The sequence below is a fragment of the Cellulomonas sp. ATA003 genome (assembly GCF_031582905.1).
Taxonomy (GTDB): Bacteria; Actinomycetota; Actinomycetes; order Actinomycetales; family Cellulomonadaceae; genus Pengzhenrongella.
Genome location: NZ_CP133990.1, coordinates 2,289,670 through 2,751,042 on the forward strand (window position 1 = coordinate 2,289,670; position 461,373 = coordinate 2,751,042).

The following is a 461,373-nucleotide window of genomic DNA, read 5'->3' on the forward strand; positions in this document are numbered from 1 at the left end:
GCATGAGCCCGCGGGAGTCGGTCGAGCCGATGTACATCCCGGGACGCTTGCGCACCGCCTCCAGGCCCTCGAGGACGGAGAGGTGCCGGGCGGTGTAGCTGGACTCAGCGGAGGCGGTCGACACGAGGCCCCAGCCTAATCGCTGGCGTCACCGCACCGTGGCGGGGCGGGCGCGGCGCGCCGGTCCGGGCGGTGGCGCCGGTCCGGCACAGGACCGGTCGGGTGGACCGGGCTTCGCGGTGAGCGAATACGGGGGTCCTGACGGCATGCTCACGGGCAGCGGGTGGTTACATGTTCTTGTGACTGCAACGACGACGACCGAACCCCTGACCGCGGCAGACCGTTGCGACCGCTGCAACGCCCAGGCCTATGTCCGCGTGGTGATGCCGAGCGGCGAGCTGCTGTTCTGCGCCCACCACGCCCGAGAGCACGCCCCGAAGTTCACGGCCCTGGCCACCCACGTCCAGGACGAGACCGACCGGCTCCTCGCGGAGCACGGCGCCGGCGCCGGGGCGGTCCGCTGACGCGGACCGGTAGCGGACGGGTCGACGACCCGCACCAGCCAGCACGACATGAGGGCCCGACCGGATGGTCGGGCCCTCATGTCGTTGTCGGGCCGACGTGTCGTGCGGCCCTCGTGTCGTGCAGGTCGGTCAGCGCAGGGGGACGGTGAGCGCCGGACCGGTCTCAGCGCACCTGTGCCGGCACGAAGCCGAGCAGGCCGCCCGACGCCGACGCGAACGTCTGCCGGCTGAGGAGCCGCTCGAGCGCGGAACCGGCCTCCGGTCGCTGCGGACCGGTCGGCGACATCGTCAGGTGCGCACCGCGCTCGCCTGCGGGGACGTCGCCCCGGGCCGCGTCGGTCCGCGGGAGGATGGGGTCGGACATGGGGTCTGCTCCTGTCGTTCGGTGGCCCGGCTGACCGTAGGGGTCCCGTGGCTTTGCGTCCCCGCCTCTCGACGGGTTTGCCCTTCTCGCTGACACCGCAGAACGTATCGCACGAATCGGGCATGTCCACCCCGTGCGGGGCCATTTCACCCGCTCGCCGAGGCGGGTCCGCGCCTCGGCGGGACCGTGCCGCCGGTCGCGCCCGTCGCGCCCGGTCACGGGCGCGACGGGCACGGGCGCACGGGCGCGCGGGCGCACGGGGGCCGCACGGCCGCACGGGGTATCCTCACGGCGGATTTCACCCGCGCGAACGGGTGCTGACATCCCCCGTTCACACCGGCGCGTGATAATGGCCATCGTGCCCGTCAGCCGACGCCGGCCGGAGAGGACTTCATCGTGGCGACGTACCTGTGCCTGGACGGACCGCTCGAGGGGCGCGCCCTGCGCTGGCGCCGACTCCCCCGGCGGGGCCGTCCGGTGACGGTGGCTCTGGTCGACGTCGGGCACGGCGTGCTCGAGGTCGAGTACCGCGTGCAGCGCCCGGCCGGCCGCTCGCGCCCCGGCGACCTCCGGTTCGTCCGCGCGCGCGACGCCTGGCACACCCCGCGGTGGCGCGCACGCACGCGGCGCCGTCTCGCGCTCTGACCGACGACCCCGGCCGGCCGCCCGTCCCGTGCGCGGGTGTCCCCGCCACGCCCGCACCGGCCCTCCCCGGCCCGGTACGCCACGAGACGACCGTGGGCCGCGCACCGGCCTCGGCTGAGGCGGTACGCGGCCCACGGCGACGTCGGCGTCCGGCGTCAGTCCAGGTAGTCCCGCAGGACCTGCGAGCGGCTCGGGTGCCGCAGCTTCGACATGGTCTTGGACTCGATCTGACGGATCCGCTCGCGCGTGACCCCGTAGACCTTCCCGATCTCGTCCAGGGTCTTCGGCTGGCCGTCCGTGAGGCCGAAGCGCATCGAGACGACGCCGGCCTCGCGCTCGGACAGCGTGTCGAGCACCTGGTGCAGCTGCTCCTGCAGGAGCGTGAAGCTCACGGCGTCGGCCGGGACGACGGCCTCGGAGTCCTCGATGAGGTCACCGAACTCGCTGTCCCCGTCCTCACCGAGCGGCGTGTGCAGCGAGATGGGCTCGCGGCCGTACTTCTGGACCTCGACGACCTTCTCGGGCGTCATGTCGAGCTCCTTGGCGAGCTCCTCGGGCGTGGGCTCCCGGCCCAGGTCCTGGAGCATCTGCCGCTGCACGCGCGCGAGCTTGTTGATGACCTCGACCATGTGCACCGGGATGCGGATGGTGCGCGCCTGGTCGGCCATGGCCCGGGTGATGGCCTGCCGGATCCACCAGGTGGCGTAGGTCGAGAACTTGTAGCCCTTGGTGTAGTCGAACTTCTCGACCGCACGGATCAGACCGAGGTTGCCTTCCTGGATCAGGTCCAGGAACAGCATCCCGCGGCCGGTGTAGCGCTTGGCGAGCGAGACGACGAGGCGGAGGTTCGCCTCGAGCAGGTGGTTCTTGGCCCGGCGTCCGTCACCGGCGATCCACTCGAGCTCGCGCCGCATCTTGGGCTCGAGCTTGGTGCCCGAGCTCAGCCGCTCCTCGGCGAACAGGCCGGCCTCGATCCGCTTGGCGAGATCGACCTCCTGCTCGGCGTTGAGGAGCGCGACCTTGCCGATCTGCTTGAGGTAGTCCTTGACCGGGTCCGCGGTGGCGCCGGCGGTGACCACCTGCTGGGCGGGGGCGTCGTCGTCGTCGGCGTCGGAGTAGACGAAGGCACCACCCTCCTCGGGCTCGTCGCCGGTCTTGCCGGCCGGGGCGCCCTCGGCGACGACGGCGTCGTCGGCCACCACGGCGGTGTCCTCGACGACGACGTCCTCGAGGTCACCAGAGGCGGCCTCGGGCTCGTCCTCGCTCGCCTTCTTCGCGGCGGCGGCCTTCGCTGCGGTCGCCTTGGCCGTCGTCCCCTTGGCGGCCGTGGTCTTCGCCGCGGCGGCCTTCGGGGCGGCTGCCCGCTTCGTCGCCGGCTTCGCCTCGGACGTGTCGTCGTCCGTGGCGGGGGCCGCCTTCTTGGCGGGTGCACGGCGCTTGGCCGGGGCGGGTGCGGGGGCGTCCGGGTCGACCGTCGCGCTGGTCCCCTTGCGGGCGGTGGTGGTCGCGGCGGCCACCTTGACGGTTGCGGTCACGGGCTCCGCGACGGTGACACCCGTGGCGGCCAGGCCCCGCAGCACGACCTTCAGCCGCTTGGCGTCATTGACCTGCGCGGACTCGCAGGCGACACGGAACGCCTCGGCGTCCACGGTGCCGTGCGTGCGTCCACGCGCCACGAGCTCCTGGAGTGCGGGGTGCTCGAACTCGCGCGGCAGTGCAGGATTCGGGGAGAGGGATGACACGAACAACCTTTCGGCAGCGCAGGCTCGGACGTCGAGCCCCGGGGTACGTCTTCATTGTACCGGCCAGGACCCTCGCGGCGGGTCGGCGTGCGCCTCGATCGGGGGCTTGAGCGCCGCGCGTGCGCTCCTTACTCCGACCTAACGACGGCGTCCGGGTCACCATTCCCGCTCGGCTTGACAGCGAGCACGGGGCACGGCGCGTCGAGGAGGATGCGCTGCGCGTTCACCCCGAGGATGAGCTTGCCGACCGGGCTGCGGCGGCGCAGGCCGATGACGATGAGGACGCCGGCGTTCTCCTCGGCCGCACTGATGAGGTCCTCGGCGACGTCCCGACCCTCGGAGACCTCCCGGATGTCGTACGGGACCCCGGTGCCGTCCAGGAGCGCCCGCAGGTCCTCCGTCTGCCGCGCCTGCTCGGCCGCCGCCCCGTCGGAGGCGGGCGCGACCCGCCCGCTCAGCACGACGAGGAGCCGCGTGGAGCGTCGCTCCGCCTCGGCGATCGCCGCATCGAGCGCGGCACGGCCCTCGCGTGTGGCCAGGTACCCGACGACGATGGTCATACGTCCTCCGCTGCGCTCGCACGGACGGCCCGCCGATGGGCCGCCGTCGCCCCGACCGTACCGGAGGCGGTGGACGACGTCAGCGCGGTGTCCGTCCCCGCGGGTGCGGACCCACCCCGGCGCGAGCCCCGCGGCGAGCGCGTCGCCGAGCAGGTGGGCGAGCCGGTACGACGGGTCGACGGCCAGCGCACGGTCGAGCAGGACCCCGGCCCGTGCCCCGTCACCGCTCCACCAGGCGAGCAGGCCGAGCAGCGTGAGCGCCGGCGCCCGGGACGGTCCGGCCGCATGGCTGACGACCAGCTCGAGGACCCGCGCGGCCGGCACGTGCAGATCGGGGTCGGGCGGCACGCCGTCGCGCGGGCTCACCACGGCACCGAGCACCTGGGCCACCTCGACGCCCACACCGCCCGGTCCTGCTGCCGACGGGTGCAGGGACCGTTCCGGCAGGTCGCCTGCCCCCGCGACCAGCGTGAGGAGCACGGCGTCGCGCACGGGCACGTCCGCCAGGACCGCCGCGAGGCGACCGAGCGCGGCGGCGTCCGGTCCGCGCCCACCCCGGCGCACCTCGTCGACCTCCTGGCGCCAGGCCAGCAGGCCGTCGCCGCGCCACCGTGCCACGGCCGCCGGGCCCTGCTCCTCGGCGACGACGCGCCGCGCGAGGCGGCGCGCCGCGGCGCGGGTGGCGTTGCGGCGCGCCGCCGCGGACGCGGGGACGTCCGGGACCAGCGCTTCACGGGAGTCGGCGACCATGGCGCCGGCGAGCACCATGTGGGCGCCCACCTCGGTCGACTCCAGGTCACGCAGCGGCCGGCCACCGGGCGGGCAGCAGTCCGCGTCCACGCAGTCCAGCGAGAGGTAGCCCGACGGTGCGACCACCCACACCGCGACGTCGCCGAGGAAGGCGGCAGCGGCAGCGCGGAACACCTGGACCGCGGTCGGCGTCTCCCCCGGCGCCTCGGCGGTCGCACCGTCGGACGACCGGACGTGCGAGCACGCCTCGGCGCCCACGGCCCGCGGGTCGTCGTCGGCGTACACCACGAGCACCGCGTTCGCCGCGCCGTCGCCGACGAGGTGCGTGACCAGCCGCCGCGCCAGCTGCGGGCCGAGGTCCGGGTCGGCGAGGTCGGCGAGGTCGACCCGGGCGATCAGGCCGACGCGTCCGCGCGGTGGCCTGAGGGCGACGGCGACCGCACTGCGCTCGGGTCGGAACCCGAGCTGGTAGGGAAGCAGTGCGAGCAGCTCGCGAGGCTCGCGGACCCGGATCGTGGTGGCGTCCATGGGCTACAGGCAACCGCGGCGTCGCACCACGACCGGCCGCCACCTGTCGCTGGTGTGGACACCCGCGCAGGCGCCCTGCCTGGGGGCGGGACACCGGCCCGAGCACCGGGCGGGTCACCGGGCACCACCGGGGTGCACCACCGGGCACACCACCGGCACACCACCGGCACACCACCGGCACGGGACCTCGGCGCCGCCCGTCCGTCGAGGAGGACCTCCCCGGCGCACGGGCGCGCGGACCGTCACGACGTGCGGACCGCGACCGTCGGCGGGCGGGTGCGGGCAACGGGAGGACCCGTGCTGCGTAGGCTGCCCGCGTGATCCGAACCGCCGCCGCCCTGGTCGACGTCGAGGAGGTCCGACCACGGGTCGACGCCCTCCTGGCCCAGTACGTGTCCGCCGAGCGGGTCGTCCTGACCACCCTGGGTCCGGACAGCGCCGTGCTCACCGACGCGGTGACCCAGATGCTCTCCGGCGGGAAGCGGCTGCGCGCGGCGTTCTGCTACTGGTCGTTCCGGGCGCACGGCGGCCGCAGCGGCACGCCGGAGGCGGACGCCGTCCTGCGCGTGGGTGCGGCCCTGGAGCTCTTCCAGGCGGCGGCCCTCTTCCACGACGACGTCATGGACGACTCCGACACCCGTCGCGGGCTGCCCGCGGCCCATCGCACCTTCGCGGCGCTGCACGAGCGCTCGGGGTGGTCGGGTAGCCACGACCGCTTCGGTGAGGCTGCCGCGATCCTGCTGGGGGACCTGACGCTGGTGGCGAGCGAGTCGCAGTTCAGCCGCGCGACCGCCGCGCTCGATCCGTCGGTCGCGTCCGCGGCCCGTGACGTCTTCGACCTCATGCGGACCGAGGTCACCGCCGGGCAGTACCTCGACGTCCTCGCGCAGGCGCTCCCCTGGGGCGAGGACCCCGCCTCGGACGAGGCCCGAGCCCGCGAGGTCATCCGGGCGAAGTCGGCCCGCTACAGCGTCGAGCACCCCATCGTGCTCGGGGCTGCTCTCGCCGGGGCCGACGCGGCACAACGTCGCGCCTGCAGCGCGTTCGGGCTCCCGCTCGGCGAGGCCTTCCAGCTGCGGGACGACCTCCTCGGCGTCTTCGGCGACCCCGCCGCGACCGGCAAGCCGGCCGGCGACGACGTCCGGGAGGGCAAGCGCACCGTCCTCGTCGCCCGCGCCATGGCCGCCGGGGACCAGGCGCAGCGTGCGCTCCTGCGGTCCCGGCTCGGGGTCCGCGACCTGCCCGACGACGACGTCGCCGCGGTCGCCCGGGTGATCCGCGACACCCGTGCGGACGCCCAGGTCGAGGCCCTCATCGCCGACCTCTCCGGTACGGCGTTCGGGGCGCTGGCGGCTGCGACCCTCACCGAGCCGGGCCGGTCGATGATCGCCGAGCTCGCGCACGCCGCGGTGGACCGGGCCGCCTGACCTCGCGCGCGGCGACGCCACGCGACGTCGTCGGCCGCGGACCGCCCGACGCCCTAGACCAGGGTCTGCGCGCGGCGGCGGACCTCGCTCTTGGAGCCGGCCCGCAGAGCGTCCATCGGGGTCCGCCCCAGGATCTCGTCGGGCGAGAACAGCCACTCGATCGACTCCGCGGCGTCGAAGCCTGCGTCGCCCAGCACCGTCAGCGTTCCGCGCAGGGACGTCAGGACCGCCCACTGCGACTCACCGGCGCCGACCGGCGACGTCGGCGCGGCCGGGTTCGCGAGGTGCACCGGGACGAGGAAGTCGGCCGGTACCGACAGCACGGTCGGGTCGCCGCGGCGGACCGCGACGATGCGGCCGTCCTGGAGCAGGCGTCGGACCTTGCCCACGTCGATGCCGAGGCGGTCGGAGACGTCCGGCAGGGTCAGCCAGTCGCGGACGAGAGCGTCGAGGTCTGCGGTGTCGGTCACGAGCGCCAGCGTACGCACGCGGCGCGCGGGCCTGCGTGCGGGTGAACTACACCGTCGCAATTACCCGGCCCGGCTTTTCACCGGTGCACGGCTCGACTACGTTCAGCGAGTCACAGCAGTCACATCGGTCCCTGCTGCCCCAAGAGCACCATCTCTCCCACTCCCCTGAGGTCCACATGACGCAGCCCGCCCCCGTCCGCCCGGACGCGACCCCGCCCTCGGCCGACCGGCCGACCGCCACGGAGCCGTCGGTCCGCGGACGGTCGGTCCGTCGGCGCGTCACCACGGGCACGGGCGCCACCCTCGCCCTCGCGGTCGCCTCGGTGACCGGCGCGGCGACCGCGCACGCCGACGAGCAGTACACCGTGCGCGCCGGTGACACCGTCTCCCACATCGCGCTGCGGTCGGGGACGTCGGTCGGGGCGATCGCCCGGGCGAACAGCCTGCCCAGCGCCGGCGCCATCCGGATCGGCCAGACGCTGACCATCCCGTCCGCCACGGCCCCCGCGGCGGCTCCCGCCCCGGCCGCACCTGCCGCCACCGGCACCTACACCGTCAGGTCGGGTGACACGGTCTCGGGCATCGCCGCCCAGCACCGCACCACCGTCGCCGCGGTCGTCGCCGCCAACGGGCTCGACGCCCGCGCCCTCATCCGCATCGGCCAGCGCCTGACGATCCCCGGCGCAGCCGGCGCCACCGCGCCGGCCCCGGCTCCCGCCCCGGCCGCACCTGCCGCCACCGGCACCTACACCGTCAGGTCCGGTGACACGGTCTCGGGCATCGCCGCCCAGCACCGCACCACCGTCGCCGCGGTCGTCGCCGCCAACGGGCTCGACGCCCGCGCCCTCATCCGCATCGGCCAGCGCCTGACGATCCCCGGCGCAGCCGGCGCCACCGCGCCGGCCCCGGCTCCCGCCCCGGCCGCACCTGCCGCCACCGGCACCTACACCGTCAGGTCCGGTGACACGGTCTCGGGCATCGCCGCCCAGCACCGCACCACCGTCGCCGCGGTCGTCGCCGCCAACGGGCTCGACGCCCGCGCCTCGATCCGGATCGGCCAGAAGCTCAGGCTCCCGGGCGCCACCGCGCCCGCCGCCACCCCGACGACCCAGCTCGTCGGGAACACCTTCGCCGGCCGGACCTACTCGAGCTCCGTGGTCGCCTCGGCGAACCTCAACAAGGCGACGCTGCTCGCGATGGGCGTGCCGTCCAAGTCCGCCATGCAGGCGAAGGTCGTCTCGACCGCCCGGGCCCTGGGCGTCGACCCGGCGCTCGCGCAGGCCATCGCCTTCCAGGAGTCCGGGTTCAACCAGACCGCGGTCTCCCCCGCCAACGCCATCGGCACCATGCAGTGCATCCCGTCGACCGGTGTGTGGGTCGGTCAGATGGTCGGGCGCCCGCTGAACCTGCTGGACCCGGACGACAACGTCACCTGCGGCGTCGGTCTCCTGCGGCACCTCGTGCGGACGAGCCCGGACCTGCCCACCGCCATCGCCGGGTACTACCAGGGGGCGGCGTCGGTGAAGCGCAACGGCATGTTCGCCGACACCCGACGCTACGTCGCGGCCATCCAGACCCACATGACCCGCTTCCGGTGACCCGTCGCGCCTGACCGGCCCGTCGGGCCCGCGACCGTAGGATGACCGCCGTGGGAACCACCATCAGCGACCCCCTGCTCGGCCACCTGGTCGACGGGCGCTACGAGGTCGTCTCCCGCATCGCGCGTGGCGGCATGGCCACGGTGTACCTCGCCGTGGACCGCCGCCTCGACCGTGAGGTTGCGCTCAAGGTCATGCACCCGCACCTCGCCGAGGGGGCGAGCGGCACCGCGTTCGTGGCCCGGTTCCGCCGCGAGGCCCGGGCCGCGGCGCGGCTCACCCACCCGGGCCTGGTCGGGGTCTACGACCAGGGCATCGACGGCGAGACCAGCTACCTGACGATGGAGTACGTCGACGGCACGAACCTGCGCCGTCACCTCGGTGAGCGCGGCGCGCTGACCCTGGACGAGGCGCTCGGCGTCCTCGAGTCGGTCCTCGACGCGCTCGCCGCCGCGCACCGCACCGGGCTGGTGCACCGCGACGTCAAGCCCGAGAACGTGCTGCTGGCGTCCGACGGCCGGGTCAAGGTCACCGACTTCGGGCTCGCGCGGGCGGTCACCGAGGTCACCTCGACGACCACCGGCACGGTGCTGGGCACGGTGGCCTACCTGGGACCCGAGCTCGTCTCCAAGGGGCTCTCCGACGCCCGGACCGACGTGTACGCGACCGGGATCCTGCTGTACGAGATGCTCACGGGCCGGCAGCCGTTCACCGGTGAGACCCCGATCCAGGTCGCCTTCCAGCACGTCAACACCGACATCCCTGCGCCCTCGCGGGCGGTCGAGTGGCTACCGCAGGAGGTCGACGAGCTGGTCGGCGCCCTCGCGGCACGCGAACCCGACGACCGTCCCGCCGACGCGGGCGCGGCCCTGACGCTCGTGCGCCGCACCCGGTCGTCCCTCGACGAGTCGGTCCTCGCCCGCCGGGCCGACGTCGAGCCGACCATCACGCTCCACCCGGCGACCGTCGACCCCGACGCCGACGCGGGCCGTGACGACCGCGGGCCCTCGACCGGCGCGACCGCGCGCCTCGACGTCGCCGCTCGCGGGACCACCGTCGCCCTCCCCATCGGCGCCGGCATCCGGACCGAGGAGGAGCTCGCGGCGGAGGCCCGCGCCGGCTCCGCACCGGCGCGCCGACGCCGCCGGCTGCGGTGGGCCCTCGTGGTGGCGCTGCTGCTCGCGCTGCTCGGCGCCGGGACGTGGTGGTACCTGACGTCCGGACCCGGCGCCTTCACCACCGTCCCGGACGTCGTCGGGGAGCAGCAGGACGTGGCGGTCGACCGGATCACGACCGCCGAGCTCGACAGCACCGTGGCCGAGGTGTTCGACCCGCAGGCCGCCGGGACCGTCATCGGGACCGACCCGGGGCCGGGCGCGGCGATCCGCCGCGACGGCTCCGTGGAGCTCACGGTGTCCCGCGGCCCCGAGATGACCACCGTCCCCCGGACCTCGTGGGCGCCACCTTCGAGGCGGCCCGGGAGTCGCTGACCGCAGCGGGTCTCGTGCTCGGCGACACCGAGACCCCCTACGACGACGAGGTCCCGGACGGTGTCGTCATGAGCGTGTCGCACGGTGCCGGTGCGGAGCTGCCCAAGGGCAGCGAGGTGGTGCTCACGGTGTCCCGTGGGCCCGCGCCGGTCACGATCCCGCAGGTCATCGGCGCGACGCAGCAGCAGGCGACCGAGGACCTCGAGAGCGAGGGGCTCGTCGTCCAGGTCACCGAGGCGTACAGCGACACCGTGCCCGCCGGCGCGGTCATCGACCAGGACCCGGCGCAGGGCACGCCGGGGCTGCGGCGCGACGTCGTGACGATCGTCGTGTCGCAGGGTCCCGAGCTCGTCGAGGTGCCGGACGTCGTCGGCGAGCAGTACGGGCCGGCGGCCGAGCGGCTCACCGCGCTGGGGTTCGTGCCGCGCCGCGAGAACGTGCTGGGGGGCTTCTTCGGCACCGTGCGGGACCAGAGCGTGGGCCCCGGCGACCGGGTGGCGCGCGGGACGACGATCACGCTCACCGTCGTCTGACCCGACGGGCGCGCACCCGGCCCGGCACCCGGACGTCCGGACGTCCCGCTGACCCGTGCCTCGGCCACCACGACGACGGCCGGCCACCCCGAGACGACGACGGCGGGCCGCCCCGGGACCGGGGGCGACCCGCCGTGCGCGCCGACCGGTGCCGGTCAGTGGCCGCGCATGAGCTGGACGACCTGGAACGCCATCTCCAGCGACTGCTGGTGGTTGAGCCGCGGGTCCACGAGCGTCTCGTAGCGCCGCGCCAGACCGGCGTCGTCGATCTCCTCGCTGCCGCCGAGGACCTCGGTCACGTCGTCGCCGGTGAGCTCGATGTGCAACCCCCGGGGACGGTCCCGAGCGCGCGGTGCACCTCGAAGAACCCGCGCACCTCGTCGAGCACGTCGGTCAAGCGGCGCGTCTTGTAGCCGCTCGCCGACGTGATCGTGTTGCCGTGCATCGGGTCGGACACCCAGGTGACCGGCGAGCCGTGCGCCGTGACCTTCTCCACGAGCGCGGGCAGCGCGTCCCGGATCGTGCCGGCGCCCATGCGGGTGATGAACGTGAGCCGACCGGGCTCTCCCGCCGGGTTGAGCCGGTCCATGAGCGCGAGGGCGTCGTCGGGCGTCGTCGTCGGGCCCAGCTTGACCCCGACCGGGTTGCGCACGCGGGACAGGAAGTCGACGTGCGCGCCGTCCACCTGGCGGGTGCGCTCCCCGATCCACAGGAAGTGGGCCGAGCAGTCGTACGGCAGACCGGTGCGCGAGTCGATCCGGGTCAGCGGCCGCTCGTAGTCCAGCAGCAGCGCCTCGTGGCTCGAGAAGAACTCCACGGTCCGCAGCGCGTCGAAGTCGGCGCCGCACGCGGCCATGAAGCGGATCGCGCGGTCGATCTCCGCCGCGGTCTCCTCGTACCGGGCGTAGGCCGGGTTGGCCATGAACCCGCGGTTCCACTCGTGCACCCGGCGCAGGTCCGCGAAGCCCCCGGTCGTGAACGCGCGCAGCAGGTTCAGCGTCGCGGCGCTCGTGTTGTAGGCCTGCAGCAGACGCTCGGGGTCCGGGACGCGGGACTCGGGCGTGAACGCGTGGGCGTTGATGATGTCGCCCCGGTAGGCCGGCAGTGTGACGCCGTCGCGGGTCTCGGAGTCGGCGCTGCGGGGCTTGGCGTACTGCCCGGCCATCCGGCCCATCTTGATCACCGGCAGGCTCGCGCCGTACGTCAGCACGACCGCCATCTGCAGGATGGTCTTGATCTTGTTGCGGATGTTGTCCGCCGTGGCCTCGGCGAACGTCTCGGCGCAGTCCCCGCCCTGGAGGAGGAACGCCTCCCCGCGGGCGGCGGCGGCGAGCCGGCTCTTGAGGACGTCGGCCTCCCCCGCGAAGACCAGCGGGGGCAGCGCGGCGAGCCGGTCCCCCACCCGCCGGACGTGCTCGGGGTCGGGCCACGTCGGCTGCTGGGTGACCGCGAGCGTGCGCCAGTGGTCGAGCCCGGCGAGGACGGCAGGGTCGCCCGCGACGCGGCCGTGCTCGGCCGTGTCCGCCTGCGGGAAGATCACGACGACGCCGCCGGGACGAGCGGCTGGCCGATGCCGTCCAGCAGCTGTCCGAACCAGGGCTGCGAGACGTCGAAGGCCTTGCCGCCCGCGATCCGCGGGAACGCGATGGCCTTGAGCCGGTCGCCGTCCTCCTCGTCGTGACCGATGACGCCGGACTCCGCGCGCAGGGCGCACTCGACGGCGAGGTCGGTCATCGACTTGATGAGGCGCAGGTCCTCGGCGTTGGGCGCCGCGGCGCGCGAGTAGTACCCGCTCTTCTGCACCATGACCTTCTCCGCGCCGAGGAGCTCGGCGAACTGCTTCGCGAACCACTGACCCGGGTTGATCGTGTCCAGGCGCACGTGGCCGAACGGGTCGCGCGGGACGTCCTCGCCGGCGGCCTCGAGCTGCTCGACGATCTCGTGCATGCCGGCGCCTTCGGACAGGAAGATGTTGACGTTCCCGATCTCGTCCATGATCCCGCGCAGGCGCTGCGCCTCGTGCTCGATGTCGAGGGCCAGCTCCGGCAGGAAGACGGCGTGCACGTCCCACCGCTCACGGGTCAGGCCGATGCCCGGGACCCACTCCTGGGTGTCCAGCCACCGGCGGTACTCGGCCGCCGCGGCGGCGGTGAGCCACCCGCAGTGCCGGCCCATGACCTCGTGGACGATCAGCATGCGCGGGCCGGAGCGGTGCTCGCCGATGATGTTCGCCGCGAACCCGGCGGCCTCCTCGGCCGCGGTCCAGGCGCCGAGGGACTGCTTGATCGGGACGACGTCGTTGTCGATCGTCTTGGGCAGCCCGACGACCGTGAGCTCGTACCCGTTCTCGTGCAGGTAGGCCGCGAGGTCGGCCGCGGTGGTGTTGGTGTCGTCCCCACCGATGGTGTGCAGGACGTCGACGCCGTCGGACTTGAGCCGCTCGGCCGCCACCTGCAGCGGGTCCTGGCCCTCCTCGACCAGGCCCCGCTTCACGAGGTCCTTCGCGTTGGTGAGCTTGACCCGCGAGTTGCCGATGGGCGAGCCGCCGAAGCGGTGCAGCAGACCGGCCTTGGCGCGCGTCTCGGAGTCGACGACGATGTGGTTGCCGGTCAGCAGGCCGTGGTAGCCGTGCTGGTAGGCGATGATCTCGACCTCCGGCGCGATCTCGGTGTAGCGCTCGATGAGCCCTCCGACGGCGGAGGACAGGCACGGAGCGAAGCCACCCGCGGTCAGGAGAGCGACGCGACGGACCGACATGAGACATACCCTTCGTAGATCTGCACCGGGCGGCCCGTCGGGCACCGGAGCGGCCGTGCGGCCGCACCGGGCGAGGGCCGGGGGTCACCGCACGGGCGACGCGCTCATCCTACTGACGGCGGGGCGTCGTCCTCGGGCGGGACCGGAACGTGGACCTCGGGTGCCGGACGACCGCCCGGGGCGGCGACGGGCGGCGCTGCCGCGTCGGCCGGCCCCGCCTGTCCGGACGCGATCCGGGCCTTCTGCGTCGCGGCGTACACGTCGACGTACTCCTGGCCCGACAGGCTCATGAGCGCGTACATGATCTCGTCGGTCACCGACCGCAGGATGAAGCGGTCGCTCTCCATCCCCCGGTAGCGGCTGAAGTCGAGCGGCTCGCCGATGACGATGCCGATGCGCATGACCTTGGGGATCCGCTTGCCGATCGGCTGGGCCACGTTGGTGTCCACCATCGCGACCGGGATGACCGGCGCACCGGACTCGATCGCCAGGCGCGCGACCCCCGTCTTGCCGCGGTACAGGCGGCCGTCGGGGCTGCGGGTCCCCTCGGGGTAGATGCCGAACAGACCGCCGTCCCTGAGCCGGCGCAGCCCCGTGCGCAGCGCGGCCTCGCTCGCCTTGCCGCCACCACGGTCGACGGGGATCGTGCCCACGCCGCGCATGAAGCCCGCGGTCACCCGCCCCTTGAGGCCGGCGCCCTGGAAGTACTCGGACTTGCCGATGAACACGATCTCGCGCGGGAGCACGAGGGGCAGGAAGAAGGAGTCGATCACCGCGAGGTGGTTGCTGGCCAGGATCGCCGGGCCCTCGGCCGGGACGTTCTCGACCCCGCGCACCCACGGGCGGTACACGAGGCGCAGCAGGGGACCGACCATCACCCGCTTCATGAACCAGTAGAACAACGAGCCACCTCCGCCACTGCGCCGACGCGACCCGCGCGCAGCATCCGTACGACTCTAGAGTGCTGCACATGGCCGCACGTCACGACGACACCGGGGACGCGCCGGACCGCCACGACCCCCGGGACGACGAGATCGCCGAGCGCTGGGCGGAGATCGTCGCCGACCTCGGCCGACTCGACGCCGACGATCCCGACGAGAGGCCCGACCCCGCCCGTGGGGACGTGGCGGACGACCCGCAGGACGACCTCCCCGCGACCGACGAGGGCGCCGGCCGCGCCGTAACCTACCCGGTCGCCCCGTGGGTGTCGGCGCGACCGGCGGCCCGCGAGCTCACCGGCCGGGACTGGGCCGGGACGGACGACATCGACGCGGCCGAGGCCGAGATCGACGACCGCGACCACTTCGTCCCGCCCGACCCCGGGCCGGTGCTCGGCGGGGACCCGCTGCTGACGATGGCCTGGCTCGGCGCCGCCGGGGTGCCGATCCTCCTGCTGATCACGCTGGTCGCGTGGCAGGACGCCCCGACGGCCCTCCTGCAGGCGGCCGGCGTCGTCTTCCTGGCCAGCTGCGCGCTGCTCGTGTGGCGGATGCCACACCGACGCGACGACGACGACGGTCCGGGCGCCGTCGTCTGATCCTCGTGGTGCCGGGACGCGCGCGTGGTCCGGGGCCGCGCGCATGGTCCACGGACGCGCGCCGCCCGGCGTGCGCCGTCGTCAGACTCGGGCGAGGTCGGCGGCGCCGACGATCCCGGCCTCGTTGCCCATGGACGCGAGCGCGAGAGTCGCCTCGGGCCGGTGACCGCGCGCGGACAGCTGGGCGGCGAAGGACTGCCGGGCGGGCTCGAGCAGGAGGTCACCGGCAGCCGCGACACCACCGCCGATGACGACGAGCGCGGGATCGAGCAGGGCCGCGACGGAGGCCGACCCGGCACCGATCCAGTGGCCCAGCCGCGCCAGGAGGCTCACGGCGAGCGGGTCCCCCTTCTCGGCGGCCTCGGTGATCTGCGGACCGGTGAGCGCATCCGCGTCCCCGCCAGCCAGCTCGAGCAGCGCGGCCCCGTGGCCCGGGTCGACGACGATCGCGGCCTGGGCGTCGCGCACGAGCGCGCTGCCCGACGCGTACTGCTCCCAGCAGCCGTCGTGCCCGCAGCCGCAGTACCGCCCGTCCGGCACGACCCGCATGTGCCCGACCTCGGCCGCCACGCCCCACGCCCCGCGCACGAGCGTGCCGCCGACGACGAGCGCTCCGCCGAGCCCGGTCCCCACCGTGAGCAGCAGCATGTCGTCGACGTCACGCGCCGCACCGAAGCGGAACTCCGCCCAGCCGGCCGCGTTGGCGTCGTTCTCGACGACGACGCGCACGTCGTCGTCGTCGAGCAGCTCGCTCACGCGGTCGCGCAGCGGGTAGTCGCGCCACGCGATGTTGGGGGCGAACAGCACGGTGGAGCGCCCCGAGTCGACGAACCCGGCCGCCGCCACGCCGATCGCGCCGACCTCGTGGTCGCGGGAGAGCTCGGCGTACACGTCCGCGACCGCTCGGTCGATGCTGGTCGGGTCCTCGGGCTCGGTCGCGCGACGGGTCTGGGCGAGGATCCGGCCCTCGGCGTCCACCACCCCGGCCGCGATCTTCGTGCCGCCGATGTCCACACCGATCGCGTGCATGTCCGTCCTCTACCTCGAAGCTCGCGGGCACCGGGTCGGCACCGGCCGACACGCTACGCGGGTCGGCGCGGGCAGGCGCACGAATGCCGCCCGCGCACGGCCCGACGCCGTGGCCGCCCCTCCGGGTGAACCTGTCACCGGTCACCGTGGGGGTGCGCAGGACGCGGTGGGCGTGGCGCTATCGTCGGGCCAAGCGTCGCCTCGACCCGCCGTCTGACAATGGAGCCAGCATGGACGAGATCCACACCCCACTCCTCGTGGACGTCGACCCGTCCCGGAACCTCAACGACATGCTCGCCGAGCGCGTGCGGAGCGCGCCGGACGGCAGCCTCGTCGAGCGCCGGTCGCCGGACGGCAGCGGGTGGACGCCGATGTCGGCCCGCGAGTTCGACGCCGCCGTCGTGGCGACCGCCAAGGGTCTGGTCGCCCGCGGGGTCGCCCCGGGCGACCGGGTCGGCATCATGTCCCGCACCCGCTACGAGTGGACGCTGCTCGACTGGGCGATCTGGGCGGCCGGTGCGATCCCGATCCCCCTGTACGAGACGTCGTCCGCGGAGCAGGTGCACTGGATCCTCACCGACTCCGGGGTGTCGGTCCTCGTCGTCGAGACCGCCGAGCACGCCGCGGTCGTCGCCTCCGTGCGCGCCGAGGCCCCCGAGGTCCGGGACGTGCTCGTGCTGGACGACGGCGCGGTCGACGCGCTCGTCGCCGAGGGGACCGAGGTCCCCGACGAGGAGATCCGCCGGCGCCGCGGCCTGGCCGACCTGGCCGACGTCGCGACCATCATCTACACGTCCGGCACGACCGGGCGGCCCAAGGGCGCCGAGCTGACCCACGAGAACTTCTACGTGCTGACGGTCAACGCCGTGAAGGGCCTGCACGAGGTCGTCTCGACCCCGGGCGCGCGCACCCTGCTGTTCATGCCGCTCGCGCACGTGTTCGCGCGCTTCGTCGAGGTGCTCGTCATCGCCGCGGGCGCCACCATCGGCCACACGCCGGACACCAAGGACCTCCTGCCGGACCTCGCGACCTTCAGGCCGACGTTCATCCTGTCCGTCCCCCGCGTGTTCGAGAAGGTCTACAACTCCAGCGAGCAGAAGGCCGTCGCGGGCGGCAAGGGGAAGATCTTCCACAAGGCCGCGAGCACCGCGATCGCCTACTCGCGTGCGCTGGACGCGCCCGGGGGCCGTCGCTCGCGCTGCGTCTGCAGCACAAGGTCGCCGACCGCCTCGTCCTGTCCAAGCTGCGCACCGCGCTCGGCGGCCAGGTGGAGTGGGCCATCTCCGGCGGCGCGCCCCTGGGTGAGCGCCTGGGCCACTTCTACCGCGGTGTCGGCCTGCGCGTGCTCGAGGGCTACGGGCTCACCGAGACCACGGCCCCCAGCACCGTGAACCTGCCCGACCGCACCAAGATCGGCACCGTCGGTCCGCCGCTGCCCGGCACCGCGGTCCGGCTCGCGGCCGACGGCGAGGTGGAGGTCAAGGGACCTCACGTCTTCCGCGGCTACCACGGCAACCCGACCGCGGCCGCCGAGGCCTTCGACGACGGCTGGTTCCGGACCGGGGACCTCGGCACGCTCGACGAGGACGGCTTCCTGCGGATCACCGGCCGCAAGAAGGAGATCATCGTCACGGCCGGCGGGAAGAACGTCGCCCCCGCCGTGCTCGAGGACCGCCTGCGCGCGCACCCGCTGGTGAGCCAGTGCGTCGTCGTCGGCGACCAGCGGCCGTTCATCGGGGCGCTCATCACCCTCGACGCGGAGGCGCTGCCCGGGTGGCTCGCCGCCCACGGCCACCCCGTGGTCGACGCGGACGCGGCCCGGACCGAGCCGGCCGTCCTCGCGGCGATCGACGAGGCGGTGGAGCGCGCGAACAAGGCGGTCAGCCGGGCCGAGTCGATCCGCAAGTACCGGCTGCTCGAGTCCGACCTCACGATCGCCAACGGGTACCTGACCCCCAAGATGAGCGTGAAGCGCAACGTGGTGCTCAAGGACTTCGCCGGCGAGGTGGAGGCGCTGTACGAGGGGCCGCAGCCGGCGGGCGTGCACCTGTAGCACCACGCCCACCGGCGGCGGACCGCCGGTCCCCCGCGTCCACCACGACCCCCGCCACCCCCCACGGACCAGCCGTCCTCGGGGGTGGTGCGTGCCCGGACCGCCGCCGCGCCCCGGGCGGTCACATCGCCCGCACCATGCGCAACGGCGGGACGAGCCCGGACGACGCGAGGACGTCGATCGCGGCGCGCTCGTCGTCGTCCAGGTCGACGGCAGCCCCGGGGTCGTCGTCCGGCCGCCGGGCGCGACGCCCGTCCGTCCGGGGGCGGGCCGTCACCGGAGGGACGGACCGGGATGGTCAGGAAGGTCACCACGCAGTCGGTGCAGGCTGCCCCACGGACCGTGCAGCTGTCGCAGTCGATCATCATGTCCGCGACGCTAGGGCGGGCCACCCACACGCCGGCCGACGGGCCGCTCCGGCGAGCCCCCACCGGCCGTGTCGGTGCCCCGGGTTAGCGTCCGCACCATGCTCGTGGCCCCGTCCCCCACCCTCGTCCGACCGCCGTCCGCCGCCGGCGGCGTCCCCGTGCAGCCGACCCTCGACGAGCTGGGCACGCCGCTGCGCGACGTCACCTTCGTCGTGGTCGACCTCGAGACCACGGGAGGCACGCCGGGGGTCAACGGCATCACGGAGATCGGTGCGGTCAAGGTGCGCGGGGGCGAGGTGCTGGGCGAGTTCCAGACGCTCGTGAACCCGGGCATCCCGGTCCCGGCCTTCATCTCCACACTGACCGGGATCACGACCGGCATGGTGCGCTCCGCACCCCGCATCGAGGAGGTGCTGCCGTCCTTCCTGGAGTTCGCCACCGGTGCCGTCCTCGTCGCCCACAACGCACCGTTCGACATGGGGTTCCTCAAGGCCGCCGCCCGCGCGTGCGGCTACCCGTGGCCGGGGAACCAGGTCCTGGACACGGTGCGGCTGGCGCGGCGCGTGGTGCTGCGCGACGAGGCCCCCAACCACAAGCTCGGCACGCTCGCCGCCCTCTTCGGCGCCTCGGTGACGCCCGACCACCGGGCCCTGTCGGACGCGCGGGCGACGGTCGACGTCCTGCACGCGCTGCTGAGCCGCCTCGCGCCGCTGGGGATCACCCACCTCGAGGACCTCGCGACCGCCACGGACCCCGTCCCGGCCGACGTGCGCCGCAAGCGGCACCTCGCGAGCGACCTGCCCGACGCGCCGGGCGTCTACCTCTTCCGCGGCCCGGGCGAGGAGGTCCTCTACGTCGGGACGTCGACGTCCATCCGCACCCGGGTCCGCAGCTACTTCACCGCGGCCGAGAAGCGCGGGCGCATGACCGAGATGGTCCGCATCGCCCACGCCGTCACCCCGGTCGTGTGCGCGACGGCGCTCGAGGCCCGCGTGCGTGAGCTGCGGCTCATCGCCGAGCACTCCCTCGCTACAACCGCCGGTCACGGTTCCCCGAGCGGATGCCGTGGGTCCGGCTGTCCGGCGGCGCCGCGCCGCGGTTGCAGGTCGTGCGCGACGTCGTCGCCGGGCGCCCGCACATCGGCCCGTTCAGCTCGCGGTCCGCGGCGGTGCTCGCGCTCGAGGCGATCGACGCGACGTTCGGGTCCCGGACGCCCGGGACCCGGGCGACCGCGGTCCTCGACGCGCAGACCGCCGACCGCGTCGCCGCCGCCATGACGGGTGACCCGCGCCCGGTCGTCGACGCGCACGCCGCCCGGATCGCCAGGCTCATCACGGCCGAGCGGTTCGAGGAGGCGGCCGACGCCCGGGACCGGCTCGACACCTTCCTGCGCGGCGCAGCACGGGCCCAGCGGCTGGCCCCGCTGGCGGCGTGCGAGGAGCTCGTCGCCGCACGCCGCACCGACCGCGGCGGCTGGGAGGTCGTGCTCGTCCGGCATGGCCGGCTCGCCGGGACCGCGTCGGTCGAGCCCCGCACCGACCCGCGGGGCGCGATCGAGTCCCTGCGGCTCACCGCCGAGCACGTGCCGGCCCCGGTGGCGCCCGCACCCGCCGCACACCCCGAGGAGGCCGACCTCGTCCTCGACTGGCTCGACGCACCGGGCGTGCGCCTCGTGGACGCGCGGACGGGCGACGACGCCCCACCGGCCCGGTGCAGCCCGGTCGTCGGTGCCCAGGCGTTCACCGACCCGGCCCGGGTCGCCGCCGCCGTCGCCGCCGCGCTCGCCTCGATCCGGGCCGACGTCGACAGCGCGGAGGCCGTGGGGGCGCGGCATGATGGGCGGGTCGCCGCCGGGCGGCACCGAAGGAAGGACGAGCATGCTCACAGCCATGGTCCTGATCGACGTCGACGCCGGACGCATCCCGGAGGTCGCCTCCGAGATCGCGGACGTGCCCGGCGTCAGCGAGGTCTACTCGGTCACCGGCGAGGTCGACCTCATCGCGATGATCCGTGTCCGCCAGCACGACGAGCTCGCCGACGTCATCGCGGACCGGCTGAGCAAGGTCACCGGGGTGCTGCGGACCCAGACGTACATCGCCTTCCGGACCTACTCCAAGCATGACCTCGAGCAGGCGTTCGACATCGGCCTCGAGGACTGACGCCGACCACCTGGGCGCTCAGGCGCTCGCGACCCGCCAACGCTCCAGGACCCCGGCGGCCGCACCGTCGTCGATCGCCGCGGCGGCCACGGACATCGCCGCCGTGAGCCGCTCCGCGAGCGAGCCGTCGGTCGCGACGAGCGACCCGTCGGCGACGAGCGCCGCGGCGGCGTTGAGCACCACGGCGTCGCGCACGTGCCCCGGCTCGCCGTCGAGCAGGCGGCGTGCGACGTCGGCGTTGTACGCGGCGTCGGCGCCCCGCAGGTCCGCGACCTCGGCCGGCGCCAGCCCGAGGTCGGCGACCGAGTCGAGCACCTCCTCCGTCACGACGCCGTCGCGCACCTCCCACACACGCGAGCGCGCCGTCGGGGCGAGCTCGTCGAGCCCGTCCTCGCCGCGGAACACCAGGGCGTCGGTCCCCCGCGACGCGAACACGCCGGCGATCAGCGGCGCCATCCGCGGGTCCGCGACCCCCACGGCGGTGGCCGCGGGCGCCGCGGGGTTCGTCATCGGCCCGAGGAAGTTGAAAGCCGTGGCGATGCCCAACTCGCGCCGCACCACGGCGGCGTGCCGCATCGACGGGTGGAACATGCCGGCGAAGCAGAAGGTGATGCCCACCTCGTGCGCGATCTGCGCGACCCGCTCGACCGGTTGGTCGAGGCGGATCCCGAGGGCCTCGAGAACGTCCGCCGAGCCCGAGGACGACGACGCCGCCCGGTTGCCGTGCTTCACCACGGTCGTCCCAGTCCCCGCGACGACCAGCGCGGCCATCGTCGAGATGTTGACGGTGTGCGCCCGGTCGCCGCCCGTGCCGACCAGGTCGACCGTGCGGCCGGGCACCTCGATGCGCAGCGCGTGCTCGAGCATCGTGTCGGCAAGGGCGGTGAGCTCTCCGACCGTCTCGCCTTTCCCGCGCAGCGCGACGAGGAAGGCCGCGAGGCGCGCCGGGGAGGCGCTGCCTGCCATCACCTCACCCATCGCCCAGGAGGTCTCCTCCGACGTCAGGTCCCGACCGGAGACGAGCCCGGTGAGCAGGCCCGACCAGGTGGGCGCCGTCATCCGCGCGCCATGCGGGCCCGCAGCAGGTCCGCGACGACGCGCTGCAGCTCGACCGGGTCGAGGGGTGGGACAGCACCGCGTCGGCGAGCGACCACGACGCGAGCCAGGCGTCCTGGGTGCGCCCCGTCAGCACGAGCACGGGGGCAGTCGAAGACCTCGTGCTTGAGCTGGCGGCACAGCCCCATCCCGCCCGACTTGGCGGCCTCGCCGTCGAGGATCATCAGGTCGAGGTCACCGGCGTCGGCGGTCTGGACGACGACCGGGTGGGTGGCCACCTCGACCCACTGGATGTCCGGTGCGCCCTTCGCCAGCCGGCGCCCCACGCCCAGGCGGACCTGGCTGCGCGTGTCGACGTCGTCGCTGTACAGCAGCACGCGCGGAGCGCGCTCCCCGATCGCTGCGCCGCCCACTCCGCTGAGCTCGATGGTCATGCCCGCCCCGTTCCGCCGTCCGTGTCCCGTGCGTCTCGCGTGGCATCTTGGCACGCACATGGCCTGCGGCGTGCGTCCCGGTGCGCGTGCCGGTCTGCCTGCCGGAGTCGGCACCGGCCGGGACCAACACGACGACGGTCGGTCGCAGGTGCGACGGGGTCGGAGCCGGGGAGCGTCGTCGGATGCAGGTCACGGCGAAGTGACGATGTGACATTTACCGCGCCCCACACGTCGGCTCGTGCGCCCACCTTCACAGCTTCTCCCCCATAATGGGCTGCGTGTCGACCGCAACGGCTGCCTCCAGCACCTCAGTCCACGTGAGCGTCAACCGACCGAACCCCGTGTCGGTCGGGACGATCGTGTGGCTCGCCAGCGAGCTGATGTTCTTCGCGGGGTTCTTCGCGATGTACTTCACGCTCCGTTCCCAGGTACCCGAGGTGTGGGCCGAGCAGACGCAGCTGCTCAACCTGCCGTTCGCGTTCGCGAACACCACCGTCCTCGTGCTGTCGTCGGTCACCTGCCAGCTGGGTGTGTGGGCGGCCGAGCGGTTCCAGCCCAGCCGCACCGGCTCGCTCCTGGCGGTGAACAAGTGGGGCATGAACGAGTGGATGACGCTCACCTACCTCATGGGCGCCGTCTTCATCGGCGGCCAGATCTACGAGTACGCCGAGCTCGTCCGCGAGGGCCTCACGATCTCCTCGAGCCCGTACGGGTCGGTCTTCTACCTCACGACCGGCTTCCACGGCCTGCACGTCATCGGCGGTCTCATCGCCTTCCTCTTCCTGCTGGGCCGCTCGTTCAGCGCAAAGCGCTTCGGTCACCACGAGGCGACGACGGCGATCGTGGTCTCCTACTACTGGCACTTCGTCGACGTCGTCTGGATCGCCCTCTTCGCGGTGATCTACCTCCTGCGGTGACCACCGCGTGACCGGTCCGGTACCGGCCATGCGGGCACACCGTCCGTACCTGCTCCCCACCCGCGAGACGAGGACTACTCCGTGAAGGCACTTGCAGCCCGCAGGCACCACCGGTCCGCCCCGGTCGTGCTGCTCCTGCTGGCGCTGCTGGTCACCGGCGGCCTGTACGCCGCGTTCATGCCGACCCCGGCCGGTGCGGCCGAGGCCAGCGCGAGCGACATCGAGACCGGCTCCGAGCTGTTCCAGGCGAACTGCGCCACGTGCCACGGCATGAACGCCGAGGGCACGCAGGACGCACCGTCCCTCATCGGGGTGGGCGCCGCCTCGGTCGACTTCCAGGTCGGCACCGGCCGCATGCCGATGCAGGCCAACGGCCCGCAGGCGCTCGCCAAGCCGCCGCAGTTCAACGACGAGCAGGTCGCCGCGCTCGCCGCCTACGTCGCGTCGCTCGGGTACGGCCCGGCAATCCCCACCGCCGAGCAGGTCGACCCGGCAGACGGCGACGTCGCCAACGGCATGGCCCTGTTCCGCACGAACTGCTCCATGTGCCACAACGCGGTCGGCGCCGGCGGCGCCCTCTCCGAGGGCAAGTTCGCCCCCGCCCTCTACGACAGCACGCCCACGGTCATCTACGAGGCCATGCAGACCGGCCCGCAGGCGATGCCTGTCTTCAACGACGCCAACCTCACCCCCGAGGAGAAGCGCGACGTCATCGCCTACATCGTCGCCCAGCGCGACGGCAGCCCCGGCGGCATCGAGCTCGGCGCCCTCGGCCCCGTGAGCGAGGGCATCTGGGCCTGGATCGTCGGCATCGGCCTCCTCATCGCCTGCAGCGTCTGGATCGGAGCCAAGTCCTCGTGACCGACCACAACACGTCCACCGGTCTGACGCCGCGCGACGGCTCGGGAGCGAATCTGCCCGAGCGCTTCACCGACCCGGGCCACGCCCCGCACCGGCTGCGCCGCGCCGACGTCGACCCCGCCGCCAACAAGCGTGCCGAGCGTCAGGTCGTCTTCCTGTTCGCGCTCTCGGTCCTCGGGACGATCGGCTTCCTCGTCGCGTACGTGCTCGTGCCGCCGGGCGAGACCGTCGGCAGCATGCGGACGTCCAACCTCCTGCTGGGCCTCGGCCTGTTCCTCGGCATGTTCGGGATCGGCGCGGCCGCGGTCCACTGGGCCAAGACGCTGATGAACGACCACGAGCGCACGGACGAGCGGCACACGCTCATCAGCTCGCCCGAGACGCGCGCCGCAGCGGTCCAGGACCTCAAGGACGGGGTCGAGGACTCCTCCATCGGGCGTCGTGGCGTGCTGAAGGGCGCGATGGTGTCCGCACTGGCCCTCGCGCCGCTGTCGATCGCCGTCCCGCTCATCGGCGAGGTCGGTGACGACTGGGACGTCTCGAAGTTCAAGCACACGTGGTGGAAGGAGGGCACCCGGCTCGCGATCGACCCGTCGGGCCGCCCCATCCGCGCCGCCGAGGTGACCATCGGCTCCGCGTTCCACGTCATCCCGGCGGACCTGGAGGAGGCCGAGCACCCGCTCGACGAGAAGGCCAAGGCCGTCGTCCTCATGGTCCGCATGGACCCGCGCGACCTCAAGGAGACCGAGGAGAAGCGCAGCTGGTCGTACGAGGGGATCGTCGCCTACTCGAAGATCTGCACCCACGTCGGGTGCCCCGTCGCCCTCTACGAGCAGCAGACGCACCACCTGCTGTGCCCGTGCCACCAGTCGACCTTCGACCTCGCCGACGGCGCGAGGGTCGTCTTCGGCCCGGCCAACCGCCCCCTGCCGCAGCTGCCGATCACCGTCGACGACGAGGGCTATCTGGTCGCCCAGAGCGACTTCCACGAACCGATCGGCCCAAGCTACTGGGAGCGTCTGAAGTGAGCACACTCGAGCGCGGCGCATCCGCCGGCGCGGACTACCTGGACCAGCGCACCGGTGTCGGCGCGGCGGTCAAGCAGTTCGCGCGCAAGGTCTTCCCCGACCACTGGTCCTTCCTCCTGGGCGAGGTGGCGCTGTACTCCTTCGTCGTCCTGCTCATCTCCGGTGTGTTCCTCACGCTCTTCTTCGTGCCGAGCATGGGCCACACCACCTATGACGGCCCGTGGGCGGCGATGAACGGCGTCGAGATGTCCGAGGCGTTCGCCTCGACGCTGCGCCTGTCCTTCGAGGTCCGCGGTGGCCTGCTCATGCGGCAGATCCACCACTGGGCCGCGCTGATCTTCGTCGCGTCGATCGTCGTGCACATGATGCGCGTGTTCTTCACCGGCGCCTTCCGCAAGCCGCGCGAGATCAACTGGCTCGTCGGCTTCGTCCTGATGATCCTCGGCCTCGCGGCCGGCTTCACCGGCTACTCGCTGCCCGACGACGTGCTGTCCGGCAACGGCCTGCGCATCACCGACGGTGTCGTCCGGTCGATCCCGATCATCGGGTCCTACATGTCGTACTTCATCTTCGGTGGCGAGTTCCCGGGGATGGACATCATCCCGCGCCTGTTCACGGTCCACATCCTGCTGGTGCCGGGGCTGATCCTGGCGCTCATCGTCGTCCACCTGCTGCTCGTGGTCGTCCACAAGCACACCCAGTACCCCGGCTCGGGTCGCAACGACAAGAACGTCGTCGGCTTCCCGCTCTTCCCGGTGTACGTCGCGAAGGCCGGTGGCTTCTTCTTCATCGTCTTCGGCGTGATCGCCCTCATGGCGGCGACGATGACGATCAACCCGGTGTGGAACTACGGGCCCTACGACCCGTCCCCGGTCGGGGCCGGCGCGCAGCCGGACTGGTACATCCTCTTCCTCGAGGGTGCGCTGCGGCTCATGCCGGGTGCCGGCATGGAGTGGGTGATCGGCGGGTTCACGTTGTCGCTCAACGTGCTCATCCCCGCGGTGATCGTCCCCGGAATCCTGTTCAGCCTGCTGGCGCTGTACCCGTTCGTCGAGGCCTTCGTCACGAAGGACACGGGCGAGCATCACGTCCTGGACCGCCCGCGCAACCGGCCGTTCCGCACGGCCTTCGGCGTGGCGATCCTCACCGCGTTCTTCATCCTGCTGCTGGCCGGTGCGAACGACCTGGTGGCCGCCCACTTCTACATGTCGCTCAACGACCTCATCCGGGTCTTCCGCGTCCTGTTCTTCGTGGGTCCGGTCCTGGCCTTCATCATCACCAAGCGCATCTGCCTGAGCCTGCAGCGCAAGGACCGCGAGCTCGTGCTCCACGGTCACGAGACCGGTCGCATCGTCCGGTTCGCGAACGGCGAGTACATCGAGGTGCACCGTCCGCTCGACGAGCACGAGCGGTGGCTGCGGGTCGGCTACGAGCCCGAGCGCCCGCTCGAGATCGCTCCCCCGGTCGACTCCCGCGGTGTCCGACGCAAGGGCTACCGGATCGACACGGTGCGCCAGCGCCTGTCCCGTGTCTTCTTCGAGGACCGCATCGAGCCGGTCACCCCGGCCGAGCTCGCCGCGGCGCACTCGCACGGCGCGCACGACGAGCTCGAGGGCGGGTCGCACGCGGCGACGCCTCGCGAGCTCGAGGGCACGGCGCCTGGCGGCGGACGGACCATCGCCGAGCCCGCTGACGGCTCGGCACCGGACGCGCGCAACCGCTGAGCCTGGAAGAGTTGTCCGGGTCGTCACCGCCGCTGGATGCCCGGCGGCGGTGACGACCACATGCTCGACGCCGCACCTCCCGGGTGCGGCCCGACGAAAGGCACGCATTCATGGCTAAGTACACCCTCCCCGACCTGCCGTACGACTACGCCGCTCTCGAGCCGCACATCTCCGGCCGGATCATGGAGCTGCACCACGACAAGCACCACGCGACCTACGTCGCCGGGGCGAACACCGCTCTGGAGAAGCTCGCGGACGCCCGTGACAGCGGGAACCTGGAGACGGTCAACGGCCTCGAGAAGAACCTCGCCTTCAACCTCGGTGGCCATGTCAACCACTCGGTGTTCTGGCAGAACCTGACGCCGGCCGGTGCGGGCGGGCCGGAGGGTGACATCGCCTCCGCGATCGACGAGTCGTTCGGGTCCTTCGACGGCTTCCAGAAGCACTTCACAGCCGCCGCGCTCGGGCTGCAGGGCTCCGGCTGGGCCGTCCTGGCCTGGGACTCCATCGGTAGCAAGCTCGTCGTGGTCCAGATGTACGACCAGCAGAACAACATCGCGCTCGGGCTCGTGCCCGTCGTCATGCTGGACATGTGGGAGCACGCCTTCTACCTGGACTACTTCAACGTCAAGGCGGACTACGTCAAGGCGTGGTGGAACGTCGTGAACTGGGCCGACGCGACCGAGCGTCTCGCTCGCGCACGCACCCAGACGGCGGGGCTCATCGTCCCCGCCTGACGCCTCTGCGTCGTCCTCGCGGTCACGACTGCCGCGGCTTGAGCGCCGGTACCCTCACGGGGGTGCCGGCGCTCCTGCGTACGACCGGCGAGCAGGCGACCAGGGCTCCCGGGGCGGTCGCCCTCGGATCTCGACGGCGCACCCCCGGGGGCGCGCCGCACGTCGAGGGCCTCACCGGTCGGGACCGTCACCGGTCGGGTCGACGGCGGCCTCCTTCGCCGCTCCCCGGGCTCCGAACTTCGTCGGCCAGGCCGGTGCCCCGTCCGCGGGCGTGCAGGGCGAACGACGGCGCCGTGGGGCACGTCCGGCCGCCCACCGTCCCGAACCGCTACGCGGGCTGGCACGCGCTCCGCCGGGCGGTACCGCACACGCTCACCGTGCGTTCCGAGCTGCGACGCGCGTGCCGCCCGGCGCGGCGCGCGCGTGCCGACGCCGAGGGGATGGGCCCGGACGGGCTGACGTCGGAGCGCGGGCGGCACCTCAGGCCTTAGTGGATAGACGCCGCGCGGGGCCCGACCGCGACCGCGACCGCAAGGTCACGACCGCCGTCGCGCCCGGCAGACGGCCCGGGTCATACGATGCCCGGCGTGCCGTCCGTGGGCCATGCCCCGGGTCGGGAGCCGGCGTCGAACCCGCCCGAGCGGCGTTCCGCGGCCACGCCCGACTGCCCCTGCCCCTGCCCCTGCCCCTGCCCCAGACGGTGCTGTCGACGGACGCCGGCGGTGGGACCACGATGCCCGCCCGGGGACGACGACGGCGCCCCACCCCGAGGGGCGAGGCGCCGTCGTCGACGCGGTGTGGATCAGTGCGCGTGCTGCCCGCGGGAGAATTCGAAGACCCAGCCGACCAGGGCGAGCATGCCGAGCGCGGAACCGACGTAGACGAGCCACCAGCCGACCGCCAGGCCGAGGAAGACCACCGCGGCCGCAGCGGCGATGGCGAGCGGCCACCAGCTCCACGGGCTGAACACGCCCTGGTCGCCGGCACCCTGCTCGATGTCGCCGTTCGGGTCGTCCTCGGGACGGGCGTCGATGCGCCGCACGAGGGCGGCGAAGTACGCGCCGATCATGAGCGAGAGCCCAGCGGTGAGCAGTAGTGCCAGCGACCCGACCGGCTCGAACCCGCTCCACAGCGCGTACACGACCGCGACGAGCAGGAACCATGGGGTCATGTAGAGGAACGTCCTGGACTCGGTCTTCATCGCCGGCCTCCTCGGTGTCGTCCGGGCGCACGCCGTCACCGACGGTGCCCTGTGCGGCCTGCTCCGGCTCACCGGAGCCGTCGGCCATCCGCTGCTGGGCCTGCTCGCGCTGGCCCCCGTGGTCGGACTCCCAGTCGAAGAAGCCCCCGTCCGGCGTCGCGAAGTCCATCGCCGCGACCTCGGGGTGGTGCAGGTCGAAGGCGGGACGCTCGGACCGGATGCGCGGCAGCGACGTGAAGTTGTGCCGCGGCGGCGGGCAGCTCGTGGCCCACTCGAGGGAGTTGGAGAAGCCCCACGGGTCGTCCACGGTCACCTTGGGCGCCTTGCGCCACGTCACGTACACGTTCCACAGGAACGGCAACGTCGAGGCGGCCAGCAGGAAGGACCCGATCGTGGACACCTGGTTCATCCAGGTGAAGCCGTCCTCCGGCGCGTAGTCGGCGTACCGGCGGGGCATGCCCACCACGCCGAGCCAGTGCTGGATGAGGAACGTCATGTGGAACCCGACGAACAGCGTCCAGAAGTGGATCTTGCCCAGCTTCTCGTCGAGCATGCGCCCGGTGAACTTCGGCCACCAGAAGTAGAAGCCGGCGAACATCGCGAACACGACCGTGCCGAACACGACGTAGTGGAAGTGCGCGACCACGAAGTACGTGTCGGTGACGTGGAAGTCGAGGGGCGGGCTGGACAGGATGATGCCGGTCAGACCACCGAAGAGGAACGTCACGAGGAAGCCGATCGACCACAGCATCGGCGTCTCGAACGTCAGCTTCCCGCGCCACATCGTGCCGATCCAGTTGAAGAACTTCACCCCGGTCGGGACGGCGATGAGCATCGTCATGACGGCGAAGAACGGCAGCAGGACCGCGCCGGTCGGGTACATGTGGTGCGCCCACACCGTGACGGACAGCGCCGCGATGGCGATCGTCGCGAAGACGATGCCCTTGTAGCCGAACAGGGGCTTGCGGCTGAAGACGGGCAGGATCTCCGAGACGATGCCGAAGAACGGCAGCGCGATGATGTAGACCTCGGGGTGCCCGAAGAACCAGAACAGGTGCTGCCACAGGATGGCGCCCCCGTTCTCGGGGTTGAACACCTGGGCGCCGAGGCGCCGGTCGGCACCGAGGGCGAACAGCGCGGACGCGAGCGGCGGGAACGCCATGATGACGAGGATGCTGGTCACCAGGATGTTCCAGGTGAAGATCGGCATCCGGAACATCGTCATGCCGGGTGCACGCATGGTGACGATCGTGGTGATGAAGTTGACCGCACCGAGGATCGTGCCGAACCCGGCCAGGGCGAGGCCGAACACCCAGAGGTCTCCCCCGAGCCCTGGCGTGAACGTCGTGTCCGACAGCGGCGCGTAGGCGAACCACCCGAACGACGCGGCGCCCTGCGGGGTGAAGAAGCCGGCGCACGCGATGAGCCCGCCGAAGAGGTACAGCCAGTAGGCGAACATGTTGAGCCGCGGGAAGGCGACGTCGGGCGCACCGATCTGGAGCGGCGTGATGACGTTCGCGAAGCCGGCGAAGAGGGGTCGCGAACAGCAGCAGCATGATCGTGCCGTGCATGGTGAAGAGCTGGTTGTACTGCTCCTTGCTCTGCACGATGTCGATGCCCGGCGTGAAGAGCTCCGCGCGGATGAGCAGCGCCATGAGGCCGGCGATGCAGAAGAAGATGAACGACGAGATGAGGTACAGGTACCCGATCGTCTTGTGGTCGGTGGAGGTGATCCACTTGATCACCGTCCGGCCGAGCGTCTGACGCCGCGGCGGCAGCCCCGGGATCAGCGGCTCGACGTGCTCGGCAGACGGTGCCGACTGTGCGGTATCGGTGGCCATGTCAGTTCTCGTTCCTCTGCGTGCCGGGGGCCGAGCTGTTCCCGTCCTGGACGCGGTTCAGCTCGAGCCCGAGCTCGCCGGTCTGGCCCCGCTCGCGCAGGGCGTCCATCTGGGCGTCGAACTCCGCACGGGACACCACGGCGACGTTGAACAGCATCGACGAGTGCTCCTCGCCGCAGAACTCGGCGCACTTGCCGGCGTAGACGCCCTCGCGGGTCGGGATCACCTGGAACGTGTTCGTGCGCCCCGGGATCATGTCCTTCTTGTAGAGGAACGCGGGGACCCAGAACGAGTGGATGACGTCGCGGGCGTCGAGGACGAACTCGACGCGCTCGTCGACCGGCAGGTACAGCGTGGGCAGCTGGTCGAAGCTGCCGGGCTCACCGACGTCCTGCGCGTGGACACCGGACTCGTAGACGCCCTCGTCGAGGTAGTTGAAGTCCCAGCTCCACTGCTTCCCGACGACCTGGACGGTCATGTCGGGGTTCGCGGTCGAGACGTCCTCGATCTCGGAGATGTCCCGCGCGGTGTAGAAGAACAGCACCCCGACCAGGATGATCGGCAGGACGACGTAGGTGATCTCGAGCGGCACGTGGTAGCGCAGCTGGATCGGGAGCTTGTCGTCGGACTTCCGCTTCCGGTACACGGTGACGCACCACAGGATCAGGCCCCAGGTGATCAGACCGACGATCAGCGCGGCGATCCAGGAACCGACCCACAGGTCGGTGATGCGCTCGGTCTGGTTGGTGACCTGGGCGTCCTCGTAACCGGGGAGGAATCCACGTTGCACCTCGGCGGAGCAGCCGCTGGCGATGAGCGCCACGGCCGTGACCAGCACGGCGGCCCGACGGGCCGGTCGCCGGTTCGGGCGGTTGATTTGCGAGCGCAAGGGGGCCTTTCACGTCACGTCCGGCAGCGGCAACGGCCGGGGCCTGAGCACTGGTCCGGGACCTTCGTCCTCGACGCGAGTCAGCGTATCTCCTCGGACGCACGGTGTCGGTCCAGGCGCGCAGGCCCCGATGCCTGCCGCAGCCGCGACCGCGGCCGTCCGGCCGCCCCAACAGGCCTCCGACCACGTCCCGAACGGCAGCGGGGGCTCGCGGTGCCGTGGGAGGTCCTCCCGACTGTGAGCGACACCACCCGGCCCGCCGGGCGCGGCCGGCCGGGCGCGGCCCGCCACAGCGGGGCTCAGCGCGGGCCGGAGCGCAGCGGGGTCACCGCGCCGCCCTCCGCCGCCGGGATCGGTCGGACACGGGCGTCGGGCCGACCGACCACGCAGCAGGGGCCCGGTACCGCGAGCGGTACCGGGCCCCTGCCGAGGGTCGAGCGTGGTCGATCAGGCGAACGAGCCGCCGCACGCGCACGAGCTGCCCGCGTTCGGGTTGTCGATCGTGAAGCCCTGCTTCTCGATGGTGTCCGCGAAGTCGATCGTCGCGCCCTCGAGGTACGGCACGCTCATCTTGTCCACCACGACCTCGACGCCGTCGTAGTCGCGCAGCGCGTCGCCGTCGAGCACGCGCTCGTCGAAGTAGAGCTGGTAGATCAGGCCCGAGCAGCCGCCGGGCTGCACGGCGACGCGCAAGCGCAGGTCGTCGCGGCCCTCCTGCTCCAGCAGGGTCCGGACCTTGCCGGCAGCCACGTCGGTGAGGACGACGCCGTGCGTCGCGGTCTGGGTGGTCTCGCTCATGGTCTCTCCGCGGGGTCTCGGGCGGCGGTCCGGACGCCAGGGCGCCCGCATCGCGTGATCGCCGGTGTCAACGTCGCACGCTGTGCTGGTTGTTCCACCCACCCTACGACTCCCGCTCGCGGGCGTCAGCACGCACCGTGCGGGTGCGTGCCGACGGTCACCGGGACCAGGTGCGGGCGACCCGCGCCGCCCGCGAGGCGAGCGCCGCCGGCGCCTCCCCGGGGCCGTCGCCGGCGACGACCGGCCCGGCGCCGGGGTCGCTCACCGGGTACGCGGCGCTGATCCCGGCCGACGCGAGCTCGCGACGGCCCACGAGCACCTGGCCGGCGATCACCACGGTGGGGACCGCGCACGCCAGCGCACGCGCGGCGACGGTCGCGGTCACGGCGTCGTGGACGGACCGGACGCGGACGACGCCCTCGCCCGTCACCACGAGGTCGCTCGCGGCGAGCCGGTCGTCGAGGCGCACCTCGTCGGCGGCCCATGCCGCACCGGGGACCACCCGCGCCCCGAGCAGGGCCAGCGCGAACCCCAGGCCGCCACCGGCTCCCGCGCCGGGCAGCCCCGCCAGGCGCGCCACCGGCGTGGCCGGCCGCGCGGACGCGAGCAGGTCCGGGCGGACGGCGTCGGGCCCGAGCGCGGCGACCGCCGCGTGCGCGAAGTGGCCCAGGGCCCGCTCGAGCGCCTGGGACTCCTCGGGCGACGCACCGTGGTCGGTGGCGCCCGCGCTCGCACCGTGCAGGCCGAGGAGGGGGCGGTCCGCCGCGCACACCGCGACGAGCCGGATCCCGGCCCAGTCCGCACGTGCGGCCGCCAGCCCGGTGAGGTCGTCGTCGGACACGGTGGCCAGACCGAGCCCGCCGCCGGCGAGCACGCCGCCGTCGTCGCCCGGGCTGCCGACCACGTCCCGTCCCACGCCCAGCGCGGCCAGCATCCCGGCCCCCGCGTCGTTGCTCGCCGCGTCGCCGACGCCGACGACGACGCGCGTGGCACCGGTCCCGCGGGCCGACCGGAGCAGGTCCCCCACGCCCAGCGAGGTAGCCCGGCCGGGACCGGGGTGGCCCGCCGGCACGAGCCCGCGTCCGGTCGCGTGAGCGGCCTCGACGTAGGCGGTCCGCCCTCCGGCCGGGTCGTCGACCACCAGGAGGGCCGCGGGCACCGGCTGCCCGGACGGTGAGCGGACCGTCGCGGAGAGCAGCTCGCCGCCGAGCGAGTCGTGCAGCGTCCGGACGAACCCGGCGCCCCCGTCGGTGAGCGGCAGCGTGCGGACATCGTCGTGCGGCGCCGTGGTGAGCCATCCGTCGCGGATCGCGCGGGCGGCGGCGGTCGCGGGCAGCGCGTCGCCGAAGGAGTCGGGGGCCACCAGCACGCGCATCCGCGGATCCTGGCACACAGCACGCCCACCTCCGACGTGGGACGATCGCCGACGCGAGCGCCGCGGCCGCGCCCTGACCCGCAGGGCACCGGCGGCGCGGGACGGAGCACGCCGATGACCACGGGCAGCCCGCTGCGGGTCGGGGTCTTCGTGTTCGACGACGCCGAGGAGCTCGACGTCGTCGGGCCGTGGGAGGTCCTCGCCGCGTGGGCCCGGCTGTCCGAGCTCCGCCCCGAGGTGCTCACCTTCTCCGCCGACGGCGCCGGCGTCCGGCTTGCGAAGGGCCTGCGGATCGTCCCGGACGCGTCCGCCGACGACGTCGGCCCGCTGCACGTCCTGGTGTACCCCGGTGGTCAGGGCACCCGGCGCCTGGTCCGGGACCGCGAGCACCTGGCGTGGGTGCGCGCGGTGCGGGCGCAGGTGCCACTCGTCGCGAGCGTGTGCACCGGTGCGCTCGTACTGGCGGCGGCGGGCGTGCTGGCCGGTCGGCCGGCGACGACGCACTGGGGCGCCTTCGACGAGCTCGCGGAGATCGACCCCAGCGTGCTCGCGGACACCGAGGCCCGCTTCGTCGACGACGGCGACGTCATCACCGCGGCCGGGGTGTCCGCCGGGATCGACATGTCGTTGCACCTGGTCGCGCGGCTGGAGAGCGTCGACATGGCCCGCGGCGTGCGCCGCGCCATCCAGTACGACCCCGCTCCCCGGTCTGACCGCCCCCGGTCTGACGACCCCGCGGTCCGACCGCCCCGATCCGACGGCCCCGCGACGCCGCCCGGCCTCAGCGCCGCCCGAGCGCGTCGAGCAGCAGCGCTTCGGCGAGGACGACCCGCTCGAGCTCGGCGAGGTGCACCGACTCGTTGGCACCGTGCGCGCGCGAGTCCGGGTCCTCGACCCCGGTCACGAGGATCGACGCCTCCGGGAACTCCCCGAGGAGGTCGGCGATGAACGGGATGGACCCACCGATGCCGGTGTCGACCGGCGGCGTCCCCCACGCCTCGGCGAAGGCGGCACGCGCGGCGCGCATGGCGTCGGAGTCGGCCGGGGCCTGGAACGGCTTACCCAGCTCGCCGTCCCGCACCGTGACGCGCGCACCGAACGGCGCGTGCTCGACGAGATGGGTGCGCAGCGCCGCGAGCGCCTCGGCCGGGTCCTGGCCGGGGGCGATCCGCAGCGAGATCTTGGCGGTCGCGCGGGGCGTGATCGTGTTGGAGGCCCGGGCGACGCTGGGCGCGTCGATGCCGATCACCGCGATCGCCGGCCTGGTCCACAACCGCGCGGTGAGCGGACCGGTGCCGGCGAGCCGGACGCCGTCGAGCACGGCGGCGTCGGCGCGCAGGTCCGCCTCCTGGTAGTCGACGCCCGGGTCCGGGGCGCTGACCAGGCCCCGCACGGCGACGTCGCCGGCGTCGTCGTGCAGCGTCGCCACGAGCCGGGACAGCAGCGTGAGGGCGTCGAGCACCGGGCCGCCGAACATGCCCGAGTGGACGGCGTGGTCCAGCACCTCGACCTCGACCTCGAGGTCGACGAGGCCGCGCAGGGACGTGGTCAGCGCGGGGACGCCCACCCGCCAGTTCGCGGAGTCGGCGACGACGATGACGTCGGCCTGCAGCAGCTCGCGGTGCTCGGCGAGGAAGGCGGCGAACGTGGGCGAGCCGACCTCCTCCTCACCCTCGACGAAGACCGTGACGCCGAGCCCGGACCCGGCGAGGTGGTCGCCGAGCACGCGGAGCGCACCGACGTGCGCGACGACGCCGGCCTTGTCGTCCGCGGCGCCGCGCCCGTACAGGCGGCCGTCGCGCTCGGTCGGGACGAACGGCTCGGTGTCCCAGGCGGCGTCGTCCCCGGGCGGCTGCACGTCGTGGTGTGCGTAGAGGAGCACCGTGCGCGCCCCCGGCGCGGCCGGTCGGCGGGCGACGACCGCGGGAGCGCCCTCGCTGCCGTCCGCCGTCGTGACGCTCAGGACCTGCACCTCGGGCATGCCCGCGTCGGTCAGCAGGGCGGCGACGGCGTCGGCGCTCGCCCGGACGTGCCCCTGGTCGAACGCCGCGTTGGACACGCTCGGGATCCGCACGAGGGCCTCGAGGTCGGCGCGCAGACCCGGGAAGACCGCGGCGACGCGCTTGCGCCAGGGCCCCGGGTCGGGCGCGCCCGACGACACCGCAGGAGCGGCGCCGGGGACGGACGGGGACGGGACGAGGCCGGGGAGGGGTGCGCGTCGGTCACGGGCGGTCACGCTACCCGGCGGCTCGACTACCCTGGGCGGGTGTTCTCCCGCAAGCAGTCCGACGCCACCCCGCCCCCGCGCCCGCCGAGGAGGAGCCGGTCCCGGGCCTGGTGACCGTCGGCAAGGGTCGCCCAACCCCAAGCGCCGCACCGCCGAGGCCGCCAACAAGCGCCCTCTCGTGCCGACCGACCGCAAGGCCGCCGCGAAGGCGGCCCGGGCGTCGGCGCGCGCGGAGCGCGACCGCCAGTTCCAGGCGATGCAGACCGGCGACGAGCGGTACCTGCCCCTCAAGGACCGCGGGCCGGTGCGCCGCTACATCCGCGACCACGTCGACGCCCGGTGGAACCTCGGGGAGTTCTTCCTGCCGGTGGCCATGGTGTTCGTCGTGCTCACCCTGCTCTTCGGCAACAACATCACCGCCGCCGCCATCGTCATCTTCACGCTGTACGGGATCGTCTTCCTCACGCTGCTCGACGCCTTCATCATGTGGCGGCGGCTGAAGAAGAAGCTCGCCGCGAAGTTCGGCGAGGACGGTCAGCAGCGCGGCCTGGCCATGTACGCCGTGCTGCGGGTCTTCCAGCTGCGGCGTGCCCGCCTGCCCAAGCCGCAGGTCAAGCGCGGTGAGTACCCCGTCTGACGACCGCCTGACCACGGCCTGCCCGGTGGGCCCGGCATGCCGCGGTGGGGTCGCTCGCCTAGGGTCGCGCCATGGTCAACTACCGCTACCTGGGCAACTCGGGCCTGAAGATCTCCGAGATCACCTACGGCAACTGGCTCACGCACGGTTCGCAGGTCGAGAACGAGGCAGCGACGGCGTGCGTGCACGCCGCGCTCGACGCCGGCATCACGACCTTCGACACCGCCGACGTGTACGCCAACACGAAGGCCGAGAAGGTGCTCGGCAAGGCGCTCAGGGTCAGCGACGGGAGTCGCTGGAGCTGCTGACGAAGGTGTACTGGCCGACCGGCCCGCAGGGGCCGAACGACGTCGGCCTGTCCCGCAAGCACATCATGGAGTCGATCAACGGCTCGCTGACGCGGCTCAAGACCGACTACGTCGACCTCTACCAGGCGCACCGGTACGACACCGAGACGCCGCTCGAGGAGACGATGCAGGCGTTCGCCGACATCGTCCGGCAGGGCAAGGCCCTCTACATCGGCGTCAGCGAGTGGACCGCGGACCAGATCCGCGAGGGTCACGCGCGCGCGAAGGACCTCGGCTTCCAGCTCGTCTCGAACCAGCCGCAGTACTCGATGCTGTGGCGGGTCATCGAGGGGGAGATCGTCCCGGCGTCCGAAGAGCTCGGGGTGTCGCAGATCGTCTTCTCCCCCATCGCGCAGGGCGTGCTGACCGGCAAGTACACGCCGGGCGGGGACCTGCCGAAGGGCTCGCGCGCCACGGACGAGAAGGGCGGCGCGAAGATGATCCAGCGGTTCATGACCGACACCATCCTCGAGCGCGTCCAGGCCCTGAAGCCCGTCGCCGAGGAGCTGGACCTCACGATGGCGCAGCTCGCTGTCGCGTGGGTGCTGCAGAACCAGAACGTCGCCGCCGCGATCATCGGGGCGTCGCGCCCCGAGCAGGTCGTGGACAACGTGCAGGCGTCCGGCGTCGAGATCCCGAAGAGGCTCCTCACGAAGATCGACAAGGTGCTCGGGGACGCCGTCGAGCGCGACCCGGGCCGCACGGCCGCAGGGGCGCCGCAGAAGCGTCCGGTCTGACCGCGGCGTCGACCGCCCGGGCACGCGTCGCCGACGCGACGTCGGGCACGTCGCACGCGCCCGGACCCACGCGGGTCCGGGCGCGTCGCGGGTCCGGGCGCGTCGCGCCTCGCGCCCCGGGCCGCCTGCGCCCTAGACGCCCCGCGGGGCGGGTGACGCCGGGTCGGACGGCGCGTCACCACCGGGGACCGCGGCGACGGCGGCGTCCCGCGGGTCCACGTGCACCGTGCGGACCGGGACGGTGAGCCGCGGCAGCAGCACGTGCACGATCGGACCGATGCCGACGGCGTAGGCCAACGTGGCGAGCCCCAGCGTCCCGCCCAGCACCCAGCCGACGGCCACCACGGCGACCTCGATGGACGTGCGCACGAGCCCGACCGGTCGCCCGGTCCGCCGGACCAGCCCGGTCATGAGCCCGTCCCGTGGCCCGGGGCCCATCCGGGCTCCGATGTACAGCGCGGTGGCGAGCCCGTTGAGCCCGATGCCGCCGACGGCCAGCGCGACCGCGCCCCACAGCGGCAGCGGGTCCGGTAGGCGGGCCAGCACGGCCAGGAACGGGTCGACGAGCGCGCCGATGACCAGGACGTTCGCCACCGTCCCCAACCCGGGGCGCTGGCGCAGCGGGATCCAGCACGCCAGGACGAGCACGCTGATGAGGATGGTCAGCACGCCGAAGGACCAGCCGGTCTGCCGCGAGGCGCCCTGGCTCAGCACGTCCCAGGGCATGTTGCCCAGCCCCGACCGCACGAGAAGGGTGATCGACAGCGCGTAGAGCACGAGGCCGACGGCGAGCTGGACGAGTCGCCGCGTGACCCGCTCGGAGCGGGCGGGCGACGCGCCCCTCACCGGTCGCTCACGGGACGCGCAGCGGCACGGGCGCCGCCACCTGCGCGCCCTCGTGCAGCAGCCGGGCGACCGCGACGTCCTGGGCGGCGAGCTCGCGCCAGTGCTCACCGAGCCACTGCTCGGCGTCGAACTGGTTGCTGAACAGCGGGCTCACCGGCACGTCGAGGACCTGCCCCTCCGCGTCGTCGAGCTCCCACACCCACTGCGGACGGATCACGCCGTGGCCCCCGTCCGGGACGGGAGGTCGGTCGCGAGCGCACGGTTGATCCGCGACGCCCAGAACGGCCCGGCGTAGACGAACCCGGTGTAGCCCTGCACCAGGGTCGCTCCCGCCTCGAGGTACGCGCGGGCGTCGTCGGGCGTGGTGACCCCGCCGACGCCGACGACGACGGCGTCCGGACCGAGCCGGCGACGCAGCCGTCCGACGACCTCGAGCCCGCGGCCCAGCACGGGCGGACCGGACAGGCCGCCCTCGCCCAGCGTGTGCGCGATGGTCGTGTTGACCGCCACGACGCCCTCGAGGCCGAGCTCGCGTGCCAGGTCCGCCACGGCGTCGACGTCGTCGTCGGACAGGTCCGGCGCGATCTTGACGAGCAGGGGGACGGGCCCGCGGCCCGTGGTGACCTCGTCGGCGGCGGAGCGGACCGCGACGAGGATGGGCCGCAGCGCGGCGACGGACTGCAGGTCGCGCAGGCCGGGGTGTTCGGCGACGACACGTTGACCACGAGGTAGTCGGCGTACGGCGCGAGCAGCCGCGCACTGGTGGCGTAGTCACCGGCGGCCTCCTCGGCCGGGGTGGCCTTGGTCTTGCCGATGTTGACGCCGACGACGAGGCGGCGTCCGGCGGGCGTCGCGCGCAGTCGCCGCAGCCGCGCGGCGACCGCGGCGGCGCCGTCGTTGTTGAAGCCCATCCGGTTGCGCAGGGCGCCCTGATCGGGCTCACGCCACAGCCGCGGGGGCTCGTTGCCCGGCTGGCCGTGCGCGGTGATCGTGCCCACCTCGACGAACCCGAAGCCGAGCATCGTCAGGCCGCGCACCCCGTGGGCGTTCTTGTCGAACCCCGCGGCGAGTCCGAACGGCCCCGGCACGTCCCGCCCGAACACGTGGACGCCGGCGCCGGGCGGCGGCGCGAGCAGGCGGGCGAGCGCGGTGGACAGGCCCGGGGTGGCGGCCGCGGCGCGGACGGCGGCGAACCCGAGCCGGTGGGCGCGCTCCGGGTCGAGCCGGCGCAGCACGAGGTCGAAGAGGAGCCGGTACACGGGGCCAACCTAACCGGCGGTCGGACCGGCAGCCGGATCGGGACCGCCGCGCCCGGCTGCGCCCGGCGTGCCCGGCGTACCCGGCGCCCCCGGCGTGCCCGGCATCAGGCGGGACCGCCACAGCCACGCCAGCCCGACCAACGGCAGGACGAGCGGCACGAAGCCGTACCCGCTGCCGAAGCCGGACCACACCGTGGCGCGCGGGAACGACCCGGGGTCCATCAGCGACCACGTGCCGACCACGAGGACGCCGACCAGCTCGACGACGACCGCGGCCCCCGCGACGCGGCGGGCACCGCGGGCGAACGCGACGGTCGCGACCCAGTAGACCGCCGCGGCCAGCGCGGACAGCCCGTACGCGACCGGCGCCTCGTGCCAGTCCCGCAGCAGCTGCACCCCGGCACGCGCGGACGCCGCGAGGGCGAACACGCCGTACACCGCGACCAGGACGCGGCCCGGTCCGGACGCCGTCGGGGAGCCGTGCCCGGCTGCGGGCCCCGCGGCGGGCGCCGGCCCACGTGCGCTCACGCGCCGGTCCAGACCTGAACGAGGCGCCACTGCATGACGACGACCGTGAGCGCGGCGACGAGCAGCACGACCGAGCTCCAACGGGTTCTCTCGGCGAACGCCCAGGCGGCCGCGACCGGCAGCAGGACGAGCGCGGTGGCGAGGTAGCCCCAGAAGGTGACGGCGTCGTCCGGCCCGTTCCCCCGCGCCGTCTCGACCAGTCCGGCGACGACCTGCAGGACCATGACGCCCTCGACGACGGCGGCGCCCCACAGCTGGCGCAGCACCACCGCACGGTCGCGGACGGTGAAGACGACGGCCCAGCCGGCGAGGGCGACGGCCAGCAGCGCGGCGAGGACCGCCAGGGGTGGGAGCACGGTCCCCGAGGCTACCGTCGGCGCGCACTACCATTCATCCGTGCCCCAGCTGACTCTCACCTCGACCGATCCTGCCCTCGTCGTCGCGGACGCCCTCGTCGTCGCGACCGCCTCCACCCCGGACGGCGTCGTGCTCGTCGGGGCGGACGCCCTCCCGGCGGACCTGCGCGGCCAGCTCATGCGCTCCTCGACCACCCTGGGCCTGACCGGGGCGGTCGACGAGGTCCGCCGGCTCCCCACCGCGGGCCAGGTCACCGCCCCCGTCCTCGTCCTCACCGGGCTCGGCGACCAGACCGACCGGGTCGCCCCCGAGGCGCTGCGCCGGGCCGCGGGCGCGGCGACGCGCGAGCTCGCGGGCACCGGCACCGTCGCGCTGGCCCTGCCGGCGGACCGCCCGAACGAGCTCGCCGCCGTCGCCGAGGGAGCCCTGCTCGGCGCCTACGCCTTCCTGCGCTACCGCGGGGACGTCGCCGCGGCGAAGGGAGCGGCGGTCAGCGCGCTCGAGGTGCTCACGCCGCTCGACCGCGACGCCGCGGCGAAGGCCGCGGTCCACCGTGCCGAGGTCGTCGCCGCCGCGGTCCACGGGACGCGCGACCTGGTCAACGCGGCCCCCAACGACCTCTACCCGGCCGCGTTCGCGGACAGCGCCCGTGCCGCCGTCAAGGGCACCGGCGTCAAGGTGACCGTGCTGGACGAGAAGGCGCTCGCCGCCGGTGGCTACGGCGGCCTGCTCGGCGTCGGCCTCGGCTCCGCGCGCGGACCGCGTCTGGTCAAGGTCGCCTACACGCCGTCGCGCCCGGTCGCGAAGGTCGCCCTCGTCGGCAAGGGCATCACGTTCGACTCCGGCGGCATCTCGATCAAGCCCGCGGCCGGCATGGAGGCGATGAAGTCCGACATGGCCGGTGCCGCCGCCGTCCTGCAGACCGTGGTCGCCGCGGCGCGGCTCGAGCTGCCGGTCGCCGTGACCGGGTGGCTGTGCCTCGCCGAGAACATGCCGTCCGGCACCGCCCAGCGCCCGTCCGACGTCATCACCATCCGCGGCGGCAAGACCGTCGAGGTGCTCAACACCGACGCCGAGGGTCGCCTCGTCCTGGCCGACGGGCTCGTCGCGGCGATCGAGGAGGGCCCCGACGTCGTGCTCGACATCGCGACCCTCACCGGCGCGCAGGTCGTCGCGCTCGGCAACCGCGTCTCGGCGGTCATGGGGACCGATGACGTCCGCGCCGAGGTCGTCGCCGCCGCCGACACGGCCGGTGAGGCCTTCTGGCCGATGCCGCTGCCCGAGGAGCTCCTCGCCGGCCTCAAGTCCAAGGTCGCCGACCTGGCGAACATCGGCGAGCGCGCCGGCGGCATGCTCACCGCCGGTGTGTTCCTGCGCGAGTTCGTCGGGTCCACGCCGTGGGCGCACCTCGACGTCGCCGGTCCGGCGTTCAACGAGAAGTCCGCGCACGGGTACACGCCCGTCGGGGGCACGGGTGTGGGCGTGCGCACGATGCTCGCGCTCGTCGAGCAGCGCGCGGCCGCGGGGCGCCGCAAGAAGTAGCCGCCCGGTGGGCGGGACGGACCCGTCGCCGCGGGCCGCGCCTGGGACGATGCGGGCATGACGGCGACACGCAGGTCCTGCGCGCTGGTGCTCGCGGCGCTGCTCGCGGTCGCCGGGTGCGCCGCCGGGGGTGACGCGGGCGCGGCGGCGGCGCCTGCGCGCACCGCCTCGCCCACCACCTCGGCCGCCGTGCCCGACGACGACGCGGCGGACCAGCCGGGTCGCGACGGGACCGCGGCGCCTCCCGGCCCGGTGCCGGCCCCCGCGGACCCGGGCCCCTCGGACGACCCGCCGTCTGACGGGGCGCCGTCGGACGGGGCGCCGCCGGCCACGCGGCCACCCGCCGCACCGGCACCGCAGCCGTCCCCGGCGTCGCCGTCCCGCCCGACGCCGGCACCGGCGCCCCCCACCCCGGGCCGACCGGCCCCGGACCCCGAGCCGGCGGCACCCGCTCCCTCCGCACCCGCGCCGCCGTGCCCCCAGCCCCCGGCCGTGCCCGAGCCGCTCGTCCCCACCGCGCGCCCGCCGGCTCCACGGCCCACGACGCCGTCACCGGCCGACCCCGCGTGGCCCGCGGCCGTCCCCGAGCGGACCGCGATCCAGGGCGGCCCCGACCCGCTGACCGTGGTCTGGCTCGCGGTCGACGCGGGGCCGTCCGCGAGCGACCTCGACGAGGCCGTCGCCCGGGTCGAGGCCGTGGGGTACGAGGGCCTGCAGACCCCGCTCTCCTGCCAGGCCGACGCGTGGGAGCCGCTCGGCGTGCCGGGCGGGCAGGCGTTCGGGGTCCCGCTCTACTTCGCCGGCCGCGCCGACGCGGAGAGGTTCGTCGCACTGTGGGACGGCCCGGTCGCGGCGGTGGTCGAGGGTGACGTGTTCTGCCACTTCGACTGAACGGCCACGTCGACCGGTCGGCCCGCTCCGTGCGCAGATGCGAGTGCGGTGCGGGCGCGGTCAGCGTCGGCGCGGACGCTGCCGGCTGTTCCAGTCCCGCATGCGCTGCGGGTAACCCGTGCGCTGGACGTCGTACACCGGGATGCCGAGGTCCTTCGCGACGCCGTGCGCGGTGCGCTCGTCCGGCACCCGGCGCCGGGTCCACTCCCCGTGGTCGCGATGAGCATGAGCGTCACCGGCGTGACGTTGGTGGCCGGCTCGACGTACCCCTCGACCCCCACCCGGGTCCGCACGAAGTCGGCCAGGTGGTCCAGGGTGGCGCGCTGCGCCTCCTTGGATGCCGAGGCGCCGTCGACTCCGGCGACGCGGCGGCGGCGTGAGAACAGACCCATCCCTGCAGGCTAGCCGCGCGCCGGTGTCCGGACGGTCACACCTGCGACCGCGCGTCCCGGTTAGGGCTCGCGGTCGCGTGGTGACAAGATGACCGCGAGCATGGACAACACCACACGCCTGCGCCGGAGGAGTTCCCACGTGGCCGACACGAACGGCACCGTTTTCGACATCGTCGTCCTGGGCGGAGGGAGCGGCGGCTACGCGGCCGCCCTGCGCGGCGCCCAGCTCGGCCTCAAGGTCGCCCTGGTCGAGGGAGGCAAGCTCGGCGGCACCTGCCTGCACAACGGCTGCATCCCGACCAAGGCGCTGCTGCACGCCGCCGAGCTCGCCGACAACGCCCGCGAGGGCGCGAGCTTCGGGGTGCACACGACCCTGGACCACATCGACATGGCCGGTGTGAACAAGTACAAGGACACCGTGATCGGGCGCCTCTACAAGGGGCTCCAGGGGCTGATCAAGTCCCGCAAGATCGAGGTCTTCGAGGGCTGGGGCAAGCTCGTCGGCACCGACGCCGTCGAGGTGAACGGTCAGCGCATCACCGGCCGCCACATCGTCCTCGGCACCGGCTCCTACGCGCGGTCGCTGCCCGGTCTGGAGATCGGCGGCAACATCATCACCTCCGACCAGGCGCTGCAGCTCGACCGCGTGCCCAAGTCGGTCATCGTGCTCGGCGGCGGGGTCATCGGCTCCGAGTTCGCCAGCGTGTGGCGCTCCTTCGGTGCCGAGGTCACGATCATCGAGGCCCTGCCCCACCTCGTCGCGAACGAGGACGAGGCGCTGTCGAAGGCGTTCGAGCGCGCGTTCCGCAAGCGCGGCATCACCTTCAACCTCGGCGTCCGCTTCCAGGGCGCGACCCAGACCGAGGACGGCGTCCACGTCACGCTCGAGGACGGCAAGACGTTCGACGCGGAGCTGCTGCTGGTCGCCGTCGGGCGCGGGCCCAACACCGCGAACCTCGGCTACGAGGAGCAGGGCATCAAGGTCGACCGCGGGTTCGTGCTGACGAACGAGCGCCTGCACACCGGCGTGGGCAACATCTACGCCGTCGGCGACATCGTCCCGGGCCTGCAGCTCGCGCACCGCGGCTTCGCCCAGGGCATCTTCGTCGCCGAGGAGATCGCGGGGCTGGGCCCGCAGGTCATCGTCGAGTCCGGCATCCCGCGCGTGACCTACTCCGAGCCCGAGATCGGCTCGGTCGGCCTGACCGAGGCGAAGGCCAAGGAGATCCACGGCGCCGACAACGTCGAGGTGCTCGAGTACAACCTGGGCGGCAACGGCAAGAGCCAGATCCTCGCGACGGCCGGCTTCATCAAGCTCGTGCGCCAGAAGGACGGCCCGGTCGTCGGCGTGCACATGATCGGTGCGCGCGTCGGCGAGCTCATCGGGGAGGGCCAGCTCATCGTGAACTGGGAGGCCTACCCCGAGGACGTCGCCTCGCTCGTCCACGCCCACCCGACGCAGAACGAGGCACTCGGAGAGGCCCACCTGGCCCTCGCCGGCAAGCCTCTGCACGCCCACAACTGACCACCACGATCGAAGGAGACACGAGCGGTCATGGCTGACTCCGTGCAGATGCCGGCGCTCGGTGAGAGCGTCACCGAGGGAACCGTCACCCGTTGGCTCAAGCAGGTCGGCGACACCGTCGCCGTCGACGAGCCGCTGCTGGAGGTCTCGACCGACAAGGTCGACACCGAGATCCCGTCGCCCTTCGCGGGCGTCCTGGAGAAGATCCTGGTCGAGGAAGACGAGACGGTCGAGGTCGGCGCCGAGCTGGCCCTGATCGGCTCGGGCGAGGGTGGCGGCGAGGAGCCGTCCGCACCCGCCCAGCAGGACGCTTCCGCCCAGGAGGAGGCGCCGGCCCAGCAGCAGGCGCCGGCCACCGACGCCCCCGGCACCCCGGCCCCGCAGGGCGGCGCGTCGGCCGACACGGGCGCCCAGGCCGGCGTCACCGGTAGCGCCGAGGCGGCCGACATGGGTGAGGGCTACGGCGGTCCCCCGCCCGAGGCCGAGGGCACCTACGGCGGCGCGTCCGACGAGGGCCCCGGCGCCGGCCAGGGCGGCGCGACGCCGTCCGACGGCGGCGGCAGCGGTGGCAACGGTGGTGGCGGCGGCGGCGAGCAGGTCGTCATGCCCGCGCTGGGTGAGAGCGTCACCGAGGGCACCGTCACGCGCTGGCTCAAGGCCGTGGGCGACGACGTCGCCGTCGACGAGCCGCTGCTCGAGGTCTCGACCGACAAGGTCGACACCGAGATCCCGTCCCCGGTCGCCGGCACCCTGCAGCAGATCCTCGTGCAGGAGGACGAGACGGTCGAGGTCGGTGCGCCGCTCGCGCTGATCGGCTCCGGCTCGGCGCCGTCCGACGCGCCGTCCCAGCCGGAGACCGTGGAGGCGCCCGCCCCGGCCGCGTCCGAGGCGAGCCCGCAGGCCGCGGCGCCCGACGTCGCCCCGCCGCCCGCCGAGACCGCTCCGGAGCCGGCGAAGGCGGAGGAGCCCGCCAAGGCACCCGAGCCCGCCAAGAAGCCCGAGCCGGCCAAGGCGCCGGAGCCCGCGAAGGGCTCCCCGCGCCGGCGGCGTCGGGCACCTACCTCACCCCGCTCGTGCGCAAGCTCGCGGCGGAGAAGGGTGTCGACGTCTCGTCGCTGACCGGGACCGGTGTCGGAGGACGTATCCGCAAGGAGGACGTCCTCGAGGCGGCCGCCAAGGCGGAGGAGGCCGCGAAGGCCGCCGCCGCGCAGCCCGCCCCGGCTGCCGAGGCGCCCGCGGCCGCGAAGAAGGCGGCTCCGGCCCCCGTCTCGCCGCTGCGGGGCACGACCGAGAAGATGTCGCGTCTGCGCAAGCTCGTCGCCGAGCGCATGGTCCAGTCGCTCCAGACCGGTGCGCAGCTCACGACGGTCGTCGAGGTCGACATGACCCGCGTCGCGCGGCTGCGCGCCCAGGCGAAGAACGACTTCAAGGCACGCGAGGGCGCCAACCTCACGTTCCTGCCCTTCCTCGCGCTGGCCGCCGTCGAGGCGCTCAAGGCGTACCCGAAGATCAACGCGAGCATCGACGGCGACCAGGTCGTCTACCACGGCTCGGAGAACCTCGGCATCGCCGTGGACACCGAGCGCGGGCTCGTCGTCCCGGTCATCAAGGACGCCGGGGACCTCAACCTCGCCGGGATCGCCCGCCGGATCGGCGACCTCGCGTCGCGGACCCGTGCGAACAAGATCACGCCGGACGACCTGTCCGGCGGGACCTTCACCATCACCAACACGGGCTCGGGCGGGGCGCTCTTCGACACCCCGATCGTGGCGCTGCCGCAGGTCGCGATCCTCGGCACGGGCACGATCGTCAAGCGTCCCGTGGTGCTCACCGACGCCGACGGCGCCGAGAGCATCGCGATCCGCTCGATGATGTACCTGTCGCTGTCGTACGACCACCGCCTGGTCGACGGCGCCGACGCGGCGCGCTACCTGATGGCCGTCAAGAACCGCATCGAGGAGGGGGCGTTCGAGTCCGAGCTCGGGCTCTGATCTCCTCTCCGCACCGCCGACGTCCGCGGTCCGGCCGGTCCCTCCAGGGCCGGCGGGGCCGCGGACGTCGTCGTCGACGGCAGGCGCCCTCCGCGCAGGGACCCTAGGGTGACGCCATGAAGATCGTGGTGGCCGGTTCGCACGGTCTCATCGGCACGGCCCTGGTCGCCCGGCTCGCGCAGGACGGTCACGAGGTGAGCCGGCTCGTCCGCGGCGCGCCGTCCGGCCCTGCGGAGGTCCCGTGGGACCCGGCGCACGGCGTCCTCGACCCGCGGGCGCTCGAGGGCGCCGGTGCGGTCGTGAACCTCGCCGGCGCCGGCGTCGGCGACAAGCGGCTCACCGACGCCTACAAGGAGGTCGTCCGGACCTCACGGACGAGCACGACCTCGCTGCTGGCCCGCACCATCGCACGCCTCGACGGACCGCGGCCGGTGCTGCTGCAGGCGTCCGGGATCGGCGCCTACGGCGAGCGCGGCGACGAGGTGCTCGACGAGACGTCCGCCCTGGGCGACACGTTCTTCGCCGGGGTCGTCCGGGACTGGGAGGCGGCCGCGCAGCCCGCGGTCGACGCCGGGGCGCGGGTCGCGTTCCTGCGCACGGGCATCGTCCTCGCCCCCCAGGGCGGCGCGCTGGAGCGGATGCTCCCGCTGCTGCGCGCCGGCGTCGCCGGCCGGCTCGGGACCGGTCGGCAGTTCTGGAGCTGGATCACCCTGCCGGACGAGATCGGCGCCATCGTCCACCTGCTGCACGCCGACGTCAGCGGGCCGGTCAACCTCAGCGCACCGCACCCGGCGACCAACGAGGAGATCACCCGCGAGCTCGCTCGCGTGCTGCACCGGCCGGCGCTGATCCCGGTCCCGTCCCTCGCCCTCAAGCTCGTCCTGGGGGACTTCTCCAGCGAGGTGCTCGGTTCCATCCGCGCCCTCCCCGCCGTCCTCGTGCGCAGCGGCTTCCAGTGGGAGCACCCGGCGGTGGACGACGCCGTCGCGTGGGTCGCGGGCGAGGTCCGGCGCGGGCGGTCCTGAGCCGCGCTGCGCATCACCCTCGGCGACGACGTCCTCGACCCGCCACCCGTCGGCCGTCAGCGCGAGCCGCAGCACCACCTCGCGGACCGGCTGCGCCGGGACGTCCACGACCGCGCCGGGGGTCACCCGGCGGTGCGCGCTCAGACCGGACCGCACCGTCACGTCGACCTGCGCCGTCGCGGACCGCCCTCCGGGCCCCGCACCGTGCCCGTCCCCGCGGGCGGAGGTCGCCGTCGCGCCGTCGACGACGGCCGTCAGCCCCTCGAGCCGCACGTCCGCTGCCCGCAGGTCGGCCAGCAGGGCGAGGTCCGCGGTGTGCGCGCCGCTGCCGGGACGGCTGACGTCGGCCAACCCGGCCGGGTCTCCCGAGGCCAGGACCTCGGCGCGCCGACGGGTCAGCGTGACCGCCGCGGCGATCGGGTCGTCCTCGACCTCGGCGACCGTGGTCGTGGCGCCCGACCCGCGCCGGGTGGACGTGGTCTCCTCGGACACCCGCGCCGAGGGCTCGTCCGGCACAGCGCCGTCCCGGACGATCGACCCGAAGGTGACCACGCACACCGCCGCGGCCGCCGCACCGACCAGCAGGAGCCCCGCACCGCGCGGTGCACCGCGGCGGGACGTCCGACGCGCGCGGTGGCGGGATCGGCCCCGGCCGAGACGGTGCGTGGCTCCGCCGCGAGCTGCGCGAGCGCCGCCCGGGCCAGCACCCCGGCGTCCGGCAGGGCGATCGGCTCCGGCTGCGCGCACGGGTAGACGACGGCCGCGAGCTCGGCCGCGCTGGGTCGTCGCAGCGGGTCCGGGGCGCACGCGGCGGTCAGCTCCTGCCCGAGGCGGGCGCCGGTCGCGGACAGGTCGAGCGCGGCGAGACCGACGCTTGCGAGGGCGAACACGTCGGCCGGGGCGTCCGCCGGCAACCCCTCCGGCCCCGTGGCCTGCCGGACGTCAGCGTCGGCCCGCCCCCGCAGGAGCTCGGGCGCGACGAACCCCGGGGTACCACGCGCGCCGGCATCCGGACGGGCGCCGCCCAGCAGATCGATGAGGACCGGACGCCCGTCCGGCCGGACGACGACGTTCGCCGGCGACACGTCGCCGTGCACCAGTCCCGTGCGGTGCAGCGCGTCGAGGGCACCGGCGACCGGCACGACGAGGGTCACGACCTCCCCCACGCTCAGCCGGCCGCGCGCCGCGAGCAGCGCGGCGACCGTGGCACCGGGCACCTCGGCGAAGAGCACCGCTGACCGGCCGGGTCGTCCCGCCGCCGCCGGCGCGACCTCGAGCACGTCGACCACCCGCGCGAGGTGAGGGTGGTCGGACGACCGCAGCGCACTCACGCGCGCGGCGAGCAGGTCCCCGTCGGTCCCGGTCGGTGCGTCGACCACCTGCACGACGACGCGCTCGGTGCCTCCGACCGGCGTGCGGCGTCCCGGGCCCTCACCCCGGTCATCGAGCCGGGTGGCCGTCCACACCGGGCCGCCCCCGCCGACACCGGCCGGCCCACCCACCCGGTAGCCCGCCGCCAGCAGTGCCGCAGCGATCTCCGGGGGCACGGTGTGCGTCTCCATGCGGTCATCGAACCGCCGTGCGAGGTCGCTGCGGCCGCTGTCCACAGGGCGACCCCGCGCGCCCGGGATGCGCCCGGGATGCGTCCGGGATGCGCCCGGAGGACGCCGCGGCCGCACCGTGCCGACCCACTGTCGACGCCGCGCCGCTCGGGTGGACGTCCCGGACCGGGCTCAGCGCAGGTCGACGACCCGGCGCTCCGCCGCGCTGAGTGCCGCCGCGTCGAGGACCTCAGCGGTCCGGACGGCGTCGGCCGGGTCGACCGGGACCGGTCCACCGGTGCGCAGCCACGCCGCGACGCAGCGGTAGAAGTCGGCGTGACCGCCGGGCGGGCACGGCACGGGCACCCGCTCGGTGCCGTGCACGAGCCAGCCACCGTGCTCCGGCACGGCGTGCGACCCCGGCGCCGGTCCACGCCCGGGGTCGCCGGCGACGGCGTCGTCGAGCACGGCGAACGGGGTCGGCTCGCCCTCGAAGCTCGTCACGAGGAACGCGCCCGCGTCGCCGAGCACGCGCGTGCGCGGGCCGGGCGCCCCCACCAGCCCACCGCCCCACAGGTGGCTCACCACCCCACCGGCGTGGTGCAGCGCGAGGAACACGTCGTCCGGCGCGGCCGTGGTGATCGCGCGGACCTCCGCGTACACCGACGCCACCGGACCCCACAGCTCGACGGCGGAGTCGACGAGGTGCGGCCCGAGGTCGAGGAGGAGGCCGCCCGCGACCGGGTCGTTCTCCTTCCAGCGGTCCTTGGGCACGGGCCGCCAGCGCTCCCAGCGCCGCTCGAACCGGTGCACACGTCCCAGGTCACCCGACGCGAGCACCGAGCGCAGCGTGCGCTGCTCGTCGTCCCAGCGCCGGTTCTGGAACACGGTCAGCCCGACGTCGGCGCGCCGGGCTGCCTCGACGACCTCGCGCGCCTGGGCGGCGGACACCCCGAGCGGCTTGTCCACCACGACGGGCACACCCGCGTCGACCGCCGCGAGGGCGTGCTCGCGGTGCAGACCCGTCGGGCTGGCCACGACGACGGCGTCGAGGTCGTCCGGCCGGCCCAGCAGCCCGGCGACGTCGTCGACGACGGCGACCCCCGGCCAGTCCGCGCGGGCGGCGTCGGCCCGCCCGGCGTCGCGCGTGACGACCCCGACGACGGCGTGCCCCGCCTCGCGCAGCAGCCGGCCGTGGATGCCCCGGCCCGCGTCGCCGTACCCGATCAACCCGACCCGCAGCGCGTCACCCATGCCGTCACCCATGCCCGTCACCCATGCCCGTCACCCATGCCCGTCACCCTAGGTGCGCCGGCTCCCGCTTCTCCCGGAACGGTCGCCGCCCCGCGGCGGCGCCATTCCCCTCCCCGTCGGGTCCCAGCGGCTCGGCCACCACACCCGGCGGCCGACGTCGTGCACGAGGGCCGGCACGAGCAGGCTGCGCACCACGAGCGTGTCGACGAGGACGCCGAACGCGACGATGAACGCGAGCTGGGCCAGGAACAGCAGCGGGATCACCGCGAGCGCCGCGAACGTCGCGGCGAGCACCACACCGGCCGAGGTGATCACCCCACCGGTGACCGACAGCCCGCGCAGCACGCCGGTCCTGGTGCCCCACACGCCGGCCTCCTCACGCACGCGGGTCATGAGGAAGATCGAGTAGTCGACCCCGAGCGCGATGAGGAACACGAACGCGTACAGCGGCACGGTCGGGTCCGCGCCGGGGAAGCCCAGCACGTGGTTGAACACGACCGCCGAGATGCCCAGCGCCGCGGCGAAGGACAGCACGTTGGCGGTCATGAGGAGGACCGCGGCGAGCACCGACCGGAGCAGCAGCATGAGGATGAGGAAGATCACCACCAGCACGACCGGGACGATGACCCGCAGGTCGCGGTCCCCGGCGACCTGGGTGTCGAGCGTCTCCGCCGCCGCGCCGCCCACCAGGGCGTCGGGCGAGACGGCGTGCACGGCCTCGCGCAGGTCGGCGACGGTGTCGACGGCCGCGGTGGTGTCGGCGGCCTCCTGCGTCGCCACGTCGACCCGGACGCGGCCGTCGACGACCACCGGTGGCTCGTCCGACGGCGGCCCACCGGCCGGTGCGCCGGCGCCGCCGCCCGTGTACGGCGTCGCGGCCACGACGCCGTCGACGGCGGTCGCGGCCTCGATCACCGCGTCGGCGTCGTCCTGCGGCACGATGACGATCGCCGGCTGCACGGACCCCGCCGGGAAGTGCTCGCTGAGCACGTCCTGCCCCTCGACGGAGTCGACCTCGGTGAGGAAGACGTCGGCCTCGTCGGTGCCGCTGGCCTGGAAGGTCGGCAGGAAGGCCGCTCCGGCGGCGAGCACGAGGGCCGTGGTCACCCAGACCGCGCGGGGGCGCCGGCCGATCCCGCGCGACAGGCGCCCCCACAGGCCGCGGACGACGGCGTCGGTGGGCACCCGGGTGGCGTCGGCGTCGACCGAGGTGGGGTCGAACTTCGGGCGGTTGGGCCAGAACAGCGCCCGCGACCGCTTGCCGGCGACCAGCAGCAACGCCGGCAGGAACGTCAGTGCCGCGAGGTACGCCGAGGCGATCCCGATCGCAGCCACCGGGCCCAGCGACTTGTTCGACCCGAGGTCGGACAGCGTCAGGCACAGCACGCCGACGATGACGGTGCCCGCACTCGCGGAGATGGGCTCGATCGTCGCGCGGATCGAGCGTCGCATCGCGGTGGAGGTGCTCGGGGTGTGCCGCAGCTCCTCGCGGTACCGCGCCACCAGCAGCAGGGCGTAGTCGACCGCGGCGCCGACGACGAGGATCGACAGGATCCCCTGGGTCTGGCCGTTGAGGGTCAGGGTGCCGTTCGCCGCGAGCTCGTAGACCACGAGCGCTGCCGCGCACAGCGCGAACAGCGCGGTGAAGATGACCACGAGCGGCAGGAACGGCGAGCGGTAGACGATCACGAGGATCAGCAGGACCGCACCGAGGGCGACCAGCAGCAGCACGAGGTCGATCCCGCCGAAGGCGGACACCAGGTCCGCGACGAAGCCGGCCGGGCCGGTGACCCACGCCTGCAGCCCGACCTCACCGGCGGACGACGCCGTCGCGCCGAGGTCGTCCGCGAGCGCCTCGCGCAGCGTCGTCACCACGGACTCCACGACCCCGGAGTCGTCGGCGAGCACCTCCTCCGCGAGCACGCCGTCGATCGACAGCGCCAGGAGGAGCGCCTCGCCGTCCTCGGCGGGGATCGCGACCGGATCGGCGAGCAGGACGTCGCCCACCGTCGCCGGGTCCCCCTCGGCGGGGTCGGCGCCGACGAGCGGCAGCGCGCCGACCTCGGTCGCGAAGGCCTGCGTCGCCGCGATCTGCTCGGGCGTGACCGCGCCGTCGCCCTCCGGCTGGAGCACGACGAGCGCCGGCAGGGCCTCGGTCTCGGTGAACTCGCGGCTCGCCTCCCCGCCCGGGTCGACTCCGCGGACTCCGGCAGGAAGGCGGCGGCGTCGTTGGTCTGCACCTGGGACAGCCGCCCCTGCGCGGGCCCACCCAGCGCGGCTACGGTGAGCCAGACCGCCAGGGCGACGACGACGACGAGCGCCCGGACGAACGACGACCCGCGAATACTCAGCATGCTGAGTATCTTGCGGCCCGAACCGCCCCGCAGCAACACGGAAGGAGACCGCGCGTGTCGCAGGGACCCTCCGAGTGGCCCACCGGCCGGCTGCTGTCCAGCGTCGCGCGGCGCGTGGAGCGCGAGTTCAACGCCCACCTCGACGCGTGGGACCTCAACCACGCGAGCATGCCGGTGCTCGTCCTGCTGTCGATGCAGGACCACTCCCAGCGCGAGCTCGCGACCGCGACCAGCGTCACCGAGCAGACGATGAGCCGGATCCTGGCGCGCATGGAGCGGCTGGCGTACGTCTCACGCAAGCCCCACCCCGAGGACCGCCGCCGGCACGTCATCTCGCTCACGCCCACCGGTGCGGACGTGCTCCGCGAGGCCGTCGACCGCGAGCGCGCGGAGGAGATGGTCACCCGCGGCCTGGACGCCGAGCAGGTCCGACAGCTGCGCGAGCTGCTGGTCACGATGATGGCCGCCCACCCCGAACCGGGCGACGAGTGGGCCGCACCGCCCGAGCGGGCCGGGCTGTCCTGACCCGAGCCGTCACCGACCCGTCCGCCGGCCGCCCCGAGCCGCCCCCGGCCGGTCGGTCCGGGCGGCGGGACTATCGTGATCGGGTGCGCTTCGTCGAGCTGGACCTCGGTGCCCGTCACGTCCCCTACGCCGAGGCGTGGGACCTGCAGCGGACCGTGCACGCCGAGGTCGCCGACGGCGCCCGCCAGGACACCGTGCTCCTGTGCGAGCACGAGAGCGTCTACACCGCCGGACGCCGGACCGCGTCGTGGGACCGGCCCGTCGACGGCACGCCGGTGGTCGACGTCGACCGCGGCGGCAAGATCACCTGGCACGGCCCCGGTCAGCTCGTCGGCTACCCGGTCGTGCGGCTCGGCGAGCCGGTCGACGTCGTCGCGTACGTGCGCGCGCTCGAGGAGGCGCTCATCGCCGTGTGCGCCGACCTCGGCCTCGCAGCGACCCGCGTCGAGGGGCGCAGCGGCGTCTGGTTCGCCGGAGACGGCACCCGGCGGGACCGCAAGGTCGCCGCGATCGGCGTCCGCGTGGCCCGCGGCGTGACCATGCACGGCTTCGCGCTCAACTGCGAGCCGGACCTCACCGAGTTCACCCGCATCGTCCCGTGCGGCCTGCCCGACGCCGACGTCACCTCGCTGTCCCTGGAGACGGGCCGCCGGATCACGATCGCCGACGTGCTGCCCGCCGTGCGGAGCCACCTCGTCACCGCGCTCGGGCCGCGCCTCGCCGCGCACCGCCCCGCCGCCTGACGCATCGCCCGTCGCCTGACGGCACCGCGCCGTCGACGTCACCCGACCGGCACCGGCTCGCGCCCCCTCGACGTCCCCGGGCCGGTGCGGTGGGCGGCGACCGCGGGCAGCGGACCGTGCGGGCCCACGACGGCCCCCGGCCGGCCAGGTCACCGGCGATGCCGGACGCCCACCGGTCGACCGCCGCGAAGTCGCGGTGGTCCCCGTCCGCGACACCGAGCATCCGGACCACGGCGCGCTCGGCCAGGCCGAGGTCGGCGCGGTCGAGCCGCCCGGCGAACACGGTGTGGCCGCGCGCCGCCACGTCCCGCAGCAGCACCTCCACCTCACCTGGCGCTTCGTCGGGCAGCGACGGCTGCCCCACCGGGCCGGACCAGAACACCCACACGGGCACCGCCCGCAGCGGCGCGGCGCACCGGCGCACGAGCCCACGCACGGACGGCAGCAGCCGGCCGGCGTACACCGCCGAGCCCACGACCACCGCGCCGTACCCCGACACGTCGTCGACCGCATCGGGGTGCAGCACGTCGACCGTGTGACCGTCCCGCGCCAGCACCTGGGCGATCTCGTCGCCGATCTCGCGGGTCGCACCGTGCCGCGACCCCACCGTCACCAGGATCCGCATCCTGCTCGCCTCCTCGGAGCACCGGCGCCTCGTCGCGCCCGGGACCAGCCTCACCCCGGCCACCCGCCGCCGGCATGGGCCGGAGGTCCCGGCCGGCCGTGGCGGTGTGGCCCACCGCACGCCACGGACCGCTCCGCGCACCGGGCACCACGGTGGCGCTGACGTAGGGTTGACGACGTGACGATCGCACCCGAGGGACGACGCATGCTCAGGGTCGAGGCCCGCAACGCCGCGACCCCCATCGAGAAGAAGCCCGAGTGGATCAAGACGCGCGCCACCATGGGCCCGGAGTACTCCGAGCTCAAGGGCCTGGTGAAGCGCGAGGGCCTGCACACGGTCTGCGAGGAAGCCGGCTGCCCCAACATCTTCGAGTGCTGGGAGGACCGCGAGGCGACGTTCCTCATCGGCGGTGACCAGTGCACGCGCCGTTGCGACTTCTGCCAGATCGACACCGGCAAGCCCGCCGACTTCGACGCCGACGAGCCGCGCCGCGTCGCGGAGTCCGTCCAGGCGATGGGCCTGAAGTACGCCACCGTCACCGGCGTCGCGCGCGACGACCTGCCCGACGGCGGCGCGTGGCTCTACGCCGAGACCGTCCGGCAGATCCACGCGCTCAACCCCGGCACCGGCGTCGAGCTGCTGATCCCCGACTTCAACGCGACGCCGCACCTCATCGCCGAGGTGTTCGACTCGCGCCCCGAGGTCCTCGCGCACAACCTCGAGACGGTGCCGCGGATCTTCAAGCAGATCCGCCCGGGGTTCCGGTACGAGCGGTCGCTGTCGGTTCTCACCGCCGCACGCGAGGCCGGGCTCGTCACGAAGTCCAACCTCATCCTCGGCATGGGCGAGACCCTCGACGAGGCCAAGGAGGCCCTCGTCGACCTGCACGCCGCCGGCTGCGACCTCATCACGATCACGCAGTACCTGCGCCCGTCCGTCCGACACCACCCCGTGGACCGCTGGGTCAAGCCGGAGGAGTTCGTCGAGCTCTCCGACGAGGCCGAGCGCATCGGCTTCCTCGGCGTCATGTCGGGCCCGCTCGTCCGCTCGTCGTACCGTGCCGGGCGGCTGTGGGGCCAGGCCATGCGGCGTCGCGGCCAGGAGATCCCGGCCGCGCTCGCCCACCTCGGCGAGGCGCGCTCGTCCCGCCAGGAGGCGTCGAGCCTGCTCGCCCGCTGACCGTGGGGTCGGCCGCCCGCTGACCCCGCGGGCGCCCTGCCGCAACGGCGCCGTCGGCGCGCCGTGCCCCTCGACGGCGGTACGGGCGCCGTCGTGGGCCGCACTAGACTCCTGCCCCATGGCCCGTGCGAGCAGCTCCGGGGCGGGTTCGTCCGCCCTCAAGACCCCGAAGCCCAAGAAGACCCGCTGGTACCACCAGGTGTGGCAGGCGTACCAGATGACCCGCAAGCAGGATCCTGCGGTCACCTGGATCATGCTGGGCGTCTTCGTGACGATCGTCGTGGTCGCGGTCTTCATCGGCCTGGCGTGGGGTCACCCGATCTACACGCTCCTGCTCGGTCTGCCGTTCGCCCTGCTCGCCGCGATGTTCGTCCTCGCCCGGCGCGCCGAGTCCGCCGCCTACGGTCAGATCGAGGGCCAGCCGGGCGCGTCCCGCGCAGCGCTCGGCACCATCCGCCGCGGCTGGAACTTCCCCGAGGAGCCCGTCGCCGTCGACCCGCGCACGCAGGACCTCGTGTTCCGCGGCGTGGGTCGCGCGGGCGTCGTCCTCGTCGGCGAGGGCCCCGCGTCGCGCATCCCGCGCCTGCTCGAGGCCGAGCGCAAGCGGACCGCCCGCGTGCTGCCCAACGTGCCGATCACGCTCATCCAGTGCGGCATCGACGAGGGGCAGGTCCCGCTGAAGAAGCTGCCCCGCACCGTGCAGAAGCTCAAGCCGAAGCTGACCAAGCAGGAGGTGTCGGAGGTCATCAAGCGGCTCACCGCCCTCGGGGCCGTCCGCCTGCCGGTGCCCAAGGGCATCGACCCGATGCGCGCCCGGCCCGACCGCAAGGGCATGCGCGGGCGCTGACGCGACCCGTCCGGCGCGGACCTCAGCGCCGGACGATGACCGTCCCGGCGCCGCGGTCGTGCAGGCCGCGGCCGTCGGAGTCCCACACGACCGCCGGGATCACCAGGCACAGCAGCACGGTCCGCACCGCCGCACGCACGATGCCGGGCGGCGGCACCGCAGCAGCCACCCGGCTCGCCGCGCCGCGCGCGGCCGGGAGCGTGCGGACGCCGACGCCGAGCAGGCGATGGCCGATGGTCGTGCCGGTGGTGCCGACGAGCAGCACGTTCTCGACCGCGAAGACCGCGAGGGTCGCCATCGGCGCCGCGTCGAAGAACGCCGCGGAGATCGCCAGGCAGAGCAGCCAGTCGACCGCGAGGGCGACCACGCGCCGCCCGAGGCCGGCCCGCGACCCGGGGCCGCTCCGGGGCAGGCCCAGTCCGTCCGGTCGGTCGGGGTCACCGGGACGGCCGCCCTCCAACCAGGAGCCCATGTCCTCGCGCGTCGCCACGCTCGGTAGCCTAACCAGCGGCTGCGCCCCCGGACGCCGGGGGCGTAACACGACGGAAACACCCGGTACACGGCAGGGAAACCCCTCCCTCCTAGCCTCCAGGGGCGCGGCGTACCGGGCACACCCAATCGAGGAGCAGCGGATGTTCAGCAATGCCGAGGAAGTCCTGGCCTACATCAGGGACGAGGACGTCAAGTTCGTCGACGTCCGGTTCTGCGACCTGCCGGGGACGATGCAGCACTTCAACGTGCCGGCACAGTCCCTCGACGCCGACTTCTTCACGGACGGCCAGATGTTCGACGGGTCGTCGATCCGCGGGTTCCAGGCGATCCACGAGTCCGACATGAAGCTCGTCCCCGACCTGGGCACCGCGTACGTCGACCCGTTCCGGACGCACAAGACGCTCAACATCAACTTCCACATCGTCGACCCGTACACCGACGAGCCATACAGCCGCGACCCGCGCCAGGTCGCCGCCAAGGCCGAGGCGTACCTGCGCTCGACCGGCATCGCGGACACCGCGTTCTTCGCGCCCGAGGCCGAGTTCTACATCTTCGACGACGTCCGCTTCGAGACGAAGCCGAACAGCGCCTCTTACTTCCTCGACTCGATCGAGGGTGCCTGGAACACCAACCGCGTCGAGGAGGGCGGCAACCTCGGCCACAAGACGCCGTACAAGGGCGGGTACTTCCCCGTCCCGCCGGTCGACCACTTCGCCGACCTGCGCGACCTCATCTGCCTCGAGCTCGACGCTCTCGGCCTGCAGGTCGAGCGCTCGCACCACGAGGTCGGCACCGGTGGCCAGGCGGAGATCAACTACCGCTTCGACGAGCTCGGCAAGTCGGCCGACAAGGTCATGCTGTTCAAGTACGTCGTGAAGAACGTCGCCCACCAGGCCGGCCGCACGGCGACCTTCATGCCGAAGCCGCTGTTCGGGGACAACGGCTCCGGCATGCACGTGCACCAGTCGCTGTGGAAGGACGGCAAGCCGCTGTTCTTCGACGAGAAGGGCTACGGCGGGCTGTCGGACATGGCCCGCTGGTACATCGGCGGCCTGCTGAAGCACGCGCCGTCGCTGCTGGCCTTCACGAACCCGACGGTCAACTCCTACCACCGCCTGGTCCCGGGCTTCGAGGCGCCGGTCAACCTCGTGTACTCGGCGCGCAACCGCTCCGCGTGCATCCGTATCCCGGTCACCGGCTCGAACCCCAAGGCCAAGCGCATCGAGTTCCGCGTGCCGGACCCGTCGTCGAACCCGTACCTGGCGTTCGCGGCCATGCTCATGGCCGGCCTCGACGGCATCCAGAACCGCATCGAGCCGCCGGAGCCGGTCGACAAGGACCTGTACGAGCTGCCGCCCGAGGAGCACGCGCAGATCCAGCAGGTCCCCGGCACGCTCGCCGAGGTGCTCGACAACCTCGAGGCCGACCACGACTACCTGACGGCCGGGGGCGTCTTCACCCCCGACCTCATCCAGACGTGGATCGACTACAAGCGCTCGCACGAGGTCGACCCGATCCGCCTGCGCCCGCACCCGCACGAGTTCGAGCTGTACTACGACTGCTGATCCTCACCGAGGAAGCAGAACAAGCACGAGGCGGGTCCCCGGACGGGGACCCGCCTCGTCTGCGTGCGGAAGTCGATGCTCGACGGCCGCGGGGTGCCGGCGTCAGAGGCGGACGCGACGGGGGTTGCCCACCGAGGTGAAGGCCTGCTCCGCGCGCTCGTCGCCCATGACCTGCTGCTCGTCGACCGTGACGTCCATGGCTCCTCCTGCTGATCGGATGGATGCAGTTGATATGTCCCGATCGTCGCTCTCCACCCGGCCGGCGCGCTCGGCCAACGGGTGTGGAGACGGTCACATGCACCCGGACGGGTGGCGTCGCGCCGCGTCGCGCCGGTGTCGGTCAGTCCGGCGGCGCCGACCCCACCAGAGCACCGCCACGCGCGCCATGCGGCGATACGGGCGCACCTTCGCGGGCACCGCGCGCACGACGCCACGCCAGAGGCCCGCGCCACCGACCGCGGCGGGGCCGCCGCGATGCCGGGCCGCCGGGATGCCGAGCCGACCACCGCGACCTAACCTCGGTCCGACCCCACGGCACCGCAGTGAAGGACGCCCCGCATGGACGACACGAGCACCATCCGCCCGCTGGCCCTCGTCACCGGCGCCTCGAGCGGGATCGGACTCGAGCTGGCCCAGCTGTTCGCCGAGAACGGCTTCGACCTCGTGGTCTGCGCCGAGGACGCCGGCATCTCCGTCGCGGCCGAGGCGATCGCGGCCGAGGGGGCGCCGCGGTCCGCAGCGTGCGCGCCGACCTGTCCACCGCCGACGGCGTCGAGGAGCTCGTCCGCGAGGTGACCGCGACCGGCCGACCGCTGGACGCGCTCGCCCTCAACGCGGGCGTGGCGAACGGGGGGCCCTTCGTCGAGACGCCGCTCGAGGACGACCTGCGCGTCATCGGGCTCGACGTCGTCGCGGTCGTGCACCTCGCGAAGCGGCTGCTGCCCGCGATGGTGGCGCGCGGGGCGGGGCGGGTGCTCGTGACGTCGTCGGTCGCGAGCCTCATGCCCGGGCCGTACTACGCGACGTACGCCGCCTCCAAGGCGTTCGTGCAGTCCTTCGCCGACGCCGTCCGGCACGAGCTGGCGGACTCCGGGGTCACCGTGACCACGCTCCTGCCCGGGCCGACCGACACCGAGTTCTTCGAGGCCTCGCACATGGAGGACACGAAGGTCGCGCAGGGACCCAAGGACGACCCGGCGAAGGTCGCACGCGAGGGCTTCGACGCGCTGATGGCCGGCCAGGACAAGGCCACCGTCGCGTCGCTCAAGGCACGCGCGCAGGGCGTGCTGTCCGCCGTCCTGCCCGAGAAGGCCCAGCCCGGCGCGCACGGCGCCATGACCAAGCCGCAGGGCGACGGCTGATCACGACCACCCCACCGCCACAGCCCAGCCACAGAGAGGTACCACCATGAGCGAGCAGAACGCCGCACCCGACGACGCCACCGACGGCCCGGGCGTCGGCAGCGCCGAGAAGGACCCGTCCGACTGGGTCACCGGCGACGAGCCGGCCACCGGCCCGCAGGCGAGCTACCTCGGCACGCTCGCCCGCGAGGCGGGCGAGGAGGTCCCGGAGGAGCTCACGAAGGCGCAGGCGTCGGAGATGATCGACGACCTCCAGGGCCGTACGGGCCGCGGGCAGTAGCCGAAGGGCCGACCGCGGGCGCGCACCCGCGCGGACGACGACGGGGGCGGGAGGCTTCGGCCTCCCGCCCCCGTCGTCGTGGCGCTGGTGCGTCGTCCCGGCGAGCTCAGGTGCGCGGCTGCGCCGGGTTGGTCGGCACGCCCTGCGACGGGGGTTGATCTTGGGCCCCTGGGTGTCGGGGGCGACCGGCGAGGGGTCCGCCGCGGTGCCGGCCGGCTCCCGTTCGAGGCTCGGCGCCAGCCCGGCGGCGTCCCCGCCGGACAGCTCGGCACCGCCCCGCACCTCCTCCAGGCGGACCCCCAGCAGCTGGACCACGGGCAGCCGGTCGGCGTGGGCCTGCTCGTAGGCGAGCAGCGTCTCGAGGTCACCAGCCGGCAGCGACCGGATGCGGTGCCCCAGGTCCCCCACCGGCAGGTGGTCGAAGTCCGGGATGGGCAGGTCCTCGCGGTGCACGCCCGTGCTGTCGTCGGTCATCCGTCGTCCTCCTCGTCACGTCCGATCGGGTCGTCTCGACCCTACGCGCGGGCCCGCGGGGTCGCGCGGGGGGTCATCACTCGTAGAAGACGCGGTCGACGACGGCGCGCGCGCGGCGGGCCGTGCGCAGGTAGTCCTGCTCGAGCTCGCTGCCGCACGCCGCGGGGTAGCCGAGCACGCGCGCGAGCCCGTTGAGCGCCTGCCGGTCGTGCGGGAGCACGTCGGCCTGCGCGCCGCCGGTCCGGCCGGTCCAGAGGACGAGCGCGTCGCGCAGCCGGGACGCGAGCAGCCACGCGTCGGTGAGCGTCCGGGCGTCGTCGTGCCCGATCAGGCCCTCGGCCGCCAGCGCCCCGAGTGCCTCCGACGTCGAGGTGACCCGCAGCGCGGGGACCCGGCCCGCGTGCTGCAGCTGCAGGAGCTGAGCGGTCCACTCGACGTCGGACAGCCCGCCGCGACCGAGCTTGAGGTGCCGGGTCGGGTCCACCCCGCGCGGCAGCCGCTCGGACTCGACGCGCGCCTTGATCCGCCGGATCTCCCGCACGACCGACGGCTCGAGGCCGTGCTCGGGATAGCGCAGCGGTGCGATCAGGTCGACGAACCGCTCACCGAGCCGCGGGTCGCCGGCGACCGGGCGCGCACGCAGGAGCGCCTGGCTCTCCCACGGGGACGACCAGCGCGCGTAGTACTCCGCGTACGCGTCGAAGGTCCGCGCGAGCGGACCGTTGCGCCCCTCGGGGCGCAGGTCGGCGTCGACGGCGAGCGCCGGCTCGGGGCCGACGTCGCCGAGCAGCTGCCGCAGGCGGGTCGCGACCGTCAGCGCGTACGCCTGCGCGACGCCGGCGTCCGCCCCCGGGCGGGGCTCGTGCACGAACAGCACGTCGGCGTCCGAGGAGTAGCCCATCTCGCGCCCGCCCAGGCGCCCCATCGCGACCACGAGCACCGCGGTGGGGCTCTCGACCAGCCGGTGCTCGGCGCGCGCCTCGTTCTCCGCGATCCGCAGCCCCCCGGACAGCACGACGTCGGCCGCGACGGTGAGGTTCTGCGCGGCGGTCGAGCTCGTCACGACGCCGAGCAGGTCGGCCGCGGCGCTGCGGGCGAGCTCGCGGCGCCGCAGCGCACGCAGCGCGGTCGCCGCGAAGACGGGCTGCTCCGCCCGGGTCAGCACGGCGTCGGCCTCGGCGGAGAGCCGCTCCACGCCGCGGGGCACGAGGTCGGCGTCGTCGCCGAGCCAGGCCACGGACTCCGGGGAGCGGGCCAGGGCGTCGGCGACGTACCGCGAGGTGGACAGCACCCGGGCCAGTCGCTGGGCTGCGGCCTGCGAGTCACGCAGCAGCTTGAGGTACCAGTGCGTGGTGCCCAGCGCGTCCGACAGGCGCCGGAACGCGAGGAGCCCGGCGTCGGGGTCGGCGCCGTCAGCGAACCAGCCGAGCAGGACCGGCAGGAGCTGGCGCTGGATCGCCGCCCGCCGCGAGACCCCCTCGGTCAGGGCGGTGATGTGCCGCAGGGCGCCGGCCGGGTCGCGGTAGCCGATGGCACGCAGCCGGGCGCGGGCCGCGTCGGGTGCCAGGGCGACGTCCTCCGCGGAGAGCTGTGCGGTCGCCGGCAGCAGGGGCCGGTAGAACAGCTCCTCGTGCAGACCGCGGACCTCGCGGCGCACCTCCCGCCACCGCTCGAGCAGCCCGTCGGCCCCCTCGGCGCGCATCCCGACCGCACGGGCCAGACGCCGCAGGTCCACCTCCGCCGTCGGCATGAGGTGGGTGCGCTGCATCCGGTGCAGCTGGATCCGGTGCTCGAGCGCACGCAGGAGCCGGTAGCAGACGGCGAGCTCGGCGGCGTGCTCGCGCCCGACGTACCCGCCCGCGGCGAGCGCGGCGAGCGCGGTGAGCGTGCTGCGGCTGCGGATCGACTCGTCGGCGCGCCCGTGCACGAGCTGCAGGAGCTGGACGGTGAACTCGACGTCGCGCAGTCCCCCGATGCCCAGCTTGAGCTGTCGGTCGGCCTCCGCCGCGGGCACGTGCTCCTCGACCCGGCGCCGCATCGCCTGGGAGTCCTCGACGAAGTTGTCCCGGCTCACCGCGGACCACACCAGCGGGCTCACCGCCTCGACGTACGCGTCCCCCAGCACCCGGTCCCCGGCCACCGGGCGCGCCTTGAGCAGCGCCTGGAACTCCCACGTCTTGGCCCACCGCTCGTAGTAGGCGCGGTGGCTCGCCAGCGTCCGCACGAGCGGGCCGTTCTTGCCCTCGGGACGCAGGGCGGCGTCGACGGGCCACAGCGCCGGCTCGGCGGACGGGTGCGAGCAGGAGCGGGCGAGGCCCGCGGCGAGCTTCGCGCCGACCGACAGCGCGTAGGCCTCGTCGTACCCCTCGGCCGGCTCGGCGACGTAGATCACGTCGACGTCGCTGACGTAGTTCAGCTCGCGCCCGCCGCACTTGCCCATCGCCAGGACGGCGAGCCGGACCCCGGCGCCGTCGTCCGGCAGGTCGGCGCGCGCCAGTGCCAGGGACGCCTCGAGCGCGGCGCCGGCGAGGTCGGCGAGCGCCGCGGCCACACCCGGCATCCGGCTCAGCGGGTCGGGCGCGGTGAGGTCGGTCGCGGCGATGCTCAGCAGCCGCCGGCGGTAGGCGCGCCGCATCGCGTCGACCCCGGCCGCCCCGCCCACGGTCGCGGCCGGGACCGCCGCCTCGGGATCCGCACCGACCGCCACCAGCAGCTCGGCCCGCACGGCCTCGACCGGGACCCCCGTGCCGGACGCGGGGTCGGCGAGCACCGCGAGGTGCTCGGGGTGCGCCACGACGGTGTCCCCGAGGGCGACCGACGCACCGAGGACCGCGAGCAGCCGGTCGCGCGGGACACCGGGCACGAGCATCGCGCGCAACCGCTCGCGCGCGTCCGGGTCGGGGCCGACCGACACCGCGAGCCGCGCGAGGGCCAGCAGGGCGCCGTCGGGGTCGGCGACGCCGCCGAGCGCGACGAGCAGGTCGTCCGGGATCCTGCCGGGACCCCAGACGGCGTCCACACCCGGCCCCGGGTCGGGAGCGGGGCTCGTGGAGCGGCCGGCGACCGCGACGAGCGCGTCCTCACCGAGCATGCGTTCGGCGCGGGACGTGTCGGCGAAGCCGAGCCGCCGCAGCCGGGCACCGAGCGTGACGCTGCGGGCGGTGGGTGTGCTCACGTCCCCACGCTACCCACGCCGCCCCGCGTGCACGGCGGGGCGGCGGCGTGCGCCGTCACAGCACCGGCAGGTACCGCCGCAGCTCGTACGGGGTGACCTGCCCGCGGTACTCGTCCCACTCGCGCCGCTTGTTGCGCAGCACGAAGTCGAAGACGTGCTCCCCGAGCGTCTCGGCCACGAGCTCGGACCGCTCCATGACCTCGATCGCCTGGCTGAGGGACTGCGGCAGGGGCTCGATGCCCAGGGCGCGGCGCTCGGCGTCGGTGAGCTCCCACACGTCGTCCTCGGCGCCCTCGGGCAGCTCGAGCCCCGCCTCGACACCCTTGAGCCCGGCCGCGAGGACCACCGCGAACGCCAGGTACGGGTTCGCCGCGGCGTCCAGCGCGCGGTACTCGACCCGGCTGGAGTTGCCCTTGCCGGGCTTGTACATCGGCACCCGGACGAGCGCGGAGCGGTTGTTGTGGCCCCAGCACACGAAGCTCGGGGCCTCGGCGCCACCCCACAGCCGCTTGTAGGAGTTGACGAACTGGTTGGTCACCGCGGTGATCTCCGGCGCGTGCCGCAGCAGCCCGGCGATGAACGAGCGCGCGACCTTGGACAGCTCGTACTGCGCACCGGGCTCGTGGAAGGCGTTGCGGTCGCCCTCGAAGAGCGACAGGTGCGTGTGCATCCCCGAGCCGGGGTGGTCCGGCATCGGCTTGGGCATGAACGAGGCGAAGACACCCTGCTCGAGGGCGACCTCCTTGACCACGGTGCGGAACGTCATGATGTTGTCCGCGGTCGTCAGCGCGTCGGCGTACCGCAGGTCGATCTCGTTCTGCCCCGGTCCCGCCTCGTGGTGGGAGAACTCCACCGAGATGCCCATGGACTCGAGCATCGTGATCGCGGCGCGCCGGAAGTCGTGGGCGGTCCCGCGCGGCACGTGGTCGAAGTAGCCGGCGCGGTCCACCGGGACCAGCGGGTCCGCCGGGTCCTTGGGCGGCTCGAACAGGTAGAACTCGACCTCGGGGTGCGTGTAGAAGGTGAAGCCCTGGTCGCTCGCGCGGGACAGCGCGCGCTTGAGGACGTTGCGGGAGTCCGCCAGGGACGGCTGCCCGTCCGGGGTGAGGATGTCGCAGAACATCCGCGCCGTCCCGTGCCGCTCACCGCGCCACGGCAGCACCTGGAAGGTGGTCGGGTCGGGCTTGGCGATCATGTCCGCCTCGTAGACCCGGGTCAGCCCCTCGATCGAGCTGCCGTCGAACCCGATGCCCTCGGAGAAGGCGGCCTCGAGCTCGGCCGGTGCGATCGCCACCGACTTGAGGAACCCCAGCACGTCGGTGAACCAGAGGCGGATGAAGCGGATGTCCCGCTCCTCGACCGTGCGGAGAACGAACTCCTGCTGCCTGTCCATGGGCCCATCCTGCCGGACGCGCGCCGCGGCCGCGGACCTGTCCGCCGCGGGCGCGTCGGGCGGGGTGGCCCGGGGTCGCAATAGGGTCGGCGCATGGCAGACCTCCGCATCGCGCTGGCCCAGATCGACACGTGCGTCGGTGACCTCGAGGGCAACGCGCAGGCCGTCCTGACCTGGGCCCGCAGGGCCGCCGACGCCGGCGCGGACCTCGTCGCCTTCCCCGAGATGTGCCTGACCGGGTACCCGGTCGAGGACCTCGCGCTGCGCGCGTCCTTCCGTCGCGGCGCCGAGCGCGCCCTGACCGCGACAGCCACCCGGCTGGCCGCCGAGGGCCTGGGGCACCTCACGGTCGTCGTCGGCACCGTGGGCGAGCGCACCACGCGGGAGCACGACGGCGCCCCGCGCGCCCCACCAACCAGGCCGTCGTCCTGCGGGACGGCCTCGTGCAGACCCGGTACGACAAGCACCACCTGCCCAACTACGGCGTGTTCGACGAGTTCCGGATCTTCGCCCCGGGGACCGAGCCGTGCGTCGTCGAGGTCGGGGGCCGCCGGGTCGGGCTGGTGATCTGCGAGGACATCTGGCAGGACGGTGGGCCCGTCGCGCAGATGGACGAGGCCGAGGTCGAGCTGCTGCTCGTCGTCAACGGCTCACCGTTCGAGGAGGGCAAGGGCACGTCCGTGGGGACCTGGCCGCCCGCCGGGCCCGCGAGGTCCGCGCCCCCGTCGCGTACGTCAACATGGTCGGCGGCCAGGACGACCTCGTGTTCGACGGCGGCTCCTTCGTGCTGGACGCCGACGGCGAGCTGGTCGCCCGGTCGCCGCAGTTCGTCGAGGACCTGCTGCTGTGGGACCTGCCCGGCGTCCCCGGGGCCGCCGCAGCCGCCGAGGACGCGGCGCCGCCGTCGAGCACCGGGCGCCCACCGTTGCCCCGCCGCATCGCCCCGCCGCTCGACCCGGACGAGGAGATCTACCGCGCCCTGGAGACCGGCCTGGCCGGGTACGTGCGCAAGAACGGGTTCCGGTCGGTGGTGTTCGGCCTGTCCGGCGGCATCGACTCCGCGCTGGTCGCCGCGATCGCCGCGGACGCCCTCGGCGGCGACCGGGTGGTCGGCGTGTCGATGCCGTCCGCGTACTCCTCGGGTCACTCCCGCGACGACGCGGCGGACCTCGCCCAGCGGATCGGCGCCGACCTCCGCGTCCAGCCGATCGCGCCGATGGTCGACGCGTTCGAGTCCCAGCTGTCGCTCGACGGCCTCGCCGCGGAGAACCTGCAGGCCCGCGTCCGCGGGGTGATCGTCATGGCGCTGTCCAACGCCGAGGGCCACCTCGTGCTCGCCACCGGCAACAAGAGCGAGCTCGCGGTCGGGTACTCGACCATCTACGGCGACGCGGTCGGCGGCTACGCCCCGCTCAAGGACGTCGACAAGTCGCGGGTGTGGGCCCTGGCCCGGTGGCGCAACAACCACGCCGTCGACCACGGGCAGATCCCGCCCATCCCGGAGAGCTCGATCACCAAGCCGCCGTCGGCGGAGCTGCGTCCGGGGCAGACCGACCAGGACTCCCTGCCGCCGTACGAGCTGCTCGACGAGGTCCTGGACGCGTACGTCGAGCACGCCGAGGGCCGCGCGGAGCTCCTCGCCCGCGGCTTCGACCCCGAGGTCGTCGACACCGTGGTGACCCTCGTGGACCGCGCCGAGTGGAAGCGCCGCCAGTACCCGCTCGGCCCCAAGGTCACCGCGCTCGCCTTCGGCCGCGACCGCCGCCTGCCGATCACCACGCGCTGGCGTGAGCCCATCCCCGCCGACGAAGGGTCCCCGTCATGACCGATGCCACGCCCGTCACCCCGGGCACCCCGGCGGCGCCCCGCCCCAAGCGGGTGCGGGTCCACCACCTGCGCGAGGCCAAGGAGCGCGGCGAGCGGCTGACCATGCTCACCGCGTACGACTACCCGACCGCGCGCATCTTCGACGACGCCGGCATCGACATGCTGCTCGTCGGGGACTCGATGGGGAACACCATGCACGGCCGGGCCACGACGATCCCGGTGACCGTCGACGAGCTCATCCCCGCGGTCCGGGCGGTCAGCGCCGCGTCCCGGCGGGCGCTCGTCGTCGCGGACCTGCCGTTCGGCTCCTACGAGGCGACCGCCGAGCAGGCGTTCGCCACCGCGGTGCGCATGCTCAAGGAGGGCGACGCGCACGCGGTGAAGTTCGAAGGCGGCACCCGGGTGGTGCCCCAGGTGCGGCTGCTGACCGAGGCGGGCATCCCCGTCGTCGGGCACCTCGGGTTCACCCCGCAGTCGGAGAACCTCCTCGGCGGCAAGCGCGTGCAGGGCCGCGGCGACGACGCGGCCGAGCGGCTCTCCGCCGACGCCGTCGCGCTGCAGGAGGCGGGCGCGGTCGCGGTCGTGCTTGAGATGGTCCCGGCACCGCTGGCCGCGCGCATCACCGAGGTGCTGCGCATCCCCACCATCGGGATCGGCGCGGGCCCCGAGTGCGACGGTCAGGTCCTGGTGTGGCTCGACATGGCCGGCATGGGCGACTGGTCGCCGCGGTTCGCCAAGCAGTTCGCGGCCGTGGGGCAGGCCCTGGGCGACGCGGCCCGCGCCTACGCCGACGAGGTGCGCTCGGGCGCCTTCCCGGACGCGGGGCACTCGTTCCTGGAATAGGCAGGGTTGGCCCGGCCGCCGCCGGGGCGGTTCAACCCTCCCGGCGGCGCTCGTCCTCCTCGTCCCACGCCTCGGTGCGGGCGGCGGCACGGTCGAGCGCCTCCTGCGCCGCCTCCCGGGTGGCGTACGGGCCCATGACGTCCGTCCAGGAGCTGCGACGCCCCTCCTCGACCTTCCCGGTCGCGATGTTGTACCAGTACTCGGTGCCGCTGGTCATGGTGGTCCCCTCGCCGCGCTGCGGTCCGTCCGTCCCCTCGTAGACTGCCAGCCATGTCGATCGCGAGCACGACGAGGCGTCCTGTCACCCCGGGGACGGTGGGTCCCCGACGCCCCGTGCCGGCGTCGATCCCCCGCCCCGAGTACGTCGACCGCCCGGCACCCACGCCGTCGGGGGCGAGCGACGTCAAGACACCGGAGACCGTCGAGCGCATCCGGGTCGCGGCCCGCATCGCCGCGCAGGCGCTCGCCGAGGTCGGCCGTGCCGTCCGGCCCGGTGTCACGACCGACGAGCTGGACCGCGTCGGGCACGAGTTCCTGCTGGACCACGGCGCCTACCCGTCCACGCTGGGGTACCGGGGGTTCCCGAAGTCCCTGTGCACGTCGGTCAACGAGGTCATCTGCCACGGCATCCCGGACTCGACCGTCCTGCGGGACGGCGACATCGTCAACGTGGACATCACCGCCTACATCGGTGGCGTGCACGGCGACAACAACGCGACGTTCGGGGTCGGCGAGCTCGACGAGGAGACCTCCCTGCTCGTCTCCCGCACGCAGGAGGCGCTCGCCCGTGCCATCAAGGCGGTCGTGCCGGGGCGTGAGGTGAACGTCATCGGCCGGGTGATCGAGAAGTACGCGCAGCGCTTCGGCCTCGGCGTCGTCCGGGACTACACCGGGCACGGCGTCGGCGAGATGTTCCACAGCGGCCTCGTCATCCCGCACTACGACTCCGCGCCGATGTACGACACCGTCATCGAGCCCGGGATGGTCTTCACGATCGAACCCATGCTGACGCTCGGCACGCACGAGTGGACCCAGTGGGACGACGGCTGGACGGTGCTCACCGCCGACCGGAGCCTCACCGCGCAGTTCGAGCACACCCTGCTCGTCACCGACACCGGAGCGGAGATCCTGACCCTGCCATGAGCAAAGACACGGACGACACCACGGCGCGCGCCTTCGGCATCGACATCGGCGGGAGCGGGATCAAGGGCGCTCCCGTCGACCTGCGGACCGGCGAGTTCGCCGCCGACCGCGTCCGCATCCCCACCCCGGACGAGTCCACCCCCGACAACGTCGCCCGCGTCGTCGCGGAGGTGGTCCGTTCCTTCGACCTGCCCGACGACGTCCCGGTCGGGGTCACGTTCCCCGCGGTCGTCCAGCACGGCGTCGCCCGCAGCGCTGCCAACGTCGACTCGTCGTGGATCGGCACGAACATCGAGACCGTCGTCGGTGAGGCGCTCGGTCGCCCGGTGCTCGCCGTCAACGACGCCGACGCCGCCGGGTACGCCGAGGCCGTGCACGGCGCCGCTCGCGGGTCGAACGGGGTCACGCTGCTCACCACGCTCGGGACCGGCATCGGGACCGCGATGGTCGTGGAGGGCGTGCTCGTGCCCAACCTCGAGCTCGGCCACCTGGAGATCGACGGGTACGACGCCGAGAGCCGCGCCGCCGAGTCGGCCCGGGAACGCGACGACCTGTCCTGGGAGGAGTGGGCCGCGCGGCTGCAGCGCTACTACAGCGTGGTCGAGGACCTGCTGTGGCCCGACCTCATCGTGGTCGGCGGCGGCGTGAGCAAGCACCACGCCAAGTTCCTGCCGCTGCTGCACCTGCGGGCGCCGATCGTGCCCGCGCAGCTGCGCAACGCGGCCGGCATCGTCGGGGCCGCGGCCCTGGCCGCGCGGGCGGCCGGCGTGAGCGTCCCGACCGGCTCCTGACCGACGCCGCGCTACTCCCCCGTCTCGACCAGGTGACCGGTGGCGCCGGCGAGCTCGGACACCATGAGCCCCAGCGTCCGCTCGGCGTCGGTCTCGTCGTCCGCCTCGAAGGTGACCAGCACGGTCGCCGTCTGCCCCTGGATGTCGCCCACGGGGCCGTGGGTGAAGTCGCCGGGGAGGGCGTCGAGCTCCGCCTCGAAGGACTCGAGGGCGCGTCCGCCGATGGGTGCGTTGAGTCGGGCGTGGTAGGTCGTCATGGCACTCATCGTGTCCCGAGCCGGCGCCGCGCGCGACACGGGCCGGGCCGGGCCGGCAGAGCGCGGCCGGGGTTCCGCCGCTGGGCGCCGAGGGCGTGCGCGCGCTGCCCGCGGTCACTAGCCTCGCGTGCATGCCCCTGGTCATCAGCCAGCTCGCGGTCGACGCGCTCGATCCCCTCGCCCAGGCGCGCTGGTGGCAGCACGTGCTGGGCGGCACGATCGACGCGGAGGACCACGACGAGGTCGGCCTGCGCCTCGACGGCGGAGTGCCCGAGCTGCTGTTCCTGCGCGTCCCGGAGGCCAAGTCGGTCAAGAACCGCCTCCACCTCGACGTCCGGCCCCCGGACGGCTCCGACCAGGCGACCGAGCTCGAGCGACTCATCGCGCACGGCGCACGACGGGTCGACGTCGGGCAGGGACCGGACGTCACGTGGGTCGTGCTGGCCGACCCCGAGAGCAACGAGTTCTGCCTGCTGCGCAGCACGCCGTCCCAGCTCGCCGCCACGCAGGGCTGACCGCACGCGGACCGCGCCGCGGGCCGGAGGGGACGACGGGCTCGGCGCGACAGGGCGCCGCACCTCGCCAAGGATGGGCGACGGACGCGGCCACCCCGGTGCGCGACCGAGGGGAGAACCAGTGAGTGCGACGATCATCATCCTGGGGGCGACCGGCGACCTCACCGCCCGCTACCTCCTGCCGGCGATCGGCCAGCTGGTCGAGCGCGACCTGCTCGACCACGACCTGCGGCTGGTCGGCGTCGCGAACGACGACCACGACGACGCCTCGTTCCGCACGCACGTCGAGCACAGCCTCACCGACCACGCGCCCCGCGTCGCCCCGGACGCCCGGTCCGCCGTCGTCGCCCGGTCGAGCTACCACCGCGGCGACGTCACGGACCCCGCCACGCTCGGCGCCGCGCTGGCCGAGCACGGCGCGAGCGACGACCCCGTCGTGCTCTACCTGGCGCTGCCGCACGTCCTGTTCCGTCGGGTCATCGAGGCCCTGCGTGACGTCGACCTGCCCGCGACGCTGCGCGTCGTCGTGGAGAAGCCCTTCGGGCAGGACCTCGCTGGTGCGAAGGAGCTCAACGCGGCGCTGGACGCGGTGCTGCGCGAGGACCAGGTCTTCCGGGTGGACCACTTCCTGGCCAAGCAGACCGTGCTCAACCTCATCGGCCTGCGCTTCGCCAACCGGATCTTCGAGCCGCTGTGGAGCCGCGACCAGGTCGAGTCGATCGACATCGTCTTCGACGAGACGGTCGACGCGCAGGCACGGGCCCGGTACTTCGACCGGTCCGGCGCGCTGCGGGACATGGTGCAGAACCACCTGCTGCAGATGCTCACGCTGATCGCGATGGAGCCGCCGCGCAGCCTCGACCCGCAGGACCTCTCCGAGCGCAAGGTCGAGGTGCTGCGCGCCGTGCGCACCCTGACCCGCGACGACGTCGACCGGCACACGGTGCGGGCGCGCTACACCGCCGGCTCGGTGACGAAGGCGGGCGAGACTCGCGAGGTCGACTCGTACGTCGACGCGCCCGGGGTCGACGCCGCGCGCGAGATCGAGACCTACACCGAGGTCACCCTGCACCTGGACACCCCGCGCTGGGCCGGGGTGCCGTTCCGGCTGCGGACCGGCAAGGCGCTGGCCCTGGACCGCCGTGAGGTCGTCGTGCACTTCCGCCCGCTCGAGGACTCGGTGTTCCCCGACGCGGGCGCCAACGAGCTGCGCCTCGAGCTCGACCCCGACCAGATGTGGCTGAGCCTCAACATCAACGGCATGGGTGACCCGTTCGACCTCGAGACCGTCGAGATGGGCCTGGAGCTGCCGCGCCAGGCCCCGACCCCGTACGGCCAGCTGATCCTCGCCATCCTCGACGGTGACACCCGGCTGTCCGCGCGGGCGCAGGAGGCGGAGGAGGCGTGGCGGATCGTCGAGCCGATCCTGGCGGCGTGGGCCGACGGCGCCTCCCCGCTCCGTGACTACCCCGCCGGCAGCGAGGGGCCGGCGACCTCCGTGGCCCCGCCTGCGGCGGTGAGCCGGGCGACGCCCGCCGCCGAGCAGCAGTAGCCCCGGCCCACCGCCATCGCCTCGCACCCACGCGGGTCCCGACCGGCGACCCGTGGCGGTCCACCGGAGCCACCTCTCCCGCCGGGCGGCGCCCGGCGCACGGTCGCACACTGGTCGCGGGCGGGTCGACAGGGCCTCGCCGACGCCGACACCTCGAAGGAGCCACCATGGGCATGGACGACATGACCGAGAAGGCCAGCGACGCAGGGATCCAGAAGGCCGGCGACGCCGCCGACTCCAAGACCGGCGGCAAGGGCGGCAGCCAGATCGACAAGGCCGAGCAGGCTGCCGACGACAAGATCGGCAAGTAGCCGACCTCCGTCGCGATGACGCGCAGCGCCCCGTCCACCCCGGTGGGCGGGGCGCTCGTGCGCGCGTGCGCGCCTACAGGACGGCGTCGTCCTGGTCGGCCGCACCGCACTCGTCGGAGCAGAACACGAGCCAGCCGTGCCGCCAGCCCTCGCCGGGGCCGACGACAGCCGTGCACCCCGCGTACATGCACGGGTGCGACTCCGCGACCGTCACCCGGCCGAGCGCACGCAGGAGCCGGTGCCACGGACCGCCGGCCGGGCTCACCGCGACGGCCGGCGCCACGGTGCCCGGGACGACGCCGTGCTCGGTCGGCGCGGGGACCGGAGCCGCGACCGGCGCACCGGCAGTCACGACGCGGGCGGCTGCGCGCGCAACCGACGCGGCAGTGGCGGCGGTGGCGGCGGCGCCGGCTGTGGTGGTCCGTGCGCGACGGTGGGCGACGAGCGTCATGCCCGTCACCGTAGGTCGCCGCAGGCCCGGAGCCGCGGCCTGGCGCGGGTGAAACACGAACGCAGCAGTGCGGGTGCGGATGAGCTGGCCTGTACGCCGGGTTCTGTCCCCGCGCGCGGTTGCCCCCGCGCGGGTGGCGACCATCCATCTACGACGTACGTTGCCGCACGCCTCCAGCGGTCTACCCGGGAGCTCGGGCGGGCCGCCCTCGAACGCTCCCTGTCTGACCTTGCTCCGGGTGGGGTTTACCGAGCCGCACCGGTCACCCGGCACGCTGGTGGTCTCTTACACCACCGTTTCACCCTTACCGCGCGGGGTCCCGAAGGCCCCCACGAGGCGGTCTACTTTCTGTGGCACTGTCCCGCGAGTCACCCCGGGTGGGAGTTACCCACCACCCTGCCCTGTGGAGCCCGGACGTTCCTCGGCCCCCGTCGGCTCACGCCGCTGGGGAACGCGGTCGCCCGGCCAGCTCATCCGCGCGCCCAGCCTAGCGGTGCGGGCCCGGTGGTCGGACGGCGGAGATGTCAGACGTCGACCCGGTAGGTGAGCACGAGCTCGTCGCCGACGCGCCCGCGGATGGCCCAGCGGGCGGCCGGGCCGGACCGCGACCAGGCACGACGACGTCGTCGGCGTCGCTGAGCAGGAAGCGGTGGAACCGCTTCTCGGGCGGCAGACCCCAGGCGGCGACGAGCGCCGCCTGGAGCGCGTCCGAGACCTCCGCCTGCCGACCCGCCCACACGTCGCTGCGTCCGAAGACCTTGATCTGCGCCACATCTCCTCCGTCCGGGTGCGCGCGCACCCGGTGCGCCCCCTGCCGGAGCCTAGAGTCGTCGCGTGCTCGTGCTCCTGCCGCCCTCGGAGGGCAAGACCGCCCCGCCCGACGGTGCCCCGCTCGACCCCGCGGCGCTGAGCCACCCCGCCCTCACCGAGCAGCGGCTCACGGTGCTCGACGCGCTGGCCAAGGTCAGCGCCCACCCGGACGCCGCGCGCGTGCTCGGCACCGGCCCCGGGCTCGCCGCCGAGGTCGAGCGCAACACCCGCCTGCGTACCGAGCCCGCCTGCCCCGCCGCCCGGGTCTACACCGGCGTCCTGTACGCCGCGGCCGGCCTGGACGCCTTGCCCGACGACGGCGCCCGGGACCGCGCGTCCCGGTGCGTGCGGGTGGTGTCGGGCCTGTGGGGCGTCGTCGGGCCGGACGACCGCATCCCGGCCTACCGGCTGTCGATGGGCGTCGACCTGCCCGGCGTCGGCTCGCTCGCCCGCGCGTGGCGACCCGCGCTCGCCGCAGAGCTCGACCCCGTCGCCACCGGTGGGCTCGTGGTCGACTGCCGGTCGGCGGCGTACGCCGCGGCGTGGCGCCCGCCGGTTGGGTCGTCCTGGGTCACCGTGCGTGTGCTGCGCGAGGTGGACGGGCGCCGCACCGTCGTCTCGCACCACGCCAAGCACACCCGCGGGGTCCTGACCCGGCACCTGCTGGCGCGCGGGCCGGAGCCGACCACACCGGACGATCTGCTCGCCGCGGCGCGCGAGCTTGTCGGCGGTCCGCTCCTGGACGCCGAGCTCGGGACCTCGACGCGCTCGCACGTACTCACGCTCACCGTCGCCTGACGCCGGTTGCCGCCGGCCCCGGACGGGCTCGACGAGGCGGTCAGGCGCCCGACGGCGCCCCCACCACCGTGACCTCGGTCTTGCCGTCGGCCCACATCCGGATGATGCTCACCGACGCCGGGGCGACGCGGATGCGCGCCCACGCCGAGGAGTTGGCACCGATCGCGACGCCGACGGCCGAGCGGACGGACACCGAGTGCGTGACCACGACGACCGTGCGCCCGACGCCGCCCGCGCGCAGCGCCTCGAGCGCGGTGCGCATGCGCGCGCCGACGTCCTCGATCGACTCCCCGCCGGGCGCACGGACGCTCGCGTCCTCGTGCCACTGGTCGAGCTCGCCGGGCCACCGCTGCTCGATCTCGGTGGCGGTGAGCCCCTCCCACTCGCCGAAGTCGCACTCCGCGACCAGCGGCTCGGTGCGCACGGGCAGCCCGAGCCGCTCGGCGATGACGGCGGCGGTCTCCTGGGTGCGGGTCATCGGCGAGGCGAGGACCTCGCTCGTGGGCGGGACGTCGCCCCAGTCGTCCTCGGTCACCGACTCCACCAGCGCGGCCGCCCGCGCCGCCTGGGCGAGGCCGCGCTCGGTCAGCGAGGGGCCGACGACGGAGGACCCGGAGTAGGCCCGGGTCACGGTCATGGGCGTCTCGCCGTGCCGGACGAGCACGACCGTCAACGGCTCGGGCTCCCCGACGACGACGTCGTGCCGGTCGCCGCGGTCCCCGGCGCCGCGCGGTCCGCGACCGGCTCGTCGCTGCCGGCGGCCTCGCCGCCGGGCGCGTCCGGTGCGTCGCCGGCCGCTGCGTCGCCGCCGGCCCCGGGGACCCGGGACACCGCGACCCGGTGGTCCATGGCCTCGTTCGCGAGGGCGTCCGCGGCGCCGTTCTGCGCCCGCGGCACCCAGGTGTAGACGACCCGCGCACCGGCCGCGACCGCGCGCGCCTCGGCCGCGAGCCGGCGCATGTCCTCGTGCTTGATCTGCCAGCGACCGGACATCTGCTCGACGACGAGCTTGGAGTCCATGCGCACCTCGATCACCGCCTCCGGGTCGATCGCGCGCGCGGCCTCGAGGCCGGCCACCAGGCCGGTGTACTCGGCCACGTTGTTGGACGCCACCCCGAGGTAGTCCGCGCGCTCGGCGAGGACCGCGCCGGTGCTCGCGTCCCGGACGAGGGCGCCGTACCCGGCCGGTCCCGGGTTGCCGCGGGAGCCGCCGTCGGCCTCCACCAGCAGCCGCCGGGGTGCCACCCTCAGCCCTTCGCCGGCTCGGGCAGGCGCACGAGGATGCGGCCGCACTCCTCGCACCGGGCGACCTGCTCGGGCGGCGCCTTGCGGATGGCCTCGACGTCCATGGGGTTGAGCTCCAGCCGGCACCCTTCGCAGCGCCGCCCGCGCAGCGCGGCCGCGCCCAGTCCGCCGAGCTGACCGCGCAGGCGGTCGTAGAGCGTCACGAGCCCCGCGTCGAGCCCCTCGGCGAGCGCCGCCCGCTTCTCCGCGACGCTCTGCACCTCGGCGTCGATCACCGCGAACGCGGCGTCGCGCTCGGCCGTGGCCTCGGCGTGCTGCCCCCGGATGACGTCCGCGGCGGCGTCGAGCTCGGCGAGCGCACCCTCGTGCGCCTCCAGACGCTCCATCACCTCGAGCTCGATCTCCTCGAGCTCGCCCTGCCGGCGGCCGAGCGCGGTGAGCTCGCTGGCCAGCGCCTGCATGTCCTTCGCGCTCCCCTGCCCGGAGTCCATCCGGGCGCGGTCGCGGTCCGCACGGGCGCGCACCTGCTCGACGTCGGCCTCGGCCTTGGCGAGCTCGCGGCGCAGGTCCCGCACCGCGGTGCGGGACGCGACCAGCGACGTCTCGACGTCCGCGAGCCGGCCGTCGAGCTCGGTGAGCCGGGCGAGCGTCGGGTGGGTGCGGCGCTGGTGGGCCAGCTGGGACGTGCGGGTGTCGAGCGCCTGGACGTCGAGCAACCGGTGCTGGTCCTCGGGAGGGGCGGTGGTCACGGGTGGGATCCTTCCGACGACGAGGCGAGGCGCGCGGTCCACGGGTCCGTCCGCAGGGTGCTCACGCGCGTGACAACCGTAGTGCCGCCCGGGGACGCCGCCGCCAGGTCGGCGACGAGGTCGGCGGCGGCGCGCGGCAGCCACGGCCACTCGCTCGCGAAGTGGGCGACGTCCACGAGGAACGGTCGCGCGACGCCGTCGTCGGCGGTGACGAACTCCGCGCGCTCGCGCAGCTCCGAGGCAGGGTGGTGGCGCAGGTCGGCAGTGAGGTAGGCGTCGACGCCGCTCGCGCGCACCGCGTCGAAGAGCGAGTCGCCGGACCCGCCGACGACGGCGACCCGCCGCACCGGTGCGTCCAGGTCGCCGGCGAGCCGGACCCCCTGCTCGGTCGCCGGCAGCGCCGCCGCCACCCGCTCGCCGAACGCCCGGAGCGTCAGCGGCTCGGGCAGCCGGCCCACCCGCCCGGTGCCGGTCCCCGCGTCCGGCACCGCCGTCTCCACGACGTCGTAGGCCGGCTCCTCGTACGGGTGAACCTCGCGCATCGCGGCGACCACCGCGGCCCGCAGCCGTCGGGGGCGACCATCTCCACGCGCGTCTCGGCCACGTGCTCGACGACGCCCGGGGCGCCGATCGCGGGCTGCGCGCCCGGCCCGGGCAGGAACGTGCCGGTGCCGGAGGCCAGCCACGCCGCGCGGGAGTAGTTCCCGATCCGGCCGGCGCCGGCGTCGGCCATCGCGTCCAGCACGGCCTCGGCCTGCGGCTCGGGGACGAACACGACGTGCTTGTCGACCGGCTCGCCCGGCAGCGCGACGAGCGGCTCGAGATCCACGAGCCCGACCGCCTCGGCGAGCGCGTGCGCGACCCCGCCGTCGGCGGCGTCGGCGTTGGTGTGCGCGACGTGCAGGGCGACCCCGGCGCGCGTGAGCCGGTGGACCATCGCGCCCTTGAAGGTCGTGGCGGCCACCGAGTGCACCGGGCGCAGGAGCAGCGGGTGGTGGGTGACGAGCAGGTCCGCCCCCCAGGCGATCGCCTCGTCGACGACGGCGGCCGTCGGGTCCACCGCGAGCAGGACCCGGCGCACGGGCTGGGCCGGGTCCCCCGCGACGAGGCCGACGGCGTCCCAGGACTCCGCCGTCCGGGGCGGGTACCGGCGCTCGAGCACGGCGACGACGTCGGCGAGGGTCGGGGGTGGGCGGTGTCGCCGCGCGGGGATCGGTCACGGTCAGGACGCTACCCACACCGGGTCGAGTGCGACGACAGGCACCCCGTCCGGTGCCGGCACGGGTGCCTGTCCTCGCACTCGGCGATCGGTGGCGCCGTCGGGTGGGCCCGGCCGGTTTCGAACCGGCGACCTCCGCGGTGTAAACGCGGCGCTCTGACCAGCTGAGCTACAGGCCCGATCGTGCGGTGGCACAGCCTACCGAGTGGGCGCTCGTGGGCGGATCAGCGGCCGGTGCCGGCCGCCAGGGTGGCGAGCGCCTCGCGGTAGCCGTCGAGCGACCGGGCGCGCCCGGCCGGGCTGACGACGGCCCACCGCACGACGCCGTCGGCGTCGAGGAGGAAGCTGCCCCGCAGGGGACGCCCGCGCTCGGGGTCGAACACCCCGAAGGCGGTGGCGGCTGCGCCGTGCGGCCAGAAGTCGGAGAGCAGGTCGAAGGCGAACCCCTCCTGCTCGGCCCAGGCCCGCAGCGTGTGCACCGAGTCGCACGAGACGACGACCAGCCGCACACCGGCGCCGGTGAAGAGGTCGAGGTTGTCGCGCAGCTCGCACACCTCGCCGGTGCAGACGCCGGAGAACGCGAACGGGACGAACACGAGCAGCACCGGTGCGCCCCGCAGCTCGGAGAGCCGGACGGGCGAGCCGTGCGTGTCGGTCAGCGTGGCGTCGGGCGCCCGCTCACCGGGGCCCGGGAGGGGCGTCCCGGGGGTCAGGTCGGTCAACGACCCCGGCCGCGGTTGCCCAGCCGCGTCGCCGACCAGTCGTCGGCGATCGAGAAGGTGCTCGTGGCGTGGAGCCCCGCGGTGGTCGCGGCCTCCTCGATGTCGCTGTGCCCCACGTGCCCGGGGCGGCCGGCCTTGAGGGTGAAGACCCAGATGAGCCCCGACTCCTCCAGGACCGTCTGCACGTCGACCAGGGCGTCGGTCAGGTCGCCGTCGCCGTCGCGCCACCACAGCACGACGCCGTCGGTCACGTCGTCGTAGTCCTCGTCGACCAGCTCGGTCCCGGTGGTCGCCTCGATGGCGGCGCGCAGGGCGTCGTCGACGTCGTCGGACCAGCCGAACTCCTGGACGACCTGGCCGGTGGTGAAGCCGAGCCGGCTCGCTGCCTTGGACCCCGCGTCATCCGTCGGGCTCGCGGTGGAAGCCACGTGCAGTTCCGTTCCCTTCTCGTCGCCTGCGCCCGCACCGACCCGGTGGGGCGTTCGCACACGCTAGCCCACCGCACCACGGGCCGTGTGGCAAGCGCCACACGGCCCCCGGTGTCGCGAGCGTCACGCGTGCCCGTCGACGGCCCGGTGTGACTTTCCGTGCCGCCTGGTCCGACAATGGGGCGAACACCGATCGTCAAGGGCGCGACGCGCGCCGGCGACTGCGGGGATGCACCGGGGCCGACCGGCTTCGCGGTGCGGAACAAGGCAAGGAGCACTGGTGGCTTCGTTCGACGAGACAGGACCGCTGATCAACGGTCTGCTCAGCCAGGTCCCGGACATCGATCCGGCGGAGACCAGCGAATGGCTCGAGTCGCTCGACGGTCTGATCGACGACAAGGGCGGCCCGCGCGCGCGGTACCTGCTGCTGAGCCTGCTGAAGCGGGCGCGTGAGCGCAGCATCGCCGTCCCGGGGTCCCTCAACACCCCGTACGTCAACACGATCGGGGTCGACGAGGAGCCGTACTTCCCCGGGGACGAGGTCCTGGAGCGCCGGTACCGGTCCTGGATCCGGTGGAACGCGGCCGTCATGGTGACGCGCGCGCAGCGTCCGGAGATCGGCGTCGGCGGGCACATCTCCTCCTACGCGTCGGTCGCGACGCTGTACGAGGTGGGGCTCAACCACTTCTTCCGCGGCAAGGACCACCCCGGTGGTGGCGACCAGGTCTTCTTCCAGGGCCACGCCTCCCCGGCGTGTACGCCCGCGCGTACCTCGAGGGCCGCATGTCCGCCGAGGAGCTCGACGGGTTCCGCCAGGAGAAGTCCCGCGAGGGTCACGGACTGCCGTCCTACCCGCACCCGCGCCTGCTGCCGGACTTCTGGGAGTTCCCGACCGTCTCGATGGGCCTGGGCCCGTCCGGCGCGATCTACCAGGCGTGGACGAACCGCTACCTGCACGAGCGCGGCATCAAGGACACATCCCAGCAGCACGTGTGGGCCTATCTCGGCGACGGCGAGATGGACGAGCCGGAGAGCCGCGGCATGCTGCAGCTCGCGGCGAACCAGCAGCTGGACAACCTGACCTTCGTCGTGAACTGCAACCTCCAGCGCCTCGACGGCCCGGTGCGGGGCAACGGCAAGATCATCCAGGAGCTCGAGGCGCAGTTCCGCGGCGCCGGCTGGAACGTCATCAAGGTCGTCTGGGGCCGCGAGTGGGACGCGCTGCTGCAGGCCGACAAGGACCGCGCCCTCGTCAACCTCATGAACGTCACGCCCGACGGCGACTTCCAGACGTACCGGGCCGAGAGCGGCGGGTTCATCCGCGAGAACTTCTTCGGCCGCGACCCGCGCACGAAGCAGCTCGTGGACAAGATGTCCGACGACGACATCTGGGCGCTCAAGCGCGGTGGTCACGACTACCGCAAGATCTACGCCGCCTACGCCGCCGCGATGGCGCACACGGGTCAGCCGACCGTCATCCTGGCGCACACCATCAAGGGCTACGGGCTGGGGTCCGGCTTCGCCGGGCGCAACTCGACGCACCAGATGAAGAAGCTCAAGTCGGACGACCTGAAGACGCTGCGGGACTCGCTGCACATCCCGATCACGGACGAGCAGATCGACGAGAACCCCTACGTCCCGCCGTACTACCACCCCGGTCCGGACGCCCCCGAAATCCAGTACATGCTCGAGCGCCGGCGCAAGCTCGGCGGGTTCGTGCCCGAGCGACGGACGGCGCACACCGAGATCACCCTGCCGGGCGACAAGACCTACGAGCTGCTCGCCAAGGGGTCCGGGCACCAGGAGGTCGCCACGACGATGGCGCTCGTGCGCCTGTTCAAGGACCTCGTCAAGGACAAGGAGATCGGGCACCGGATCGTGCCGATCATCCCCGACGAGGCCCGCACGTTCGGCCTGGACTCGATCTTCCCGTCGGCGAAGATCTTCAACACCCAGGGTCAGAACTACATGGCCGTGGACCGCGAGCTCATGCTGAGCTACAAGGAGTCCGAGGCCGGGCAGATCATGCACACCGGCATCAACGAGGCCGGGTCGGCGTCGGCGTTCCAGGCCGTGGGGACCTCGTACGCCACGCACGGCGAGCCGCTGATCCCGTTCTACTTCTACTACTCGATGTTCGGGTTCCAGCGGACCGGTGACCAGTTCTGGGCCGCCGGCGACCAGATGACCCGCGGCTTCCTCATCGGCGCCACCGCCGGACGCACCACGCTGACCGGCGAGGGCCTGCAGCACGCCGACGGGCACTCCCCGCTGCTGGCCAAGACGATGCCGCACGTCGTGCACTACGACCCGGCCTACGGGTACGAGATCCGGCACATCGTCCGGGACGGCCTGCAGCGCATGTACGGCGACGACGGGCGCGACCCGGACGTCATCTACTACCTGACGGTCTACAACGAGCCCATGGTCCAGCCGGCCGAGCCCGAGGGCGTGGACGTCGAGGGCATCCTGCGGGGCATCCACCTCGTCTCCCCGGCCGAGGGCGAGGGCCCGAAGGCCCAGATCCTCGCCTCGGGTGTCGCGGTGCCGTGGGCGCTCGAGGCGCAGCAGATCCTGGCCGACGACTGGGGCGTGCGCGCCGCGGTCTGGTCGGTGACGAGCTGGAACGAGCTGCGGCGCGACGGCGTCGCCACCGAGGAGCACAACTACCTGCACCCGGGCTCCGAGCCGCGGCAGGCCTACCTGGCCCAGAAGCTGCAGGGCGCCGAGGGGCCGTTCGTCGCGACGACGGACTACGACCACCTCGTCGCCGACCAGGTGCGCCAGTGGGTGCCGGGCCGGTACGCGACGCTGGGTGCGGACGGGTTCGGGTTCTCCGACACCCGGGCCGCGGCACGTCGCTTCTTCCACATCGACGGGCCGTCCACCGCGGTGCGCGTGCTGCAGCAGCTCGCGGCGGAGGGCGCGGTGGCGTCCGACGCCCCGGCCCAGGCCGTCGAGCGGTACCGGCTGCACGACGTGAACGCCGGCACGTCCGGCGCGGTGGGTGGCGACTCCTAGGTCAGCCCCCGCCGGACGGACGAGGGCCCCGACACCGAGTGGTGTCGGGGCCCTCGTCCGTGGTGGGCGTGGCGCGAGGTCAGGCGCCGGCGGTCCGGGACTCCGCCCGGACGACCAGGGCCTCGAGCTCGGCCTTCAGGTCGGTGATGGAGCGCTGGTCGGGGTACATGTCCAGGGACTGCAGGTGCTGGCGGGCCTCGAACGCACGGTCCGCCTCGATCGCGGCACGGACGAGGTGCGCCCCGACCTCGGGGCTGTGCTCCCGCGGTCGCCAGTGGCCGACGCCGAGCCCCAGCGCCTCCACGGGCTGCCCGGCGTCACGCAGGACGGCGAGCCCCTCGGCGAGCGCCTCGCCGGAGCTGTCCCGCTCGGCCGCGGTGAGCAGCCGGCGCATCGCGCCGTCGTGGTCGTCGTGCACGGACAGGCGGGCGAGCTCGACGAGCGGGTACCACGCACGCGGATGGCCGGCGAGCTCCTCGCCCAGCGACCACACGGCGAGGTCCGCGGCGCGCTGCTTCTCCTGCTCGTCGTGCGGCGCGCTCAGCGGGTCACCGTCGACGGCGCTCTCCGCCGCGCGACGGCGCACGATCTCCGCGAGGGCCTGGAAGGCGCGGACGTTGTTGGGGTCGTCGCTCAGCATGGAGCGCAGGGCGTCCTCGTGGAGCGTGTCGCCGCGTCGCGCGGCCGACGTCGGACGGCGCGCGCCGACCTTCGACGCCGACGACGGACGTCGCATCAGCTGGCGTAGTCGTGGGAGCAGAGCCATGCGCCGACCATAGCCGCTAGGGCCCACGGCCACCCTGCGGACGGCTCTCCGCGGCGCGTGCGCAGCACGATGGTACGCCGCCGCTTTTGTCGACTCCCCACAATCGCCGGCTCTATGCTCGGCGGATGATCTCTCACCCCGCGCCCGGCGCCGACACGCTGCGGCGCGTCCGGGACGGCCACGGGCTGCTCACCGCGGCGGCGCTGCGCCGGCTGGACGAGGACCTTCCCTGGTACCGCGCGCTGCCCGCCGAGGACCGCTCCTGGGTGGGCCTGGTCGCACAGGCCGGCATCCGGGCGTTCATCTCCTGGTACGGCGAGGCGCCCGGGACGGCGCGCGGCGTCGGGGAGATCTTCGCCGCGGCCCCGCCGGAGCTGACCCGCTCCATCTCCCTGCAGCAGACGCTCCAGCTCGTGCGGGTCGCGGTGGACGTCGTCGAGGAGAACAGCGACCACCTCGCGGCGCCCGGCGACGAGCGGGACCTGCGCGAGGCCGTCCTGCGGTACTCCCGCGAGGTCGCCTTCTCGGCCGCAGAGGTCTACGCCCGCGCCGCCGAGGTGCGCGGGGCCTGGGACGCGCGGCTCGAGGCGCTCGTCGTCGACGCGCTCGTGCGCGGTGAGGCGGACGACTCGCTGCGGTCGCGGGTGTCCGCACTGGGCTGGTCGGGCCGCGGGTCGACCCTCGTCATGGTCGGCACGTCGAGCTCCCCTTCGACGACGTCCGCGCCGCCGACCTGCGCCGCGCCACCCGGCGTGCCGCGGACGACGCGCTGGTCGGGATCCAGGGCGACCGGCTCGTCGTCTTCCTCGGCGGCGAGAGCGACCTCCGCGCGGCCGCCGCCACGCTGCTGCCGCGGTTCGGGCCCGGGCCCGTCGTCATCGGGCCCCTCGTCCAGGGGCTGGAGGACTCGGGCCGGTCGGCCCGCGCCGCGCTCGCCGGCCTCCTCGCCGCACCGGCCTGGGAGCAGGCCCCCCGCCCCGTCTCGGCCGACGACCTCCTGCCCGAGCGGGTCCTGACCGGGGACACCACCGCCCGGAGGACGCTGGTCGACCAGGCGTACCGGCCCCTACTCGCCAGCACCGGCTCGCTGCTCGAGACGCTCTCCGCGTACCTGGGCAGCGGTCGCTCCCTCGAGGCCGCCGCCCGGACCCTGTACGTGCACCCCAACACGGTCCGGTACCGCCTGCGGAAGGTGTCCGAGGCGACCGGCTGGGACCCGCTCGACCCGCGCGAGTCCTACGTCCTGCAGACCGCGCTCGCCCTGGGGCGGCTCGACGGACCGTTGTAGCGTCCGGACAAACCCGCTCCGGATCCTTGGTACGGGTCGTGAGCCGGGCGTGCGGGCGCCGACCGGCACAGTGGACCCGTGCTCGTCGTCGCCTGCCCCGGCCAGGGTGCCCAGTCCCCCGGCATGCTCGTCCCCTGGCTCGAGCTGGAGGGCGCGCAGCCCCTCCTCGAGCGCTGGTCGCACGTCGTCGGGCAGGACCTCGTCGCCCACGGCACGACGTCCGACGCGGACACGATCCGCGACACCGCGGTCGCCCAGCCCCTGCTCGTGGCCGCCGCGCTGCTGAGCTTCCGGGCGCTGGTCGGCGAGCCCGGGACCTCCCTGCTCGACGCCGAGCCGGCGGCCCTCGGTCCCGCGGGCGTCGACGTCGTCGCGGGCCACTCCGTGGGCGAGCTCGCGGCGGCCGCCGTGGCCGGTGTGCTGAGCGAGGACGAGGCGCTGTCCCTCGTCGCCGTGCGCGGGGCGGCCATGGCCCGCGCCGCGGCGGTGACGCCGACCGGCATGAGCGCCCTGCTCGGAGGTGACCCCGAGGCGGTGCTGGCACGGCTCGCCGAGCTCGGGCTGACCGCGGCCAACGTCAACGGGTCCGGTCAGGTCGTCGCCGCGGGCGACCTCGGGTCCCTCGCGACGCTCGCCGCCGACCCCGGCCCGCACCCGCGTCGTCCCGCTGCAGGTGGCCGGCGCGTTCCACACCACGCACATGGCCCCGGCCGTCGACGAGCTCGCCGCGGCGTCCGCCGCGACGTCGCCCGCCGACCCCCGCACGACGCTGCTGTCCAACGCCGACGGCGCCGCCGTGACGTCCGGGGCCCAGGCGCTCGAGCGGCTCGTCGCGCAGGTGGCGAACCCCGTCCGGTGGGACCTGTGCCAGGTCACCATGCAGGGTCTCGGCGCGACGGCCCTCGTGGAGCTGGCGCCCGCCGGAGTGCTCACCGGCCTGGCGCGACGTAGCCTGCCGGGGGTCGAGACGCACCCCGTCAAGACCCCGGCGGACCTCGACGCGGCGCGCGACCTCGTGCGACGCCACGGTGGGACCGCCGCCGGCACACCCGACTCGCGGAGGACCCCTCGTGACCCGACCGACCCTGACCCAGGCCACCGGGCCTGCCCACACCCGGATCCTGGGGCTGGGGGCCGCACGCGGCGAGCTGACCGTGCCGAACGACGACCTCGTCGGCCCGATCGACTCCTCCGACGAGTGGATCCGGCAGCGGACGGGCATCGTGACCCGCCGGCGGGCCGCCGCGGGCACCGACGTGCTCGACCTCGCGGTGCAGGCCGCGAACGACGCCCTCGCGAACGCCGGGCTCACCGGCGCGGACATCGACGCCGTCATCCTGTCGACCGTCACCTACTTCCACCAGACGCCCGCCGGGGCCGCGATCGTCGCCGACCGGATCGGCGCGACCCCGGCGGCCGCGTGGGACATCTCCGCGGCGTGCGCCGGCTACTGCTACGGCGTCGGCCAGGCGGACGCGCTCGTGCGCGCCGGGACGGCGCGCCACGTGCTCGTCATCGGCGCCGAGAAGATGAGCGAGTTCGTCGACCCGACCGACCGGAGCATCTCGTTCCTGCTCGGCGACGGTGCCGGTGCCGTCGTCATCGGCCCGTCAGACACGCCCGGCATCGGGCCGACGATCTGGGGCTCGGACGGCTCGCAGTCCCAGGCCATCCGGCAGACGCACTCCTGGCTCGACGTCCGCGACTCCGACGCCGGCTGGCCGACCCTGCGCCAGGAGGGCCCCACGGTGTTCAAGTGGGCCGGCTTCCAGATGGCGCCGATCGCATCGAAGGCCATGGCCGCGGCCGGGGTCGAGCCCGAGCAGATCGAGGCGTTCATCCCCCACCAGGCCAACATGCGGATCATCGACCAGATGATCAAGCAGCTGAAGCTGCCCGAGTCGGTCGTCGTCGGGCGGGACATCGCGGACACCGGGAACACCTCGGCGGCGTCGATCCCCTGGCCACCGAGCGGCTGCTGAGCGAGGGCCAGGTGGGCTCCGGCGCGCTCGCCCTGCAGATCGGTTTCGGAGCCGGCCTGGTCTACGCGGCGCAGGTCGTCGTCCTCCCCTGACAGACTCGGGCCCGTCCCGGACCGAGCACGACCCGACAACAAGGAGAAGCACCCATGGCGTACAGCGAGCAGGAGATCCTCGCCGGACTGGCCGAGATCGTCAGCGAGGAGACCGGTCTGCCGACCGACTCCGTCCTGCCCGAGAAGTCCTTCACCGACGACCTGGACATCGACTCCCTGTCGATGATGACGATCGTCACGCTCGCGGAGGAGAAGTTCTCCGTGCGCATCCCGGACGACGAGGTCAAGAACCTCGCGACCGTCGGCGACGCCGTCACCTTCATCTCGGGCGCCCAGGCAGCCTGACGCCTCGCCCGACCCGCACGGCCCGTGGCCGGGCGCCCGCCCGCTGACGGCGGGCGCCCACCACGGAACCCTCCCCACCGCCCAGGAGCCCCCTCATGAGCACCGCACCCGACGTCGTGATCACCGGTCTCGGCGCGACCACCCCGCTCGGCGGCGACGTCCCGAGCACGTGGGAGGCCGCTCTCGCCGGGAGGTCGGGCATCCGCACGCTCGACAACGACTGGGCCGAGACCTACGGCATCCCCGTCAGCTTCGCCGGCTCGGTCGCCGTGCCCGCCGCCGAGGTGCTGTCCCGCCCCGAGACCAAGCGGATGGACCCGTCGGCGCAGTACGCGCTCGTCGCGGCCCGCCAGGCCTGGGCCGACGCCGGCTCCCCCGAGATCGACGGCGAGCGGCTCGGGGCCGTGGTCGCGTCCGGGATCGGGGGGATCTGGACGATGCTCGACGGCTGGGACACCGTCCGGGAGAAGGGTGCGCGCCGCGTCCTGCCCATGACCGTGCCCATGCTCATGCCCAACTCCCCCGCGGCCAACGTGTCGATCGAGTTCGGTGCCCGGGCCGGTGTGCACGCCCCGGTCTCGGCCTGCGCCTCGGGCGCGGAGGCCATCGCGTACGGCGTGCAGATGATCCGCACGGGCCGCGCCGACATCGTGATCGCCGGTGGCACCGAGGCCGCCGTGCACCCCATGCCCATCTCGGCGTTCGCCGCCATGAAGGCGCTGTCGACCCGCAACGACGACCCCGCCGGCGCCTCCCGCCCGTACGACGTGACCCGCGACGGCTTCGTGCTGAGCGAGGGCTCCGGCGTCGTCGTGCTGGAGAGCGCCGACCACGCCCGCGCCCGCGGCGCGAAGGTCTACGGCCGGGTGGCCGGCCTCGGGATGAGCGGTGACGCGCACCACATCGCCGCCCCGGAGCCGACCGGCGTCGGCCAGACCGCCGCCATGCAGCGGGCGATGGACGACGCCGACGTCAGCGCTCGCGACGTCGTCCACATCAACGCCCACGCGACGTCGACCTCGGTCGGCGACATGATCGAGGTCCGCGGCATCCGCGCGGTGCTCGGCGCGGACGCCGACCACGTCCGGCTCTCGGCGACGAAGTCGATGACCGGGCACCTGCTCGGGGCCGCCGGCGCACTGGAGACGATCTTCAGCGTCCTCGCCTTGCGCGACCGGGTCGCGCCGCCCACGATCAACGTCACCGAGCCGGACCCCGAGCTCGACCTCGACCTCGTCCGGGACGCCCCGCGCGAGCTCCCGGCCGGTCAGATCGCGGCCATCAACAACTCGTTCGGCTTCGGTGGGCACAACGTCGCGCTCGTGGTGACCAGCGTCTGACCCACCCCTGCCGCGCACGACGGCGAAGGCCCCGCACCGGTGATCCGGTGCGGGGCCGTCGGTCGTCCGGCGGCGCCGCGCTACCCGACGCGGTGCAGCCAGCGGACCGGGGCGCCGGCGCCCGCGTACCGGAACGACTCGAGCTCGTCGTCCCAGGCCTGCCCGAGGGCGAGGTCGAGCTCCACCCGGAGGCGGGCCGGGTCCGCGGCGTGCTGCAGCGCGGCCCGGATGCGGTCCTCCGGGACGACGACGTTGCCGTGCACGTCGGTCGCGGCGTGGAAGATCCCGAGCTCGGGCGTGTGACTCCAGCGCGAGCCGTCGGTGCCGCGGCTGGCCTCCTCGGTCACCTCGTACCGCAGGTGCGCCCAGCCGCGCAGGGCGGACGTCAGCCGCGCACCGGTGCCCTGGGGGCCCTGCCACGAGTGCTCGGCACGGAACATGCCGGGCGCCGCGGGCTGCTCAGTCCAGTCCAGGGACAGGCGCGAGTCGAGCACGCTGCCCGCCGCCCACTCGACGTGCGGGCACAGCGCGCGCGGCGACGAGTGCACGAAAAGTACGCCGCGGGTGATGGCACCGGCCATGTCGGTCCTCCTGTCGGGTCGAGGTTCGTCTTCCCCAACGACCTCAGCCCCGTGACGGGAGGTGTGCACTCATCTGCGGCGTGCTCCGCGCCATCATGCCCTACACCGCGCGCACGGCGCCAACGACCGCGGGTCTACAGCTGCTCGCGGATGGCGCGCATGGCCTTCTTGCGGACGGAGCGCTCGAGCCGGTCGAGGTAGAGCATGCCGTCGAGGTGGTCGACCTCGTGCTGCAGGCACCGCGCCATGAGCTCGGTGCCCTCGACGACGACCTCCCGACCGTCGAGGTCGGTGCCGACGACGCGCGCGTACCAGGCGCGCTTCGTCGGGTACCACAGGCCCGGAACGGACAGGCAGCCCTCGTCGCCGTCCTGGTAGTCGTCGGACAGCTCGACGATCGTCGGGTTGAGGACGTACCCGACCTCGTCGTCGATGTTCCACGAGAACGCCCGCAGGTTGACACCGATCTGGTTGGCGGCGAGCCCCGCCCGCCCCTCGTGGTCGACCGTCTCGACCAGGTCGTCCACCAGGGACCGCACCCGGTCGTCGATCACCGTGACCGGCTCGCACGGGGTGCGCAGCACCGGGTCACCGACGGTGCGGATCTCTCTCATCGCCATGGCTCGATCCTGCCATGCACGCAGCGCCGGGCCGGTGCCGAGCCGCCGCCGTGGTCGGCGTGGGACGAGTCGGTCGGGCGACCGGGGTGCGACGCCTCGCGCCCCGACCACCCGCCCGTGCCCCGTCGCCGGACCGGACCGCTCAGGCCTGCGGCTCGCGCTGCTCCGGAACGCCTCCGAGGAGCTGCCGGACCTCGTCCTCGTGGAACCGTCGGTGCCCCCCGAGGGTGCGGATCGCCGAGATCTTCCCGGCCTTCGCCCAGCGCGTGACCGTCTTGGGGTCCACGCGGAAGAGCGTGGCCACCTCCGACGGCGTCAGCAGCGCGCCGGAGCCCTGCGGCTCCGGCATCGACGGGTGGGATGTGAGTGGGGTGACCATGATCGTGACTCCTCTAAGTCGTTCGGTGGCTCGGCCGGCCCGGCGGGCCCCGTGGCTTTGCGTCCCCACCTCGCGGTGGGTTTGCCGTTGTCGCTGACGTGGTCATGATCGGCCGAAGCGGACAAGTAGTTCGACAACGCCACACCCGGACGTTCCACACACCTCGTTTGGTGGTACGCGTCACATCCACACGGGTGACTGCGGCCCGCGCACGCCCGCTGCGGGCGCGGTACGCGCCGCCCGGAGGTCGGTGGCTCGCTCCAGGCCCCTGAGGGACTCCCGCTACGGCAAAGACTGTCCTAAGATCCACCCAACGCCCAGGCGCGAGCAGGGCGGGCGGGCTCGATCCGCCGAGCGAGGGCGCCTCACCCTGTGCGGGTGAGGCGCCCTTCTCCATGCCGGCTCCACGCCGCCTGCATGCCGCATCGCGCGACGTCGTCCGGGTCGCGGTGCCGCGCCGGGTCCCGTCGCCTGCCGCTAGGCTGGCGACCACGGGCCAGTAGCTCAGCCGGTCAGAGCAGCGGACTCATAATCCGTGGGTCGTGGGTTCAAGCCCCACCTGGCCCACTCCTCTGTGAAGCCCTGGCCTGCGGAAACGCTCGCCGGGGCTTCGCGCATGTCCGGCGCCGACGGACCGGTGGTCACAGAGTGGTCACGCGACGCCCTCGGGACCAGCGCAGCGGCCCGCTCGGCAGCGTCCCGGCCCACCCCTCGAGGAGGTGGGAGTAGGTGTCCGCCGTGATCGAGATGTTCGAGTGCCCGAGCCGCTTGGACACGATGGCGATGTCGACGCCGGCGGCGAGCATGAGCGACGCCGCCCCGTGCCGCAGGTCGTGCAGGCGCACCCGCCGCAGGCCCGCCTCGGCGACGAGCTCGACGAACCGGTGCGACACGTAGTCCGGGTTGATCGGCGTCCCGTCCTCGCGGGCGAACACCAGGCCGTGGTCGGAGTAGGCGCCGGACCACGCTGCACGCTCGCTGTCCTGGCGCAGTCGGTGCTCCATGAGGGCGCCCGCGGTGCGGCCGTCGAAGTCGATGCCACGGCTCTCCCCGCTGGCCGTCTTGGGGCGTCCGAACGCGAGCCGGTTGTGCGTCTGCCCGCACACCCCGCACGGGGCCGCGGCGGCGAGCTGCACGACCTGCTGCCGGACGACGAGGACGCGCCGCTCGAGGTCGACGTCCTCCCAGCGCAGCCCGAGCGCCTCACCGCGGCGCAGGCCGGCGGCGGCCATGACCTCGAACAGGACACCGAGGCGGTCGTGGGCCGCGTGGTCGAGGAACGCCCCGAGCTCGCCGGGCTGCCACGGGTGCACCTTCGGACGTGACGCGGACGGCAGGTCGACGTCGACGGCGGGGTTGTGGCTGATGAGGCGCTTGCGCTTCGCGGTGGCGAGCGCGGACCGCAGCGTCGCGTGCACCCTGCGGACCGTGGCGGGCCCCATGGCGCGGCGCCCCTTGACGGGCTGGGCGATCTGCACGAGGGCGTGCTCGACGTGCCCGGGCCGCAGGTCCCGCAGGCGCATCTGCCCGAGGTACGGCACGAGATAGTCGCGGATGTGCTGCCGGTACGACTGCACGGTCGTCGGGCGCAGCCCGTTGGCCTCCTTGGCGGCAACCCACTGCTCGAGGAACGCCCCGACGGTCATCTGCTCGTCGTGGGCGTAGGACCCGTCGGCGACGGTCGACGTGATCTGCGCGAGCGCGTCCGCGGCGGCGTCCTTGGTCGGGAAGCCCGACCGCTTCACCTGCCGGCGCTCCTGCCACACGCCGTCCTTGCCGCGGCCGGCGCCGAGGTCGACGACGAACGTCCATGACCCGTGGCGCAGCTTGCACGCCTTGCGGTTCCCGCGGGCGTCGCGCTCGATCGGGCACGAGCACCGCTTGTAGATGCTGCCCCTCATGGCTCCTCATTCCGTTCGTTCTCGAACCAGGCATCTTCACCACGAGCCACACCCAACGCCTTGAGCGCTTCGACGTTGCCGAGCCGCAAGAGCGTGACGCGGATGGCGCGGCCGCGATCTTGCGCCGTCGTCGCGACGTCGAGGATCTCCTCTAGCTCGTGGTGCAACCGGTCCATCTGTCGCAAGACGTCGTCGTAGGTCCGCTTGGTCGGGGCGGCGCTCCACCCGATCGGGGCGAGGTCGGCTCGCTGATAGGTGGCCGGCCCGACTGCGACTGCCTGCGCCTCACTGGGGAGTACGACGAGACGCTCGAGCGCCACTTCGAAGATCAGGCAGATGAGCACCATGTCCGCCACGGTGAAGGCGCGTGCGCCGCTCTCGGCTGCCGACACCGTGGCGCGGCTCCATGCCTTGCCGTAGTGGCTGCCCACCTCTTCGCCGAACCGCGCCTGTGACCAGCCACGAGCCGTCCGCAGCTGTTCAAGGTTCCTGCCGACGACCTCCTCGATTCGCACTGCCCTCTCCCGTCTGGACTGTCTAGCGATATCTGAACAGTAGGGCAAGGGATGGATAGACACAAGGGGCACGCGGCGACACGCTCAAGGTGTCGAAAGGAGGAACCCCCAATGGTCCCCACAGAGCTCCTCGGGAAGAGCACGGTCAGCGTGCAGGTCGCAGCCAAGGTGCTCGGCATCGGGCGCAACCAGGCGTACCAAGCTGCGCACAACGGCGAGTTGCCGACCCTGCGCATCGGCCGGCGCATCCTCGTGCCAGTCCCTGCGCTGCTCGCGATGGTCGGCCTGGACTCCGCCGGTGATCCGCAGGTGGCCGCCTCGTGAACCGCGACGAGCTCCTCGCCCTACCGGTAACGGTCGACGTCGAGACCGCGGGCCGCGCCCTGTCGATCGGCCGGACAAAGGCGTTCCAGCTCGCCAAGGCCGGGCAGTTCCCGGCGCGGGTGCTTCGCCTGGGTGGCAAGTACCGCGTCGTCACGGCCGACCTGCTCGAGCTCCTCGGAGTCGCCCCCACACGCAGCGACGGCGCGTCCGCCACAGACGCGCCGATCGCCCCCACCGTCGAGGACTTCGGAGGTCCCCGCCTTGAGCAGCATCCCACGCAGCTCCACGCCCTGTCCGCGTCCTGAGCAACCGCGTCGGATTGCTGATCCGGTGCGGGTCACAGATCCGCAGGTCATGGCGGCCGCGGTCACGAGCGGGTCACGCGCTGGCGCCCCCGCGCAGCCGTTCGACGGGTGGCTCGACGACGCACTCGGCGCCCTGTTCGTCCTGGCCGACACCGGCCAGCCCTTCGGCTGCGACGAGCTCCACGCGGCAGGCATCGCCGAGCCGTCGTCGACCTCCCACTGGGGCAACGTCTTCCGGCTGGCGCACGAGGCCGGCTTCATCGAGCCCATCGGCTTCCGCCTCTCCCGTCGCCCCCCACGCCGCGGTGGAATCCAGCGCGAGTGGCGCGGCGTCGAGTCCCCACCGCGGGAGGCCGCATGAGCAGCCCACTCGAGACGCGCCCCAAAAAGGGTGACGTCACGAGGGAGACGACCGGCCGCGTGGTCGAGGCGTCGTGCCGCACCTGCGCCCGGACGTTCGAGATCACCGGCGCCGCCTGGTCGCACTCCGCCTCGGCACGTCACGTCGTCGACGTGCGCTACGCCGTCGCGTTCACCTTCCGCCCGAACGTCCCCGAGGACGCCGCCTGATGGGCGCCACGAACGTGAAGTTGGCCTACGGCCGTTGGGGCCACCTGCCCGACCGGCCGTTCAGGCTGCTTGCGTACATGGCGAACGTCGCCCACGACACCGACAGCCCCGGGATCACCGCACGCCGCTTCTGGGGCGGGCGCGACGACCTCGCCTACGCCCTGGGCCGCGGCATCCTCCCGCCGGCCCCGGAGAGCGACGACGACAGCCCGGAGGCGGTGCAGGCCAGGAAGGCCCGGCACGCCGCCTACGTCGCCGTGAGCACGGCCATGACGTGCCTGCGCAAGGCGGGCGCGATCCGGCCCGTCACGCGGGGTAGGTCCGGTCGCCGGGCGGAGTACGAGCTCGTCCTCGACCTCCTGTCGGCCCCCGCGCAGGTACAGGGCAAGCCTGTACCTGAGCCCTCGCGAGTCCCTTGGGAGGACCTCGTGCCCGAACCGACCAGTCAGGCTGACCCTGCACCTCAGGGCCAGGGTGAGCCTGTCCCAGTGGGCCAGGGTGAGCCTGACCAATGGGCCACGGCTGCCCTGGCCCCTAGGAACCATGAGGACCCACTACAAGATTCATCGGCAGGACCAAGTGCGCGCGCCGCAGGCGCGGACCGTCACCTACCTAACGCGCACGAGGCCGCGGACGCTGATGACGAGTACGGCGCAGCAACGAAGGCCCTCGAGCGACTGGGGCCCGACCGGTACGGCGAGCTCGTCCAAGCCGCCGCGACCGCGCAGCCCGACGCCACCGTCGCCCAGTGGGTCCTGGCCGCCGCTTCCACCCTTCGCACCGGTGCCGCATGACCCCGGCCGACCGTGACCCCACCGACCTCGGCCTCGCACCCGCCCCGGCCCCCGCCGAGCACGCCTGCCACCGCGGATGGATCGGCGGCGAGGACCACCCCAAGCCCTGCCCCACCTGCAAGCCCCACCTCACCAGGAGACGACCCATGCCCACGGTCACCGCCCCCACACCACAGCCCCCCGCAGCCCGCACCCCCTGTCCCCACACCACCTGGACCAGCCGCCCCTCCCGCAAGGTCGCCGGCTTCGTCATCCGCCGCTGCACCGACTGCGGCACCACCGAAGCCCGCCGAGGAGAGAACGCCTGATGCAGCTCACCGCCGCCGTCCTCGACGCCGAAGCCACCATCCGCACACTCCTCACCAGCACCCCCGGCTGGGACGTCTGGCGCGACGACCGCACCCGACGCAACCCCGACCGACCGACCTTCATCGCCAACCACCCCGGACACCACATCACCCTGGCGATCTACGTCCGCCCCCGGCGCCTCCGCCCCACCGAGACCCCCACCAGCACCCACAGCCCCGCCGGCACCCGCCCCGTCGTCTGGCACCCCCAGCTCGCCGACGACATCGAGGCTTGGCTCCACCACCCCACCCCCGACACCCCCGGGCTCCTCCCCCACCCCGACCAGGACCCCGGAACACGGCGTGAACGTTCCGCAGGGCCTTCGCGGGCCACCCGCGTTAGAGGCCGCACGGGTGACCGTGGCGTGACCACAGGCGACGTGACCAGCGAGGACACAGGCTCCGTCGCAGTAGCAATCCGACGGTGAACGCCGAGAGCAGCGCGTGGGTGGTCCCGGACCACGCCCGCCCCGCGTGGGACGCCCTGTCCCGTGTTCTCGCCGAGCAGCGCGAGCCGGCGCCGTGCGAGGCCGCCCCCGAAGCGTGGTTCACGCCGCTCCTCGTCGAGGACGCCCGCGCAGGGTGCGCCCGGTGCCCCGCTGTCGCTGAGTGCCTGGCCTACGCGCTGGTGGCGGACGAGCGGACAGGCGTGTGGGGCGGCCTCGACGAGCGGCAGCGGCGTGAGCGGGTGCGGCGCGCCTCGTGACCGGGCTCGAGGAGTTCACCGGGCCGCGGGCCGCTGAGGCGGTCGACGGGCTGATGGTGACCCTGCGGGCGGCGATCCGGGCAGGTGGCCGAGGGCAGGTCCCGACGGTCGTCACCGAGCTCGCGGAGGCGCTGCACGCCGCCGCCGTCGCGCACGAGCGGCGGGGTTCCGGCGCCGGAACCTCCGACGGTGCTCCCGGAACGATGGATCACGTGACCAGGGCATGGTCCACACCGGGTGAAGCGGCCCGGCGGGTCGGGTGCTCGGCGGAGTACGTGCGACGTCTCGCACGCACCGGCCGGGTGCCCGCCCGCCGAGTTGGGCCGGTCTGGGAAGTGGACCGCGACGCCCTGGACGAGCTCTACCGGAGGGAGGCGTCATGACGGCAGCACGTGCAGCGGCCGACCTCGCCGCGCTCCTCCCGATGAACGACCCGCTGGCTCGCCTGGGCCGGCTCCGACTCGATGCGGCGATGCGCCGCGAACAGGAGACCACCATGACGACGATTGGCCCCAACGGTCCCGAGCCCGTGATCGACTCCCGCACCATCCGGACGCCGCGGTCGGGAGAGAAGTCCGTCGACGGCGTCCTCTACACCGACACGGGCGTGAAGCGCCCCGACGGTGTGAGGGTCGCTGGCGGGCCGGGGAGCGCTGTCATCGAGCCGACCGACGACGGTGGTTCGTGGATCCCCACCGAGCAGGCCGAAGCGGAGCGGCGTGTCGGAACTCCCTCCGTGACGCTGCGGTCGATCCGCGGCCGGACGAGCTCCTGCCCCCGATCGGCGCAGGCGAGTTCGACCCGCACGGCCCGAATGTCGTCGCGATCGAGGTCGGCGACCCGCGCCGCACCGCGGCCGTCGCCGCATATCGCGCCGCGCAGGCCGCTGCAGCCCAGGGTGACGGCAAGTGACCGGCAACGTGTGGGAGACGGTCGCCGACAAGGTCGCCCGGGACGCCGCGCGCCAGCGGGTATCGACGGCACGCTCGCGCCTCACCGAGCTCCACAAGCAGCTCGACGACGCGCTCCACGCCGCCCGGACGCACCGGGACCCGAATCTCAGCGACGAGGGCCTCGGCAACAAGCAGCGCGAGCTCACCCAGCGCGCCCACGACACGATCGGGCCGCAGATCAAGCAGCTGCAGGCGCAGGTCCACGGCGACGCGGACACGCTGCGCCGCTGGGCCGAGGACGCCCGCCCCAAGGTCGGCGACGACGCGACGTCCCTCATGCGCCACCAGGTCGCGTGGGACCGGGTGCGGATGCGCCTTGAGGCGGGGATGCCGATGCAGCAGATCCTCACCACCGCCACCAGGGAGGAGGCCCTCGCCATCCGCGAGTGGGCGCCGGCGTGGATGGACGCCCAGACGTACAACGCGGCGCAGCACGGCGGCCTCTCCGCAGGGCTCTACAGCCCGCCGGACACGACGGGCCTCATGCGGTCGATCGACGACCGGCTCGCAGCGATCGAGGGCGGGCAGGTCGCAGCCGCGATCGCGGCCGCACGCGAGGCCGAGGTTGTCGTCGCGGGTGTGGAGCCGATCGTGCGCCACCTGGACACGCTCGCCGCAGGTGGACAGTCGGACGCGCTCGGGGCGGCGCTCGAGTCCCACTACAAGGCCCAGGAGGCCGCCGCCGGCTACCAGGACCCCACCGAGGACGAGGCGACGAGGGGGCTCACGCATGGCTGACCTCGACCTTGGCACCCTCAAGGGTTCCATCGACCTCGACATGGACAGGTTCGAGCGGAAGTACCGGGCCGTCATCGACCTCCTCCAGGATCTCGCGTCCGATCCCATCCCGGACCTGAAGCTCGACCTGGACATCGTCGGCGCGCAGACCGCGGTCGACCGGATCGACGCGGCGGTGCGGGCCATCCCTGACGGGAAGGTCGACGTCACCGCAGACATCTCCGGGGCCGAGTCAGCCCTCGACGACGTCGCGGACAAGGCCAGTGCCGCCGGCACCGAGGCAGGCGACGGCGCAGGGAAAAACCTCGCCGGTGGGATCGTCGCCGCCCTCGCCACGATCCCCATCGCGGGTGCCGTCGTCGGGATCGGCGCCGCGATCGGTTCGTCGATCCTCGACGGGTTGCAGGCCGAGGTCCGCACCGACCTGTTCTCGGCGCGCACGGGCCTGGACGAGGCGACGGCGGCACGGTTCGCTCGGGCTGCGGGTGAGGCCTACGCGGGGAACTTCGGTGAGTCGATCGCGGCCAACATGGACGCGGCGAGGATCGCGGTGCAGTCCGGCCTCCTCGACCCGGAAGCGACGGCGAGGGACGCGCAGGACGTGCTCGAGCAGCTCACGGGCATCTCCGACCTGCTGGGTGAGGAGTACCCCGCCGTGGCGCGCGCCGCGGCGCAGGCGATCAAGACGGGCATCGCGGGTGACGCGGCCGGGGCGTTCGACCTGTTGGCCCGCGGTACGCAGGTCGGCCTCAACGTGTCGGAGGACCTCCTCGACACGGTGACCGAGTACGGCACTCAGTTCCGGAACCTCGGCCTGGAAGGGCCGCAGGCGCTCGGTCTGCTGTCGCAGGCGGTCAACGCTGGCGCCCGCGACACAGACATCGCCGCGGACGCCCTCAAGGAGCTCGCGGTCCGCGCCGCCGACCCGGCCATGGCGGCCGGGTTCGAGGCGATCGGCGTGTCTCAGGCCGACATCGCCCAGGGCGGGCCCCGGGCATCCGCGGCGCTCGGGGACATCCTGGACCGCCTGCGGGACATCGAGGACCCCGCGAAGCGGAACGCCGCCGCCATCGAGCTGTTCGGCACCCAGGCCGAAGACCTCGGCGACGCCCTCTACGCCATGGACCTCACGACGGCGGCCGACCAGTTCGGCGCCGTCGCCGGCGCCGCCCGCAACGCCCTCGACGTCATGGGTGACAACGCCGCGGCGCAGATCGAGTCGGCCCGCCGGAACATCGAGGTCGCCGCGAACGGCATCAAGGGCGCCCTCGCTGCAGCGTTCGCCGACGAGGCGACCGACGCCGCGCAGTGGGTGCAGCGCAACCGCGGCCCGCTCATGGAGTTCCTCCTCAACGCCGTCAACGGCGGCATCGACCTGGGACGGTCCATCGCGCAGGGGATGGCTACGGGCGGGGCTGGGGTCGGGGAGTTCCTCGCGGGCCCCGCGGCGGACTTCCTCGATGCCCTCGCGGCGATGACCGAACAGGTCGGGTTCCTGTTCGGTGCCGACCAGGACACCATCGACGGGCTGCGGGAAGCCGGTGACGCCCTGCGCGCGTCCGGTGACGCGATGGTCGACACGTCGAAGGTCATGGAACAGGAGTGGGTCGGGACCCTCGACGCGATGCAGGAGAAGGCGAACGCGTGGGCGGCGCCGGAGATCCTGTCCGCGCACATCCACGACGCGGTCCTGGACGCGCAGTCCCGCCTCGACGAGCTGTCCGCGACGATCGACTCGACCGGCGGGACGGTCACCATCAACGGGAACCAGGTGCCTGCGCAGGAAGCGCTCGACGTGCTCGTGGGGAACATCGACGAGTCCGACGGCACCGTCACCATCAACGGCAACCGTGTCCCCGCCAGCGACGCCCTGGACACCCTCATGGGCCTGATCCGGTCGAGTCAGGGTGACGTCACGATCGGCGGGAACTCCACCACCGCACGCGGTGAAGTCGCCGGGTTCAAGGTGTGGTCGTCCACCCAGCAGGCGTGGGTCCCGGTGGACGCCGACACGTCCGCCGCGACGGCGGCGATCGACGCGTGGACGTCCGCGATGTCCCGCACCCGGTCCGTCCGCATCCAGACGATCACCGAGAACGGCGGCAACACCGGCGGCGGGTTCTGGACCGGTGGGTACACCGGTGCTGGTGGGAAGTTCGAGCCTGCCGGCACGGTGCACCGCGGGGAGTTCGTCATCAACGCCGAGGAGACCGCCGAGCATCGGCCTCTGCTCGAGGCCATCCACGCCGGCCGTGACCTGCCCGGCTTCACCAGTGGCGGGTACGTCGACGCCGCACTCGCGGCCGCCAGGTCCGGCCAGTACCTACCCGTGGCGGCAGACGGTGGCACGGCAGTCGCCACCGTCGGGGCCCCCGCGCCCGCAGCTGCACCGGCCAACGTCACGTACAACGTCAACGTCTACCCGACCGCGGGCCGCGCCCTGCGCCCGGTCGACGTCGTCAACGCCCTCAAGGACTTCGAAGCGAACAGAGGACCCAGGCCGTGACGTGACCACGGTGTGACCGCATTGCCGCTGACCTGCGGTGATGCGGTCAGCGTCGGATACAGAGTCCGCGACTGCCGCCTTCTCAGCACCACGCCACGGTGACCGATGAGGAGGTGTGTGGGGCGCCAGCGGCCCACACCTGAAGACCGCAAGACGAGTGAGCTACAGCACTGCATTGTGCGGTAAACCGCTGTAGTGTCGATCATGTCGGAGCCCGTTGGTGGGGCTGCCGAGACCAGCCGGAACCGGGCGACCGGATCCTTCCACCCCTAGAGGTGGTTGAGGCCCTCGGAGTCCCTCCTGCGGGCTTCGTCATGCCGCGAGCAGGTCCCACCATGCTCGCCGCGTGAGCGCGCCGGCATCGCCGTACATCTTGATGCCCCACCCCAGCAGCTGACCGTTGGGCCCGCGGCGGATCTGCGAGCGGTGGGCGAGAAGATGAGCAGCACAGGCGACGTCCGTCTCTGACCCGCTCAACGCGGTGCCCATCATCCCCATGTAGAGGTCCGCGATCTGCAGACCGTCGAACCTGTCCGGGCCGTGCCATGACGGCGGCCACTTGATGTACCGCATCGGGGCGTCCGTCTTGCGGTAGTCGCGCACGGCGTCGAGGTAGTTGCGACTGTCGGTGGCGGCGGTGCCGCGGATGCTGCTGAGCGCCACGATGGCCAACCGCGACCCTCCGGGCCAGTACCGGGCAGCGTAGGCAACACGCTCGAGCAGCAACTTGGTGACGTAGTTGTAGAACAGGTCCTGGTCAGCGCGCAGGTGTTCACTTGCGATCAACGTGCGCTTCTCGCAGACGACGTAGATGACCACGGCGCCGGGGATGGCCGCGACCATGTCAGCCGCGAGCTTCCGCCGGAAGGCGTGCTTTGGCTTCGGCGTGAAGTGATCCACCCAGTGCAAGGGCTTCTCGGTGTTGATCTCCGAGCGCAGCCCAGCCGCCACCACGCGCATGTGAGGTGCCGACTCCGCCGGCACCATCACCGCGGTCATGGCGAAGAAGGGTGAGGACTTCGTCGTGAAGCCTCGGTCCCCGAACTCGTCGACGTAGACCTCAACCTTCGGCAGTCGCCCCAACGCAGGTGGCGTCTTCCAACGGTCGTCTATGGAGCCGAACCTCACTCCGTGCGATGGCATGAGGAGGATCATGCCTCAGCCCACCCACACCGTTTCCGCGACGTGTGGCGGTGACGCTCCGGTGCGCGCCGGCGATGGGTGCCTCGACGATGGGCGACTTGATCGCGAGCCGCGCAACCCCCCGCGTCAGAGCACCGGTGGCCATCCCGGTTGCGGCATCGTCCCGGCTGCGCTGTGGGACGCGACGAGCCAGGCGCCGTCCGGCTGAAGCTGCATGGTGAGCGTTACCGCGACAACCGGCTCCCCGGCTCGGGAACAGCGCCGCACCGTGCGGCGCGATGACGACCCGCTCGAGGTCGACGCCGACCACCATGGCCAGCGCGAGCGCCTTGGTGTCGGTGTAGTCGGCGGCAGGACGGGGTAGCGAGTCGTGGAGCGAACCGAGTTCCCCGAGCGCGAACCCCGGCCAGCGCACGTGTCGAGGGTCAGGCGCAGCGAATGCGGCTGCCATCTCGTCCAGGTCGTGCCCGTCCAGCTCGGCGGCGTGGCGGTTCCTCCAAAGCCACACCTGCGCCCACGCCAGGCGCAGACATGGCGTCAACTGCTTCCACGCCTCGACGTAGTCACCGGCATCGAGCGTGCGTAGCCAGCGGGTCGCCGCCGCTGGTGCTCCCTCACTGGTGGTGTGCTCTTCGGTGCGGGTCATGGTCTCTCCACGGTAGGGGGCTAGCTGGCTCAGCCGTCGCGGTTCACGTGAGGGCGGGCCCTGGACCTAGGGCTGATGGACCTCAGCGGGTCAACCGGGTCGACGTGTGCGTCTGCCACGATTCGGGCAACGTCGCCCTCCGTGAACGCGATGGACTGGCCGATGCGGACGTGCGGGACTTCCCTGCGACGGGCCCGCCGCTTCCAGTAGTCCGCCGACTTCCCCAAGCGAGCAGCGACGTCCGTGGGCGAGAGCAAGCTGGGCCGGTCGTCGCGCATCGCCGGCGCCAGCGGATCGTCCGAGCGAGGTTCCATGGCGCATCAGCATGGCAGGACACTCGCTCGCTACCGCGGCAGGAAGGCGGGACGACGCCGCCCCCAGCCATCGGCCAGGGGCGGCGCCCTTGCGCGCTGACGGACCTATCGGGTGCCTCCCTCGCGCGCCTGGTCCATGCTCGCTCGGGTGGCCTGCGTGGGGATCATGGCCTTGAGCGCCCAGACAGTGGCCTTCTGCACGTCCGCGGCGAACCTCGACGCCGCCTCAGGATCCTCGAAGGTCCATGGCGTCTCGGGGGTGGTCACGGTGACGCACCAGGGGTCGTCGTCCCATGCGGTGACCGCGACGGACCAGTCGTCTCCGGTGCCGGCCGACACGACGTGCCGGACCTCGTTGTCCTCCGTCGGCCGGTGCGCCTGGCGCTTGTACGCGTGGTCGCACGGGAACCGTGTGCACACCGGGTGAATCGTCTTCTCACCCGCGAAGTTGCTGCCACTCGCCGGCGTCTGCTCGATGCTGTTCATGGGGATCGCTCCTGCTTCCATCAGGTCGGTTCCAAGGCCCTCGCCGGTGTTCCAGCACCGTGCGGGGGCCGCTTGCTTGTCAGGGTGCTCCGAGGGTGTGACATCTGCCCCGGAGCGGTCACGCGGTTGGTCACGGACGCGCCACACGTGACCATCTGGGGGCGGCACGGCACGGCACGCGGTGGCCCTCGGTTGAGCACGACGCGGGGTCCGGTGGCACGGTTCGTCATGGCGCGTCACCGCCGGACTCTGACTCATAATCCGTGGGTCGTGGGTTCAAGCCCCACCTGGCCCACGAGCGATCCGAGCCGGCCCCCGACGTGGACGTGACCCGTCTCGGGGCCTGGGGTAGAGGCTCGGTGACCTCGGTGACCTGGAGCCGCCCGGATGGGCGCCCTCGACCGACGGGGGACGACATGCCCAGGCAGCACTCGCTCAAGGGGCGTCGGATCGCCGTCCTGGCAGCCGACGGGTTCGAGAAGGTCGAGCTGGTCATGCCGTTGCGGGCACTGCGGCGCACCGGTGCGGACGTCCATGTCGTCTCGCTGCGGCACGGGCGCATCCGCGGGATGAACCTGCACCTGCCCGCCACGCGGGTCGGCGTGGACAGGACGATCAGCGAGACCGACCCCGGCGAGTACGACGGGCTGCTCGTCCCCGGCGGTTTCATCGGTCCTGACCTGCTCCGTCAGTCGGCCGAGGTACGGGCTTTCGTCCGCGCCTTCGTCGCGAGCGGACGACCCGTCGTCACGCTCTGCCACGGACCGTGGGTCCTCGCGTCGGCGGGCGCCCTCGCCGGACGCACGCTCACCTCGTGGCCCGGCATCCGGGACGACGTGGTGAACGCCGGCGCGACCTGGCTCGACCGGCCGGTGGTGCGGGACGGTAACCTCACCACCAGCCGCGGTCCGCAGGACATGGCTGCCTTCGTCCCGGCGATGCTCGACGCCTTCACCCCGTCCTCACCGCAGCCCCAGCGGATGATCGGCGACGACGGATCCGATCCGCAGCGCGACGCGCCGCCGGGTCTGGCGATCACGGCGCTGCGTGCGTCCCCGAAGCCGTCCGCCGTCGCCGTGGTCGCCGTGGTGGGCGTCGGCGTCGTGGCGGGCGTCCGACGCCGATCGCGCGGGCCGGCACCGGGGGCTGACCTGCACCGCGGATCGCACCCGGGCACTTCGAGCCGCGCGAGCGGGTCGCCCGACGCGGCTTGACGCCACGGGGCGTGTCCGCCCAGCATGGAAAGCGCCTTCCGGCCGAGTTGCGGACCACGCGACACCGCCGGCCCTTCGCTCGTCCCCGCCCTGAACGGAGCACCGCGTGCCCACCCCCGACCCGAGGCCGACCGTCCCAGCGCCCTGGGTGGGTATGACGACTGGCCGGCCTGGGTCCACGGCCGCCTCCCGGACGACGGTCACGCCCCTCCGGCGACGGCCGCGTCGCGTCCGGCGACGACGGCGTCCCGTCCGGGGACGACGGCGCTGCGGCGGCGCCGAGCCTCGGGCACGAGGTCGCACGCGCGCTCGGCCTTCCCGCGCCGACCGTCCCCGGCGCACCGCCGCTCCGGACGCTGGCCCGGTGGCAGGCCGACGGCGTCATCACCGAGGAGGTCGAGTGGTCGGTGGGCTTCGGTCCGGCCACCCGCGCCTGGCTGCTGCGCCCGGCCGCCGCTGCGAGCACGCAGGTGGCGACCGACCCCGCCGCGGCGCGTCCCGGCGTCCTGCTGCTGCACTGCCACGCCGGGATCAAGTCCATCGGCGCGGAGCGGCTCGTCCGCACCCCGGCACCCACGGTGCTGGCCGAGCGGCTGCGCCGGGAGCTGTACGACGGGCGTGCCCTCGCGGAGGACCTCGCCCGCCGCGGGTTCGTCGTCCTGGTGCACGACACCTTCGCGTGGGGCTCGCGGCGGTTCGACCTGGACCCGCTGCCGATCAGTCTGCGCGGGCCGATGAGCTGGGCCGAGGCCGCGTGGGCCGCCGACGGCGTCGCGCCGGACGACCACATGCGCTACGACACCGCCGCCGGCCTCCACGAGCACGTGGTCGCCAAGACGGCCGGGACGCTCGGGACGTCGTTCGCCGGGATGGTCGCGCACGACGACCTCGTGGCGCTCGAGGTGCTGCGGAGCGCACCGGGCGTCGACCCGAGCCGCACTGCGGCAGCCGGCTTCTCCGGCGGGGGCGGTCGGGCCGCGACGCTCGCCGGGCTCGACCGCGGGCTGCGCGCGGCCGCCGTCGTCGCGATGATGACGACCACCGACGCGCTCCTGCCGGCCTACGCGGACGCGCACTCGTGGCTGCTCACCACGCCCGGCCTGCTCGGCCGGGTCGGGTTGCCGCAGATCGCCGCGGGCCGGCGCGCGCACGACCTGCTCGCCGTCTCCTTCGCCGACGACCGCCTGTTCCCGCCCGACGGCGTGCGCGACGCGCACGCCGAGCTCGTGCAGCGGTACGCCGCGCCGGGGGCGACGGGCACCGTCCGCGGCGAGATCCTCCCCGGCGGCCACGTGTTCACCGCGGCCGCGCAGGACCTCGTGGCCGACTTCCTGCACACGGCGCTGACCGTGGCATGACGCGTCGCAGCCGGACCCATCCGCCGCCCGGACGGCTCCGAACCCATGGGGTGCACCAGTCCACTGAGCCCCGGAGGTCGACCGTGTCCGTGCCGCAACCCTCGCGCCCCCGTCCCACACCGGCGCTCGCGCCGGTACCGGCGCCGGTCCTCCTCACCGACCGCGAGCGCGTCGTCCTGTCGCGCCTCGAGCGGGAGCTCACGCTCGGCCAGATCGCGGTCGACCTCTTCGTCTCGCGCAACACCGTCAAGTCCCAGGTCCGCAGCGTGTACCGCAAGCTCGGCGTCGCGACGCGCGCCGATGCGCTCGCCCGCGCCCGGGAGTGCGGCCTGCGCTGACCACGCGTCCGCTGACCACACGTCTGTGGCCTTCGTCACGGTGGGCCGCGGAATGCTCGCGGGCTCTTCCCGGGCGCCGAGAGGCCGCTGCTAAGGTAAGGCGATGCTTACCTTCGCTGAAGCGGCTGTCGTCGCGCCGGTCTACCCCGCGTACCGGCCCTTCGACGCCGTCGTGCAGCGGGTCCTGCGCCTGAGCCCGCACTTCGTGCGCGTCACGTTCACCGGCGAGGACTTCGGCCTGCTCGGCCGCACCGGCCTGGACCAGCGGATCAAGCTCATGCTCCCCCACGCCGACGGGTCGCTCTGCGACGTCGGCGCCGCGGACCCGCAGACGATCCTCGACGGCAGCTGGTACGCCCGGTGGCGCGACCTGCCGGCCGACGAGCGCAACCCCTTCCGCACCTACACCGTGCGCAGCGTGCGCCCCGAGCGCCGCGAGCTCGACGTCGACATGGTGCTGCACGACCCCGCCCCCGGGCAGGTGGACGGCCCCGCCGCGGCCTGGCTGCGGCGGGCGAAGGCCGGCGACCGGGTCGTCGTCGTCGGGCCCGACAGCCGGACGACGGACCCCACGGTCGGGTGCGACTGGCGCCCGGGCGGCGCGCGGCACCTGCTGCTCGCCGGGGACGAGACCGCCGCGCCCGCGATCGCCGGGATCATCGAGTCGCTCGACCCGGGTGTGACCGCGCAGGCGTTCATCGAGGTCCCGACCGGCGCCGACATCCAGAACCTGGTCCCTCGCGGCCGGTCGCAGGTGGCCTGGCTCGCCCGCGACGCCGGGTGCGAGACGGCCGACGGTTTCCAGGCCGTCGCGCCGCACGGCGCGCTGCTCACCCAGGCCGTCGCCACCTGGCTCCCCCGGCACATGAGCCAGCTCAGCACGGTCGTGCGGCCCTCGCCCGACGCCCTGGAGGACGTCGACGTCGACGTCGACCTGCTGTGGGACTCCCCGGTCGACCCGACCACGGGCGACTTCTACTCCTGGATCGCCGGCGAGGCCGCCACCGTGAAGAGCCTGCGCCGGCACCTCGTGAGCGAGATCGGCGTGGCGCGGTCCAACGTCGCGTTCATGGGGTACTGGCGGCTCGGGCGCTCCGAGTCCCAGTGACCCCGGCGTCCGTCCGGGCCCGCCCCACGGCGGCGCCCGCGGCACCCGGTGCGGTCCGCCGGTGGGTCGCCCCCGTCGCCCTGGGGGTGGTCCTGCTCCTCGCCGTCGCGATCAGCCTCACGGTCGGTGCGCGCAGCACGTCGCCGGGGACCGTCCTGACCGCCCTGCTCGACCCGGCCGCCCTGGCCGACCCGGCCGACGCCGTCGTCGTGCGCGACCTGCGGGGCCCGCGGACCGTGATCGGTCTGCTGGCGGGCGCCGCGCTCGGGCTCGCCGGGGTCGTCATGCAGGGCGTGACCCGCAACCCGATCGCCGACCCCGGGCTGCTGGGGGTCAACGCGGGCGCGGCGTTCGCCGTCGTGCTCGGGATCAGCGTGGTGGGCATCGGGTCGAACGCCGGCCTCGCAGCGTTCGCGCTCGCGGGCGCGCTCGTGGCGGCCTCGCTCATCGCGGTCATCGCGACGTCGGCCCGGGCCGGCGCCGCGCCGGCGGTCCTCGTCGTGGCCGGCGCGGCCGTCACCGCGGGCCTGACGTCCCTGACGACGCTCGTGCTGCTCGGCGACCCCGGGGCACTCGACCGCTACCGCCTGTGGACCGTGGGGTCGCTCGCCGGGCGGGACCTCGAGCTCGCCGGCTCCCTCGCGCCGCTGCAGCTCGTCGGCGCCGTCGTCGCGCTCGCGCTCGCCCGTGCGCTCGACGCCCTCGCGCTCGGCGACGACGTCGCCCGCGGCCTCGGCTTCCGGCCGCTGCCCACCCGCGCGGCCGCCATCGGCGCGGTCGTCGTCCTGTGCGGGACGGCGACGGCGTTGGCCGGGCCGCTCGTCTTCGTCGGCCTGCTCGGCGCGCACGGCGCACGCGCCCTCGTCGGCGGTCGGCACGCACGCCTCCTGCCGGTCGCCGCGATGCTCGGTGCCGCGCTCGTCGTCCTGGCCGACAGCCTGGGGCGCGTCGTCGTGCCCCCGGGTGAGCTCGAGGTCGGCATCGTCGTCGCGGCCGCGGGGGCGCCGCTGCTCATCGCGCTCGTGCGCTCGGGGCGGGCGGCCGGGCTGTGACCGCACCTGCCGTACCCGCCCGCCCGGCACCGTCGGCGTCGTCAGGGTCCGCCGGCGCGCCGGTCCCTGCGCTGGCGCACCTGCGCCGCGCCGACCGCCGTCGCGCCGCCCTCGTTGTCGGGGTGCTGCTCGCCGTGGTCGTCGGGCTCGGGGTCACCGCGCTCGCAGTCGGACCAGTCGCGCTCACCCCCGGCGAGGTGCTCGGCGCGCTCGCCGGCGCGGAGGGGCGCGCCGGGGTCATCGTGCTCGGCCTGCGCGCGCCACGGCTCGCGCTCGCGCTCGTCGTCGGCGCCGCGCTGGGCCTCGCCGGGGCGCTGCTGCAGTCGGTCGTGCGCAACCCGCTCGCCAGCCCGGACGTCGTCGGGCTCACCGGCGGGGCGAGCGCCGCCGCCGTGCTCGCCATCGCCGCCGGCGCGAGCGGGACCGCGGTCGACGCCGCCGCGCTCGGTGGGGCGCTGCTCGCCGCGGTCGCGGTCTTCGGGTTCAGCGGGCGCGGGGTGACCGGCACCCGGTTCATCGTCGTCGGGGTCGCGGTGGCGTTCCTCGCCAACGGGTTCCTCGGGTACGGCCTCACCCGCGCGAGCCTCGCCGAGGCGCAGAGCGCGTTCTTCTGGCTCGTCGGCAGCGTCGGCACCGCCCCGTGGGGCGACGTCGCGCGGGTCGCCGCGGTGCTCGGGCTGGTCGGGGTCGTGCTGGTCACCCTCCGGCGGCCGCTGTCCGCGGTCGCCCTCGACGACGACAGCGCGCGGGCCATCGGCGCCCGCCCGGTCGCCACCCGCGTCGCGGCGATCGTGCTGTCCAGCGTGCTCGCGGCCGTGGCGGTCGCCGTCGCCGGGCCGGTCGCGTTCGTCGCGTTCGTCTCCGGGCCCATCGCGCGCCGCCTGCGCGGGCACGGACCGGCGCTGGTCACCGCACCGCTCGTGGGCGGCGTCGTCGTGGTCGCCGCGGACCTCGTCGCCCAGCACCTCATCCCCGGCTCGCTCGAGCCGCCGGTCGGCCTCGTCACCGGCGTGCTGGGCGCGCCGTTCCTCATCTGGCTCCTCGTCCGGGGCGAGCAGCGCAAGGAGATGTCCGCATGACCGGCACCACCGACCCGTCGCCGGCGCCCGCCGGGCCGCTGCTGCGCGCGCACGGCCTCACGCTCGGCTACGGACGCGCCGACGTCGTGCACGCCGTGGACCTCGACGTCACCCCGGGGCGCCTCACCGTGCTGGTCGGGGCGAACGCGAGCGGCAAGTCGACGCTCGTGCGCGGCCTGGCCCGGCTGCTCACCCCGCGCGGCGGGTCGGTGACCCTGGACGGCATCGACCTCGCGCGCATGCCCACCCGGCGGATCGCCCGGACGGTCGGCGTCCTGCCGCAGTCGCCGGTCGCCCCGGACGGCATCCGCGTGGGCGAGCTCGTCGCTCACGGGCGCTACCCGCACCAGCCCCTGTTCCGGGGCCACCGCAGCGACGACGACGCCGTCGTGGCTGCCGCCCTCGCCGCCACGGACGCCGCCTCGCTCGTCGAGCAGCGGGTCGACCAGCTCAGCGGCGGCCAGCGTCAGCGGGTGTGGATCGCGATGGCGCTCGCCCAGCAGCCGCGCATCCTGCTGCTCGACGAGCCGACGAGCGCCCTCGACGTCGCGCACCAGGTCGAGGTCCTCGACGTCCTGCGCGCCGAGGTGCGCCGCGGCATGACGGTCGTCCTGGTGATCCACGACCTCACGCTCGCCGCCCGGTACGCCGACGAGGTCGTCGTGATGGCCGACGGCCGGGTGGTCGCCCGCGGGGAGCCCGTCGCGACCCTGACCGAGGACGTCGTCGAGCGGGCGTTCGGCGTGCAGGCCCGCATCCTGCACGACCCGGACACGGGCAGGCCGGTCATCCTGCCCCGGTCGCGGCCGGTGACCGCGTGACACGAGGCCGTCGCAACGCCCTGGTTGGTTAGGCTAGCCTCACCTACGCACGCCGCACCGTCGCGCGATCCCCCGCCGGGCCCTGAGCCCGGGCGTGCCCGGACACCCACCTGTAGGAGCCCCCGTGACCGCTCTCCGCCGACGGACCACCTCGGTCGCCGTCGTCCTGTCCGCCGCCCTGCTCGCGACCGCGTGCTCCGGCACCGACGCCGAGCCCGCAGCGGGCCCGTCCGCCGACGACGCCACCACCGCCTCCTCGGACGCCTTCCCCGTGACCATCGAGCACGCGCTCGGCTCGACGACGATCGAGGAGGAGCCGCAGCGCGTCGTCACCTGGGGCTGGGGCACCGCGGACGCCGTCATCGCGCTCGGCGTGACACCGGTCGCGATCCCCACCCAGTCCTACGGCGGGGACGACGAGGGCGTGCTCCCCTGGATCCGCGAGGCCCTCGAGGAGGCCGGCGAGGAGATCCCGACCGTGCTCCCCGACACCGGCGACGACGTGCCGTTCGAGGAGATCGCCGAGGCCGAGCCCGACGTCATCCTCGCGCCCTACTCCGGGATCACCGCCGAGCAGTACCGGACGCTGTCGGCGTTCGCGCCCGTGGTGGCCTACCCGGACCAGCCGTGGGCGACACCGTGGCGCGACGTCGTCACGATCACCGGTGAGGCGCTGGGCCGCAGCGACGAGGCCGAGGCCGTGCTGACCGACATCGACGCGCAGGTCGCCGAGCAGCGCGACGCCCACCCCGAGTTCGAGGGGCTGACGCTCGCCGCCACCTGGGAGCAGGGCGGCGTGTTCTACGTCTACGCCGACGAGGACCCGCGGGTGGAGTTCATGCTCGACCTCGGCTTCGTCAACGCGCCCGCGGTCGACACCCTCGACACCGACGAGTCGCCGTTCTACTTCACGCTCAGCACCGAGCGGCTCAGCGAGCTCACCAGTGACGTCCTGGTCGCGTACGGCACCACCGAGGAGGAGCTCGCGGCGTTCCTCGCCGCGCCCTACGCCCAGGTCATGCCGCAGGTCACGCAGGGCGCGGTCGCCGAGGTCGTCGGCGAGGAGTTCATCGCCGCGGTCTCCCCGCCGACGGCGCTCTCGCTCCCGTGGGGGCTGGACGACGTCGTCGCGGAGCTCGAGGAGGCCGTCGCGGCGCGCGGCGCCTGACCGACGCCGGGACGCACCGTCCACACCTTCAGCGCGGCGGACGCACGACGTCCGCCGCGCTGCTGCGTCCGGGACGCCAGGACCGCCGGACGTGGCGCTGCGGACACGGCCCTGCGGACGTGGCGGTGCGGACGTGGCGGTGCGGACGTGGCGCTACGGAGCGGGGAACCGGGCCCACACGTGCTTGGTGGACTCGGTCGCGTACCAGCCGACGTCGAGGGCCAGCCGGCGGGCGATCTGCAGCCCGAAGCCGCCGTGGCCGGGGCTGCGGGCACCGGCGAGGTAGGGGTCGTGCCGAGGTCGTGATCGGCGACGTCGAGCACGTAGGTGTCGCGCTCACGCAGCAGGCGGACGGTCGTCGGCGGGATGGCGTGCTCGAGCGAGTTGGTCGCGAGCTCCGAGGCGACCAGCACCATGCTGTGCGCGACGGCGTCCAGCTCGGGGAGCGGGCCGCGCCCGCCCGGGCCGATCTCCTCCGCCAGCCCGGCACGCAGCGTGCGCAGCTGACCGAGGGAGTCCAGCACCCACGTCCGAACCAGCGTGAACCCCGCGGACGGGCGCGAGCTGACGAGACCCTCGTCGCTCTCGGGAGTGGTGTCCCGGGAAGGGGCACGTCCGGGCTCCACCACCGTGCTCCCTGTCCGTCGTCGGGTCGCCGCCGTGCTCTCGACGGGCGCCGACCACGGTAGGTGGCGCCCGACGCCGCCGCGACCTGACGCACACCGGTGAGGGCGACGGGTCGGTCACACCCGGCCGAGGAGCGCCGGGACGACGCGCGCCGGGCACCGCGCCCGGCGGTCACGCGGGCCTCAGCGGACGGCGACCTCCCGGACCGGGACGTCGTCGGGCAGGAGCGGCCCGGGCAGCGTCACCGCCCGGGCCCCGCCCGCGATGGCGTCGACGGTGCGGGACCACAGCGGCTCGCGCAGCACGCCGCCGCGCCGCTCGAGCCAGCGGTGCAGCTCGGCCTCCACCTCGGGTCGTGCCTGGCCGGCCATGACCGCGGCCACGATGTCGACCGCCTGCTGCGTCCTTGTCCGGTACCACCTCGTCATGGCGTCGACGCTAGCCAGGCCGGGTGTCCCGGTCCGGGCCGGACGGAGAACACCGGGCGAACACCCGCGGCCGTCACCGGAGTGGGTGGCTCGGCCGACACCGGTCCGCGGGGACGGGGAGCACGACGTCGACGTCGGCGTCGCAGCCGCACCGCAGGCGCCTCGGCGGCCCCGGGTACGCGTCTCTTCATCGTTGTACTATTGCGGCGGTACCCGGGGCACCCGGTCCGCGGCCGAGGTCGCGCCGGGTCCACGCCAGCCCGCCACCGAGGCGGCCGCGGCATCGGCGACCGGCGGAGGGCACCGACATGACGACCGGCCACGAGCGACCCGAGCGCGACCGCGTCGCGCCCGGGGACGGCGGCGGCGTGGACGATGCGCAGGCCGTCGTCGAGGACGCGGGCGGCGTCGTCGTCCCGTGGCTCGACGACGTCCGCGGGCACCTCACGCTCCCGGAGGCGGGCAACCACGGCTCCCGCCTGACCTGGGAGTCCTCCGCGCCGGACGTCGTCGCGCCCGGCGGCGAGGTCACCCGCCCGCCGGCCGGCGGGTCCGCCGTCGAGGTCGACCTCACCGTGACGGCGACCCGCGGCCCGGCCACCTCCCGGCTGACCCACCGCGCGACCGTGCGCCCGCTGCCCACCGCGCAGCCGTACGCGGGCTACCTGTTCGCGCACTTCGTCGGCGAGGACACCCCCGACGGCGAGGCGATCTACCTCGCGGTGAGCGACGGGGACACGGTCGCGTCCTGGCACACGCTGAACGGGGGCCGGCCGGTCCTGACGTCGGGGCTCGGCGAGGGCGGCCTGCGCGACCCGTTCATCATCCGCTCACCCGACGGCGACCGCTTCCACCTCCTCGCCACCGACCTGCGGGTGTACGGCGTCGGGGACTTCATCGGCGCGCAGGAGCACGGCAGCACCTCGCTCATGATCTGGGACTCCACCGACCTCGTGACCTGGACGGACCAGCGCATGGTGCGGGTGTCGTCCGACCACGCCGGCAACACCTGGGCACCGGAGGCCGTCTGGGCGCCGGAGCTCGGGCAGTACGTCGTGTTCTGGGCCTCGAACCTCTACCCGACGCCCGAGCGCGAGGGCCGGCGCAACACCGACAGCTACAACCGGATGATGTACGCGCTGACCCGCGACTTCGTGACGTTCACCGAGCCGCAGGTCTGGATCGACGTCGAGCGGGCGCCCGGCTACGGGACCATCGACTCCGCGGTGATCCGGCACGACGGCATGTACCACCGGTTCACCAAGGACGAGCGCCCGGACGTCATGATGGTGTTCCAGGAGCGCTCCCCGACCTGCTGCGCCCGACCACCGGGACGATCGGGTCGTCCTGGGAGCTGGTCGCCGAGCGGATCGGCGCCGGCACCCTGACCCACGGCGAAGGACCGACCGTGTTCAAGGACAACGCCGGGGACCGCTGGTACCTGTTCCAGGACTGGCCGCCCTACGGCGGCGGGCACGGCTACGTCCCGTTCGAGACGACCGACCTCGACTCCGGCGTCTGGACGCCCACCCGCGGGGCCACCCTGCCGACGACGCCGCGGCACGGCACCGTCCTGCCGATCACCGCCGAGGAGCTGGAGCGCCTGCGTCGGCACTGGTGAGGCCGGCAGTTGTGAGGCCGGCACCGGTGAGCGCGCCGGGCGGTCGGACCCGGGACACCTGACCTGCGCCCTACGGCGCGAGGTCGTCGTCGTCCGGGTCGGCCGCCCACCCGGACGTCAGACGGGTGTCCGCCGCCTGCGTCTCCTCGACCAGCACGGCGAGCAGCGCGGTCGCGTCCGGCGAGCGCAGCAGCGCGAGCTGGTCCAGCGGGCCGAGCGGTGCGATGCCCGCCACCTGCCAGAGGCGCTGCGCCGGCTCGGCCGAGAGCTCGATGTCGGGCGACCACGGCAGCTCGACGAACTCGCTGGCCCGGGTCAGGGTCGACCGCACCAGCGCCTCGGCGTCGTCGAGGGCGGCGACGGCGGCGGCGTCGACCTCCAGGGGCGCCAGCTCGCGGACCTCGGCGCGCGGGAAGGGGTCGTCCCCCAGCCAGCGGACCACGCTGAACCGGGTGGTCCCGACCGCGAGCAGCCCGATCGCCCCGTCGGCGATCTCCACCGACGCGACGCGTGCCACCGTGCCCACCTCGAACCGGACGTCCCCGCCACCGACCTCGGAGCCGCGCTCGATGAGCACCACGCCGAACTCGCGGTCCGGCTCCCCCAGCACCGCGGACAGCATCGCGACGTAGCGCTGCTCGAAGACCCGCAGCGGCAACGGCATGCCCGGCAGCAGCACCGAGCCGAGCGGGAAGATCGCCAGCTCACGCGTCTCGGCGGACATGACGGTCATCCTCGCGCGCGCCGTGCGGTGGTGCGAGCCCGAGCGCCGCGACCGCGGCGACGGGACCGGACCGGCCGTGACCCGGCCCTGCTCAGCCCCTGCTCCGCCCCTGCTCAGCCCTCGACGGGCTCGGTCGTGGCCACCGGCCAGCCGTCGTCGTCCCACGCCAGCCTGCGGATCGCGAGCCGGAAGTCGCCGCCGGCGTCGGCGTCGTAGACGTGGTACGCGAGGTGCCCGCGCGACACCGACTGCCCGCCCGGGCCCACGGACGCCCCCTGCGTCGCGAGCACCGGCGTGCCGCCGTCCTCGAGCATCGACCGTCCCTCGGCGTCCACGTACGGCCCCGTCACGTCGCGCGAGCGCCCCACCTGGATGTTGTACGTGCTCGCAGCGCCCTGGCAGCACGAGTCCTTCGAGACGAACAGGTAGTACCAGCCGTCCCGCTCGACGACGTAGGGCGCCTCGATGGCGTTGGGCGGTGCGCCCCGGGACGCGATCGTCACCGGCGGCTCGTCGGGGTCCGCGACGAGGCCGCTGGGCCACTCGAGCCGGACCATCTGGATGCCGCCCCAGAAGGACCCGAAGGCCATCCACGGCACACCGTCCGCGTCCTCGACGATCCCGGCGTCGATCGCGTTCCAGTCGTCGCGGCCCGGCTCGGACCGCAGCACCTCGCCCCGGTCGGTCCAGCCGTGGTCGGGGTCGGCCGGGTCGAGCGTCGTCGCCGTGGCCAGCCCGATGGCCGACCGGTTGGACCCGAACGTCGACGCCGAGTAGTAGAGGTAGAAGGTGCCGTCGTGCTCGTACACCTCGGGCGCCCAGAAGTTCTCCACGTCCGGGACGACGTCCTCGACCCACGCGGGACGCTCGTCCCACACCGGGTCGATCTCGGTCCACCTCCGGCCGTCCGACGACGTGCGCACCTGGACCGCGCCGTCGGCGACCGCGCGGTCCCCGGTGGAGAACACGTACCAGGGCTCGCCCTCGGCGCCGGCGACCAGCGCCGGGTCGTGGGTGCGCACGTCGCCGTCGACGGGGACCTCCGTCGCGGCGGGCGGCGCTCCCGTGCACCCGGCCAGCACGGCCACCGCGAGGACGGCGATCGCCCCGCGTCCCCCGGGCCGGCGTCGGGCCCGGGTGCGGGACGGGCCCGGGACCCGCGACGTGGTGTCGCGGCTCCCGGGCCCGCCCGTGGCGCGGCTGCGCGTCACTGCACGCCCAGCAGGAACATGCTCCAGGAGGCCGGCGGCAGCTCGGCCGCGAGGGCGCCGTCGGTGACCGCGGCGGACGGGTGCGGGCGGGGCACGACGCGGTCGGGGTCGTCCTGGGTGTTGGCGGCGGTGAGGTCGTCGTCGGCCAGGACGACGGCCTCGAGGAGCTCGACGCCCGTGAACGCCCGCAGGCCAGTGGAGAACGACACGGCCTGCGCGGGGTCGCGGTTGACGACGAACACCGCGACCCGGCCCTCACCGGCGTCGTACGTGGCCACGGAGTCCAGCAGCGGGACGTCGCCGTACTTCGCGGTGGGCAGCGCCGGGGCGTCCAGGCGCAGGTCGAGCACCTCGCCGGTGGCGTGCTTCGACATGAGCGCGAACGGGTGGAAGATCGACTGCCGCCACGCCGGGCCGTTCGGCTCGGAGCGGATCGAGGAGATGGTGTTGACGAGCTGGGCCTGCGACGCCGCGGTCACCCGGTCGGCGTGCCGCAGCAGCGTGATGAGCAGCGACCCGACGACGACGGCGTCCAGGACGGTGTACGCCTCCTCGCTCGTGCGCGGGGCCACCGTCCAGTCCTCGGGGAGCCCGCCCTGGCCGGACTGCAGCTCCCGGAGGTACCAGACGTTCCACTCGTCGAAGGAGATGTTGACCTTCTTGTCCGACTGCAGGCGGGCACCGACGTGGTCGGCGGTCGCCACGACCTGGTGGATGAAGCGGTCCATGTCGACCGACGACGCCAGGAAGCTCGCGTGGTCGGTGCCGTCGAGCTGGTAGTACGCGTGGGCCGAGATGTAGTCAACGACGTCGTAGGTGTGCTCGAGGACGGTCGCCTCCCAGGCGCCGAACGTCGGCATCGTCCGGCTCGAGGAGCCGCACGCCACCAGCTCGAGCGTCGGGTCGAACTGGCGCATCGCCCGCGCCGTCTCGGCCGCCAGGCGCCCGTACTCCTCGGCCGTCTTGTGCCCGAGCTGCCAGGGGCCGTCCATCTCGTTGCCCAGGCACCACATCCGGATGCCGTGCGGCTCCTTCGCGCCGTGCTCGATGCGCGCGTCCGACAGGGCCGTGCCCTGCGGGTGGTTGGCGTACTCCAGCAGGTCGATCGCCTCCTGCAGACCCCGGGTCCCCAGGTTCATCGCCATCATCGGCTCGACGTCGGCCTTCTTCGCCCACGCCATGAACTCGTTGAGCCCGAACGTGTTCGTCTCGATGGTGCGCCAGGCGGGGTCGAGCCGGGTCGGGCGGTCCTCGACCGGGCCGACGCCGTCCTCCCACTTGTACCCGGAGACGAAGTTGCCGCCGGGGTAGCGGACCGTCGTCACGCCGAGCTCGCGGACCAGGTCCAGGACGTCGCCGCGGAACCCGTCGTCGTCCGCGGTGGCGTGACCCGGCTCGAAGATCCCGGTGTACACGCACCGCCCCATGTGCTCCACGAAGGACCCGAAGACCCTCCGGTTGACCGGCGCCACGACGAACGCGGGATCGATCGACACTCTTGCCTGCTGCATGACTGGAAGCCTCCAAGGCGGGACGACGGGAGCTGGGACGACGGGGGAAGGGACTGCGGTGCGCGCGACGGCGCACGGCCCGGTGCGTCCCCGCGGCGCCGGGGCGCGGCGGGGACGCACGGGCTGAGGGCTACTTCAGGCTGCCCATGGTCAGCCCACCCTGCCAGTACTTCTGCAGGGCGAGGAACGAGACCACGAGCGGGATGATCGAGATGAGCGCGCCGGTGACGACGAGGTTCCACAGCTGCGAGCCGGCCGCGCCTGACGTCGACTGCGCCTGCCACTGCCCCAGGCCGACGGTGATCGGCAGGAGCTTGGTGTCGGACAGGACCGCGAGCGGCAGGAAGTAGTTGTTCCAGGTCGCCACGGTCGACAGCAGCAGCACGGTGACGATCGCCGGACGCAGCAGGGGCAGCGCCACGGAGACGAACGTCCTGAGGTCTCCCGCGCCGTCCACCCGTGCGGCGTCGAGCAGCTCGTCGGGCACGGCGTCGGCCGCGTAGACCCGCATGAGGTAGACGCCGAAGGGGCTGAGCAGCGACGGCAGGATGACGGCCCAGATCGTGTTCGTCAGCCGGAGCTCGGCCAGCAGGACGAAGGTCGGGATGACGAGCGCCGTGACCGGCACCATGACGGAGCCGAGGAGCACCGCGAAGTACAGGTTGCGGCCGGGGAAGCGGTACTTGGCGAAGCCGTAGCCGGCGAGCACCGACAGGACGGTCGCGCCGATGCCGCCGGCGAAGGCGTAGAGGAACGAGTTCCCCAGCCAGCGCCAGTAGATGCCGCCGCCCTGGGTGAACAGCTGGCGCACGTTGTCGACGAGGCTGAAGTTCTCGTCGAACCACAGCGGTCCACCGGTCCCGGTGAACAGACCGTTGATGTCCTTCGTGCTGGCCACCACGAGCCACCACAGCGGCATCGCGAAGTACAGCACCAGCAGGACGAGGAACGTGTGGGAGAGGACGGAGCGGCGCTTGGCGGGCCGCCGGGTCCGGTCGGTCTCGCTCGTGGCGGTGCCGCGGCCGGTGTCGGCGGGCCGGATCAGTGTCGACATCAGCTGAGTCCACTTCGCTTGCGGGTGAGGAAGAGGAAGATGTACGACCCGACGAACACCACCGCGCCGAGCGCGAAGGAGATGGCCGAGGCGTAGTTGAACTGGGAGTACGAGAACGCCAGCGTGAAGGCGTAGATGTTCGGGGTGAACGACGCGTCGATCGACCCGGCCGCGACGGAGCGCAGGATCTGCGGCTCCGTGAAGAACTGGAGCGTCCCGATCAGGGCGAACACGAGGATGAGCACGAGGGCCGCCGAGATCATCGGCACCTTGATGCGCAGCGCGATCTGGACGGCGTTGGCCCCGTCCATGCGGGCCGCCTCGTACACGGAGGTGTCGATGCCCCGCAGCGCGGCGTAGATGATGATCATGTAGTAGCCGGCCCACTGCCAGACGACGACGTTGAGCAGTCCGGCGAACACGTTGTCCGGGCTGAGCAGGAACGGGGCGTCGGCGCCGAACAGGCCGAAGATGGCGTCCAGGGGACCGAAGCGCGGGCTGTACAGGAAGCCCCACATCATGGCGCCGATGACGACCGGGATGGCGTACGGGACGAAGATCATCAGCCGGGAGAAGCGGGAGATCCGCGTCGCCAGGTTGTCCAGCACGAGTGCCGCGACGAGCGAGACGATCATCTGGACCGGGATGAGCACGAGCGAGAACCGCAGCACGAAGCCCACGCCCTTGAGGAACTCGGGGTCCGTGAACGCCCGGGCGTAGTTCTCCAGACCGCTGAAGCGCTCGCCCTGGGCCAGCGTCTTGGTGTGCAGGCTCAGCCAGAAGGCGTAGATGAGCGGGACGACGAGGAAAGCGATGAAGACGACGGTGAACGGGGCGACGAACGCCCAGCCCTTGCGCTGCCGGGAGCGGTCCATCCCACCGGTGCGGGTGGTGGGCCGTCGGGTGAGCGTGGTGGCGGCGCCGGGGGTGCCGGGACGACCTGGGTCATGCGGACTCCTTGAGGGGGCGCGCACGGGGCGACCGGGTGACCGGTCGCCCCGTGCCGGACGGACGGACCTACTCCTCGACCGTGAAGCCTTCGCTCCGGGCGTAGGTGACGACCTGCTCCTGCAGGCTGTCGGCTGCCTCCTCCGGCCCCTTCTCGCCCTGGACCATCGCGAACAGCTCCTCAGTCAGCTGGTCGTACGCGAAGTTCTGGAACGGGGAGAACGTGAAGCCCTCGTAGCCGGCGGCCGCGTCGAGGAAGACGTCCTCGTTGATCTTCTGGCCGTCGAAGAACGGGTACTCCAGACCCTTGAAGTAGTCGGACTCGGCGATCGGGAGCCACAGCGGGTACAGGGCGCCCTCCTCGATCCCGATCTTCCAGGCCTCCTCGGTGCCGAAGACCTCCATCGCGACCGTCGCGGCCGCCTCGGGGTTGCGGGCCTGGCTGGTCACCGCGAACGCGGAGCCACCCCAGTTGACCTGCGTGGGCTCCTCGCCCTCCCACTGCGGGATCGGGGCCGCGCGCCACACCGCGGTGTCGTCGGCGCCGGCGAGACCGGACAGGTACCCGGGGCCCCACGCGGCCGCGACGTACGTCGCGTACGAGCCGTCGACCAGCTTGGTGTTGTAGTCCGTGGTGAAGGCGTCGTCCGTGCCGACCAGGCCCTTCTCGACGAGGTCGTTCCAGTACGTGAGGACCTTCTTGGTGCCCTCGTCGTCGAGGTCGATGGTCACCTGCGTCGGGTCGTCGCCGAAGACGTACGGCTCGGACCCGGCCTGGGCGAACAGCGCCTGGAGGAAGGCGCGGCCGTTGGTCGGGAAGTCCCCGATGAGCGCCTCGCTGCCCGAGTCCTTCAGCGTCTGGGCGGCCTCGGCGTACTCCTCCCACGTGGCGGGCGGCTCGGTGATGCCGGCGGCCTCGAAGAGGTCCTGGCGGTAGAGCATGCCCATGGGGCCACCGTCGACCGGGACCGCATAGACGGCGTCACCCTGCGAGTGGTCCTCCCACACGCCCGGCGCGTAGTTGTCCTCGATCTCGTCGGCGCCGTACTGCGAGATGTCCGCGAGGCCGTCGCGGATGATGAAGCTGGGGAGCACCTCGGTCTCGAGCATGATGACGTCGGGGGCGCCGCTGCCCGCCTCGATGGCGGTGCTGAACTTCGTGTACTCGTCGTTGCCCTGGCCGGCGTTCGACCAGCAGATCTGGATGTCGTCGTGCGACTCGTTGAAGAGGTCGACAACCTGCTCGAAGGCCGGGTACCAGGCCCACACCGTGACCTGCTCGGCGTCGGGGTTCACGACGGTGTTGGTGCAGCCGGCCTCGGCCGTGCCGCCGCCCGTGCTCTCCCCGCCGGCTCCCGCGCCGGCGTCGGTGGTCCCGCCACCGCCGGAGCACGCAGCCAGGGTGACGGCTCCGAGACCGACGAGAGCACTGATGACCGTGCGGCGACCGTGCCGCCGGCGGGTGCTGAGTGGCATCACGCGAATCCTCCTTGATCCCCGCGGCCGAGTGCCGCGTCTACATCGTTGTACTACAACGATGTACTAGGACGCCGCGCTTTGGCAAGCCCAGGAGGGTCACGACCGGATCACGAAGTGAGGGCGTCCGAGCTCTGGATGACCTCGACACCGCCGGCGTCGGGACGCTCGACCTCCGCCGCACCGGGCCCGAGGGTGGACTCGCGCTCCACGACGTGGAACGCGGCGACGTGCTCGACGAACGGGCGGGTCGCATTCGGCGCGGCGATGCGCTCCACGAGGAGGTCCACGGCCGTCCGCGCGATGTCGCGTCGCCCGGGGGCGATGCTCGACAGGGACGGCGTGGAGTAGCGGGCGTCGTCGACGTCGTCGAACCCGATGACGGCGACGTCCTCGGGGACGCGCACACCCCGAGCAGACAGCACACGCAGCGCGCCCAGCGCCATCGCGTCGTTGAGCCCGAACACCGCGTCGAACGGCACGCCGGAGTCGAGGAGAGCCTCGGTGGCGGCCGCACCCGTCTCCCGGTGCCACAGGTAGCACGGGACCACGAGGGCCGGGTCGAGCGGCAGGCCGGCGTCCGCCAGGGCGCGCTCGTAGCCGGCGATGCGCAGCGGGGCGGAGCCGATGCTCTCCCCGGGTGGGCGCCGATGACGGCGATGCGCCGGCAGCCGCGCTCGATGAGGTAGGACGTCGCGGCGTACCCGCCCTCGTCGTTCGCCATCGTCACGTGGTCGGTGGGCCCGTGGAAGATGCGCTCGCCGAGCAGCACGAGGGGGTAGTCCACCGAGAGCTCGGCGCGGTCCTCCTCGCCCAGCGCGAGCGGCGAGAAGATGAGCCCGTCGGTCATCCGGCGGCGCTTGCCGTGCAGCACCTCCAGCTCGCGGTCCCGCTCGGCCCCGGTCTGCTCGATGAGCACCGTGACGCCGCGGTCCTCGCCCGCCTGGATGACCATGTCCGCGAGCTCGGCGAAGTACGGCTGGCTGAGCTCGGGGACCGCCAGCCCGATCATCCCGGTGCGCCCCTGACGCAGGTTTCGCGCGGAGACGTTGAGCTGGTAGCCCAGCTCGGCGATCGCGGCCTCGACCTTCTCCTTCGTCGCGGGCCGCAGGTAGGGGTAGCCGTTGACGACGTTGGAGACCGTCTTGACGGAGACCCCGGCCCGCTGGGCGACGTCGTGCATGGTCACCGGCATGGGGCGAGCCTTCCGTCCGACGGGCGCCCACGGGGGCGCCGCGCGCGTGGGACCGCGCGTCGCAGCCCCAGGATGGACTCTACATCGATGTAGTTGCACGTCAGGCGGCTGGCGCCGTGCCCGCCGGCGGTGGCGCGGGACGGAGGCACCGCGCAGGATCGGACCAGGTCCGCCGGGTCCGGCAGCCCGTCCCCGTCCGTCCCGAGAGGTCCCGATGCGCGTCACGCGCCCCACGGCCGAGTCCCGCCGCACGACCGGACCGCGGGCGGCGCCCGGTGCAGGGAGCCCGACACCCGGCAGCCGCTCGCCGGTCCCCCGGCCCGCTGGGCCGCCGCGCTGTCCGGTGTGATGGCCACCGCGGTCGCCCTCGGCGCCGCCGAGCTCGCCGCGGGGGCGCTGCCGGGGATCGGCTCGCTGGTGCTGGCCGTGGGCGACACCGTCATCGACGCCGCCCCGGGGTGGCTCGAGCGGGCCGCGATCGCGGCGCTCGGCACCGCGGACAAGCCCGTGCTCGTCGCCGGTGTGGTGGTCCTGTGCGCCGTCCTCGGCGCGCTGCTCGGCGTGCTCGCCCGGGAGCGTCGGCTCGCCGCGAGCGCCGGGATCGCGGCCGTGGCTGCGGTGGGTGTCGTCGCGGCTCTCGCCGACACCCGGACGGCCGCGCCGGCCGCCGTCGTCGTCGGGGCGTTCGGTGCCGCCGCGGGCGTCGTGACCCTGCTCGCTCTGCTGCGGGCCGCCCCGCGTGAGGCTCGCCGACCGCCGGCACCGGTCGCGGCGGGGGACGGCGTCACCCGCCGCCCGTTCCTCCACCTGGTCGTCGCGGCGGCCGCCGTCGCCGCCGCCGGGGCGACCGCGGGGCGGTGGGTGACCTCCCCGGACCGGCTCGAGACCATCCGGGCGGCCCTGCGCATCCCCGCGCCCGCCCGACCGGCGCCGCCCGTCCCGCCCGGTGCGGACCTCGGCCTCGCCGGTGTGACGCCGCTGTTCGTCGCGAACGCGGACTTCTACCGCATCGACACCGCGCTCACGGTTCCCCGCGTCGACCCGACCACGTGGACGCTCGAGGTGCGCGGGATGGTGGACCGCCCGTTCCGGCTCACGTACGACGAGCTGCTCGCGATGCCGCACCTCGAGGCCGACATCACGCTCGCCTGCGTGTCCAACCCGGTCGGCGGGGACCTGGTGGGCAACGCGCGCTGGCAGGGCGTCCCCCTGCGGGCTCTGCTCGACCGCGCGGGCGTCCGACCGGGCGCGACCCAGCTCCTGAGCCGCTCGGTGGACGGCTTCACCGCCGGCTTCCCGGTGACCACGGCGCTGGAGGTCACCGACGCGATGGTGGCGGTCGCCATGAACGGCGAGCCGCTGCCCGCGCGGCACGGCTTCCCGGCCCGCCTCGTCGTGCCCGGGCTGTTCGGGTACGTGTCCGCGACGAAGTGGCTGTCGGTCATCGAGCTCACGACGTTCGAGACGGAGGAGGGCTACTGGGTCCCGCGCGGCTGGGCGCGTGACGGGCCGGTCCTCACCCAGTCCCGCATCGACGTCCCGCGCGCCGCGACCCGGCTCCCGCCGGGTCGCCAGGTCGTCGCCGGCGTGGCGTGGGCACCGACGCGCGGCGTCGAGCGCGTCGAGGTGCGGGTCGACGACGGCCCCTGGCAGGGGGCGCGACTGGCCGCGGCGCTCGACGTCGACACCTGGCGTCAATGGGTCCTGGAGTGGGACGCCACGCCGGGCCGGCACACCCTGAGCGTCCGGGCCAGCGACGGCACCGGTGAGACGCAGACCGCCCGCCGGACCGCGGTGGCGCCCGACGGCGCCCGCGGTCACCACACGATCGAGGTCCGGGTCGACGACGCCTGACCCGCGACCGTCCGCCGGTCAGCCGACCAGCATGCTCCCAGAGACCGTGAGCTGCACCGACTCCCCGTCACGCCGGCGATCTGGTCACCCGCCGCGTACCGGTCGCCGGCGAACAGGCCGCGGGCGTCGATCCGGACGAACCCCAGCCGGGCGAGCCGCTCCTGCTCGTGCTGCGGGAGCTCGTCGGCCCCGGTGACGACGTCGACGACGGCGCCCACGAGGCCGCGCTCACCGCTGCCGCCCTGCCCCTGCGCGGTCACCGACCCGGGGTCGGACATCCGGACCTCGGCCACCGTGCCGACGTCCTCCCCCTCGGCGTCCACCACGCGCATGCCTTCGCGGACAGCGCTGATGGCCCCCTCGCCGCCCGTCGCACCTGTCGTCCCGACCATGTCGACCTCCCGCTGCTCGGCTCCGGGGCGGCGGACACCGGACCCGGAGCGCTCGTCCTTCGGTCAAGGACCAGTCAACACCCTGTCGTGGGACGGTGCACCGCGGCTGCGCCCGGGCGGTCAGCGGGGCGCGGCGTCGTGCTCGGCACGGGTCAGGCGGGCCACCTCGTCGAGCCGCGCGCGGTCCAGGTCGGGCCGACCGCCGAGGTGGGACACCGTCGCCGCGGCCGCAGCCGACGCGAACCAGCCCGCCGCCTCCGGGGCGTCGCCGCGCAGCAGCGCCGCGGCGAGCCCGGCGACGAAGGCGTCCCCGCCGCCGGTCGGGTCCACCGGCTCGCTGTCGATCAGCGGCATCACCACCTGCCCACCGGACCACGCGAGCACGTTGGCCTCCGTGCCGACGGCGAGCGCGACGACGTCCGGCCCCGCGTCGAGCAGGGCGGCCGCGGCGTCGACCGCCGCGTCGACACCGCCGAGGTCACGGTCCAGGAGCAGCGCGGCCTCGGTGTCGTCGGCGCGGACGACGCTCGCGCCGCCGAGCACGGCACGCCGGGTCTCGTCGTCCGCGGGGGCGCCGTCGGCCACGACGCGCACGCCGTGCGCACGCGCGAGGCGCAGCGCCTCGCGGACGGCCGGCCCGGGCTGCTGCAGCTGCACGAGCAGCAGCCGCGCGGACGCGATGAGGGGCTCCGCCGCACGCACGTCCTCGGCGGTGAGCCGGACGGCGTCGTCGACGCTCTCCAGCAGGCGGCGCACGCCGTCCGGCTCGACGACGTCGACGAGCAGCGCGGTCGGCGCGCCCGCCCGGCGGACCACGCCGCTGACGTCGATGCCGTCGCGCTCCGCCTGCGCCAGCACGTCGGCGCCCGCGGCGTCGTCGCCCACCACCCCGACGAGCCCGACGCCGACCGCGAGGCAGCGCAGGCCCACGGCCTGGTTCGCGCCCTTGCCGCCGAGCACCTCGCGGCGCGCCGTCACGTCCGCCGACCCACCCGGCTCGGGGATCGCGTCGACGCCCAGCACGAGGTCCCGGCCGATCTCACCCACCACCACGACGTCGGGCATGCGCCCCTCCCTTGCGTGCCGCACCGTCCGGCGCACCGTCCGGTCGCGCCGTCCTCCAGCCTCACCGCTCCCGTGCCCGACGGCGACCGCACGTGCTCGACAGGTCAGCGGCGCCGCACCGTGGTGGGATCGCCTGCGTGAACCGATCGGCCGATGCCTGGTGCGTGCGCGAGACGTCGCTCCCGCGCAGCGACGCGGGCACCGTCGCCTCCCTCCTGACGCTGTCCAACGGCTACGTCGGGGTGCGTGGGGTCCTCGACGAGGGCCGCCCGGCGGCCGGTCCCGCCACGCTCATGGCGAGCGTCCACGACGAGCGTCCCTTCACCTACGCCGAGCCCGCCTACGGGTACCCGGAGACCGACGAGCACCCCGTCCCCGTGCCCGACGGGTGGGCGCTGGACGTCGTCGTCGGCGGGCACCCCTGGACACCGGCACCGGGCGCCTCGACCGGCACGAGCGCACCCTGGACCTGCGGGCCGGTGCGCTCGACCGCGACCTGCGGTGGACGTCCCCCGCCGGCTCGACCGTCGAGCTGACGGCCCGCCGCATGGTGTCGTTCACCCGGCGCGAGCTCGTGACCACCGCGGTCGAGCTGCGCGCGGTCGACGCCGTCCGCGTCGAGCTGCGCCCGTTCCGGTGCGAGCCCGCGCGGGCGGACCCGGACACGCCCGCCGGTCCGGCCGACGCGCTGGCGCGCCGCGCGTGCCGGCACGACGTCGACCACGCGTGGTCCCTGCACGAGGTCCCCAGCACGGGCATCGGCGTGCTGGTCGCCGCGGACTGGGCGGTGGACGCCGACGACGGCGCCGCGACGGACGTCCGGACCGGCCCGCACGGCACCCGCGTCCTCGTCGACCTGGGCGCCGGGCAGGCGGTGCGGCTCCTGCTGCACGCGGCGTACACGGCCGGACCGGGCGCCGCCCAGGTGGACCTCCACACCGCCGCACGCACCGTGCTCGACGACGCCCGCGCCGCCGGGTGGGACGCGCTGCAGGCGGAGCAGCGGGCGTTCCTCGACGACGTGTGGTCCCGCGCCGACGTGGAGGTCGACGGGGACCCCGTGCTGCAGACGGCCGTGCGGTTCACCGTCCTGCAGGTCGTGCAGGCCGCCGCCCGGACCGAGGGCGTCGGCATCCGCGCGAAGGGCCTGACCGGCACCGGGTACCACGGGCACACGTTCTGGGACGCGGACACGTTCGTGCTGCCGGTCCTCAACCACGCGCTGCCGACGGCGGCGGCGCACCACCTGCGCTGGCGGCACACGACGCTGCCGCAGGCGGTGCGGCGGGCGGCAGAGCTCGGGCTCGCGGGGGCCGCGTTCCCGTGGCGCACCATCACGGGGCGGGAGTGCTCGGGGTACTGGCCGGCCGGGACCGCGGCGCACCACATCACCGCGGACGTCGCGGACGCCGCCGTCCGGCACGGGGTCGCGACCGGTGACGCCACGTTCGCCGCGGAGGTGGCCGTCGACCTCGTCGTGCACGCCGCGCGGCTGTGGCTGTCCCTGGGGCACCACGCACGCGACGGCTTCCGCATCGACGGCGTGACCGGACCGGACGAGTACAGCGCGCTCGCCGACAACAACACGTACACGAACCTCATGGCACGACGGAACCTGCGGGCGGCGGACGAGCTGGCCGCCCGGTACCCGCACCGGGCGGACCGGCTCGGCGTGACCGCGGACGAGCGCGCCGCCTGGTGCGCCGCGGCCGACGCCATGGTCGTGCCGGTCGACGACGAGCTCGGCGTCACCGAGCAGTCCGAGGGCTTCACCCGGCACGCGGCGTGGGACTTCGCCGCGACCGGACCGGACGACTACCCGCTCGACTCCCACGCCCCGTACGGCGCCCTCTACCGCCGGCAGGTGGTCAAGCAGGCCGACCTCGTGGTGGCCCACCACCTGGCCGGCGACGCGTTCGACCTCGACCGCAAGCGACGCGACTTCGCCTACTACGAGCCGTTGACCGTCCGTGACTCGAGCCTGTCCGCCCCCTCGCAGGCGGTCGTGGCCGCGGAGGTGGGGCACGCCGACCTCGCCCTCGCCTACGTCCGGGAGACCGCGCTGATCGACCTGCGCGACCTGGACGGGACCACCCACGAGGGGTTGCACGTCGCCGCGCTCGCGGGTGCCTGGACGGCGCTCGTCGCGGGCTTCGGCGGTCTGCGCGACCACGACGGCGGTCTGCACCTGCGGCCGACCCTGCCGCCGGCCCTGGCCGGCCTGCGCTTCCGCCTGCTGCGGCACGACGCGCTGGTCGAGGTGCGGATCGCACGCTCCGGCGTGACGTACCGCCTCGTGCGGGGGTCCGGCGTCGACCTGACGCACGACGGGCAGCCGGTGCGCCTGACGCCCGCGGAACCCGTCGCGGACCTCCCGCTCGTGGTCGTCCCGCAGGTCCCGGCCCCACCGCAGCCGCCCGGGCGCGGTCCGCGCGGAGCGGGCTGAGCCGCCGCGCCGACCACCGCGCGGTCAGGCGGAGCCGTGCTCCGCGGCCTCGCGGCGGCGTCGCGCCGCCGCCACCCGGGCCGCACGCTCCCGCCGCATCCGGGCGTGCGGGTCCGCCGCCCCGCCGAGCTGGGCCGGGCCGAACAGGTGCAGGGCGGTGTACCGGATCCGGTAGCCGATCCGGTAGCGCAGGGTGAGTCCCTCGCGGTCGGCGCGCGTGCTCATGGGCGGTGCTCCCCTCTGTCGTCCGGCCGGCGCGGTCGCGGCCGGAGCTGCGACCAGGCTATCGGGCCGGGGGACCCGCTCCGTCCCCGCGGCGACGCCACCACCGCCGCGCGCGACGCTCCGCCTCGGCGCGGTCCGCATCCGCCGCACGCTGGGTCGCCTGCGCCGCGACCGCCGCCGCCCGTGCCCGACGGCGCTCGTGCCACGCCAGGACCTCGGCCTCCACGTCGCGCAGCGGCGTGACCACCGGAGGTCCGCCGCGCAGCTGGCGGCGCGCCTCGACGACCCGGGCGTTGAACTCCGCGAGCGCCTCGCGCACGCCGTGCTCCCCGTGCTCGCGGTCGAGGACCGCGTCGAGCGCGGCGTCGTCCTTGCGGAGCTGAAGCGCCTCGGGCAGGACGCCGGTGAGCCCCTCGCGCTCGATGAACGACTTCAGCCACCAGTCCGGGTCGTGCCGGCCGGTCAGGCCCGGGATCGGCTTGCCGGCCAGCGGCAGGTCGTCGAACTCCCCGCGCAGCATCGCCTGGCGCACGAGCTCGTCGGCGAAGGCGCCGCGGGCGGCCCAGCTCGTCGGGCGTGGACCGGACGGTCGCTCGGCGGACCGCGAGCCGGCCGGCGACCCGTCCCCCGCTCCCGCCGCGTCGGTGCCGGGCGGGAGGTCGTCGTCCGGGCGAGGAGGATCGTCGGCGGGTCCGTCCTCCTCGGCGAGCCGGTCCAGCCGGTACTGCGCAACGCGGCGCTGCGGGTCCCACTCCCCCATCGTGACCCCCGGCACCTGTCGGTCGGCGTGCGTGCGGGCCGGACCGGTCCGGCCGACCACCACGGTACGACGCCGGGACGCCGCGCCGGCGACCGGCCCCCGGGCGTGCCCGGACGCCCCGGGTCACCCGGTCGGCGCCATCGGTCGTCGCGCGTCGTCGGCCGCCTCGGTCATGTCGCGCCGATCGCGTGGTACACCGGTGCGCGCACGGACGAGCGCGGCCGGCCGCAGACCCCGGCCGGTCGCGCCACGCACCACGCAGCACGCAGCACGCAGCACGCACCGAGGACCGGCTCGTGCCGGGAGGACGACAGGGGGCCCATGAGCGACAACGCACGCACCGGACCGATCGACGACGACGCACGGCGTGGACCGCGTCGTGCCGTGCTCGCGGCGGTGGTCGCCGCGGTCGCCGTCGTCCTGGTGGTCGCCTTCGCTCTGACCCGGGGCACCGCGGAGGACCCCGCGCCCGGTGCGGCCGGACCGACCCCGAGCGCCTCGCCCACCGTCGTCGCGACCCCCAGCGCCACCCCGACGGACGACCCGACGCCGACCGCCTCGCCCACCCCGACGCCGACCCCCGACGACGCCGCGACCACCGCCCCCGCCCCGGCCCCGACACCGGAGCCGACGACCGCACCCGCGGCCCCGTCGTCACCGCCGGAGCAGGTCGACCCGGCCCACGGGGACGAGGCGTGGGGGTGTACCTGACCGTGGTGGAGTCCTTCGACGCCCCCGCCCTGACCGCGACCGACGAGCGGCTCCGCGAGCTCGGGTACCAGCCCGGCGGTCACGGCGAGCTCGCCTGCGACCAGGGTGCCGCCGAGGCCCTCGGTCTCGACCCGCAGACGATCGCCGCGTCGGTGTACTTCGCCTCCGAGGCGGACGCGCGCAGGTTCGCCGAGGCCTACGGTCCCGACGTCGTGGGCGTCGCCGCGGTCACGGTGTTCTGCCGCGACTGACCCGTCGGCGCACACCCTGCACCGTCAGGCCGAGCGTGACGGCGCAGGCGACGGCCAGGGCGGTCCCGGCCACCGGGTGACCGGTGACGCGTGCGCCGACGGCGCCGATCGTCACGTAGAGGCCGGCCCACACCGCGCAGGCCAGCACGTCCGCGGCCACGAACGTGCCCGGGGCGCACCGGCCCGCACCCAGCGCGATGATCACCGGCGCGCGGGCTCCCGGCACGAGCCGGCCCACCAGCAGCGACCGGTACGCGCGCCCGGAGATGTCCCGGCGCGCGCGCCGCACGGCCGGTGCCGACCTCCGCGCCGCCAACCAGGCCCTCGCGCGTGCGGGGAGGCGGTCGGCGGCGACGGTCGCGGCGACGTACATCACGCCGTCGCCGAGCACCGACGCGACGAGGACGACGACGTACAGGGTGAGCGCGGCCGGCACCGAGCCGCCCGCGAGCGCCGCGGCGCCGCTGACGATCTCACCGGTGGGCACGAACGGCACGGCGGAGGCGACGAGGACGGCGAGGCCCAGGGTCGCGAGCGCGGTGGGGCACATCCGGGTGCCCCCGGGGCGCCTCGACGCGGGGGCACGGGCGTGGTCATCGGTCGTCCTTCGTCACGGTGGAGAGGGACGTGGTCGCCCTGCGTGCGGTCCCGGGAACGGTCGTCCCGGAGGCGTCGCCCAGCATGCGCGGAGCACGGGTCCACCGCAAACCGCGGTCGCGCCGGCGAGGTCCTCGACCTCACCGGCGCGACGACCGGCAGCCGCCCCGACCGGGCCGCCGGTCCTCAGCGGGTGAGGGCGCCGCGCAGTCGCTCCCACTCGTCGCCGCGCAGCGGCAGGACGCCACCGTGCTTGGTGTCCGGTGGCATGTGGAACCGCTCGGGCGGGACCGGTTCCCACGCGCCCCCCGCGAGGTCCGACGTCCGGAACGCCACGTAGCCCTGCGGTCGACGCTCGTACTGGTCCAGGAACAGGTACCAGACGTCGTCGTGGTGGTCCTTGAACACCACGGGCCCCTCGAGCTTGCCGTGCGCGTCCGCACCGATCCGCCGCGCCACGGTTCGGAACCCGTCGGACAGGAGCGCGGGCCCGACCTCGTGGTAGACGCGGTCGGAGTCCGGCCCGAACGACTCCTGCTTCGAGATCCGGTGCACGGCACCGTCCTGGACCAGGATCGTGGTGTCGATGACGTCGACACCACGATCGATCAGCACGGTCGGCTCGGCGATGCGACGGAAGTCCGGCGTCCAGGCCGCCAGCACCCGGCTGTACGCCTCGCCGCGGTGGTCCTCGTCGTCCGCCGCGTAGAGCGCCGACGACCAGAACAGCAGGAACTCGCCGCGCTCGGCGTCGTACACGGCCTCCGGCGCCCACGCCATCCCCGCCTCGGGCGGGGCGACCTCCAGGGTCCACGGCTCCGACCACGACACCAGGTCCGTCGACCGCCACACCAGCAGGTCGCGGCTCCCGTGACGCGTCCAGGCGTCCCATCCGGCGTCGTCGCCGCCGTAGATCCGCAGGTCGGTCGCGACGATGAAGAACTCGTCCGCGCCGCGCACGACGAACGGGTCGCGGATCCCGGTGGTGCCCACGGTGGACCGCAGCAGCGGCTCGCCGCCGTTCAGCCGGACCCACGTGCACGGGTCGTCCCCGTCACTGAGCGAGAAGTGGACCTGCTCCCCGTAGCCGTCCGGGGCCTCGACGAAGTGGACGAGCAGGTAGCCGAACCCGTCACCTGACCCCGCCGGTCGTTCCGGCGCGGCGGGGTGCGCGCTCAGCGGGACACCTCCAGCAGGAACATGCTCCAGGACGCCGCGGGCAGCTCGGCGCGCAGGGTCGTGCCGTCGACCGTGCTCGAGGTGTGCGGCCGGGGGACGACGCGGTCCGGCTCCTCCACGGTGTTCGCCGCGAACAGGTCGTCGCCGCCGAGGAGCACCGCCTCGGTCAGGCGCACCTCGCCGAAGCCGCGCAGGTCCGTGGTGAAGGCGACCGGCTCGGCGGGGTCCCGGTTGACCACGAACACGGCGAGGCGGCCTTCCCCGGCGTCCCAGGTCGCGACCGAGTCCAGGACCGGCACGTCGCCGTGCTTCGCCGTCGCCAGCATGGGCACGTCCACCCGCAGGTCCAGCACCTGCCCCTGCGCGTGCCGCGCGGTCAGCGCGAAGGGGTGGAAGATCGACTGCCGCCACGCCGGGCCGTTCGGCTCGGTGCGGATCGAGCTGATGGTGTTGACCAGCTGCGCCTGGCAGGCGGCGGTCACCCGGTCGCTGTGCCGGAGCAACGTGATCAGCAGCGAGCCGACGACGACGGCATCCAGGGCCGTGTAGGCGTCCTCGCTGATGCGCGGGGCGACCGTCCAGTCCTCCGGCAGGCCGCTCTCCTGCATCTCGCGCAGGTACCAGACGTTCCACTCGTCGAAGGAGATGTTGATCTTCTTCGACGAGGACAGCTTCGCGCCGACGTGGTCCGCGGTGGCGACGACCTCACGGATGAACAGGTCCATGTTGACCGACGACGCCAGGAAGCTGCCGACGTCGTCACCGTCGAGCTGGTAGTAGGCGTGCGCGGACACGAGGTCCACGACGTCGTAGGTGTGCTCGAGGACGGTCGCCTCCCAGGCGCCGAAGGTCGGCATGTGCCGACCCGAGCTCCCGCAGGCGACGAGCTCGAGGTCCGGGTCGAACTGCCGCATCGCGCGCGCGGTCTCGGCCGCGAGGCGCCCGTACTCCTCGGCGGTCTTGTGGCCGAGCTGCCAGGGGCCGTCCATCTCGTTGCCCAGGCACCACATCCGGATGCCGTGCGGCTCCTTCGCGCCGTGCTCGATGCGCGCGTCCGACAGGGCCGTGCCCTGCGGGTGGTTGGCGTACTCCAGCAGGTCGATCGCCTCCTGCAGGCCCCGCGTCCCGAGGTTCATCGCCATGATCGGCTCGACGTCGGCCTTCGTGGCCCACTCCATGAACTCGTTGAGGCCGAACGCGTTCGTCTCGATGGTGCGCCACGCGGGGTCCAGGCGGGTCGGGCGGTCGTCGACCGGCCCGACGCCGTCCTCCCACTTGTAGCCCGAGACGAAGTTGCCGCCCGGGTACCGCACGGCCGTCACCCCCAGCTCGCGCACGAGCTCCAGCACGTCACCCCGCAGGCCGGCGTCGTCCGCGGTCGGGTGGCCCGGCTCGAAGATGCCGCCGTACACGCACCGACCCATGTGCTCGACGAACGACCCGAACACCCGACGGTTGACGGGCGCCACGACGAACGCGGGATCGATCGACAGCTTGCCGTTCTGCATGGACTGCTCCTGGGTTGTGGTGGTGCGCGGTCGAGCGGTCTCGACCGAGGGGACGGGCTGGGATGGGCTGGGGTGCGCCTGGGCGGGCACGGACCGCGCGGGCCCCGGGCGCCGGCGCCGGCCGGCACCCGGGGCCTCGCGTGACCTACTGGCCGATCTGGTTCTCCAGGTCGGCCTGCGCCTGGTCGAGAGCCTGCTGCGGCTCCACACCGTTCTCGAAGATCTCGGTCCAGGTGACGGTGGTGAACATGTTGTCGAGCGCCGGCAGGTTCGGGTTGGTGAACGCCTCGAAGTGGCCGATCTCGTCCGCGACCTCGTTGAGCGTGTCGAAGAGGTTCGTCCGGAAGTACTGGTTGAACTTGTTGTCCGGGTTCTTCGTGACCTCCTCGTCCTCCCACACCGCCATGTTGACGGGGTCGAAGCCGAGGACCTCCCAGACCGCGACGTTCGCCTCGGGCGAGAGCTTGGCGAAGGCCAGCCACTCCGCCGCGAAGTCGGCGTTGTCGGAGGACTCGACGACCGCCGTCCCGGTACCGCCACCGCCGATGGTCGCGACGTCGCCGTCCTCGAGCACGGGGGCGGGGGCGATCGCGACGTCTCCGGCGAGGTCAGGCATGTAGTCGACGAAGCGCGAGGTGTACCAGGCGGGGTAGACGATCGCCGCGTAGTCACCGCGGTTGATGGCGCCGAACGCCTCCTCCGAGTCCGGGCTCCCACCGGGGATGGTGGAGATCGCGCCCGCCTCGAGCATGGCCTGCTCGAGCTCGAGGGCCTCGACGACCTCCGGGCTGTTGACCGCGACGTTGCCGTCCTCGTCGAAGAAGTTGCCCCCGTGCTGGGCGACGATCAGCGGCTCGACCATGTTCACGCCCGTGCTCGCCACACCGAACGCCTTGCCGGTGGCCTGGTTGTACTGCGCACCGGCGGCCTGGAAGTCGTCCCACGTCTCGATGGTCGTGTAGTCGATCCCGGCCGCCTCGAGCAGGGCGGCGTTGTAGAAGGCGACGAAGGCGCCGACGTGCATGGGGAACCCGTACTGGCCTCCCCGCGGTTGTACAGGTCCATCCGCGCCTGGACGATGTCGTCGGCGTACGGCTCGGCGGCCTCGCTGAGGTCCATGAGCGGCGTCCGGCCGTCCTCGGTGACGAAGTTGGAGAACTTGCTGACCTCGATGTCGACGACGTCCGGAAGCCCGGACCCCGAGTTGGCGGCGAGCTGCAGCTTGTTGTGCATGTCGTCGTACGGGTACACCGTGACGGCGAGCTCCACCGGACGGTCCGGGTTCTGCTCGTTCCACTCCTCGGCCATCTGCTCGTAGTAGGTGGCGTGCAGCTCCGCGAACACCCACATGTCGAGTGCGACCGCCTCGCCGTCGGCGGCACCGCCGCCCTCGGCGGGGGCTGCGTCGTCCCCGGTGTCGCCGCTGCACGCGGAGAGCATGAGCAGGCCAGCGACGCCGGCGGCGGCCAGCGAGGTGAACTTCCGTGATCCAGCCATGATGTGCCTTTCGTTGCTCTTGCGGTGGTCGGTCGGGCCTGGTCGGTCAGCCCTTGAGTGCCCCGGCCGTCATGCCGGCGATGAAGAACCTCTGGAAGAGGAAGAACAGGACCAGGACGGGCAGCAGGGAGAAGAAGGAGCCGATGATCAGCAGCTCGTAGTTGTTGCCGTACGGGGTGAGCAGCGTGTTGAGGCCGATCGGCAGCGTGAACTTCTCGGCCGACCGCAGCACGAGCAGCGGCCACAGGAAGTTGTTCCAGATGACCATCCCGTTGAGGATCGCCATGGCGGCGAGCGCCGGCTTCGCGATGGGCAGGACGATCCGGAAGAAGATGCCGAACTCGGTGACGCCGTCGACCCGCCCGGCCTCGAGCAGCTCCTTGGGGATGCCCAGGAAGTACTGCCGGAAGAAGAAGATGGTCACCGACGCCGCGAGGAACGGGAACACGATGACGGAGTAGTTGTCCGCGAGCCCGAAGTCGTTCACCAGGACGAACAGCGGGAGCATCATGATCTCGAAGGGCACCGTCATGAGGAGCAGGACGGAGATGAACCAGGCGTTCTTGCCCTTGAAGTCGTACATCGCGAACCCGTAGGCGACGAACGAGCTGACCAGCAGCGTCCCGGCCACCTGCACCGCGGTCAGCACCACCGAGTTCACGAACCACCGGAAGTACAGGCCGGAGTCGGTGAACAGCATCACGTAGTTGTCGAGCGACAGGTCGCTGAGCTCGATGTCCCACGTGAGCCCGTTGCGGATGATCTGGTTGCCGTCCTGGAACGTCCCCACGAAGATCGCGGCCAGCGGGACGAGCACGAGGAGCGCGATGACGACGAGGAAGCCGGTCTGCACCGCCGCGAAAAGGCCCCGGGGCAGGGTGTGCTTCGTCCGGACGGGACGTCGCGGGGTCGGCGGCGGGCCCGACGTCGTCGGGACCGGGGTGACCGCGGTGGTCAGCGGGCTCGGCGTGCTCATCGCTCCTCCTTCTTGAACGTCCCGGTGAGCGTGAGGTAGGTCAGGTTGATCGTCATGATCACCACGAGCAGGACGACGCCGACCGCGGAGGCGAACCCGAGGTCGTTCTCCTCGATGCCCCGGCGGTACAGGTAGCCGACGACGGTCAGCCCCTGGTTGTTGGGCGAGTTGTTGCCGGCGTAGAGCATGAAGCTCTCGAGGAACATCGCCAGTCCGCCGTAGATGCTGATGGTCGTGACGTACACGAGGGTCGGCTTGAGGTTCGGCAGGGTGATGCTGAAGAACTGCCGCACGCGGCCCGCCCCGTCGATGGACGCGGCCTCGTAGTACTCGTCGGGGATGGACTGCATCCCGGCGAGGAAGTAGAGGATGTTGACCCCGGTGTATCGCCACATCGCCAGGGCGAGCAACGCGATGAGGCCGCCCGTGTCGGTCCGCAGCCACCGGACCGGGTCGGCGCCGAGCAGCGAGATGAACTGGTTCATCAGACCGGTGCTGGTCTCGGAGAACATCAGCCGGAAGATGATGCCGGCAACCACGATGGACGTCAGCGCCGGGACGAACAGGGAGGCCTTGAAGAGGTTCTTGACCCGCTCGCTGCCGATCTTGGAGTTGATGATCGCGGCGAGCACGAGCGGGATGGGGATCAGCAGCAGGAGGGTGAGCACCATGTACCGCGCGCTGTTGTACAGGGCCTGCCAGAAGATCCGGTCGCGCCAGAGCCGCTCGTAGTTGTCGGTGCCCACGAAGGCCGCCTCGCCGAACAGCACCTCCTGCGTGCTCATGATGAACGTCCGCACCAGCGGGAACGCCCAGAACGCCAGCAGCGTGATGACGAACGGCGCGATGAAGAAGTACGGCGCCAGGTGCTGGGAGTAGAGCAGGTCCTTGAGGGGGCGCCGCCCACGCCGCGCGCTCGGCGGCGACTCGACCCGTTGCGACAGTGCCACTGCGGTTCTCCTGCTCTCGGTGTCTCGACGGTCACGCACGCCGCTCGGCGGCCATGTGCGGCTGCGCGCACGGCATCGCCGCGCCGACGGGGCCACGGCGGTGTGCCCACAGCGGTGACATGACGTCGCCAATGACGTTATACATCTGTGACCTGCGATATTACGACGTTGTAACTGCTGCGCCAGTGTTGCCGGGCGACCCGCGACGTGTCAAGAACACGCCCGGGCGAGCCGCAGCGGACCCTCGCCGCGGACCGGCCGGTCGCCGAGGGGAGCGCCGATGTACCATCTGCCCTGCGCCCGCCCACCGGAGCCGGGGAACCGTGCACCTGCGCCGGGCCCCGGAGGACGTCGGCGCGACCCCGAGAATCGATCCTTCGCCCCGGTGCGCTCCGCGTGGGCGCCGACGGCGTGACAACAGCGCGGAGCCGCCGTCGTGAGTGTGACCATGCGCGATGTCGCGCTCCTGGCGCGTGTGTCGAACAAGACCGTGTCCAACGTGGTGAACGACCACCCGCACGTGCGCCCGGACACCCGGGCACGCGTCCAGCAGGCCATCGCCGAGCTGGGCTACCGCCCGAACCTGTCGGCGCGGGGCCTGCGATCGGGACGGACCGGCGTCATCGGTCTCGCCGTGCCCGAGCTCCGTCAGCCCTACTTCGCCGAGCTGGCGGACGCGGTGATCGCGGTGGCCGAACGCCGCAACCTCAGCGTCATCGTCGGTCAGGCCGGCGCCGACCGCGACCACGAGATGGCCGTGCTCGCCAACGGCTTGCGGCAGACGGACGGGCTCCTGTTCAGCCCCGAGCGACTCGGGACCGAGGACCGGGGGCTGCTGGACGACGTGACGTACCCGCTCGTCCTGCTCGGTGAGCGCATCTTCGGGGGGCCGACCGACCACGTCACGATGCACAACGTCGAGGGAGCGCGGGCCGCCGTCGAGCACCTGCTCGCGCTGGGACGCCGCCGGATCGCCGTGGTCGGGGCCCACCCCGACCACCGGACCGGTCAGCTGCGACCCTCGGACCTGCGCGTGCAGGGCTACCGCGAGGCGCTCGCCGCGGCCGGCCTGCCCGAGGACCGCCGCCTCGAGCGCGCCGTCGCCCTGGCACCCGGAGAACGGCGCCGACGCGACGCGTGAGCTGCTGTCCTCCGGGGTCGGTTTCGACGCGATCCTCGCGCTGAACGACACCCTCGGGATCGGCGTCCTGCGTGCGCTCGGCGAGGCCGGCTGCCGCGTGCCGGACGACGTGGCGGTCATCGGCTTCGACAACATCGAGAACGGTCAGTTCACGCTGCCGTCGCTGTCCAGCGTGGACCCGGGCCGGGAGGAGATCGCCGAGACCGCCGTCGCGATGCTCCTCGAGCGCATCGAGTCCGGCACCCGCACGCCGCAGACCCCGCGGCTGCACAAGGCGGGCTTCCACATCGTCGCCCGCGAGTCCACCGGCGGCACCGGGGAGCGCGTGTGACGGTGCGGCGCCTCGCCCCGGTCCGCCTCGGCGGGGTCACGGGGGACGACCGGTCCATCCTCGCCCCCGCCTCCTGGGACCCCGACGACGACCAGCCCTTGCTGCGCAACGTCACCGTCCCGACCCTCACGCCCTACCTGCCCGACCCGGCCCGGGCCACCGGCACGGGCGTCGTCGTCCTCCCGGGCGGCGCCCTGCACTTCCTCGCGATCGAGAACGAGGGCACCGCAGTCGCGGAGCGCCTCGCGGACCAGGGCATCGCCGCCTTCGTCCTGCGGTACCGGCTCGCGCCCACGCCGGTCGCCGAGGACGCCTTCGCGGCCGTGGCGGAGCGCATCGCGACCGACCGCGACTACATCGCCGCGACCTCGCGGGATCACCGGGCCACCGTCGTCGCCGACGCCACGGCCGCGCTGCGCCTCGTGCGCGACCGCGCCGCCGAGTGGGCGGTCGATCCCGCACGGCTCGGCATGCTCGGGTTCTCCGCCGGCGCCTTCGTGTCGCTGGCGACCACGCTCGACGCGGCGGCGTCCGAGCGGCCGTCGTTCGTGGCCCCCGTCTACCCGGCGTGGTGGGGGACATCCCGGTGCCGCGACCGGCGCCCCCGATGTTCCTCGCGTGGGCCAGCGACGACGAGTTCGGTGCGACGGTCGTCGAGGCGTGCACGCACATCCTGGGGGCGTGGTCCCGGGCCGGCGCCTCGATCGAGGCGCACGCCTACGCGTCAGGCGGTCACGGCTTCGGGATCCGCGGACGCGGAACGCTCTCGGACCACTGGTTCGGCACGTTCCTGGGGTGGCTGGCCGCGTCCGGCTTCTGACCCTCCGTCGCCGGGGACGTCCCTGTGCCGTTCCGCGACGTCGCGGCGGAGACGGCCGCGTCGATGTGCGCCTCGATCGCCCGCTCCGCGCGGCGCCGTCGACGGCGGCGCACGACCAGGAGCGCCGCGGCCAGCAGGAGCACCACCACCTGCGCCCACGGCACGGCCCACAGCCCGACCACGGACCGCCCCGGGGCGACGTCGGGCAACGGGGGTCCTCACCGACGGCGGTGGCGTCCACCGTGACCTCCGCACGGGCGCGGACCAGACCCCACACCGGGACCTCGGTCCGGGCGGTGACCCGCTGGCCCGGCAGGAGCTCGCGCCGGCCCTCCGCCGTCTCGGACGCCAGGGCGCCGAAGGGGCCGGCGACCCGCACGAGCGTGTCGGTGCCGACCCGCACGTTGCCGGTGTTCTCCAGCGTGTAGGTCGTCACCACCGAGCCGGGGGCGAGGGGTTCGGCGAGGGCTGCCAGTCCGTGCGCACGTCGCGCGCGACCACGCCGGCCTCGATCTCGCCGGTGACCCGCAGGTGCACGCGCACCCCGACGCGCGTCGACACCTCCACCGGCAGGGCGCCGGCCGGCACGATCTCGGCGACCGCTCCGGCCGGGTGGTCACCGGGCGTGGCCTCCTGCGGGACCGCGATGGTCACGGGGACGACGACGGTGGTCTCCGGCTCGAGCGCGACGGTGAGGGAGCCGTCGGCGTCCCGCGACGCACCGGGCGCGTCCGCCACGGTCACCCACCGGCCGCCGTCGGTCGGCTCGCTACCGCGCGGGCGGATGTCGAACGCGCCGTCGTCCCCCACCACGCCGTCCCCGGCGTAGACGCGGAACGTCGCGGGGTCCGGGCCGAAGTTCGTCACGGCCACGTGGTCGGTGACCGTCTCCCCCGGGTCGACCGCGTGGCGGATCGAGGTCCGGCTGTCCGGGCCGTCGGCACCGGCGGGACCGATCGTCCACGTCGTGCGCCGGTCCGCGGCCGGGTCCTCGACCGACGCCGCCGGCACCGTGCCGGCCGCGCTCCCCACGGCGCCGGCGCCGGACGGGAGGACCGTGAGCACGGCGGCGGTCGCCACGGCGAGGACGGCGGTGCGCGAGCGGGTCATGCCTGTCTCCTTCAGGGGAGCGGACGAGCTGTGGTGCGGCCGCACCCGGCGGCCGCACCACAGCTCGTCATGGATGCCGGTCGACGGGTGTCAGTCGACCGGGAAGAGCGACACCGTGACGGCACCGGTGTAGGTGCCGGGATCGGTGTCGACCGGGACCTCGAGCTGCAGCCCGGCCTTCGCGGTGACCGAGCCGTGGCGTCCGTCGCCCTCCGCCTCGACCAGCCGCTGCGGGGTCGACAGCCCCGTGCCCCCGCTCATGATGGTCGGCACGGGCGCACCCACGCGGACCCCGTCACGCGGCTCGACCAGCATCGGGGTCCACCCGACGTGGTGGGCCTCGATCGTGCGGCCCGCTGCGACGAGCGCCGAGGACTGCCCGGAGACCGCCCAGCCCGAGTCGCCCGCCTGCTGGTCGGTGCGCGAGTCCGTCACCGTGATGGTCGGGAGCTCACCCCCGGCCACGAGCCGGTCACCGGCGTTGCGCGCCTCACCGAGCGTGGCGCTGTCCCCGTACTCGGCGACGGTCATCGACAGGAAGCCCTCGGCGACCTCCGGGACGGTGACGTCGATGGCGATCTCCTCGGAGTCGTGCGCCGTCGCGTCCCGGAACAGGCGCGGGGCGAAGTCGGCGAGCGCGTACTGCCAGGTGTCCCACCCGTGCGGACCCTCGTACCACCCTTCGAACTCGTACCGCACGCCGAGGCGGTCGAAGGTCGCCATCGTGTTGACGACGCCGGCGTAGGTGAAGTCGGTGACGTTGCCGTTGTACAGGCGAAGCAGCGTCGTGCCCTCGTTGATGGCGTCGACGTCCAGCGCCGAGCCGTCCCCGCCCAGGCCGCCCGAGAAGGCACCGATGTAGGCGAAGTCGCCCGGACGCTGGGTCAGGACCCCCATCGTCTGCCCGGCTCCCCGGGACAGACCGGCGAGGGCGCGCCGGCTCGGGTCGTCGCTGACGTTGAACTGCGCCTCGGTGGCCGGGACGACGTTCTCGAGCAGCTCGGCGGTGTAGTCGGTGACGTTGCCGTCCGGCATGACCACGACCATCGGCTCGAGGTTCCCGTCACGCAGGTGGTTGTCGAGGATGTTCTTGGCCTGGCCCATCTCGCTCCAGTCGGTGTACCGCTGCCCACCGCCGTGCTGGAGGAAGAACACCGGGTACGGCTCGGCCCGGTCGGCGTCGTAGCCCGGCGGGGTCCACACCAGGGCGGTGCGCTCCTCGCCCGTGACCTCGCTGTGGTACTCCATCGGCTGGATCGTGCCGCCTTCGCCCTCGGGGACGGGAGCGACCAGACGGGCGCTCTCCCCCGGGACGAAGAACTGGCTCCACGTCGGCTCGGTGGTCACGCTCGTGGGGTTCCCGGTGTCCTTGGTCGACACCATGTCCACGATGAGGCGGTAGTGGTACCAGCCCGGCTCGAGCGGTCCGACCGTGCCGCGCCACCGGTCGCCCGCCTTGCCGAGCTCGACGCGCAGCCACAGGTTGCTCGGGCCCCAGTTCGCCCACACCGTGACGTGCTCGGCGTCGGCGAAGTCGGTGGTCGTCTCGAAGGTGACGTACCCGTCCTCGCTGACCCACGGCGTCGGGGTGGTGCCGGACGCCGGCGTCTCGAACGGTGCGTCGATCGCCGTGTGCCCGGGGCTCATGCCCGGGTACCGGCCGTCCTGGAAGAGCCGCTGGGCGAAGTCGACCAGGTTCTCCTGCCACGCGTCCCAGTTGTGGCCGGCGTCCGGGTTGGCGCCGTCGAACTGGTACTCGACCCCCGCCGCGTCCAGCTTCTGCATCGCGTGGTGGACGTCGTTGTACGCGATGTCCGTCGGGTTGCCGACGTACAGGCGCAGCAGCTCGGTGCCCTCGTTGATCTCGTCCGCGGGCAGGTCGTCGAGGTGGTTGAAGCGGCCGGCGCCGAAGGTGCCGACGTGGGAGAACGCGCCCGGCTCGGACACGAGGACGTCGAACGTCTGCCCCCCGCCCATGGAAAGCCCGGCGAGCGCGCGCTGGGCGGGGTCGCTGCTGACGTTGTACCGGCGCTCGGCGGCGCGGGCGATCCGGAAGAGCTCGTCGGTGAAGCTGGGCACGTTGCCGTTGCCCATGACGACGACCATCGGCTGGATCGCACCGTCCGCGTGGAGGTTGTCGAAGATCTGGGCCGCGCGTCCGACCTCGACCCAGTCGCGGTAGCTCTGGCCGCCGCCGTGCTGGAGGTAGAGCACCGGGTAGGGCTCGGCCCGCTCGGCGTCGAAGCCGGGCGGCGTCCACACCAGCGCCGAGCGCCGCTCCCCGCGACCGAGCTGTCGTAGGTGAGCTCCTCGACCGCACCGCGGGCACCCTCGGGTCCGTCGGCCAGCAGCTCGGCGCCCTCACCCGCGACGAGGAAGGTGCTCCACTCGGGCTCCGACGCGACGCTGGAGGGGTTCGTCGGGTCCTTGACGGTCAGGTGGTCGTCCGCGGTGACCTGGTAGTAGTAGAAGCCCGGCTCGAGCGGGCCCAGGATGCCGGTCGCCGTGTCACCCCGGATGGTGAGGCCGAACTCAGCCCAGTTGGCCGAGGGGCCGAAGTTCCCCTCGGCGACGATCTGGTTCACGTCCGCGCCGACGGCCGCCTCGACCTCGTCCACCGGGATGGTGAAGGTCGCGAAGCCGTCGTCGTCGACGACGAGCCACGGGGCGTCGGCCCGCGCCGGCGCGGACACCGCGACGGCTCCCGTCATCGCGATCGCGGCGCCCGTCACGAGCGCGAGCGCTCGTCGGCTCCGTCGGGCCGTTGGATGGTCCTGCTGCACAGCACTCACTCGGTGACTCCCTCTTCCTTGAGGTGCCCGCCACTGACCGACGACTCGATCGAGCGTCCTGTCCTGCATGACCGAAGGGGCGGTCCAGGGCGGCTGGGTGACGGTGCTTTCATCGATACAACGTCTCTACCTGCATCTTTACGACGTCGTACACCGTCACAGGCATCCTGGCCGTGATGACAGACGAGTGTCAAGGCCCGCCGGCACGGACGCGGGCGGGCGCACACCGCGGGGCACGCGGTGGCGAGCCCCGCCCGGATGGGAGGATCGCGCCATGGTGCGGATGGTCGACGTGGCGCGAACGGCGGGCGTGTCGACGATGACCGTGTCCAACGTGATCAACGGACGGCCGGGGGTCGCCGCGGACACCAGGATGCGGGTCCTGGCGGCCATCGACGAGCTCGGCTACCAGGTCAACGCCACCGCTCGGAGCCTGCGGACGGGCCGGACCGGCGCGATCGGCGTCGTCCTGCCGGAGCTCGACAGCCCCTACTACGCGCACCTGTCGAACCGGCTTTCCGCGGCCGCGCAGAGCTGTGGTCGACACCTGCTGGTGGAACGGACGGGCGGGACGCGCGAACGCGAGCTCGAGGCCATCTCCTTCGGCCACCTGCGCCGGTACGACGGGGTGATCGTCAACCTCGTCCGGCTCGACTCGACGGATCTGGCCAGGCTCCGGTTCGAGTCACCGGTCGTGTTCCTCGGGGAGAGCCCGGTGCCCAGCCGGTTCGACCACGTGATGATGGACAACGTCGGTGGCAGCCGGGACGCGACCAGGCATCTGCTGAGCACGTGCTCCCGACACGTCGTGATCGTCGGAGGCCGTCACGACGACACCGAGGACATGGCGTCCCTGCGCACCCGCGGCTACCGCCAGGCCCATGGTGACCTCGGCCTGCCCGTGGACGAAGGTCTCGTCGTCGAGGTCCGGACGTACGCGTGGGACGAGGGCTACCGCGCGGTGATGGACCTGCACGAGGCGGGCGTGGCGTTCGACGCCGTCTTCTGCGTCACCGACGCGCTCGCGATGGGCGCCCTGCGGGCGCTGGCGGACCTCGACCTGCACGTGCCGCGGGACGTCCAGGTGATCGGTTTCGACAACGGCGAGGAGGACGACTTCCTGATCCCCCGGCTGTCGTCGGTGGAGCCCGGGAACGACGCCATCGCGGAGCTGGTCCTCGACCTGCTCGAACGGCGCATCCGGACCGCCGGGACGGGCGACCTGCGCTCCCAGGCAACCACCACGGTCAACTCCCGGCTCGTCCTGCGGGAGAGCACCCGCTGAGCCCCGCTGACCCGAGCCGCCGCCCGTCGGCTCGGCGACGGCCCCGCTGAGCCCGCCGCCGACGCGCCGCTCGCTGCGGGCTCGCGGGGGCGGCGCACGGGACCGGGGCGACGCCGCCTGGTCGCGGTTCCGGGTGACGATCGTCGTCGTCGGTCGACATGCGCAGGTCAAGCCGAGACCAGTGAAGTTTCAACATGACGTCACAGCACGGTCAGTTAACGGTCCTGGGCGCCTGGTTGCGGGGCGGCGCCCGGCCGGGATAGGGGTGGAGATGGACGAGTGAGGCCGGTCGGCCCGTGGGCCGCTGGTCGCCCCACCGACCGAGGAGCGACATGACCCACCTCCGCCGTACCCGAGGCGCCCGGACCCTCGCCGTCGTCGCGGCGGGCGCGCTGGCCCTGGCCGGCTGCACTTCAGACGCGCCCGCCTCGCCCGCGTCGCCCGGCTCGCCGCCGGCGACGTCGTCCACGCAGTCCCCGTCCGACGGCCTCGGCGCGCAGCCGTTGGCTCCCGCCACCGAGACGTCGCTGCCGGTCCTCGACGCGGGCACCGACGACCCGTTCCCGGCGAACCTCGAGCCCGACTTCGGCCCCGTCGGCGAGGGCGCTGAGCTGAGCCCCACCGGCATGCGGTTCGGCGTCCATGACGGGTACGACCGCGTGGTGATCGACCTGAGCGGGTCCGGCAGCCCGGGGTGGACGGCCGAGTACACGGACACGCCCACCGCCGACGGCTCCGGCGAGAGGGTGGACCTGGCCGGCGACGCAGCGCTGGAGGTCCGGATCGACGGCGTCGTCCACCCCACCGAGGAGGGCGCCGAACCCTGGGAGGGCTCGCCGAACGTGGCGCCGCAGTCCGCCGGTGTGGTGGAGCACGTGGTGCGCGGGCCGCTGTTCGAGGGCACCCAGCAGATCTTCGTCGGACTGGGCTCGCGGGAACCCTTCCGGGCCTTCTCGTTGGAGGACCCGACCCGGGTCGTCATCGACGTCCACCACCCGAGCGTCACCGGTGGTGACGAGCCGGTGGCCGACCCGGACCCGTCCGGCGACCAGGCGCCCTTCCCGGCCGACCTGGAGCCGGACACGGCCGAGGCCACCGACGACGCCCGGCTGTCCCCGGTGGACCTGCGCTTCGGCGTCCACGACGGCTTCGACCGCATCGTGCTGGACGTCGCAGGCCCCGGCCTGCCCGGCTGGCTGGGCCGGTACGTGAGCGACCCGAGTCTGCCCGGCTCAGGCTCCCCGGTCGAGCTGGCCGGCGAGGCTGCGCTGCAGGTCCACGTCCGGGGCGTGGTCTACCCCACCGCGGACGGCGCACCGGAGTACCGGGGACCGCAGCGCTTCCGTCCCGGCTCGGGCCGGGTCGTGGAGGAGGTCGTCTACGGGGCCGTCTACGAGGGCCAGGCCGAGCTCTACGTCGGCCTGTCGTCGCCGGAGCCCTTCCGGGTCTTCCGGCTGGAGGACCCCACCCGCGTGGTCATCGACGTCCTCCACCCGGACATCACCGGCGACGACCCGGGCGAGGAGGAGGCGCCGTTCACGGCCGACCGGCTCCCCGACACCGCGCAGGTCACCGACGGCGCTCGGCTGAGCCCGGTGGACCTCCGGTTCGCGGTGCACGAGGGCTTCGACCGCGTCGTGCTGGACCTCGAGGGGCAGGGCCTGCCGGGGTGGCGCGGGGAGTACGTCGACAACCCGACCCAGCAGGCCGCCGGCGAGCCGGTCTACCTGCTGGGCGACGACTACCTGCTGATCCTCGTCCGTGGGGTCCGCTACCCGACCGAGCCGGGCGCCCAGCCCTTCGCAGGCCCCCGCACCATCACACCCACCGCAGCCGGCGTGGTGCGGGACGTCCGCTACGGCGCGATGGTCGAGGGCCAGCTGGAGATCTGGGTCGGCCTGTCCTCCGACCAGCCGTTCCGCGTGTTCCGCCTCGAGGACCCGACCCGGGTCGTCATCGACATGCAGCACCCCTGACCCGCCCGGACGGCCCCTCCGGGCACCCGCCCGACGCACGCCCGGCACGGACACACGAAAGGGCCACCCGGAGGTGGCCCTGACCTGCTGTTGCTCCCTCGACTGGACTCGAACCAGTAACCGTCCGATTAACAGTCGGATGCTCTGCCAATTGAGCTACGAGGGATCGGCGGGAGAAACGATAGCAGGACTACAGGGGCAGTCCTGCCGCCTCCCGCACACGCGCCTCGGCGGCGTCCACCACGCGGGCGACCGCCGGGTCGGCGAGGTCGACGCCGGCGTCCCCGATGACCTGGGTGAGCAGCCGGCCGTCCTCGCCGCGCCGCAGCGCGACCCGCAGCCGACGTCCGTCGGGGACCACGACCGGCTCGCTGTGCACCACCGAGGACTGCACGCGCTCGCGCAGCACCTCCGGCAGCCCGCGCGGGTCGTCGTGCGCGAGGTGCAGGTGGTCGGTCGGTCCCTCGACCCAGAACACCGACAGCGTCGAGGTCCCGGGGTCCACCGACGCGCGGTCGACGTCGGACCAGGGACGGCGCCGCACCGGCGCGCCGTCGCGGGCGACGTGCAGCGCACGGTGGGTGGCGACCGCCCAGCCGTCGACGAGCTCGGCGGACGCCATCACCCGGTCGCCGGCGGGTACGTCCAGCCGGGCGCGGACGTCGGACGGCAGCGCAGGACGGCGGCGGAACAGCGACATGGTCTCCACGGTAGCCGCGGACCGGCGAAGCCCCTGACCGCGGAGCCGCGGGCCGCGACCGGACGGACGCCGGCGCGGGTGGCCTCGACGGGCACGGCACCGTGTGCTCGGATCGGAGCATGACGCACACCTCCCCCGCCCCGGACCAGCCGACCGCCTCCGACGATGCGCCCCCGGTCGCGATCGGCGCGTGGTCCACGCTCGGCACACCGGCCGCCGCGTCGGTCATGGCCGGGCTAGGCGCCGACTGGCTGCTCCTCGACGCGCAGCACGGCCTCTACGACGACCGGAGCGTGGTGGACTCGCTCGGCGTCCTGGCCGGCACCGCCCAGCCCGGGCGCACCTCGCCCGTGCTCGTCCGGGTCCCGACCTTGGACGCCGCCTGGATCGGTCGGGCGCTCGACGCCGGGGCGTCCGGGGTGCTGGTGCCCCTCGTCGACGACGAGCACGAGGCCGCGGCCGCCGCCCGGGCCTGCCGCTACCCGCCGGTCGGCGGGCGGAGCCGGGGATCGTGGGCCGCCGTCTGGGGTGCCGCCGTCCCCGAGCCCGAGCAGGCGAACCGGGACGTGATGTGCGCGGTCATGGTGGAGACGCCGACGGCGCTCGAGCGGGTCGAGGCGATCGCGCGCACGCCGGGCGTCGACATGGTGTTCGTCGGCCCGTTCGACCTCACGCTGGCCCTGGGGACCGACCATGCGAGCCTGCTCGCGGACCGCTCGCCCGACGGGCCGTTGGCGCGCGTCGTCCGGGCGTGCCGGGACGCGGGCGTCCGCGCCGGTGCCTACGCCGGTGACCTCGAGTCGGCCCGGACGCTGCGCGCGCACGGGTTCGGCTGGATCGCCACGGTCACCGACGCCGGCCTGCTCGCCTCCGCCGGCGCGGACCTCGTGCGGGACGCACGCGGCGACGGGTAGGTCGGTCCCGGCCCGCCGGGCCCGATTCCCCTGACCCGCCGGGCCGGACGGCGCCCGACCGCCGGGCGGCGCGGTCAGCCCTGGCCGCGCAGGGCGCGGCGTCGGCCCTCGAGCGCGATGAGCTCGGCGAACGCCGCCTCGTACGCCTCGGGCTCGCGGGCCGGGTCCATCCGCTGCAGCCGGCCGCGCGCGGCGGCGATCTCCCGGGTCACGCCCATGTCGATGAGCGCGCCGACCACACCGCGCACGTAGGTCTCCACCGCGGCCGGACGGTCCTCCGGCAGCGGCATCACCGCGAGCTCGGTGACGAGCGGCAGCACCGCCGCGCCCGCCTCCTCGCTGACCCGCTCGACCCAGGCGGCCGCAGCCGTCGGGCCGGCTGCGACCTCGCGCGCCGCGGCCATGCCGCCCGCCGCACGGATCGCCTCGTGGACGGCGCGGAACGCCGGGACCGCGAACGCGTCGGCGGCCAGGGAGTCGAAGTCCTCCGGGACGAGCAGGGGCTGCTGGAGCGCCACCTCGAGGGCCTGCCGCTCGAGGTTGGCGACGGGGTCGCGGCGGTCCGGTGCCGGCAGCGAGGACTCCGCGGGCGGAGGCGCGCCGGGGCGGCGTCCGTCGTCGGACCGGCCACCGGTCGGGCGATGCCCGCCGGGCTGCCGGGCGCCGTCGTCGGGCCGACCGCGCCCGGGCGCCTGCCCGCCGCGGGACCGGTCCGTCGACGTGCGTCCGGCGGCGGCGACGGCGTCGCGCACCGAGCCGGCGTCCATGCCGAGCCAGCCCGCGAGCATGCGCGCGTACTCGGGGCGGAGCGCGGCGTCACGGATCCCGGCGACGATCGGCGCCGCCGCCCGCAGCGCACCGACGCGGCCCTCGGCGGTGTCGAGGTCGTGCGCGGCGAGCGTCGTGCGGATGACGAACTCGAAGAGCGGCTGGCGACCGGCGACCAGCGCCTGCACGGCGTCCGGGCCCTTGGCCTGCCGCAGGTCGCACGGGTCCATGCCGCTGGGCTCGACGGCGACGAACGTCTGCGCGGAGAACGACTGGTCCTCGCCGAACGCGCGCATCGCGGCCTTCTGCCCGGCCGCGTCGCCGTCGAAGGTGAAGATGATCTCCCCGCCGACCGACGTGCCGGACGCGAGCTGCACGCCGCCCGCGCCCGCGGAGTCCCCGAGCAGCCGCCGCACCACCCGCGCGTGCTCGGAGCCGAACGCGGTGCCGCAGGTCGCGACCGCCGTCGGGACACCGGACAGGTGCGCGGCCATGACGTCGGTGTACCCCTCGACGACGACGACCTGCCGCGCCTTCGCGATCTCCCGCTTGGCCAGGTCGAGGCCGTAGAGCACCTGCGACTTCTTGTAGAGCGCGGTCTCGGGGGTGTTGAGGTACTTGGGGCCCTGATCCTCGTCGAACAGCTTGCGCGCGCCGAAGCCGACGACGTCGCCGGTCACCTCGCGGATGGGCCACACCAGCCGGCCGCGGAAGCGGTCGTAGATGCCGCGGCTCCCCTGGCTCATCAGCCCGGACGCGACCAGCTCGGCCTCGGTGAAGCCGCGTCCGCGCAGGTGGCGCAGCAGCGAGTCCCAGCCCTGCGGGGCGAACCCGACGCCGAAGTGCTCGGCGTGGGACCGGTCGAAGCCACGCTCGGCGAGGAAGCCACGTCCGGCCGCCGCCGCCGGCGTCGCGAGCTGCTCCGCGTAGAACTGGGCGGCGACGGCGTGCGCGTCGATGAGCCGGCGCCGCGTCCCGCCGTCGGGGCCGGTGCGCGGGCCGCCGCTGCCCTCCTCGTAGCGCAGCTGGATGCCGACCCGCCCGGCGAGGTACTCGACCGACTCGGCGAACGCGAGCCCGTCGATGCGCTGGACGAACGAGATGACGTCGCCGCCCTCGCCGCAGCCGAAGCAGTGCCAGCGCCCGACCTGCGGGCGGACGTGGAAGGACGGGGACCGCTCGTCGTGGAACGGGCACAGGCCCTTCATGGACCCGACACCCGCGGACTTCAGCGTGACGTGCTCACCGACGACGTCCTCGATCCGCGCACGCTCGCGGACCGCGTCCACGTCCTCCCGCCGGATCAGCCCTGCCACGCGCCCGATTCTAGGTGCCCCCACCCGTGCGCCCCGCCCGCCGCCCACCCGCCGGCGTCCCCCGCCGGGTCAGCACCGGCACGCTCGGCGGGCCGGTCAGTGGCGGGGCGGGTGGACGAGTCGTGCGTGCCAGGCTGCGGCGCTGACGTCGGTGAGCGAGGCGACCTGGTCCACGACGACGCGCAACCGGGCGGCGTCGTCGGCGGCCGCGGCCCAGTCGGCGGCGAACGGCGGCTCGAGCGCGACCGGCGCCCGCTCCGAGATGACCCGGACGAGGTCGACGAGGATCTCGCGCTGCCTGCCGTACACCGGCTCGTGCTCGCGGGGCGCCATGACGTAGGTGACGGCCAGCCCCTTGAGGACGAGGATCTCCGCGACCGTCTCCGGCGGCACGACGAGGGACGCGGCGTAGCGGGTGAGCGGCCCGTCGCCGTACCGCTCCCGCGTCGCGGCCTGCGCGGCGCCGGCGAACCGGCCGATGAGCTGGCTGGTCGCGTCCTTGAGGACGGCGAGCGCTCCGCGGGAGCCGTCGAAGGTGCGTCCCCACAGCCGCGCCTCGACGAGCCGATCCATCGCCGCGAGCAGCTCGTCGGCGCTCGCGGTGTACCCGTACCAGCCGTGCACGGACGCCACGACACGGGACCGCTCGTCGGGCCGGGTGAGCACCGCGAGGTCGAGGCGCCCGCCGACGACGGCGTCCTCGACGTCGTGCACCGAATAGGAGATGTCGTCGGCGAGGTCCATCACCTGTGCCTCGAGGCACTTCGCGCCGGGGGCGCCCCCGCGCGCAACCAGGTGAACACCTCGACGTCGTCGGCGTAGACGCCGAACTTGTTCGTGCCGCGCCCGCCGAGGTCGGCGGGGCCCTTGCCCGCGCCCCACGGGTACTTCACGGACGCGTCGAGGCTCGCTCGGGTGAGGTTAAGACCCACCGCCCGACCGGACGGGTCGACGACCTTGGGCTCGAGCCGGGTGAGCAGGCGCAGCGTCTGGGCGTTGCCCTCGAACCCGCCGATGTGCGCGCTGACCTCGGCGAGCGCGCGCTCGCCGTTGTGGCCGAACGGCGGGTGCCCGAGGTCGTGGGCGAGGCACGCCGTGTCGACGACGTCCGGGTCGCACCCGAGCGCCTTCCCGATCTCCCGGCCGACCTGCGCGACCTCGAGCGTGTGGGTGAGACGGGTCCGGACGAAGTCGTCGCTCGCCGGGCCGAGGACCTGCGTCTTGGCACCGAGCCGCCGCAGCGCCGAGGAGTGCACGAGGCGCGCGCGGTCGCGCTCGAACGGCGTCCGGGCGCGGGACTTCGGCTGCTCGGTGACCCAGCGCTCACGGTCGGCGTCGGTGTAGGCGTCGGTGTCTGTGAGGTCGGTGTCGGCGAGCTCGGCAGGGTCGTCGGCCGCGCTCGACAGGGTGGTCGACGGGGTGGGGGTCTCGCGCGGCACGGTGACGACCCTAACGACCGCGCGGCGGGCACCGCGTCCGCTGGTGCCCGCCGCCGGCGTCAGCCCGCCGTGCCCGTCCGCCATGCCGGTCCGTCCGGCCCGCCGCCGGCGTCAGCCCTTGACCGCCCCCGCCGTCAACCCACCGACGATGTACTTCTGCAGGAACAGGAACAGCGCGAGCACCGGGACCGCCGAGATCACCGCACCGGCCGCGAACAGGCCCCAGTTGGCCTCGAGCAGGGCCGAGACCCAGCCGTACAGCCCGACCGCGATCGTCCAGTTCGCCTCGGACTGCAGGATGACCCGCGCGATGAGGAACTCCCCGAAGCTGCTGATGAACGACAGCAGCCCCACGACGGCGAGGATCGGCGCGACGAGGCGCAGGATGATCGTCCAGTAGATCTGCGAGTGGGTGGCGCCGTCGATCTTGGCGGCCTCGTCGAGCTCGCGCGGCACGGTGTTGAAGAACCCGTACATGAGGAAGGTGTTCACGCCGAGCGCCCCGCCGAGGTAGACGCAGATGAGCGCGAGCTTGCTGTTGAGCCCGAGCGCCGGCACCACGTTCCCCAGGCCGAGCAGCAGCAGGAAGATCGCGACGAACGCGAGCATCTGCGGGAACATCTGGATGATCAGCAGCGAGGTCAGCGTCGCCCGGCGGCCGGTGAACCGGAACCGGGACATCGCGTAGGCCGCGGCGGCCCCCATGAGCACGGTGCCGATGCCCGTGACGGTCGCGATCACCAGCGTGTTGACCATCCAGGACCAGAACAGGGTGTCGCTGAGCGCCGCGTAGTTGGCGGTGCTGATCTCGGCGAAGAGCGCGTTGGAGCCGGTCAGCGTGCCCCCTTCGCTGAGCGACGCGGAGATGACGTAGACGATCGGGAAGCCGGCGTACACGACGGCGAGGAGCCCGACGACGTGCCGCCACCCGACCTCGGCGAACCAGCGGCGCCGGCTCATCCGGGCCCCGGACGTCGACGTCGTGCGCTGCGGGCGGGCCACGGGTGCTGCGGTGCGGGTCGACATGTCAGTTGATCTCCTCGAGCTGCCGGGTGCGGCGGAAGGCGATCGCGGAGATCGTCGCGACGATGAGGAAGATGACGATCGACAGCGCGCTGGCCAGGCCGTAGTTCTTCTCGGCCGTGCCGTCGACGCCGGCGATCGAGTACACCATCGTGATGAGGATGTCCGTGTGCCCCAGCGGCACCGAGGCGTCCGCGAACCGCGGGCCACCGCCGGTGAGCATGTAGATGAGGTTGAAGTTGTTGAAGTTGAAGGCGAACGAGGAGATGAGCAGCGGCGCGGTCGCGACGAGCAGCAGCGGCATCGTGATCGACCGCCAGGTGCGCAACCGGCCCGCGCCGTCGATCTTCGCGGCCTCGTTGACGTCCTGCGGGATCGACTGCAGCGCCCCCGTGCAGATGAGGAACATGTACGGGAACCCGAGCCACAGGTTGACGCCGAGCAGCGACAGCTTCGCCAGCCACGGGTCCGTGAGCCACGGGATCTCGGCCCCGCCGAGCAGCACGTCGTTGATGAAGCCGAACCGGCGGTTGAGCAGGCCGGACCACAGCAGCGCGGTGAGGAACCCGGGGATCGCGTACGGGAGGATCATCAGCGCGCGGTAGAAGCGCCGCCCCCGCACCCGCTCGTCGTTGAAGACGATCGCCAGGAACAGGCCCAGCAGGAACGTGGTGACGACCGACAGCACCGCGAAGGCGATGGTCCACACGAGCACCTGGAGGAAGGGCGTCGCGTAGCGCGGGTCGCCGAAGGCGGTGGCGAAGTTCTCGAACCCGACGACGACGCGCCAGCCCACGTTGAGCGTCGAGCCGTCGGCGGCCCGGAACTGCCCCTCGTCGTTGGGCGTGTAGACGGTCCCGGAGTCGAGGTCGGTCATCGTGTCCGCGGCCTCGTCGTACTCCAGGCTCGACAGGTACACGAACCCGGTCCGGGCGTCCTGGGTGCGGATCGACCCGTCCTCCGGGTCGTCCGAGACGGGCACCCGCAGCTCGGTGACCTCCGAGCCGCGCTCGAGCACCGCGGTCCGGGCGAGCACGCTGTAGCCCGGCACCTCGCTGATCACCCCGCCGTCGACGACGGCGTCGTCGGCCGTCTCCAGCGGGGCCTCCGCCCGGCCGACGCGGACGTCGCCGTCCTCGGTGAGGATCGCGAAGGCGAGCTCGTCCCCGGCGGCGAGCACCGTCAGCGGGTAGGCCGCGGACCCCTCCACCCGGCGCTCGTTCTGGATGAGCAGGGCCTCGATCGCGTCGCCCTTGGTGGAGTTGTGGCCGTCGCCGTAGTTCGTGAACGCGATGTACCCGGTGTAGAGGACGACGAAGATCTGGAACACGAGCAGGAACGACAGCCCGGGCAGCATGTACTTCAGCGGCAGCGCGCGGCGGCTGAAGTAGACCCCGTTGGCCACCACGAGCAGGGCGACCATCACCCACAGGATCCCGAAGGACTCCTCCGCCCAGGCGGCGAGCACCACCGAGACGCCGAAGGCGTCGACCAGGGCGATCAGGGCGAGCTTGACGAAGAACCCGCGCGAGAAGGTGCGCGCGTGGGAGGCGTCGGGTCGGCGTGCCGGCGAGCCGGACGGCTCGGCCGGGGCGGCGGTCGTCATCGACCGGGTGGAGCTCATCGGTACCTCCGTGCGGGCGGCCGGGTGGCCGGGCCCGCGTCGTCGCCGGTGCCGCCGCGGGCAGCGGGGGCTGCCGGGGGCGGTCGGGGTGCTGCCACGGGATGGTCAGGGGTGCCGCGTCACAGGGCGGCAGGGTGGCCGGTGGCCCGGCGTCGGGCGTGGAGCGGACCGGTGGACCGGTGGCGCTCCACGCCCGACGCGAGCGGGCGGCGAGCCGTCGTCAGGAGGCGTCGAGCGCGCCCTGGATGTCGGCGACCATCTTCTCCCAGGCGGCCACCGGCTCGAGGGAGCCGTTGACGATGCCGGCCTCGGTCACGCCCCAGAAGGCCCACACCGAGCCCATCTCGGGGATGGACGGCATCGGGACGGCGTCGGAGCCGACCTCGCGGAAGCCGGCAGTGATGGGGTCGGACGACGCGGCGTCGGCCGCGGCGATGAGGGCCGGGGGACGGTTGCCGGCCTCGAACAGGGCGAGCTGGGCGTCCTCGGTCGACATGAAGTTGACCAGGAAGTCGTTGGCGAGCAGCGCGTTGTCGCTCTGCGCGTTGACGTAGAACCCCTGGACACCGACGAACGGACGTGCCGCCTCCGGGCCCGGGGCCGGGATCGGGTCGACGGCGAGCTCGAGGCCCTCGAAGCTCTCGATCATCCACGGGCCGCCGATGATGTACGGCGACTGGCCCCCGGCGAACGCCTCGACGGCGATGTCGTACTCGATGGCGGTGTCGAGGGTGCCGGCGGCACCCTGCGCGGCGAGCCACTGCGCGAACGCGGTGCCGCCCTCGCCGCCCAGCGCGAGCTCGGGCGCGTACGAGCCGTCCTCGTTCTGGACGAACACCGGGGCACCGAAGGAGTTCTGCAGCGGGTACATCGTGTAGGGGTCACCCTCCTCACCCATCTGGATGAGGATCGGGTACGTGGTGCCGGCTGCCTGGCCCGCGGCCACGGCCTCGTCCCAGGTCGCGGGCGCCTCGGGCGCGAGCGCGGTGTTGCGGATGAGCGCGACGTTCTCCACCGCGTAGGGCAGGCCGTAGACCTGGCCGTCCTGCGTGAACGCCTCGATGGAGACGGGCTCGAACGCGTCGACCGTGTCGCCGAGCTCGATGGGGGCGACGACGCCGTTGGCGGTCATCTCGCCGAGCCAGTCGTGCGCGCCGACGGTGATGTCCGGGCCCTCGCCGGTGGGCACCTGGGCGAGGAAGTCGGCGCGGATGTCCTCGAAGTTCTTCAGGACGGTCTCGACCGTGGTGCCGGTCTCGTCCTCGAAGGCCGTGGCCGCCGACTCGACGGCCGCCTGCCGCGTCTCGTCGACCCAGATCGTCAGCGTGCCGCCGTCGCCCTCGGCCTCGGTCTCTGCCGCGGCGGAGGTCGGCTCCTCCTCCGACGGCGTCTCGGTGGAGCCCGAGCAGGCCCCGAGGGCCAGCGTCAACCCGAGGGCGGCCGTCAGTGTGATGCTCCGTCGCATCGTGCGTTCTCCCAGCATGTCGATCCTGCGGCCGGCCCCGGGGTGCCCCACGCCGACCCTGATGGCGGTGACCGTAACCGCGGTCGTGGCGCGCTTGCAAGCCGTTGCGGTAACTTTCAGGCATCGTTTCACCCGGGTGCAAGGATGCGTCCCGATCGTTCCACCGACGAGGAGGTCCGGTGTCACCCACAGCTCCGACGGCACGCACCCGGCTCGCCGACCTGGCCGAGCAGGCCGGCGTCAGCACCGCCACCGTCTCGCGCGTGCTCAACGGCAAGCACGGAGTCGCCGCCGAGACCCGGCAGGCCGTCCTGGCGGCGCTCGACGTGCTCGGCTACGAGCGACCGGAGAAGCTCAGGACCCGGTCCGCCGGCCTCGTGGGGCTCGTGGTCCCCGAGCTGACCAACCCGGTCTTCCCGACGTTCGCGCAGGCGGTCGAGTCCATGCTGTCGGCGCGGGGGTACACCCCGCTGCTGTGCACGCAGTCCCCCGGCGGCACGACCGAGGACGAGTACGTCGAGATGCTGCTCGAGCACCGCGTCGACGGGATCCTGTTCATGTCCGGGCTGCACGCGGACGTCACGGCGAGCCGGGAGCGCTACCACCGGCTGCGCACCCGCGGGATGCCGATCGTGCTGGTCAACGGCTACGCCGAGGGTGTCGACGCGCCCTTCGTGTCCACCGACGACGCCGCGGCGATCGGCCTCGCCGTCCGGCACCTCGTCTCGCTCGGGCACCGCCGCATCGGTCTGGCGGACGGTCCCGAGCGCTTCGTGCCGGCGCAGCGCAAGCTCGACGCCTTCGCGCGCGAGCTGTGCGAGCAGCTCGGCGTCGAGGACCCCGCACCGCACGTGGTCACCACCCTGTTCACGGTCGAGGGCGGTCAGGCCGCGGCGACGCAGCTCCTCGCCTCCGGGCACACCGCGATCGTCTGCGGGTCGGACCTCATGGCCCTCGGCGCGGTCCGGGCGGCGCGGGCGCGCGGCCTGCGGGTACCGGCCGACGTCTCGGTCATCGGGTTCGACGACTCCCCGCTCATGGTCTTCACCGACCCGCCGCTCACCACCGTCCGCCAGCCCGTGACCACCATGGGCGAGGCCGCGGTGAGCACGCTGGTCGCCGAGATCCACGGCACACCCGGGCCACGCACCGAGCTGCTCTTCCACCCCGAGCTCGTGGTCCGTGACTCGACGGGGGCGGCACCGGCCGTACCCTGAACGTTCTCCCCCGCCCGGCCCTCGGCCGCTGCGGGCGCGCACGCGCGGGCCAGGCCCGCTCCCCCGACGACGACACTCCCAGGACCTCACGTGACCTCTGACGCCCTCCTGACCACGACGACCACGACCCCCGTGCACCCGGCCGCGGCGCCCGGCGCCGAGTGGTGGCGGCACGCCGTGATCTACCAGATCTACCCCCGCTCGTTCGCGGACGCCTCGGGCGACGGCATCGGGGACCTGCCCGGGATCACCGCCCGGCTCGACCACCTCGCCGCGCTCGGGGTCGACGCCGTCTGGCTGTCGCCCTTCTACACGTCGCCGCAGGCCGACGCCGGGTACGACGTCGCGGACTACCGCGACGTCGACCCGCTGTTCGGCACCCTCGCCGACTTCGACACCCTGCTCGAGCGCGCCCACGGCCTGGGCATGCGCGTCATCGTCGACCTCGTCCCGAACCACACCTCGGACGCGCACGCGTGGTTCCAGGCCGCGCTCGCCGCCGGTCCGGGCAGCGCCGAGCGCGAGCGGTACCTGTTCCGCGAGGGCGGCGGCGAGGACGGGTCGCTGCCCCCGAACAACTGGACGTCGATCTTCGGCGGCCCGGCGTGGACCCGGGTCGACGACGGCCAGTGGTACCTGCACCTGTTCGACACCCGTCAGCCGGACCTGAACTGGGAGCACCCCGAGGTCCGCGCCGAGTTCGAGGCCGTGCTGCGCTTCTGGCTCGACAAGGGCGTGGACGGGTTCCGCATCGACGTCGCGCACGGCATGGTCAAGGAGCAGGGCCTGCCGGACTGGGACGGCACGGTCGCGATGGTCGAGGGCACCGAGCAGTCGCCGAGCGTCGAGGGCAGCGACCTGGCCGAGGCGGACGCCTCCACGGGCGCGGGGAACCGCGGTCCGATGTTCGACCAGGAGGGCGTCCACGAGATCTACCGCGCCTGGCACCGCGTGCTCGCCGAGTACGACGGTGACCGCGCGCTGGTCGCCGAGGCCTGGGTCGAGCCACTCGCCCGCCTGGCCCGGTACGTGCGCCCGGACGAGATGCACCAGGCGTTCAACTTCTCCTACCTCACGACCCGGTGGGACGCCCCGGCGCTGCGCCGCGTCATCACCGAGTCCCTCGAGGCGAGCGACGCCGTCGGTGCGCCGACCACCTGGGTCCTCTCCAACCACGACGTCGTCCGGCACGCGAGCCGCCTCGGCCTCGCCGACGCCGGGTCGCGCCCCAAGGGCATCGGCCACGGTGACGAGCAGCCCGACGAGGCGCTGGGCCTGCGCCGCGCGCGGGCTGCGACGCTCCTGACCCTCGGCCTGCCGGGCTCGGCGTACCTGTACCAGGGCGAGGAGCTCGGGCTGCCCGAGCACACCGCGCTCGACGACGACCTGCGCCAGGACCCGGCGTGGTTCCGCTCCGGGCACGCCGAGCGCGGCCGCGACGGCTGCCGCGTCCCGCTGCCGTGGTCGGCCGACGCGCCCGGCTTCGGCTTCTCGCCGACCGGTGTGACCTGGCTGCCCCAGCCGGCGTCGTGGGCGGCCTACGCGGCCGACGCCCAGGACGGCGTGCCGGGCTCGACGCTCGAGACCTACCGCGCGGCGCTGCGCCTGCGCCGTGAGCTCGACCTCGGCACCGGGTCGCTCGCGTGGGTCGACGGCCTGGCCGGCGCCGAGCCGGACCGCGTGGTCGCGCTGGCGAACCGCGACGTGCTGGTGGTCGCGAACCTGGGCGACGCACCGGTGGCTCTGCCCGCGGGCGCCGAGGTGCTGCTGTCCAGCGCCGACCTCGACGCCGACGGCGCCACGGTCCTCGTGCCGTCCGACGTGACGGTCTGGGCCCGCCTGGCCTGACCCTCGAGGAGGCCGCGCTCAGCCGCCGGAGACGCTGAGCTCGGCCTCCTCGAGCGCGCGGCGGAAGTCCTCGCTGAGGTCGCGCGAGTCGAGCCAGCCGTCCGGCAGGGACGGCCGCTTCGGCGACCCGGCGCGCCCGCGCTGCCCCTCCGCGGCGGCACCCGGGTACGGCTGGTCGAGGTCGAGCTGGGCGAGCCGGTCGTCGAGCTCGGCCAGCGTCGAGATGAGCCCGAGCTGCGCGCGCACCGCGCCCCCGACGACGTACCCCTTGAAATACCAGGCCATGTGCTTGCGCATCTCGCGCATGGCCTTGTTCTCCTCGCCGAAGTGCTCGACCATCAGCACCGCGTGCCGCCGGACGACGTCGGCCACCTCGCGCAGCCCGGGGCGCACGCGCACGTCGGACCCGGCGAACGCCGCGGCGAGGTCGGCGAACAGCCACGGCCGCCCCTGGCAGCCGCGCCCGACGACGACGCCGTCGCACCCGGTCTGCGCGACCATCGCGAGCGCGTCCTCGGCGGACCAGATGTCCCCGTTGCCGAGCACCGGGATGTCGGTGACCGCCTCCTTGAGGCGCGCGATCGCCTCCCAGTCGGCGGTGCCGGAGTAGTAGTCCGCGGCGGTGCGCGCGTGCAGGGCGACGGCGGCGACGCCGACGTCCTGGGCGACCCGGCCGGCCTCGAGGTAGGTGAGGTGGTCGGCGTCGATGCCCTTGCGCATCTTCACCGTGACCGGGACGCCGTACGGCGACGCGGCGTCGACCGCGGCGCGGACGATGGACGCGAACAGGTCGCGCTTCCAGGGCAGCACCGCTCCCCGCCCTTGCGGGTGACCTTGGGGACGGGGCAGCCGAAGTTGAGGTCGACGTGGTCGGCGCGGTCCTCGGACGCGATCATCCGGACCGCCGCGCCGACGGTCGCGGGGTCGACGCCGTACACCTGGACCGAGCGGGGCCGCTCGTCCGGCTCGTGGGAGATGATCCGCATCGACTCCTCGCCGCGCTCGACGAGCGCACGCGACGTCACCATCTCGGCGACGTACAGGCCGGCGCCGCTCTCCCGGCACAGGCGGCGGAAGGCGGCGTTGGTGACGCCGGCCATCGGCGCGAGGACGACCGGGGTGTCGATGACGAGCGGCCCGATGCGCAGCGGCGGCAGCACGGGGGCGGCGGTGCTGGTGGGCGTGCCGGTGGACATCGGCGCGGTGAGGGGCGAGGCAGTCACGCGTCCATCATCCCTCAGCGGACGAACGGACCCGGTCCGGGCGGCTGCGGCGTCGGGGCCCGGCCGCGACCGTCCCGGGGCGGGCCCGTCGCAGCCGGTGGAGCACGCGGTCGAGGACGGCTCCGACCAGCAGGCCGGCCAGGACCCCGACGGCGACGCCGACCAGCGGGTGGTGCGCGTCGAGCAGGTGCGCGGCACCCACGCCGAGCCCGATCGAGTACGCCGCCCAGGTGACGGCCGCGATCGCCGCGAGGACGGTGAACCGCCGACGCGAGTAGCCGACCGCGCCGGCGGTCATGTTCACCGCGACGCGGCCCACCGGCAGGAACCGCGCGCCGACGATCAGCGCGGCGCCCCGGTGCGCCAGGGCAGCCTGGGCCCGGACGACGGCCCGCTGCACGCGGGCCGAGCGCAGGACGCGCACGCGCCCGACCGCGAGGCGCCGTCCGATCGCGTAGGCCACCTGGTCCCCGGTGAACGCCCCGGCGGCAGCGACCGCACCGAGCACCCGGAGGTCCGGCGCACCGTCGGCACCGGCGAGCGCCGCGAGCGCGATGACGGCGGACTCGCTGGGCACCGGCGGGAAGAACCCGTCGATCGTGACCACGGCGAACAGGGCCAGGAGCGCCCACGGTGACCCCGCGGCAGCCACCGCCCACTCATCGAGCGGCGGCACACGGGGCTCCGGCACGGCGGCGCAGCCCGGCGACACGGGTCGGCGGCAGGGCGCGCGAGGCAGGCACCGGTGCTCACAGGTCCTTGCGCCCGAACGACACCGCCGCCACGCCCCACATCAGCGCGACCCACAGCACGGCCCACGCGAGGTAGGTGGTCGTGAGCGGCGACGCCCCGAGGAACGGGAACGCGCCGGCCTCGTCGCCGCCCATCTGCAGGAGCGCCGACGGGTCCTGGAACGCGTTCATCGCGCCGCGCCACAGGCCGTCGGTGGGCAGGAGGACCCGCGAGACGGACCCGACCCGGGCGACGGCGTCGTTGCCGAGCGAGTCGCCGATGCCACCGACCACGCCGGCGATCCAGGTGGCGCCGAACAGCCCGACCGCGACGACGCCGGACGCCATCGGGGAGATGAGCGTGGACAGGAGCAGCGCGAGGGTGAGCAGGACGACGGTCTGCGCGGCGAGCAGCGCCAGGGCGAGCGCCGGTTGCGGTGGCCAGTAGTCGACCGTGAGCAGGACGACCACGCACTGCGCCAGCCCAGCGAGCACCACGAACCCGGTCCCGAACGCGACCAGCCCGAGCCACTTGCCCAGCAGCACGGCCGGGCGGCGGACCGGACGGGCGAGCATCGCGAGCGCGATCCCGGACTCCGTCTCCCCCGACAGCGTCGGCCCGGCGAGGAAGGCCGTCCCGAGCGCCGCGATGAGGCTGAACCCGAACATCACGAGGTTGAGCACGATGGACGCCGTCAGCCGCGTCTCGCCGCTGGTCATCGCGCTGCCGCCGGCCTCCGCCGCGAGCCGGGAGAAGCCCCACCCGCTGAGGGCGAGAAGCACGACGGTGAGGCCGACGACGGCGAGCAGCACGCGCCGGCGCACCGCCTCGCGCAGGGTGAGCGCGGCGACGACGAGGACGGTCCGGGTCGCGGTCACCGGGCCACCTCCGCGGAGGCGGCGGGTGCGTCGGCCGGTTCGGCTATCGAGCCGGCGCCGGCCGGGACGACCGCGGAGCCGGCGCGCAGGATGCCGAGCAGTCGCTCCTCGAGCGTGATCCGTCCCGGCTCGACGGCGTGCACGCGTACGCCGAGGGCGACGAGGTCGCGCACGAGGTCGGGTACGGCGGCGCCGTCGGCGGACTCGTCGACGGCGAGCACCACCGTGAACCAGTCCCCCGCGCGCTCGACGCTGCCCGTGCCGGTGAGGCGCGCCGCGGCCGCGGGCGACACCCCGGTCAGCCGCAGCCGGACCTCGCGCCGGCCGAGCAGCTCGCCGAGCGTGCCGGCAGCGGCGACGCGTCCGCCGTCGAGGATGACGACGCGGTCGCACACGCGCTCGACCTCGCCGATGAGGTGGGAGTTGAGTAGGACGGCGACGCCGCGATCCTTGAGCGCGAGCACGATGTCGCGCACGTCGGCGCGGCCGAGCGGGTCGAGGGCGCTGGTCGGCTCGTCGAGGATCACCAGCTCGGGCCGGGCGACCAGGGCGATCGCGAGCCCGAGGCGCTGCTGCATCCCCTTGGAGAACCCGCCCAGCCGGTCGTCGGCGCGGTCGGCGAGCCCGACGAGCGCCAGGCAGTCGCGCTGCTCGGCCTGAGGGACGTCGGCGCCGGACAGCCGGACGTGGAGGGTGAGGGCCTCGGAGGCGGTCAGCCACGGCTGGTAGCGGAACAGCTCGGGCAGGTAGCCGACCCGCGCTCGCGCGGCCGGGTCGGTCGCCGGCACCCCGAGCAGCATGGCGTCGCCGGCGTCGGGCCGGACGAGCCCGAGGACCATCTTGATCACCGTGGTCTTGCCGGCGCCGTTCGGTCCCAGCAGGCCGACCACCTCGGCGCGGCCCACCTCGAGCGACACGTCCGCGACCGCGGCGCGCTTCCCGTACCGCTTGCGCAGGCCGGAGCACCACAGGGCGGGTGCGGTGGGCAGGTCGGCGACGAGCTGCCTCGCCGCGTGACGGGTCGCCGCACCGCCGGGTGCGTCGGTGTCGGGGGCGGTCATCCCTGCAGGCCCCGGGCCACGGCGAGCACCTCGTCGGTGCCCAGCGGACCGGCGACCACGGTCACGACGCCGTCGTCCACCCACACCACGGCCGCGAGCGTGCGGTCGCGGGTCGCGAGCACGGTGGCGGTCGCGCCGTGGACGTCCGCCGACGACGTCGTCACCCGGTCGGCCGGGACCGGCAGCGGCAGGGTGGTGCCGTCGGCGGTGAAGGTGCGCAGCTGGGCCGCGACGTCGTCGGGCAGGCCGGGCAGGGACAGCAGGTGGTCACGTGCGGTCTCGAAGGAGACCCCGGTCGACGACGCGGTCGGCGCGACCGCGCGGCCCACGACGAGCGACGGCACGCCCGAGGGCTGCGACCAGATCTGGGCGACCCCCGGGCCGGCCGTCAGCCGCACCTGGGACCCGTCGAGGCCCGGCGGCGGCGTCCCGTCCCCGGCGGCGGCGGCGGCACGGTCGGCGTCGAAGGTGAACGTCGCGGTCACCTCGCCGACCACGCCGTGCACCGGGTCGCCGACGACGCCGCGCGGCAGGTCGGTCACCTCCGGCACGTCGAGCCCGGTCCGCGCGGCGGCGGTGGCCGCATCGGGGACCTCGTGCACGCCGGCGTCGCCGTCGACCACGACGTCGCCGTAGGCGCTCAGATCGGGAAGGGCCAGGAGGTCGGCGCCGCTGAGGTCGACCGCCGCCACCTGCTCGGTCCGGAAGATCGGCAGCCATCCCTGCGCGGCGGCGGTCCCGCCGCCGGCCAGGACGACCGCGACCGCGAGGGCGGCGGCAGCGGGGCGGCGCAGGACGTCCAGGCGACGCGTCCCGCGCACCTGGGTGCCGGCGACGTCGGGCCGCACCGTGCCGGGGAGCATGCTTGCCAGCGCGTCGAGGCACTGCGGGCACTCGGTGACGTGGGAGCGGTCGGCGTCGGCGACGCCGGCCGGCTCGTCGACGAGCCGGCGCAGCACGCCGTGGGTCGGATGGCGCATGTCGGGGGCTCCCTGGTCGAGGTCGGCGGCGCGTCGCGGGCCGGGGCCTGTGAGGCGGCGCCCGGACGTGACGATGCATCGAGTCTCACTCGGTTGCTATCGACTGTCAATAGACGTCGAAGTCGGCGGCAGACCCGTCCATCACCGAGGCGGCGGGCGGGACGAGTTCTGCACGCCGCGGGCGCCGCCGGCGCGCCCGAGCGGGCCACCGGCGGGCCCGAATCAGCGGGAAGCGACTCCATGCGGTTGTCGGAGAAGACGTGCGCACGGTGTTCCGCACAGATAACAGTGCGCCCGCCGCGGACCACCTCGGCACAGCCGAACCGACCGCACAACCCACCAGCTCAGGTCTTTTCCACAATGATCCTCACGACCCTCCTGGGTGTCAGTGGTCCGTCATAGAATCGTGGTGTCGAAATGGTCAGCACGCGACGGCGGGACGGGGGTGCGGCGGACATGACTAGTGCGATCGTGCCCCCGCCGGGAAGCCCGGGCGACGACGACGTGGCGCTGTCATCAAGGGTTGCGGCGGCACTTTCCGCGATGGATTCTGCGGTGTCAGAACTCGCGGGTCTGGAACTGGCCGAGCTCGAAGGCCGGGAAGCCGCCGTGGTCGCTCGCCGGCTCGCTGAGCTGACCAGTCGCGCGGCCGTGGCGAAGGTGCGACTGCTGCCGGTGATCGACGACGACGGGGTGTGGGCGCTCAGTGGTGCGCGGTCGTTCCCGGTCTGGCTGTCCCACGATCACCGCCTGTCCGTCAGCGCCGCGCGGGCCCAGGTGCGTCTCGGTCGGACCCTGCGCGACCACCTGCCGATGACCGCCGCTGCGGCGGTGGCGGGTGAGGTGACGGTGGAGCAGGCGCAGGTGATCGCCTCGCTGGCGCCGACGAGTGAACAGCGCCGGGAGGTGCTGGCCGACCCGGAGCAGGTGTGCAACGAGGCGCTGATCGTCGACCAGGCGCAGCGGCTGTCGGTGGATGAGACCCGGGTGTTCGTGCGGCACTGGGCCGCCTACGCCGACCCGGACGCCGATGACCGCGGGTACGTGGCGTCGTACGACCGGGAACGGCTCGACATCGCGCGCCTCGGCGACGGGTACCGGCTCGAGGGGCTGCTGACCGTCGAGCACGGCCAGGCATTGAAGGCTGCGTTGGCGGCGGTGACACCGGTGCCGGCCGCGGACGACGACCGGCCCTCGACGCAGCGCCGTGCCCATGCACTGGGGGACCTGGCACAGGTCGTGCTGGACAACGGGCTCGCCGGGACCGGGCGGGCCGTACGACCGCAGGTCACCGTGCTCGTCGACTACCCGACCCTCGCGGCCCTGGTCGCCGCCGGGGACGCCAAGCCGCAGCAAGGCACCCTGCTCGACAGGGACGGCGACGGCGACACGAGCGACGACGGCGACGCCGACAACGGCGACCAGGGCGGTGACGGGGGCCAGCGCTGCACTGAGGGCCCGGTCCGGACCGCCCCGATGCTGTCCACGGCGATGCTGACCGGTCGGACTCTCGCCGGCGGACCGCAGTACGAGGACCGCACCCCGATCCCCCGCAAGCTCCTCGACCGGATCGCGTGCGACGGCGGCCTCAACCGCATCCTGTTCGGCCCGGACTCCGAGGTCCTCGACGTCGGCCGCACCGAACGAACATTCACCCGAGCGAGGCGCGCGGCGATCATCGCCCGCGACAAACACTGCCGATATCCCACGTGCACCGCACCACCGATCATCTGCCAGGCGCATCACGTCGAACAATGGGCGCGCGACGGCGGAAAGACGAGTGTGGACAACGGCATCCTGCTGTGCAGCTTCCACCACCGGATCGTCCACGACCGCGACATCGCCATCCGCCGCCACCACGGACGGTGGGAATTCACCGACCGCCACGGGACGACGATCGATCCCGACCGCGACCGACCCCTCGCCGCGCATCTCCGACGACATCGCGAGACCTAGTGTCGCCCCCACGAAGGCGGGCTCACCGATCTCACCCGGGCGGATTTCCTACCGCCTGCACGGCACCTCCGGCTCGGGGCACGCCGCACCGCGCTGCGGACGCGGCGACCGGCCCCGCTACGGTGCACGGATGAGCAACCTCACCGCCGTCGGCGATCGGGACGCATGGCGCTGCTGGCTGTGCGACGAGCCGGTCGACCCGGACGCCTCGGTGAACTCCGATCGCGGCCCCAGCGTCGACCTCGGGCTCGCCGCCACCAAGAAAGGCCGCCCAGGTCCGGAGCGGCTCGCGCACCGCGCCTGCAACACCCGCAAGGGCGCGGTCACCCCGGTCGTGCCGTGGTCGCGCGACCTGCTCGTCGTCGACCCCGCACCGATCGTCGGGACCGTGGAGCGCCTGCGCCGCAAGGGCGGGCGCGAGGTGGTGGCGCGCTGCCCGAGCCGCCGTGACGCCGACGACGCCGCCGCCTGGCTGGGCGACCGGCTGTCGCGGTTCGCTCCCGACCTCCCGCTCACCACGCAGGTCGAGCCGGGCGGCGGGCAGTTCCTCCTCGTCCTGCGCGCCGCCTGACGGACCGCGGCCCCCGCCCGGGGGTACCGTCACGACGGTGAGCCTCGAGGTCGTGCCCGCCACCGTCCAGCGCTTCGACGACGTCGCCACGATGCTCGGGCCCAAGAAGCCGACGTCGTCCGTGTGCTGGTGCCTGAGCCACCGGGTCGACTCGCGGACCAACGCCGCACTCGTCGGGTCGGCACGCGGCGAGTACGTCCGCGAGCTGTGCGAGCGCGACGTGGCCCCAGGCGTCCTCGCGTACGACGACGGCGAGGTCGTCGGCTGGGCGGCCGTCGCCCCGCGCGCGGACCTGCCGTTCGAGCGGTCGCCGCGGTACCCCAAGGTCGACGACCTGCCGGTGTGGGCGGCGTGGTGCGTCCGGGTGCGCCCCGGCCACCGCGGTCGCGGCATCGCCCACGCGCTCATCGAGGGCGTCGCCGGGTACGCGCGGACGCGGCGTGCGCCCGCCCTCGAGGCCTACCCCGTCGACAACGGCGGCGAGAAGGTCGACCTCACGATGGCCTACGTCGGCACGCGGGCGATGTTCGAGCGCGCGGGGTTCCGCAAGGTCGCCGACACCCGGGCGGTCTCCGGTGGGTTCCCCCGCGTGGTCATGCGTCTCGACCTGCGCTGAGCCCGCCGTGACACGCCCCGGCGAGCCGGGGCGCCAGGGAGGAGCAGGATGACGCCATGCGACCTGCGCCGGGCACACCCGTCGTCATCCGTGCGGCCTCACCCGACGACGCCGCTGGTTGCGCGCACGTCCACCACACGTCGTGGGTCGAGACCTACTCGAGGCTGCTCCCTGAGGACCACTGGGAGTCCGACACGCTCGAGCGACGGACCGAGACCTGGCGCCGCTGGCTCGACGGCGGCGCGGAGGTGACGGTGGCGGAGGTCAGCGGGCGGCTCGTCGGGATCGCGATCAGCGGCCCGGGGCGGCACGTCGGGGACCACCGGCCGGTTCGTGACCGGGAGCTGTACTCCCTGTACGTGCTCGCGGCGCACCACGGGACGGGCATCGGCCAGACGCTGCTCGACACCGTGCTGGCGCCCGGTGCGCCGGCCCAGCTCTGGGTCGCCGAGGCCAATCCGCGTGCGCGGCGGTTCTACGAGCGCAACGGGTTCCTGCCCGACGGCGCGCGCTTCCTGGACGAGGATCTCGATCTCGCCGAGGTGCGCCACGTTCGCTGAGGTGACACTCGGCAGCGAGAAGCACCGGCGACCGCCGTCGGGCACGCGGCTGCGCACCCGACGGCGGACGCCGGCTCGCCAGGGCTCAGGAACCCGCGAGCCGCGGTGCGAGGTAGGACACGACCTGGTCGAGCGCGACGCGCTCCTGGCTCATGTCGTCGCGGTGCCGGATGGTCACGGCCTGGTCGTCGAGCGTGTCGAAGTCGACGGTGAGGCAGAACGGGGTGCCGATCTCGTCCTGGCGGCGGTAGCGCCGGCCGATGGCGCCGGCGTCGTCGAAGTCGACGTTCCAGCTGCGGCGCAGCTCGGCGGCGAGGTCGCGCGCCTTGGGCGAGAGCTGCTCGTTGCGGGACAGCGGCAGGACCGCGGCCTTGACCGGCGCGAGCCGCGGGTCGAGCTTGAGCACCGTGCGGGTGTCCACGCCGCCCTTGGTGTTCGGCGCCTCGTCCTCGGTGTACGCCTCGACGAGGAACGCCATGAGGGACCGCGTCAGCCCGGCGGCCGGCTCGATCACATACGGGACCCAGCGCTCGTTCTTCGCCTGGTCGAAGTAGGACAGGTCCTGCCCGGAGTGCTCCGAGTGGGTCTTGAGGTCGAAGTCCGTGCGGTTCGCGATGCCCTCGAGCTCGCCCCACTCGCTGCCCTGGAACCCGAAGCGGTACTCGATGTCCACGGTCCGCTTGGAGTAGTGCGACAGCTTCTCGGTCGGGTGCTCGTAGTGCCGCAGGTTGTCCCGCGCGATGCCGAGGTCGGTGTACCAGTCCGTCCGGGTGTCGATCCAGTACTGGTGCCAGGTCTCGTCCGTGCCCGGCTCGACGAAGAACTCCATCTCCATCTGCTCGAACTCACGCGTCCGGAAGATGAAGTTGCCGGGCGTGATCTCGTTGCGGAACGACTTGCCGATCTGGCCGATGCCGAACGGCGGCTTCTTGCGCGACGTCGTCACGACGTTCGCGAAGTTCACGAAGATGCCCTGCGCGGTCTCCGGGCGCAGGTAGTGCAGCCCGGACTCGTCCTCGACCGGGCCGAGGTACGTCTTGAGCATCATGTTGAAGTCGCGCGGCTCGGTCCACTGACCGCGGGTGCCGCAGTTCGGGCACGCGATGTCGCCGAGGCCGTTCTCGGGCGCGCGGCCCTTCTTCTCCTCGAACTCCTCGAGCATGTGGTCCTCGCGGAACCGCTTGTGGCACGAGAGGCACTCGGTCAGCGGGTCGGTGAAGACGCCGACGTGCCCGGACGCCACCCACACCTGGCGGGGCAGGATCACCGACGAGTCGAGCCCGACGATGTCGTCGCGGCTCGTGACCATCGTGCGCCACCACTGCTTCTTGATGTTCTCCTTCAGCTCCACGCCGAGGGGTCCGTAGTCCCACGCGGACCGCGTACCGCCGTAGATCTCCCCGGAGGGGAAGACGAAGCCACGACGCTTGGCGAGGGAGATGACGGAGTCGAGACGGGACGGTGCAGCCACAGGGAGTTTCACCTTCGCGAGAGCAGGGCCCCGGCCTGGCTGACGGGGGCGGACCCCTCAGGCTACCGGCCGGTCACCGGCCCATCGGTCCGCCACCCGTGCCCGACGGCGGCATGTCGCCGCACCTGCGCGCGAGCGCTCACCTGGTCAGGTCCGCACCTCGTGACGGACCGGCTTGAGGCGGTCCGGTGCGTCGGCGGCCTTCGGGAACTCGCACGTGAACGTCCCCTCGTAGCCGAACAGGAACCCGAGGACCGGGTTCCGCACCTCGACCGAGATCCGGTACACCCCGGCGTCGTCGTCGAAGCTCTCCCGCAGGCGGGCCTGCCCGGTGAGCAGGCGCGGGAACCGGAACGCGATCGGTCCCTCGGAGAACCTCTGCTCGGTGGACGTCAGCGACAGGGAGCCGTCGTCCTCGACCGTCAGCTCCAGGTCGACCGCGAGGTGCTGGTGCGTGCCGAGGTAGTCGATCACCGCCCCGCGGTCGGCGATCATCGTCGCGTCGAAGCGGCGGGCCCGGGACCCGAGCAGGTACTCCCGGACGAAGGTGACCGTCTCGCGGCCGAACGGGTCGACGTACGGGAAGTTCTCGATGGTGAACGGGACGTCACGGCCCTGGTCGGGGAAGAGGATGTTCCGCGCCGCGCCCAGGTGCAGGAACGGCAGCGTCCACCACGGCCCGCGCCGGACGCTCGACATGACGCCGGTGCCCACGCACGCATACCCCGTCGTGATCCCGACCCCGAAGCGTCGGCGGAGCATCGGGTGCAGCCGCTCGAAGTCCGCCCCCAGCGCAGTCGCGAAGATCGAGGTCACGGCGCCTCCAGGCGGTCGAGGGTGGCCGGCGACGTCCGGGCGCCGCGGCCCGGGTCGCGTCGGCACCGCGCCGCTCGCGGTCGGTCCGGGCGCCAGACCGCCAGCACCGAGCGCAGCGGCCAGCGCTCGGGCTCCACGCCGGTCTCGGCCCAGATGCGCAGCCGGTCGAAGCTCCACGCCGTCATCCACCCGATCACGCGGCGCAGGACGAGCGCGTCGAGCAGGCGCCCCCACCCTGGCCGGTAGTCGTACCCCGTCGTGAACGTCACGCCGTGCGCCGTCGGGGTGTACCGCCAGTACCCGCGCCCCGCGCCGAGCGGGGACAGCCGGCTGTCGGCGACGAAGCGGAGGGCGGACGTCCGCGACCCGTCCCGGGCGTGGCGCTCACCGAGCGACGTCCCCGTGCCCGCGAGCGTGAGCAGCCCGAGGCGGCGCTCGTACCGGAACCGGTAGCCGCCCGACCCCAGCTCCTCGACCGGACGGATCGCGCTGAACCGCAGGTCCCAGCGGGCGTGGGCGTCGGTGTCCTGGGTGAGCTCCCACACCCGGTCGAGGTCCGCGTGGATGTCGATCGCGACGTGGAGGGGCTGCCGGGTCACGGGGCGCAGTCTGCCGCGACGTCCGACCGGTTCACGGTGACCCTCTACCGGCGCATCGCGGCGAGGAACCCGGTCATCTCCGACCGCAGGCGGTCGGCCATGCCCGACAGCCCGCCACCGGTCGCGCCCGCCGTGCCTACCGTGCCCGGCGCACCGCCCGCCCCGCCGTCGACCGCCGCGCTGATGCCCTCGACCAGCTCGTTCATCGTCTCGACCGTCGTGCCGACGCCCGTGATCACCCCGACCGCGCTCTGAGTGGCGGCCTGGATGGCTTCGACCTGCTCGACGACGCTCACGGTCGCGCGTCCGGTCTGGTCGGCGAGCGCCTTGACCTCCGACGCGACGACGGCGAAACCCTTGCCGGCCTCACCGGCCCGCGCGGCCTCGATGGTGGCGTTGAGCGCGAGCAGCCGGGTCTGGTCCGCAACCGAGCTGATCAGCGACACCACCTGCTGGATCTCCTGGGACGTCCGGGTCAGGGACAGCACGCTCTCCCGGGCCCGCGCGACCTCCTGCACCGCGCGGTGCGCCGAGGCCCGCAGGCCGGACGCCGACGCGCCGAGCTGCGACGACGCGGCCGCCACCCCCTGGGAGGTGTCGAGCGCGACGGACTCGAACTCGTCGGCGAGCGCCAGTCGCGCCGTCTGCGCGGTGGCGACCGCTCCGGACGCGCTCCGCATCGCCTCCCGGCCGGCGTTGATCGCGACCGCGCTGTCCCGGAACGCGCCCGGCATCCCACGCAGCAGGAAGCGGCGGTGGAACCGGCCCTCGCTCGCGGACACGAGCGAGGCGCTCGCCTCGCGGACGAACGCGTCGGAGACGTCGAGGACGCGGTTGACGCTGTCGCGCACCCGAGCGAGCTCGGCGTCGTCCCCGGTCCCGGCGACGGTGCGGACGCGCACCTCGAGGTCACCGCGGCTGGCGGCGTCGCACACGGACGCGACCTCGGCGAGAACCGCTCGGCACCGGTCGAGCTCGGCCCGCAGGTCGGCGTCGCGGCGACGGAACGCGCTCATCGGGCCATCTCCTCGGGGACGAGCGACCACACGTGCTCGTCGTAGGAGGTGCCGCGGTCCTCGAGCGTGCGCGCCAGCAGGGCCGACGACGCCGCCACCGCCGCCCGAGCGGAGCCGTGGCGCCGCTCCTCGGCGAGGAGATCGCGGTACAGCGGTCGGACGGCGTCCACCGCGGACCGATCCGGTGACCTGCGGTTGGAGTGGTACCCGACGACGCGCCCGTCGGTACCGAAGGACGGCGTGACGTGCGCGAGCACCCAGTAGTGCGCGCCGTCGCCGGCGAGGTTGACGATGTAGGCGAACATCTCCTGACCGCGGGCGAGGGTGTCCCACAGCAGGGCGAACACCGCCCGGGGCATCTCCGGGTGCCGGATCACGTTGTGCGGCCGGCCGAGCACCTCCTCCTCGCGGTAGGCGCTCACGCGCAGGAAGACGTCGTTGGTGTACGTGATCACGCCGCGGGGGTCGGTCTTGCTCACGATGATCTCGTGCGCGGGGAACGTCCTCTCGACGCCGGTCGGCCGTGGCCGCGTCATGTCGTCCTCTCCGCTCCGGCGCCGCGCCGGAGGTCGCCAGCCCTATCGGTCGCAGGGGTCCGGCGGATGAGCCGTCCACCGGCGCGGGTGCACGCACGGATGCCGTGCGGGCGACGGACGGCGTCGGTGCTTGCCCGCCGGGCGACCGATGGCCAGGGTGGCCCCATGAGACGGACCCTGCTGACCTCCGCGTGGCGGCTCGCGATCGTCCTCGGGCTGACCTTCGCGCTCCTGATGGTGGTCGCGCGGTGGATCGCCGACGGCGGCGTCACCGCCGGCGACCTCGGCGTCGCCGCTGTCAGCGGCCTCGGCTTCGGCGCCCTCATGGGGCCGTGGACGGCGCGGGCCGGGGCGCGCGCACGTCGGCAGGAGGCGACACCGCGCTGAGACCGCGGCGCCCCGCCGGGGCACCGCAGTTTGACAATGATTCTCATTCCGGCGGATGATCGAACTCATGCCGTTCCGCCGAACCCGTGCCCTACCCGCTGTCGTGGCCGTGGGGCTGCTGCTCACCGGCTGCGCCGCGTCCGACGACGCCGCGTCGTCCGGCGACGCCGGGGTGCAGGCGCAGGGCGGCGGGGGCGGCACGGTGGAGGTGCTCGCGTCCTTCTACCCGTTGCAGTACGTCGCCGAGCAGGTGGGCGGCGAGCTCGTCACCGTCTCCTCGCTGACGCCCCCGGGGCCGAGCCGCATGACGTCGAGCTGTCCCCGCGACAGGTTCGGACCGTCAGCGAGACCGACCTCGTCCTGTACCTGTCCGGCTTCCAGAGCGCCGTCGACGAGGCCGTCGACGCGCGCGACCCCGAGCACGTGGTCGACGCCGCCGACGTCGCCGACCTCGTCGCCGGTGCGGATGACCACGCCGAGGAGGACCACGAGCACGACCACGACGCGCTCGATCCCCACTTCTGGCTCGACCCGCAGCGGCTCGCCGCGCTGGCCGCGCCCGTCGCCGACACCCTCGGTGACATCGACCCCGACAACGCCGCGACCTACACCGCCGCCGCGGACGCGCTCGTCGCCGACCTCACCGACCTCGACGCCGCCTTCACCGAGGGCCTCGCGGACTGCGAGCGCCGCGTCGTCGTGACCTCGCACGAGGCGTTCGGCTACCTGACCCGCGCCTACGACCTCGAGCAGGTCGGCATCTCGGGCCTCGACCCCGAGGCCGAGCCCTCCCCGCCCGGCTGCGCGAGGTGGGCGACGTCGTGCGCGCCGAGGGCGTCACGACCGTCTTCACCGAGACGCTGGTCAACCCCAAGGTGGCCGAGACCCTCGCGGCCGACCTCGGGGTCGGCACGGCGGTGCTCGACCCCGTCGAGAGCCTCACCGAGGCCGGGTCGGACTACCGCGCGGTCATGGAGCAGAATCTGGCGGCGCTGCGCGCCGGGCTGGAGCTGCGCGTGACCGGCCACCCGCACCCCGTCGTCGCCCATGGCGTGCGCGTGGTGCTGGACGGCAGCGAGATCCTGCGCGGCGTCGACCTCACGGTCGACGAGGGCGAGGTCGTCGCACTGCTGGGCGCGAACGGATCGGGCAAGTCCACGCTGGTCCGCGCGCTGGTCGGCGTCGTGCCGGTCGTGTCCGGCGACGTCGCACTGCTGGGCCGCCCGCTCGGCCGCGGGGTCGCGTGGGAGCGCATCGGGTACGTCCCGCAGCGGGTGAGCGCCGCGACCGGCGTGCCGGCGACCGCGGCGGAGGTCGTCGCATCGGGGCTCCTGCACGGTCGCCGGCTGCGCCCGCCGCGCGACGCCGACCGGCGGGTGCACGACGCGCTCGACCTGCTCGGACTGGACCACCACGCCGACCGCCCGGTCCGTGAGCTGTCCGGCGGCCAGCAGCAGCGCGTCCTCATCGCCCGCGCCCTGGTGCGCGAGCCCGAGCTGCTCGTCCTCGACGAGCCGGTCGCGGGCGTCGACCTGCCCAGCCAGCAGGCGTTCGCCGCGACCCTCGCCGGCCTTCGCGAGCGCGGCACGACCGTGCTCGTCGTCCTGCACGAGCTCGGCGCCCTCGCGCCGCTGGTGCGCCGCGCCGTCGTCCTGCGCCACGGCGCCGTCGTGCACGACGGCGCCCCGCCCCGCCCCACGCACGAGCACGGCGGCGACGAGCACGACCACGTGCACCCGCACGACGACGACGTCCTGACGCAGACCCCGACGACCGGCCTGAGGTGGGAACCGTGATCGTGGACGAGCTGGTCGGCATGCTGACCGACCCCCTCATGCAGCGCGCGCTCGTCGCGGCGCTGCTCGTCGGGCTCGCCGCGCCGGTCATGGGGACCTACCTCGTGCAGCGCAAGCTCAGCCTGCTCGGCGACGGCATCGGCCACGTCGCGCTCACCGGCGTCGCGCTCGGGTGGCTCGTGGGCAACGCCATGGGTCTCGTCGAGGGTGCGCTGGCCGTCCCCGGGGCGGTGGTCGCGGCGATCATCGGCGCGGTCGTCATCGAGCTGGTCCGCGAGCGCGGGCGGACGAGCGGTGACGTCGCGCTCGCGCTGCTGTTCTACGGCGGGATCGCCGGCGGGGTGCTGCTCATCTCGCTCGCGGGCGGGACGAACGCCAACCTCATGGCGTACCTGTTCGGGTCGATCTCGACCGTGTCCGGCGCCGACCTGTGGCTCACGGTCGTGCTCGCCTCGATCGTCCTGGTCGTCGGGGTCGGGCTGCGCAGCGCGCTGTTCGCGGTGTGCCACGACGAGGAGTTCGCGCGGGCCGCCGGCCTGCCGGTGCGGGCGCTCAACATCGCCATCGCCGTCATCGCGGCGCTCACGGTCACCGTGGCGATGCGGGTCGTCGGGCTGCTGCTGGTCAGCGCGCTGATGATCGTGCCGGTCGCGGTGGCCCAGCTCGTCGCGTCGTCGTTCCGCCGGACCATGACGCTCGCGATGGTGGTCGGCGTGACGGTGTGCCTGGTCGGGCTGTCCGTCACCTACTGGCAGGACCTGTCCCCCGGCGCGACCATCGTCGTCCTCGCGACCGGCGTGTACGCGCTCGTGTCGGGGCTGCGGCCGCTGCTGCGACGCAGCCGACCGCACGACCCCCACCCCCAGCTGCCCGACGACGTCCGGGTGGGTGCGCCATGGCGCGGATGACCCGGCAGCGGGCCGCCGTCGCCGAGGCGCTCGACGGCTCCGACGACTTCCGCTCGGCGCAGCAGCTGCACGAGCAGCTGCGCGCCGCCGGGGACGGCGTCGGGCTGGCGACGGTCTACCGCACGCTGCAGCAGCTCGCGGAGGGCGGCGAGGTCGACGTCCTGCGCACCGCCGAGGGCGAGAGCGTGTACCGGCGCTGCATCCGGCGCGAGCACCACCACCACCTCGTGTGCCGGCTGTGCGGCCGCACGGTGGAGATCGACGGCCCGACCGTCGAGGAGTGGGCCGCGCGGGTCGGCGCGGCGCAGGGCTACGCCGACATCGAGCACACCGTCGAGCTGTTCGGCACGTGCGGGCCGTGCCAGCGCGGCGAGTCGCCGGACGTGCCGGCGAGCTCGGCCGCCGGCTCCTCCGCAGGCCCCGCGGACCGGGCGGTGCCGACGCCATCGTCCGGTGGCGGCACGACCGACGGCGGGTGACAGTAGGCGGCATGGGCCGACTCCTGCGACTGCTCCCGCTGATCCTCGCCGCCGTCCGGTGGTACCGCTCGCGCAAGCAGCGCCCGGGGGCACCGCCCGCTGAGGCACCGCCCGCCGGGCGGTCAGTCCGGCGCGTCCTGGGCCGCCGCCTCCGCGAGGGCGTCCACCGCCGCGCCGTAGCGCCGGTCCCGCCGCGCGTAGTCCTCCACCGCACGCCACAGGTGCCGGCGGTCGACGTCGGGCCACGGCTCGTCGAGGAACACGAGCTCGGCGTACGCCGCCTGCCAGATCATGAAGTTGGACGTCCGCTGCTCCCCGGACGACCGCAGGAACAGGTCGACGTCGGGCAGGTCGGGCTCGTCGAGGTACCGCGCGACGGTCTTCTCGGTCACCTTGGACGGGTCCAGGCGGCCGGCGGCGACCTCCAGGGCGATCGCCCGGGCGGCGTCGGCCACCTCGGCCCGACCGCCGTAGTTGACGCACATCGTCAGCGTGCACACGTCGTTGTCCCGGGTCAGCCGCTCGGCCTCCTCGAGCTCGGCGATCACCGAGCGCCACAGCCGCGGACGGCGGCCGGCCCAGCGCACGCGCACCCCCCAGTCGTTCATGGTGTCGCGGCGGCGGCGCAGCACGTCGCGGTTGAACCCCATGAGGAACCGGACCTCGTCCGGTGACCGCTTCCAGTTCTCGGTCGAGAAGGCGTACGCCGAGACGTGCGTGACGCCCACCTCGATCGCCCCGGCGACGACGTCGAGCAGCGACGCCTCCCCGGCCTGGTGACCGGCCGTGCGCGGCAGGCCGCGCGCGTTGGCCCACCGGCCGTTGCCGTCCATGACGATGGCGACGTGCCGGGGCACGAGCTCGGGCGGCAGCACGGGGGCCGTGGCACCGGACGGGTGCGGCGGCGGGGCGACGACGGAGCGGCCCGGCACGGGCTCCGACCCGCGGCCCTGGCGCCTCACACCCGCTCCACGTGCGGCAGCGAGCGCAGGGACCGCTCGAGGTGGAACTGCAGGAACGCGGCGACGAGACCGTCCGCCTCGCGGCGGTGCCGCTCGTGGCTCGCCTCGGCCGCGGGCCACTCCCCGCGAGCAGGGCCGCGAGCAGCACGAACGTCTCGGGCGCCGGGGCCGTCGCACCCGGCGGACGGCAGACGCCGCACACGGCCCCGCCCTGCGCGACCGCGAACGACCGGTGCGGACCGGGCGCCCCGCACCGAGCGCAGTCGGTGAAGCTCGGCGCCCACCCGGCGACGGACAGCGCGCGCAGCAGGTACGAGCTCAGCACGAGCCCCGGGGCGTGCTCGCGAGTCGCGAGGGACCGCACCCCGCCGACCAGCAGCCGGTACTGCGGCAGCGCGGGCTCGCCCTCCGCCTCGACGAGGCGCTCCGCCGTCTCGAGCATCGCGGTGCCCGCGGTGTACAGCGTGTAGTCCTCGCACACCGCGCGACCGTAGGCACCGACGGTCTCGACCTGGGTGACGATGTCGAGCGACCGGCCGCGGTGCAGCTGGGCGTCGACGACCATGAACGGCTCGAGCCGGGACCCGAAGCGGGACGACGTGCGCCGGACGCCCTTGGCGACCGCGCGCACCTTGCCGTGGCTGCGGGTCAGAAGGGTCACGATGCGGTCGGCCTCGCCCAGCTTGTGGGTGCGCAGCACGATCGCCTCGTCGCGGTAGAGGCTCACCGGACCATTGTCCCCCGCCTGCCCACACGCCGCGCACACCGCCGCGCACTCTCCCGAGCACCGCCGCGAAGACCGCGCCACCCCGCCGCCGCGCCCGCCCCGGGGGTGGCCGATCAGCCGACGACGGCGCGGTCCCGACCGCCCGCCTTCGCCTGGTGCAGCGCCGCGGTGACCGCCGCGAGCATCGCCGTCGGGGACACCTGCGCGACCGCGCCGACGGAGACGGTCACGCGGAGCCCCGACGCCAGGCGCGACCAGTCCTCGTCCCGGACGGCTGCGACCAGCCGGCGCGCGAGGCGCTCCGCCGCGCGCGCACCGTCGGGCGTCCCGCTCACCCGGGGATCGAGCACGACGAGGAACTCGTCCCCGCCGAACCGCACCACGGTGTCGCCCGCCCGGACCTGCGCCCGCAGGATCCGTGCCAGCCGCACGAGGACGCGGTCGCCGACGACGTGCGACCAGCGGTCGTTGATCTCCTTGAAGTGGTCGACGTCGACGAACACCGACGCCGCCGTGGCGCCCTGGTCCGCGAGCGCCGCCTCGAGCGCACGCCGGTTGCCGACGCCGGTGAGGTCGTCCGTGCGGGTCAGCTCGGTGATCTCCTCGCCCTGCGCGACGAGCTCGTGGACCTGCACGCGGCTGCGCAGGACGTCGAACCGGGCGATCCGCTCGTGCCACAGGCTGACGGCGAGGCGCTGGTACAGCGCGGACGCGCGGCCGACCGCGGGGTGGTCGCCGTACTGCTGCACCGACAGACGCATGAGGGCGGCGTCGGCGATGGCGAGCCAGATGGCGCGGTGCTCGGCGACCGCGAGCTCGCGCAGCGTCTCCAGGTCAGCCTGCGCCTCCGCGAAGCGGCCGTGCGCGGCCTGGGCGACGCTCAGCGCGTAGAGGGCGAGCAGTCGTTCGACCCGGGCGTGGGCGAGCGCGGGGTTGGCCAGCAGGACGGGCGCGGCGACCAGCGCGAGCTCCGTCTCGCCGAGCATCGTCCGGGCGAACATCTCCCCGGTCGCGGCGAACAGCCGGTAGGTATCGCGCCCGGTCTCGGTGACCAGGCGCGCGACCCATGCGGCACGGGACGCGCACAGCACGTACTTGGCGGACGCGCCGGCGTCGTCCCCGATCACCTGCAGCGCGAGGGCCCACTCCGCGACCGTGTTCAGCGAGTCCGAGACGATCGTGATGCCGTCCCACGTCGTCAGGCGGGGCACCATCTGCAGGAGCTGCGCGTCGCTGGCCTCGAACAGCTCGAGACGACGCAGCGCGATCGCGATGGCCCCGCTCGCGGACACCTGGTGGTAGTCCTGCCCGGCGAGCGGACCGAGCAGGACGGTGGCGCGCGCGAGGAGGTCGACCGCGGTCGCGTTGTCGCCCAGGGCGGCCCGCGCGTTGGCCTCGAGCGCGAGCGCCTTCACGCGCCAGTACGAGCGCAGGTCCTCGTCCACCATCGCCAGGAGCCGGTGCGCGCACTCGACGGCCTCTGCCGCGCGCCCGAGCTCGATCGCCGACCGCCCGCGGATGTAGATCGCGAAGCGGAGCGTGCGCTGGTCGTCCGCGGCCTCGCACAGCGCCTCGATCGCGCGGCACCGCTCGATCGCCTCGGCGACGTCGCCGTCCTGGGACAGCGCGTGGGCGACGTCGGTCAGCGCGTCGAAGGGACCGAACTCGCCGAGGTGCACGACGGCGCGCGGCGGCGCGGGTCGCAGCTCTCGGCCAGGGTCACCTCCACTGCATCGACACGGACGTCGTGCACCCGCAGCCGGACCGGTGTGAGATGCCTCACACCGGTCCGGTCGGGGCGTGCCGGCTCTGCTCCGCGAACGGGCGCGAGCCCGACCAGCGCGAGCTAACGGTGGGCCCGGTTGACCGCGGAGATGATGGCCTTGAGCGAGGCGGTCGTGATGGACGGGTCGATCCCCACGCCCCACAGCACCTGCTCACCGACCGAGCACTCGACGTACGCGGCCGCCGACGCGTCGCCGCCCTCGGACAGCGCGTGCTCGGCGTAGTCCAGGACGGCGACGTCCAGGCCGAGCCGGGACAGCACGTCGACGAACGCCGCGATCGGACCGTTGCCGGCACCGTCGAGGGTGACCTCGCGGCCGTCGTCGGTCAGGTCGACGCTGAGCGTGTCGGGGCCGTCGGCGATGCTGTCGCTGCGGGCACCGCGCAGCGCGAACCGGCCCCACTGCGCGAGCGGCCCGCCCGGCTCGACGGGCAGGTACTCGTCCCGGAAGATCTCCCACAGGTCGTCGGCGCTGACCTCCCCGCCGCGGGTGTCGGTGAACGCCTGCACCACGCGGGAGAACTCGATCTGGAGCCGGCGCGGCAGGTCCAGGTGCCGCTCGTGCTTCATGAGGTAGGAGATGCCGCCCTTGCCGGACTGCGAGTTGACCCGGATGACCGCCTCGTAGCTGCGGCCGACGTCCTTGGGATCGATCGGCAGGTAGGGCAGCGCCCACACGAGCTCGTCGGTCCCGACGCCGGCCGCCGCGGCATCGCTCGCCCGCGCCTCGAACGCCTTCTTGATGGCGTCCTGGTGCGATCCGGAGAAGGACGTGTAGACGAGGTCGCCGCCGTACGGGTGGCGCGGGTGGACGTCCATCTGCGTGCAGTACTCGACGGTGCGCCGCACCTCGTCGATGTCCGAGAAGTCGATCTGCGGATCGATGCCCTGGCTGAAAAGGTTCAGCCCGAGGGTCACCAGGTCGACGTTCCCGGTCCGCTCGCCCTGGCCGAACAGGCAGCCCTCGACGCGGTCCGCGCCGGCCATCATCGCGAGCTCGGCAGCCGCGACCGCGGTGCCGCGGTCGTTGTGCGGGTGCACCGACACCGCGACGTGCTCGCGCCGGGACAGGTTGCGGCTCATCCACTCGATCATGTCCGCGTAGGTGTTCGGCGTCCCGCGCTCGACGGTCGCCGGGAGGTTCAGCACGATCTCGCGGTCGGCGCCGGGCTCGTAGACGTCCATCACCGCCTCGCACACCTCGAGCGCGAACTCCAGCTCGGTGTCGGTGAAGATCTCCGGGGAGTACTCGTACCCGAACACGGTGTCGTCGTCGAGGATCTTCTCGGCGAACGCCAGGACGTCGCGGGTGCCGGCCACGGCGAGCTCGCGGGTCGCGTCGCGGTCGTTGCGGAACACGATGTCCCGGAACACCGGCGCGGTGGCGTTGTACATGTGCACGGTCGCGCGCGGCGTGCCGACCAGCGCGGTCATCGTCCGCTCGATGAGGTCGGTGCGGGCCTGGGTCAGCACCGAGATCGTCACGTCGTCGGGCACGGCGCCGTCGTCGATGATCGACCGGACGAAGTCGAAGTCGGTCTGGCTGGCCGCCGGGAAGCCGACCTCGATCTCCTTGAAGCCCATCCGGACGAGCAGGTCGAACATCCGGCGCTTGCGGCGGGGGTCCATCGGCTCGATGAGCGCCTGGTTGCCGTCCCGCAGGTCGGTCGACAGCCAGCGGGGCGCGGCGGTGATCGTCTGCGAGGGCCACCGGCGGTCGGACAGGTCGTAGCCGGCGAGCCCGCCGAACGGACGGTACTTGTCGACCGGCATGGCCGTGGCGCGCTGGGCGGAGCGGGTGTGGGAGTCGTGTCGCATCGTGGGTTCCTCAGTGTCTCGGGGTGGAGGGCCGGAGCACGACGACCACCGCGACGAGGGACCGGCCGGTCAGACCCCGCCGCGGCGACGAAGGAGGAGTCCTTGCCACAGCACGCCGACACCCTACCCCCGACCCGGCGAGGGCGTGCGATGGCGTGTGCGAGGGCGTCGGAGGCGTCCGCCCGGTCCTGCGTCAGATCCCCAGCTGGTAGACGCCCCAGTACGCCAGCGTGATCAGCAGGATCACGGACCCCGCGGCGAGCGCCCCGAGCCCGACCCCCGCGAACCCGCCCCGCACCACCCGCTCGTCCGGGTCGGCGCGCACGTCCCGGATCCGTTGGATGAGGACGGCGCCCGCGACGACCGCGGCGAGACCCAGCACGCGCACGCCGAGCCACCCGCCCTGCACCACCCAGGTGTTGCGCTCGTAGTCGAGCGCGAGCCGGGCCACCGCGACGAGGTAGCCGACGAGCGCGCCGACGGTCAGCACCGTGCCGACCGCCAGACCGGCCAGCGGCTCGGCCAGGCCGGCGGCGAGGCCGTGACCGCGCCACCGCAGCACCCGGCCGGTGAGCAGCGACAGCGTGCCGACCACGAGGGCGGCGGCCGCGACCACCACGGTCGCCAGCACGGCGTCGACGGTGCCGAACCACCGCGGGCTCGGCAGCGGGTCGGCGCGGATCGCCTGCACGGGCTGCTCGCCGGCGATCCACGGCTCGGCCGTCCCGGTCGCCGGCAGTCCGTCGACCCACGCGGCGATGTCCCGGTGCAGCGCCGGCAGGACGTCGCCGTCCACCCGGATCCCGTGGTCGGCGCCCGCGTAGTACCGGACGGTCAACGCGTCGTTGCCCGTCGCCGCGAGGTCGGCGCGGACCTCCTGCACCCCCTGGACGAGCGGCATGGACGCGTCGCCGGTGCCGTAGGCCATGAGGACCGGCTGGGTGGTGCGCTGCTGGTAGGGCGACACGTCGAAGTCCGCGTAGGCGAACGCGTCCCCCGGGAAGCCGAGCCCGACCGCGCGCGGGATGGCACGGAACACCCCGCTCGGCACGTCGGTGTTGCGCAGGTAGGACGCGGCCGCGAAGGCGGCCTGCTGCCGCGGCGGGACGACGGGGGCCGAGACGAGGACGGCGAAGTCGAGGGTGCGGTCCTCGGCGGTCATCACCGGGACGATCCAGCAGCCCTCGCTCTCGCCGTAGACGCCGACCCGCGTGCCGTCGACGCCCGGCCACCCGCGCAGGACGTCGACGGACCGCGCATAGTCGGCCGCCATCGCCGGGTAGTCGCGGTGCACGGTGGTGTAGGTGTCGAGGCGCTTGTCGGGCACCATCGTGACGATCCCGGCGCTGGCCAGGTGCTGCGCCTGGGAGCGGAACGCCTGGGCGAACCGTCCCGTGCCGGCGCCGTGCACGAAGACGAGGCCGGGCAGGTCGTCGCCGGCTCCCACCGGCGCCGTGACCTGCGCCTCGACGACCGCGCCGTCGAGGTCGACCTCGACCACGGTGCGGGTGACGTCGTACGTGCCGACTGCCGCGACGCCGGGCGGCTCGTCGGCGAGAGCCGACCCGGGGGCGATCGTCGTGTCGGACGTCTCGACGACCGGGACGTCGAGGACCGGCTCGGGGTCCCACCCGGGGCCCATGACGGCCCCGAGCACGGCCAGCGCGACGGCCCCGGCGGCGGCGGTGGCAGCGGTCCGGAACGGCACCCGGAGATCCTAGGCGCCGTCCCGGGCGGAGCCGGGCATGACCCCGGCCCCGCGGGTCAGAACCCCATCCGCCCCAGCTGCTTGGGGTCGCGCTGCCAGTCCTTGGCGACCTTGACGTGCAGGTCGAGGAAGATCCGGCTGCCCAGGAGAGCCTCGATGCCCTGGCGGGCCTGGGTGCCGACGTCCCGCAGCCGCTCCCCGCCCTTGCCGATGATGATCGCCTTCTGGCTGTCCCGTTCGACGAAGAGGTTGACCCGGACGTCCAGCATCGGCGGCCGGCCGTCGGTGCCCGAGCCCTCGCGCGGCAGGATCTCGTCCACCACGACGGCGAGCGAGTGCGGCAGCTCGTCGCGCACGCCCTCGAGGGCGGCCTCGCGCACGAGCTCGGCGACCATGACGACCTCGGGCTCGTCGGTGAGCTCGCCGTCCGGGTACAGCGCGGGTCCCGGCGGCAGGTGCCCGACGACGACGTCGACGAGCACGTCCACCTGGTAGCCCTCCACCGCGGACACGGGCACGATGTCGGCCCACTCCCCGAGCGCGTCCACCGCCAGGAGGTGCTCGGCGAGCCGTCCCTTGCCGACGACGTCGGCCTTCGTCACCACCGCGACCACCGGCACGGGCAGCTCCGCCAGCTCGGCGGCGATGAACCGGTCACCGGGACCGACCTTCTGGTCCGCCGGGAGGCAGAACAGCACGACGTCGACCTCGGTCAGGGTGTCGCGCACGAGGTCGTTGAGGCGCTGGCCGAGCAGGGTGCGCGGTCGGTGCAGCCCGGGGGTGTCGACCAGGACGAGCTGGGCGTCCTCGCGGTGCACGATCCCGCGGATGGTGTGCCGGGTGGTCTGCGGACGGCCCGAGGTGATGGCCACCTTCTGTCCCACGAGCGCGTTCGTGAGCGTGGACTTGCCGGCGTTGGGCCGGCCGACCACGCACGCGAAGCCGGATCGGAACTCGGTCATCGGGATGCTCCTGGTGTGGTCTGGGGGATGTCGTCGCGGTCGTCGGCCGGTGCGGCGAGCCGCACGAGCACCGTGGCCAGCTGCTTGCGGCGGCCCTCCACGCGCTCGGCCGTCAGGTGCAGCCCGTGGATCTCGCCGGATGCACCGAGCAGCGGCACCTTGCCGAGCGCCTTGGCCAGCAGGCCGCCGGCGGTGTCCACCTCGTCGTCCTCCAGGTCGAGGTCGAACAGCTCGCCGACCTCGTCGACCGGCAGGCGGGCGGGGACGCGGAAGGTGCCGTCGCCGAGGTCCTCGACCTCGGGTCCGCTGCGGTCGTGCTCGTCGGTCAGCTCACCGACGATCTCCTCGAGGGCGTCCTCGATCGTCACGAGCCCGGCGATGCCGCCGTACTCGTCGACGACGACGGCGATGTGCGACGACGCCGCCTGCATCTCGCGCAGGAGGTCGTCGACGGGCTTGGACTCGGGCACGAACACCGCCGGTCGCGCGAGGTGCGCCACGGGGTCCTCACCCGAGCCGGGCGAGTCCTGCAGGCGCCGGATGAGGTCCTTGAGGTACAGCACCCCGCGCAGGTCGTCGACGGACGTGCCGACCACCGGGACCCGGGAGTACCCGGAGCGGAGCATGAGGGACAGCGCCTTGCGCAGCGGCGTCGTCGACTCCGCGGTGATCATCTCGGTGCGCGGGACCATGACCTCGCGGGTCAGCGTGTCGCCCAGCTCGAACACGGAGCGGAACATGTCCCGCTCCTCCTCCTCGAGCCCGTGCGACTCGCTCATCCGCGCGACCATCGCGCGCAGCTCGTCCTCGTCGACCTCGCCGGTCCGGCGCACCTCGGGGGCGAGCCGCCCGATGGGGAGCATCCGCACGACGCTGAGCAGGGCGGAGAGCATCGTCAGGACCCGGACGGGGTGACGCCGCCCGAGGCTGCGCGGGCTGATCCGCACGAGGATGAGCGCGACGAGCCCGGAGACGACGACGGAGAGCAGCAGCACGGCCCACCAGGCGAGGTCGGTCGCGGTGAGGGCGAGCACCACGCACGCGGTCGCGCTCATCTCGGCGATGAGCCGGACGAACGCCGCCGACGCCGCGCTGTCGGTGGGCTCCTCGGTGAGGCGCCGCACCCGCCCGGCGTGCGGGTGGCCCTGGGCGACGAGCTCGCTGACCGCGGCCCGGGTCACCTGCAGCAGGGCCGACTCGCCGGCGCTGAGCAGCGCCGCGAGCCCGAAGCCCAGTGCCGCCACGGTCACCAGCAGGCCGACGGGCAGCCCGTCGGTGACGGCCGGGGAGACGGCGGTGGCCACAGCGTGCGGTCCGGCGAGGACGGCGTCCGTCAGCCCGGCGCTCGCCAGGCGTGCGCTCGTCAGCACCGCGGTCATCGGTCGGCGAGGAACGTCAGCAGCAGCTGACGCTGCAGCGCGAACATCTCCTTCTCCTCCTCCGGCTCCGCGTGGTCGTACCCCAGCAGGTGGAGGATCCCGTGGGTCGTCAGCAGCAGCAGCTCCTCGGTGGTCGAGTGCCCGGCGTCACGCGCCTGACGGGCCGCGACCTCCGGGCACAGGACGACGTCGCCGAGGAGGCCCGCGGGGGTGACGTCGCCGGGGCTGCCGGGCCGCAGCTCGTCCATCGGGAACGACAGGACGTCCGTGGGTCCGGGCTCGTCCATCCACTGCACGTGCAGCTCGGTCATGACGTCCGTGCCGACGAGCATGATGGCGAGCTCGGTCTGCGGGTGCACGTGCATCGCGTCGAGCACGTGGCGGGCGAGCGCCGCGAACTCGGCCTCGTCGACGACGTGCCCGGACTCGTTGTTGACCTCGACGCTCACCGGGCACCTGCCCCGGGGCCGGACGACCGGTGCTCGCGCGGGCCGCGGCCGACCGAGGGGCGGTGCTCGACGTGCCCGCCGCCGCCCGGGGCGTCCCAGCGCGCGTAGGCGTCGATGATCTGCCCGACGAGCCGGTGCCGGACGACGTCGCCCGAGCTCAGCCGGCAGAAGGCGACGTCGTCGACGTCACGCAGGACGTCCTCGACGACGCGCAGCCCGGACGTCGTCCCGCCGGGCAGGTCGACCTGGGTGACGTCGCCCGTGACGACGACGCGGGAGCCGAAGCCGAGGCGGGTGAGGAACATCTTCATCTGCTCGGTCGAGGTGTTCTGCGCCTCGTCGAGGATGATGAACGCGTCGTTGAGCGTCCGGCCGCGCATGTACGCCAGCGGGGCGACCTCGATGGTCCCGGCCTCCATGAGACGAGGGATCGAGTCCGGGTCGACCATGTCGTGCAGCGCGTCGTACAGCGGGCGCAGGTAGGGGTCGATCTTCTCGGTGAGGCCGCCGGGCAGGAACCCGAGCCGCTCCCCGGCCTCGACCGCGGGCCGGGTCAGGACGATGCGGCTGACCTGTCGGGCCTGCAGGGCCTGCACCGCCTTGGCCATCGCGAGGTAGGTCTTCCCGGTGCCGGCGGGGCCGATGCCGAAGGTGACGGTGTGCCGGTCGATCGCGTCGACGTACTCCTTCTGCCCGGCCGTCTTCGGCCGGATCGTCCGGCCGCGGTTGGAGAGGATGTTGAAGGTCAGCACGTCGGCCGGTCGGGTGGTCGTCGCCGCGGTGAGCATGACGATCGAGCGGCGTACGACGTCCGCGGTGAGCGGGGTACCGCTGGCCGCGACGTCGACCAGCTCGTCGACGAGGCGGGCGAGCAGCGCGACGTCACCGGCCGGGCCGGCGAGGCTGATCTCGTTGCCACGGACGTGGACGTCGACGGAGGGGAAGCCCTCCTCCATTGAGCGCAGGACCTCGTCGCGCAGGCCCAGGAGGGCGACCATGGCGACCTCGGGCGGCACCGTGATGCGGTGCTCGACGCGTGCGCCGGACGTGGGGTCGCGGCGCTCAGGGGTGATCTCTGCCATGGGTGAGGCCGGCGGCCTGCGTTCTCCTCGCTCCGGTGGCGCGCTCGTGCGCCGGGGCACCCATCCTACCGAGCGCACCGGCGGGCGGCGCGTGCGAGACCGGGCGTGCGGCCCGGCGGAGCAGCCGTCAGGCCGGGGACCACCCGAGGTCCTGCCCGCCCAGGACGTGCCCGTGCACGTGGAAGACCGACTGCCCCGCGGTGGGCCCGGTGTTGAACACGAGCCGGAACTGCCCGCTCGCCTCCGTGCCGGCGACGGTGTCCGCGAGCTCGACGAGCTCCGCGAGCAGCGCGGGGTCGGCGGCGGCGAGCTGCGCGACGTCGGCGTGGTGCTCGCGCGGGATCACCAGCACATGCAGCGCGGCCCGGGGGTCGATGTCCCGGAAGGCCAGGGCACGCTCGGACCGGGCGACGACGTCGGCGGGGACCTCGCCGGCCACGATCCGGCAGAACAGGCAGTCGCTGGACATGCCGTCAGGCTAGCCCGGCGGCCGGGCGCACGCCCGGCTCACGCCCCCAGGCGACGCACCGTCTCCTCGTCCTGCACCCCGTCGAAGTACTGGTCGAGGACGGCGGTGAACGCGTCGCGGGCCTCCTCGGAACCCGTGGGGTCAGCGGGGTCGGCGGAGTCAGCGGCACGGGCGAACAGCGTCATCGAGGAGCGCAGCTTCTGCGCGTCGATGCCGCCGAGGACGGCCACGGGGTCGTCGTCCGGGAGCGCGGTCAGCGCCCGGACGCACTCCATGAGCCGCGGCCCGAGCACCGGGTGCGCGAGATAGGCGCGCGCCTCGTCCAGCCCGGCGATCCCGTAGCGCTGGGCCATCGCGCTGTGCCCCAGGCCCGCGAGCTGCGGGAGCACGAACCACATCCAGTGGCTGCGCTTGCGCCCCGCGCGGAGCTCGGCGAGCGCGGTGACGTGCGTGCCGTCGTGGTCCTGGGCGGTGACGAAGCGGTTGAGGTCGGGCGGCATGGGGCCATGGTGCCCGCTCCGGACGCCGCGGACGCCGCGGACGCCGCGGACGCCCGGGGCGGTCGTGCGGCTCCGACCAGCGGTCTCGCGCTCAGCCGAAGAGGCGCTCCAACCACTCGTACTTCCGGACCTGGTGGTGCTCGTCCCCGCCCTCGTGCTCGTTGAACTCGTAGACCTCGATCGACTTGTCGGCGCAGGCCCATCGGTTGAAGGCTGCGTAGACGGTCGACGGCGGGCAGGTGGCGTCCATGAGCGCGACCGAGAAGAGGGTGGGCGTGGTCGCGTGCCGCGCGAGGACCGCGCCGTCGAAGTACCGCAGCGTCGAGAAGGTCGCCGCCGCATGATCGCGGTTGCGCTTGAGATACCGGGTGATCTCGGCGTACGGCTCGTTGTTCGTGATGGAGACGGCGCGCCGGAAGTGACAGAGGAACGGCACGTCGACCAGCGCGCCGGCCAGGTCGTCCCGCAGCGCGGCCACGGCGATCGCGATCCCACCGCCCTGGCTCACCCCGGCGACGACGGTGCGGTCCGGGTCGGCGTACGGCGTCGCGGCGGCAGCCTCCACGGCCCGGACCGCATCGGTGAAGACCCGTCGGTAGAAGTAGGTGGTGGGGTCCAGGATCCCGCGGGTCAGGTGTCCCGGTGCCGCGACGAGCCCGGCCTCCGGCGTGAGGTCCGGGGTGTCGCCGGTGCGACCGCCCCAGCCCTGCCCTCGGGTGTCCATCGTCAGGTGCGCGTAGCCGGCCAATGCCCAGGCGACGTGCTGGTGCGCGAGCCCCCGTCCGCCGCTGTAGCCGACGTACTCGACCACGGTGGGGAGGGTCCGGTGGTGCCGGCCGGCACGTGCAGCCATGCCTTGATGCGGTCGCCGCCGAAGCCGGAGAACTCCAGGTCGTACGTGGTCACGAGCTCCAGGTGGTTGTCGACCTCGGTCAGCACCACGTCGAGCTCGTGCTCGCGCGCCTGCTCGAGCGTGGTGTCCCAGAACTCCCTCAGGTCGGCCGGCTCGTCGAGATCGAGTGCGAACCGTTCCAGCTCGGGAACGGACAGGTCGAAGTGCGCCATGGTGAGGCTCCGGTGCGTGCGGGACGGGACCGGCCGGACACCCACGGGTATCCGGCCGGTCGGGAGGACGAGCGTCAGCTCAACTCAGCTGAGCTCAGCTCAGCTCGGCTTCGAGCTCGCTGACGAACTGCTCGGCGGCCTCGTCCGCCGTCATCCGCTCGAACGCCACCTCGGTGCCCAGCCGGACGACGATCGCCTGAGCAGCGGTCCCGCCCACAGGCGTCTGCACGTTGGGCGCACCCTCCTGAGCCAGGACCTTGTCCAGGAAGTCGCTCTGCACCTGCTCCACCTCGGTGAACTCGGGCTGGACGGCGCTCAGGACGTCGGGGTTGGCGGGGATGCCCAGCGTCAGCTTGTTGAGCGGCGCCGCCTCCTCGCTGTTGAGGAGCCAGTCGATCAGCAGTGCCACCTCCTCGGGGTGCTCGGTCCCTCCGTACCCGGCGTACAGGACGGTGGGCTGCGGCCAGAGGCCGGGCTCGCCGCCCTCGTTGGGCACGTCGAGGATGACGAACTCGTCACCCGAGGACTGGGTGTAGATGGGCAGGAAGTTGATGGGCTCGAACGACATGGCCACCTTGCCGGTGCCCATCAGCCGCGCCTCCAGGGCGAGGGACTCCTCCTCCGCCGACTGCTCCGCGCTCGGACCGGCACCGGTCTCGATGAGGCGCTTGTTGAGGTCGAACATGAAGGCCGCGTGCTCCGCCACGTCGCCCACGCCTCCTCCTCGGTGTACACGTTGTCGCCGTGCTGGCGGGCGATCGTGTTGAGCAGCTGCTCGGTGTTGTTGAGCGTCACCCCGTAGGTGTCGTCGGGGGTGTTCTCGGAGATCTGCGTGGCGATGTCGACGTAGTCGTCCCAGGTCCACGTGTCGTCGTCGGGCAGCTCGACACCGGCCTCGGCGAACAGGCGCGTGTTCGCGATGACGCCGCGCGACCCGAGACCGGTCGGGACTCCGTAGAGGTTCCCCTCGAACATCCCGCCGTCGAGCGAACCCTCCGCGTAGTTCGACACGTCGAGGGTGTCCTCGACGGTCGCGAGGTCGAGCAGCGCACCCTTCTCGGCGTACTCCGCGATGTAGTTGTAGGTGATCTGGAGCACGTCCGGTCCGTCGTCACCCGCGACCTGCGTGGCGAGCTTGTCGTAGTAGCCGGCGAACTCGCCCGGCTCCTGCAGGACGGTGATGTGGGGGTACTCGGCCTCGAACGCGGTGATCTGCTCGTCCTTGATCGCGTTCAGCTGCTCGCTGCCCCACCAGGCGAAGCGGAGCTCGACGGCCTCGTCGCCGCCCTCCGTCGCGCCCGCGGCGTCGGTGCCGCCGCCGTCGGAGCAACCCACGAGCGCCAGAGCAGCGGCGACCGCCACGAAACCGACCTTGTGCTTCCTTGAGAACATGCGCAGCGTCCGATCTGATGGCCCCGCAACGGGGCAGAGTGCAAGGGAAGGCGTTCTGCGACACCCGGTGGAGGTCGCCGGTCGGGCATGCGCCCGCGATGCGCGAACGGGCCGGTCGCGGCGCCGTCCAGCAACCGCTTCCTCGCGGCTGCCGAGCGGACCAGCGCGGCGGTGCGCCCCGCGGCCCTGTAGGGCTGGGAAAGCGCTTACTCGGCAACGTAGCAGCGCCCCTGGGGGCTGTCAACGAACCCGCGCCGGGGAGGCGGGACCGCGGTCGTGAGCTCGCTCGCCCCGCCCGCTCAGCCCCAGCGGCCGAGCCGCTGCGCGAGCAGGGCCAGCGCGACGGGGCCGGCGGTCGACGTCCGCAGCACGTGCGGCCCCAGCCGTACCGGCACGGCGCCGGCGGCCTCCAGCAGCTCGAGCTCGCGCGCGCTGATGCCGCCTTCGGGCCCCACGACGACCAGGACGTCGCACGGCTCGCGCGACACCGTCGGGCCGGCCGGCTCCGGCGACGCCGACGGCTCGGACGCGGCCGACGGCAGGTCGACCGCGGCGAGCGGCGTGCGCGCCTCCTCGTGCAGCACGAGGGCCGCTCCCCGCCGGCGACCGCGACCCGGACCCGGTCCGCGAGCGCGCGGGAGTCCATCGCGGTGCCGACGTCCGGCACACGGGCGCGGCGGGACTGCTTGGTCGCGGCGCGCACGGTCCCGACCCAGCGGGCTCGGCTCTTCGCGGCGCGGTCGCCGCGCCACACCACGACGGACCGCTCGGCCTGCCACGGCAGGACGGCGTCGACCCCGACCTCGGTCGCGGCCTCGATGGCGAGCTCGTCCCGGTCACCCTTGGCGAGCGCCTGGACGAGCACCAGGCGCACGTCCGGGACCGGCTCCGCGACCCGCTCGACGACGTCCAGCAGCACGCCGTCGGCCGTGACCGACCCGACCGTCGCGCGCAGCCGCACCCCGGCGCCGTCGACCACGTCGACGCGCTCGCCGGGCGCACGGCGCTGCACGACGCCGGCGTGCCGCCCCTCGGATCCGCCGAGCAGGTAGGTGCCGCCGGGGCCGGCGCCGTCGAGGTCACCGGCCTCCACGAGGAAGACCGGTGCGCTCACCGGCCGGCGAGCTTCTCGCGCAGCTTGGAGAACACCCCGGGTGGGCCGGGGAGGTGCTCGCCGCCGGCATCGACTCGCCCCGCAGCTCGGCCAGGCGCCGGAGCAGCGTCTGCTGCTCGTCGTCGAGCGTCGTGGGCACCTGGACGTCGACGTGCACGTGCAGGTCCCCACGACCGCCGGCGTGCAGGTGCCCCACGCCGAGGTTGCGCAGCGTGATGACCTGCGCCGGCTGCGTGCCGGGCTTGAGCTCGACGTCGCGCACGCCGTCGAGCGTCTCGAGGGCGATCGTGGTGCCGAGCGCGGCGGCGGTCATGGGGATCTCGACGCTGCAGTGCAGGTCGTCCCCCTGCCGCACGAACCGCTCGTGCTCGCGCTCCCGGATCTCGACGTAGATGTCCCCCGCGGGTCCACCGGCCGGGCCGACCTCGCCCTGCGCGGTCATCTTGATGCGGGTCCCGGTGTCCACCCCGGCCGGCACGTCGACCGTGAGGGTGCGCCGCGAGCGGACGCGTCCCTCGCCCGAGCACTCGGGGCACGGGTCGGGGATGACCGTGCCGAAGCCGTGGCACGCGGGGCACGGCGAGGAGGTCATGACCTGGCCGAGGAACGAACGGGCCACCCGCTGGACGACCCCGCGTCCGCCGCACACGTCACAGGTGCGCGGCGAGGTGCCGGGGCGGCAGCACGAGCCCGAGCAGGTCCCGCACACGACCGCGGTGTCGACCTGCAGCTCGCGACGGGCGCCGAAGGTGGCCTCGGAGAGGTCGAGGTCCAGGCGCACCAGGGCGTCCTGCCCGCGGCGGGCGCGCGGCACGGGTCCGCGCTGCCCGGCGCCCTGGCCGGCGCCGAAGAACGTCTCGAAGATGTCCTGGAACCCGAACCCTCCGCCCATGCCGCCACCGGGCGACGACGGGTCGGCCCCGCGGTCGTACGCCTGCCGCTTCTCGGGGTTGGACAGCACCTCGTAGGCGCGCGAGACGTCCTTGAACCTGTCCTCGGCGCCCTCACCGGTGGCGACGTCGGGGTGCAGCTCGCGGGCGAGCTTGCGGTAGGCCTTCTTGATCTGGTCGGCGCTGGCGTCGCGGGTCACGCCGAGGATCTCGTAGTAGTCGCTCACTGGTCACTCTCTGGGCGGGGACGGTGGCCCGGACGCGTGCCGGGCGCTGTGCAGGTGCAGGTGCAGGTGCGGGTGCTGGTGCGAGGTGCGGGACGACCGCGGCGTGGTGGCCGGGCTGGGCCGGTCACCCGGCCAGGACCCGGGACAGGTAGCGGGCCACCGCACGCACGGAGGCCATGGTCGCGGGGTAGTCCATGCGGGTCGGGCCGATCGACCCGATCCTGGCCACCGCGTCACCGTCCCCGCCGTACCCCGTGGTCACGAAGCTCGTCTCGGCGAGGCCCTCGTGCTGCGTCTCGTGGCCGATCCGCACCGCGACGCTCGCCGAGTCCTCGGCCATCTCGGTGAGCAGCCGCAGCAGGACCACCTGCTCCTCGAGGGCCTCGAGAACCGGACCCAGGCTACGCGTGAAGTCGTTGGGGCCCCGCGCGAGGTTCGCGGTGCCGGCCAGCACGATGCGCTCCTCGCTCTCCTGGGCGAGCGTCTCCTCGACGATCTCGGTGACCGCGGTCACCAGCGGGCGGGCGTCGGGCTCGAACACCTCGGGCAGGTGGGCGAGCAGCGTGATGAGCTCGGCGAGCCGGTGCCCGACGGCGAGCGCGTTGAGCCGGGCGCGCAGCTCGCCGACGACGGCCTCGGACGGCGCGGTCGCGAGCTCGAGCGTGCGTTGCTCGACGCGACCGGTGTCCGTGATGATCACGACGAGCAGGCGTCGTTCCCCCACCGGCACGAGCTCGAGGTGGCGCATCGCGGAGCGACGCAGCGACGGGTACTGCACGACGGCGACCTGCTGCGTGAGCTGGGCGAGCACGCGCACGGATCGGTCGACGACGTCGTCGAGGTCGACGGCCTCGTCGATGAACGCCTGGATGGCCCGCTTCTCCGGACCGGACAGCGGCTTCACCGTGGACAGGCGGTCGACGAAGAGGCGGTAGCCCTTGTCGGTCGGCACCCGCCCCGCGGACGTGTGCGGCTGCGCGATGTACCCGCCCTCCTCGAGGGCGGCCATGTCGTTGCGGATGGTGGCCGGGGACACCCCGAGCGCGTGGCGCTCGACGAGCATGCGGGAACCCACGGGCTCGCGCGTCTGGACGTAGTCCTCGACGATCGCCCGCAGCACCTCCAGCCTGCGGTCCTCGCTCATCACACCTCCCGCCGATCCGGCCCGCCCGGGGACCGGGGTAGCACTCGCTGGTCGTGAGTGCCAATTCTACGTCGTCGGGCCGGGGGCGCCCGACGGGTGCCGACGCGCCGGCGCCCGTCGGCGCCGGTCGGCGCCCCGCGGTGGAGGTCGCGGGGCGCCGATGGAGGCTGGGACGGGTCAGCCGGCGGAGGTCATCGCGCCGCGCACCTGCGCGGCGAGCTCGGGGCTGACGTCGCCGATGCCGTGGTCCTGCCGTGCGTGCGTGGCGACGGCGGCGAGGATCTCCTCGGTGCTGCCGTGGAACGTCATCGCGCAGCCGGGCACGAGGTCGCCGCAGCGGAACTTCTTCATGGGGTTCTCCTGTCGTGGGTCTGCCGCCGGACGGGCGTCCGCGGGAGTCGTGGGGTCGGGTCGATGGCGGCTACGACACGCGACCGAGCAGGTGCTCGACGAGGTCGCGCACCTCGAGCACGCCAAGGACGCCGCCGCGCACGTCGGTGCACACCAGGGTGCGGAGTGCCAGCGCAGCGGGCGCGTCATGGCACGGCGCAGGACGTCGGCCGGGGACGACGACGGCGCGACGAGCATCGCCGGCACGTGGTGCGCACGTCCCGCCGGGTCGACCACGACGACGGACACGGCCCGCCCCTGCGCGTCGGCCAGCACGCACGCCGACCCGGCGTCGTCGGCGCGCCCGTCCAGCGGCCGCACGGTGGCGGGTCGCAGCAGGGCGAGCACGTTGTCACCGAACTCGACCCGCGCCTGCGCGTCGGCGATGAACTGCCGGGCGTCGTCGGCGAGGCCCGGCCACCCGTCGGCGGGACGACCCACCGCCCAGCCCTGCACGAGCGGCACCCCCATCCGGATCACCTCCGCGAGCTCGCCGTGGGTCTCGATCCCCTCGGCGAGGACCCAGGCGTCGAGCTGGCCGGCGAGGTCGCCGACGAGCTGCACGACCGCCTTCTTCATGGGGTCGCGGTCGATGCCGGTCACCAGCGCGCGGTCGAGCTTGATGAGGTCCGGGCGCACCTCGATCATGCGGGCCAGGCCGGAGTGGCCCTGCCCCGCGTCGTCCATGGCGATGAGGCCGCCGACCTCCCGGACGGCGTCCAGCGCCCCCGAGAGCACCACGGTGTCGCCGCCGGACACGTGCTCGGTGAGCTCGACGACGACGCCGTCGAGGCGCCCGTTGCCCAGCAGCGCGTCACGCACGTCCGGGCGGGCGAGCAGGTGCGGCTCGATGTTGACGGTGCAGAAGCTCCCCGGGGGCAGGCCGGGCCGCAGCCGGTGCAGGACGTGCAGCACCTCGACGGTCAGCGGGCCGTCGAGGTCGCGCGCCCGAGCGGCCTCGAACCACACGTCCGGGGAGCGGACCGGCGGTCCGTCGAACCGCGCGAGCATCTCGTAGCCGCCGACGCGGGCCTGGGCGACGTCGATGATGGGCTGGGCGACGAGCCGCAGACCGTTCCCGGCGAGGACCCCGCGCAGCGCCGGCTCCCACACCGGGTCGGCGGTCACGGCCGTGCGCACCCCGGCGTCGTGCGTCATCGAAGGTCGCTCCCGTATCCGGCCCGACGGTCGAGCCTGTCCCTGCGTATCGGTCACCGCGCCCCGGTGATGAGCGCCGGGCCGGTGCGACCTGCGCCGAGGGGACGGCCCCGGTGTGCGCGTGTCCCTCGGCCGGGTCCGCGCACCGGCTGCCTAGGCTCGCCCGGTGAGCCACGACCGCTACGGAACCGACGTCCTCGCCTCCGGATCGACCGGCGCGCACCGCCCCCGTCGCCCCACCTCGGCGCCCGTGCCCGCCGAGCCCGGGCTGGTCGTCGAGGAGGTCACCTCGGGGTGGGTGGGCGCCGTCGTCCGCGTCGAGAAGACCGGCGGCATGCACGTCGTCGTCCTCGAGGACCGCCGGGGCGCGACCCGCAGCTTCCCGCTCGGCCCGGGGTTCTGGGTCGACGGCGCCCCGGTCGTCCTGACTCCCCGGCACCGCGCACGACGGCGCCGGCCCGCCCCACCCGGACGGCGTCCGGGTCGCGCGCCGTGCACGGCGCCCGCGCCCGGGTCGCCCGCGGCAGCCGCATCTGGGTCGAGGGGAAGCACGACGCGGAGCTGGTCGAGAAGGTGTGGGGCGACGACCTGCGGATCGAGGGCGTCGTCGTCGAGCCGCTGCACGGCGTGGACGACCTCGCGGGCGCGATCCGCGACTTCGCCCCCGAGCCCGGGCGACGGCTCGGCGTGCTGGTCGACCACCTCGTGCCCGGGTCGAAGGAGAGCCGGATCGCCGCCGAGGCGGTGCGCGCCGCTCCGGCCGGGACGGTGACGGTGCTCGGGCACCCGTACGTCGACGTCTGGCAGGCGGTGCGGCCCGAGCGCGTGGGCCTGACGGCGTGGCCGGTGATCGAGCGCGGGACGGAGTGGAAGCTCGGCATCCTGCGCGAGCTCGGCTGGCCCGCCGCCGAGCAGGCCGACGTCGCGCGTGCGTGGCAGCGGATCCTCGGGTCGGTGCGCAGCTACGCCGACCTGGAGCCGTCCCTGCTGGGCCGGGTCGAGGAGCTCATCGACTTCGTCACCGCCTGACCGGCCGGCGCGCACCCCGCCGACCGGGGCTGACCGAGCGGACCTCGGCCGACCAAGCCGCACGAGCCGGCTCAGGGTCGGCTCAGGGGCGGATCGGGGTTCGATGGGGGACGTCGCACCTGCCGCGCCCCGGGCGCGCCTCGCTAGGGTCGAGGCGACGCACAGCGCATCCACGAGGAGCTGATCGGTGTGAGCACGACCCCCGAACACCCGCAGGACCCGGCCTCGGGCGGCTACCCGCCACCGCCCCCCGGTTCGGCCCAGGCCGGTTCGGCGCAGCCCGCGGACGGCCCGCCCCCGCGGTCGACGCCGCCGCCGTCCGGGTCGACGCCGCCCTCGGACCAGGCGCCGCCCTCGAGCTCGACGCCGCCCGGTGACGCCGGGTACCCACCGCCGCCGGGCTACGGGCCGGGCGGTCCCGGGCAGGGCGGCTATGGGCAGGGCGGCTACGGGCAGGGCGGCTACGGGCAGGGCGGCACGCCCGGGGGCTACCCGCCGTCCGCGTACGGGCAGGCCGCACCGCTGTCGCCGTCGGACCAGCGCGCGCTGGCGGTCGCCTCCCACCTCGGCGGCATGTTCGTGTCGTTCCTCGTGCCGCTGATCGTGTGGCTCGTGTTCCGGAGTCGGGGCGCCTACCTCGAGGACCAGTCCAAGGAGGCCCTGAACTTCCAGATCACCCTGTTCATCGGGTATGCGATCGGGTTCGTCACCTTCATCATCGGCATCGGCTTGATCATCGTCCCCCTCGTCTACCTCTTCGGTTTCGTGATGGCGATCATCGCGGCGGTCGCGGCAGCGAAGGGCGAGCCGTACCGGTACCCGCTCACGCTGCGACTCATCAGCTGACCCCGGTCCGCTCCGCGGACCCGAGCCCCGCCGCCCTCGTGGGCGGCGGGGCTCGCGTACGCCGGACGCCGACCCGTCGGGGTCCGGCGGCAGCGTCAGTCGGTGAGCGTGCGCACCACGGCGTCGGCGAGCAGCCGGCCGCGGCGGGTGAGGAGCACGCGCGGCTCGGCGGCGCCGGCACCCAGCGCCGCCCGCCCGTCCACCAGACCGTCCGCGACGAGCCCGGCGACGTCGCGCCGGGCGCGCGCCGACAGGGTGCCCAGCGGCAGCCCCTCGGCGAGCCGGACGCCGAGCATCACGCGCTCGAGCTGGGCGGAGCCGGGCTCGAGCTCCTCGCGGCCGGCGGCGGGCGACAGGCCCGCCTCGAGACGGCCGGCGTAGGCCCGCGGGTGCTTGACGTTCCACCACCGCACGCCGCCCACGTGCGAGTGCGCGCCGGGGCCCACGCCCCACCAGTCGTCGCCGCGCCAGTACGCGAGGTTGTGCCGGCAGGCGTCCGCCGGGGTGCGGGCCCAGTTGCTGACCTCGTACCAGTGCAGACCGGCCTCGGCGAGCATCGCGTCGGCCACCTCGTACTTGACCGCCTGGTCCTCCTCGGACGGCAGCGCGACCTGGCCGCGACGCACCTGGCCGGCCATCTTGGTGCCGGGCTCGACGACGAGCGCGTACGCCGAGACGTGGTCGACGTCGGTCGCGAGCGCCGTCGCCACGCTGGTGCGCCAGTCGTCGAGCGACTCCCCCGGCGTGCCGTAGATGAGGTCGAGGGAGACGGCGAGCCCGGCGTCCGTGGCCCACCGGACGACGTCCGGGATGCGCCGCGGGTCGTGCGTGCGCTCGAGGGTCGCGAGCACGTGCGGGACGGCGGACTGCATCCCGAAGGACACCCGGGTGAAGCCGGCCGCGGCGAGCCGCTCCAGCGACGCCGGCGTGACGGAGTCCGGGTTCGCCTCCGTCGTCACCTCGGCGCCGGGCGCGAGGCCCCAGGTGCCCCGGACGGCGTCGAGCAGGCGGGCGAGGTCGTCCGCGGGCAGCACGGTCGGGGTGCCACCGCCGACGAACACCGTCGAGACGGGGCGCCCGGGAAGGCCCGCGCGGTCCATGACCCGCCCGGCCAGCGCGATCTCGCGCAGCGCGGTGTCGGCGTACGCGACCTGGCTCGCGCCGCCGCCGAGCTCGGCGGCGGTGTAGGTGTTGAAGTCGCAGTAGCCGCAGCGGACCGTGCAGAACGGCACGTGCAGGTAGACGCCGAAGGCGCGCGCGTCGGCGCCGTCGACCACGGACGACGGCAGGGCGCCGTCGTCGGGCGAGACGTCGCCGACGGGGAGAGCGGGCATGCGGGCTACTTCTTCTTCGCGTCCTTCGCCGCACCGTTGTCCGAGGACAGCGCGGCGATGAAGGCCTCCTGCGGGACGTCGACCCGGCCGATGGTCTTCATGCGCTTCTTGCCCTCCTTCTGCTTCTCCAGCAGCTTGCGCTTGCGGGTGATGTCACCGCCGTAGCACTTGGCCAGGACGTCCTTGCGGATGGCGCGGATGGTCTCGCGGGCGATGACCCGCGCGCCGACGGCGGCCTGGATGGGCACCTCGAACTGCTGGCGCGGGATGAGGTCCTTGAGCTTGCCGGCCATCATCACGCCGTAGGCGTAGGCCTTCTCCTTGTGCACGATCGAGGAGAACGCGTCGACCTGCTCGCCCTGCAGCAGGATGTCGACCTTGACCAGGTCGGCCGCCTGGTCGCCGACGGGCTCGTAGTCCAGCGACGCGTAGCCGCGGGTCTTGGACTTCAGCTGGTCGAAGAAGTCGAAGACGATCTCGGCGAGCGGGAGCGTGTAGCGCATCTCGACGCGCTCCTCGGACAGGTAGTCCATGCCGAGCAGGTCGCCGCGGCGGGTCTGGCACAGCTCCATGACGGCGCCGATGAACTCCGACGGGCACAGGATCGTGGCCCGCACGATCGGCTCGCGGACCTCGCCGATCTTGCCGCCGGGGAACTCGCTGGGGTTGGTGACGGTGACGACGCTCTTGTCCTCGAGGGTGACCTCGTACACGACGTTCGGCGCGGTCGAGATGAGGTCGAGGTCGAACTCGCGCTCGAGCCGCTCCCGGACGATCTCCAGGTGCAGCAGCCCGAGGAAGCCCACCCGGAAGCCGAAGCCCAGCGCGACCGACGTCTCGGGCTCGTAGTTGAGAGCGGCGTCGTTGAGCTTGAGCCTGTCCAACGCGTCGCGCAGCACGGGGTAGTCCGAGCCGTCGATCGGGTACAGCCCTGAGAAGACCATCGGCCGCGGGTCGTGGTAGCCGCCGAGCGACTCCGCCGCCGGCTTCGACGCGTTCGTGACGGTGTCGCCGACCTTGGACTGGCGCACGTCCTTCACGCCGGTGATGAGGTACCCGACCTCGCCGACGCCGAGCCCCTGGGTGACGATGGGCTCCGGGGAGATGACGCCGATCTCGAGCAGCTCGTGCGTCGCACGGGTCGACATCATGACGATCTTCTCGCGGGGCGAGAGGTTGCCGTCCTTGACCCGCACGTACGTCACGACGCCGCGGTAGGTGTCGTAGACCGAGTCGAAGATCATCGCGCGAGCCGGGGCGTCGGGGTCGCCCGTGGGGCCGGGGATGGTCGCGACGATCTTGTCGAGCAGCTCGACGACGCCCGCGCCGGTCTTCCCCGAGACCCGCAGGCAGTCCTCCGGCTCGCCGCCGATGAGCTTGGCGAGCTCCTCGGCGTACTTCTCGGGCTGCGCGGCAGGCAGGTCGATCTTGTTGAGCACCGGGATGATCGTGAGGTCGTTCTCCATCGCCAGGTACAGGTTGGCGAGGGTCTGCGCCTCGATGCCCTGGGCGGCGTCGACCAGGAGGACGGCGCCCTCGCACGCGGCGAGCGACCGGGACACCTCGTAGGTGAAGTCGACGTGCCCGGGGGTGTCGATCATGTTGAGCGCGTACGGCGTCCCGTCGAGCTCCCACGGCATGCGCACGGCCTGCGACTTGATCGTGATGCCGCGCTCGCGCTCGATGTCCATGCGGTCCAGGTACTGCGCACGCATCTGCCGGGCGTCCACGACCCCGGTGAGCTGCAGCATCCGGTCGGCGAGCGTCGACTTGCCGTGGTCGATGTGCGCGATGATGCAGAAGTTGCGCAGGAGCTCCGGCGGGGTCGCCGCCGGCTGGATGCGCTGGGTGAGCGCTGCGCTGGGGATCGGGGACACGCTGGCGTCGACTCCACGGTGGTCGGGGTGCGGCGGGGTGCGCGCAAGGACAGGGTCCCCATCGTCCCACGTCACCCCGAGTCGGCCCGACCAGTCGGCGCGGGCGGGGCCTCATACCCTCGCGTGCTGAGCCGATAGGGGGACTGCGGGACTTTTCACCCGCTCGTCGGGGAAGAGGTCGTGGTCATGTCGTCGGGCACTCAGTTGTCGTCGGGCACGCACATGCCGTCGGGCACGCAGGTCGTCCGTCTCACCGCGGACGCGCTCGACGCGTTGCAGGAGGGCGTCCTGCTCAGCGACGCCGCGGGGCGGGTCGTCGACGCCAACGCCGCGGCGAGCCGGATCCTCGGCCTGCCGCCGGAGGACCTCGTCGGACGCCCGGTCGCCGTCGTCGGCGGTGACCCGGTCGACGTGAGCGGCGACCCGTTGCCCGAGCGCGACCACCCCACCCACCGCGCCGCCCGCACCGGTCGCACCAGCGCCGCCGTACTCGGGGTGCGGCGCCCGGCCGGGCGCCTCGTGTGGCTGCACGTGAGCGCCAGTCCCTTCACCCTCGAGGAGCCGGTCCGGCGGGGTGCGCCGCAGCCCGTCCTGACGACCTTCGTCGACATCACCGCGCAGATGCTGCAGCGGCAGGCGCTGCAGAGCAGCGAGGAGCGGTTCCGGCGCACGTTCCAGGACGCCCCGATCGGCATGTCGATCATGGCGCTGAACGGCCGGTTCCAGCAGGTCAACACCGCGCTGACCACCATCCTGGGCCGGACGGAGGAGGAGCTGCTCGCGACCACGACCGATGCGCTCGTCCTGCCGGAGGACCGCGACCGCGACCGCGAGCAGCGGCGCGCGCTGGACGCCGGCGAGGTGGAGTCCTACCAGGTGCAGGCACGCTTCCTGCAGGGCACGGGCGAGACCGTCTGGACCCGGCTGACGGTCTCGCTCGTGCGCGGCCGGGACGGCGAGCCGCAGCACTACGTCGGGCAGATGGAGGACGTCTCGGAGGTGCGCCGCGCGCACGACCTGCTCGAGCGGCGGGCCCTCTACGACCACCTCACCGGGCTCGCCAACCGCAGCCTGCTGCTCGACCGGCTGACGCACGCGCTGGGCGTGCACGCCCGCGCCGCCACGCTCGTCGCGGTGGTCTTCATGGACCTCGACCACTTCAAGCGCATCAACGACTCCCTCGGCCACGACGCCGGTGACCGCCTCCTGACCGCGGTCGCCGCGCGGATGCAGTCAGCCGTGCGCCCGTCGGACACCGTGGCGCGCCTCGGTGGCGACGAGTTCGTGCTCGTCATGGAGGGGGTCTCCTCCGTCGACGCGGCGGGGCACGCCCTGCAGCGCGTCCTGGACACGGTGCAGCAGCCGGTGACCATCGGCGACCACGAGGTGGTCCCGAGCGTGAGCGCCGGCCTGACCGTCAGCGACGGCTCGCGCACCGCGGACCAGGTGCTCGGCGACGCCGACACCGCCCTCTACGTCGCCAAGGAACGCGGCCGCTCGCGCTGGGAGGTGTACGACGAGGCCTACCGCACCCAGGCGCTGCACCGGCTCGAGGTCGAGCAGGACCTGCGGGCGTCGATCGGCCGCGGGGAGCTCGAGCTGCACTACCAGCCGATCGTCGATCTGCGGACCGGCGCGGTGGTGGCACTCGAGGCGCTCGTGCGCTGGCAGCATCCCCGGCGCGGGCTGCTGCTGCCCGAGGAGTTCATCGACGTGTGCGAGCAGGCGCACCTCATGCCGTCGCTCGGGGCGTGGGTGCTGGGCGAGGCGTGCGGGTTCCTCGCCCGGCACCCCGACTTCACCGGTCAGGTGTTCGTCAACGTCTCGCCGCGTCAGATCGGGCGGGCGGACCTCTCGCGCGTGGTGCGCGACGCGCTGACGACGCACCGCATCGAGCCGCACCGCCTCGGGCTGGAGATCACCGAGAGCGGCGTCCTGCAGGCCGCCGGGTCGGCGCGCCTGGACCTCGAACGGCTCGCGTCGATGGGCGTGACGCTGGTGCTGGACGACTTCGGCACGGGGTACTCGGCGCTGTCGTCCGTCCTCTCCGCGCCGGTCGACGGCCTCAAGCTGGACCGCTCCTTCACCGCCCGGCTGGGTGACGACGGCGCGGCGGACCGCATCAGCACCGCGATCGCGGCACTCGCCGAGTCGCTGCGCCGGTACGGCGTCGTGGAGGGTGTGGAGACGACCGAGCAGCGCGACCGTGCCCTGGCGCACGGGTGGACGCACGGGCAGGGGTGGCTCTTCGGCCACCCGGTGCCCGAGGACGGCGTCGCTGCCGTGATGGCCGGGCCGTCGGCTCCGCGGTCGGCGGGCGACGTGCCGCCGGACGCGGCCGTGACGCGGGTGTGACGCCCGCCGCCGGACCCGCGCGTGGCCTGTGCCACCTGGATCGGCGGTGAACCGGCTGGTAGCATCGGTCTTTGCGTGCCCGCCATGCCCCCAACAGGTCGGCGGCACCCTTCCAGCTCCTCTCCGCGGGTGCCCCACGCCCCAGTCCCGGATCTGGTGAAGCCCTCTACGACCTGTCAGACCGCTCCGGCGAACACACACAAGAGAGTCCACACGTGGCGAACATCAAGTCCCAGATCAAGCGCATCGGCACCAACGAGAAGGCGCGCCTGCGCAACAAGGCCGTCAAGTCGGAGCTCCGCACGCACGTGCGCCGGGTCCGCGAGGCCGTCGCCGGTGGCGACAAGGCCACGGCGTCCGTCGCGCTCGTGAGCGCCTCGCGGAAGCTCGACAAGGCGGTCTCGAAGGGCGTCATCCACCAGAACCAGGCGGCGAACAAGAAGTCGGCCCTGGCCAAGGCGGTCAACTCGCTCTGAGCACCACCTGACCGGCGTCCATCGCCGGCACCTGCGCGACATCGAGGGCGCCACCCGGACGGGTGGCGTCCTCGGTCGTCTGTCCCTTCGGCACGGGCGCATCGTCGCGTACCCCGGACGCGCAAAGAGGCCGCGGGCGCCGTCGGCGCCTGCGGCCTCTGCTCGCCGGGGTGTCCTCAGTCGGAGCCGGATGCGCCGAGGACGTCGAGCACGGTGGCCGGGACGCCGTGGCGGAACCCGGCCTCGGAGAGCGCCCGGTCGAACGCGGCGGCGGCACGCGCGGTGTCGCCGCGGCTGAGGAAGCGGTCGCCGAGCTCCCGCCAGGCAGCCGCCGACTGCCGGCTCGCCGACATCATCCCGAGCATGTCGGCCGCCCAGCCGTAGGCAGCCGCCGCGTCCTGCTCGCGGTGAGCCGCGTACAGGGCGTCACCGAGGGCGAGGTGCGCGACCGCGGCCTCCAGCCGCGCCGAGCCCTCCAGCCGGGCGACAGCCGCCCGCGCCCAGCGCTCCGACTCCTCGACGTCGCCGAGCATCAGGTGCGCGCGCGAGCGCTCCACCTCGACCCGGGCGAAGTCCACCTCGGACCCCACGGCGGAGAGCTGCTCACCCGCCGCGTCGAGCTGGCGCAGCGCCTCGGCCGGCTGCGGCGGCTCCGAGCGGAGCAGCAGCCAGGCGTAGTTCAGGCGCAGACGCGGGATGTCGCGTCCACCGGAGCTCTCCCCCAGCAGCGCCAGCGCGCGCGTGGTGTAGGTGTGCGCGAGGGCGAAGTCGCGTCGCTCCTCGGCGACCAGTGCCGCGTTCCAGTACACACTGCCCCGGCCACGGGGCGTCCCGTGCGCATCCGCCTGCTCCACGAGCTCGGCGACGCGGTGGGTGGCGTACAGCATGTCGCCACGCTCGACGTACGCCCACAGCACTGTCGACGCCAGGCGCAGGTGCTCGTCGGTCCCGATCAGGCCCGCCGCCTCGAGCTCCCCGGCCACCAGCTCGCCGATGTCGATGCTCCGGTGCAGGTCACCGGCGTCGAGGTAGGACGCGACGAGCTCGTTCGCCACCGCCGCGACGTCCAGGTGCTGCTCACGCTTGCGCAGTCGCGCCAGGAGCGGCTCGAGGACCGCGACCGAGGCCTCCAGGTCGCCGAGCGCCTCGTGCGCACGCGCCAGCGTGAGCAGGATCTCGGTGTGGTGGGACGGGGCGATGACGTCGAGGTCGAGCGCCAGCAGCCGGTCCCGCGCCTGCACCGGATCGCCGTCGATCAGGGCGAGCTTCGCGTAGTCCACCTCGAGTCGCGCCTTGGCCTCGCTCGGCGCCGTGTCGCCGTGCCGCAGGTAGTCCGCGGTGGTGTCCAGCCGGGCCGCGAGCACCTCCAGGGCCGCGTCGGTGGGCACCCGACGGCCTGCTTCGATCAGCGAGATGTAGCTGGGCGAGAAGGACTCGCCCGCGAGGGCCGTCTGGGAGAGCCCGGCAGCCAGCCGGAGCTCACGGACGCGGTCACTTACTGCGGTCATGGTCTGTCACCTTAGGTGTGACGTGGTCCGATCGGTACCGTTCGGACCGACGGCTTCGGTTGGTTCACCCGTGTGCGCGGGTCGCGCGCCCCCTGTCGCGCGACCCGCGCACACGGTGAACATCGGTGGGCGTCAGGCCAGGGCGCGGCAGCAGCCGGACGCCCCGCCGTTCGTCGTGGCTCCGGTGCCGAGACCTCCCGACCCGAAGCCCGTCAGCATCAGTCCGGCGCTCAGAGCGATGGCGACGGCGGACTGTGCGATGCGCTTCATGTGTTCTCCCGAAAGAAATCGATAACTATGCGTCACAGAGATGATGACATATCGATCGTCGGTTTCGGGGGCTGCGGCGAGCGCTCCGGGCGGGTTGAGCTCGCGTCGAGCGTGCGCGTTCGCTCGGACGAGCGAACGAGGGCGGCGAAGTTCACCCGGACGGCTCCGTCGGCGGGTGACGCCGACCCCGTTTCCCACCCGCCGCCCCTTCGCGGTCAGCAGGCGAGTCGGGTACTGTCACAACCATCATGACTGCCGACCTCGCCGCCATCGCAGCCGCCGTGGACTCCGCCGTCTCCGACCCGGTCCGCGCCGAGTGGGACCGTGCCGGACGACGCCGTCCGGCACGCCTCGTGAGCCGGGGCGTGTACCGCGCCTGCGGGCGTCGCTACGGGCATCTCGTCGGTCCCGCCGAGGTCCCGACGCAGTCCGTGCGCGGCGCCGACGCCCGGCCGGCCGGGGACGACCGCCGGCGTGCTGACCTGCTGCGGTCGACGTTCCGCGACCTCACGGCCGAGTTCGGCGGTGAGCCGGTGTTCGTCCGGGTCACGCGGACGTTCCTCGCCGGTGACCTCCCGGTCCCCGGCTGCCCCGGGCAGGTCGTGGTCGAGGCGGACTGCTCGGCCGAGTGCGACGCCGTCGTGCGCGACGGCCTGCTTCGTCTGAAGTCGTTGGGCTGCCGCGTGGCGCTGGGTACGTTCACCGGCCGCGCGGACCAGCGACGGCTCCTGCCGTTCGCCGACTTCGTCACGATCGACGCTCGCGACCTCGACGTCGAGGGACGGCCGCTGCTCGACCTCGCGGCGTCCCGCGGAGCGGAGCTGGTCGCGGAGTTCGTCGACACCGTCGGCAGCCTGCGCGAGTGCCGTGCCGCCGGCTTCGGGTTCATGCAGGGCCGCGCCCTGGAGCGTGACGCACCGCGACTGGTGCCCACGCTGGTCACGACCTCGCACGGCTGACCCGTCGCCGACCCCGACTGGTCCGGAGTCGATCGGTACGAGCCGGTCAGCCGCGTGCGGCGGTCGCCACTCGCAGGACGGCTCTCTCGACGGCGAACACGGGGTCGCGGCCCGCGCCTTTCACCTCGGCGTCGGCCTGCGCGACCGCGGTGATCGCGGCGGCGAGCCCTTCGGGGGTCCAGTGGACGAGGTCCTTGCGTGCCCGGTCGACCTGCCAGGGCGCCAGCCCCAGGTCGCGGACGGCGCCCGCCCCGCGCCCGCGCGTGGCCGCGACCTTGGCGAGCACGCGGAGCTTCGCCGCGATGGCGGCGACCAGGGGCACCGGGTCGGCGCCGGTGGCGAGCGCGTGGCGCAGCAGCGCGACCGCCTGACCCGTCTCACCGGCGATCGCGGCGTCCGCGACCCGGAAGCCGGTCGCCTCGATGCGACCGCCGTAGTAGCGCGCGACCACCTCGGCACCGATCGGCCCGGTCGTGTCGGCGGCGAGCTGGGCGCAGGCGGCGGCGAGCTCGCGCAGGTCCGCCCCGACGGCCTCGACCAGCGCACGGACTCCCCGGCGTCGGCGCGCCGACCCGCACGTCGCAGCTCCGCCGAGGCGAACGCGACCTTGTCCGCGTCCTTCTTGATCGGCTCGCACGCGACCACGGGGGCCCCCGAGGCCCGGATCGCGTCGAGCAGCTTCTTGCCCCGCTGCCCCCCGCCGTGCTGCAGCACGAGGACGACATCCTGCTCGGGAGCCGACAGGTAGGCCAGAGCATCCCGGACGAGCTCCTCCGTGGCCTGCTCGACACCCTCCACGACGACGACGCGCGCCTCCCCGAACAGCGACGGGCTCGTCACGACGCCCAGGGTGCCGCCGGTGTAGCCGGCGCCCTCAAGTCGCGTGACCTCGGCCGCTGCGTCCTGCGCCCGCACCGCGGCGATCACCGCGCTGACGGCACGTTCGGCGAGGAGCCGCTCGGCGCCGGTCACGAGGACGAGGGGCGCCGGTGCGGCCTCGTGCCACTCGAGGGCCGGTCCGCCCGTCCCCCGCGCTCCGGTCGCCCGACCCGCACCGGACGAGCGGGAGGACCGGCTCGCACCGGAGGACGGGGTGGCGGCGCGGCGGGTGGCAGGTGGCACCCGCACAGCGTGCCACGACACCAGGACAACGCTCGCGGCACCCACGGCGTCCGACGGGTCACGACGGCGTCCGACAGGTCACGACGGATCCACGGGGCGTCACCGCGGTGAGCGGTGACGCGCGCCGAGCACGGCCGCGACGACCGCGGACGTCGCAAGTGCGAGCAGCACCGGCCCGGCGGGACCGGCGGGCCACGGGAGCTGCGCGGCCGGCAGTCCGGCGAACAGTCGAGCGACGCCTGCCACCCACCAGGCCGCGAGCCCCGCACCCCACGCGCACGCCACCCCGGCGTCCGCCCACCACGGGGCCAGCAGCGCTGCCAGCACACCGAGCACGGTCGCCGGCACGAGCGCCGGGGCAGCGGCGAGGTTGGCGGGGACGGCGTACGTCGGCAACCCGGTGGACAGCACGACCACCACGGGGCCGCACGCCCACTGCGCGGCGAGCGGCACGGCGACCAGGCGGGCGGCGCGCTCGGGCAACGGTGGTGACATCGCCATGGCCAGGGGGCCGCTGCCGAGCACGATGCCGGCGGTGGCGACGACCGAGAGCGCGAACCCGATGCTCGTCGCGAGCCACGGGTCGACCACGAGCAGCACGACCACGCAGGTGGCCAGGCCGGGGACCGCACGCGCGGGCCGGCCGAGCACGAGCGCGCACACGCCGACCCCGCCCATCACCGCGGCCCGCAGCACGCTGGGCTGGGGGTGCACGAGCAGCACGAAGCCGAGCATCGCGACCGCCACCACGGCGGCACGCAACGCCCGGGGCAGACCCGCGAGCGCGGTCAGCCCGAGCACGACCGCCCCGATGATCGCGAAGTGCGCGCCGGACACCGCTGTCACATGGGTCAGGCCGGCGACCCGCATCGCCTGGTCGAGGTCGTCGGGGATCCGGGACGTGTCGCCGATCGCCGCGCCGGGGACGAGTCCGCGCGGGTCCGCAGGAGGCCGTCGGAGACGTCGAGGAGCGCCCGTCGCACGGTTGCCACCCCGGCGTGCACGCGTCCGGGCTCCGTGACGGTGGTCGGCGGGCCGCGCACCACGAGGAGCGCGACGGCGTCGTCCCCTCCCGCGGTCGGCTCGAGGGTGCCGAGCGCCTGCACCCTCGTCCCGTAGGCGACACCGCTCCACGGCGCACCGGCGAGCACGAGCACAGGGGCGGCGGCGGGCCCGGTGCGGCCGCGGCCCGAGACCTGCTCGACCGCCAGGTCGACGCGGTAGCGGTCCTCGTCCCCGCCCCACGCGGCGGTCGACCGCAGCGGCACCGGCGCGGACCGGACGGTCCCGACCACGCGGACCTGGGCACGCTCGGCGACGAGCTCGGCGAGGAGCCCGGTCTCCCGGGCCGTCCGGTGCATCGCCACCGACCCCAGGGCCGATCCGCACACGGCGAGGACCAGCACGACGTGGCCGGCCGAGCCTGCAACGCCGACGGACCCGGGCCGCGAGGAGCGCGGGCTGCCGTCGCTGCGGACCGCCCGGCCCACGGCCAGCACGACGGCGACGATCACGAGCGTGGCGCCCACGACCCCGACGGGCACGGTCGGCAGGCGGACGGCCAGCCCGCACGTGCCCCAGCACGCGAGGGCGGCAGGGACGAGGCGCACATCGGTCACCGGTGTGCGCACGGGTCCCCCGGCACCGTCACACCCGGACGAGCGGTCGGAGGCGCTCGAGCAGCGCCTCGCCGATGCCGGCGACCTCCACCAGCTCGCCCACGTCCCGGAACGGGCCGTTGCCCGCGCGCCAGTCGAGGATCCGCTGGGCGAGCACCGGACCGATGCCGGGCAGGGCATCGAGAGCGGCGAGATCGGCGCGGTTGATGTCGATCGGAGCAGCGGTGTCACCGACACCCGTCGCTGCACCGCCGGTCGCGGCCGCGCCCGTCGTCCCGGCCGGCGTGCCCGCACCCGGCGGCGGGGGCGGTACCTGCCCCGGTGCCGGGACGAGCACCTGCTCCCCGTCCTGCAGGACGCGGGCGAGGTTGACCGCGGACAGGTCGGCGGACGCGGTCGCGCCCCCGGCGGCGTGCAGCGCGTCGGCGACCCGGGACCCCGCGGGCAGGTCGACGACGCCGGGAGCGGCCACCTGCCCGACGACGTGCACGACGACCCTGGCAGCGCCGTCCGGTACCGATGCAGCGCCCGGTGCCCCGACCGGGCCACCATCAGCCGCCGTCCCCGACCCTGCGGTTCCCGGGCCTGCCGTGCCCGACGCTGTCGTCCCGGGCCCCGCGGTCCCGGGCCCCGCGGTTCCGGGCCCCACGGTTCCGGGCCCCGCGGTTCCGCGCTCCGCGGTTCCAGGCACCGAGGTCACCGCGACCGTGCCGACCGGGGTCGCCGGGTCTGGGACCACCGCCGCCGTGCGCACGACGACGCCGGTGGCGAGGACCGCGACCGCCACCCCGGCCACGGCGGCGTGCCGGACGGTCAGACCCCAGCGCAGCGCGGGCCGGTCGGGCCGGTCGGGCCGGTGACGGCCGTGTTCGAGCGGGTGCCCGTAGGTGTCCGTGTACGCCGCCGCCGCGGTCCCGAGCGCCTCGGCGCGCATCCGGGCGACCACGTCGTGCGCGTCGGTCTCTTGCTCACGTCCACCGTCACGGTCCCCGGGCGCGCGGTCCGCTGGGCCGCCGGGGCCATCAGAGCCCTCAAGGCCGTCAGGCCGGTCCAGGCGGTCGGGCCCATCAAGGCCGTCAGGGCCATCAGGCTCGTCAGGGCCGTCAGCTCCACCCGCTCCGTCAGGTCCACCACCACCGTCACGTCGACGGTGCCCCGGGCCCCGCCGCCGACGCCGACGCCGACGCCGACGCCGACGCCGACGCCCCGATGCTCCACGTCGCCCGCGCCCGGGTGCACCGCCACGAGCCATGCCAGCGGGTCGACCGGCGCTCCCGTCCCGCCGCCGGCTCCGCGGCTGGGTCCGGGCGACGGCAGCCCGCCCACCGCGTGCAGGCGGTCACGTGCGGCCGCACGCAAGGCGTCGTCGTGCCGGGTCATCCGGCCACGCTAGGAGCGCCGGACGCCGCCCCACCGGTGGGGTGGCCGGGCTCGGGACCGACCCGCGCGCCGCGGGCCTGGGGACGGCACGGCGCAAGGGCCGGCACCGGCGCGCCAGCCGGCACCGGCGGGTGGGTCGTGCGCCCCTCCGTGTCCGAGCGACCGCGGCCCAGATCCGCTCAGGCCCGGGCGACCACGACCCCCAGCACGCCCGGCCCGGCGTGGGCACCGACGACGGCGCTGACCTCCGCCACGACCACGTCGGCGCCCGCACCCAGCCGCGCACGGACGTCGTCAGCCAGCGCCTCGGCCGCTTCGGGGTCGCCCAGGTGGTGCACCGCCACTCGCACCGCCCCTCGCGCCTCCTCGTGCACGTCCGCCTCCGACGCTGCCGCGGCGAGCAGCCGCTCGCGCGCCGCCCGCCGGGTCCGGACCGTGCCCGCGACCTCCACCCGTCCCCCGCGGACGGTCAGCAGTGGGCGCATGCCGAGCAGCGTGCCGACGGCCGCGGCGGCGGACCCGATCCGCCCGCCCCGGCGCAGGTGCTCGAGGGAGTCGACGAGGAACAGGGTCGACGACGTGGCGGCCACCTCGCGGGCGCGGTCGGCGACCGCCGCTCCCGGCACCGCCGACGGGATCGGCGGGATCGGCGGGGCCAGCGGGGCTCGCGGGGTCGGCACCGGGACGTCTGGCACCACCGGGGCCGGCGCAGTCGGGGGCGCCTGCCCCTGCGCGACCCGGGCCGCCGCGAGCACCGCGAACCCGAGCCCCATCGCGACCGACCGCGAGTCCACGACCTGCACCGGCACGGGGGCGTCCCGCGCAGCGAGCTCCGCGGCCCGGACCGTGCCCGACAGCTCACCGGACAGGTGCACCGACACGATCTCGCGGGCGCCTCGCCCCACCGCGCGGGCGTACGCGTCGGCGAAGGCCCGCGGCGAGGGCTGCGACGTCGTGACCCGGGTACCGGCGCCCAACGCGCGCACGAGCTTTCCCGGGTCGAGGTCCACGCCCTCGCGGTACCGGACGTCCCCGAGCGCGACCTCGAGCGGTACGACCTCGACCCCCCAGTGCTCGGCCGCCCCGCGCGGCAGCGACGCGGTCGAGTCCGTGACGACCACGACCGGGCCGCCGACGCGGCCGGCGTCGACCTCAGGGTCCGTACCCCCTCGGAGCCGGAGCCGGAGCCGGAGCGGGAGCGGGAGCCGGAGCCGGCTCCGAAACCGGAGCCGGCGCCGGACGACCCGCCGGCCCCCGACCCCGGTCCACGCCCTACGCCGGGACGACGTTGACGAGCTTGGGAGCCCGCACGATGACGGTGCGGACGTCGCGCCCGGCCAGGGCGCGCTGCACCCCGGCGTCGGCCAGCGCCAGCTCGCGCAGGGTGTCGTCGTCGACGGACGGCGGCACCTCGACCCGGCCACGGACCTTGCCCTGCACCTGCAGCACGCACGTCACGGTGTCCTCGACGAGGTGCTGCGGGTCCGCGACGGGGAACGGCTCGTGCGCGAGCGAGGCGCCGTGACCGAGACGGGCCCACAGCTCCTCGGCGATGTGGGGAGCGACCGGCGCGAGCATGAGGACGAGCGGCTCGACCGCCCCGCGCGGCGCCACGGGCAGCGACGTGAGGTGGTTGTTGAGCACGATGAGCTTGGCGATCGCGGTGTTGATCCGCATCGCCTCCATCTCCGTCCGGACGTCGGCGACTGTGCGGTGGACCAACCGGAGTGTCTCCCCCGACGGCGCGTCGTCGGTCACCACGAGCTCGCCCGTGGCCTCGTCGACGACGTTGCGCCACAGCCGCTGCAGGAAGCGCTGGGACCCGACGACGGCGCGGGTGTCCCACGGGCGGGACAGGTCCAGGGGACCCATCGACATCTCGTAGACCCGGAAGGTGTCGGCACCGTAGGCCTCGTACATGTCGTCCGGCGTGACGACGTTCTTCAGTGACTTGCCCATCTTCCCGTACTCGCGCACGACCTCCCGGCCCTCGTAGGTGTATGTGGTCGTGCCGTCCGGCGCCGTGGTCTCCACGACGTCGGAGGCCGGCACGGGCTGGCCGCGGTCGTCGCGGAACGCGTAGGCCTGGATGTAGCCCTGGTTGAACAACGTCCGGAACGGCTCGACGCTCGAGACGAACCCGAGGTCGTGCAGCACCTTGTGCCAGAACCGGGCGTACAGCAGGTGCAGGACGGCGTGCTCGACGCCGCCCACGTACAGGTCCACCCCACCGGACGCCCCGGCGGTCGCGTTGTGCCCCGGGCCCATCCAGTAGGCCTCGAGCGCCGGGTCGACGACGACGTCGCGCCGCGTCGGGTCCAGGTAGTTGAGGTAGTACCAGCACGACCCCGCCCAGTTGGGCATCGTGTTGGTGTCGCGGCGGTAGGTGCGCGGCCCGTCGCCGAGGTCCAGGGTCACGTCCACCCAGTCCTGGTTGCGTCCCAGGGGCGGCTCCGGGGACGACTGCGCGTCCTGCGGGTCGAACGTGCGCGGGGAGTAGTCCGGGACCTCGGGCAGGTCGACCGGCAGCAGCGCGTCGGGGACGGCGTGCGGCAGGTCGTGCTCGTCGTAGACGATCGGGAACGGCTCGCCCCAGTACCGCTGGCGGCTGAACAGCCAGTCGCGCAGGCGGTAGGTGACGGTCCCGGTGCCGATCCCGCGGGACTCGAGCCACTCGATGATCGTGCGCTTGGCGGCGGCGACGTCCAGCCCGTCCAGGCTCACCTCGTCGTTGGCGGAGTTCACGATGCGACCGTCGCCGGTCCACGCACCTCCTGCCCACCCTCGGGCGGCTGGACGGTGTGAACCACCGGCAGCCCGAAGGCCTGGGCGAACGCGAAGTCGCGCTCGTCGCCGCCGGGCACGGCCATGATCGCGCCGGTGCCGTAGCCCATGAGCACGTAGTCCGCGGTGAACACCGGCAGGAGCGCCCCGTTGACCGGGTTCGTGGCGAGGTGCCCGGTGAAGACGCCGGTCTTGCGGCCGGCGTCGGCCTGCCGCTCGACGGCGGTCTTGGCGGCGGCCTCCGCGCGGTAGGCGGTCACGGCGTCCGACGGCGTCGTGTGCCCGCCGGTCCAGGCGTCCTGCGTGCCCTCCGGCCAGGCGGTGGGCACCTCGTCCAGGAGCGGGTGCTCGGGCGAGACGACCATGAACGTCGCGCCGAACAGCGTGTCCGGGCGCGTCGTGAACACCTCGACCTCCGCGCCGCCGGCCACGGCGAAGCGCACCTGCGCGCCCTCGGACCGCCCGATCCAGTTGCGCTGCATCGCGCGGACCTTCTCGGGCCAGTCGATGAGGTCCAGGTCGTCGGCCAGGCGGTCGGCGTAGGCGGTGATGCGCATGTTCCACTGCCGCAGGCTGCGCTTGAACACGGGGTAGTTGCCGCGCTCGGAGCGGCCGTCGACGGTGACCTCCTCGTTGGCCAGCACGGTGCCCAGCCCGGGGCACCAGTTGACCGGGGTCTCCGACACGTACGCGAGCCGGTGGGCGTCCACGGCCCGGCGACGCTCGACGTCGTCCAGGTCGGCCCAGGGCCGGCCGTCGGGGGTGGGGCGCGTGCCGGCGGCGAACGCCGCCTCCAGCTCGGCGACCGGACGGGCGCGGCCCCGGCCGCCGTCCGGCCGGACGGCGTCGGGGTCGTACCAGGACCCGAAGACCTGCAGGAAGATCCACTGCGTCCAGCGCACGTAGTCGGCGTCGGTCGTGGCGAAGGTCCGGCGCGGGTCGTGCGCCAGGCCCAGGCGCCGCAGCTGGCGGCGCATGTTGGCCATGTTCGCCTCGGTGGTGACCCGCGGGTGCTGACCGGTCTGGACCGCGAACTGCTCGGCGGGCAGCCCGAAGGCGTCGTAGGCCAGCGCGTGCAGCACGTTGTCCCCGCGCATGCGGCGGTAGCGCCCGACGACGTCGGTGGCGATGTAGCCGAGCGGGTGCCCCACGTGCAGGCCCGCGCCGGACGGGTACGGGAACATGTCCATGACGAAGAAGGTCGAGGAGTCCGGGTCGGCGTGCCGGCCCGCGCCGTCGGTCAGCGGGCCGCTGGGGTTGGGCGTGTGGAAGGTGCCGCGCTCGTCCCACCGGTCCTGCCAGCGCTGCTCGAGCTCCCCGGCGACCGTGGCGGTGTAGCGGAAGCGGACGTCGCCCTGCGGGGCGTCGTCGATCGGGGTCGTGGGGGCATCCTGAGCGGTCACCCGTCAAGGTTACCGGCGCGTCACCGGCGGGCCGCGCCACCATGTCCGCGCCGGGCTCACACCACGCCGCCGACGACGACGGCGGGCACACCCGGCGTGGAGCCGGACGTGCCCGCCGTCGGCGGTGCGGGTGGTGCGGGGCTCAGCGAGCGGAGCGGAACTCCATCGCGAGCGGGCACTGGAAGGGGTCGCGCGCCGCGAGGCCGACCTTGTTCAGGTACCGGACGACGATGCCGTAGGACTCCAGCAGCGTGGTCTCCGTGTACTTGATGTTGTGGGTCGCGCAGAACTCCTTGACGATCGGCTGGACCCGGCGCAGGTGGGGGCGCGCCATGCTCGGGAACAGGTGGTGCTCGACCTGGTAGTTGAGCCCGCCGGTGAACCACTCCACGAAGCGACCGCCCGTGACGTTGCGGCTCATGAGGACCTGGCGCTGCAGGAAGTCGATCTTGGAGCTCTTGGGCACGATCGGCATGCCCTTGTGGTTCGGCGCGAACACCGCACCCATGTACAGGCCGAAGAGCCCGAGCTGCACGCCGAGGAAGGCGAACGCCATACCCAGGGGCAGCACCCAGAAGACGAGCGCGAGGTAGGCGCCCAGGCGCAGGGTCACGAAGGCGATCTCGACGGGGCGCCGCTTGACCTCGCCGCGGCCGAAGATCGTCTTGATGCCGGCGGCGTGCAGGTTGATGCCCTCGAGCAGCAGCATGGGGAAGAACAGCCAGCCCTGGTGCGCGCGGAACCACGCGACGATCCCGGTGGCGGGCTTGGTGAGCTCCTCGGTGTGGAACACGAGGGCCCCGGTGCCGATGTCCGGGTCCTGGCCGACCTGGTTGGGCTTGGCGTGGTGGCGGCTGTGCTTGTGCTGCCACCAGCCGTAGCTCATCCCCGCGTAGAGGTTGGCGACGACGAGGCTGGCCCAGTCGTTCCACCTGCCGGACGCGAAGATCTGGCGGTGCGCGGCATCGTGACCGATGAACATGAACTGGCCGAGGACGACCGCGAGCGCGGCCGCGATGACGAGCTGCCACCACGAGGCGCCGATGAGCACGAAGGCCGTGACGAGCCCGATGAGGGCGAGGTTGAGGACCGCGAACTGGGTCCAGTACCAGCCCTGGCGGCGCACCATGAGGCCCGCTTCGTGGACGGTCTGGGTGAGCGCGGTGAACTGGCTCACCTGGCGCTCGCGGGGTCGGGCGGCGCGGGCGCCCTCGGTCACGGCCTCTGCTGTCATGCGGACGTCCTCATCAGTCGCGGGGTACCCCGCACGGCTGGTGCATACGGTGGTGATCGTCGCCACAGTAACCCGTGAACCTGGGCCTCGCGCCTGGGACGCACCGTGTGACGCGCGTCGCAGCCCGCCGGTGTGGTACGCGGGCTGACGTCAGGCGTTGACGGGGACAGCGCCCTGACCTGCGACGGAAGCTCCGTCGCCGACGTGGCCGACGACGGGGCGGCGCCCGATGGTGGCGACGATCACCAGGCCGGCGAGCGTCAGCGCGACCCCGAGCCACGCCGGCGCGAGGTATCCGAGACCGGACGCGATGACCAGCCCGCCGAAGAACGCGCCCGACGCGTTGCCGACGTTGAGCGCCGAGTGGCACAGGGCGGCACCCAGCGAGGGTGCGGCCGGCGAGACGTCCATCAGCCGCGTCTGCAGCGCGATCGCGAGCACCTGCGAGGTGATGCCGAGCGCGACCAGCGACGCGATCGCGAGCACGGGCTGCCCGCCGGTGAGCGCGACGAGCGCGAGGGTGGCCGCGGTGGAGAGGAAGCCGACGTACACGGTCCGCAGCACGGAGCGGTCCGCCATCCGCCCGCCGAGGACCGTGCCGACCGTCATGCCGAGCCCGAACACGGCGAGCACGATCGGGACGGTCGCCTCGGCGAGGCCGGTGACCTCGGTGACCAGCGGGGCGATGTAGGAGTACACGGCGAACATCCCGCCGAAGCCGATCGCCGCGGCGGCGAACGCGATCCACAGCTGGCGGTTGCGCAGCGCGGCGACCTCGGTGCGGACCGTCGTCCCGGCGGCCGGACGCACGGCGGGCAGCCAGCGCCATAGCCCGGCGAGCGTGACGACCCCGAGCACGGCGACGACCAGGAAGGCGGACCGCCAGCCCAGGTTCTGCCCCACCCAGGTCGACGCGGGCACGCCGACGACGTTCGCGACCGTCAGCCCGGTCATCATCGTCGCGACCGCCGCGCCCCGGCGGGCCTGCCCGACGACGGCGGTCCCCATCGCCGCACCGACACCGAAGAACGCGCCGTGCGGCAGCCCGGCGAGGAAGCGCGCGAGGACGAGCCACTCGATGCTGTCGGCCAGGCTGGAGAGGGTGTTGCCGACCGTGTAGGCGGCCATCAGGCCCAGGAGCAGCACGCGTCGATCGACCCGGGCCGCGGCCGCGGTCAGCAGCGGGGCGCCGACGACGACGCCGAGCGCATACGCCGTGATCACGTGCCCGGCGACCGGGATCGACACGGCGAGGTCGCGGGCGATCTGCGGCAGCAGGCCCATGGTCGCGAACTCCGTGGTGCCGATCGTGAAGCCGCCGACCGCCAGGGCGAGGAGCGCCGGCCGGACGCGGACGCCGGGCAGCCCCTCCCGCGCGGCGCCGGGCGCCTCACCGCCCGGGGCCGGGACGGGCGCGGGCTGGGTCGGGGTGGCGCTCGGTGAGGGGGTCACGCGTGGTCTCCGGTTCGAATCGATTCGACGCAGGTCCGGGCCACGTCGTCGTCGAGCTCGGGGATCGCTGACGAGCGTAACCGGAGGGACCGGTGCGCGCCGTCCGGGCCCGGGGCCGTCAGGGCGTCGGCGGCACCAGCCAGAGCGCCGCCGTGGCGCCGTCGTCCAGTGGCCGGGCGAGGCCGGCGAGCCGGGCGGTGCGGACGCCGTCCGCGCCGACCACGACGTCGACCTCCGCGTCCACGCCCAGGCCCATCGCGGCGAAGTGCCGCAGGAGCCCGGGGTCGGCGTCGGAGATCCGGGCGACCACCCAGCGGCCGGTCTCGAGGTCGCGCAGGGGCGGGCCGGGAGCGCGGGCACGTGGCCGTCCGCGGTGGGGATGGGGTCGCCGTGCGGGTCGCGCACGGGCCGGCCCAGGGCCGCGTCGAGCCGCTCGACGAGCAGGTCCGAGACGGCGTGCTCGAGCACCTCGGCCTCGTCGTGCACCTCGTCCCACCCGTACCCGAGCTCGCGCACGAGGAACGTCTCGAGGAGCCGGTGGCGCCGGACCATCGCGACGGCGTGCGCCCGACCCGTCTCCGTGAGCTCGACGGCGCCGTACGGGACGTGCGTGAGCAGCCCCTGGTCGCACAGGCGCCGTACGGTCTCCGAGACGGTGGGGGCCCCGACGCCGAGCCGCTCGGCGAGGTGCTTGGTCGTCACCGGGGTCGTCGACCACTCCCCGCCGCCCAGACCACCTTGAGGTAGTCCTGCGCGACCGGGGTGAGGTCGGACGGTGCGGGTCGGGGCACGGGTTGCTCCTCAGGCGGTCGGGGTCGGAGCGGGGCCGGGGGCCGTGACAGGTGCCGCGGGCACCGGCGGCGAGGCGAGGGCACGACGGCGTCGTCGTCGGGCGGCGAGGACGCCGCGGCGCGGCGCGAGGACGTACGCGGCGGCGAAGGCCGCGCCCTGCGCGACGACGACCGTGCCCGCGCTGGAGGTGTCGAGGAAGAAGCTCGCGTACAGGCCGGCGACCGCGCACCCGGCGGCGAGGAGGGGCGCCACCACGAGCATCGGTCCCATCCGCTCGCACAGCAGCAGCGCCGTCGCACCGGGCGTGATGAGCATCGCGACGACGAGGACGACGCCGACCGCCTGCAGCGCGACCACCACGGTGAGCGCGAGGAGTCCGAGCAGCAGCACCTCGAGGCGACGCGGGGAGAGCCCGACGGCGTGGGCGTGGGTGGGGTCGAACGCGAGGAGCGTGAGGTCCCGACGCTTGGCCACCAGGACGACGCCGGTGAGTGCGCCGAGCACGACGACCTGGACGACGTCGGCGTCGGGGACGCCGAGCACGTTGCCGAACAGGATGTGGCTGAGGTCGATCTGGCTCGGGGTCACCGAGACGAGCACGACGCCGAGCGCGAACAGGGTCGTGAACACGACACCGATCGCGGCGTCCTCCTTGACCCGGGTGGTGTCGCGGACCGCGCCGATCAGACCGACCGCGCCCACCCCGAAGACGAGCGCACCCACCGCGAACGGCCACCCGACGAGGTACGCCAGCACCACACCGGGCAGCACGGCGTGGGACACGGCGTCGCCGAGCAGCGACCAGCCGATGAGGACGAGCCAGCAGCTCAGCAGGGCGCACACGACCGCGGCGACGGTCGTCACCAGCAGCGCGCGCTGCATGAACTCGAACTGCCACGGCGCGGCCAGCCACGCCCACGCGGCGGTGAGGGCGCTCATCGGGCGACCGCCGGCGGCTCGAGCCCCATGACGCGGGCGAGGTGCTGCGGCGCGAGGACGTCGTCCGGGCGGCCGGTCGCCAGGACGCGGGTGCCGAGCAGGACGACGTCGTCGGCGAGGGCAGGCAGCGCCCCGAGGTCGTGGGTGGAGACGAGCACCGAGCGCCCCTCGGTGACGAGGTCGCGCAGCAGGGTGGTGATGCCCGCCTCGGACCGCCGGTCGACGCCCGCGAACGGCTCGTCGAGGAGCAGCACGGGGGCCTCCTGCGCGAGGCAGCGGGCGACGAAGACGCGCTTGCGCTGGCCGCCGGACAGCTCGCCGACCTGGCGGTCCGCGAGCGCGGCGAGGTCGACGCGGGCGAGCGCGGCGCTCACCGCGGCGACGTCGGCCGGGCGGGTCCGGCGCAGGGGCCCGAGCCGACCGTAGCGACCCATGGTGACGACCTCCCGGACGCTGATCGGGAACGTCCAGTCGACGTCCTCGGACTGCGGCACGTACCCGACCAGGCCGGCGCGCCGGGCGTCGGTGGGCGTGCGGCCGAGCACGCTGACGCTGCCGGACGTCGGCCGGACGATGCCCATGACCGACTTCATGAGCGTCGACTTGCCCGAGCCGTTGAGACCGATGAGCCCGGTGACGCGGCCGGTGGCCAGCCGCACGGTGACGTCGTCGAGCGCGAGCACCTCGCCGTACCGCACCGTCAGGCCCCGTACGTCGAGTGCGGCGTCGTCGGCGCTCACGACGACGCCCCGGCCGAGGACCCGGTGAGCGCGGCGGCGACCACCTCGGTGTCGTGGCGCAGCAGGTCGAGGAACGTGGGCACCGGGCCGTCCGGCCCGGACAGCGAGTCGACGTAGAGGACGCCGCCGAACCGGGCGCCGGTCTCCCGGGCGACCTGGCGCTGCGCGGTGTCCGAGACGGTGGACTCGCAGAACACCGCGGGCACCTCGCGCTCGCGGACGAAGGTGATGGCGCGGGCGACGCCCTGCGGGGTGCCCTGGGCGTCGGAGCTGACCGGCCACAGGTACGCCTCGGCGAGCCCGGCGTCGCGAGCGAGGTAGGAGAACGCGCCCTCGCACGTCACCAGGGCCCGACGGTCCGGGTCGAGCCGCTCCAAACGGTCCACGAGCGCGTCGCGGACCGCGCGGAGCTCGGCGCTGTACGTCCGGGCGTTCGCGCGGAAGTCGGCGGCGTGCGCCGGGTCGAGCTCGGCGAGCGCGTCGGCGATGTTGGCGACGTAGACGATCGCGGCGTCCGGTGACATCCACGCGTGCGGGTTGGGCTGGCCGGTCGAGCCGCCGGACTCGATCGGGATGGTCGCGACGCCGTCGCTGACGGTGACGTGCGGCGCGTCCAGACGAGCGAGGAACCGCTCGGACCATGCCTCGAGCCCGAGGCCGTTGTCGAGCACGAGGTCGGCGTCCGCGGCACGACGCAGGTCGTCCGGCGTGGGCTCGTAACCGTGGATCTCGACGCCGACGTCGACCACGGACTCGACCCGGACGTGCCGCCCGGCGACCTGACGGGCCATGTCGGCCAGGACGGTGAACGTCGTCAGGACCACCGGTCGCCCGTCGTCGGGCACCTCGGCGGCGGCCCGGGCCGACGGCGGCACGGCGCACCCGGTGAGCGCCACGACGGCGGCCAGCACGAGCGCCGGGAAGGCCGCCACGAGGCCGCCGCCAGGCCCCCGTCGCCGCACGGCCCGCCGGGGGCGGCGGTCGTCCCTCCGCAGGTGAGCGGCGAAGTTCGGCATACCGAACTCTACCGCGCGACGGGCTCCGTGCGCCGGGCGAGCGAGGCGGGGGTGGGCGTGGGAGCGGGGGTGGGCTCGCCGGTGCCCGGGGTGGTGACGTCCGTGCCGGGGATGCCGGGGATGCCGGGGACGCCGGGGACACCGGTGACGCCGTCGTCCGTGGCCTCGTCGCCTGGGACCTCATCGCCCGGGGCCTGGTCGCCCGGGACCTCGTCGCCCGGCTGCCCGTCGTCCTCGATCACCTCGCCGTCGTCACCGACCGGCTGCGGCTGGGGGAACGGCTCACGCGGCCCGACCGTGGCGGACCCGTCGGGCATCACCTGGACGACCTGCAGATCCACCATCCGCCCCCGGTCCGGGTCCCAGCGCAGCACCGTGATGTCCGCCACGCCGTTGAGCGGGCCGACCGTCGCACCGCCGGACGTCGCGCCCGCCGTCGTCGAGCTGACGTACCGGATCCCCTGCCCGACCTGCAGCGGGCCGGTGCGACGGTGCTGGTGGCCGGACAGCTGCACCGCGACGCAGCCGGTGCGCATCGCGGCGTCCCCGACCCGCGGGGTGTGGATGAGCAGGAGGTCGACGTCGTCGCCCTCGCACGCGGTCCCGGCCAGCCGGGCGCCGGCCTCGGCCGGCGTCTCCTCGGAGACCGGGGTCGTCCCGCCCCCGATCTGCGTGCGGTTGGGGTCACGGTCGCCGAGGATGCGCAGCCCCTCGACGGTCACCACCTCACCGTCCAGCACGGTCCACCCGGCGGCGCGCTCCTGGTCCTCGGTCTCGAGGGAGTCGTGGTTGCCGTCCGCGACCACGCGCGCGACGCCGGGCGGGACGGCCTGGCTGAACGACGTCACGCAGTACTGCTCGACGCTCGTGCCGTTGACGGTCGTGTCCCCGGCATTCAGGACGATGTCGGCGTCGGAGCGCTCGGCCACGGTCCGGATGATGCGCGCCATGCCGACGTTGCAGTGCAGGTCACTCACCAGCACCATCACCACGGGGTCGACCGGCTCGACCGGCTCAGGGCCCACGGTGGGCGTGGGGCTCGGCGTCGAGGTCGGCGTGGGCGCCGGTGTCGGTGTCGGCACGAGTGCGTCGGCGGGCTGGTCGCCGGTGGGCTCCCCGTCGGTGGGCTCCCCGTCGGCGGGCGCGTCGTCGGCGGGCTCGTCGTCGGTGGGCTCGTCGGTCGCGGCGACGGCGGGGACCCCGGCGTCGTCCGCGGCGTCGTCGCCCGCGGCGTCGTCGCCCGCGGCGTCGTCGTCCGCGGCGTCCTCGTCCTGCTCCCGCACCGCGAGGGTGAGCGCGCGCTGGTCCCAGGCCGCGGCCACCGCGGCGTTCGCCCGGTCGTAGAACTCCTCGTTCTCCCGGTAGGCGTCGACGACCATCGAGCCGTAGGTGTCGATGACGCCCGCGAGGCGGCCGGTGATGCGGGCCCCGTCGAGCGGGGTGCCCGCGAACACGGATGAGGACGCACGCCCGCCCCGGGACGGGCGGTCATGTCCACGCTGCTCACGCACGTCACGGCGACGGCGACGGCGATCCCGACGACGCGCAGGAGCTGCGGGCGGTGCCCGGAGACCGCGACGGCGAGCTCGCGCCGGCGGGACGGCCCGAGCAGGGCGACGAGCACGGCACCGGCCACGAGGAGACCGACGAACATCAGGAGAGTGCGGTGCAGGGCGTCCGTGGCCACGGCCCACGCCGCGTCCTCGATCGCCGCCTGCGGTCCCGCGAAGAACTGCACGTAGCTCTGCAGGTCCTGGCCGAGCACCCGGACGGTGCCCGCCGGGTCGACCGCGGTCACCGCGGCGGGGATCTCCTGGACGGTGATGTGCGCGCCGAGCGTGAGCGGCAGCGGGGACGGGATCTCCACCGTGCCGAGCGGTCCCAGGTCGAGGGTCACGAGGTCGTCGGTGGTCACCGCGTACCGCGCGACGTGCGGGCCGAGGCTCTGCTGGGCGGACGCCGTCGTGATCCCGAACATGAGTGAGACGAGCAGGGCGACGACGGCGAGGACGGCGGTCCGGCCCCAGCGCACGCGGCGCAGCAGCCGCACGACGACCCGCAGCCGTGCGGGCACGCCGGGGCCGGGGCGGGCCCCCGTCGGTCGGCGTCCGCTCCCGGTCCGCATCCGGGTGCTGCTCAGGCTCGCGCGTCCCGCCAACGGACCCACTCCTGCACGCCCGACAGGTCGTAGTCCGGTCCCCCGACGCCGATCGTGAAGAGCGTCGCGCCCGCGTCGACGAGCTGGTCGGCCTGCTCGTCGGGCCCGCCGTCGACGCCGACCGACCGCTCGATCTGCGCCGGGTCACGTCCGACGGCCGCGCAGTGCTCGGCGAGGATGCCGCTCTTGCGGCGCAGCACCTCCAGGTCGGCGAACGAGTGCCACTGGTCGGCGTGCTCGGCCACGAGACGCAGGGTCTTCTTCTCCCCACCACCGCCGATGAGCACGGGGATGTCGCGCGTCGGCACCGGGTTCGACGCCGCCCAGCGGGCCTTGATCCGCGGCAGCGCCTCACCGAGCTCCGCGATGCGGCTGCCCGCCGTGCCGAAGTCGTACCCGAACTCGTCGTAGTCCCGCCGGAACCAGCCCGCGCCGATCCCGAGCACGAGCCGCCCGCCCGAGATGTGGTCGACCGTGCGGGCCATGTCCGCCAGCAGCTCGGGGTTGCGGTAGGAGTTGCAGCTCACCAGGGCGCCGATCTCCACGCGGCTGGTCTGCTCGGCCCAGGCGCCGAGCATCGTCCAGCACTCGAAGTGCTTGCCGTCCGGGTCGCCGTGCAGAGGGAAGAAGTGATCCCAGTTGAAGATGACGTCGACGCCGACGTCCTCGGCCCGCGCGACGGCGTCGCGGATCTGCCGGTAGTCGGCCTGCTGCGGTTGGATCTGGACACCGATCCGGAGGGGATGCATGGCCCCGGAGCCTACGCACCGGCCCGTCCGGCCGCTCGGGCGGCACCTGGGCGGACGCGACACGACCTGCCTAGGGTGGCAGGACCCCACGCACCGAGAGCCGAGGCCACCGCCATGAGCACGCCGACCCAGAGCACCTCCGACAACGACACCGCGGGCGCGTACGTGACCGCGGGCAAGTCGTTCAAGCGCGACACGAACTACATCACCACGCGCGTCACCGCGGACGGCAGCGAGGGGTACCCGGTCGAGCCGGGCCGCTACCGGCTCGTGGTGTCCCGCGCGTGCCCGTGGGCGAACCGCGCGGCCATCGTGCGCCGGTTGCTCGGGCTCGAGGAGGCGATCTCGCTCGGGGTGTGCGGGCCGACGCACGACCGTCGCAGCTGGACGTTCGACCTCGACCCGGGCGGCGTCGACCCCGTGCTGGGGATCCCCCGCCTGCAGGACGCCTACTTCGCGCGCTTCCCCGACTACGAGCGCGGCATCACCGTGCCGGCGCTCGTCGACGTCACGACCGGGCAGGTCGTCACCAACGACTACGCGCAGATGACGCTCGACCTGTCGACGCAGTGGCGCGAGCACCACCGCGAGGGGCCCCGGACCTGTACCCCGAGCCGCTGCGCGGCGAGATCGACGAGGTCATCGACGTGCTGTTCAAGGACGTCAACAACGGGGTGTACCGGTGCGGATTCGCCGGCTCGCAGAAGGCGTACGAGCGCGCGTACACCCGGCTCTTCGACCGGCTGGACAGCCTCAGCGAGCGACTCGCGACGCAGCGGTACCTCGTCGGCGACACGATCACCGAGGCCGACATCCGCTTCTTCACCACGCTCGCGCGGTTCGACGCCGTCTACCACGGGCACTTCAAGTGCAACCGGTCCAAGCTCGCCGAGATGCCCGTGCTGTGGGCGTACGCGCGGGACCTGTTCCAGACGCCCGGGTTCGGCGACACGATCGACTTCGACCACATCAAGCAGCACTACTACGTCGTGCACACGGACCTCAACCCGACGCAGATCGTGCCGAAGGGGCCGGACGTGTCCGGCTGGCTGACGCCGCACGGGCGCGCGGAGCTCGGTGGGCGCCCGTTCGGCGACGGCACCCCGCCCGGGCCGCCGCTGCCGGCTGAGGTCGTGCCGCACGATCACACCGCCGCGGGGTACTCCGCCGGCTGAGCCGGGTCACGCCGCGGCCGAGCCCGTCCCGCGCGCGTGCGCCGGCCGGCGCGGCGGTACCAGACCGCGAACAGGGCCACGGCGAGGGCGACCTCGACGACGTCGCCCGCGTAGTACATCCACTGCGCCGCGTCCCGCATCTCGACGACGCCGTGCCCGCCGCCCGGTGGGAGGTCGGGTGTGCGGGCGTAGAGCAGCTTGGCGAGGTACCCGTGCGCCGCGGACGCGAGGACGAGCACCGCCACGCGCACTCCCAGCCGCGGTCCGTGCGCCGCCCGCTCCGGCCCGACGAGCGACCACACGAACACGGACCCGGCGAGCACGAAGTGCAGCAGCACGAGGCCGTCGACCCGACCATCGGTGAGGGTGAGCGCGTACAGCGGCGTGAGGTACAGCGCGTACAGGCCTCCCACGTGCAGGGCCGCCGCCGTCACCGGGTGGGCGAGCACCCGCACGGGTCGGGTCCGCAGCGCGGCGGTGGCGAGGCGGCGTCGTCGGACCGCCAGGGACGCCAGCACGAGCGTCACCGGGGCCCCGAGGACGAGCGCGAGCGGCCCGGCCATGCCGAGCAGCACGTGCTGCAGCATGTGGCCCCGCGCGGCGCCGCCCGCGAGCGTCCCGACCAGCGGGGACACCGCGAGCGCGAGGACGAGGGCACCGGCGACCCACGCCGCCGTCCGGTGCGGAGCCCACCGGCGCCCCGAGTGCGCACCGAGCCGCGCCGCGGCGACGAGGTACGGGACGGCCAGCACCACGAGCACGGCGACGGCGAGCGGCCAGGACGCGAGACCGGCGTGGCCGTGCACCGAGTGGGTCACCGGGGCGCCCGGCCCGCGCGTGCTCCCACCACCGCACCGATCGCGAGCAGCATGACCGCCGACCCGATCCAGGCGACGTCGTACGGCAGCAGGTCGACGTCGTAGCGGACCTGGTGCAGACGCAGCACCTTGTGGTCGACGACGCCGTCCCACAGCTGGAACGCGCCCGCCCCGAGCAGCAGGCCGGACACGACCGCCGTCCGGTGCAGCGCGGCGCGGCGTCGCAGGTCGGAGAAGAGGAAGAACCCGGCCACCAGGATCACGAGCTCGGCGGAGTGCAGCAGTCCGTCCGAGAGCAGGCCGATCTCCGGCGTCGCACGGTCGTAGAAGTGGTGCCACGCGAGGATCTGGTGGAAGACGATCTCGTCGACGGCGGCCATGAGGCCGACCCCGATCATCCCCGCGACGAGCAGCGAGCGCCGTCGCTCCGGTCCGGCGTCGCTCCGGTCGGTGGTCGGTCCGGCCATGGTCGCTCCCGGGGTCGGTGGACGGCGCCCACGCTAACCAGGGCGGCGCCGGTCGGCACTGCGCCCGCGGATCGGCGGGCGCAAAGTCCTGGAACTCCGGCCGTGCCCAGCGTCACACTGGAGGCATGTCCACGGCGTCCGAGTGGTTCCGGCCCGCCAGTCCGCGCGTGGCGGCGGACGACCTCTTCCTCGTGCGGGCGCGCACGCTCGCACCGGCGCTGCTCGCGCCTCTCGTCGAGCCGCGGGACACCGGCGCGCGCCCCGCCCGCTGGATCGGCGACGAGCCCGGCGTGGTGCTGACCGTCGACGTGCCGGGATGCGATCCCGAGCACCTGCGGCTGCAGGTGACGTTCGCCGCCGGGCGGCTGAGCGGCCGCTGGGTCGACGGTCTGCCGCTCAGCGAGCACGGCGCCGAGGCCGGCCCCGACCTCCTGGTGGCCGATGTCGCCGCCGGACAGGACGCGGGTGCGGCCGACCTCGCCCTGCACTGGCTCTCCGGCCAGCTCACCCGCCCGGTGCGCGAGGAGCGCTGGGTCGGGTGGCGCGGGACCATCGCGTCCCGGCTCGTCATGGCCGACACCGGCAGCGTGCTGCTCGAGCGCGGCGGCCGGGTCATCCGGCGGCACGCCGAGCCGACGCAGGTGCTTCAGGTCAGGCCGTGCGTGCCCGTGGAGCACCTGCCCGGAGGGCGCCCGGGTCAGGCGTAGCGCAGGCCGGTGAGCTCTTCGGCCGCAGCCCACAGGCGTGCGCCGACGAGCGGTCCGCGGCCTCCCTGCCCCACCGGGCGTCGGCGACCCGACGCCGGGTCTTCCCGCGTCGGGCCGGGCCGCGGAACCGGCCACCGTGCACGCCGGGGTCGGTCACGGCCCTCCCCTGCCGCAGCACGCCCCGCTCCAGGCTGGGTGGCGAGGAGGCCGACCCGTGCGACGGGGCGACCGGCCCGGCCACGGTGCCCCCAGGCCCGCGGCGCGAGGCTCGTCCGCGCGAGACCCGGGTGCGCGAGGACGCTGACGCCGGGCGACCGGGGAGCACGCAGCCAGCGGTGCAGCTCGACCCCGACGACCGCGCAGGGGAGCTTCCCGGCGGCGGTGTCGCGGACGGCGAGCGACCCGCGCCCAGAGACGAGGCGGACGGGCGTCGAGGTCGAGCACGCGATCCACGTCGCAGCGCTGGACTCTTGACCGTCGTTAACTAACGCGCGTAAGGTCTCGCTCCAGGCCGCTCGACTAACGCGCGTTAGTTGGCCAGGTGCCAGCCCGACTCGGGCCGGCCCCACCCACCGAAGAGTCGACGTCGACAGGAATGGTGTGCCATGGCTGGCGATGGTCTGAAGGCGGTTCGCATGGGCGACATCGCCCGGCGAGTCGGTGTCTCGAGGACGGCGGTGTCGTTCGTCCTGAACAACCGGGACGACACGAGCGTCTCGCCCGCCACCCGGGAGCGCGTCCTCCGGGCCGCCGAGGAGCTCGGGTACCGACCCCACGCCGCCGCCCGGGCGCTCGCTGCTCAGCGATCCGGTCTGGTGGGGCTGGTCACGGAGATCGTGACGAGCCCGTTCGGGATGGAGACGGTGAAAGGAGCGCAGGACCGGTCGTGGCAGGACGGGAACTTCCTCCTCATCGCAGCCACCGAAGGAGATCCGGAGATGGAGCAGGCGGCGATCGAGAAACTGCTGGAACAGCGTGTCGAGGGCCTCATCTACGCATCGGGCTCTCATCGTGAGGTCACGCTGCCCGCCATCGCCTACGACGTCCCCACAGTTCTCGTCCACTGCTTCGACGCGCAGGGTCGCCTGCCGTCGATCGTCCCGGACGAGGAGGGCGGCGGGCACAGCGCGACGCAGCGCCTGCTCGAGGCCGGACACCGGCGGATCGGGCTCATCAACCTCGAGCCGGACACGACGGCGGCGCGGGGGCGACTCGCCGGCTACCGTCGGGCACTCGCCGAGGCGGGGGTCGTGCCCGACGACGATCTCGTCGTCTCGGCCGACTCGTCGGCCGACGGCGGATACGTGGCCGCGTGCGACCTGCTGGACCGCACCGAGCGCCCGACGGCGCTCTTCTGCGGCACCGACCGCATCGCGATGGGCGCCTACGACGCCATCAAGGAACGCGGTCTTTCCATCCCCGCCGACGTCGCCGTCGTCGGATTCGACAACCAGGAGCTGATCGCCGCGTACCTGCGGCCGAAGCTCACCACTGTCGCACTGCCCTTCCACCAGATGGGCACACGCGGTGTCGAGGTCCTCGGCGCCGCCATCGCAGGCGGGCAGCCGGTCATCACCGAGCAGGTGACGATCGGCTGCCCGCTGGTCGAACGCTCGTCGGTCTGAGGTCCAGTCAGTCGACGAGCTCTTCCTCCCCATCCCGTCGCTTGCAGCAGAGAAATGGAAAGAACACCATGATGACACGATCGACGACCCTCAGACGCGTGCGCGCGGCGACCGCATGCGCCTTCGTCGGAGCGCTCGCCCTGACCGGATGCGCCGCGGGAGCAGGGACGGCGGGGACGCAGGACGGCACCCAGCTCCTGACGATCCCGCGGGAGGACATGGCCACCTTCACCCGCAACTTCAACCCCTTCTCCCCCAATGCCGCACCGATGACCCAGCAGGCGATCTACGAGTCCCTGCTCGTCTTCAACCCCAACGACGGCACGACGACACCGTGGCTCGCGACCGAGTGGACCCCCGCGCCCGACGGGACAGGTCTCACCTTCACCGTGCGCGACGGTGTCCGGTGGTCGGACGGGGAACCCTTCACGGCTGCCGACGTCGCGTTCACGTTCCAGCTGCAGCAGGACATCGCCGGCGGCTACGAGTACCTGGACACCGTCACGGCGGACGACGAGAGCACCGTCACCTTCGCCTTCAACGCCCCCTTCGCCCCGGCGCTCTACGAGCTCGGCCGGCAGGTGATCGTGCCGAAGCACATCTGGGAGGGCATCGGCGACGCCGCTCTGGAGACGAACGAGACCCCGGTCGGCACGGGCCCGTACACGGAGGTCGCCAGCTTCGAGAGCCAGGCCTTCAGCCTGGCGAAGAACCCGAATTACTGGCAGCCGGACAAGCAGAAGATCGAGGGCATCCAGATGCTGGCCTTCGCCGGCAACGACCCCGCGAACCTGGCGACCACCAACGGGGAGACGGACTGGGCCGACCAGTTCATCCCCGACATCGAGAACGCGTTCGTCGCCGACGACCCGGCCAACCGCCACTTCTGGTTCCCCGCGACCGACAGCGTCATCAACTGGCAGCTGAACACGACCAAGCCACCGTTCGACGACGTCCAGGTGCGCAGGGCGCTGAGCATGGCGATCGACCGTGAGTCGATCACGGACGTGGCGATGCAGGGCTACACCCACCCCGCCGACTGCACGGGCCTGTCGGACGGGTACGACGCGTGGCGCGACGAGGCCGTGGCGGGGAGCTGCGACTGGACCGATCGTGACGTGGAGGGCGCCAACGCGATCCTCGACGAAGCCGGGTACGTCCGCGGAGCGGACGGGACCCGGACGATGCCGGACGGTTCGCCCCTGTCGTTCGACATCTCCGTGGGAGCGACGTCGTCGGACTGGCTGTCGGCAGCGAACATCATCGACCAGAATCTCGACGACGTCGGCATCGACGCGACGGTGAACGCGCCGGACTGGTCCGCAGTCGTCGCCGGCTACGAGGACGGCAGCTTCGACACGGGAATCGTGTGGAGCAACATGGAGCCGACCCCGTACCAGTTCTACCGCGGTGTGATGTCCACCGAGACGGTGGAGCCCGTCGGTGAGCAGGCGACGCAGAACTACCACCGGTTCGGCCTGCCCGAGGCCGACGCGCTCCTCGCGCAGTTCGCGGCGTCCACGGACGAGGAGAGCCAGCGCCAGGCGATCGACGGGCTGCAGGAGCTCTTCGACGAGAACGCACCGGTCGTCCCGCTGTTCCCCGGTCCGCGGTGGGGTGCCTACAACACCACACGCTTCACGGGCTTCCCGACCGAGGACGACCCGTACGCGACCCTGTCGACCCGCAGCCCCACCACCGTCCTGGTGCTGACCACGCTCGAGCCGGTCGTCGCCGAGTAGCTCCCCGCCCTCTCTGGCCGCTGCACACCCGACGGCGCCTGCGCTGCCCGCGCGCGCGGCGCCGTCGGGTGCGCCGCACAACACAACGGAGTGAATGCCATGCGATTCGTCGTCAGGCGGCTGGGCTTCTACCTGGTCGCGTTCTGGGTCTCGGTCACGCTCAACTTCCTTCTCCCCCGTTTCATGCCCGGAGATCCCGTCTCCCGGATGCTCAGCCAGTCCCAGGGGCGGATGACCCCTGAGCAGGTCGACCAGATGCGCGTCCTGTTCGGGCTGGACCAGCGCCCGATCTGGCAGCAGTACCTCGGCTACTGGCAGAGCATCTTCACGGGCGACATGGGCGTCTCCATCTCCCGGTTCCCCACCCCGGTCACCGAGGTCATCGCCAGCCAGATCGGCTGGACCGTGCTGCTCGGCGGCACCGCGCTGATCATCGCCGTGGTGATCGGAAATGCGCTGGGGATCCTCGCCGCCTGGCGGCGTGGTGGCGTGCTGGACTCGGTCCTCCCGCCGGTCCTGGTCTTCATCGGCTCCTTCCCCTACTTCTGGCTCGCCATGGGTGCCCTGTACCTGTTCGGGGTCACACTCGGCTGGTTCCCCCTCCGGCACGCCTTCACCGCCGGTCTGACCCCGTCCTGGTCACCGGTGTTCCTCTCCGACGTCGCTGCGCACCTCGTCCTGCCGGCCGCCACGATCGTGCTGGTGTCCATCGGCGGCTGGATGCTGGGCATGCGCAACACAATGATCGCGACCAACTCCGAGGACTACATCGTCATGGCGGAGGCGAAGGGTCTGCGACCGTCGCGCGTCATGCTGCGCTACGCCGCGCGCAACGCGACCCTTCCCGCCGTCACCTCGTTCGGCATGGCGATCGGTTTCGTCGTCGGCGGCGCCCTGCTCACGGAGGTCGTCTTCGCCTACCCCGGTCTGGGCTACCAGCTCCTCGGGGCCGTCTCCGCCCTGGACTACCCGCTGATGCAGGGCATCTTCCTCACCATCACGGCCGCCGTCCTGGTCGCGAACTTCCTCGTCGACATCATCTACGTCCGCCTCGACCCGCGCGTGCGGGTTTCCTGACCCGGAAACGAGGAACACCCGTGTCCGCCACAGACCCCGCCGAAGTCCCGCTGCTCGTCGCCACCGATCATCGCGAGACCCCCAGCGACCCCACCGAACCGGTCGCGCTCGACCGCCCTCCGCGACGCCGGGCCCGTCAGGGCCTCGTGCACAGCCTCGTCGCCAACCGCAAGGCGCTGACCGGGATGGTCATCCTCGCGCTCTTCGTCGTCGTGGCGCTGCTCGCCCCGCTCCTGGCCCCCGGCAACCCCTCGACCATCACCTCGCTCGGTGCGCAACCGCCCTCCGTGGAGCACCTGCTGGGCACCACCCCGAAGGGCCAGGACGTCCTGGCCCTGACCATGTGGGGAGCGCGCAGCTCCCTGCTCGTGGGCTTCGTGGTCGGCCTCGCGGCCACGGCGATCGGACTGCTGGTGGGCCTGTCCTCGGCCTACTTCGGAGGCCGCGCCGACAACGCGCTGTCCCTGCTCACCAACGTGTTCCTCCTCATCCCGGGCCTGCCGCTCCTGGTCATCCTGGCCGCGTTCCTGCCCACCGGGATGGTCACGGTGATGCTGGTCCTCACGTTCACCGGCTGGGCCGGGTCGGCGCGGGTCCTGCGGTCCCAGGCGCTGTCGATCCGCGGCAAGGACTTCGTGGCAGCAGCGATCGTCACCGGTGAACGTCCGGCCTGGATCATGTTCCGGGAGATCCTGCCGAACATGGCCTCGATCGTGATGATCACGCTGATCGGGTCGGTGATCTTCGGCATCGGCGCCCAGGCCGGCCTGGAGTTCCTCGGGCTCGGCGACGTCAGCGTGGTCAGCTGGGGCACCAACCTGTACTGGGCCAGCAACGACGGCGCCCTGATGTCCGGCATCTGGTGGGCCTTCGCACCGTCGGGTGCGGCCATCGCCCTGGTCGCCTTCGCCCTGGCGCTGATCAACTACGGCGTCGACGAGGTCACCAACCCCCGGCTGCGCTCCACCCGCCGCACGAGCACCAAGCGGCGCGAGGCTCTCGGCTCGGCGACGCACATGGAGGTGAACCGATGAGCACGCTCCCCTGTCACGAGGCGACGCACCGGTCCTGGAGGTCTCGGACCTGTCCGTCGAGTACCACGGCGAGTACCGCACGGTGCGCGCCGTCGACCAGATCAGCTTCCAGATCGGCAAGGGCGAGGTCTTCGGGCTGGCCGGCGAGTCCGGGTGCGGCAAGAGCACCGCAGCCAACGCGATCATGCGGCTGCTGCGAGCGCCCGCCGCGATCACGGGCGGTTCCATCCGGTTCCGGGGACGAGACATCCTCACTCTGGACGCCGAGGAGCTGCGCGCGCTCCGGTGGCGGGAGATCGCGATGGTCTTCCAGTCGGCCATGAACTCCCTCAACCCGGTCATGACCGTCGGTGACCAGATCGTCGACATCTTCACCACCCACGAGCGCCTGCCGAAGAGCAAGGCGCGGGCCCGGGCGGCCGAGCTGCTCGAGCTCGTGCGGATCGACCCCTCGCGCCTGAAGTCCTATCCGCACCAGCTGTCCGGCGGCATGCGCCAGCGCGTGGTCATCGCGATGGCCGTGGCTCTGCGGCCCCAGCTGCTCATCATGGATGAGCCGACGACCGCGCTCGACGTCGTCGTCCAGCAGGAGATCATGGCGCAGATCGCCGAGCTGCAGCGCGAGCTGGGGTTCTCGGTCCTGTTCATCACCCACGACATGTCGCTGATGATCGAGCTGTCCCACCGGATGGCCGTCATGTACGCCGGACGCTTCGTCGAGACGGCCGAGGCCACCACCATGTTCGCCAACCCGTTGCACCCCTACACCCGCGCCCTGATCAACGCCTTCCCCCGCTGTCCGGACCCCACACGCCCCTCGTGGGCCTGGGAGAGGGTGTGCGGTTCACCGACATCCCCGACATGCGCGAGGAAGAGCCCGGCCACTGGGTCGCCCCCGTGCCGGTGGGCACCGTCATCGATGGAGGACGAGCATGAGCACCTCAGCGCCCGCAGTCGGCACCCGTACGGACACCGCGGCGGCGCCGGACGCCGTGATCAGCCTCCGGGGACTGAGTGTCGACTTCCCGGTCGGGGGCCTCTTCTCGCGCACGGTCGTGCGCGCGCTCCGCTCGGTCGACCTCGACCTCCAGCGCGGGGAGATCATGGCGCTCGTCGGTGAGTCGGGCAGCGGCAAGAGCACGATCGCACGCTGCATCGCCCGCCTCGAGAAGCCGACCGCGGGACAGATCCTCGTCGATGGCGTCGACGTGCTCCGCAGCGAGCCGCGGCGCGCGTCCCGGGAGTACCGCGGCAAGGTGCAGATGGTGTTCCAGGATCCGTTCGGCTCCCTGAACCCGGCCCACCGGGTCCACCAGTTCCTCGAGCGGGCTGCCCGGCTGCACGGCCGAGCCAAGGGATCCGACCAGATGCGCGAGCTGGTGCAGAAGCTGATGGCGACGGTCGACCTGCCCGCGGACATGCTGGACTCGCGCGCCTTCGAGCTCTCGGGCGGCCAGCGCCAGCGCGTCTCCATCGCCCGCGCACTCGCCATGGAACCCGAGGTGATCCTCGCGGACGAGCCCACCTCGATGCTCGACGTGTCGGTCCGGATCGGCGTCCTCAACCTCATGCGCCGGCTGCGCGACGAGCGCGGCATCTCGATGCTCTTCATCACGCACGACCTGGCCTCCGCCCGGTACGTCGCGGACCGGACGACGGTCATGTTCGCCGGTGAGCTCGTCGAGAGCGGGGAGTCCATGGCGCTCATGGCCCGGCCGGCCCACCCGTACACCCAGTTGCTCCTGTCCGCCGTGCCGGACCCCCTGCGGGCCGGCAGGTACGACCCCGCCGAACGAGCGAGGCTCCGCGCCGCAGTCCTCCACGCGGAGTCCTGCCCCTTCGCCGGGGACCCGCACCAGCCCTGCAGCCGCACCGAACCCGTCCGCCACGACGTCGGGACGGCGGCTGACCGGCACTGGGTCCGCTGCCACCTCTACCGGCCCGCCGCGGAGGTCGCATCTCGTGCCCTGGCCGTGGACTCGGCGGATCCGGTGGACCCCGCCGCACGCTGAGCCGCTGCGCAGACCAGTCCAGCGCTGACGCCCGGGTCCCCGCCCACCAGGACCGAGCGCGACGCCCACGATTCATCCGACCCGACCGACCCGACCGACCTACGACCTCAGGATTTCCGTGAACCCGACTCCGACCGTGCCCGCGTCCGGCGCCGCGCCACCCACCGCGGCCGCCACCCGCATCTGCGGCCTGCCGCCCACTTCACCGCACGTGACACCTGGCTCAACGACCCCAACGGGCTGCTCCACCACGCCGGCGTCTACCACCTGTTCTTCCAGAACAACCGCGAGGGACAGGTCTGGGGCCCCATGTCGTGGGGTCACGCCACCTCCACCGACCTCGTCACATGGTCCGAGCACGCGGTCGCGATCCCCAACACGGCCGAGGAGAACGTGTTCTCGGGCAGTGCCGTGGTCGACGTGCACAACACCGCCGGGTTCGCCGGGCCCGGGCAGACCGCACTGGTCGCCATCTACACCAGCGCCTATACGAGCGCGTCGAGTCGTCCGGGAATCCAGGCGCAGTCCCTGGCGTACAGCCTCGACGATGGCCACTCGTGGACCCGCTACGCGAACAATCCCGTGCTGGACACCGGCTCGTCGGACTTCCGCGACCCGAAGGTCTTCTGGCACGGCGGGGACGATGGGCGCTGGGTGATGGCCGCGGTGCAGGCCGTGGATCGCCAGGTCGTCATCTACAGCTCGCCGAACCTGCTCGACTGGACCCGGGAGTCCACCTTCGGGCCTGCCCACGCGGTGGGTGGCATCTGGGAGTGCCCCGATCTGTTCCCCCTCGCCGCACCCGACACCGGGGGGACGAAATGGGTCCTCGTGGTCAGTCTCAACCCGGGCGCCATCGCCGGTGGGTCGGGCACCCAGTACTTCATCGGTGACTTCGACGGCTCCACCTTCACCCCCGACCGCCTCTCCCGCTCCACGGAGCCGGCCGACTACGACTGGCTCGACTACGGGCGTGACTACTACGCGGCGGTCACGTTCAACGACGCCCCGGACGGTCGTCGGCTGATGATCGGATGGGCGAGCAACTGGGACTACGCCAACGACACACCCACGCACCCGTGGCGGTCCGGGATGTCCCTCGTCCGCGAGCTGCGACTGGTCCGGTGCTCGGACGGGCGCCTCCGCGTCGCGCAGCAGCCCGTGCTCCCGCACAGTCCGTCTGCGGTGCGCGTCTTCGATCTCGAGATCCCCTCGTCACCCGGGCACCGGACCGACGTCGTCCTCGGCTCGGGCGATCCGCTCAGCGGCACGGTCACCATCGCCGTCGACGGCGACGAGCGCACCATCACGTGCGACCGGACCCGGAGCGGCGCAGTCGACTTCCATCCCGCCTTCCCCTCCGTCGACGCCGCCCCGCTCATCGATGGCGACGGGGCCACCACCCATCTGAAGATCGTCGTCGACGCCAGCATCCTGGAGGTGTACGTCGACGGGGGTCTCGTCACCGTGACGCAACAGGTGTTCCCCCATCAGCCGCTGACCACACTGCACCTGGAGCCGTCACCCGCCCGGTGACCGTCGACCCGTGACACGACGCCACGCCACGGCCCCGCGACCGGTCGGCCGACGAGCGATCACACCGCACGCCGACCGGCGAAGCGCACCGGAGACACGACTCCGCGAAACCCGATCTGGACAGGAGCACCATGCCGTCGCCGCACCCGACCGGTGAACATCTCGTCATCGGCGAGGTCGTCGCTGACATCGTTCAGCCGCTCTCCGGCCCGCCGGCCACCCATCCCGGCGGAAGCCCCGCGAATGTCGCCCTCGGCCTGGCCCGACTGGGCAACGACGTGACGTTGCTCACCCAGATCGGCGAGGACGACCACGGAGACCTCATCCGTGCTCACCTCGCCGGAGCCGCGGTGAAGGTGCTCACCGTGCCGGCTCCCGGGCCAGACGGTGCCGCCACGCCGTCGGCTGTGGCCCATCTCGACCACACCGGCGCCGCGACATACACGTTCGACATCACGTGGACGTTGCCCCCGACGGATCTGCCTCGCACGCCTCTGCACGTCCACACCGGGTCCATCGCAGCGCTGATGGCCCCCGGCGCTGACTCCGTCCAGGCCCTGGTCGGGCAGATGCGCAGGCGGTCGAGCATCAGCTTCGATCCCAACATCCGACGCGCGCTGCTGCCCGACCACGAGGATGCCGTCACCCGGGTCGACCAGCTGGTGGCGTTGAGCGACGTGGTCAAGGCCAGCGACGAGGACATCGCGTTCCTCTACCCCGGGGCGGACCCGGTGCAGATCGCGCAGGACTGGCTGCATCGAGGGCCCGCGGTCGTCGTGGTGACGCGCGGGAGCGAAGGGTCTGTGTGCGCGACCCGCGCTGGTGTCGTGCAGATCGAGCCGACCGTCGTCCCCGTGGCGGACACCGTCGGCGCGGGTGACGCCTTCATGTCCGCCCTCATCGACGGGCTCGGTCGCAGCCGACTGCTGGGGGTCGAGCAGCGTGCGGAGCTGTCGAGGATCAGCACCCAGGGCATGCAGGACGTGGCGCGTCGAGCGTCCCGCGCGGCCGCCACCACCGTCTCCCGCCCGGGCGCCGCGCCACCCGACCTCCACGAGCTCGACGAGCTCGACGAGCTCGACGAGCTCGACGACTAGGACCAGCAGCACGCGGGATGGTGGGAGGCCGACGAACGCCTTCGCGTCCGCTCGGTCCTGGTCGCCCACCAGCTGGTGCCCGCCGAGCTCGAGCTACTCGAGACCGCCGCGCGCCCGGCCGATCCACGCCGCGCGCGCGATGCACCGTCGTCCGATGCCGCGTCCCGTGCTGGCGGAGGCGGTCGTCCGGCCAGGTGGACGCGCGCGATGCGGACGTCGATCCCGGTGCCCGTGCCGGCCGACGTCGGGTCGGACTGCTCCGTGCGGACCAGGCGCGCCTTGGGCTGCCGGTTGAACAGGGTCGGGTCGACGGCGAACGCGGCCTTGAGCCGGCGGTCGAGCATCGACTCGATGCTCAGACCCACCGCCGCGACCGCCGTGAACGCACCCACGGTTGCCACCGAACCGTCCGGTCGTCACGGTGCCGTCACCAGACACCCCGATCGGCGCCGAGCCTCCACCGGACCCGGGGTGCTTCAGAACGCTCGACGTGACCGGCACTACGCTCGCGGTATGGACGACGACTTCTGTCGTGACGTGTCCGAGCTGTCCCTCGATGACCTCGCCGTGGCCGGAGGCAAGGGCGCCAATCTGGGAGAGCTCGTCCGTGCGGGGTTCGACGTCCCAGGCGGGTTCGTCGTCACCACCGCTGCCTACCGGCTCGCGCACCACGACACGCGTGAGTCGTCGGTGGCGGTGCGCGTGCCCACCCGGGTGGCGCACGCCGTAGCGAGGGCTTACGACCGGTTGGGCGCCGGGCCGGTCGCGGTCCGGTCGAGCGCCACGGCGGAAGACCTGCCCGGCGCCGCGTTCGCGGGCCAGCAGGACACCTTCCTCGACGTGCTCGGAACTGACGACGTGGTCGCCGCGGTCGGCCGGTGCTGGGCGTCGCTGTGGACCGAGCGCGCCGTCTCGTACCGGAACCGACTGGGGATCGATTCAGCTCGCCTGGCGATGGCGGTCGTCGTCCAGCGGCTCGTCGCCGCCGACCACGCGGGGGTGATGTTCACCGCGGACCCGGTCACGGGCGACCGGACGCGGATCGTCATCGACTCCAACCCCGGCCTGGGTGAAGCCGTCGTCTCGGGCCTGGTCACTCCCCAGCACACGGTCCTCGACATCCACGCCCGCATCGTCGAGCGGCGTGCAGGTCGACAAGAGGTCGTGCTCGTCCCCCAGGGCGACGGCTCAGGGCCTCGAGCCGTCCCCGGTGGGTCGCTGCCCGGCCTGCCGGACAGCGACCTCACCCGTCTGGCGGAGGTGGGTCGGCGGGCCACCGCTCACTTCGGCCGGCCGCAGGACATCGAGTGGGCCATCCAGGGCGCGCACCTGTGGGTGCTCCAGGCTCGGCCGATGACGGCCTTGCCTCCACCGCCGATCCGCCTCACCACGCTCCAGCGCCGGATCGGGCCGGTCATCCTCGAACTCCTGCCGCGACGACCGTTGCCGATGGAGCTGACCGCGTGGATCCGGCCCACGATCGCCAGGCACCTCGAGCTCATGCTCGCGGGCATGGTGGGTGTGGTGCTGCGGTTCGACACGGTTCTGCCTGCCGACGACGACGTCGTCCGGGCCTTCGTGCCTCCCCGGCCGAGGCCCACCTGGGCGACCCCGTCCAGCTCTGGCGGTCCGTCCGAGTGCCCCGGCAGATGCGACTCGACGACTGGCGTACCGACCCCCGGTACGGCCACTTCCGCGACGAGGTCCGCACGCTGGAGGCAGCCGACCCGGTCGAGCTCGCGTGGAGCGAACTGGTCAGCCTGCCGGCACGAGCGGCCCGGCCGGTGGACCTGGTGACAGGGCTGCGCATCGACCACCTGCCGGCCGCCGCGCTGGCACTGGCCCGCCTCCGGGTTCTCCTCGCTGTGCTGGGGGCAGGCGCGCTCTTCGCCGACCTGATCCTTGACGCACCGACGAGGACCAAGGCAGCGAACCTGGCACTCGACGCGCTCGCCGACCTGGTGCGGCACGATCCGCGGCTCACCGACGCAATGAACGCTGCAGCCCCCGAGGAGCTCCCGGCCTTCGTCGCCACCGCTGACGCCGCGGTCGAGCTGCGCGAGCGGCTGCACGAGTTCATGAGCACGTTCGGGCACCGCGAGACCGCGAGCATCCTGCTGGTACGCGAGCCGAGCTGGGTGGACGACCCCGCCACGGTGCTCGCGCTGGTGCGGGTGCTGCTGGACCGCGACGAGCCTGGCGAGCGCGGCGCAGCGGGCACCCGCAGCGCGGTCGCGCTCCACGAGCTGACCCGGCATCCCCTGGTGCGGCTGACCCGCTCGCAGGCGCTGGTCACGCGGTTGGTCTACCGCGCCGCGGCCGGGGTGGCCTTCCGTGAGGACACCCACTTCGAGCTCACCCGGGTCATGCCGTCGGTCCGACGCGCGATCGACGAGGCGGGCCACCGGCTCCGAGAGGCGAGCGTGCTGGACGACGCGGCGGACGTGTGGATGCTCGCCCTGGACGAGCTGGTCGCGGTCGATGACCCGGTCGCCGACCGCGGCGTCCATGCTGACCTGCGCACCACCGCCCGGCGGAGAAGGTCGGCTTACGCCGAGCTTGCGTCCAGCCCGCTCATCGCCACGGCGACGCTCTACCGAACCGCCCCCGCTCGGCTGGTGCACCGGTCAACGGGGTCGGAGGGGGCGGCGGATGGGCCATCGGCCCGGTCCGCGTGGTCCACGGGCCCGACGAGTTCTCCACGGTGCGGCGTGGAGACGTCCTGGTCTGCGCCGCGACCAACCCGTCCTGGACCCCCTTGTTCCAGCGCGTGGCCGCCGTCGTCGTCGACCATGGCGGCCTCGCCTCGCACGCCGCGATCGTGGCGCGCGAGTACGGCATCCCGGCGGTCATGGGCACAGGCGACGGCACGAGCGTGCTGCGCACCGGTCAGCTCGTCCGCGTCGACGGCGACGCCGGCGTCGTGCACCCGGAGAACGAGACGGCCGCCACACCACCGGCCCCTCGCGGGCCGACGAGGAGCAGCGCTCGGGGACGCGCTCCCCGAGGCCGCGGTACCGCACGGGGTCTGTCCTGAGGATCGCCTGAGACCGCGCGACAGCGAGCCGGTCGAGGGCCCGGCGCGCACGCTCAGGCGGGTGCCACAGCGCGTCGAAGTCGGCACGCTGCCGGCTTCGTGCGGGTAGCGGATGTGCGGACGTCGTCGGTCGACCACTCGATCGAGTCGACTCGTGAGGTGCCGATGGCCCCGACGACTCACCTCGGCACACCCCCGACGTGGCCACTGGCCGGACCTCTGGGTGGAGCTGAAGGGACTCGAAACCCTGACCACGGCCGGTTCGGGCCAGCATCGGCGCGGACGGCGCGGTATCGGTTCCGGGAACACTGTGGGAGTTTCCGGTGAGCTGGTGGAAAGCGCTGAAGGATGAGCCCGCGTACTCCGGGAGGTTCGTCGGCCCCCGATGTCTCGCGGCTGACGGTCAGCGGTGGCCCAGGACTCGTCGCCTGCCGGCTCGCAGCCGTATGACTTCTGTCAGGTGCAGGTTCTGACGGCGCTCACTACTCGGGGTAGTCCGCTGTCGCCACAGTGAGGTCATCACATTCTCGACAGAGGAGATGACCGTGACCGACGTCGTGAGGATCCGCGGACTGGATCACCGCTACGGGACGACGCACGCGCTGCGCGGCGTCGACCTCACCGTCGCTGCCGGCGAGTGCGTCGCACTGCTCGGGCCCAACGGCGCGGGCAAGACGACGCTCGTCAGCGCGCTGACGGGCACGCTGGCGCCGACCGCCGGTGCGGTGCGGATCGACGGCGCCGACCCTCGCCTGCCGGCCACGCGCCGCCGCCTGGGCGTCGTGCACCAGCACGCCGGATTCCCGCGGACGTTGAGCGTCCGCGAGCTGGTCGGAGGATGGGCGGTCCGCGCCGGCCGACCCGCATCCGACGCCGACGCCGTCCTGACCGAGGTCGGCCTGCAGAAGCTGACCAGGCGCCGGGTCACCGAGCTGTCCGGCGGCCAGCAACAGCGTCTGCAGCTCGCGATGGCGCTCGTCGTGGATCCCACCCTGCTCGTCCTGGACGAGCCGACCGTCGGGCTCGACATCGAGGCCCGCCGTCGCTTCTGGACCACGCTGGCTGCACGCAGGGATCGGGGCACCGCCGTCCTGCTCACCACCCACCAGATCGAGGAGGCAGCCGGAGTCGCCGATCGCGTCGTCGTGCTGCACGAGGGGGCTGTGATCGCCAGCGGTCGCCCGGCCGACCTCACGGCACAGCTGCCCGACCGTGCCGTCTCGGCACGGACGGTCTTGCGAGAGGACGAGCTCGGCTCGCTGCCCGGCGTGCTCGACGTCGCGGTCGTCGACGGCCGGATGCGCGCGATCAGCGGCCGCGCCGAGGCCACCGTCCGGGCCCTGCTCGCCGCCGACCCGGCGGTCACCGACCTGCGCGTGGAGGGCGCCACGCTCGAGCAGGCCATCGTCGCCATGACCACGCAGCAACTCCAGGAGGTAGTCGCATGACCGCTTCAGTGCTCGCCGTCGAGATCCGCGACGAGCTGTACGCCATCGTCCGCGAGCCGATCGCGGTGTTCTTCTCCATCGCGATGCCGGTCGGCATGTTCGCGGTGTTCGCCACGCTGTTCGGGACGGGGGGCGACGGGCCGGTGTCCGGCGCGACGCTCATGCTCGCGACGTTTGGCGCCTTCGGCGTCATCTCCGTCGCCCTGACGCCGGGGATCGGCATCGCGGAGGACCGTGAGCGGGGCTGGCTGCGGATCAAGCGGGTCTCGCCGGTCCCCGTGCGCACGACTCTGGCTGCCAAGGTCGCCGCCAGCCTTCCCGTCGCGTTCGGTGTCTACGCCGCGATGAGCCTGACCGCCGTCGCGATGGGCGTGTTCGACACCGACCTCGGCACGTGGCTGCAGGTCGCCGGGCTGCTGCTGCTCGGTTCGCTGCCGTTCGCGCTGCTGAGCATGGCCGTCGGGTTCGTCGCCCGTGGACGCGCGGCACCGGCCGTCATCAACGCGGTGTTCCTCCCGATGGCGATCGCCGGCGGGCTGTGGATGCCGCTGGACGTCCTCCCGGCGTTCGTGCAGGACGTCGCGGTGTGGCTGCCGACCTACCACACGTCCCAGCTCGGCCTGGGGCTGCTGCTCGGTGAGCCGATCGTCGACAACGTCGCAGCGCTGCTCGCCGCCACCGGGGTGACGGCAGCGCTGGCAGCCGGCGCGTACCGTTCGATGCGGGCGTGAGTGGAGGCAGGTGTGAGGCAGGTGACCACCGAGCAGCCGCGGACCACGGCGTCGGCCGACCACACCGGTCGGCTGCCCGCCGGTGGTCTGCGCCGCGGTGTCAACCGGTGGTGGTACGTCATGTTCCTCGGCACGCTGACGTTCGAGCCGATGCTGCAGGTCGTCGGCGCCGGCACCGGGGCCACGACCGGCTCGCAGGCCGCCGACTGGCTCGCGATCATCGCGCTGATCGCCATCGGCGTGGCCCTGGTGGTGGTGGGGGAGCTGGGGACGGACCGCACGAAGGCGGTCGTCGCGGTGATCTTCGCCCTGCTGGGCGTCGCGACGGTCGGGTTCGTCTCCACCGGGACCGTCTTCGTCGTCTACTCCGCGGCGTTCGCCGCGGGATCGTCGTCCCCTCGGGCCGCACGCCGGTCGTTCGTCGCGCTGAGCGTGCTGCTGGTCGTCCTCGCGGCGCTGTCCCCGATGGAGATGCCGTTCCGGCTCGGGGCGTTCGCGGTCCCGGTCGTGCTCGTGTGGCTGATCGGCACCTCGGTGCTGACCGAGGCCGAGAACCTGCGCGAATCGGCTCGGCTGCGGGTCGACAACGTCCGGATCGAGCGGCTGGCCACCCTCGGCGAGCGGGAGCGGATCGCCCGTGACCTGCACGACCTGCTCGGCCACACGCTCACCGGCATCGTCGTGCGTGCCCAGCTGATCCGGAAGGTCGCACCGTCGGACCCGGCGCGCGCCGCCGCCGAGGCCGCCCACGTCGAGCAGCTCGCCCGCGACGCGCTGACCGAGGTCCGCGCAGCGGTCAGCGGGTGGCGCCACCACGCGCTGGACACCGAGATCGACATCGCCCGCGACGTGCTCACCGCGGCCGGCGTCCAGCTGCGTGTCCACACCGACACCACGGTCTCGATGTCGCCCGCGGTCGAGGCCGCGGTCGCGCTGGCCGTGCGGGAGGCCGTCACGAACGTCGTGCGTCACGCCGACGCGCGCTCGTGCAGTGTCGAGGTCGTCACGGCCGGCGACGACGTGCGCCTGACGGTCGCCGACGACGGACGCGGTACCGGCGCACCCGACGGGTCCGGGTTGTCCGGCATGCGCGAGCGCATCACCGCGCTCGGTGGTCACGTCGACCGACGCATGGACGGCGGCACGACGCTCATCGTCGCGGTGCCGGTGCGGGGCCTGGCCCCACGACCTGGACCAGCCAAGCGGTAGGCGCGACATGACGATCCGCACCGTGCTCGCCGAGGACCAGGGGATGGTGCTCGGGGCATTCGCGGCCCTGCTCGCCCTCGAACCCGACATCGAGGTCGTGGCGACGGCGGCCGACGGCGACGAGGCGCTCGCGGCGGTGCTGCGCGCGCGCCCGGACGTGCTGCTCACCGACATCGAGATGCCGGGTCGCAGCGGGCTCGACGTGGCCGCCGAGCTCGCACGGCGGGGCGCGCGGACCCGCGTCGTCATCGTCACGACGTTCGCGCGCAGCGGCTACCTGCGCCGCGCGCTCGAGGTCGGCGTGGCCGGCTACGTGCTCAAGGACGCCCCGATCGAGCAGCTCGCCGACACGCTGCGGCGGGTGCACAGCGGCCAGCGGGTGATCTCACCCGAGCTCGCCGTGGCGGCCTGGGACGCCGAGGACCCGCTCACCGACCGCGAACGAGACGTGCTGCGCAACGCCGCCGACGGCAGCCCGAACGCCGAGATCGCCGCCCGCCTGCACCTCGCCGAGGGGACGGTGCGCAACTACCTGTCCTCGGCGATTGCCAAGCTGGGCGCCCGCAACCGCGCCGAAGCGGCAGCGACGGCCCGTCGACGCGGGTGGCTCTGAGCGGCTCCGGTCAGCCGGTGTGGTGTGCGAGCCGAACGTCATCACCGGCACCCGCCGGCGTCGGCCGCAGGTCGTTCCCCGAGGTCAGGACCACTCCGGTCGGTCAGGGATGACACCGATACCCGCCGCGGACACTCCAGTGGTGGGTGGCCGACGCGAGCCCCACCTGGACTCACGCGGATCCACGTCGGATGGACCCGCGGTCGTCGAGCCCTGCGCACCTTCGCCACGTCCCCAGTGCGCCCGGAGCTCCGCTCGTCGATGTCAGGCCACGGTCGTCGACCTGGCTGAAGAACGCGATGGTGAACCGCAGGGTCCGGCCGGGGCCAGGGACAGCACGTCGAGGACGTGAGAGGCGCAAGGCAGTGGTCTGGGTGGTGTCCACGCCCTGCGCGACGGCGACGCGTGCAGTGAACGATCAGAGGCCATCTCGGGCTCCTTGGGCAAGGACTCCGGGATGGCCTCTGATCAGTACCGATGGTGGAGCTGAGGGGACTCGAACCCCTGACCCCCTGCATGCCATGCAGGTGCGCTACCAGCTGCGCCACAGCCCCGTTCACGCCTTGCGGCGCCCGTGAAGTCTAGGTCACGACCGGACGGGAAAGCGAATCCACCCGGACGTGGCGCCTGTCACGCCTCGGCGGGCGCCCCGACCTCGGGCGCGAACGCAGGGACGGCGTCGAGCGCCGTGCCGGCGTTCCACTGCTCGATGGAGGTCGACGGCCCCAGGTCGTGGCCGAACAGCCGCCACCCCGGCTCGACCCCGGGCGGGTTGCGGCGCAGCTCGGTCCAGTGCGCGTTCGTCAGGCCGGCGATCCCCCGCCACAGCGGGTCCAGGCCGAGCAGGGCCGTCACCGCGAGTGTGATCGCCGCCCCGTGCGAGACGACGACGAGGGTCTGCGAGGACTCGAGCCGAGCGGCGTGCTCCGTCACGGCCTCGACCATGCGGCCGGCCACGTCGGCACGGGTCTCGGCGTCGACCCCGACGGGCTCTCCCCGGTGCGCCACGCCGCGTACTGCTCGGGCCACCCGGCGGAGATCTCCTCGCCGGTCAGGCCCTCCCAGCGCCCGAACCCGCGCTCCCGCAGGCGCGCGTCCACGACCGGACGGTGACCCGTGCGGTCACCGAGGTGCGCGGCGGTGGACCGGGCCCGTCCGAGGTCCGACGTCACGATCGCGTCGACCGTCACCGTGTCGGCCAGCGCGGCGGCGGCGGCGGCGGCCTGTCGGTGCCCGACGTCGTCGAGCGCGATGTCGACCTGACCCTGCAGGCGCAGGGCGACGTTGTGCGGCGTCCGGCCGTGCCGCCACAGCAGGACGGTGCCGGCGGTCACTCGGCGCGCTCCGTCTCGGTGCGCTCCGTCCCGCCGTCGCCGCCGCGGGCGTCCGCGGGGAGGTCGATGACGGGGCAGTCCTTCCACAGCCGCTCGAGGGCGTAGTAGACGCGGTCCTCGGCGTGCTGGACGTGAACGACGATGTCGCCGAAGTCGAGCAGGACCCAGCGGCCCTCGCTCTTGCCCTCGCGGCGGATCGCCTTGACGCCCGTACGGTGCAGCGCCTCCTCGACGGCGTCGACGATGGCCGAGACCTGCCGCTCGTTGGTCCCCGACGCGATGAGGAACACGTCGGTGAGGACGAGCTGCTCGCTCACGTCGAGGGCGATGATCTCGTCGGCCTTGAGGTCGGACGCCGCGCGGGCTGCGGCGATCGCGAGCTCCACGGCACGGTCGGTGGCGGTCACAGTTCTCCTTGGTGTGCGGCCGGGGGCTCCGGCAGCGAGGGGATGGTGGACCACGCGGCGCTGGTCGCGCCCGCGTCGTCCGCGCCGGTGGTGAGGGTCCAGACGAGGAAGCCGAAGCCGGCAGCGACGAGCGCGATCGCGACGTAGTGCCGGAGGGTGTAGTGCTGCGGTGCGTCGTCGGCGTCGGCGTCGGCGTCGACGTCGGCGTGAGCGTCGGCGTGGTCGTCGAGGGGCGCGGCCGGGCCGGTGACCTCGGCGCCACCGACGGCGGTGGAGCCGGCGGACGGCGCCGGCGCGGTCAGCCGGCGCTCGCGCTCCCGCAGCTCGCGCCGCGACACCGGCCGCGGCTGGGCGGAGGGGCCGGCGGACGGGTCGGCGGCGAGCGCGTGGGCCGCCGGCGTGTCGTCGACCGGAGGGGCGGGCGAGTCGTCCGCCCCGGCGGGACGCGGGGCGGCCGCGTCGTCGTCGAGGGCGACGGGCGGCGCCCCGCCGGCGCCACCGGCAGCGGGCGTCTCGGTGCGCGCGAGCTCGCGGCGGCGTCGGCGCTCCCCCGATCCGTCACTCATCGTCATGATCCCGGTACAGCCCGTGCTTCGCGATGTACTGGACGACGCCGTCGGGCACGAGGTACCAGACGGGGTGCCCCGCGGCCGCGCGGACGCGGATGTCCGTCGACGAGATCGCCAGCGCGGGGACCTCGAGCTCGCTCACCCGGTCGGCCGGGAGACCGTCGAGCGACAGGTGATGACCGGGGCGCGTCACGGCGACGAACCGCGCCATCCGGAACACCTCGTCGGAGTCCTTCCAGCGCAGGATCTGCTCGATCGCGTCCGCACCGGTGATGAAGAACAGGTCGGCGTCCGGACGCGCCGCAGACAGCTCACGCAGCGTGTCCACGGTGTAGGTGACCCCGCCGCGGTCGATGTCGACCCGGCTGACCGTGAACCGCGGGTTCGAGGCCGTCGCGATGACGGTCATGAGGTAGCGGTCCTCGGGGGCGACACCCGCTGCTCCTGCTTGAACACGGGCATCGCGGTCGGCACGAACACGACCTCGTCGAGGTCGTAGCGTGCGGCGACCTCGCTGGCCGCGACGAGGTGCCCGTGGTGGACGGGGTCGAACGTGCCGCCCATGACTCCGATGCGGGGCCGTCGCTGCTCCATCGGCTCGTCGGCGACGCGGACGGTCAGTGGCGCGTCCCCACGCTGCGGAAGGCGTACGTCACCAGCAGGAGCGCCAGCAGCCCACCGAAGGCACCGAGCCCGAAGACGACCGGGTCGACGGGCAGCTCGTTCGCGTGCTCGTGGACCTCCGCGGAGAGCCTCAGGGCAGCGTTCACGTCATCCTCCTGGTGGTGTTCTTGCGCCCGCGAGCCACCCGCTCACGGACGGGCCCCAGTCTCGCACGTCGGCCGGGGCGTGGCCGCCCGTCCCGGCGGGGGCGCCGCTAGCCGCGGATGTGACCCGCACCCTGGACGACCCACTTCGTCGTCGTCAGCTCCGCCAGACCCATCGGGCCGCGGGCATGGAGCTTCTGGGTCGAGATGCCGATCTCGGCCCCGAGACCGAGCTGGCCGCCGTCGGTGAACCGGGTCGAGGCGTTGACCATGATCGCCGCGGAGTCGAGCTCGGCGACGAAGCGCTCGGACGACGCGAGGTCCCGCGTCACGATCGCCTCGGTGTGCCCGGACGTCCAGGTGCGGATGTGCTCGATGGCGGCGTCCAGGTCGTCCACCACGCCGACGGCGATCTCCAGCGCGAGGTACTCGCGCGCCCAGTCGTCGTCGGTCGCGGGCAGCACCTCGACGCCGTCGGGCGCGAGGGCGGCGGTGCGCTCGTCCCCGTGCAGGACGACGCCCGCCTCGGCCAGCGCGGCCAGCGCGGCCGGCAGGAACGCGGGGGCGGCGTCGGCGTGCACGAGCAGCGTCTCCGCGGCGTTGCACACCCCGGTGCGCTGGGTCTTGGAGTTGAGCAGGATCGGCAGCGCCATCGCGGGGTCGGCGGACGCGTCGACGTACACGTGGCAGTTGCCGGTGCCGGTCTCCACGACCGGGACGGTCGACTCGCGGACGACGGTCTGGATGAGGTCGGCCCCGCCGCGCGGCACGAGCAGGTCGACCAGGCCGCGGGCGTGCATGAGCGCGATGGCGCCCTCGCGGCCGTGCGCGTCGATGGACTGGACGGCGTCGGCCGGCAGCCCCTGGGCGACGAGCGCACGCGACAGCACCGACACGATGACCTCGTTGGAGCGGGCCGCCGCGGAGCCGCCGCGCAGGATCACGGCGTTGCCGCTCTTGAGCGCGAGCCCGGCGGCGTCGACCGTGACGTTGGGCCTGGCCTCGTAGATCATCCCGACGACGCCCATGGGGACCCGGACCTGCCGCAGCCGCAGGCCGTTGGGCAGCGTCGATCCGCGCACGACCTCGCCGACCGGGTCGGGCAGGGCGGCGAGCTCGCGCAGCGCGTCGGCGATGGTGACGATCCGCTCGGGCGTCAGCGTGAGCCGGTCGAGCAGCCCGTCGGACGTGCCGCTCTCCCGGCCGCGGCGCACGTCGTCGGCGTTGGCGGTGACGATCTCGTCGGTCGCGGCGACGAGCGCGTCCGCGAGGGCGAGGACGGCGGCGTCCTTGGTGGCCCGGGTGGCGGTGGCGAGCGCCCGGGCGGCGACCTTCGCCCGGCGCGCGGTGTCCAGGACGGCGTCGCGCACGGCGTCCGACGGTGCGGTCCCCGGCCGGACCGCGGTGCCCGCCGCGGCGGCGTCGGCGGCGGTGACGTCCGCCCCGGGGACGGGCGCGTTCGAGGCTGGGGTGAGCGTCGTCATGCCCTCAGGGTAGTCCGGCCCGGTCATCCTCCGCGGTGCCCCGCCCCCTACGGGCCACCCACCCGGCCCGGCTCGAGCGCGACGTCCCCGCCCGTTCGAGCCGGGACGTCAGAATCCAGAACGTCGCACTCGGCGGGGTTCGCCGGTCGAGTGTGACGTTGTGAACCGTTCAGAGGCCGAATGGGGTGCGGAACGTCGCACTCGGCGGGAGGGCGGGCCCGCAACGGTGCGGAACGTCGCACTCGACGGGAGCGTGCGCGCGCCGGATCAGCAGCCACGGCGGCCACGGCGGCCACGGCGGCCACGGCGAGTACGGCAGTTAGCGGCGGGGGCGGCGGACCAGGATCAGGTCGTCGCGGTGCACGACCTCACGGTCGTACCCCGGCCCCAGCTCGGCGCGCAGCGCGGGGGTCGTGCGACCGAGCAGCTCGGGCAGCTCACCGGAGGCGTACGACACCAGCCCGCGGGCGACCGTGCGCCCGTCCAGCCCGACGAGGTCGACCGGGTCACCGGCCTCGAAGTCCCCCTCGACGCGGACGACGCCCGCCGGGAGCAGCGAGGCCAGGCCACCGCTGACCGCACGGACGGCGCCGTCGTCGAGCACGAGGCGGCCCTGGGTGCGGGCCGCGTAGGCGAGCCACAGCAGGCGGGTCGAACGTCGCCGGCCGGTGGCGGCGAACCAGGTGCCGACCTCGCGGCCGGCGAGGGCGTCGGCGGCCTGCGCGGCCGAGGTGAGCACGACGGGGATGCCCGACGCCGTCGCGATCGCCACCGAGTCGAGCTTGGTGAGCATCCCGCCGGTGCCGACGGCGCTGCCGCGGCCGGTGACCTCGATGCCCTCGAGGTCGGCGGGGCCGGTCACCTCGGCGATGCGGCGGGTCCCGGGTCGCGACGGCGGACCGTCGTAGAGCGCGTCCACGTCCGTCAGCAGCACCATCGCGTCGGCGCGCACCAGGTGGGAGACGAGAGCCGCCAGCCGGTCGTTGTCGCCGAACCGGATCTCGTCGGTCGCGACGGTGTCGTTCTCGTTGACGACCGGGACGACGCCCAGGTCGAGCAGCCGGGTCAGGGCTCGCTCGGCGTTGCGGTAGTGTCCGCGCCGGATGGTGTCCTCCGCGGTGAGCAGCACCTGGCCGACCCGCAGGCCGTGCCGCGCGAACGCCTCGGTGTAGTGCGCGACGAGCAGCCCCTGCCCGACCGACGCCGCCGCCTGCGCGGTCGCCAGGTCGCGCGGGCGGGCGGTGAGGCCGAGCGGCCCGAGCGCGGCGGCGATCGCCCCGGACGACACGAGGACGACCTGACCGCCGGCCGCGCGTCGCGCGGCGAGGACGTCCGCGAGGGACCACAGCGCGAGCGGGTCGAGGCGCCCGTCGGGACCGGTCAGCGAGGACGACCCGACCTTGACGACGACGCGCCGGGCGTCGGGCAGGCCGGCCCGGCCGGTCACCTGCGGTGCTGCGCTCACGGCCCGCATCCTCTCCTGGCGGCGACCTCGGACGCCGCGGGTTCCGCCGGCTGGACGCGGGCGCGGCGCCGGTCCGGGGTGCGGCCGTGAACCGGGCCCCGGCGCCCGCGCCCGGACGTCGACCTCAGCGGGTCGCGTCCTCGCCCGGGCGGGCGTCGTCGTCGGTCCACAGGCCGGCCTCGCGCTCGGTCCACAGCTCCTGACGCGCCTCGGTCTTGGCGTCCATGCGGTCCTTGTACTCACGTCGCTTGTCCGCACGGGTCGGCCGAGAGGCGTCCTCGAGGCGCAGGTCGGTGCCGCGCGGCCCGCCGAGCAGCTCCGAGCCGGTCATCAGCGTGGGCTCCCAGTCGAAGACGACGGCGTTGTCCCCGTCGCCGATGACCACCTCGGCGCCCGCGACGGCGCCCGCCTTGAACAGCGCGTCCTCGACGCCGATCCGGGCGAGCCGGTCGGCGAGGTAGCCGACGGCCTCGTCGTTGGAGAACTGGGTCTGGCGGACCCAGCGCTCGGGCTTGGCGCCGCGGATCTGGAAGTACACGTGGCCGCCGTCCTCGCGACGGGTCACGGTGAACCCGGCCTCGTCGACGGCGCGCGGGCGCAGGACGGTGCGGGTCGGCTCCGGCGCGGGTGCCTCACGGCGTGACTGCTCGACGAGCTCGGCGAGCGCGTACGTCAGCGGGCGCAGTCCCTCGTGGCTGACCGCGGAGATCTCGAAGACGCGCAGGCCGCGGGCCTCGAGGTCCGGCTTGACCAGGTCGGCGAGCTCACGCGCCTCGGGGACGTCGATCTTGTTGAGCACGACCATGCGCAGCCGCTCCGACAGCGGGACGCGCCCGCCCTCGATGCCGAGGTCACCGCCGTACTCCGCGAGCTCGTGCTCGATGACGTCCAGGTCGCTCAGCGGGTCGCGTCCGGGCTCGAGGGTCGCGCAGTCGAGGACGTGCACCAGCACGGCGCAGCGCTCGATGTGCCGCAGGAACTCCAGGCCCAGGCCCTTGCCCTCGCTCGCGCCGGGGATGAGCCCGGGGACGTCGGCGACGGTGAACCGGGCGTCGCCGGCCTGCACGACGCCGAGGTTGGGGACGAGGGTGGTGAACGGGTAGTCCGCGATCTTGGGGCGGGCGGCGGACATGGCCGCGACGAGGCTGGACTTGCCGGCGCTCGGGTACCCGATGAGGGCGACGTCGGCGATCGTCTTGAGCTCGAGGACGACGTCCTGCGACCAGCCGGGCTCGCCCAGCAGCGCGAAGCCCGGCGCCTTGCGGCGCTGCGAGGCGAGCGCGTGGTTGCCCAGGCCGCCCTGCCCGCCGGCGGCGACGACGTAGCGCGCGCCCGCGCCGACGAGGTCGGCGAGGACCTCCCCGGACGGCGACTTCACGACGGTGCCGTCGGGGACCCCGAGGACGAGGTCCTCCCCGTCGAGCCCTGGCGGTAGTCCCCCATGCCCTGCGTGCCGGACGGCGCGTGGCGGTGCGGCGAGTGGTGGAACTGCAGGAGCGTGGTGACCTGCGGGTCCACCTCGATGATGACGCTGCCGCCGTTGCCGCCGTTGCCGCCGTCGGGGCCGGCGAGGGGCTTGAACTTCTCCCGGCGGATGGACGCGCACCCGTGGCCGCCGTCACCGCCGGTGGCGTGCAGCACGACCCGGTCGACGAATGTCGCCACGGCTACTCCTCCTGTCCTCCACGGGGCGACGGCCGGACGGCGACGGGGCGCGACTGCGCCCCCGCGTGCCCGGGTCCCCCGGTCCTGCGGCCGGGCCGGCGACCTGCCGACCCGACGACGAAGGGGCGCACCGCACCGGTGCGCCCCTTCGTGTCACTGCTGTGCGTCGCGACTACGCCTGGACGATGTCGATGACCTTGCGGCCACGGCGCGTGCCGAACTGGACCGCGCCCGGGGTCAGCGCGAACAGGGTGTCGTCCCCGCCACGGCCGACGTTGAGGCCGGGGTGGAAGTGGGTGCCACGCTGGCGGACGATGATCTCGCCGGCGCTGACGACCTGGCCACCGAAGCGCTTGACGCCCAGTCGCTGCGCGTTGGAGTCGCGGCCGTTGCGAGAGGAGCTTGCGCCCTTCTTGTGTGCCATGTCGAACCTGCTTTCGTGCTACGTGCGGACGGAGGGGGACCCTGCGGACCAGTGCCGCGGGGAAGGCTTAGGAGATGCCGGTGACCCGCAGGCGGGTCAGCTGCTGACGGTGACCCTTGCGCACGCGGTAGCCCGTCTTGTTCTTGTACTTGAGGATGTCGATCTTCGGGCCCTTCTCGTCCCGCACGACCTCCGCGCTGACGGTGACCTTGGCGAGCGCCTCGGCGTCGTGGGTCACCGTCTCCCCGTCCACGAGCAGGAGGGCGGGCAGCGTGACGGTGGCGCCGGCCTTCTCGGCCCGACGGTCGACGACGACGACGTCGCCGACGGCGACCTTCTCCTGGCGGCCGCCAGCCTTCACAATCGCGTACACCACGTTGCTGCTCATCTCTGCTCGGGTCACTGCTTCGTCTGCGGCGTGCTGGGCGGCTCACCGGTTCGGCGGCGCGGGCACGCAGGATCAGCGCGCGCGATGCGCACCGCATTCAAGAGTACGGACTGGCTCCGCACCGGTCAAATGACGACCGGGTCACGCGGGGCCCTGCCGCCCCCGGGCACCGGACGGCGCCGAGGGCGGCAGGAACCGGGTCAGCGACCGGCGCCGGCGTCCTCAGGAGCCGGCTCCGGGGCGGCGTCCGACGTGCCGTCCGGCGTGCCGTCCTGCTCGTCCGGCGTGCCATTTTGCTCGTCCGGCGCGAGGTCGAACACCTCGGGGGCGACCGGGACGAGGGCGAGCCCGTCGTCCTCGTCCGCCGCGACCTCGCCGGTATCGGCGGGGTCGGCCGGACCGCCGGCCGCGTCCTCGACGCGCTCCGCGACCTGGTCCTCGGCGCCGGCCGGGTCCTCGACGGGCTCCGCAACCTGCCCCTCGGCGGGGGCAGAGGGGGCCGCGGGGGTGGTGTCCGCGGCCGGGGGCAGGGCCTGCAGCGCGGCGAGCGCCTCGGTCACCGCGGCGGTCGCGGCAGCCCGCTCCTCCGCCGTGGGGGCCACCGAGGGCTTGCCGTCGCCGTCGCGTCCCGCGGCGTGCTCGTCGTGCTCGTGGGCGTGCGCGGCGGCCGCGGCGATCGTGGCGAGCGTGGCCTTGACGGCCTCGCGCGCCTCCGGGAGCACGGGGACCATCGGCAGCCCGCTCGGGACGGCCGGACCCTGCTCCTTGGCGGCGCCCCGCTTGCCTCGGGCCCGCTTCGGCGCGTCGCCACCCACGGGCGGCTGCGGCGTCTGGGTCTGCGCGGGCTGCGCCTGCCCCGGCGCACGCTCGATCGGGTTGCTGTGGACGATGAAGCCGCGACCGTTGCAGTGCTCGCAGGTCTCGCTGAACGCCTCGACCAGGCCCTGACCCACCCGCTTGCGCGTCATCTGCACGAGCCCGAGCGACGTGACCTCGGCGACCTGGTGCTTCGTCCGGTCGCGCCCCAGGCACTCCACGAGACGGCGCAGCACGAGGTCCCGGTTGAGCTCGAGCACCATGTCGATGAAGTCGATGACGATGATGCCGCCGATGTCCCGCAGGCGGAGCTGCCGGACGATCTCCTCGGCGGCCTCGAGATTGTTGCGGGTCACCGTCTCCTCGAGCGTTCCGCCCGAGCCGGTGAACTTGCCGGTGTTGACGTCGACGACGGTCATCGCCTCGGTCCGGTCGATGACGAGCGACCCACCCGACGGCAGCCAGACCTTGCGGTCCATGCCCTTGGCGAGCTGCTCGTCGACACGGTGCGCCGAGAAGACGTCGCCCTCGGCGGTCCACCGGCTCACCTTCTGGGCGAGGTCGGGCGCGAGCGCACCGATGTACCCGGAGATGGTCTGCCACGCCTCGTCGCCCTGGACGACGAGCGAGCCGAAGTCGTCGTTGAAGATGTCGCGGACGACACGGATCGCGAGGTCGGGCTCGCCCTGGAGCAGGGCCGGGGCGACGCCGTCCTCGCCTTCTTCTCGATCGCGGTCCACTGCTCCTGGAGCCGGGCGATGTCGGCGCGCAGCTCCTCCTCGCTCGCCCCCTCGGCCGCGGTGCGCACGATGACGCCGGCGGTGTCCGGGACGATCTCGCGGAGCAGCTTCTTCAGCCGCGCCCGCTCGTTGTCCGGGAGCTTGCGGGAGATGCCGGTCATGCCGCCGCCGGGCACGTACACGAGGTAGCGGCCGGCCAGCGTGACCTGCGAGGTGAGACGGGCGCCCTTGTGCCCGATCGGGTCCTTCGTGACCTGCACGAGCACCGAGTCGCCGGACTTCAGCGCCTGCTCGATCCGGCGCGGCTGCCCCTCCATCCCGGCGGCGTCCCAGTTGACCTCACCGGCGTACAGCACCGCGTTGCGGCCCTTGCCGACGTCGATGAACGCGGCCTCCATGGACGGCAGCACGTTCTGGACGCGGCCCAGGTACACGTTGCCGGCCATCGACGCCTGCGCCTGGTTGGAGACGTAGTGCTCGACGAGGACGCCGTCCTCGAGCACGGCGATCTGCGTGCGGCCGTCGGCCTCGCGCACGACCATGGTCCGGTCCACCGACTCGCGGCGGGCCAGGAACTCCGACTCGGTGATGATCTGGCGGCGGCGTCCGGCGTCGCGGCCCTCGCGGCGGCGCTGGCGCTTGGCCTCGAGGCGGGTCGAGCCGCGCAGCGCGGTGACCTCGTCGGACGGCGCCCGCGCGGCCCGGGGCGCGCGGGCCGGAGCGGCCTCGGGCTCGGCCTCGGCGGCGTCGCCACCGCGACCGCCCCGGCGACGGCGCCGACGACGGCGGCTCGAGCCGGTGCCCTCCTCGCCGTCACCCTCGCCCGATGCGGAGTCCTGCTCGTCGGTCCCGTCGGACGCGTCGTCGGCACCCTCGGCGCCGGTCGCGTCCTCGGTGTCGTCCTCGGTGTCGTCCTCGTCGTCGGACGGACGCCGACCGTCCGCGTCGCCGCCCGAGCGGCTGCGGCGTCCGCGGCCACCACGACGGCGGCGCCGGCGGGGGCCGTCGTCCTGGGGACCCTCGCCGTCGGAGTCGGAGTCGGACTCGGAGTCGTCGTCGTCGGTCCGGTCGGTCGCGTCGGTGTCGGCCTGGTCGGCGCCGGCCCCGCGGGGCTCGCCGACCGTCTCGCCCGTCGCGTCGGGTGCGGACACCTCGTCGTCGGCGTCCGTGGTGTCGTCAGCCGCCGGCTCGGGCGCGGCAGCCCCGGCCGATCGCGAGCCGCGGCGGCGCCCCCGCGTCGGGACGGCGCAGCCTCGGCGGGTGCGGACTCGGCGGTCTCCTCGGCGGCGGGCGCGGTCGGTGCGGACTGCTCGGGGTTGACCGCAGCGGCATCCGACGCGGCGTCCTCGACCGGTGCGGGCGCGGCCGTGGTGCGGGTCGCGCGGCGCCCGCGGCGACGCGGCTCGGCCGCACCCTGGGACGCGGGCGGCTCGGCCGCGTCGGCGGCGCGGCTCGGCGTGGCGTCGGGGGCAGCGGCGTCGGAGGGGGCCTCGTCCTCCGGCCCGGACACGGTCTGCGGGACGATGAACTGCGGCGGGCCCGCCTGCGCGACGACGCGGCGCCGCTTGGGCCGCGTGGTCGCGGTGGGGTCCGGCGCCTGGAAGAGCAGCGCGGTGGTCGCGAGCTTCGTGCCGGTGGCCGCCTCGGGCGACTCGACGGTCCCCTCGGTCTCCTCCTCGGCCTCCGTGGCGTCGGTGGAGTCCGTGGAGTCCGCCGAATCGGCGGCGTCGGTGCGCGGGCCCTCCGTCGGTGCGGGGGCGGCCGCGGCACGGTCGGCCCCGAAGGCGGCGAGCACGTCCAGCACGGGCGCCGACGGTGCCTCGGCCGGTGCGTCGGTCACGACGCCGGGCTCGGCGTCGGCCGCGGGCGCGGTCTCGGCCGGCTGCGCGGCGACGGGCTTCTTGGCCCGGCTGCGGGTCGCGCGCTTGGCCGGTGCCTTCGCGGGGGCGGCCTCCTCGGTCGCGGCGGACTCCCCGTGGCGGCGGCCGTCGACGCAGGGGCGTCGGACGTCGGGGCGACGTCGGCGGCGGCCGTGCTGGTGTCGGTGGGCGCGGCGGCACGGGCGGTGGTCGCACGGCGGGCGCGGGTCCGCTTCGGGGCGGCAGGGGCGTCCTCGCCCGCCGGGGTTGCGGGGGCGCCGTCCCCCGCGGGGGCGCCGACGGTCGAGCCGGCCGACGCGGCGGCGGGCTCGGCCGCGACCGGTCCGCCCGGCGCGGTCTCGGTCGGCGCGGTGCCGGTCGGCGAGCTCGTCGCCGACGGGGTGCTCGTGCTCTCGGTGCTGCTGTCGGGCGCCGCGGGGGCGGCGGCCTTCCGGGTCGCGCGGCGGCGGACGGGCTTGCTCGGGGCAGCCGGCTCGACCGGGGTGTTGCTGGTGTCGGACGTCACGGGTGGTACTCCTGTGTGCCCGTCGGCTCCGTCCACACCACGGCGCCTTCGGGCGGTCGGTCGTCGCTCGCGTCGTGGGACGCGGCGACGGAAGTCGTCGGCCGATGCAGGCCACAGGGGCGGCGCCTGCGCTGCCAGATCGCCCTGGTGGGGCGGCGGCGCGCGGCGGCCGCGGATGCGGCGAGCCATCGACAAGCACGGTCTGGTCGGGTGGGCGGTGTGGACGCCCTCGAGCCGTCGTCAGTATCGCACAGGGGCCTGAGGGGTGATCCGCGACACGCTCACCAGCGGCCGTTGCGCGGCCGGGGCTGACACACCGGGCACGTGAAGGCCGACCGGTTCATGAACTCGTCGCGCCGGACGGGCGTGCCGCACCGCGGGCACGGACGACCCGCCTGGCCGTAGACGGCGAGGGACCGGTCGAAGTACCCGGACGCGCCGTTGACGTTGACGTAGAGCGCGTCGAAGCTCGTCCCGCCCGCAGCGAGGGCCTGCGCCATGACCTCCGCGGCGGCGTCGAGCACGCGGGTCACCTCGGCGCGGCGCAGGGTGTCGGTCGGGCGGGCGTAGTGCAGGCGGGCACGCCACAGCGCCTCGTCGGCGTAGATGTTGCCGATCCCGGAGACGAGCGTCTGGTCGAGGAGCGCTCGCTTGATGCCCGTGCGCTTGCGGCGGACCGCCTCGACGAGCGCGGGCCGGTCCAGCGCGGGGTCGAGCAGGTCACGGGCGATGTGGACCGCCGGCTCCGGCACGGCGGCGACCGCCGAGCCCTGGCCGCCCGGGGCGGCGTCGGCGGTGGGGACGAGCGCGGTCACCGCCAGGTGGCCGAAGGTGCGCTGGTCCACGAAGTCGAGGTGGCCGCCGTCGTCGAGCGCCAGGCGCACCCGCAGGTGCGGGGCGACGACCGAGGGCTCCCCGCGTGCCGCACCAGGAGCTGCCCGCTCATGCCCAGGTGCGCGAGGAGTGCGGAGTCGGGGGCGTCGGCGGCATGGCGCCCGGTCGACCCGACGGGGTCGAGCAGCAGCCACAGGTACTTCCCGCGCCGGACCGCCGCGTCGAGGCGGCGTCCGGTGAGGGCCTCGACGAACGCCCCGGGGCCACCGGTCTGGCGACGCACGCTGTAGTCGCGCCGGACCTCGACGTGCTCGACGGCGCGTCCCAGGACATGGCGGGCGAGGCCGTCACGGACCGTCTCGACCTCCGGCAGCTCGGGCACGGCTCAGGGGGCCGGGAGGTCGCGCAGCGCGCGGTACGCGACGGTGGCGGCGACCTGCTCCGCGATCTTCTTCGACGTCCCGGTGCCCTCGCCGCGGACGTCGCCGCCCAGCAGCACCCGGGCGGTGAACGTGCGGGCGTGGTCGGGTCCGGAGCCCCGGACGTCGTACTCGGGCGCGCCGAGCCCGAGCGCGGCCGCGAGCTCCTGGAGCGACGTCTTCCAGTCCAGGCCGGCGCCGAGGTCGGCGGCTGCCTCCAGGGTCGGGCCGACGAGGCGCTCGACGAGCGCGCGCGCGGGCTCGAGGCCGTGGGCGAGGTAGACGGCGCCGAAGAGCGCCTCGAGGGTGTCGGACAGGATCGAGTCCTTGTCCGCTCCCCCGGTCGTGACCTCGCCCTTGCCGAGAAGCACGTAGTCACCGAGCCCCAGCACGCGTGCGGTGGCGGCGAGCGCGCGCTGGGACACCGTCGCGGCCCGCATCTTGGCGAGCTCGCCCTCGCTCACGTCCGGGTGACGGCGGTAGAGGGCCTCGGTCACGACCAGTCCGAGCACCGAGTCGCCGAGGAACTCCAGGCGCTCGTTGGTGGGGATCCCGCCCGCCTCGTGGGCGAACGATCGGTGGGTCAGCGCGAGCACGAGAAGCTCGGGATCCAGGTGGATCCCGAGCTTCTCGAGGAGCCCGTCGGCCGACGGCGCGGCCTTCATGACGGACCGGCGGACGTCAGTTGGCGTGCTCGGTGCGCACGGCCTCGGCGTACGTCCGGCCCTTGTAGGCCCCGCACGTCGGGCACGCGGTGTGCGGCATCGTCTGGCTCTTGCACTGCGGGCAGGTGGTGAGCGTCGTGGCAGTGGTCTTCCACTGCGACCGACGCGCACGGGTGTTGCTGCGCGACATCTTGCGCTTCGGAACAGCCACGGCTAGCTCTCTTTCGTCTCGTCGAACATGCCCTGGAGCCGGTTCAGCTCGGCCCAGCGGGGGTCAAGGATCTCATGCGAGTGGTCAGGGTCGTCCGCCAGTCGGGCCCCGCACTCCGAGCACAGGCCCGGGCAGTCGGGGTCGTCCAGCGGCTGGAACGGTAGCGCAGGCACGACGGTGTCGCGGACCGCGGGTTCGATGTCGAGGAGGTCGCCATCGAGCTCGCGGACCTCGTCCTCCTCCTCGTCGCCGGCGTCGGTCGCCGCCTTGACGCGCTCGGGGTAGGCGTACAGCTCCTGGATCGGGACGTCGATGTCCTCGACGACCTCCTCCAGACAGCGCACGCACTCCCCGATGGCCCGCCCGCGGACGTTCCCGCTGACGAGCACGCCCTCCATGACGGCCTCGAGCCGGAGATCCAGCTCGAGGTCGCTGCCGGTGGGGATGCCGATGACCTCGGTCCCGAGGTGCTCCGGAGCGGGCACCGTGACCTGCACGCGGCGCATCGAACCCGGGCGCCGGCCGAGCTCGTGCGTGTCCAGCACGAGCGGCGAGCGCGGGTCGAGGTGACGGGTGCTGTCCACGGTGGCGATCCAGTCGGGTCGGGGTCGGATCCGCCGGAACCGGCCGGACCAACGGACGATGCTACGCCATGGCGGCACGCGCCCGGGCACCAGGGCCGCGCCCGGCCGGGCGGTCCAGCGGCGCACGCGCGGCGGTGGTGTCGCGCGTCACAGGGTCAGCCGGACCCCCGGACGGTCGTCGTCGCCGCCGCGGACGCCGCTCAGACGCCGCTGCGGGAGTCGCTGCCGGTGTCGGCGTCGGCGTCGGCCCCCAACCGGGACGCGAGCTTCGCCCGTCCCGCGCCGACCTGGGTCAGGAGCCGCTCGAGGTCGCCCTCGAAGGCGGCGAGCCGGCGGTCGCAGTACTCGTCGGCGTCGCGGCGCAACCCCTCGGCGACCCGCTCCGCCTCGGCGACGATCTCCGCGGCCCGGCCGCGCGCGGCGTGGGAGATCGCGTCGACCTCGACGAGCTCGGCGGCGCGCTGGTGGGCGGCGGCGACGATGGACTCCGCCTCCACCTGCGCCGCGACGCGCGCGGCGTCCGCGGCCGCGAGCAGCTCGTCGGCGCGGCCGAGCTGGGTGGGCAGCACCTCCCGGGCCTGGTCCACGAGGTCGAGCAGCTCGACCCGGTTGACGAGCACCGAGGACGACATCGGCATCGCCCGGGCCTGGGTGATCGACGCGGCGAGCGCGTCGAGGATCCCGGTCAGGCCCTCGGGCTGGGTCCGGTCGAACTCGAGCTCGGACTCGGGGTAGCTGTCGGTCATCGGGTCATCCCTCCTTGCGCGGGCAGGGCGCCCAGCGCGTCGCGTACGGCGTGCTCCACACCGGCGGGCACGAGGTCGCCGACGGCGCCTCCGTGCCGCGCCACGTCCTTGACCAGCGACGACGCGATGTGCGCGAGCGCCGGGTCACCGAGGACGAACACGGTCTCCACACCGGTGAGGTGGCGGTTCATGAGCGCCATCGGGACCTCGTGGTCGACGTCGGCGCCGCCGCGCAGCCCCTTGACCACGGCCGCGGCTCCGACGTCGCGGCAGAACTCGCTGAGCAGCCCCGGCACCGGTTCGACGCGCACGCCGGGCAGGCCCGCCACAGCGGCGCGGGCGAGCTCGACGCGCTGCTCGAGGGTGAGCAGGGCGCTCTTGGAGGAGTTGCGGGCGACGCCCACGACGACCTCGTCGAACATCGCGCGGGCCCGCCGGACGACGTCCAGGTGCCCGAGCGTGATGGGGTCGAAGGACCCGGGGCAGACGGCGACGGTCACGGGCGTCAGGGTATGCCAGCCGTCAGGCCGGCGACGTATGCCGGCCGTCAGGCCGGCGACGCGAACCACACGACGGTCTCGCCGTAGGCGCGGCGGTCGGTGCGGTCGATCCCGGCCGGCCAGGTCGGCTCGGCGCTGCGCGAGGACCGCTCGACGACGACGACGGCGTCGTCGGCCAGCGCTCCGGGTGCCGCCAGGCCGTCGAGCACGGCGGCGAGCTCGACGTCGCCCAGCTCGTAGGGCGGGTCGACGAGGACGAGGTCCCACGGCGCGACGGGAGGGCCTGCACGAAGCGCTCGGCGCGCTGGGTCACGACCTGCACGCCGGCCAGGCCCAAGGTCGCGACGTTGCGGCGGCACACGTCGGTGGCCGCCCGCGCCGAGTCGACGAGGGTCACCGCGGTCGCGCCCCGGCTCGCGGCCTCGATGCCGAGCGCGCCGGACCCGGCGAACAGGTCCAGGACCCGGGCGCCGTCGACGGCCCCGAGGTGCTCCAGCCGGGAGAACAGCGCCTCGCGGACCCGGTCGCTCGTGGGCCGGGTGCCCTTCGGCGGGACCCGCAGCGTGCGTCCGCCGGCCGTCCCGGCCACCACCCTGGTCACGGCGTCACGCTACGCGGCTCGTCCGGAAGGTGGGCGCACACCGCGACCACGACCGCCGACACCACGACCTGGGCGACGACGATCCCCGGGACGACGGTCCCGAGCGAGACCGCGACGAGGACGGGCACCAGGCCCAGCACGACGACGTCCGGCCCCCGGGACAGCACGACCGCCGCGCCGAGCGGGAGCGCGCCGGCGGGGGTCGCGACGAGCGGCCCGGACCAGTCCGGCGGCGGTCGGTACGCCGCTCGCACCGCCGCGCCGGCCCACACCGGCGACGCCGCGACACCGAGCGACACCCACGACGCGACGTCGGCCCCGAGCAGGGCCAGCGGCGCGAAGGCCACGACCGACCAGGCCAGCATCGCGACCGCGGGCACGACCATCCGCAACCGGCGCACCCCTCGTGCACCGAGGGGCAGCAGCCGGTCGACCACGGGCGCCATCTCGGCGCGCCGGGAGCCCTCCGCAGTCGCGAGCGTCGCGACGTACCCGGCGGCGAGCAGCGCGGGCAGCACCACGACGGGCGTGTGCAGCCGGGGCACCGCCAGGACGATCGCGGGCACGGCCGCCGTCGCGGCGAGCTGGACGAGGTGCCGGCCGGAGCGGGCGAGGAGGAGCGCGTCGGCCGTGACCAGGGCGATCCCCGGCGAGCGCACCATGCGCAGCCGGGCGCTGCGGCGGCGTCGTCGGGCGCCGGTGCCCTCGGTGAGCGTGCGGCCCAGCTCACGCGAGTCGAGCGAGATGAGGGCCCCGACCGCCTGGCTCGCGACCGATCCGCTCTCCCGCAGGCGGCGGGCCGGGACGTGCTCGAGCCGGCGGTCGAGCACCACGCCGGCGACGACGACGACCCCGAGCAGCACCCCGACGGTCACCGGTCCGGGCGTGGGCAGCCGCTCGAGGTGCAGCCCGGTGACCGCGGCGGTCAGCGCGAGCACCGGCACCAGGGCCACGAGCACGTCACCGACGGTCGCGATCCGGCGACGCGCGGCGCCGAGCGTCTGCCCGACGCCGGCGCCGAGCACGACCGCCGCCGCCCCGAGGCCACCCACGGCGGCCACGGTGACCGCCCGGGTCAGGGAGGGCGGCTCGGCGTCACGCACCGCGAGGTCGAGCAGCGGGACCACGACGACGCCGACCGCCGCGGCCAGCAGCGGCAACCGGGTCGCCGCCGGCCGCAGCAACGCGCGCCGACCCACCGGCAGGGTGAGCCACCACGTCGCCTCCGCTCCCCGACCCCGACCGGGCCGAGCCGGCCGGCGAGGGACAGCACGGTGCCGGCGAGGCCGAGGACGAGCAGGGCGCCCAGGGTCGGCAGGCTGACCTCCGGGCCGGTGACCGGCGCCCCGGGGTCCACCGGCAGGGCGTCACGGACGCCGTCCACCACCCCGACGGCGACCCCGATCCCGATCACCGTCGTGATGAGCACGCTGTAGACGTCGACGAGCAAAGACCCGACCGACGCGCCGCCGCGCTGCCGTGCCACGGCCGCGGTGTACCGGCGCACCGCGCGTCCGGTGGGGACGGGCCGGTCGAGCGGGTCCAGGTCGAGCGGGTCGACACCCTGCGGGTCGACGCCGTCCGGGACGCCGAGGTCCGGGTCGCCGAGGTCGGAGCCGGCCACGTCCGGGTCGCTCGGGTGCCTCACCGCGTCGGCTCCGCACGGATGGCGTGCACGGCGTCCGGGACGTCGAGGACGACGGACCGGTCGTCGCCGACCAGCACGGCGGCGTCGGCGACCGCGGCGAGCAGCTCGGGGTCGTGGGTCGCGAGCAGCACGGCGCCCCCGGCGGCCGTCTCGGCCTGCAGCCGTGCGGCGAGCGCGGCGCGCATCCGCTGGTCGAGGCGCTGCTCCGGCTCGTCCAGCACGAGCAGCCGGCGGGGTCGGGCGAAGCCCGCGGCGAGGAGCAGGCGCCGTCGCTGGCCCGAGGAGAGCGTCGCCGGCAGCACGTCCCGGTGCCCGGCCAGCCCGAAGTCCGCCAGGAGCCCGTCGACGACCGCCAGGGGCTCGGGGACGCCGTGCCCGCTCGCGGTGAGCACGAGGTGCTCGGCGACCGTGAGCGCCGGGAACCAGGCGTCGTCGTCGAGCACGCTGGCGACCTGCGCGCGGAACGCCCCGTCGCGCTCGTCGACCTCGCTGCCGAGGACCTCCAGGGCGCCGCCCGCGGGCTCGAGCAGACCGAGCACGGCCCGCAGGACGGTCGACTTGCCGGACCCGTTGGGCCCGACGAGCGCCATCGCCCGGCCGGGTTCGAGCGTGAAGGTGACCGAGGCGCACACCGGCTCACCGCCGTACCCGACGAGCAGGGAGTCGGCCCGGACGGCGGGGTCGGTCAGCACGTGCGTCACCCTAGCCAGCGCGGCGGGCCGGTCGTGGGCGTGCCCGCGGTGCCCACCGCACCGGCCCGAGGTGTCGTCGGGCGGCGACCGAGGTGCGGCCCACCCGCGGACCGGAGAGGCTCGAGGCATGTCCTCCTCCCCGCCACCCCCTCCGACGTCGTCCGCCAGGTGGGCGTCCTCGTCCTCGCCGTCCTCGCCACCGTGGGCGCCACGGTCGGGTCCGGCGCCTTCGGCGGCGAGCCGATCGCCCAGACCGCCGGGGGCGCGCTGTCCGCCGACGCGACCCCGGTCGCGCCCGGCTCCCCGCCTTCTCGATCTGGTCGGTGATCTACACCGGCCTGCTCGCGTACGCGGTGTGGCAGGCGCTGCCCGGGCAGCGGAGCGACCCGCGCCAGCGGCGGATGGGCTGGCTCGCCGCGCTGTCGATGCTGCTCAACGCGGCGTGGATCGGCGTCGTCCAGGCGGACCTGCTGTGGGGCAGCGTTGCGGTGATCTTCGCGCTGCTGGCCAACCTCGTGTGGATCCTGCTCATCTGCCTGGACGCGCCGCCGCGGTCACGCGTCGACGCGCTCGTCGTCGACTTCGTGTTCGGCCTGTACCTGGGCTGGGTGACGATCGCGACGATCGCCAACACCGCCGCCGCGATGGCGAGCTCGGACGTCGGTGAGCTCGGCCTGGGCGCGACCGGCTGGTCGGTCGTCCTGCTGGTCGCGGCCGCCGTCATCGGCCTCGGCTACGCGCTGTACACCCGGGGCCGCCTCGGGATCGCGCTCGCACTCGCCTGGGGCCTGACCTGGGTCGCGATCGCACGGACCACGGACGAGCCGCGCGACACGACGGTCGCGATCACGGCCGGGGTCGCCGCGGCGGTCACCCTCGGGTCGGCGGTCGTCGTGCGGCTGCGCACCGCCCGCTCCGGCGACAGCGCCCAGCGCGCGCGGGGCTGACGGGCCGCGAGCCGCACCACGGGCGTGGGCACGGGTCGACCGCCGTCGGCCGGGGACCGCTCGCTCCCTCCGGTGGCGTCACCCGAGAGCCAGCAGCCGGCGCACGACGGCCTCGACGCGCAGCAGCACCAACGGGTCGACGGCGCCGAAGCGGCGACCGAGACGGTCCGGGGAGATGGCCCGGACGTCCTCGCACCGCAGGTAGCTCGTCTCCGCGAGCCCCGAGGCGCCGGGCTCGACCTCGATCCTCGTCGGCGAGTCCCACCGCGTCCGGGTCAGCGGGACGACCACGACGACCGGAGGGCTCGAGTCGAGCCACGGCTGGGCGCTGAGGATCAGCACCGGTCGGGCGCCGGCTTGCTCGTGCGCCACCGCCGGACCCAGGTCGGCGAGGAGGATGTCGCCGCGGTTCACCAGCCGCCGGCCCTGCTGACCGCCTCGTCGTCCGGGTCCACGAGGTCGTCGAGCGCGACACCCGCGTCGACGACCCGGTGCTCCTCGAGGACCGGGGCGGGGACGGACGCGTTGGCCGCGCGTGCCTGGGCCCAGAACTCCCGTTCCTCGACCTGATCCAGCGCCTCCGCGATCGCGCTCGCCAGCGTCGTCCGGGTCCTGGCCGCACGTCCGGCCAGGCGGTCTCGCAGCTCACGCGGCACCTTGATGGTGGTCATGTCAGCCATACCGTCAAGTATACCGAGAGGTAGACCAGCGTCCTAGGACCGCTCGAGGTACTCCTCGCGCTCGCCGGTGAGCTGACGGTCGATCGCGGCGACCAGCGCCGGCCACGTCGCGAGGGTCGGGTCCTGGTCGACGAGCGCCCGGGCGTCCCCACGGGCGCGGAGGATGAGGTCGGCGTCACGGGTGACCCGCAGCAGCCGCAGCGAGCTCGCCGCACCGGACTGCGCGGCGCCGAGCACGTCACCCTCCCGGCGCAGCTCGAGGTCCACCGACGCCAGCGCGAACCCGTCCGTGGTCTCGGCGAGCGTGGCCAGCCGGACGCCGGCCGGCGTGGCCGGCGGTGCGTGCGACACCAGCAGGCACAGGCCGGGGTCCGACCCTCGCCCCACCCGGCCGCGCAGCTGGTGCAGCTGCGAGAGCCCGAACCGGTCGGCGTCCAGCACCACCATGACGGTCGCCTGCGGGACGTCGACGCCGACCTCGATGACGGTCGTCGAGACGAGCACCGGGACCCGGCCGGCCGCGAAGTCGGCCATCACGCGGTCCTTCTCGTCCGGCGCCATCCGCCCGTGCAGGACGCCGATCGCCACGTCGGCGAGCACCGGTCGCGACCGCAGCTCCTCGGCGACCTCGGTGACCGCGCGCAGGGGCCGCGGCGTCCCCGCGCCGCCGTCGTCGTCCGGCACGAGGTCGACGCCGTCCCCGGCCTCCTCCCCACCCCCGGGCACGGGCGCGTCGTCGGCGTCGATGCGCGGGCACACGACGTACACCCGCCGGCCGGCGTCGACCTCCTCGCGGGCGCGGCGCCAGGTCCGCTCCGTCCAGGCGGCGTTGTCCGCCGGGACGACGTGCGTGGTCACGCCGCTGCGCCCGGCGGGGACCTCGGTCAGGGTGGACGTCTCGAGGTCGCCGAAGACGGTCATCGCGACGGTGCGCGGGATGGGTGTCGCGGTCATGACGAGCAGGTGCGGCGTCGTCGTGCCCTTGGCGCGCAGCAGGTCGCGCTGCTCGACGCCGAAGCGGTGCTGCTCGTCGACGACGACGAGGCCGAGGTCGGCGAACTGGACGGTCTCGCTGAGCAGGGCGTGCGTGCCGACGACGATCCCGGCGGCGCCGCCGGCGGCGTCGAGCAGGCTCGCGCGGCGGGCGGCGGCGCCCTGCGAGCCGGTGAGCAGCGCGACGCGGGTGCCGTTGTCCGCGCCGCCGAGGAACCCGCCCTCCGCGAGCGGACCCAGCAGGGCGCGCAGCGTGCGCGCGTGCTGCGCGGCGAGCACCTCGGTCGGGGCGAGCAGGGCGGCCTGACCGCCCGCGTCGACGACCTGAAGCATCGCGCGCAGCGCGACGACGGTCTTGCCGGACCCGACCTCGCCCTGCAGCAGCCGCTGCATGGGCCGCGGCTCGGCCAGCTCGGCGGCGATCTCGTCGCCCACCTCACGCTGACCGGCGGTGAGGGTGAACGGCAGGCGCGCGTCGAAGTCGTCGAGCAGCCCGCCGGTGCGGCGCGGGCGGGCCGTCGCCTGCTCGGCCGCCGCCCGCGCCCGACGGCGCGCCAGCTCGGCCTGCAGGACGAACGCCTCCTCGTAGCGCAGCCGGTCCCGGCCCCGGCGCCAGTCGGCGTCCGTCTCCGGCTCGTGCACGAGCCGCAGCGCCTCGTGCAGACCCGCCAGGCCGCGTTCGGCCCGGACCGACTCCGGCAGGGGGTCGGGCAGGTCCGCGGGCGTGAGCGGGTCGAGCACGGTGCGCACGCTCGTGGCGATGCGCCACGAGGGGATCGCCGCGGCCGCGGGGTAGATCGGGATGGGGCGGCTCGCCTCGGCGAGCGCCTCGTCGGCGTCCTCGACGTCGACGCCGATGATCCGGTAGTCCGGGTGGGTGAGCTGCCGGTCGCCGCGGTACTCGCCCACGACCCCGGTGAAGAGCCCCACGCGCCCGGCGCGCAGCTTGTGCTCGTGCATCCGCAGCGCGCCTGCCCCCTTCGCGAAGAACGTCAGGTGCAGCCGGTGCGTGCCGTCGGTGACGACCGCCTGGAGCATCGAGCCGCCGCGGGACCGCATCGGCCGGACCGTCGCCTGGCGCACCTCCGCCATCACCGTGACGTGCTCGCCCACCGCGAGCGAGGACAGGTCGGTGAGCGTCCCGGGCTCGGAGTAGCGCCGTGGGTAGTGGCGCAGGAGGTCCCCGCTGGTCTCCAGGCCGAGCTTGGCGAGCGCGTTGCCGGTGCGCGGGCCCAGCAGGCGGCCGAGCGGCTCGGCGAGCCGGTCCGCCGACGCACCGACGACGACGTCACCCAGCTCGCTCGTCACGTCCCGCGGCCCCCTCGTGTCGCCCGCACCGGCCGGCGCGGGTGCTGCGTGCACCGTACGACCCGCCTCCCTCACGCCGCACACCTCACTCCACTGCGAGCGCGACGGCGGGGTGGTGCTGCCCCCGGGCAGGACGACGACCTCGACCCCGGGATGGGTCGCGGCGAGGCCGTCCGTGAGCGCGCCGGCGAGCGCCTCGGTCACCTCGTCGACGGTCTGCCCGGGCGCCGCCGCCCCGACGAGCGCGGTGACGACCTCGCCGCGGTCGTCGAGCAGGCGCCGGACCTCGGCGAGCACCGGCCCCCCGTCCGGCGAGTCGACGGCACCGGTGCGGACCGCGGCGAGCCCGGCGCGCATCGCGGCCACCCGGTCCGCGGCCGAGCCCGCGGTGTCCGAGGTCCCCGCGGCGAGCGCCACGACGACCTGGAGGTCGTCGGACGCGTCGAGCACGTCGACCGGGACGGGCGACCCCGCGGCGGCGTCCTGCGCGGCGGCGAGGGTCGCGGGGGCGCCGGGCAGGACGACGACGCGCATCGCCCCCGTGTCCACGACCGCCCGCCGGACCGCCCGGGCCGTGACGGGTCGTCCGGTGTGCACGAGCACCACGGCACCCGACCGCGCGAGGTCGGCGATCAGTCCGGGAGCGCCGGTCCCCACGACGACCCCCAGCCGGCCCGCCGCAGACGTCGGGGTCGCGTGTCCCACCCCGTCCACCGTCGCCCGGGGTTGCAACCGGCGCACGACGACCTGGCTGCGCACCCCGAGGCCCCCGGCCGCGACGGCGGCGTCGGGCCGGTCGGTGTGCACATGCACGTGCCAGCCGTCCGCGCCGCCCACCACGGCGACCGACGACCCGAGCGCCTGCAACCGCCGGCTGAGCTCGGGCGCGAGATCGCCCCCGTCACCGGGCTCGGCCCCGTCCCCATCACCGGGTCCGGACCCGGGCGCGTGCGTCTCGACCACGTACATGACCTCGAACTCGCCGTCGTCGGCGGCGTGCCCGGGGCCGGGGCCCGGGCCCGGGCCGGCACGGTGCGCGTGGTCCACGGCGGTCGGGTGGTGGGCGTGGGCCGCGGGTCCGCCGGACCCCGCCGCCGGCGGACCCGCACCCTCGCTCACCGGGCCCGCGGCCGTGACCGGTGGGTGACCGAGCGCGCCCGCGAGCGCCTCGAGCAGCACGACGAGCCCGCTCGCGCCCGCGTCCACGACTCCCGCCGCGCGCAGCACGTCGAGCGCCTGGGGGCTGCGTGCGACTGCGCTCCGGGCCCCGGAGACCGCCGCTGCGACGACGGCGTCCGGTCCGGCACAGGTCCCGGCCAGCGTGCGGGCCGCGGTGGCGGCGGCCGTCGCCGCGGTGAGGATCGTTCCCTCCACCGGACGGGCCACCGCACCCCGGGCCGCACGCTGCGCGTGGTCGAGCGCGATGGCAACACCCGCGGCTTCCCCGCCGCCTCCCGGTGCGCGACGGCGAGGCCGTCGGCGAAGCCCTGCAGGTACTGGCTCATGATGACGCCCGAGTTGCCGCGGGCCCCGAGCAGGGCGCCCCGGGCGAAGGCCGCGGCGACGCCCGCGGCGCCTCGGTCACCGGTCGGGTCACCGGTCCCTGCTGTGCCGCCCGTGACGTGCTCCGCGACGTGCTCGGCCGCCTCGGCGATCGTGAGCGCGAGGTTCGTGCCCGTGTCGCCGTCGGGCACCGGGAAGACGTTGAGCCGGTCGATGGGGCCGCGCGCGGCGTCCAGCGCGGCCGCGGCCGCCGTCGCCCAGGCGCGTACCGTCGCTGCGTCCACGTGCCTCCTCCGCCCTCGCGCCGACCGTGCGCCGCGTCCGCTGCCGGCCGCGGGTGGTGGCGCGGCGCACAGCCTGCCGCACCGCTGCACGTTTGGGGCTGCGGCCGGCGTCGGCTAGTCTGTGCAGGTTGCCCGGCCGCGTCGGGCAGTGACGGAGCGCCCGGTGCGCGCCGCAACCCCCGACCATTTCTCGCGCGTACATCCGCGTGCACGACGATCAGGAGAGACCGTGGCTGCCAACTGCGACGTCTGTGGCAAGGGCCCCAGCTTCGGGCACAGCATCTCGCACTCGCACATCCGGACGAAGCGTCGCTGGAACCCGAACATCCAGCGTGTCCGCGCCCTGGTGGGCGGCTCGCCCAAGCGCGTGAACGTGTGCACCTCGTGCCTGAAGGCCGGCAAGGTCGTCCGGCACGTCTGACCTGCGCCCCGCACGACGACGAGAGCCCGCCCGGTCCACGACCGGGCGGGCTCCGTCGTTCCTGGGCTCCGTCGTGCAGGGATCGCGGCACCGGTCGCCCGTCCGGACGACCCCCGACGCGCCCGGGAGGTCCACCCACCGGCAGATCGCTGCACCGGGACGCGTCCGGATGGCATGGTGACCCCATGGGGGAAGACGAGGTCATCATCCGTCGCGCCGGCGTCGAGGACGCACCGGCCATCTCGCGCGTCCACGTCGCGTCGTGGCAGGAGGCGTACGCGGGCATCGTCCCGACCGACTACCTGACCGCGCTCGACGCGACCAAGCGTCAGGAGCGATGGGCCGAGCACCTGCGCAACGGCCCGCGTGACGACGTGCGCACCTGGGTGGCCGACGACGGCGCCCGCATCCTGGGCTTCGCGTCCGTCGGGCCGGCGCGCGACGAGGACGCCGGCCGCGACGACGAGGAGATCTACTCGATCTACCTCGACCCGAAGATGTGGGGCAAGGGCGTCGCGCGTGACCTCATGCGGACCGTGCTGTCGGAGGTGTCGTCCTCCGGCGCCCTGACGCTGTGGGTGCTCGCGGACAACAGCCGCGCACGCCACTTCTACCGGCGGCACGGCTTCACCCCGGACGGCGCCGAGCGCCTCGAGGAGCTCGGCGGCGTCCAGCTGCTCGCGGTCCGCTACCGCCGCGGCTGAGCCGACCGGCGTTCCGGGCGCAGCCCAGGTCTCCTGCCGACGGGTCCGTCGCCGGGCGTTCAGCCCCCGAAGTGGTCCCACCCGGTCGGCCCCTGCGGCGGTACCCGGCCGGCGACCCGCACCGGCACGCCGTCCCCCGGGTCCGGACGGACCGTCCCGACCCGCCGGAACGGCTCCGGCAGCGCTGCGCCCGCGGGGAAGGTCGCAAGCAGCCCGTGGTCCTCGCCGCCGACGAGGATCCAGTCGTGCGGCGACCGGTGGAGGACCACGGCCGCCGCGCCCAGGGCCGCGTGGTCGTCCGGGAACGCCGTGCTGACCGCGTCGAGGTCGAGGACGACGCCGCTCGCGCGCGCGATCCGCGCGGCGTCGCGCAGCAGCCCGTCCGACACGTCGAGCATCGCCGTCGCTCCGGCCGCCGCGGCCGCCGGCCCGGCGGCGACCGGGCACTCGGGACGCAGGTAGGCACGCACGAGCTCCGGCGCTGCCGCGCCCGCCCCGGCGAGCAGGAGGTCGAGCCCGGCCGCCGAGCGTCCCCGGACCCCCGCGTGCGCGACGACGTCGCCGGGGCGCGCCCCCGAGCGCAGCACCGGCGCGCGGCCCGCGAGGTCGCCGTGGACGGTGACGGAGACGACCACGGCGTCCCCACCGGACAGGTCACCTCCGACGACGCCGACGTCGTGCGGGCCGCACGCAGCGGCCAGCCCGCGCGCGAACCCCGTCACCCAGTCGACCGGCAGGTCGGGCGGTGCGACCAGGGTCACCACGACGCTCGTCGGCCGGGCGCCCATCGCCGCGACGTCCGCGAGGTTCTGCACGGCGGCCCGCCGGCCGACGTCCTCCCCGGACGACCAGTCGCGCCGGAAGTGGCGCCCCTCGACCAGCACGTCGGTGGAGACGACGACCCGTCCGTCCGGGGCACCGACGACGGCGGCGTCGTCCCCCGGACCGAGGAGGGTCGCGCTGCCCGCGGGCAGCAGGGGGAAGATGCGGGCGAGGAGTCCGTCCTCGCCGACGTCGGCGACCGTGAGCCCCGGCTCGCCGCCCGGTCCGTCGGCCGGGACGGACGAGCCGGACGGGCTCGGGCCGGGGGCGCGGGCGGCTCGGAGGTCACGGCGGTCACCGTACCCACCGCCGGGTTACGGTGGCGGCCGTGACCGCCCCCCACCCCACCCGCCGCACCGGTGCCACCCGACGGTCCGACCGGACCCGCGCCGCCGCGCTCGGCCTGGCCGCGGCCGTGACGCTCGGCGGGTGCACGTCCGCGGTCCAGGTGTCGGCCGCCCCCCACGCGGACGACCCGCTGTGCGCGAGCGTCGTGCTCGCCGTGCCGGACGTGCTCGGGGACGCCGAGCGCCGCCAGACCACGAGCCAGGGCACCGTCGCGTGGACCGAGGGCGACGGCGAGCCGATCACGCTGCGCTGCGGCGTGGACCCGCTGCCACCCACGACCGACCAGTGCGTGACCGTCGACGACGGCCGGGGCACGAGCGTCGACTGGGTCACGATCCCCGGTGACGAGGCGACCGGGGACCCGTGGACGTTCACGACCTACGGGCGCCTGCCCGCGATCAGGGTCGAGGTGCCGCTGTCGGTCACGGCCGAGCGGTCGACGTCGTTCCTCGTCGACCTCGGGCCGGCCGTGTCCGCGACCGAGCAGTCGCGGTCGTGCCTGTGACGACCCGCGTCCGCCTCAGCGCAGCCCGGTGGGGCGCGCCAGCGCGAGGGTGAGCAGCTCGTCGATGAGGTCGGGGTAGGCCAGCCCGGACGCCTCCCACATGAGCGGGTACATCGAGAACGGCGTGAACCCGGGCATCGTGTTGATCTCGTTGACCACCACGCCGTCGTCCTCGGTGACGAAGACGTCGACGCGTGCCAGGCCCTCGCACCCGACCGCGTCGAAGGTGCGCACCGCCATCCGGCGCACCTCCTCGAGGATCGCCGGGGGCAGGTCGGCCGGGCAGGACAGCTGCACCCCGGCCTCGTCGAAATACTTGGCCTCGAAGTCGTAGAAGCCGTGCCGGCTGTCGGTCACGACGATCTCCCCGGGCAGCGAGGCCCGGGCGGGCTCCCCGGGGCGACCGCCGAGCACCGCGCACTCGACCTCGCGACCGACGACGCCCGCCTCGACGATCACCTTGGGGTCGTGCTCGCGGGCGGCGGCCACGGCCGCGGGCAGGTCCGCGAGGTCGTCGACGCGCGAGATGCCCAGGCTCGACCCGGCCCGCGCCGGCTTGACGAACACCGGCAGCCCGAGGCCCGCGACGGTCTCGGTCCACAGCACCGGGTTGCGCTCGAACTCGCCGGGGCGGATGACCGTGAACGGGGCGATCGGCAGGCCCGCACCCGCGAGCACCAGCTTCATGAAGTGCTTATCCATGCCGACCGCCGACGCCAGGACGCCGGCGCCGACGTAGCGCAGGTCCACGAGCTCGAGCAGCCCCTGGACCGTGCCGTCCTCGCCGAACGGGCCGTGCAGGAGCGGCATGACGACGTCGACGGTGCCCAGCGGCTCCAGGTCGCCGGACGCGCGCAGCACCTGCAGCCCGCGGTCGTCGGCCGACTGCGGCAGGAGCACCTGGTCCCCCGCGGACGGGACCTCGGGCAGGCGCCCGTCCGCGATCGACCACGCGTCCGGGTCGTCGTCGACGAGGATCCACCGCCCGGTGCGGGTGATGCCGACGGGCAGCACGTCGTACCGGGTGCGGTCGATGGCGCGCAGCACGCCACCCGCGGTCGCGCAGCTGACAGGGTGCTCGCCGGACCGTCCGCCGAACAGCAGGAGGACGCGGGGCCGAGCCGGCTCGGGAGGGGTCACAGGAGGGGCGCAGGCAGGGCTGCGGGCGTCGGTTCCATCGCGCCCGACCCTACCGGCCGGGCGTGGCCCGTCCGGTCGCGCCACGGCGCGCGCCCACTAGCCTGACGCCGTGGATCCCCAGACCCCCGACCCCGCCGCCGGCACGCTCCACGGCACCCCGGACGCCGACGGCGCGTCGTCCGGCACGCACGCCGACCCGGCCCACCTGTCGCCCGCCACCGTGGCCGTGACCTCGGGCCGGCCCGAGCGCGCCCAGGGCGGCCCGGTGAACCCGCCCGTGGTGCTGTCCTCGACCTACGTGTCGACCGGCACGCCCGGGCCCGGGGAGCTGCTGTACACGCGGTCCGGCACCGAGACGTGGGTGCCGTTCGAGCGGGCGCTCGCCGACCTCGAGCGCGCGGCGCAGCCCGCGCTCGTCTTCTCCTCCGGCATGGCGGCGATCGCCGCCGCGCTGTCCCTCGTCCCGGTCGGGGGGCGCGTCGTGGTCCCGCGGCACGCGTACCAGGTCACGCTCGGCTTCGTCGACGACCTCGCGTCCCGCGCCGGCGTCGAGGTCGTCCGGGTCGACATCGCCGACACCGCCGCCGTCGTCGCGGCGGTCCGGGCGGCCCCCACGTCGCTGCTGTGGGTCGAGTCGCCCACCAACCCCATGCTCGAGGTCGCCGACTTGCCCGCGCTCGTCGACGCGGCGCACGCCGAGGGCGTCCCGGTCGCGGTGGACAACACCTTCGCGACGCCCCTCGGGCAGCGGCCCCTGGAGTGGGGAGCGGACGTCGTCGTGCACTCGGTGACGAAGTACCTCGCGGGGCACAGCGACGTCGTCCTCGGCGCCGTCGTGGTCGACGACGCCGCCCTGCGCGACCGCTTCCTCGCCTACCGGACGCTGCACGGTGCGATCGCCGGCCCGTGGGAGGTCTGGCTCGCGCTGCGCGGGATGCGGACCCTCGCGCTGCGGGTCGAGCGGTCGCAGGCCACCGCCGCCGAACTCGCCCGGCGCCTCGCGGAGCACCCGGCCGTCGCCGAGGTGCGGCACCCGTCGTTGCCCAGCGACCCGGGCCACGAGCGCGCCGCGGCCCTCATGACCGGGTTCGGGTCGATCATCGGCCTGCGACCGGCCGGGGTGCGGCCGCGGCCGACGCGGTCGTCGACGCCGTGCGGCTGTGGGTGCCGGCGACGAGCTTGGGCGGTGTGGAGTCGAGCCTCGAGCGGCGCCGCCGGTTCGCCACCGAGTCGACCACCGTCCCCGAGGACCTGCTGCGGCTGTCGGTCGGCATCGAGGACGTCGAGGACCTGTGGACGGACCTGGCGGCGGCGCTGGACGCAGCCGCGGGATGCCCCTGACGTCCGGCGTCCCCCGGCACCTCCCGCACCGGCTCAGCCGGCCGCCCTGGATTCGTCCGCGGCGTGCAGCTGCAGGACGGTGGCGGTCAGCGGGAGGTACCCGCGCAGCTCGGTGATGAGTCCGTCGGCGAGGTCGTAGTGGACCGAGTAGGTGATGGTCACCGGCGTGCCGGTGGGGGCGATGCCCGCGAGCTCCCCGACGTGCGACCCGATGAGCTGCGCCTCGATCGCGGCGGAGTCGTCGTCGCAGACGAGCCGTGTGCACACGAACCGGCCGGCGAACGTGTCGGTGTGCAGGTTCACGACGGCGTCGCGGACGGCGTCGCGGCCGCGCGTGACCTCGTGCGTCTCCATCAGGACGAGCGCGACGTCCTCGGCGAGGTACCGGGCGAAGTCGCCCTCGCTCGCCAGCTCGTCCAGGTACCCCTGCATCGTCTCGCGCACGGCCATCGCGTCCATCGCGCCCCTCCTCAGGTCGTGTGACGTCCACGCCCCGGCCGGCCAGGACGACCACCCACCCACTGTGGCCCCGACCGGCCGCGCGGTCCATGTCTGCGCCCCCGGCGGCGAGCGCCGCCCCGAGGTGGCCCCGAGGGTCGGCCGCTCCCGCGACAGCGTCCGGGCGATGACGTCAGCGGTCGTGCTGGGGCTACAGCCCCTCGGAGCGGTGCGGGCGGCCCAGCAGGAGCGGCGCGAGCTCGTCGACCGGCAGACCTTCGTGGAGCACCGCGACGACGGCGGCGGTGATCGGCATCTCGACGCCGACCGACTCGCCGAGCTCGAGGATCGACCGGCAGGACTTCACGCCCTCGGCGGTCCCGCCGGTGACCGCGAGTGCCTGCTCCAGGGTCAGCCCCTGGCCGAGGTGCGACCCGAGGGTGTGGTTGCGGGACAGCGGGGACGCGCAGGTCGCCATGAGGTCGCCCATCCCGGCCAGGCCGGGGAACGTCTCGGCGTCGGCCCCGAGCGCGAGACCGAGCCGGGTGATCTCGACCAGGCCGCGGGTGATGACGGTCGCCATGGTGTTGAAGCCCAGGCCGCGCCCCTGCGCGATGCCGACGGCGAGCGCGATGACGTTCTTCGCGGCCCCGCACAGCTCGACCCCGACGACGTCGGTGTTCGTGTACGGCCGGAAGTAGGGAGTCGCGCACGCCGCGGCGACCCGGCGCGCGACGGCCTCGTCGGCGGCGGCGACCACGGTCGCGGTCGGCTGCCGCTCGGCGATCTCCCGGGCGAGGTTGGGCCCCGACACCACCGCGACCCGGCCGTAGTCGATCGCGAGCGACTCCGCGACGACCTGGCTCATCCGGCGGTCCGACGTGAGCTCGACGCCCTTCATGAGCGACACGGCGATCGCTTCCGGCGGCACGTGGTCGGCGAGCGGCTCCAGGGTGGCCCGGACGCTCTGCGACGGGATCGCGACCACGACGAGGTCGGCGCCGTCGAGCACCGCGAGGGCGTCCGACGAGGCGCGCAGCCCCGCCGGGAGCTCGATGCCGGGCAGGTACTCCTCGTTGCGGTGCTCGACCGTGATGTCGTGGCACACGTCCGCGCGGCGGCCCCACAGCGCGACGTCGCACCCGGCGTCGGCCAGGACCGCGGCGAAGGTGGTGCCCCACGCACCCGTGCCCAGGACGGCGGCCCGCAGCCCGGTCACGCGGCGCCCGGCCCGGTGCCCGGTCCGGTGCCGGGCACGACGTCCGGCGCGGCGTCCTCCTCCGGCGCGGGCGAGGCCGGCCCGACGACGGCGTCGTCGTCGGCCGGGACCGTGCCGCCGGACCGTGCGGCCGCGCGCCGTACGTCGAAGCGGACGGCCGGTGCGGTGCCACCCCGGACGCCCTCGAGCAGCACCGTGATCGCGGCCATCACGCGCTCGGTCGCCTCGCGCAGCGTCGCGGTGTCGAGCGGGCGGCCGTAGAGGTCGTCCAGGTCGACCGGCGGGCCGGCGACGACGGTGACCCGCTTGCGCGGGAACGGCTTGAGGACCTTCTTGTACTGGCCCAGCAGGTCCTGCGCCCCCCACTGCGCGATCGGGACGACGGGCGCCTGCGTGGTCAGCGCGAGCCGGGCGACCCCCGTCTTGCCCACCATGGGCCACAGGTCCGGGTCGCGGGTCAGGGTGCCCTCGGGGAAGACGGCGACGCACTCCCCCGCCGCGATGGCGTCGACCGCTGCGCGCAGGGAGTCCCCCGCCTGGGCGGAGTTCCGGTAGACGGGGATCTGCCCGGTGGCCCGCAGGATCGGCCCCAGGACCGGGACCCGGAACAGCGACGACTTCGCCAGGATCTTCGGGGCGAACCCGGTGTCGTACAGGTAGTGCGCGAACGTCAGCGGGTCGACGTTGGTCATGTGGTTCGCCGCCGCGATGAAGCCACGGTCGGTCGGCAGGTGCTCCGTGCCGTGCCAGTCCGGGCGCGTCATGGAGAACAGCAGCGGGCGGACCACACGCGCGACGTTGCGGTAGGCGCGGTTCGATCGTCGGGGGCTGGCACGGCGAGGATGCTACCGGTCGGCCCCCGGCGACCGGTCCGTGCGGTCGGCGTGGGACGCGGGTCAGTCGCGGCTGAACTCGGCGCCGAGCGCGGTGAGCTTGTCGGTGAAGTGCTCGTACCCGCGGTCGATGAGCCCGATCCCCCGGACGGTCGACGTGCCCTTCGCGGCGAGCGCCGCGATGAGGTGGCTGAACCCGCCGCGCAGGTCGGGGACCTCGATCTCGGCGGCCTCGAGCGGCGTCGGGCCGGAGACGACGGCGGAGTGGCGGAAGTTGCGCTGACCGAAGCGGCACGGCCGCCCGCCCAGGCACTCCTTGTAGACCTGGATGTTCGCCCCCATGCCGACGAGCGCGTCGGTGAAGCCGAACCGGTTCTCGTAGACGGTCTCGTGCACGATCGACAGGCCCTTGGCCTGGGTGAGCGCGACGACGAGCGGCTGCTGCCAGTCGGTCATGAACCCGGGGTGGACGTCGGTCTCGAGCACGATCGAGTTGAGGTCGCCGCCCGGGTGCAGGAAGCGGATGCCGTCGTCGTCGACCTCGAACTCGCCGCCGACCTTGCGGAAGGTGTTGAGGAACGTCGTCATCTCGGGCTGGGTCGCGCCGCGGACGTAGATGTCGCCGCGCGTGGCCAGGGCCGCCGAGGCCCACGACGCCGCCTCGATGCGGTCGGACAGCGCGGTGTGCTGGTAGCCGCGCAGGCGTGGGACGCCCTCGATGCGGATGACGCGGTCGGTGTCGACCGAGATGATCGCGCCCATCTTCTGCAGGACGTTGATGAGGTCCATGATCTCAGGCTCGATCGCCGCGTTGGCGAGCTCGGTCAGGCCCTCGGCGCGCACCGCGGTGAGCAGGAGCTGCTCGGTCGCCCCGACGCTCGGGTACGGCAGCGCGATCTTGGTGCCGTGCAGGCCGTGCGGCGCCCGGATGTGGATGCCCTGCTCGCGCTTGTCCACGACGGCGCCGAACTGCCGCAGGATGTCGAGGTGGTAGTTGATCGGCCGGTCACCGATCCGGCAGCCGCCCAGGTCGGGGATGAACGCCTCGCCGAGCCGGTGCAGCAGCGGGCCGCAGAACAGGATCGGGATGCGGCTGGAGCCGGCGTGCGCGTCGATGTCGGCGACGTGCGCGGACTCGACCTCGCTCGGGTCGAGGTGGAGGGTCCCGGCGCCGTCGTCGACGGCGACCTCGACCCCGTGCAGCTCGAGGAGCCCGGTGACGACCGCGACGTCGCGGATCTGCGGGACGTTGCGCAGGACGCTCGGTGTCTCCCCGAGCAGGGAGGCCACCATCGCCTTGGAGACGAAGTTCTTGGCCCCGCGGACGGTGATCTCTCCACCGAGGGGGTGCCACCGTTGACGTAGAGCAGATCGGTCATGGTGCCCATCGTCGCCTACGGTCCCCCCTGCCACCTAGCGACCTCGCGGGCGTGCCGCGTCACAGCGCCAAACCTTCACACCGGGCCCGCATCCCGCACCCCCTCGCCCCCATACGCCGAGTGCGACGTCTCGCACCGTTGGGGCATGCTCAACGGTGGGAAACGTCGCACTCGGCGGGGTGGGGCGGCGGCTAGTTGAGGGCGGTCGCGCCGGAGCCCGGGGCGCCGATCTGCACCGGCACCGGACGCGCGGCCTCGATCTCGACCGACGGCAGGTGCTTGGCGGGCAGGGTCTTCGGGCGCCACGGCTCGCGCCGCGCCTCGAAGTCGACGATCTCCGACTCGTGGTTCAGCGTGAGACCGATGTCGTCCAGCCCCTCCATGAGGCGCCATCGCGTGTAGTCGTCGACGGTGAAGGGCACGACGACGTCGTCGGCCACCACGGTGCGCTCGACGAGGTCGACGGTCACCTCGGTGCCCGGCTTGGTCTCCAGGACCTTCCAGAGCAGCTCGAGGTCCTCCGGGGCGACGACGGCGGCGAGCAGCCCCTGCTTGCCGGAGTTGCCGCGGAAGATGTCCGCGAACCGCGACGACAGCACGACCCGGAACCCGTAGTCCTTCAGGGCCCAGACGGCGTGCTCGCGCGAGGAGCCGGTGCCGAAGTCGGGGCCGGCGACGAGCACCGACCCGGACGAGTACGCGGGCTGGTTGAGGACGAACGCGGGGTCACCGCGCCAGGCGGCGAACAGCGCGTCCTCGAAGCCGGTCCGGGTGACCCGCTTGAGGTACACGGCCGGGATGATCTGGTCGGTGTCGACGTTGCTGCGGCGCAGCGGCACGCCGACCCCGGTGTGCTGGGTGAACTTCTCCATGGTGAGGGTCTCCTCTTCCGGGGTCGTCAGGCGTGCAGGGGCTCGAGCGCGCGGGCGGCGTCCGGGCCGAGGTCGGCGACGGACGAGAGCGTCCCGCGGATCGCGGTCGCCGCCGCGACGAGCGGGGACACCAGGTGCGTGCGTCCGCCCTTGCCCTGCCGCCCCTCGAAGTTGCGGTTGGACGTCGACGCGCTGCGCTCGCCGGGGGCGAGCTGGTCGGGGTTCATGCCCAGGCACATGGAGCACCCGGCGTTGCGCCACTCGGCGCCGAACTCCTTGAAGACGACGTCCAGGCCCTCGGCCTCGGCCTGCAGCCGCACCCGGGCGGAGCCGGGCACGACGAGCACGCGCAGGGAGTCGGCCTTGTGCTTGCCCTCGATGACCTTCGCGACCGAGCGGAGGTCCTCGATGCGTCCGTTGGTGCAGGAGCCGATGAACACGGTGTCGACCGCGATGTCGCGCAGCGGCGTGCCCGGCGTCAGGCCCATGTACTCGATCGCACGCTCGGCGGCGAGGCGGTCGCCGGCGTCGGCGATCTCGTCGGGCACCGGCACGCTGGCGGACAGCGGCAGCCCCTGGCCGGGGTTGGTCCCCCAGGTGACGAACGGCTCGAGGTCGTTCGCGTCGAGCACGACCTCCGCGTCGAAGACGGCGTCGTCGTCGGTGCGCAGGGTGCGCCAGTACTCCACGGCGGCGTCCCAGTCAGCGCCCTCGGGGGCGTGCGGACGGCCCTTGAGGTACTCGAACGTGGTCTCGTCCGGCGCGATCATCCCGGCGCGGGCGCCGGCCTCGATGGACATGTTGCAGATGGTCATCCGCGCCTCCATCGACAGCGACCGGATGGCCTCGCCGCGGTACTCGAGCACGTAGCCCTGCCCGCCACCGGTCCCGATCTTGGCGATGACCGCCAGGATGATGTCCTTCGCGGTGGTGCCCGGCTTGAGCTCGCCGTCCACGGTGATGGCCATCGTCTTGAACGGGTTGAGCGGCAGCGTCTGGGTCGCCAGCACGTGCTCGACCTCGCTGGTGCCGATGCCGAACGCGAGCGCGCCGAACGCACCGTGCGTGGAGGTGTGCGAGTCCCCGCAGACGACGGTCAGCCCCGGCATGGTCAGGCCCAGCTGCGGCCCGACGACGTGCACGATGCCCTGGTCGGCGTCCCCCAGGGAGTGCAGGCGGACCCCGAACTCGACCGCGTTGTTGCGCAGCGTCTGGATCTGCGTCCGGCTCGTGGTGTCCGCGATCGGCCGGTCGATGTCCAGCGTCGGGGTGTTGTGGTCCTCGGTCGCGATCGTGAGGTCCGGACGGCGCACCGGGCGGCCTGCGAGCCGCAGCCCCTCGAACGCCTGCGGGCTGGTCACCTCGTGGACCAGGTGCAGGTCGATGTAGAGGAGGTCGGGCGCTCCTCGGTGCCGCGCCGCACGATGTGCGCGTCCCAGACCTTCTCCGCCAGCGTGCCGGCCATGTCTCGTCCGTCCTCTCGACTGCGTTGCCCGACACGATCGGCCAGGCACTTTCGCGTGTTCACTTGCGTCTCATTGATCGAGACGCCAATATCGACCTATGGACAACTCTAGCGGAGTCGGCGTCCTGGACAAGGCCGCCTCGGTGCTCAGTGCTCTCGAAGCCGGTCCGGCGACCCTCGCCCAGCTCGTCGCCGCCACCCATCTCGCCCGACCCACCGCGCACCGGCTCGCCGTCGCCCTCGAGCACCATCGGCTGGTGGCGCGCGACATGCAGGGACGGTTCGTGCTCGGGCCCCGCCTCTCCGAGCTGTCGACCGCCGCCGGCGAGGACCGGCTGCTGGCCGCGGCCGGTCCGGTGCTCACCGCGCTGCGCGACCACACCGGCGAGAGCGCCCAGCTCTACCGCCGCCAGGGCGACCAGCGCATCTGCGTCGCCGCCGCGGAGCGGCCCATCGGGCTGCGCGACTCGATCCCGGTGGGGGCGTCCCTGTCGATGCAGGCCGGGTCCGCCGCGCAGATCCTCCTCGCGTGGGAGGAGCCGGACCGCCTCCACCGCGGCCTGCAGGGGGCGAAGTTCACCGCCACGATCCTCTCCGGGGTCCGGCGCCGCGGTTGGGCCCAGTCGGTGTCCGAGCGCGAGCCCGGGGTGGCGTCGGTCTCCGCACCCGTGCGTGGGCCCTCCGGGCGCATCGTCGCCGCGGTCTCCATCTCCGGCCCGGTCGAGCGGCTCAGCCGCCAGCCCGGGCGGCTGCACGCCGGCGCCGTGGTGGCTGCCGCGAACCGCCTCACCGAGGTCCTGCGCCGGACGGGCGAGTAGCCACCTTCGGCGAGCACCGCTCGGGCGAGCCCTGCTCCGCACCCGCCGCTCCGCCGCCTCGGCCCGGTCACCTCGGTGACCGGGCCGACGTGCGCCCGACGACGCCGCCCGTGGCACTCGCGAGCGCCCGTCCCGTCAACGTCGTACGACGAAGGCACCGTCGTACGACGAAGGCGCCGTCGTACGACGAAGGCCCGGTCGTACGACGAAGGCCCGGTCACCGAGGTGACCGGGCCTTCGACATGCGTACCCCCGACCGGATTCGAACCGGCGCTACCGCCGTGAGAGGGCGGCGTGCTAGGCCGCTACACAACGGGGGCCTTGCAACACTGTGCGGACCGGGCTGATGCCCGCTCCGCACGGAACCACGACTGGAAACTGTACCGGATGTCCGGACTGCTTCGCGCTGGGGTACCAGGACTCGAACCTAGAATGACGGTACCAGAAACCGTTGTGTTGCCAATTACACCATACCCCATGGTGGACAGGCGCCCGATCCTTGGTGTTCCCACCGTGGTGGGAACACGCGGTACCGGACCCCGTACCGGCAGACCACACTACCCGAGGGATCGGGTGGGGTCCAAACCCGCCGCCGCGTGACGGGGGTGGGTGACGAAGGACACGCCGCCGTCACGACGTCAGGCCGGACGGCCATCCCGCGGCCGCGCGGTCGACGACGTGCACGCGGAACAGCTCGGCCGCGGGCAGCATGCGTCGCTCTGGAGACCACGTGACCCCGACGTCCCGGACGGCGCCCGGGTCCGAGATGGGCAGCAGTCGCAGGCGCCGGGCGTCGTCGTCGGCAGCCGTCCCGGGGGACGCCGGCACGACGGCGACCCCGAGGCCGGCCGCCACGAACCCGCTCATGGTGACGATGTCGTCGCACTCGAACGCCACCTCGGGACGCACGCCCGCCGAGTCGCAGAGCTCGTCGCTCTGGTGCCGCAGCAGCGAGCTCGTCCTGATCGTGATGAACGGCTCGTCGGCGACGTCGGCCAGGGCCACGGCGGTGCGCGAGGCGAGCCGGTGCTCGGCCGGCACGGCCAGCAGGAGGGCTTGCCGGGCGAGCCTGCGCCAACGGACCCCGGCGTCCTGCGGGCGCAGGGTCGACAGCTCCAGGTCGATCTCGCCGTGGGCGCTCGTCGTCGTCACGAGCTCGTCCCGCTTCGGGCGGAGGTCGAACTGCACCCGGGGGTGCTCGGCCCGGAAGCCGCTCACCAGGTCGGGGACCAACCAGGACCCCAGCGACGGCTGGAAGGACAGCGTCACGGTGCCGGTCTCGGGGTCGAGGAGCTGCTGGACCGCGGCCAGGCCGTCGTCGAGCTCGTGCATGAGCATGTCGACGTGGCGCTTGAACGCGACCCCGGCACGGGTCATCCGCAGGGTGCGTCCGGTCCGCCGCAGCAACGGAGTGCCGACCTCCGCCTCCAGCCGCGCGAGCGACCGGGACACCCCGGACTGCGTCGCGTGCTCCATGCTGCTGACGTCCGTCACGGTGATCCCGTCGGCGACCATCTGGAACCACCGCAGCGCCTGAGTGTCCATGGAACGACGCTAATGAACGATGACGCTCGTGCATAGGTTCTATGGCGAGAGATCATTGGACGCATGGACAGCGGCGGGGCACGCTGATGCCATGACCACCGACGCCAACCCCGCTCCGATCACCTTCTCGCTTCCCGGTTCCACCCGCGTGCTGTCTGCCCTGCGCCGGACGCTGCGCACCCGCCCGGCCGGCGACGGCATCCGCGACGCCGCTCGCGAGCTCCCCGGCTTCCCCACGGCCCACCGCGGCGCCTTCACGGTCGCGCTGCTCGCGGACAGCCGCCCAGCTGCCTGACCTCCCGCGCACCCCGGTCGCGGGGCGCCCCGGGCGCACCCACCACGTGCCGGGTCAGATCCACCCGTGGCGACGCGCGACGTGCACGGCCTCGTGCCGGTTCGCCGCACCGAGCTTGCCCGCGGCTGCGGAGAGGTAGTTGCGCACGGTGCCCGGGCTGAGGTGAGCCCGCTGGGCGATCTCCTCGACCCCGGCGCCGTCGGCGGCGAGCTCCAAGACGTCCGCCTCGCGCGGGGTGAGCGGTGACTCCCCGCGCTGATCGCCTCGGCGGCGAGCTCGGGGTCGACGTACCGGCCGCCGCCGTGCACCTGCCGGACGACGTCGGCAAGCACGCGCGCGGACACGGTCTTGGGCAGGAACCCGGCCACGCCCGCGGTGAGCGCCCGCTTGAGGTAGCCGGGGCGGCCGTGGCTGGTGACGATGACGGTGCGGCAGCCCGGCACCTCCGCGGTGAGCCGCTGAGCGGCGGCGATGCCGTCCAGCCCCGGCATCTGCAGGTCGAGCACGGCGACGTCGGGGCGGTGCAGCCGCCCGGCGTCCACCGCCTCCGTCCCCGATGCGGCGGTCGCGACGACCTCCAGGTCGCCCTCGAGCCCGAGCAGCCCGGCCAGGGCGTCGCGGATGAGGGTCTCGTCGTCGGCCAGCAGGATGCGGATCATGGTGCGCCCATGCTGCCAGCCGCCCGGAGCGGCACGGTCGCCCGCAACGTGAACCGGTCCCCGCCTGCGTCGGTGGCCAGGGTGCCGCCGACCTGCGCGAGGCGCTCGGTCAGGCCGATGAGCCCGGAGCCGGGCGTCCCCGCCGGGCCCGCCGGCACGCCGTCGTTGGTCACGGTCAGCACCGCCCTCGCGTCGCCCCCGTCCCCCGCGACGTCCAGGTCGATCGTGCAGCGCCGGGCGTGCGCGTGCCGGACGACGTTCGTCACCGCCTCCCGCACCACCCAGGCGACGGCCTGCTGGACGGCGTCGGGCAGGCGGGCGTCCTCGCCGATGACCCGGGTGTCGATGCCCGCCGACCGCAGGACCGACCGGGCGCCGGCGAGCTCGGCGGCGAGGTCGGGGGTGCGCAGCCCGGACACGACGCCGCGCACCTCGCGCAGCGAGTCCTGGGCGAGCTCGCGGACCTCGGTCATCTGGTCGACGGCACCGTCCTGACCGCGCCGGGCGAGCTCGGCGGCCAGCTCGCTCTTGACGGCGATGGCGGACAGGGTGCGCCCGACGACGTCGTGCAGGTCGCGGGAGAACCGCAGCCGCTCCTCGGCGACGGCGAGCCGGGCGTGGACGGTCCGGGACCGCTCCTGCTCCCAGACGACGCCGAGCATCCAGACCGACAGCCGGAAGCTCAGGGTCATCCCCCAGGCGATGAGCGCGGCGAGCGCGCCGGGGACCCACGCCGCCGGGTCGCCGGCCGCGGTCTCGGTGATTCCCACGACCAGGCCGATCGCGAGGCTGCACACCAGCAGGGTGCGCGCGCCGAGCACGAGGGAGACCGCGAGGACCGCGACCGTCAGCGTGAGCAGCAGCGCGAGCGAGCGCACCGCCCGCTCGGGTTCGACCTGCATCGGCAGGCCGACCACGGCGACGGTGACGGCCGGGAGGGTGGTGGCCGCGAGCACGGTGAGCCACCCCGGGACAGCGGCGCGCCGACGACCTCGTGGCGCAGACCCGTCCGCACGACGCCGATCGCGGCGACGGTCTGCGCGAGCGAGAGGGCGACGTAGGCGGCCGCGCCCGCGGTCAGCACGCCCGTGACCACCGAGAGCGCGACGAGCGGCGCCCCGGCGAGCAGCAGGTACAGGGTCCAGCGCGTGTACGTGTCCACCCGCTGCGGGTCGGACTGCCGTCGCCAGGCGGTGAGCATGCCGGTCATGCGCTCACCCTCCCAGGTCGGCCACCGGCGTCCGGTCGCGTCACCGCGGGAGTCCGTGCGTCACCGGCGCGGCTCCCACCGCATGCGGCTCCGGGCGAACCACACGCCGTTGACCGTCCAGAGCACCAGGCAGAGCAGCGGCTGACCGACCCCGGACCAGCTGAGGTCCGGGCCCGAGCCGCCGCCGAAGCCGGCTTCGAGCAGGGCGACCACCGGGTACATCGGGGTCCACACGGCGATCGCCGTGACGACGTCGGGCAGGGCCTCGAGCGGGATCGTGAAGCCGGACAGCGCGGTCGCCACGAGGAGCACGGGCATCGTGGTGAGCTGGGCGGACTCGACCGTCCGGGTCAGCGCCGAGCTGGCCACCGCGAGCAGGACGAACACCACCACGCCGCCGACGACGCCGGAGAGCAGCCACTGCGGGTGGGTCACCGGGGGCAGGTCGAGCCACACCGCCACAGCGACCGCGCCGAGGCCGAGCTGCGCGAGGAGGATCGCGACGGCCGGGACCGCGCAGGCCACGACGACCTCGACGGGTGTCACCTCGCCGGTGAGCAGCCGTTTGAGGACGAGCTCCTCGCGCCGCGCGACGAACGTCGTCGTGAGGTTGTAGTAGACGACGAACAGCAGCGCGACGGCGACCAGCGAGGTGAGCGTGAAGGCGCCGACGGCGCGGGCGCCGCCGTCGTCGGTGAGCGTCCCGGCCATCGCCCACGCGAGCGAGCCGACGGTCGCCGGGGCGAGGCCGACCGCGATGACGAGCGTCGTGCGGTTGCGCAGGAGCAGGAGCATCTCCGCGCGGGCGAGCGCGGCGACACGTCGCGTCGACGACGCCCGGCGGGGCGCGACGGCTGTCGGGATGGGGGCGGACGGCGAGCCGGCGAGGGTGGTCATCGGGAGCCTCCGGAGAGCGGGGCGGCGGCGTGGATCGCGGGTGTGGGTGCGGGTGCGGGTGCGGGTGCGGATGCGCTTACGGGTGCGGGTGCACCCTGCGCGACGGCGAGGAAGGCGCGCTCGAGGGACGCCGGACTGGCGTCGAGGTCGGTGAGGACCGCGCCGGTCTCCGCGGCCCGGTCGAGCAGGCGGGTGAGGGTGGTCTGCAGGTCGTGCGTCGTCAGGTCGACCCCGGACGCGTCGGAGCGCGGCGCGGCGGCCAGCGCCGGCAGGTCGGCGAGGTGCGCGGGGTCGCGCAAGGCCGCGTCGGCGGTCCGGTAGCGGATGCCGGCCGGCTCCCCGGCGACGAGGTCGGCGACGGTGCCGGTCCGCACGACCCGGCCGTCGTGCAGGATCGCGAGGCGGTCGGCGAGCCGTTCCGCCTCCTCGAGGTAGTGCGTGGTGAGGACGACCGTGGTGCCGTCGTCCAGCAGGCGGCGCACGAGGTCCCACGCGTCGTGCCGGGACTGCGGGTCCAGGCCGGTGGTGGGCTCGTCGAGGAACAGCACCTCGGGGCGGCCGAGGAGCGCGAGCGCGAGGTCGAGCCGTCGGCGCTCCCCGCCGGAGAGGGCCTTCACCGCGACGTCCGCCCGCCCACCGAGGGCCACGAGGTCGAGCGCCTCGCCCACGGGCATGGGTGCGCCGAGCGTGCCCGCCCACATGCGTGCGGTCTCGACGGTCGTGAGGTCGGACGGGAAGCCCGCCTCCTGCAGCATGATCCCGGTGCGTGGACGGACGTGGGCCCGCTCGCGGTACGGGTCGTGCCCGAGGACGCGGACCCGCCCCGCGCTGGGGGTGCGATGCCCTCGATCACCTCGAGGAGCGACGTCTTCCCGGCGCCGTTCGTGCCGAGCAGCGCGAACAGCTCGCCGCGGCGCACGTGCAGGTCGACGCCCCGGACGGCCTCGAAGGACGCCGAGCCGCGGCCGTAGGTGCGGCGCACGCCCTGGACGGTGATGACGTGGTCGGTGTGCATGCCACCACGCTGCCGTGGCCCCGGGGACGGCGGCAGTGCCGGGGCTCACCGCCTTCGATGCGCTCCGCACCGTGCGGGCATGACGGATGTCATACGGTCCGGGATCGGGCTCAGCCGACGTCGTGCGACGCCGGCCGGGCGGTGCCACGTCGCCCGATGAGGTATGCCGCCGGCCCGATCAGCGGCACGAGGACGATGACGAGCACGTCGAGGACCCCGCCGGCAGGCGTCCCACGCGCCCGGAACCACTGGACCAGGGCGATGAGCAGCAGGACGGCGTGGCCCAGCACCACGAGGGACCACGCGACGTCGTAGGCTGCGGGCAGGAACACGGAGGTCCCCTCGTCGTGGTCGGTCACGGCGCCACCCGCCCGTCCAGCACGCCCGGCAGCTCGTCCAGCCCGCGGATGACGACGACGCCCGCGGCGGCGACCTCCGCCTCGCTCACCGGCACCCGCCGGGGCCCGGGACGGTCCAGCCACACCCCGGTCAACCCGGCGCGCCGGGCCGCGACGGCGTCGACGTCGAGCTCGTCGCCGACGTAGACGGTGCGGGCGGGGTCCGTGCCGAGCCGCCGGCACGCCTCGACGAACACACGCGGGTCCGGCTTGCCGAACCCGAGGGTGTCCACGCCGACGAGCATGGGCACCGAGTCGGCCAGGCCGGCGCGCCCGAGCTTGAGGCTCTGGTAGTCGGTCGCGGCGTTGGAGAGCGCACCGACCGCCAGGCCCGCCGCGAGGAGCTCCTTGACGACGGGGGCCGCGTCGTCGTGCGCTGCCCAGGCGGCCTGGAAGGCGTCCTCGTAGACGGCGTCCCAGGCGTCGTACGCGGCGTCGTCGAGCACGTCGCCGCCGAAGGAGGCGTGCATGAGGTTGGCGCGGGCCATCCGCTGCTCGCGGTAGGTCGCCTCGCCGCGGGTGTAGCGGCCGTAGTGGTTCTCGACGTCCGCTCGCCAGTGCACGAGCAGCTCGGGGTACCGGCCCTCGGGCAGGTCCGACAGGTAGCGCCGCGCCACGACGCCGAGCGCGGACCCGAACGCGCCGCGGGTGTCGACGAGCGTGTCGTCGATGTCGAACAGGACGCCGTCGACCCCGAGGTCGCTCACTGCTCGGCGTCCGGCAGGGTCGCCCGCAGCGCGCGGAGACGCGCCAGCGAGGAGTCCTTGCCGAGGATCTCCATCGACTCGAACAGCGGCGGCGACACGCGGCGCCCCGAGACCGCCGTGCGCAGCGGCGCGAACGCGAACCGCGGCTTGATCCCGAGCCCCTCGACGATCGCGGCCTTGAGCGCGTCCTGAAGGGGCTCGGCGGTGAAGCCGTCCGCCGGGATCGGGTCGAGCGCGGCGAGCGCCGCGTCGAGGACCGACGCCGCCTCGGGGCGCAGGGCCGCGAGCGCCTCGGGCTCGAGCACGACGGCGTCGTCGGCCACGAAGAGGAAGCCGAGCATGCCCGGGGCCTCCCCCAGCAGCGTCATGCGCTCCTGGACGAGCGGGGCGCCGGCGTCGAGCAGCGCCCGGTGCTCGGGGCGCAGGTCCGCGGAGGAGTCGGCGGCCACGACACCGGCCCGGTGCAGGTACGGCACGAGCCGGTCGCGGAACTCGTCGGGCGGGAGCAGCCGCACGTGCGCGGCGTTGATCGCCTCCGCCTTCTTGAGGTCGAAGCGGGCCGGGTTCGGGTTGACGTCGACGATGTCGAACGCCGCGACCATCTCCTCGACGGTGAAGATGTCGCGGTCCGGTCCGATGCCCCAGCCGAGCAGCGCGAGGTAGTTGAGCAGGCCCTCGGGGGTGAACCCGCGCTCGCGGTGCAGGAAGAGGTTGGACTCGGGGTCGCGCTTGGACAGCTTCTTGTTGCCCTCGCCCATGACGTACGGCAGGTGCCCGAACACCGGCACCACGCTCGCGACGCCGATCTCGACCAGCGCCCGGTACAGCGCGACCTGACGCGGGGTGGAGGACAGCAGGTCCTCGCCGCGCAGCACGTGGGTGATGCCCATGAGCGCGTCGTCCACCGGGTTGACCAGGGTGTACAGCGGCTGGCCGTTGCCCCGGACGATGACGTAGTCCGGCACGGAGCCCGCCTTGAACGTGACGTCGCCGCGCACGAGGTCGGTGAACGTGACGTCGTCGTCGGGCATGCGCAGGCGCAGGACGGGCGCGCGGCCCTCGCGGCGGAAGGCGGCCTTCTCCTCCTCGGTGGTGTGCCGGTCGGCTCCGTCGTAGCCGAGCTTGGGGTCGCGGCCGGCGGCGCGGTGCCGGGTCTCGATCTCCTCCGGCGTCGAGAACGACTCGTAGGCGTACCCGCCGTCGACGAGGCGCTGGACGACGTCGCGGTAGAGGTCCATCCGCTGGGACTGCCGGTACGGCTCGTGCGGGCCGCCGACCTCGACGCCCTCGTCCCAGTCCAGGCCCAGCCAGCGCAGGGCGTCGAGCAGCTGGCGGTAGCTCTCCTCGCTGTCCCGGGCGGCGTCGGTGTCCTCGATGCGGAACACGAACGTGCCGCCCACGTGGCGGGCGTACGCCCAGTTGAACAGCGCGGTCCGGATGAGGCCGACGTGCGGCGTCCCGGTCGGCGAGGGGCAGAACCGGACGCGCACGTCGGATCCGGTGGGGACGGCGCTCGTCGATGAAGTCACCGAGCCAGCGTAGTAGCGCCCCTCCCCTGCCGTCGGACCCCTCAGTCGCGCCGGATCACGGGGTTGCGCAGCACCCCGATCTCCTCGACCTCGACCTCCACGACGTCGCGGTGCACGATCGGCCCGACGCCGGCCGGCGTCCCGGTGAGGATGACGTCGCCGGGCAGCAGCGTGAAGATCTCCGAGACGTAGGAGATGAGGTACGGGACGTCGAAGATGAGCTGCGAGGTGCGGCCGTCCTGCTTCGTCTCGCCGTTGACGCGCGCGGTGACCGCCAGGTCCTCGACGTCGAGCCCCGTGACGACCCACGGGCCGAGGGGGCACGCGGAGTCGAACCCCTTGGCGCGCGTCCACTGGCCGTCGGTCTGCTGCACGTCGCGCGCGGTGACGTCGTTGGCGACCGTGAAGCCGAAGACGGCGTCCATCGCGCGGTCCGGTGGGACGTCCTTGACGACCTTGCCGATGACGACGGCGAGCTCGGCCTCGTGATGCACGCTCTGGGAGTACGGCGGCAGCACGATGGGGTCGTCCGGGCCGATCACCGAGGTGTTCGGCTTGAGGAACACGAGCGGGTTCACCGGGACGTCGTTGCCCAGCTCGGCCGCGTGCGCGGCGTAGTTGCGCCCGATGCCGATGACCTTGGAGCGCGGGATGACCGGGGCGAGGAGCCGGACGGCGTCGTCGGCGAGCGGGATCTCCTCACCGGTGGGCTGCACCGGCGTGTAGATCGGGTCGCCCGTGATGACGACGAGTCGCTCGGCGCCCTCGGGGCCGTCGACGAGGGCGTAGCGGGGGTCGCCGCCGGTCGTGAATCGTGCGATGCGCATGGTGGCCACCTTAGGCGCGGCCCGGGCGCACGTGCCGCGTCAGGCGCGGGCGAGGACCTCGCCGTGCAGCACCGCGAACCACCCGTCGGGGTGCAGGCCCCACTGCCGCCACCCGTCGGCGAGGTGCTCGAGGGCGACGTCGTCGGCGAGGCCGTGCGCGATCGCCTGCTGCGCGAAGTTCGACTCGGTGCACCGCTCGGCCCACAGGTCCGACCACCACGCGCGGTCCTCGGGGCTCGCGTAGCACCACACGCCGGCACCGGGCGCGATGCCCTCGCGGTCGAACCCCGCCTCCTGCACCCAGGACAGCAGCATGCGCCCTGCGTCGGCCTCGGCCCGGTTCGCCTCGGTGACCTCGTGGTAGAGCGCGCGCCACTCGTCCAGGCCCTCCGACGGCGGGTACCAGGTCATGGCGGAGTAGTCGGCGTCGCGCACCGCGACCAGACCACCGGGGCGGGCGACCCGGCGCATCTCGCGGAGCGCCGCGACGGGGTCGGTGAGGTGCTGGAGCACCTGGTGGGCGTGCACGACGTCGAACGACGAGTCCTCGTAGGGCAGCGCGTAGACGTCGCCGGCCTGGAAGGTCACGTTGGTCGCACCGGCGGCGTGCGCCTCCTCGCGTGCGATCTCGACGACGACGGCGGACCGGTCGAGCCCGACGACCTCGCCGGGGGCCACGCGGGAGGCGAGGTCGATGGTGACCGTGCCCGGGCCGCAGCCGACGTCGAGCAGCCGCTGCCCCGAGGCGAGCGACGGCAGGAGGTAACCCGCGGAGTTCTCGGCGGTACGCCAGCGGTGCGACCGCAACACGCTCGCGTGGTGTCCGTGGGTGTAGGTGTCCTGGCTCACCGGTCCAGTAGGCCGGTCGGCCGCCGGAAGTTCAAGTATCGGGACGCGCAGTACCGGTGGCTGAGACGCCTCGCGTCGGCGGTGCAGCCCCGCGGCACGACGGGTTCCAGCCCCACCCGGAGCGCCGCGCGTACGCTGCCGTCGTGGAACGCATCCGCGGCGTCGACGTCGCACGGGGGCTCGCGGTGCTCGGGATGATGAGTGCCCACGTCGGGGTCGCCGGCCCGGACCTGTGGTCGGCCGACGGCTGGCTGGGCATCGCCGACGGCCGCTCGGCCGCCCTCTTCGCCGTCCTGGCCGGGGTGTCGATCGCCCTCCTCAGCGGTGGCCCGGCAGCACCGACCGGCGCGCTCCTGGCTCGCGCCCGGGTCCGCGTCCTGGTGCGTGGCGTCGTGCTGTTCGGTCTCGGCATCGTGCTGGCGGCGCTCGGCACGCCCATCGCGGTCATCCTCCCGTCCTACGGCATCCTCTTCGCGCTCACGCTGCCGGTGCTCCGGCTCCCCGGCCTCGCTCGCCGTGCTCGCCGCCGCGGTGGCGGTCGGCGGACCGGCCGTCGCACTGCCCCTGGACGCGGCGCTGACCGCTGCGGGCAGACCACCGACCGGGCTGCTCGACCTGCTGGTCGACGGCTACTACCCCGCCCTGGTGTGGATCGCGTACGTGCTGGCCGGGCTCGCGGTGGGCCGCAGCGACCTGCGGTCCGCCCGGTTGCGCGGCCGCCTGCTCGTGACCGGCGTGGTCCTCGGCGTCGTCGGGTACGGCGGCGGACTGCTCGCGACGGGCCTCGCCGCGGGGCAGGCGTCCGAGGTGCTGACCCTGACGAGCATCGAGCCGCACGCGGACACGACCTTCGAGGTGACCGGCAACACCGGCGTCGCGCTCGTCGTGCTCGTCGGGTGCCTCGCGCTGGCCGACCGGCTGCCCCGGCTGCTCGCGCCGCTCGCGGCGACCGGGGCGCTCGCGCTGACCGCGTACTGCGTGCACATCGTGGTCATCGCGTTCCTCGGCGCGGACGTCGTCCGCGAGCCGCGGGTCGGCGTGCACGTGGCGTTCCTCGTCGTGACCGTCGTGCTGGCCACCGCGTGGCGCGCGGTCCTCGGCCGGGGGCCGCTCGAGCGCGGCCTGCACGAGGTGTCGACGCGGGTGGCCGCGATGGTGGTCGACCCGGGGCCGGGTGGCCCGGGCGCTGCGGGCGCTGCGGGCGCTGCGGGCCCCGACCCTCACGGCCAGACGAGCCCGCGCGTCCAGCCGTCGTCACCGCGCCGGTAGACCACCCGGGTGTGCGCGCGCCCGGGGTCGCCCTGCCAGAACTCGGCCTCGTCCGGCACGAGCTCGAGGAGCGTCCACTCGGGCAGGACCGTCCCCGGCTCACGATCGACCCGCTCCGCGGCCGTGCCCATCGCGTCGCGCAGCTCGGCGACGGAGCCGAGCGGCTCACCCGGGCGGGTGGCCAGGCCCGCCGCGCGCGACGCGGGCGAGCGGGCGAGGAAGTCGGCGGCGGACGCCTCGGCACCCACCCGTCGCACCGTCCCCTCCAGCCGCACCTGCCGCGCCTGCTCGCGCCAGTAGAAGGACAACGCCGCGCGCGGGTTGGCGTCGACGTCGAGGACCTTGCGGCTGCGGCTGTCCGTCGCGAACCGCCACGCCCCGTCGACGACGTCGTGCAGCACCACCACCCGCGCGGACACACGTCCGTCCCCGTCGGCGGTCGAGACCGTCACCGCGTGCGGCTCGCGCACGCCGGCGTCGGCCGCCGCGCGCAGCCAGGCGACGAACATGGCCTGCGGCGTCGGGGCGGCGTCGTCGGGGTCGAACCGGGGCAGGTCCCCCGCGAAGACGCGCAGGCTGCGCAGGAGGGAGCGGACGTCGTCCGGCTGGTCGGTGCTCACGGGTGCTCCAGGGTTCGGCGTGCTCGGGGCGGCTGCGACCGACAGTAGGCGCCCGCCTACCCTGGGGGCGTGACGACCCCTCCTCCCCGGCGACGTCGGCGACGGCGGACCTCGTGCTGCCCGCGAGCGCGTGGGGCCCATTGGCCGAGGCGCACGCGGCGCGGGTCGACACCCTCACGGCCGGGTACCGCGACCGTCGCAGCCGCGGTGAGCGCCACCCGATCGACGACTTCCTGTACGACTACTACAACCTCAAGCCGTCGCCCCTGCGCCGCTGGCACCCGGGTGCCGGGGTGGTCCTTTCCGGCACGGCGGACGACCTCGCGGCCCGTGCGTCGTGGCGCTGGCACCGCACCACCGACGACGGCGTCACGCTCGACGTCGCGGCGTTCCTCGCCGACCGCGGCGACACGGTCCGCTACATCCGCACGCTGCTGGCCGCGACGGCATCCCGTCCGGCGCACCTGGGGTGCCTGGGCCTGCACGAGTGGGCGATGGTCTACCGCGAGGACGACGCCCGTCGGCGTCACTCCCTGCCGCTCCGGCTGGGCCGCGAGGGCACCGACGCCGTCGTGGAGAGCCACCCCGTGCGCTGCACCCACTTCGACGCGTTTCGCTTCTTCACGCCCGACGCCGTCGCGCGCAACCGGCTCCAGCCGACCCGGGCGACGCAGCCGGAGCTCGAGCAGCCCGGGTGCTTGCACGCCAACATGGACTTGCTCAAATGGGTGCTGAAGCTCGGTCCGGCCGCCCCGGGCGACCTCGTCCTGGACTGCTTCGTCCTCGCACGCGACATCCGGACGCTCGACATGCAGGCGTCGCCGTACGACGTGTCATCCCTCGGCGAGGCCGCTGTGGCGATCGAGACGCCGGCCGGCAAGGCGCAGTACGCGACGCGCCAGCGCGGGTTCGCGGAGCGGTCGGCGGTGCTGCGCGAGCGCCTGCTCGAGGTGTGCGAGCGCCTGGTCGGGGAGTCGATCCCTCAGAGGTCGCGCTCCGGGTCGCCCCGCAGCGCCGCGACGTGGTCCGGCACGTAGGTCGACCGCTCCCGCGGGGGCCGCTCGTACCCGCGCGACGCCGGCGGCCGCTCGGGCAGCTCGACCCGCGGCGTGGGGACGTCCGTGTACGGGATCGTCGAGAGCAGGTGGGACATCATGTTGAGCCGGGCGTGCTTCTTGATGTCGGACTCCACGACGTACCAGGGGCTCGCCGGGACGTCGGTGTGGACCATCATCTCGTCCTTGGCCCGTGAGTAGTCCTCCCACCGGTTGATCGACTCCAGGTCCATCGGGCTGAGCTTCCACTGCCGCACCGGGTCGTCCAGGCGGGACCGGAACCGCCGCAGCTGCTCGCGGTCGGAGACCGAGAACCAGTACTTGCGCAGCAGGATCCCGTCGTCGATGAGCATCTGCTCGAACTGCGGCGTCTGGCGCAGGAAGCGCGCGTGCTCGGCCGGGGTGCAGAAGCCCATGACCTTCTCGACGCCGGCGCGGTTGTACCAGGACCGGTCGAACAGCACGATCTCGCCGGGTGACGGCAGGTGGGCGACGTACCGCTGGTAGTACCACTGGCCACGCTCACGCTCGGTCGGGGCGGGCAGGGCGGCGATGCGCGCGACCCGGGGGCTCAGGTACTCGGTGACCCGCTTGATCGTGCCGCCCTTGCCCGCGGCGTCGCGGCCCTCGAAGACGACCGCGATCCGCGCACCCGTCTCGCGGGTCCACTGCTGGACCTTGACCAGCTCCGTCTGGAGCCGGAACAGCTCGGCCTCGTAGACATCGTCAGGGATCTTCGGCCCGCGGCCGGACGTCTTCGCCATGCCCGGACGCTAGCGCGCGCACCGTGCGACCACGCCGGGCGGTGCGTATACAGGACCGATGAGCACCCCCTGGAGGACTACGCCCTGCTGTCCGACCTGCGCACCGGCCCGCTGGTGTCGCGGCACGGCAGCATCGACTGGCTGTGCCTGCCTCGGTTCGACTCCCCGCGGTGTTCTCCGCGATCCTCGGTGACGCCGACGACGGCCGGTGGCAGCTGTCCGCCGTCGACGGCGAGGTGGTCGAGTGGCGGTACCTCCCGCAGACGTTCGTGCTCGAGACGACGTGGCGCACCCCGACCGGCACCGTCCGGGTCACCGACTTCATGCCGCCCAGCTCCGGCAAGGCCGACCTCGTGCGCCGCGTGGAGTGCCTCGAGGGTGAGGTCGTCATCGAGCACGACCTGCGGCTGCGCTTCGACTACGCGCGGGCGACGCCGTGGGTTCGGCGGATCGACGACCGTGAGCGCCCCGCCCTGCTCTCCCTCGCGGGTCCGGACGGGCTGCTCATCAGCGGGCCGCTGCTCGGGTGGTCGGACGACGACGGCCACGGTGACACCGAGCCGGGCAGCGCGGGGCAGCCCGGAGGACACCAGCCGGCGTCCTCCGGGGAGGCCGGCGCCCGCGCGCCCCGCCTGACCGGGGCGTTCCCGCTCAGGGCGGGCGAGCGGCTGGACTGGGACCTCACGTGGTTCCCCTCGTACCAGTCGCCGCCGGAGCCGGTGAACGCCGACAACGCCCTGGCGGAGGCCATCGAGTCGTCGACGGCGTGGGCGTCCGAGCTCGCGGTGCACACCGACCACGACCCCATGGTGCTGCGGTCGCTGCTGGTCCTGCGGGCACTGACCCACTCCGAGACGGGGGGCATCGTCGCGGCCGCCACCGCGTCGCTGCCCGAGGAGTTCGGCGGCAGCCGCAACTGGGACTACCGGTACACCTGGCTGCGCGACGCCGCCCTGACCATCGAGGTCGCCGTCGTGCACGGCCTCACGCAGGGCGCGTGCCTGTGGCGGGACTGGCTGCTGCGCGCCGTGGCCGGCGACGCGGACGACGTGCGCATCATGTACGGCCTGGCCGGGGAGCGTGACCTCACCGAGCTGGAGCTCGAGCACCTCGCCGGGTACGAGGGCTCGCGACCGGTGCGCATCGGCAACGGGGCGGCCGACCAGTACCAGGCCGACGTCGTGGGCGAGGTCATGATCGCGCTGGGTCAGCTGCGCGACGCCGGCGTCGAGGAGGACGAGTACACCTGGGGCCTGCAGAAGAGCCTGCTGCTCTACTGCGAGTCGAACATCGACCGCAAGGACCACGGCATCTGGGAGATGCGGGGGGACCTGCACTACTTCACGCACGGTCGGGCGATGATGTGGGCGGCCTTCGACCAGGGGGTCCGTGCGGTCGAGGAGCACGGTCTGGACGGCCCGGTCGAGCGCTGGCGCGAGCTGCGCGAGCGGATGCGCGCCGAGATCGACGAGCGCGGGTTCGACACCGAGCTCAACACCTTCACCCAGACCTACGACAACACCGAGGTCGACGCCTCGCTGCTGCAGCTCCCGCACACGGGGTTCCTGGCGTACGACGACCCCCGCATGCTCGGCACCGTGGCGCGCATCGAGCAGGAGCTGCAGGGCGAGCTGGGGCTGGTGCACCGCTACCGCACGGGGGCCGGTCTGGACGGCCTCGAGGGCGACGAGTACCCCTTCCTCATCTGCGCGTTCTGGCTCGTCGAGCAGTACGCCTCCAGCGGCCGCCTCGACGACGCCGACCGCCTGATGACCACGCTGCTCGGCTTCGCCAACGATCTGGGGCTGATGAGCGAGGAGTACGACCCCGCCTCCGGACGGCTGGCGGGCAACTTCCCGCAGGCGTTCAGCCACCTCGGCCTCATCCGCGCCGCGGACGCGATCGGGCACGCGCGTGGGCGGTGGTTGCCAGGCACCGACTGAGGCGTCCGGACGCATCCCGATATGGGATGCGTTCTGGTAGCGTCGTCGCGTGAGCACTCAGATCGCTGTTCGTCTCCCCGACGAGATGGTGGAGTTCCTCGACCGCGCAGTCGCCGACGGCACGGCGCCGAGCCGTGCCGCCCTTGTCGCCTCCGCGGTCGAACGCGAGATGCGCCGACTCCTTGCACAGCACGACGCTCAGACGCTCCGACGCGACGGCCCGGCCGACGACCTCGATGACCTGGTGCGGTGGACCGCGACCCACGTGGACCTCGAGGACTGACCCGTGCGCGAGATCTGTCTGGTCCGTCTCGACAAGACGCGACCAGCTCTCATCCTGACCCGGGCAGCTGCTCTGGGTGCGATGACCAAGGTCACCGTCGCTCCCATCACGAGCACCGTCAGAGGCCTGTCGAGCGAGGTCCGGGTCGGGCCGGACAACGGCCTCGACCACGAGTGCGCGGTCGCTCTGGACAACGTCGTCACCGTCCCCAAGAACCTGCTCGGACGCACCGTCGGGTACCTCAGCGCCCAGCAGGAGGGCGAGCTGGCCCGCGCCATGGTTTTGGCCTACGACCTCGACCTGCCCCTCCTCGATCGACGCTGATGTCCGGGTCCCGGCGTGCACGGTGGCTCGCACCGGGCTGAGACGATGGACTCCGTGACCACCCTCGCCGACCGTCCGCTCACCCTCGCCCAGCGGATCCCGGCCGACCCGCAGGACGCCGACGCGCTGTACGAGGCGTTCGTCGGCTGGGCGACCGACGCCGGGTTCACGCTGTACCCGGCGCAGACCGAGGCGCTCATGGAGCTCGTCACCGGCTCGCACGTGATCCTGGCGACCCCGACGGGCTCCGGGAAGTCGCTGGTCGCGATGGCGGCGCACTTCGTCGCGCTCGCGCAGGGCCGCCGCACGTTCTACACCGCGCCGCTCAAGGCGCTGGTCAGCGAGAAGTTCTTCGCGCTCGTCGCGGCGTTCGGCTCCGACAACGTCGGCATGATGACCGGCGACTCGGCCGTCAACCCCGGCGCCCCGATCATCTGCTGCACCGCGGAGATCCTCGCCAACCACGCGCTGCGCACCGGCGGCGCCGACGGCGACTCAGGTGACTCAGGTGACGCCACCGACGTCGGCCAGGTCGTCATGGACGAGTTCCACTTCTACGCCGACCCCCAGCGTGGCTGGGCGTGGCAGGTGCCGCTCCTGGAGCTGCCGCGCACCCAGTTCCTGCTCATGTCCGCGACGCTCGGCGACGTCTCGTTCTTCGCCGACGACATCGAGCGGCGCACCGGCGCACCGGTCGCCGTCGTCGCGCACACCGAGCGTCCCGTCCCGCTGACGTTCTCCTACGTGATCGAGCCGCTGCACGAGCTCCTCGAGGAGCTCGTGCGGACCCGGCGCGCGCCGGTGTACGTCGTGCACTTCACCCAGGCCGCCGCCGTCGAGCGCGCCCAGGCCCTGCTGAGCACGAACGTCGCGACCCGCGAGCAGCGCGACGAGATCGCCGCCGAGCTCGGGGACTTCCGGTTCGGCCCCGGGTTCGGCCGCACCCTGTCCCGGCTGCTGCGCCACGGCGTCGGCGTCCATCACGCCGGGATGCTGCCCAAGTACCGCCGGGTGGTCGAGCGGCTGACCCAGAAGGGTCTGCTCAAGGTCGTCTGCGGCACCGACACCCTCGGGGTGGGCATCAACGTCCCGATCCGCACCGTCGTCCTGACCTCGCTCGTGAAGTACGACGGCGTCCGGATGCGGCACCTCACCGCGCGCGAGTTCCACCAGATCGCCGGGCGCGCCGGACGGGCGGGCTACGACACGGTCGGCGAGGTCATCGTCATGGCGCCGGACCACGTCATCGAGAACCGCAAGCTGCTCGAGCGCGCCGGGGACGACCCGAAGAAGCTGAAGAAGATCGTCCGGAAGAAGGCCCCCGAGGGCGCGGTGAACTGGACCGACAAGACGTTCGAGCGGCTGCGCGACGCCGACCCCGAACCCCTCAGCTCGAGCTTCGCGGTCTCGCACGCGATGGTGCTCAACGTGCTGGCCCGGCCGGGCGACCCGGTCGAGGCCATGACGCGGCTGCTCACCGACAACCACGAACCCGAGTCGGCGCGCGGGCGGCACGTGCGCCGCGCGATCGCCGTCTACCGCTCGCTGCGGGCGGCCGGGGTCGTCGAGCGCGTGCCCCGCCCGGACGGACGCGGGCGGACCGTCCGGCTCACGGTCGACGTGCCGGCGAACTTCGCGCTCAACCAGGCGCTGTCGCCGTTCGCCTTCGCGGCCCTCGACCTGATCGACGCCGCGTCGCCGTCCGCCGCGCTGGACACCGTCTCGGTCATCGAGGCGACCCTGGACGACCCGCGGCAGGTGCTCATCGCGCAGGAGAAGAAGGCGCGCGGCGAGGCGATCGGGGCGATGAAGGCCGAGGGCTACGACTACGACGAGCGGATGGCCGTCCTCGAGGACATCCACCACCCGCAGCCCCTCGCCGAGCTGCTGACCGCGGCGTTCGCCACGTACCGGCAGACCAACCCGTGGGTCGCCGACCTCGAGCTGTCCCCGAAGTCGGTCGTCCGGGACATGTACGAGCGGACGATGACCTTCGCGGAGTGCGTCTCCTTCTACGGGCTGGAGCGCACCGAGGGTGTGCTGCTGCGCTACCTCGCCGACGCCTACCGGGCGCTGCGCCAGACGGTTCCCGAGGACGGCCGGACCGAGGAGCTCGCCGAGCTCGTCGAGTGGCTGGGCGAGCTCGTCCGGCGCACCGACTCGAGCCTGCTCGACGAGTGGGAGCGCCTGCGCCACCCCGACGAGGCGGCGGCCGACGGCGCCACCGGTGCCGTCCCCGGGCTGGACACGGAGGACGAGTCCGCGCGTCCGATCACCGCCAACGCCCGCGCCTTCCGCGCGCTGGTCCGCAACGCGATGTTCCGCCGGGTCGACCTCGCCGCGCGCGAGGACTACCGGGCGCTCGGCGCGCTGGACGGCGCCGCGGGCTGGGACGCCGACGCCTGGGCCGCCGCGCTCGACCCCTACTACGACGACCACGACGCCATCGGGATCGGCCCGGACGCCCGTGGGCCGGCGCTGCTGCAGATCACCGAGCGCCCGGCGCACGCCCGCGGCACGTGGGAGGTCCGGCAGGTGCTCGACGACCCGGCCGACGACCACGACTGGCGCATCGACGCCATCGTCGACCTCGCGGCGAGCGACGCGGCCGGTGAGGTCGTCGTGCGGGTGACGGCGGTCGGTCGGCTGTAGCACCGTCGGCCACCTGACGGTAGGTAAGGATGCCCTGACCTGCGGTGACGTCCGCAGTGAGGCCAGCCTGGCCTTCGGTGACGGACGCGCCGCAGGCGCCTAGCGTGGCGGCATGAGCACACTCGCAGCGGGTGCCACCACGGTCGAGCCGCACCACCCCGGGACCGCCGCGCGCCTGAACCGCCTGCGCGCCGCCGTCCTCGGCGCGAACGACGGCATCGTGTCCGTCGCGGGCGTCGTCGTCGGGGTCGCGGGGGCGACGAGCGACCGTCCGGCACTCGCCATCGCCGGCGTCGCCGCGCTCACCGCGGGGGCGCTGTCGATGGCCGTCGGCGAGTACGTGTCGGTCTCCAGCCAGCGCGACTCCGAACGCGCCCTGCTCGACCTCGAGCGACGGGAGCTCGCCGAGTCCCCCGAGGAGGAGCTCGAGGAGCTCGTCGACCTGCACCGCGCGAGCGGCCTCTCCCCCGAGCTGGCCCGTGCGGTCGCCGTCGAGCAGACCGCGCACGACGCGTTGCGCGCGCACGCCCGGGTCGAGCTCGGCATCGACCCCGACGAGCTCGTCGACCCGGGCCACGCGGCCCTGGCCTCGTTCGCCGCCTTCGTGGTGGGGGGTCTGCTGCCGTTGGTCGCGGTCCTCGTCACGCCCGTCGCCGCCCGAGTGCCGGTGACCTTCCTCGCGGTGCTCGTCGCGCTCGCCCTCACCGGGGCCTCGTCGGCGCGGCTGGGCGGTGCTCCCCGCCGACCCGCCGTCGTGCGCAACCTCGTCGGCGGGTCGCTCGCCATGGGCATCACCTACGGCGTCGGCACCCTGGTCGGCCTGGCGGTCTGAGCGGGTCGGCACGGTGCAGCCCCGGCGACGGCGCAGGGGGCGTCGGCCGGAGCGTCCGGATGGTGATCCGCGCACCCCGGAGGGTAGGCACGGGGCCCCGGAGGTGGTGCACTTCGTCACGACCCTGTGACTGGAGGTCACAGTGCATCGCGAACGGAGTCAGCGTGAGTCGTAGGACAAGAGTGATGGCTGCCGCGGTGTCGGCGTCGGCGGTGCTGTGTGCGGTGATGGTGCCCACGACGGCCTCGGGGGCCGCGGTGCCCGCCGCGCTCCCCGGGCCGCTGGACGGCATCACCCAGCTCCCCCTGACCGGGCCGGACGGCCAGCGGAGCGACTTCCAGCCGGCGGGCCTGGACCCGGACCGGCTGGTGACCGTGATGCTGGAGGTGGCGGGTGAACCGGTCGCCGGAGCACAGGCGCAGGCGCTGGACGCCGGCGGCGAGCTGCCGGACAGCCAGCGTGCGGCCCTGCGGTCGTGGTTGGAGCGTCGCCAGGCGCCGATCCGCGAGGCCGTCGAAGAGCTCGACGGCCGTGTGCTCGCGGCGATGCAGGACGCCTACAACGGCGTCAAGGCCAGCCTGCCGCACTCGGCCCTCAGCCGGGTGGCCGCCCTGCCGGACGTCGTCGCGGTCCACGCGGTGCCCACCGTCGAGCGCACGAACGACGACTCGGTGCCGTTCCTCGACATCCCCCAGGAGGTCTGGGAGGACCTGGGCGCGACCGGCGAGGGGGTCACCGTGGGGATCATCGACAGCGGCATCGACTACACCCACGCCGCCTTCGGCGGTCCGGGGACGGCCGAAGCCTACGCGGCGAACGACCCCGCGGTGGTCGAGGAGGGGACGTTCCCGACCGCCAAGGTCGTGGGCGGCCACGACTTCGTGGGGGACGCCTACGACCCGGGCGCCGGACCGACCGACCCTGCGTCCGTCCCCGCGCCGGATCCCGACCCGCTCGACTGCGACGGTCACGGGACCCACGTCGCCGGCACCGCCGCCGGCATGGGCGTGCTGACCGACGGCTCGACCTACACCGGGCCCTACGACGCCTCGACGCACGACGTCGACTTCGAGGTGGGGCCGGGCGTGGCGCCGCAGGCGCTGCTGTACGCGCTGAAGGTCTTCGGCTGCGAGGGCGGGACCGACGTGGTCGCCGAGGCCGTCGACTGGGCGGTGGCGCACGACCTCGACGTCATCAACCTCAGCCTCGGCTCGGACTTCAGCGCGCTGGGCGACGCGGGGGTCGCGGCGATCGACAACGCCGCCCGCGCGGGCACGGTGCCGGTGCTGGCGGCCGGCAACTCGGGCGACATCACCTACATCGTCGGGTCCCCGGGCACGGCGGAGCGTGCGCTGAGCGTCGCCGCGCTGGACACCGTCGCGAGCTACCCGGCCGCGCTCCTGACGGCGGGCGACACCGAGCTGCAGCTCCAGGTGTCCAACGCGGTCGACATCCCCGATCCCGCCACCGGTCCGCTCGTCGTGCTCGACGACGACCCGGCGACGCCGGCGGACGAGTCGCTCGGCTGCGCCGCGGCCGACTACGCCGACCTCGAGGACGGTGCGGTGGTCGTGACGGTCCGCGGCGTCTGCCCGCGCGTCGACCGGGCGATCCTCGGGCAGGAGGCCGGTGCCGCTGCCGTCGTCATGGTCAACGACTCCGGGCTGCCGCCGATCGAGGGTCCGATCGCGGGCGTCACGATCCCGTTCCTGGGCGCCACGCCGGAGCAGGGTGAGCAGCTCGCCGCGCTGGACGGCGAGCAGGCCACCGTCACGGCCAGCGACCCGCTGCCGAACCCCGGCTTCCGGCGGTCCGCCGGCTTCTCCTCCGCCGGTCCCGCCCTGACCGGCGACACCGCCAAGCCCGACGTGGCGGCGCCCGGTGTGTCCATCGTCTCGGCGGCCGTGGGGACCGGGACCGGCGGCCGGACGTCCTCGGGGACCTCGATGGCCTCCCCCACGTCGCGGGGGTCGCCGCACTGCTGCGCGAGGCCCGGCCCGGGCTGGAGGTCGACGCGCTCAAGGCAGCGATCATCACCACGGCCGACCCCGAGGGCACGGCGGGCTACAGCGCCCTGCGCCTCGGCGCCGGCCTGGTCGACGCCGACCAGGCGATCCGCACCCCCGTGGTGGCCCTCGGCGACGAGGGGACGGCGAGCCTGTCCTTCGGCTTCAGGGAGTCCGAGCGCACGGTGACCGAGCGCAGGACGGTCACCCTGCGCAACACCGGGCCCGATCCGCTGACCTTCGCCGCCTCCGTCGAGGCGAGCAGCGAGCCCGACGGGGTCACCGAGGTGTCCGTCAAGCCGGCGTCGGTGACCGTGCCGGCACTCCGGGAGGTCCAGGTCGAGGTGACGGTGACGGTCCGGCCGTCCCCCGACCTGCCCGCCGACGGGCTGCAGGCCGCGTCCGGGACGGTGGTCTTCACCCCCGTCCTCGGCCCGGACTCCGGTGCGGTGACCCTGCGCGTCCCCTACCTCCTGGTGCACCGGGCGACGTCGGACCTGAAGACCCATCCCGGGGCCGTGCGGGTCCCGCGGGACGGCACGGCCGAGCTCACCACCCAGAACCGCTCGCGCGTCCCGGGGACCGCGGACGTGTACGCCTGGGGGTTCCAGGACGCCCGGGGCGACGACGTGCTGACCGGGGGCCGGGCCCCCGACATCCGGGCCGTCGGCGTCCAGGCGTTCCCGGACGTCGCACCGTTCCCGGACGAGCCGGAGGCGCAGGGGCTCGGCGTGTTCGCCATCAACAGCCACCAGCGTCTGGGCAGCGCGTCCACCGCCGAGTACGACGTCTTCGTCGACCCGGACGAGAACGGCACCGCCGACTTTCTCGTCGTCGGGCTGGACCTCGGGCTCCTCACCGTCGGCGCGTTCACGGGCCAGTTCGCGGCGGTCACGGTGGACCTCAGCAGCGGAGAGGCCATCCGGGCCCTGCCGGCGACCGGCGGCATCAACTCGGCCACCGTCACGCTGCCCTTCGTCCTGAGCGACGTGGGGCTGAGCGCGGCGAACCCGGACTTCCTCTACGACGCGGCGACCACCACGTTCGTCAGCGGCGGGCTGGACGAGACCGAGGGCCGGGCGGCGTTCGACGCCTTCGACCCGCCGGTCGGGACCGGGCAGCTCCTCGAGCTGCCCGGTCGCGGCCGGGTCGACTGGACCGCGACGGTGGACGCCGAGCAGCTGGGGAGCACGCCGGTGCTGGGCTGGATGGTCGTCAACCAGCAGGACCCCACGGGTAGTGAGCAGGCCGACCTGATCCCGCTCCGGGGGCCGCGACGCTGAGCCCACCCGCACCCCGACACCGCCCGGTCCCGCACTCGGGGGCCGGGCGGCGTCGTGCCCGGGCGGCGTCGTGCCCGGGCGGCGCGCCGGTGGCTCGGTCCGCGGGCCGGTCAGAGGTCGGGCGAGCCCGCCGCCCCGTCCGCCTCGCAGAGGAACGGCGCGTGGTGCTCGCTCGCGTGGTACCGGAAGTTCGAGCCGCCCGCGCCGAGCACGATGAGCGTCCCGTCGATGATCGCCTGGGTGTAGAGCACTCCGGGTTCGGGGCAGCCGAGCGAGCCGTCCGGCCAGGTGACCTCCTCCACGCGGACGACGGACACCTCCTCGGCCGGGACGCCGAGGTGCGCGGCCAGGTCGAGGACCGCCGCCGCGGTGAGGTCGTCGGGCGCCGGCTGCTGCGTGGACGACGGCGGGTCGGGCCTGTCGGGGAGCGGGAGCTGCGTGGGGGTCGGGCGAGGGGCCGTGGTGGACGGCTCCGGGTCCTCGGTCGGACCGGACGGCCCGGGCTCGCCGCTCGCGTCGGGCGCGCTCCCCTCCGAGCCGCCGGGCGCGTCCGGGTCCGCAGTGGTCCCCGCGCAGCCGCTGACCACGAGAGCCACCGCCAGCACCACCACCCCGCGCGTCGACCGGCGCATCGTCGTCCGCCCCTCTCTGCCCGGCGCCGCGCGCCCGGAGTCCTGGTGTGTCCTGACCCGACAACGAGCGGCGTCGCCGATTCGTCCCGTCCGGGACAGCCGTGCACCCAGCCTCCGTCCCGGGCGAGGGACCGCCCGGGGCGACGGACCAGCCGCCACGGGGCTCGTCCCCGTGCCGCGGCGATGTCAGCGGCGCGCGGCGGGCCTACGCTGCGCGGGTGGTCAAGAAGTCACGTGCTGCACCGACCGGCACCCCGGCGCTCGCCGCCCTCGAGGCCGCCGGCGTCCCGCACACCGCCCACCCCTACGAGCACGACCCGGCGAGCGACGTCGGCTACGGGCTCGAGGCCGCCCAGGTGCTCGGCGTGCCCCCCGAGCAGGTCTTCAAGACCCTCATGACGTCCGTCGACGGCGTCCTGACGGTCGCGGTCGTCCCCGTCACCGGGATGCTCGACCTCAAGGCGCTCGCCCACGCGGTCGGCGGCAAGCGCGCGGTCATGGCCGACGGGGCGGTCGCGGAGCGGGTCACCGGGTACGTGCTCGGCGGCATCTCCCCGCTCGGGCAGCGCACCCGGCACCCCACCGTCCTCGACGAGACCGCCGAGCTGTGGGACACCGTCTTCGTCTCCGGTGGCCGGCGTGGGCTCGACGTCGAGGTGGCCCCGGCCGACCTCGTCGCGCTCACCGGGGCCGTCCTCGCCCCCATCGCGCGGGACTGACGTGGCCACCACCGGCCGGGGCACCGCCGAGGGCGACGGCGGCGACGCCACGGGCGTCCGGGAGCGGCTCGTCGCCGTCCACGAGCGCCTGCTGACCGCGGAGGACGACGCCGGCCGCCCCGCGGGGTCCGTGCGCCTGCTGCTCGCCACCAAGACCGTCGACGTCGCGGGGGTTCGGGCAGCGCTCGCGGTGGCACCCGGGCTCGGCGGGCGACGCGTCGTCGTCGGCGAGAACCGGGTGCAGGAGCTCGTCGCCAAGGCCCCCGACCTGTCCGACGTCACCGACGAGCTGCACCTCATCGGCCACCTGCAGTCCAACAAGGTCAACGCCGCGCTGCGCTGGGCGACGTGCGTGCAGAGCGTGGACACGCTCGACCTCGCGCGGCGTCTCGACCTCCGCGCGGCGGCCGCGGGACGACGGCTGGACGTCCTCGTGCAGGTCAACGTCTCGGGCGAGGACTCGAAGTACGGCGTCGCGCCCGACGACGCCGTCGAGCTCGCGCTGGCGGTCGCGGCGCTGGAGGGACTGCGGCTGCGCGGTCTCATGACGATCGGCGCCCGCTCCCCCGACGACGCCGTCGTCCGGGCCGGCTTCGCGCGGCTGCGCGAGCTGCGGGACGCGGTTCTCGCCTCGGGCGCGCCCGGCACGGCGGACGCCACGGAGCTGTCGATGGGCATGAGCGGTGACCTCGAGGTCGCCGTCGCCGAGGGGTCGACGACGGTCCGCGTCGGCACCGCCGTCTTCGGCGGCCGCCCGCCCCTCCTGACCCTGCCGGCCGCCCGCCACCCCGTCGAGTGCGACGTTCTCCACCCTTCGTGGCGCGCCAACGGTGGAGAACGTCGCACTCGGCATGTCGGGCGTCAAGGACGCTTGACAGGTCCGGCGTGGTTCGGCACGCTGGTGCCGGGTCGAGGTGTCAAGGCTCCTTGACCCCGCCGCTCCGCGTGACCGGGGCGGACGTCCCACACCCGACCATCGACGGAGGTACGCGTGGAGAGCACCCTGGACGGCCTGCAGGCCCTCGACGTCCCACCCGTGACGCTGGCCGTGCTCGTCACCCTGACGCTCGCGCTCGTGCTCGTCGACCCCGTCGTCGGGCGCCGCGACCACCGGACCCTGGTGCGCCGCATCGCCGCCGACCCGGCACGCGCCGAGGGCGCCCGCCTGCACCTGTACCGCCGGTGGATCGTGCTGAGCTGGGGCTGGGCCGTCGCCGCCCTCGCCGGGGTCACGCTCCTCCCCGGCGTGGGGCCGGCCGACCTCGGGGTGCGCCTGCCCGACGGCGCCCAGGTCGCCGACCGGGCACGCGACACCGGCGCCTCGCTCATCGGCGGCGAGGGCATGTGGACCGTCCTGGGCGTGCTCGTCGGCGTCGCCGTCGCGGCCGGCGTCCTGGGCGCCCTGGCCCGCCGCGCCGAGCGACGCCTCGCACCGGACGACCCCCAGGTCCTGGCGGCACCCGCCGTCGCCCCCATGCTCCCCACCACGCCACGGGGACGGCGAGCCTGGACGGCGGTCTCGGTCACCGCGGGGATCACCGAGGAGGTCACCTACCGGGGCCTGCTCGTCCTGACCCTCGCGCTGGTGGCGCCCGAGACCCCTGCCTGGGTCGTCGTCGGGCTGGCCGCGGTCCTGTTCGGTGTCGCGCACCTGTACCAGGGGCCGGCGGGCGTTCTCGCGACCGGTGTGGTCGGGGCCGTGTTCGCCTCGATCTACCTCGCGACCGGCAGCCTGCTGGTCCCGATCGTGCTGCACGTCCTCATCGACGTGGCCGCGCTCGCCCAGGCCCCCGCCCCGCGCCCGGGGCCGCCACGGACGACGACGTCCCGGCCGCGCGGCGATGAGGAACGAGATCCGCCGGCTCCGCGAGGAGGCCGGGCTCTCCCAGGGGGCGCTGGGCACCGCGCTCGGTGTCTCCCGGCAGACCGTCAACTCGCTCGAGACCGGCAGGTACGACCCGTCCCTGCCCCTGGCGTTCACCATCGCGCGCTACTTCGGCGCCACCATCGAGGAGATCTTCCATGCCGACGACCACGCCGACGACCATGCCGACGTCTGACGCCCGCACCGCCCGCCTGTTCTGGTGGGGCGCCGTCCTGGCCGGGCTCGCCGGCATCACGGCGCTGGCGGCGTACACGGCCGCCCAGGGCGAGCGCGACACCGCCGCGGGCCAGCTCACCGGCGGGCTGCTCGTGCTGGGTCTGCTCGCACTGGCCCGCGTGCGCAGCGCGCGACGCGGCGCCGAGGCGGCGACGGCGTCCCGCGTCATGGGCGGCCAGCCGGACGAGCGCGACAGCCAGGTCCTGCTGCGCGCGGCCGCGATGGTGGGGAGCGCCGCCTTCGCCGTCGCGCCGATGGCGCTCGTCGCGAGCCTCGTGGGCGTCGACGCCGAGACGCTGCTGACCGTCCTGCCCTGGGTGTTCATCACCGTCGGCGTGGTGTCGTTCGTCGTCATCGACCGCCGCAGCTGAGCGCGCCTACGGCACCCGGGCCGTCCACTCCGGCGTGCCGAACTTCGTGGCGACCAGCTCCTCGGCGCGCGCGACCTCCTCGGGACGCAGGGCGCCGTCGACGCATCCGTACCGCGCGCGGAAATGGGCGTCGAACGCCGCGATGACCTCGGCGCGGGACCGACCGGTCTGCGAGCGCACCGGGTCCACCCGCTTGGCGGCGCTGCGGGTGCCCTTGTCGGACAGCTTCTCCCGGCCCACCCGCAGGACCCGGGTCATCTTCTCGGCGTCGATGTCGTAGGCCATCGTCACGTGGTGCAGGACGCCGCCCCCGACCACGCGCTTCTGCGCGGCCCCGGCGATCTTCCCGGCCGGGGACGCGATGTCGTTGAGGCCGGAGTACGACGCCCGCACGCCGACGTCGGCCAGCGCACCGATCACCCAGTCGTCGAGGAAGGCGTACGACTGCTCGAACGTCAGCCCGTCCACCAGGGACGCGGGCACGACGAGCGAGAACGTGATGCAGTTCCCGGCCTCCATGAACATCGCGCCGCCGCCGGAGATGCGGCGCACGACGTCGATGCCGAGCTCGCCGGCCGCCTCGAGGTCGACCTCGTTGCGCAGCGACTGGAACGAGCCGATGATCACCGCCGGCTCGACCCACTCCCAGAACCGCAGGGTGGGGCCGCGCCGCCCCGCGGCGAGCTCCTCGAGGAGCACCTGGTCGAGCGCGGCGTTCACCGCGGGCGCCCGGGGTACGTCCTCGTGGATCACCTCGAACGTGTGGTCGTGCCACCCGGTCGCCCGGCCGACCGCTCGCCGGACCGCCACGGCGACCGACTCGGGCGTGAAACCCACCAGGGTGTCGATGGGTCGCAGCGCGGCCTTCACCGCGGCGGTGAGGTCCGCGACGCTCGCGTCCTCGGGCCGGCCTGTGAGCGCGGCGTCGATGCGGCTCAGGGCGTCGTCGGGCTCGAGGAAGAAGTCCCCGCTCACCGCGACTCGCCCCAGTGACCCGTCCGTCACCTCGACGTCGACCGCCACGAGCTTGCCGCCGGGCACCTTGTACTCGCCCCGCAGGACGCCGTCGCCAGTCACGGGGTCATCGTAGGTCGGGCTGCCCCGACGCCCGGACGACGACGCCCGGACGACCCGGCGGTCAGGACCGGCGCTCGACCCCTGCCTTCAGCAGCCCGTAGACCACCGAGTCCACGAGGGCCTCCCACGACGCCTCGATGACGTTCGGCCCCACGCCCACGGTCCGCCACGTCGTCTCCGCACCCAGGTCCATGGTCTCCACGAGCACGCGCGTGACGGCGTCGGTGCCGTGCATCGTGTCCATGATGCGCACCTTGAAGTCGATGAGCTCGAACCGCTCGATCTGCGGGTAGCAGCCGACGAGCGCCTGGCGCAGCGCGTGGTCGAGCGCGTTGACCGGGCCGTTGCCCTCCCCGGTCGCCACGACCCGCTGACCGCCCGCGGTGAGCTTGACGGTGGCCTCGGCGTTCGCCTCGTGCGGGGCGCCGGGCATCGTCTCGACGATGACCCGCCACGACTCGACGTCGAAGTACGCGAGCCGCTCGCCGTCGACCTCCTCGCGCAGCAGCAGCTCGAAGGACGCGTCGGCGGCGTCGAACGTGTACCCCTCAGCCTCCGAGCGCTTGACCCGGTCCGTCACACGGCTGAGCAGGTCGGCCTGGCCCTCGAGCTCGAAGCCGAGCTCACGGCCCTTGAGCTCGATCGACGCCCGCCCGGCCATGTCGGAGATGAGCATCCGCATGTCGTTGCCGACGAGGGTCGGGTCGATGTGCTGGTAGAGGTCCGGGTCGACCTTGATGGCGGACGCGTGCAGCCCGGCCTTGTGCGCGAACGCGCTCGCGCCGATGTACGGCTGGCGGGCGAACGGGCTGATGTTGGTGATCTCGCTGATCGCGTGCGCGATGCGGGTCGCGTCCCGCAGGGCGCCCCCGGCGAGCAGGGTGCGGTTCGCCTTGAGCTCGAGGTTCGCCACGACCGCGATGAGGTCGGCGTTGCCGGTGCGCTCGCCGTAGCCGTTGACGGTGCCCTGCACGTGGTCGGCGCCGGCAGCGACCGCCGCGAGGGAGTTCGCGACCGCGCACCCCGAGTCGTTGTGCGCGTGGATACCGAGCCGGCCGACCGGCCCGACGGCGCCGCGCACCGCGGTGACCACGGCGTGGACGTCGTCGGGCAGCATGCCGCCGTTGGTGTCGCACAGCGTCGCGACCTCCGCCCCGGCCTCGAAGGCTGCCCGGACGGCGTCCACCGCGTAGGTCGGGTCGAACCGGTAGCCGTCGAAGAAGTGCTCGGCGTCGAGCACGACCCGGCGACCCTCGGCGACGAGGAACGCGACGGTGTCGGCGATCATCGCGAGGTTCTCCTCGCCCGTGGTGCGCAGTGCGCGCTGCACGTGGCGGATGTCGCTCTTGGCGACGAGCGTCACGACGGGGGCCTGCGCGTCCAGCAGGGCCCGGACCTGCGGGTCCGCCGAGGCCTGCAGCCCGGGCTTGCGGGTCGCGCCGAACGCCGCGAGCTGGGCGTTGCGCAGCCGCAGCTCGGTCGCCGCGCGGGCGAAGAACTCGGTGTCCTTGGGGATCGCGCCCGGCCACCCGCCCTCGATGAAGCCGACCCCGAGATCGTCGAGCAGCGGCGCGATCGCGAGCTTGTCGGCGACGGAGAGGTTCATGCCCTCCTGCTGCGCACCATCGCGCAGGGTCGTGTCGTAGACGTGGAACGCCGTGGTCGGCGCGCTGAGGTCGGTCACGTGGCATCTCCGTGGTGACTGGTGGGCGGCGCCGGCCGGGGTGCGGGCGGGGGTGGTGCCCGACGGCGGTCGACGGGTGCCGGACGGGGTGGTGCCCGGCAACAAAAAGACCCCCGGGGTGCGGAGGGTCTGCGCGTTCGGCGGGTGGGCCGAACGCGCTAGGCGATGAGGAGCGGGTGCTGCATGCCGTCATCATGGCACACCGTCCGGCACGTGAGAACGACGTCCAGCATGCGACCAGCGGTCCCGTGCGCACCCGGACGTCGGCCGCCCGGGTGCGCACGCCGGTCAGATCAGCCGGTGCATCCAGCCGTGCGGGTCGGCGGCACGGCCGTACTGGATGTCGGTGAGCTGCGCACGGATGCTCGTGGTGACCGCTCCGGACGTCCCGTCTCCCACCGTGAGGTCGAAGTCGGCGCCGGCGAGCCGTCCGATCGGGGTGATGACCGCGGCGGTGCCGCACGCGAACACCTCCGCGACGGACCCGTCCGTCAGCCCGGCGGTGACCTCGGCGAGCGGGATCCGCCGCTCGGTGACCTCGTGGCCGGCGTCGGCCAGCAGGCGCAGGATCGACGACCGGGTGACACCCTCGAGGATCGTGCCGGTCAGCTCGGGCGTGGACACCCGGCCGTCGGCGTGCACGACGAAGACGTTCATGCCGCCGAGCTCCTCCAGGGTCGTGTTCGTCGCCGCGTCGAGGAAGCACACCTGGTCGAAGCCCTGGGCGTGCGCGACCTGCTGGGGCAGCAGGCTGCCCGCGTAGTTGCCACCGAACTTCGCCGCGCCCGTGCCGCCGGTGCCGGCGCGGTGGAAGTCCTGCGCGACCCAGATCGACACCGGCGTGACCCCGCCGGCGAAGTACGGGCCGACCGGCGAGGCGATGACGAGGAACTCCGCCTCGAGCGAGGGCCGGACGCCGAGGAAGCGCTCGGAGGCGAACATGAAGGGCCGCAGGTACAGGCTCATCTCCTCCCCGACGGCACCCACGCGGAGTCGGTGCGCACGAGCGCGGTGATGGCGGCGAGGAAGTCCTCTGCGGGCAGCTCGGGCAACGCGATGCGCCGCGCGGACGCCGCGAACCGGTCGGCGTTGGCCCACGGGCGGAAGGTCCACACCGAGCCGTCGTCGTGCCGGTAGGCCTTGAGCCCCTCGAAGATCTCCTGGCCGTAGTGCAGGACGGCGGCCGCGGGGTCGAGCTGGAGCGGTCCGTACGGCTCGACCCGACGGTCGTGCCAGCCGTCACCGGCGGTCCAGGTGGCGCGGGCCAGGTGGTCGGTGAAGACGGTCCCGAAGCGCGGCTGGGCGAGCGCGGCCTCGCGCTCGGCCTCGGGCAGCGGGGACGGGTGCGGCTGGATCGTGTACGCGGCCTCGGCGTCGGAGACGCTCGTCGTCGCGTGGACGGGGGTGATCATGGTGCGGGGGCCTTTCACCTGGTGGTCGGACTGACGGTACCGGTGGTGACGGCCGAGGACGGTGCGGGGATCGCCCCGGGGGCGCAGGTCAGCCGGCGACGCGCGCGGCGAGGTCGCGACCCACCTCGGCCGTCGACCGTACTCGCCCACCCCGCTCGACCAGGTCCGCCGCGACCGCCGCCTCCACGCGACGGGCCTCGTCGGCGAGGCCCAGGTGGTCGAGCATGAGCGCGACCGACAGGACGGTCGCGGTCGGGTCGGCCTTGCCCTGACCGGCGATGTCCGGCGCGGAGCCGTGCACCGGCTCGAACATCGACGGCGCGACGTGCGCGCCGGACGCGTCGGTGTCCGGGTTGATGTTCGCCGACGCGGCGAGCCCGATGCCGCCGGTGATGGCCGCGGCGAGGTCGGTGAGGATGTCGCCGAACAGGTTGTCGGTGACGATCACGTCGAACCGCGACGGGTTGGTGACCATGAAGATCGTCGCGGCGTCGACGTGCAGGTAGTCGACCGTGACGTCCGGGAAGTCGGCGTTGACGGCCTCGACGGTCCGGCGCCACAGGTGCCCGGCGTGCACGAGCACGTTGTGCTTGTGCACGAGCGTGAGCTTCTTGCGGGGCGTGCGGCGGCCCGCGCGAAGGCGTCCCGGACGACGCGCTCGACGCCGAACGCGGTGTTGACGCTCACCTCGTTGGCGATCTCGGCGGGGGTCCCCACGCGCAGGGCGCCGCCGTTACCGACGTACGGGCCCTCGGTGCCCTCGCGGACCACGACGAAGTCGACCTCGCCCGGGTCGGCGAGCGGCGACGTGACGCCGGGGTACAGCCGCCCCGGGCGCAGGTTGACGTAGTGGTCCAGCGTGAAGCGCAGCTTGAGCAGCAGGCCGCGCTCGAGGACGCCGGACGGCACCTGCGGGTCGCCGATCGCGCCGAGCAGGATCGCGTCGTGGGCCCGGATCGCCTCGAGGTCGGCGTCGGTGAGGGTGTCACCCGTCGCGTGCCAGCGGCGCGCTCCCAGGTCGAACTCGCGGGTGGCGACGGTGACGTCGCTCCCGGCGATGGCGGCGTCCAAGACCTGCAGGCCCTGCTCGACGACCTCCGTGCCGATCCCGTCGCCGGCGATCACTGCAAGTTCGAGCGTGCGCGTCATGCCACCGACCCTAGCCAGCGGTTCCAGACTGCGGGACGCCCGTCTCAGGCTTCGGTCAGTCGCCGGTGACCGCGGCGCGGGCCCGGCGCTGCGGCGGGTAGCGGACCTCGAACCGCTCGAGCACGACCGGTGTGTCGCCGTCGACCGTCCGGCCCGACGGCGCGGCCACCCGGCGCAGGTACCGCTCGTGCTCGACCCGCCACGACGCGAGCGAGCGGTCGTCCTCGCCCTCGCCCTCGAGCCGGGCGTGCTCGGCGTCGACGTCGGCGAACCGGACCACGCTCACGGCCGTGGTGCGCACCAGGGCGCGCGGGTGCCCGCGCCCGTCGACGACGATCGACAGGTCACCCGGCTCCGGCGTGGGCACGCCGGCGTCGGTGAGCTCCCACAGCGCCGTGGACGTCGCGGTCTTCGTCCCGGCGAGCACGAGGTCGAGCAGCGCGTCGGCGAGCCGGGGCGAGTCCCCGAACGCCCACGCGGGCGGCGGCACGCTCGCCCCGGCCCCGGTCCCGACCACCGCGGACAGCCGGCCGAGACCCGCCCGCCCGCGGGCGAGCTCCCAGAACGCCGCGATCTCGTCGCCGTCGGGGACCGGGACCGGCGCGTCGTCCGGTGCCTGCCCGGTGCGGTGCCGTTCGTGCGAGGCGGCGTCGTCCGCGGGGCCGTGTGCGCTCGTCATGCCCCCATGATCCCCGACCACCGGACCGCGGTGGCACGTCGGACGCCGCGACGCGCGCGCCGCGGCGGCGTCCGCGACACACTGGGGCGCACACCCCGGGAGGTGACGATGAGCGTCGACCACGACGAGCGGGCGCACCCCGGCGCGCACGCCGACTCCCCGGCGCAGATCCCGCCGCGCGGCTGGCGGCAGGTCACGGTCCGGGCGTTGCGACGGTCGTTCGAGGACCGCGTCCCGCTCATCGCCGCGGGCGTGGCGTTCTTCGGCTTCCTCGCGCTGTTCCCCTCGCTCATCGCCGTCGTCGCGCTCTACGGGCTGGTCAGCACCCCGGCGCAGCTCGGCGTGCAGGTGGAGGCGCTGTCGGCCACGCTCCCGGCCGAGGCCTCCGAGCTGGTGGCCACCCAGATGGAGACGCTGGTGCGCAGCGACCAGCAGGGGCTCGGCATCGCGCTCATCGTGTCGCTGCTCGTCGCGCTGTGGTCCGCCTTCGTCGGCATGGACCACCTGCTCACCTCGGTGAACCTCGTGTACGAGGAGCGGGAGCGCTCGGGCTTCCTCAAGCGGCGCGGGCTGGCGCTGGTGTTCACGCTCGGCACCGTCGTCGTGTTCTTCGTCCTGCTGGCGCTCGTCGCGGTGTTCCCCGCGGTGGTCGACGGCGGGGTCCTGCTCGGCCTGGGCCGGTGGGTGCTGGTGTCGGGGGTGTTCGCGCTGTCCCTCGGGGTGATCTACCGCTACGCCCCGGACCGCCGCGAGCCGCGGGTGGGCTGGGTGACGGTCGGTGCGGTCGTGGCGACCGGCTTCTGGCTCGTCGCGTCGGGCCTGTTCTCGCTCTACGTCGCCGAGTTCGACCGGTACGCCCGGATGTACGGGGCCCTGGCGGGCGTCGTCGTCCTGCTCGTGTGGATGTGGCTGTCGTGCGTGGCGATCCTGCTGGGGGCGGAGATCAACGCCGAGGCCGAGCACCAGACCGACGCCGACTCCACCGTCGGGCCGGACCTCCCCCGCGGCGAGCGCGAGGCCGTCAAGGCCGACGAGGCCATCGGCCGCCCCTCCCTGACATGCCGAGTGCGACGTCCTCCACCGTTCCGCTCACGCGAAGGGTGGAGGACGTCGCACTCGACGGGGTGGTCCAGCCCCGTCCGGGCGGGCGGACCGGTGGGGTCAGCGGCCGGCGCTGCCCTCGACGTAGTCGGAGTCGGACGGCTTGACCCAGGCGAACATCTTGCGCAGGTCGCGGCCGGTCGCCTCGATCGGGTGCGCCTCGCCCTTCGCGCGCAGCTCGGCGAACTCCTTGCCGCCGTTGTCCTGGTCGGTGATGAACCGGTCGGCGAACGCGCCGGACTGGATGTCGGCCAGGACGGCCTTCATGTTCTCCTTGACGCTCGGGTCGATGACCCGCGGCCCGGAGACGTAGTCGCCGTACTCGGCGGTGTCCGAGACGCTCCAGCGCTGCTTGGCGATGCCGCCCTCGACCATGAGGTCGACGATGAGCTTGAGCTCGTGCAGCACCTCGAAGTACGCGACCTCGGGCTGGTAGCCGGCCTCGGTCAGCGTCTCGAAGCCGTACTGGACGAGCTGCGAGGCACCGCCGCACAGCACCGCCTGCTCGCCGAAGAGGTCCGTCTCGGTCTCCTCGGTGAACGTCGTCTTGATGCCGGCGGCCCGCAGGCCGCCGATCGCCTTCGCGTAGGACAGCGCGAGGTCCCAGGCGGAGCCGGACGCGTCCTGCTCGACGGCGACGATGACCGGCACGCCGCGGCCGTCGACGAACTCGCGGCGGACGAGGTGACCCGGGCCCTTGGGGGCGACCATGACGACGTCGACGCCCTCGGGCGCGGTGATGTAGCCGAAGCGGATGTTGAAGCCGTGCCCGAAGACGAGGGCGGCGCCGTCGGCGAGGTTGGGGGCGATCTCGTCGCGGTACACGTGCCGCTGGACCTGGTCGGGGGCCAGCACGACGACGACGTCGGCCTCCTTGGTCGCCTCGGCGACGGTCAGGACGCGCAGGCCCTCGTTCTCCGCCTTCGTGCGCGACGAGCTGCCCTCACGCAGGCCGACGCGGACGTCGACCCCGGAGTCGCGCAGGTTCAGCGCGTGGGCGTGGCCCTGGCTGCCGTAACCGATCACGGCGACCTTGCGCCCGGCGATGATGGACAGGTCGGCGTCGTCGTCGTAGAACAGCTCTGCCACGGTGGATCTCCTCGGTTGTCGTACTGCTGGCTTGCGTAGGGACGGTGGGACGGTCAGGCGGAGCGGGTCACGCGCTCCAGTGCCCGGTCGGTGATCGAGCGCGAGCCGCGCCCGATCGCCACAGTGCCGGACTGCACGATCTCGCGGACGCCGAACGGGTCGAGCGCCGCGAGCAGCGCCGCGAGCTTGTCGGGGCTGCCGGTCGCCTCGATGGTGACGGCGTCCGGGACGACGTCGACCACGCGGGCGCGAAACAGCTCGACGACCTCGAGCACGTGGCTGCGCTGGGCGAGGTCCGCGCGGACCTTGACCAGCAGCAGCTCGCGCTGCACGGACGCCTGCGGCTCGAGCTCGACGATCTTGAGCACGTGGATGAGCTTGTTCAGCTGCTTCGTCACCTGCTCGAGCGGGAGCTCGTCGACCTCGACCACGACGGTGATCCGGGAGATCTCCTCGTGCTCGGTCGGGCCGACGGCGAGCGAGTGGATGTTGAACGACCGGCGGGCGAAGAGGCCGGCCACGCGCGTGAGCACGCCGGGCTTGTTCTCCACCAGCACCGAGAGCGTGTGCCTGCTGCTCATGCTGCACCCTTTCCGGGGAGGTCTGCGGTTGCGTCGGGCCGTGCGTCGGGGACGCCGGGGTGGTGGTGCGGTGCGGGCCGAGGCGGCGCACTACTCCTCCCGGTCCCAGGCCGGGCTGATGCCGCGGGCGTACTGGATCTCGTCGTTGGAGACGCCCGCGGCGACCATCGGCCACACCATCGCGTCCCGCGAGACCGTGAAGTCGACCACCACGGGGCGGTCGTCGATCTCCATCGCCCGCTTGATCGTGGCGTCGACGTCGGCCTTCGTCTCGCAGCGCAGGCCCACGCAGCCGTAGGCGTCGGCGAGCTTGACGAAGTCCGGCACGCGCACGGTGCCGTGGCCCGTGTGCAGGTCGGTGTTGGAGTAGCGCGACTCGTAGAACAGGGTCTGCCACTGGCGGACCATGCCGAGCGAGGAGTTGTTGACCACCGCGACCTTGATCGGGATCTCGTTGATCGTGCAGGTCGCGAGCTCCTGGTTGGTCATCTGGAAGCAGCCGTCGCCGTCGATCGCCCAGACGGTCCGGTCGGGCTGGCCCACCTTGGCGCCCATCGCGGCGGGCACGGAGTACCCCATGGTCCCGAGCCCCCGGAGTTGAGCCAGGAGTTCGGGCGCTCGTAACGGATGAACTGCGCGGCCCACATCTGGTGCTGACCGACGCCGGACACGAAGATCGACTCCGGCCCGGAGATCTCGCCGATCCGCTGGATGACGTGCTGCGGCGCGAGGTGGCCGTCGTCCGGCTCGTCGTAGCCGAGCGGGAAGGTCTCGCGCCAGTCGTCGATCTGGCGCCACCAGCCCTCGAGGTCCGGCAGGCCGTGCTGGGCGTGCTCGCGCTCGAGCTCGGGCAGCAGGTCGGCGAGGACCTCGCGCAGGTCACCGACGATCGGCACGTCCACGTGCCGGTTCTTGCCGATCTCGGCCGGGTCGACGTCGGCGTGCACGACGGCGGCGTGCGGGGCGAAGCTCGCGAGCTTGCCGGTCACGCGGTCGTCGAAGCGGGCGCCGAGGGCGACGATGAGGTCGGCCTTCTGCAGCGCCGCGACGGCGGCGACCGTCCCGTGCATGCCCGGCATGCCGAGGTTCTGCGGGTGGGAGTCCGGCAGCGCACCGCGCGCCATGAGGGTGGTGACCGCGGGCGCGCCGCTCGCGTTGACCAGGCGCAGGAGCTCGGCCGACGCGCCGGAGCGGATCGCCCCGCCACCGACGTAGAGCACCGGACGACGCGCCGTGGCGAGCAGCCGGGCGGCCTCGCGGATCTGCTTCGCGTGCGGCTTGGTGACCGGGTGGTAGCCGGGCAGGCGCAGGTCCTGCGGCCACGAGAACGTCGTCCCGGCCTGCATCGCCGACTTCGCGATGTCCACCAGCACCGGCCCGGGGCGTCCGGTCGAGGCGATGTGGAAGGCCTCGGCGATGGTCCGCGGGATGTCGTCCGGGTCCGTGACGAGGAAGTTGTGCTTCGTGATCGGCAGCGTGATGCCGACGATGTCGGCCTCCTGGAACGCGTCCGTGCCGATCATCGCCGCGCCGACCTGGCCGGTGATCGCGACCATCGGGATCGAGTCCATGTTGGCGTCCGCGATGGGCGTCACCAGGTTCGTCGCACCCGGCCCGGACGTCGCCATGCAGACGCCGACCCGGCCGGTCGCGTGGGCGTACCCGGAGGCGGCGTGGCCGGCGCCCTGCTCGTGCCGCACCAGGATGTGCCGCAGCCGCTCGGAGGCCATGAGCGGGTCGTACGTCGGCAGGATCGCGCCACCGGGGATGCCGAAGACGACGTCGACCCCCGCCTCCTCGAGCGAGCGGACGATGGACTGCGCACCGGTGACCGCGTGCGGGGCGACGGTGGCGGCGCTCGGTACGGGCGAGAGGCGGCCCGCGTTGCCGTTGGCCGCCTGGGGGGCAGCCGGGCGCGGCGCGCTCGGAGTGGGCATGCTGGCGGCGCCGCTGGTGCGCGGTGGCGCCGGGTGGTGACCCTGGACCATCGGTCTCTCCTGGCTGTCGGTGCGGTACTGCTCGGGCGCCCGGTGAGCTCACCTCGCCGGGCGGTGGCACAAAAACCCCTCGGGCCCGGGAGCGAGCCGTGTCGAGGGGGAGCGCGCAGACGGACCGTGCGAGGGGCCTCTAGCCTGCGCGCTCGGGAAGTACGACGACGATCATCTGCACGCCTCGCACCCTACGCCGCCCCTCGGCAGGTGTCACGTCGACCCCCGGCCGTCTCGCATCGTGGTTCACGAGTCCGGCTTCTGGACCGGTGCGTCGGCCGGCCCACTCTCGAGGACGGTCCGCAGCCACCGGACGCCGTGCGCCGGGAGGGTCAGTCCCTCACGCAGCCCGACCCGCTCCCCGGTCACCAGGTCGAGCGCCTCGAGCGGCATGCCGGAGAGGGTGAGGGCGTCGACGCCCTGCGGCTCGTCGGCGACGTTCGCCAGGCACAGCACGACGGTGGCCCGGCCGTCCGGGTCCTCACCCGGTCGCTGGTACCCCAGGACGTGCGGGTTGCGGGCGTCGAAGCCGACGAGTCGGTTCCCGGCCAGCTCCGGCGTGGTGCGGCGCACGTCGAGCAGCCGGCGCAGGCGGGCGTGGAGGCGCCCGGAGTCGGTCGAGGGGTCCAGACGCCGGCGGTACGCCTCGGCCGGGTAGTGCGGGCGGTTCACCCATCGGCTGTCCTCGGCGTGCCCGGGCTCGTCGACGTAGCCGAGGTCGTTGAGCTGCCCGACCTCGTCGCCGAGGTAGAGCAGCGGGATGCCCCCGGTCGAGAGCACGATGGAGTGAGCCAGGACGATGCGGTCCACCGCCCCGGGGTCCCCCGCCTCCAGGCCGGCCAAGGACGCCGTCGTCCCGGCGATCCGGCAGTCCCCGGTGCGGGGGTTGTCCTGGAAGGGCACGCCCCGCGCGAACGACCCCGGGAACCTGTCGACGTAGAACCGGTTGAGGAACCGCCGGTGCTCGTACCCGTCGATGCCGAGCTCGGCGGCGTCCTCGTCGGCGAAGGTCCATCCGATGTCGTCATGGCTGCGGACGTAGTTCACCCACGCGGTCCCCGGCGGCAGCGTGTGGCGACGCTCCAGCGCCTGCTGCAGCAGGCGGGCGTCCCGGGTGGCCAGCGAGCTCCAGATCAGCGCCATCTGGAGCGGGTTGTACGACAGCTGGCACTCCTGCGGCGAGATGTACCCGATCACCTCGTCCGGGTGCACGATCGCCTCGGACTTGAACAGCACGGCGGGCGCAGCGATGCGGCACACCGCGTTGAAGGCCTGGATCAGCGCGTGGGCCTGCGGCAGCGACTCGCAGGACGTGCCGAGCTGCTTCCAGATGAAGGCGACCGCGTCCATCCGCAGGATGTCGACGCCCCGGTTGGCGAGGAAGAGCATCTCGCCCGCCATCGCCCGGAACACGGCGGGGTTGGTGTAGTTGAGGTCCCACTGGAAGGAGTGGAAGGTCGCCCAGACCCATCGCTCGCCGTGGCCGTCCGGGGTCGGGATCGGGACGAAGGCGCCGGGGTGGTCGTCGGGGAAGATCTCCCGGACGGTGCGCTCGTAGGCGTCCGGCATCGTCCGGTCGGGGAAGATCCAGTAGAAGTCCTCGTACTCGGGCTCGCCCGCCTGGGCCCGGCGAGCCCAGGCGTGCTCGTCCGACGTGTGGTTGAAGATGAAGTCCAGCACGAGGGCGATGCCCTGCGAGCGCAGGTCGGCCGCGAGCGCGGTGAGCCCCTCCATGTCGCCCAGCGCCGGGTTCACCGCGCGGTAGCTCGAGACGGCGTAGCCGCCGTCGGAGTTCTGCGCCGGCGCCTCGAACAAGGGCATGAGGTGCAGGTACGTCAGCCCGAGCTCCCGGAAGTACGGGATCTGGGCCCGCACGCCGTCGAGGTCGCCGGCGTACCGGTCGACGTAGAGCACCCCGCCGACCATCTCGTTGGACTCGAACCAGGAGGGGTCGGCCTCACGGGCCGCATCGAGCTCCTGCAGGTCGGCGGGGCGCTCCTGCCAACTCGTCGCGAGCTGTCCGGCGAGGAGTGCGAGCTCGGCGTCGGTGCGCTCCCCGGCCCCGTAGATCTCGCCGAACAGGCGCTGCAGCCGACCGATCTCGCGGTCGAACCGGGCGAGCAGCGTGGCCCACTGCTCGTCCGTGGTACCCGGTGCGCGGGCGGCGGCGACGGCGGCCGCCACCGCGGGGCTCGCCGCGTCGGTCGCGCGGTGCTGAGGGGTGCCCATGGTGTCCGTGGCCTCCGGGATCGGTCGTGCGTGTGGTGTCGGCCCCCAGCCCGGGGGCTAGGTGGTCGCGCGGTGGATCCGCGCCTCCCAGGGGCGCAGTGGTGCGTCGGCGCCCGGGGTGCCCGGGGTGCCCGGGAGGTTGCCCAGGAGGAGCTCGGCCGCCGCCCACGCGCCGGCGTCGGGCAGGTCGACGTCCTGCTCCTCACCGGAGACGTTGACCAGGACGAGCAGCGACGTGCCGCCGAGCGTGCGGGTGAACGCGTACACCTGCTCGTGCTCGGGCAGCAGCATGGTGAAGTCGCCCAGGGCCACCGCAGGCTCGGTGTGCCGCAGGGCGATGAGGCGGCGGTAGTGGGCCAGCACGGAGCGGTCGTCGCCGGCCTGGGCGGCGGCGTTGATGTCGGTGTGGTTGGGGTTGACGTCGATCCACGGCCGGCCGGTCGTGAACCCGGCGTTCGGGCCGTCGTCCCACTGCACCGGCGTCCGGGCGTTGTCCCGGCTCATCGCCGCGAGGGATGCGAGCACCTCCTCCTCGGTGGCCCACCCGTACCGCAGTGCCTCGGCGTGGTGGTTGAGCGACTCGATGTCCCGGTACTGGTCGATCCGCGTGAAGCCGGCGTTCGTCATGCCGAGCTCCTCGCCCTGGTAGACGTACGGCGTCCCGCGGTGCAGGTGCAGCAGCGTCGCGAGGGCGGTCGCGGAGTCGCGCCGGTGGTCGCCGTCGTCCCCGAATCGGGACACCACGCGCGGCTGGTCGTGGTTGTTCCAGTAGAGGCTGTTCCACCCCACCTCGGCCAGGCCCGCCTGCCAGCGCCCGAACGACGCCTTGAGGTCGGTGAGCCGCAGCGGGCGCACGTCCCACTTCGACGCCCCGTGGTCCAGCCCCACGTGCTCGAACGTGAACACCATGTCGACCTCGGCGCGCGCCGGGTCGGTGAACCTGACAGCCTGCTCGACGGTCGCGCCGGGCATCTCCCCCACGGTCAGCAGCCGCTCCGGGCGCCCGGCGAAGACCTCGCGGTGCATCTCGGCGAGGAACTCGTGCAGGCGCGGGCCGTACCCGTAGTGCGGGTGGCCGTCACCGTGGACCTTGCCGTCCGGCACGACGCCGTCGGGCAGGGCGGGGTCCTTGGAGATGAAGTTGATGACGTCCATCCGGAACCCGTCGACCCCCGGTCGAGCCACCACCGCATCATCGCGTGCACCGCGGACCGGACCTCGGGGTTCTCCCAGTTGAGGTCGGGCTGCTTGCGGGAGAACAGGTGCAGGTAGTACTCGCCGGTCGCGGGGTCCAGGTCCCAGGCCGGCCCGGAGAACGCCGAGCCCCAGTTGTTCGGCTCCGCACCGGGCGCCCCGGCCTCCATGCCGTCGCGCGGCGGACGCCACCAGTACCAGTCGCGCTTGGGGTTGTCGGTCGAGCTGCGGCTCTCGACGAACCACGGGTGCTCGTCCGACGTGTGGTTGACGACGAGGTCCATGACGAGCTTCATGCCGCGTGCGTGGACGGCGCCGATGAGGGCGTCCATGTCCGCCAGCGTGCCGAACGTCGGGTCGATGTCGTGGTAGTCGCTGATGTCGTACCCGTTGTCGTCCTGCGGGGACCGGTACACCGGCGAGAGCCAGACGACGTCGACCCCGAGTCGCTCGAGGTGGTCCAGGTGCGCGGTGATGCCGCCGAGGTCGCCGACGCCGTCACCGTCGGAGTCGGCGAAGCTGCGCGGGTAGATCTGGTAGACGACGGCGCTCGTCCACCACGGCGGGCCGTCCGGCCAGCCCCCGCGGGTGCGGAGGTCTGGCCGGACGTCGTCGGGTCGGTCACTTGATGGCTCCTCGGGTGACGCCGGAGATGACCCAGCGCTGGGCGATGACGTAGACGATCAGCAGCGGCGCCATCGCCATGAGGTAGGAGGCGAAGGCGACGGTGTAGTTGGTGGTGAACTGGCTCTGGAACACGTACTGCACGAGCGGCAGGGTCGCCCCCGTGGGTCGGAGACGATGACGAGCGGAAGCAGGAAGTCGTTCCACGCCCACAGGCAGGTGAGGATGCCGACGGTCGCGTTCATCGGCGCGAGCAGCGGGAAGATGATCTTCCAGAACACCGTCCAGGTGCTCGCGCCGTCCACGATCGCCGCCTCCTCGAGCTCGCGCGGGATGGAGTTGATGTAGGCGGTGAAGATGAAGATGTTGAAGGACAGCCCGTACACGACGTAGAGCAGGATCAGCCCGAGCTGGTTGTCCATGCCGAGGATCGCCGTCTGCTTCGCGACCGGCAGCATGAGGATCGGGAACGGCACGAACAGGGCCGAGACGAAGTAGAAGAACAGCCCCTTGAACAGCCGCCGGTGCATGTTGCGGGCGATCGCGTAGGCGACCATCGAGTTGGTCAGCAGGGTCAGGACGACCGCTCCGACCGTGATGATCGCGCTGTTGAGGGCGCTGCGCGGGAAGTCGGTCAGCCGCCACGCCTCGGCGAAGTTGCCCCACGCGAACTCGGTCGGGAACGCGAACCCGGTGCCGCCGAGCTGGTCCTGGGTCTTGAGCGCGGTGACGACCGTGAAGTACAGCGGGATGAAGATCGTCAGGGACAGGACGATCAGCAGCGCGGTGAGCCACCAGTTGACGCGGAACTCCTCGCGCGGCTCGCGGCGGCGGCGGCTGCGTCCGGTCGGGCGTCCGGGCAGGTCGGGGCCGTCGGGGTCACGGCCGTGGGCGGCGCGGGGAGGTGCCGCGATGGTGTTCGCACCGCTGGTCGGGATGGTGGACATCAGACCTCGACCTCCCTGCGCTGCAGGACTCGGAGTTGGAACACCGCGAACGCCATGATGACGATCATGAAGATCACGGCGTTGGCGAGCTGGTAGCCGTACTCGCCGCCCTGGAAGCCGCCGCGGTAGATGAGCACGCCGACGGACTCCGTCGACGTCCCCGGACCGCCGTTGGTCAGGGCGATGATGTGGTCGAAGACCTGCAGGAAGGTCTTCAGCGCGAGCACCATGTTGATGGTGAAGAAGCCCGCGATCATGGGGAACGTGATGCTGCGGAACTGCCGCCAGGGGCTGGCGCCGTCCAGCGACGCCGCCTCGTAGAGCTCACCGGGCACGGTCTGCAGCCCGGCGAGGTAGATGATGATGTTGAAGGCGGTTGCCTGCCACACCGCGAGGACGAGGATCCCGACCCAGGCGAGCTGCGGGTCGGCGAGGATCGACGACGAGAGCCGGTCGATTCCCAGGTTGGTCGCGATGACCGGCAGCGCCCCGGAGAACAGGTACTGGAACACGTATCCGACGACGAGGACCGCGAGCACGTTGGGGATGAAGTAGACGCCCCGCAGCGTGTTCTTGAACTTGATCTTGCCGTTGAGCCCGAGCGCGATCGCCAGCGCCAACGCGTTCACCAGGATCGTGGCGACGATCGCGAACCGGAACGTGAACCCGTAGGCGGAGATCACTCGCGGGTCGGTGAACAGGGCGAGGTAGTTCGACAGCCCGACGAAGCTCCAGTCTCCGTAGCCCGGTGAGTCGGTGAAGCTGAAGAAGATGCCCTGCAGCACCGGGACGGTGTGGAACACCAGGAACAGCAGGAACGCCGGCAGCACCATCCAGTAGAAGGCGCGCGGGATCCGGTTGCGGTCCGGCCGGTGCTCACGGCGCTGCTCGTCGACGGTGGACGGTCCGGCCGGGGGCGGGTCGCGGTGGCCATCAGGACTCCACCGCCCCGAGGCCCCAGTCGCGCCGCTGGGCGACCCGGTCCCAGCTGTCGTCGAGCGAGGTGAGGAAGGCGTCGGCGTCCTCGTCGATGAGGAGCTGCTGCAGCAGTGGCCCGAGCGGGATGGCCGGGATGAACTGATGGTCGTCGAATCCCACGAGCCGGTCCTCCTCGATGTACTCCCGGATGCCGGCGAGCGCCGGGTCTTCGTTGGTCAGGCCCTCGAGCGTGGGGATCGCCACCTGCGCCTCGGCGTACTCCTGGACGATCTCGGGCTGCATGAGGAAGTCGATGAAGCGCTGCGACTCCTCGGGGTGCGCGCCACCGGCCCCCGCGGTGATGAGCACGTCGACGCCCGAGACCAGCCGGGTGTCCGCGGGGTCGTTCGTCGCGGGGAGCGCGAACGAGCCCACGGTGAAGTCCGGCTCGAAGCTGCGGATCTGCGGGATCGCGTAGCTGCCGAGCAGCAGCATCGCGGACTCGCCGTTCGCGAAGGCCACCGTTCCCTCCTGGTAGCCGAACGCCGCGGGGTCGTCCTGGGTGTACTCGAACAGCTCGAGCTCCTTCTCCGCGGCCTCCCGCCAGCCCTCGGCGAACGTCGTCTCCCCGGCGAACCGCTCCTCGAAGAATCCTTCGGGAGCGGTCTGCGCGGTGAGCGGCGCGAGCGGCGACTGCGCGGTCCAGGGATCGGCCAGCATCGCGTAGAACGGCGTGATGCCGGCCGCCTCGAACGTCTCGGCCGCGGCGATGAGCTCGTCCCACGTCTGCGGCACCTCGACGCCCTGCTCCTCGAAGAGCTCGACGTTGTACAGGACGCCGCTGGCGTTGGCGGCGAACGGGATGCCGTTGACGGCTCCCGGCTCGCTGGCGCCGAGCGCCTGCACGATCTCGATGTACCCCTGCGTGACGTCGTCGAGGACCGGGTCGCCGGAGAAGTCCACGAAGACTCCCGCGGACGCGAGCTCGCCGAACGTCGCGTTGCCGTTGAGCGTGAGCACGTCCGGGACGTCGTTCTTCACCAGGCGGGTCCGCAGGGCGGTCTCCGGGTCGGGGACGTTGTCCACGATGACGTCGATGTCCGGGTTCTGGGCCTCGAAGCGCGCCGTGACGTCTTCGAAGAAGTCGACCGCCTCCGGCTTGAACTGGAAGAAGGTGATCTCGGTCCGCCCGCTGCCCGGGCCGCCGGCGCAGCCGGCGACCATCGCTGCGACGGCGGTGACCGTGGCGATGCACGCAGCTCTGCGTGATCGGGGTCGTGCCATGACAGGTGCCCCTTCCGGGGTGAAGAGATGTGCTCAGTCGGTCGAGGGACCGCTGGGTGCCCGCAGCGCGTGCAGCAGCACGAGCCGTTCGGGGAAGAGGGACGGGGTCTGGACCCCCACCGCCTCGAGCGTGCGACCGCTCAGCCGCGTGCCGTCGGTCCACCACGGGACCGGGTAGATCGCGTCCCCGGGCCCGGCAGCATCGCCGGGCGGGAGGGGACGCAAGTCGTAGACGGCGTCCGGGTCCAGCCCGGGCAGCCGCAGGCGCCCCGGTGGACTGGTCACCGAGGTGCCGAGCGTGACGAGCGCGAAGATCGCCTCGCCACGGTCGGGAGCGACCACGCCGCGCACCCACAGCGACGGGTCCGGCGTGTCCGCATGGATGACGGTTCCGCCGTGCAGCAGCGCGCGGTGCCTCTTGTGCGCCTCGATCCACGCGCCCAGCGCCGCCAGGTCGGCGTCGTCGGCGGACGTGAGGTCCCACTCGATGCCGAGGTGGGAGAAGAAGGCGGTCCCGGCGCGGAAGCCGAGGACGTGGGTCCGCCCGGTGGTGTGCGCAGTGGGAGCGCCGACGTGCGAGCCGACCATCTCCGGTGGCAGCAGCAGGCCGTGACCCGCCTCGATGGTCTGCCGCTCGAGGGCGTCGATGGTGTCCGACGCCCAGATCCGCTCGGCCCGCTCCATGATCCCGAGGTCGGGTCGCCCACCCCGCCGGCGCAGGACTCGATCTCGAGCCCGGGGTGGCGCGCGCGCAGCTCGTCCATGAGCCGGTACGTCGCCAGGGTCTGCTCGTGCACGCCGGCCCGGCCGGTGGGGCCGCGCCCGGCGTCGATCAGGTCGCGGTTGTGGTCCCACTTCACGTAGTCGATCGGGTGCTCGGTGAGGATCGCGTCGATGCGCTCGAGGACGAACGCGTAGGCGTCCGGGTGCGCCAGGTCGAGGACCTGCTGGTGGCGGGCCGGTGGCGCGAGCCGCCCGCCGGTCCCCAGCAACCAGTCGGGGTGCGCCCGGGCGACGTCCGAGTCCGGGTTGACCATCTCGGGCTCGAACCACAAACCGAACTGCATGCCGAGGCCGCGGACGTGGTCGACGAGCGGCCCGAGACCGTCCGGCCAGACCGTCTCGTCGACGTACCAGTCCCCCAGGCCCGCGGTGTCGTCCCGCCGGCCGCGGAACCAGCCGTCGTCGAGCACGTAGCGCTCGACGCCGATCGCAGCCGCCCGGTCCGCAAGGACGCGGAGCCGGTCCAGGTCGTGGTTGAAGTAGACGGCCTCCCACACGTTGAGCAGCACCGGCCGCGGGCCGCTCGGGTGGTGCGGACGCGCGCGCAGGTAGCCGTGGAAGCGGCCGGCGAGCTCGTCGAGCCCGTCGCCGTAGGACGCGTACACCCACGGGCCCGCGTACTCGTCCCCGGACTCCAGGCGCACCTCGCCGGCGAGCAGCAGCTCCCCCGCGCCGAGCAGCCGGACGCCCGACGACGTCCGCTCCGCGAGCGTCCGCGTGTTGCCCGACCATGCGACGTGCACACCCCACACCTCGCCCGAGCGATACCCGAACCCCGAGCGCCCGGCCAGCATGAGGAGCGTCGCGTCGTGCGCGCGGGCCCGCCGGCTCTCGCGCAGCCGGGTGCCGACGTCGAACGGCGCGCGCTGCGGCGACCGCTCACGCAGGTGGCGACCGGTGAAGTCGAGGATCTCGTCGGCCTCCGGCGGCACCGGCAGGGCGAGGTCAAGCGTCCCGAGCGTGTAGACGCCTGCACCGGTGTTTGTCAGCGTGGCGCGGCTGCGCAGCAGCCCGGACGCGAGGAGCTCGAGCTCGACGCGCAGGCCGAGCGCCGCGACGTCGTCGTGCGCGGTGACGACCACGCGGTGGGCCCCGACGCCGTCGGTGACGACCTCGTGCTCGACGCCCGTCACCGTGAACGCTACCGAGAAGTCGGCGCCGTCGCGGTGCCCGGTCACCCCCGGCGTGCCGAGCCAGCCCAGCGACTGCTCGGGCAGCAGGGAGACCGGGACCGGCGCGTCGGTGGAGCCGGGGCTCAACGGCGGCACGCTCACCGCGAGCAGCGCACCGAGCTCGACCGCCGGGACGTCACCGAGGTCGGCGCCCCAGTGCAGCACCCGAGGCAGCCGGTCGCCCGTGCGGTCGAGGACGACGCTCACGCCGGCCGCGCGCAGATGGAGGACGTCGATCCGGTCGGTGCTCACTCCGGGGACTCCCTGTCCGTCGCGGCGCCGTCGGACGATCACGGCGAGACTTAGTGTTGCTATGGAAGTTATGCCGTGTCAACGCGGTGACCCGGATCACATCTGTCGCAGTATCGTCGAGGCGTGGCATCCGGTCCGGAATGATCATCGGCGAGCCGCGGTCGATCGAGGCAGTGACGGGCATGCCAGGATCGCCCTGCTCAGATGCGAGGGAGGGCGATGTCGACCACCGACACCTGGGGCGCGACCGGTGGGTCGGCCCACGAGGTCGCCCTGGAGGTCCTGCTCCACGGCCCGCTCTCCCGTGCGGAGCTCGCCCGGCGCCTCGGTCTGTCGCAGGCGAGCCTGTCCCGCCTGACCAAGCCGCTGCTCACGTCGGGGTTGCTCATCGAGTCGCCCACCCGTGCCGACCCGGCCACCGGGCGGCCGGCGCAGCCGCTGGACGTGGTGCAGTCCTCGCACCACTTCGTCGGCGTCAAGCTGACCGGGGAGGTCGCAGCCGCGGTCCTCGTCGACCTGCGCGGCACGGTGCGTCGCACCGCCCAGGCCCCGGTCACGGATCCGGCCCCGGACCGGGTCGTCGCGGTGCTCGCCGACCTGGTCGCGTCGGTGACCGTGGGCGTGCGACCCACCGGTATCGGGATCGGCCTCGGCGGGCACGCGCCCGACCACCGCACGGTCGCGGTGGCACCGTTCCTCGACTGGTCCGGCGTCCCCCTGGCTGACCTCCTGGAGCGCACCACCGGCGTGCCGACCACGGTGGAGAACGACGTCGTCGCGCTGACCGCGGCCGAGCACTGGTTCGGCGAGGGCCGCGGCCGGCGCAGTCTCGCCGTCGTGACGATCGGCGCCGGGGTCGGGTACGGGCTCGTCCAGCACGACCAGCTCGTGGTGCACCGTGACGTGGGGATCGGGCTCGTCGGGCACTACCCGCTGTCCGCCCACGGCGCCGTCTGCGTCGAGGGGCACCGGGGCTGCGCGACAGCGATGCTCACCATCCCCTCGTTGATTGGCCAGGCGTCGGTAGCGCTGGGCCGCCCGGTGACGTACGACGAGCTGCTCGACCTCGCCCGGGCGGGCGATCGTGCCTGCGCCCGGCTGGTCGACGACGCGGCTCGCGCGCTGGGCCGGCTCCTGGCAGCAGTCGGCAACCTCACGATGCCCGACCGGATCGTGGTCACCGGGGAAGGGGTCGCGCTCGCCGAGATGGCCCGCGCGGCGGTGGACGCCGGGATCGCCGGCGACCGGGACCCGCGCGCGTCCGCTCTGGACGTCGTCACCCGCCCCGGGGACTTCCGGCAGTGGGCACGCGGCGCCGGCGTGGTCGCGATCCAGGAGTTCGTGCTGCGGACGCGCTGACACGCGGCCGGGCCGCCGTCGCGGTCGCGGTCGAACGCACTTCCGTTGCCGGTGCCACCGGCAACAACACAAGCGGGTCCGCGTAGTCAGGTCTGATCGTCTAGGGGACAGCACGGCTACCCCGGTGGGCACGATGGACGTCGCAGTCAGCACCACCATGCTCGCGCGTCGTCCGTGCTGAAATAGGTTACTGCTGAGTTCTGCACGGAAACGAACCCTTCCGCTACAGCCGTCGCAGCCACGACTCACGCCGGGCACGGTGGTGCCCGGTGGGCTGACTCATCGATTGACGTTGCCGCTGCGTCAACTTCTAGCGTTGGCGGCGTGAGCCATACACGACCTTTCGTCATCCAGGCCGACCGCATCTTCGATGGGACGACTGTTCTGGCCGCGACGCATGTCCGCGTTGATCGTGGGCTGGTAGCAGCGATCGGCGGAGCTGAAGTTGTCGCCTCGGGTGACGAAGTCATCGACGGGAGTGGTGCGACGCTGCTGCCCGGACTGATCGACGCGCACGTCCACCTGGCACCCGAGTGCACCGTGCTCGCCGCCCAGTTCGGCGTCACGACGCTGGTCGACCAGTTCAGCAAGACCGACGTCATCGACGCTGAGCAAGCCGCAGTGATCGCCGCTGGCCGTGGCCACGGCCCCACTCGTGCGGATCTCGTGACCTCGAGCATCGGAGCTACGGCTCCTGGGGGCACCCGACGATGGCGTACGCGCCGTTCCCGTACGTCACCGGCCCAGACGACGCGAAGCCGTTCGTGGCCCAGCGCGCCGCCGAAGGCGCCACCCACATCAAGGTCATCTACGACGACGGGTCAGGAGCGATGCTTGACCTGCCCGCACTGGACGACGCCACCATCGTCGCCCTCGTCAAGAGCGCCCACGAGCTCGAGCTGCCCGTGGTCGCCCACGTGTCGACCGGTGAAGGAGCAGCACTCGTCGCACGGTGCGGAGTAGACGTGCTCGCGCATGTCCCTTTCACCCCCATGCTCCCCGAGCAGTTCGACGAGGTCGCGGCCGCCGGTGTCGCGGTCATCGCGACCCTGTCGCTCTCGGACGGTTTCCCCGTGCGCGCCGGCGCGATGCCCCTGCGCGAGGACGTGGGTCTTGATGCCCGCCTGACACCAGCCTGGCGTGACGTGCTGGACTCCCAGGCGCGCCGGTGGATGCCCCCGACCGGACTGGACCTCGCTGCCGCCTCGACCAACGTCCGCGAGCTAGCGGGGCGCGGTTGTGTGATCCTCGCCGGGACCGACGCGCCGAACCCTGGCCTCGTCTATGGCGCGAGCCTGCACCGCGAGCTGCACCACCTGGCGTCAGCCGGCCTGACTCCGAGCGAGGTCCTGAGCGCGGCGACGTCCGCGCCGGCGCGCGTGTTCGGGCTCCATGACCGAGGGTCCCTGGAGCTCGGTAAGAGGGCAGACATCCTGCTCGTGGACGGCGACCCCCTCGAGGCCATCTCGGACACCGCCCGGGTGCGCACGACGTGGGTGCAAGGGTGCGCCGTGGATCCTTCGACCTATCCGGGTAGTCCCAGCGAGTCAGCGACCATCGCATGGCTGTCCGAGTCGCAGGCGAAGATCGTTGCGGCTGTCATCGAGATGTGGCCTGAGTTCGCCGTGGCCGCAGGTCTGGGTGCCCAACCGCTGCCGCTCACCGGTGACCCGCAGGTCGACGACGCTCTCGCGGGGGTCTCGAGCCCTGACCGTGATGTGCGTCAGGCCGCGGCGCTGGCTCTCGGTGAGCTCGCTGCCCCCACTTCCGCCTTAGCTTTGGTGACACGGCTGTGGGCCGAGCCGGACTTCTTTGTGCGCGAGACGTTGACCTGGGCCGTCACCCGCGTTGCAGTCGCAGCGACCCCACTCGTTGTGGACACCCTGAGGCAGCCCGACCCTGCCCTGCGGGTGCAAGCGCTGCACGTCCTGAGCAAGATCGCCGACCCGGCGACCACGGACGCCGTCCTACCTCTAGCGGCCGACGACAACCCTGACGTGGCTGCCAAGGCGCGATGGGCTCTCACTCGCATCGGTGACCCGCGAGCCATTCCAGCCCTGGCAGCGCGGCTAGGAACCGGCGACGACAACAGCCGCAACGGCACCACACGCGACCTCGCGTCTTTCGACCGAGCCGCCGTTCCCACACTCATCAAGGCCCTCGCCAGCGGTGAGCCACCAGCACGACGCCACGCCGCTGAAGTGCTCTGCTTCATCGGTTCAGGCGCCGAAGACGCCGCCGACGCCCTGTCCACCGCCCTAGGCGACAACGACGACCAGGTTCGTCTCTCGGCGGCCATGGCTCTCTACGAACTCAACACCCCGACGGCCCAAGCCATCCTTGCCCACCACACCGAGAGCGACGACCCACGCGTACGCGCGATCACCACCCGCGCGCGCACACGGGTAGCCGGTAAGCGGTGACCACGCCGCCACCACCCCCTGCACCGGCGGGTCGAGGGCTGGACGCACACACTCGCGAGGTCACGCGCCTTACAAGCATCCTCAGCGTGCACGTCGACAACAGAGCCGACATCCTCCTGCGCTACACCGCGCTGCTACCCGACGGCGCCGCCGCGCTCGAGTGCCTGTGGAAGGACCTCGCCCACTCCCCCACGTCGCCCACCCGTGGCTGGAGCAGCAACTGGACCGCACCTCTCGACGACGACGAAGCTCGCCACCTGCTCTACCTCCTCGTTCAACTCGCAGGATGGCACCGAGTCAAGGTGTGCAGTGCGAACAACCGCTGCGCGCGCCCATTCCTGGACAGCACCAACGGGGGCAGCCGCAGCGCCTGCTCCCGACACTCCCGCAACCGGGAGAAGCGCAGCCACTGAGGATGCCACCGCGCCAGCCACTAGCCGCGTGAGGCCGCTGAGCTCGAGTACCTCCGGCTGCCCTCTTGTACGTTTCCCACAACGAGCGGCAGCGTGGCCGGTTGCGAACGTTTCCGCTACACCGCTCCAGGCCCGAACCCGGGCAAGCTCGCCACGAGGCGCCACGACCCGCCGCTAGGTGCGTATCTCAGTGCCACTTTCTACGTCGCACCACTCCCCCAACCGCACGAGTTTCGGTACGGTCGCCTGATGGGACACCTCCTCGGGTACGCGCGCGTGTCCACCACCGACCAAGACGCCTCGCTGCAGATCGATGCGCTCACCAACGCCGGCTGCTACCGCGTCTTCGTCGACACCATCTCCGGATCGCTGCAGCACCGGCCCGAGCTCGACAAGCTGCTCGACCAGCTCCGCCCCGGCGACACCCTCGTCGTCTGGCGCCTGGACCGCCTCGGCCGCTCCATCCGGCACCTCATCGACCAGCTCCAGGTCCTCGCCGACGGCGGGGTCGGATTCCGGTCCCTGCAGGAGACCATCGACACCACCTCCCCGGCGGTCGGCTCGTCTTCCACGTGTTTGCCGCACTCGCAGAATTCGAACGTGACCTCATCCGTGAACGCACCAACGCCGGCCTGGCAGCGGCTAGAGCGCGTGGGCGCACCGGCGGACGACCGTCCCTGCTCTCGGCGGACCAGGTTCGAGCGGCGCGCCGGATGTACGAGCAGAACGACATGACCGTCGCCCAGATCGGCAACGTCCTCGGCGTCAGCCGCACCACCATCTACCGCGCACTCAACCGCCCACCCGCCCCGGGTGCCGCGCGGCTGCCAAAGAACACCACGTAGGCCGGCCCGGCGACTTCGCGGTCAAGTAGCCGATGATCGCAGGGGGCGCGCCGCTGGTCGGCGGGTCCTTCTCAACTGCGTGAGCCGCTTGGGCGCTTCGTAGCCTCACCCGATGGCGTGGTGTAACGCTTGTGTTCCCGGCATCGCCCGGCTTCCGTGGTCACCGTCTGGTTATGGTCCGGTCATGGCAACAGGTTCCCGGGCACTGCGAGCGAGTACGGATACCGGCTCGACGAGCCGCTGCCCCACGCCAGACCGCCGAGAGAGCTGTTCTCCGCAGGCTGGTTCGCGTAGATGACCGCGCTACAGATGGGTGTCGCCGGAGTCATCGGCATTGCCGCCGCTCTTGCGGTCCTGCGCTCAAGGCGCCGACACCCGGCATGGTCGCCCACGCGGGTGACCGCCCTGGCGGTGCTTTGGGTCTCAGCGTGGTTCACCTTCACCGCCGCTGGCCTGGCGCTTGAAGAGGCCATCGGCGTGCCCGACGATCCTGGCTTCCTAACGGGAATCGTTGTGGCGATCAACGCCGCAATAAGTCTGCACAACGAGCGCCGCCGCGCACGTGAAGTCGCCAGCCCGGCGGCTGACCCTGCCGGCGCGAACGACCGCCTGTGATTTCGGCGCATCATTTTTCTCACATCACCAAGCGATTCTGCTTGTCGCGCTGACGAGTACGCTCGCCGCCCCCGAGCCTTGGATGGTCAAGCTTGATGGACACGTCACGTGTGGTTGTCGCCGTTGGCGCACCGTCGGTCAAGTGGGCGAAGGCGCAACTGGTACTAAACTTGCTGCTACTACTCCTATGGGGCTGGCAGGCCCTAACCACCAACCAGACGATTTATGTCGTCTTAACGGGTTTCAGCGCTGTGGCGGTCGTACTGTACCTCTGGGCGGCGATCTCGGCTCCGCGCGTAGAGCTGATTCTTACGTCGGATCGTTTGGAGGTCCGACGCCGGTTTCGGCCCCACTTGATCGACCGTCGGGAGATCACCGCGGTGCGGGGTGACGTTCCCGGTCGACCGAGTTGGAGTGAACAGGTTCTGGTGGAGACTCGCGGCGGCGTCGTCCGCCTACCCCTCTCGATCGACCCCCGGCCGAGGTGATCCCCGAGTTGCAGCAGTGGGCCGGCGTGGGCGAGAACTGACCCAAGCAACGCCCGGGCGACCGCTGCGTGGCCCATCGGCGGGCGGTGCGTGGTCAGCCGCAGCGCGGGCGCCTGGCCGACTCGGCACATGCCCACGAGGCGCATGTCTCGTATACGACCGTCTCTCGGCACTCATCTGCCCGGCGGCCACGAGCCCGCCACGGCCGACAACCGGCTGTCGGTGTCCGCGCTTCGTTGGACGGGGTGGGCAGAGTTACCGGCGAAGGTAACTCCTGAGATAGAACGCAGCTATCGCTGCGGCAACGACTGTCGAGGCGACTGTGATGGTCGGGCCCCATCCGGGTCCCTGGACGACGACACTCTCCCCGAAGCTCCACAGGCACGTCACCCCAAGCGGTAGCCAGGAGTGCTCAGCCCCGAGGCTCGCACCTTCTGGGACGGAATGTGCCGGAGGGCCAGCGTTGATACATGCCGATGTCATGCCGTTGAGCGGGGCACCCCAGGACAGGGCGATGGTGCCGAGCGCCACGACGACACACATCAAGATCGCAGCGCCGACCACCGCGCCGACGGCCGCTTCTTGCCATGCTCGCCTGCCCAGCGTCGGCTCAGACCTCATCCCAGAAGGTTAGCCGCCCGGTGGTGATCACGATCTTCTGCTGAAGCATCGATCGCTCGAGCACGCTGCCGTGAAGCCGCTCTGCCAACTACGCATGCCGCCAACTTCGTCAGCCGCCGGTGCCGCAGAAACGACCCTTTCCGGGTCGCTGCAGCACCGGCCCGAGCTCGACAAGCTGCTCGACCAGCTCCGCCCCGGCGACACCCTCGTCGTGTGGCGGCTGGACCGCCTCGGCCGGTCGATCCGGCACCTCATCGACCAGCTGCAGGTCCTCGCGGACCGCGGTGTCGGGTTCCGGTCGCTGCAGGAGACCATCGACACCACCTCCCCCGGCGGCCGGCTCGTCTTCCACGTCTTCGCCGCCCTGGCCGAGTTCCTCGAGCGCGACCTCGTCCGCGAACGCACGAACGCTGGCCTCGCCGCCGCCCGCGCACGCGGGCGCACCGGTGGACGGCCCTCCCTGCTGTCGGCAGACCAAGTCCGAGCCGCACGCCGGATGTACGAGCAGAACGACATGACCGTCGCCCAGATCGGCAACGTCCTCGGCGTCAGCCGCACCACCATCTATCGGGCACTCAACCGCCCGCCCGCGCCTCCGCGGTCGCCGAAAGCCAGCGTTTAGACCAACTTGGCGGCTTTACCGACATAGCCGATGACCGCCTCGGTGCGGCGGCGTCGCCCTCGGCTGCCCGGTTTGACAGCTTCAGGACTGTGAATGATGCGGGCCCCAGGCGGGGCACCTGCTTCTTCGAGCCTCCAGATGAGCTCTCCGGTGCGACGCTGCAGCTCCAACCACTCAGCTCCCGCGTGCGACGCTCCGCCGTCCTCTTCGCGGTGTCGCCCGAACGTCGTCAGGTACGCCTTCAGTCCGGCGCGAAGCATCATCAGCTCACCTCGGGTAACTGTGATCGTCGCGGCCTCGTCCAAGGGTTCCATCGCCCGATCCTGGAAGCGCCGATGCCCCCCGCCCTGGGCGTGCGGTCATGGCCGCCGCGCGGCGCCTGCCCGACGTCGGGAGATAGCCGCGAGCCGGTCGTCTTGCCCGTGCCATACAGGTCCACCCAGTGGCTGAAGGTGCTCGCCCGTCCCCCAGGTCAGGCGCGATGCAACGCAGTGAGGCGCGCTGCACCATGCTGGACAGCGCGTCCAAGAACCGCGGTCAGGGCGCCACAGGTCTCAGGCGCGACCGATTCGTGCCGATTGCTCTCTGAGGAGGGCTACCAAGTGGACGGCATCACGGCAATATCACAGCGGGTGGCGGCTATCCAGGCCACCATCGGTTCCTTCAGCGCGCCCCGTGGACGCCCGCTCAGTGACAACACGGGTGCGGAGTTCAGCCAGGCGCTGGGTGAAGCGGTCGCCAACTCTGCTGTCACGGGTGCGCGGCGGACCGCGGACGGGATCCCGGCCGACCTCGCCGCCTACGGGAACGGGACGATCCCACCTGCCGCGCTGAGAAAGGTGGGGACCACGGGTCACAAGCTGTGGGCCCCCGCCGGCGAGGCCCTGGAGTCGTTGATGACGGCGGCGGCTCGTGACGGCGTCAAGGTCGGCGTCACCGATTCCTACCGGTCGTACGACGCGCAGGTCGACGTCGCGGCGCGCAAGGGGCTCTACTCCCAGGGCGGCTTGGCGGCGAAACCGGGGACCAGCCCGCACGGCTGGGGGATGGCGGTCGACCTCGACCTCAACGACCAGGCCCAGGCCTGGATGCGCGCCAACGCCGGGCGTTTCGGTTTCGTCGAAGACACCCTCGAGAACCATGGCACTGGGTCTACCGCGCGTAAGGGCACCCGGTACTCAGCAGCGACCCACGTCCACTGGCGCTCCCATCGCCACGGCCGCCATCGACGAGCCGAGCGCGACGACAGCCGAACACGCGAGAAGTCCTGGGCACCCTCCGTGCCCAGGACCTCCCGCAGCCTAGGAGACCCGGATGAACGTCGGGTTGGACTGCCAGATCTCGCGGATCTGGATGCTCTTGCCCGGGCGGGGCGCGTCGACCTGGGTGTTGCCGCCGGCGTAGATGGCGATGTGCCCGGGGGTCCAGATCAGGTCGCCCGGCTGGGCTTGGGACCGTGGCACGACGGTGCCGACGTTGCGCTGGGCGGAAGAGGTCCGCGGCAGCTTGATCCCGACCTGGGCGAACACGTAGGAGGTGTAGCCCGAGCAGTCGAACCCCGACGGGGTCGTGCCACCCCACAGGTACGGCACACCGACGTACCGCGAAGCGATCTCCACGATCGCGTTGCCGTTCGCGCTGGCGGGGGCGGGCGCACCCACGGGCTCGGCCGCGGGCGCTTCGGGTGTCGGCTGCGCGGCGGCCGCCGCGACGGGTGCGCGCTGGGCACTGCGGCTCGCGGCTGCGGCCCGCGGCGTGGGCGCCACAACCTCGGGCTTGGGCTTGGGCTTGGGCGGCGGCGGCGGCGGGGGCGGGTCCTTGACGACCGTGACCGCAGGCACGTCGAGCGCGAACTGCACGTCCGCTGCGACGGTGACCACCGGCGCGGTGGCGAGCACCGCACGGGCCTGCGCGGTCAGCGTGGAGGTGTCCACCGCCGGCACCCGGGTGACCGCGGCAGCGTCGGGGGCGGCACCGGCCGGCGCGGCGAGGCTGGACACGACCAGCCCAGCGGACGCGGCGGCGACGGCCGTGCGGCGTCCAACGACAGCGATGGAGCCGGTCGCGGCTGCGGCGAGGTCGGTCAGCGGCGTTGCTGGCCGGCCGGGTGAACGGTGACGCGCCGAGGCAGGCGTCGGTGACATGGGTGCCCTCTCCGGCCGCCTGCGAGGTCAGCTGTCGGGTTCGGGTCGGAGCAGCACCCGGCCAGCCCTAATGGGCAGGCTTCACCCCAAGGACACCAGATGACCGGCGCCCACGAACATTGGGTCCCCCGCTCCTGCCAGCGAGATTCATCAGGCCTTGGGTGGTGGCAGGACTCGGCGGTCCACCCCGGCGACCCCGGCGAGGCCGAGGCTGGCGGTGATGCTAACCGCACGGACACGCCAATGTCACGATCCGGTCACGGGCCGCCGTCGGCGAGTCGCCCGTGCGCTACGGGCCGGGGCTGGATGCCGGGAGTGTGACGACGAAGGTCGCGCCGGCGCCGACGCCGGCACTGGTGGCTGTGATGGTGCCGCCGTGGGCCTCGGTGAGGGCTCTGCAGATCGCCAGGCCGATGCCCGATCCGCCGCTGGCGCGGTCGCGTGCGGTGTCGGCGCGGTAGAACCGCTCGAACACGTGCGGCAGGTGCTCGGGCGCGATGCCCTCTCCGGTGTCGGCCACGGACAGGGCGACGCGACCGGAGTCGCCGGCGCCGACGCCGACGCGCAGGGTGATGGTGCCGCCGGTCGCGGTGTGCCGCAGGGCGTTAGCGACCAGGTTGTCCAGGACCTGAGCGATGCGGTGACGGTCGACGGCCACCGGCCGTCCGCCGGAGCTGGCGTCCGGGTCGAGGGCCAGGTGGACGCCGGCCGCGGCGGCGCGGTCACGCCACGCCGCCGCGGTCTGCTCGAGCAGTTCATGCGCGGGCATGGCCTCGAGGTTGAGGGCGAGGTCCCCGGCTTCGGCGCGGGTCACGGCGGCCAAGTCGTGGGCGAGCCGGGTCAGTCGTGCGGCCTGGTCGGCCAGCACCGTCATGGTGGCCTCGTCCAGGGGTTGGACCCCGTCCTGTACTGCTTCGAGGTACCCGGCGATGGTCGCTACCGGGGTGCGCACCTCGTGGGCGACGTCGGCCAGCAGGCGTGCGCGCAGCCGATCGGCGTCCTGCAGGCGCCCGGCCATGGTGTTGAACGAGTCGGCCAGGTCGTCGAACTCCGCGCCGAGGCCGGCCGCGGGCACGCGGGTCTGGTACTGGCCCGCGCCCAGGCGGGCGGCCGCCGTGGAGACCGCACCCAGCGACCGGCCGATGCGCCGGGCGAGGACGACGCTGACGGTCGCGGACGCGATCGCCGCGGCGCTCAGGGCCAGGGCCAGGGCCACCGCGCTGGCGTCGCGGAACGCCCGTTCGGCGTGCATGACGGCGTCGTCGTTGTCTTGCAGGCCGGCGCGGACCATGTGTTCGTGGAACAGGCCGGGCCCGACCGCCGAGGCGACCAGCCACGCGGTCAGCGCCGCCACGGCCAGGACCACCACGAGGGCGGCGAGCAGCCGCGCCGCCAGCCCCCACCGCGTGCCCGCTGTGGGGTTCATGTGCCGGTGCCGATGCGGTAGCCCACGCCACGGACCGTGCGCACGAACCGCTGCTGCTCGGGGCTGTCGCCGAGCTTCTGGCGCACGTGGAGCACGTGGACGTCGACCAGGTGCTCGTCACCGACCCAGTTTGGTCCCCAGACCGCCTCGATCAGTGCCGCGCGGCTGAGCGCCCGCCCGGGGTCCGATGCCAGGGCGGCTAGGACGTCGAACTCGGTGCGGGTCAGCGGGACGGGCCGGCCGTCGAGGTGGACCTCGCGGGCGTCCAGGTCCAGGCGCAGCGGGCCGACGTCTATGGCCGGCCGGGCTGGCAGGGTCGCGGGGGGCAGCGCGGACCGTCGGGGTCGGCGCAGCAGGACCCCGACCCGGGCCATGAGCTCGCGGGGGCTGAAGGGCTTGGTCATGTAGTCATCTGCGCCGACGGACAGGCCGGTGAGGGTGTCGACCTCCTCTGCGCGGGCGGTCAGCATGATGATGTAGCAGTCGGAGAAGGACCGCAGCTGGCGGCACACCTCCACCCCGTCCAGCCCCGGCAGGCCGAGGTCCAGCACGACCACGTCCGGATCGACCGCCCGCAGCACACCAACCGCTTCGGCGCCGTCGTAGGTCACGTGAACCTCGAACCCGTCCCGCTCGAGGTACCCGGCGACCAGCCGGGCCAGGGCCTGCTCGTCGTCGACGACGACCGCACGCCGGGCCGTGGCGGCCGGGGACTGAGGGGTGCTCACTCCCCCATTGTCGGCGGCCCGGCCACCGGGCCTGGGATCTTCATTGAACCTTGATCAGTGGGTGACCGGTCCTTCAGCGCAGGGCACTGATGATGGTTGCGCGTCCGCGCCACGGCGGGCCGGTCGCGCCGGTCATGTGCTACGACCACCGCTGCCGCGTTCGACGCAGATCTCACGCACGACACCACGAAGGAGAACGCCCATGGGCTGCTGCCAGGACACGACCACGGCCACCATCACCACCGCACCCACGCAGGACACGCCCGAGACGGAGCAGGCCGCTACCAGCAGCGGCTGCTGCGGTGGCGGCGGCGAGGCCAAGGCGAACGACTCGTGCTGCGCGTCCAGCGCGACCGCCTGAACCACCCGCACACCTGTTCTGGGAAGGAACTCTCGTGATCACCACGACCCGGCGGCGCTTGGCTGCTACGGCGACCGCCCTGACGCTGGCGGCGGCGCTGACCGCCTGTTCCGATGCCGCCGAGCCGGCCGCCGAACCGCCGGCCGCGGCTGCGACCTCCAGCGCCCCCGAGGCCACCGGGGCCACCGGGGCCACCGGGGCCACCGAGGCCAGTGAGCACAACGACGCGGACACCCAGTTCGCGCAGATGATGGTCGTCCACCACCAGGGCGCCATCGAGATGGCCGAGCGGGCGGTCGACAAGGCCGACAGCGAGGAGGTGCGGGCGCTGGCTGAGCGGATCTCCGCCGCGCAGGGCCCGGAGATCGACGAGATGAACTCATGGCTCCAGGCGTGGGGCGAGGAAGGCCCCCAGGACGCGGACATGGGTGGCATGGATCACGGCGGCATGGACATGGGCGGTATGGACATGCAGTCCGCCATGACCGAGCTGGAGGGGCTCTCCGGCGCGGAGTTCGACCGCGCCTTCCTGGAGATGATGACCGAGCACCACCGCGGTGCGATCGAGATGGCCGAGGCGCAGCTGGCCGACGGCGCCAACGCCGAGGCCCGTGACCTGGCTCGCAAGATGATCGACGACCAGACGCGCGAGATCACCGAGATGGAGAACCTGCTGCGCAACCTGTGAAGCGGCACGGGCACCGGGCGGTGTGAACAGAAGCCCGGTGCCCGCCTCATCACGGGTAGGACGGCGAGGAGTTCTCCTCAGCGTTCCTCCAGCGGTTGGTAAGTCCCACCCGCACCCCTGTCCACGAGCGCCGAGCAGCACCTGACCGGTGCTGCACTACTGGGGTCACCGCTGCCCCGGTGGCCGTGGCCCGAACCGACGACGCACTGTTCCCCTTCCATAAGCCGTGCAGGCCTCAGCCGGTCAGCCGGTCGCCAAGGGTGCGAACGTGGCCCCGCCATCGGCGGACTCCAGCACCTCCTGCGCGGTCACCACCACCACCCGCACGCCGCTGTCGGGCGCGCGGGCTGCGGTGAGGGCTGCGGCCGGCTCGCCCAGGGTGGCGACCTGGGTCCAGGTCTGCCCGGCGTCGTCGCTGCGCGCGACGTCCCCGTCTGGGGTGACGCCCACGGTGACCGTGTCGTCGGCGAACGCCACGTACTGCAGGAGCGGTGCCTGCGGCTGCTGCCACGTCGCACCCCGTCGTCGGATCGGTACACCCCCGCCGTGCTGGTGGCCACCAGCACGCGGCCGTCGGGAGATGCGGCCAGGGCGAACGGTTCGACCGGTGCGTCCAGCTCGGTCCAGGTCTGCCCGTCGGTGGTGCTGGTCAGTGCGGAACCGTCGTAGCCGACCACTGTTGCGGTCGATGCGGTCAGGGCATGGAAGTCGGACTGCCCCCCGCGTGAGAGCGGCTGCCAGGTCTGCCCGGCGTCGGTGGATTCGGCCAGCCCCAGCGGTGCCGGCAGGTCCACTCCGGGGCTGGGGTGTCCGGAGGAGTAGAAGTGGTCCGGTCCCGCGACGGTGAAGCCCATCAGGTCGATCACCGGTCCCACCCGCTCGGGCCCGTCCGGCCCGTAGCGGAACAGCCCGTCATGGCTGGCCAGGTAGACCAGCCCGTCAGCAGGGTTCACCGCGACGCCATGGACGTGGCTGCTCGGCAGGCCGTCCACCGCGGCCGCGCCGGTACCGGTCGGGCCGGGCTCAGCCGATACCGCCGGAGCGGGCGTCAAGGCGGGCCCGGCTTGCGGGGTCGCGGCGCAGCCGGTCGTGACGGTGGCGACCAGCCCGAGGCCGACCAGGACGCGCGCGCCTGCCGTGGCACGGAAACGAGAGATAGAGCGGCGGGGCATCAGCTGGGTGAGCCTTTCGGTGTGGAGTCGGTGCGGGCCTGGGCGCGGCGCCGATCAGGGCTGGGTGACGCGGGCGGGGTCCAGATCCAGTCGGCGCAGGAGCTGGGCGTTGGCGGCGACCACGATCGTCGAGGCGGACATCAAGATCGCCCCGACAGCCGGTGACAGGACGAACCCGGCGAACGCGAGGACGCCCGCTGCCAGGGGTACCGCGATGAGGTTGTACCCGGTCGCCCAGACCAGGTTCTGCCACATCTTGCGGTACGACGCCTGGGACAGCGCGATCACCGACACCACCCCGCGTGGGTCGTCCGAGGCCAGGACGACCCCGGCGGACTCCACGGCGACGTCCGTGCCGGCCCCGATCGCGATCCCGACGTCAGCCCGAGCCAGCGCAGGGGCGTCGTTGACGCCGTCGCCGACCATCGCGACCTTGTGCCCGCGTGCCTGCAGCTCGCTGACCTTGGCGTCCTTGTCGGTGGGCAGGACCTGGGCGAAGACCTCGTCGATGCCGAGCTCGGCGGCGACTGCGTCGGCGACCTGCTGGGCGTCGCCGGTGATCATCGCCACCCGCACACCTCGGGCGTGCAGGGCCGCGACCGTGTCACGGGACTCAGGGCGGATGGCGTCCTCGACCGCGACCGCGCCGATGACCTGACCGTCACGCACGACATGGAGCACCGATGCCCCCCGCTCCACCCACGGCCGGGTCGCGGCCTGCACGTCCGCCGGGGGCGTCCACTGCCGCTCGGCGAGCAGCGCCGGCCCGCCCACGACGACCTCGTGGCCGTCGACGCTGGCCTGCACCCCGCGCCCAGGCAGGGCCCGGAAGTTCCGCACGGTCGCCGACACCTGGCCGGCGGAGCGCACGATGGCCCGCGCCACCGGATGCTCGCTGTCGGCCTCGGCCGCCGCGGCCAGGGCCAGCATCGTGGCTTGGTCGACCCCGTGGGTCGCGACGGCGCCGGTGACGGCGTGTGCGCCCTTCGTCAGGGTGCCGGTCTTGTCGAACAGGACCGTGTCGACGGTGCGCATCCGCTCCAGGGCGAGCCGGTTCTTGACCAGCACACCGGCCTGCGCGGCGCGCTCGGTGGAGATCGAGATCACCAGCGGGATGGCCAGACCCAGCGCGTGGGGGCAGGCGATGACCAGCACCGTCACGGTCCGCGTCACCGCGTCCCCTGTGTCACCGAACACCATCCAAGCCGCGAAAGTCAGCACGCCGGCGGCCAGGGCGAAGTAGAACAAGAACGCCGCGGCGCGATCGGCCAGCGCCTGCGCGCGTGAGCTCGACGCCTGGGCGTCGGCGACCAGCCGCTGGATGCCTGCCAGGGCCGTGTCCTGCCCGACCGCGGTTACCCGCACCCGCAGGGTGCTGTCGGTCGAGACGGTCCCGCCCACGACCGTGTCGCCCGCCAGCCCGACGCACGGCGCGGGACTCCCCGGTGATCATCGACTCGTCCAGGTGCGCCTCGCCGTCCACGATCAGCCCGTCGACCGGCACCCGGGCCCCCGGGGCGGACCAGCACGACGTCGTCGGTGGCCAGGTCGGACACCGCGACCTCGAGCGTCCCGGTGCCGGTGACCTTCTCGGCGCGGTCGGGCAGCAACGCGGCCAGCGCGTCCAGGGCGCCGGACGCGGCGCCGAGGGCCCGCATCTCCAGCCAGTGCCCCAGCAGCATGATCACGACCAGCAGCGCCAGCTCCCACCAGAAGTCCAGCTCCATCGCCGCACCCAGCGTGGTGGCCCACGACGCGACGAACGCCACCGTGATCGCCAGCGCGATCAGCAGCATCATCCCGGGCCGGCGGCTGCGCGCCTCGACCAGGGCGCCGGTCAGGAACGGCCAGCCGCCGTAGAAGAACACGACCGTGCCCAGCACCGGGGAGACCCACTCCGACCCGGGAAACGTCGGTGGGGTGTACCCGAGCAGGTCGGCGAACATGTGGTTGAACACCACCACCGGCACCGCCAGCACCAGGCTGACCCAGAACCGGTCCCGGAACTGGCCTATGTGGTGCCCGTGACCGGCGTTGCCGTGCTGGGCGTGGGCCTGCTCGGCCCCGTGCTGCCCACCGCCGGGGTGCCCGCCACCCCCGTGGCCCCCGTGGCCCCCGTGGTGGCCGCCGCCGGGATCGGCCGCCGCCGTGGGCGCGTGCTGAGCATGGTCGCCCGCCGGGCCGGCGGGTGCGTCCTGGTGTCCGGCGCCGCTGCGGCTGGGGTGCGTGGTGTGACCGGTGTGCTCGTCCGCGTTCATCGTGACCTCCCGTTGAATACCCCTGCGGGGTATGCGGCAGGAACCGGTTGGACCGGGCTGGTGTTCCCCAGTGTGTGCGCCGGGGTGGGGCTTCATCGAAACTTCATCGCCGCCCCCGGGGCCCCACCATGCGACCGGCCGCGGGGGTCCCTAGCGTCGATGGGGTCCAGGTGCGCGGGCTCACGTTGGCCACGCGCCGTCAACCGAGACTCACCGGAGGGCACGATGAAGACCGCCGCGATGCTGCAGACCTACCCCGCCGAGATCAACCTCGACCGCGAGCTCCTCGCCCGTGTCATCGACACCCTGGTCACCTGCTCACAGGCGTGTACCGCCTGCGCGGACGCGTGCCTGAGCGAGGACATGGTCGCCGACCTGCGCAAGTGCATCCGCACCAACCTCGACTGCGCCGACAGCTGCGCCACCACCGCCGCCATCCTGTCCCGCCACACCGGCTACGACGCCAACGTCACCCGCGCCCACCTGCAGGCCTGCATCGCCGCGTGCCGCGCCTGCGGCGACGAGTGCGACAGCCACGCCGGGATGCACGAGCACTGCCGGATCTGCGCCGAGGCATGCCGGGCGTGCGAGGAGGCGTGCACCGAGCTGCTCAACGCCATCGCCTGACCCCCTCCCGGACGCGGTCAGGCGCACCGGCGCCGTCGCGCCTGACCGCGCACCCGCGACGCCACCACCACATCACGTCAGCAGCGAAAGGAGCGGCGCCCGTGTCGATGAAGAGGCACCAGCAGGTCGACGGTCAGCACCAGGACCACGACGCCAAGGACCAGGGCCATGACCAGCAGCACGGTCAAGGTCAGGGTGGTCACCACATGAGGAACATGTACCTGCGGTACGCGGCCATGATCCTGACCGGCATGGTCGTGATGTACGCGGTCATGTTCGTCGGCACCTACCGGTGGGACCACATCCGCTTCAGCGAGAGCCGCGTCTTCATGGCGCTGACCATGGGCGGAGCCATGGCCTTGGTCATGATCGGCTGGATGCTGAACATGTACAAAAACACCAAGGCCAACATCGCCGTCGTCACAGCCGGGGTCCTGCTTCTGGCCGGCGGGGTGTTCCTGGACCGCAGCCAGACCACCGTCCAGGACACGGCGTACATGAACTCCATGATCCCGCACCACTCCCTGGCCATCACCCGATCCGAGCGGGCCGAACTGGCCGACATCCGGGTGTGCGAGCTCGCCGTCGAAATCAGCGAAGCCCAACGACGCGAGATCGACGAGATGGAATGGCTGGTCCAGGACATCGAAGCCAACGGGCTCGTCACCACACCTGAAGAGGCCCAGGCACGCCCCATCCCGACCTTCGAGGCGTCCGCAGACCGCCAGTGCGGCTGACCGGCGCGCGCTGACGCCGAGCAGTGTCGCAACGTCGCATGTCAGTGCCCTCTGCCACGCTGGCTCCGCAGGTCGAGGCATCCAAGCCTCGCCGACAGAACCAGGGAGTCGAGAGTGATGGCACCTAACAGGAACGTGGTCCCGAATCCCGAGGGCGGCTGGGACGTGACAGGCGGCGGCAAGCGCGCCTCAGCCCACACTGACACGCAGGCGCAGGCGATCGCGCGTGCGAAAGAGATCGTCGGGAACCAGGGCGGCGGCGAGGTGAGCATCAGCGGTCGCGATGGGAAGATCCGGGCCAAGGACACCGTCGAACCGGGCAACGATCCGCGCGACATTCCAGGCTGACGGACGCAGGCCCGGCAGTAGGCAGGGTAGTCCCGCTCCGGCCGGCCCACCGAGTCAGCCTGCGACTCCGCGAGCAACCGCGACGTCGGCTCTGACGACTCGGGCGCGCGCGGGATCGACGAGCACGTCGGCAGGCGAAACGGAAGCTGCGGCGGCGGTCAGTGGCTGGCCGCGGGCACCGCAGCGGCCGCGTCCAGGGCGCGGTACAGGTTCGAGCGGTGGATACCGAGGCGCCGCGCGACCTCGGCTTTCGGCACGCCGGCGTCGACGAGCTCGCGCGCCTGCGCGACGTCGGCGGCGCTCAGCCGGCGGGGCCTGCCCTGGTAGACCCCGCGTGCCTTAGCGGCGCGGATGCCCTCGGTCTGACGCTCTTTGGCAATGGCCCGCTCGAGCTGGGCGAACGAGCCCATGATGTTCAGCTGGAACTCCGCGAACGGATCCGCCGCGCCGGGCCGGAACGTCACGCCCTCGGCCAGAAACTCCACGACAACGTCCTTGGCGACCAGCTCCGCCACGATCGCGTTGAGGTCGACGACCGACCGCGCGAGGCGGTCCATCGAGGACACCGCGACGGTGTCACCGTCCCGGGCGTAGTCGATGAGTTCGGCCAACGCGGTGCGCGCGCCGCGGCCGGCGCCGGACTGCTTCTCCTGGAACAGCCGATCGACCTCCCCCAGCGCCGCACGCTGCCGGTCGAGGTTCTGATCGGTGCTGGACACCCGCGCGTACCCGAGCTTCTTCCCGATGTGTCGCGTCATCCCTAGACCCTTGCACACAACCGTCGCAAAAGGCCGCGAACCGACTTGGCGCGACGGTCGAACCGTGTGGCTTTCCCCGCCCGTTGGCGGTGGTCTGTGCCTGCTGGGTGGCGGTGCGGTGTCAGGTGACGCCGATGACGAGGGTGCTCTGCGCGGCTTCGACGACGTCGTTGGTGATGGTCTGGAGCTCGTTGATCTTCAGCACCCGCTCGATCTGAGGGAAGAGGCGTTCGAGGAGCCGGAAGTTGCCGCGGGTGACGCGGGCGATGGCGGCGATGGCTTGGGCGTCGGTGAAGTCGTCGGGGTCGAGGGTCCTGCCGAGTGCGCGCCAGTGCCGCTCCAGGACGAAGAGCAGTTCGTCGTTGCCCAGCGCGCGGTAGTGATGGGCGAAGCCGACGCGGCTGTAGAACTGGGGGTAGTGGCTGAACTGCTTCTCCAGGCCGGGCATGCCGATGAGGATGACGGCGATGTTGTCTCGGTCGTACCGGTCGCGGAGCAGCTCCAGCGCGGTGGAACTGAGTCGTTCGGACTCGTCGACGATGATGAGCTGGACGTAGTTCTTGGTCCGCCGTGAGACCGCGGCGGCCTCGACGTGTTCCTGGATGCAGATGTTGGTCCGCGAGATTGCCAGGTTCAGGTCGTCCCGGAGCAGGCGAGGTGTGGTGAGAACGCCTGGGGTGTACAAGACGGTGCGGCTCTTGGCGAGGGCGGCGTAGATCTTGACGTCGTTCTCGGAGCGTGGCCCCCAGCCGGTGAGCAGGTCGTGGGAGTTGTCCCAGTGGGCGTAACGACGGGCGGAGACCGTCTTGCCGACGCCGGCGGCGCCGAAGCACAGGCCGATGGTGTGGCCTCGTCGCACGGAGTCGGCGAACTCGGTGAAGCGGCGGTGCTCCTTGGTGACGATGAAGCGTTCGCTCACGAGAGGTCCTCCTTGTAGAGCTTCAACTTCGCCGGTGGGGGCACCCGCGGACGAAGCGGCCGGGGCGGAGGATCAGTGGTGTGGGCGGTGACGACGGCGATCCGCTCGTTGATGCCCTGGCGCAAGGTGCGACGGCGCGCGTTCCGGGCCGCCTGGACCTCTTTAAGGCTGACCTGCTCACCGTGGTGATCTTGGTCGACTGCCTTGCAGACGAACTCGTCGTGGTCGAAGACACGGATCTCGGTGATGTCCCTGGGGTCGTAGCGGATGACGACGGCGCGTCCGACGAAGCCGGCGAGCGTCGGCGACACGTAGCGCAGCCCCTGGAAGTGGATGCCGTCGCGGCGAACGGTCCGGGGCCGGGCCACGGTGAGCAGGAGACGGTCGAGGTCTTCGAGGCTGTCCGGCATGCGTGGCAGCCACCCGTCGGCGATCCACGTCGATCGCGGTGAGGCGCCGAACTCGCTGTGGGGCCGGTCGTTGTAGTCCGCGACGAACGTCCCGACCGCGGTGTCCAGCTCGGTCAGGGAGAGCTTGGGCGCCGGCCCCGGGCGGTCGCCGGTGATGTGCCCGGGCAGAGCGGCGAGGAGTTCGGTGTTGACGGTGCCGAAGAAGCGCTCGATCTTGCCGCGTCCCTGCGGGCGGGCGACGGCGGAGTAGATGAGGAGCACGTGCAGGTCGACGGCCGTGTGGGTCAGGTGGTCGCTGGTGAAGTCCGACCCGTGGTCGACGTAGAGCACGTCCGGGATGCCGCACATCGGCCAGCCCGGATCGGGCTTATGCCAGATCGCCTGCCGCAACGCCAGGGCGGTGTGCATGGACGAGGGGGCGTCCAGGGAGACGGTGTACCCGCAGACCGCGCGCGAGCAGTCGTCCATCACGGCGGTCAGCCACGGCCGTGCGGGCTTGCCATCCGTGCCGACGATCAGAACGTCGAGCAGCGTGTGGTCGGCCTGCCACATCGCGTTGGGCCGATCTGATTCGCCCCGGGTTCGGTGGAGGCTCTCAACCCAGGAAGGATGAGAGTCATGCCGGCACCGAAGAAGTACAGCGAGGAGCTGCGTGAGCGGGCCACGAGGATGGCGTTGGACGCGATCGCGGCGGGTGAGCAGCGGATGGTCGTGGTCCGTCGGGTCGCGGGCCATCTGGACGTGCACCCGGAGGCGTTGCGCACGTGGGTCAAGCGTGCGGAGATCGACGGCGGGCAGCGGGCCGGGACGACGAGCCAGGACGCGGCACGGATCACCGAGCTAGAGCGTGAGGTCAAGGAGTTGCGGCGGGCGAACCACATCTTGAAGACGGCTTCGGCTTTCTTCGCGGCGGAGCTCGACCGCCCGTCCGTCAGGTAGTCGACTACATCGACGCTCACCGCCACGAGGTGGTGGAGGGGCGCGAGCTCGGGGTCGAGCCGATCTGCGCGGTGCTCAAGGGCACTGCGGCGCAGATCGCTCCGAGCACGTACTACGCGACCAGCACGCGGGCCCCGTCGGCGCGTGCGGTTCGCGATGCGCAGTTGGTGCCGTTGATCCGCAAGACCTTCCAGGAGAACTTGTGCGTCTACGGGGCCAAGAAGGTCTGGGCCGAGCTGAACCGGACCGGCACCGCGGTGGCGAGGTGCACGGTGGAACGGCTCATGCGGGCCGAGGGGCTGCGCGGGATCAGCCGGGAGAAGACCCGCCGCACGACCACCAGCGACGGTGCGCAGACCGAGCGGCCGGCGGATCTGGTGGACCGCGCGTTCGTCGCGGACGCACCGAACCAGCTGTGGGTCGCGGACCTGACCTACGTGCGCACCCACGCCGGGTGGACCTACGCGGCGTTCGTCATCGACGTGTTCTCCCGGCTGGTCGTGGGGTGGCAGGTCTCGACCTCGCTACGCACCGATCTGGCCCTGGACGCACTCGACATGGGCCTGTGGGCACGGCTTCGCGCCGGGCAGGACGTGACCGGCCTGACCCATCACAGCGACCGCGGAGTGCAGTACCGAGCGATTCGCTACACCGAGCGGCTCGCCGAGGCCAAGGCCGTCGCTTCGGTCGGCTCCAAGGGCGACTCCTACGACAACGCCCTGGCCGAGGCGTTCAACGCGCTGTTCAAGACCGAGTGCATCCGCAACCCCGCGATGCGCCCACCAGGGGCTGGAAGTCCGTCGCCGACGTCGAGATCGCCGTCGCCGAGTACGTCGACTGGTTCAACCACCGGCGCCTGCACGGCGAGATCGGACTGGTCCCACCAGCAGAGCTCGAGCAGCACTACTGGGCGCACTACCCTGCAACCGCACCGGCCGAACTCACTGCCGGAGCCAGATAACCGGGCCTCCACCGAACCCGGGGCGAATCAATCAGCTGCCCGGCGCAGCGCGAGCTCGTACTTGTCCCGGTAGGACGCCGCACCCTCGAGCGCCAGCGTGACCATGCCGGGGTCCAGGCCGCGGATGATCGACCAGACCACCGAGTAAGAAGGCACGGGCCACCGCTCGGCGGCGCAGACCTTGGCGACCGCGCGGTGGATCGCCGCGATCGAAGGCCGCGGCTTGGTCAGCCCCAGGCCCTCGATCAGCGTGACCAGCTCCGCAGGGAGATGGTGCCCGCCGGCGTCGGCCCGCGGCCGCGAACGCAGACCCTCGAACCCGGCGGCGCGGTAGCGGGCGTGCCAGCGTTCCAGCGTGCGCAGTCCAATCCCGGAGTCACGGGCCAGGGCGGCGAGCGGGATCTGGTCCTCGACGTGCAGCCTGAGGATCTGCCAGCGCCCGTCCGCGTCCACGTCGGGCCTACACGGCGCTTCTGGGCCGCCGTGGCGGGCTCGCTGTGGCGGGCTGGCGGTTCAGCGCCCGGTAGATCGTGGTGCGACTGACGCCCAGCACATCGCCGATCTGGGCGACGGTCATGTCCTTCTGGTCGTACATCCGCCGAGCGGCCTTGACCTGGTCGGTGGACAGTGACGACGGTCGTCCGCCGGTGCGCCCGCGCGCTCGGGCCGCGGTCAGGCCGGCGTTGGTGCGCTCACGGATGAGATCGCGCTCGAACTCGGCCAGGGCGGCGAAGACGTGGAAGACGAGCCGGCCTCCCGGTGACGTCGTGTCGATGGTCTCCTGCAAGGACCGGAACCCGACCTCTCGCTCAGCGAGGACCTGCAGCTGGTCGATGAGGTGGCGGATCGAGCGTCCGAGGCGGTCCAGACGCCACACGACGAGGGTGTCGCCCGGGCGGATCTGGTCGAGCAGCTTGTCCAGCTCGGGCCGGCGCTGCAACGCGCCGGAGTTGGTGTCGACGAAGACCCGGTAGCACCCGGCCCGGTTTAGCGCGTCGATCTGGAGCGTCGCGTCCTGGTCGATGGTGGACACGCGCGCGTACCCAAGGAGATGACCCACCCGCCGACCGTAGCGAAACTCGACCGGCCCGGGAAGTATCGGGGCGTAGAAACCGACACTGAGTTTCGCTACAAGGCGCTCCTCGTACCGCCACTGCGTTCGGTCGCAAGCTCTGCGTGTAGCGGAAACGCTCGTTAACGGTACGACGCGATAGTGCGGGCGCGCGCCTGGAGCCCTCCACGCGTTCTTCGCCAAGCCACCCCTGACGCCCGCCGCACTCCGCCGCGAGTCATCAACGATTCCTGCCCGGATCGCGATCTCCGCCGGGGGACGGTGTCGGTCCGCCAACCTGGGCGAAGAACTGCGTTCTGAGGCTGCCTGGGGATCTCAAGGTGGTGGCGTGGTGGGCGGTGTCGTCGGGAGAGTGACGGTGAAGGTGGCTCCTTGACCGGGGCCGTCGCTGGTGGCCCTGATGTGTCCGCCGTGGGCCTCGGTGAGGGCCCGTGCGATGGTCAGGCCGATGCCGCTGCCGCCGCGCTGGCGCGAGCGGCCGGGGTCGACGCGGTAGAAGCGCTCGAAGACGCGTCGCAGGTGCTCGGGGGCCAGGCCCTCGCCGGTGTCCGCCACCGCGAGCTCGACCACTCCCTGGCCGTCTCGGGCCGTGAGCGTGACGACGCCGGGTGCCGGGGTGTGCCGGAGCGCATTGTCGAGCAGGTTGGCGAGCACCTCCTGGATCCGGTCCGGGTCCACGCGCACGGCGGGCAGGCCCGCGGTCACGTCGGTCAGCAGGCTCACCCCGGACCTGGCGTACGCCGGCCGGGCAGCCTCCGCGGCGGCATCCACCAGCTGCGCGGGTGCCATGGCTCGTAGGTGCAGGTCGAGCCGGCGCTCCTCGGCGCGGGAGACGGTGGCGAGGTCGTCCACGAGCCGCTCGACGCGTGCCAGCTGCGCGTGCAGCGTGCGGACCGCGTCGGGGTCGAGCACCAGCACGCCGTCGGAGAGCGCGTCGATGTACCCGCGCAGCGCCGTCAGCGGTGTCCGTAGCTCGTGCGCGACGTCGCGCAGCATCTCAGCACGAGTGCGTTCGGTGACGGCGAGGTCGTGCGCCGTCTGGTCCAGGGCGTTGCCCAGGGCCTCCAGCTCCGGGCCGGTGCCCCTGATGCTCACCCGGGCGGTGTAGTCCCCGGCGGCGATGCGGTCTGCCGCACCGGCCATGGCCTGGACCGGTCGGACGACCCGCCGTGTCACGAACCAGCTCACGGCCAGCACGGTGACCAAGGAAACGAGCACGGCCACCGCGAGCGAGGTGCCCGTGGCCCCGAGGAAGGCCGCGACGATGTGCTGCTCAGAGGCGGCGCCAACCGGTTCGGGGAGCTGGCTCAGGTGCTCCTGGAACAGCCCCGGGGCGAGCATCAGGGTGACGCCCAGGAGGGTCAGCGCACCCGCGACGACGACGAGGCCCTGCGCCAGGAATAGGCGCGGCCCGAGGCCCACGGGTCGGCGGGGCGGGCTCATCTGCCGGCTCCCATCCCGTATCCGAAGCCGCGTACCGTGCGGATGTAGCGGGGGGACTGGGCGTCGTCGCCGAGCTTGCGCCGCAGGTTCGCTACGTGGACGTCCACGACGTGGCGGTCGCCGAACCACTGCCCACCCCAGACCTGTTCGAAGAGCTGGTCCCGGCTGAGCACGTGCCCCGGACGCTCGGAGAGGACGTCGAGCAGGTCGAACTCGGTACGCGTGAGCTCCACGCGCCGACCGCCGCGGAAGACCTCACGCGTGGCCGGGTCGATGGTGAGGTCCCCGACCCGCCGCACCGGCTGATCCTTGGCCGTGCCGGCGCGTGGGCGGCGGAGCATCGCGCGCACCCGGGCCACCAGCTCCGGCGCCGAGAAGGGTTTCGTGACGTAGTCGTCCGCCCCGGTGGAGAGCCCGACCACCCGGTCGAGCTCCTCGGTGCGGGCGGTCAGCATGATGACGTAGGCGTCGGAGAACGTCCGCAGCCGCCGGCACACCTCCAGCCCGTCGATGCCCGGGAGCATCAGGTCCAGCACGACGACGTCCGGCTCACGGGCCCGCGCGAGGTCCAGCGCCGCCTGCCCCTCGCCAGCGACGGCCACCTCGAAGCCCTCCCGTTCGAGGTAGCCGGCGACCACCCGCGCGATGGCGGGCTCGTCCTCCACGACGAGGACCCGCGGCCGTGTCGCCTCAGCGCCGCCGCGGGTCGGGGGCTGCCCCGCACCGGCACCGAGGCTCACCCAGCCTCCGACATCTCCACGAAGCGGCCGTGCCAGCCGTGGGACCACACCGCGCCGGTGACCGCGTCGACCGACACCATGCCGGCGACCTCGCCGTCCTGGAGCGTGTGCAGGGTGTAGTAGCCCGGGAACTCCTCCGCGGGCCCCACGGTGGTCCCGTCCCCGCTCAGTGCGCGCTGCGCCGCGGCAAGGGCCTCCTCGGCGGACACCTCCGGCGTGCCGGAACCGGCGGCGGCCATCCCGTAGCGGGAGTTCCACATCATGGCGGGACCAAGCTCCATCTGGACGCCGCCGGTGCCGGGATCCACCAGCACCTCGGTGACCCTCGACCCCCCGGGGTCCAGGATCTGGGCGTAGTAGTGGTTAGAGAACCGCATCACCTCACCGACACGGAGATCACCGCCCAGGAACCGGGCGAAGCCGGCGGCCTGTTCACGGGCGCCATCCAGGTCAGCCACCGGGCCGCCGTTGCCGCCGACCCAGCCCATCATTCCCGTGCCGTCGGTGCCGATCATCCCCGTGCCGTTGCTGCCGCCCATCATCCCGGTCTCGACGGCACTCATCATCCCGGTGCCGGTGCCGTTGCCGCCCATCCCGTTGCCGCCCATCCCGGTGCCGTTGCTGCCGCCCATCATCCCGGTCCCGGCGGCGCCCATCATCTCCGGGCCCGGGCCGGTCCAGTTCTCGCCGTCCTGAGCGCTGAACGTGGCCCATGGGATCGGCGACGCCCAGGCTGGGGTCTCCTGGGTTACCAGCCAGGCGCCCGAGCCAAGGGCACCGGCCAGGGCCACGGCGGGCACCAGGAACTGTGAGATCCGGTGCCTCATGACAGCTCCCGATCCACCCGGCCGGAGTCCAGCGCGACGCGCATGGCGCGGTAGGTCTCGGAGTCGATCTCACCGGCAGCGAACCGCCGGTCCAGGATCTCCTGCGGGGTCTCGACCCGCGGCGCGGAGCCTCGGGCACCACCGGCCGGGAACACCCGCATGACCGCCCAGACGATCAGCGCGAGTACCGCTACCCAGAAGATCACCATGGCGATCCAGCCACCGGCGCCCATTCCCAAACCCCAACCCATCATCTTCGTGTCCTTCCGTGAGTGTTTTCCAACTTCGGAACAACGGTCGCTCACGCGGATGAAGGGACCGTTCGGCGAACATCAAGACGACATCAAGGAGACCGGGTCGACCGTCCCGTGCCCAATCCGTCGGCCGTGCGCCAGCGCTGTTCGACCCGGCCCAGGCGCCAGATGGCGAGGCTGATCAGCCACGTGCCGATGAAGAGGGCGACGAAGGCGTAGCCGACGTTGCCCAGGTCGAGCCCGGCGATCCAGCCGAGAAGCCCGCCGGTTGGCTGGAGGTGCTCGGCGAGGAGCTGGAGGAGCACGGTGGCGCCGATGCCGAGGGCGGCGATGACGGACAGGGCCGTGACGGTGAGGTTGTAGTAGACCTTGCGTACCGGGGCCAGGAAGGCCCATCGGTAGGCGCGGGCCATCAGGATGCCGTCGGCGGCGTCGAACAGGCTCATCCCGGCGGCGAAGAGAACGGGGAGCACGAGGATCGCGTACCAGGGCAGGGTCAGGGCGGCGGTGCCGCCGGCCAGGACGAGCAGTGCGACCTGGGTCGCGGTGTCGAAGCCGAGGCCCATGAGCAGCCCCACGAGGTACATGTGCCAGGGCTTGGCGACCCGGCGGGTGAACCGGTTCAGCAGACGGGCGAGCAGGCCCCGGTTGTTCAGGTGTCGTTCGAGCTCGGCCTCGTCCAGGGGTGCGCCGCGCATCTCGCGGAAGATCTTCACGATCCCGGCGACGGACCCGAGGTTGAGCAGGCCGATGAGGATGAGGAAGGTGCCGGCCACGATGGAGCCCACCGTGCCGAGAGTCTGCTGCAGGGCCGAGCCGGAGTCCGCGACGGGGCCGACGACGACCCGCAGCCCCAGGGCGAGGAGCAGTGACAGCCCGAAGACGACGCTGGAGTGGCCGAGGGCGAACCAGAACCCGACGCTGAGCGCGGGCCGGGACTCGGCCACGAGCTTGCGGGTGGTGTTGTCGATGGCAGCGATGTGGTCGGCGTCGAAGGCGTGCCGCACGCCGAGGAGGAAGGCGGTCACGCCCAGGCCGACGCCGAACACCCCGGCGCTGCCCACCCGCAGGTCCTGCGGGGCCACGGCCAGGAGCAGCACGCCCCAGCCGACGAGGTTGAGCAGCAGCACGACCGTGGCCATGCCGGCGAGCGAGCGCTTCTCGGCGCCGCCCCACGGACGGGGCAGGGACGTGCGGGGTGTCAGGGCTGTGGGAAGGGCCATGTAGTGGTCCTTGGGTTGTTTGCCGGTCAGAGGAGCGGGGCGAGGCTGCGGGCGGCAGTGTAGAGCGCGACGAGGACGAGCAGGACGGTGAAGGCCAGGCTGAGCCGGGCCGGCTTCACGCGGGTGGTGATCCGCGCGCCTAGGAGGGAGCCGAGCACCGCGGCGGCGGTGAAGGAGGCGATCACGCCCCAGTCCAGGGTCACGTCCTGGCCGAGCCGGGAGAGCAGCGCACTGGCGCTGTTGACGGTGATGACGACCAGTGAGGTGCCGACGGCGACCGGCATGGGCAGGCGCAGTGCGAGCACCAGGGCCGGGACGACGACGAAGCCGCCGCCGACCCCGAAGAATCCGGTCAGCAGCCCGACGGCGGTGGCCGTCAGGAGCAGCACGCCGACCGCGCGGCAGTCGCAGCGGAACGGGCGCAGGGAGACCATGGGGGTGGTCCGGGCCTCGACCTGGCTGCGGCCGGCGGTCTCGTTGCGGGCCGCGGCGCGGCGGCGCCGGGTCATCACGGCCGAGACGACGAGCATGAGAGCCGCGAACGCGGCGAGCAGGACGTTCGGGGGCACCGAGGTCGACAGCAGTGAGCCGGCGAAGGCACCGCCGACGCCGAGGAGGCCGAAGACGGTGCCCTGACCCAGGCGGATCCGGTCGGCCCGCAGGTGCGGCAGCATGCCGATCAGGGTCGTGATGCCGACGATGATGAGCGATCCGGTCGTCGCGGACCGGGGGTCGAGGCCGAGGAGGTAGACCAGGGCCGGGACGGTCAGGATGGATCCGCCGCCGCCGAGGGCGCCGAGGGTGATGCCGACGACGAGGCCGATCGGCAGCGTCAGGGCAAGCACAACTGGGACGGTCAGGCGGAGGCCGGGGTTGCCTCGGTGACGATGGGTAGCCCGGCGGCCTGCGCGGAGCGGTCGAAGCTGTCGTCGACCACGACCACGCGGCGGCCGGTGGCCGCGACGAGCGAGGCGGAGATGGAGGCGCGGTAGCCGGACGCGCAGTGCACCCAGACCTCTCCCTCGGGCACCTCGTCCATGCGCGTGACGATGTCGTGGATCGGGATATGCACGGCGCCGCCGATGTGGGCCTCGCGCCACTCGCTGACCCGGCGCACGTCCAGGACGGTGACGGGCCGGTGGTGGCGGACCTGGGCGAGGTCGGCGAAGCTCGCGGACGCCAGGGTGGCGAGCGGGGCGTCAGTCCACTCCTCCGGGCGGCCGGTCGCGGCCGCGGCGGGGCGGTCGATGCCGATCCGGGTCAGCTCGCGCTGGGCCTCGGCGACCTGCTCCAGGCTCTCGCCCAGCAGCGTGACCGGGGTGCCCCAAGGGATCAGCCAGCCCAGGTAGGTCGCGAACTGACCGTCCAGGCCGAAGTTGAACGTGCCCGGCACGTGGCCGGCGGCGAAGGCGGTCCGGGTGCGCAGGTCCACCAGCCACTCCCCGGCCTCGAGCCGGCGGCGGAGCTGGTCCTTGTCGGCCCGCTCGGGCTCGGAGAGGTCGGCGGCGGTGGGGCCGGCGGCGTTGGCCGAGCCCATGTGCACGTAGTAGGCGGGATAGGCGTCCAGGCCGGCGAGGACATCGGCGACGTAGTCCTCCTCGTCCTGGCTCAGCACCGGGTTGATCAGCCGCTCCTGGCCGATCGTGGAGGCGGTGGTGTCGCCGCCCGCGGAGGTGGCGGCGCAGAAGCTGCCGAACCCGTGGGTCGGCATGACCTTGGTGTCCTCGCTCAGCTCGGCCGCCAGCCTGCGGGCGGAGCTGTACTGGTGACGGACCAGGGCGTGCGTGTGGGCCTCGCCGAGCAGGTCCGGTCGCCCGGTGGAGCCGAACAGCAGGGAGCCGCCGGAGAAGACCGCGGGCTGGGTGCCCTCGAGCACGTAGGACAGGTGGGTGAAGGTGTGTCCGGGGGTGTGCATGGCGCGCACGCGCAGGGTGGGACTGACCTCGACGACCTGGCCGTCGCGGATCTGGGTGCGCTCGAAGGAGACCTCGTCCTCGGCGTTGACGTAGTAGCGCGCGCCGGTCTGCTGCGCCAGGGCGTAGCCGCCGGTGACGTAGTCGTTGTGGATGTGCGTCTCGAAGACGTGCGTGATCCGCACGCCCGCCTTGTCGGCGGCGTCGAGTACGCGGTCGATGTCGCGCTGGGGGTCGACGACGAAGGCGACCTCGCCGTCGTGGACGAGGTAGCTGCGGTCGCCCAGCGACGGGGTCTCGATGGAGATGATCGTGGTGGCCATCAAGGTGGTCCTTTCAGGTGGGGTGAGGTGGCGGTCACGCTGCGGCGTGCGGGCCGGTCGCGACGGTGTTGCCGGCGCTGATCCAGCCCTCGGTTCCGCCGCGGACCGAGTAGGCGTCGTAACCCGCACCGCGCAGGTAGTCGGTGGCGCGAAGGCTGCGGTTACCGCTGGCGCAGATGACGTATACGGGCTGGTTCGTCGGCAGAGCGGCGGTCCGCTCCGCGACCTCGCTCAGCGGGAGCAGCTCGGCACCGGGGACGTGACCCTGCACGTACTCGAACGGCTCGCGCACGTCGATGACAAACGCGCCGTCGGCCTTCGCGGCCGCGAACTGGTCGATGGAGACCTCAGCCATGGACCTTCCTTCCTGAAGCGACGATACCCCTCGGGGTATAGGTTTCGGGAGCTTGCAACGTGCCATCCGCCGACCGCATTCCCCATCCCGGCAAGGACCCGTGAAGTCGCGGCCCGCGGCGCCCCCACATGACACCATGATACCCCTGGGGGTATCGTGCCAGCTGAAAGGAGTTCACCCCATGACGACCACCACCCTTGTGACCCGGCTGCGTGCCCTGTTCGGCCGCGGCGCGAATGACGGGCATCTCGGCTCGACGGTCAGCGCGGCGCGCGCGGTCGAGCTGGTCCGTGACGGGGCGGCCCTGCTCGACGTGCGCGAGCGCCACGAGTGGCGCACCGGGCACGCCCCCAGGCCGTCCACCTCCCCTCGCCCAGCTCGACAAGGCCCCGCAGCGCCTACCCAAGGAGGGCCCCGTCGTGGTCGTGTGCGCGAGCGGCATGCGCTCGCGCACCGCCGCGAAGCGGCTGCGCGACCTCGGCCTCGACGCCGCCAGCGTCGCCGGCGGCATGGGCGCCTGGCAGCGCGCCGGCGGCGCCGTCCGCCGCTGAGCACGTCCCTACCGATGAGCCCCGACACACGCGACCACCCCCGGAGATGACCCATGTGCAGTCCCGCACGTTGCACCACCTGCGGCAAGACAACCTGGACCGGCTGCGGCCAGCACGTCGACGCCGTCCTGTCCGGTCGAGACCCGGCCCAGCGGTGCACCTGCCAGTGACCGCGCCCTGCAGACCGACGACCGACACCGGGCCCGCCCACGCCGCCCGGGCGGAGGCGCTCCAGCGCGAGGCGATGACCCGACTGACCGCGACGGCCGGGGACCAGTCCCTGTGCACGCTCTCCCGCGACGGCTCGGCGTGCTCCACGGCGAAGTACCACGAGGGCGCCATCGCCGCCCTGGCCCAGGCCCGACGCGCGCTCACCGCAGCCGAGCCGGGAGCCGACCCGGCCGACCCGATCAGGGCCGTGCGCGCCCGTTGGGTCGGGCAGGCAGGCGCAGGGACCACCGGCGCGGCCTGGCGCGCCTACCTCGAGGGCGGCCGTGACGGTCTCGACATCCTGCTGGCCCCGGCCGCAGCCGCGACCAGCCCCGGACCGGCCGCCGGCACGCCGCCTTCAGCCACCGGCCCGACCGCAGCCGGCGAGCGGGCCCCCGGACCGGCGTCGCGAGTCCTTGTCGGTTCCGCCGCGGCAGGCCGGCTCGGCGGCGGGCGCTGGCCCCGCCGCCGCGTCACCGCCACGGCGGTGCTCACGCCCGCGCTCTTCGCCGTGCTGGTCGCCGCGGGCGGCGGCTTCCCCGCCCCTGCGCTGTGGACCGTGCTCGTCGCCCTCGTCGCCCTCGTGGCGGTCGCTGCGGCCGCGACGCTGGCGACCTACCTGCCCGGCCCCGGGAAGGGCCGCCGACCGGACCTCGGGTGCTCCCCGTGCGCGGCCATGGCGGCGATGACGGTCCTGGCGGCCGCCTGGTTCCTCCAGGCGGCGCCGCACCAGCCGTCCATGGCCGCCGCAGCCCTCGCCGCGGTGGGGTTCGGGCTCCTCCAGCGCCTCACCCAGACCGGCGCCAGCTGCGCCAGCTGACCCGCGCCGGTGCTGGCACCCGGACCGGAATATCGGCGTCCCACGAGTGGCGTATACCCCGGAGGGTATTCTACGGAGACCAAGCAAGGGAGTTCGCCACATGGCTACCGTCAACCTCACCGCCCACACCTTCATGGAAACCATCCACCGGCACGGCATCGTCCTGGTCGACTGGTGGGCGTCCTGGTGCGGCCCGTGCCGGATGTTCGCCCCCGTCTACGAGCGGGCCTCCCAGGCCCACGACGACATCGTGTTCGCCAAGGTCGACACCGAGGCCGAGCAGTCCCTTTCCGCCCAGGCAGCGATCACCTCCATCCCGACGCTGATGGCCTTCCGCGACGGTATCGGCGTCTTCGCCCAGCCGGGTGCGCTGCCCCCGGCGGCGCTCGAACAGGTCATCGCGGCCGTGCGCGACCTGGACATGGACCAGGTCCGCGCGCAGCTCGCGGAGCAGGAAAAGCAGTCCGCCTGACATCGGTCAGGTCCGACCCGAGAAACGGAGAGCAACCATGAGCTACAGCATCACCACCACCGTCGACCAGCCGTTCGACCAGACCGTCACCGCGGTCCGCGACGCGCTGGCCGAACAGGGCTTCGGCATCCTGACCGAGATCGACATGGCCACGACACTGAAGAACAAGCTCGACGTCGACATCCCCCCGCAGGTCATCCTCGGCGCCTGCAACCCACCCCTGGCCTATCGCGCCCTGCAGGCCGAGGAGTCCATCGGACTGCTCCTGCCCTGCAACGTCGTCGTGCGCTCCGCCGGCCCGCACCGCACCGTCGTCGAGGCCCTCGACCCGCAGATCATGGTCGGGGTCACCCACAACGACCAGCTCGGCGCCGTGGCCGACGAGGCTGCCGGCCGGCTGCGCACGGCCCTGTCCACCCTCCAGCGGGCATGACGACAACCACACCCGGGCACGACCTGGGTTGATACCCGGCGGGGTAAGTTGGCTGAACCAGCACGAGGGAGGCACGGTCATGGAGCTCGACCCCAGCGAGATGGGCAAGGTCGTCAACCGGCTCAAGCGCGCCCAGGGCCAGCTCGCCGGCGTCGTGCGCATGATTGAGGAGGGTCGGGACTGTGAGGACGTCGTCACCCAGCTCTCCGCCGTCTCCAAGGCCCTCGACCGCGCCGGGTTCGCCATCATCGCCTCGGGCATGAAGCAGTGCCTGCTCGAGTCCGACGGTCAGGACACCCTCGATGTGCAGAAGCTGGAGAAACTCTTCCTCTCGCTGGCCTGACCGGAGCACCGCGCGCCAGCGCAGCGCGGCTCAGCCCGTCTCAAGCTGCTGGTCCTCACCGGCGCCGACAGCGCGGGCGCTGCGCTGACCAACGCGATCGAGGCGGAACACATCCCGGCTCACCAACCGCACTCACAATCCTGAGCTGATGGAGGACGTGCAGAAGCAGACCCTGCGCGTGGTGCGCCCGCCTGTCGCGAGCTGGAAGGCCACTACCAAGACATCGTCGCCGTCGACCTGACCGGCGTCACCAGATGGAGTACACGCTTTAGTACGTCAGGCCGGCCGACAACGGCACCGCTTGTGTCGACCGCTACGAATCACCGTGGAGGTGGATTTTGGGTTGGAACCAGACCGGTTCGGGGATGGGCTGGGGCTGGTTGTTCCTCGCCCTGCTTGTGATCGGCATCGTCGTGCTGGTGGTGGTGCTGATCCGTCTCCTGGCTGGAGGCGATCGTGGTCGGCCGCGTTACCCACGGGTGACCGGCCGCAACCCGGCTCGGGAAATCCTCGATGAGCGGTACGCCCGGGGAGAGATCGACGCCGCGGAGTACGACGAGCGGCGCCGGCGCCTCGATGGGGACCGGGACGGCTGAGGGGTGGAACCGATCACGCGTCGCCAGGCGCTCCGGCTCGGCGCTCTCGGTGCGCTCGGTGCCGCGGCCGGCGGGGTGGGCCTGTCTCGGACCGGGCGGCCCTGGATCAACCCACCCACCCCGGGCGGTGAGCTGCTGGAACCCGAAGTGCTGCGAAGCCAGGACGGCGTGCTCCGCGTGGACCTCGTGGCCGCAGCCCAGGTGACCGAGGTCGCCGGGCGGCGGGCACAGGTCCTGACCTACAACGGCACCCTCCCGGGGCAAACCTGGCAGGTGCGGCCCGGGGACCGGCTCGAGGTTCGCCTGCGCAACGAGCTCGACACCGCGACCAACCTGCACACCCACGGGCTGGTGGTCTCCCCGCAGGGCAACGGGGACAACCCGTTCATCAGCATCGAGCCCGGAGGAAGCTTCGACTACCGCATCGACCTGCCCGAGGACCATCCCACCGGGGTGTTCTGGTACCACCCCCACCGGCACGGCACGGTAGCCGACCAGCTCTTCGGGGGCCTATACGGGGCCATCATCGTCACCGGTGACGAGGTCCCGGTCAGCCGGGACCGCATCCTCATCGTCTCCGACATCTCCCTGACCGCCGACGGGACGATCGGACCCGTGTCCGCGCAGGAAGTGATGATGGGCCGCGAAGGCGACCTGGTCCTGGTCAACGGCGAGTACCAGCCGCAGCTGGCCGCCCGGCCCGGTGAGCGGGAGCGGTGGCGGGTGGTCAACGCCTGCACCTCCCGCTACCTGCGCCTGGTCCTGCCCGGGCAGGACCTGGAGCTGCTCGGCGTCGACGGCGGTCACGAACCGGCACCCCGGGCGGTGGATGAGGTGTTGCTGGCCCCCGGCAACCGCGCGGACCTGCTCGTGACCATGCGAAACGCGACCAGCGAGCTGCGCACGCTCGGCTACGACCGCGGCGGGATGGGCATGATGGGCGGAGGCATGTCCGGGCCCGTCACCCTGGCCACCCTCGCCGTCACCGGGCAGGCCACCGGCACTACCCGCCCGGTCCCCGAGCGCACGGCTGACCCCGACCTGCGCGAGCGGCCCGTGGACCGGCGGCGGCAGATCGCCTTCACCATGACCATGGGCGGAGCGATGATGGGACCCGGCGGGATGGGCGAGATGATGGAACTCGGGTTCGACGGTCGCGCCTTTGCCGCGGACCGGGTTGACCAGCAGGTCGCGGCCGGTGCGGTGGAGGAATGGACCATCACCAACCCCACCCCGATGGACCACCCCTTCCACCTTCATGTCTGGCCCATGCAGCTCATCGAGACCGACGGAGAACCAGTCCTCGAACCCACCTGGCGGGACGTCGTCAACGTCCCCGCCCAAGGGCAGGTCCGTGTCCTGGTCGACTTCAGCCGCCACCCAGGCCGCAGCGTCTACCACTGCCACATCCTCGACCACGAAGACGCCGGCATGATGGCCACCGTCGAGACAGGCTGACCCCCGGCCCCACTTGCCATTCTCGAGAACGCCCGCTACGACAGGGCCGCCACTACGTCGGCACGTTTGATGGCCCCCGTGGCCGACTCAGCCGCCACCGTGTACCCACAGAACCCCGCCACATAAGGGGCAAGCCACAGTCGAACCGCGCTGCCGCGCCGCCACGGCAAGGTGTCGCGTATGGGTGTACCTCAACGCAACACCGCCCGGCTGCCGGCCCCGGCCGCCGGTCCACAAACGGGCCCAAGCAGGGTTGCGGGCGCGCGGCGGTTACTGGCACAACACCGCCCGGCTGCACGGCTACCTCGGCGACATCCCACCCGCTGAAGCGTTGGCTTTCACGGTTGTGATCACGACGGGTGCTGCACGCTGGAGATCACGAGTCCACTGGCGGGAAGGGTGGGCATCCGGCGATGGCTGATCCGTAGGTCCTGGGCCGGAACGTCGTATCTCATGTGACGGGTCAGCATGGCCAGTGCCGTTTTCATTACGGCGATGGTGATCCACTCCCCGGGGCAGCGGTGGCCGCTGTGGTGGTTCCCGCCGCCTTGGGGGATGAAGTCGTAGGCACCGCCGTCCCAGGTGGCGAAGCGTTCTGGGCGGAAGGTCTCGGGGTCCTCCCAGAGGCGGGGGTGGTGGTTGGTGCCGTACAGGTCGAGCAGCACCCTGCCTCCGGCGGGGAAGTGCACGCCTCGCCAGTCGAAGGCGCTTCGTACCCGGGCGGCGGCTACCGGGAAGAAGGGGTAGAAGCGCCGGACCTCCTGGACGAACAGTTCGGCGTCGTGGTCGTCGCCGTCGCGCAGGCGGGTGCGCCACTGGGGATGCTGGTGCAGGGCAAGGGCCGCGAAGGTGATGAAGCGGTCGACTGCCACGGTGGGGCGAAGGAGGTTGAGCAACTCGACCGCGGCGGTCCGGCTGTCGAGCAGGTGCCCGTCGGGATCACGGTGTGTGGCAACCGCAGTCAGGGCGCTGCCGTCGCGGGCCGCCACGTGCTCGCCGGTGCGTACGGCCTCGACGAGTCGGGCCAGGGAGATCTCGGCTCGTCGTCGGGCGCGCCTGCTTCGCCAGTGCCTGGGACCGACGGCTGCGGGGCCGTCGATCATGGCGTGCAGGTCGTCGGTGCGGCCCTTGACCTGGCGCTCGGTGAAGGGGACTCCGGCCCAGGTGCTGACGGCTCGGTACAGGACCTGGCCGACTTCCTCGTACAGCACCACGTGCCCGGCGCGTTCCCACGCGGGGATCTGCGCTTGCCAGCATTCGGCGGTCAGCCGCGTCAGCGCGGAGATCCCTTGCGGGCTCATGAGGCCCATGAACATCTGCTTGCGTGCCCGGTGGACCTGACCGTCCAGTCCCTGCACACCACCGACACCGACCAGCGTCTTTTGCACCCGCAGCGGCATGGCGCCGCGCCGCTCGAGCCTGGCGTCGTCGTAGAAGATGCGCGCCGCGTCAGCGCCACGCAAGCAGACGGTCGGCTCGAGCAGCAGGCGGGTCTGGAACACGTCGGTCCCCTGCCGCTCACACCGGCGGGAGACGAACTCGTATCCCTGCCATGCAAAGGCCAGCGTGCTGTCGAGACCTCCGGTGAGGGTCATGGTCCCGGCCTTCGCGGTGAGCCCCTCGGGGCAGCGGTAGTGAGATCGGCGGTCTGCGCCGCGCATGCCGCCCGGGCACTGCTCCCCGCCGAGTAGGTCCTGGGCAGATCAGTGCGGATCATGGTGCCCTCGCCCTCACGTGGCTCATCTAGATGCAGCGGACCGGCCATCTCTGACGGTACGTGGAGCCCCACGCAGGATGCATGTCGGGGACTGTCTGCGCTGGCCGGCTGGGAGCCGGCAGGAGCGAAAGGGCCCGGTCCTCGTCCTTGAGGTGGCGGTCGATGGCGGGCGGCTGTGTCAGCCACGCCCGAACAGAAGGAAAGCGGTTGTTCCCACGTACACGAGAACGGCCGCCCCGAGCATCAGCACGTCGGACAGGTGGAGGGCTTGCTGGTCGTCGCGGCGACGTCGCAGGGCCAGGACGGAGAACAGCAGCGGCATCAGTGCGACGAAAGCCATGACGACGACGACAAGCAGGTAATCGCGGATCTGAACCCCGACGATGGCCAGCGGCACGACCGCGAGGGTGAAGGTCATGGTGTGGTCGGCGAAGACGCTCGTGACGCCGCTGGTGACTTGTCCGGTGCGGACCACGGACCAGGTCGTGAAGACCTGCGGCAGCGCGGTCATGAACGCCGTGATGAACAGGCCGCTGACGATCGGTTGAAGACCCAGGGCGTTGCCGACCTGGCGTGTCCCGGTGACCAGGAAGTATGCGCCGAGAGCTAGTGCGTGATTCGCCCCGGGTTCGGTGGAGGCCCGGTTATCTGGCTCCGGCAGTGAGTTCGGCCGGTGCGGTTGCAGGGTAGTGCGCCCAGTAGTGCTGCTCGAGCTCTGCTGGTGGGACCAGTCCGATCTCGCCGTGCAGGCGCCGGTGGTTGAACCAGTCGACGTACTCGGCGACGGCGATCTCGACGTCGGCGACGGACTTCCAGCCCCTGGTGGGCGCATCGCGGGGTTGCGGATGCACTCGGTCTTGAACAGCGCGTTGAACGCCTCGGCCAGGGCGTTGTCGTAGGAGTCGCCCTTGGAGCCGACCGAAGCGACGGCCTTGGCCTCGGCGAGCCGCTCGGTGTAGCGAATCGCTCGGTACTGCACTCCGCGGTCGCTGTGATGGGTCAGGCCGGTCACGTCCTGCCCGGCGCGAAGCCGTGCCCACAGGCCCATGTCGAGTGCGTCCAGGGCCAGATCGGTGCGTAGCGAGGTCGAGACCTGCCACCCCACGACCAGCCGGGAGAACACGTCGATGACGAACGCCGCGTAGGTCCACCCGGCGTGGGTGCGCACGTAGGTCAGGTCCGCGACCCACAGCTGGTTCGGTGCGTCCGCGACGAACGCGCGGTCCACCAGATCCGCCGGCCGCTCGGTCTGCGCACCGTCGCTGGTGGTCGTGCGGCGGGTCTTCTCCCGGCTGATCCCGCGCAGCCCCTCGGCCCGCATGAGCCGTTCCACCGTGCACCTCGCCACCGCGGTGCCGGTCCGGTTCAGCTCGGCCCAAACCTTCTTGGCCCCGTAGACGCACAAGTTCTCCTGGAAGGTCTTGCGGATCAACGGCACCAACTGCGCATCGCGAACCGCACGCGCCGACGGGGCCCGCGTGCTGGTCGCGTAGTACGTGCTCGGAGCGATCTGCGCCGCAGTGCCCTTGAGCACCGCGCAGATCGGCTCGACCCCGAGCTCGCGCCCCTCCACCACCTCGTGGCGGTGAGCGTCGATGTAGTCGACTACCTGACGGACGGGCGGTCGAGCTCCGCCGCGAAGAAAGCCGAAGCCGTCTTCAAGATGTGGTTCGCCCGCCGCAACTCCTTGACCTCACGCTCTAGCTCGGTGATCCGTGCCGCGTCCTGGCTCGTCGTCCCGGCCCGCTGCCCGCCGTCGATCTCCGCACGCTTGACCCACGTGCGCAACGCCTCCGGGTGCACGTCCAGATGGCCCGCGACCCGACGGACCACGACCATCCGCTGCTCACCCGCCGCGATCGCGTCCAACGCCATCCTCGTGGCCCGCTCACGCAGCTCCTCGCTGTACTTCTTCGGTGCCGGCATGACTCTCATCCTTCCTGGGTTGAGAGCCTCCACCGAACCCGGGGCGAATCAGCGAGTACGCCTGCGACGGCCAGCCACGTCTTCTTGGTCGACCACGACACCTCGCCGCGTTCCCCGCCGCGGCCTCTGATCAGCGCCTGGAGCAGGAAGACGATGTAGGCGGCGGCGGCGATGAGCCCGTCGATGGGCTGAGAGTGACAGCCTGATGTGGCCCCACTTGGGGCCGTAGTGATGGCTTGATTTGGCCCCACCCCCGACCTGCCTGTCCCTACGTTCGTGACGTCGACCAAGACGATCACGAGGGGCGTAGGTGGAAGCGAGATCGAGGGTGGAGATGTTCGAACGTATCCGCAGAGACCATCGAGTTGAAGGGTTGTCGATCCGTGCGTTGGCGGAGCGGCACGAGGTGCACCGGCGCACGGTGCGGCAGGCGCTGGCCGACGCGACACCGCCGCCGCGCAAGGTCCCAGTCCGGCAGTCGCCGGTGCTCGGGGTGCACGAGGCGCAGATCCGGGCGTGGCTGATTGAGGACTTGACCGCGCCGCGCAAGCAGCGCCACACGGCCCGGCGGGTGTGGCAGCGGCTGCGTGATGAGCACGGCGCGCAGTTGGCGGAGTCGACTGTGCGCGGCTTGGTCGGGCAGCTCCGGGCTGAGATCGCGGCGAGCACCCGGGTGGTGCCGATCGCCCAGGAGCACGCGGTCGGGGTCGAGGCGGAGGTGGACTTCGGGGAGTTCATGGCCTGGATCGACGGTGTCTACGTGAAGCTGTGGATGTTCGCGCTGCGGCTGTCGCACTCCGGCCGGGCGGTGCACGTGGCGTACGCGAATCAGGCGCAGGAGTCGTTCCTGGACGGCCACGTGCACGCCTTCACCGTCCTGGGCGGGGTGCCGACCGGGCAGATTCGGTACGACAACCTGCGCCCGGCGGTGGTGCGGGTGCTGCTGGGCCGGGAGCGGCTGGAGAACGAGCGGTTCATCGCGTTGCGCTCGCACTACGGGTACGACTCGTTCTTCTGCGAGCCCGGCATCGGCGGGGCGCACGAGAAGGGCGGGGTCGAGGAGAGATCGGCCGGTTCCGCCGCCGGCACCTGACCCCGGTCCCTCGGGCGGGGAGTCTGGCCGAGTTGAACGCCCAGCTCGCCGCCGCCGACCTGCTGGATCAGGACCGGCACATCGCCGCCCGGGTCGAGACCGTCGGGCAGGCCGCCGCCCGCGAGCAGGTGACCCTGCGGGCGCTGCCGACCGAACCGTTCGACGTCGCCACCGCGTTGACGTGCCACGTCGACGCGAAAGCGCGGATCTGCGTGCGCCAGTCGTACTACTCCGTCCCGGCGCACCTGGCCGGCGCGCGGGTGTCGGTCGCCTTGGGGGCGCGGTCGTTCACCGTCCGCGACGCCCGACCTGGCCGGCCGGCGGTGGTGGTCGCCGAGCACGTGCGCAGCCTGCACAAGAACACCCAGACCCTGGTGCTGGACCACTACCTGGAGGTCCTGGCCCGCCGTCCCGGGGCGCTGCCGGCCGCGACCGCCCTGGTCACCGCACGTGCGGTGGGGTTGTTCACACCGGGCCACGACGAGTTCTGGGCCGCCGCCCGCCGCGCCCACGGCGACGCCGCCGGCACCCGGGAGCTCATCGGGGTCCTGCTGCTGCACCGCCGGCTGCCGAGCGAAGCGGTCCTGGCCGCGATGGCCACCGCGGTGAGGCTGGGACGGCTCGAGGCCGACCTCGTCGCGGTCGAGGCCCGCCGACACCTCGAACCCACCCGGCTCGCCCCCGACACCCCCGACACCCCCGACACGGTCACGGACGTCGCTGAGCACCGTCGCCCGGTGCCGACCCTGAGCGGCTACGACAGCCTGCTGGCACCGTTGCCGGTCAGCGCATGAGCGCCACCACCAGCGTCCCAAGCGTCGACGCCCGGCCGGTGACGCCACGGTCGGAGCAGGCCGCCGACCTCGCGATCGCGGCCGGGGCAGCGGCGCTGCACCTGCCCACGATCCGCGCCGAAGCGACCCGGATCGCGGCCGCCGCGGTCAAGGAGCGCCTGACCCACAAGGCGTTCCTCGCCGAGGTCCTGACCGCCGAGCTCGACGACCGCGACGCCCGCCGCCGCACCAGACGGATCCACGAGGCGAAGTTCCCTCGCCTGAAGCGGTTGGAGGACTTGGACCTGCGCCAGCTGCCCGGCCTACCGGCGCCGCTGCTGGCCGCGCTGTCCGCCGGGGCGTGGATCGACCGCGGCGAACCGGTCGTGCTCCTGGGCGACTCGGGCACCGGCAAGACGCACCTGCTCATCGGCCTGGGCGTCGCGGCCGCTGAAGCCGGCCGCCGCGTCCGGTACGTCACCACCGCCGCACTGGTCAACGAGCTCGTCGAGGCCGCCGACGCCAAACAGCTGTCCCGCGTCGTGAGCCGCTACGCCCGCCTGGACCTGCTGTGCCTGGACGAGCTCGGCTACGTCCACCTCGACCCCCTCGGCGCCGAACTGCTCTTCCAGATCATCACCGAACGCGAAGAGAAAGCCTCCATCGCCTGCGCCAGCAACGCCCCGTTCAGCGAGTGGGGCACCACCTTCACCGACCCCCGCCTGGCCGCCGCGATCGTCGACCGGCTCACGTTCAACGCCCACATCATCGCCACCGGCACCGACTCCTACCGGCTGCGATCCAGCCGCGCAGCACGCGAAGGAGCCGCCCCTGGATGACCCCCACAGCGACGCCCCGCACGCGTCACCCGAAGTGACGCTGCGGGACCGTGGCACACCGCAGATGACCGCGGGGTGGGGCCAAATCAGGCCATCACACTGGGGCCAAATGGGGTTGTCATTCTCAATGGGCTGCAGTCCGCGCCACGGTGGCGGCAGCACGAGGACGGCGAACAGCACGACGATGGCCAGGTAGGGCAGTGCGTCGACGAAGACAGCGTCACGCTGCACCCGTAGCTGCCCGTTGCCGCGGGCCGGACGGGCGTTCTGGGAGCGGTTGCGGCGCGCGGCGGCGTAGGCGACCGCGACGGTGATCGGGATCGAGACCACGGTGGACCCGAGCATGCTGCCCAGTCCGATGGAGGCGGTTCCGGTGATCGCGCTGACGGTGGTGATCCCGACGTCTGGGCTGGCGCTTCCGAGCGCGACCAGGGGCCCGCCTGCGGCTCCGGTGAATCCGTACCGCATCCGCACCGCCTTCAGCGGCGCCGCGAGCTGCTCGGCTCCCCACCGCGCCACGAACGCCGCGATGACCAGACCGGGAACCCACAACCACACCATGGGACCTCCTGATCATCGCCGGCGTTGAGCGGCAGCTCCGCCGCCCGAGGCGGGCGACTTTCGAGGATGCCCGCAGGCGTGGGTGTGCGCATCAGCGCGGTCACCCACCCCGGCTGCCTTCTAGGAGGAACTGCTCGGACGTCGGGTTGGGCAGGGACGCCGCAGGACACCGGCGGTCACGGCGGCTGCTGCCAGCACGTAGACGCCCAGCTCAGGGCTCGCTCCCAGGCGGGCTGCGGGTGTGAGCGTGGTGCGCAGCGGAAGCGTGGCGACGATCTCGTCGGCGGTGAACAGCTCGGTGCGCTCCACCACTTGGCCGTCGGGCGTGATCACCGCGCTGACGCCGACCGTGGAGATCTGGATGGTGGCCCGGGCGTGCTCGGCTGCGCGGAAGCGTGACATGGCGAGCTGCTGGGTTGACTCCTGGGAGCGGCCGAAGGAGGCGTTGTTGGTGGGAATGACGATCAGCTCTCCGCCCCTGCGCACGCCCTCGCGGATGATGTCGGCGTAGGCGACCTCGAAGCAGATGCCCGTGACGACGGGGACGGAACGGGCGAGGCGCTCGATGGGGATGGTGGTGACCGCGGGTGCGGTTCCGGCCACCATGTCGGTGGCGATCCGGTCCACCAGGGGTGTGAGCTGGCGGAAGAACCGGCGGTAGGGCACGTATTCCCCGAAGGGCACCGGGTGCTGCTTCGCGTAGGCGCTACGGGCACCGTGACCCGCCTGCCACACGACCATCTCGTTGAAGCGGACGTCCTGGCCGTCGGGGAACCGCTGGGTCCCCAGGAGCACCGGTGCGCCGGCGGCCGAGGCTGCGGCGTCCACGAGCGCGGCCTGGGCCGGGTCGACGCGCGGGTCGATGTCAGCCGCGCTCTCGGGCCACAGGATCACGTCGAGCGAGGCCGCGCCCGCAGATGTTAGGAGCCGTTCGGTGCCGCGCGCGTGGTTGGCGGTGACCTGCCTGGCCTGTTCGGCCCAGTGTGCGCCTGCGGCTGGCACGTCACCCTGGACCGCCCCGACCCGAAGTCGCCCCGTCTCCTGCCCGACGGGGACCGAAAGGAGCCCGGGGCCGAGCGTCAGGGCGACGGCTCCGGCGCCGGCCACGACAGCGGACAGCCTCGGCTCGGTGAACACCTGCCGCCAGGACGCTGCCAGCGCGGCGCCGATCAGGACCACGACGGCAGAGACCAGGATCTCACCGCCGTAGGGCGCCAGTCGCAGCGCCGGCGCGTCCGTCTGGGAGAACGCCAGATACCCCCACGGGAATCCCCGAACGGCCACGAACCGCGAAGCTGTTCGACGGCCACCCACACCACCGCTGCGGTTGCGGCCTGCACCAGTGCGTGGTCGCCAACCCACGGGGCCCGCTGCGCATGGGCCCACAGCACGGCGAAGCCGGCGACGTAGGAGGCCTGGAACAGACTCAGTGCGATCCAGGGCAGGACCGAACCGGTGGCGTCGACCGCCCAGTCGACGTGCGGGAGGAAGAAGCACAGTCCCCAGGCCAGGCCGGTTCCTGCTGCTCGGCCAGCTCTGGCGCTGCGCAGCGCCGTGAGCAGCAGCGCGACACCGACGTAGGCCAGTGGCCACCAGCCGCGGTCGGGAAAGGCCAGGTTGGTCAACCAGCCGCCCAGGGCCGCCAGGATCACCGCCGTACGGGGCAGGACCGGCGCGGCTGGTCCACGCGTCGGTCGCGAGCCGTGGATGTCGAAGTGCCCCACTCTTGGCGGTGTCAGGAGACGGACCAAGGGCACTTCTCCGTTGTCAGGGGCGGCAACTCTGGGGACATCGGCGGACAGGTCAGACGCCGGCGTAGGAGTGCAGGCCGGTGATGAACATGTTGACGCCCACGAAGTTGAACAAGAACGCCCCGTAGCCGGCCAGGGCGAGCCACCCGGCCTTCGTGCCGCGCCACCCCGCGGTGGACTGCGCGTGCAGGTAGGCGGCGTACAGCACCCAGGTGATGAAGGCCCAGGTCTCCTTGGGGTCCCACCCCCAGTACCGGCCCCAGGAGTCCTCGGCCCAGATCGCGCCGGCCAGGACGGCGAACGTCCAGACCGGGAAGGCGAACAGGTGGGCGGTGTGCGCGACGCGTTCCAGGGCGGCGGCGGCGGGCAGTCGACCGGCGTAGCCGCGGGTCGCCTGCCCGCTGGCGTCGCGCGCGTCGGCGCGTCGGCGCAGCAGGTACAAGCCGGTGGCGGCCGCCCCGACGGTGAAGACACCGCCGGCGATGATCGCCGCTGCGACGTGGATGACGAGCCAGTAGGAGTTCAGCGCGGGGACCAGATCCCCGGCGGGGGTGTACAGGACGGTCACGGCAAGGCCGAGGCTCAGGGTGACGAGCGCGAGGATCCACACACCGAGGTCACGCACGGGTTGACGTCGCAGGAACACCAGGTAGGCCGCGGTGGCGGCCAGGGTGGCGGCGGCGGCGAACTCGTACATGTTCCCCACGGCGCCCGCCCCGCGGCCAGGCCTCGCGCGAGGACGCCGGCCAGGTGCAGCACGAACGCGAGCGTGGTCAGGGCAGCGGCGATCCGGTCCAGCCGGCGGCGGGCCGCCGGAGCGGGCCGACTGACGACGGCTGGAGTCGGTGACGAGACGGGGGACGCTGAGGGCCCGCCCACGGCGACCGGCTCGACGACACGGGATTGTGCCGGGGTCTGCGAGCGTCTGGCCGCCTGGTAGGCGTAGGCGAGCATGGCCAGGGCGTAGACGGCGATGGCGCTGTAGATCAGCCGGTCGCTGAGCTCGGCCAGCAGGGGGTCGGCACGGTCAGTCCTCTCGGTCGTGCGGGGAAGGGTCGGTACCGGCCGGTCCGGCCCCCGGCAGGGCCGCGAGCACGGAGGAGAGCTCGTCCGGGACGGGTCCGCGGCGGGTCAGCGCGTAGGTGGCGGCCTCGACCATGGGCGCGCCACCACCAGGGGCAGGGGCGACGCGGATCCAGATCCGGCGTCGGCGCACGGCCAGCGACACCGTCAGGCCGAGCAGGAGAGCGACGGCTGCCGCCAGGGAGATCTCCTTGCCCGGGTCGTGAGCGATCTGGAAGTTCGCGAACCGGGAGACCGACTCGAATGTCAAGGTTCCCTGCCCGTCGGGCAGCGTCATGGACTCCCCGGGCGCAGGGCGCGCCCGAACGGCTGGTCCCCGTCCATCACCTGGGTCAGGTCGGTCTTGTCGAGGCGGAACACCGACTGCGGTGCGCCGTCGGCCAGGCCCAGGTCTCCGGTGTAGGCGGTGAGCAGGAGCTGGGGGTCGACCAGGTCCGGGTAGAGCGAACGGGGCCCGACGCCGGGGTTGATGGAGGCGGTGGGCAGGAAGAAGCCTTCGAATCCCAGCTGGGTAGGCTGCGCGTCCGGGATCTTGATCACCCCTTCGGAGGACAGGTTGCCGTCGAAGGGCAGGAACACGACGGGTCCGGTGAAGACCGTCTGCCCGCGGCCATCATTGACGCTGACCACCGGTGCATAGCCGTTGCCCGTGAGGAACACCTTGGTCCCCTCGACCTGCAGCGGGTGGTTCACCTCGACGGTGACGTCCTCAGGAACACCGGTGGATGTGCGAAGAAGGGTCATGTCGGCCTGGAAGTCCCGGGCGCTGCCGCGCTGGGGGCCGGTCGTCTCGAACTCGGCGGTGAAGTCGTCCAACGTGAACGAGAACGGGGTCAGCGCTTCGGTGTCGGTCAGGGGTCCGGGGTGAACTCGTCGTACTGCAGGCGCGTGTTGGTGAAGGAGACACCTTCTACGACGATCACCCGTCCCTCGAACCCGAACAGCGACCCGATCGCCACCCCGAAGAGCAGCACCAACAGGGACAGGTGGAACACGAGGTTGCCGACCTCGCGCAGGTACCCCTTCTCCGCCCGCACGGAGTCCTCGTCGACCACGACCCGAAATCGTCGGGCGCGCAGGTGTGCGGCCGCCGCCTCCAGCGCGCGAGCCGGTTCCGCGGTCGCCGCGGCGCGGCGGTAGTCGTCCAAGCGCGCCAGGTTGGTCGGTGCGCGCGGAGGTTCCGCGCGGGCGGACTGCCACAGGCGGGCCGCGCGCGGCAGGACGCAACCGGTCATGGAGACCATGAGCAGCAGGTAGATCGCGGCGAACCAGGGCGAGGAGTACACCTCGAAGAACCCCAGGCGGTCCAGCCATGGACCTAGCACCGGGTTGTCCGCCAGGAAACGGGTGACCGCGCTCGGATCGAAGGCGACGCCTCGTTGGGGCAGCAGCGACCCTGGCACGGCGGCCAGGGCCAGCGCGAGCAGGAGCAGCACCGCGGTGCGCATGGACGTCAGGGTCCGCCACGCCCACCGCGACCACGCCACGATGCCCTGCCCGGTCGGGCGGGGCGGCATCGCCATCACGCCCGGCCGAGCTGCCTCTTCCAGTCGCCGCCTCACCGCAGCGTCCTCGAGCGCGTCCGAGGCAGGCCCGGCGGGTGCAGCCACGCCCAGGGCGGTGTCGTCGGCGAGGTGCCCGGGTCGCTGGCTCACCGGTCCACCGGAACGCGGTGTCGGGCGTCGAGCATGTCGTTGAGCACGGTCAGCTCGGCGGTCTGTGAGTTGACGATCGCCTGTGCGAGGTGGCGCACGTCCTCGTCCTCGACCCGGTCCAGAGCGGCCTGGGCCATGGTGACGCCCCTTGGTGGTGCGCCACCATGAGTCGCAGGTACCTGGCCTCCGCGTCGACACCGACGGCCTGGTCCAGGCGCTGCAGCTCCTCGTCGGTCGCCATCCCGGGCATCACCGCGCCGGGGGCGGGCATCGCCGTCGCGTCCGAGCCGTGGTCCATCGAGGCCATGCCGGAGTCGGTGTCGCTCATCCACTGCATCTGGGGGTCGAGGCTGGCCTGGGGAAGGTTCCACTGCTGGAGCCAGCCGTACATCTGACCGGCCTGCTGCTGCTGGGTCAGCATGATGTCCAACGCCAGGGACCGGACCTCGGGGTCGTCGGTGGCGTCGCGGACCATGGTGGACATCTGCACCGCCTGGGCGTGGTGGGACTGCATGTCCCGGGCGAAGCCTGCCTCGGGCGAGCCCTCCGTCGGCCGTGAGACGGCGGCTGCCCCGCCGGTCAGGGCGGCACCGGCCGCCATGCCGGCGACTGCCACCACGGCGGCGACCAGGATCATCAGCGCGGCGCGCGGGACCTTGCGCCGAGCAGTGACGTCCACGGTCATCAGGCGTCGACCCCACCGGTGCACGGCGCGCCCGGCTCGGGGGTCTGCTCACCCTGCTGGTACTTGACGAGGAACTGCTCCAGGCGCGGGTCGTCCGCGGTCTCGAGCGAGAGCTGGGTTCCCCAGGCACTGGCCACCACCGGCTCCTCGGGCAGACCGTCGAACGGGCTGAGCAGGAGGTAGGCGTTGCCCTCGGCCAGGTCGGTCAGTTCCTGCACCTGCTCGGCCGGCAGGTCGGGGCTGTAGGTGATCCACACGGCGCCGTGCTCCAGGGAGTGCACCGCCACCTCGCTGGGGATCGGCTCGGTGTACGTGCCGCAGTTGGCCCACACACCCGCGTGGTCACCACCGACCGGTGGCGTCTGCTCGTACTGGACCGGCTGCTGGACATGGGTCGCCGACAGGTCGGTGAACGTCAGCACCCCAGGGATGTCCCCGGCCGCGGCCTCGGCGACGTCCGCCTGACGTCGCTGCTCACCGACGATGACGATCGCGGTCACGGCGATCAGGACGGCGCCGACCAGTGCGCTGACCCCGGTGATGAGCGCAGTGCGGCGGCGTTCGGCGCGTCGCTGCCGCTCACGGACCTCGGTCAGCCGGGCGGCGCGCTCGGACGCGTCCTTGTTTGGTGTGCTCATCAGCTGGTGCTGCCTTCCAGGTGCGTGTTGGTCAAAGGACCGTGGTGTAGCCGGAGATCGTGGACTGCATGGCGCGCATCAGCAGGTCCCACACCCCGGTCACCAGGAGGAGCCCGGTGGCGATGAGCATCACCGCGCCGGCGCGTTTGATCGCCGCGGTGTGTCGTCGCGCCCACCCGGTCACCGTCAGCGCGCGGCGCATGCCCAGACCCACCGCGAGGAAGGGCAGGCCGAGCCCGGCGGCGTAGACCCCGGCCAGTGTGGCCCCGCGCCCGGCGCTGGCCTCGGTGAACGCCAGGGTCTGCACGGTCGCCAGGGTTGGGCCCAGGCACGGGGTCCAACCCAGCCCGAACGTCACACCCATCAATGGAGCGCCCACCAGGCCGGACCTTGGGCGCAGCCGCGGCAGCAGCTGGCGCTGGGATCCGGGCAACCAGCCGGCGAAGACCAGACCCATGATCACGACCACGACGCCCAGGACGCGGGTGAGCACCACCTGGTATGACTGCAAGGTGGCTCCGAGGCCGCCGAAGAGGGCGCCGTAGGCGACGAAGACCGCAGCGAAGCCCAGGATGAACAAGGCGGTGCCGACCACGACCGGCCGGCGCCGCGTCGCCGCCTCACGATCAAGCAACGGGCCGCCGGCGACGTAGGAGAGGTACCCGGGGACAACGGGGAGCACGCACGGGGACACGAAGGAGATCAGCCCGGCCAGGGCCGCGACTGCCGCGGCCGCAAGCATGGGGCCGGCCGCGACGAGGTCCTGGAGCGCGCTCACGACTGAGCCGCGGTCTGCTCGGCGACGACCGTGTCCAGCAGAGCGGTCAGTGTCGACTCCTCGACCGCTCCCAGCACACGGGCTGCGGGGCGCCCTTCACGGTCCAGGATCAAGGTCACCGGGACCCCGGCGCCGGGCAGGTGCTCGGCCAGGCTCAGCAGGGCCCTGCCGTCGCTGTCGTCGATGCTGGGGTAGGTGATCCCGTAGCTCTCCTCGAACGCGATGGCCGCGGCCGGGTTGTCCCGCACGTTCACCCCCAGGAACCGCACCCCCTGGTCCGCGTAGGCGGCCGAGGTGGCGGCCAGGACGGGTGCCTCCTCCCGGCACGGTGCGCACCACGAGCCCCACACGTTGATCACCACCACGTCGCCGCGCCATGCCGCGAGGTCGATCGACTCACCGGTCAGCCCCGTTCCTGACAGGTCCACCGGTTCGGCTCGCCCCTCGGGCGGGTACTCCGTCGCCGCTCTGCTGAGCGTTGCGGAGGTGACCTGCTCGGACGCGGCGCCTCCATCTCCTGCGAAGAAACTGGTCAGCTGAAGCGTCACCAGGGTCCCGGTGAGCAGGACCAGGGCACCGACGATGACCCGCGGGCGGGTCAGCAGCGGTCGCGACCGTGTCGGTGCGGCGGTCGCCTGCGCCGCAGGCCCGGTGGGGGTCGGCTCACCCACGACCGGCAACCGCCAAGGGTTCAGGGGGCTGTCGGTGCGAGCAACCAGGGCCGCCTGACTGCGACGCAGGTGACCCGTTGCCACCTGGAGGTGGGACGGGTCTGTCAGCACAGACCCTTCGCCGGGTGCGGCAGCACCCAGCACCTCCAGCAACGTCGCGCCGTATGCCGTCAGCCGGCACATGACCAGCTTGCCCTCCCTGCGGGAGACCACTAGCCCTGCCCGGCGAAGAACGCGGAGATGGTGCGAGACCAGGTTCGGTGCGACGCCGACCACCCACGCCAGATCGCACACGCACAACTCCTTCCCGAGCGCCAGGGCCGATGCGGTGCGCAGGCGCACCGGGTCGGCCAGGGCCTTGGCCGTGCGTGCCATCACCTCTGAACGGCTGACCTCAGGCAGCGCCGCACGGACCGCCTCGGCGCGCGGCACGTCGAGGCAGACCAGGTCGCACCCGTCAGCAGTCATCCCGTCATCCTAACGAGCGTTGATGTGAAGCCGACTCGCCTGGTCAGTTCCGGTGAGTCGGGGTTGCGCAGCACGGCTTCAACCTTCTTCGGTGGTCGGCCCGTCCAGGCTGGATGGCGGATGGGCCGGCTGGCGCAGTGTGGTGAGCACCAGCACGGCGGCGCCGGTGACGATGGCGGTGTCGGCGAGGTTGAAGGTCGGGAACCAGCCGCTGTGCAGGTAGTCGGTGACGACGCCGTCTGCGGCGCGGTCCACGACGTTCGCGATGGCGCCGCCAAGGATCAGGGTCAAGGCAGCCAGCCGCCCGTTGGTGCTGGCAGCGGCGGTGCGCCAGGCGACCACGCCGACCGCAGCGGTGACGATCGTGGTCACGGTCAGCACCAGCCATGCCGGTGCACCGGCACCGATCGAGAAGGCCACCCCGGGGTTGTACGCCAGGCGCAGGTCGACCACCCCCAGGCTGATCACCCGGTCCTGCAGCACGTTCACCGCCCACGCCTTGGCACCCAGGTCGGTGGCCGCGACCAGGACGACACCCACGCCTGCTGCCAGGCGTCGCCACGCCGCGGAAGCCGCCGTCGGGCCTCTCCTGGCTGTGGTCGGGGCGGTCACCGGTGAGCCATCGCTGCATGCTCGAACGTCGCGGTGGTGCCTGTGGTCGCGTCCTGCGGCAGGGGGCGGGTGCGCCCGGCGCGGACGCCGTTGGCGATGACGAAGACCTCGGCGATCTCGTGCACGAGGACGACGGCGGCCAGGCCCAGGACACCGAACAGGGCCAGCGGCATCAGGACGATGATGATCGCCAGCGACAGGCCGACGTTCTGCAGCATGATGCGCCGGGCCCTGCGGGCGTGGGTGAACGCCTGAGGCAGGTGACGCAGGTCTTCGCCCATGAGCGCGACGTCGGCGGTCTCGATCGCGACGTCGGTGCCCATCGCGCCCATCGCGATCCCGAGGTCCGCGGTCGCCAGGGCGGGAGCGTCGTTGACGCCGTCGCCGACCATGGCCGTGCGGCGCCGGGTCCGCAGCTGGGCGACCAGTGCGGCCTTGTCCTCCGGGCGCAGGTCGGCGTGCACCTCGTCGATCCCGGCCTCCCGGGCCAGTGCGTTGGCGGTCAGGGTGTTGTCACCGGTGAGCATGGCCACGTGGTACCCGTCGCGGCGCAGCTGAGCCACGACCTGCGCGGCCTCAGGGCGCAGCTCGTCGCGCACCGCGACCGCCCCGAGCAGCTGACCGTCCTCCTCGATCAGGACGGCGGTCGCGCCGGCCTGCTGCATCCGCTCCACCTCACCCGCCAGCGACCCGGCCGGGACCCAGCCGGGCCTGCCGAGCCGCACGGGCCGGCCCTCGAACGTCCCGGTGAGCCCTGCGCCGGGTACGGCCTCCACGTCGTTCGCCGGGGTGACCGCGGGTACCGCGGCCAGGATCGCCCGTGCCAGGGGGTGCTCGCTGCGGGCCTCGAGGGCGGCCGCGACCTCCAGGACGTCCTCCTTGGTGCGTCCCGGGGCGGCAACGACAGCCACGACAGCGGGGGCGTTGCGAGTCAGGGTGCCGGTCTTGTCCAGCGCGACCCCGCGGATCGCGCCGAGGGCCTCCACCGCCGCGCCGCCCTTGATGAGCACGCCCTGCTTGGAGGCGGCGCCGACGGCGGCGACCACGGACACCGGCACGGAGATGGCCAGGGCGCACGGTGACGCGGCGACCAGCACGACCAGGGCGCGCTCGATCCACGTGCCCGGGTCGCCCAGGAGGCTGCCCGCGACGGCGATGAGCGCGGCGGCGATCATCACCCCGGGCACCAGCGGCTTGGCGATGCGGTCCGCCAGGCGCTGCGCTTCGCCCTTGCGGGACTGCTCGGTCTCGACGATCCGCACGATCCGCGCCAGGGAGTTGTCCTGGGCCGTGGTGGTGACCTCGACCTCCAGGACGCCCGATCCGTTGATCGCCCCCGCGTAGACGCTCTGCCCAGGTCCGGCCTCCACCGGCACCGACTCACCGGTGATCGCCGAGACGTCCAGGGCGGTGCGCCCGGTGCGGATGACCCCGTCGGTGGCGACCCGCTCTCCCGGCTTGACGACCATCAGGTCCCCGACCCGCAGCTCACCCGGAGCCACGGTCGTCTCCGCACCATCGCGCAGCACCGTCGCCGTCGCGGGCACCAAGCTCAGCAGCGCCCGCAGGCCGCGGCGGGTGCGGGCCAGGGAGTACTCCTCCAGGCCCTCGCTGATCGAGAACAGAAACGCCAGGGCGGCCGCCTCGGCGACCTCACCCAGCAGCACCGCACCGATCGCGGCGATCGTCATCAGCGTCCCGACGCCGATCTTGCCCTTCGCGAGCCGGCGGATCGTGGACGGGACGAACGTCCACGCGCCGACGAGCAGAGCCGCCCAGTTCAGCGCCAGCTGGACAGTCGGCTGGTCCTGCGCTCCAGCGATCAGGGCGCCGAGGAGCAGGACGCCCGCGACGGCGGCGAACTGCAGCTCCTTGACCTGCCAGAAGCGCTCGGCCTCGTGCTCCTCGGCGTCCTTGCCTGCCGGAGTGGTCTCGTCGTCACCGCACCCGCACGCGTCGCTCATCGTCCACCCTCCTCGTCCGAGAGGCCCAGGTCACGGCCGGCGGCCGCCGGGGCCGTATAGGTCGGGCACAACGCCACGGCGTTGCCCGTGGCCGCCAGCAGACCCTCGGCCCCAGCGAGCAGGTCCATCAGTTCCGGGCGGGTCAGGTGGTACATCGACGCGCGGCCCTGCGGGCGGTAGTCGACCAAGCCGCAGTCCCGCAGGCACGCCAAGTGGGTCGAGACGGTCGACTGGCCCAACCCCAGCGCGGTGCACAGGTCCACGACGCGCGCTTCGCCCATCGCCAGCTGGCGCACGAGCGCCAACCGGGTGGGGTCACTCAGGCTCCGGAACAGTGCGACAGCGGGACCCAGCGCCTCGCGACTCAGAGCATCGGGACTTGCGGCGATCATCGACATATGCTGATGATACATGCCCGTGTGGTGCTCGCGAGATCGAACGGAGCAGGGCCGTGCTGATGAACCGGGCCGAGACGATGCTGGTGAACAACCGGGGCCGGGCCTGGCTGCAGCGATCCTATGAGGTCCCCCTGCTCCAGCGGCTCGGCGCCCGCCTCGCTGGAGCCGACGTGGTCGAGATCGGGTGCGGCCGAGGCGTCGGCACCGAGCTGCTCCTGGAGCGGTGGGGCGTGGCCCACGTCACCGCCCTCGACCTGGACCCGGCGATGGTCGACCGCGCGCGGCGTCGCCTGGCCCGGCACGGGGGCCGGGTTGACGTCCGGATCGGCGACGCGTGCGATCTGCCGTTCGGGGACGCCAGCATCGACGCGGTGGTCGACTTCGGCGTCATCCACCACGTGCCCGCCTGGCGGGACGCGGTCGCCGAGACCGCGCGGGTGCTCCGGCCCGGTGCCCAGTTCGTCTTCGAGGAGGTGACCCGCCACGCACTGGAGCGCTGGTCCTATCGCACCTTCCTCGAGCACCCCGAGCACGACCGGTTCAGCGCGGAGGAGTTCATCGCCGAGCTCGAGCAGCACGGATTCGTGCTGCCCGAACCGGCTGTCACCCGGTTCTTCGGCGACTTCGTGATCGGCGTCGCGGTCAAACCGGCGACCACGCCCCGCGGTCCGCTGTGAGCGGCCACGCGATCCCCGGTCTGGCCCTGTTCGTCATGTGGGCCTTGCTGGCCGGGGTGGGCCGCATGGCCGTCCAGCGGCGGCGCACAGACAACAGCGGGTTCCGCTTCGCGGCCGCTCCGCGAGATACCCGGCAGTGGTGGGCCAATCGCATCAGCGGTGCCAGTTCGGTCGCGGTCGGCATCGCCGGACCGGTCCCAGACCTTCTCCGGCTCGACCAAGTGGCACCCCCGCTGAGCTCGCCGCCCCTGCGCGCACCGCCGCAGTCGTGGTGGCCGCAGCAGGCGTCGTGTGCACCTTCGCGGCGCAGCTGGCCATGGGCACCGCCTGGCGCATCGGTGTCGACCCGACCGAACGCACCGACCTCGTGACCTCCGGACCCTTCGCGTTCGTGCGCAACCGCATCTCCACCGCAGCGCTCATCACCTTCACCGGGCTCGCCTTCACCACCCCGAACCTCGTGGCCTTAGCCGGTCTGGCGGTGGTCTACACGGGCACCCAGATGCAGGTCCGCGTCGTCGAGGAACCGCACCCGCTCGCCACGCACGGTCGGGCCTACACCAACTACGCCGCCCGCGTGGGGCGGTTCCTCCCCACGATCGGACGCCTCCGTCCGCAGCGCGGCGAATAGCCCGCCATCCCCCTGCCTCTTTTAGACCCGAAAGGCCCCTCCATGGACCTGGCAGTCGCCGCCCTGCAAGCCGTCGGACTGTTCCTCGTGACCAACATCGACGACATCATCGTCCTATCACTGTTCTTCGCCCGCGGCGCCGGCGCCCCAGGCACCACCGCCAAGATCACCGCCGGGCAGTACATCGGCTTCGGCGCCATCCTCGTCGCCTCGGTCCTCGTCGCCCTCGGCGCCAACGCTTTCCTGCCCGAGGACGCCATCCCCTACTTCGGGCTGGTCCCCCTGCTCCTGGGCCTGTACGCCGCCTGGCAGGCATGGCGCAACCGCGACGACGACGATGACGACGACCCGGGCAAGGCCGTCGCCGTCTGGACCGTCGCAGCCGTCACCTTCGCCAACGGCGGAGACAACATCGGCGTCTACGTCCCCGTCTTCCTCGCCGTCGGCCCCGCCGCGACCGCCGCCTACGCCGTCGTGTTCCTCGCCCTGGTCGCCGTGCTCGTCCTCGCCGCCCGGTACGTCGCCACCCGACGACCCATCGCCGAGGTCCTCGAGCGGTGGGAGCACGTCCTGTTCCCCCTGGTCCTCATCGGCCTGGGCATCGTCATCCTCGTCGAGGGAGGCGCCTTCGGGCTCTAGGACTGCGATGGAGCAGAACCGCTCACGACCGCCGACCCATGTACGGAATCGAACCTCTCCGCTACAGCTCGTCCTCTCGCCGAGCGTGCGCCCCTTCCCGTCTAGAGCAGCAGGTGTAGCGGATCTCATTGCCGGAAGTGGGGCGCTCGGTCCGGTCCAGATCGATCAGGGCGTCGGCCACCAGGTGATGGCACCAGTGGGGGTCGGTGAGGGGCAGCCCATGGTCCGCGGACGGGTGTGTCACGTGGTTGATGCTGGCTCGAGTTCGGGCCAGCTCCGCGGCACGGCCAGGTACCGGCACGGGGTCGGCAGCTCCGGCGGCGACGGTCACGGTGATGCCCGCGCGGTCCAAGACGTCCAGGGCGCCGGACCAGCCGCTGTCGCGGATCAGGTCGTCGAGGGACCGGGAGTAGGTGTCCCAGGTGTGCCGGACGCTCGAGCGGGCAACGGGTACGGGCAGATCGGGGCGGAAGGCGACCGTGATCCAGGACGCGGCGGTCCGGTGCCGGCACATCCAGGCGCACACGGCACGAGGCAGCGGGCCGTCTCCGGAGAACAGGGCTTCCATGCGGCCCATGCCCGCGATGTGGTCGTCAGCCTCGGTGCGGGTGCGGTACAGCGGTGCTCCGAACGTCACGACCGACGTGACTCGGTCGGTGTGCTGGGCGGCCCACCGCAGCGCCAGCGTGCCGCCCATGGAGTGCCCGGCGACGACCGTTGGCCGGTGCTGCAGGCCGAGTGCAGCGAGGGCGGCGTCCAGGGCCGTGATGTGCGCGACGGCGTCGGTCGCCTCGGTGGTCTCCATGGACCCGCCGAACCCGAGGAGGTCGGGGACCACCACTGTGGCGTTCTCGGCGAGGGCGCCGTAGGCGGCACCGAAGGTGTCGCCCGCACTGACCAGGCCGTGCAGCAGCAGCACGACGGGCTGACCAGACCCAACGGTGCGCACCCACAGCGGCCCCGCCCACCGGCTGTCGCCGCGACCGGGTTCCCAGGTGGCCACGACCGGTGAGCGCCGGTGGCGCCAGCCCCACCACACGCCTGCAGCGGCCAGCCCGAGAGCAACCGCGCCCGCGGCGTGCTCGCCTGGCGACCCGCCGGAACGGTTCGGGGAGCGCGGCGTTCGTGACGGTGGCGAGGTCATGGGTCCAGCGGTTCTCCCACCGGGGTCCAGATCATGGTGCTGGATCCTCCAGGGCCTCATCGATCAGGGCTCGCAGCGTGCTGGCGTCGGCCAGGCCCAGGATGCGGGCAGCGACCCGACCCTGCCGGTCCAGGACGAGAGTGGTCGGCACGGCCTGGACGGGGACGTGGCCTTGCAGGTCGGCGATCGCCGACCCATCGGTGTCCGAGATGCTCGGGTAGGGCACGTCGAAGGTCCGGTCGAACGCCAGGGCTGCCCCGCCTTCGTCGGTGCCGTTGACCCCGATGAAGTGCACCCCTTGTGCGGCGTAGTCGGCGGCGGCCGCGACGAGGTCGGGCGCCTCGGCCCGGCACGGTGGGCACGCGGCGTACCAGGTGTTGACCACGACCACGTCGCCCGCCCACTGCCTGGTATCGACCGGGTTGCCGGAGAAGTCGGTGCCGGTCAGCTGGACAGCCTCTCCTCGGTCGTCGGGTTCCCACAAGGACACCGTTCCGTCGCCGGAGATGTACCCGGCCTGGGCTCCGTCAGCGGTCCGCCCGTCACCGACCTGCGATCCGCTGCAGGCGCCGAGCGCCAGCGCGGTGGCGATTGCTCCCGCTACTGGTGGCCATCGCCCGCGCCCTCGGGGTCGGCGAGGTGAGTGCGCGGTCATCGATTCCCGCCGGCATCGGCCTGTCTCATCTCCTGGCCTCCTGGAGGTGGGGGTTTCCGGTGGTGTCTTCGCCCGCGACGCGGCCGTCGCAGTCGGCGCCGGCGTTACCGGCCAGCGACTGGGCACTGCCGGCAGGCGTCGCGGCCGTCAGGTGGCCTGGTCTGCTGTGGTTCGCCGGTGCCGCGCGACCAGGGCTTGGCTGAGCAGGATCGCCGCGGCCACGGCGACGCCGACCGCGATGGTGAGGGGGTCGTTGCGGAGCTTCATGACGACGAACGCGCCGAGGATGATGACGTCCAGGACGATGGCCGTTGCGGGGATCCACCGGCGGGCGGAGATGTCGGGGGCGAGGCGGCGGATGACGCCCCAGTGGATGGCGATGTCCATAGCGATGTACAGCAGTGCGCCCATGGACGCGATCTGGGTCAGGTCGAGGAACACGGTGGTGATCATCGCCAGGCCTGCTGTGATGAGCACCGGCTGATGCTGCGAAGAGACTGGCAGCATGGGTACGTCTCCCATGCTGTGCAGCATCTGGTAGAGCCGGGAGACGGCGTAGATGCTGGCCAGCAGCCCGGAGATCGTCGCGACGGCCGCGATGAGGATGGTCAGGTTCACACCCCAGGACCCGAACAGCGGCTCGGCCGCCGCGGCGATCGCGTAGTCGCGGGCCTCGATGATCGCCGGCACGTCCAGGCTCGCGGTGACGGCGACGGTCAGTACCAGGTACAGGGCGGCGCAGATGCCGATGGACAGGTAGATGGAGCGCGGGAGGTTCTTCTTGGGCTCGCGCAGGTCCTCACCCTGGTTGGTGATCGTGGTGAAGCCCTTGTACGCCAGGACGCACAGCGTGGTCGCGGCGACCAGCCCCAGCCACTGCTGCCCGTCCGCCTGCGCGGGTGCGGTCACGACCCGGCTGAAGGAGGAGAGCCCGGCCGCGGCCAGCCCGGCGATGGCCAGGGCGGCCAGGCCCAGGATCTTGACCGCCGCGGTGGACGACGCCGACCCCTCGACGAACCGGATGCCACGGATGTTGACCAGCGCGGCCAGGGCGATCACGACGACACCCAGCGCGGGGACCAGGAAGGCCGAGTCTTGCAGGCCGAAGGGCCGCAGCACGTAGGTGCCAAAGGTGCGGGCCAGCAGGCTCTCGGCCACGACCATGGACACGTACATAAACAGGGAGAACGAGCCGGCGATGAACCCGGGCCCGTAGGCGGCCTTGAGCAGCATCGCGATGCCGCCGGACGTGGGGTTGGTGGCCGAGTACTTCGCGTAGGAGTAGGAGCTGAACGCGGTGACCACCGCGCCGGCGAGGAAGGCGTGCGGCACCAACGGCCCGGCGAGCTCGGCCACCTGACCGACGAGGGCGAAGATGCCCGCGCCGATCATGACCCCGGTGCCCAGGGAGATCGACCCGACCAGCGACAGCTTGTCCCGCTCGCCGCTCACCGGCCCGCTCCCGGCCCCGCGGCGACCTGGTGAGTGGTCTGGGGTGCGGTGAACCGGGACAGGCGCCCGGCGTTCAGGACGACCGACAGGGAGCTGGCGGCCATGGCGGCGGCGGCGATCATCGGCGAGAGCAGGGTGCCGGTGATCGGGTAGAGGACACCGGCGGCGATGGGGATCGCGGCGGCGTTGTAGGCGAAGGCCAGCACGAGGTTCTGGCGGATGTTGCGCATGGTGGCCTTGGACAGCGCGACCGCGGTGACCAGGCCGCGCAGCTCCCCGGAGACCAGGGTGACGTCGGCGGCCTCGATGGCGACGTCGGTGCCGGTGCCGATCGCGACGCCGACGTCGGCCTGGGCCAGGGCGGGTGCGTCGTTGATGCCGTCACCGACCATCGCCACCAGCTTGCCCTCGTCCTGCAGGGTCCGGACCTGGACCGCCTTGTCCTGGGGCAGCACGTCGGCCAGCACCCGGTCGATGCCGACCTGCTGGGCCACGGCGTGGGCGGTGCGCTGGTTGTCCCCGGTGATCATGACGACCTCCAGGCCCAGGTCCTGCTGGGCCTGCACCGCGGCCCGGCTGTCGGGCTTGATGGTGTCGGCCACCGCGACCAGCCCCGCGGGGCGCCGCCCACGGCGAGGAACATGGGGGTCTTGCCCTGGCCGGCCAGCGCGGTGGCGTGGTCCTGCAGGGCGCCGATGTCCATCCCGGCGTCGGTGAGCAGGCGGGCGTTGCCGATCAGCAGGGTGGTGCCCTCGACGGTGGCGCGCACGCCCTTGCCGGTGACGGACTCGAAGTGGTCGGCCTCGGCCAGGTGCAGGCCGCGGTCGCGGGCGCCGTGGACGATGGCCTGGGCCAGGGGGTGCTCGCTGGAGCTCTCCGCCGAGGCGACCAGTCGCAGCAACTCGTCCTCGCCGTGACCGTTCAGGGCGAGGACGTCTGTCAGTGCCGGCTTGCCGGCGGTGATGGTGCCGGTCTTGTCCAGCACGATCGTGTGGACCTTGTGGGCGGTCTCCAGGGCCGCGGCCGACCGGATCAACACCCCCGCACGTGCCCCCTTGCCGGTGCCGACCATGATCGACAAGGGCGTGGCGATGCCCAGGGCGCAGGGGCACGCGATGATCAGCACGCTGACCGCGGCCACCACCGCGAACGTCACGGCGGGCTCCGGGCCCAGCACGAACCAGGCCATGAAGGCGCCGATCGCGACGAAGATGGCGGCCGGGACGAAGTAGCCGGCGACCACGTCGGCGATCCGCTGGATCGGCGCCTTGGAGGACTGCGCCTCCTGCACCAGCCGCACGATCTGGGACAGCATCGTCTCGGCGCCGACCTTGGTCGCCCGCATGGTGAAGGAGCCGGTGGTGTTGAGGGTGGCGCCGATGACGGCGTCGTCGGCGGCCTTCTCCACCGGCACCGACTCCCCGGTGACCATCGACTCGTCCAGCGTCGAGGCCCCGCGCACGATCACGCCGTCGACGGGCACCTTCTCCCCCGGCCGGACCACCAGCAGGTCACCGGGCACGACGTCGTCCACTGGCACCTCGACCTGGTCGCCGTCGCGGACCACGGTGGCGGTGCGCGGGGCGAGCTCGACCAGGGACCGGATGGCGTCACCGGTCCCGGCCCGGGCCCGCGCCTCGATCAACCGGCCCAGCAAGATGATCGTGATGATCGCGCCGACGACCTCGTAGTAGACCTCCCGCACCTCGGCCGGCAGCAGCTGCGGGGCCACGGTCGCCAGCACGCTGTAGGAGAACGCGGCGATCGTGCCCAGGCTGATCAATGTGTTCATGTCGGCGTTGCGGTTGCGCAGCGCCAGCAGCCCGGTCCGGTGGATCGGCCACCCGATGACCACCATCACCGGCAACGTCAACGCCAGCTGCACCCACCGGTTCTCCAGCACGTCCGGGACCCAGGCGGGGTCGACGAAGTGGGCGACCATCGCGGCGTAGAGCACGGGAAGGGTCAGCAGCACACCCAGCGCCACCCGCCAGCGCAGGTCCCGCACCTCCGCCCGCCGGGCCGCCGCCTCGGCGTCCTCGGTGGCCTTGGACCCCGGGTCGACGCGCTCGGCTGCGTCGTACCCGGTGGCGTCACTGACCACGGCTGCCAGGCGATCGCGCTCGAGCAGGTACGGGTCGTAGGTCAGGACCGCCCGCTCAGCGCCGAAGTTGACCTCGGCGGAGTTCACACCGGGGATCGCCCGCAGCTGGGCTTCGGCCTGGGCGGTGTTGGTGGGCAGTGTCCGAAGGGCACCCGGAAGGGCGAACTCCACCCGCTGGTACTCCACCCGGGAGTCGACCTGCGGCCCGACCCCCACCGCGCGGTAGCCGTCAGCACTGACTCCCCGGGCATCCTCGCGAGCCCGTTCACCTGGAGCGTTCGGGGCGGCCAGCGCCGCCTCGTGGCGGTCCGGGCGCTGCTGAGGGTCAGCGCCGGGGCGGTTGGTGTCGGGCCCGGCCGGGGCCTGGACCACCAAGGTGCCGTGCAGCATGTTCATCCCGCAGGCGAAGCCGTACTCCCCCGGCTCGTCCGGGGTGAGCTCGACGGTCGTGGTCTGGAACGGTGGCAGGGACTTCGACACCCGGAAATCGGGAAAGACGACCCTGGCGGTGCACTCGGAGTTCTCCTGCCGGTCGAACCGCAGCCGCAGCGGGGTACCGGCCGTCGCACGGATGAAGTTCGGGGAGTACCCGCCCTTGACCGTCACGTCGACCGTCTGCACCCCGCCGCGCACCTGCGCCTGAGCGGCTTGGCGCGGCTTGAAGAAAAACCATGCCAGCGCCGCGATCAGCGCCAGCCCTCCGACCACGACGGCAAGCTCGGTGACGGTCACGAGGCTCCTCCCAACGGGTACGCACGCACTCGGCGTCGCCTGCACCCAGGCGCCGAACGGCACGCTACTAGCGTAGATAGTAGACTCAGGGTGGCGCGGTGCGCGAGCCGGGCGCTCCTGTCCGCGCCGCTCGCGCGGTCCCACGTGCGGTGAACGGACGAGCCGAGACAGAAGGAGTGCAGCCGTGATGGATTGCGGGATGGCCGGCATGGGGTGGCCGATGATGCTGGGTGCCTGGCTGGTGGGGCTGTTGCTGCTGGCCGCGGCCGTCGCCGGGGTGGTGTGGCTGGTACGCAGAACCGGTGGCCCTGCAGGCGGAGCGGGCTCCGCCGACACCGCCCAGGAGGTGCTGCGGCGTCGCTACGCGGCGGGTGAGATCGACGAGGAGGAGTTCGTCCGCCGTCGTGATCGCCTGGGTTGAGGGTCACCGGGCGCTGGCGGTGGAAGGGCGGCGGCCGGTGAGGGGTCACAGGGGTACCTGCCACCCGATGATCAGGCCTTGCATGCTGCCGATCAGGGCGGTCCACAGGCCGCTGACCTGGAGGGTGCCGAGCACGATGAGCATCCCTCCACCCGCCCGCATGATGGTCCGGGCGTTGCGGCCGGCCCAGCCGAAGGTGCGCATGACCCGCTGCACGGACGCTGCAGCCAGGATGAACGGGATGCCCAGGCCGATGCTGTAGGCGAAGGAGAGCATCGCTCCGCGTCCGGCGTCCGCGCTGCTGGTGGCCAGGGCCAGGACGGCGCCGAGGGTCGGGCCGATGCAGGGGGTCCAGCCCAGGCCGAACAGGACGCCGACCAGGGGTGCGCCGGCCAGCCCGGTGCGCGGGCGGTAGCTGAGCCGGAACGTGCGTCCCAGTACCGGTACCTGCCAGCGCAGGCCCAGGAAGACCAGGCCTAGAACAATGGTCAGGGCCCCCAGGATCCGCACGAGCGTGTCCTGGTGGACCACCAGCAGCGCACCGAACGCGCCGAACAGAGCGCCATAGCTGGTGAAGACGGCCGAGAACCCCAGCACGAACAGCACCGAACCCAGCAAGGTCCGCTGTCGCACCGAGGCTCGCGGCCAGGCTGGGCGCCGCGGGTCCTGCACAGGCTGTTGCGACCATCCGGCGCGCACCCCGGCCGCCACGGGGATCGCCCCCAGCTGCGCTGCGGGTTGTTGGTCCGCGCCGCTGACACCGGCGACGTAGGACAGGTACCCCGGCACGATCGGCAGGCAGCACGGGGAGAAGAAGGACACCGCACCGGCTGCCACCGCGACCAGCATCGCCAGGACCAGGGGGCCGGACAGCACGATGCCGGACACGCTGTCCCCGATTGACGTCAGCATGGCGTCTTCCTCCCCGGCCGGACCTACGAGCCGAGATAGTAGCCGAAGCGCCAGCCCCCGGATCGGAGCGCCTACTATGGGGCATAGAAGCGTCTTGGTCGCTGTTGCAGCGGCGGTGCCCGACGGGGCAATGAGGGAGAGGGTTGGCGATGCCGAAGCTGGGTCAGCTCGAGGCTGTCGTGATGAACAAGCTGTGGGGCTACGGCCGCGCCGCTGCCGTCCGTGAGGTGCTGGAGGATCTCCAGCGCGACCGCAACGTCGCGTACACCACCGTGATGACGGTGATGGACAACCTGCACCGCAAGGGACTGCTCACCCGGGAGATGCAGGGCCGCGCCTACCGCTACTCCCCGCCCGCACGCGCGAAGAGCACACCGCCGACCTGATGGGTGAGGTCCTCGCCGGCAGCGAGGACCGCGCCGGCACCCTGCTGCACTTCCTCAAGGGCATGCCGCCCGAGGAGGTTCAGCGGCTGCGTGACGCGCTGGACGCGCCCGCTGCGCAGGGCGACCCCGGTCGTGATCGCCCCCTCGCGCTGCTCGTGCTCGCGGTCCTGGTCGGCACGCTCGCTCCTCGGCTCCTGCGCCGCTCGGCGTGGGTCGACCGGTCACCGGCCATGGGGATCGTCTTGTGGCAGGCCTTGAGCCTGTCCGTCGTGGCCGCCACCGTGCTTGCCGGTGCAGCGCTGGCCCTGCCGGACGTGCCGTTCACCGCGAACCTGGCCGAGCTCATCTCGGCGTGCAGCGCCGCCCTGCGGGCGCAGTACGCCACGCCGGCCGGCGCCGCCGCCAGCACCACCGGCGCCGTGTTCGCCGTGGGCGTCACCGCCAGGGTCGGCTTCTGCCTCACCGCGGGCCTGGTCCGGGCCCACCGCCAACGCGCCGCCCAGCTGCAGGCCCTGCGCCTGGTGGCCGACATCCACCATCGCAGCGGCGCCCTGGTCGTCGAGCACGACGTCGCCGCTGCCTACTGCCTACCCGGCCGAGGGCGGCACATCGTGCTCAGCACCGCGGCACTGGCCCAGCTCGACGCCGACGAGCTCACCGCCGTGCTCGCGCACGAACGCGCTCACCTGCGCCACCGCCACCACCTGGTCCTGGCCGCCTCAGCCGCTCTGCGCAGCGCCTTTCCGCGCGTGCCAGCCTTCGCCGACGCCGACGAGGAGCTCAGGCGTCTGGTCGAAATGCACGCCGACGACGTCGCCGCACGCGGCAGCGCCCGCCTGACGATCGCGACCGCCCTGGTTCGCCTGGCCGAGTCCAGCGCTCCGGTCGCCGCGCTCGGCGCAGGGGGCGACACCTCGCTGGCCCGCGTCCGCCGCCTGGTCAGCCCCGCCGCGCCGCTGGGTCCCGCGCGGGCGCTGGTGGCGAGGCTGGGTGCGCTGACCCTTGTCGTCGCGCCCATGGTGATCGCCGCTGCCCCCGCGGTCGCTGCAGCGACGGCCGACCTGTGCCCGCTGATGCTCCCCGGCCCGGCCGGCTAAGCAGGGCCTCAGCTGCGCTGCGTCGCGTTCTCCTGCGCTGCGGGGCGCTCGGGCCGCGCCTCGGTGGCCGGCCGCTGTTCGGCGACCTGTGCACGCAGGACGCGTATCTCCCGGCGAAGTCGTCCCACCTCGGTGTCGGCGTCGGTGGTGGCCTCGTGGGCGCGGCAGGCGTGGCCATGCCGCGGGGCGAAGCCGCACCGGCCGCGTCTCATGGGGCGCAGGCACAGCCAGTACGTGACCGCCACCGACAGCACCAAGAACGCTGCCGGCAGCAGCAGCTCGCTCACCGAGGACCGTGGGCCGGTGCCGTGGTCACGGGGGCATCGCCGTTCCGCACCTGAGTCCGGAGCTGGTCCAGCTCGGCGCGAAGAGCAGCCACGTCACCGTCATCCTGCTGCTGCTGGTCGGCGGGCGGCGCCTGCTTGGCGCCGCGCATCATGAACCACATCATCAGGCCCATCCCCACCGGGCAGGCGAGCAGTGCCAGCAGATACAGCGACTCGGCCACCTCAAGCCACCTCGGTCGACGCGGCAGCGGCGGACTCAGAGCCCTCGAGGGACCCGGCGCACTCACCATGCCCGGCCCCCATACCCCGGTTCTCCCCGGACATCATCCGCTCGTGCATGCGCGCCATGCCCCGGTTCTCCCCCGACATCATCTGCTCGTGCATGCGCGCCATCCTGGGATCGTCGTGGTCAGAGAGCGCCGACTGAGCGTAGGCGGGCACCGCCGCCGCGATCAGGGACAGGGACAAGGCCGTCACGGCTGCTGTCCGGGTTCGCACGTTCATCATCAGTCCTCCACTACTAGGTGACTTAGTAATCTACGCCTGGAAACTGGGGCAGCCAACCCCGAGGAGAGCTCGAGCGACCGAGACTCCTTGTTGCTCGGAGTGGTTCGCTGCCTGGTGACTACTCGGGGCCCGCGCCGGCAAGCAGCGCGAAGTCCTCGGCGTACTGCTGGGGCCGGGTCCCGCCGGTGTAGAAGAGGGTCTGCTCGGGTCCGAACGCGTATACCACACCCGGGTGGTCGACGCCGTAGTCCCCGGGGTGCACGTGCCCGTCATCGGGATGCACCACCGGGGCGCTGGGTGTGGGGATGATCGACGACTCCGGCAGGTACAGCTCACGCAACGCCGCAGCGGTGTCCTGGTTCCCGCCCTGCAGCCCGACGAACTCAGGGTCCATCGCATCGAGCCAGTCCCGCAGGACGGCGGGACTGTCCCGGTCGGGGTCCTCGGTGACGAACGCGACCACCACCTTCTGCCTGAACTCCTGCGGCAGCTGACGTCGCGCAGCCGCGAGGTCGGCCATGGTGGTGGGGCACAGGTCCGGGCAGTGGGTGTAACCGAAAAACACCACCGTCACCTCCCCGCGGGCCGCTCGTGCAGGGAGAACGGCGCCCCGTTGGTGTCGACCAGGGTCAGCTGAGGGCGGGGCAGCGGCGGGTCCACCACGGTGCCGTGGTACTCCGATGCCGCCTGGCGCACCTCGGCATGGTCGGACCGCACGGTCTCTACCGGTGCGCCGGCGGGTCCGGCGGCACAGCCGGTCAGCAGCGACGACAACAGCAGCGTGCCCACGACTGGCCGAGACGACAGGGCCACGAGACCTCCTGGGAACGGCGGGAGCGAATCGCACTCTTCGCTCAGGCACGGGGAACGACACTGTCGGTGAGGCGTCTACTATTGCCCATCGTAGCGCCCGACTGTCGGCGACAACCCGCTTCCCCGAGGTGATCGATGTCCAGCCCCCGCCCCAAGCCCACCCGGTCGCGTCCCGCCCCGGTGCCCCCTGTCACCGGCCGGTCGGCGACCACGAGCGGCCCTCCGCTGTCTGGGTCCCGCCGGACGGTGATCGGTGCAGTCGTCGGCGCCATCGTGCTGGCTGCGGTCGTCGCTGCCGTGGTGCTGCTCGGTGGCCGGGCCGGCCAGCCGTCCACCGGCGGGCAGCAGCCGGCGACCGTCGCCCACGTGCACGGGCTGGGTATCGACCCGGCCGACGGCGCCCTGTACGCAGGGACCCACTACGGGGTCTTCCGGCTCCCGGAGGGCGAGCCGGCCACCCGAGTGGCCGACCGGGTCCAGGACTTCATGGGGTTCACCGTCGCCGGACCCGACCACTACCTCGCCAGCGGTCACCCCGGAGAGGGCCAGGGCGGCCCCTCCTCGCTCGGGCTGATCGAGTCCACCGACGGCGGGCAGACCTGGGAGTCACTTTCCCTGGCCGGGGAAGCCGACTTCCACTCCCTCGAAGCACGCCACGGACGCGTCTACGGGCTGAACTCGTTGACCGGGGAGCTCATGGTCAGCCAGGACAAGGCGACCTGGGAAACCCGCAGCGAGCTCCCGATGGCCGACTTCGCCGTGAGCCCCGAAGAGCCCGACGTCATCGTGGCGACGACCGAACAAGGCCTGGTCCGCAGCGCCGACGGCGGACGCTCCTTCGAGCCCTCGCGGGCGCGCCCGTCTCGCTTCTGGCGTCCTGGGCCCAGGACGGCACCCTCGTCGCCGCCGAGCCCGACGGCACACTGCATGCCAGCACCGACGGCGGCACCAGCTGGCAGGCCCGCGGGAACGTGGGAGGCGCCCCGCACGCCCTCACGGCGAGCAGCGACGACGACATCTACGCGGCGATCGACGGCGCCATCGTCGTCTCCAGCGACGGCGGCCGAACCTTCACCACCCGATACGAGGAGTAAACGCCCTCCCGCTGCTACCGACCGCGCACGAGCTCACGACTACCCCCGCCAACGCGGTCACCTTGTCGCGGCCGAAGCCAACCTAAGCGGTGCTGTGCTTCCGGGATGTCGGCGGGGACCTGGCCCAGGGCGAGCAGCAGCCCCAGGCCCGGGTTGAGGACGGTGGCGGTGCCGATCATGACTCCGGCGCTGAACAGGTCCAGGGACACGCCGGTGAAGATCGCCAGCGGGCCGCTGGGTTCCTCACCGGCGCCGAGGCGTCCTTTGATGAACCCGATGGCGCGTTCGATGCCGATGAAGAACACGCCGCCGCCGACGAAGGCGAGGATCGGCACCCATGGCGGGGAGGCGTTGAGCGCTTCGGGCATGAGCTCGAGACCGACCACGGCCAGCACGATCCCGGCGGCCAGGTGCAGCCCCAGGCTCAGCACCCGCTCGGAGACGTCCACGACCTCCGAGGCCAGGCCGCCAAGGAAGTTGCCGGCGGCGGGCAACGCCGCCAGAGCCAGCACGAGCGCGAAGCCTTCCACTACGCCACCTCACTCCAGCGTCGGCCGCGGATGGACTCCAGGGCGGCGGGCGCGCTTCACCGGACCTGCAACCCTGGCCAGCCGGGCACCAAGTGGACGCATCCCAGGTGTGGCATTGGGCGTTCGATGGTGATGGTGTTGCAGCGATATCTGGCAGTGGCCGGACTGGCTGCACGTCACTCGTCGGCTGTAGGTGCGCTCCTCACAGGGGCAGGTTCTCCAGAGCGGTGAGGTATCCCTCGGTGTAGGTGGGGAACTGGGCGACCTGGTCCAGGAGGGTGTCGATCGGGATCTGCGCCCGGATCGCCAGGGACGCCTGGTGGATCCACTCGCCGGCTTGTGGTGCGACCGCCCATGCCCCGATCAGCACCCGCCGGTCGGCGTCCGCGAGCAGCCTCAGCTGGCCACGCGGGTCGCTTCGTAGGTCCACGGCCGCGCGAGGGTGGCCGCGAGGTCGATCTGCGCGGCCACGGTCCGCAGGCCGGCCTGGTCGACTTGGGCTTGGGTCAGCCCGGTGGCGGCGATCTCCGGGTCGGCGCACACTACGCGCGGGATGCCGCCGTAGCCGGCCGCCCGGGGCCGGCCCCAGGATCGCGTCGGCGACGATGCGCCCTTGGTACTTCGCGACGTGGGGGAACGGCATCACCGCGGTGACGTCCCCGATCACCCACACGCCGTCGGCGGCGCGGCAGTGCTCGTCGATCACGACCTCGCCCTGCTCGCCGAGCCGGACGTCGGCCTGAGCCAGGCCCAGCCCGTCGGTGCGCGGGGCCCGGCCGGTGGCCAGGATGACCACGTCGCCGCGGAGCTGTGTGCCGTCCTCGAGGTCCAGCACGCTGTCGGGCCCGTCCACGCGGGCCCGGGTCGGGCTGGTGCCAGTGCGGACCTGGACGCCCATCTCCTGCAGGAGCTTCTGCGTGAGGTCGCCGACGGTGGGCTCCTCACGGGAGAGCAGCCGCGCGCTGCGTTGGACCACGGTGACCTGAACCCCGAAACGGGCCAGGAACACCGCGGTCTCCACTCCGGCGGCGCTCCCGCCGACGATCACCGCCCGGCGGGGCAAGTCCCGTGCGGTGTACGTCTCCCGGTTCGTCCACATGGTGACCGCGTCCAAACCCGGGATCGGGGGAATCACCGCCTCTGAGCCGGTCGCGACGACGATGTGGTCGGCGGTGAGCCGGCGACCGTCGACCTCGACCGTGCCGGGTGCGGTCAGGTGTGCCTGGCCCTTGATCACCAAGGCGCCCAGGTCGGCGCAACTGTCCACCTGACCGGAGTCGTCCAGGTGGCGGGCCATGTAGTCCCGCTAGTCCCGATCGTCCGGCCAGTCCAGCCGTGCACCGCCCACGCCGGCGGCACGGTCCGCGCCCGAGGCGGCCTCGGGCGGCCGGAGCACGGTCTTGGACGGGATGCACGCCCAGTACGCGCACTCCCCACCGATCAACTCCCGCTCGATCACCGCCACGGTCTTGCCCGCGGCCAGCAGCCGGCTCGCCGCGACCTCACCGCCGGGTCCCATCCCGATCACCACGACATCGACGTGCTCACTCATCTTCGGTCTCCTCAAGGGTTCGGTCGTGCTGCGCCGTGACGGGCGCCGGACGGCTGACGGTCAGGCGCAGCAGGACGTGGGCATCTGGTTACGGAACAGCCCGGCGGCGATGCGCAGGCTCTCAGCCATGGTCAGGTACGGCGCCCACGTATCCGCGACGTCGTCGACCGTCATGCCTGCCTTGATGGCGTAGGTGGCCGCGAGCATCATCTCCCCGGCGCCGTCCGCCAACGCGTGCACCCCCAGCAACGCCCCGGTCCGTGCGTCCGCGACGAGCTTCACCGCACCGCGCGTCTCGTGCTGAACCAGGGCGCGGGGCACGTCCGCCAGGTCCAGGACCCGGCACTCGCACGTGATGCCCCGACGGAGCGCCTGAGCCTCGGTCAGGCCCGCGGAAGCCAGCTGCGGGCGGGTGAACACCACCGCCGGCAGCCCGCGGTAGTCCACCCGCCCCTCACTCGCGCCCAGGGCGTTCAGTGCGGCGACGCGGCCGGTGGCGGCAGCGACGTACACGTACTGCGGTGCGCCGGTCACGTCACCGGCGGCATAGACCCGCGGGTTGGTGGTCCGCTGGGCGTCGTCGACCACGACGAAGCCACGCTCGTCAGTGCCCACCCCGGCCACCGGCAGGTTCAGCCCATCGGTGGTGGCGTGTCGTCCGGTGGCCACCAGCACACGCTCTGCCTGCACCCGGCGCCCGGAGGCGGTCACCACCACCACGCCGTCAGGTGCGGGCTCCACGCCGATGGCTCGCTCCTCGAGCACCGCGATCCCGTCGTCGGCGAAGACACCGCGCAGGAGGTTGGCCAGCTCGGGCTCGGCGCGCGGCGCCAGCCGGCCCACCACGGTCACCTCGGCGCCCAGGTGAGCGAACAGTTGAGCCTGCTCCATGCCGACGTACCCACCGCCCACGACGACCAACGACCGCGGCACTGCGGTGAGCTCCATCGCCGTCGTCGAGGTCAACCAGTCCACACCGTCGAGCCCGGGAAGGTCGGGCCGGGCCGGCTCGGCGCCGGTGGCGACCAGGTACGCCCCGGCGCGCAGCGGCTGTCCGTCCACCGACAGGGTGTGGTCGTCGATGAAGGACCCTTGGCCGGACAGGACCTCGAACCCGTACGCGGCGGCGACGTCGGCGTACTTCGCGTGCCGCAGCTGATCGACCAGTTCGTCCTTCTGAGCGACCAGCGCACCGAGGTCGACCCCGCCGGCGCTGGTCGACGCTCCGGGGAAGCGGCCGTTTGCCGCCTCGCGCCTGGCGCCCGCCGCGGCCAGCAGCGTCTTGGACGGCACACAGCCGACGTTCACACACGTCCCGCCCAGCACCCCGTGCTCGACCAGTACCGCGCTGGCACCGGCCTGACGGGCGGCGATGGCGGCGGCCATCGCCGCGCCACCGGACCCCACCACCGCAAGATCGATCTCGTGCGCGTGCTCACCATTCTGACTCATCGCCACTCCCTGGCTGGTTCGACCGCTGGCCACGACCCAGACTGGGCGTTCCACTGCAGGGGAAGGTCAACCCCCGAAGGCAAGGCAAGGAGAGGTGCATGCGGATCGGTGAGCTCGCCGCAGCCACGGGAACCACCACCAAGACGCTGCGGTTCTACGACGGCGCCGGTCTGGTCCACCCATCCGCCCGCTCCGTCGCGGGGTACCGGGACTACGACACCCAGGCCATCGACCGGGTCAGGTTCATCCTCCGAGGACGAACCGCGGGCCTCACCCTTGCCCAGATCCGCGAGATCCTGGACCTGCGCGACGCCGGCGCCGCCCCTTGCGACCACGTGCAACGCACCCTGGACCAGCAGCTCGCCTCCCTGGAACAACAGATCGCCGAGCTCACCGCCCTACGCGAGACCATCACCTCACTGCGCCGGCGCAACGTTCAGGCCAGCACCTGCCACCCCGAGACCATCTGCCTCTACCTGTAGACACCACACAACACCAGCACCACGACGGCCGCCCCGCTGCTCACAGCCCGTGGCCGTGGCCCGAAGTAGGGGAGCGCGAACCTTTCCTCTACAGCTCGTCGTCTCGCCGAGCGTGAGACGCACCGGCGGCGGCCGTTGCGTATGGGTGTACCCCAACGCAACGGGCGGAGCCGCCGAGCGGGTGGCGACGCTTACCGTGTCTGCCGATTTACGGATGGCTCCGCAAATCCGTCAGCGGTCGATCCACCGCTGCATGTGCTCGGGGTAGCGGGCTCCTTGAATGTCTGCCCGGTCCGAGGCTTCGGTGAGCTCGGCGAGGTCATCGGCGGTGAGCTCCAGCTGGGCGGCGCCGTTGTTCTCGGTCAGTCGGTGGGGCTTGGTGGTGCCGGGGATGGGCACGATCGACGGGTGCTGAGCGAGCAGCCACGCAAGCGCCACCTGGCCGGCGGTGGCGTCGCGGCGGGCGCCGATGGCCTTGACGGTGTCGACCAGTGCCCCGTTGGCGGCGCGGGCGTCCTCGGTGAAGCGCGGCAGGCTGTTGCGCAGGTCGCCGTCGTCGAACGTGGTGGTGGTGGTGATGGCGCCGGTGAGGAACCCCTTGCCGAGCGGGCTGAACGGGACGAACCCGATGCCGAGTTGGAGCAGGGTGGGCAGGATTTCGGCCTCGGGCTCGCGCCAGAACAGGGAGTACTCGCTCTGCAGGGCGGTCACGGGCTGGACCGCGTGCGCGCGGCGGATCGTGGAGACGCCGGCCTCGGAGAGACCGAAGTGCTTGACCTTGCCCTGGGCGACGAGGTCCTTGACGGTGCCGGCGACGTCCTCGATGGGCACGTCGGGGTCGACACGGTGCTGATAGAGCAGGTCGATGGACTCGATGCCCAGGCGACGCAGGGAGTCCTCGACGGTGGCACGGATGTGCTCGGGGCGGCTGTCCAGTCCCGTGGACGTAGAGCCGTCGAAGGAGAAGCCGAACTTGGTGGCGATGACCACCTGGTCGCGCACGGGGGCGAGAGCCTGCCCGACGAGCTCTTCGTTGGTGAACGGGCCGTACACCTGGGCGGTGTCGAAGAAGGTGACGCCTTGGTCGACGGCGGCGCGGATGAGCGCGATGCCGTCCTGGTCGTCGACGGCGGCGCCGTAGCCGTGACTGAGGCCCATGCATCCGAGCCCGAGGGCGGAGACCTCCAGGCCGCTGCGGCCGAGCGTGCGCGTGATCATCGTCGTTCCTTCTCTATGGACGGGTCGGTGGGGCGCGCGCCGGGCGGTGCATCAGTCAAAGCACCGCCCGGCGCTGAGCAACGCAGAGGCTTCAGCTGCTCCGGCGGCTGTTCAGGGCGCTGACCATCGCGGGGTCGCGGTGGTCGAAGGCGACGCTGACGCCGGTCTCGAGCGTGGCGATGGAGGTCATCTCCTCGTCGGTGAGGTCGAAGTCGAAGACGTCGAAGTTCTCCACCATGCGCTCGGGGCGGGAGGACTTGGGGATCACGACCACGCCGCGCTGGATGAGCCAACGCAGGGTGACCTGGGCGACGGTCTTGCCGTGGGCCTGCCCGATCGCGGTGAGGACCGGGTCGCTGAAGATGCCGTTCTTGCCCTCGGCGAGCGGGCCCCAGGACTCGATCTGCACCCCGCGCTCGGTCATGACCTGCTGGTCGGCCGTGCGCTGGTGGTAGGGGTGGGTCTCGATCTGGTTGACCGCCGGGGTGATCTCGTTGTGCTCGATGAGGTCCACGAGCCGGTCGGGGTGGAAGTTGGAGACCCCGATGGCCCGGACGGCGCCCTGGCGGTGCAGGTCCGTCATCGCACGCCAGGAGCTGTAGTAGTCCCCGAACGGCTGGTGGATCAGGTACAGGTCCAGCCGGTCCAGCCCCAGCAGCTGCAGGGAGGTGTCGAACGCGCGCTTGGCGCCCTCCTCACCGCCGGAGTGGATCCACAGCTTGGTGGTGACGAACAGCTCCTCGCGGGCGATGCCGCTGGACCTGATGGCACGGCCCACAGCCTCCTCGTTGCCGTAGGCGGCGGCGGTGTCCAGGTGGCGGTACCCGGCGGCCAGGGCGTCGGTCACGACGCGCTCGGTTTCCTCGGCGGGGACCTGGAAGACGCCGAAGCCGAGGATCGGCATCTCGACGCCGTTGTTCAGGGTGACTGTCTGCATGGGTTTCGCTTCCTTCGTGTGCTCGTGCGGGCTGCCCAGCGCTGGCCGGCGCCGCCGTGTGCCTCCACGACACCACCTGCGCCATCGACGAGGAACGTCCTGGTGATGGGTGCACTGGCAGTGCGTGGCTAGCCAGCCCTTGCGCTCGTACGGTCGAGGGCATGGATCAACGTGACGAGGTGCGCGACTTCCTCAGCTCCCGTCGCGGGCGACTGAGCCCGACCGACGTCGGGCTGCCCGCGGGCACGGGACGGCGCCGGGTCGCCGGGCTGCGCCGTGACGAGGTCGCCGTCCTGGCGGGTGTCTCCTCGGAGTACTACGCCCGCCTCGAGCGGGGAACCTCTCCGGTGCCTCCGACGCGGTTCTGGACGCGATCGCGGCCGCGCTGCGCCTGGACGAGGCCGAGCAGCTGCACCTGCGCAACCTCGCCCACGCCGCCAACCAACCCGCACGCCGGCGCCGCACCCCGGCGCCCCGCAGCCCCGTGCACGCCTCGCTGCAGCGGGTCCTGGACGCGATGGCCACCGTGCCCGCCTACGTCCGCGACTCCCGCATGGACGTCGTCGCCGATAACGCCCTCGCACGCGAGCTGCAGAGCCCCGTCTACCGCTTCGCCCAGCACACCAGCACCGCACCCAACAGCGCCCGGTACGCGTTCCTGGACCCCTCAGCGCGCGACTACTACCCCGACTGGGAGCAGGTCACCCACGACTGCGTCGCCGCGCTGCACGGCGCCGCCGGCCACAACCCCTACGACAAGCCCCTGTCCGACCTCGTCGGCGAGCTGTCCACCCGCTCCGAGACGTTCCGCACCGTGTGGGCCACCCATGACGTGCGCCTGCACCGCACCGGCATCAAGCGACTGCGCCACCCCGAGGTCGGCGTCCTCGCCTTGGAGTACGACGTCATGGAGCTCGTCCAGCAGCCCGGCCTGGTGTTCATCGCCTACAGCGCCGCGCCCGGCACACCCGACGCCGACGGCCTGGCCCTCCTGGCGTCGATGGCCGCCAGCCGCAGCCACGCAGCGACCGCTCCAGGCGCGTGACCGCCCCCTCGACCAGCCGACGAACCTTCCTGCGTGCGGCCCTGGCCGGCGGCGCCGGGGCGACCCTGCTCACCGCGGCTGGTTGCACCAGCCCGGACATCGCACAGGGCCCCACCCAGAGCCAGGAGCCCCCACCCATGACACCGACACCCCCGCGCGGCGCTAGCACGCTGCTCGTCTACTTCTCCCGCCCCGGGGAGAACTACTGGTACGGCGGACGGCGTGACCTCGAGGTCGGCAACACTGAGGTCCTGGCCGCGATGATCGCCGACCGCATCGACTGCGACACCTACCGCATCGAGGGAGCCGACCCGTACTCCGCCGACTACGACGACACCGTCGCGCGCAACGTCCGCGAGAAGGAACAGGACGCCCGGCCGGCGATCGCCTCGCCGCTGCCCGACGTCACCGGATACGACACGGTGATCCTCCCCAGCCCGATCTGGAACGTCCGGCCGCCCATGATCATGTCCACGTTCGTCGAATCAGTTTCACTGGACGGCAAGCGCGTGCTGCCCGTCACCACCCACGCGATGAGCGGTCTAGGGCGGGCCGTCGAGGTCTACACCGAGCTCGCGGTCGGCGCCTCGATCGGTGCCGGCCTCGCCGTCCAGGGTGAGGAAGTGGCCGACGCCGGCCCCGAGCTCGAGCGGTGACTGCGTGAGGTCACGCTCGTGGCGTGACCATCAACGGCGGCGCAGACCGGAAGCCGTCCAGTCATGCCGCCGCGCGGGCGCCTGCCCAACGTCGGCACATGGCCGCGCGGCGCATGTTTCAAAAACGACCGGATACGGGACGCTCGAGGCCGACATCCGCACCGCGGTGAACCTGCTGCACTCGAAGTCGCCGCACCACCCGCCGCTGTGACAGCAACGGCGGATGCAGGAGTGGGCTCTACTCGCTGCGCCCGTCCGCGCCGACGTCGCCGCCGGGCGCTCGTCTCGCCTGGCGACTGAGCCACCAGTGGAGCGCCGGCGCCCAGATGGCGGCCGCGATCAAGGCGCCGATGAGGTGGTCGGTCCAAGGCTCACCGTGGTGGAGCACCCATCGGTCAGCCAGCCAGCGGACCGGCGTCGCGGCCGCGGTGAACGCGACGAATAGCAACGCCACTCGCATACTGCCCGGACGCAGTCGACTCATGGCGCGCCCCTGCGGCCGCCGCACTGACCGGCAGCACGCGCGCAGCGCGGTCCTTTCCCTGGCGACACCGCGCGGTGGCGACGCGTCAGTCGTCGAGCGCGTGGGCGCCGGCGGCGTGACCCCTGCGCTGCCGAACGTCGAGGGCCGCGGCACGTCGTTGGGACCGAACCGACGCCTTGATGGCGAGGCACAGCATCCCGACGACCAGCACCACGGGCAGGCCGTAGTAGACCAGCCACACCGCAACGAACGTCACGCGGGCAGCGTCCCACGCCCCACGCCGGGGCGTCGCTCCCGGCGTCGCTAGCCGGCCGCAAGCCGTCGTGTGCGAGCAGCGCGCGAGACGGTCGCGCGCCCGACGCCGAGTGAGCGGGCGATCGCCGCGGTGCTCGAGCCCACGGCGCGCAGCCGCACCGCGTCTGCCCGGACGCGCCCACAAACGGTCGACAGGGGTTCCTACCAAGCTGGTTTCGGACGGGGTTTCGGGCAGCGACGCTCCGCGGGGACACCGGGCGCCGGCGCGACGTCGTCGCCGGCCGCCCCGGAGATGACCGTATGGCCGAGCCGGCCAGTTGCACGGGCAACCGACGAGTCGCCGTCCATCCCGTTCAGCCCACTCGATGCGGCTCCGCCTGGAAGGCTCGAAGCATGGCCACAGCTCGCCAGGACCGAGCGCTCTCGCCTCGGCGCTCGACACGTGCGAAGAAGGCCGTCGCGATGGCATCCCTGGCCTTCATGATGACCGGCTGCATCGAGGTGGACGACCGTGAGGCAGCCGCTGTCTGGGACGTCGCGCCCGACCAACGCCTCGACGCCGACACCACCACCTTCACCGCGCTCGTCCACCGGGTGGGCTGCAACAACGGCGTCACGGGCGACGTCAACGATCCTGCGATCGAGGTGAGCGATCACCAGGTGGTCATCACCTTCACGGTCAGCCCCGGCGAGCCGTCCAGTGCGACCTGCCAGGGCAACGAACCGGTCGCCTACGAGGTGGCGCTACCAGATGCCCTCGGTGATCGGGAGCTGGTGGACGGCGAATGTGTACCCATCGGGACGAACGACAACGCGGACTGCGACCCCGACGGAGTCCGGCACACGCCCTGACACCCGCGCACTGCAGGTGCGTCCCGAGCTCGGTGAGCGCGGCGACGACCCATGGTCGCAGTGCGGCGCGGCGACAGAGAGCCCGTGGGCACGCATCTGCTGAGGCCGACGTCAGTGCTGAGCGGTACCCGGCGCGGGCTCGGTCAGCAGGTCCGCCTGCCACAGGTCCGGACCGAAGACCTCGTACTGGATGTCCCGGGGCGGCACCCCACGCTCGAGCAGGGAGCTGCGCACGGCCTGCATGAAGGGCATCGGCCCGCACAGGTAGTACCCGGCACCGTCGGGCAGGTCGACGTCGTCGAGGTCGAGCAGGCCGCCGAACACACCGTCCAGCGGCAGGTTGCTGGTGGTGTCGCGCTCGTACCAGGCGTAGGCACGGGCGTTCGGCAGCGCAGCGACGTCGTCGACGATCTGCCGCCGCAGGGCGAACGAGGTCTCGTCGGCGTCGGCGTGCAGCAGCCGGATCTGCAGATGTGAACCGGCTGCAACCAGGTGGGAGAGCATGCCGGCCATGGGGCTGACCCCGATGCCGGCACTGACGAACACGACGGGCCGGCCCGAGTCGTCCAGGACCACGTCACCGAACGGCAGAGACATGGTCAGGACGTCGCCGACGTCGACCGTGTCACACAGCAGGTTGGAGACCTCGCCGTCCGGCTTGCCACCGCCGCGTACGCGCTTGACCGAGAACTGCCGGTGCTCACCGTCGTCGGCGCGGGTCAGGCTGTACTGACGTGGCTGGTGCACCCCGTCCGGCATAGCCACCTTCACGCTCACGTACTGGCCCGGCAGCGACGTGCGCACCAGGCGGTCATCGACCCGCTTGACCAGGAACGTCACGACATCGACGGTCTCGACCGTCTTGCGCTGCACCTGCCACTGGCGCCACACCGTCTCCGGGCGCACACCCCGCGCGCTGTACAGCCCGCGCTCCTGGTTGATCAGCGCGTACGCCATCAGCCAGTAGACCTCATCCCACGCCGCCGCGACCTCCGCGGTGACCGCGTCACCGAGCACGTCAGCGATGGCCCAGAACAGGTGCTCGTGCACGATGTCGTACTGGTCCGGGCGGATACCGAGCGAGGCGTGCTTGTGCGCCACCCGGGACAGCAGGTGCTCGGGCAGCTGCTCGGGGTGCTGGACGAGCGCGCTGGCGAACGCGGCGACCGAGCCGGCGAGCGCTACCTGCTGGGTGCCCTCAGCCTGGTTGCCGCGGTTGAAGATGCCGTCCAGCAGGTCCGGCCGAGCGTCGAACATGTGCTGGTAGAACCGCCGGGCGATCTCCGGGATGTGCTCACCCACCACCGGCAACGTGGCTTCGATCACGGGTCTGGACCGGTCCGACAGCATCCTGATTCCTCACGTCCGGCGTTGGTAGGTCTTTGCGGTGACCGACGCTAGTTCCCGCACATCCCTCCCCTGGGCCCTTGGTCCCAGGGACGACAGGGGCACTCGGCGGCACGGTCGGCCGGCGCCGCAACTCGCGGATGCGGTGACCGTCGACAGGATGGAGGGGTGACGGACCACATCCCGACCGACGAGCTCACCCTCGACACGCGCCCCGGTGCGCGGACCGGGCCAGGATCGCAGCCCGGGACGGGCCCTGAGAGCCCGGACTGGGACCCGCACGGCCCGCTCGTCCGTCGTGACGCGGTGGCCGTCTACGACCAGATGCGTTCGCGCTGTCCCGTCGCGCACGGCCCCGACGGGGCCTGGACGCTGTTCACGCACGCCGACGTCACGGCGGCCGCACTCGACCACGAGTCCTTCTCCAACGCCGTCTCGCGCCACCTGCAGGTGCCCAACGGCCTGGACGGCCCGACCCACACCGCGTTCCGAGCCGTCCTGGAGCAGTACTTCACGCGGGACCGGATGAACGCCCTGGAGCCCGCGATCGCTCAGGTCGCGGAGGAGCTGGTGCGACAGCTCGACATCCCGGGGCCGATCGACGCGGTGGAGGTCGGATCCCGATTCGCCGTGCGCGCGCAGAGCACCTGGCTGGGATGGCCTCTCGACCTCGAGCAGGACCTGCTGGACTGGATGGTGGACAACCATGCCGCCACCCGGTCCCGAGACCGACACCGCACCACCGAGGTCGCCCGACGGTTCGACGCCATCATCCGCTCCCTGACCGGCCCCCGCCGTCAGGCCGGTGACGACGCACCCGACGACGTCACCACCGAGCTCGTGCGCGACCGCGTCGCAGGCCGGGAGCTGACCGATGAGGAGATCGTGTCCGTCCTGCGCAACTGGACCGGCGGTGACCTGGGGTCCATGGCCCTGTGCGCCGGGGTGGTCCTCACCTACCTCGCCGACCACCCCGACCTGCAGACCCGGGTACGCACCGGAGTACCGGACCGGGAGCTCGACGCAGTCCTGGACGAGATCTTGCGGATCGACGACCCGTTCGTCTCCAACCGCCGCATCACGACCGAGCGCGTCACGGTCGGCGACCGCCGGATCCCGGCCGGGGCGCAGGTCGTCCTGAACTGGACGTCCGCCAACCGCGACCCGCGGATCTTCGACGACCCCGACAGGTTCGACCCAGCCGGGAACCGGCCGTACAACGTCGTCTACGGCATCGGCAAGCACGTGTGCCCCGGTCGCCCACTGGCCACCCTCGAGCTGCGTGTGCTCACCCGGGCCATCCTCGACGCGACCACCACCATCGACCCGCACCCCAGCCGCCCACGCGAACGCGAGCTACCCCCGTCGGTGGCTACGCCACCGCCCCGCTGCTCCTGCGCTGACCGCCGCGACCACCCCGACGGACCTGCCGGCGCAGACCGCTGCTCGGCACACTCGGGATCACAGCCGACCAGGCCAGCGCTCGGGCCGTGGGGGCGATCCCCGGGGTACGCGGCCGGCATGACTCCACGTCGACGGTCTCAACCACGTGCCACAACGACCGCGTCAGCACATCCGAGGAGTGCCGCGCGGTCGTCGATCAGGACGCTGAGGGCGAACGGCTCAGATGAGCACCGCGCCCTTGGACGCCGACTGCACGAGCTTCGCGTACTTGGCCAGCACGCCGCGGTTGTAGACCGGCGCCATCGGCTCCCAGCCGACCGCCCGCTCGGCCAGCTCGGCCTCGTCGACCAGCAGGTCGAGCGTCGCGTTGGCGACGTCGAGCCGGATGCGGTCGCCGTCGCGCACGAACGCGATCGGACCGGCGTCGACGGCCTCGGGTGCGACGTGCCCGACGCACAGGCCGGTCGTGCCGCCGGAGAACCGGCCGTCCGTCAGCAGCAGGACGTCCTTGCCCAGGCCGGCCCCCTTGATGGCCCCCGTGATGGCGAGCATCTCCCGCATGCCGGGGCCGCCCTTGGGGCCCTCGTAGCGGATGACGACGACGTCGCCGGCCTGGATGGTCCCGTCCTCGAGGGCGTCCATCGCGGCGCGCTCACGCTCGAAGACCCGCGCGGTGCCCTCGAAGACGTCCTCGTCGAAGCCCGCGGACTTGACGACCGCGCCCTCGGGCGCGAGGGAGCCGGACAGGATCGTGATGCCACCGGTGCGGTGGATCGGGTTGTCCAGGGCGCGCAGGATCTTGCCGTCCGGGTCGGGCGGGGCGATGTCGGCAAGGTTCTCCGCGACGGTCTTGCCCGTGACGGTGAGGCAGTCGCCGTGCAGCAGCCCTGCGTCGAGGAGCGCCTTCATGACCACCGGGACGCCGCCCATGCGGTCGACGTCGGCCATGACGTAGCGGCCGAACGGCTTCAGGTCACCGAGGTGCGGGACCTTGGCGGCGACGCGGCGGAAGTCGTCGAGCGTCAGGTCGACCTCGGCCTCGTGCGCGATGGCCAGCAGGTGCAGGACGGCGTTGGTCGAGCCGCCGAACGCCATGACGACGGCGATGGCGTTCTCGAACGCCTCCTTCGTCATGATCTGCCGCGCGGTGATGCCCTTGCGCAGCAGCTCGACGACGGCCTCGCCGGACTTCGCGGCGAAGTTGTCGCGGCGGCGGTCCGCCGACGGCGGCGCGGCCGAGCCGGGCAGCGACATGCCCATCGCCTCGGCCACCGACGCCATGGTGTTCGCGGTGTACATGCCGCCGCACGCGCCCTCGCCGGGACAGATGGCGCGCTCGATGCGGTCGAGGTCGTCGGTGCTCATCAGCCCGCGCGAGCACGCGCCGACCGCCTCGAAGGCGTCGATGAGGGTGACGTCCTTCTCCGTGCCGTCGGACAGCTTGACCCAGCCGGGCATGATCGTGCCGGCGTAGAGGAAGACCGCTGCCAGGTCCAGGCGCGCGGCGGCCATGAGCATGCCGGGCAGGGACTTGTCGCAGCCGGCGAGGAGCACCGAGCCGTCCAGGCGCTCGGCCATCATGACCGTCTCGACGCTGTCGGCGATGATGTCGCGCGACACCAGCGAGTAGTGCATCCCCTCGTGGCCCATCGAGATGCCGTCCGAGACGGAGATCGTGCCGAACTCGAGCGGGAACCCGCCGCCGGCGTGCACGCCGTTCTTGGCCGCCTGCGCGAGCCGCTGCAGGGACAGGTTGCACGGCGTGATCTCGTTCCACGAGCTCGCGATGCCGATCTGCGGCTTGACCCAGTCGTCGTCGCCCATCCCGACGGCGCGGAGCATGCCGCGCGAGGCGGTCGCCTCGATCCCGTCGGTGACCTGGCGGCTACGGGGCTTGATGTCGACGCCGGGGTCCGTGCCGTCCGACGAACCGGCCGCGGGCGTGTCGATGGTGCTGGTCATGCGCGCGAGTGTAGGTCGCGACGTGGACGGACCCGGCCGCTGTTCGGCCCTCGGACGCCGGAGCGGACCGTGGGGCCGGACCGGGGACCGCACCCCGTCCGGGTCAGCCCTGCCGGCCCTGCCACGTGCACACGCACACCTCGTTGCCCTCGACGTCGGCCAGGACCCGGAACGCCGGGTAGCGCGCGTCGGAGACGAGCACTCCCCGGCCGCGAGCGCCGCCTCGACCCGGGCGTCGGCGACGTCGTGCGGGACCGTGACGTCGACGTGGAGGCGGTTGCGCTGCGGACGGGGCGCGTCCATCGCCTGGAACCACACCGCCGGCCCGATGCCGTCGGGGTCGACCAGGGCGGACCCGTCACCCGGCGCGCCCGTCCCCTGGTTCCGGTAGCCGAGCACCGCGCGCCAGAACGGCAGCACGGCGGGGATGTCGAGCGCGTCGATCGCCAGCTCGAAGCCCTGCGGCACGCCGGGCTCCCCTCGAGACCGAGCCCGTCGGCGATGGAGGTGATGGTGGCGGCGAGCGCGACGTCCCGGTCGGTGAGGCCGCCGACGTCGTGGCTCGTCAGGGTGACGTGGACGCGGCCGTACCGCAGGTCGACGTCGGGGTGGTGACCGGCGGCGTCCGCCGCCTCGGCGATCCGGGTCACCAGCTCGACACCGCGGGCGAACGAGCCGGTGTGGAAGGTCGCTCGCACGGTCTCGAGGATGACGCGCCAGTGACGCGGGTCGACGGCGTCCTGCACGGCGGGGTACGTCAGCGTGGTGGCCATGGCTCACTGTGGCACCGGCCACCCACGCGGGCCCAGCACCTCGACGACGACCGGGTTGCGGTTGACGTAGCGTCAACTCCTAGCGTCGGTCACGACGGCGGACCGACCGCCGTCGGAGCACCACGGAACCCGGGGGACGGCGATGGACGCCATCGTGCACGCCGCGCTGGACCGGGCACGCCCCCGGTCGGACGGGCGGCGGGATGCCTGGACGATCGGGGAGGTCGCCCGGCTCGCCGGCGTCACGACCCGGACCCTGCGGCACTACGACGCCGTCGGCCTCCTGCGCCCGACCGGGGCCGCGGCGGGCGGGCGGCGGCTGTACGGCCGCGCGGAACTGCTGCAGCTGCAGCAGATCCTCGTGCTGCGCGAGCTCGACGTGGGCCTGCCGACGATCGCGGAGATCGTCGGGGCCGGCGACGAGACGGTGCGGCGGGGGCGGCTGCGGGAGCACCACGCCCGGCTGCTCGCCGAGCGGGACCGGTTCGACCGGCTGGCCCGGACCGTGGAGAGCACGCTCCGTTCGTTTGAGGAGGGGACCGAGATGGCGGCGAAGGACCTGTACGCAGGCTTCGACAGCAGTCAGTACGAGGCCGAGGCGCGCGAGCGCTGGGGCGACGAGGCGGTCGAGCGCAGCAATGCCTCCTGGGAAAGCCTCGGGCCGGACGGCCGCGCGGCGTTCGGCCAGGAGAGCGCGGCGATCGGCCACGGCCTGGCCGAGCTGATGCGCACCGGCGCGGACGTCACGGACCCACGCGTCCAGGCGCTCGTCGAGCGGCACCACCGGCAGATCGCGATGTTCTGGACGCCCGGTCGCGAGGCGTACATCGGCCTGGGCCAGATGTACGTCGACGACGAGCGGTTCACCGCGACCTACGACGCCTTCGCGCCGGGGCTGGCCCCGTACCTGCGCGACTCGATGGCGGTGTACGCCGAGGCGAGGCTTTCGTAGCCCGACCGCGCGGCGTCGCGGGTCAGGTGCGCGCGACCACGTTGGCCGGCTCGTCGCCCGCGGCGAGCCGGTCCAGCTGGGTCTGGATCAGCGCGACCATCCGGCGAGGAGTCGCCGTGGTGTTCCCGCCCTCGTGCGGGGTGAGGATCAGCCCGGGCGCGTCCCACAGCGGGTGCTCGGACGGCAGCGGCTCGGGGTCGGTGACGTCGAGCGCCGCCCGCAGCCGGCCGGTCGTCAGCTCGGCGAGAAGCGCCGCCGTGTCGACGACCTTCCCCCGGGCGACGTTGACCAGCAGGGCACCGTCGGGCATCCGGGCCAGGAACGCGGCGTCGACCATGCCACGGGTGGAGTCGGTCAGGGGGACGGTGAGGATCACGACGTCGGCGCCGGGCAGCAGGTCCGGCAGCTCGTCGATGCCGTGCACGGGCACGCCGTCGTCGTCGCGCGCGGTGGTGGCGACCCGGACGACGTCGACGGCGAACGCCTCGAGCCGCCGTGCGACCGCTCCTCCGATGGCGCCGTACCCGACGACGACCGCGCGCCGGTCGGCGAGCGACGGCCGCGTGCGCGGAGCCCACTCGCGGCGGTCCTGCGCCCGGACGTAGTCGTCGAGCCCGCGCAGGGACGCCAGGACGAGGGCGAGCGCGAGCTCGGCCGTCTCGTCGTCGTGCACACCGCGCCCGTTGCACAGCACCACGTCGGGAGGCAGGTGGCGCAGCACGTGCTCGAAGCCCGCGCTCGGGATCTGCACCGCCGTCAGCTGTGGCAGGTCGCGGAGCCGCGAGAGGACGCCACGGCCCGCGTCGTGCGGGACGACGACGACGTCGACCTCGGCGGCGACGTCCGCCGGCAGGTCGGTGCGTCCGTCCCAGACGACGAGGCGGACGCCGTCCGGCACGGTGAGGGCCTCGCGGGTCGCGTCGTCGGGGACCGTGACGGTGACCGGGCGGCCGGGGTCGGAGCCGACGTGCGGGGGCGTCGGTACGGGCGTCGGCGTGCGTGTCCGTGCTCATCGCGCACCATCGTGCCGTCGATCGGCGCCGGGCGCCCGCGCGGGCGCGGTCAGTCCGTCGAACCCGCCCGCGCCCGGAACTCGTCGTCGAGGATCGCCATCAGGACGGCGTCGCACCAGCGGTCGCCATCCCGGTAGGCCTCCCGCCGCCGGCCCTCGACGACGAAGCCGACCCCCTCGTACAGCGCCTGCGCACGCGGGTTGATCGCGAGCACCTCGAGACCGACGCGGTGCAGCCCGTACCCCTCGAACGCGAGGCTGAGGACGAGCTCGATCGCCTCCGTGCCGTAGCCCCGGCCCCGGGCGGCCGGGCGCATCGAGAGCCGCAGGTTCGCCGACCCGTGGACCTCGTCCAGATCGGTCAGCACGATCTCGCCGAGGTACTCGTCCGACCCGCTCGCCGTCACCGCGAGGTCGATGCGGTCCGGGGCCTTGGCGGCGTCGGCGCACCAGCGGTCGACCTGCTCGCGGGTGTACGTGGCCGTGACCCCGGTGACCCGCCGGGTGTGCGGGTCGGTCACGAGCTCCCACATGCTGTCGGCGTCGGCCGGCCCGATCGGCCGCAGCCGGACGAGCTCACCCTCGAGGGTGGGCTTCTCGGCGGGCCGACGCCGGGCGGCCATCAGCCCTCGACGCCCAGCCGGGACAGGATGAGCTCGCGGACCCGGCCGGCGTCGGCCTGCCCGCGGGTCGCCTTCATGACCCCGCCGACGATCGCGCCGACGGCCTGGAGCTTGCCGCCGCGGATGCGGTCGGCGACGTCGGGCTGGGCGGCCAGGACGTCGTCGATCGCGGCGAGCAGGGCGCCGTCGTCGGACACGACCTCGAGGCCGCGGGCGACGAGGACCTCCTCCGGGGACCCCTCGCCGTCGAGCACGCCCTCGAGCACCTGGCGGGCGAGCTTGTCGTTGATCCGGCCGGCGTCGACCAGTGCCTGCAGCTCGCCGACCTGCGCCGGGGTGATCGGCAGCTCGGCGAGCTCGACCTCACGCTGCTTGGCGGTGCGGGCGAGCTCCCCATCCACCACTTGCGGGCCGCGGCCGGCGTCGCGCCGGTGGCGACGGTGGCCTCGATGAGGTCGAGCGCGCCGGCGTTGAGCACGTCGCGCATCTCCGGCTCGGAGTACCCCCACTCGTCCGTCAACCGCCGACGGCGGTCACCGGGGAGCTCGGGCAGGGACGCGCGGATCTCCTCCACCCACTCGCGCGAGGGGGCGACGGGCACCAAATCCGGCTCGGGGAAGTAGCGGTAGTCCTCGGCGTCGGACTTCACGCGGCCGGGCGTGGTGACGCCGGTGTCCTCGTGCCAGTGCCGCGTCTCCTGCACGATCGTGCCGCCGGCGGTGAGGATCGCCGCCTGGCGCGACACCTCGTAGCGCACCGCGCGGTCCACCGAGCGGAACGAGTTGACGTTCTTGGTCTCGGTGCGGGTGCCGAGCGGGGACTCGGGGGTCGGGCGCAGGGAGAGGTTGACGTCGGCGCGGACGTTGCCGCGCTCCATCCGCGCCTCGGAGACGCCGAGGGTGCGGAAGATGTCCCGCAGCGCCTGGACGTACGCCCGGGCGACCTCGGGCGCGCGGGCACCGGCACCGGTGATCGGGCGGGTGACGATCTCCACCAGCGGGATGCCGGCCCGGTTGTAGTCGACGAGCGAGTACTCCGCGCCGTGGATGCGCCCCGTGGAGCCGCCGACGTGGGTGTTCTTGCCTGCGTCCTCCTCCATGTGGGCGCGCTCGATCTCGACCCGGAACACCGTGCCGTCCTCGAGCTCGACGTCGAGGTAGCCGTCGAAGGCGATCGGCTCGTCGTACTGCGACGTCTGGAAGTTCTTCGGGACGTCCGGGTAGAAGTAGTTCTTCCGCGCGAACCGGCACTGCTCGGCGATCTGGCAGTTGAGCGCGAGGCCGATGCGGATCGCGTACTCCACCGCGGTGCCGTTGACCACGGGCAGGGCACCGGGCAGGCCGAGCGAGACCGGGGACACGGCGGTGTTCGGCTCGTCGCCGAAGGTCTGCGGCGCGGAGTCGAACATCTTGGTGCGCGTACCGAGCTCGACGTGCACCTCGATGCCGATCACGGGGTCGAACCGGGCGATGGCCTCGTCGTAGGGGACGAGCTCGACGGTCGTGGTGGTCATCGTCCAGCCTCCAGCTCCGGCGCCCGCGACAGCAGCGGCGCACCCCAGGTGTTCTCGAGCAGGGTCTCCAGCGCGGCGCCGACCCGGTACAGCCGGTCGTCGGCCTTCGCGGGGGCGAGGATCTGCAGGCCGACGGGCAGGCCGTCGTCGGACAGCCCGTTGGGCACGGACATGCCGGGGACGCCGGCGAGGTTGGCCGGGATCGTCGCGATGTCGTTGAGATACATCGCCAGCGGGTCGTCGAGCTTCTCCCCCAGCCGGAAGGCCGTGGTCGGCGCGGTCGGCGACACGAGGACGTCGGCCTGCGCGAAGGCGGCGTCGAAGTCGCGCTGGATGAGCGTGCGGACCTTCTGCGCGCTGCCGTAGTAGGCGTCGTAGTACCCGGCGGACAGCGCGTAGGTGCCGAGGATGATGCGGCGCTTGACCTCGTCGCCGAAGCCGGCGCCGCGGGTCGCGGCCATGACGCGCTCGGCGGTGACCGGCCCGTCGGTGGGCTCGACGCGCAGGCCGAACCGCATGCCGTCGAACTTGGCGAGGTTGCTCGACGCCTCGCTCGGCAGGATGAGGTAGTACGCGCCCAGCGCGTAGGTGAAGTGCGGGCAGGAGACCTCGACGATCTCGGCACCCGCGCCGCGCAGCAGCTCGAGGGACTCCTCGAACCGGGCGCGCACCCCGGCCTGGTAGCCCTCGCCGCCGAGCTCGGTGACGACTCCGACGCGCACCCCGGTCAGGTCGCCACCCGCGCCACGGCGGGCGGCGTCGACCAGCGCGGGCAGCGGCTCGGGGATCGACGTGGAGTCGCGCGGGTCGTGGCCGCCGATGAGCTCGTGCAGCAGCGCCGAGTCGAGCACGGTCCGGGTGACCGGGCCGGCCTGGTCCAGGCTGGACGCGAGCGCGATGAGCCCGTACCGGGAGACGCCGCCGTAGGTCGGCTTGACCCCGACCGTCCCGGTGACTGCGCCGGGCTGACGGATGGACCCGCCCGTGTCGGTGCCGATGGCCAGCGGGGCCTCGTAGGCCGCGACGGCCGCCGCCGACCCACCACCGGACCCACCGGGGATGCGGTCCAGGTCCCACGGGTTGTGCGTGTTGCCGAACGCGGAGTGCTCCGTGCTCGACCCCATGGCGAACTCGTCCATGTTGGTCTTGCCGAGGATCGGCAGGCCCGCCTCGCGCAGACGGGTGGTGATGGTCGCGTCGTACGGCGGGACCCAGCCCTCGAGGATCTTCGAGCCCGCGGTCGTGGGCATGCCGCGGGTGACCACGATGTCCTTGACGGCGATCGGCACGCCCGCGAGCGCGTGCAGGTCCTCCCCGGCGGCGCGCCGGGCGTCCACGTCGCGCGCGGTCGCGAGCGCGTCGTCCGCGTTCACGTGCAGGAAGGCGTGGACGGCGCCGTCGACGGCGGCGATCCGGTCCAGGTGGGCCTGCGTGGCCTCGACGCTGGAGACCTCGCCGGCGGCCAGGCGCGCGGCGAGGTCGGCGGCGGTCAGACGGGTGAGGTCGGTCGCGCTCATCAGTCCTCCTCGAGGATCTGCGGGACCACGAACCGGCCGCCCTCGGCGGCGGGTGCCCCGGCGAGGATCTCGTCGACCACGAGCGTCGGCTCGGGGACGTCCTCGCGGAACACGTTGGTCATCGGCAGCGGGTGGCTGGTGGCCGGGACGTCGGGCGTGGCGACCTCGCTGACCCGGGCGACCGCATCGACGATCACGTCGAGCTCGCCGGCCAGGCGGTCGAGCTCGTCGGACGTCAGGTCGATCCGGGCCAGCCCGGCCACGCGCGCGACCTCGTCGCGGGAGATGGTGGACATGCGGGCGAGTCTAGTGGCGGGCACCGACACGCCCGACGATCGCCCGGCGGGCGGCTCGGCCGTCGGAGCGTCAGACCAGCGACGGGTCCATCGCCTGCTCCACGAGCGCGAGGACCGCGGTCGCGTAGGCGTCCGCCGCGGTCGCGCCCGCGAACGCCACCGCGTCCTCCTCGCCCGGCGGGCGCATGAGGACGGCGAACCCGTCGGGGTCGTGCACGGAGAGGCTGAGGAACGTGCCGCCGAGCATCCCGCGCAGCTGCTCCTCGTGCGGCAGCCACAGGGCGTCCTCGGCCGCGACCGAGTCCAGGGCCCACTCGGTGGTGCCGTTGAACCCGAGCACGGTGCCGGTGGAGAACTCGTGGGCCTCGATCATCATGTCGCTGATCGTGAACACCTCGCCGGTCATCGACGGCTCGAGGAGCGTGAAGCGGTCACCGGTGCTCGGGTGCCAGGCGACGCCGGCGTCGCGGAGCTGGCGGGCGAGGTCGATGGAGATCATCCGCCCAGTATCCGTCGGTGCTCGGCGGCTGTCCCCCGCGGGGACCGCTGCCGGGACCGTGGGCGGTGAGCCTCGCCGGTCCCGGCAGGCGCCGGGCGTGGTCAGCGCGTGCTGAAGGCGGCGTCGAAGGACGCCGTCGGCGGGTCGAACGCGAGGCGCCGGACGAACTCCAGCGCCTCGGGCGCACCGACGAGGCGGTCCATGCCGGCGTCCTCCCACTCCACCGAGATCGGCCCGGTGTAGCCGATGGTGTTGAGCATCCGGAAGGAGTCCTCCCACGGCACGTCGCCGTGGCCGGTGGAGACGAAGTCCCAGCCGCGCCGGGGGTCGGCCCACGGCAGGTGCGAGCCCATCCGGCCGTTGCGGCCGTTGCCGACCCGGCGCTTCGCGTCCTTGCAGTCCACGTGGTAGATCCGGTCCTTGAAGTCCCAGAGGAAGCCGACCGGGTCGAGGTCCTGCCACACGAAGTGGCTCGGGTCCCAGTTGAGGCCGAACGCCTCCCGGTGACCGATGGCCTCGAGCGTCCGGACCGTCGTCCAGTAGTCGTAGGCGATCTCGGACGGGTGGACCTCGTGCGCGAACCGCACCCCCACCTCGTCGAACACGTCGAGGATCGGGTTCCAGCGGTCGGCGAAGTCGCGGTAGCCCGCGTCGATCAGCTCGGTGCTGACCGGCGGGAACATGGCCACGTACTTCCAGATCGACGACCCGGTGAAGCCCACGACCGTGTCGACGCCCAGGCGGGCCGCGGTGCGCGCGGTCAGCTTCATCTCCTCGGCCGCCCGCTGCCGGACGCCCTCGGGGTCGCCGTCGCCCCACACGACGTCGGGCAGCATGTCGCGGTGCCGGGCGTCGATGGGGTCGTCGCAGACGGCCTGGCCCTTGAGGTGGTTGGAGATGGCGAAGACCTGCAGCCCGTACTTGTCCAGGACGTCGCGCTTGCCCTGGATGTAGGCGTCGTCCTCGGCGCCCTGCCACGGGTCGAGGTGGTCGCCCCAGCAGGCGATCTCCAACCCGTCGTAGCCCCACTCGGACGCGAGCCGGGCCACCTCCTCGAACGGCAGGTCGGCCCACTGGCCGGTGAACAGCGTGACGGGTCGGGGCATGTCAGTCCTCCTGGGTCGCGGTCGCGGTCGCGGGCGCGGACGTGGTCGGGGCGGGGGCGGTCGGCGTGGTCTCGCCGTCGACGGGCGTCCACACGCTGCGCTCGGCGCTGCTGCGTTCGACGGCGGCCAGGACGCGCTGCACCTGCAGGCCGTCGGCGAACGACGGCTCGGGCTGACGCCCCTCGCCGATCGCCCGCACGAGGTCGACCGCCTGGTGCACGAACCCGTGCTCGTACCCGAGCCCGTGCCCTGCCGGCCACCACGCGCCGACGTACGGGTGCTCGGGCTCGGTGACGACGATCCGGCGGAAGCCGGCTGTCCGGGGTCTTCTGCGGCGTCGAAGAGGTGCAGGACGTTCATGTCCTCGAAGTCGAACGCGAGCGACCCGCGCGAGCCGTTGATCTCGAGCCGGATGGCGTTCTTGCGCCCGAGGGCGAACCGGGTCGCCTCGAACGTGGCCAGACCCCCGCCGGACAGGCGGGCGGTGAAGATCGCGGCGTCGTCGACCGTGACCGGACCGCGTCCCTCACCCGCGGACCCGCTGAGGCCGGCGAACTCCCCGGCCACCGGACGCTCGTGCACGAAGGTCTCGAGCAGCCCGCTGACCTCGGTCAGCCGCTCGCCCGTGATGAACTGCGCGAGGTCGACGACGTGCGCACCGATGTCCCCCAGCGCGCCGGACCCGGCCTGCTCCTTGTCCAGCCGCCAGGACAGCGGCGCCTCGGGGTCGGCGATCCAGTCCTGCAGGTAGTTCGCCCGCACGTGCCGGACCGTCCCGATCCGCCCCTCCGCGACGAGCTCGCGGGCGAGGGCGAGTGCCGGGATCCGGCGGTAGGTGAACCCGACCATCGAGCGCACGCCGCGCTCGGCCGCCCGCTCGGCCGCGGCGACCATGGCCTCGGCCTCCTCGACCGTGTTGGCCAGCGGCTTCTCGCACAGCACGTGCTTGCCGGCCTCGAGCGCGGCGATCGCGATCTCGGCGTGCGTGTTGCCCGGCGTGCACACGTCGACGAGGTCGATGTCGTCCCGCTCCAGGAGCGTGCGCCAGTCCGTCTCGGCGCTCTGCCACCCCAGCGTGCGCGCCGCCTCCTCGACCCGCGCGGCGGTGCGCCCGACGACGACGGCCATGCGCGGCTCGAGCGGCAGGTCGAAGAAGCGGGGGCGACCCGCCACGCCTGCGAGTGGGCCGCGCCCATGAACGCGTACCCGACCATGCCGACACCCAGGGTGTCCTTGCTCGTGCTCATCCATCCCTCTTCCCTTGTGCGCGCGTGCCCGCAGGGCCGCGCACGTGCTCCGGCGTGGGCGACCGGCCGACGACGCGTGCCTCCACGCGCCGCGGCCGGCCGTCCCCTGTCACGAATCGAACGCGCTGGGCAGATACTGCTCCACGTTGTCCGCCGTGACGACCGGGGCGTACAGCTGGATGGTGCGGGGCACCTCGACCTCGACGAGGTCGGACAGGGCCTTGCCCTGGACGAGGAGCCGCGCCAGGCGGATGCCGTCGGCGGCCTGGGTGGACGGGTAGACGACGGTCGCCTGCAGCACGGTGTCGCCGGCCTGGATGTCCTCCATGACGTTCCGGGACCCCGCCCCGCCGACCATGACGAACTCGTCGCGGCCCGCCTCCTCGATGGCGGCCATGACGCCGACGCCCTGGTCGTCGTCGTGGTTCCACAGGGCGTCGATCTGCGGTGCGGCCTGGAGCAGGTTGGCGGCGGCCTGCTGGCCGCCCTGGACCGTGAAGTCGGCTGCGACCCGGTTGTCGACGTCGAGCCCGCAGTCGCCCAGCGCGTCGGCGAATCCCTGGCTGCGGTCCTGGGTGAGCGGGAGGGAGTCGATGCCGGCGATCTCCGCGACGACGGCGTCGGGGTTGTCGCCGACCTGCTCGCAGATGTACGTGCCGGCGGAGACGCCCATGCCGTAGTTGTCCCCGAGCACCGTGGTGCGCGCGGCGAACGGGCTGGCGAACTCGCGGTCGACGTTGACGACCGTGATGCCGGCCTCCATGGCCTCGGTGGCGACCTCGGTGAGCGCGGCGCCGTCGAACGGCAGCAGGACGATGGCGTCCACGCCGTCGTTGATGAACTGCTCGACCTGGGAGATCTGCAGGTTGACGTCGTTGGTGCCCTCGGCGACGCGCAGCTCGACGTCGTCGTACTTCTCGGCCTCGGCACGGGCCGCGGCGGTGATCGCGCCCATCCAGCCGTGGTCGGCGGCGGGGGCGGAGAACCCGATGACGACGTCCTCGCCCGTCTCGTCGTTGGCCCCGCCACCCACCGAGGTGTCGGCGGCCGGTGGGGGCGTCGTCCTCGGGTGGGGGCGTGTTCGACGTGCAGCCGGTGACCAGGACGGCGCCGGCAGCGACGGCGGCGGCGGTCCTCCACCAGCGCCGGCGCAGGGTGGTTCGAGCGGACATGGCGTTCCTCCTTGAACGGCGAGCGGAGCTCGGGGACGTGCGGACGCAGGTGGGGCGATCTGGTGAGGGGTCAGGTGCGGCGCGAGCGGGCCGCGAACTGCTGCTGGAGCAGCACGGCGACGACGATGATGACGCCCCGGGCCACGCCCTGGGCCGACGTGGACAGGTTGTTCTGGACGAACACGTTGGTGAGCGTGGCGAAGATGAGCACGCCGAAGACGGTGCCGACGATCGTGCCGCGCCCGCCGGCGAGCAGCGTCCCGCCGACCACGACGGCGGCGATGGCCTCGAGCTCGTAGTACAGCCCGTGCGTGGACGAGCCGGACGTGGTCCGGGCCAGCATCATCAACCCGGCGATACCCGCCGTCAGGCCACTGAGCGCGTACAGGTACACCGTGTGGCGCTGCACCTTGATGCCGGCGAGCCGGGCGGCCTCCGGGTTCCCGCCGACGGCGAGCGTGCGGCGTCCGAAGGTGGTGCGGTTCAGCAGGAACCAGCCCGCGGCGGCCACCAGCACGAAGATCCAGACGAGCACCGAGATGCCGAGGACGTCCGCCCGGAAGACATCGAGGAAGGAGTCGACCTCCACGAGCTGCGTCTGGCGGTTGGCGATGATCTCGGCGAGGCCGCGCGCGGCGACCATCATCGCGAGGGTCGCGATGAACGCGACGACCTTGCCGTACGCGATGAGCACGCCGTTGACCACGCCGGCGAGGGCGCCGACCGCGAGCGCGGTGAACACCATGACGGCCCAGTGGGTGTTCTCCGCCATCGTCTGGGTGGCGAGCGTGCTGGCCCAGACCGACGACAGGCCGACCAGCGACCCGACCGACAGGTCGATGCCGCCACCGGTGATGACGAACGTCATCCCGATGCTGAGCACCCCGATGACAGCGGCGTACCGCAGGATCGTCATGAGGTTGTCGATGCTGGCGAACCGCTCGCCGGCCGTCGCGATGCCGACCACGCACAGCACCGTCAGGGCCACGATCAGCCCGACGTTGCGGCCCGCGCCACCGCCGAGCAGGGTGCGCGACAGGCCGCCGGGTGCCGCACCGCCGGAGTGGTCGGCGCCGGCGTCGCGTTCGAGCGGCGACGACGGCCCGGCGCTCGGGGGGACACTGCCGGCCGTGGCCAGCGAGGGGGCTTCTGCTCGCTCACGCGGCACTTCCTTCCATGACGAGGTCGAGCACGCGGTGCTCGTCGATCTGGTCTGCTGGGCCGGTGTGCAGCACGCGGCCGTCGGCGATGACGAGGACCCGGTCGGCCATGCCGAGGACCTCGTCGATCTCGCTGGACACGACGACGACGGCATTGCCTGCCTCGGCGAGGGCGTGGATGAGCCCGTAGATCTCGGCGCGGGCGCCGACGTCGACGCCGCGGGTGGGCTCGTCGAGCAGCAGGACCCGGCAGCCGTGCACGAGCCAGCGGGCGAGCATGATCTTCTGCTGGTTACCGCCCGACAGGGTGCGTGCGGGACGGTCCGGGTCCGCCGGTCGCAGCTCGAGGGCGGCGATCTGGTCCCGGGCGACCGCCCGCTCGGCCCCCTCGTCGAGCAAGGGCCCGCGCGCGAAGCGCGCGAAGGTCGACAGCGTGACGTTGCGGTAGATCGGCTCGTCGAGCAGCAGCCCCTGGCTCTTGCGCTCCTCGGGAGCCAGCCCGATGCCGCTGCCGACGGCGGCGGACACCGAACCGGAGCGCAGCGGACGCCCCGCGACCCGCACGGTACCGGCGCTCGCCCGGCGCGCCCCGTAGACGGTCTCGAGGATCTCCGTCCGTCCCGAGCCGACCAGCCCGGCGAGGCCCACAACCTCACCGGGGCGCACGGAGAACGACACGTCCTGGAAGACGCCGCCCAGCGCGAGCCCCTCGACCTCCAGGAGCGGCGCGGCGTCGTCGGCCACCGTCCGGCGCGGCGGGAAGACCTGGTCGACCGAGCGGCCGGTCATGAGCCGGATGAGCTCGGCGGTCGGCGTCCCGGCGGCCGGGAGACCGGCGCCCACGGTCACGCCGTCCTTGAGCACGGTGATCCGGTCACCGATCTCGCGGATCTCCTCGAGCCGGTGGGAGATGTACAGGACGGCGACGCCCGACGCGGTCAGGTCCCGCACGACGCGGAACAGGTTCGCGACCTCCTCCGAGTCCAGGACGGCGGAGGGCTCGTCCATGACGATGAGCCGGGCGTCGTGGGACAGGGCGCGGGCCATGCTGACGATCTGCTGACCCGCCACCGACAGGTGCCCGACCTCGCGGCTCGGGGGATGTCCCCGTGGCCGAGCCGGGTGAGCACGTCACGGGTCCGGGCGTTGGTCTCGCGCCGGCGGGTCACCCCGCCGCTGGCGAGCTCGTGACCGAGGTAGACGTTGTCGGCCACGGTCAGGCCGTGCACGACGTCCAGCTCCTGGTACATCGTCGCGATGCCGGTCCGCAGCGCAGCGACCGGCGAGGCCAGGCTCACCGGCCGCCCGCGCCACTCGACGGTGCCCGCGTCGGGCCGGTGGGCACCCGCGAGGACCTTGATGAGGGTGGACTTGCCGGCGCCGTTCTGGCCGAGGAGGCAGTGCACCTCGCCCGGGCGGACGTCCAGGTCGACTCCGTCGAGGGCACGCACCGCGCCGAAGTGCTTCACGATGCCGCGCATCTGCAGCAACGGGCCGTCCTCGGGGGCCGTGTCGGCGGACCTCGCCGCGAGCGCACCCGGGCGCCGGGAGTCGTCATTGACCATGCCGAGCAACGTCGCAGAAGTTCTGTCGACGGTCAAGCAAAAGTTGCTGGATCGTGACCGAGCATCCAGTGGGCTTCGTCAGTTGTGCTTGACTGCCGTCATGTCGACGCACGCAGCCCGGGTCGGCGACCTGGGCGCGACCCTGCGTCTGCTGCGGGACGGCCGGCCCCGGACACGCACCGAGCTCGCGACCCTCTCCGGGCAGGCCCGGTCCACCGTCGCCCTGCGGGTGGACCAGCTGATCTCCGCGGGCCTGGTCACCCCGACCGGCGAGGCGGCGTCGACCGGTGGGCGTCCCCCGGTGACGTTCGCGTTCAACCCCGCCGCCCGCGTCGTGCTCGCGGTCGACCTCGGCGCGACCCACGCCCGCGTCGCGGTCACCGACCTCGCCTCGGACGTCCTCGCCGAGCACGGTGAGACGCTCGCGATCGCCGACGGTCCCGAACGCGTGCTGGATCGCGTCGCGACGATCGCCCGCGACCTGCTGGACCGAGCGGGACGCCCGGCCTCCGAACTCGTCGGCGTCGGCGTCGGGCTGCCGGGGCCGGTGGACCACCGGAGCGGCCGCCCGACGAACCCACCGATCATGCCGGGCTGGGACGACGCCGACGTCGCCGGCCGGCTCCACCTCCTGCTCGGGCCGGCGCCCGTGCTGGTGGACAACGACGTCAACATCATGGCGCTCGGTGAGCACGCGACGGAGTTCCGCGACGTCGACCACCTGCTGTTCGTCAAGGTCGCGACCGGCATCGGCGCGGGGATCATCAGCGACGGGGGATCCGCCGCGGGGCGCAGGGCGCGGCCGGCGACCTCGGCCACGTCGCGGTGCCCGGCGGCGAGGACCGGCCGTGCCGGTGCGGGAACACCGGCTGCCTCGAGGCGGTGGCCAGCGGGGCGGCGGTGGCCACGCAGCTGAGCAGGGCAGGCCTCGACGCGACCTCGAGCGCTGATGTCGTCGCGCTCGTCCGGTCCGGGGACCTCACCTCCGCGGCGGCCGTGCGGGACGCGGGCCGGGCGATCGGCGAGGTGCTCGCGGCGTGCGTGAGCATGCTCAACCCGTCGGTGATCGTCGTCGGCGGCAGCCTCGCCGAGGCGGGTGAGCACCTGCTCGCCGGGATCCGCGAGGTGGTCTACCGCCGGTCGCTGCCGCTTGCGACCCAGCACCTGCGGATCGTCACCAGCCGTGCGCGCGGTCGCGCCGGCATCCTCGGTGCGAGCACGATGGCGATCGACCATGTGCTCGCGGGCGAGGAGCTCCAGGCGCTCATCTGACGGCCCCGCCCGCCGTCCGACACAGGCGCGTGGGCGGCGTGTCGGAGTCAGCGCTGGCGGTAGTGGTACCGCTCCGCCGGGGCGAAGCCGAGGTTCGCGTACATCTCGATCGCGGCGTCGTTGGACTCCTCGACCTGGAGGAATGCCCGCTGCGCCCCCGCTGGGCGGCCTCGTGCAGGGCAGCGCACGTCAGCGCCCTGCCCACGCCGCGGCGCCGCGCCCGCGTGTCCACCGCGAGGCAGGCCAGCGCCGCCCAGTCGTCGACGAGCGCGGCCCGGACGACCCCGACCGGGCCGTGGTCGTCCCGTGCGGTGAGGTACAGCGCGCGGGCACCGCCGACGAGGCGGCCGGCGAGCGCGTGGTCGACCGGCGCGGTCGACCTGACATCCAGCCAGCGGGTCAGCCAGTCCTCGTCCGGTGCGTCGGCCACGGTGCACTCCAGGCCCGGAGCCTGGAACGGGGCGGCGACGCCGTCGAGCCCGTGCCGCACCATCACCAGCGTGGGTGCGACCTCGCGGTACCCGCGCCGCGCGAGCACCCCGTCCAAATCCTCCGGCTCGCTCTGCGCGCACACCCGGAACACGGACGGCTGGCGGGCCGCCGCGTACACGCGCTCCACCTCGGTGAGCGCGGCGTCGACGTCCCGCGGCTCGTCGAGCGCGAGGACGCTGTTGGCCCGGCGCGTGAAGCCGCCGGACAGGCCGACCCGCCAGCCGTCGACGTCGCGCGTCTCCAGCGGTGGCCAGACCGCGGCCTCGGCCCGCGCACCCGGACCGGACGGGACCGTCCAGGTGTAGACCCGCAGGGCGATGTCCTCGTGGTGCCAGTCGCGCGCGGGCACCCGGTCGAAGGAGAGCCGGTCGTACAGGCGGTGCGCGGTCGTCATCTCCTCGAGGGACGACAGCACGACCCGCTCGGCCCGCAGGGTCACCGCCTCCCGCATCGCGGCGCGCATCAGCGCCTCCGCCACACCCCGCCGGCGGGCCGACGGCGCGACCGCGAGCATCCGCAGCTCGACCTCGCCGGGATCGGCGATCTCGGCGTACGACGTCCCGGCCGGGGCGATCGTGATGGTCCCCACCACCTCGGAGCGGCTGCGGGCAGGGTCGTCGTCGCCGTCCGGGTCGGGCGCTGCGACCGCCACCAGGAGGGTCGCCTCGCGCGCACGCCGGACGGCGTCCGTCAGCTCCTCGACGTAGTCGTCGCCGTCCCGCACGAGGCCGTCGGACTGGTAGGCCTGCGCGGTCAGCGCACCCGCTGCGGCGACCTCGTCATCGGTGGCGACGCGGATCACGAGGTCAGGCATCGGTGCCTCCCGGGGTGGTAGTCAGAGCCCCATCGTCCTCCGGGTGCACCGTCCCCTGCTCGCCGTCGCCGGGCCCGTCCTCCTCCGCGGCCGGTGCGACCGCCGCCGGGCCCTCCGCCAGGAGCCGGGTGAAGCCGGCCTCGTCGAGGATCGGCACGCCGAGCTCGCGGGCCTTGGCCTCCTTCGTGCCGGCGTTGGCCCCGACGACAACGAAGTCGGTCTTCTTCGACACGCTGCCCGACGCCTTGCCGCCGCGGGTGAGGATCGCCTCCTTGGCGCCGTCGCGCGAGTAGTCCTCGAGCGACCCGGTGACCACGACCGTGACGCCCTCGAGCGTGCGGGCGATCGACGCGTCCCGCTCGTCGGCCATCCGCACGCCGGCTGCGGTCCACTTCCCCACGATGCGTTCGTGCCACCGGTCGTCCTCGCCGGGCTGCTCGAACCAGTCCCGGACGGCCGCCGCGATCGTCGGGCCGACGCCCGCGACGCCGGCCAGCCCGGCGGCGTCGTCGCTGCGGGCCGCCGCCTCGATGGCCTCCATCGACCCGAACTCCGCGGCGAGGGCCCGTGCCGCCGTCGGCCCCACGTGCCGGATGGACAGCGCGACGAGCACGCGCCACAGCGGGCGGTCCTTGGCGGCCTCGAGGTTGACCAGCAGGCTCTCCCCGACGGCGTTGAGGTCGCCGGCCTCGCGCACCCGGCCCTTGACCTTCGACCGGGTGGACAGCGTGAACTGCGGGACGCGGCGCAGCGCGTCGGCGTCCAGGTCGAACAGGTCGCCTTCGTCGGTCAGGACGCCGGCCTCGAGCAGCGCGCTCGCCGCCTCCCAGCCGAGCGCCTCGATGTCGAACGCGCCGCGGGACGCGACGTGGAACACCCGCTCGCGCAGCTGCGCCGGGCACGAGCGGGCGTTCGGGCACCGGATGTCGACGTCGCCCTCCTTGGCCGGCGCGAGAGGGTGCCGCACGAGGGGCAGTGGGTCGGCATGACGAACTCGCGCTCCGTGCCGTCGCGCAGCTCGACGACCGGCCCGACGATCTCCGGGATGACGTCGCCGGCCTTGCGCAGCACGACGGTGTCCCCGATGAGCACGCCCTTGCGGCGGACCTCGCTCGCGTTGTGCAGCGTCGCCATCGACACGGTGGAGCCGGCCACCTGCGCGGGCTCCATCACGCCGAACGGCGTGACCCGACCCATGCGGCCCACGTTGACCTGGATGTCGAGGAGCTTCGTGTTCACCTCCTCGGGCGGGTACTTGCACGCGATCGCCCACCGCGGTGCCCGGCTGGTGGAGCCGAGGCGGCGCTGCAGGGCGACCTCGTCAACCTTGACGACGATGCCGTCGATCTCGTGCTCGACGTCGTGGCGGTGCTCGCCGAAGTGGTCGATCATCGCCTGCACGTCGTCCAGGGTGTCGACGACCCGGCTGTGGGGGAGACCGGGAGCCCCCAGCCGGCCAGCAGCCCGTAGACGCCGGACTGCCGCGCGAGGACGTCCGCGTGCCCCGGCCACCGCAGGGCCCCGATGCCGTGGCTGTACATCCGCAGCGGACGGCTCGCCGTGACCCGGGGGTCCTTCTGCCGCAGCGACCCGGCGGCGGTGTTGCGCGGGTTGGCGAACGGCGGCTTGCCGGCCGCGATCTGGGCCTCGTTGACGGCGCGGAACCCCTCCACCGGGAGGAACACCTCGCCGCGGACCTCGAGGAGCTCGGGGTGGTCGTCACCGGTCAGCCGGTGCGGGATGCCCTCGATGGTGCGGACGTTCAGGGTGACGTCCTCCCCGTGCGCCCGTCGCCACGCGTGACACCCCGGGCCAGGACGCCGTTCTCGTACACCAGCGCGATCGCGAGGCCGTCGATCTTCAGCTCGCACAGCAGGTGCATCCCGGCGGACGCGCCGTCGAGGTCCCGCTGGACGCGGCCATACCACTCGGCGAGGTCGTCGGTGGAGAACGCGTTGTCGAGCGACAGCATCCGCTCGAGGTGCTCGACGGCGCCGAACTCGGTCGAGAACGTCCCGCCCACCCGCTGAGTGGGCGAGTCCGGCGTCCGCAGCCCGTACGTGGCGTAGTGGTCCTCGAGCGCCTCCAGCCGGCGCAGCAGCGCGTCGTACTCGCCGTCGCTGACCGTGGGTGCGTCCCGCACGTAGTACGCGAACTGGTGGTCGCGGATCGCACCGGCCAGTGCCGCCCACCGGTGCCGCGCGGCTGCCTCGTCCAGCCCCTCGTCGTCCGTGTGCAGTGCCTGTTCGCTCACCGGGCCATCATGGCGCGGGCCACCCACACGCCGCCCGACGGACGCGCCCGCACCGGTCGACGGGCGGGGCGGCGGCGCGGGCGGACTCGGGTCAGCCGGCGGCGCGCTCCGCGACGACCTCGGCCGCGCGCACGACGTCCGCGAGCGCGCGGCGGGCGGCGTCGGGCGACGGCGAGGCCCCGGCCGGCACGAGCACGACGTCGGTCAGGCGCGCGACGGGCAGCCCGACCCGTCCCCAGGGGCGCAGCAGGGTCTCGGCCTGGCCGCGCACGTCCGGCCCCGCGCACTGCGAGGACGCGACCGGCGGCAGTGCGGCCCACACCCGCAGGTCCGCCTCGACCGCCTCGGCGACCCGCTCCCACGCGCGCTCGTCGAGGGTCCCGACGGCGAGCCCGACGCCGTCCACGCCGGCCCGCGCGACGACCGGCAGCGCGGCCCAGGCGTCGCCGAGGTGCACGACGATGCCGGACGCCCCGGCACCCCGGGCGGCGTCCGCCAGCGCGCGCAGCCGCTCGGCGACGACGGGGCCGGGCACCGGCCGGATCGCCGAGTACCCCGAGAACGTCGGGACGGCCCCGACCAGCACGGCCGCGAGCATCGGCTCGTGCAGCAGGACGAGCGGCTCGGCACCGGGCACGGCGACCCGCAGCCGCCCGATCTCCTCGGCGAGGCCTGCCCCGAGGGACTCGGTGAGCTCACGGACGGCGCCGACGTCGGACAGCACCCGGTCCCCGCGGGCCAGGTACAGCGAGCCGGCGAGCGTCAGCGGCCCGTGCACGGGCATCACGAGGGGCCCCGCGTACCCGAGCGCGGCGACGGCGAGCGCGTCGAGCTCCTGCCCGGCGAGCGACCGGACGCGGGCGAGGTCCTGGCCGGGGTGGTCGGCGAGCTTCCAGCCGTGCACGCCGAGCTCGACCGGCAGGTCGACGAGCAGCCCGGCGGTGCGCGCGGTGGCGTCCACTCCCCGCGCGCGGCCGGCGTCGGCTGGACCCGGAACGGCAGTCCGGTCAGGCCTGCCGGGACGTCCGTGAGGTCCCCCATCACGACGGTCTGCGCCTCGATCGCGTCCGCCCCCGGCCACGGGCCGAGCCCGGAGACGCCGGTCACGGGGCGGACCGGGCGAGGCGCGCGTGCAGGAAGCCGACCGTGCGGGCCCGCGCGACGTCCGCCGCGGCGGCGTCGGCGAGCGGCACGTCCGTGTTGGCGAAGGAGTGGACGGTGCCCGGGTAGGCGAACGTGTCGACCGGGGTACCGGCCGCCTCGAGCGCGGCGACGTACTCCGCGACGTACTCGGGGTCCTCGAACCTGTCGGTCTCGGCGAGGTGGAGCTGCACGGGGCACCGGGTGGCCGCGGCGTCCTGCGGGGACCGGACCGCGTAGTAGGCGACGACGGCGTCCACGGCCCCCTCGCGGGCGGCGCGGAGCACGAGGTTGCCGCCGAGCGAGAAGCCGACCGCCCCGACGGCCACCGCACCGGCGTCGCGCAGCCGAGTGATCGCGGCGTCGATGATCGCGACCGCCCCGGTGCCGTCGAGCGCGTCGGCGAGCTCCTCGGCGCGCGCGGGGTCGGTCGTCCGGGAGACGGCGTAGAGGTCGACCGCCTCGACCGCGAAGCCCGCCATCGTCAACTCCTCGGCGTACTCGAGCACGTGCGGGTGCAGCCCGTACCAGTCGTGCACGACGACGACGCCGTGGCCGCCGCCAGCTGCCGCCGTGGCCGCGTCGTCGTCAGTCCTGCCGTCCGTCCCTGCGTCGGACCCCGGTGTGCTCATGCCCGTTCCGTCCCCTCCACCGTCGCCTGACCCAGGACCCGTGACCCGTCGTACAGCACGGCCGACTGCCCCGGGGCCACGCCACGCAGGTCGCCGTCGACCTCGATCCGCACCCCGCCCGCGGTGCGCCGCGCCCGGGCGGGCACCGGGTCGCCGTGGGCACGCACCTGCACCGCGCAGCTGAACCACCGTGCGTCGTCGTCGGCCCCGAGGTCCTGCGCGCCGACGACGTCCGGGGCGAGCCACACGGCGTCGGTCCCGACCACCGCGCCGACCGCGAGCGCCTCCGCGGGCCCGACGACGACGCGGTTGGTCACCGGCTGCACCTCGAGGACGTAGCGCGGCCGGCCGTCGGGTGCGGGGCGTCCGATCGACAGGCCCTTGCGCTGCCCGACGGTGTACGCGTAGGCGCCGTCGTGCGCGCCGACGATGCGCCCCTCGGTGTCGACGACGTCGCCCGGCTGCGCCCCGAGCCGCTCGCGCAGGAAGCCCTGGGTGTCGCCGTCGGCGACGAAGCAGATGTCGTAGGAGTCCGGCTTCGCCGACACGCTGAGCCCGCGCCGCTCCGCCTCGGCGCGCACCTCGGCCTTCGACGCGACGTCCCCGAGCGGGAACATCGACCGGGCCAGCCGCTCGGACCCCATGACGGCGAGCACGTACGACTGGTCCTTGGCGAGGTCGGCCGCACGGTGCAGCTCGCGGACGAGGGTGCGCCCGGTCGGGTCGGCCGGGTCGGCCGGGTCGGGGCGCAGCGCCACCCGTGCGTAGTGGCCCGTGCACACGGCGTCGAAGCCGAGGGCGACCGCCTTGTCCATCAGCGCCTCGAACTTGATGTGCTCGTTGCACCGCACGCACGGGTTGGGCGTGCGGCCGGCGGCGTACTCGGCGAGGAAGTCGGCGACCACGGTGTCCTCGAACCGCTCGGACAGGTCCCACACGTAGTACGGGATGCCGAGCACGTCCGCGGCGCGGCGGGCGTCCCCCGCGTCCTCGATCGAGCAGCACCCCCGCGAGCCGGTGCGGAACTGGTCGCGGTTGCGCGACAGCGCCAGGTGGACGCCGACGACGTCGTGCCCCGCGTCGACGGCGCGCGCGGCGGCGACCGCGGAGTCGACGCCGCCGGACAGCGCGGCGAGCACCCTCATCGGCCGGCCTCCCGCCCGGCCGAGGCGAGCCCTGCGGCGCCGGCGCGGGCGACGGCGTCGGGCAGCGCTTCGACCAGCGCGGTCACGTCCGCGGGCGTCGAGGTGTGCCCGAGCGAGAACCGCAGGGCCCCCGCGCCTCGCGCTCGTCCGCGCCCATCGCGAGCAGGACGTGCGAGGGCTGCGGCACACCGGCCTGGCACGCCGAGCCCGTCGAGCACTGCACGCCGGCCGAGTCCAGGAGGAACAGCAGCGAGTCGCCCTCGCACCCGGGGAACGTGAAGTGGGCGTTGCCCGGCAGCCGGTCCCCCGGTCGCCGGTCCGGGTCAGGCCGCGCAGCGCCGCACCGGGCACGGCAGCCCGGACGCGGCGCACCAGGTCGTCGCGCAGGCCGGCGAGCCGGGCCGCCGTCGCGGGCTGCGCGCCGGCGGCGGCCTGCGCCGCCACCGCGAACGACCGCGCCGCCGGGGTGTCGAGGGTGCCGGACCGCACGCCGCGCTCCTGCCCGCCCCCGTGCAGCACCGGGGTCAGGTCCAGGCCGCGGCGGGCGAGCAGCGCGCCCACGCCGACGGGCCCGCCGATCTTGTGCGCGGTGACGGTCATGGCGTCGAGCCCGGACGCGGCGAAGTCGACCGGCACCTGCCCGACGGCCTGCACCGCGTCGGCGTGCACCGGCACGCCGTACCGGCCCGCGAGCTCGACCACCTCGCGGATCGGCTGGAGGGTGCCCACCTCGTTGTTCGCCCACATGACCGAGATCAGGGCGACCGTCCCGGCCGACGCCTCGAGCTCGGCCGCGAGCGCGGCGACGTCGAGTCGCCCCTCCCCGTCGACCGGCAGGAGCACGACGTCGGCGCCCGCGTGCCGGGCGAGCCAGTGCGCCGGGTCGAGGACGGCGTGGTGCTCGACGGCGGAGACGAGCACGCGTCGGCGCGCCGGGTCCTGCGCGGTGCGCGCCCAGTACAGGCCCTTGATCGCGAGGTTGTCGGCCTCGGTGCCGCCCCCGGTCAGCACGACCTCGCTCGGGTGCCCGCCGAGCGCGGCCGCGATCGCCTCGCGGGACTCCTCGACGACGCGCCGCGCGGACCGGCCCGCGGAGTGCAGCGACGACGCGTTGCCGGTCCGGCCGAGCTCGGCGGTCAGGGCCTCGACCGCCGCGGGGAGCATCGGCGTGGTCGCCGCATGGTCGAGGTAGGCCGTCACGGTCCCCAGTCTACGAACCGCGCCGCACCGTGCCCTCACGGCCGCAGGGCCGCGATCTCGTCCGACCCGATCAGCACGACCGTTCCGTCCGCGAGCGTCACGAGCCGACCCTCGAGCGGCACGGGCGCGCGCCACGTCACCTCGCCCGTGGTCAGGTCCCGGGCCACGAGCTCGCGGTCCGTGCGGGTGCGCCCACCCACGGGGGCCTCCCGAGGGCACCCGGTTCGACGGAGAGCAGCCGCCGTCCGTCGGTGACGACATCCCAGCCGAACGCGTCCCGGCGATCGGCCTCGACCGCCCACAGCTGCTCGCCGGTGCGGGGGTCGAGCGCGGCCGTGCCGGACGCATCCCGGACCACGATCCGGCCGGACAGCGCGGACACCGTGCTCACCGGTACGTCGGCGGTCCAGCGCACCTCACCGCTGACCGCGTCGACGGCGACCACCGACGACGGCGAACCCGGGTCGGGTGGGGCCGCGAACAGCATCCCGGACGCGGTCCCGTCATCGAGGTCGGGCCCGACGATCGCCCCCGGTACCTCGAAGCGCTCCTCGCCGTCGGGTCCCAGCACCGTCGTGCTGATCAACCCCTCGGCCCCGTACCGGTAGCTGACCGTGGAACCGCCCGGTCCGGGCACGGGCCCCGAGGAGTCACCGTCGGACCCGTCGCCCCACAGGTCCCGGTCGACCTCCTCACCGGTGTCCGGGTCGAGCATCACCGAGAAGTCGCCCGCCTCCACCCCCATGACGTCCTCGCCCACGCCACCCGACCAGTCGATGCTGCTCGTGGGCGACGGCTCCGCGCTCCGGTACGTCCACCGCTCCTCGCCCGTGCTCAAGGACCAGCGGCCCGCGGTGACGTGCCGGTCGGCATCGGTGCCGAGCGTCAGGATGTCGCCGGCGAGGGACGACCAGGTGTGCGTCCTCCCAGTGGGGATGCTCCGCAGCAGCTCGCCGGTCAGCGGGTCGTGCACGGTGACGTCTCGGGTGACCGCGGCCGGTCCTTCGCCCGAGCCGGCATGGTGGTCGCACACCAGGACGTCGTCCGAGGGGTCGCCGCCGGGGGTCCGGGGTCCGTCCCGTCGGCGGAGCCCGTGTCAACGACCTGGCACATCCCCGGCGCGGTGTACCGGGTCGCTCCGGTGTCGACGTCGACCGCGACGGCGTGGTCACCGGCAGGGGGCCACAGGATGAGCAGGTCGTCGAGCTGGGCGACCACGGACGCCCCCTGCGCCCGCCATGCCTCGGCCAGCGGGCGGTCGAGCGGGGCGGACAGGCCGTCCACCTCCGCCAGGCGTGCGGTCAGCGCCGGTCGGCGTCGTCCTCCGCGAGCTCGACCTCGACGAGGTGCCGCTCCGCACGTGCCACCCGGCCGAGGCTAGTGCGCGCGGCGTGACGGCGGATCCGGAGAGGAGCCGGCGACGTCCGGCACCATGCCGCGGTGCGGTGCGGTACGCCGGACGTCAGGTGTCAGGAGTCAGATGACGCCGTGCACCGCATGGCGCACGTACACGACACCGTTGCGGAAGCGCCGATGGTCCAGCAGCTCCAGGTCGAGCCGGACGCCCCGCGGAAGCGCCGGCTTGCCGCCGCCCACGGTCACGGGGCACAGGAGCAGCACGCACTCGTCGACCAGCCCGTGGCGGAAGGCCTCGGCCCCGAGGGCCGCCCCGCCGACGCTGAGGTCCGAAGGCGACGTCTCCTTGAGGTGCCGGACGGCCTCGGGCTCGAACCGCCGCTCGATCCGGGTCCGCGCCGTCGACACCTCCTCGAGCGTCGAGGAGTAGACGACCTTGTCGGCGTCCCGCCAGATCCCCGCGTACTCCCGGACGACGGCCGGCTCATCCGTCAACCAGTCGTCGCTCTCCCAGACCCGCATCGTCTCGTACATGCGGCGGCCGAGGAGGGACGTGCCGATGTGCCGCTCGTGCTCGTTCCAGAACGCGTGCACCTCGTCGTCGGGAACGGACCAGTCGAAGGCGCCGGTCGCGTCCTCGAGGTAGCCGTCGAGCGACGTGTTGGCCGCGTAGATGAGCTTGCCCATGAGTGCCTCCGCCCGGACGGGGCTCCAGCGTCCAGCGTCACGGCATCCAGCGGCAAGGGGCTGCCGGAAGTGCTGGCAGCGACGCACGCGTCAGCCGCCCACGTCCCAGCCGTCCGCGCCGGGTGGCCTCGACGTGGTGCGATCGCCGGCACCGGGCATCGCCCTCCCGCCGCGGGACGGTGCCGACACGCGCTGCGTACCGCACCTCGTGCACCGCCTGCGGACCGACCTCTCGCCGCCCTCCTCGCGCGCGACGCTGACCTCCCAGTGGTGACCGATCAGGCATCGGAGGGAACGCATCGCGACCTCCTTATCGACCCGCTCGCATCGAGCGTCCTCGCGTCGGTGCGCCCCGGTCAACCGGGGACTGCACTGCCGCCCTCTCCGGCGTCGTCCCGCGTCGGGACCCCGCCCCTGGCAGGATGGGAGCGTGACCGCATGGGACCGGACCGAGACGCCCGTCGCCTTCTCCGGGACCCGCCTGGGCTGGCAGGACCTGCCGCGGCCGGTGCGCGCCCGGATCGCCGACCGCGTCGGCGCCGAGGTGATCGCCGAGACGGGCGCGACCAGCGGCTTCAGCCCGGGCTTCGCGTCGGTGCTCGAGCTGGGAGACGGCCGCGAGGTGTTCGTCAAGGCCGTGTCGGCCGAGCAGAACCCGCACTCCCCGAGCTGGCCCGCCGCGAGATCGCCGTCGCCGCCGCCCTGCCGGACGACCTGCCGGCGCCCCGCCTGCTGTGGTCGGACGACGACGGCACGTGGGTCGTGCTCGGGTTCGAGGCGGTGCACGGGCGCTCGCCGGTGCTGCCGTGGCGGCCGGACGACCTGGTGCGCGTGCTGGCGGCAGTCGACACGCTGGCCGAGGTCACCCCCGCGACCCCGCACGGCCTGGAGCCGGTGACCCGCACGCTCGCGGACGACTTCACCGGGTGGCGCAAGCTCGCCGAGGGCCCGCCGATGCTGCTCGAGCAGGCCGCGGCGCTCGCCGGCGAGCCCGGCGCGTGGGCGCTCGAGCACCTCGACGCACTCATCGCCCAGGAGTCCAGGTGGGCCGAGGCCGCCTCCGGGGACACCCTCGTGCACGGCGACCTGCGCGGGGACAACGTCATCCTCGACGAGTCGACGTGCTGGCTCGTGGACTGGCCGCACGCCGCGGTGGGGGCGCCCTGGCTCGACCTGGTCCTCATGCTGCCCAGCGTCGCGATGCAGGGCGGCGGCGAGCCCGGCGCGATCTTCCGCGCGCAGCGGGTCGCCGCGGACGTGGACGACGACGCCCTGCGCACCGTGCTGACCGCCCTCGCCGGGTACTTCGCGCACGGGGCACTGCAGCCGGCGCCCCCGGGATTCCGAACCTGCGCCGCTTCCAGGCGGCGCAGGCCCTCGCGACCCTGGACTGGCTGCGCAGCCTCGACTGAGCGCGGGCCCGGTCCGGCGGTCAGCCCGTCGCCGTCCCCCTCTCGCCGTCGGCCCCTCGCCGTCTCAGCGCCTCGCCGTCAGCCCCTCGCCCTCAGCCCCGCAGGCGTCGGATCTCGGCCGCCGCCTGCGGCAGCACGTCGAACAGGTCCCCCACCACCCCGAAGTCCGCGATCTCGAAGATCGGCGACTCCGGATCGGAGTTCACGGCGACGATCGTCCCGGACGCCTGCATGCCGCCGCGGTGGTGCACCGCGCCGGAGATGCCGGCGCCGATGTACAGCGTCGGCGAGATCGTCACGCCGGTCTGGCCGATCTGGGCCTCGTGGCCGATCCAGCCCTCGTCGGTCGCGACCCGGGTGGCCCCGACCGCGCCGCCGAGCACGTCGGCGAGCTCCTCCACCGCGGAGAAGTCCCCGTTGGTGCCGCGCCCGCCGGCGACGACGGTCTGCGCCTCGGCGAGCTCGGGACGTCCGGTGGCGGCCCGCTCGGTGCGCGCGACGAGGGTGGCCCGCAGCGCGCGGGGGCTCACCGTGACGGTGTGCTCCGCGACCCGCGGGGCCGACGGCTCCGCCGCGGGCTCGGCCGGGACGGCGTTCGCCTTGACCAGGACGACGGCCAGGGCGTCGTGATCGCGCAGCGCGTGTTCCACGTCCCGGCGAAGACGGTCTTGGAGACGACGACCTCGCCGCCCTCACGGGTGACCCCGGTCGCGTCGGAGACGACACCGGCGCCGGTCAGGACGGCCAGCCGGGCAGCGGCCTCCTTGTTCTCGAACGTCGAGGTGAGCAGGGCGGCGGACGCGCCGACCGCGCGGACCACGTCCGCGAGCGCCTCACCGGCGACCGGGGTGAGGTGCGGGTCGGCGTCCGGCAGGACGACGTCGTGCACGACGTCGACGCCGTACCGGCCCAGGTCCGGTGCCGCGGCGGCCGCGAGACCCGGCTCCAGCGCGACCCCGTGCACGGTGGCGCCGGTCTCGGCGGCGAGCCCGCGGGCGAGGGTGAGCAGCTCGAGCACCGGCGGTCGCAGCCGCGGCAGGCCGTCCAGCGTGTGGTGGTCGAGCAGGACGACGACGGGTCCGTCGGCGTGAGGGGTCACAGCGGCCTCCTGGGCGGTGGTGTCGCGCACGGCTCAGATGAGCTTCCGGTCGGCGAGGTACTGAGCCAGCCGGGTCCCGGCGGTGCCGTCGTCGGTGAGCAGGACGCGGTCCTCGCGCGGCGGCCGGGGGCTCGCCTCGACGATCCGGGTGCGGGCACCGGCCGCGCCGACGGCCGCGGGGTCGACCCCGACGTCGGCGAGGGCCAGCACCTCGAGCGGCTTCTTGCGGGCGGCCATGATGCCCTTGAAATTCGGGTAGCGGGGCGAGTTCGCCTGGTCGGTGACGCTCACCAGCGCGGGCAGCGGCGCCGTGAGCGTCTCCGAGGCGCCGTCGAGCTCGCGCCGGACCCGCACGGTGCCGCCCTCGACGGCGACCTCGGCGGCCAGGGTGAGTTGGGGCAGGTCGAGCTCGGTCGCCAGCGCGGCCGGCAGCAGCGAGGTCAGCCCGTCGAGCGCCGCCATCCCGGTGAGCACGAGGTCGACCGGACCGTCCTCGCCGAGCCGGCGGACGGCCGCCGCGAGCACCGCGACGGTGCCGAACACGTCGGACCCCGCGACGGCGTCGTCGCGCACGAGGACCGCACGGTCCGCGCCTATCTGCAGCGCGCGTCGGACCGCGTCCTCGGCGCCGGCGGGGCCGACGGTGAGCGCGACGACCTCGCTGTCCCCGGCGGCCTCGGCCAGCACGAGCGCCGCCTCGACGGCGTTCTCGTCGAGCTCGTTGAGCGTGCCGTCACCGCCGTCACGGACGACGCGGCCGTCGGCGCCCAGGCTGCGGTCGGCCTGGATGTCGGGGACGTACTTCACGCACACGACGATCTTCATCGGGCTCGGATCCCTCCGGGTGGGGCACGGCGATCGGCACGCGCTCAGGTGCACACAGCCGCACACAGGCGCTGCGGCCGAGGCTACCGTTCACCGCCGCGCCGAGGTTCACCCACCGGACCTGCTGCCGCGTCACGCAGAATGTCCGGATGACCTCGCCACCGTCGACCCCCTCCTACCGCCCCGTCCCGCCGTTCGGGGTGCATCTGCGGGGCGACGGCGTGGACGTCGCGGTCCTCGCCTCGCACGCCACCGGGGTCGACCTGTGCCTGCTCGACCGCGACGACGCGAGCACCACGGGCTGGCAGGAGCGACGCGTGCCGCTCACCGGTCCCGTCCACGGCGTCTGGCACGGGCACGTCCCGGACGTCCACCCCGGTCAGCACTACGGCTTCCGCGCCCACGGCTCCTGGGATCCGGCGCGTGGCCTGCGGCACAACCCGGCCAAACTCCTCGTCGACCCCTACGCCCGCGGCCTGTCCGGTGCACTCGGGTACGGCCCGGAGACCTACGGCTACGTCGTCGACGCGCAGGGCCACGGCGACCCCGCCGGGCCACCGGACCCCCGCGACTCGGTGCGGTCGGTGCCGCACTCGGTCGTCGTCGACCTCGCCTACCCCGGCGTGCGGGTGCCGCGGCCCGAGGTGCCGTGGGAGCACACCGCCGTCTACGAGGCGCACGTGCGCGGCCTCACGAAGGACCTGCCCGGCGTGCCCGAGCACCTGCGCGGCACCTACGCCGGGCTCGCGCACCCCGCGACGATCGACCACCTGCTGTCCCTGGGCGTGACGTCGCTCGAGCTCCTGCCGATCCACGCCTTCGCGCACGAGCCGCACCTCATCGACAAGGGGCTGACCAACTACTGGGGGTACAACACCCTCGGGTTCTTCGCGCCGCACGCGCCCTACGCCACCGCCGGCGCGCAGGCGGCCGGCGCCGGCGCGGTGCTGGCCGAGGTCAAGGGCGCCGTCCAGCTGCTGCACGCCGCCGGCATCGAGGTCCTGCTCGACGTCGTCTACAACCACACGTGCGAGGGCGGCGACGGCGGCCAGCACGTGTCCTGGCGCGGTCTGGACACCACGGGCTACTACCTGCACGACGGCGGCCTCCCGGCCCGCTTCGCCGACGTCACCGGGTGCGGCAACTCGCTCGACTTCCGCCGCCCGCGCGTGGTGCAGATGGCCCTGGACTCCCTGCGCTACTGGGTCGACGAGGTCGGCGTCGACGGGTTCCGCTTCGACCTCGCGGTCACCCTGGGCCGGACCGACGACGGCTTCGACCCGGACCACCCGTTCCTGGTCGGGATGCAGGCCGACCCGGTGCTGCAGGGCGTCAAGCTCATCGCGGAGCCCTGGGACATCGGACCCGGCGGCTGGCGCACCGGGAGCTTCCCGCCGCCCCTGGGCGAGTGGAACGACCGGTTCCGCAACGCGGCCCGCACGTTCTGGCTCGCCGACCCGGCCCAGGCGGCACACGGCCGGGCCGGGCACGGCGTCGCCGACCTCGCGACGCGGCTCGCCGGGTCGGTCGACCTGTTCGGTCAGGGCGACCCCCGCTGGCGCGGGGGCCGGTCGCGTCCGTCAACTACGTCACCGCGCACGACGGCTTCACGCTCGCCGACCTCGTCGCCTACGAGCACAAGCAGAACGAGGCCAACGGCGAGAGCGGCCGCGACGGCTCGGACGACAACCGGTCGTGGAACCACGGCGTCGAGGGGCCGGTGCGGGTGGAGTCGCCCGGCGTGGACATCCTGCCGTTGCGCCGCCGGTCCATCCGCAACCTGCTCGGGACGCTCCTGCTGTCCGCCGGGACGCCGATGATCACCGCGGGGGACGAGATCGGCCGGACCCAGCGCGGGAACAACAACGCCTACTGCCAGGACAACGAGATCTCCTGGATCAGCTGGGAGCTCTCGGACTGGCGCCGGGACCTGCTGGCGACCGCCCGCTACCTGCTGCTGCTGCGCCGGGAGAACGCCGCGCTGCGCAACCCGTCGTTCTTCCGCGGCCAGGCCCTCGTCGACGGCGACCGTCCGGACCTCGCCTGGTTCTCTGCCGACGCGGGCGTGCTCGCGCAGGACGACTGGCACGACCCGGGCATGCGGACGCTGCAGATGCTCCGGTCGGTCGAGGGCTCGACCGTCCTGCTCGCCCTCAACGGGTCGCTCGACCCGGTGCCCGTGGTGCTCGCCGACGGTCGCCCGACCCACTGGGAGCTGGCGTGGGACAGCGCCTGGGAGCACCCGGGCGAGCGGTCGTCGGCGGCCATCGGAGGCGGTCTGCACCCCGACGCCGGCGACACCGTCGTCCTGGAGCCGCTGTCGATCCGGGTCTACACCGAGCGCTGAGCCGGGCCGTCCCGGCGCTCAGTCCGCGTTGACGACCAGACCGAGCTCGGCGACGGACGCCAGCGCCGGGTGCCGCGGCACGATCCGGACGGTGTACCCGAACGCCCCGGACGAGGCCAGCGTGACGTCGCCGGCGAACGCGTGCCGGCCTGCCTCGTACTCCTCCTCGTGGGTGAGCTCGACCGTGTCGACGGTCGCGAGCTCGTCGGACTCGGTGACGCGCCCGTGCAGGACCTGCACCGCGACGTCGTCGGGCGCGAGGCCGGGCAGGGAGACGTAGGCGCGCACGTGCAGGGCATCCCCGACCTGCGGGGTGTCGCCGATCCCGCCCGACTCCACGTGGTCCACCCGGACGTGCGGCCACGCGTCGCGCACGCGTGCCTTCCATGCGGCGAGCTCGCGCGCGGGCCCGAAGTCGGACGCCCCGGCGCCGGTACCGGCGCCGGCCGTGCCGGGCTCCGTGCCGGTGCCGGTGCCGGCCATCGCGCGTCCGGCCAGGGCCGCGGGCGTGTAGAGGGTGCGCACGTAGTCGGTGACCATGCGGGTGGCCTGCACCTTCGGCCCCAGGGTCGCCAGCGTGTGCCGGATCATGCCCAGCCAGGTCACGGGGAGCCCGCGCTCGTCGCGGTCGTAGAACCGGGGCGCGACCTGGCCCTCGATGAGGTCATAGAGGGCGGCCGCCTCGAGGTCGTCACGGCGGTCCGGGTCGTCGACGCCGTCCGCGGTGGGGATCGCCCAGCCGTTCTCGCCGTCGTACCACTCGTCCCACCAGCCGTCGAGGATCGACAGGTTGAGGCCACCGTTGAGCGCAGACTTCATGCCGGACGTCCCGGACGCCTCGAGCGGGCGCAGCGGGTTGTTGAGCCAGACGTCGCAGCCCGGGTACAGCGACTGCGCCATCCCGATGTCGTAGTTGGGCAGGAAGACGATGCGGTGGCGCACGTCCTCGGCGTCCGAGAACCGCACGAGCTGCTGGATGAGGCTCTTGCCCTGGTCGTCGGCCGGGTGCGACTTGCCCGCGATCACGAGCTGGACGGGGCGCTCGGGGTCGGTGAGCAGCGCCCGCAGCCGGTCGGGATCACGCAGCATGAGGGTCAGGCGCTTGTAGGTCGGCACCCGCCGGGCGAACCCGATGGTCAGCACGTCGGGCGACAGCGCGTCGTCGACCCAGCCGAGCTCGGCGGGGCTCGCACCGCGCAGCCGCCACGACGTCCGCAGGCGGGTGCGCGCGTCGCCCACGAGCCCCCGGCGCAGGGTGCGCCGCAGGTCCCACAGCTCGGCGTCGGTGATCGCGTCGGTGCGCAGCCAGCCCGCACCGGACGCGAGCTCCGCGGCGTCGAACCGCTCCTCGGCGAGGGTCTGGAGCCGCCCGGCGACCCAGGTCGGCGCGTGGACGCCGTTGGTGACCGAGCCGATCGGCACCTCGGACTCGTCGAAGCCCGGCCACAGGCGGGCGAACATCCCGCGGGACACCTGGCCGTGCAGCAGCGAGACCCCGTTGGCGCGCCCGCCCAGCCGCAGCCCCATGACTGCCATGTTGAACAGCGTCGGGTCCCCGCCCTCGTAGGACTCCGCGCCGAGCGCGAGCACCCGGTCGACCGGCACGCCGGCGGCGGCGTTCTCGTCGCCGAAGTACTGCGCGACCAGGTCGAGCGGGAAGCGGTCGATGCCGGCCGGGACCGGCGTGTGCGTGGTGAACACGGTCGCGGCACGCACCGCCTCGAGCGCGTCGTCGAAGGTCAGACCGTCCGCCGTCACGAGCTCGCGGATCCGCTCCACGCCGAGGAACCCCGCGTGGCCCTCGTTGGTGTGATAGACCTCCGGCGTCGGCGCGCCGGTCAGCCGGGACCACGTCCGCAGAGCGCGCACACCGCCGACCCCGAGCAGCAGCTCCTGCTGGAGCCGCTGCTCGCCGCCGCCGCCGTAGAGGCGGTCGGTCACCCGACGCGCGGTCTCGTCGTTCTCCGGCACGTTGGAGTCGAGCAGGAGCAGCGGCACACGTCCGACGGCGGCCATCCACACGTGCGCGTGCAGCGTGCGGCCACCGGGCAGCCCCACCTGCACCGCGGCGGGGCGCCCGTCGTCCTCGCGCACCAGGGTCAGCGGCAGCCCGTCGGGATCCAGCACGGGGTAGGTCTCGACCTGCCAGCCGTCCCGGTTGAGCGACTGCTTGAAGTACCCGGCGCCGTACAGCAGGCCCACGCCGACGATCGGCACGCCGAGGTCCGACGCGCTCTTGAGGTGGTCACCGGCGAGGATGCCCAGGCCGCCGGAGTACTGCGGCAGCACCGACGTGATCCCGAACTCCGGGGAGAAGTAGGCGATCGACCGGGGCAGGTCCTCGCCCGTGGTGCCGTACCAGCGCGGCTCGGTGAGGTAGCGGTCGAGGTCGAGCCGCGCCGCGCGCACCCGCTCCACGAAGCCGTCGTCGGCGGCCAGGCCGGCCAGCTGGTCGGGACGCAGCGAGCCGAGCAGCGCCACGGGGTCACCCGCGACCGACGACCACAGCGCGGGGTCGATGCCGGCGAACAGGTCCCGGGTGGGCGCGTGCCACGACCAGCGCAGGTTCCGGGCGAGGTCGTCCAGCGCCTGCAACGGCGCGGGGAGGAGCGTGCGGACCGTGAATCGACGGATGGCTCTCACGTCGCCGACAGTACCGACGACCCCGCACCTCACCGGGGCGTATCGCGGACGCGTCTGTCCCGGGCCCGCCCACCACGCGCGGACCGGCGGGTCTGGGTAGGTTCGACCCCGTGGAGAGCATTCAGACGCAGCCAGACTCAGCCCGCAGCGGCATCGGTCGCATCCCCGTGCTCGACGTCAGCCCGACCTCGCACGAGGGTCGTTGGCCGGCGAAGGCCGTCGTCGGGGAAGCGGTCCCGATCCGCGCCACCGTGTTCCGCGAGGGGCACGACGCCGTCGGCGCGACCGCCGTCCTCGTCGGCCCGGACGGCACCGACCACTCCAGCGCCCGGATGGTCGACATCCGGCCGGGCCTGGACCGGTTCGAGGCCCGCCTCGTGCCGGACGCCGTCGGGCAGTGGTCGTTCCGCGTCGAGGGGTGGTCGGACCCGTTCGGCACCTGGAGCCACGACGCCTCGATCAAGGTGCCGGCCGAGATCGACGTCGAGCTCATGCTCGCCGAGGGCGCCCGCGTGCTGACCCGCGCGGCGAGCCGCACGGGCCTGCCGAGCGCCGCGGCGAAGGTGCTCGAGGACGCCGTCACGGCGCTCCAGGACGTCAAGCGTCCCGCCCCCGCCCGGCTCGCCGCCGCCCACTCCGACGAGGTCCTCGACGTGCTGTCCGCGCACCCCTGCGCGACGGCGTGACGACGTCGGCGACCTACCCGCTCGTGGTGGACCGCCCGATGGCGCTGACCGGCGCGTGGTACGAGATGTTCCCGCGCTCCGAGGGCGCCACGTTCGACGACGAGACCAAGCAGTGGCGCTCCGGGACGTTCGCCACCGCGGCGCACCGGCTGCCGGCCATCGCCGCCATGGGCTTCGACGTCCTGTACCTCACGCCCATCCACCCGATCGGCACCACGTTCCGCAAGGGCCGCAACAACTCGCTCGAGCCGGTCCCCGGTGACCCGGGCTCGCCGTACGCGATCGGCTCGCCCGACGGCGGCCACGACGCGATCCACCCCGAGCTGGGCACCTTCGACGACTTCGACGCGTTCGTCGCGCAGGCCCGCGAGCTCGGCATGGAGGTCGCGCTCGACCTGGCGCTGCAGTGCTCCCCGACCACCCGTGGGTCGCCGAGCACCCCGAGTGGTTCACGACGCGCGCGGACGGCTCCATCGCGTACGCGGAGAACCCGCCGAAGAAGTACCAGGACATCTACCCGCTGAACTTCGACAACGACCCCGAGGGCATCTACGCCGAGGTCCGGCGGGTCGTGCAGGTGTGGATCGACCACGGCGTGACGCTGTTCCGCGTCGACAACCCGCACACCAAGCCGCTGGACTTCTGGGAGTGGCTGCTGGCGGACGTCCGCAAGGACCACCCCGAGGTCATCTTCCTGTCCGAGGCCTTCACGAAGCCGCCCATGATGAAGGCGCTGGGGCTGATCGGCTTCCACCAGTCGTACACGTACTTCACGTGGCGGAACACGAAGAAGGAGATCACCACCTACCTCGCCGAGGTGGCCGGCGAGGACGGCTCCTTCCTGCGCCCGAGCTTCTGGCCGACGACGCACGACATCCTCCCGCCCTACCTGCAGGACGGCGGTGTCGCGGGCTTCGCGATCCGCGCCGTGCTCGCCGCGACCGGCGCGCCGACCTGGGGCATCTACTCCGGCTACGAGCTCGTGGAGAACGTGCCGAGGCCCGGCGTCGAGGAGCAGATCGACAACGAGAAGTACGAGCTCAAGCCGCGGGACTGGGCGCAGGCCGACGCCATCGGCATCGCCACGCTGCTGACCCGGCTCAACGAGATCCGCCGCGCGCACCCCGCGCTGCAGCAGCTGCGGAACCTCACCGTGCACCCGACGTCCGACGACGCCCTCGTGTGCTTCTCGCGTCACCTGGACGCCGAGCACTCGCCCACCGGCGAGGCCGACACCATCATCGTCGTGGTGAACATCGACCCGCACAACGCGCGGGACGGGATCATCGACCTCGACCCGAAGGCCCTGGGCGTGACCCCGCGCGGCGCCTCCGGCGAGGTGGCGTTCGCGGCGCACGACGAGCTGTCCGGCGCCACCTACTCCTGGAACGACAAGCCCTACGTCCGGCTCGACCCGCACGCCCAGTGCGCCCACCTGATCCACGTGAGGACCTCGTGACGACCCCCGCACCGCGCCCCTGCCCGGCTCGTCCGTCGCCCCGTCCACGGGCCAGATCGCCCTCTCGGCACTGCCACCCCGGCAGCAGCCGACGGTCCCGGTCCCCGAGCCGACCGGGCTGAGCGACGACCCCGAGTGGTACCGCACCGCCGTCTTCTACGAGGTGATGATCCGGTCGTTCTCCGACTCGCGGGGCGACGGCACCGGCGACCTGCGCGGGCTCATCGACCGGCTCGACTACCTGCAGTGGCTCGGGATCGACTGCCTGTGGCTGCCGCCGTTCTACCCCTCCCCCATGCGCGACGGCGGCTACGACGTCTCGGACTACACGGCCATCGCGCCGCAGTACGGGACGATCGCCGACTTCCAGGAGCTCATCGAGAAGGCCCACGCGCGCGGGATCCGCATCGTGGTGGACCTCGTGATGAACCACACGAGCGACCAGCACCCGTGGTTCCAGGCGTCCCGCTCGGACCCCGAGGGCCCGTACGGCGACTTCTACGTGTGGAGCGACGACAACACGCGCTACGAGGACGCCCGCATCATCTTCGTCGACACCGAGACGTCGAACTGGACGTTCGACCCGGTGCGCCGGCAGTACTTCTGGCACCGGTTCTTCAGCCACCAGCCCGACCTGAACTTCGAGAACCCGCGCGTGGTGGAGGCGATGCTCGACGTCGCCCGCTTCTGGCTGCGCATGGGGCTCGACGGGTTCCGGCTCGACGCGGTTCCCTACCTGTTCGAGGCCGAGGGCACCAACTGCGAGAACCTGCCGGAGACGCACGCATTCCTGCGCTACCTGCGCCGGACGATCGAGGCCGAGTTCCCGGGCCGCATCATGCTCGCCGAGGCCAACCAGTGGCCCGAGGACGTCGTGGAGTACTTCGGCACCGAGGAGGAGCCGGAGCACCACATGTGCTTCCACTTCCCGGTGATGCCGCGGATCTACTACGCGATCAAGGACCAGCGCGCCCGGCAGATCCTCGACATCCTCGCCGACACCCCGGCGATCCCCCGCGGGGCGCAGTGGAGCACCTTCCTGCGCAACCACGACGAGCTCACGCTCGAGATGGTGTCGACCGAGGAGCGCGCGTCGATGTACGGGTGGTTCGCGCCCGACCCGCGCATGCGCGCCAACATCGGCATCCGCCGTCGGCTCGCCCCGCTGCTGGACAACTCGCGCAAGGAGATCGAGCTCGCGCACGCGCTGCTGCTCTCCCTGCCGGGCAGCCCCTGCCTGTACTACGGCGACGAGATCGGCATGGGCGACAACATCTGGCTCAACGACCGCGACGCGGTCCGCACGCCGATGCAGTGGACCCCGGACCGGAACGCCGGGTTCTCGACGTCCGACCCCGGCAAGCTCTACCTGCCGGTCGTCCAGTCGCTCGTGAGCAACTTCAGCCACGTCAACGTCGAGGCGCAGCTCGCCCAGCCGACGTCGCTGCTGCACTGGGTCCACGGGATGCTCGCGGTGCGCAAGCGCCATCCCGCGCTCGGGCTGGGCGAGTTCACGCCGGTCGACTGCGACAACGAGTCGGTGCTGGCCTTCCTGCGGTACACACCGGAGGAGACCGTCCTGTGCATCGCGAACATGGCCTCCACGCCGCGTTCGGCTGCGCTCACCATGCCGGAGTGGGCCGGGGCGTCGCTGTCCGACGTGTTCGGCGGCGCACCGTTCCCGCGCGTCAGCGACGAGGGCACCACCGTCATCACGCTCGGGTCGCGCGAGTTCTACTGGCTGTCCCTGACCCGCTAGGACGCACCTGCCGCGGCGTCCGTCACCGACGACGCCGCGGCGGGGTCCGCGACCGGGCCGCGCGACCGGACCCGCTCGTCAGCATCGCTCGACCGAACCGCTCGACCAGACACAGGAGGGCATCGATGCCCACGCACGCAAGCGGACCGACCGACCACCCCACCGGTGCCGGCGACACCACCGGCGCCACCGTGACCGACGACGCCCTCCTCGACGCGCTGCGGGACTGGCTGCCCGAGCGGCGGTGGTTCCCCGCGAAGGGCGGCGGTGCGGAGCTGAGCGTCGCCGGCGGGTTCGCCCTCACCGACCCCCGCGGCCAGGCGCAGGTGCGCGTCCTGCTGGTCCGCGCCCGCAGCGCGACCGTGGACGCCGTCCTCCAGGTCCCCCTCACGCTGCACGCCGACCGGTCCGCCGCGCCCGAGGGCTCGGACTGGATCACCACCGTGGCCGACGGTCGCGTGCACGTGCACGTGCGCGACGGCGCCGGCGACCCCGCCTTCCTGCGCGCCTGGCTGGCCGCTGCCGACGGCGGCGACACCGCTCCCGCCGACCTCGGCCTGGACACCGACCGCCCCCGGGTCATCAGCGGCGAGCAGTCCAACACCTCGGTGATCCTCCCCGGGCCCGACGGCGGCGCGATCCTCAAGGTCTTCCGCGCCCTGACGCCCGGTGAGAACCCCGACGTCGACGTCCCGCGGCGGCTCGCCGCCCAGGGGTGGACGAACGTCCCGCGCCCGCTGGGCTGGCTCGACGGCACGTGGACCACCGCGGACGGCGAGGCGCACGGCAGCCTGGGCGTGCTGAGCCAGTTCGTCGAGGGCGCGTCGGACGGCTTCGAGCTCGCGTGCGGCATGGCCGCGCGCGACGAGTCCTTCGGGCGCCTCGCGGAGGACCTCGGCCGCGTGGTGGCCGGCATGCACGTCGCCCTCGCCTCGGCCCTGCCGGTGGACGACGGCGGGTCCGGTGCCGACGAGCTCGTCGCGGCGCTCGAGGAGCGCTTCCGGTGGGCGGTCGGCTCGGTGCCCGAGCTCGAGCGGTGGTCCGACGCGATCGGTGCGCGGCTGGCCGGCGTCCGGGAGCGCGAGGGCCTCCTCCCCGCCAGCGCGTCCACGGTGACCTGCACCTCGGGCAGGCCCTGCGCGCTCGCGACCAGTGGTTCGTCATGGACTTCGAGGGTGAGCCGCTCAGCGGGCTGGAGGCCCGGACCCGTCCCGACCTCGCGCTGCGTGACGTCGCCGGGATGCTGAGGTCCTTCGACTACGCCGCCGCACTCAACGACGCGCCGGACGGCTGGGCCCAGGAGGCACGCACGGAGTTCCTGCGCGGTTACGCGACCGAGGCCGGCGCCGAACCGGACGCCGACCTCGTCGACCTGCTCGAGCTGGACAAGGCGCTGTACGAGGCGGTGTACGAGGCACGCAACCGTCCGCAGTGGCGGCACATCCCCGACGCCGCCCTGAACCGGCTGCTCGGCCAGTGAAGTGCCTGACCTGCGCTGACACCGCGCACGCAGGCCGACGGAGTGGAAAGGTGGAGGGATGGACAGCGAGCTGACAACACCGACCGAGCCGCCGCAGCGGTCACCCGAGCTGGCCGCCGTGGCCGGCGGCACCCACGCCGACCCGCACCGGGTGCTGGGGCCGCACGTCGTGGGCGACCACGTCGTCGTCCGGACCACACGCCCGATGGCGGACTCCGTCGTCGTCGTGACGCCGGACGCGCGCTACGAGTCGCGGCACGTGCAGGACGGCGTGTGGGAGGCGACGCTCGACGTCGCCGAGGTCCCCGACTACCGCGTCGAGGTGACCTACGGCGACCGGACCGACACCGTCGACGACCCCTACCGGTTCCTGCCGACCATCGGCGAGCTGGATCAGCACCTCATCAGCGAGGGCCGCCACGAGGAGCTGTGGACGGTGCTCGGCGCGAACCTGCGCACGTTCCCCAGCGTGATGGGCGAGGTCACCGGGACGTCGTTCGCCGTCTGGGCGCCCAATGCCCGGGCCGTCCGCGTGGTCGGCGACTTCAACTACTGGCAGGGCGCCACGCACTCGCTGCGCACGCTCGGCAGCAGCGGCGTGTGGGAGCTCTTCGTGCCCGGTGTCGGCGAGGGCTCCCGGTACAAGTTCCAGATCCTCGGGCAGGACGGCACCTGGCGCGAGAAGGCGGACCCGTTGGCCAAGGGCACGGAGCTGCCGCCCGCGACGGCGTCCGTCGTCGTCGACAGCCGGCACGAGTGGTCCGACGCCGAGTGGATCGCCACCCGCCAGGCCACCGACCCGCACTCGGGCCCGATGAGCGTGTACGAGGTGCACCTCGGTTCGTGGCGTCAGGGCCTGAGCTACCGCGACCTCGCCACCGAGCTCACCGAGTACGTCCTCTCGCTCGGCTTCACGCACGTCGAGCTGCTGCCGGTCGCCGAGCACCCGTTCGGCGGGTCGTGGGGCTACCAGGTGTCCTCGTACTACGCGCCGACGTCGCGGTTCGGGCACCCGGACGACTTCCGGTACCTGGTGGACCGCCTGCACCAGGCGGGCATCGGCGTGATCCTCGACTGGGTCCCGGCCCACTTCCCGAAGGACGAGTGGGCGCTGGGGCGCTTCGACGGCACCCCGCTGTACGAGCACCCGGACCCCAACCGTGGCGAGCAGCCCGACTGGGGCACGTACGTGTTCGACTTCGGCCGGCGCGAGGTGCGCAACTTCCTCGTCGCCAACGCCACGTACTGGTTCGAGGAGTTCCACATCGACGCCCTGCGCGTCGACGCCGTCGCCTCGATGCTCTACCTCGACTACTCCCGCGGCCACGGCCAGTGGACGCCGAACCAGCACGGGGGACGCGAGAACCTCGAGGCGATCTCCTTCCTGCAGGAGGCGAACGCGACGGCCTACCGCCGCACGCCGGGCGTCATGATGATCGCCGAGGAGTCGACGGCGTTCCCGGGGGTCACCGCGCCGACCGATGCGGGTGGCCTGGGCTTCGGTCTCAAGTGGAACATGGGCTGGATGAACGACACCCTGCGCTACCTGGCGGAGGAGCCGATCAACCGGCGCTACCACCACCACGAGATCACGTTCTCGCTGGTGTACGCGTTCTCCGAGCAGTTCGTGCTGCCGATCAGCCACGACGAGGTCGTGCACGGGAAGGGCTCGTTGCTCGGCAAGATGCCCGGTGACCGCTGGCAGAAGCTGGCCGGCGTCCGGTCGCTGCTGGCGTACCAGTGGTCCCACCCGGGCAAGCAGCTGCTGTTCATGGGCAGCGAGTGGGCCCAGTCCGGCGAATGGGCCGAGGGCCGCAGCCTGGACTGGCACGAGCTCGACGACCCGGCGCACGCCGGCGTCCAGCGACTGCTGCACGACCTCAACAGCACCTACCGGGCCTACCCGGCGCTGTGGTCGCAGGACCACAGCCCGAACGGCTTCGAGTGGATCGTCTCGGACGACGCCGGGCACAACCTGCTCGCCTACCTGCGCCGCGGGAGCGACGGCAGCCAGGTCGTCGTCGTGGTGAACTACGCCGGCACGCCGCACGAGGGCTACCGCCTGCCGCTGCCCGAGGGCGGCCGCTGGCGCGAGATCGTCAACACGGACTCCGAGTCGTACGGCGGGTCCGGGGTGGGCAACCTCGGAGTCGTCCACGCGGAGCCGGTGCCGTGGAACGGCCGCCCGAACTCCGTGCGGCTGCGGGTGCCCCCGCTCGGCGCGCTGTTCCTCGTCCCCGACACCGACGACGCCCCGCCGACCATCACCTGATCGACGGGCTTCTCCTGAGGGAGGGCGACGCGTGGCGAGAGGGCCCCGGCACCTGGTGCCGAGGGCCCTCTCCGTACCCGCTCCCCTCGCGTCCGGGGCGGGCACGCGGGCTCACGGTCCGGTGCTGCGGACCGCCGCGCCGCCCGACGACCCGTGCAGCAGCAAGGCCACCCCGCAGAGCCCAGACACCGCGGCGGTGAGGACGAGCAGCGCCCCCAGGCCCACACCCGGGATGACCGCACCGGCGACGGCAGGTGCTGCGACCGAGCTGACGGCCCCCACCACCAGGCAGGCCGTGAACGCAGCGCCTGCGCGCCCGGGTACCAGCTCAGCGGTCCAGACCGCGAGAACCGCAGAACCCGTCATGTATCCGACGCCGAAGATGCACGCCGAGGCTACGACCGCGATGAGGGAGCTGCTGGCCAGCCCGAGCAGCGCCAGTGCCGCGCCCACCGTCATCAGGCACAGCGCGGCGACCCTGAGGCTGCCCACTCGCCGCGCGAAGGCTCCGCTCGCCACACCCACCGTGCCGGTGACGCCGACGGCCGCATAGAGCATGGGGACGGCCCCAGCAGGCGAATCACCGCGGTCGAGAGCGTCCGCGGCGTAGGTGAAGTAGAGGACGACGACCGCGAAGTAGACGGCGGAGTAGGCGGCCGGGACCCCCAGCATCCGCACCAGCGAGGAGATCCCGGGCCCCCGGCCAGGCGGCGGCTCGGCTCGGACCGCGGCACCAGCCGGAGGTTCAGCGCCGCGGCGACCATCGCCGCAACGGCGATGCCCGCCCAGACGACGCGCCACGAACCCAGCGCGCCGAGGAGGGCCAAGCCACCCAGCGCGACGAGTCCGCCGCCGGTGCCCGTCGTGATGATCGCCAACGCACGTGGCTGCTGGCGCGCGGCCACCGTCCGCGCCACGATGTCGGAGTAGGCCGCCCAGACCCAGCCGCCCGCACTGCCGGCCAGGACCACGCCGACGGCGAGCAGCCAGGGTGTGTTCGCCAGGGTGACGCTCGCCGCCCCGAGAGCACCGCTCACACCGCCGACCGTCGTAGGAGCCCGCGGCCCGTGGCGGTCCGCCAGCCGGCCGGCAAGCAGCAGGGCTGCCAGGTAGCCGGCGAACGTGGCGCTGGCGACCAGACCGAGCACCATCTCGGACAGCGCCAGCTCCTGCCGGATGCCGGGCAGCGTCAGACCGTAGGCGTACCGTGCCATGCCGAACGCGACCCCGACCACCGCCGCTCCGGCAACCCCGACCCGGCCGGCCGGTGACATCGACATGACTTCTCCTCGTCTGCGGCGGGCAACGGATCGACCCCCGCTGCAGCAGGTCGCGCATCGTTGACGGCTCGGCCGCAGGCCGTTCCACCGAGACGGCGCGAGCACAGAACTCTCATCCGGGGATGCGAAAAGAGCCACCCCGATGGGGTGGCTCTTTTCGAATGGGTGTCCGGCGGCGACCTACTCTCCCACACAGTCTCCCGTGCAGTACCATCGGCGCGAAGGGGCTTAGCTTCCGGGTTCGGAATGGGACCGGGCGTTTCCCCCTTGCTATGACCGCCGTAACTCTATGGAGATGTCCGGGCCACGAGCCCGCCCCCGTCCGGAGGTTTGGGTCGTGGGTGCCCGTCTCTCGGGAACCGCACAGTGGACGCGTAGCACACAGATCAAGGCTTTGGTTGGTGTGTGAAGTCATCGGCTTATTAGTACCGGTCAGCTTCACGGGTCGTTGGTCCCCGCTTCCACATCCGGCCTATCTACCCAGTGGTCTAGCTGGGAGCCTCTCAGGACCGAAGCCCTATGGAAACCTCATCTTGAAGCAGGCTTCCCGCTTAGATGCTTTCAGCGGTTATCCCTTCCGAACGTAGCCAACCAGCCGTGCTCCTGGCGGAACAACTGGCACACCAGAGGTTCGTCCGTCCCGGTCCTCTCGTACTAGGGACAGGTCTTCTCAAGTTTCCTGCGCGCGCAGCGGATAGGGACCGAACTGTCTCACGACGTTCTAAACCCAGCTCGCGTACCGCTTTAATGGGCGAACAGCCCAACCCTTGGGACCTACTCCAGCCCCAGGATGCGACGAGCCGACATCGAGGTGCCAAACCATGCCGTCGATATGGACTCTTGGGCAAGATCAGCCTGTTATCCCCGGGGTACCTTTTATCCGTTGAGCGACGGCGCTTCCACAAGCCACCGCCGGATCACTAGTCCCGACTTTCGTCCCTGCTCGACTTGTCAGTCTCACAGTCAAGCTCCCTTGTGCACTTGCACTCGACACCTGATTGCCAACCAGGCTGAGGGAACCTTTGGGCGCCTCCGTTACATTTTAGGAGGCAACCGCCCCAGTTAAACTACCCACCAGGCACTGTCCCTGATCCGGATCACGGACCGAGGTTAGACATCCAGAGCGACCAGAGTGGTATTTCAACGATGACTCCACCGACACTGGCGTGCCGGCTTCACAGTCTCCCACCTATCCTACACAAGCCGCACCGAACACCAATACCAAGCTATAGTAAAGGTCCCGGGGTCTTTCCGTCCTGCTGCGCGTAACGAGCATCTTTACTCGTAGTGCAATTTCGCCGAGTTCGCGGTTGAGACAGCGGAGAAGTCGTTACGCCATTCGTGCAGGTCGGAACTTACCCGACAAGGAATTTCGCTACCTTAGGATGGTTATAGTTACCACCGCCGTTTACTGGGGCTTAAATTCTGAGCTTCGCCTTGCGGCTGACCCGTCCTCTTAACCTTCCAGCACCGGGCAGGCGTCAGTCCGTATACATCGTCTTGCGACTTCGCACGGACCTGTGTTTTTAGTAAACAGTCGCTTCTCCCTGGTCTCTGCGGCCTTCGAACGCTCCCCCAGCAAGTGGGTTCACGCCTCAGGCCCCCTTCTCCCGAAGTTACGGGGGCATTTTGCCGAGTTCCTTAACCACGATTCTCTCGATCGCCTTAGTATTCTCTACCTGACCACCTGAGTCGGTTTAGGGTACGGGCGGCTAGAACCTCGCGTCGAGGCTTTTCTAGGCAGCATAGGATCACCCTCTTCCCCCATACGGGGTCACCATCAGCTCTCAGGCTCCATGAGGGGCGGATTTGCCTACCCCTCGCCCTACGACCTTGGACGTGGACAACCATCGCCACGCGGAGGCTACCTTCCTGCGTCACCCCTGTTAATACGCTTACCTACTACCGGTTCGGGTCACGCGCGCCACCCACGGTGGCCCCCGAAGGGACCGGTGCGGGCTTTGGGCGCTTAGCATCACCGGGCTCGGTATGGGCGGTTCTTCGCCGGTACGGGAATATCAACCCGTTGTCCATCGACTACGCCTGTCGGCCTCGCCTTAGGTCCCGACTTACCCAGGGCGGATTAGCCTGGCCCTGGAACCCTTGGTCATTCGGCGGACGGGTTTCTCACCCGTCTTTCGCTACTCATGCCTGCATTCTCACTCGTGTGGCGTCCACCGCTGGGTCACCCCGCGACTTCACTCGCCACACGACGCTCCCCTACCCATCCACACACCTGGACCACGAAGGCCTAGTCAACGTGTGAATGCCACAGCTTCGGCGGTATGCTTGAGCCCCGCTACATTGTCGGCGCGGAATCACTTGACCAGTGAGCTATTACGCACTCTTTCAAGGGTGGCTGCTTCTAAGCCAACCTCCTGGTTGTCTGTGCAACTCCACATCCTTTCCCACTTAGCATACGCTTAGGGGCCTTAGCTGGTGGTCTGGGCTGTTTCCCTCTCGACTACGGAGCTTATCCCCCGCAGTCTCACTGCCACGCTCTCACTTACCGGCATTCGGAGTTTGGCTAACGTCAGTAACCTTGTAGGGCCCATCGGCTATCCAGTAGCTCTACCTCCGGCAAGAAACACGTGACGCTGCACCTAAATGCATTTCGGGGAGAACCAGCTATCACGAAGTTTGATTGGCCTTTCACCCCTAACCACAGGTCATCCCCTCGGTTTTCAACCCAAGTGGGTTCGGTCCTCCACGCGGTCTTACCCGCGCTTCAACCTGCCCATGGCTAGATCACTTCGCTTCGGGTCTAGAGCACGCGACTGTGACGCCCTATTCGGACTCGCTTTCGCTACGGCTTCCCCACACGGGTTAACCTCGCCACGTACCACTAACTCGCAGGCTCATTCTTCAAAAGGCACGCTGTCACCCCAGCTAGGGAGGCTCCAACGGATTGTAGGCACACGGTTTCAGGTACTATTTCACTCCCCTCCCGGGGTACTTTTCACCTTTCCCTCACGGTACTTGTCCGCTATCGGTCACTAGGTAGTATTTAGGCTTAGCAAGTGGTCTTGCCAGATTCACACGGGATTTCTCGGGCCCCGTGCTACTTGGGATCCCCTTCGGGAGGCCGCACCATTTCGTCTACGGGGGTCACACCCTCTGTGCCGGGCCTTTCAAGACCCTTCGACTATGACACGACTTTCTGACTCCCTGCAGTCTCGGCAGAGACTACTGAAAGGTCCCACAACCCCGCCCACGCAACGCCTGCCGGCTATCACACGAGGACGGTTTGGCCTCATCCGCTTTCGCTCGCCACTACTCACGGAATATCTCTTCCTGTCGGTACTGAGATGTTTCACTTCCCGACGTTCCCTCCACACACCCTATATATTCAGGTGCAGGTCACCGCACATGACTGCGGCGGGGTTCCCCCATTCGGACATCCTCGGATCACGGTTCGTTTGCCAACTCCCCGAGGCTTATCGCAGGCTACAACGTCCTTCTTCGGCTCCTAGTGCCAAGGCATCCACCCTGTGCCCTTAAAAACTTCACAAACCACAAAGACAAGAAAATAAAGATGCTCGCGTCCACTGTGCAGTTCTCAAGCTACGGGCGACCCCACCCCACACACCCCACCACCAGGCAGAGGGTCGAGTGGTCCGCTACGAGGCAAGTGCCGCCAACCGGCGCCCACTCCCTCAGGACCCAACAGTGTGCCAACCCCACCCCAGCAACCAGACCGACACCCCTCCAACCAGCGCCCCCTCCGAAGAGAAGACACGGCGTACTAGATGCCGACCCACCACCAGGCGAGCCCATAGCCGATGTTCCACCCGTGAGCACCACCCCCGACACGTTCGGCCGAGGCATGGTCCTGACACACCAACCACCCACCAGACCCCCGAAGAGACCAGACAGGCACGGCGATGCGTAAGAGCTCCTTAGAAAGGAGGTGATCCAGCCGCACCTTCCGGTACGGCTACCTTGTTACGACTTAGTCCCAATCGCCAGTCCCACCTTCGACAGCTCCCTCCCACAAGGGGTTGGGCCACCGGCTTCGGGTGTTACCGACTTTCGTGACTTGACGGGCGGTGTGTACAAGGCCCGGGAACGTATTCACCGCAGCGTTGCTGATCTGCGATTACTAGCGACTCCGACTTCATGGGGTCGAGTTGCAGACCCCAATCCGAACTGAGACCGGCTTTTGGGATTCGCTCCACCTCGCGGTATCGCAGCCCTTTGTACCGGCCATTGTAGCATGCGTGAAGCCCAAGACATAAGGGGCATGATGATTTGACGTCATCCCCACCTTCCTCCGAGTTGACCCCGGCAGTCTCCCATGAGTCCCCGGCATAACCCGCTGGCAACATGGGACGAGGGTTGCGCTCGTTGCGGGACTTAACCCAACATCTCACGACACGAGCTGACGACAACCATGCACCACCTGTACACCGACCTTGCGGGGCGCACATCTCTGCACGTTACCGGTGTATGTCAAGCCTTGGTAAGGTTCTTCGCGTTGCATCGAATTAATCCGCATGCTCCGCCGCTTGTGCGGGCCCCCGTCAATTTCTTTGAGTTTTAGCCTTGCGGCCGTACTCCCCAGGCGGGGCACTTAATGCGTTTGCTGCGGCACGGAACTCGTGGAATGAGCCCCACACCTAGTGCCCAACGTTTACGGCATGGACTACCAGGGTATCTAATCCTGTTCGCTCCCCATGCTTTCGCTCCTCAGCGTCAGTTGCGGCCCAGTGACCTGCCTTCGCCATCGGTGTTCCTCCTGATATCTGCGCATTCCACCGCTACACCAGGAATTCCAGTCACCCCTACCGCACTCTAGTCTGCCCGTACCCACTGCAAGCCCAAGGTTGAGCCTTGAGTTTTCACAGCAGACGCGACAAACCGCCTACGAGCTCTTTACGCCCAATAATTCCGGACAACGCTTGCGCCCTACGTATTACCGCGGCTGCTGGCACGTAGTTAGCCGGCGCTTCTTCTGCAGGTACCGTCACTTGCGCTTCTTCCCTGCTGAAAGAGGTTTACAACCCGAAGGCCTTCATCCCTCACGCGGCGTCGCTGCATCAGGCTTTCGCCCATTGTGCAATATTCCCCACTGCTGCCTCCCGTAGGAGTCTGGGCCGTGTCTCAGTCCCAGTGTGGCCGGTCGCCCTCTCAGGCCGGCTACCCGTCGTCGCCTTGGTAGGCCATCACCCCACCAACAAGCTGATAGGCCGCGAGTCCATCCCTGACCAAAAAATCTTTCCAGACCCCACCATGCGATCAGGTCTCATATCCGGTATTAGCCACCGTTTCCAGCAGTTATCCCAGAGTCAGGGGCAGGTTACTCACGTGTTACTCACCCGTTCGCCACTGATCAACCAGAGCAAGCCCTGATATCACCGTTCGACTTGCATGTGTTAAGCACGCCGCCAGCGTTCGTCCTGAGCCAGAATCAAACTCTCCGTAAATGTCAACATGGCACCCCCAGCCACCAAAGCAGCAGGAGCAACCGACACACGAAACAGACCCCAACCGGCTAAAGCCAGGGCCCAAAAATGATCTGACCACAAACACACACCCCACAAACCGTGAGGCGTGACATCGATGACCAAACCAGACCCACCACACACACCCCCACACCCACCACAACGGCAGACACGAAGACACACGCAGCAGACCCCAATGGCATCGACTACTTGGCACACTGTTGAGTTCTCAAGGACCGGACGCGCATCCCGCAGAGCCTTCCGACCCTGCCAAGAGGCAACCGCTCAAACTTACCCGACCCAACCAGACCCGTCAACCACCCGAACCCGCTCAGATCTCCCGGACCACCACCACAGACCCGCAGCCATCAGGCTACGAGCTGAGCACCGCTCCGGGGAGCCGCCCCGGGACCAGCCACCACGCTGCTCCGAAGAGCCACGGTGTCCGTTCCTCCCTGCCGGGCGACGAGGCGAAACATTACGCACGGTGTCGCGTCAGCGTCAAAGCCGCGGTCCCGTGACCCCCGTCACCGCGCCTGACCTGCACGGATGCTCCTCCGGGCGCGTCGGACCGGCGTTATACGGCGGATGCCGGCATCCGCCGTGCGGCTACGCCGGCATCCCGTCACCCGCGTCGACCACGGCCAGCGTCCGCTTGCCGCGACGCAGCAGAGCCCACCGCCCGTGCAGCAGGTCCGACTCGGTGAGGACGGCGGCGTCGTCGGGCACCTTGACGTTGTTCACCGACGCACCGCCCTCCGCGATCGCGCGACGCGCGGCGGCCTTGCTCGCGACCACGCCCGACGCGGCGAGGAGGTCGACCAGGGGGTCGCCCGGCCGTCCGGTCGTGCTGGGTAGCTCCGCGACCGCAGCCGCGGTCGTCGGACGGTCAAGCGCGCGCAGGTCGCCCCGACCGAACAGCGCCTGGCTCGCGGCCACGACGCCGTCGGCGGCGGCCGACCCGTGCACGAGCGTCGTCACGTCGTGCGCCAGCGCGCGCTGCGCCTCGCGTGCCGCGGGCCGCTCCGCGACGGCGACCGCGAGCGCCTCGATCTCCTCGCGGCTGCGGAAGGTGAAGACCTTGAGGTAGCGCACGATGTCGGCGTCGTCGGCGTTGAGCCAGAACTGGTAGAAGGCGTACGGGCTGGTCAGCTCGGCGTCGAGCCACACCGTGCCGGACTCGGTCTTGCCGAACTTGGTGCCGTCGGCCTTGGTGATCAGCGGCGTGGTCAGCGCGTGCACGGCGGTGCCCTCCACCTTGCGGATGAGCTCGACGCCGGACAGCAGGTTCCCCCACTGGTCGTTCCCGCCGGTCTGCAGCGTGATGCCGTGGCGGCGGTGCAGCTCGAGGTAGTCCATCCCCTGCAGCAGCTGGTAGCTGAACTCGGTGAACGAGATGCCCTGGTCGCTGTTCAGCCGCCGGGCCACGGTGTCCTTGGCGAGCATCGTGCCGAGCCGGTAGTGCTTGCCGATGTCGCGCAGGAGGTCGATCGCCGACATCGGTGCGGTCCAGTCGAGGTTGTTGACCATCTGGGCGGCCGCAGGTCCCTCGAAGTCGAGCAGGGGTTCGATCTGCGCGCGGATCCGCTCGACCCAGCCGGCCACCACCTCGGGTGCGTTGAGCGTGCGCTCCCCCGCCATCTTCGGATCACCGATGAGGCCGGTCGCGCCGCCGACCAGAGCGAACGGCCGGTGCCCGGCGAGCTGGAGCCGGCGGATCGTGAGGATCTGCACGAGGTTGCCGATGTGCAGGCTGGGGGCGGTGGGGTCGAAGCCGCAGTAGAGCGCGACGGGCCCGGCCGCGAGTGCGGAGCGCAGCGCGGCCTCGTCGGTGGTCTGGGCGACCAGCCCACGCCACTGCAGCTCGTCGAGGATGTCGGTCACGTCGGTGCTCTCCTTCTGCGTCAGGTCGGCCCACAGTCTGCCGTGCCCGACCCCGCCCGTGTCACGGCGTTTGCGGCGTCCGGCGACGGCGGGGCGCGGCGGCGCGGTACACCGACACGGTCGGCTCGTCGGGCAGCCACAGTCGCCACGGGTAGCGCGCGGGGTCGGCGCCCTCACCGGACACCCCCACGCGGGGTCCGGTCACGTGCGCACGAGGCGCGGCGTCGGGGGCGCGCACCGCGACGACGACGTCACCGGCGGGGTCGGTGAGGTCGGCGCCGTACGCGGTCAGGTCGAGCCCGAGCGCGACGGCGAGCCGCGCGGGCCCGCGGGCGAGGTCGACGTCCGTGCGGGTGACGCCCGCGGCGCGGCGGCGCTCCCGCGCGACGTCGGCGCCCGCGACCACCTCTCCGCCACGCAGCAGCACGGCCGAGGCGGTGCCGTCCGGCGACGTGACCACGTTGACGCAGTGGTGCAGGCCCAGGTGCCGGTACACGTACAGGCGCCCGGGCTCACCGAACATCGCGGCGTTGCGCGCGGTCGGGCCCCGGTAGGCGTGGGACGCCGGGTCGGCCTGCCCCGGTACACCTCGACCTCGGTGAGCCGGACGGTCACCTCGCCGTCGGGGCGGCGGGTCGTGACGTGCGCCTCGAGGAGGTCGACGGCGACGTCCTGCGCGTCGCGCGCGTACCAGTCCCGCGGCGGGACGCGACCCGGTACCGGGGCGCGTCCGGCGTCGTCGGTCACTGCGCCCACGGCCGGGTGCCGTCGACGACGACGTCGGCCCGCTCCCGCGTGCGCTCGACCGCGTAGTGCCGCGCCTCGGCGTCCATCCACGCGAGCCACTGCGGTCGTAGCTCCTCGCCGTCCCGCTCGAGGCCGCGGGCGAGGCGCAGGTCGTCCGGGGCCTCGACCCACACGCGCACGGCGGCGACGTCGTCGGCGGCGCGGCGGGCGGAGCCGCACCCCTCCACGACGAGGACGTCCGTGACCGGGACGTCGCAGGCCTCGCCGAACGCACCGGCGAGCCAGTCGTACCGGCGGTACCGGCCGGGGCGTCCCTCGCCGAGCGGGCGCAGGACGTTCGCGTCGAGGCGGTCCCACCAGCCCTCCAGGTCGCCCCAGCCGGCGAGCAGGTCGTCGGCGTGCAGCACCGGGGCGCCGAGCGCCTCACCGAGCCGACCGGCGAGGGTCGTCTTGCCGGACCCCGCCGGTCCGTCGACGACGACGAGCCGGGTCGACCCGAGCCGCGGCTCCGCCGCCCGCACCCGGGCGGCGATCCCCGCCACGGCGCCGTCGGCCCCCGCCCCGCCCGTCCGGGGATCGGCGACGTCCGCGCCGCTCACGCCGGCCCCCCGCCGAGTGCGACGTTTCGCACCCTTGGTGCCTCTCGAAAGGTGCAGAAGGTCGCACTCGGCAGGGGGTGAGCGTGGGCGGCGCGGGGGTGGGTGGCGCGGGGGTGGGTGGGGCGGGGGTGGAGGAGCCGCACGTCAGGCGGCCGCCCAGGCGCGCAGAGCCGCGGCGCGCTCGGCGGCACGCTCGAGCTGCTCGCGCACGCGCACCGGTGCTGTGCCGCCGTGCGCGGACCGCGACGCGAGCGACCCCTCGACCGTGAGGACCTCACGGACCCTGGGCGTCAGGTGCGGGGAGATCCGGGCGAGGTCGTCGTCGGACAGGTCCCACAGCTCGATCCCGCGGTCCTCGCACTCGCGCACGCACACCCCGGCGAGCTCGTGCGCGACGCGGAACGGGACGCCCTCGCGGACGAGCCACTCGGCGATGTCGGTCGCGAGCGAGAACCCCTGGGGGGCGAGCTCGGCCATCCGGCCGGTGTCGAACCGCATCGTGGCGATCATCCCGGCGAAGGCCGGCAGCAGGACGGTGAGGGTGTCGACTTGGTCGAACACCGGCTCCTTGTCCTCCTGCAGGTCGCGGTTGTACGCGAGCGGGAGCCCCTTGAGCGTGGTCAGCAGTCCCGTGAGGTCCCCCACGAGCCGGCCGGCCTTGCCGCGGGCGAGCTCGGCGACGTCGGGGTTCTTCTTCTGCGGCATGATGCTCGACCCGGTCGAGTAGGCGTCGTCCAGCCGGACGAACCCGAACTCCTTGGTCGCCCAGAGGATGACCTCCTCCGCGATCCGCGACAGGTCCACGCCGGTCATCGCCGCGACGAAGGCGAACTCCGCGACGACGTCGCGCGAGGCGGTCCCGTCGATCGAGTTCTCCACCGGGCCGTCGAAGCCGAGCTCGGCGGCCACCGCGGCCGGGTCGAGCCCGAGCGAGGAGCCCGCGAGCGCCCCGGACCCGTACGGGGACCGCGCGGCCCGGGCGTCCCAGTCGACCCACCGCTCGACGTCACGCAGCATCGGCCACGCGTGGGCGAGGAGGTGGTGCGCGAGCAGGACGGGCTGGGCGTGCTGCAGGTGCGTGCGCCCGGGCATCGCCGCCTCCCCCACCCCGCGCGCCTGCCCGACGAGCGCGTCGACGACGTCGAGCAGCAGCCCCGAGATCGTCCGCGCCTGCTCGCGCAGGTACATCCGCACGAGCGTGGCGATCTGGTCGTTGCGCGAGCGGCCGGCGCGCAGCTTGCCGCCCAGCTCCGGGCCGGCGCGCTCGATCAGCCCGCGCTCGAGCGCGGTGTGCACGTCCTCGTCGGCGACGACCGGCGTGAACGCGCCGCTGCGCACGTCGTCGAGCAGGCGGCCCAGCGCCGCGACCATGCCGTCACGCTCGGCGTCGGTCAGCAGCCCGGCCCCGTGGAGCACGTGGGCGTGCGCGACCGACCCGGCGATGTCGTGGCCGGCGAGCCGCCAGTCGAAGTGCGTGCTGAGCGACAGCGCGGCGAGCGCGTCGGACGGCCCCCGGCGAACCGGCCGCCCCACAGGCTCACGCGCTCCCCGCCGACCCCGCCCGCCCCGCCGGGCGCGGGCGGGACGGGCGGCACGGGCGGCGTCGTCGGCCCCGTCATCCTCAGGCCCCGACCGTGCCGGACGACGACGCCTCGGCCGAGCCGCCGGACAGCGCACCGGAGCTCGACGACCCGGCGACCGGGCTGAGGTCCACGCCGTTGCCGAAGCGGACGTCGCGCGCGGCGGCGAGCTTGGCGGTCAGGCCGTAGATCTCGATGAAGCCCTTCGCGTTGGACTGGTCGAAGGTGTCGCCGGTGTCGTACGTGGCGAGGTTGAAGTCGTACAGGCTCGCGCCGCTGCGGCGGCCGGTGACCGTCGCCCGACCGCCGTGCAGGACCATCCGGACGTCACCGGTCACGTACTGCTGGGTGTCGTCGACGAAGACGTCGAGCGAGCGCTTGAGCGGGGAGAACCACATGCCGTCGTAGACGAGCTCGGCCCACCGCTGGTCGACGCCGCGCTTGAAGCGGGCCTGCTCGCGCTCGACGGTGACGTTCTCGAGCTCCTGGTGCGCGGCGATGAGCGCGATCGCACCGGGGGCCTCGTACACCTCGCGGGACTTGATGCCCACGAGGCGGTCCTCGACGATGTCGATCCGGCCGACGCCCTGGGCGCCGGCGCGGCGGTTCATCTCCTGGATCGCCTGCAGCGGGGTCACCGGGACGCCGTCGATCGCGACCGGGACGCCGCGGTCGAAGCGGATGATGACCTCGTCGGCGACCGGCGGGAACGTGGGGTCGTCGGTGTAGCTGTAGACGTCCTTGGTCGGCGCGTTCCAGATGTCCTCGAGGAAGCCGGTCTCGACCGCGCGGCCCCACACGTTCTGGTCGATGGAGAACGGGTTGTGCTTGGTCGTCTCGATCGGCAGCGCGTGCTTGTTGGCGTACTCGATCGCCTTGTCGCGGGTCAGCGCGAGGTCCCGGACCGGGGCGAGGCACTTGAGGTCGGGCGCGAGCGAGGTGATGCCGACCTCGAAGCGGACCTGGTCGTTGCCCTTGCCGGTGCAGCCGTGCGCGACGGTGGTCGCCCCGAACTGGCGCGCGGCGCGCACGAGGTGCTTGACGATCACCGGGCGCGACAGCGCGGACACCAGCGGGTAGCGGTCGAGGTAGAGGGCGTTCGCCTTGAGCGCGGGCATGCAGTACTCGTCCGCGAACTCGTCCTTGGCGTCGGCGACGTAGGCCTCGACGGCCCCGCAGTCGAGCGCGCGACGGCGGATGACCTCGAGGTCCTCGCCGCCCTGGCCGACGTCGACCGCCACGGCGATGACCTCGGCGCCGGTCGCCTCCGCGATCCAGCCGATACCGACAGAGGTGTCCAGTCCGCCGGAGTAGGCGAGGACGACGCGTTCAGTCATGACAGTTCTCTTTCGTCAGGGGTGGAGAGGGTGGTGGGGCTCGCGCCGGTGACCGGCTCGGTGCCGGCGGCATCGGGGCTTCCCGGGGAGGCGAGGTCGAGGAAGCGCTCGGCGAGCGCGTGGCCGCCCGGGCCGCCGTCGACGCCGTCGCGGGCGATGACGAGCACGGTGTCGTCACCGGCGATCGTGCCCATGACGCCGGGCAGCACGGAGTGGTCGATGGCCGAGGCGAGGAACTGCGCCGCCCCCGCGGGCGTGCGCAGCACGACGAGGTTGCCGGACGCGTCCGCGGTGACCAGCAGCTCCGCGCACAGGCGGGCGAGCCGGGCCGCGAGGTACTCGGTGTCCGCAGCCGGCTGCGGGCTGCGGTCGCCGCCCTCGGCGGGGACGGCGTAGGCGAGCGCGCCGCCGGGCGTGCGGATCTTCACCGCGCGCAGCTCGACGAGGTCACGGGACAGCGTGGCCTGGGTGACCGAGACGCCGACCTCGGCGAGCTGCCCGGCGAGCTCGGTCTGGGAGTGCACCGGCTGGCGCGCGAGCAGCGTGGTGATGAGGGCGTGCCGGGCCGCTTTGGTCGCGGGCAGCCGGGCCGTGTCGGGGCCGGCCGTCACGGCTGGTCCAGCAGCCAGGCCAGCAGCGCCTTCTGCGCGTGCAGCCGGTTCTCGGCCTCGTCCCACACCGCCGACTGCGGGCCGTCGAGCACCTCGGCGGTGATCTCCTTGCCGCGGTACGCGGGCAGGCAGTGCAGCACGATCGCGTCCGGGGCGGCCGCCGCCAGCAGGGCGGCGTCGACCCGGAACGGCACGAACGGTGCCTCCCGGTCGGCGGCCTGGTCCTCCTGGCCCATCGACACCCAGGTGTCGGTGGCCAGGACGTCGGCGCCCGCAGCGGCCTCGGCGGCGTCGTGCGTCACGAGCACGGAGCCGCCGGTGGTCGCCGCGATGCGGGCGGCGTCGTCGACGACGGCGGGGTCAGGGCCCAGCCCGCGGGCGTCCCGATCCGGACGTGCATCCCGGCGGTCGCCCCGCCGAGCAGGTACGACGCCGCCATGTTGTTGGAACCGTCGCCGACGTAGGAGAGGGTCAGCCCGGTCAGCGTCCCCACGCCGCCGCGCAGCTGGGCGACGGTCAGCAGGTCGGCGAGGATCTGGCACGGGTGGAACGCGTCGGTGAGCGCGTTGACGACCGGGACGGCGGAGACCGCCGCCATGGTCTCGAGGCGGTCCTGGCCGAACGTCCGCCACACGATCGCGGCGACCTGCCGGTCCAGCACCCGGGTGGTGTCCTCGACGGACTCGCCCCGGCCGAGCTGGGACGTCGAGCCGTCCAGCACGAGCGGGTACCCCCATCTCGGCGATCCCGGTCTGGAACGACACCCGGGTGCGGGTGGACGGCTTGTCGAAGATGACGGCGACGGCGCGCGGGCCGGTGAGCGGCGTCCGGACGAACCGGTCCTGGCGGAAGGCGAGCCCGAGCTCGAGGACGGCGCGCTGCTCGGCCGGCGACAGGTCGTCGTCGCGCAGCAGGTGGCGGGTCATGCGGCACCGTCCCGGGCGAGGAAGTCGACGAAGTCGCCGGCCTGCTCGGCGGTGAGGATGAGCGGGGTGCGAGCCGGATCGCGTCCGGGGCGACCGGGTTGACGATGAACCCGGCCGCGAGCGCCCGGGCGGCCAGCGCCGGGGCGGCGGCCTCGCTCAGTGTGATGGCGATGAGGAGCCCCTCGCCGCGGACGCCGGTCACGAGCGGGTGCCCGGCCGCGGCGATGCCGGACCGCAACGCCTGGCCCACCGCGGTGACCTGGGCGAGGAGCCCGTCGCGCTCGATCACGCCGATCGTGGTGAGCGCGGCGGCGGCCGCGACCGGGTTGCCGCCGAACGTCGTGCCGTGCTGGCCGGGACCGAGCAGGGTCGCGGCGCGCTCGCCGTGCGCGACGACCGCGCCGATCGGGAACCCGCCGCCGAGCCCCTTGGCCAGGGTCACGACGTCGGGCGTGATCCCGCCGCCGAGGTGCGGGTGCTGGTGCGCGAGCCATGCGCCGGTGCGACCCATGCCGGTCTGCACCTCGTCGAGCACGAGCAGAGCCCCGTGGGCCTCGGTCAGCTCCCGCGCGCGGGCGAGGTACCCCGGCGGGAGCGGCCGGACGCCCGCCTCGCCCTGGATGGGCTCGAGGACGAGCGCGGCGACGTCGTCGGCCATCGCGGCCTCGAGCGCGGCGGTGTCACCGAACGGGAGGAACTCCACCCCGCCGGGCAGCGGCTCGAACGGCTCGCGGTAGGCGGCCTTGGCGGTCAGCGCGAGCGCCCCCATGGTGCGGCCGTGGAAGGCGCCCTCGAGCGCGAGGATGCGCGGGCGACCGGTGCGGCGGGCCATCTTGACGACGGCCTCGGTCGCCTCCGTGCCGGAGTTCGTGAAGAACACACGGGATCCCGCCCGCGCGCCGCACAGCGCGAGGAGGCGCTCGGCGAGC

General features: G+C 73.2%; 383 protein-coding genes, 6 tRNA genes, 3 rRNA genes, 1 other RNA gene, 81 pseudogenes and 3 riboswitches (2 of these 477 cut by a window edge). Of the genes and pseudogenes, 178 read left to right on the plus strand and 296 right to left on the minus strand.

From position 1 onward, the window contains the following. Positions 1–124 carry the beginning of a DNA topoisomerase IV subunit B gene (locus tag REH70_RS11355; protein WP_310747298.1) on the minus strand. The gene continues 2,003 nt to the left of window position 1, outside the view, so 124 of the gene's 2,127 nt are visible here — the first part of the coding sequence; its start codon is at positions 122–124; its stop codon lies off the left edge, out of view. A 142-nt stretch (positions 125–266) separates the two neighbouring features. On the opposite strand from REH70_RS11355, the gene REH70_RS11360 reads away from it, so the two are divergent. Beyond that, the gene (locus tag REH70_RS11360; protein WP_310754246.1) at positions 267–524 is read left to right on the plus strand and encodes a hypothetical protein; all 258 of its coding nucleotides are present in this window, start codon (positions 267–269) and stop codon (positions 522–524) included. Between the two features lie 163 nt (positions 525–687). Here REH70_RS11360 and REH70_RS11365 read toward each other — a convergent pair whose 3' ends face one another. Then, complete coding sequence (locus tag REH70_RS11365; RefSeq protein ID WP_310747299.1) at positions 688–888, minus strand: hypothetical protein; 201 nt, start codon at positions 886–888, stop codon at positions 688–690. A gap of 17 nt (positions 889–905) precedes the next feature. Next, positions 906–980: riboswitch (cyclic di-GMP riboswitch) on the minus strand. 304 nt (positions 981–1,284) lie between these two features. Here REH70_RS11365 and REH70_RS11370 point away from each other — a divergent pair. After that, the gene (locus REH70_RS11370) at positions 1,285–1,533 is read left to right on the plus strand and encodes a hypothetical protein (RefSeq protein WP_310747301.1); all 249 of its coding nucleotides are present in this window, start codon (positions 1,285–1,287) and stop codon (positions 1,531–1,533) included. 155 nt (positions 1,534–1,688) lie between these two features. Here the strand turns inward: REH70_RS11370 and REH70_RS11375 are convergent, their stop codons facing one another. Further along, entirely contained in the window at positions 1,689–3,275 is a 1,587-nt protein-coding gene (locus tag REH70_RS11375) for an RNA polymerase sigma factor (protein ID WP_310747303.1), read from the minus strand. A gap of 128 nt (positions 3,276–3,403) precedes the next feature. After that, on the minus strand, positions 3,404–5,113 hold the full coding sequence (locus REH70_RS11380; protein WP_310747305.1) for a DUF4192 family protein: 1,710 nt from the start codon (positions 5,111–5,113) through the stop codon (positions 3,404–3,406). 317 nt (positions 5,114–5,430) lie between these two features. Between REH70_RS11380 and REH70_RS11385 the strand changes: the two genes are divergently transcribed. Continuing rightward, positions 5,431–6,540, plus strand: coding sequence for a polyprenyl synthetase family protein (locus tag REH70_RS11385; RefSeq protein ID WP_310747306.1), 1,110 nt, complete (start codon positions 5,431–5,433; stop codon positions 6,538–6,540). Between the two features lie 53 nt (positions 6,541–6,593). Here REH70_RS11385 and REH70_RS11390 read toward each other — a convergent pair whose 3' ends face one another. Then, positions 6,594–7,010: an Rv2175c family DNA-binding protein gene (locus tag REH70_RS11390; protein WP_310747308.1), complete on the minus strand. Its 417-nt coding sequence runs from the start codon at positions 7,008–7,010 to the stop codon at positions 6,594–6,596. A 176-nt stretch (positions 7,011–7,186) separates the two neighbouring features. On the opposite strand from REH70_RS11390, the gene REH70_RS11395 reads away from it, so the two are divergent. Genes REH70_RS11395 through REH70_RS11405 form a run of 3 tightly spaced genes read left to right on the plus strand, consistent with a single transcriptional unit; the run spans position 7,187 to position 10,631 of the window. Next, on the plus strand, positions 7,187–8,608 hold the full coding sequence (locus REH70_RS11395) for a LysM peptidoglycan-binding domain-containing protein (RefSeq protein WP_310747309.1): 1,422 nt from the start codon (positions 7,187–7,189) through the stop codon (positions 8,606–8,608). A 50-nt stretch (positions 8,609–8,658) separates the two neighbouring features. After that, positions 8,659–10,098, plus strand: coding sequence for a protein kinase domain-containing protein (locus REH70_RS11400; RefSeq protein WP_310747311.1), 1,440 nt, complete (start codon positions 8,659–8,661; stop codon positions 10,096–10,098). Further along, positions 10,062–10,631, plus strand: a complete 570-nt coding sequence (locus REH70_RS11405; protein ID WP_310747312.1) for a PASTA domain-containing protein — start codon at positions 10,062–10,064, stop codon at positions 10,629–10,631. Before REH70_RS11400 ends, REH70_RS11405 begins: the two co-directional genes overlap by 37 nt. A gap of 155 nt (positions 10,632–10,786) precedes the next feature. Here REH70_RS11405 and REH70_RS11410 read toward each other — a convergent pair. The 3 genes and pseudogenes from REH70_RS11410 to REH70_RS11420 form a co-directional block, all read right to left on the minus strand. After that, positions 10,787–12,168, minus strand: a pseudogene (locus REH70_RS11410) (class II 3-deoxy-7-phosphoheptulonate synthase). Next, the gene (locus tag REH70_RS11415; RefSeq protein WP_310747314.1) at positions 12,168–13,388 is read right to left on the minus strand and encodes a pyrophosphate--fructose-6-phosphate 1-phosphotransferase; all 1,221 of its coding nucleotides are present in this window, start codon (positions 13,386–13,388) and stop codon (positions 12,168–12,170) included. The pseudogene REH70_RS11410 and the gene REH70_RS11415 overlap by 1 nt, the downstream one beginning before the upstream one ends. 104 nt (positions 13,389–13,492) lie before the next feature. Then, a complete protein-coding gene (locus tag REH70_RS11420) occupies positions 13,493–14,290 on the minus strand; it encodes a lysophospholipid acyltransferase family protein (protein ID WP_310747316.1) in 798 nt (265 codons plus the stop codon). A 68-nt stretch (positions 14,291–14,358) separates the two neighbouring features. Here REH70_RS11420 and REH70_RS11425 point away from each other — a divergent pair, with 68 nt between their 5' ends. Further along, complete coding sequence (locus tag REH70_RS11425; RefSeq protein ID WP_310747317.1) at positions 14,359–14,925, plus strand: hypothetical protein; 567 nt, start codon at positions 14,359–14,361, stop codon at positions 14,923–14,925. An 81-nt stretch (positions 14,926–15,006) separates the two neighbouring features. Here REH70_RS11425 and REH70_RS11430 read toward each other — a convergent pair whose 3' ends face one another. Continuing rightward, positions 15,007–15,954 (minus strand): ROK family glucokinase, encoded by a 948-nt coding sequence (locus REH70_RS11430; RefSeq protein WP_310747319.1) that lies wholly within the window; start codon positions 15,952–15,954, stop codon positions 15,007–15,009. A gap of 230 nt (positions 15,955–16,184) precedes the next feature. Between REH70_RS11430 and REH70_RS11435 the strand changes: the two are divergent. Next, a pseudogene (locus tag REH70_RS11435) lies at positions 16,185–18,007 on the plus strand (AMP-dependent synthetase/ligase). 121 nt (positions 18,008–18,128) lie between these two features. On the opposite strand, the gene REH70_RS11440 reads toward REH70_RS11435, so the two are convergent. Further along, complete coding sequence (locus REH70_RS11440) at positions 18,129–18,284, minus strand: hypothetical protein (protein WP_310747321.1); 156 nt, start codon at positions 18,282–18,284, stop codon at positions 18,129–18,131. A gap of 189 nt (positions 18,285–18,473) precedes the next feature. Here REH70_RS11440 and REH70_RS11445 point away from each other — a divergent pair. Continuing rightward, positions 18,474–20,179 (plus strand): annotated as a pseudogene (locus REH70_RS11445) (DEDD exonuclease domain-containing protein); the annotation flags it as partial. 73 nt (positions 20,180–20,252) lie between these two features. Continuing rightward, positions 20,253–20,534 (plus strand): Lrp/AsnC ligand binding domain-containing protein, encoded by a 282-nt coding sequence (locus REH70_RS11450; RefSeq protein WP_310747323.1) that lies wholly within the window; start codon positions 20,253–20,255, stop codon positions 20,532–20,534. An 18-nt stretch (positions 20,535–20,552) separates the two neighbouring features. On the opposite strand, the gene trpD is transcribed toward REH70_RS11450, so the two are convergent. Together trpD and REH70_RS11460 are read right to left on the minus strand one after the other, a co-directional pair. Further along, on the minus strand, positions 20,553–21,593 hold the full coding sequence (gene trpD / locus REH70_RS11455; protein ID WP_310747325.1) for an anthranilate phosphoribosyltransferase: 1,041 nt from the start codon (positions 21,591–21,593) through the stop codon (positions 20,553–20,555). Further along, positions 21,590–22,024 (minus strand): annotated as a pseudogene (locus REH70_RS11460) (hypothetical protein). Before REH70_RS11460 ends, trpD begins: the two are co-directional and overlap by 4 nt. Positions 22,025–22,293: 269 nt before the next feature. On the opposite strand from REH70_RS11460, the gene REH70_RS11465 reads away from it, so the two are divergent. From REH70_RS11465 to REH70_RS11485, 5 genes are all read left to right on the plus strand, one after another. Beyond that, positions 22,294–22,941, plus strand: coding sequence for a heme-copper oxidase subunit III (locus REH70_RS11465; protein WP_310747326.1), 648 nt, complete (start codon positions 22,294–22,296; stop codon positions 22,939–22,941). 81 nt (positions 22,942–23,022) lie between these two features. Beyond that, on the plus strand, positions 23,023–23,802 hold the full coding sequence (locus tag REH70_RS11470) for a c-type cytochrome (RefSeq protein ID WP_310747327.1): 780 nt from the start codon (positions 23,023–23,025) through the stop codon (positions 23,800–23,802). Beyond that, on the plus strand, positions 23,799–24,830 hold the full coding sequence (locus REH70_RS11475; RefSeq protein ID WP_396134515.1) for a Rieske 2Fe-2S domain-containing protein: 1,032 nt from the start codon (positions 23,799–23,801) through the stop codon (positions 24,828–24,830). The genes REH70_RS11470 and REH70_RS11475 overlap by 4 nt, the downstream gene beginning before the upstream one ends. Further along, positions 24,827–26,554 carry a cytochrome bc complex cytochrome b subunit gene (locus tag REH70_RS11480; RefSeq protein WP_310747329.1) on the plus strand — a complete coding sequence of 576 codons (1,728 nt, stop codon included), beginning with the start codon at positions 24,827–24,829 and terminating at the stop codon, positions 26,552–26,554. The genes REH70_RS11475 and REH70_RS11480 overlap by 4 nt, the downstream gene beginning before the upstream one ends. Positions 26,555–26,664: 110 nt before the next feature. Then, positions 26,665–27,291 (plus strand): superoxide dismutase, encoded by a 627-nt coding sequence (locus REH70_RS11485; protein WP_310747330.1) that lies wholly within the window; start codon positions 26,665–26,667, stop codon positions 27,289–27,291. 802 nt (positions 27,292–28,093) lie between these two features. Here the strand turns inward: REH70_RS11485 and REH70_RS11490 are convergent. The 5 genes and pseudogenes from REH70_RS11490 to REH70_RS11510 form a co-directional block, all read right to left on the minus strand. Then, positions 28,094–28,492, minus strand: coding sequence for a cytochrome c oxidase subunit 4 (locus tag REH70_RS11490; protein ID WP_310754249.1), 399 nt, complete (start codon positions 28,490–28,492; stop codon positions 28,094–28,096). A gap of 165 nt (positions 28,493–28,657) precedes the next feature. Beyond that, positions 28,658–30,333: pseudogene (ctaD, locus tag REH70_RS11495) on the minus strand (cytochrome c oxidase subunit I); the annotation flags it as partial. Between the two features lies 1 nt (position 30,334). Beyond that, positions 30,335–31,222 (minus strand): cytochrome c oxidase subunit II, encoded by an 888-nt coding sequence (coxB, locus tag REH70_RS11500; RefSeq protein WP_396134516.1) that lies wholly within the window; start codon positions 31,220–31,222, stop codon positions 30,335–30,337. Between the two features lie 447 nt (positions 31,223–31,669). Then, positions 31,670–32,020, minus strand: coding sequence for an iron-sulfur cluster insertion protein ErpA (gene erpA, locus REH70_RS11505; RefSeq protein ID WP_310747334.1), 351 nt, complete (start codon positions 32,018–32,020; stop codon positions 31,670–31,672). 157 nt (positions 32,021–32,177) lie between these two features. Continuing rightward, positions 32,178–33,395 carry a glycerate kinase gene (locus REH70_RS11510; RefSeq protein WP_310747336.1) on the minus strand — a complete coding sequence of 406 codons (1,218 nt, stop codon included), beginning with the start codon at positions 33,393–33,395 and terminating at the stop codon, positions 32,178–32,180. Between the two features lie 114 nt (positions 33,396–33,509). Here REH70_RS11510 and REH70_RS11515 point away from each other — a divergent pair. Continuing rightward, positions 33,510–34,025 (plus strand): annotated as a pseudogene (locus tag REH70_RS11515) (DJ-1/PfpI family protein); the annotation flags it as partial. Positions 34,026–34,176: 151 nt separating this feature from the next. Here the strand turns inward: REH70_RS11515 and REH70_RS11520 are convergent. After that, a complete protein-coding gene (locus tag REH70_RS11520) occupies positions 34,177–35,556 on the minus strand; it encodes a dipeptidase (RefSeq protein WP_310747337.1) in 1,380 nt (459 codons plus the stop codon). Positions 35,557–35,800: 244 nt separating this feature from the next. On the opposite strand from REH70_RS11520, the gene REH70_RS11525 reads away from it, so the two are divergent. After that, entirely contained in the window at positions 35,801–36,259 is a 459-nt protein-coding gene (locus REH70_RS11525) for a DUF3043 domain-containing protein (protein ID WP_310747339.1), read from the plus strand. A gap of 71 nt (positions 36,260–36,330) precedes the next feature. Then, a pseudogene (locus REH70_RS11530) lies at positions 36,331–37,343 on the plus strand (aldo/keto reductase family protein). A gap of 132 nt (positions 37,344–37,475) precedes the next feature. Here REH70_RS11530 and REH70_RS11535 read toward each other — a convergent pair. From REH70_RS11535 to REH70_RS11555, 5 genes and pseudogenes are all read right to left on the minus strand, one after another. Continuing rightward, complete coding sequence (locus REH70_RS11535) at positions 37,476–38,189, minus strand: hypothetical protein (protein ID WP_310747340.1); 714 nt, start codon at positions 38,187–38,189, stop codon at positions 37,476–37,478. A gap of 7 nt (positions 38,190–38,196) precedes the next feature. Then, positions 38,197–38,406 (minus strand): hypothetical protein, encoded by a 210-nt coding sequence (locus REH70_RS11540; RefSeq protein ID WP_310747342.1) that lies wholly within the window; start codon positions 38,404–38,406, stop codon positions 38,197–38,199. Beyond that, positions 38,403–39,448, minus strand: a pseudogene (locus tag REH70_RS11545) (quinone-dependent dihydroorotate dehydrogenase). The gene REH70_RS11540 and the pseudogene REH70_RS11545 overlap by 4 nt, the downstream one beginning before the upstream one ends. Positions 39,449–39,457: 9 nt before the next feature. Beyond that, positions 39,458–39,976 carry a hypothetical protein gene (locus REH70_RS11550; RefSeq protein WP_310747344.1) on the minus strand — a complete coding sequence of 173 codons (519 nt, stop codon included), beginning with the start codon at positions 39,974–39,976 and terminating at the stop codon, positions 39,458–39,460. Then, entirely contained in the window at positions 39,973–40,332 is a 360-nt protein-coding gene (locus REH70_RS11555) for a hypothetical protein (RefSeq protein ID WP_310747346.1), read from the minus strand. The genes REH70_RS11550 and REH70_RS11555 overlap by 4 nt, the downstream gene beginning before the upstream one ends. A 40-nt stretch (positions 40,333–40,372) precedes the next feature. On the opposite strand from REH70_RS11555, the gene REH70_RS11560 reads away from it, so the two are divergent. Both REH70_RS11560 and REH70_RS11565 read left to right on the plus strand, forming a co-directional pair. Continuing rightward, a complete protein-coding gene (locus REH70_RS11560; protein ID WP_310747349.1) occupies positions 40,373–41,875 on the plus strand; it encodes a leucyl aminopeptidase in 1,503 nt (500 codons plus the stop codon). 492 nt (positions 41,876–42,367) lie between these two features. Then, entirely contained in the window at positions 42,368–42,766 is a 399-nt protein-coding gene (locus REH70_RS11565) for a hypothetical protein (RefSeq protein ID WP_310747351.1), read from the plus strand. Between the two features lie 60 nt (positions 42,767–42,826). Here the strand turns inward: REH70_RS11565 and REH70_RS11570 are convergent, their stop codons facing one another. After that, positions 42,827–42,955: a hypothetical protein gene (locus REH70_RS11570; RefSeq protein WP_310747352.1), complete on the minus strand. Its 129-nt coding sequence runs from the start codon at positions 42,953–42,955 to the stop codon at positions 42,827–42,829. A gap of 342 nt (positions 42,956–43,297) precedes the next feature. Between REH70_RS11570 and lpdA the strand changes: the two genes are divergently transcribed. The 3 genes and pseudogenes from lpdA (at position 43,298) to REH70_RS11585 (ending at position 47,699) form a co-directional block, all read left to right on the plus strand. Beyond that, on the plus strand, positions 43,298–44,683 hold the full coding sequence (lpdA, locus tag REH70_RS11575) for a dihydrolipoyl dehydrogenase (protein ID WP_310754251.1): 1,386 nt from the start codon (positions 43,298–43,300) through the stop codon (positions 44,681–44,683). Between the two features lie 30 nt (positions 44,684–44,713). Further along, positions 44,714–46,674 (plus strand): annotated as a pseudogene (gene sucB, locus REH70_RS11580) (2-oxoglutarate dehydrogenase, E2 component, dihydrolipoamide succinyltransferase). Positions 46,675–46,790: 116 nt separating this feature from the next. Beyond that, positions 46,791–47,699: a TIGR01777 family oxidoreductase gene (locus REH70_RS11585; RefSeq protein WP_310747354.1), complete on the plus strand. Its 909-nt coding sequence runs from the start codon at positions 46,791–46,793 to the stop codon at positions 47,697–47,699. A 395-nt stretch (positions 47,700–48,094) separates the two neighbouring features. On the opposite strand, the gene REH70_RS11590 is transcribed toward REH70_RS11585, so the two are convergent. From REH70_RS11590 to REH70_RS11600, 3 genes are all read right to left on the minus strand, one after another. Next, the gene (locus REH70_RS11590) at positions 48,095–49,261 is read right to left on the minus strand and encodes a protein kinase domain-containing protein (protein WP_310747356.1); all 1,167 of its coding nucleotides are present in this window, start codon (positions 49,259–49,261) and stop codon (positions 48,095–48,097) included. Positions 49,262–49,432: 171 nt separating this feature from the next. Further along, positions 49,433–50,506: a Gfo/Idh/MocA family oxidoreductase gene (locus REH70_RS11595; protein WP_310747357.1), complete on the minus strand. Its 1,074-nt coding sequence runs from the start codon at positions 50,504–50,506 to the stop codon at positions 49,433–49,435. Between the two features lie 36 nt (positions 50,507–50,542). Continuing rightward, entirely contained in the window at positions 50,543–52,627 is a 2,085-nt protein-coding gene (locus REH70_RS11600) for an MMPL family transporter (protein WP_310747358.1), read from the minus strand. 275 nt (positions 52,628–52,902) lie between these two features. Here REH70_RS11600 and REH70_RS11605 point away from each other — a divergent pair, with 275 nt between their 5' ends. Together REH70_RS11605 and lipB are read left to right on the plus strand one after the other, a co-directional pair. Further along, positions 52,903–53,373 (plus strand): MarR family winged helix-turn-helix transcriptional regulator, encoded by a 471-nt coding sequence (locus REH70_RS11605; protein ID WP_310747360.1) that lies wholly within the window; start codon positions 52,903–52,905, stop codon positions 53,371–53,373. 83 nt (positions 53,374–53,456) lie between these two features. Continuing rightward, on the plus strand, positions 53,457–54,116 hold the full coding sequence (gene lipB, locus REH70_RS11610) for a lipoyl(octanoyl) transferase LipB (protein ID WP_310747362.1): 660 nt from the start codon (positions 53,457–53,459) through the stop codon (positions 54,114–54,116). Here the strand turns inward: lipB and REH70_RS11615 are convergent. Continuing rightward, positions 54,070–54,741 (minus strand): flavodoxin domain-containing protein, encoded by a 672-nt coding sequence (locus REH70_RS11615; protein ID WP_310747363.1) that lies wholly within the window; start codon positions 54,739–54,741, stop codon positions 54,070–54,072. The two genes, lipB and REH70_RS11615, sit on opposite strands and share 47 nt — an antisense overlap. Positions 54,742–54,918: 177 nt before the next feature. Here REH70_RS11615 and lipA point away from each other — a divergent pair, with 177 nt between their 5' ends. After that, positions 54,919–55,920: a lipoyl synthase gene (gene lipA / locus REH70_RS11620; RefSeq protein ID WP_310747365.1), complete on the plus strand. Its 1,002-nt coding sequence runs from the start codon at positions 54,919–54,921 to the stop codon at positions 55,918–55,920. A gap of 118 nt (positions 55,921–56,038) precedes the next feature. Continuing rightward, positions 56,039–56,767 carry a DUF4191 domain-containing protein gene (locus REH70_RS11625; protein ID WP_310747367.1) on the plus strand — a complete coding sequence of 243 codons (729 nt, stop codon included), beginning with the start codon at positions 56,039–56,041 and terminating at the stop codon, positions 56,765–56,767. 22 nt (positions 56,768–56,789) lie between these two features. Here the strand turns inward: REH70_RS11625 and REH70_RS11630 are convergent, their stop codons facing one another. Continuing rightward, complete coding sequence (locus REH70_RS11630) at positions 56,790–57,257, minus strand: RDD family protein (protein ID WP_310747369.1); 468 nt, start codon at positions 57,255–57,257, stop codon at positions 56,790–56,792. Between the two features lie 142 nt (positions 57,258–57,399). Between REH70_RS11630 and glnA the strand changes: the two genes are divergently transcribed. The 4 genes from glnA (at position 57,400) to REH70_RS11650 (ending at position 60,465) form a co-directional block, all read left to right on the plus strand. Next, the gene (glnA, locus tag REH70_RS11635) at positions 57,400–58,824 is read left to right on the plus strand and encodes a type I glutamate--ammonia ligase (RefSeq protein ID WP_310747371.1); all 1,425 of its coding nucleotides are present in this window, start codon (positions 57,400–57,402) and stop codon (positions 58,822–58,824) included. 558 nt (positions 58,825–59,382) lie between these two features. Next, positions 59,383–59,619 (plus strand): SDR family NAD(P)-dependent oxidoreductase, encoded by a 237-nt coding sequence (locus tag REH70_RS11640; RefSeq protein ID WP_310747373.1) that lies wholly within the window; start codon positions 59,383–59,385, stop codon positions 59,617–59,619. Continuing rightward, positions 59,565–60,185: an SDR family NAD(P)-dependent oxidoreductase gene (locus tag REH70_RS11645; RefSeq protein ID WP_310747374.1), complete on the plus strand. Its 621-nt coding sequence runs from the start codon at positions 59,565–59,567 to the stop codon at positions 60,183–60,185. Before REH70_RS11640 ends, REH70_RS11645 begins: the two co-directional genes overlap by 55 nt. 46 nt (positions 60,186–60,231) lie before the next feature. Continuing rightward, the gene (locus REH70_RS11650; RefSeq protein ID WP_310747376.1) at positions 60,232–60,465 is read left to right on the plus strand and encodes a DUF3072 domain-containing protein; all 234 of its coding nucleotides are present in this window, start codon (positions 60,232–60,234) and stop codon (positions 60,463–60,465) included. Between the two features lie 550 nt (positions 60,466–61,015). On the opposite strand, the gene REH70_RS11655 is transcribed toward REH70_RS11650, so the two are convergent. Continuing rightward, positions 61,016–64,114, minus strand: a complete 3,099-nt coding sequence (locus REH70_RS11655; RefSeq protein ID WP_310747378.1) for a bifunctional [glutamine synthetase] adenylyltransferase/[glutamine synthetase]-adenylyl-L-tyrosine phosphorylase — start codon at positions 64,112–64,114, stop codon at positions 61,016–61,018. Between the two features lie 55 nt (positions 64,115–64,169). Then, entirely contained in the window at positions 64,170–65,507 is a 1,338-nt protein-coding gene (locus REH70_RS11660; protein ID WP_310747380.1) for a glutamine synthetase family protein, read from the minus strand. Between the two features lie 93 nt (positions 65,508–65,600). Here REH70_RS11660 and REH70_RS20695 point away from each other — a divergent pair. Together REH70_RS20695 and panB are read left to right on the plus strand one after the other, a co-directional pair. Next, positions 65,601–67,332: pseudogene (locus tag REH70_RS20695) on the plus strand (NAD+ synthase). Beyond that, positions 67,329–68,177, plus strand: a complete 849-nt coding sequence (gene panB / locus REH70_RS11680; RefSeq protein ID WP_310747384.1) for a 3-methyl-2-oxobutanoate hydroxymethyltransferase — start codon at positions 67,329–67,331, stop codon at positions 68,175–68,177. Before REH70_RS20695 ends, panB begins: the two are co-directional and overlap by 4 nt. Before the next feature lie 31 nt (positions 68,178–68,208). Here panB and REH70_RS11685 read toward each other — a convergent pair whose 3' ends face one another. Further along, the gene (locus REH70_RS11685; RefSeq protein ID WP_310747386.1) at positions 68,209–68,394 is read right to left on the minus strand and encodes an SPOR domain-containing protein; all 186 of its coding nucleotides are present in this window, start codon (positions 68,392–68,394) and stop codon (positions 68,209–68,211) included. 53 nt (positions 68,395–68,447) lie between these two features. On the opposite strand from REH70_RS11685, the gene map reads away from it, so the two are divergent. Next, positions 68,448–69,320, plus strand: a complete 873-nt coding sequence (map, locus tag REH70_RS11690; protein ID WP_310747387.1) for a type I methionyl aminopeptidase — start codon at positions 68,448–68,450, stop codon at positions 69,318–69,320. Next, complete coding sequence (gene ppgK, locus REH70_RS11695) at positions 69,317–70,111, plus strand: polyphosphate--glucose phosphotransferase (RefSeq protein WP_310747389.1); 795 nt, start codon at positions 69,317–69,319, stop codon at positions 70,109–70,111. Before map ends, ppgK begins: the two co-directional genes overlap by 4 nt. An 11-nt stretch (positions 70,112–70,122) precedes the next feature. On the opposite strand, the gene REH70_RS11700 is transcribed toward ppgK, so the two are convergent. Next, entirely contained in the window at positions 70,123–70,368 is a 246-nt protein-coding gene (locus tag REH70_RS11700) for a hypothetical protein (RefSeq protein WP_310747392.1), read from the minus strand. A gap of 131 nt (positions 70,369–70,499) precedes the next feature. On the opposite strand from REH70_RS11700, the gene REH70_RS11705 reads away from it, so the two are divergent. From REH70_RS11705 to REH70_RS11715, 3 genes are all read left to right on the plus strand, one after another. Beyond that, positions 70,500–70,883, plus strand: coding sequence for a VOC family protein (locus REH70_RS11705; protein WP_310747394.1), 384 nt, complete (start codon positions 70,500–70,502; stop codon positions 70,881–70,883). Positions 70,884–71,004: 121 nt separating this feature from the next. Continuing rightward, the gene (locus REH70_RS11710; protein WP_310747396.1) at positions 71,005–72,435 is read left to right on the plus strand and encodes a glucose-6-phosphate dehydrogenase; all 1,431 of its coding nucleotides are present in this window, start codon (positions 71,005–71,007) and stop codon (positions 72,433–72,435) included. 167 nt (positions 72,436–72,602) lie between these two features. Then, entirely contained in the window at positions 72,603–72,746 is a 144-nt protein-coding gene (locus REH70_RS11715; protein WP_310747398.1) for an Rv0909 family putative TA system antitoxin, read from the plus strand. Between the two features lie 73 nt (positions 72,747–72,819). Here the strand turns inward: REH70_RS11715 and REH70_RS11720 are convergent, their stop codons facing one another. From REH70_RS11720 to REH70_RS11730, 3 genes are all read right to left on the minus strand, one after another. Further along, a complete protein-coding gene (locus tag REH70_RS11720) occupies positions 72,820–73,197 on the minus strand; it encodes a hypothetical protein (protein WP_310747400.1) in 378 nt (125 codons plus the stop codon). A 76-nt stretch (positions 73,198–73,273) separates the two neighbouring features. Then, positions 73,274–73,670: RNase P RNA component class A (gene rnpB, locus REH70_RS11725), an RNA gene on the minus strand. 14 nt (positions 73,671–73,684) lie between these two features. Next, positions 73,685–73,969 (minus strand): hypothetical protein, encoded by a 285-nt coding sequence (locus tag REH70_RS11730; RefSeq protein WP_310747401.1) that lies wholly within the window; start codon positions 73,967–73,969, stop codon positions 73,685–73,687. 62 nt (positions 73,970–74,031) lie between these two features. Here REH70_RS11730 and REH70_RS11735 point away from each other — a divergent pair, with 62 nt between their 5' ends. Continuing rightward, entirely contained in the window at positions 74,032–74,805 is a 774-nt protein-coding gene (locus REH70_RS11735; protein ID WP_310747402.1) for a peroxide stress protein YaaA, read from the plus strand. 40 nt (positions 74,806–74,845) lie between these two features. Here the strand turns inward: REH70_RS11735 and REH70_RS11740 are convergent, their stop codons facing one another. The 8 genes from REH70_RS11740 to REH70_RS11775 all read right to left on the minus strand — a co-directional run bounded on the left by REH70_RS11740 (position 74,846) and on the right by REH70_RS11775 (position 79,168). Beyond that, positions 74,846–75,442 (minus strand): histidine phosphatase family protein, encoded by a 597-nt coding sequence (locus REH70_RS11740; RefSeq protein ID WP_310747404.1) that lies wholly within the window; start codon positions 75,440–75,442, stop codon positions 74,846–74,848. A gap of 32 nt (positions 75,443–75,474) precedes the next feature. After that, on the minus strand, positions 75,475–76,050 hold the full coding sequence (locus tag REH70_RS11745) for a reverse transcriptase-like protein (protein WP_310747405.1): 576 nt from the start codon (positions 76,048–76,050) through the stop codon (positions 75,475–75,477). Between the two features lie 2 nt (positions 76,051–76,052). Then, entirely contained in the window at positions 76,053–76,799 is a 747-nt protein-coding gene (locus REH70_RS11750) for a C4-type zinc ribbon domain-containing protein (protein WP_310747407.1), read from the minus strand. Continuing rightward, entirely contained in the window at positions 76,796–77,287 is a 492-nt protein-coding gene (locus REH70_RS11755) for a Nif3-like dinuclear metal center hexameric protein (protein WP_310747409.1), read from the minus strand. The genes REH70_RS11750 and REH70_RS11755 overlap by 4 nt, the downstream gene beginning before the upstream one ends. Beyond that, complete coding sequence (locus tag REH70_RS11760; RefSeq protein WP_310747410.1) at positions 77,233–77,961, minus strand: Nif3-like dinuclear metal center hexameric protein; 729 nt, start codon at positions 77,959–77,961, stop codon at positions 77,233–77,235. The genes REH70_RS11755 and REH70_RS11760 overlap by 55 nt, the downstream gene beginning before the upstream one ends. Positions 77,962–78,123: 162 nt before the next feature. After that, positions 78,124–78,197 (minus strand) — tRNA-Val (locus REH70_RS11765). Positions 78,198–78,242: 45 nt separating this feature from the next. Next, entirely contained in the window at positions 78,243–78,731 is a 489-nt protein-coding gene (locus tag REH70_RS11770) for a peroxiredoxin (protein ID WP_396134746.1), read from the minus strand. Between the two features lie 5 nt (positions 78,732–78,736). Next, positions 78,737–79,168 (minus strand): DUF3052 domain-containing protein, encoded by a 432-nt coding sequence (locus REH70_RS11775; RefSeq protein ID WP_310747414.1) that lies wholly within the window; start codon positions 79,166–79,168, stop codon positions 78,737–78,739. Between the two features lie 280 nt (positions 79,169–79,448). Here REH70_RS11775 and aceE point away from each other — a divergent pair. Next, a pseudogene (gene aceE / locus REH70_RS11780) lies at positions 79,449–82,189 on the plus strand (pyruvate dehydrogenase (acetyl-transferring), homodimeric type). Between the two features lie 79 nt (positions 82,190–82,268). On the opposite strand, the gene REH70_RS11785 reads toward aceE, so the two are convergent. Further along, positions 82,269–82,955 carry a hypothetical protein gene (locus REH70_RS11785; RefSeq protein ID WP_310747415.1) on the minus strand — a complete coding sequence of 229 codons (687 nt, stop codon included), beginning with the start codon at positions 82,953–82,955 and terminating at the stop codon, positions 82,269–82,271. Between the two features lie 125 nt (positions 82,956–83,080). Between REH70_RS11785 and REH70_RS11790 the strand changes: the two are divergent. The 5 genes and pseudogenes from REH70_RS11790 to fabF all read left to right on the plus strand — a co-directional run bounded on the left by REH70_RS11790 (position 83,081) and on the right by fabF (position 87,963). Next, positions 83,081–84,243: pseudogene (locus REH70_RS11790) on the plus strand (PucR family transcriptional regulator). A gap of 78 nt (positions 84,244–84,321) precedes the next feature. Further along, positions 84,322–85,279: pseudogene (locus REH70_RS11795) on the plus strand (ACP S-malonyltransferase); the annotation flags it as partial. Positions 85,280–85,313: 34 nt separating this feature from the next. Beyond that, positions 85,314–86,317 (plus strand): annotated as a pseudogene (locus REH70_RS11800) (beta-ketoacyl-ACP synthase III). Between the two features lie 54 nt (positions 86,318–86,371). Beyond that, positions 86,372–86,623 (plus strand): acyl carrier protein, encoded by a 252-nt coding sequence (locus tag REH70_RS11805; RefSeq protein ID WP_310747417.1) that lies wholly within the window; start codon positions 86,372–86,374, stop codon positions 86,621–86,623. Positions 86,624–86,718: 95 nt separating this feature from the next. Continuing rightward, on the plus strand, positions 86,719–87,963 hold the full coding sequence (gene fabF, locus REH70_RS11810; RefSeq protein WP_310747418.1) for a beta-ketoacyl-ACP synthase II: 1,245 nt from the start codon (positions 86,719–86,721) through the stop codon (positions 87,961–87,963). 80 nt (positions 87,964–88,043) lie between these two features. On the opposite strand, the gene REH70_RS11815 is transcribed toward fabF, so the two are convergent. From REH70_RS11815 to REH70_RS11825, 3 genes are all read right to left on the minus strand, one after another. Further along, a complete protein-coding gene (locus tag REH70_RS11815; RefSeq protein ID WP_310747420.1) occupies positions 88,044–88,544 on the minus strand; it encodes a DUF3145 domain-containing protein in 501 nt (166 codons plus the stop codon). Positions 88,545–88,678: 134 nt separating this feature from the next. Further along, positions 88,679–89,164 (minus strand): peptide deformylase, encoded by a 486-nt coding sequence (gene def / locus REH70_RS11820; RefSeq protein WP_310747422.1) that lies wholly within the window; start codon positions 89,162–89,164, stop codon positions 88,679–88,681. 142 nt (positions 89,165–89,306) lie between these two features. Further along, positions 89,307–89,513, minus strand: coding sequence for a BldC family transcriptional regulator (locus REH70_RS11825; protein ID WP_310754255.1), 207 nt, complete (start codon positions 89,511–89,513; stop codon positions 89,307–89,309). A gap of 51 nt (positions 89,514–89,564) precedes the next feature. Then, a riboswitch (cyclic di-GMP riboswitch) is annotated at positions 89,565–89,639 on the minus strand. A gap of 397 nt (positions 89,640–90,036) precedes the next feature. On the opposite strand from REH70_RS11825, the gene REH70_RS11830 reads away from it, so the two are divergent. Then, positions 90,037–90,110 (plus strand) — tRNA-Ile (locus tag REH70_RS11830). Positions 90,111–90,184: 74 nt separating this feature from the next. Here REH70_RS11830 and REH70_RS11835 read toward each other — a convergent pair. Both REH70_RS11835 and REH70_RS11840 read right to left on the minus strand, forming a co-directional pair. Then, entirely contained in the window at positions 90,185–91,444 is a 1,260-nt protein-coding gene (locus REH70_RS11835) for a site-specific integrase (protein WP_310747423.1), read from the minus strand. Next, positions 91,441–91,959 (minus strand): helix-turn-helix transcriptional regulator, encoded by a 519-nt coding sequence (locus REH70_RS11840; protein ID WP_310747424.1) that lies wholly within the window; start codon positions 91,957–91,959, stop codon positions 91,441–91,443. Before REH70_RS11840 ends, REH70_RS11835 begins: the two co-directional genes overlap by 4 nt. Positions 91,960–92,070: 111 nt before the next feature. On the opposite strand from REH70_RS11840, the gene REH70_RS11845 reads away from it, so the two are divergent. The 11 genes from REH70_RS11845 to REH70_RS11895 all read left to right on the plus strand — a co-directional run bounded on the left by REH70_RS11845 (position 92,071) and on the right by REH70_RS11895 (position 99,202). Then, complete coding sequence (locus REH70_RS11845) at positions 92,071–92,283, plus strand: helix-turn-helix domain-containing protein (protein ID WP_310747426.1); 213 nt, start codon at positions 92,071–92,073, stop codon at positions 92,281–92,283. Then, positions 92,280–92,588 (plus strand): hypothetical protein, encoded by a 309-nt coding sequence (locus REH70_RS11850; protein WP_310747428.1) that lies wholly within the window; start codon positions 92,280–92,282, stop codon positions 92,586–92,588. Before REH70_RS11845 ends, REH70_RS11850 begins: the two co-directional genes overlap by 4 nt. Positions 92,589–92,637: 49 nt before the next feature. Then, positions 92,638–92,949: a hypothetical protein gene (locus REH70_RS11855; RefSeq protein ID WP_310747430.1), complete on the plus strand. Its 312-nt coding sequence runs from the start codon at positions 92,638–92,640 to the stop codon at positions 92,947–92,949. 59 nt (positions 92,950–93,008) lie between these two features. Next, complete coding sequence (locus REH70_RS11860; protein WP_310747432.1) at positions 93,009–93,158, plus strand: hypothetical protein; 150 nt, start codon at positions 93,009–93,011, stop codon at positions 93,156–93,158. Further along, positions 93,158–93,952, plus strand: a complete 795-nt coding sequence (locus tag REH70_RS11865) for a hypothetical protein (protein WP_310747434.1) — start codon at positions 93,158–93,160, stop codon at positions 93,950–93,952. Before REH70_RS11860 ends, REH70_RS11865 begins: the two co-directional genes overlap by 1 nt. Beyond that, positions 93,949–94,260: a hypothetical protein gene (locus REH70_RS11870; protein ID WP_310747436.1), complete on the plus strand. Its 312-nt coding sequence runs from the start codon at positions 93,949–93,951 to the stop codon at positions 94,258–94,260. Before REH70_RS11865 ends, REH70_RS11870 begins: the two co-directional genes overlap by 4 nt. Then, positions 94,260–94,727, plus strand: coding sequence for a hypothetical protein (locus REH70_RS11875; RefSeq protein ID WP_310747438.1), 468 nt, complete (start codon positions 94,260–94,262; stop codon positions 94,725–94,727). Before REH70_RS11870 ends, REH70_RS11875 begins: the two co-directional genes overlap by 1 nt. Next, positions 94,724–95,005 (plus strand): WhiB family transcriptional regulator, encoded by a 282-nt coding sequence (locus REH70_RS11880; protein ID WP_310747440.1) that lies wholly within the window; start codon positions 94,724–94,726, stop codon positions 95,003–95,005. The genes REH70_RS11875 and REH70_RS11880 overlap by 4 nt, the downstream gene beginning before the upstream one ends. Continuing rightward, on the plus strand, positions 95,002–95,388 hold the full coding sequence (locus REH70_RS11885; protein WP_310747442.1) for a helix-turn-helix domain-containing protein: 387 nt from the start codon (positions 95,002–95,004) through the stop codon (positions 95,386–95,388). The genes REH70_RS11880 and REH70_RS11885 overlap by 4 nt, the downstream gene beginning before the upstream one ends. A 525-nt stretch (positions 95,389–95,913) precedes the next feature. After that, positions 95,914–96,696: a hypothetical protein gene (locus tag REH70_RS11890; RefSeq protein ID WP_310747444.1), complete on the plus strand. Its 783-nt coding sequence runs from the start codon at positions 95,914–95,916 to the stop codon at positions 96,694–96,696. After that, positions 96,689–99,202 (plus strand): phage tail tape measure protein, encoded by a 2,514-nt coding sequence (locus REH70_RS11895; protein WP_310747446.1) that lies wholly within the window; start codon positions 96,689–96,691, stop codon positions 99,200–99,202. The genes REH70_RS11890 and REH70_RS11895 overlap by 8 nt, the downstream gene beginning before the upstream one ends. 312 nt (positions 99,203–99,514) lie before the next feature. Here REH70_RS11895 and REH70_RS11900 read toward each other — a convergent pair whose 3' ends face one another. The 3 genes from REH70_RS11900 to REH70_RS11910 all read right to left on the minus strand — a co-directional run bounded on the left by REH70_RS11900 (position 99,515) and on the right by REH70_RS11910 (position 101,791). Continuing rightward, entirely contained in the window at positions 99,515–100,357 is an 843-nt protein-coding gene (locus REH70_RS11900; RefSeq protein ID WP_310747448.1) for a DUF3800 domain-containing protein, read from the minus strand. After that, positions 100,263–100,991 carry a hypothetical protein gene (locus tag REH70_RS11905; RefSeq protein WP_310747450.1) on the minus strand — a complete coding sequence of 243 codons (729 nt, stop codon included), beginning with the start codon at positions 100,989–100,991 and terminating at the stop codon, positions 100,263–100,265. The genes REH70_RS11900 and REH70_RS11905 overlap by 95 nt, the downstream gene beginning before the upstream one ends. Before the next feature lie 419 nt (positions 100,992–101,410). Beyond that, complete coding sequence (locus REH70_RS11910) at positions 101,411–101,791, minus strand: hypothetical protein (RefSeq protein WP_310747452.1); 381 nt, start codon at positions 101,789–101,791, stop codon at positions 101,411–101,413. 416 nt (positions 101,792–102,207) lie between these two features. Here REH70_RS11910 and REH70_RS11915 point away from each other — a divergent pair, with 416 nt between their 5' ends. From REH70_RS11915 to REH70_RS11950, 8 genes are all read left to right on the plus strand, one after another. Then, entirely contained in the window at positions 102,208–103,005 is a 798-nt protein-coding gene (locus tag REH70_RS11915) for a type 1 glutamine amidotransferase domain-containing protein (RefSeq protein WP_310747454.1), read from the plus strand. 407 nt (positions 103,006–103,412) lie between these two features. Beyond that, complete coding sequence (locus REH70_RS11920; protein WP_310747456.1) at positions 103,413–104,363, plus strand: acetylesterase; 951 nt, start codon at positions 103,413–103,415, stop codon at positions 104,361–104,363. Positions 104,364–104,452: 89 nt separating this feature from the next. Further along, positions 104,453–104,701: a LuxR C-terminal-related transcriptional regulator gene (locus REH70_RS11925; RefSeq protein ID WP_310747457.1), complete on the plus strand. Its 249-nt coding sequence runs from the start codon at positions 104,453–104,455 to the stop codon at positions 104,699–104,701. Positions 104,702–104,804: 103 nt separating this feature from the next. Further along, positions 104,805–105,809 carry a siderophore-interacting protein gene (locus REH70_RS11930; RefSeq protein ID WP_310747459.1) on the plus strand — a complete coding sequence of 335 codons (1,005 nt, stop codon included), beginning with the start codon at positions 104,805–104,807 and terminating at the stop codon, positions 105,807–105,809. After that, a complete protein-coding gene (locus tag REH70_RS11935; RefSeq protein WP_310747461.1) occupies positions 105,806–106,861 on the plus strand; it encodes an iron ABC transporter permease in 1,056 nt (351 codons plus the stop codon). Before REH70_RS11930 ends, REH70_RS11935 begins: the two co-directional genes overlap by 4 nt. Before the next feature lie 122 nt (positions 106,862–106,983). Continuing rightward, a complete protein-coding gene (locus tag REH70_RS11940) occupies positions 106,984–107,940 on the plus strand; it encodes an iron chelate uptake ABC transporter family permease subunit (protein WP_310747462.1) in 957 nt (318 codons plus the stop codon). Beyond that, a complete protein-coding gene (locus REH70_RS11945) occupies positions 107,937–108,761 on the plus strand; it encodes an ABC transporter ATP-binding protein (protein ID WP_310747463.1) in 825 nt (274 codons plus the stop codon). The genes REH70_RS11940 and REH70_RS11945 overlap by 4 nt, the downstream gene beginning before the upstream one ends. 124 nt (positions 108,762–108,885) lie before the next feature. Then, positions 108,886–109,929, plus strand: coding sequence for an iron-siderophore ABC transporter substrate-binding protein (locus REH70_RS11950; protein ID WP_310747465.1), 1,044 nt, complete (start codon positions 108,886–108,888; stop codon positions 109,927–109,929). A gap of 809 nt (positions 109,930–110,738) precedes the next feature. On the opposite strand, the gene REH70_RS11955 is transcribed toward REH70_RS11950, so the two are convergent. Beyond that, complete coding sequence (locus REH70_RS11955) at positions 110,739–110,984, minus strand: hypothetical protein (RefSeq protein WP_310747467.1); 246 nt, start codon at positions 110,982–110,984, stop codon at positions 110,739–110,741. A gap of 308 nt (positions 110,985–111,292) precedes the next feature. Between REH70_RS11955 and REH70_RS11960 the strand changes: the two genes are divergently transcribed. After that, complete coding sequence (locus tag REH70_RS11960) at positions 111,293–112,372, plus strand: glycoside hydrolase family 43 protein (RefSeq protein WP_310747468.1); 1,080 nt, start codon at positions 111,293–111,295, stop codon at positions 112,370–112,372. 20 nt (positions 112,373–112,392) lie between these two features. Next, positions 112,393–112,605, plus strand: a complete 213-nt coding sequence (locus REH70_RS11965; RefSeq protein ID WP_310747469.1) for a hypothetical protein — start codon at positions 112,393–112,395, stop codon at positions 112,603–112,605. Between the two features lie 70 nt (positions 112,606–112,675). Here REH70_RS11965 and REH70_RS11970 read toward each other — a convergent pair whose 3' ends face one another. The 7 genes and pseudogenes from REH70_RS11970 to REH70_RS20700 form a co-directional block, all read right to left on the minus strand. Next, a complete protein-coding gene (locus REH70_RS11970) occupies positions 112,676–113,329 on the minus strand; it encodes an LON peptidase substrate-binding domain-containing protein (RefSeq protein WP_310747470.1) in 654 nt (217 codons plus the stop codon). Between the two features lie 113 nt (positions 113,330–113,442). Further along, a complete protein-coding gene (locus REH70_RS11975) occupies positions 113,443–114,351 on the minus strand; it encodes an arabinan endo-1,5-alpha-L-arabinosidase (protein ID WP_310747471.1) in 909 nt (302 codons plus the stop codon). A gap of 185 nt (positions 114,352–114,536) precedes the next feature. Then, positions 114,537–116,051 (minus strand): alpha-N-arabinofuranosidase, encoded by a 1,515-nt coding sequence (locus REH70_RS11980; RefSeq protein WP_310747473.1) that lies wholly within the window; start codon positions 116,049–116,051, stop codon positions 114,537–114,539. A gap of 130 nt (positions 116,052–116,181) precedes the next feature. After that, entirely contained in the window at positions 116,182–117,105 is a 924-nt protein-coding gene (locus REH70_RS11985; RefSeq protein ID WP_310747475.1) for a carbohydrate ABC transporter permease, read from the minus strand. After that, complete coding sequence (locus REH70_RS11990; RefSeq protein WP_310747477.1) at positions 117,105–117,980, minus strand: sugar ABC transporter permease; 876 nt, start codon at positions 117,978–117,980, stop codon at positions 117,105–117,107. The genes REH70_RS11985 and REH70_RS11990 overlap by 1 nt, the downstream gene beginning before the upstream one ends. A gap of 142 nt (positions 117,981–118,122) precedes the next feature. Further along, positions 118,123–119,529 carry an extracellular solute-binding protein gene (locus REH70_RS11995; RefSeq protein ID WP_310747478.1) on the minus strand — a complete coding sequence of 469 codons (1,407 nt, stop codon included), beginning with the start codon at positions 119,527–119,529 and terminating at the stop codon, positions 118,123–118,125. Positions 119,530–119,639: 110 nt separating this feature from the next. Beyond that, positions 119,640–120,724: pseudogene (locus REH70_RS20700) on the minus strand (LacI family DNA-binding transcriptional regulator). Between the two features lie 348 nt (positions 120,725–121,072). Between REH70_RS20700 and REH70_RS12015 the strand changes: the two are divergent. Then, positions 121,073–122,578 carry a molybdopterin-dependent oxidoreductase gene (locus REH70_RS12015; protein ID WP_310747480.1) on the plus strand — a complete coding sequence of 502 codons (1,506 nt, stop codon included), beginning with the start codon at positions 121,073–121,075 and terminating at the stop codon, positions 122,576–122,578. Here the strand turns inward: REH70_RS12015 and REH70_RS12020 are convergent. Continuing rightward, positions 122,542–122,970, minus strand: coding sequence for a hypothetical protein (locus REH70_RS12020; RefSeq protein WP_310747482.1), 429 nt, complete (start codon positions 122,968–122,970; stop codon positions 122,542–122,544). The two genes, REH70_RS12015 and REH70_RS12020, sit on opposite strands and share 37 nt — an antisense overlap. A 120-nt stretch (positions 122,971–123,090) precedes the next feature. After that, the gene (locus tag REH70_RS12025) at positions 123,091–124,035 is read right to left on the minus strand and encodes a PfkB family carbohydrate kinase (RefSeq protein ID WP_310747484.1); all 945 of its coding nucleotides are present in this window, start codon (positions 124,033–124,035) and stop codon (positions 123,091–123,093) included. Between the two features lie 164 nt (positions 124,036–124,199). Between REH70_RS12025 and REH70_RS12030 the strand changes: the two are divergent. Continuing rightward, positions 124,200–124,858: pseudogene (locus REH70_RS12030) on the plus strand (hypothetical protein); the annotation flags it as partial. A 252-nt stretch (positions 124,859–125,110) separates the two neighbouring features. Next, on the plus strand, positions 125,111–126,481 hold the full coding sequence (locus REH70_RS12035; RefSeq protein ID WP_310754258.1) for a glycosyl hydrolase family 65 protein: 1,371 nt from the start codon (positions 125,111–125,113) through the stop codon (positions 126,479–126,481). A gap of 24 nt (positions 126,482–126,505) precedes the next feature. Here the strand turns inward: REH70_RS12035 and REH70_RS12040 are convergent, their stop codons facing one another. Both REH70_RS12040 and REH70_RS12045 read right to left on the minus strand, forming a co-directional pair. Further along, a complete protein-coding gene (locus REH70_RS12040) occupies positions 126,506–126,706 on the minus strand; it encodes a hypothetical protein (protein WP_310747486.1) in 201 nt (66 codons plus the stop codon). Positions 126,707–126,764: 58 nt separating this feature from the next. After that, positions 126,765–127,466 carry a DUF1992 domain-containing protein gene (locus REH70_RS12045; RefSeq protein ID WP_310747488.1) on the minus strand — a complete coding sequence of 234 codons (702 nt, stop codon included), beginning with the start codon at positions 127,464–127,466 and terminating at the stop codon, positions 126,765–126,767. 321 nt (positions 127,467–127,787) lie between these two features. Here REH70_RS12045 and REH70_RS12050 point away from each other — a divergent pair, with 321 nt between their 5' ends. Next, positions 127,788–128,177 (plus strand): hypothetical protein, encoded by a 390-nt coding sequence (locus tag REH70_RS12050; protein ID WP_310747489.1) that lies wholly within the window; start codon positions 127,788–127,790, stop codon positions 128,175–128,177. After that, positions 128,162–128,428: a hypothetical protein gene (locus REH70_RS12055; protein WP_310747491.1), complete on the plus strand. Its 267-nt coding sequence runs from the start codon at positions 128,162–128,164 to the stop codon at positions 128,426–128,428. The genes REH70_RS12050 and REH70_RS12055 overlap by 16 nt, the downstream gene beginning before the upstream one ends. Here REH70_RS12055 and REH70_RS12060 read toward each other — a convergent pair. The 7 genes and pseudogenes from REH70_RS12060 to REH70_RS12090 all read right to left on the minus strand — a co-directional run bounded on the left by REH70_RS12060 (position 128,406) and on the right by REH70_RS12090 (position 135,135). Further along, the gene (locus REH70_RS12060) at positions 128,406–128,978 is read right to left on the minus strand and encodes a VTT domain-containing protein (protein WP_310747493.1); all 573 of its coding nucleotides are present in this window, start codon (positions 128,976–128,978) and stop codon (positions 128,406–128,408) included. The genes REH70_RS12055 and REH70_RS12060 overlap by 23 nt on opposite strands. A 233-nt stretch (positions 128,979–129,211) precedes the next feature. Beyond that, positions 129,212–130,018, minus strand: coding sequence for a glycoside hydrolase family 43 protein (locus tag REH70_RS12065; protein ID WP_310747495.1), 807 nt, complete (start codon positions 130,016–130,018; stop codon positions 129,212–129,214). 182 nt (positions 130,019–130,200) lie between these two features. Beyond that, positions 130,201–131,712, minus strand: a complete 1,512-nt coding sequence (locus tag REH70_RS12070; RefSeq protein ID WP_310747497.1) for an alpha-N-arabinofuranosidase — start codon at positions 131,710–131,712, stop codon at positions 130,201–130,203. Positions 131,713–131,857: 145 nt separating this feature from the next. Further along, positions 131,858–132,736 (minus strand): extracellular solute-binding protein, encoded by an 879-nt coding sequence (locus REH70_RS12075; RefSeq protein WP_310747499.1) that lies wholly within the window; start codon positions 132,734–132,736, stop codon positions 131,858–131,860. A 92-nt stretch (positions 132,737–132,828) separates the two neighbouring features. Beyond that, positions 132,829–133,209: pseudogene (locus tag REH70_RS12080) on the minus strand (ABC transporter substrate-binding protein); the annotation flags it as partial. A 46-nt stretch (positions 133,210–133,255) separates the two neighbouring features. After that, on the minus strand, positions 133,256–134,185 hold the full coding sequence (locus REH70_RS12085; protein WP_310747501.1) for a carbohydrate ABC transporter permease: 930 nt from the start codon (positions 134,183–134,185) through the stop codon (positions 133,256–133,258). Then, on the minus strand, positions 134,182–135,135 hold the full coding sequence (locus REH70_RS12090) for a sugar ABC transporter permease (protein ID WP_310747502.1): 954 nt from the start codon (positions 135,133–135,135) through the stop codon (positions 134,182–134,184). The genes REH70_RS12085 and REH70_RS12090 overlap by 4 nt, the downstream gene beginning before the upstream one ends. 436 nt (positions 135,136–135,571) lie before the next feature. Here REH70_RS12090 and REH70_RS12095 point away from each other — a divergent pair, with 436 nt between their 5' ends. From REH70_RS12095 to REH70_RS12105, 4 genes and pseudogenes are all read left to right on the plus strand, one after another. Then, complete coding sequence (locus tag REH70_RS12095; RefSeq protein WP_310747504.1) at positions 135,572–136,276, plus strand: LacI family DNA-binding transcriptional regulator; 705 nt, start codon at positions 135,572–135,574, stop codon at positions 136,274–136,276. Between the two features lie 31 nt (positions 136,277–136,307). Next, on the plus strand, positions 136,308–136,607 hold the full coding sequence (locus REH70_RS12100) for a substrate-binding domain-containing protein (protein WP_310754259.1): 300 nt from the start codon (positions 136,308–136,310) through the stop codon (positions 136,605–136,607). A gap of 422 nt (positions 136,608–137,029) precedes the next feature. Continuing rightward, positions 137,030–137,134, plus strand: a pseudogene (locus REH70_RS20705) (hypothetical protein); the annotation flags it as partial. Positions 137,135–137,193: 59 nt separating this feature from the next. Continuing rightward, a complete protein-coding gene (locus tag REH70_RS12105) occupies positions 137,194–137,427 on the plus strand; it encodes a hypothetical protein (RefSeq protein ID WP_310747505.1) in 234 nt (77 codons plus the stop codon). 432 nt (positions 137,428–137,859) lie between these two features. Here the strand turns inward: REH70_RS12105 and REH70_RS12110 are convergent, their stop codons facing one another. Together REH70_RS12110 and REH70_RS12115 are read right to left on the minus strand one after the other, a co-directional pair. Further along, the gene (locus REH70_RS12110; protein ID WP_310747506.1) at positions 137,860–138,537 is read right to left on the minus strand and encodes a hypothetical protein; all 678 of its coding nucleotides are present in this window, start codon (positions 138,535–138,537) and stop codon (positions 137,860–137,862) included. A gap of 90 nt (positions 138,538–138,627) precedes the next feature. Then, positions 138,628–140,799 carry an alpha/beta hydrolase-fold protein gene (locus REH70_RS12115; protein WP_310747508.1) on the minus strand — a complete coding sequence of 724 codons (2,172 nt, stop codon included), beginning with the start codon at positions 140,797–140,799 and terminating at the stop codon, positions 138,628–138,630. An 804-nt stretch (positions 140,800–141,603) separates the two neighbouring features. Here REH70_RS12115 and REH70_RS12120 point away from each other — a divergent pair. Together REH70_RS12120 and REH70_RS12125 are read left to right on the plus strand one after the other, a co-directional pair. Continuing rightward, the gene (locus tag REH70_RS12120) at positions 141,604–142,614 is read left to right on the plus strand and encodes a LacI family DNA-binding transcriptional regulator (RefSeq protein WP_310747509.1); all 1,011 of its coding nucleotides are present in this window, start codon (positions 141,604–141,606) and stop codon (positions 142,612–142,614) included. Positions 142,615–142,946: 332 nt separating this feature from the next. Beyond that, on the plus strand, positions 142,947–144,590 hold the full coding sequence (locus tag REH70_RS12125; RefSeq protein ID WP_310747511.1) for a hypothetical protein: 1,644 nt from the start codon (positions 142,947–142,949) through the stop codon (positions 144,588–144,590). Positions 144,591–144,683: 93 nt separating this feature from the next. Here REH70_RS12125 and REH70_RS12130 read toward each other — a convergent pair. Both REH70_RS12130 and REH70_RS12135 read right to left on the minus strand, forming a co-directional pair. Next, positions 144,684–144,756 (minus strand) — tRNA-Asn (locus REH70_RS12130). Between the two features lie 24 nt (positions 144,757–144,780). Beyond that, positions 144,781–145,290, minus strand: coding sequence for a hypothetical protein (locus REH70_RS12135; RefSeq protein WP_310747512.1), 510 nt, complete (start codon positions 145,288–145,290; stop codon positions 144,781–144,783). A gap of 119 nt (positions 145,291–145,409) precedes the next feature. On the opposite strand from REH70_RS12135, the gene REH70_RS12140 reads away from it, so the two are divergent. Continuing rightward, positions 145,410–146,204: an aldolase/citrate lyase family protein gene (locus REH70_RS12140; protein ID WP_310747513.1), complete on the plus strand. Its 795-nt coding sequence runs from the start codon at positions 145,410–145,412 to the stop codon at positions 146,202–146,204. 74 nt (positions 146,205–146,278) lie between these two features. Here the strand turns inward: REH70_RS12140 and dnaG are convergent, their stop codons facing one another. The 5 genes and pseudogenes from dnaG to REH70_RS12165 form a co-directional block, all read right to left on the minus strand. Beyond that, positions 146,279–148,288, minus strand: coding sequence for a DNA primase (dnaG, locus tag REH70_RS12145; protein ID WP_310747515.1), 2,010 nt, complete (start codon positions 148,286–148,288; stop codon positions 146,279–146,281). 96 nt (positions 148,289–148,384) lie between these two features. Further along, a pseudogene (locus tag REH70_RS12150) lies at positions 148,385–149,694 on the minus strand (deoxyguanosinetriphosphate triphosphohydrolase). Between the two features lie 144 nt (positions 149,695–149,838). Next, positions 149,839–150,753, minus strand: coding sequence for a sugar ABC transporter permease (locus REH70_RS12155; RefSeq protein WP_396134520.1), 915 nt, complete (start codon positions 150,751–150,753; stop codon positions 149,839–149,841). Between the two features lies 1 nt (position 150,754). Further along, complete coding sequence (locus REH70_RS12160; RefSeq protein ID WP_396134521.1) at positions 150,755–152,374, minus strand: ABC transporter permease subunit; 1,620 nt, start codon at positions 152,372–152,374, stop codon at positions 150,755–150,757. Between the two features lie 220 nt (positions 152,375–152,594). Then, the gene (locus tag REH70_RS12165) at positions 152,595–153,839 is read right to left on the minus strand and encodes an extracellular solute-binding protein (RefSeq protein ID WP_310754266.1); all 1,245 of its coding nucleotides are present in this window, start codon (positions 153,837–153,839) and stop codon (positions 152,595–152,597) included. Positions 153,840–154,018: 179 nt separating this feature from the next. Here REH70_RS12165 and REH70_RS12170 point away from each other — a divergent pair, with 179 nt between their 5' ends. Beyond that, positions 154,019–155,056 carry a LacI family DNA-binding transcriptional regulator gene (locus REH70_RS12170; protein WP_310747516.1) on the plus strand — a complete coding sequence of 346 codons (1,038 nt, stop codon included), beginning with the start codon at positions 154,019–154,021 and terminating at the stop codon, positions 155,054–155,056. 90 nt (positions 155,057–155,146) lie between these two features. Then, positions 155,147–156,904, plus strand: a complete 1,758-nt coding sequence (locus REH70_RS12175) for a glycoside hydrolase family 13 protein (protein WP_396134522.1) — start codon at positions 155,147–155,149, stop codon at positions 156,902–156,904. 18 nt (positions 156,905–156,922) lie between these two features. On the opposite strand, the pseudogene dusB reads toward REH70_RS12175, so the two are convergent. From dusB to REH70_RS12200, 5 genes and pseudogenes are all read right to left on the minus strand, one after another. Continuing rightward, positions 156,923–158,100: pseudogene (gene dusB, locus REH70_RS12180) on the minus strand (tRNA dihydrouridine synthase DusB). A 34-nt stretch (positions 158,101–158,134) separates the two neighbouring features. Beyond that, positions 158,135–158,779 carry a VTT domain-containing protein gene (locus tag REH70_RS12185; protein ID WP_310747518.1) on the minus strand — a complete coding sequence of 215 codons (645 nt, stop codon included), beginning with the start codon at positions 158,777–158,779 and terminating at the stop codon, positions 158,135–158,137. Positions 158,780–158,876: 97 nt separating this feature from the next. Continuing rightward, positions 158,877–159,737 carry an ABC transporter permease gene (locus tag REH70_RS12190; protein WP_310747519.1) on the minus strand — a complete coding sequence of 287 codons (861 nt, stop codon included), beginning with the start codon at positions 159,735–159,737 and terminating at the stop codon, positions 158,877–158,879. Next, positions 159,734–160,798 (minus strand): ABC transporter ATP-binding protein, encoded by a 1,065-nt coding sequence (locus REH70_RS12195; RefSeq protein WP_310747521.1) that lies wholly within the window; start codon positions 160,796–160,798, stop codon positions 159,734–159,736. The genes REH70_RS12190 and REH70_RS12195 overlap by 4 nt, the downstream gene beginning before the upstream one ends. Next, entirely contained in the window at positions 160,795–161,778 is a 984-nt protein-coding gene (locus REH70_RS12200; RefSeq protein WP_310747523.1) for a hypothetical protein, read from the minus strand. The genes REH70_RS12195 and REH70_RS12200 overlap by 4 nt, the downstream gene beginning before the upstream one ends. A gap of 456 nt (positions 161,779–162,234) precedes the next feature. Between REH70_RS12200 and REH70_RS12205 the strand changes: the two genes are divergently transcribed. From REH70_RS12205 to REH70_RS12220, 4 genes are all read left to right on the plus strand, one after another. Continuing rightward, positions 162,235–163,734 (plus strand): DUF222 domain-containing protein, encoded by a 1,500-nt coding sequence (locus REH70_RS12205; RefSeq protein ID WP_310747525.1) that lies wholly within the window; start codon positions 162,235–162,237, stop codon positions 163,732–163,734. Between the two features lie 130 nt (positions 163,735–163,864). After that, positions 163,865–164,305 (plus strand): hypothetical protein, encoded by a 441-nt coding sequence (locus REH70_RS12210; RefSeq protein WP_310747527.1) that lies wholly within the window; start codon positions 163,865–163,867, stop codon positions 164,303–164,305. Positions 164,306–164,342: 37 nt separating this feature from the next. After that, positions 164,343–164,921 carry a GNAT family N-acetyltransferase gene (locus REH70_RS12215; protein WP_310747529.1) on the plus strand — a complete coding sequence of 193 codons (579 nt, stop codon included), beginning with the start codon at positions 164,343–164,345 and terminating at the stop codon, positions 164,919–164,921. Positions 164,922–164,977: 56 nt separating this feature from the next. Continuing rightward, entirely contained in the window at positions 164,978–165,481 is a 504-nt protein-coding gene (locus REH70_RS12220; RefSeq protein WP_310747531.1) for a GNAT family N-acetyltransferase, read from the plus strand. Positions 165,482–165,566: 85 nt separating this feature from the next. Here REH70_RS12220 and REH70_RS12225 read toward each other — a convergent pair whose 3' ends face one another. The 5 genes from REH70_RS12225 to REH70_RS12245 all read right to left on the minus strand — a co-directional run bounded on the left by REH70_RS12225 (position 165,567) and on the right by REH70_RS12245 (position 169,919). Then, complete coding sequence (locus REH70_RS12225; RefSeq protein WP_310747532.1) at positions 165,567–166,952, minus strand: glycine--tRNA ligase; 1,386 nt, start codon at positions 166,950–166,952, stop codon at positions 165,567–165,569. A 147-nt stretch (positions 166,953–167,099) separates the two neighbouring features. After that, complete coding sequence (locus REH70_RS12230) at positions 167,100–167,768, minus strand: DUF4166 domain-containing protein (RefSeq protein ID WP_310747534.1); 669 nt, start codon at positions 167,766–167,768, stop codon at positions 167,100–167,102. Next, positions 167,765–168,367, minus strand: coding sequence for an SRPBCC family protein (locus REH70_RS12235; protein WP_310747536.1), 603 nt, complete (start codon positions 168,365–168,367; stop codon positions 167,765–167,767). The genes REH70_RS12230 and REH70_RS12235 overlap by 4 nt, the downstream gene beginning before the upstream one ends. 44 nt (positions 168,368–168,411) lie before the next feature. Beyond that, complete coding sequence (locus tag REH70_RS12240; RefSeq protein ID WP_310747538.1) at positions 168,412–169,383, minus strand: methyl-accepting chemotaxis protein; 972 nt, start codon at positions 169,381–169,383, stop codon at positions 168,412–168,414. Further along, a complete protein-coding gene (locus tag REH70_RS12245) occupies positions 169,380–169,919 on the minus strand; it encodes a PAS domain-containing protein (RefSeq protein WP_310747540.1) in 540 nt (179 codons plus the stop codon). Before REH70_RS12245 ends, REH70_RS12240 begins: the two co-directional genes overlap by 4 nt. 165 nt (positions 169,920–170,084) lie before the next feature. Between REH70_RS12245 and REH70_RS12250 the strand changes: the two genes are divergently transcribed. From REH70_RS12250 to REH70_RS12270, 5 genes and pseudogenes are all read left to right on the plus strand, one after another. Further along, positions 170,085–170,306 (plus strand): hypothetical protein, encoded by a 222-nt coding sequence (locus REH70_RS12250; protein ID WP_310747542.1) that lies wholly within the window; start codon positions 170,085–170,087, stop codon positions 170,304–170,306. A 36-nt stretch (positions 170,307–170,342) separates the two neighbouring features. Beyond that, positions 170,343–171,247, plus strand: a pseudogene (locus REH70_RS12255) (metal ABC transporter substrate-binding protein); the annotation flags it as partial. Positions 171,248–171,277: 30 nt separating this feature from the next. Next, positions 171,278–172,102 (plus strand): ABC transporter ATP-binding protein, encoded by an 825-nt coding sequence (locus tag REH70_RS12260; protein ID WP_310754269.1) that lies wholly within the window; start codon positions 171,278–171,280, stop codon positions 172,100–172,102. A 20-nt stretch (positions 172,103–172,122) separates the two neighbouring features. Continuing rightward, positions 172,123–173,010 (plus strand): metal ABC transporter permease, encoded by an 888-nt coding sequence (locus REH70_RS12265; RefSeq protein WP_310754270.1) that lies wholly within the window; start codon positions 172,123–172,125, stop codon positions 173,008–173,010. Beyond that, positions 172,998–173,489 carry a Fur family transcriptional regulator gene (locus REH70_RS12270; RefSeq protein WP_310747544.1) on the plus strand — a complete coding sequence of 164 codons (492 nt, stop codon included), beginning with the start codon at positions 172,998–173,000 and terminating at the stop codon, positions 173,487–173,489. Before REH70_RS12265 ends, REH70_RS12270 begins: the two co-directional genes overlap by 13 nt. 122 nt (positions 173,490–173,611) lie before the next feature. Here REH70_RS12270 and REH70_RS12275 read toward each other — a convergent pair whose 3' ends face one another. The 18 genes and pseudogenes from REH70_RS12275 to REH70_RS12360 all read right to left on the minus strand — a co-directional run bounded on the left by REH70_RS12275 (position 173,612) and on the right by REH70_RS12360 (position 192,711). Further along, positions 173,612–174,421: an isoprenyl transferase gene (locus REH70_RS12275; RefSeq protein ID WP_310747545.1), complete on the minus strand. Its 810-nt coding sequence runs from the start codon at positions 174,419–174,421 to the stop codon at positions 173,612–173,614. A 26-nt stretch (positions 174,422–174,447) separates the two neighbouring features. After that, positions 174,448–175,178: pseudogene (gene recO / locus REH70_RS12280) on the minus strand (DNA repair protein RecO). 113 nt (positions 175,179–175,291) lie between these two features. After that, on the minus strand, positions 175,292–176,857 hold the full coding sequence (locus tag REH70_RS12285) for a GGDEF domain-containing protein (RefSeq protein ID WP_310747546.1): 1,566 nt from the start codon (positions 176,855–176,857) through the stop codon (positions 175,292–175,294). 167 nt (positions 176,858–177,024) lie between these two features. Continuing rightward, the gene (leuA, locus tag REH70_RS12290; protein WP_310747548.1) at positions 177,025–178,782 is read right to left on the minus strand and encodes a 2-isopropylmalate synthase; all 1,758 of its coding nucleotides are present in this window, start codon (positions 178,780–178,782) and stop codon (positions 177,025–177,027) included. 193 nt (positions 178,783–178,975) lie between these two features. After that, entirely contained in the window at positions 178,976–180,490 is a 1,515-nt protein-coding gene (locus REH70_RS12295; protein WP_310747549.1) for a prolyl oligopeptidase family serine peptidase, read from the minus strand. Positions 180,491–180,546: 56 nt separating this feature from the next. After that, complete coding sequence (gene era / locus REH70_RS12300; RefSeq protein WP_310747550.1) at positions 180,547–181,452, minus strand: GTPase Era; 906 nt, start codon at positions 181,450–181,452, stop codon at positions 180,547–180,549. Beyond that, positions 181,449–182,831, minus strand: coding sequence for a hemolysin family protein (locus tag REH70_RS12305; RefSeq protein ID WP_310747552.1), 1,383 nt, complete (start codon positions 182,829–182,831; stop codon positions 181,449–181,451). The genes era and REH70_RS12305 overlap by 4 nt, the downstream gene beginning before the upstream one ends. Next, on the minus strand, positions 182,828–183,280 hold the full coding sequence (ybeY, locus tag REH70_RS12310) for an rRNA maturation RNase YbeY (protein ID WP_310747554.1): 453 nt from the start codon (positions 183,278–183,280) through the stop codon (positions 182,828–182,830). The genes REH70_RS12305 and ybeY overlap by 4 nt, the downstream gene beginning before the upstream one ends. Further along, positions 183,277–184,362 (minus strand): PhoH family protein, encoded by a 1,086-nt coding sequence (locus REH70_RS12315; protein WP_310747556.1) that lies wholly within the window; start codon positions 184,360–184,362, stop codon positions 183,277–183,279. Before REH70_RS12315 ends, ybeY begins: the two co-directional genes overlap by 4 nt. Before the next feature lie 127 nt (positions 184,363–184,489). Then, entirely contained in the window at positions 184,490–184,831 is a 342-nt protein-coding gene (locus REH70_RS12320) for an HIT domain-containing protein (RefSeq protein ID WP_310747558.1), read from the minus strand. A 38-nt stretch (positions 184,832–184,869) separates the two neighbouring features. Continuing rightward, positions 184,870–185,331 carry a DUF1810 domain-containing protein gene (locus tag REH70_RS12325; protein WP_310747559.1) on the minus strand — a complete coding sequence of 154 codons (462 nt, stop codon included), beginning with the start codon at positions 185,329–185,331 and terminating at the stop codon, positions 184,870–184,872. A 91-nt stretch (positions 185,332–185,422) separates the two neighbouring features. After that, positions 185,423–186,396 (minus strand): annotated as a pseudogene (locus REH70_RS12330) (acetylxylan esterase). A gap of 94 nt (positions 186,397–186,490) precedes the next feature. Beyond that, entirely contained in the window at positions 186,491–187,081 is a 591-nt protein-coding gene (locus tag REH70_RS12335) for a hypothetical protein (protein ID WP_310747561.1), read from the minus strand. Continuing rightward, positions 186,985–187,788 carry an extracellular solute-binding protein gene (locus tag REH70_RS12340; RefSeq protein ID WP_310747562.1) on the minus strand — a complete coding sequence of 268 codons (804 nt, stop codon included), beginning with the start codon at positions 187,786–187,788 and terminating at the stop codon, positions 186,985–186,987. The genes REH70_RS12335 and REH70_RS12340 overlap by 97 nt, the downstream gene beginning before the upstream one ends. Positions 187,789–188,087: 299 nt before the next feature. Further along, positions 188,088–188,902 (minus strand): annotated as a pseudogene (locus REH70_RS12345) (16S rRNA (uracil(1498)-N(3))-methyltransferase). After that, a pseudogene (gene dnaJ, locus REH70_RS12350) lies at positions 188,899–190,019 on the minus strand (molecular chaperone DnaJ). Before dnaJ ends, REH70_RS12345 begins: the two co-directional pseudogenes overlap by 4 nt. Positions 190,020–190,143: 124 nt before the next feature. Next, positions 190,144–191,163, minus strand: coding sequence for a heat-inducible transcriptional repressor HrcA (gene hrcA / locus REH70_RS12355; RefSeq protein WP_310747563.1), 1,020 nt, complete (start codon positions 191,161–191,163; stop codon positions 190,144–190,146). A 177-nt stretch (positions 191,164–191,340) separates the two neighbouring features. Further along, complete coding sequence (locus tag REH70_RS12360) at positions 191,341–192,711, minus strand: EAL domain-containing protein (RefSeq protein ID WP_310747565.1); 1,371 nt, start codon at positions 192,709–192,711, stop codon at positions 191,341–191,343. Positions 192,712–192,877: 166 nt separating this feature from the next. Here REH70_RS12360 and REH70_RS12365 point away from each other — a divergent pair. Together REH70_RS12365 and REH70_RS12370 are read left to right on the plus strand one after the other, a co-directional pair. Continuing rightward, positions 192,878–193,740: pseudogene (locus REH70_RS12365) on the plus strand (DUF3097 domain-containing protein). Positions 193,741–193,929: 189 nt separating this feature from the next. After that, positions 193,930–194,586 (plus strand): DUF4870 domain-containing protein, encoded by a 657-nt coding sequence (locus tag REH70_RS12370; protein WP_310747567.1) that lies wholly within the window; start codon positions 193,930–193,932, stop codon positions 194,584–194,586. 95 nt (positions 194,587–194,681) lie between these two features. Here REH70_RS12370 and hemW read toward each other — a convergent pair whose 3' ends face one another. Both hemW and lepA read right to left on the minus strand, forming a co-directional pair. Then, entirely contained in the window at positions 194,682–195,920 is a 1,239-nt protein-coding gene (gene hemW, locus REH70_RS12375; RefSeq protein ID WP_310747569.1) for a radical SAM family heme chaperone HemW, read from the minus strand. Between the two features lie 5 nt (positions 195,921–195,925). Continuing rightward, on the minus strand, positions 195,926–197,797 hold the full coding sequence (gene lepA, locus REH70_RS12380; RefSeq protein ID WP_310747570.1) for a translation elongation factor 4: 1,872 nt from the start codon (positions 197,795–197,797) through the stop codon (positions 195,926–195,928). Positions 197,798–197,983: 186 nt separating this feature from the next. Here lepA and REH70_RS12385 point away from each other — a divergent pair, with 186 nt between their 5' ends. Both REH70_RS12385 and rpsT read left to right on the plus strand, forming a co-directional pair. Further along, positions 197,984–200,152 carry an EAL domain-containing protein gene (locus REH70_RS12385; RefSeq protein WP_310747571.1) on the plus strand — a complete coding sequence of 723 codons (2,169 nt, stop codon included), beginning with the start codon at positions 197,984–197,986 and terminating at the stop codon, positions 200,150–200,152. A 215-nt stretch (positions 200,153–200,367) separates the two neighbouring features. After that, a complete protein-coding gene (gene rpsT, locus REH70_RS12390) occupies positions 200,368–200,628 on the plus strand; it encodes a 30S ribosomal protein S20 (protein WP_310747573.1) in 261 nt (86 codons plus the stop codon). A 176-nt stretch (positions 200,629–200,804) separates the two neighbouring features. On the opposite strand, the gene REH70_RS12395 is transcribed toward rpsT, so the two are convergent. Next, on the minus strand, positions 200,805–202,136 hold the full coding sequence (locus tag REH70_RS12395; RefSeq protein WP_310747574.1) for a helix-turn-helix transcriptional regulator: 1,332 nt from the start codon (positions 202,134–202,136) through the stop codon (positions 200,805–200,807). A gap of 132 nt (positions 202,137–202,268) precedes the next feature. Continuing rightward, a complete protein-coding gene (locus REH70_RS12400) occupies positions 202,269–202,406 on the minus strand; it encodes a hypothetical protein (protein WP_310747576.1) in 138 nt (45 codons plus the stop codon). Positions 202,407–202,654: 248 nt separating this feature from the next. Here REH70_RS12400 and REH70_RS12405 point away from each other — a divergent pair, with 248 nt between their 5' ends. After that, positions 202,655–203,365, plus strand: coding sequence for an EAL domain-containing protein (locus REH70_RS12405; RefSeq protein WP_310747578.1), 711 nt, complete (start codon positions 202,655–202,657; stop codon positions 203,363–203,365). Positions 203,366–203,411: 46 nt separating this feature from the next. Here REH70_RS12405 and holA read toward each other — a convergent pair. The 14 genes and pseudogenes from holA to REH70_RS12475 form a co-directional block, all read right to left on the minus strand. Further along, positions 203,412–204,337, minus strand: a pseudogene (gene holA / locus REH70_RS12410) (DNA polymerase III subunit delta). A gap of 249 nt (positions 204,338–204,586) precedes the next feature. Next, on the minus strand, positions 204,587–205,357 hold the full coding sequence (locus REH70_RS12415; protein WP_310747580.1) for a ComEC/Rec2 family competence protein: 771 nt from the start codon (positions 205,355–205,357) through the stop codon (positions 204,587–204,589). Then, positions 205,339–206,118 carry a hypothetical protein gene (locus REH70_RS12420; protein ID WP_310747582.1) on the minus strand — a complete coding sequence of 260 codons (780 nt, stop codon included), beginning with the start codon at positions 206,116–206,118 and terminating at the stop codon, positions 205,339–205,341. The genes REH70_RS12415 and REH70_RS12420 overlap by 19 nt, the downstream gene beginning before the upstream one ends. A 16-nt stretch (positions 206,119–206,134) precedes the next feature. Then, entirely contained in the window at positions 206,135–207,040 is a 906-nt protein-coding gene (locus tag REH70_RS12425) for a helix-hairpin-helix domain-containing protein (protein ID WP_310747584.1), read from the minus strand. 625 nt (positions 207,041–207,665) lie between these two features. After that, positions 207,666–208,607, minus strand: coding sequence for a DegV family protein (locus REH70_RS12430; protein ID WP_310747586.1), 942 nt, complete (start codon positions 208,605–208,607; stop codon positions 207,666–207,668). 151 nt (positions 208,608–208,758) lie between these two features. Then, positions 208,759–211,673, minus strand: a pseudogene (gene leuS / locus REH70_RS12435) (leucine--tRNA ligase). Between the two features lie 142 nt (positions 211,674–211,815). Then, entirely contained in the window at positions 211,816–212,907 is a 1,092-nt protein-coding gene (locus REH70_RS12440; protein WP_310747587.1) for an acyl-CoA desaturase, read from the minus strand. 150 nt (positions 212,908–213,057) lie between these two features. Then, the gene (locus REH70_RS12445) at positions 213,058–214,359 is read right to left on the minus strand and encodes an MFS transporter (RefSeq protein ID WP_310754272.1); all 1,302 of its coding nucleotides are present in this window, start codon (positions 214,357–214,359) and stop codon (positions 213,058–213,060) included. A 118-nt stretch (positions 214,360–214,477) separates the two neighbouring features. Further along, positions 214,478–214,669: a FeoA domain-containing protein gene (locus REH70_RS12450; RefSeq protein WP_310754273.1), complete on the minus strand. Its 192-nt coding sequence runs from the start codon at positions 214,667–214,669 to the stop codon at positions 214,478–214,480. A 122-nt stretch (positions 214,670–214,791) separates the two neighbouring features. Then, positions 214,792–215,061 (minus strand): annotated as a pseudogene (locus tag REH70_RS12455) (metal-dependent transcriptional regulator); the annotation flags it as partial. Between the two features lie 99 nt (positions 215,062–215,160). After that, positions 215,161–216,090: a metal ABC transporter permease gene (locus REH70_RS12460; RefSeq protein WP_310747589.1), complete on the minus strand. Its 930-nt coding sequence runs from the start codon at positions 216,088–216,090 to the stop codon at positions 215,161–215,163. Next, entirely contained in the window at positions 216,087–216,830 is a 744-nt protein-coding gene (locus tag REH70_RS12465; RefSeq protein WP_310747591.1) for a metal ABC transporter ATP-binding protein, read from the minus strand. Before REH70_RS12465 ends, REH70_RS12460 begins: the two co-directional genes overlap by 4 nt. Then, a complete protein-coding gene (locus REH70_RS12470) occupies positions 216,827–217,846 on the minus strand; it encodes a metal ABC transporter substrate-binding protein (protein WP_396134524.1) in 1,020 nt (339 codons plus the stop codon). The genes REH70_RS12465 and REH70_RS12470 overlap by 4 nt, the downstream gene beginning before the upstream one ends. Positions 217,847–217,854: 8 nt before the next feature. Continuing rightward, positions 217,855–219,300: a metallophosphoesterase gene (locus REH70_RS12475; protein ID WP_310747595.1), complete on the minus strand. Its 1,446-nt coding sequence runs from the start codon at positions 219,298–219,300 to the stop codon at positions 217,855–217,857. Positions 219,301–219,407: 107 nt separating this feature from the next. Here REH70_RS12475 and REH70_RS12480 point away from each other — a divergent pair, with 107 nt between their 5' ends. Then, on the plus strand, positions 219,408–219,830 hold the full coding sequence (locus tag REH70_RS12480) for a hypothetical protein (RefSeq protein WP_310747597.1): 423 nt from the start codon (positions 219,408–219,410) through the stop codon (positions 219,828–219,830). Between the two features lie 152 nt (positions 219,831–219,982). Here REH70_RS12480 and REH70_RS12485 read toward each other — a convergent pair whose 3' ends face one another. Next, positions 219,983–220,753 carry an LLM class F420-dependent oxidoreductase gene (locus tag REH70_RS12485; protein ID WP_310747599.1) on the minus strand — a complete coding sequence of 257 codons (771 nt, stop codon included), beginning with the start codon at positions 220,751–220,753 and terminating at the stop codon, positions 219,983–219,985. A gap of 114 nt (positions 220,754–220,867) precedes the next feature. Here REH70_RS12485 and REH70_RS12490 point away from each other — a divergent pair. Then, a pseudogene (locus REH70_RS12490) lies at positions 220,868–221,928 on the plus strand (glutathione S-transferase family protein). Here the strand turns inward: REH70_RS12490 and REH70_RS12495 are convergent. Both REH70_RS12495 and REH70_RS12500 read right to left on the minus strand, forming a co-directional pair. Beyond that, positions 221,898–222,746 (minus strand): cytochrome c oxidase assembly protein, encoded by an 849-nt coding sequence (locus REH70_RS12495; protein ID WP_310747601.1) that lies wholly within the window; start codon positions 222,744–222,746, stop codon positions 221,898–221,900. The pseudogene REH70_RS12490 and the gene REH70_RS12495 sit on opposite strands and share 31 nt — an antisense overlap. After that, positions 222,743–223,213 (minus strand): DUF2243 domain-containing protein, encoded by a 471-nt coding sequence (locus tag REH70_RS12500; RefSeq protein WP_310747603.1) that lies wholly within the window; start codon positions 223,211–223,213, stop codon positions 222,743–222,745. The genes REH70_RS12495 and REH70_RS12500 overlap by 4 nt, the downstream gene beginning before the upstream one ends. 125 nt (positions 223,214–223,338) lie before the next feature. Between REH70_RS12500 and REH70_RS12505 the strand changes: the two genes are divergently transcribed. From REH70_RS12505 to REH70_RS12540, 8 genes and pseudogenes are all read left to right on the plus strand, one after another. Continuing rightward, positions 223,339–223,920 (plus strand): hypothetical protein, encoded by a 582-nt coding sequence (locus REH70_RS12505; RefSeq protein ID WP_310747604.1) that lies wholly within the window; start codon positions 223,339–223,341, stop codon positions 223,918–223,920. A 635-nt stretch (positions 223,921–224,555) separates the two neighbouring features. After that, positions 224,556–225,545 carry a LacI family DNA-binding transcriptional regulator gene (locus REH70_RS12510; RefSeq protein WP_310747606.1) on the plus strand — a complete coding sequence of 330 codons (990 nt, stop codon included), beginning with the start codon at positions 224,556–224,558 and terminating at the stop codon, positions 225,543–225,545. Positions 225,546–225,643: 98 nt separating this feature from the next. Next, entirely contained in the window at positions 225,644–227,287 is a 1,644-nt protein-coding gene (locus tag REH70_RS12515; RefSeq protein ID WP_310747609.1) for an ABC transporter substrate-binding protein, read from the plus strand. A 99-nt stretch (positions 227,288–227,386) separates the two neighbouring features. Next, positions 227,387–228,364 carry an ABC transporter permease gene (locus REH70_RS12520; protein WP_310747611.1) on the plus strand — a complete coding sequence of 326 codons (978 nt, stop codon included), beginning with the start codon at positions 227,387–227,389 and terminating at the stop codon, positions 228,362–228,364. Positions 228,365–228,384: 20 nt separating this feature from the next. Continuing rightward, positions 228,385–229,398, plus strand: coding sequence for an ABC transporter permease (locus tag REH70_RS12525; protein ID WP_310747613.1), 1,014 nt, complete (start codon positions 228,385–228,387; stop codon positions 229,396–229,398). A 10-nt stretch (positions 229,399–229,408) separates the two neighbouring features. Further along, positions 229,409–230,334: pseudogene (locus REH70_RS12530) on the plus strand (ABC transporter ATP-binding protein). Next, complete coding sequence (locus tag REH70_RS12535) at positions 230,331–231,410, plus strand: ABC transporter ATP-binding protein (RefSeq protein ID WP_310747615.1); 1,080 nt, start codon at positions 230,331–230,333, stop codon at positions 231,408–231,410. Before REH70_RS12530 ends, REH70_RS12535 begins: the two are co-directional and overlap by 4 nt. Positions 231,411–231,593: 183 nt before the next feature. Beyond that, a complete protein-coding gene (locus REH70_RS12540) occupies positions 231,594–232,946 on the plus strand; it encodes a glycoside hydrolase family 32 protein (RefSeq protein WP_310754274.1) in 1,353 nt (450 codons plus the stop codon). Between the two features lie 59 nt (positions 232,947–233,005). Here the strand turns inward: REH70_RS12540 and REH70_RS12545 are convergent, their stop codons facing one another. Next, positions 233,006–233,260, minus strand: coding sequence for a hypothetical protein (locus REH70_RS12545; protein ID WP_310754467.1), 255 nt, complete (start codon positions 233,258–233,260; stop codon positions 233,006–233,008). On the opposite strand from REH70_RS12545, the gene REH70_RS12550 reads away from it, so the two are divergent. After that, positions 233,225–234,043 carry a PfkB family carbohydrate kinase gene (locus REH70_RS12550; protein WP_396134747.1) on the plus strand — a complete coding sequence of 273 codons (819 nt, stop codon included), beginning with the start codon at positions 233,225–233,227 and terminating at the stop codon, positions 234,041–234,043. The genes REH70_RS12545 and REH70_RS12550 overlap by 36 nt on opposite strands. Here the strand turns inward: REH70_RS12550 and REH70_RS12555 are convergent. Beyond that, positions 234,040–234,435, minus strand: coding sequence for a hypothetical protein (locus REH70_RS12555; protein ID WP_310747616.1), 396 nt, complete (start codon positions 234,433–234,435; stop codon positions 234,040–234,042). The two genes, REH70_RS12550 and REH70_RS12555, sit on opposite strands and share 4 nt — an antisense overlap. A 121-nt stretch (positions 234,436–234,556) precedes the next feature. Here REH70_RS12555 and REH70_RS12560 point away from each other — a divergent pair, with 121 nt between their 5' ends. The 6 genes from REH70_RS12560 (at position 234,557) to REH70_RS12585 (ending at position 241,081) form a co-directional block, all read left to right on the plus strand. After that, positions 234,557–235,840 carry a PEP/pyruvate-binding domain-containing protein gene (locus REH70_RS12560; protein WP_310747618.1) on the plus strand — a complete coding sequence of 428 codons (1,284 nt, stop codon included), beginning with the start codon at positions 234,557–234,559 and terminating at the stop codon, positions 235,838–235,840. A gap of 907 nt (positions 235,841–236,747) precedes the next feature. Then, on the plus strand, positions 236,748–237,080 hold the full coding sequence (locus REH70_RS12565) for a PEP-utilizing enzyme (protein WP_310754277.1): 333 nt from the start codon (positions 236,748–236,750) through the stop codon (positions 237,078–237,080). A gap of 545 nt (positions 237,081–237,625) precedes the next feature. Further along, positions 237,626–238,528, plus strand: coding sequence for an ABC transporter ATP-binding protein (locus REH70_RS12570; RefSeq protein ID WP_310747619.1), 903 nt, complete (start codon positions 237,626–237,628; stop codon positions 238,526–238,528). After that, the gene (locus REH70_RS12575) at positions 238,525–239,259 is read left to right on the plus strand and encodes an ABC transporter permease (RefSeq protein ID WP_310747621.1); all 735 of its coding nucleotides are present in this window, start codon (positions 238,525–238,527) and stop codon (positions 239,257–239,259) included. The genes REH70_RS12570 and REH70_RS12575 overlap by 4 nt, the downstream gene beginning before the upstream one ends. A gap of 21 nt (positions 239,260–239,280) precedes the next feature. Further along, positions 239,281–240,468 carry a sensor histidine kinase gene (locus REH70_RS12580; protein WP_310747622.1) on the plus strand — a complete coding sequence of 396 codons (1,188 nt, stop codon included), beginning with the start codon at positions 239,281–239,283 and terminating at the stop codon, positions 240,466–240,468. A 7-nt stretch (positions 240,469–240,475) separates the two neighbouring features. Next, positions 240,476–241,081: a response regulator transcription factor gene (locus REH70_RS12585; protein ID WP_310747624.1), complete on the plus strand. Its 606-nt coding sequence runs from the start codon at positions 240,476–240,478 to the stop codon at positions 241,079–241,081. 478 nt (positions 241,082–241,559) lie between these two features. Here REH70_RS12585 and REH70_RS12590 read toward each other — a convergent pair. The 23 genes and pseudogenes from REH70_RS12590 to REH70_RS12700 all read right to left on the minus strand — a co-directional run bounded on the left by REH70_RS12590 (position 241,560) and on the right by REH70_RS12700 (position 260,425). Further along, a tRNA-Ala gene (locus REH70_RS12590) sits at positions 241,560–241,635 on the minus strand. Between the two features lie 76 nt (positions 241,636–241,711). Further along, positions 241,712–242,502: pseudogene (locus tag REH70_RS12595) on the minus strand (histidine phosphatase family protein). Then, complete coding sequence (rsfS, locus tag REH70_RS12600; protein ID WP_310747626.1) at positions 242,412–242,822, minus strand: ribosome silencing factor; 411 nt, start codon at positions 242,820–242,822, stop codon at positions 242,412–242,414. Before rsfS ends, REH70_RS12595 begins: the two are co-directional and overlap by 91 nt. Then, positions 242,819–243,388 carry a hypothetical protein gene (locus REH70_RS12605; RefSeq protein WP_310747628.1) on the minus strand — a complete coding sequence of 190 codons (570 nt, stop codon included), beginning with the start codon at positions 243,386–243,388 and terminating at the stop codon, positions 242,819–242,821. Before REH70_RS12605 ends, rsfS begins: the two co-directional genes overlap by 4 nt. Next, positions 243,381–243,985 (minus strand): annotated as a pseudogene (gene nadD / locus REH70_RS12610) (nicotinate-nucleotide adenylyltransferase). The gene REH70_RS12605 and the pseudogene nadD overlap by 8 nt, the downstream one beginning before the upstream one ends. 23 nt (positions 243,986–244,008) lie before the next feature. Then, entirely contained in the window at positions 244,009–244,161 is a 153-nt protein-coding gene (locus tag REH70_RS12615) for a hypothetical protein (RefSeq protein WP_310747629.1), read from the minus strand. A 107-nt stretch (positions 244,162–244,268) separates the two neighbouring features. Beyond that, positions 244,269–245,642 carry a glutamate-5-semialdehyde dehydrogenase gene (locus tag REH70_RS12620; protein ID WP_310747630.1) on the minus strand — a complete coding sequence of 458 codons (1,374 nt, stop codon included), beginning with the start codon at positions 245,640–245,642 and terminating at the stop codon, positions 244,269–244,271. Between the two features lie 319 nt (positions 245,643–245,961). Further along, positions 245,962–247,116: a glutamate 5-kinase gene (gene proB, locus REH70_RS12625; RefSeq protein ID WP_310747631.1), complete on the minus strand. Its 1,155-nt coding sequence runs from the start codon at positions 247,114–247,116 to the stop codon at positions 245,962–245,964. Between the two features lie 115 nt (positions 247,117–247,231). Continuing rightward, positions 247,232–248,772, minus strand: a pseudogene (obgE, locus tag REH70_RS12630) (GTPase ObgE). Between the two features lie 172 nt (positions 248,773–248,944). Next, complete coding sequence (gene rpmA / locus REH70_RS12635) at positions 248,945–249,196, minus strand: 50S ribosomal protein L27 (protein WP_310747633.1); 252 nt, start codon at positions 249,194–249,196, stop codon at positions 248,945–248,947. A gap of 67 nt (positions 249,197–249,263) precedes the next feature. Next, the gene (gene rplU, locus REH70_RS12640) at positions 249,264–249,572 is read right to left on the minus strand and encodes a 50S ribosomal protein L21 (RefSeq protein WP_310754279.1); all 309 of its coding nucleotides are present in this window, start codon (positions 249,570–249,572) and stop codon (positions 249,264–249,266) included. A gap of 212 nt (positions 249,573–249,784) precedes the next feature. Beyond that, positions 249,785–251,050: a ribonuclease E/G gene (locus REH70_RS12645; protein WP_396134748.1), complete on the minus strand. Its 1,266-nt coding sequence runs from the start codon at positions 251,048–251,050 to the stop codon at positions 249,785–249,787. Beyond that, positions 250,945–252,291, minus strand: coding sequence for a ribonuclease E/G (locus REH70_RS20710; RefSeq protein ID WP_396134525.1), 1,347 nt, complete (start codon positions 252,289–252,291; stop codon positions 250,945–250,947). Before REH70_RS20710 ends, REH70_RS12645 begins: the two co-directional genes overlap by 106 nt. A gap of 1,515 nt (positions 252,292–253,806) precedes the next feature. Further along, a pseudogene (gene mutM / locus REH70_RS12655) lies at positions 253,807–254,741 on the minus strand (bifunctional DNA-formamidopyrimidine glycosylase/DNA-(apurinic or apyrimidinic site) lyase). A 3-nt stretch (positions 254,742–254,744) separates the two neighbouring features. Beyond that, complete coding sequence (rnc, locus tag REH70_RS12660) at positions 254,745–255,443, minus strand: ribonuclease III (protein ID WP_310747637.1); 699 nt, start codon at positions 255,441–255,443, stop codon at positions 254,745–254,747. 16 nt (positions 255,444–255,459) lie between these two features. After that, the gene (gene rpmF, locus REH70_RS12665; protein WP_310747638.1) at positions 255,460–255,654 is read right to left on the minus strand and encodes a 50S ribosomal protein L32; all 195 of its coding nucleotides are present in this window, start codon (positions 255,652–255,654) and stop codon (positions 255,460–255,462) included. A gap of 2 nt (positions 255,655–255,656) precedes the next feature. Continuing rightward, positions 255,657–256,199, minus strand: coding sequence for a YceD family protein (locus tag REH70_RS12670; protein ID WP_396134749.1), 543 nt, complete (start codon positions 256,197–256,199; stop codon positions 255,657–255,659). 239 nt (positions 256,200–256,438) lie between these two features. After that, complete coding sequence (locus REH70_RS12675; protein ID WP_310747641.1) at positions 256,439–256,984, minus strand: hypothetical protein; 546 nt, start codon at positions 256,982–256,984, stop codon at positions 256,439–256,441. Beyond that, the gene (gene coaD / locus REH70_RS12680) at positions 256,981–257,484 is read right to left on the minus strand and encodes a pantetheine-phosphate adenylyltransferase (protein WP_310747642.1); all 504 of its coding nucleotides are present in this window, start codon (positions 257,482–257,484) and stop codon (positions 256,981–256,983) included. The genes REH70_RS12675 and coaD overlap by 4 nt, the downstream gene beginning before the upstream one ends. Before the next feature lie 47 nt (positions 257,485–257,531). Then, positions 257,532–258,085 (minus strand): annotated as a pseudogene (gene rsmD, locus REH70_RS12685) (16S rRNA (guanine(966)-N(2))-methyltransferase RsmD). Next, positions 258,082–259,269: a DUF6297 family protein gene (locus REH70_RS12690; protein WP_310747644.1), complete on the minus strand. Its 1,188-nt coding sequence runs from the start codon at positions 259,267–259,269 to the stop codon at positions 258,082–258,084. Before REH70_RS12690 ends, rsmD begins: the two are co-directional and overlap by 4 nt. Continuing rightward, positions 259,161–259,733 carry a hypothetical protein gene (locus REH70_RS12695; RefSeq protein ID WP_310747646.1) on the minus strand — a complete coding sequence of 191 codons (573 nt, stop codon included), beginning with the start codon at positions 259,731–259,733 and terminating at the stop codon, positions 259,161–259,163. The genes REH70_RS12690 and REH70_RS12695 overlap by 109 nt, the downstream gene beginning before the upstream one ends. Further along, the gene (locus REH70_RS12700; RefSeq protein ID WP_396134526.1) at positions 259,730–260,425 is read right to left on the minus strand and encodes an ATP-binding cassette domain-containing protein; all 696 of its coding nucleotides are present in this window, start codon (positions 260,423–260,425) and stop codon (positions 259,730–259,732) included. Before REH70_RS12700 ends, REH70_RS12695 begins: the two co-directional genes overlap by 4 nt. Positions 260,426–260,593: 168 nt before the next feature. Here REH70_RS12700 and REH70_RS12705 point away from each other — a divergent pair, with 168 nt between their 5' ends. After that, a complete protein-coding gene (locus REH70_RS12705; protein WP_310747648.1) occupies positions 260,594–260,752 on the plus strand; it encodes a hypothetical protein in 159 nt (52 codons plus the stop codon). Beyond that, positions 260,749–261,372, plus strand: a complete 624-nt coding sequence (locus tag REH70_RS12710; RefSeq protein WP_310747649.1) for a tryptophan-rich sensory protein — start codon at positions 260,749–260,751, stop codon at positions 261,370–261,372. Before REH70_RS12705 ends, REH70_RS12710 begins: the two co-directional genes overlap by 4 nt. Positions 261,373–261,450: 78 nt before the next feature. Here REH70_RS12710 and REH70_RS12715 read toward each other — a convergent pair whose 3' ends face one another. The 5 genes and pseudogenes from REH70_RS12715 to REH70_RS20715 all read right to left on the minus strand — a co-directional run. Next, a complete protein-coding gene (locus tag REH70_RS12715; protein ID WP_310747651.1) occupies positions 261,451–261,786 on the minus strand; it encodes a type II toxin-antitoxin system PemK/MazF family toxin in 336 nt (111 codons plus the stop codon). Next, positions 261,783–262,052, minus strand: coding sequence for a hypothetical protein (locus tag REH70_RS12720; protein WP_310747653.1), 270 nt, complete (start codon positions 262,050–262,052; stop codon positions 261,783–261,785). Before REH70_RS12720 ends, REH70_RS12715 begins: the two co-directional genes overlap by 4 nt. Before the next feature lie 33 nt (positions 262,053–262,085). Beyond that, entirely contained in the window at positions 262,086–264,341 is a 2,256-nt protein-coding gene (locus REH70_RS12725) for an ATP-dependent DNA helicase RecG (RefSeq protein ID WP_396134750.1), read from the minus strand. Positions 264,342–264,680: 339 nt separating this feature from the next. Beyond that, a pseudogene (locus REH70_RS12730) lies at positions 264,681–265,778 on the minus strand (DAK2 domain-containing protein); the annotation flags it as partial. 50 nt (positions 265,779–265,828) lie between these two features. After that, positions 265,829–266,230 (minus strand): annotated as a pseudogene (locus REH70_RS20715) (DAK2 domain-containing protein); the annotation flags it as partial. 139 nt (positions 266,231–266,369) lie between these two features. Between REH70_RS20715 and rpmB the strand changes: the two are divergent. Both rpmB and REH70_RS12740 read left to right on the plus strand, forming a co-directional pair. Next, the gene (gene rpmB / locus REH70_RS12735) at positions 266,370–266,561 is read left to right on the plus strand and encodes a 50S ribosomal protein L28 (RefSeq protein ID WP_310747655.1); all 192 of its coding nucleotides are present in this window, start codon (positions 266,370–266,372) and stop codon (positions 266,559–266,561) included. Positions 266,562–266,746: 185 nt separating this feature from the next. Continuing rightward, positions 266,747–267,265, plus strand: a complete 519-nt coding sequence (locus REH70_RS12740; protein ID WP_310747657.1) for a GNAT family N-acetyltransferase — start codon at positions 266,747–266,749, stop codon at positions 267,263–267,265. A 59-nt stretch (positions 267,266–267,324) separates the two neighbouring features. Here the strand turns inward: REH70_RS12740 and REH70_RS12745 are convergent, their stop codons facing one another. Further along, complete coding sequence (locus REH70_RS12745; protein ID WP_396134752.1) at positions 267,325–268,251, minus strand: thiamine-phosphate kinase; 927 nt, start codon at positions 268,249–268,251, stop codon at positions 267,325–267,327. A gap of 164 nt (positions 268,252–268,415) precedes the next feature. On the opposite strand from REH70_RS12745, the gene REH70_RS12750 reads away from it, so the two are divergent. Beyond that, positions 268,416–268,940, plus strand: a complete 525-nt coding sequence (locus REH70_RS12750; protein ID WP_310747659.1) for a DUF3515 domain-containing protein — start codon at positions 268,416–268,418, stop codon at positions 268,938–268,940. A 15-nt stretch (positions 268,941–268,955) separates the two neighbouring features. Here REH70_RS12750 and REH70_RS12755 read toward each other — a convergent pair whose 3' ends face one another. Continuing rightward, entirely contained in the window at positions 268,956–270,080 is a 1,125-nt protein-coding gene (locus tag REH70_RS12755) for a D-alanine--D-alanine ligase family protein (protein WP_310747661.1), read from the minus strand. A gap of 205 nt (positions 270,081–270,285) precedes the next feature. Here REH70_RS12755 and REH70_RS12760 point away from each other — a divergent pair. Beyond that, positions 270,286–271,421, plus strand: a pseudogene (locus REH70_RS12760) (trans-sulfuration enzyme family protein). Between the two features lie 33 nt (positions 271,422–271,454). Here the strand turns inward: REH70_RS12760 and REH70_RS12765 are convergent. From REH70_RS12765 to leuC, 6 genes and pseudogenes are all read right to left on the minus strand, one after another. Continuing rightward, a complete protein-coding gene (locus tag REH70_RS12765; protein ID WP_310747662.1) occupies positions 271,455–271,880 on the minus strand; it encodes an ester cyclase in 426 nt (141 codons plus the stop codon). Positions 271,881–272,070: 190 nt separating this feature from the next. Continuing rightward, complete coding sequence (locus REH70_RS12770) at positions 272,071–273,069, minus strand: NAD(P)H-dependent glycerol-3-phosphate dehydrogenase (protein WP_310754286.1); 999 nt, start codon at positions 273,067–273,069, stop codon at positions 272,071–272,073. Between the two features lie 5 nt (positions 273,070–273,074). Then, positions 273,075–273,866, minus strand: coding sequence for a lysophospholipid acyltransferase family protein (locus tag REH70_RS12775; protein ID WP_310747663.1), 792 nt, complete (start codon positions 273,864–273,866; stop codon positions 273,075–273,077). Between the two features lie 108 nt (positions 273,867–273,974). Then, positions 273,975–275,290, minus strand: a pseudogene (gene murA, locus REH70_RS12780) (UDP-N-acetylglucosamine 1-carboxyvinyltransferase). Between the two features lie 191 nt (positions 275,291–275,481). Further along, complete coding sequence (gene leuD / locus REH70_RS12785; protein ID WP_310747665.1) at positions 275,482–276,162, minus strand: 3-isopropylmalate dehydratase small subunit; 681 nt, start codon at positions 276,160–276,162, stop codon at positions 275,482–275,484. A gap of 26 nt (positions 276,163–276,188) precedes the next feature. Then, positions 276,189–277,627, minus strand: a pseudogene (gene leuC / locus REH70_RS12790) (3-isopropylmalate dehydratase large subunit). Positions 277,628–277,725: 98 nt separating this feature from the next. On the opposite strand from leuC, the gene REH70_RS12795 reads away from it, so the two are divergent. Then, a complete protein-coding gene (locus REH70_RS12795) occupies positions 277,726–278,445 on the plus strand; it encodes an IclR family transcriptional regulator (protein ID WP_310747667.1) in 720 nt (239 codons plus the stop codon). A gap of 247 nt (positions 278,446–278,692) precedes the next feature. On the opposite strand, the gene REH70_RS12800 is transcribed toward REH70_RS12795, so the two are convergent. From REH70_RS12800 to REH70_RS12810, 3 genes are all read right to left on the minus strand, one after another. Then, positions 278,693–278,765, minus strand: a tRNA-Glu gene (locus tag REH70_RS12800). An 86-nt stretch (positions 278,766–278,851) separates the two neighbouring features. Next, a tRNA-Gln gene (locus tag REH70_RS12805) sits at positions 278,852–278,923 on the minus strand. A gap of 152 nt (positions 278,924–279,075) precedes the next feature. Next, complete coding sequence (locus REH70_RS12810; RefSeq protein WP_310747669.1) at positions 279,076–279,990, minus strand: LysR substrate-binding domain-containing protein; 915 nt, start codon at positions 279,988–279,990, stop codon at positions 279,076–279,078. Positions 279,991–280,081: 91 nt separating this feature from the next. Here REH70_RS12810 and REH70_RS12815 point away from each other — a divergent pair, with 91 nt between their 5' ends. Further along, positions 280,082–280,285 carry a hypothetical protein gene (locus REH70_RS12815; protein WP_310747671.1) on the plus strand — a complete coding sequence of 68 codons (204 nt, stop codon included), beginning with the start codon at positions 280,082–280,084 and terminating at the stop codon, positions 280,283–280,285. A gap of 54 nt (positions 280,286–280,339) precedes the next feature. Here the strand turns inward: REH70_RS12815 and REH70_RS12820 are convergent. From REH70_RS12820 to REH70_RS12870, 10 genes and pseudogenes are all read right to left on the minus strand, one after another. After that, a pseudogene (locus REH70_RS12820) lies at positions 280,340–280,944 on the minus strand (response regulator). Further along, the gene (locus REH70_RS12825) at positions 280,941–281,846 is read right to left on the minus strand and encodes a sensor histidine kinase (RefSeq protein WP_310747673.1); all 906 of its coding nucleotides are present in this window, start codon (positions 281,844–281,846) and stop codon (positions 280,941–280,943) included. The pseudogene REH70_RS12820 and the gene REH70_RS12825 overlap by 4 nt, the downstream one beginning before the upstream one ends. Next, on the minus strand, positions 281,792–282,154 hold the full coding sequence (locus REH70_RS12830) for a hypothetical protein (protein WP_310747675.1): 363 nt from the start codon (positions 282,152–282,154) through the stop codon (positions 281,792–281,794). The genes REH70_RS12825 and REH70_RS12830 overlap by 55 nt, the downstream gene beginning before the upstream one ends. 60 nt (positions 282,155–282,214) lie before the next feature. Continuing rightward, positions 282,215–283,051, minus strand: a complete 837-nt coding sequence (locus REH70_RS12835) for an ABC transporter permease (RefSeq protein WP_310747677.1) — start codon at positions 283,049–283,051, stop codon at positions 282,215–282,217. Continuing rightward, positions 283,048–284,066, minus strand: a pseudogene (locus REH70_RS12840) (ABC transporter ATP-binding protein). The gene REH70_RS12835 and the pseudogene REH70_RS12840 overlap by 4 nt, the downstream one beginning before the upstream one ends. 110 nt (positions 284,067–284,176) lie before the next feature. Next, positions 284,177–284,425 (minus strand): hypothetical protein, encoded by a 249-nt coding sequence (locus REH70_RS12850; RefSeq protein WP_310747679.1) that lies wholly within the window; start codon positions 284,423–284,425, stop codon positions 284,177–284,179. Continuing rightward, positions 284,422–285,171 (minus strand): HAD family hydrolase, encoded by a 750-nt coding sequence (locus REH70_RS12855; RefSeq protein ID WP_310747681.1) that lies wholly within the window; start codon positions 285,169–285,171, stop codon positions 284,422–284,424. The genes REH70_RS12850 and REH70_RS12855 overlap by 4 nt, the downstream gene beginning before the upstream one ends. Further along, positions 285,168–286,700 (minus strand): glutamate--tRNA ligase, encoded by a 1,533-nt coding sequence (gltX, locus tag REH70_RS12860; protein ID WP_310747682.1) that lies wholly within the window; start codon positions 286,698–286,700, stop codon positions 285,168–285,170. Before gltX ends, REH70_RS12855 begins: the two co-directional genes overlap by 4 nt. A gap of 41 nt (positions 286,701–286,741) precedes the next feature. Further along, the gene (locus tag REH70_RS12865) at positions 286,742–287,527 is read right to left on the minus strand and encodes a fumarylacetoacetate hydrolase family protein (protein ID WP_310747684.1); all 786 of its coding nucleotides are present in this window, start codon (positions 287,525–287,527) and stop codon (positions 286,742–286,744) included. A gap of 39 nt (positions 287,528–287,566) precedes the next feature. After that, positions 287,567–288,376: a methyltransferase domain-containing protein gene (locus tag REH70_RS12870; RefSeq protein WP_310747685.1), complete on the minus strand. Its 810-nt coding sequence runs from the start codon at positions 288,374–288,376 to the stop codon at positions 287,567–287,569. Positions 288,377–288,892: 516 nt separating this feature from the next. Here REH70_RS12870 and REH70_RS12880 point away from each other — a divergent pair. Further along, entirely contained in the window at positions 288,893–289,645 is a 753-nt protein-coding gene (locus REH70_RS12880; protein ID WP_310747686.1) for a DUF418 domain-containing protein, read from the plus strand. Here REH70_RS12880 and REH70_RS12885 read toward each other — a convergent pair. After that, positions 289,597–290,265: a pyridoxal 5'-phosphate synthase gene (locus REH70_RS12885; protein WP_310747687.1), complete on the minus strand. Its 669-nt coding sequence runs from the start codon at positions 290,263–290,265 to the stop codon at positions 289,597–289,599. The genes REH70_RS12880 and REH70_RS12885 overlap by 49 nt on opposite strands. A gap of 116 nt (positions 290,266–290,381) precedes the next feature. On the opposite strand from REH70_RS12885, the gene REH70_RS12890 reads away from it, so the two are divergent. After that, entirely contained in the window at positions 290,382–291,302 is a 921-nt protein-coding gene (locus REH70_RS12890) for a 3-methyladenine DNA glycosylase (RefSeq protein ID WP_396134753.1), read from the plus strand. Here the strand turns inward: REH70_RS12890 and ppk2 are convergent. Continuing rightward, entirely contained in the window at positions 291,248–292,084 is an 837-nt protein-coding gene (gene ppk2 / locus REH70_RS12895; protein WP_310747691.1) for a polyphosphate kinase 2, read from the minus strand. The two genes, REH70_RS12890 and ppk2, sit on opposite strands and share 55 nt — an antisense overlap. A 69-nt stretch (positions 292,085–292,153) precedes the next feature. Here ppk2 and REH70_RS12900 point away from each other — a divergent pair. The 7 genes and pseudogenes from REH70_RS12900 to REH70_RS12930 all read left to right on the plus strand — a co-directional run bounded on the left by REH70_RS12900 (position 292,154) and on the right by REH70_RS12930 (position 301,407). Continuing rightward, a pseudogene (locus REH70_RS12900) lies at positions 292,154–294,027 on the plus strand (glycoside hydrolase family 15 protein). A 49-nt stretch (positions 294,028–294,076) separates the two neighbouring features. After that, the gene (locus REH70_RS12905; RefSeq protein ID WP_310747693.1) at positions 294,077–294,310 is read left to right on the plus strand and encodes a ribbon-helix-helix domain-containing protein; all 234 of its coding nucleotides are present in this window, start codon (positions 294,077–294,079) and stop codon (positions 294,308–294,310) included. Between the two features lie 3 nt (positions 294,311–294,313). Continuing rightward, complete coding sequence (locus REH70_RS12910) at positions 294,314–294,634, plus strand: type II toxin-antitoxin system PemK/MazF family toxin (RefSeq protein ID WP_310747694.1); 321 nt, start codon at positions 294,314–294,316, stop codon at positions 294,632–294,634. Between the two features lie 45 nt (positions 294,635–294,679). After that, the gene (locus REH70_RS12915) at positions 294,680–297,286 is read left to right on the plus strand and encodes a DEAD/DEAH box helicase (RefSeq protein ID WP_396134528.1); all 2,607 of its coding nucleotides are present in this window, start codon (positions 294,680–294,682) and stop codon (positions 297,284–297,286) included. 112 nt (positions 297,287–297,398) lie between these two features. Further along, positions 297,399–298,118, plus strand: a complete 720-nt coding sequence (locus REH70_RS12920; protein WP_310747697.1) for a VIT family protein — start codon at positions 297,399–297,401, stop codon at positions 298,116–298,118. A 185-nt stretch (positions 298,119–298,303) separates the two neighbouring features. Beyond that, on the plus strand, positions 298,304–300,313 hold the full coding sequence (locus REH70_RS12925) for a S8 family serine peptidase (RefSeq protein ID WP_310747699.1): 2,010 nt from the start codon (positions 298,304–298,306) through the stop codon (positions 300,311–300,313). Beyond that, positions 300,244–301,407, plus strand: a complete 1,164-nt coding sequence (locus REH70_RS12930; protein WP_310747701.1) for a hypothetical protein — start codon at positions 300,244–300,246, stop codon at positions 301,405–301,407. Before REH70_RS12925 ends, REH70_RS12930 begins: the two co-directional genes overlap by 70 nt. A 110-nt stretch (positions 301,408–301,517) precedes the next feature. On the opposite strand, the gene REH70_RS12935 is transcribed toward REH70_RS12930, so the two are convergent. After that, positions 301,518–302,003, minus strand: coding sequence for a hypothetical protein (locus REH70_RS12935; protein WP_310747703.1), 486 nt, complete (start codon positions 302,001–302,003; stop codon positions 301,518–301,520). Positions 302,004–302,257: 254 nt separating this feature from the next. Between REH70_RS12935 and ybaK the strand changes: the two genes are divergently transcribed. The 5 genes and pseudogenes from ybaK (at position 302,258) to REH70_RS12955 (ending at position 305,230) form a co-directional block, all read left to right on the plus strand. Beyond that, positions 302,258–302,758 carry a Cys-tRNA(Pro) deacylase gene (gene ybaK / locus REH70_RS12940; RefSeq protein WP_310747704.1) on the plus strand — a complete coding sequence of 167 codons (501 nt, stop codon included), beginning with the start codon at positions 302,258–302,260 and terminating at the stop codon, positions 302,756–302,758. Between the two features lies 1 nt (position 302,759). Further along, entirely contained in the window at positions 302,760–303,689 is a 930-nt protein-coding gene (locus REH70_RS12945) for a YggS family pyridoxal phosphate-dependent enzyme (RefSeq protein WP_310747705.1), read from the plus strand. Positions 303,690–304,232: 543 nt separating this feature from the next. Then, positions 304,233–304,517: pseudogene (locus REH70_RS20720) on the plus strand (CPBP family intramembrane glutamic endopeptidase); the annotation flags it as partial. A gap of 82 nt (positions 304,518–304,599) precedes the next feature. Further along, positions 304,600–304,818, plus strand: a complete 219-nt coding sequence (locus REH70_RS12950; RefSeq protein ID WP_310747707.1) for a helix-turn-helix transcriptional regulator — start codon at positions 304,600–304,602, stop codon at positions 304,816–304,818. Then, entirely contained in the window at positions 304,781–305,230 is a 450-nt protein-coding gene (locus REH70_RS12955; protein WP_310747709.1) for a hypothetical protein, read from the plus strand. The genes REH70_RS12950 and REH70_RS12955 overlap by 38 nt, the downstream gene beginning before the upstream one ends. Positions 305,231–305,236: 6 nt before the next feature. Here REH70_RS12955 and REH70_RS12960 read toward each other — a convergent pair whose 3' ends face one another. From REH70_RS12960 to REH70_RS12980, 5 genes and pseudogenes are all read right to left on the minus strand, one after another. Then, positions 305,237–306,289 (minus strand): biotin/lipoate A/B protein ligase family protein, encoded by a 1,053-nt coding sequence (locus REH70_RS12960; protein WP_310754288.1) that lies wholly within the window; start codon positions 306,287–306,289, stop codon positions 305,237–305,239. 79 nt (positions 306,290–306,368) lie between these two features. Continuing rightward, a complete protein-coding gene (gene cimA / locus REH70_RS12965) occupies positions 306,369–307,991 on the minus strand; it encodes a citramalate synthase (protein WP_310747711.1) in 1,623 nt (540 codons plus the stop codon). 288 nt (positions 307,992–308,279) lie between these two features. After that, a pseudogene (locus tag REH70_RS12970) lies at positions 308,280–309,403 on the minus strand (branched-chain amino acid aminotransferase). Between the two features lie 88 nt (positions 309,404–309,491). Then, positions 309,492–310,552, minus strand: a pseudogene (locus tag REH70_RS12975) (3-isopropylmalate dehydrogenase). Between the two features lie 55 nt (positions 310,553–310,607). Beyond that, positions 310,608–311,231: an ASCH domain-containing protein gene (locus REH70_RS12980; protein WP_310747713.1), complete on the minus strand. Its 624-nt coding sequence runs from the start codon at positions 311,229–311,231 to the stop codon at positions 310,608–310,610. Positions 311,232–311,339: 108 nt separating this feature from the next. Here REH70_RS12980 and REH70_RS20725 point away from each other — a divergent pair. After that, a pseudogene (locus tag REH70_RS20725) lies at positions 311,340–312,137 on the plus strand (YihY/virulence factor BrkB family protein); the annotation flags it as partial. 255 nt (positions 312,138–312,392) lie between these two features. Here REH70_RS20725 and ilvC read toward each other — a convergent pair. The 9 genes and pseudogenes from ilvC to REH70_RS13040 form a co-directional block, all read right to left on the minus strand. Continuing rightward, positions 312,393–313,421, minus strand: a complete 1,029-nt coding sequence (ilvC, locus tag REH70_RS12990) for a ketol-acid reductoisomerase (protein WP_310747717.1) — start codon at positions 313,419–313,421, stop codon at positions 312,393–312,395. Positions 313,422–313,474: 53 nt separating this feature from the next. Continuing rightward, the gene (gene ilvN / locus REH70_RS12995) at positions 313,475–314,002 is read right to left on the minus strand and encodes an acetolactate synthase small subunit (protein ID WP_310747720.1); all 528 of its coding nucleotides are present in this window, start codon (positions 314,000–314,002) and stop codon (positions 313,475–313,477) included. Positions 314,003–314,092: 90 nt separating this feature from the next. After that, positions 314,093–315,990 (minus strand): annotated as a pseudogene (locus REH70_RS13000) (acetolactate synthase large subunit). Between the two features lie 246 nt (positions 315,991–316,236). Beyond that, positions 316,237–318,219 (minus strand): amylosucrase, encoded by a 1,983-nt coding sequence (locus REH70_RS13005; RefSeq protein ID WP_310747723.1) that lies wholly within the window; start codon positions 318,217–318,219, stop codon positions 316,237–316,239. Between the two features lie 57 nt (positions 318,220–318,276). Continuing rightward, positions 318,277–319,946 (minus strand): annotated as a pseudogene (locus REH70_RS13010) (alpha-glucosidase). 88 nt (positions 319,947–320,034) lie between these two features. Further along, positions 320,035–320,984 (minus strand): annotated as a pseudogene (locus REH70_RS13015) (carbohydrate ABC transporter permease). Continuing rightward, on the minus strand, positions 320,984–321,817 hold the full coding sequence (locus REH70_RS13020; protein ID WP_310747729.1) for a sugar ABC transporter permease: 834 nt from the start codon (positions 321,815–321,817) through the stop codon (positions 320,984–320,986). Before REH70_RS13020 ends, REH70_RS13015 begins: the two are co-directional and overlap by 1 nt. Positions 321,818–321,917: 100 nt before the next feature. Then, a complete protein-coding gene (locus tag REH70_RS13025; RefSeq protein ID WP_310747731.1) occupies positions 321,918–323,186 on the minus strand; it encodes an extracellular solute-binding protein in 1,269 nt (422 codons plus the stop codon). A gap of 33 nt (positions 323,187–323,219) precedes the next feature. Next, positions 323,220–325,393, minus strand: a pseudogene (locus tag REH70_RS13040) (alpha-galactosidase). 219 nt (positions 325,394–325,612) lie between these two features. Between REH70_RS13040 and REH70_RS13045 the strand changes: the two are divergent. Further along, on the plus strand, positions 325,613–326,752 hold the full coding sequence (locus REH70_RS13045) for an ROK family transcriptional regulator (RefSeq protein WP_310747735.1): 1,140 nt from the start codon (positions 325,613–325,615) through the stop codon (positions 326,750–326,752). 303 nt (positions 326,753–327,055) lie between these two features. On the opposite strand, the gene REH70_RS13050 is transcribed toward REH70_RS13045, so the two are convergent. Then, positions 327,056–327,397 carry a hypothetical protein gene (locus tag REH70_RS13050; RefSeq protein ID WP_310747738.1) on the minus strand — a complete coding sequence of 114 codons (342 nt, stop codon included), beginning with the start codon at positions 327,395–327,397 and terminating at the stop codon, positions 327,056–327,058. Between the two features lie 65 nt (positions 327,398–327,462). Here REH70_RS13050 and REH70_RS13055 point away from each other — a divergent pair, with 65 nt between their 5' ends. The 5 genes and pseudogenes from REH70_RS13055 to REH70_RS13075 all read left to right on the plus strand — a co-directional run bounded on the left by REH70_RS13055 (position 327,463) and on the right by REH70_RS13075 (position 332,779). Further along, the gene (locus REH70_RS13055; protein WP_310747741.1) at positions 327,463–329,175 is read left to right on the plus strand and encodes a HEAT repeat domain-containing protein; all 1,713 of its coding nucleotides are present in this window, start codon (positions 327,463–327,465) and stop codon (positions 329,173–329,175) included. Positions 329,176–329,261: 86 nt separating this feature from the next. Continuing rightward, positions 329,262–329,588 (plus strand): hypothetical protein, encoded by a 327-nt coding sequence (locus tag REH70_RS13060; protein ID WP_310747744.1) that lies wholly within the window; start codon positions 329,262–329,264, stop codon positions 329,586–329,588. A 249-nt stretch (positions 329,589–329,837) separates the two neighbouring features. Continuing rightward, positions 329,838–330,433 (plus strand): annotated as a pseudogene (locus REH70_RS13065) (recombinase family protein). 396 nt (positions 330,434–330,829) lie between these two features. Then, positions 330,830–331,048, plus strand: coding sequence for a hypothetical protein (locus REH70_RS13070; protein ID WP_310747747.1), 219 nt, complete (start codon positions 330,830–330,832; stop codon positions 331,046–331,048). A gap of 1,203 nt (positions 331,049–332,251) precedes the next feature. Then, positions 332,252–332,779, plus strand: a complete 528-nt coding sequence (locus REH70_RS13075; protein WP_310754291.1) for a recombinase family protein — start codon at positions 332,252–332,254, stop codon at positions 332,777–332,779. On the opposite strand, the gene REH70_RS13080 is transcribed toward REH70_RS13075, so the two are convergent. Then, positions 332,776–333,093, minus strand: a complete 318-nt coding sequence (locus REH70_RS13080) for a hypothetical protein (RefSeq protein ID WP_310747749.1) — start codon at positions 333,091–333,093, stop codon at positions 332,776–332,778. The genes REH70_RS13075 and REH70_RS13080 overlap by 4 nt on opposite strands. A gap of 582 nt (positions 333,094–333,675) precedes the next feature. On the opposite strand from REH70_RS13080, the pseudogene REH70_RS13085 reads away from it, so the two are divergent. Beyond that, positions 333,676–333,840 (plus strand): annotated as a pseudogene (locus tag REH70_RS13085) (D-alanyl-D-alanine carboxypeptidase family protein); the annotation flags it as partial. 240 nt (positions 333,841–334,080) lie between these two features. Here the strand turns inward: REH70_RS13085 and REH70_RS13090 are convergent. The 4 genes from REH70_RS13090 to REH70_RS13105 form a co-directional block, all read right to left on the minus strand. After that, positions 334,081–334,779, minus strand: a complete 699-nt coding sequence (locus REH70_RS13090; RefSeq protein ID WP_310747752.1) for a C40 family peptidase — start codon at positions 334,777–334,779, stop codon at positions 334,081–334,083. A 146-nt stretch (positions 334,780–334,925) separates the two neighbouring features. Continuing rightward, positions 334,926–335,086, minus strand: a riboswitch (cyclic di-AMP (ydaO/yuaA leader). A gap of 126 nt (positions 335,087–335,212) precedes the next feature. Continuing rightward, positions 335,213–336,349: an ATP-binding protein gene (locus REH70_RS13095; protein WP_310747754.1), complete on the minus strand. Its 1,137-nt coding sequence runs from the start codon at positions 336,347–336,349 to the stop codon at positions 335,213–335,215. Continuing rightward, positions 336,346–337,077: a response regulator transcription factor gene (locus REH70_RS13100; RefSeq protein WP_310747757.1), complete on the minus strand. Its 732-nt coding sequence runs from the start codon at positions 337,075–337,077 to the stop codon at positions 336,346–336,348. The genes REH70_RS13095 and REH70_RS13100 overlap by 4 nt, the downstream gene beginning before the upstream one ends. A gap of 132 nt (positions 337,078–337,209) precedes the next feature. After that, a complete protein-coding gene (locus REH70_RS13105) occupies positions 337,210–337,443 on the minus strand; it encodes a hypothetical protein (RefSeq protein WP_310747760.1) in 234 nt (77 codons plus the stop codon). 29 nt (positions 337,444–337,472) lie between these two features. Here REH70_RS13105 and REH70_RS13110 point away from each other — a divergent pair, with 29 nt between their 5' ends. Beyond that, positions 337,473–338,126 carry a DUF305 domain-containing protein gene (locus REH70_RS13110; protein WP_310747763.1) on the plus strand — a complete coding sequence of 218 codons (654 nt, stop codon included), beginning with the start codon at positions 337,473–337,475 and terminating at the stop codon, positions 338,124–338,126. A gap of 243 nt (positions 338,127–338,369) precedes the next feature. Here REH70_RS13110 and REH70_RS13115 read toward each other — a convergent pair whose 3' ends face one another. From REH70_RS13115 to REH70_RS20735, 3 genes and pseudogenes are all read right to left on the minus strand, one after another. Then, entirely contained in the window at positions 338,370–338,603 is a 234-nt protein-coding gene (locus REH70_RS13115; protein WP_310747766.1) for a hypothetical protein, read from the minus strand. Positions 338,604–338,701: 98 nt separating this feature from the next. Next, positions 338,702–339,298, minus strand: a pseudogene (locus REH70_RS20730) (F510_1955 family glycosylhydrolase); the annotation flags it as partial. Between the two features lie 54 nt (positions 339,299–339,352). Beyond that, positions 339,353–341,556, minus strand: a pseudogene (locus tag REH70_RS20735) (heavy metal translocating P-type ATPase). Between the two features lie 225 nt (positions 341,557–341,781). Between REH70_RS20735 and REH70_RS13130 the strand changes: the two are divergent. After that, complete coding sequence (locus REH70_RS13130) at positions 341,782–342,183, plus strand: four-helix bundle copper-binding protein (protein WP_298458461.1); 402 nt, start codon at positions 341,782–341,784, stop codon at positions 342,181–342,183. A 77-nt stretch (positions 342,184–342,260) separates the two neighbouring features. On the opposite strand, the gene REH70_RS13135 is transcribed toward REH70_RS13130, so the two are convergent. After that, positions 342,261–342,386, minus strand: coding sequence for a hypothetical protein (locus tag REH70_RS13135; protein ID WP_310747773.1), 126 nt, complete (start codon positions 342,384–342,386; stop codon positions 342,261–342,263). A gap of 12 nt (positions 342,387–342,398) precedes the next feature. On the opposite strand from REH70_RS13135, the gene REH70_RS13140 reads away from it, so the two are divergent. Both REH70_RS13140 and REH70_RS13145 read left to right on the plus strand, forming a co-directional pair. Then, positions 342,399–342,920, plus strand: coding sequence for a DUF305 domain-containing protein (locus REH70_RS13140; RefSeq protein ID WP_310747776.1), 522 nt, complete (start codon positions 342,399–342,401; stop codon positions 342,918–342,920). Between the two features lie 117 nt (positions 342,921–343,037). Next, complete coding sequence (locus tag REH70_RS13145) at positions 343,038–343,268, plus strand: DUF2188 domain-containing protein (protein WP_310754293.1); 231 nt, start codon at positions 343,038–343,040, stop codon at positions 343,266–343,268. Positions 343,269–343,426: 158 nt separating this feature from the next. Here REH70_RS13145 and REH70_RS13150 read toward each other — a convergent pair whose 3' ends face one another. From REH70_RS13150 to REH70_RS13160, 3 genes are all read right to left on the minus strand, one after another. Then, on the minus strand, positions 343,427–344,026 hold the full coding sequence (locus REH70_RS13150) for a recombinase family protein (RefSeq protein WP_310747778.1): 600 nt from the start codon (positions 344,024–344,026) through the stop codon (positions 343,427–343,429). A 121-nt stretch (positions 344,027–344,147) separates the two neighbouring features. Continuing rightward, entirely contained in the window at positions 344,148–344,945 is a 798-nt protein-coding gene (locus REH70_RS13155; RefSeq protein WP_310747780.1) for an AAA family ATPase, read from the minus strand. Beyond that, positions 344,942–346,090 (minus strand): Mu transposase C-terminal domain-containing protein, encoded by a 1,149-nt coding sequence (locus REH70_RS13160; RefSeq protein ID WP_396134532.1) that lies wholly within the window; start codon positions 346,088–346,090, stop codon positions 344,942–344,944. The genes REH70_RS13155 and REH70_RS13160 overlap by 4 nt, the downstream gene beginning before the upstream one ends. Between REH70_RS13160 and REH70_RS13165 the strand changes: the two are divergent. After that, positions 345,974–347,255, plus strand: a pseudogene (locus REH70_RS13165) (IS3 family transposase). The gene REH70_RS13160 and the pseudogene REH70_RS13165 sit on opposite strands and share 117 nt — an antisense overlap. Positions 347,256–347,282: 27 nt before the next feature. Here REH70_RS13165 and REH70_RS13170 read toward each other — a convergent pair. The 10 genes from REH70_RS13170 to REH70_RS13215 all read right to left on the minus strand — a co-directional run bounded on the left by REH70_RS13170 (position 347,283) and on the right by REH70_RS13215 (position 355,405). Continuing rightward, the gene (locus REH70_RS13170) at positions 347,283–347,708 is read right to left on the minus strand and encodes a helix-turn-helix domain-containing protein (protein ID WP_310747783.1); all 426 of its coding nucleotides are present in this window, start codon (positions 347,706–347,708) and stop codon (positions 347,283–347,285) included. A gap of 7 nt (positions 347,709–347,715) precedes the next feature. After that, positions 347,716–348,315, minus strand: coding sequence for a recombinase family protein (locus tag REH70_RS13175; protein ID WP_310747786.1), 600 nt, complete (start codon positions 348,313–348,315; stop codon positions 347,716–347,718). A 327-nt stretch (positions 348,316–348,642) separates the two neighbouring features. Continuing rightward, on the minus strand, positions 348,643–349,770 hold the full coding sequence (locus REH70_RS13180) for an ATP-binding protein (protein WP_310747789.1): 1,128 nt from the start codon (positions 349,768–349,770) through the stop codon (positions 348,643–348,645). After that, positions 349,767–350,510: a response regulator transcription factor gene (locus tag REH70_RS13185; protein WP_310747792.1), complete on the minus strand. Its 744-nt coding sequence runs from the start codon at positions 350,508–350,510 to the stop codon at positions 349,767–349,769. The genes REH70_RS13180 and REH70_RS13185 overlap by 4 nt, the downstream gene beginning before the upstream one ends. Continuing rightward, positions 350,507–351,337, minus strand: coding sequence for a PepSY domain-containing protein (locus REH70_RS13190; protein ID WP_310747795.1), 831 nt, complete (start codon positions 351,335–351,337; stop codon positions 350,507–350,509). The genes REH70_RS13185 and REH70_RS13190 overlap by 4 nt, the downstream gene beginning before the upstream one ends. Continuing rightward, positions 351,334–351,591, minus strand: a complete 258-nt coding sequence (locus tag REH70_RS13195) for an SHOCT domain-containing protein (RefSeq protein WP_310747798.1) — start codon at positions 351,589–351,591, stop codon at positions 351,334–351,336. Before REH70_RS13195 ends, REH70_RS13190 begins: the two co-directional genes overlap by 4 nt. Positions 351,592–351,680: 89 nt before the next feature. Then, a complete protein-coding gene (locus REH70_RS13200) occupies positions 351,681–352,814 on the minus strand; it encodes a HoxN/HupN/NixA family nickel/cobalt transporter (RefSeq protein WP_310747800.1) in 1,134 nt (377 codons plus the stop codon). Between the two features lie 26 nt (positions 352,815–352,840). Further along, positions 352,841–353,659, minus strand: coding sequence for a sulfite exporter TauE/SafE family protein (locus REH70_RS13205; protein ID WP_310747803.1), 819 nt, complete (start codon positions 353,657–353,659; stop codon positions 352,841–352,843). Between the two features lie 11 nt (positions 353,660–353,670). Next, on the minus strand, positions 353,671–355,050 hold the full coding sequence (locus REH70_RS13210) for a rhodanese-like domain-containing protein (protein WP_310747805.1): 1,380 nt from the start codon (positions 355,048–355,050) through the stop codon (positions 353,671–353,673). Positions 355,051–355,084: 34 nt separating this feature from the next. Next, the gene (locus REH70_RS13215; protein WP_169324615.1) at positions 355,085–355,405 is read right to left on the minus strand and encodes a rhodanese-like domain-containing protein; all 321 of its coding nucleotides are present in this window, start codon (positions 355,403–355,405) and stop codon (positions 355,085–355,087) included. A 236-nt stretch (positions 355,406–355,641) separates the two neighbouring features. Here REH70_RS13215 and REH70_RS20740 point away from each other — a divergent pair, with 236 nt between their 5' ends. The 7 genes from REH70_RS20740 (at position 355,642) to REH70_RS13250 (ending at position 360,288) form a co-directional block, all read left to right on the plus strand. Further along, the gene (locus tag REH70_RS20740; RefSeq protein ID WP_396134533.1) at positions 355,642–355,956 is read left to right on the plus strand and encodes a rhodanese-like domain-containing protein; all 315 of its coding nucleotides are present in this window, start codon (positions 355,642–355,644) and stop codon (positions 355,954–355,956) included. 244 nt (positions 355,957–356,200) lie between these two features. After that, entirely contained in the window at positions 356,201–356,986 is a 786-nt protein-coding gene (locus tag REH70_RS13225) for a hypothetical protein (protein ID WP_310747812.1), read from the plus strand. 100 nt (positions 356,987–357,086) lie between these two features. Then, positions 357,087–357,458, plus strand: coding sequence for a thioredoxin (gene trxA / locus REH70_RS13230; protein WP_310747814.1), 372 nt, complete (start codon positions 357,087–357,089; stop codon positions 357,456–357,458). A gap of 37 nt (positions 357,459–357,495) precedes the next feature. Next, positions 357,496–357,891, plus strand: a complete 396-nt coding sequence (locus REH70_RS13235; protein WP_310747817.1) for a DUF302 domain-containing protein — start codon at positions 357,496–357,498, stop codon at positions 357,889–357,891. A 79-nt stretch (positions 357,892–357,970) separates the two neighbouring features. Then, positions 357,971–358,234, plus strand: coding sequence for a metal-sensitive transcriptional regulator (locus tag REH70_RS13240; protein WP_310747818.1), 264 nt, complete (start codon positions 357,971–357,973; stop codon positions 358,232–358,234). Positions 358,235–358,572: 338 nt separating this feature from the next. Further along, positions 358,573–358,830 carry an SHOCT domain-containing protein gene (locus REH70_RS13245; RefSeq protein ID WP_310747821.1) on the plus strand — a complete coding sequence of 86 codons (258 nt, stop codon included), beginning with the start codon at positions 358,573–358,575 and terminating at the stop codon, positions 358,828–358,830. 3 nt (positions 358,831–358,833) lie between these two features. Continuing rightward, positions 358,834–360,288 carry a multicopper oxidase family protein gene (locus REH70_RS13250; RefSeq protein ID WP_310747824.1) on the plus strand — a complete coding sequence of 485 codons (1,455 nt, stop codon included), beginning with the start codon at positions 358,834–358,836 and terminating at the stop codon, positions 360,286–360,288. A gap of 350 nt (positions 360,289–360,638) precedes the next feature. On the opposite strand, the gene REH70_RS13255 is transcribed toward REH70_RS13250, so the two are convergent. From REH70_RS13255 to REH70_RS13265, 3 genes and pseudogenes are all read right to left on the minus strand, one after another. Next, a complete protein-coding gene (locus REH70_RS13255; RefSeq protein ID WP_310747827.1) occupies positions 360,639–361,883 on the minus strand; it encodes a cytochrome P450 in 1,245 nt (414 codons plus the stop codon). Between the two features lie 300 nt (positions 361,884–362,183). Next, positions 362,184–362,690, minus strand: a complete 507-nt coding sequence (locus REH70_RS13260) for a sodium/calcium exchanger protein (protein WP_310754294.1) — start codon at positions 362,688–362,690, stop codon at positions 362,184–362,186. Continuing rightward, positions 362,650–363,931, minus strand: a pseudogene (locus REH70_RS13265) (IS3 family transposase). Before REH70_RS13265 ends, REH70_RS13260 begins: the two are co-directional and overlap by 41 nt. A gap of 334 nt (positions 363,932–364,265) precedes the next feature. Between REH70_RS13265 and istA the strand changes: the two are divergent. Then, a pseudogene (gene istA, locus REH70_RS13270) lies at positions 364,266–365,818 on the plus strand (IS21 family transposase). Then, entirely contained in the window at positions 365,815–366,636 is an 822-nt protein-coding gene (gene istB / locus REH70_RS13275; RefSeq protein WP_310747830.1) for an IS21-like element helper ATPase IstB, read from the plus strand. The pseudogene istA and the gene istB overlap by 4 nt, the downstream one beginning before the upstream one ends. Before the next feature lie 171 nt (positions 366,637–366,807). On the opposite strand, the pseudogene REH70_RS20745 reads toward istB, so the two are convergent. From REH70_RS20745 to REH70_RS13340, 12 genes and pseudogenes are all read right to left on the minus strand, one after another. Continuing rightward, positions 366,808–367,197 (minus strand): annotated as a pseudogene (locus tag REH70_RS20745) (hypothetical protein); the annotation flags it as partial. A 120-nt stretch (positions 367,198–367,317) separates the two neighbouring features. Further along, a pseudogene (gene lnt, locus REH70_RS13280) lies at positions 367,318–368,954 on the minus strand (apolipoprotein N-acyltransferase). 46 nt (positions 368,955–369,000) lie between these two features. Beyond that, positions 369,001–369,645: a c-type cytochrome biogenesis protein CcsB gene (ccsB, locus tag REH70_RS13290; RefSeq protein WP_310747838.1), complete on the minus strand. Its 645-nt coding sequence runs from the start codon at positions 369,643–369,645 to the stop codon at positions 369,001–369,003. A 330-nt stretch (positions 369,646–369,975) separates the two neighbouring features. Further along, complete coding sequence (locus tag REH70_RS13295; RefSeq protein ID WP_310747841.1) at positions 369,976–370,308, minus strand: cytochrome c biogenesis protein ResB; 333 nt, start codon at positions 370,306–370,308, stop codon at positions 369,976–369,978. Beyond that, positions 370,305–371,554 (minus strand): annotated as a pseudogene (locus tag REH70_RS20750) (cytochrome c biogenesis protein ResB). The gene REH70_RS13295 and the pseudogene REH70_RS20750 overlap by 4 nt, the downstream one beginning before the upstream one ends. Positions 371,555–371,682: 128 nt before the next feature. Continuing rightward, positions 371,683–372,371 (minus strand): annotated as a pseudogene (locus REH70_RS13310) (DUF305 domain-containing protein). Continuing rightward, positions 372,371–373,009 (minus strand): DUF3105 domain-containing protein, encoded by a 639-nt coding sequence (locus REH70_RS13315; RefSeq protein WP_310747853.1) that lies wholly within the window; start codon positions 373,007–373,009, stop codon positions 372,371–372,373. The pseudogene REH70_RS13310 and the gene REH70_RS13315 overlap by 1 nt, the downstream one beginning before the upstream one ends. A gap of 31 nt (positions 373,010–373,040) precedes the next feature. Next, complete coding sequence (locus REH70_RS13320; RefSeq protein WP_310747857.1) at positions 373,041–373,787, minus strand: cytochrome c biogenesis protein CcdA; 747 nt, start codon at positions 373,785–373,787, stop codon at positions 373,041–373,043. Continuing rightward, entirely contained in the window at positions 373,784–374,926 is a 1,143-nt protein-coding gene (locus REH70_RS13325) for a metalloregulator ArsR/SmtB family transcription factor (RefSeq protein ID WP_310747859.1), read from the minus strand. Before REH70_RS13325 ends, REH70_RS13320 begins: the two co-directional genes overlap by 4 nt. Positions 374,927–375,004: 78 nt before the next feature. Then, positions 375,005–375,538, minus strand: a complete 534-nt coding sequence (gene lspA, locus REH70_RS13330) for a signal peptidase II (RefSeq protein WP_310747862.1) — start codon at positions 375,536–375,538, stop codon at positions 375,005–375,007. Beyond that, positions 375,535–377,502, minus strand: coding sequence for a heavy metal translocating P-type ATPase (locus REH70_RS13335; protein ID WP_310747865.1), 1,968 nt, complete (start codon positions 377,500–377,502; stop codon positions 375,535–375,537). Before REH70_RS13335 ends, lspA begins: the two co-directional genes overlap by 4 nt. Then, positions 377,499–377,900: a metalloregulator ArsR/SmtB family transcription factor gene (locus REH70_RS13340; RefSeq protein ID WP_310747867.1), complete on the minus strand. Its 402-nt coding sequence runs from the start codon at positions 377,898–377,900 to the stop codon at positions 377,499–377,501. The genes REH70_RS13335 and REH70_RS13340 overlap by 4 nt, the downstream gene beginning before the upstream one ends. 59 nt (positions 377,901–377,959) lie before the next feature. On the opposite strand from REH70_RS13340, the gene REH70_RS13345 reads away from it, so the two are divergent. From REH70_RS13345 to REH70_RS13355, 3 genes are all read left to right on the plus strand, one after another. Continuing rightward, entirely contained in the window at positions 377,960–378,577 is a 618-nt protein-coding gene (locus tag REH70_RS13345; RefSeq protein WP_310754295.1) for a class I SAM-dependent methyltransferase, read from the plus strand. A gap of 268 nt (positions 378,578–378,845) precedes the next feature. After that, complete coding sequence (locus REH70_RS13350; RefSeq protein WP_310747868.1) at positions 378,846–379,208, plus strand: isoprenylcysteine carboxylmethyltransferase family protein; 363 nt, start codon at positions 378,846–378,848, stop codon at positions 379,206–379,208. Between the two features lie 42 nt (positions 379,209–379,250). Further along, the gene (locus tag REH70_RS13355) at positions 379,251–379,847 is read left to right on the plus strand and encodes a cadmium resistance transporter (protein WP_310747869.1); all 597 of its coding nucleotides are present in this window, start codon (positions 379,251–379,253) and stop codon (positions 379,845–379,847) included. A gap of 61 nt (positions 379,848–379,908) precedes the next feature. Here REH70_RS13355 and REH70_RS13360 read toward each other — a convergent pair whose 3' ends face one another. From REH70_RS13360 to REH70_RS13380, 5 genes are all read right to left on the minus strand, one after another. Beyond that, positions 379,909–380,796 (minus strand): alpha/beta hydrolase, encoded by an 888-nt coding sequence (locus REH70_RS13360; protein ID WP_310747870.1) that lies wholly within the window; start codon positions 380,794–380,796, stop codon positions 379,909–379,911. 226 nt (positions 380,797–381,022) lie between these two features. Continuing rightward, positions 381,023–381,481 (minus strand): TlpA disulfide reductase family protein, encoded by a 459-nt coding sequence (locus REH70_RS13365; RefSeq protein WP_310747871.1) that lies wholly within the window; start codon positions 381,479–381,481, stop codon positions 381,023–381,025. Positions 381,482–381,793: 312 nt separating this feature from the next. Then, positions 381,794–383,098, minus strand: a complete 1,305-nt coding sequence (locus tag REH70_RS13370; protein WP_310747872.1) for an APC family permease — start codon at positions 383,096–383,098, stop codon at positions 381,794–381,796. Beyond that, positions 383,095–383,700, minus strand: a complete 606-nt coding sequence (locus REH70_RS13375; protein ID WP_310747874.1) for an HAD-IC family P-type ATPase — start codon at positions 383,698–383,700, stop codon at positions 383,095–383,097. Before REH70_RS13375 ends, REH70_RS13370 begins: the two co-directional genes overlap by 4 nt. Continuing rightward, a complete protein-coding gene (locus REH70_RS13380; RefSeq protein WP_310747876.1) occupies positions 383,625–385,934 on the minus strand; it encodes a heavy metal translocating P-type ATPase in 2,310 nt (769 codons plus the stop codon). Before REH70_RS13380 ends, REH70_RS13375 begins: the two co-directional genes overlap by 76 nt. Before the next feature lie 187 nt (positions 385,935–386,121). On the opposite strand from REH70_RS13380, the gene REH70_RS13385 reads away from it, so the two are divergent. Beyond that, positions 386,122–386,355 carry an SHOCT domain-containing protein gene (locus tag REH70_RS13385; protein WP_310747879.1) on the plus strand — a complete coding sequence of 78 codons (234 nt, stop codon included), beginning with the start codon at positions 386,122–386,124 and terminating at the stop codon, positions 386,353–386,355. Positions 386,356–386,400: 45 nt separating this feature from the next. Here REH70_RS13385 and REH70_RS13390 read toward each other — a convergent pair whose 3' ends face one another. Further along, positions 386,401–387,267, minus strand: a complete 867-nt coding sequence (locus REH70_RS13390) for a cytochrome c biogenesis protein CcdA (protein WP_310747882.1) — start codon at positions 387,265–387,267, stop codon at positions 386,401–386,403. A gap of 149 nt (positions 387,268–387,416) precedes the next feature. On the opposite strand from REH70_RS13390, the gene REH70_RS13395 reads away from it, so the two are divergent. Together REH70_RS13395 and REH70_RS13400 are read left to right on the plus strand one after the other, a co-directional pair. Next, the gene (locus REH70_RS13395; protein WP_310747884.1) at positions 387,417–387,653 is read left to right on the plus strand and encodes a BlaI/MecI/CopY family transcriptional regulator; all 237 of its coding nucleotides are present in this window, start codon (positions 387,417–387,419) and stop codon (positions 387,651–387,653) included. Next, positions 387,653–388,750, plus strand: coding sequence for a M56 family metallopeptidase (locus tag REH70_RS13400; RefSeq protein ID WP_310747887.1), 1,098 nt, complete (start codon positions 387,653–387,655; stop codon positions 388,748–388,750). The genes REH70_RS13395 and REH70_RS13400 overlap by 1 nt, the downstream gene beginning before the upstream one ends. Before the next feature lie 8 nt (positions 388,751–388,758). On the opposite strand, the gene REH70_RS13405 is transcribed toward REH70_RS13400, so the two are convergent. The 5 genes from REH70_RS13405 to REH70_RS13425 form a co-directional block, all read right to left on the minus strand. Then, a complete protein-coding gene (locus REH70_RS13405; protein WP_310747890.1) occupies positions 388,759–389,037 on the minus strand; it encodes a hypothetical protein in 279 nt (92 codons plus the stop codon). Next, positions 389,034–389,258 (minus strand): hypothetical protein, encoded by a 225-nt coding sequence (locus REH70_RS13410; RefSeq protein WP_310747893.1) that lies wholly within the window; start codon positions 389,256–389,258, stop codon positions 389,034–389,036. Before REH70_RS13410 ends, REH70_RS13405 begins: the two co-directional genes overlap by 4 nt. A gap of 1 nt (position 389,259) precedes the next feature. Continuing rightward, positions 389,260–389,430, minus strand: a complete 171-nt coding sequence (locus tag REH70_RS13415; RefSeq protein ID WP_310747896.1) for a hypothetical protein — start codon at positions 389,428–389,430, stop codon at positions 389,260–389,262. Positions 389,431–389,662: 232 nt separating this feature from the next. Beyond that, positions 389,663–390,112, minus strand: a complete 450-nt coding sequence (locus tag REH70_RS13420) for an SCO family protein (RefSeq protein WP_310747898.1) — start codon at positions 390,110–390,112, stop codon at positions 389,663–389,665. Positions 390,113–390,114: 2 nt separating this feature from the next. Beyond that, positions 390,115–390,240 carry a hypothetical protein gene (locus REH70_RS13425; RefSeq protein WP_310747901.1) on the minus strand — a complete coding sequence of 42 codons (126 nt, stop codon included), beginning with the start codon at positions 390,238–390,240 and terminating at the stop codon, positions 390,115–390,117. 252 nt (positions 390,241–390,492) lie between these two features. On the opposite strand from REH70_RS13425, the pseudogene REH70_RS20755 reads away from it, so the two are divergent. After that, positions 390,493–391,155, plus strand: a pseudogene (locus tag REH70_RS20755) (F510_1955 family glycosylhydrolase); the annotation flags it as partial. Positions 391,156–391,328: 173 nt separating this feature from the next. Then, positions 391,329–391,451, plus strand: a complete 123-nt coding sequence (locus REH70_RS13435) for a hypothetical protein (protein ID WP_310747905.1) — start codon at positions 391,329–391,331, stop codon at positions 391,449–391,451. A 14-nt stretch (positions 391,452–391,465) separates the two neighbouring features. Here REH70_RS13435 and REH70_RS13440 read toward each other — a convergent pair whose 3' ends face one another. The 4 genes and pseudogenes from REH70_RS13440 to merA form a co-directional block, all read right to left on the minus strand. Then, positions 391,466–391,981, minus strand: a complete 516-nt coding sequence (locus tag REH70_RS13440; RefSeq protein WP_310747908.1) for a hypothetical protein — start codon at positions 391,979–391,981, stop codon at positions 391,466–391,468. A 202-nt stretch (positions 391,982–392,183) separates the two neighbouring features. After that, complete coding sequence (locus tag REH70_RS13445) at positions 392,184–392,624, minus strand: hypothetical protein (protein ID WP_310754297.1); 441 nt, start codon at positions 392,622–392,624, stop codon at positions 392,184–392,186. Beyond that, positions 392,604–393,533 (minus strand): annotated as a pseudogene (locus REH70_RS13450) (dihydrolipoyl dehydrogenase family protein); the annotation flags it as partial. The gene REH70_RS13445 and the pseudogene REH70_RS13450, both read right to left, overlap by 21 nt. A gap of 60 nt (positions 393,534–393,593) precedes the next feature. Beyond that, entirely contained in the window at positions 393,594–394,985 is a 1,392-nt protein-coding gene (gene merA / locus REH70_RS13455; protein ID WP_310747910.1) for a mercury(II) reductase, read from the minus strand. A 98-nt stretch (positions 394,986–395,083) separates the two neighbouring features. Here merA and REH70_RS13460 point away from each other — a divergent pair, with 98 nt between their 5' ends. Beyond that, a complete protein-coding gene (locus tag REH70_RS13460) occupies positions 395,084–395,467 on the plus strand; it encodes a MerR family DNA-binding protein (protein ID WP_310747913.1) in 384 nt (127 codons plus the stop codon). Positions 395,468–395,698: 231 nt separating this feature from the next. Here REH70_RS13460 and REH70_RS13465 read toward each other — a convergent pair whose 3' ends face one another. Together REH70_RS13465 and REH70_RS13470 are read right to left on the minus strand one after the other, a co-directional pair. Beyond that, positions 395,699–396,685 carry an aldo/keto reductase gene (locus REH70_RS13465; RefSeq protein WP_310747917.1) on the minus strand — a complete coding sequence of 329 codons (987 nt, stop codon included), beginning with the start codon at positions 396,683–396,685 and terminating at the stop codon, positions 395,699–395,701. Between the two features lie 91 nt (positions 396,686–396,776). Beyond that, positions 396,777–397,622, minus strand: coding sequence for an aldo/keto reductase (locus REH70_RS13470; protein WP_310747921.1), 846 nt, complete (start codon positions 397,620–397,622; stop codon positions 396,777–396,779). Positions 397,623–398,106: 484 nt separating this feature from the next. Here REH70_RS13470 and REH70_RS13480 point away from each other — a divergent pair, with 484 nt between their 5' ends. Beyond that, on the plus strand, positions 398,107–398,667 hold the full coding sequence (locus REH70_RS13480) for a hypothetical protein (RefSeq protein ID WP_310747924.1): 561 nt from the start codon (positions 398,107–398,109) through the stop codon (positions 398,665–398,667). Beyond that, the gene (locus REH70_RS13485; protein WP_310747926.1) at positions 398,664–399,323 is read left to right on the plus strand and encodes a flavodoxin; all 660 of its coding nucleotides are present in this window, start codon (positions 398,664–398,666) and stop codon (positions 399,321–399,323) included. The genes REH70_RS13480 and REH70_RS13485 overlap by 4 nt, the downstream gene beginning before the upstream one ends. Positions 399,324–399,892: 569 nt before the next feature. On the opposite strand, the gene REH70_RS13490 is transcribed toward REH70_RS13485, so the two are convergent. Both REH70_RS13490 and REH70_RS20760 read right to left on the minus strand, forming a co-directional pair. Continuing rightward, positions 399,893–400,063 carry a hypothetical protein gene (locus REH70_RS13490; protein ID WP_310747929.1) on the minus strand — a complete coding sequence of 57 codons (171 nt, stop codon included), beginning with the start codon at positions 400,061–400,063 and terminating at the stop codon, positions 399,893–399,895. Positions 400,064–400,110: 47 nt separating this feature from the next. Beyond that, positions 400,111–400,257: a helix-turn-helix domain-containing protein gene (locus tag REH70_RS20760; protein ID WP_396134754.1), complete on the minus strand. Its 147-nt coding sequence runs from the start codon at positions 400,255–400,257 to the stop codon at positions 400,111–400,113. A 105-nt stretch (positions 400,258–400,362) separates the two neighbouring features. Here REH70_RS20760 and REH70_RS13495 point away from each other — a divergent pair, with 105 nt between their 5' ends. Then, entirely contained in the window at positions 400,363–400,914 is a 552-nt protein-coding gene (locus REH70_RS13495; RefSeq protein WP_310747932.1) for a hypothetical protein, read from the plus strand. Positions 400,915–401,025: 111 nt separating this feature from the next. Here the strand turns inward: REH70_RS13495 and REH70_RS13500 are convergent, their stop codons facing one another. Further along, the gene (locus REH70_RS13500; RefSeq protein WP_310747934.1) at positions 401,026–402,264 is read right to left on the minus strand and encodes a globin domain-containing protein; all 1,239 of its coding nucleotides are present in this window, start codon (positions 402,262–402,264) and stop codon (positions 401,026–401,028) included. 690 nt (positions 402,265–402,954) lie between these two features. Between REH70_RS13500 and REH70_RS13505 the strand changes: the two are divergent. Continuing rightward, a pseudogene (locus tag REH70_RS13505) lies at positions 402,955–403,590 on the plus strand (cytochrome P450); the annotation flags it as partial. 294 nt (positions 403,591–403,884) lie between these two features. Here the strand turns inward: REH70_RS13505 and ilvD are convergent. The 3 genes and pseudogenes from ilvD to REH70_RS13520 form a co-directional block, all read right to left on the minus strand. After that, positions 403,885–405,627 carry a dihydroxy-acid dehydratase gene (gene ilvD, locus REH70_RS13510; protein ID WP_310754299.1) on the minus strand — a complete coding sequence of 581 codons (1,743 nt, stop codon included), beginning with the start codon at positions 405,625–405,627 and terminating at the stop codon, positions 403,885–403,887. Positions 405,628–405,891: 264 nt separating this feature from the next. Beyond that, positions 405,892–406,095 (minus strand): annotated as a pseudogene (locus tag REH70_RS13515) (VOC family protein); the annotation flags it as partial. Between the two features lie 89 nt (positions 406,096–406,184). Continuing rightward, a pseudogene (locus REH70_RS13520) lies at positions 406,185–406,400 on the minus strand (4a-hydroxytetrahydrobiopterin dehydratase); the annotation flags it as partial. Between the two features lie 142 nt (positions 406,401–406,542). Here REH70_RS13520 and REH70_RS13525 point away from each other — a divergent pair. Then, positions 406,543–407,352 carry a MerR family transcriptional regulator gene (locus REH70_RS13525; protein ID WP_310747938.1) on the plus strand — a complete coding sequence of 270 codons (810 nt, stop codon included), beginning with the start codon at positions 406,543–406,545 and terminating at the stop codon, positions 407,350–407,352. Between the two features lie 22 nt (positions 407,353–407,374). On the opposite strand, the gene REH70_RS13530 is transcribed toward REH70_RS13525, so the two are convergent. From REH70_RS13530 to REH70_RS13580, 11 genes and pseudogenes are all read right to left on the minus strand, one after another. Beyond that, complete coding sequence (locus tag REH70_RS13530; protein ID WP_310747941.1) at positions 407,375–408,250, minus strand: 2-hydroxyacid dehydrogenase; 876 nt, start codon at positions 408,248–408,250, stop codon at positions 407,375–407,377. A gap of 164 nt (positions 408,251–408,414) precedes the next feature. Then, the gene (locus REH70_RS13535) at positions 408,415–408,987 is read right to left on the minus strand and encodes a GNAT family protein (protein WP_310747942.1); all 573 of its coding nucleotides are present in this window, start codon (positions 408,985–408,987) and stop codon (positions 408,415–408,417) included. Beyond that, positions 408,987–410,500: pseudogene (gene gatB / locus REH70_RS13540) on the minus strand (Asp-tRNA(Asn)/Glu-tRNA(Gln) amidotransferase subunit GatB). The gene REH70_RS13535 and the pseudogene gatB overlap by 1 nt, the downstream one beginning before the upstream one ends. Then, positions 410,497–412,017 (minus strand): Asp-tRNA(Asn)/Glu-tRNA(Gln) amidotransferase subunit GatA, encoded by a 1,521-nt coding sequence (gene gatA, locus REH70_RS13545; RefSeq protein ID WP_310747945.1) that lies wholly within the window; start codon positions 412,015–412,017, stop codon positions 410,497–410,499. Before gatA ends, gatB begins: the two are co-directional and overlap by 4 nt. Further along, on the minus strand, positions 412,017–412,313 hold the full coding sequence (gene gatC / locus REH70_RS13550) for an Asp-tRNA(Asn)/Glu-tRNA(Gln) amidotransferase subunit GatC (protein WP_310747948.1): 297 nt from the start codon (positions 412,311–412,313) through the stop codon (positions 412,017–412,019). The genes gatA and gatC overlap by 1 nt, the downstream gene beginning before the upstream one ends. 70 nt (positions 412,314–412,383) lie before the next feature. After that, positions 412,384–412,812: a pilus assembly protein CpaE gene (locus REH70_RS13555; RefSeq protein ID WP_310747951.1), complete on the minus strand. Its 429-nt coding sequence runs from the start codon at positions 412,810–412,812 to the stop codon at positions 412,384–412,386. A 101-nt stretch (positions 412,813–412,913) separates the two neighbouring features. Continuing rightward, on the minus strand, positions 412,914–413,918 hold the full coding sequence (locus REH70_RS13560; RefSeq protein ID WP_310747954.1) for a sugar phosphate isomerase/epimerase family protein: 1,005 nt from the start codon (positions 413,916–413,918) through the stop codon (positions 412,914–412,916). A 1-nt stretch (position 413,919) separates the two neighbouring features. Further along, a pseudogene (locus REH70_RS13565) lies at positions 413,920–415,165 on the minus strand (Gfo/Idh/MocA family protein). 109 nt (positions 415,166–415,274) lie between these two features. Beyond that, a pseudogene (locus REH70_RS13570) lies at positions 415,275–416,337 on the minus strand (substrate-binding domain-containing protein). A gap of 70 nt (positions 416,338–416,407) precedes the next feature. After that, on the minus strand, positions 416,408–417,376 hold the full coding sequence (locus tag REH70_RS13575) for an ABC transporter permease (protein ID WP_310754300.1): 969 nt from the start codon (positions 417,374–417,376) through the stop codon (positions 416,408–416,410). Positions 417,377–417,494: 118 nt separating this feature from the next. After that, a pseudogene (locus REH70_RS13580) lies at positions 417,495–418,978 on the minus strand (sugar ABC transporter ATP-binding protein). Positions 418,979–419,162: 184 nt separating this feature from the next. On the opposite strand from REH70_RS13580, the pseudogene REH70_RS13585 reads away from it, so the two are divergent. Next, positions 419,163–420,334: pseudogene (locus tag REH70_RS13585) on the plus strand (ROK family protein). Here the strand turns inward: REH70_RS13585 and REH70_RS13590 are convergent. The 10 genes and pseudogenes from REH70_RS13590 to REH70_RS13635 all read right to left on the minus strand — a co-directional run bounded on the left by REH70_RS13590 (position 420,327) and on the right by REH70_RS13635 (position 430,054). Continuing rightward, entirely contained in the window at positions 420,327–421,640 is a 1,314-nt protein-coding gene (locus REH70_RS13590) for a GNAT family N-acetyltransferase (RefSeq protein WP_310747957.1), read from the minus strand. The pseudogene REH70_RS13585 and the gene REH70_RS13590 overlap by 8 nt on opposite strands. After that, a pseudogene (ligA, locus tag REH70_RS13595) lies at positions 421,633–423,894 on the minus strand (NAD-dependent DNA ligase LigA). The gene REH70_RS13590 and the pseudogene ligA overlap by 8 nt, the downstream one beginning before the upstream one ends. 91 nt (positions 423,895–423,985) lie before the next feature. Continuing rightward, positions 423,986–424,855, minus strand: coding sequence for a hypothetical protein (locus REH70_RS13600; protein WP_310747960.1), 870 nt, complete (start codon positions 424,853–424,855; stop codon positions 423,986–423,988). Positions 424,856–424,997: 142 nt separating this feature from the next. After that, a complete protein-coding gene (locus REH70_RS13605) occupies positions 424,998–425,666 on the minus strand; it encodes a dienelactone hydrolase family protein (protein WP_310747963.1) in 669 nt (222 codons plus the stop codon). Continuing rightward, the gene (gene mnmA, locus REH70_RS13610) at positions 425,663–426,811 is read right to left on the minus strand and encodes a tRNA 2-thiouridine(34) synthase MnmA (RefSeq protein ID WP_310747965.1); all 1,149 of its coding nucleotides are present in this window, start codon (positions 426,809–426,811) and stop codon (positions 425,663–425,665) included. The genes REH70_RS13605 and mnmA overlap by 4 nt, the downstream gene beginning before the upstream one ends. After that, positions 426,808–428,011 (minus strand): annotated as a pseudogene (locus tag REH70_RS13615) (cysteine desulfurase family protein). Before REH70_RS13615 ends, mnmA begins: the two are co-directional and overlap by 4 nt. 35 nt (positions 428,012–428,046) lie before the next feature. After that, a complete protein-coding gene (locus REH70_RS13620; protein WP_310747967.1) occupies positions 428,047–428,178 on the minus strand; it encodes a hypothetical protein in 132 nt (43 codons plus the stop codon). Then, entirely contained in the window at positions 428,163–428,984 is an 822-nt protein-coding gene (locus REH70_RS13625; RefSeq protein ID WP_310747970.1) for a PQQ-binding-like beta-propeller repeat protein, read from the minus strand. The genes REH70_RS13620 and REH70_RS13625 overlap by 16 nt, the downstream gene beginning before the upstream one ends. Continuing rightward, positions 428,969–429,295, minus strand: coding sequence for a hypothetical protein (locus tag REH70_RS13630; protein ID WP_310747973.1), 327 nt, complete (start codon positions 429,293–429,295; stop codon positions 428,969–428,971). The genes REH70_RS13625 and REH70_RS13630 overlap by 16 nt, the downstream gene beginning before the upstream one ends. Before the next feature lie 192 nt (positions 429,296–429,487). Next, positions 429,488–430,054, minus strand: a complete 567-nt coding sequence (locus tag REH70_RS13635) for a dihydrofolate reductase family protein (protein ID WP_310747976.1) — start codon at positions 430,052–430,054, stop codon at positions 429,488–429,490. Positions 430,055–430,484: 430 nt separating this feature from the next. On the opposite strand from REH70_RS13635, the gene REH70_RS13640 reads away from it, so the two are divergent. After that, positions 430,485–430,952: a hypothetical protein gene (locus REH70_RS13640; RefSeq protein ID WP_310747978.1), complete on the plus strand. Its 468-nt coding sequence runs from the start codon at positions 430,485–430,487 to the stop codon at positions 430,950–430,952. 606 nt (positions 430,953–431,558) lie between these two features. On the opposite strand, the pseudogene REH70_RS20765 reads toward REH70_RS13640, so the two are convergent. Both REH70_RS20765 and REH70_RS13655 read right to left on the minus strand, forming a co-directional pair. Further along, positions 431,559–432,532 (minus strand): annotated as a pseudogene (locus REH70_RS20765) (electron transfer flavoprotein subunit alpha/FixB family protein). A gap of 66 nt (positions 432,533–432,598) precedes the next feature. Next, a complete protein-coding gene (locus REH70_RS13655; protein ID WP_310747986.1) occupies positions 432,599–433,390 on the minus strand; it encodes an electron transfer flavoprotein subunit beta/FixA family protein in 792 nt (263 codons plus the stop codon). Between the two features lie 149 nt (positions 433,391–433,539). Between REH70_RS13655 and glgX the strand changes: the two are divergent. Beyond that, positions 433,540–435,737, plus strand: a pseudogene (gene glgX / locus REH70_RS13660) (glycogen debranching protein GlgX). A gap of 18 nt (positions 435,738–435,755) precedes the next feature. Here the strand turns inward: glgX and glgP are convergent. After that, positions 435,756–438,380, minus strand: coding sequence for an alpha-glucan family phosphorylase (gene glgP / locus REH70_RS13670; RefSeq protein ID WP_310747994.1), 2,625 nt, complete (start codon positions 438,378–438,380; stop codon positions 435,756–435,758). A gap of 92 nt (positions 438,381–438,472) precedes the next feature. On the opposite strand from glgP, the pseudogene REH70_RS13675 reads away from it, so the two are divergent. The 5 genes and pseudogenes from REH70_RS13675 (at position 438,473) to glgB (ending at position 446,036) form a co-directional block, all read left to right on the plus strand. Continuing rightward, positions 438,473–440,525, plus strand: a pseudogene (locus REH70_RS13675) (alpha-1,4-glucan--maltose-1-phosphate maltosyltransferase). 19 nt (positions 440,526–440,544) lie between these two features. Beyond that, positions 440,545–442,284 carry a maltose alpha-D-glucosyltransferase gene (gene treS, locus REH70_RS13680; protein ID WP_396134755.1) on the plus strand — a complete coding sequence of 580 codons (1,740 nt, stop codon included), beginning with the start codon at positions 440,545–440,547 and terminating at the stop codon, positions 442,282–442,284. 125 nt (positions 442,285–442,409) lie between these two features. Beyond that, positions 442,410–443,531 (plus strand): maltokinase N-terminal cap-like domain-containing protein, encoded by a 1,122-nt coding sequence (locus tag REH70_RS13685; RefSeq protein WP_310747997.1) that lies wholly within the window; start codon positions 442,410–442,412, stop codon positions 443,529–443,531. Then, positions 443,525–443,764: a hypothetical protein gene (locus REH70_RS13690; RefSeq protein WP_310748000.1), complete on the plus strand. Its 240-nt coding sequence runs from the start codon at positions 443,525–443,527 to the stop codon at positions 443,762–443,764. The genes REH70_RS13685 and REH70_RS13690 overlap by 7 nt, the downstream gene beginning before the upstream one ends. A 58-nt stretch (positions 443,765–443,822) precedes the next feature. Continuing rightward, entirely contained in the window at positions 443,823–446,036 is a 2,214-nt protein-coding gene (glgB, locus tag REH70_RS13695) for a 1,4-alpha-glucan branching protein GlgB (RefSeq protein ID WP_310748003.1), read from the plus strand. A gap of 111 nt (positions 446,037–446,147) precedes the next feature. On the opposite strand, the gene REH70_RS13700 is transcribed toward glgB, so the two are convergent. From REH70_RS13700 to REH70_RS13760, 13 genes and pseudogenes are all read right to left on the minus strand, one after another. Continuing rightward, entirely contained in the window at positions 446,148–446,489 is a 342-nt protein-coding gene (locus REH70_RS13700) for a hypothetical protein (protein WP_310748006.1), read from the minus strand. A 5-nt stretch (positions 446,490–446,494) separates the two neighbouring features. After that, the gene (locus tag REH70_RS13705) at positions 446,495–447,316 is read right to left on the minus strand and encodes an MFS transporter (RefSeq protein WP_310748009.1); all 822 of its coding nucleotides are present in this window, start codon (positions 447,314–447,316) and stop codon (positions 446,495–446,497) included. A gap of 167 nt (positions 447,317–447,483) precedes the next feature. Further along, a 5S ribosomal RNA gene (gene rrf / locus REH70_RS13710) occupies positions 447,484–447,600 on the minus strand. 118 nt (positions 447,601–447,718) lie between these two features. Further along, positions 447,719–450,827: ribosomal RNA gene (locus REH70_RS13715) — 23S ribosomal RNA — on the minus strand. Between the two features lie 392 nt (positions 450,828–451,219). After that, a 16S ribosomal RNA gene (locus REH70_RS13720) occupies positions 451,220–452,742 on the minus strand. Together the 16S, 23S and 5S rRNA genes form the textbook arrangement of a ribosomal RNA operon. Positions 452,743–453,369: 627 nt before the next feature. Beyond that, positions 453,370–454,644, minus strand: a complete 1,275-nt coding sequence (gene tyrS / locus REH70_RS13725; protein WP_310748011.1) for a tyrosine--tRNA ligase — start codon at positions 454,642–454,644, stop codon at positions 453,370–453,372. 61 nt (positions 454,645–454,705) lie between these two features. Continuing rightward, positions 454,706–455,167, minus strand: a complete 462-nt coding sequence (locus REH70_RS13730) for a DNA-3-methyladenine glycosylase (RefSeq protein ID WP_310748014.1) — start codon at positions 455,165–455,167, stop codon at positions 454,706–454,708. Positions 455,168–455,387: 220 nt separating this feature from the next. Then, a complete protein-coding gene (locus REH70_RS13735) occupies positions 455,388–455,990 on the minus strand; it encodes an AAA family ATPase (RefSeq protein ID WP_310748017.1) in 603 nt (200 codons plus the stop codon). 144 nt (positions 455,991–456,134) lie between these two features. Then, positions 456,135–457,609, minus strand: a pseudogene (argH, locus tag REH70_RS13740) (argininosuccinate lyase). A gap of 2 nt (positions 457,610–457,611) precedes the next feature. After that, positions 457,612–458,907 (minus strand): argininosuccinate synthase, encoded by a 1,296-nt coding sequence (locus REH70_RS13745; RefSeq protein WP_310748020.1) that lies wholly within the window; start codon positions 458,905–458,907, stop codon positions 457,612–457,614. Continuing rightward, positions 458,904–459,518, minus strand: a complete 615-nt coding sequence (locus tag REH70_RS13750) for an arginine repressor (protein WP_310748023.1) — start codon at positions 459,516–459,518, stop codon at positions 458,904–458,906. The genes REH70_RS13745 and REH70_RS13750 overlap by 4 nt, the downstream gene beginning before the upstream one ends. After that, positions 459,515–460,444, minus strand: a pseudogene (argF, locus tag REH70_RS13755) (ornithine carbamoyltransferase). The gene REH70_RS13750 and the pseudogene argF overlap by 4 nt, the downstream one beginning before the upstream one ends. After that, a pseudogene (locus REH70_RS13760) lies at positions 460,441–461,373 on the minus strand (acetylornithine transaminase); it runs 320 nt beyond the window's last position. Before REH70_RS13760 ends, argF begins: the two co-directional pseudogenes overlap by 4 nt.

Coding starts and splice junctions, on each gene's coding strand:
- REH70_RS11875 (WP_310747438.1), top strand. CDS start 94,260: ATGCAGCTCACCGCCGCCGTCCTCGACGCCGAAGCCACCATCCGCACA.
- REH70_RS13495 (WP_310747932.1), top strand. CDS start 400,363: ATGGCCGAGCCGGCCAGTTGCACGGGCAACCGACGAGTCGCCGTCCAT.
- REH70_RS12305 (WP_310747552.1), bottom strand. CDS start 182,831: ATGACCGCGGTGCTGACGAGCGCACGCCTGGCGAGCGCCGGGCTGACG.
- REH70_RS13385 (WP_310747879.1), top strand. CDS start 386,122: ATGGATTGCGGGATGGCCGGCATGGGGTGGCCGATGATGCTGGGTGCC.
- proB (WP_310747631.1), bottom strand. CDS start 247,116: ATGCGGGCCGTGAGCGCAGCACCGCAGGTGACCGGCCGGGCCGGCCTG.
- REH70_RS12535 (WP_310747615.1), top strand. CDS start 230,331: ATGAGCACCTCAGCGCCCGCAGTCGGCACCCGTACGGACACCGCGGCG.
- REH70_RS11425 (WP_310747317.1), top strand. CDS start 14,359: ATGGCCGCACGTCACGACGACACCGGGGACGCGCCGGACCGCCACGAC.
- REH70_RS13080 (WP_310747749.1), bottom strand. CDS start 333,093: ATGGAACCCTTGGACGAGGCCGCGACGATCACAGTTACCCGAGGTGAG.
- REH70_RS12205 (WP_310747525.1), top strand. CDS start 162,235: ATGACTAGTGCGATCGTGCCCCCGCCGGGAAGCCCGGGCGACGACGAC.
- REH70_RS12765 (WP_310747662.1), bottom strand. CDS start 271,880: ATGGACGCGATGGCCGTGCGCGAGACGATGCAGGGGTACCTGGACGAG.
- ccsB (WP_310747838.1), bottom strand. CDS start 369,645: ATGTACGAGTTCGCCGCCGCCGCCACCCTGGCCGCCACCGCGGCCTAC.
- REH70_RS11395 (WP_310747309.1), top strand. CDS start 7,187: ATGACGCAGCCCGCCCCCGTCCGCCCGGACGCGACCCCGCCCTCGGCC.
- REH70_RS11815 (WP_310747420.1), bottom strand. CDS start 88,544: ATGGCCGGTGCCATCACCCGCGGCGTACTTTTCGTGCACTCGTCGCCG.
- gatA (WP_310747945.1), bottom strand. CDS start 412,017: ATGAGCGCGACCGACCTCACCCGTCTGACCGCCGCCGACCTCGCCGCG.
- REH70_RS11595 (WP_310747357.1), bottom strand. CDS start 50,506: ATGGGTGACGGCATGGGTGACGCGCTGCGGGTCGGGTTGATCGGGTAC.
- REH70_RS12470 (WP_396134524.1), bottom strand. CDS start 217,846: ATGCCGAACTTCGCCGCTCACCTGCGGAGGGACGACCGCCGCCCCCGG.
- REH70_RS13190 (WP_310747795.1), bottom strand. CDS start 351,337: ATGAGGCACCGGATCTCACAGTTCCTGGTGCCCGCCGTGGCCCTGGCC.
- ilvD (WP_310754299.1), bottom strand. CDS start 405,627: ATGACCAGCACCATCGACACGCCCGCGGCCGGTTCGTCGGACGGCACG.
- REH70_RS13525 (WP_310747938.1), top strand. CDS start 406,543: ATGGACGCCATCGTGCACGCCGCGCTGGACCGGGCACGCCCCCGGTCG.
- REH70_RS13395 (WP_310747884.1), top strand. CDS start 387,417: ATGCCGAAGCTGGGTCAGCTCGAGGCTGTCGTGATGAACAAGCTGTGG.
- REH70_RS12020 (WP_310747482.1), bottom strand. CDS start 122,970: ATGGTCGGGACGACAGGTGCGACGGGCGGCGAGGGGGCCATCAGCGCT.
- REH70_RS11510 (WP_310747336.1), bottom strand. CDS start 33,395: ATGCGCGTGCTGGTGGCCCCCGACTCCTTCGGCGACGCGCTGCCCGCG.
- era (WP_310747550.1), bottom strand. CDS start 181,452: ATGACCGAGTTCCGATCCGGCTTCGCGTGCGTGGTCGGCCGGCCCAAC.
- REH70_RS13390 (WP_310747882.1), bottom strand. CDS start 387,267: ATGCTGACGTCAATCGGGGACAGCGTGTCCGGCATCGTGCTGTCCGGC.
- REH70_RS12075 (WP_310747499.1), bottom strand. CDS start 132,736: ATGCACGTCGGCGCCTTCGTCGCCTTCTACAACGCCGCCCTGCTCGAG.
- REH70_RS11705 (WP_310747394.1), top strand. CDS start 70,500: ATGCCCCTGGTCATCAGCCAGCTCGCGGTCGACGCGCTCGATCCCCTC.
- REH70_RS12160 (WP_396134521.1), bottom strand. CDS start 152,374: ATGAGCTCCACCCGGTCGATGACGACCGCCGCCCCGGCCGAGCCGTCC.
- REH70_RS12955 (WP_310747709.1), top strand. CDS start 304,781: ATGCCGACGACCACGCCGACGACCATGCCGACGTCTGACGCCCGCACC.
- REH70_RS13235 (WP_310747817.1), top strand. CDS start 357,496: ATGAGCTACAGCATCACCACCACCGTCGACCAGCCGTTCGACCAGACC.
- hemW (WP_310747569.1), bottom strand. CDS start 195,920: ATGCCCGCTCTCCCCGTCGGCGACGTCTCGCCCGACGACGGCGCCCTG.
- REH70_RS12335 (WP_310747561.1), bottom strand. CDS start 187,081: ATGTTCGACCTCAACAAGCGCCTCATCGAGACCGGTGCCGGTCCGAGC.
- REH70_RS13095 (WP_310747754.1), bottom strand. CDS start 336,349: ATGAACCCCACAGCGGGCACGCGGTGGGGGCTGGCGGCGCGGCTGCTC.
- REH70_RS13045 (WP_310747735.1), top strand. CDS start 325,613: ATGTCGACCACCGACACCTGGGGCGCGACCGGTGGGTCGGCCCACGAG.
- istB (WP_310747830.1), top strand. CDS start 365,815: ATGAGCGCCACCACCAGCGTCCCAAGCGTCGACGCCCGGCCGGTGACG.
- REH70_RS12830 (WP_310747675.1), bottom strand. CDS start 282,154: ATGACCGGCATGCTCACCGCCTGGCGACGGCAGTCCGACCCGCAGCGG.
- REH70_RS13075 (WP_310754291.1), top strand. CDS start 332,252: ATGCCGCCAACTTCGTCAGCCGCCGGTGCCGCAGAAACGACCCTTTCC.
- REH70_RS11615 (WP_310747363.1), bottom strand. CDS start 54,741: ATGCGGATCCTGGTGACGGTGGGGTCGCGGCACGGTGCGACCCGCGAG.
- REH70_RS11700 (WP_310747392.1), bottom strand. CDS start 70,368: ATGACGACCTACCACGCCCGACTCAACGCACCCATCGGCGGACGCGCC.
- REH70_RS13535 (WP_310747942.1), bottom strand. CDS start 408,987: ATGGCCGCCCGGCGTCGGCCCGCCGAGAAGCCCACCCTCGAGGGTGAG.
- REH70_RS13465 (WP_310747917.1), bottom strand. CDS start 396,685: ATGATCACGCGCACGCTCGGCCGCAGCGGCCTGGAGGTCTCCGCCCTC.
- REH70_RS13020 (WP_310747729.1), bottom strand. CDS start 321,817: ATGGTGCTGCCGGCGTTCCTGCTGTTCCTGGTGTTCCACACCGTCCCG.
- REH70_RS13195 (WP_310747798.1), bottom strand. CDS start 351,591: ATGATGGGTTGGGGTTTGGGAATGGGCGCCGGTGGCTGGATCGCCATG.
- REH70_RS11485 (WP_310747330.1), top strand. CDS start 26,665: ATGGCTAAGTACACCCTCCCCGACCTGCCGTACGACTACGCCGCTCTC.
- trxA (WP_310747814.1), top strand. CDS start 357,087: ATGGCTACCGTCAACCTCACCGCCCACACCTTCATGGAAACCATCCAC.
- REH70_RS12440 (WP_310747587.1), bottom strand. CDS start 212,907: ATGACAGCAGAGGCCGTGACCGAGGGCGCCCGCGCCGCCCGACCCCGC.
- REH70_RS11845 (WP_310747426.1), top strand. CDS start 92,071: ATGGTCCCCACAGAGCTCCTCGGGAAGAGCACGGTCAGCGTGCAGGTC.
- REH70_RS12045 (WP_310747488.1), bottom strand. CDS start 127,466: ATGGGGGAGTGGGACCCGCAGCGCCGCGTTGCGCAGTACCGGCTGGAC.
- REH70_RS13685 (WP_310747997.1), top strand. CDS start 442,410: ATGCCCACGCACGCAAGCGGACCGACCGACCACCCCACCGGTGCCGGC.
- REH70_RS13690 (WP_310748000.1), top strand. CDS start 443,525: ATGCTGAGGTCCTTCGACTACGCCGCCGCACTCAACGACGCGCCGGAC.
- REH70_RS13055 (WP_310747741.1), top strand. CDS start 327,463: ATGGCGTACGCGCCGTTCCCGTACGTCACCGGCCCAGACGACGCGAAG.
- REH70_RS13240 (WP_310747818.1), top strand. CDS start 357,971: ATGGAGCTCGACCCCAGCGAGATGGGCAAGGTCGTCAACCGGCTCAAG.
- REH70_RS12575 (WP_310747621.1), top strand. CDS start 238,525: ATGACCGCTTCAGTGCTCGCCGTCGAGATCCGCGACGAGCTGTACGCC.
- REH70_RS12135 (WP_310747512.1), bottom strand. CDS start 145,290: ATGTCGCTGTTCCGCCGCCGTCCTGCGCTGCCGTCCGACGTCCGCGCC.
- REH70_RS12395 (WP_310747574.1), bottom strand. CDS start 202,136: ATGACCGCAGTAAGTGACCGCGTCCGTGAGCTCCGGCTGGCTGCCGGG.
- REH70_RS13470 (WP_310747921.1), bottom strand. CDS start 397,622: ATGCAGACAGTCACCCTGAACAACGGCGTCGAGATGCCGATCCTCGGC.
- REH70_RS11590 (WP_310747356.1), bottom strand. CDS start 49,261: ATGGAGACGCACACCGTGCCCCCGGAGATCGCTGCGGCACTGCTGGCG.
- REH70_RS11585 (WP_310747354.1), top strand. CDS start 46,791: ATGAAGATCGTGGTGGCCGGTTCGCACGGTCTCATCGGCACGGCCCTG.
- ppgK (WP_310747389.1), top strand. CDS start 69,317: ATGAGCAAAGACACGGACGACACCACGGCGCGCGCCTTCGGCATCGAC.
- def (WP_310747422.1), bottom strand. CDS start 89,164: ATGGCGATGAGAGAGATCCGCACCGTCGGTGACCCGGTGCTGCGCACC.
- ppk2 (WP_310747691.1), bottom strand. CDS start 292,084: ATGGCGAAGACGTCCGGCCGCGGGCCGAAGATCCCTGACGATGTCTAC.
- REH70_RS13315 (WP_310747853.1), bottom strand. CDS start 373,009: ATGAGCACACCAAACAAGGACGCGTCCGAGCGCGCCGCCCGGCTGACC.
- REH70_RS13210 (WP_310747805.1), bottom strand. CDS start 355,050: ATGGCCACCACGATCATCTCCATCGAGACCCCGTCGCTGGGCGACCGC.
- REH70_RS13180 (WP_310747789.1), bottom strand. CDS start 349,770: ATGAGCCCGCCCCGCCGACCCGTGGGCCTCGGGCCGCGCCTATTCCTG.
- REH70_RS11960 (WP_310747468.1), top strand. CDS start 111,293: ATGACGACCGGCCACGAGCGACCCGAGCGCGACCGCGTCGCGCCCGGG.
- REH70_RS11740 (WP_310747404.1), bottom strand. CDS start 75,442: ATGACCGTGACCCGGGCCTACTCCGGGTCCTCCGTCGTCGGCCCCTCG.
- REH70_RS13605 (WP_310747963.1), bottom strand. CDS start 425,666: ATGAGCACACCGGGGTCCGACGCAGGGACGGACGGCAGGACTGACGAC.
- REH70_RS12240 (WP_310747538.1), bottom strand. CDS start 169,383: ATGAGCGCGTTCCGTCGCCGCGACGCCGACCTGCGGGCCGAGCTCGAC.
- REH70_RS12125 (WP_310747511.1), top strand. CDS start 142,947: ATGACCCACCTCCGCCGTACCCGAGGCGCCCGGACCCTCGCCGTCGTC.
- REH70_RS11430 (WP_310747319.1), bottom strand. CDS start 15,954: ATGCACGCGATCGGTGTGGACATCGGCGGCACGAAGATCGCGGCCGGG.
- REH70_RS12835 (WP_310747677.1), bottom strand. CDS start 283,051: ATGACCACCCTCGCCGGCTCGCCGTCCGCCCCCATCCCGACAGCCGTC.
- REH70_RS12110 (WP_310747506.1), bottom strand. CDS start 138,537: ATGACCCGCTCGCGCACCGCCGTCCTCGCCGTGGCGACCGCCGCCGTG.
- REH70_RS20740 (WP_396134533.1), top strand. CDS start 355,642: ATGACGGGCATCTCGGCTCGACGGTCAGCGCGGCGCGCGCGGTCGAGC.
- panB (WP_310747384.1), top strand. CDS start 67,329: ATGACCGATGCCACGCCCGTCACCCCGGGCACCCCGGCGGCGCCCCGC.
- REH70_RS12505 (WP_310747604.1), top strand. CDS start 223,339: ATGTCCACGGCGTCCGAGTGGTTCCGGCCCGCCAGTCCGCGCGTGGCG.
- REH70_RS12405 (WP_310747578.1), top strand. CDS start 202,655: ATGACTGCCGACCTCGCCGCCATCGCAGCCGCCGTGGACTCCGCCGTC.
- REH70_RS11450 (WP_310747323.1), top strand. CDS start 20,253: ATGCTCACAGCCATGGTCCTGATCGACGTCGACGCCGGACGCATCCCG.
- REH70_RS11955 (WP_310747467.1), bottom strand. CDS start 110,984: ATGACGAGGTGGTACCGGACAAGGACGCAGCAGGCGGTCGACATCGTG.
- REH70_RS13345 (WP_310754295.1), top strand. CDS start 377,960: ATGAACCGGGCCGAGACGATGCTGGTGAACAACCGGGGCCGGGCCTGG.
- REH70_RS12050 (WP_310747489.1), top strand. CDS start 127,788: ATGAGCGACAACGCACGCACCGGACCGATCGACGACGACGCACGGCGT.
- REH70_RS13560 (WP_310747954.1), bottom strand. CDS start 413,918: ATGCCCCGACCCGTCACGCTGTTCACCGGCCAGTGGGCCGACCTGCCG.
- REH70_RS13140 (WP_310747776.1), top strand. CDS start 342,399: ATGTACCTGCGGTACGCGGCCATGATCCTGACCGGCATGGTCGTGATG.
- REH70_RS13295 (WP_310747841.1), bottom strand. CDS start 370,308: ATGACGCTGCCCGACGGGCAGGGAACCTTGACATTCGAGTCGGTCTCC.
- REH70_RS12210 (WP_310747527.1), top strand. CDS start 163,865: ATGAGCAACCTCACCGCCGTCGGCGATCGGGACGCATGGCGCTGCTGG.
- REH70_RS13555 (WP_310747951.1), bottom strand. CDS start 412,812: ATGATCTCCATCGACCTCGCCCGCCAGCTCCGCGACGCCGGCGTCGCC.
- rpmA (WP_310747633.1), bottom strand. CDS start 249,196: ATGGCACACAAGAAGGGCGCAAGCTCCTCTCGCAACGGCCGCGACTCC.
- REH70_RS12915 (WP_396134528.1), top strand. CDS start 294,680: ATGGACTCCGTGACCACCCTCGCCGACCGTCCGCTCACCCTCGCCCAG.
- REH70_RS12810 (WP_310747669.1), bottom strand. CDS start 279,990: ATGGACACTCAGGCGCTGCGGTGGTTCCAGATGGTCGCCGACGGGATC.
- REH70_RS11905 (WP_310747450.1), bottom strand. CDS start 100,991: ATGACCCGCACCGAAGAGCACACCACCAGTGAGGGAGCACCAGCGGCG.
- REH70_RS12085 (WP_310747501.1), bottom strand. CDS start 134,185: ATGAGCACGCCGAGCCCGCTGACCACCGCGGTCACCCCGGTCCCGACG.
- REH70_RS13500 (WP_310747934.1), bottom strand. CDS start 402,264: ATGCTGTCGGACCGGTCCAGACCCGTGATCGAAGCCACGTTGCCGGTG.
- map (WP_310747387.1), top strand. CDS start 68,448: ATGTCGATCGCGAGCACGACGAGGCGTCCTGTCACCCCGGGGACGGTG.
- REH70_RS13225 (WP_310747812.1), top strand. CDS start 356,201: ATGACCCGACTGACCGCGACGGCCGGGGACCAGTCCCTGTGCACGCTC.
- REH70_RS13445 (WP_310754297.1), bottom strand. CDS start 392,624: ATGCCGTTCCCCCACGTCGCGAAGTACCAAGGGCGCATCGTCGCCGAC.
- REH70_RS13400 (WP_310747887.1), top strand. CDS start 387,653: ATGGGTGAGGTCCTCGCCGGCAGCGAGGACCGCGCCGGCACCCTGCTG.
- REH70_RS12950 (WP_310747707.1), top strand. CDS start 304,600: ATGAGGAACGAGATCCGCCGGCTCCGCGAGGAGGCCGGGCTCTCCCAG.
- REH70_RS11360 (WP_310754246.1), top strand. CDS start 267: ATGCTCACGGGCAGCGGGTGGTTACATGTTCTTGTGACTGCAACGACG.
- REH70_RS12015 (WP_310747480.1), top strand. CDS start 121,073: ATGGCCACCGCGGTCGCCCTCGGCGCCGCCGAGCTCGCCGCGGGGGCG.
- REH70_RS11835 (WP_310747423.1), bottom strand. CDS start 91,444: ATGAGGGGCAGCATCTACAAGCGGTGCTCGTGCCCGATCGAGCGCGAC.
- REH70_RS12260 (WP_310754269.1), top strand. CDS start 171,278: ATGGAGCAGAATCTGGCGGCGCTGCGCGCCGGGCTGGAGCTGCGCGTG.
- leuA (WP_310747548.1), bottom strand. CDS start 178,782: ATGCGACACGACTCCCACACCCGCTCCGCCCAGCGCGCCACGGCCATG.
- REH70_RS13460 (WP_310747913.1), top strand. CDS start 395,084: ATGCGGATCGGTGAGCTCGCCGCAGCCACGGGAACCACCACCAAGACG.
- REH70_RS12245 (WP_310747540.1), bottom strand. CDS start 169,919: ATGACGCGGCCACGGCCGACCGGCGTCGAGAGGACGTTCCCCGCGCAC.
- REH70_RS12795 (WP_310747667.1), top strand. CDS start 277,726: ATGGACAACTCTAGCGGAGTCGGCGTCCTGGACAAGGCCGCCTCGGTG.
- REH70_RS11930 (WP_310747459.1), top strand. CDS start 104,805: ATGCTTACCTTCGCTGAAGCGGCTGTCGTCGCGCCGGTCTACCCCGCG.
- REH70_RS12155 (WP_396134520.1), bottom strand. CDS start 150,753: ATGTCGACCCGCACCGCAGCACCCGTGGCCCGCCCGCAGCGCACGACG.
- trpD (WP_310747325.1), bottom strand. CDS start 21,593: ATGACGGCGCCCACCTGGTCGGGCCTGCTCACCGGGCTCGTCTCCGGT.
- REH70_RS12165 (WP_310754266.1), bottom strand. CDS start 153,839: ATGCGACGGAGCATCACACTGACGGCCGCCCTCGGGTTGACGCTGGCC.
- REH70_RS12220 (WP_310747531.1), top strand. CDS start 164,978: ATGCGACCTGCGCCGGGCACACCCGTCGTCATCCGTGCGGCCTCACCC.
- REH70_RS12510 (WP_310747606.1), top strand. CDS start 224,556: ATGGGCGACATCGCCCGGCGAGTCGGTGTCTCGAGGACGGCGGTGTCG.
- glgB (WP_310748003.1), top strand. CDS start 443,823: ATGGACAGCGAGCTGACAACACCGACCGAGCCGCCGCAGCGGTCACCC.
- REH70_RS13145 (WP_310754293.1), top strand. CDS start 343,038: ATGGCACCTAACAGGAACGTGGTCCCGAATCCCGAGGGCGGCTGGGAC.
- REH70_RS12620 (WP_310747630.1), bottom strand. CDS start 245,642: ATGACGACGCTCACCCCAGCCTCGAACGCGCCCGTCCCCGGGGCGGAC.
- REH70_RS11900 (WP_310747448.1), bottom strand. CDS start 100,357: ATGATCCTCCTCATGCCATCGCACGGAGTGAGGTTCGGCTCCATAGAC.
- REH70_RS13355 (WP_310747869.1), top strand. CDS start 379,251: ATGGACCTGGCAGTCGCCGCCCTGCAAGCCGTCGGACTGTTCCTCGTG.
- REH70_RS12265 (WP_310754270.1), top strand. CDS start 172,123: ATGCTGACCGACCCCCTCATGCAGCGCGCGCTCGTCGCGGCGCTGCTC.
- REH70_RS13590 (WP_310747957.1), bottom strand. CDS start 421,640: ATGCCTGACCTCGTGATCCGCGTCGCCACCGATGACGAGGTCGCCGCA.
- fabF (WP_310747418.1), top strand. CDS start 86,719: ATGAGCACCGCACCCGACGTCGTGATCACCGGTCTCGGCGCGACCACC.
- REH70_RS12315 (WP_310747556.1), bottom strand. CDS start 184,362: ATGGCAGAGATCACCCCTGAGCGCCGCGACCCCACGTCCGGCGCACGC.
- REH70_RS11970 (WP_310747470.1), bottom strand. CDS start 113,329: ATGTCCGCCGAGACGCGTGAGCTGGCGATCTTCCCGCTCGGCTCGGTG.
- REH70_RS11980 (WP_310747473.1), bottom strand. CDS start 116,051: ATGCAGCAGGCAAGAGTGTCGATCGATCCCGCGTTCGTCGTGGCGCCG.
- glnA (WP_310747371.1), top strand. CDS start 57,400: ATGTTCAGCAATGCCGAGGAAGTCCTGGCCTACATCAGGGACGAGGAC.
- REH70_RS12140 (WP_310747513.1), top strand. CDS start 145,410: ATGACGCACACCTCCCCCGCCCCGGACCAGCCGACCGCCTCCGACGAT.
- REH70_RS11490 (WP_310754249.1), bottom strand. CDS start 28,492: ATGAAGACCGAGTCCAGGACGTTCCTCTACATGACCCCATGGTTCCTG.
- REH70_RS12720 (WP_310747653.1), bottom strand. CDS start 262,052: ATGGCTGACATGACCACCATCAAGGTGCCGCGTGAGCTGCGAGACCGC.
- REH70_RS11465 (WP_310747326.1), top strand. CDS start 22,294: ATGGGCTGCGTGTCGACCGCAACGGCTGCCTCCAGCACCTCAGTCCAC.
- REH70_RS12120 (WP_310747509.1), top strand. CDS start 141,604: ATGGTGCGGATGGTCGACGTGGCGCGAACGGCGGGCGTGTCGACGATG.
- REH70_RS12385 (WP_310747571.1), top strand. CDS start 197,984: ATGTCGTCGGGCACTCAGTTGTCGTCGGGCACGCACATGCCGTCGGGC.
- REH70_RS12925 (WP_310747699.1), top strand. CDS start 298,304: ATGGCTGCCGCGGTGTCGGCGTCGGCGGTGCTGTGTGCGGTGATGGTG.
- REH70_RS13730 (WP_310748014.1), bottom strand. CDS start 455,167: ATGTTCGGTGAGCCCGGGCGCCTGTACGTGTACCGGCACCTGGGCCTG.
- REH70_RS11660 (WP_310747380.1), bottom strand. CDS start 65,507: ATGGACAGGCAGCAGGAGTTCGTTCTCCGCACGGTCGAGGAGCGGGAC.
- REH70_RS12025 (WP_310747484.1), bottom strand. CDS start 124,035: ATGCCCGACGTCGTGGTGGTGGGTGAGATCGGCCGGGACCTCGTGCTG.
- REH70_RS11915 (WP_310747454.1), top strand. CDS start 102,208: ATGCCCAGGCAGCACTCGCTCAAGGGGCGTCGGATCGCCGTCCTGGCA.
- REH70_RS11985 (WP_310747475.1), bottom strand. CDS start 117,105: ATGTCGACACTGATCCGGCCCGCCGACACCGGCCGCGGCACCGCCACG.
- REH70_RS13150 (WP_310747778.1), bottom strand. CDS start 344,026: ATGACGCGACACATCGGGAAGAAGCTCGGGTACGCGCGGGTGTCCAGC.
- REH70_RS13635 (WP_310747976.1), bottom strand. CDS start 430,054: ATGGGCAAGCTCATCTACGCGGCCAACACGTCGCTCGACGGCTACCTC.
- REH70_RS12325 (WP_310747559.1), bottom strand. CDS start 185,331: ATGCCGCCCGACCTCAACCGCTTCGTCACCGCCCAGGACCACGACGGC.
- REH70_RS11365 (WP_310747299.1), bottom strand. CDS start 888: ATGTCCGACCCCATCCTCCCGCGGACCGACGCGGCCCGGGGCGACGTC.
- REH70_RS11720 (WP_310747400.1), bottom strand. CDS start 73,197: ATGACGCTCGTCGCCCACCGTCGCGCACGGACCACCACAGCCGGCGCC.
- REH70_RS11715 (WP_310747398.1), top strand. CDS start 72,603: ATGGGCATGGACGACATGACCGAGAAGGCCAGCGACGCAGGGATCCAG.
- mnmA (WP_310747965.1), bottom strand. CDS start 426,811: ATGAGGGTGCTCGCCGCGCTGTCCGGCGGCGTCGACTCCGCGGTCGCC.
- REH70_RS12560 (WP_310747618.1), top strand. CDS start 234,557: ATGGACGACGACTTCTGTCGTGACGTGTCCGAGCTGTCCCTCGATGAC.
- REH70_RS11380 (WP_310747305.1), bottom strand. CDS start 5,113: ATGGACGCCACCACGATCCGGGTCCGCGAGCCTCGCGAGCTGCTCGCA.
- REH70_RS12060 (WP_310747493.1), bottom strand. CDS start 128,978: ATGTGCCCCACCGCGCTCGCGACCCTGGGCCTCGCCGTCCTCGTCGCC.
- REH70_RS13200 (WP_310747800.1), bottom strand. CDS start 352,814: ATGGCCCTTCCCACAGCCCTGACACCCCGCACGTCCCTGCCCCGTCCG.
- leuD (WP_310747665.1), bottom strand. CDS start 276,162: ATGGAGAAGTTCACCCAGCACACCGGGGTCGGCGTGCCGCTGCGCCGC.
- REH70_RS12980 (WP_310747713.1), bottom strand. CDS start 311,231: ATGACGAGCGCACACGGCCCCGCGGACGACGCCGCCTCGCACGAACGG.
- REH70_RS12675 (WP_310747641.1), bottom strand. CDS start 256,984: ATGACCGACAGCTACCCCGAGTCCGAGCTCGAGTTCGACCGGACCCAG.
- REH70_RS13325 (WP_310747859.1), bottom strand. CDS start 374,926: ATGACTGCTGACGGGTGCGACCTGGTCTGCCTCGACGTGCCGCGCGCC.
- REH70_RS11855 (WP_310747430.1), top strand. CDS start 92,638: ATGGCGGCCGCGGTCACGAGCGGGTCACGCGCTGGCGCCCCCGCGCAG.
- gatC (WP_310747948.1), bottom strand. CDS start 412,313: ATGTCCACCATCTCCCGCGACGAGGTCGCGCGCGTGGCCGGGCTGGCC.
- REH70_RS12865 (WP_310747684.1), bottom strand. CDS start 287,527: ATGCGCATCGCACGATTCACGACCGGCGGCGACCCCCGCTACGCCCTC.
- REH70_RS12500 (WP_310747603.1), bottom strand. CDS start 223,213: ATGGCCGGACCGACCACCGACCGGAGCGACGCCGGACCGGAGCGACGG.
- REH70_RS12320 (WP_310747558.1), bottom strand. CDS start 184,831: ATGTCCAGCGACTGCCTGTTCTGCCGGATCGTGGCCGGCGAGGTCCCC.
- REH70_RS13005 (WP_310747723.1), bottom strand. CDS start 318,219: ATGGGCACCCCTCAGCACCGCGCGACCGACGCGGCGAGCCCCGCGGTG.
- REH70_RS12340 (WP_310747562.1), bottom strand. CDS start 187,788: ATGTTCTCAAGGAAGCACAAGGTCGGTTTCGTGGCGGTCGCCGCTGCT.
- REH70_RS13215 (WP_169324615.1), bottom strand. CDS start 355,405: ATGGCTGAGGTCTCCATCGACCAGTTCGCGGCCGCGAAGGCCGACGGC.
- REH70_RS13130 (WP_298458461.1), top strand. CDS start 341,782: ATGAAGACCGCCGCGATGCTGCAGACCTACCCCGCCGAGATCAACCTC.
- REH70_RS13160 (WP_396134532.1), bottom strand. CDS start 346,090: ATGGCCCGCGACCCGACGGACCACGACCATCCGCTGCTCACCCGCCGC.
- REH70_RS12425 (WP_310747584.1), bottom strand. CDS start 207,040: ATGCGCGCCGAGGCGCTCGGGACCGCGGCGGCGGCGTACACGGACACC.
- REH70_RS12520 (WP_310747611.1), top strand. CDS start 227,387: ATGCGATTCGTCGTCAGGCGGCTGGGCTTCTACCTGGTCGCGTTCTGG.
- REH70_RS11825 (WP_310754255.1), bottom strand. CDS start 89,513: ATGCCGGAGCCGCAGGGCTCCGGCGCGCTGCTGACGCCGTCGGAGGTG.
- REH70_RS12070 (WP_310747497.1), bottom strand. CDS start 131,712: ATGCAGAACGGCAAGCTGTCGATCGATCCCGCGTTCGTCGTGGCGCCC.
- REH70_RS12400 (WP_310747576.1), bottom strand. CDS start 202,406: ATGAAGCGCATCGCACAGTCCGCCGTCGCCATCGCTCTGAGCGCCGGA.
- REH70_RS12605 (WP_310747628.1), bottom strand. CDS start 243,388: ATGAGTGACGGATCGGGGGAGCGCCGACGCCGCCGCGAGCTCGCGCGC.
- REH70_RS11785 (WP_310747415.1), bottom strand. CDS start 82,955: ATGGCTCTGCTCCCACGACTACGCCAGCTGATGCGACGTCCGTCGTCG.
- REH70_RS12360 (WP_310747565.1), bottom strand. CDS start 192,711: ATGACGCACGACGCCGGGGTGCGCACGGCCGTGACCGCCGACCCGGTG.
- REH70_RS11945 (WP_310747463.1), top strand. CDS start 107,937: ATGACCGGCACCACCGACCCGTCGCCGGCGCCCGCCGGGCCGCTGCTG.
- REH70_RS13340 (WP_310747867.1), bottom strand. CDS start 377,900: ATGTCGATGATCGCCGCAAGTCCCGATGCTCTGAGTCGCGAGGCGCTG.
- REH70_RS11805 (WP_310747417.1), top strand. CDS start 86,372: ATGGCGTACAGCGAGCAGGAGATCCTCGCCGGACTGGCCGAGATCGTC.
- REH70_RS11870 (WP_310747436.1), top strand. CDS start 93,949: ATGACCCCGGCCGACCGTGACCCCACCGACCTCGGCCTCGCACCCGCC.
- REH70_RS12485 (WP_310747599.1), bottom strand. CDS start 220,753: ATGCATCCCCTCCGGATCGGTGTCCAGATCCAACCGCAGCAGGCCGAC.
- REH70_RS12815 (WP_310747671.1), top strand. CDS start 280,082: ATGACCACCGACGCCAACCCCGCTCCGATCACCTTCTCGCTTCCCGGT.
- REH70_RS12040 (WP_310747486.1), bottom strand. CDS start 126,706: ATGAGCACGCGCGCCGACCGCGAGGGACTCACCCTGCGCTACCGGATC.
- REH70_RS13255 (WP_310747827.1), bottom strand. CDS start 361,883: ATGACCCTCACCGGAGGTCTCGACAGCACGCTGGCCTTTGCATGGCAG.
- erpA (WP_310747334.1), bottom strand. CDS start 32,020: ATGAGCGAGACCACCCAGACCGCGACGCACGGCGTCGTCCTCACCGAC.
- merA (WP_310747910.1), bottom strand. CDS start 394,985: ATGAGTCAGAATGGTGAGCACGCGCACGAGATCGATCTTGCGGTGGTG.
- REH70_RS11640 (WP_310747373.1), top strand. CDS start 59,383: ATGGACGACACGAGCACCATCCGCCCGCTGGCCCTCGTCACCGGCGCC.
- REH70_RS12195 (WP_310747521.1), bottom strand. CDS start 160,798: ATGACCGCCCCCGACACCGACGCACCCGGCGGTGCGGCGACCCGTCAC.
- REH70_RS13025 (WP_310747731.1), bottom strand. CDS start 323,186: ATGGCACGACCCCGATCACGCAGAGCTGCGTGCATCGCCACGGTCACC.
- REH70_RS11865 (WP_310747434.1), top strand. CDS start 93,158: ATGGGCGCCACGAACGTGAAGTTGGCCTACGGCCGTTGGGGCCACCTG.
- hrcA (WP_310747563.1), bottom strand. CDS start 191,163: ATGAGCGAGGACCGCAGGCTGGAGGTGCTGCGGGCGATCGTCGAGGAC.
- REH70_RS13335 (WP_310747865.1), bottom strand. CDS start 377,502: ATGAGCGACGCGTGCGGGTGCGGTGACGACGAGACCACTCCGGCAGGC.
- REH70_RS13655 (WP_310747986.1), bottom strand. CDS start 433,390: ATGAAGATCGTCGTGTGCGTGAAGTACGTCCCCGACATCCAGGCCGAC.
- REH70_RS13705 (WP_310748009.1), bottom strand. CDS start 447,316: ATGTCGATGTCACCGGCCGGCCGGGTCGGGGTTGCCGGAGCGGCGGTG.
- REH70_RS13415 (WP_310747896.1), bottom strand. CDS start 389,430: ATGGCGCGCATGCACGAGCAGATGATGTCGGGGGAGAACCGGGGCATG.
- REH70_RS12585 (WP_310747624.1), top strand. CDS start 240,476: ATGACGATCCGCACCGTGCTCGCCGAGGACCAGGGGATGGTGCTCGGG.
- REH70_RS11650 (WP_310747376.1), top strand. CDS start 60,232: ATGAGCGAGCAGAACGCCGCACCCGACGACGCCACCGACGGCCCGGGC.
- REH70_RS12460 (WP_310747589.1), bottom strand. CDS start 216,090: ATGAGCGCCCTCACCGCCGCGTGGGCGTGGCTGGCCGCGCCGTGGCAG.
- REH70_RS11685 (WP_310747386.1), bottom strand. CDS start 68,394: ATGACCAGCGGCACCGAGTACTGGTACAACATCGCGACCGGGAAGGTC.
- REH70_RS12920 (WP_310747697.1), top strand. CDS start 297,399: ATGAGCACACTCGCAGCGGGTGCCACCACGGTCGAGCCGCACCACCCC.
- REH70_RS11910 (WP_310747452.1), bottom strand. CDS start 101,791: ATGAACAGCATCGAGCAGACGCCGGCGAGTGGCAGCAACTTCGCGGGT.
- ilvN (WP_310747720.1), bottom strand. CDS start 314,002: ATGAGCAGCAGGCACACGCTCTCGGTGCTGGTGGAGAACAAGCCCGGC.
- REH70_RS12250 (WP_310747542.1), top strand. CDS start 170,085: ATGAGACGGACCCTGCTGACCTCCGCGTGGCGGCTCGCGATCGTCCTC.
- REH70_RS11415 (WP_310747314.1), bottom strand. CDS start 13,388: ATGTCGGTCCGTCGCGTCGCTCTCCTGACCGCGGGTGGCTTCGCTCCG.
- REH70_RS12825 (WP_310747673.1), bottom strand. CDS start 281,846: ATGCAGGTCGAACCCGAGCGGGCGGTGCGCTCGCTCGCGCTGCTGCTC.
- REH70_RS11625 (WP_310747367.1), top strand. CDS start 56,039: ATGGCCCGTGCGAGCAGCTCCGGGGCGGGTTCGTCCGCCCTCAAGACC.
- REH70_RS12740 (WP_310747657.1), top strand. CDS start 266,747: ATGGGGGAAGACGAGGTCATCATCCGTCGCGCCGGCGTCGAGGACGCA.
- REH70_RS11895 (WP_310747446.1), top strand. CDS start 96,689: ATGGCTGACCTCGACCTTGGCACCCTCAAGGGTTCCATCGACCTCGAC.
- REH70_RS12200 (WP_310747523.1), bottom strand. CDS start 161,778: ATGCGCCATCCGACCCACGGCGTGCTGCGCCGGCTCGTCGACGAGCCG.
- REH70_RS11995 (WP_310747478.1), bottom strand. CDS start 119,529: ATGCCACTCAGCACCCGCCGGCGGCACGGTCGCCGCACGGTCATCAGT.
- REH70_RS11990 (WP_310747477.1), bottom strand. CDS start 117,980: ATGGACCGCTCCCGGCAGCGCAAGGGCTGGGCGTTCGTCGCCCCGTTC.
- REH70_RS12270 (WP_310747544.1), top strand. CDS start 172,998: ATGGCGCGGATGACCCGGCAGCGGGCCGCCGTCGCCGAGGCGCTCGAC.
- rnc (WP_310747637.1), bottom strand. CDS start 255,443: ATGAAGGCCGCGCCGTCGGCCGACGGGCTCCTCGAGAAGCTCGGGATC.
- REH70_RS13745 (WP_310748020.1), bottom strand. CDS start 458,907: ATGACTGAACGCGTCGTCCTCGCCTACTCCGGCGGACTGGACACCTCT.
- REH70_RS12415 (WP_310747580.1), bottom strand. CDS start 205,357: ATGCGGGTCGCCGGCCTGACCCATGTGACAGCGGTGTCCGGCGCGCAC.